Consider the following 461,373-nt stretch of genomic DNA (forward strand, 5'->3'; position numbering starts at 1 on the left):
ACATATGAGTGGACCTAATATTGAATTTAATAGTGATGAAACCTTTGAAGATGGACAAACTATTAAATTAGGTAACCTAGAGGTACTTTTAATCCATACGCCGGGACATACAAAGGGAAGTAGCTGTATATTAGTAGAAAATATGTTGTTCTCAGGTGATACATTATTTGCCAATTCCATAGGAAGAACAGATTTAGAAGGTGGATCCTTTGAAGATATTATAAAGTCCATAAAGGAAAAGCTTATAATATTAGATGAAAACATAAAGGTATTACCAGGACATGGACCTGCATCAACTATTGGAATAGAAAAAGCTACAAACCCATTTGTGAAGTAACAATGCATATCCTCCAAATTTTATGTTAAGAATATTACTATCATAAAATTTAGGAGGGTTAACTATGAATAAGAGAAAAACATCTAAATACAAAAGTGGGAATATCATGGACATAAATTTTCATGATTTTATGGATATGGTGGACTATGGTATGAATGATGAGGAAATAGCTCATGAATTAGGAGTTACCCAAGGAGATGTAATGAAGCTTAAAAATGAAATTCATAAGGAGCTTTAGTTAGGAGTTTATTGATGATACATGTGAAATTAGAAGGCCATGATTATGAATATGAAATTGGCGAATTAATTAAGGTATTTTATAATGTTAATGAATTTCAATTTACAGATAAAATCCCCAATGGCAAATTAGGAATTATAAATAAACTATATTATGAAAATGAAAAAAAAATTTCAAAATCTAGTCTTTACAATAAAGAAGAATTAATAATGGAAATAGAAGAAGAATTTAAAGTAGAAGATAGAGAACCTTTAAGAGAGAGAAAACTAGTTAAACAAAAGTTGAAATTGACTTTATTTGAATTATTAGCCCAATATACGAAAAGAAGACCTAAGTGGGGAATATTGACAGGAATACGTCCTACTAAAATAGTATATGAACTTATGAGTGATGGTTGTACTGAGGAAGAAATTAAAAATATACTAAAAATCCAATATAGATTAAGTGAAGAAAAAATTCAATTACTAATTAATATAGTTAACATTGAAAAAAATCTAATGAAAAATAAAAAGGATTATGTGAGTATATATATAGGCATACCATTTTGTCCTACAAAATGTTTATATTGTTCTTTTCCATCTAATAGTATATGTGAAAAGAATGATAAAAGAGAAGCCTATATAGAAAGCTTAGCCTATGAGATAAAAGAAGTATCTATGATGCTAAAGGAAGCTAATAAGAGAATAGATACCATATACATAGGCGGAGGTACACCAACTTCTCTTACTAATGATCAATTAGAAAAATTATTTGTGACTATTAAGGAAAATTTAGATTTAAGTGAAGTAAGAGAGTTTACAGTGGAAGCAGGAAGACCAGACACTATAACAATGGAAAAGTTAAAAACAATTAAAAATCATGGTATAGAAAGAATTAGTATAAACCCTCAAACTATGAATGATTCCACACTAAAACTAATTGGAAGAAATCATACTGTAGAGGATATAAAGAATACATATGAATTGGCAAGGCAAATTGGCTTTAAAACAATAAATATGGATTTAATAATAGGATTGCCTAATGAAGGTATAGATGAATTTGAGAATACAATGAAGGAAATAATTAAATTAGATCCTGAAAATATAACTGTCCACACTTTAGCCATTAAAAAGAGTTCAATTTTAAAAGCAAATAAAGAAAAATATAAACTTTGTCATGAAAATAGCGCTGAGAAAATGATAGAAATGGCTAATAAATATTGTAAAGAAATGACCATGTCTCCCTATTATATGTATAGACAAAAGTATATGGTGGGAAACTTAGAAAACATAGGATATGCTAAGGTCGGTCATGAATGTATTTACAATATTGAAATTATAGAAGAGAAACAAACCATAATTGCATTAGGGGCTGGAGCCATATCAAAGGTCTATTATCCTGATGAAAATAGACTTGAAAGGGTGCCTAATGTAACTAGTTTAGATCATTACATAGATAGAACAAAAGAAATGGTAGAAAGAAAGAAAAAAGAATTATTAGGAAATAATATGAAATAATATTGACATAATTTATTTTTATTATATATAATGAATTTAAAAGTTTAAATGCTTAGATAAAGATTAGTAGGTATAATACTATTTACAGCGAGTTGAGGAAGGTGAAAGCTCAATAATAAAAGGTTATACTAAAGACACTTTGGAGCACATTGTTTGAATAAAGTAGGATAATGCGTAATTCGGCGTTAACGAATTTAAGTGGAGGAATTCAATTAAGGGTGGCACCGCGGGATTAAACTTCTCGTCCCTTTATATATTTATATATGGGATAGGGGAGTTTTTTTATTTGAAAAAATTATTAAATAACTAGATTTTCCATAAAGTAGTAGAGAAAATACAGACTTTATATTAATCTAATGGACTATGTTTATAAAGGAGGATAAAAATGAAAGCGCCAAGAGGTACTAAAGATGTTCTACCTAAAGATGTGTATAAATGGCACTACCTTGAGGATACATTTAGAGAAACTTGTAAAAATTTTGGATACAATGAAATTAGAACTCCCATATTTGAGCATACAGAGCTATTTAAAAGGGGAGTAGGGGAAACTACAGATATAGTACAAAAGGAAATGTATTCCTTTGAAGATAATGGAGGAAGGGATATAACATTAAAACCAGAGGGAACAGCCCCTGTTGTGAGAGCTTTTATTGAACATAAATTATATGCAGATGCTCAACCAACAAAATTGTATTACGCAACTCCATGCTTCAGATATGAAAGACCACAGGCTGGGAGACTAAGAGCATTTCACCAATTTGGTATAGAAGTATTTGGAACTACTAATCCTCAAATTGATGCAGAGATAATTGGGGTTGCCATGGACTTTTTTAGTAGACTACATATTAAAAACCTAGAACTTAGAATAAACAGTGTTGGATGTAAAAAATGTAGAAGTGACTATAATGAAGTATTAAAGAAATATTTATCTACTAAAGTTGAAAAATTGTGCAATACTTGCAATGATAGATATGAAAGAAATCCAATGAGAATAATAGATTGCAAAAATGAAAAATGTAAGGAAGAAGTAAGTGATATACCACTTATGATAGACCATTTATGTGAAGAGTGTAGTAATGATTTTAATCAATTAAAGGAAAGTTTAAATCTGATGGATATAGGATTTATAGTAGATCCTAAAATTGTTAGAGGATTGGATTATTACACAAAAACTGCCTTTGAAATAATATCAAATGAAATTGGTTCCCAAAGTACCGTATGCGGAGGAGGGAGATATGATGGTCTTATTGAACAATTAGGCGGCCCATCCATGCCGGGCATTGGATTTGGAATGGGAATTGAGAGACTTTTATTAACCCTTGAAAATAATAATATTGAAATACCAAAGCCAGATAAGTTAGATGTGTTTATAGTGAGTCTAGGTGAGAAAAGTAATAGGGAATCTGTTAAAATACTAAAAAGTATAAGAGAAGAGAACCTTTCTGCAGACAAGGACTATTTAGAGAGAAGTATGAAGGCACAATTTAAATATGCAAATAAGAGAAATGCAAGATTTTGTATTGTAATTGGAGAAAACGAAATAGAAAAGGGTGTTGTAACCCTAAAAAATATGGAAACTGGTGATCAAACAGAGATTTCAATTGACAATATAGGACAAGAGATAAAAAATATATGTAAATAGGAGGTAAAGTTATGGCTGATGTAATAGGAAACATGAAGAGAAATAATATGTGTGGTAACCTTACTACAGACAATATAGGACAAGAGGTTACTTTAATGGGATGGGTTCAAAAGAGAAGGAATTTAGGTGGTCTTGTATTTGTAGATCTAAGGGATAGGACAGGTATATGTCAGGTAATATTTGACAAGGATGTGTCTGAAGAAGCCTTTAATAGGGCAGAAGAAATAAGAAGTGAATTTGTAATAGGTATTAGAGGTATTGTTAGAAAAAGACAATCTGTAAATCCTAATATGCCAACTGGAGAAATCGAAATTTTTGTGGAAGAATTAAAGATATTTTCACAAGCTCAAACTCCTCCAATTTATATAGAAGATGAGGATGAAGTTTCTGAAAATTTAAGGTTAAAATATAGATATTTAGATTTAAGAAAACCTAAAATGCAAAAGAATTTAATCTTTAGACATAAGATTACTAAAATAGTTAGGGATTTCTTTGATGAAAATGGATTTGTGGAAGTTGAAACTCCAATGTTAACTAAGCCAACTCCAGAGGGAGCTAGAGACTATTTAGTACCTAGTAGAGTTAATCCAGGGAAGTTCTATGCCCTACCTCAGTCCCCACAATTATTTAAACAATTATTAATGGTATCAGGAATGGACAGATATTTCCAAATAGTAAAGTGTTTTAGAGATGAGGATTTAAGAGCAGATAGACAACCGGAATTTACTCAAATAGATGTGGAAATGTCCTTTGTAGACATAGACAATGTATTATCTATTAATGAAGAATTAATTAATAAAATATTTAAAGAAACTTTAGATGTAAATATTAATTTACCTATTGAAAGAATGCCTTATAAGGAGGCAATGGAAAGATTTGGTTCTGATAAGCCAGATACGAGATTTGGATTCGAATTAAAATGTTTAAATGACATAGTAGAGAACTCTGAGTTTAAAGTATTTAGTGGCACCGTTAAGAAGGGTGGCGATGTTAGAGGTATTAATATAGATGGATATGGAGATAGCTTTAGCAGAAAAAATATTTCTAAACTAGAGGATTTTGCTAAAACTTATGGAGCAAAGGGTCTTGCGTGGATAAAGATTACAGAAGAAGGAGTAAACTCTCCAATTGCTAAATTCTTAAGTGAAGATGAATTAAATAAGATAGTTGAACGTTTTTCTGCTAAAGCAGGGGATCTAATATTAATTGTGGCAGACGAATCAGATGTGGTATATGATTCATTAGGTCACTTAAGGGTAGAGATAGCTAAGAGACTAGACATTTTAAATAAAGATGAATATAAATTGTTATGGGTAACGGAATTTCCTTTATTTGAGTATGATAAGGAAGAAGATAGATATGTGGCTAAACACCATCCTTTCACATGTCCAATGGATGAAGACATACATTTACTTGAAACAGAGCCTCATAAAGTTAGAGCTAAGGCTTACGATATTGTATTAAATGGAGTAGAAATTGGAGGAGGAAGTATAAGAATCCATAGTTCTGAACTTCAACAAAAAATGTTTAAGGCATTAGGATTTAGTGAAGAGCAAGCGTGGGAAAAATTTGGATTCTTACTGGAAGCATTTAAATATGGAACACCACCTCATGGAGGTATTGCATATGGATTAGATAGATTAGTAATGTTACTTACTGGTAATGACAGTATTCGTGAAGTAATAGCATTCCCTAAGACTCAAAATGCCTCTTCTCCAATGACAGAAGCTCCAACTTATGTTGAAGTTAAGCAATTAGAAGAATTACATATAGAATCTGCAGTAGAATAAATAATAGGGTGACCATTTTGGTTGCCCTTTTCTTTTATATAATTTATAATGAATTAAAGGTATATTTATGGTTAACAGACTGTAAAAATAGGGTATAATGTAATTGTACTAGAAATGAAGTAGAGGTGAAGATATGAATCAAGTAGGATTTGTTACTAAAATTTTACCAAATAATAGAGCAGAGGTTAGTATGAAAAAACATGCTGCATGCGGTGAATGTGGCGCATGTCAGCATGGTCATGAAAATATGAACTTAAATATTATAGCATTAAACAAGATAAAGTCTGTAGAAGGAAATAAGGTGGAAGTAGACTTAGAAACATCAAATGTATTAGGGGCAGCTTTTATAATGTATGTGATTCCTCTAGTGACCATGGTAATAAGTATTTTCATAAGTAGACATGTTTTTGGAAATATAATGAAAATTAATAACTTTGAAATATACTCCATTTTAACAGGGTTTACATGTTTATCCATAACTTTTTTAGCCATTAGATTAAATGAAAAAAAGTTTGAAGATAGTAAGAGGTATATTCCTACTATAACTAGAATTATAGAATAATGGGACAAGGATTCAAAATTACAACTAGATATATATTAAGGTAAAAGTTATACTTTGTTTAAACTATATAATAATATATAATTTTTAAAATATATTAAGGAGGGGTTACCTATGGACTTTAATAACTTAAAGGTTGTGGATGAAAAGGTATATGAATCAATTTGTAATGAAATTAGCAGGCAGCAAGAAAAGATTGAATTAATAGCTTCTGAAAACTTTGTAAGTGAAGCTGTTATGGAAGCAATGGGCAGTCAACTTACTAATAAGTACGCAGAAGGATATCCTGCTAAAAGATATTATGGTGGCTGTGAACATGTTGATGTGGTAGAAGACCTAGCTAGAGAAAGATTAAAAAAATTATTCAATGCAGATCATGTAAATGTACAACCTCATTCAGGTGCCAATGCTAATTTGGGTGTATATTTTGCTATATTAAAGCCAGGTGATGTGGTTTTAGGTATGAATTTATCCCATGGTGGACATTTAACCCATGGAAGTCCCGTTAATATTTCTGGAACATATTATAAATTTGTTGATTATGGTGTAAACAAGGAAACAGAAACTATAGACTATGAAGAAGTTAGAAGAATTGCAATAGAAAATAAGCCTAAGTTGATTGTTGCAGGTGCTAGTGCTTACCCTCGCGCTATAGACTTTAAAAAGTTTAGGGAAATAGCTGACGAAGTGGGAGCGTATCTAATGGTTGATATGGCCCATATTGCAGGGTTAGTTGCTGCTGGACTTCATGAAAATCCATGTGAGTATGCTCACTTTGTTACGACTACTACTCATAAGACCCTAAGAGGTCCTAGGGGAGGAGCTATTTTATGCAAAGGAGAATTTGCTAAAAAAATCGATAAAGCTATTTTCCCAGGTATTCAAGGAGGCCCTTTAATGCATGTTATTGCAGCTAAAGCTGTAAGCTTCAAAGAGGCTCTTGAAGATGAATTTATTACATATCAAAAACAAGTTATAAAAAATGCAAAGAGACTAGGAGAAGAACTTGTAAAGAGAGGGTTTAGATTAGTATCAGATGGCACTGACAACCATTTAATATTAATAGATGTTAGAAATAAGAATATTACAGGAAAAGAGGCAGAAAGACTACTAGATGAGGCTGGAGTTACAGTAAATAAAAATACAATACCTTACGATCCAGAGAGTCCTTTTGTAACTAGTGGAATACGTATAGGAACGCCAGCAGTAACTACTAGAGGTATGAAAGAAGATGACATGGAAACAATAGCAGAGATTATTAGTACTATAATAGATAAGAAAGATACTATGGATAAGGCTAAAGATATGATTAAAGGCTTATGTGAAAATTTTCCATTATATTAAATAAGTTTTAAGTTAAGGAAGGAAATTAGTAATTTAATTTCCTTCCTTTTTTACTTTGTAGACCTTTACATTGTTTGTTATAGAGTACAAAGATATGGAATCTTCATATCTTTTTTGAAGCTAAAAGCCTATTTTTCATAAAGATTCCTTACCATATAAGAAGTTCCTGAATATAATGAGGTAAAAGAAAAATGGAGCTGATAGGATGTTGTATTACAATGAAAAATATGTGATAGTGCTTTCTTCTGCCTATCATGGATATTATGTAGAAGATCTTCTTAGAAGAAATTCGATTCCTAATACTTTTAAAAGGGCACCAAGGGCCATAGGACCGTCATGCCATACGGCTATATATATACAAGAAAAGGATCTAGATAAAGCTATGGAGTTAATAAATAAGGTTAACGTATCTGTTAAGGGTGTCTATGAACTGATACAGATAGGAGGCATGTACGATTATAGAAAGATACAATAAAATTAAAGACAAATATAAAAGAGGGGAAAACTACGACTTAAAATTCCCTTCTTTCATGCTTAATAGAAAGGATATTATACTTTTTAAACTTAAAGTAACAAATGAATTAATTGTATAGATTCATTTGAATCAATTGAGGCATATAAAAAATAGGAGTAGTTTCCCACCTCCTATTTGAAAATGCGCTTAAAAATCCCAGCATTATTCATTTTATCAATTTCTTCCTTTAACTTTTTATTTTCATTATTAAGATTTTCAAGACGCTTACTCATGTTATCTAAACGCTCTTCATACATTTTAATTGAATTTTGTAAGGAGATATTTTCCTCATCCATAGACTTATAATCATTTAGAAGTTTCTTATGCTTATTATTTAATATGTTAACATATGTCTTATTTTCATTATCTAATTTTTTTACCTCATCTCTCATGAGTTTTAGTTTACCTTCCAAGGTATGAAGTAAATTTGTCTTTGAATAAAGTTCCTGCTCTTTTTTATACAATTTTAATTGAAGATGTTTATGATTATCCTGTTTAGGTAAATTGTTTGTAACAGGTTTAATTGTTGATTTTATAGTAGAAAACTCTTTTTTTTCTGTTCTCATCCCTGTAATATCTATTGGAAATGGATTGCTAAGATCGCTACATAGAATAAAATTTGATGTATAAGAACATGTACTTTCGTTTTGCCCATATACTTTTACTAAGTGGAAGTTAGGAATGTCTAAACTATAGGGGTTGTTAAAGTGGCTATTGCCTGCCTTTTTTGCATAGTAAACAATTTCATTAGAAAGAGTATAACAGATCATATTAGAACTATTAATAAATAAAAAGTGATCTGTAATGGGTGTATTTATTTCAGAGCTAATAGATGGTTTATGTATTATCTTATTTTCATATAAGGTTAAATACTTTATGCAATAATTATTTTTCTGTTTATCTGAATAGGCAATATGGTTAATATTATCTTCACTTACTATTACATCTATAGAAAAATTTTTAGTATATATGCAGGAAGAAATTTTCATGGGAATACTCCAATTTCCATCTAAGAGTTTCGTATACATTAAGTCGAAAATCATATTATTATTACTAAGGTAAATTAAAGCTAAATTTTCACTTTTATCCTTATATAAAAAATATGGATTTATTGAATTTTTATGATTAAGGCGAACTCTATTGAATACATTTTTTTTCCATAAAGGTCCTTCCATATAATAGGAGAGTATAGACCAAGATAAGGAAGAAGATGTACCTTTCCAGCAAAAAACAATATGAGGTGAGCCATGAGAACAAACAAGAGAAATATTTTTTATAGTTTCTCCCTCTTCTGAGATTTCGTAGAGCAAATGAGAATGCCACATATTCCCTTCACTTTTATAGTATATTAGTTTTTTGCATTTAGTATATAAAGCTATATGTATATTTTTATCTTTATCCATGTCCAAATTGTATTCGTCTACTTCATAAGGACTTATTTGGATGATAGAATCCTTTGTTTTATATTTTAAATAGTCATCTTCATCAACATATATATTGAAAAATTCATTGTTAGTAAATAAAATCCTAGGTACTTTTTTATTTTCTATCACATTATCACCCACCTTAATAAAATATATTATTGATGGTATTACAATATGTAGAGATTTTAATGAAAAATTTTAAAAGTTTTATCACCAAATAGGATTGGAATACATAATATACAATTAGAACAGGAGATTTATTTACTACTTACAGATAAGAATGTTTATCTTTAAATATAAAAGAGGGGGAGAATATATGTACAAAAAATCATCCTGCGGAATCAGTATGTATACTCCAGGTGTAATTCCGGAAGAATTAAGAGAATCATTTGGAAATGCATGTGAGTTAGTTTGTGTACAGATTCCTAAGGTATACGATTCTTGTCTTTTAAGATTATGTTTAGTAGGAGATCAAGATAAAGCCAACGAAGAAGAAGGTATTGAATTTGACAAAGACTTGAGAGTTAGAATTGATTGTTGCGTAGATGGTATAGTAAATGCAAGAGTTGTTGGCTTAGTACCAGGTTCCTTTAAGATAATCAGTAAAAGAGAAGTCCCAGGAGATTGTGACAGAAAGATTATTTGTTACACATATGAATTAAAAATATTGTACGATATTGTTTGTGAAGATGGTACAATATGCAAAGATGAAGTATTATGCTTAAGGAGAAGTGAGTGTGTTGGCCCATTATATTGCCCAGACTCAGAAACCATCATAAGAGAACAACAAGGTGATCGTCGTCATCATCATCATCACCGTGATGATCCTATAGATGAGGAGATTATCAAATTAGAAATAATAGCTAAAGTTTTAGATGTAAAAATCGAGCTGGAAGAATGTCCATGTGATCCATATGAGGATGAATGCTTTGCAGTATTTACAGTGGGAATTTACAATATAGTTAAATGTGAACTAGTAGTTCAACTAGTAATACCTGCATTTGGATTCTGTCCACCACCAAAGCCATGTGAAAAAATGGGAGAACCATGTGAAATCTTTAATTCTCAATTACCACCTGCTTTCTTCCCACCACAATTAGATGATTTTATAACTGGTCCTTGTGTATAAATAAATTGAGATGTTCTAATCTTGAACATCTCAATTTATTTTTTACGCTATAGGAAATTATAAATTTTTAAAACTGTGGGTAAGTAAAAAATAAGGGGGTGTGGGGGAAGAATTCCCCTGCCGCCTTTAAGGAGGGTGCTCAGCAACTTCAGTTGCGTCGAAGGGAACCATAGGGTTCCATAGCGAAGCATACGAAGTATGCCCTTTTTATATATTAAATTATTATTTAACAAAAATCTCTGTAATAATTATGCCAGTAAATCTAAAGATAAATATATCATAATAATGGATTAAAGGACATTTACTATTTGAACAAGTTTAGTAGCCTGGAAAAAATATTATTATTATTATTATTTTTAAGATTTTCATTTAAAATATTACATTGATTTGTTAGAAACTCAATTTTTTCTTCGGTAAACTCTTGCTTTTCAGTTAATGAGTTTAATAAGCTATTTATACTTTCTTGTTTTTTTTTCATATCCTCCATAAGTAATAAAAAATTTTTAATGTCATTTAAGCCTTCATATTCCATAATCTTAGTAGTTGATGTATCTAATGGAACTGATAGGGATACAGTATTTTCCCTTTTAGTATAATCTATAAGGTTTATGCCTAAAATATATAATCTTTTCTTTAAAACGGAGTAAGTGAAAGGTATTTTTAATAATTCATAATTAATATAGTTATTTCCTAATAAGGTAGAAGGAATAAGTTCATCATTCTCATATCCCATATCTTCAAATTCATCATTCCACAAATCTGCTAATATGTTTTTAGACTTAGAAATAAATTGTCCATTTTCATTCCATATTACCTTTATAAAGTTAGACATTTTCATTATTATGGGATTTGTGTTGTTAGTATTTTCCCTAGAAATTTTTTGTGCTTTAGTCCAAGAGCCCTTTGAGGAATTTAATTTTTCATTATAAGTATAATAAATTGATAGATTGTTGTTTTCTAGCTTGGACCAAACCATATGACCTTTGTTTAGATTATCGCAAAGTATAAAAGGGGTAGAATGAATATTAAAGGTATTAAGTATTCTAGTAGGGTGAGTCCAAAGGTCATAACCAGGGTTAAATTTGCAATAATATATGAAGTACTTCCTATTATATAGAGATTTAAATACTACATGAATATTATTATGATAATCCATATCAACATTAAATGGATTGTTGTATTTTTCAGTGACTATATCGCAAACTTTCTTAGTATACCATTTATGATTTTTATAGGAATGATGCTTTAGTGTCCAAAGTTCTGAGTTTAAAACATTGCATATGCCTAATAATATATGTATTTGTTCATTTATGATGAAGATTTTTAAATTCCTAAAATTATTAGACTTATAATCATAATTAGTTATAGGTTTAAACTCATAGTCTCCGTTTTCATAGGTTGTGTATTCTAAATCTCCTAAGGAGGATATGACTACTATATGAAAGCTTTCCTTTGAATCTATTCCAATAGCGTAATCTACTATATTTTTTGCCAATTTTTTATTCATATAGACTTGATTGTCTCTTATAATATCCAAATAAAGATCTTTATCTTTTTTATAAAAAAAGTATATAAAATTAGTTTTGGAAGAATAAATGTATTGATTTTTATAAATAGAGTTCACAAACTATACCTCCCTTCATAAATTGTCCCATTATAATATATTTTTTTTTATAAAAAAAAATTACAGATTCATTAAAAAAATTTGATATTCAAAAGAATAAGGTCATATATATTATTTAAGGGGGGATAGTATGGAAGCTAGTTTTTCTAGTAACGGTAAAATATTAGAGGATAAAATAGTAGAGCCAAACCCATATACATCAAATAATAAGAAGAAAGAATATAATGTAGAATCAATTGGAAATGTAAACTTCCTAGATGAAGTGGAATCTGTAGGTGTGCTATTGGATAAAGTTTATTCATTTTGTCAACTTAGGGATTGTTTTCCAAAATTTAAAATAGATATACATGACTTTAGTAGAAAAACAGAATTTGAGAATATTATATTTCAAGAAGGATATATTGAAAGGGGAACTTTAGAGATAAGTTCTGTAGGAAAGAAAAGACCGAATTTTTCTAGGATAAAATTTACTCTAAAAATACCATTTACATTAAATCTAAGAAACCTGACAACTAAAGAATTAATAAGTATGAATGGGATTTTACCAGAATTAAAGAAGGATATTATAATGTACATACCAGAGGCAAGGAGTGAATTTGATTTTAGGGTGGTTGCAGAAACTAGAACAGAAATATTATCTTTACCTGAGATCATAAATAATCAAATCGAAATTCCAATAGGTATATTTTCAATAATAAGGGTAGTAGGTAGAGTGCAATTACTTGTACCAGCATACAAAACAACACCGGAACCTCCAGAGGCAGAAACATATGAGCATATGGAAGAATCCATATGTGAAGCCTTTGACACAAGAAACTTTCCACAAGATTTTTTTCCCATAAAAGATGATATATAATATATGTGTTTTTAAGGAGGAATTGGGTTGCGAATATTATTTCAAATAAGAAAGGACTATGAGAAAAATTCAGCTGGTGATACAGTAATATTGAAAAATATGGTCGAAGGTCTGAGGAAATTAAATGTTTCTGTGGATGTATATAATGATCATAGGATTTCAGTGAAAAAATATGATGTGGTCCATATTTTTAATACTATAAGGATTTATGAAAGTTACAAATTTTTTAAAAATGCTCAAAATGGTGGCAAAAGGATCGTTATAAGTCCCATATATTGGAACTTAAAAGATTTTTATAAAAATAGTAATAATATGGAATTAGTTAAGATATGGGACAAAAATGAAAGTAAAAGAAAAGAAATGTTAGATGAATGTGACGTCATACTAGCTCATGCTCAAGGTGAATTAGATGAAATAGAAAAATTTTATGGAAAAAAAACAAATTATAAAATACTTCCCTATGGGGTGGATAGGAAGTTTATAAATGGGAAAAAAAATTATTTGTTAAGTAAATACAATATAGATAATTATATATTGTGTGTTGGCAGAATTCATAGACAGAAAAATCAAATTTCTCTGTTAGAAGCCTTAAAAAAAGAAACAATTCCAATAGTTATAGCAGGGAATATTAATGATGAAGAATATTTAAAAACATGTCTTAAAATAAGAAAGAAAAATGTATTTGTGCTCAATGGAAAAAATAAATACGATTTGCCTTCTTTATACAAGAGTGCTAAGGTTCATGCTCTTCCAAGCTTTTTTGAATATCCAGGATTAGCTAGCATGGAAGCAGGCCTAGGGGGCTGCAATGTGGTAACCACTCAAATAGGAACCACAAAAGAAATATTTAAGGATTATGCAAAATATTGTAATCCCAATGATGTAAATTCCATAAGAGAAAATATTATGGAAGCTTTTTGGGAAGAAAGAGATAGTAAATTAAGAGAATACATATATGAAAACAACAACTGGGAAAAAATTTGCCTGAAACTAAAAAACATATATGAATCTTTAATATAAAATAATAGAAAATGTTTAGGCACAAGGCCTAGACATTTTTTTCATTAATCATAATTCAATAGTAACAAAGGAAGTTAAACTTAAAAATTTAAAGTGAAGAATAATTTAGATAGGGTTAGCTCTCAAGGAGGGAAAGTATGAAAGTAGTAATTCTATGCGGTGGAAAAGGTGTAAGAATGAAAAAAATTACAGAGGATATACCAAAGCCAATGGCCCCTATAGGTGATAGGCCAATTCTTTGGCATATTATGAAGAATTATATGCATTATGGTTTTAATGATTTTATTTTGCTATTAGGATATAAAGGAGATAAAATTAAGGAATATTTTTTAGACTATAAGTGGAGGAATTCAGATTTTATTTTAGATACTAGATATGGAGAAAAAAAAGTAAATTATATAAATGGAGGTGAAAAATGGAGAATAACTTTTATAGATACAGGCCTTCATACTATGACAGGAGGGCGAGTTAAACAAATTAAAAAGTATATAAAGAATACTTTTTTTCTAACATATGGAGATGGCTTATCAGACATAAATATAAAAAAACTTTTAGATTACCACAAAGAAAGGGGCAAAATTGGAACGGTTACAGGTGTAAATAGAAACAGTCAATACGGCATATTGGATGTAGAAAAGGGGATGGTGAAAGAATTTAAAGAGAAACCCAATAATAAGGAGATAATAAATGGTGGATTCTTTGTTTTTGAACCGGAATTTTTTTCATACATAGAAGATGAAGAAAAATCCATATTAGAAAGAAAACCTTTAATGACTTTAGCTACTCAAAATGAATTAGCAGTTTATGAACACAAGGGATTTTGGATGGCCATGGATACGTACAAGGATGTATTAGAAGTGAATAAAATGTGGAATGAGAAAAGAGCAAAGTGGAAGGTGTGGTAAATTGTGGGTAAAGATTTCTGGAAAAATAAGAATGTTTTCATAACCGGAGCTACTGGTTTTTTAGGAAATCATTTATGGAAAAGACTGGTCAATGAAGGTGCTAATGTAACCATATTAGTTAGAGATAAATTAAAAGGTATAAATATATGTGAATATAAGGATGTAAATATTGTTTATGGAAAAATAGAAGATGTAAAACTAATAGAAAGAATATTAGGAGAATATGAAATAGATACTATATTTCACTTAGCTGCACAGGCTATTGTAGGAGTGGCTAATAGAAATCCTATATCAACCTTTGAAAGCAATATACTAGGAACGTGGAATATATTAGAAAGTGCCAGAAGGACTTCCCTAATAAAAAGAGTAGTAGTGGCATCTAGCGATAAGGCCTATGGACAACAAGAACGATTGCCCTATGATGAAAACATGTGCCTTAAGGGGAAACATCCTTATGATGTGTCAAAAACTTGTGCTGACCTAATAAGTCAGTCTTATTATTACACATATAATTTACCCGTTTGTATAACAAGATGTGGCAATTTATATGGAGAGGGAGATTTTAATTTTAATAGAATAATTCCTCAAACCATTAGGTCTATATACTATAATGAATCTCCAATTATTAGAAGTGATGGAACTTTTGTTCGAGACTACTTTTATGTTCAAGATGCAGTTGAAGCATATCTTTTGTTAGCTAAGAAGATGGATGATAAGTCTATATGGGGAGAAGCCTTTAATTTTAGCAATGAAATACAATTAAATGTATTCGAATTAGTGAGTAAAATATTAAAAATTATGAATAGTGACTTAAAACCCATCATACTGAACAAGGGAAAAAATGAAATAAAGCACCAATATTTATCTGCAAATAAGGCTAAAAAACTATTAAAATGGAGTCACATCTATAGTATGGACGAAGGATTAAGGCGAACTGTAAAATGGTATGCTGAGTATTTGAGCAAATTATAATAATTAAAAGAGTAGTTCATTAAGGGAGAAGATATAATAGAAATCTTTATTAGTATAAGTTGAAAAAACTTTAGGATGTCCTAAAGTTTTTTTGTTTAAAGAAGTTATTCATATTAGAATTAATTTTATAAAAAAATAATTTTTGTGAATGTTGACATATTTAGTAGGGTATAATATACTTAGATATGAATTCAGAGTAATTTACTTAGGATTTAGAGGGAGTGGTTAAATGAAATTATCGACTAAGGGAAGATATGGAGTAAAAGCTATGTTCGAGCTAGCTCTTGCCCATGGAAATGGTCCAACGTCTTTAAATATAATTGCCGAAAAGCAAAACCTTTCCATTCATTATTTAGAACAGTTATTTTCTAGTTTAAGAAAGGCTGAGCTAGTTAGAAGTATCCGTGGAGCACAAGGGGGATATATACTAGCTAGAAATCCAGAAGAAATAACTGTAGGAGAGATTATTCGTACTTTAGAAGGACCACTGGCACCATCTGATTGTGTTATAGAAAATGAAGATAAAGGTCATGATTGTAACAGAGCTGGTTGCTGCGTTACAAGAACAGTATGGAAAAAAATTTGGGATAGTATTAATGATGTAGTAGATAATATTACATTACAAGATATGATTGATGATCATGATAAAATGACTTCTGAGGAAGGATATATGTATTATATATAGCTAGGGGGCTGATGAAATGAACAAGAGAATTTACTTAGATTATGCTGCCACAACACCAGTTAAAGAAGAAGTTTTTCAGGCTATGAAGCCTTATTTTACAGAAGCTTTTGGGAATCCATCTAGTGTGTATTCTTATGGTAGAGAAGGAAAACAAGCCATTGATACAGCTAGAAAACAGGTAGCTAAAGCTATTGGATCTAAAACTGATGAAATATTTTTCACAGGGGGAGGTTCAGAAGCTGACAACTGGGCAATAAAAGGGATTGCATATGCTAATAAAAACAAGGGGAAACACATAATAACAAGTAATATTGAGCATCATGCAGTATTACATACTTGTGAGTATCTAGAAAAAGAAGGATTTAAAGTAACTTATCTAGAGGTGGATGAGTATGGACAAATAAGAATAGAAGATTTAAAGAAAGCTATAACAGATGAAACTATTCTTATAACTATTATGTTTGCAAATAATGAAGTTGGAACTATACAACATATTAAAGAAATTGGGGAAATTGCTAGGGAACACAAAATATATTTCCATACGGATGCAGTACAAGCTCTTGGAAATGTAAAAATAGATGTAAATGAATTAAATATAGATCTACTTAGTGTATCTGCTCATAAGGTATATGGTCCAAAGGGCGTGGGAGCCTTATATGTAAGAAAAGGTATAAAGTTATTCTCTTTCATACATGGTGGAGCTCAAGAGAGAAGAAGAAGAGCAGGTACTGAAAATGTTGCAGGTATTGTGGGCTTTGGAAAAGCTGCTGAAATGGCTACTGAAAATTTAGAAGAACATGTGTCTAAGATTAAGAAGTTAAGAGACAAGTTAATAGATGGGATAAATGAAAGAATAAAATATGTAAGACTTAATGGTCATCCTACAGATAGACTACCTGGAAATGTGAATTTCGTATTTGAGTTTATAGAGGGAGAATCTTTATTACTAAGTCTAGATTTAATTGGCGTGGCTGGTTCAAGTGGTTCTGCTTGTACATCTGGATCTTTAGACCCATCACATGTATTAATGGCACTTGGGTTACCTCATGAAATAGCACATGGTTCACTTAGATTAACTATAGGTGATTTTACTACTGAAGAAGATATTGACTATGTTTTAGAAAATTTACCTAAGATAGTAGACAGATTAAGAATGATGTCACCATTATATGAAGAAGTTTTAAAGGGAGGACAAAAGTAATGTATACAGAAAAGGTTATGGATCATTTTATGAATCCTAGAAATGTGGGAGAAATAGATAATGCCTCTGGAGTAGGACAAGTTGGAAATGCCAAATGTGGAGATATAATGAAAATTTATTTAGATGTTAAAGATGGTATTATTGAAGATGTTAAGTTTAAAACTTTTGGGTGTGGATCTGCCATAGCTAGTTCAAGTGTGGCTACAGAAATGATTAAGGGTAAAACTTTAGAGGAAGCTTTAAAACTTACAAACAGACAGGTTGTAAGTGCGTTAGACGGTCTTCCAGCACCTAAAATACACTGTTCTGTATTGGCAGAACAAGCTATAAAAAGTGCCATATTGGATTATGCTCAAAAAAATGGGTTACAATTTGATGAATTAAAAGATTTTAATCCAGATGAAGACCATCATGATCATGGTCATGACCATGAGTAAAAATTAATACTAAGTTATAGAAATTAAAGCTCAGGATTTTCTGAGCTTTTAATTTTTATTGTATATGTTAGAATAATATAGAAAAGAGAGATAAAACTAAAAGTAGTAGGTGATTAAGATGGAAAGTTTAGATAAGAAAAGAGTTGTAATAGGAATGAGCGGTGGTGTAGATAGTTCTGTAGCAGCATACCTATTAAAAAAACAAGGATACGATGTAATTGGAATAATGATGAATGTATGGCCAGAAAAAGGTGAAGATTTTCAAGAAAAGGAAGGTGGATGTTGTGGTTTATCAGCCGTTGATGACGCAAGAAGGGTTGCAAATAAATTAGATATTCCCTTTTATGTTGTGAATTTTAAAGAGGCCTTTGAGAAAAAAGTGATAGATTATTTTGTGGATGAATATATGAATGGAAGAACACCAAATCCATGTATTGCATGTAATAAATATTTGAAATTTGAGGAACTACTAAAAAAAGCCCATCAATTAGGAGCATACTATGTGGCCACAGGCCATTATGCTAAAATACAATATGATGAAACAATAGATAAATCCATAATTAGAAAATCTAATTCCATTAAAAAGGATCAAACTTATGCATTATATAATTTAACTCAAAATCAAGTTAGACATATATTAATGCCATTAGGAGAATTTTCTTCAAAGGAAGAAGTAAGAAAAATAGCAATGGATTTAGGACTAGATACGGCTGCAAAGCCTGATAGTCAAGAAATATGCTTTGTTGAAGATGACAATTATGGCAGGTTTATAGAAGAAGAACGTGGAGAAGAAATTAAAAAAGGAAAATTCGTAGATATAGATGGAAATATATTAGGAGAACACAAGGGAATTGTACATTATACTATAGGCCAAAGAAAGGGCCTTGGAATCGCATTGGGAAAACCAACTTACGTAGTTAGAATAGATCCAATTAAAAATGAAGTGGTACTAGGAGATAATAAAGATGTATTCAATATGGGTTTAATAGCAGAAAATGTAAATTTTATACATTTAGGTAAATTTGTAGATGGCTTAGAAGTTGAATGTCAAATAAGATATAATTCTAAGCCATCTAAAGCTAAATTATATCATTATAGTAATGGCCTTATAAAAGTTTTATTTGAAGAAGGCCAAAGAGCTATAACACCAGGTCAAGCAGTGGTATTTTATGATGGTGATTTATTATTAGGTGGAGGAACTATAACTAAAGCTATATAATTTATCAAATATTTTCTAGTGTACTTATTGAATTTTTTAAATTTTAAAGTGGAAAAATAATAATACTATATAAAAAATTTAAATTATAAAAAGGAGTATAACTATGAGAAATAAATTTATGTATGGAATTATTGCTGGTGGTATGATAGGAATGGCGACTAGTGCTTATATGAGTAATAGTATGAGTCCTCGCCAAAGAAGAAAGCTAATGAGAAGAGGACATAAATTAATGAGAAGAAGTCATAACGCAATTAACAAGGCAAATGACATGGTGGATGTGGTAAGAAATATTCTATAAGAATATGCGTTGACAAATAGTTCTAATTTTTATATAATCTACTAAAGTTAAATTAAAAATGAGAAAAATACTATGAAAAAGAAGAGTACACTTTATTTCAATTCACAGAGAGGAGATTCTAGGCTGAGAAATCTCTATTCGGATAAGGTAGAAGCAACTTTGGAGTATTAACTTTGAAAATAACAGTAAAGGTTAACGATTGGCATACGTTATAATGCTCTTACTAAGAGATTACAGTAACATGTAATAAGTAGGGTGGTACCGCGAGATACTCTCGTCCCTATCCCAGGGGATGAAAGTATCTTTTTTTTGAAAAAAAAGGAGAGTGTGAAAATGGAAAAAATGGGTTTAAATGAAATAAGAAAAAAATTCTTAGATTTCTTTGAAAGCAAAGATCATTATGCAAGGGAAAGTTATTCTTTAGTTCCTCAAGGGGATAAGAGTTTACTACTTATTAGTGCAGGAATGGCACCTTTAAAGAAATATTTCATGGGAGTAGAAACTCCTCCTAAAAATAGAATGGCTACATGCCAAAAATGTATAAGAACTGGAGATATTGAAAATGTAGGAAAGACTGCTCGTCATGCAACTTTCTTTGAAATGTTAGGAAATTTCTCTTTTGGAGATTATTTTAAGAGAGAATCCATAGCTTGGGGCTGGGAGTTTGTAACAAAACATTTAAACATGCCTGTAGAGAAATTATGGGTTAGTGTGTACTTAGATGATGATGAATCTTATGAAATATGGAATAAGGAAATTGGAGTACCTAAAGAGCAAATTGTAAGATTAGGAAAAGAAGATAACTTTTGGGAAATAGGAGTAGGCCCTTGTGGTCCATGTTCTGAAATTTATTATGATAGAGGAGAAAAGTATGGTTGTGACAATGTGGATTGTAAACCAGGTTGTGACTGTGATAGATATGTAGAATTTTGGAACCACGTATTTACTCAATACAACAAGGATGAACAAGGAAATTATAATCCACTACCTAATCCTAACATAGATACGGGAATGGGTTTAGAGAGAGTAGCATGTATAATGCAAGATGTGGATTCCATATTTGAAGTAGATACTATAAGGGCCATATTAGAAGCTGTATTAGATATAAGTAAAGCAGAATATGGCAAGGATGAAAAGACTGATACTTCAATTAGAATAATAACAGACCATATTAGATCCGTATCATTTATGGTATGTGATGGAATAATGCCAAGTAATGAAGGTCGTGGCTATGTATTAAGAAGATTACTAAGACGTGCGGCTAGACATGGGAAGTTATTAGGAATCAAAGGAGCCTTCCTAAACGGCTTAGTTGATAAGGTAATAGAAGTTTCAAAGGTGGCATATGGTCAATTAGAGGAAAGAAAAGATTATATTAAAAAAGTAATATCCATAGAGGAAGAAAGATTCCAAGAAACTATAGATCAAGGCAGTGAAATATTAAAAGAATACATAGAAGAACTTAGAAAAGAAGAGAATAAAGTATTATCAGGAGAGAAAGCATTTAAACTATATGATACTTATGGATTCCCTCTTGAACTAACTAAAGAAATATTAGAAGAAGAAGGTCTTGAAGTTAATGAAGAAAAATTTAAAGAAGAAATGGAACTTCAAAGGGAGAGAGCTAGATCTGCTAGAACAGACAATAGTTTAGAAGCTTGGAAAGAAGATGTATTCTCTCAAATAGATGATAGTACTAATACTGACTTTGTAGGGTATAACAATTATGTAGTAGAAGGACAGTTATTAAATATAGTAAAGGATAATGAGTTAGTAGATAAAGCTCAGGCTTCTGATAAAGTTACTCTAATATTAGATAAGACACCATTTTATCCAGAAGGTGGAGGTCAGCTAGGTGATAAGGGAACAATTGAGACTGATTCATGTAAAATAGAAATTTATGACTGTAAAAAAGGTAACAATGATTTAATTTTACATGTGGGAAAAATTATTGAAGGTTCAGTGAGTGAAAACGATAAAGTAATGGCTAAAATTAACATAGAGAACAGATTAAATTCTGCAAGAAATCATAGTGCTACTCACTTACTACACAAGGCTCTAAAAGAAGTGTTAGGTAGCCATGTGGAACAATCTGGTTCGTTAGTATCTGCAGATAGACTTAGATTCGACTTCTCCCATTTTACATCTTTAACTAAGGATGAAGTGGAAACTGTTGAAAGAATAGTTAATGAGAGAATACTAGATGGTCTAAAGGTAGAAACTGAAGAAATGTCCATAGAGGATGCAAGGAAAAAAGGTGCAACTGCCTTATTTGGAGAGAAATACGGAGAAAAAGTACGTGTAGTTTCAATGGATAAATACAGTATTGAATTATGTGGTGGGACCCACGTATCTAATGTAGGACAAATTGGATTATTTAAAATAGTAAGTGAAGGTGGAGTTGCAGCAGGAATCAGAAGAATAGAAGCAATAACTGGATTTAGCGCATATGAGTATACAAAGCATAAAGAGGCACAATTAAATGAGATTGCAAAAATTACTAAGTCCAGCCAAAAGGATGTAAGTAAAAAAGTAGAACAATTAGTAAATGAATTAAAATCCTATGAAAAGGAAATAAATGACTTAAAGAATAAATTAGCTTCTTCCTCTTTAGATGACATTATTAATAGTGTTGAGGAAATAGAAGGTATTAAAGTTATATCTAATAAAATTATGGGATTGGATATGAATTCATTAAGAACTATAGGAGATAAACTAAAGGATAAATTAGGATCTGGACTAGTTGTATTAGCAACTGAAAATGAAGGTAAAGTAAGTTTTGTTGCTATGGCTACAAAGGACGCGGTGGATAAGGGTATACATGCAGGTAATGTTATTAAGACTATTGCCAAAATTGCTGGTGGCGGCGGTGGAGGAAGACCTAATATGGCTCAAGCTGGAGCTAAAGATCCATCCAAAATAGATGAGGCCCTAAATAAAGTTAAAGAAGTAGTAAAAGAACAAATAAAATAAAAAAATTCTTTCTGGATCAAAAAAAATTTTAGTGGGCTTAAAGTAGTCCACTAAAATTTATATATGATATAATATGGGTAAATGGACATATCCGATTATAAAAGGAGTGGTATATGTGAGTGAAAATAACATGAACTATACAATGAAATTAGATGAGGTACAAAAGGAACAAATAAATGAGGCTGAGGAAATAATAAAAAGTGTGTACAAGGCTTTGAAGGAAAAAGGATACAATCCCATAAACCAATTAGTTGGATACATACTGTCTGGAGACCCAACTTATATTACTAGCCATAACAACGCTAGAAGTTTAATACGAAAATTAGAAAGAGATGAACTATTGGAAGAAATATTAAATACTTACCTAGAAAAGGAGTAGAAATAGTAGTTGAAAAATAAAATTTTAATAAGTTGCCTACTAGTATTTATGCTGGCCTTTTTTAATGGGGCTTATGGAGAGGCAAATAAGGATAAAAAGGTAGTCATGTTTGTAACTACCTATATGAACTTTCACGATTTAGAGACTATGGATAGTACTAATGGATTAATAAATACAGGATCAATTGGTCTTATGAATGCTAGAGCAGCTGGCAGCTACAGTATACATAAATCTTATTTAACCATTGGAACAGGAACTAGGGCAGATGCATCCTCTGGAAGTTTTTATTTTCAAAAATTAGATGAGGATTCAAAAGAGATCTATGAGCTTAGAACAGGTCGTTTGCTTAGTGAAGATGGGGGAATTATAAACTTAGACCAGGCAAGATTGGAAAAAATAAATGAAAATGGAGACTATGGTGCACAACCGGGAGCCTTAGGGGAAGCACTACATAAGGCTAACAAAAAGACTGCTATCATAGGGAACTTAGATATTAGTAATGAATTAAGAATTGCACCAAGTATAACTATGGATAAGGATGGATATACGGATTTTGGAACAATTGATAAAAGTATATTTAAACAGGATTTATCCTATCCCTTTGGTATAAGAGAAGATTATGGATTTATGAAATCTAAATTTAAAGACTTTTACCAAAAGGCTGACTTCATAGTTGTAGAAATTGGAGATTTGTATAGGTTAGAATCATATAAGTCAAATATGACTAATGAAGCTTATATGAATAAAAAAAGAATAGTGTTAGAAAATATTGATAATTTTATGAAAGAATGTATATCAGAGATGAACCTGGAAAAGGATGAAGTTATAATATTAAATCCATATCCATCTCAAGTGGATATGAGAAATGGTCAAAAACTTACTCCTATAATTTTAGCAGGAAATAACATTAAAAAGGGCATTGTATATTCTAACACTACTAGAAGAAAGGCCATAGTAGGAAATGTAGATGTGGCAGCCCATGTATTAAGTAGTTTCCAGTTAAAGGCTGAAGATATGAGTGGTAAGGACTTGATTTCTCTTTCCAAAGATAACAATATGGAATATGTTGAAAAACTATATAAGGATACAGTATTAGTATCAAAGAACAGGTATCCAGTATTGTCTACCTTTGCTGTTTTTGAAATAGTCATATCTTTGCTAGGTCTAATGTTAATTTTGTTTAAAGATAGAATTAGTAATAAGGGAATTAAATATTATACTAATATATTGCTTAGTACTATGGCAGTACCTGTAGTATTATTGCTTATACCTTTATTTGGTACATATAATATATATATTACCTATGTATTAGTCATAGGTGGAACCATATTACTTACTTTAATAGCTAAAAAGTTAGGAAAAGAACCATTAGATGGAATTTTAATATTGGCAAGTGCTACTACAATATTTCTCATGATGGATATATGTACAGGAGCTACCTTAATAAAGAAATCACTATTAGGATATGATCCTATAATAGGTGCCAGGTACTATGGTATAGGAAATGAATTTATGGGAGTTTTAATCGGATCTAGTTTAGTTTTTGCCACAGCCCTATTAGATAGATTCTCCATAAAAAGAATACATGTTGTGGCTTTCTTTACCCTATTGGTGATAATCATGGGATTTCCCAAATTAGGGGCCAATGTGGGTGGCACTATTACGGCCATATGTGCATTTATATTTGTTACACTTAGACTTTATGATGTGAAGATTAAATTAAAACATTTTCTCATTATAGGAGTTAGTGTGGTAGTAATAGTGGGTATATTAGCATATATAGACATAAAAGTATTAAATGGAGGCTCTCACTTGGGAAGAGCTGTTATGAAGATTATAAAAGAAGGTCCTGTTGAAGTCATAAGAATAATAAACAGAAAGATAAGTATGAACTTAAGATTAATTGGTATTACCATATGGAGCAAGGTTTTAATTAGTACTATATTAATTATAGGAGTGTTATTTTATAGGCCAACAGGAACCATATCTAGATTATCTAATAAATATCCAAATCTAACTAAGGGATTCTCAGGTATAGTTTGTGCTTGTATTGTTGCCTTTTTAGTAAATGATTCTGGGGTTGTGGCAGCTGCTACGGGAATAATATTCTTAGGAATGAGCATTTTGTATTTAATATTTTATATGGGACAAGATAGATTACAGGAGTAGAAAATGGAATATAGAAAATTAGGAAATACAGATTTAGTGGTATCTAGATTATGCTTTGGGGGTCTAACCGTAGGCCCTCTTCAAGCAAATCTGCCCATTGATGAAGGTGCTCGTATAATGGTGGAAGCCTTTAAACGAGGCGTGAATTTTATTGATACAGCAGAGTTATATGAAACGTATCCATACATAAGAGAGGCACTAAAACTTTACAATGAAAACCATATTATAATAGCAAGTAAATCCTATGCCTATGACAAGGATACAGCTAAAAATAGTATAGAAAAGGCTCGTAGGGAACTTAATAGGGATGTGCTAGATATTTTTCTATTACATGAACAGGAAAGTGAGCATACTCTAAGGGGACATTATGAAGCTTTAGAATATTATTTAAATTTAAAGGAAAAAGGAATTATAAAGGCTGTTGGCTTATCCACTCATACGGTTAGGGCTGTAGAGGTTGCAAGTAAAATGGATGAAATTGATGTTATTCATCCAATCATAAATAAGGCCGGTGTAGGAATTCAAGACGGAACAGTAGAAGATATGTTAGAAGCCATAAAAAAGGCATATACTAATGGTAAAGGGATCTATGGTATGAAACCAATTGGAGGAGGAAACCTTATAAAAGATGTACCTGCTTCCTTGGATTATGTTTTAAATATAGAAGAATTACATTCTATTGCCGTTGGAATGCAGACTGTGGAAGAAGTAATATATAATGTAAATAAATTTATAAACAAGGAAATTCCTAGGGAGATAATAAATAGAATTTCTACAAAGGAAAGAAAGTTACACATAGACTTTTGGTGTGAAGCTTGTGGTGAATGTGTAAAACACTGTAATCATAGGGCTTTGGAAATCATAGAAGGAAAGCTTATTGTAAAAAAAGAAAAATGTGTTTTATGCGGGTATTGTAGTAAATATTGTCCACAATTTTGCATAAAAATAGTCTAGAGGTGAGGTAAAATAATGAGAACAATGGGATTAGACGTAGGAGATAAGACTATAGGAATATCAGTGAGTGATCTTATGGGATGGACAGCTCAAGGTGTGGAGACCATTAGAAGAACTAATTTAAAAGCAGATTATAAAAGATTAGGAGAACTTATAAAAGAGAAAGAGGTCTCCAAATTAGTAGTGGGATTACCCAAAAACATGAATGGAACCTTAGGACCACAGGGAGAAAAGGTATTAGAATTTGTAGAAGGCATAAAAAGAAGATTTAAGGTTGAAATTGTAATGTGGGATGAAAGACTTACTACTGTATCGGCAGAAAAAATGCTTATAGGAGCAGATGTAAGTAGGAAAAAAAGAAAAAAAGTAATTGACATGGTGGCAGCTAACTATATATTACAAGGATATTTAGATGCGCAAAAATAGATAACAGGGGTGAATATAATGGAAAAGGGATACATAAATTTGATAGATGAAAATAATAAAGAAGTAAGATTTCAAATAATAGATATGATTGAAATGGATAATGATACGTATGCAATATTAATGCCTTTAGATGATAATGAAGAAGAAGGGGTAGTAGTATTTCAAGTCCTAGATGTTGAAAATCAAGTCCTTGAGTTAGTTACAGATGAGGAAATAGTTATGAAAGTAATCGATGAGTTTAATGAATAAGGTTACAAATTTCATGTGTGAGAAATGTGGATGTAGAATAGAAGATGAGAAAGCTACTAAATGTCCAAGGTGTCTAAGTATAATTAAATGCAGAATGAAATGTAGTGAATGTAAAGGGTGTAGTTTAAATATTTTTAAGAAAGATAAGTAGCTTTTTAGCTAAATCGTGAAAAAAAATACATATTTTAAAAATAAAGAGGTGTAAATGTGAATGAGATAATGGAGACAGTTAAAGATAGACTTAAGGAGAAGGGGTATAAACTGACTCCCCAGCGTAGAGCGACCTTAGATACTATCATAGAAAACAAGGGAAAACATTTGAGTACTGAAGAAATATATGATATAGTTAAAGAGAAGTGTCCAGAAATTGGATTGGCTACGGTATATAGAACGTTACAATTATTAGATGAGTTAGATATAATTTCAAAAATAAATTTAGATGATGGATGTAGTAGATATGAGCTGAATGATGATGATGACAATCATCAGCATCATCATTTGATTTGTACAAAATGTGGGGCTATAATAGAAGTGGGAGTAGATCTATTAGATGAATTAGAATCGGAAATTGAGAGAAATTACAATTTCACAATAAGTGATCATAAGGTTAAATTCTTTGGTCATTGTTCTAAGTGTAATAAATCCTGTAGCTAAAAAGTTACAGGATTTTATTTGAGTATGGGAAATTTGCCACAATGATTAGATTTTATTAATAAATAGTTAAGTATAATTTAATCATAGTGTTTACATATGTATAAAGTGAGCAATAATAATATATAATGAGAGAGTTTAAAATATTGCTAACATATTCCAAATCAAGTATAATTAAATAAGTGTTAAAATGTACGGCTTAATTTAGACTTTATAATAACTAAAATATAGATATACCAAAATATAAGGAGAGTGATAATTGTGGCAAGAAGAACAGCAAAAGTTAAAGTAATTCCTCTTGGCGGGTTGAATGAAATTGGTAAAAATATGATGGCCTTTGAATATAAGGATGATATTATAGTGGTAGATTGCGGGATGAGTTTTCCGGAAGATGACATGCTAGGAATAGACATCGTTATACCGGATATAACTTACCTAATTAAGAATAAAGATAAGGTTAGAGGGATCGTTCTAACTCACGGACATGAAGATCATATTGGGGCATTACCTTATGTTCTAAAGAGATTGAATGTACCAATCTATGGAACTAAATTAACATTAGGCCTAGTAGAGAATAAATTAAAAGAGCATAAATTAGTATCTAGTGTTCAAACTAATATAGTAAAGCCAGGAGATACTATTAAATTAGGAAATTATAAAGTAGAGTTTATGAAAACCAGCCATTCTATTGCAGATGCAGTATGTTTAGCTATTCACACACCAGTGGGAGTTATTGTTCATACGGGAGATTTTAAAATAGACTTTACTCCAATAGATGGTGAACCTATAGATTTTCATAGATTGGCAGAACTTGGGAAAAAAGGAGTACTTTTACTATTGGCAGATTCAACAAATGTGGAAAGACCTGGATATACCATGTCAGAAAGAACTGTAGGTGTAACTTTTGAGAATATATTTAGGAATGCCACTCAGAGAATAATAGTAGCTACCTTTGCTTCTAATGTTCATAGGGTACAACAGATTTTTGATGCAGCTCATAAATTCAATCGAAAGGTATCTGTATCAGGAAGAAGTATGGTGAATGTGGTAAACGTGGCTATGGAGTTGGGATATTTAAAAGTTGCAAATGATATATTAATTGATATAAATGATATTAATAAATACCCAGACCATGAAATTGTAGTTATAACTACAGGAAGTCAAGGAGAACCTATGTCAGCGCTATCACGAATGGCTTCATCTGAGCATAGGAAATTAGAGATACATCCAGGTGATTTAGTAATATTGTCAGCTACACCGATTCCAGGAAATGAAAAAACTGTAGCTAGAGTTGTAAATCAATTATTTGAAAAGGGTGCCAATGTAATATATGAAGCCTTAGCAGATGTGCATGTATCTGGTCACGCATGTCAAGAAGAATTAAAAATGATGCATGCTTTAACAAAACCTAAATTTTTTATACCAGTTCATGGGGAGTATAGACACTTAAGACAACATGGGAAACTGGCTGAAAGCCTTGGAATGCCAAAAGAAAATATCTTTACTATAGAAACTGGCCAAGTTGTGGAAATTTCAAAGGACCATGCTAGAGTTGCGGGCAGTGTACCTGCTGGAAAGATACTAGTAGATGGACTTGGTGTTGGAGATGTGGGAAATATAGTATTAAGAGATAGAAAGCATTTGTCAGAAGATGGGTTAATGGTAGTTGTAGTTACTATAACGAAAGAAAATGGACATGTAGTATCAGGACCTGATATTATTTCAAGAGGATTCGTATATGTTAGAGAATCAGAAGTGCTTATGGAAGAAGCTAGAAAAGTGGTTAAAAATGCATTACAAGTATGTGAGAGTAATGGAATAAGAGAATGGGCCGTATTAAAATCATCTATAAAGGATAGTTTAAGAGGTTTCTTATATGAAAAAACAAAGAGAAGTCCAATGATATTACCTATTATTATGGAAGTATAATAGACATATACAAGATTATAGGTGAAGGAATAAAAATAAAGGAATAGTATTTCACAATATTAAAAAAACTATTAAAGAGAACTCTTTAATAGTTTTTTTACTTAATTAAGATAAAATATTGTAAATAGATGTAGATAAATGTATAATAGATTAGATAGGATTTAAGCCTTTGGAGGAATTAAAATGAAAAACAAGAAAAAATTTTTCGCTGTAGGAATAGTAATATGCGTTCTATTTATCTTAATTACATACTACAAAATTCAAATAGGACCAGTAAATCCTAATGATAATAAGAAGATACTAGTTACTATTCCTAAAGGTGTATCAACATCTCAAATTGGGAACATACTAAAAGATAAAGAATTAATTAACAATACTACTACTTTTAGAATATTAAATAAGCTATCAAAGACTAACGGCAAATTAAAAGCGGGAAACTATATATTATCTAAAAGTATGAGTGCAAAAAAAATTGTTGACGAAATGGTGTTAGGAAATGTAGTAGAAAATACTATTAAATTTACAATACCAGAAGGATTTGAATTAAGGCAAATTGCAGATAGACTTGCAAGCATGAACTTAATTGATAAAGACAAATTTTATAAACTGGTTAATGAGGGGAATTTTGAATATGAATTTTTAAATGATATTCCTAAGGGAGAAAATCGTCTAGAAGGATTCTTATTTCCAGATACCTATGAAATACATGAAGGTGCTAGTGAAAATGAAATTATAATGAAAATGCTGGACAGGTTTAATGATGTTTTTTATGAAGCATATAAAAATAAAAGTATAGATAGGGATATGACAATTAAAGAAATAGTTACACTAGCTTCTGTTATTGAAAGAGAAGCTAAGTATGATAAAGAAAGACCCATAGTTGCAAGTGTATTTTATAATAGAATAGATAAAAATATGAAATTACAATCATGTGCTACAGTACAATATATTTTAAAAGATAGAAAACCTAAACTATCTATAAAAGATACTCAAATCGATTCTAAATATAACACATATCTTTATGCAGGGTTACCAGAAGGTCCAATAGCTTCACCTGGAAAGGCATCTATTAATGCTGCTCTAAATCCTGCCGACACACAATACTTATATTTTGTAGTGGGAAAAAATGGGCAACACTATTTCAACAAAAGCTATAAGGAACATTTAACGGATAAAAATAGAAGCTAACATGAAAACTAATACGTTAACGTATTAGTTTTTATAAAGTGCAAGGAGGATTAGTATATTTTGAGTAATATAGTTAATGAAGTAGTAGAAGAATATATAAGGAATAATATAAAAAGATATGATGGGATTTTAAAAGAAATGGAAAGCTATGCAGAAGAAAACCATGTGCCTATTGTACAACCAGAAGTGGCTAAGTTCTTAGAAGTCCTTGTAAAAATGCATAAGCCTAAAAGGATATTGGAAGTTGGAACAGCTATTGGATATTCTTCAATAATATTATGTAAGGATGATGATAACAGGCAAATAGTTACCATAGAAAGACGTCCAGATCGAGTGGTTGAGGCTACTAATTATATAGATAAGGCAGGCTTGAAAGACAGAATAAGAATCATAGAGGGTAGTGCAGAGGAAGTTTTAGAACATGTAGATGGACAATTTGATATGATTTTCTTAGATGCGGCTAAAGGCCAATATATGAATTTTTTAGAATTGAGTATAGATAAATTAAAATTTGGTGGAGTGCTAATTTCTGATAATGTATTATACAAGGGAATGATAGCTGCTGATGAATACGTAGTGAGAAGAAAAAAGACTATAGTAAAGAGAATGAGAACTTATATTGATTACATCAATAAAAAAGATGAATTGACCACATGCGTAATACCAATTGGTGATGGTGTTGCCATAAGTTATAAAGGCTAGGAGGAAAATTTATGAAAAAAGTAGAATTGTTAGCTCCAGCAGGTGATTTAGAAAGATTAAAAATGGCAATTGTATATGGAGCAGATGCAGTTTATATAGGAGGACAAATATTTGGATTAAGAGCTAGTGCAAAGAATTTTTCACTAGAAGACATGAAAACAGGAATTGAATTTGCCCATGAAAGAGGGAAAAAAGTATATGTTACTTTAAATATTATTCCCCATAATGATGATCTTAATGAACTGCCGCACTATTTAACTAAATTAGAAGAAATAGGTGCAGATGCAGTAATATTATCAGACCCAGGTACTTTAATGTACGTAAAGGAGTATATTCCTAATATGGAGGTTCACTTAAGTACTCAAGCTAATAATACTAATTATATGAGTGCTAACTTCTGGCATAAGCAAGGAATACAAAGGGTAGTTTTAGCTAGAGAATTATCATTAAAGGAAATAAAAGAAATTAGAGAAAAGACAGATGAGGACTTAGAGTTTGAAGCCTTTATTCATGGTGCCATGTGTATTTCTTATTCTGGAAGATGCCTACTTAGTAATTATATGTCAAATCGAGATGCTAATAAGGGCGATTGCGCTCAGTCCTGTAGATGGAATTATTATTTAGTAGAAGAGAAAAGACCAGGAGAATATTATAAGGTGGAAGAAGATGAAAAGGGAACATACTTTTTCAACTCTAAGGACCTATGCATGATAGAGCATATAGATAAAGTAATAGAGTCTGGTATATACAGTTTGAAAATTGAGGGCAGAATGAAAAGTGCCTATTATGTAGCTAATATAGTTTCCGTATATAGGGAAGCTATAGACACATATTATAGAGATAAAGAGAATTTTAAGTTTAATCCAAAATGGCTAGATGAAATTAAAAAGGCTAGTCATAGAGAATTCAGTTCAGGCTTTTACTTTGAGAAACCAGGTCATACGGAACAACATTATGGAAGTAGTTCCTATGTGCGTGATTATGATTTTATAGGTGTTGTCCTAGATTATGATTCTGAGACTAAGCTTGCCACAGTAGAACAGCGAAATAGGATTTTTAAAGGAGAAGAAATAGAGATAATGGGTCCTAAAGTAGGAAATTCTAATCAAACTATTGAAGTAATGTTAAATGACAAGAATGAGGAAATTGAAGTGGCACCTCATGCAAAACAAATTATAAAGATCAAGGTAGATAAACCAGTGGAAAAATATTATATACTTAGAAGACCTAGAAAGGATGATTAAATTGAGTAGACCCATATTAATAGGAATTACAGGAGGGACAGGATCAGGGAAAAGTACAGTTGCAAAGGCTATATTTGAAAGTCTTCCTCAAACAAATATATCAATAATAGAACAAGATTCATATTATAAGGATCAGACTCATCTATCTATGGAGGAAAGAATTAAAACTAATTATGATCATCCTTTAGCTTTTGATTCTGATCTATTAAACAAACATTTAATCGATTTACTTAATAACAAGGCTATAGAAAAGCCTATATATAATTTTTCAAAGCATACTAGAGAAACTAAAACTGTTACTGTACATCCTAAGGACATTATTATTTTAGAGGGAATTATGATTCTAGAAGATGAGAAATTGAGAAACCTTATGGATATTAAAATATTTGTAGATACAGATGCGGACGTGAGAATAGTTAGAAGAATAACAAGAGATATAAATGAAAGAGGTAGAAAATTAGAATCGGTGATTAGACAGTATTTGGATACTGTAAAACCAGCTCACCTTCAATTTATAGAGCCGACTAAAAGATATGCTGATATTATTATTCCAGAAGGTGGATACAATAAAGTAGCTATAGATATTATGGTATCAAAAGTAAAATCTATAATTTACGAGAAGCAAAATGGTGAAGAATATAAAATAAAATAGAGTATAGCCCCTCCTTTATATGGATAGAATTAAAATGTGTCATATGAAGGAGGGGTTTTTATATGGGTAGAAGAGAAAATAAAAAAAAGAAAGAATATAATAGGGTTAAAATAATTGCTACATTGTTTAGCTTCATAATGATGGTATTAATTATAAGATTATTTTATATACAAGTAATAATAGGCAAAACCTATGAATCCTCAGCTACCAATCAAAGGACTAAGGAAATTCCCATAGGAATTAAAAGAGGTACCATATATGATACTAATATGATTCCTCTAACTAACAGGGTGAGAAGCCAGCATATGATCATATATCCTGAAATTTTTTTACCTAGTAAAGATAATCTTACTAAAATTGAAGAAATTACTGGTGTGAACATAAAAAATAAATTAACCTTAAAAAGAATACTAGATTTAAAGGTAAAGGATTATAATACAGATATAATTAATAGTTTAGAAAGAGAAAAGGGATTATTCATTGTAGCCTACGAAGAAAGGTATGAAGCAAATCAAATAGGGGCACATTTAATAGGATATATAAATATGGCAGATAATAAGGGGCAATATGGATTAGAGAGGAAATATAATGATATTTTAACACAAGGTCAAGATAAAAAAATAGAAGTAGTAGTAGATGCACAAAAGCGAAGAATATTAGGTATTGAAAAATCAAAAAAGCTAAATAATAATGATGGAAAAGATATTATAACTACTATAGATAAAAAAATCCAAACTATTGTAGAAGAAAAACTAGACAATAAATATAAGAATGGTAGTGTAGTGGTTCTAGATACTAAGACAGGAAATGTATTAGCCCTGGCCAGTAGACCTAATTTTAATCCACTAGATATAGCTTCATATTTGGGAAAAAAGGATAAAGAATTTTATAATAGGGCTATACAGGTGTCCTATCCTCCTGGGTCTATCTTTAAGATTGTAGTGGCGGCAGCAGCACTAGAAACTGGTGTAGATATGGATAAAGCTTTTTTGTGTGATGGATATGAAGAAATAGATGACATTGTTATTAAGTGTCATAGCTATAAAACGGGAGGCCATGGGGAGATAAATATGGAAGAAGCTTTTAGTAAATCTTGTAATTCATATTTTATAAAATTAGGACAAGAAATAGGTGGAGAAAATATATTGAATATGGCAAGAAAATTAGGCTTTGGAAGAAAAACAGAAATAGGATTAGAAGAAGAAAGTGAAGGTCTCCTTCCAAATATTAATTATATTAAGGGGTCTGGTATAGGTAATATTTCAATAGGCCAAGGGCCCCTTGAAAGTACTTTAATCCAGATTGCAAAGATGACCAATATAGTAGCAAATGATGGAATTGATAGGGGCGTGTATGTATTAAAGGGAATTGTTGGTGAAAATAATAGTAAAATAATAGAAAAACCCCCTAGTAATGCTGTAATAGATAAATCTATAGCAGAAAAGTTGAAGAAAATGATGAAAAAGGTAGTAGTGGATGGTACTGCAAAAAATATATATGACAAAGATATAAGTTTCGGAGGGAAAACTGGTTCTGCACAATCTACCGCAAATGGACAGTATGTTGTACATGCGTGGTTTACAGGATTCTATCCCTACGATAATCCAAGATATGTTATAAGTATATGCATAGAAAATGGAGGGTCTGGAGGTCAAGTGGCTGCACCACTATTTAAAGATATATTAGATGAGATAGAAAAAACACATTAAAAGTAAAATATTCATTAAAGACATGCACAAAATCTTATTTTTCTACATATAATTTAAAAGTGATGGGTTTTAGGAGGTGTGCAAAGGTATGTTGAGTTTATTTACTACTTTATCTATTGTTATGATTAAACCACTATATATGCTTGTGTCATACGTATCAAGCAATAGTTCTTTTCCTACTCCGCTTACTCCGGAAGAAGAAAATAAATATTTGCAAAAGTATGAACAAGGAGACGAAGAGGCAAAAAATATTTTAGTGGAAAGGAACTTAAGATTGGTTGCACACATTGTGAAAAAATACCACAATACGGGACGCGAAATGGATGACTTGATTTCTATTGGGACTATTGGTTTAATAAAAGCCATAACTTCCTTTGATAGGAATAAGGGTACTAGGTTGGCTACTTATGCTGCCAGATGTATAGAAAATGCTATATTTGTTTAATGGAAACATAAAAATTGTCTTATAGATTATAAAAAGGATTGTTAATTTTATTAACAATCCTTTTTATATGAATTATTTTTTATATTAGATCCCATAAAAATCACTTCTACAATATTCCCATCCCAGATGATTTTTTCTATTAAACTATTAATTAAACTAATTTTTTCCACATTACTTAATAAGTCTATTAATTTATGGAAATTACCTATTGTATCAGCTAAATCATCAAGATTAAATTTATCTGATTGGGCAGTGAATTTATCGTACATAATTTTATATTTACCTTCTAATTTATTTAGATCTTCTTCTAAAGTTCTTATTTCTTTAAAAATGTATTTTCGAATAGATTCTTCTTCAGAGTAGGATATGGACTGGACTAATTGTTGTATTTGAAATTCCTTTTTTTTAATAATATTTTTAAGTAAAATTAAATCAGAATTTTTTTTTGTCCTAGTAAAAGTAAAATCACTTTTACATAAGGCTTCAATAAAAATTGGATTTTTTTGAAAGGAGACTTTTAAATTTTCTAATAAAGTTTTATCAAGTTCATTACCTTGAATATTTTTTATGGAACAATGGGATTTTTTACTTTTAATTTTATTTTCACATATATAATAAAAACTTTTTAATCCATTCTTGTTAGTTCTACCAATTTTGGGTCTCATACGGGCACCGCAATTTTTGCAATATAAGATTCCAGATAAAAGAGCTTGTGATGACTTTCTTCGTCTAAAGGATTTGAAGCTGTTTTGGGATAGTATATTTTGTACAGTAATCCATTTTTCACTAGGAATAACTCCCTTGTGGGAGCCTATGGTTATTATCCATTCTGATGGAGTCCGCAGCTTATTGGAAATATTTTTCTTTTGAATAGTCTTATTATAGGCCATAATACCGTGTTTACCGTTAAATAGATTTTTATGTCCATAAATGGAATAATTATTTGTAATAAAATAATTATAAATATTTAAATCAGCCACGGCGTAAACTGGATTAGTTAATATATTACGTAAAGTGATGGGAGAAAAATTAATGTTATTTTTACTTTTTATATTTTTTTCCATACAATAGTTTTCTAATTGAGTTAGAGATTTTAAGTCTAAAAATTTGTTGAAAATTAACCCTATAGTACGTATTTCATCTGGAATAGATTCTAGATTATAGATTTTCTTTATTTTTTTCTTTTCATCCTCTACTTTTATGCATGTAGATTTAAATCCAGTAGGACATATTCCACCTAACCAATGGCCATCTTTAGCCAATTGAAGCATATTATCTCTTATACGTTCACCTATAGTTTCCCTTTCTAACTGAGCAAAAACACTAGCTATATACATCATTGCACGTCCCATAGGGGTGGATGTGTCAAAATGTTCTTTAATGGATATAAATGAAATATTATAATTGTTTAATTCTTCAATAAGAAATGAAAAGTCAGCTACATTCCTGCTAATCCGATCTAGCCTATAACATATTAGCATATTGAATGATTTAAATTTGGCATCCAACAACATTTTTTTAAATTCAGGTCTATCCATAGAACCTCCTGAAAATCCTTCATCCTCATATACTATAAAATCCTCATTTGATAAATTGAAAGTTTTCATAGCATATTCTTTACAAAGCTGTATTTGATTTTCTATAGAATCACCTACACCTGTGAATTTAGACTTCCTTGAATATATGGCACACTTCATAACATCACCTTTAATATAAATATTAAGTAATATATAAAATTATTATGATTTTACATAATTATTACAAGCCATATTGAATAAATTTAATTAAAAGGGAAATATATCTTCGTAAGGAGGAGGAAGATTGATTGTGAAAATAAATATGCCAAAGGGGAAGGATGGAATAGATATATTAGAAAGACATATAATTACTACTCATGGCAGGATAGTTAGAAATTATATAGATGAATTGGAAATTACTGAAGATAACAAGGAAATCCTATGTAAAAAATTGAGAGATAATAAAAATACGGAAATGTAAAACAAAATTACCTTATAAGAATATATTAAGATAAAACATGAGATTCCATTAATCCTTTTAAAAAGGGAACAAACATTATGAAAAAAAGTATTTTTATTATTATAAAAATTGGTATAAAAAATATAAGTCATGCATACAATGGTACTAGCTATCTATTAATTAGGGAGGGAAAATTATTATGGACAAGTACATTGTAGAAATTACTAATGGAGTAATAGAAATGAGTTTAAATACAGGTATGGCTGCTTCGGATTTAATAATGCAAGCAAAGGAGTTAGTTGAAGATAGGAAGAATGAAGAAAATTAAATAAAAAAGTTTAGGGCATATTTTTCTTTACTTATTACTTTTTTAAAAGTAATATATTATATATATTATTTTTAAAAAAGGAGGAAAAATATGTTTTTTTATTTTAGAAATAAAAATAAAAAAATAAGTTATCTTAGAAAAAACATGTCATACACTGCAAAAGAATTGGCATTAAAGTTAAAGGTTGATGATTCTATAATATTTAAAATAGATAACTTAAAGTTAAAGGAAGTTGATAAAGGATTGAGGGAAAAATTAATTCCTGTTTTTAGAGGTGATATGTACGATAACATCCCCTGGTAATCTTCATTAAGTAGCATTAAGTTTAGTATTCCTAATGAAATATTAATGACAATAAGATCTGGTAAAAAAACTAAGAGTGAAGTATCACTACAAGATCCTATAGGAATTGATAAAGAAGGCAACGAATTATCATTAACTACTTATCAAAATTAAAGAGGTGATTTTTTATTAATAGAAGAACCATAAAAGATGTTCTCCACTTAGCTCTACCAGCTGTAGGAGAAATGATTTTATATATGTTAATATGGATATGTGATACTATGATGGTAGGTAAATATGGTGGTAAACTTACTGTAACGGCAGTTGGACTCAGTGCACAAATAATATATACCGTTATAGGAATTTTTGTGGCAAATGGCATAAGTGTTGGGGTAACATCTTTAGTAGCTAGAAGTGTAGGGGCTAAGAACTACAAAAAAGCTCAGGAATATGCATCTGTAAGTTTACATATAACTTTATTTTTAAGTATTATAATATCTACAGTATTTTTTACTTTTGCAAAAGAGATTCTATCAATAGCAGGAGCAGATAGGGAAGTTATAATTTTAGGGACAAGCTACATTAAAATATGTTCTGTACAAATATTCTTCAATATGATGAGAAATAGTTTGAATGGAGCTTTAAGAGGACAAGGAGATACTAAAACACCTCTATATTCGTCTATTATATTAAATATTATAAATATTGGATTAGATTGGATTTTAATTTTTGGAAGATATGGATTCCCAGAAATGGGAGTAAATGGTGCAGCCATGGCCACTTCCATAGCTAGTGTAAGTGCATATATATATACTTTGATACATATTAGAAATAAAGAATGTATAAAGCCTAAAATCAATTCAATCTTTAAGATGAATTTAAAAAGAGCTAAAGAGTTGATGAAATTATCAATTCCTGCTAGTCTACAAGAGGCAAGTTTTAGCATTGCTAGATTAATAAATACTTTTATGATAATGATTTTAGGAAATGTGGCATTTTCAGCTAATGAAATTACAGTGAGCATAGAATCACTATCTTTCATGCCTGGCTGGGGTTTTGCAGTGGCATCTACTACTTTAGTAGGTCAAAAAATAGGTGAGAATAGATATGACAAAGCAAAGGAATATGCTCATACATCTATAATATTAAGTGCTGGTGTAATGGGAATATGTTCCTGCATATTTATTCTATTTCCAAGCAATCTCATACAGATGTTTATTAAAAGTTCAGAAACGGAAGTTATAAGATTAGGAACCATATGTTTAATGATTGCTTCAATTGAACAAATTCCAATGGCCATATCAATGACAACTGAAGGTGTTTTAAAGGGAATAGGAGATACTAAGAATCCTTTTATAGTGGCTTTAGCCACTAATTGGTTAATAAGATTACCCTTAATGTATTATTTTATAGTCATAAAGAAGAGTTCAGTAACATATGTTTGGTGGATAACATCTATTCAGTGGATACTTCAGGGAAGTATAATATATGTCATATATAGGTATAAATTTAAAAAGATGCTAGAAAAATCCCAATAGATATGTCTAGCATCTTAACTTAGGATATATTTTCAAAGTGAGATTCTTCTTACTAGGTTTGTAGTAGGTGACTTTATACAAAAGACTCTTAATAAATCTATTTTGTTCTTCTATATTGTTGGATAGAAAATAATGGTCCATTAAGTCTCGATTAATGGACAAATTCCTTTTTAAATCCTCTTTTAATCCAAGAGACTCTTGCAGGTGTATTTTGTTTTTGTAAATCAGATTATTAATATGAAGTTCTTTATTTTTTAAGAAAGACACTCTTTCTTCATATAACTGTTTATCATATATTTTTCTTTCAAAATAATTGTAAACTTGAGTCTTTTGTAAATATAATTCCCTTAATTGACGTTCATTGTAATTGATTGAATTATTATAAAAGGAAATAGAAGAATTTAGGTCATCTAATAAATCCTTTTCCATATGAATGGTTATAGGGTAATTTGAAAAATATTTTCTCAAATTGCAAATTAAAGAGGTTTCTATTAGGGAAAATTTACTACTTTTATTGCCACATTTACTAGTACATATTAGTTGAGGTTCTCTGTTTTTATATGGCCTTAGAATCATTTTTTTATTACATATTTCACAAAATATTACCCCTGCTAGGGGGTTTTTTAATTGTCTTTTTCCTGGAACTGGAGAATTTCTTCTGCTACTTAGTATGGACTGAGCCTTTTCATATGTTTCTTTTGTGATTAAGGCCTCATGTTTTCCATCAACAACCATCCAATTACTTTTATTCTGAGAAACAATATGTTTATTTCCAAGGGAGTCTTTGTAAGTTCGTGTTTTTTTCCAAGTTATTTTCCCTGTATATATGGGATTTTTCAATATATTTAATATGGAATAGTTATTCCAAGGTTTATTAGTATGAGTTGTGTAACCTGAATCATTTAATCGGTGAGCTATTTTACTAGAACCTATAGACTCTGTAGTATACCAGTGAAATATTTTTTTTACAATTAAGGATTCACTATCTTTAGGTATTAAAAATCTTTCATTATGCTCTTCTTTTATTAAATATCCAAAGGGTGGATTTGGAGAAATATAATTCCCCTCTTCAATAGATCGAATTCGACCTCGTTGTAATCGCCTAGTGATTATTTTTAACTCTTTTCTTGCCATAAAGGCTTCAAATTCACTATATTCTTCATCAAATTCATTATTTAGATCATAAATTTTTCTTGGTGTTATTATCTTAGTATGGGATTTTTTAAATGTATCTAGTATTAGACCTTGTTCCCTCATATTGCCTCTTCCTAAGCGATCAATGTCCATACATAGTACTCCATAATAATTTTTGTTGTCCACTTCTTTTAGGAGAGATAACATTTCAGGTCTACTTATCAAACTATCTCCAGACACAATTTCCCTTTTTATGGATGTTACTATGTAATTCCTTTTATCAGCTAGATCTAGTAAGGTATCTTCGTGTTTTCTTAAGGCTTCAGTTGAAAGATCTTGTTCTAAATTTTCATCTCCTCTTGATTTTCTTAAATAGATACATACTTTTTTCAATATAATCACCTATGAAAGTTTAGTTATTAGAGTATATTTACTAGACAATGAATTTATTATTAACTATTAAAAATTTTATTATTAAAATGAGTGTCCACGCATATTAAGTATTAAGGGGATGATAAGAAGATGGGAGAAGAGATAAATATAATAATAGTAAAGCCCACATTAAATAGTGATTATATGGAAGAAAAAATTGAAGAAGAAATTAAAAAAAGTATTATATCAATTTTAAAAAAAGAAATCATTAGTAAAAAATAAATGATAAAATTTGTTAGCACATAGACAGGCTAAGTAATATTATATAGCAGGGGTGGGAAAATGCTAGAGAAAATAAATAAAAAGTTTGTCTATGGACTAATAGTTATATTGGCTGCTGTAACTGCATTTGGTACAAGCTTTTTTTATAAAAGTATTAGTGAAGAACAAATATTAGACACTACTACTAAAACTTTATATACAATTGGCAAAGATCAAGAAAATAGGATTTTAGAATTTTATGATAATGTTCTTTATAATTTAAATTTAATTGCACAAGGCTATTCCATATCAGGGATGAAATGTGACAATGTGAATAGAATTATAGAATATATTAATTTTAAAAATAGAGACATTTTTATTGATATATACGTTATAGATAACGATTTAAATTTAATATATGGTAACAATTATGCACAAGAAAACTTTGAGGATAACGAGTGTATAAAACGTGCTTTAGATGGAGAATTGACCTTTGGACAAATATTAAAAATAAAGAATACCATATATACGGATGTGGCAATTCCAGTATATAGGGACAAGAAAGCCATTGGTGCCATATATGCTAAGGTGGATTTAACATATTTGAATGATATAATGGCAAATTCTAAATTAATAGGAGAAGATGCAGAGAGTTTTATGTTGGATAATGAAGGCATATTTGTTACTGAGTCAAGATTTATTCCTAATGCTGTAGGAAAGCAGAGTGCAAATATTGGAAAAATAAAATCCTCAATAGATTATTCTAATAAGATACCTTATAAAAATTATAGGGATGAAGAAGTATATGGTATATATTTTACTATTCCTTATAATGAATTAACTTTAGTATTAGAGCATAGTAATTTAAACATGAATGAGAAACACAAGGAACAAATAGAAAAAATAGGTCAATTGGCAGCCTTAATAGAAGTGTTGGTTTTAGCAATTAGTAAGGTTGTTTATGAAAAACTATACAAAAATGAATGAAAATATAAGAAGTAGCTTTTAGACTAAAAGGGTTCTCAAAAAGAGAACCCTTTTAATTTAGTTCTTTTGATTTATAAGTACATTATCTTTAAAAGTAATGCTAAGAATACAAAAGAAAACATGGAAAGTTTGAAATTTTTATGTTTCATTTTTTTCCTCCTAAAAAATAATAGTTTAAATCTATTAATATGTAAATATTAACAATATTATTCTTGAAATTTAAATAAAAATTTCACAATGTATTATAATTTTTTATAACTTGTTAATGATTATGAAATATCATTAATAGATATTCTTGGCACAGAGACAGATGAAGTTTTAGACGAGGTGGAATTAAAGATACAAGTGAAAAAATTATATGAAAAAATGAAATGTGTTTTAAAGGCAAGAGAAAGGACTGTAATACAATTGAGGTATGGATTAGCTAATGGAGGTAGCAAAACTCAGAGGGAAATTGCAAAACTATTAGGAATTTCTAGATCATATGTGTCAAGAATCGAGAAAAGAGCCATAAAAAAGTTAGGGAAGGCCTTTAATAGCAGTTGTAAAAAACAAAGTAAAGAGAAATAAATATTTTTTGAAGATGTTACATAACATTGTAACATCTTTTTTAATGTTACTAAAAGATTTTTTACAGTACACAGGAATTTAGGTATATTATATATAACTTATTAAGAATAGTAATATTACGATTTTATTCCGAGTAGATATAAAGGAGGATTACATGAAAAAAATAATCAGCATAATAATAATTAACATCATAATCATAAGTAACCCTTTTACAGTATATTCCTTTGACGAAAGTGCCCTTATAAAAGAATTTAAAAAGAAATTTGAAAAAAATAAAGAAATAGATATCGTGGCTGTAGGAGATATAATGGTCCATGGTCCTCAATTAAGAGCTCAATATGACTTGAAAAATAAGTTATATTCTTTCGAAGATAATTTTAAATATATAAAGAAATATATTGAAAGAGCAGATATAGCTTTATGTAATTTAGAAACGACCTTATTAGGATATGAGCCTTATACTAGCTACCCTAAATTTAATTCTCCAGATAATCTTGTAGATGCCCTTAAAAATAGTGGTTTTGATATAATATCAACTGCTAATAATCATTCCTTTGACACGAAGGCCATAGGCATGTTTAGAACGGTAGATGTACTTTTAAATAAGGGGTTAGATGTAATTGGTACTAGGAATGATAATTATAACAAGGACTATATAATAAAAGAAGTTAAGGGAGTAAAAGTGGCTTTTACATCATTTACCTATGAGACTAAAAAATATGGAAAAAATAAAACTATAAATGGAATTGTATTACCTAAAAAATACGAGACATACATTAATACTTTTAGTTATTATAACCTTGAAAATGATTTGAAGAAAATGGAGAAAATAATTAAAAAAATGAAAAAAGAAAAGGTGGATTTAATAATTTTCTTTTTTCATTGGGGAAATGAGTATCATAATCAACCCAATGAGCATCAAAAGTTAATTGCTAAAAAACTATCCTCATATGGAGTAGATATTATTTTAGGAAGTCATCCTCATGTAATCCAACCCATAACTATAATTAAAAATGAATTTGGAAAAGAAACTGCAGTAGTATATTCAATGGGAAATTTTCTATCTAATCAAAGGTATGAGAATGTAAAAAATAGGTCTGCAGAAGATGGAATAGTAGTTGATTTTAAAATTATAAAAAGTTACAAAGGGGAAGTCTCTATAAAGAAAATATCATATATTCCCACCTGGGTATATAAAAGGTATATTAATGGAAAAAGGGATTATAAAATTTTACCATTAATCCATAATAATAATGAATTGAAAAAATTAGTAGGTGAAGAAGCTAATTTGAATAGAGCTTTAAACTCAAGAAAAAATACTACTAATTTAATAGAATATAATAAAGGGATAGGCCAGATTAAAGTGTATAATCCATTGGAGGATATAGATGATAAGCAGTAAAATAGGAAAACTCTTAATAAATGAAGGACTTATAGATGAAAAACAATTAAAAGAAGCTTTAGATAGTCAAAAGATTACTAATGAAAAACTAGGAAGCATATTAATAAAAAAGGACTATGTGGGAGAGAAAGAGTTCTATATTACTTTAAGTAAACAACTAAAAATTCCTTTTATAGAGTTGGATAGTTGCCATATAGAGAGTCATGTTATAGAAATACTTAATAAGAAATTTGTTACTAAAAATCTAGTAATGCCTTTTTATAAGGGAGATACGTTTTTAAAAGTATTAATGGAAGACCCCTTAGATATAAATTTATTAGATTTTATGAAAAATACTACAGGGTTAGATATTGATGTGTACATTGGAACTAAAAGTCATATATTATGCCAAATTGAAAAATATTACGATACATCATTCAAAGAAGAATTGATTCATGAGTTGGAAAAAAGAAATAAGGGAGAAGAAAGTTTTAGTACAATTCATATTAATGGAACTTCAATAGGTACCTTTTTTAATTTTTTAGTTAAAAAAGCTGTTCAGATGAAAAGTAGTGATATTCATATAGAGCCTAAAAAGCGTAATTTTATAATAAGGTTTAGGATAAATGGAGAATTAAAAAGAGTAGAAAATCTTCCGAAATCCGTTTATGATGCTTTAATTCAACATATAAAATATATGTGTCAGTTAGACTTAGCAGAAAAGAGAGTTCCGCAGGATGGAAGATATGAAATAAATACAGGCGGTAATAATATTGATATAAGAATATCCACTATCCCTACTGTATATGGAGAAAAGGTAGTCTTTAGATTATTAAATAGAGATGAATTTATTAAGACGAAGGAAGAGTTGGGATTAGACAAAAAAAGTCTATTAGTATATAAAAATATGATAAAAAGAAATTCAGGTATAATTTTAATCTCTGGTCCTACTGGAAGTGGTAAAACAACTACATTATATAGCATTATAAAGGAGTTAGATTTTAAAAATAAAAATATTACTACTATTGAAGATCCAGTAGAGTACAAAATAGAACATATAAATCAAATGGAAGTAAATGATAAAATAGGCATGACCTTTGAATCGGGTTTAAAGGCCCTATTAAGGCAAGATCCAGATGTAATAATGATTGGTGAAATTAGAAATAGGGATACGGCTAAAATTGCTTTTAAGGCGTCCATAACAGGACATTTAGTATTAAGTACTATACATACAAAGAATACCTTTTCAACAATTTTAAGATTAAAGGACATGGGAGTTGATTCTTACTTAATAGCCAATGGTTTAATAGGTGTGATAGCTCAAAGACTAGTGAAGGAAATATGCCCTAAATGTAGGATAACTTATAAGAATAAGAGTTTTTTAGTAGGTAGTATTAAAAAGCTGTACAAAGGAATGGGATGTGACTATTGTAATAATACTGGTTATAAGGGGAGAAGAGGAGTATATGAAATTATGCCAATTGATAACAATATGAAAAAATTAATAAACGGGAAATTTTCCTTAGATAAGATAAAGAATTATGCGGTGGAAAATGGTATGAGAACTTTAGAAAAGACAGGGCTAAATCTATTACAAAAGGGGATTATTACATTAGATGATTTTATGAGTTTATATTACTCTATAAAATAAGAGGTGTTAACTTGATTAAATATTTATACAAAGCCATAGACGAAGAGGGAAATGAAGTAAAAGGAGATTATTTGGCAGAAAAGGAAGATGATGTGATTTCACATATACATGATAAATCCCTATATCCAATAAAAATACGCAAAAGCTATGAAATGAACATGGATATAATAAAATCACTTTCCTATAAAGATACAATAGTATTTTGTAGGATGATGGGAACATTATTGATGGCAGATATTTCCTTCAGAGAAAGTATTAAAATATTATCCTTCCAAATTAAAAGCATAAAGTTAAGGGATGCTATAAAAACTATTTCTATAGGAATTGAAGAAGGTAAAAGCATTGGAGATAGTATGAAGAATTGTAAAGGAGCTTTTAATAATTTTTTTATAGGAATGGTAAAAATTGCTGAGGATACAGGTACACTCAATATTTTAATGTGTAAAATGGCAAATTTTTATGAGCGAAGAGAAAGCATTAAGAACAAAATTATAAATGCTATAATGTATCCAGTGATTTTGTCCTTTGCATCTATAGGCATATTATTTTTCATATTCAATTTTGTCATACCAAGTATGAGTGGCATATTTAAAACTATGGATATGAACTTGCCTTACTCTACTAAACTTATTTTTAAAATAAGTGAATACAAGGTAGAAATTTTAATTGGTATTATCATTAATGGAATTTTGTTGAGTATATTTTTTCTATGTTTATATAGCAACAAAAAATATTTTATAGATAAAGCAAAAGTTAAAATACCAATTATTAAAAATATTATAATATTAAACCTAGTGTGTAATTTTTGTAGTAGTATGAGTTTAATGCTAAATTGCGATGTTCCTATTAAGAAAGCTTTAAATAATTTTATAGGTACTATTGATAATATACATATTAAAAATGAATTTAAAAATGTGTTGTATGAAATCCAAAGTGGAAATAGTCTTTACAATTCATTGGAAAGTACAGGTCTATTTCCAGAGACTTTAATATTAATGGTTCGAATTGGAGAAGAATCATCTAAATTAAATTTTTTACTAGAAAAGGGTGAAGAAATTTACTATAGCGAGTTAGAAAATTTATTGAAAAAACTAACCATAATGATGGAACCTGTGTTTTTATCCATAATAGGAGTGGTAATAGGAACTATAGTTATATCTGTAGTAACACCTATATTTGGCATGATGGACACGGTCAATTTTATGTAGAGTATGTTTAAAATAAAGTCACTTATAGTGACTTTATTTTTTTATGTTAAAAGTTATAAAAAATGGAATAATTACAAATAATACTCCTAGAATTTGTAAAAAAAGAAAAAGGAGGAAGAAATAATGGAAAATAATAAAAAAAAGAATAAAGGATTTACCCTAATTGAAATCTTAGGAGTATTAGCTATATTAGCCATATTAGTGGCCATGGTGGTACCTAAAATAGGAGGTTTTACCAATCAAGCTAAAAAGAGTGTAGATACAGTGGCACAAAATACTATTCAAAAGGCATTGACCTTTTCTCTATTAAATGACGAGATAAAACTGGCTGATGATAGTACTGAAGGTGTAATAACTATAAAGAAAGGTGGAAGTGTAGAAGTTACAGATTTGACCATTAATGGTGAAGAAGATACAGATGGAGCAAAAGCAACAGTTCTTTTAACAGAATTATTAGGTAAAGATTTTTATCCAAAATCTGATGATTTCGATTCTTTTAAGATTACCATATCTGAAAATGACAATATTAAAGTAGAGCTAATAAAAAAAGATGATACGAAAAGTACTAATAAAGAAGATGAAAAAGACTCTAAGACAGGAGAGTCTACTGATAGTTAAACTATTTAAAGGAGAGTATGAAATTGTTTAGTAAATTATGTATACAGGTACATGAACAAGAGACAAAAATAATTTATGGAAACTATAAAAACAATATGTTTAACATTAAAAAATTTTATACTCTTAATAATTCCTATGATGAATTTAATAGAATTGAGACTATTAAGAGCCTACTAGCAGATGAAAAAATTAAATGTAAGAAAGTATATTTCATACTTAATAATCCTAACCTCATATGCAAAACTATACAAACTCCCATTAAGCAAAAAAGAAATATAGATTCTTTCATGAGATATGAGTGGGAAAAACATATACCTAAGAATAAAGAATATATTACTAGATACAGAATTCTAAAAAGTAGTCATGAAGGAATAAAGGTACTATGGGCAGCCTGCCCAAAGTATATGGTAGAGGAGTATATGGGGTTGTGTTTAGAGCTAAATCTAAGACCTCATGTGTTAGATGTGGCTACAAATTCCATATTGAAAGTCTTTGAAAAAATTAATTTAAAGGAAACCATAGCTTTTATAAGGTTAGAAGAAAATTATTTATACTTAAATATCATAAATGGCAAATATGACCTGATTAGTAAATCTATTAAAATACATGAGTCTAAATCCGTTATAGACATGGTAGGAAGGTTATTTAAGTATTTTGAACAGGAATACAAAAGTCCCGTAGAGAAAATTGCATTTATGGGGGATGTTTCTAATAAGCTAAAAGGATTGAATCTACCTACATTAAGGGAAATAAATCATATGAAAATTTCTAATGGGATTAGCATATTAGATAATGTGGAAATCTTAGGTTCAATTATGAAGTAAAGATTAATTGAAATTAAATATTAGAGTTGTCAGTCATTAGATAAACAGGTAGGTGGACTAATGAAGCAAATAAACTTTTTTAAAGAAGAAAAAAGAAAAAGTACAAAATATACTAATTATATAGTGTTTTTCCTCATATTAAGTATATTTATTTGTGAAGGTTATATTTTAAAGAAAAAATCAGACATAATAAAAACTTTTAACAAAATTGATTATACTAACGCCAGAGGAGTAAAGCGAAATAAAGAATGCATTAAAAAGATTGATGAGGAAATCCAAAATATATGTAGAGCAAAAGGAAAAATTATAGATGAAGATAATATTAATGATTTATTATTGTTAACTATAATTGATATTGTACCTAAAGAAATTTCTTTAGAGGAGTTATCTGTTTCAAAAAATGAAATTTTTTTATATGGAAGGTCATCTTTATTAGGCAGTTTGCAAAACTATAAAAACAGTCTTATAAGTTTAAATGTCTTTGAGAATATTAAAATGGAAACTAGAAAAGTAAAAAAGGGATATGAATTTAATCTATCCTTTAATATAGGAATGAAATAAGAATGATTAAATATATTAAGAAGAAAAAATATTGCCTCTTTATATTTATAATATTGAATTTAATAGTTTTTTCCTATGAAGAGGCAAGTAGGGCAATTACTATAAAAGAGAGAGCCATAAAAGTTGATTCTAATTTTAGTAAAATTAAAGAAAGTCTAAAAAATGCTAATGAATATTTAAGTGAATATGAATCTAAAAAAGCAAAACTAAATAATGAAAAGAAGGATTTTTTCATTAACTTAGAAGAAGATAAGGCTATTACTTTAATAGAAAAATTTTTCAATATGAACAATTTAAATTTAATTAACATAGGTCTAGTGAAAGAGGAAAATATATCTAGCACATTTAACTGTTGGCTTATAAACACGGAATTTTCTGGAACATTTGAAGAGATAATAAATCTGCTTAGTTCCTTAAGAAATTATGAAAAAAATATAATTATAAGTGAAGTGGATTTGAGAAAATTGGAAAAGGGTCTTATTAAGGGGAATATGAACTTGTGCGTATATAATATTGAAGAAAAAAATGCCCTTACCATTATACCTCAGGTCATGTATTTTCCTATTGAAATAAATAATAATCCTTTTAATAGAATTGAAAAAGAGGAGAAAACAATAGATAAAAGCCAGTCTTTACCATATTTTAAATATGGTCCAAATCTTTTAACTAAGGGAAGTACTGTAGAAAGCACATTAACTTTCAACGAAGATTTTGTGAAAATAGATTATAAGTTCTATGGTAATGGGGCTACTAAATTAATTTTGTTTTTTAATAAGGATATTCCAATTACAAAAGAGACTAAAATTTTAAGATGTGAAATAGTTGGAATAGAAGACGAAAATATTTTAGCAGAAATGATTATTAAGGACAACGAGAGAACTATTCATAAAATAATGCCAACAAGAAATGAAGGGGATTATCTATTTGACTTAAATGGAATTGAAACTACGTCAGTAATTCAACGATTAGAGTTTTCAATTAAAACAAAAAAAAATGGCAGTATATATATAAAGTCTATATATATGAGTGAGGAGATATAAAAGTGAAAAAAATCATTTTTATAATTATATCAATATTATTAATTTCTTTTAATATAACATATGCTCAATCCAGTGAAGGAGAGAAAGCAGGGAATAAAATTGGGGCTCAAGCAGGAAAATTCAAAGGGGAAGCCGATTATATTAATGGAAGGAAAAAGGATTGGGAAAAAGCAATTTTAAAAGATTATGAAATAATCAGCGAATGTAATTTACAAAGGGAAACACCAGAATATATATTAAATTTTGTAAAGGGTTATAAAGATGGATTTAAAAAAGAATATAACAAAAACTTTTCATTAAAAAATATAAATACCATTAAAATGAATGTAAACTATATTAAGTTAAAGCCTGATAAACTTACAGGAGAAAGTAAGGATAAAGTATTTAGTATAGACTTTACTAAGAATAGATTTTATAAGGACATATACCTATCTATAAAGAAAAAAACATATAATATACCTGAAAAATACGAAAAACTTACAAGCATATATGAAGTTAATATGGAAGGTTATAAGGAAAACATATATGAGCCTATACAAGTATCTTTTGACTTCCCTTATAAGGAAAATGTAGGAATATATGAGCTTAGGGATAAGGGATGGATATATTTATATACTAAATCTTTAGATAAACGAAGTTATACAGATATAGAGAAGATTAGGTACTCAGGAGGTACATATGCCCTATTGAGAGATAATTACTTTAAATGCCCAAAGGATATTAATACAAATTGGGCTGCAGAAGAAATATATACATTTACTAAAAGAGGATACATAAGTACTAGCTATGATTTAACCTATAAGCCGGAAGAAGAAATGGAATTAGGAGAATTTATAAGGTTATTAGACAAAATAGACAAAAATGACTTTTTAATGGAGAATAATATATCAATACCAACTGAATTTGGCCAATATGGTAATTCTATTGAAAGTATCATAAGAAAAAAGTATTTAAAAGAAGAAGACTTAAGGAAAATTGATCCTTATGAAAGTTTAAATTATAAAATGTTTGAAAAAATATTAAAAAGAATACCTGGAAATAGTAATTTCTCATGGAAAGAAATTGAAAATAAAATTCTCAATGAAAAATATAAAAAATCAGAGAGCACTAACGTAATGGATATACCTATGAAAAGGTCAGAAGTAATATATACCCTATACCACTTAGAGGAAAATAAGATAATATGAGAAATAAAGGTATATCATTAATTGAAATGGTATTAGTCATGGCCATTATAGGTATAATATTTACCCTTTCAATTAAGTTTAATAATAATAAAATAGATGATTTCTTATTGTGTTCCACAGGGAAAGTAATAAAGAGTTATATTGAAGTTGCAAAGGAAATGAGTCTTAAAGAACAATCCTCATATAAGTTGGTTTTTAGTGAAAAGAACAATACTATAAAGATAAAGGAAAGAAATTTTAATCCTAAAGTTATAGATCATATTAAAATAAATGATAGGATCAAATTTATACATAATGGAATAAAGATTTTAGAGTTTAATTCTAATGGAAACAGTGGGTATTTTAACATTGTCATAAAAAATAAAAATAATAAAAAAATAGAAATTAAAGTACTTCCTGTAACAAATGAAGTGAAGGTAGAGGATATAAAATGAAAAAATTTGAAAAGGGCATGACTTTAATAGAAGTCTTAATCTGTTTAGTCCTATTAACAACCATTAGCTCCATTGGAATAAAGTCTTGTGTGTTATTAAATAAGATGAAAAAGCTACATACCTATAATCATATGACTAAAAGTGTTAATATGATGGAAGAATTTAAAGGACGAAAAAAGCTAAAAGAAGAGATAGACGTTTCAAATTATAATAATATGACTTTAATAACAATCAAAGGTGAAGAAGTTCTCTATAGACTACAGGGAAATCATGACTTATTTAATGGAGAAATTCATGAAGAATATGAGGCATATAATGGGGATATGTAAATGAAAGGAAAAAAAGGGGTAACATTAATAGAATTAATCCTATCCATGGGGATTATGATTATAATATTATCTACAAGCATGATGATATTTACCCTATACTGTAAAAAATATGTTTATACCTGTGTGGAATTAGAACATAGATTGGATTTGAAAGAAGCTGCTGAATTAATTGAAAATAGTATTGGGCAATTAAATAAAGATAATATTCAGTTTAAAGGAAAAGACATGGTTTTAGAGGGAATTGACTTTCATGGAAAGGTATATAAAATAAGTTTAAATGGAAAGTACACGAGTAGTAAGAATGTAGTATTGTATTATTATGAAAACTTAGGACAATTAAGAAGAAACTTATCAGGAGAACAGAATGTATTAAGTAGAAACATAGAATATATTAAGGTAAATGAAATTATACCATCTAGGTTGATTAGAATAATAATAGGAGATAAATTTCAAAATGAAGAAACGAGAATGATCTACATAGGTGAAAGTAAATGAAAGGATTTATATATATAAACTTAATAATAATTTTAGTAGTAGTTATGATGGTAACAGGTGTAATAGTGACTATTAATCTACATAATAACATGAAAATACAATTGAGGTGTGACTATTTTAAAGCTAAGTACTTAGCTGAAAGTGGAGTAGAAGAAGTTACTGATAGGATTTACGAGGAAGTTAGTGCTCATATAGATTCATATTTAGTGAAGACAAAAGAACACAAACTAGCTTATATGAATAAGAAAGAAAAAGAGTATACTCCTTTAGATATACATAAGTACATAAACAAACCTTTTATTGAAGATATTCATAATTACAATTATAAAAGATTAAATATGTTTAACTATGTACACGATCATGAGTATGAGATTATAACCACATATGAACCAAAATACAATGGGATTATAATAGAAAGTAAGGGAATATATAATAGAAGTAAAAGCAAAATACAGGTCATTGTTGAATTAACAAAATTGGAAGTAGATTATTATGATGAAAATAACATACCCATTGTAAAAATTAAGTCTCCAGAGATTGTAGAATATAAATATATTTATTAAGAAATACTACCATACATAAAAGTACATTAAGAGAAAATAAAGTATAAAATTCTACTCAAAATAACTAATTTGTGATATCATAATAAAAGATATGCAAAATTTACATATTGCATAGTCTTCATGGAGGTGATTCCTATAGAACAGCGAATCAATAATCTTAAAAATCTATTCAATGAAAGTAATTTGGAAGCTGCTTTAATATATAAACCGGAAAACAGAAGATATTTTAGTGGATTTACTGGTACTAGTGGGTATGTACTTATTACTAAGGATAAAAATTATTTTTTAACAGATTTTAGATATGTAGAACAGGCTAAAAATCAATGTAGAGCCTATGATATATTAAAGTTTGATAATAATTCAAAGGGAAATAGTCTATACGATATTATTGAGAAGTTAAATGTTAGGAAAATTGGATTTGAATCTGAGTTTATCACACTTAAAGAATATGAAACATTGAAAAACAAAATATCTAATACGGATTTCATTCCAATTGACGATGAAATTAAAGATTTAAGAAAAATTAAGGATTCAATAGAGGTAGAATACATAAGAAAAGCAGCTAGTATAGCTGATGAAGCTTTTGCTCACATCTGTAGTTTTATTAAACCAGGAATTACGGAGAGAGATATAGCAATAGAACTTGAGTTTTTCATGAAGAAAAGGGGTGCTACTGAGTTATCTTTTGATTCAATTGTGGCATCTGGAAAGAGATCTGCACTTCCTCATGGAGTGTACACGGATAAGATTATTGAAAATGGAGACTTTATAACACTTGATTTTGGTTGTGTATATGAAGGATATTGTTCTGACATGACTAGAACTATAGTTGTGGGTAAGGCCAATGAAAAACAAAAGGAAATTTATAATATAGTTTTAGAGGCTCAAAAGAGGGCTTTAGAAAATATAAGGCCTAATGTAGAGTGTTCAAAAATAGATAAAATCGCTAGAGACTACATAAGTGAAAAGGGTTATGGCGAATATTTTGGTCATGGTCTAGGCCATGGAGTAGGAATGGAAGTTCATGAAAGTCCAAGATTATCTCCAGTTAGCAGTGACATATTGAAGCCTAATATGGTTGTTACAGATGAACCTGGAATTTATGTTCCGCAGTTCGGAGGAGTAAGAATAGAAGATTTAGTAGTAGTTACTAATGAGGGACATGAAGTTCTATCCAAGTCACCAAAAGAATTAATAGAATTATAAAATGTGGAGGGATAATAATGATTTACGCAGGAGATTTTAGAAAAGGTATTACATTTGAAATAAACGGGGTTCCACATGTGATATTGGACTTCCAACATGTAAAGCCTGGAAAGGGAGCAGCTTTCGTTAGAACTAAGTATAGAAATATAATGACAGGAGCTACTCGTGAAGAGGCCTTTAATCCAAACGATAAGTTTAAAAAAGCTCATATTGAAACTAAAGAAATGCAATATTTATATAGCGATGGAGATTTATATTATTTCATGGATAATGAAACATATGATCAAGTTCCAATTACAAAAGAGAATGTAGAGGAAGCAATTAAGTACATAAGGGAAAATGATATGGCAACAGTTAAGTTTTTCAATGGAAGTGCATTCCAAGTAGATCCTCCTAACTTTGTAGAGTTAGCTGTAATTGAAACAGAACCAGGAATTAAAGGGGCTACTGCTACTAACGTTACTAAGCCAGCTACAGTAGAAACAGGGGCAATTGTTCATGTTCCAGTTTTTATTAATGAAGGAGATAAAATTAAAATAGATACAAGATCCGGTGATTATTTATCTAGAGCTTAGGCAATACTATTATAGTAACTAAGCAAAAGGAGGTCGTATCTGTGAACTATCTATATGAAAAAGTTGCGTACTTAAGAGGTTTAGCAGAAGGCATCGAAGTAACTGAATGCTCAAAAGAAGGAAAATTGCTTGTAGGGATTCTAGATGTACTTGAAGAATTTGCTGATTCACTATCTGATTTAAATGAAGAAGTAGAAGAGTTAGATGAATACGTTGAGTGTATTGATGAAGACTTATCTGAAGTGGAAGAAGTTTTATTTGAAGAAGACGACGACGATGATGATCTACTAGAAGATGATGTTGATTTAGTTGAAGTGGAGTGCCCAAGCTGTGGAGACACAATTTATTTAGATGATGAAGTAATGTATAACAATGATGAAGAAACTGAATTATTGTGTCCAAGCTGTAACGAGCATATGTATGTTGAGCCAAATTAATAAAAAATAAAAAAAGATTCCTAATTAATTTAATTAGGAATCTTTTTTTATTTTTTGGCATAATTCCAAATGAATTTAAATATTAATGATATAAAGGAGGACATGTTATTATGAATTTTTCAAAATACAATAACTTCTTAAAAAAAGAGAAAAGTTTGCCCTATAATGTAATGGAAATATTTCCATTGAATATAAGAAATATATTATTAAAGATCTCAGAAGAAAGATTAAATGGGATAGAAGAAATTAGATTGCGCACAAATCGACCATTAATAATAAATAAATCTAATAAGGATTTTTTAATTAATAATTTAGGCCATATGGAAACTAACCTAAATGAGCCTTACTTAGTGTCTAAAGAGGATATATTAAAAACATATCAATTAGTGACAGATTATTCAATATATGCTTTTGAAGAAGATATAAAAAATGGATTCATAACTTTGAAAGATGGTCATAGGGTGGGCATTTGTGGACGTGTAGTTTTTAATAAGAGTGGAATTCAAACTATACAAGATATATCTGGATTAAATGTGAGAATAGCCCATGAAAAGGTGGGTGTATCTAACTTTCTTATGAAATATTTGATTAATAATTCCATAGAGATTTATAATACATTAATAATTTCTCCTCCTCAATGTGGCAAAACCACTTTATTAAGGGATATTATAAGAAATTTTAGTAATGGCATTAAAAAATTAAATTATGAAGGAACAAATGTGGGGGTTGTAGATGAACGTTCAGAAATTTGTGCTATGTATAAGGGAATTCCTCAGAACAATATAGGCATAAGAACAGATGTATTAGATGCTTGTCCAAAGTCTGAAGGTATATTTATGCTCTTAAGATCCATGTCTCCTAATGTTATTGCCACTGATGAAATTGGAAAGAAAGAAGATGTACACGCAATTAAGAGTATTTTAAATGCAGGTGTAAAGGTAATAACAACCATACATGGATATGATATAGACGATATTAAAAATAGAGAATATGTAGGAGAGTTAATAAATAAAAAAATATTTCAGCGTATTTTAGTTTTAACTAATAATCCTAAAGTAGGAACTGTAAAGGAAATAATTGATGGGAGAAATATGAGTAAGATATATGAATTTACTAATTAAAACAAAGGAGGAGTTAAATTGTTGATTAAGTTAGTTTTGTCAACCTTAATTATAGGAGCATGTACTTTCATAGGCTATATGTATTCGTACTCCTATACTCAACGATTTAAAGAGCTAAAAGCTCTATATAGTAGCATACAGCAATTAGAAACAGAAATAATGTTTACATCATCGAGATTAGTTGATGCATTACATAGGGCTGGAGAATATTCTAAAGATAGCATAGGAAGAGTGTTTATAGAGATCTCAAATTTGCTATCAACTAAAAGGGGATATACAGTAGAGGAGGCATTTAAAATAACTATAGATAAAGAAGCTAATAATCTATTTGTCTTAAAAGATGATATTGACATAGTATATAATCTATTTTTAAATTTAGGTTATATGGACAAGGAACACCAACAAAGTTTTTTTAAAAGCTCTTATGTAGAATTAGAGCAACAAAAAAGAGAAGCCTATGAATTGGCAAAACGATATGGAAATATGTACAGAAAAATAGGAGCTTTAATTGGAATTGCCATAGTAGTAATTTTTATATAAACCCAAAGTCTAAGGAGGATTGCTATGAATGTTAGTGTTGATTTGATTTTTAAAATTGCAGGAATAGGTATAGTAGTAACAGTATTAAACCAGGTACTTATACGCTCGGGCAGGGATGACCAAGCAATGATGACTACATTAGCAGGAATAATCGTTGTATTATTCATGATTATAAAAATGATAAGTGAATTGTTTGCTACTGTAAAGACCATGTTTCAACTTTACTGATAAGGGTGATTTGTATGGACATATTCAAAATTGTAGGAGTAGGTATAATAGCAACTATTCTATCTATGACTTTTAAAAAGCATAAGCCTGAAATATCTCTACAAATAAGCTTAGTAGCAGGTTTAATAATATTTCTCTTTATACTATCTAAATTAGGAACTGTTTTAGATCTTCTGAATATGATAGCTAAAAGGCTTGATATAGATATGATATACATATCCACAATATTTAAAATTATTGGTATAGCATATATAGCAGAATTTGGAGCGCAACTTTGTAAAGACGCAGGTGAAGGAGCTATTGCTTCAAAGATTGAATTAGCTGGGAAAGTATTAATAATGGTACTAGCAATACCAATTTTGGTAGGCCTTTTAAATACCATTATACAATTAATAGCATAGGGTGAATGAGATGAAAAAAACAATTTTAATATTATTAATATTTTTCGCATTAACATCAACGTCCTATTCTTTAGATAACAATAATAATACATATTCACAAGAAGACATATTAAATGAACAAATAAACAGTATAGATTTTCAATCTATAGATAAGATATTAGATGAAATAGATGTTAATGGGAAAAGAGAATTATCAAATATAAATGTAAAAAAAATGTTGATAGACATAATTAAAGGGGAGGGGAATTATTCTGTAAAGGCAGGTATTGAATATAGTTTTAAAGTACTTTTTAGGGAAATAATTTCAAATTCACATATATTGGCACAGATAATAATTTTATCAATAATATGTACTTTATTAAGTAACTTATCATCTGCCTTTGAAAGTGACTCAGTGGCCCAATTGGCATATATGGTATGTTATTTACTCATTATTACCCTAGCAATTAAAAATTTTTCAAATGCCATAAGCATAGGAAATAAAAGTATTGACAATATGTTAAGTTTTATGCAAGCCCTATTTCCCATATTGATTACTTTTATAGTAAGTACAGGATCAATAACCACAGCAACTTTATTCCAGCCAATAATATATAGTTCAATATCTATTGTAAGTACATTTATGCAAACTATAATCATGCCTCTTATTTTTTTTACGGCCATATTGAGTATGGTTAATAATCTTTCATCAAAGATTCATATAAATAAACTCTCATCCCTCTTAAGGGAAGGAACCTTAGTTGCTATGGGATTTATTTTGACACTATTTAGTGGTGTAATAGCAATTAAAGGAGTAACATCAGCAGCAAGTGATGGATTAACTTTAAGAACAGCTAGATTCGCTGTAGAAAGTTTTGTTCCAGTAGTTGGAGGATTCATATCAGATGCCTTTGATACCATAATTGGTTGTTCTGTTTTATTAAAAAATGCAGTGGGGATTATAGGGATAATAGTTCTTCTTATTATAGTATCAATGCCTTTGTTAAAAATATTATCCTTAATATTTTTATACAAAATATCGGCAGCCATAATAGAACCTATAACAGATAGTAAATTAGTTAATTGTTTAAATGAAATAAGCAAAGCAATGGTTTTAGTATTTGCAGTTGTAGCTTCTGTTGCAATTATGTTCTTTTTGGCAGTAACCATTATAATTGGAACAGGAAATCTGACTTTGATACTTAAGTAGGTGATTAAATGGAAGTTTTCTTTAAAGATTGGATAAAAAATATATTAGTTTTAGTAATATTCATTACAGCAGTAGATGTCATATTACCTAATGGATCTACTAAAAAATATGTAAATCTAGTAGTAGGTATTTTAGTTATTATTGTAATAATAAACCCTATTTTACTATTGGTAAAAGGGGATATAAATATTGAAGGCGAGATAATAAGAACATCGACCATTTTAGATACTAATATATTAGCATTAAAAAAAGATAATATTAAGTTTGACCAAGAAGAACAAATTATAAGAGTATATAAAAATAAGCTAGAAGGTCACATAAAAGATAGAATTTCTAAGGACTATGCTGTGACAGTGAATGAGGTAGACGCAGAAATAATAAAAGACACTAGTAGTGATAACTTTGGAACTATTAAAAATATTAAAGTAGGAATTTCATTTAAAGAAAATGATAAAAATGATTTGAATAGAATAGAAAAAATATATATAAATGTAAGTAATAATAAAGGAGAAAATGTAAAAGCAGAAAAAAACAAAAGTAAGGAAATAGACAAGATAAAAAAGGAAATAGCTCTATTTTATGATTTAGATGATACTAATATAACAATAATAAATGAAAATTAAAGGAAGGGGATAAATATGAAAATTTTTAACTTCTTCAAAAATCTATTAGATAAGAAGAATAGTAAAAAGTTAATGAACAGTTTAATTTTGATAATCATCATAAGCGTAATTGGATTGATAGGATTAGACATTATAGATATAAGCGATACATCTCAATCAAATATTAAATTAGTCAATGAAAAAAAGGTCTCTGATAAAGAATATGAGAACCCTGATACATATAATGATACTACAGAGAAGGAACTAGAGGGTATATTGTCACAAATAAAAGGAGTAGGAGAGGTTGATGTAATGATAACCTATGAAACTACCTCTGAAGTAATACCTGCTATGAATGTAACTAGTTCTATGGAAGAATCTCAAGAAAAGGATTCAGAAGGGGGAACTAGAACAACAAAACAAGAAAATATTTCCAAAAATGTTGTAACAAATAATCAGCAACAAGATCTAGTAGTAATAAAAGAAATAAAACCAGATATACGAGGTGTAGTAGTAGTAGCCCAAGGAGTGGAAAACATAGTTGTTAAAAATTCTATAATAGAGGCAGTCAGAACTGTTTTTCAAATTCCATCATATAAGGTAATGGTGTATGAAAAGAAATAAACTTTAATGATAAAAGGAGTGTTTTAATATGTTTATAATTAAAAAGAAAAATCTATTTATTTTTTCCTTAGTTATTTTATTATGTGTAATAAGCTATTTGAATTATTCTATCAATAAATTTTCGCTTTTAGAGACTTCTCAAGAACTTGAAGAATATGAGGAAAATAAATTAGCAGAAAATATAGAATTAAATGAAGATGAACAACTTATTGTAACTAAAGAACCTACACAAGAAGTGGTAAAAGAAGCGGATGAAAATCTAGTTGTGGTAGATAGTAATGAGAGCAAAATAAAAGATATTATATCAGAAACAAGCAAATCTATTGAAAGTGATATTTTGACAAAGGAAAAGGATAATTTCTTTATAGAATCTAGATTAAATATAAACATGGAAAGAGAAAAAATGTTAGAATTACTAAATGAAATAATTGATAATGACAAGACGGATGAGAGTAGTAGAAAACTGGCAAATAAGGAAAAAATGAGTATAATTAATACTATAAACAAAGAAAAAATAGTAGAAAATTTAGTAAGATCTAAAGGCTTTGAAGATGTGGTTGTATTTGTGACGGAACACTCAGTAAATGTAATAGTACAAACAGAAGAACTATCAAATTCTGATATGGCTAAAATATTAGATATTGTTACAAGGGAAACTAAGGCTCCTATGGACAATATAAAAATAAATTTTAGATAAGATTGTAAAAAAAACATGATTTTGGTATACTAAAGATTAGATAAAATTAATATGAATCAGGGGGTTATTTCTGTGAAGGATAATCTAGAAAATATGGACTATGGTCAGATTAAAATTTCTGATGACGTAGTAGGAATTATTGCTGGACTGGCAGCTACAGAAGTTGAAGGTGTAGCTGGTATGAGTGGTGGAATTGCTGGAGGAATTGCGGAGATACTGGGTAAAAAGAATCTATCAAAAGGTGTAAAAGTAGAAGTAGGAGAAAAGGAAACTGTAATAGATTTATACATAATAGTAGAGTATGGTGCTAAGATTCCAGAAGTATCATGGCAAATTCAAGAGAATGTAAAAAAGGCAATTGAAACTATGACAGGATTAAAAGTATTGGAAGTTAATATTCATGTTCAAGGTGTAAACATGAATCAAAACCAAGAAACGGAAAAGTAATTTTTTCAATTTTTTAAGATAAATTTACCCTCTGATTAATCAGAGGGTAAATTTGAGTTTTTATTCATATATAATTTGAAAATTGTGAAACAATAACTATAATACTACAATTATTAGGAGGATTTTATGCAAAGAAAAATGGCAAGAGAGATAGCAATGCAAATAATATTTCAAATGGAGATACAAAAGGACTTTTCTATAGAAAAATTGAATGAATTAATAGGTGTGAATATACCTGAGAAGGACAAGCAAGAAAAATATGTAAATAATATAGTTTCCAACTTAATAGAACATAAAGAAAATGTAGATGAAGTTATTAAATTAAATTTAAAGAGTTGGAAATTTGACAGAATAGCAAAGGTTGATTTAAGTATTTTAAGAACAGCCATAGTAGAGATTTTATATGATGAAAATATTCCTAATCTAGTAGCTGTGAATGAAGCAGTAGAAATGGGTAAAAAGTTTAGTACAGAAGAGTCAGGTAGTTTCATAAATGGTATTTTGGGTAATGTTTTAAAGAGTGATAGATAATATGAGTAACTATGTACTAGGTATTGATACTAGTAACTATACCACATCAGTTGCCGTTGTGGATCTTGATGGAAACATTATTCTAGATAAAAGGCAACTTTTAAAAGTACCTATGGGAAAAAGAGGGCTACGACAATCCGATGCCCTTTTTCAACATATAAATAATATTCCAATTTTACTTAATGAAATTGGAAAGTTGAAAATTTGTGGTAAAATTAAAGGTGTATGTGCTAGTAGTAAACCAAGGCCTACCCTAGAATCCTATATGCCAGTCTTCAAGGCATCCACTTCTTTTGGACAAACTATATCTAATGTACTAGGGTGCAAATATTTTGAATGTAGTCATCAAGAAAATCACATTAAGGCTGCTATTCATTCTATTGATGAACAATTTGACAAAAAATTTTTAGCTATACATATCTCAGGAGGAACAACAGAATTACTTTTAGTTAAAAGAAATTCTAAATTAGGTTATAATATAGATATAATAGGTGGAACTACGGACATAAGTATAGGGCAATTTCTAGACCGAGCAGGTGTGAAAATGGGATTTGATTTTCCAGCAGGTCCCAGATTAGATGAAATTGCTTTTGATTCAAAGATGAAGCTTAAAGAAGAAATAAAAATGTTTGCAAAAAATGGTGAAATTAGTCTTTCGGGTCCAGAGACTAGGATTTGTAAGTTAATTGAAGAAAAAATGGATAATGAGTATATAAGCCTTTTGATCTTTGAATACATAATTAAAGGTTTAAGCTCCATGATAAATTATGCCACTAAAAAATACAACATGGACAAAGTAATTTTAGTGGGAGGCGTTGCATCTAGTAATTTTATTAAAACCCATTTAAATAGTAGGATTAATGACTCAACAAGTATATATTTTGCTAAAGCTTCCCATTGTACTGACAATGCTATTGGAAGTGCACTTATAGGAGCTGAGGCTATTTTTGAGGAGGAATAAAAATGGCAAAGATATTAGATGGAAGAAAAATCTCAAAGGAAATCAGAGCAGACATAATTGAAAGAGTTGACCGAATGAAAGAAGAAAAGGGTATAGTACCTGGGTTAGCAGTGGTAATCGTAGGTGATGATGAGGCTTCCCATGTATATGTATCAATGAAAGCAAAAGCGTGTAAAAGTGTAGGATTCCATTCAGAAGAACATAAACTTCCAGAATCTACTACTCAAGAAGAATTATTAAACCTTATAGATCATTTAAATAACGATGATAAAATTAATGGTATACTGGTTCAATTACCCCTTCCAAAACATATGGATGAAAATCTTGTAAATTCACATATTTCACCTCAAAAGGATGTGGATGGTTTCCATGCAGTAAATATGGGAAATTTAACATTAGGAGAAGAATCATATGTACCTTGTACTCCAAAAGGAATAATAGAACTAATTAAAAGAACAGGAACTGATATGGCAGGAAAAAATGCGGTAGTAGTAGGTAGAAGTAATATAGTAGGTAAACCTGCAGCCATATTATTGTTAAAGGAAAGTTGTACAACCACTATTTGTCATTCTAAAACTAAAAATATGGAACTATTTTTAAAAGAAGCAGATATAGTTGTTGCGGCAGCAGGAGTTCCTAATTTAATAAAGGGACATATGATAAAAGAAGGAGCCATAGTGATTGATGCAGGAACTAGAAAATTAGACGGTAAGCTTGTGGGGGATGTGGAATTTGATAGTGCTAAAGAAGTTGCTTCATGGATTACTCCTGTTCCAGGCGGTGTAGGGCCTATGACTATTACTATGTTACTTGAAAATACTTTGGAAGCAACTGAAAAGCTATGGAACTCAAGGCCTTAAGTGTTACGGAATTAAATAAATATATAAAAAAAATATTAACCATTGACCCCATATTGAATAATGTTTCTTTAAAAGGGGAAATATCTAATTTCAAGTTACATTCAAGTGGCCATGCTTATTTCTCAATTAAGGATGATGAAAGTAAAATAAATTGTATTATGTTTAGGAATAATGTTAATCTTTTGAACTTCAAACCAGAAAATGGCCTAAAAGTAATTGTTAAAGGATATATATCTGTATATGAGAGGGATGGTCAATATCAATTATATGCTCAAAGTATATTACTAGAAGGTTTAGGAGAGCTACATGAGAAATTTAAAAAATTAAGGAACTATTTAGAAGGAGAAGGTTTATTTTCTCCTATATATAAAAAAAGCATTCCTAATTTTCCTAAGAAGATTGGAGTAATAACGTCTCCAACTGGTGCGGCAATTAGGGATATTATCTCTGTAATTAGTAGAAGAAACTCTTTAGTTAATGTGTATATTTTCCCAACCCTAGTTCAAGGCGTTAATTCAAGTACATCTATTTGTGAGAACATAGACAAGATAAATAGTATTTATGATGATATGGATGTAATAATATTAAGTAGAGGTGGAGGCTCCATTGAGGAGTTGTGGTCTTTTAATGAAGAAAAGGTTGCCAGAGCCATATTTGATTCCAAAATTCCTATTATTTCAGGAATTGGCCATGAAACAGACTATACTATAGCTGATTTTGTTTCTGATTTAAGGGCTCCAACTCCATCTTCTGCAGCTGAATTATGTGTAAAAGATTTAAGAGATATTAAAAATTTTATTAAAATAAGATATGAACAAAGTAAAATTTCTCTAGAAAAAAATATTGTAAACATGGAAAATAGATTATCAAAATTAAATCCTATGAATGGAAGAAAAATTGTGGAAAATAAATTAAATACATATGAAAATACTATTCATAGTTTTAAACAGGTTATGGATTTTTCCGTACAAAATTATTTGAATAAGGCAGAGTTTAAAGTTGAAAATCTAGGTTTAAAATTGGGAACCTTAAATCCATTTTCTACGATTAGCCGAGGTTATGCTGTCATATCTAATGATTATGGAACTATTAATAGCATAGAAGAAGTTTCAATAGAAGATGAGATCAAGGTGAATTTAAAAGATGGTCATTTAATATGTAAGGTTGAAAATAAATATAAGGAGTCTATTCTAAATGGAAGAATTTGGCCAATTAGCTCTAAATAATAAGGATACATTTGAAGAAGCTTTATATAAGCTAGAAAGAGTTACAAACCTTTTAGAAGAAGGGGAGTTATCTTTAAATGATCTTTTAAAAGTATACGAGATTAGTATCAGCTTATATAGATTTTGCAATAATGAAATAGATAATGCAAATCAAAAAATAAAAGTTTTAGCTGAGGATACATTTATAGATTTTGAAAACTAAGGTTAGACAAAGGGAAACGGAGGGCACAAGTGTGGACATCAAAGAGGTTTTAAAGGCTAAAATAGAAGTAGTGGAAAGAGCTTTAGATAAATATATGCCTAATGAAGGATCTTATGAAAAGGTAGTATATGAATCTATGAGATATAGTGTATTTGCTGGTGGTAAAAGATTAAGGCCCATATTAATGTTAGCCGCATGTGAATTTGTGGGAGGAAATTATGAAGATGCAATACCATATGCTTGTGCCATGGAAATGATACACTCTTACTCCCTAGTTCATGATGATTTACCGTCAATGGATAATGATGACTATAGAAGAGGTAAATTAACAAATCATAAAGTATATGGTGAAGCTATGGCCATATTAGCTGGCGATGGACTTTTAAACTATGCATATGAATTAATGCTAAAAGCTACTTTAGAAGACTTTAATAAAAATAAGTTATTGGCGTCACAAGAAATTGCATGGTCATCAGGAGCTTCAGGAATGATAGGAGGTCAGGTTGTAGATCTTCTTAGTGAAAATAAAAAGATAGATAAGGGTACACTAGACTTTATACACAGGAAAAAGACGGGAGCTCTAATAAGAGCATCTATACGTGCAGGAGCCATAATTGGAGGTGCTTCTGAAAGTGAACTAGAGGATTTGACTAAATATGCTGAAAATATAGGATTAGGATTCCAAATTACAGATGATATTTTAGATATTGTAGGGGATGAAAAAAAATTAGGAAAAAAAGTTGGAAGTGACATAGAAAATAATAAATCTACATATCCTTCACTATATGGAATGGAAGAGTCAATAGAAAAAGTGAATTTCTTATTTGATGAAAGTATAAACTTACTTAGGAAATATGAAGATAAAGCAGAATTTTTCATTGAATTAGCAAAATATCTTGTAAAAAGGGAATACTAATTGAGGAGGAAAAAATTTGCTCTTTATACATGAATTAATAAATAACGAAATAATATCAGTTACTTTTATTGCATGGTTTATTGCTCAAATATTAAAAGTGATTTTAACACTAATAACGGATAAGAAATTTGATGTATATAGATTTGTTGGTTCAGGTGGAATGCCTAGTTCACACTCTGCTTTAGTCATGGCTTTATCTACTGCTGTAGGGCTAAAAAAGGGTTGGGGTTCTGTTGAATATGCCATAAGTTTGGCTGTGGCCATGGTAGTCATGTATGACGCCTCAGGAGTAAGAAGATCCGTAGGAAAACAGGCTATGATATTAAATAAAATTATTGCTGATAAACATAATCACAAAAGTTTAAAAGAAATAAGAGAAAAGAGATTAAAAGAACTTATCGGACATACACCTATTGAGGTTTTTGCAGGAGCATTATTGGGTATACTTATAGCAAACGTTGTAATGTAGTAGGTAAATTTTAATGTAAATTATAAAAAATTAACAGGTGGTGCAGTATTCTAGTCAGATCATTCATTTCTGAAGGCGGGCCTAAAAATCCGTCAAAGGGCACATCGATGAAGTTCCTGGTATCTGCTGCTAACGCCCAGTCAGGGGTTGATGCTGGGAGTAAGGAGTAGGGGGCGATCCGCAATGGCATGTGGGCGATGACCCTCCCTCCGTGGAGACCTAATGGAAGATAATTCTATCTATTAGGATAAACCTACAATTGTGGTATGATGAGTGCTACGTGTAGAGTAGCCTGCCTTGAGTGGAATATGGTGGATAAATAGATAAAGATATTGTTTTACGGGCCAATAAAATAATACTATTGCTATTTGAAACCTATTCTGCAAAAGAGGCTAGGAAATGATTTGACTGTTGAGGAAAGCTCCTAGACTGTTTGGAAAAGGTATACTGAAGATTGTAGTGTGGACTAAGTGGTAATCTAGTCATGTTATTGGCAACAATGCATAAAAAGATTGGAAGGGAAACCACTGATCTGGCGACAGACCAGTATCTTTTTGGGAAATCCAACTAGACCTAAGCCGCAAAATTTATTCCGTATACCACCACCTATTTTAATACTTATAAAGGTGATAATATATGTCTAAAAATTCTAATAGTAAAACTGCTTTATTTAAAAGCATAAAAAAATCTTTGTACAAAAGCAGAAAATGGGTGCTCCTTATAACAATATGGACATTTTTTTTGTCCATATTAATTACTCTTATATCTGATTTACTTATAAATAAACTAAATATATATATGGCATTTATGGTGTTATTGTTTATAATATCAATAGGAATACTATTTGATTTAATAGGAGTAGCAGTTACATCTGCTAATGAAAAACCATTTCACTCTATGGCATCGAGAAAAGTAGCAGGGGCAAGACAAGCTGTTAAACTAATTCGAAATGCTAGTACTGTATCAAATTTTTGTAATGATGTTATAGGAGATATATGTGGTATAGTAAGTGGTATGGCCGGTGCTGTTATTATATTAAAAGTAGCGTTACTTATAAAATCCCACTCTATTTCAGAGAGTATATTGAATGTATTATTAAGTGGAGTTGTGGCATCGCTGACTGTTGGTGGAAAGGCTTTGGGAAAGGAAATTGGAATAAGTCATTCAAAGGAAATTGTGTTTGCAGTAGGAAAGTTGTTATACCAGATAAAGAAAAAAATTGGGTTGAATATAATTAAAGATTAATAATTGAAAGAGAGATGAATAGGGTGCAAAACTTTTTAGATAAAGTAAACACACCAAATGTATGTAAGGCGTCTAACTATAATGAATTGGAAGTTTTAGCAGGTGAGATAAGAAAATATTTAATAGATAAAGTTTCTATCACAGGGGGGCACTTAGCATCAAATTTGGGGGTTGTGGAATTAACATTAGCACTACATAATGTATTTGATACTTCTAAAGATAAAATAGTTTGGGATGTAGGTCATCAAACCTATGTTCATAAAATTTTAACGGGAAGAGCAAATGAGTTTGATACCTTAAGACAATATAAGGGGTTAAGTGGATTTCCAAAACGTTCTGAAAGTATACATGACCACTTTGATACAGGACATAGTAGTACATCAATTTCTGCAGCTTTGGGGATGGCAAAAGCTAGAGATATAAAAGAAGAAGATTATTCTGTTGTGGCAGTAATTGGGGATGGAGCATTAACAGGTGGAATGGCCTTTGAAGCCTTAAATCACGCAGGACATTCTAATACAGAATTAATAGTAATATTAAATGATAATGAAATGTCTATTTCTCCCAATGTGGGAGGTATGTCAAAATATCTAAATAGGCTAAGAACAGACCCAAAATATGTAAAAGTCAAAGATGAAATAGAGCAATTACTAAATAAAATTCCTGCAGTCGGAAAAACTATGGCTAAAACAGTGGGAAAAGCTAAGGATAGTTTAAAGCATCTTCTTGTACCTGGGGTTTTATTTGGAGAGTTAGGTTTTACATATTTAGGTCCAGTTGATGGACATGATATAAAGGAATTAAAAATCGTTTTAGAGAGGGCAAAAAAAATAAAGGGCCCTGTATTAGTTCATACCATAACTAAAAAGGGAAAAGGATATAGTTTTGCAGAAAAAAATCCTGATAAATACCATGGTATAAGTCCTTTTGATGTTAAAAGTGGAAAAACATTAAAAAAATCTACTAAGGGAGAAGAATCATACTCTTCAGTGTTTGGGAAAGCCCTTGTAAATATAGGTCAGAAAAATAAAAATGTAGTTGCTATAACAGCGGCCATGCCAACAGGAACTGGTCTTTTGGATTTTTCAATAAAATATCCAGAGAGATTTTTTGATGTGGGAATAGCAGAGCAACATGCAGTAACTTTTGCAGCAGGATTAGCAGCCTGTGGATTGACTCCTGTGTTTGCTGTATATTCAACATTCTTACAAAGGGCCTATGACCAAATAATACATGATGTATGCCTTCAAAATTTACCAGTGGTATTTTGTTTAGATAGGAGCGGTATAGTAGGAAATGATGGTGAAACTCATCATGGAGTATTTGACTTGTCTTTTTTAACAAGTGTTCCTAATTTAACAGTAATGGCTCCAAAGGATGGTAAAGAACTAGAAAACATGTTAGAATATGCTGTAAGCTTGAATAAACCAGTTGCTATTAGGTATCCAAGGGGTACCAGTCAGGATTTCACATCTATAAGTAATAATTATAATATATCCAGTGGTAAATCAGAGGTCTTAACAGATGGACAAGATGTATGTATAATTGCAATTGGTAAAATGGTGAAAGTAGCATACGATGCAGCTATAAAGCTATTAGATGATAATATTAATTGCAAAGTAATAAATGCAAGATTTGCCAAGCCATTAGATAAAGATACTTTAATAAAAGAGTGCAAAGGCATAAAGAACGTATTAATAATAGAAGATAATTTAATAAAGGGCGGATTTGGTAATAAGGTATTAGAGTTGTTTAATGAGGAAAATATTAAATGTGACTTAAAACTCTTAGGTTTTCCAGATGAATTTATTGAACATGGAGATACTGAAATTTTAATGAAAGCATATAAACTAGACTCTAATAGTATAGTTCAATATATAAAAGGAGTTTTATAATGAAACAAAAAAATAGATTAGATGTACTTTTAGTTGAAAAAGGTTTTTTTCCATCAAGGGAAAAGGCAAAGAGATCTATAATGGCTGGATTAGTTTTTGTAGGCAATGAGAAAATAGATAAGGCTGGAACTATAGTAGATAGTACAAAGGAAATTATAGTTAAAGGAAAGGCAATTCCTTATGTAAGTAGGGGTGGCCTAAAACTAGAAAAGGCCATGAAGCAGTTTCCTATAACTTTAAAGGATAAAGTGTGCATGGATGTGGGAGCATCAACAGGTGGATTTACAGATTGTATGCTTATGAATGGAGCAAAAAAGGTATATTCTGTAGATGTGGGATATGGACAACTTGATTGGAAATTGAGGCAAGATGATAGGGTAGTAGTAATGGAGAGAACTAATATAAGGTATATTGATAAGGAATTAGTAGAAAAATTAGATTTTGCGTCTATAGATGTATCATTTATATCTTTAAGATTAGTTTTGCCTGTTGTAAAATCTCTTTTAAAAGAAGATGGTGAAATAGTATGCCTAATAAAACCACAATTCGAGGCAGGTCGAGAAAAAGTAGGTAAAAAAGGTGTAGTTAGGGATATTAATGTTCATAGAGAAGTAATAGAAAGAATAATATCATTTAGTATCCAGGAAAATTTATCTGTAAAAGGATTAGCCTTTTCTCCCATAAAGGGACCTGAAGGGAATATTGAGTATTTAGCATATTTAAGAAATAGTCCAAATGAGAGCGTTGAAAATCTAGAAGAATTAATTGAAAGTATTGTTAATGAATCTCATAATATCTTAAATAAAAGATAGCCCCTGTGGTTATCTTTTATTTAAGATTAAGTTTTATTCCTAATTATTTAAAATAAAGACCTTAAAGGGAATAATGAAATAGTGTAGAAATGTAAATGTATATACTATAAGATGGAAGGACTGAGTAGATGAAATATTCTAGGCATGCAAAAATATTAGAACTAATAGAAATCTATGAAATTGAAACGCAAGAAGAATTATCTGAATTTTTAAAGGAAAATGGTTTTAATGTTACACAAGCTACCGTATCTAGAGATATTAAGGAATTAAGATTAATTAAAGTATTAGCTTTAAATGGTAAATATAAGTATGCCACTATGAAACTTCAAGAAAGTTCCGCCTCAAACAGATTGGTAAAGATTTTTAAAGATTCCATTTTGTCCATTGATAAATCAGGAAATATAGTTGTATTAAAAACTTTAACAGGAGCAGGCCAAGCAGCATGCGCTGCAATAGATGCCTTAAATATAAAAGATATAGTGGGTACAATAGCTGGTGATGATACTATATTTATATTAGCTAGAACTGAAGACTGTGTAGGAGAATTGGTAGAACAATTTAAGAAATTAATGTACTAAAGATAAAGCGGGGGTATGAGTATGCTTTTGCAACTAATGATTAAGGACTATGTGTTGATAGATAAATTAGAAATTAGATTTTGCCAAGGGTTAAATATTCTTAGTGGAGAAACTGGAGCTGGTAAATCTATTTTAATTGGAGCTATAGGTATGGCTTTAGGAGAACGGGCAGACAAGTCCATTGTGAGAAAAAATGCAGAAAAGGCTACTATTCAATTGATTTTCAGCATAAGTAACAATGAGTTAAAAGAAAAACTTTTAAGTAATGACATAGAGTTAATAGATGAAGATATAGTAATGATATCTAGGTCTGTATATGCAAATGGGAGAAGTACATGTCGTATTAACGATAAAATGGTGACAGTTTCATATTTAAAAGAACTGTCTAAATATTTAATAGATGTTTTTAGTCAGCATGCTCATCAATCTTTATTATACCCAGAAAATCATATTCACATGTTAGATGCATATGGTGAAAAGGAAATATCACCGTTAATGGATGAAGTAAAACATAAATATGAGGAATATAAAAATATACAAACACAACTGAGTAAGTTATATGGTGATGATAGAGAAAGAGAAAGAAAAAAAGATTTATTAGAGTTCCAAGTTAATGAAATCATGTCAGCTGATTTGAAAGTTGAGGAGGAAGAATCTTTAATAGAAGAATTACATATCCTATCTCAATTTGAAAAGATTTCCAATACAATGAGTTATTCATACGAAAGTCTATACAGTGGAAATAGTAGAGAAAAGTCCATAGTAGATGAGTTAAATAATATAGTGAGTCAAATAGATAGTATAAAAGACATAGACAGCAGGATAGGAAGCATATATGATACATTACAAGAAAGTCTATATAATTTAGAAGATATTACTCGAGAAATAAGAGATTATAATGATTCCATGGAATATAACCCTAATAGATTAGAAGAAATTCAAGATAGATTAGAGTTAATAGACAATTTAAAGAGAAAATATGGAGATACAATAGGTGATATATTAATCTATAAGGATAAGATAGAAGAAGAATTAGAATATATAAATAATAGTGAGATACTAAGGGAAGAATTGAAAGAAAGTCTTGTTTTTGTAGAAAAGGATTTAAGTGATATTTCTTTAAAATTAAGTCTAATTAGAAAAGAGTTAGCCAAGAAGCTTGAAAGAGAATTAGAAGATGAATTGAAAGTGTTAAATATGGAAAATGCAGCATTCAAGGTAGAATTTGCTGAAGTCTCATCCATGGCAAATGTCTTTTCAGCAAATGGAATAGATCGAGTAGAATTCTTAATTTCTACAAATCCAGGAGAAAGTTTAAAAGGTCTTTCAAAAATTGCATCTGGAGGGGAAATTTCTAGAATTATGTTAGGGTTCAAAACAATATTTGCAAATGTTGATAAAGTGCCTACCTTAGTATTTGATGAAATTGATACAGGAATAAGTGGAAGAACTGCTGATATTGTAAGTGAAAGGCTAGGAATAATATCTAAAAATCATCAGATTCTGTGTATTACACATTTACCACAAATTGCAAAAATGGCTGACTATCATTTTTATATAGAAAAAACTTATGACAAAGATACAACAACTACAAATATAAGAAGATTAACTTATGAAGAACAGTTAAATGAAATAGGTAGATTAATAGGAGGAAATTCCATAACTGATTTAACCTTAAAACATGCGGAAGAATTGTTAAATTTAGCCAAGTCATATAAAAAAAGTATAATATAGAATAAAAAAGTCCATGATTTTAACAAACATGGACTTTTTTTGTGCATATAATAATTTATTTTAGTATAAACAAGTTAAAATTGTCTAATCATTAAAATCTTCCAAATGAAGAGTTTTTTTTAGAGAATAATAAGGTGAAAAAAAGGCTAAATTAAACATATATCACAAATCTATTAAACACAATTTAAATGCTTCAAGGGAAAATAGGAGTGATATTATTTGACTAATTATAAAAACAAGCGCTTTTTTTTGCTGTTTTTTATTCTAATAGTCTTTTCCCTATTTGCCTGTTATGATTTAGTTAATGTTTTGACTTTTCCAAACAATGTAAGAGTATTTGAAAATGAAAAACAGCCAATTGATGTTAATTTTCCATTCAAGGTAAGCACCTTACAAGAGGAGAATGAATTTTTAAGAATACAAGAAAATAATTATACTACCACCTATGTAAACCCTATTAAAAAGGGAAAAACTAATTTAGAGTTAAATTTTTTAGGATTAATTCCTATAAAAAAAGTAACTGTAAATATAATGCCTAAACTTAAAGTAATTCCAGGAGGTCAATGTATAGGTGTAAAATTAAATACTAAAGGTGTTTTAGTTGTTGGAACTGAAGACATTAAGGGGATTGATGGGAAAAAATATAATCCTTCCCATGAAGCTGGAATCGCAATAGGTGATACAATTTTAGAAATAAATGGTGAAAAGGTAAAAGATTCTCAACATGTTATAAGTGTAATAAATGAGAATAAAGAAAAATCTTTAAAATTAAAAGTAAAAAGAAAAAATAGAACTTTTAAAACTAGTATTACTCCTGTACAAACCTATGAAGAAAAAGATTATAAAATAGGCTTATGGGTAAGAGACAAAACAGCAGGTGTAGGAACTTTAACCTTTTACGAACCGAACAGTAAAGTCTTTGGCGCATTGGGTCATGCTATAACTGATATTGATACAGGATTATTATTGACAGTAGAAAAAGGAGAAGTAATAAAATCAAAAGTTGCTTCTATAAAGCAAGGTAAGAGAGGAAAACCAGGAGAAATAAAGGGTATATTTTATGATACTAATAGACCAATTGGAAAGTTAGAGTATAATACTAAATTCGGGATATATGGACATTTATATAAGCCTATGGATAATTCCATATATTCAAAGCCCATAGAGGTGGCAGGACAGCATGAAATTAAAGTGGGTAAGGCTACTATACTAACTACTATTGAAAATAGCACAGTAGAAGAATATGACGTGTATATTGAAAAAGTAAGTAAACAAAGAAGTTGTAGCACTAAGGGCATGGTAATAAAAGTAACAGATAAAAGATTATTAAAGAGAACTGGTGGTATAGTTCAAGGGATGAGCGGTAGTCCTATCATCCAAAATGGAAAATTAGTAGGAGCTATTACCCATGTATTTGTAAATGATCCTACTAAAGGATATGGAATATTTATTGAATGGATGATAGATAAAGCTCAAATTCAACAATATGAAAGTAAATTAGCAAGAAGAGGATGTCCTTAGGACATCCTTTTCTGACTATTTATGGTAGTTTTCCTAAATATATAAATAATAAAATAAAAGTTTGTATTAAAAAAACAATAATATTTTTAAAATTAGAAGGAAATCCCTTTCATTTGTCGAATTTCTTTTTTAGGACTTAATTAGAGTCGATTAGTTTACATAGTCAAATGATAGGGGGATAATTCAGTGGATACAGTGAAAGTTTTAATCGCAGATGATAATAAAGATTTTTGTGATATTTTATGTGAATATTTAGGAAAGCAAGATGACTTAGAAATTATAGGTATTGCTAAAGATGGTTTAGAGGCTATTGACTTAGTTGCAAAAAACCCACCAGATGTTTTAGTATTAGACATTATAATGCCACATTTAGATGGTTTAGCTGTACTAGAAAAGTTAGCAGGTATGAATTTAAGTAAAACGCCTAAAATAATAGTGTTATCTGCAGTTGGACAGGACAAAATTACTCAAAGGGCAATTGCTTTAGGAGCAGATTATTATGTTGTAAAACCATTTGATTTTGAAATTTTCATTAGAAGAATTCGTCAGTTAATGGGAGCTGCTACTATACCTGTTGAAAGAAAATCTGATTATAGAGATTTATTAATAAATACTAATACAAGACCACATAAGGTTCAAAGTTTAGAAGCAGAAATAACTAATATTATACATGAAATTGGTGTTCCTGCTCATATTAAGGGATATCTATACTTAAGAGAAGCAATTTCAATGGTAGTTGAAAATATTGAAATGTTAAGCGCTGTTACTAAGGAATTATATCCATCTATAGCTAAGAAATTTAACACTACTCCAAGTAAAGTTGAAAGAGCTATAAGACATGCTATTGAAGTAGCATGGAGCAGAGGAAAAATAGATACTATAAACAATCTATTTGGATACACAGTACATAATGATAAGGGTAAGCCTACTAATAGTGAATTTATAGCTATGGTAGCAGATAAATTAAGAATAGAAAGAACTGCAGTTTAACCAGTAGCAGCAAGGGTTTGAAGTCGGTTCGCTTTTTATCCAAAGTGCTGTACTGCTAAAAAAAGTGTATAACTTTTAGAATTTACACCGATAGACTTTCTTCATTTATGCGTAAATGAAGGAGGTCTATTTTTATGCAAAAAATGGAATTAATGATTGATGAATTTATGATTTATTGTGAGTCAAAAAATTTATCTAGGAAAACTATGGCAAGTTATGAGCAAACTTTGAGATTATTTTCTAAATATTTAATAGAAGAAAAAAATATCATAGATGTAAAAAAAGTTACTGAAAAAATACTAAGAGAATATATTAATTATCTCAAAGAGAGAGGTAAATATACTGTAGTTTCAAACAAACATACTGTTTTACAAAATAAACCTAACAATCGAACAGACTATTCGAAAAAAGTTTCTATTACTACAGTTAATAATTATATTAGAAATATTAAAGTATTTTTTAATTTTTTAAAAGAGCAAACATATATCAAGAAAGATATAGTTAAAAATATAAAAGCATTAAGGAATGAAAGAAAGCCTAAAGAATATGTCTCTGATGAGCAATTTTCAAATATGCTAAGACATATTGATACAACAAAGTTCCATGAGTACAGAGATTATGTAATTATTAATCTACTATTAGATACAGGAATGAGAATAGGAGAGTGTCTAAATATAAAAAATAAAGATCTTGATATTAACCATAGAAGTATATATTTACCTGCAGAAAATACTAAATATAATAAAGGACGATATGTGTACTATAGTCAAATTATGCAGAGAGATCTCAGAAGGTGGTTACAATATAAAGATAGATATGTAAATTCAGAATATTTATTTTGCACAAAAAAAAGCACTCCACTCTTGGTCCGAACCTTTGAGAAAAAAATAAAAGATTACGGTAATAGAGTTGGAATAAACATTCATCCACATCAAATTAGAAATAATTTTGCGAAAAGATTCCTGATGGCAGGTGGAAATATATATACATTATCAAAAATTCTAGGTCATAGTAGTGTAAAGGTTACGGAAAAAGCATATTTAGACCTCACAGATGCAGATATTAGAAAAAACTATCAGCAATTTAGTCCTCTAGTAACCATGAGAGGGGGTAGAAAGTAATGTATGCATCTATAGATCATCAGATCTTAAATAGACTCCACGGTCTTGAAATTTCTACCTACATGACTATTAAAAAGTTTGCTAATTTCACTACCATGAAAGCCCAAGTAGGAATTAGAAGAATTTCCGAGGAGATGGGTGTATCCAAGAACACTGTACTCAAATATATTAATAGATTAATAGATAAGAAGGTGCTTATTAAGCACACTTCTTACAATCCTACTAAGAAGGAATATGATACTAATACATATATTTTTGTGGGGGTGGTTCAAAAAGAAAAAAAGAGTAGTGCAAAGAGTGAAACAAAAACAAAAAAGAATGAAATGATTGTTTTGGATATAAGAAAAGAATTGGAAGAGCTATATAACAAAGATATAGTAAATAAGGCTCTAGTAGCCTTGAGGAAGGCTTTAGACAACAATAATACTATAATAGACATCAAAGCATATTTAAGCAAAATTTGCTCAAATATTAAGCTACAAATAGACTTATGTAAAACTAGAGAGAAGAAAAAAGAATCACAAAAAAGTAAAAAGTCTGTTACGCCACATAACAGACCTTTTAATAAGTTTCATAACTTTAAACAACGTACAGATTCTATGTCCAGTGAAGAACTAGAAAAATTAGTACGTAAAAAACGATAATTTAATTAAAACTTAATAAAAATATTTTCAGACATGTGTTCATTTTCAAAATAAATTGAATAGATGTCTAAAAGTATTTATTAAATTAATTCTATAGTATCTATAATTCTTTGTAAACCCCTACCAAGCCAAATAGTAAAAACAAACTTACGATTAAAGTAAAAAAACTTATTCCCAGTATTATAATTACTAAATTAGACATATACACAACATTCATAATAATTAATCCTTTTCCTTTTTTGTTAGTATTAGCCAAACCAATGTAATATATTCCCACAGTATTTATTACTCAAAATTGCTATAATTAAGAAAAGATGGAATCATAGATTAAATATAAAGGGGAATACACATGGATCAAAAAAGAAAAAGAGAATATATAGTTAATAGAACTAAATATGAGGTTACATTTAACTATTAACCTACTGCAACAGAAGAAGATTTTTATAAAATATTAGAAACTATAGTTTTTGATAAACTTAGAAAAGACATGATAATAGATTAGTGTGTGTGATTTAATTCTCATGCCCTTATTTTTTTCTTTTTGGAGAAATTACATACTATGTATTATTTAAATATACAACACCTTTATAGCTTCAATCATAAGAGTAAATTTATTAATAACAAACATATTGGCATTTGTAATTATTGGAATTATAATATAAACTTAAGTGGATTCTAAATAAGAAAAATAAAGAGATAAAAAATCTTTTTTCAATTATATGAAATTAGATGATAAGGAGAGTATGAGGATGATAAATGCAGAAAGAGTCTTTAAATTTAAAAAAATCAAAAAATTAACCGCGGTTTTATGCATTGTATTAATATCAACATTTATAGTTGCAGGATGCGGCAATAATAAAATTGAAAGCACAAAAGCAGTTTTAAAATCAAATGAGGTTGCCAAAACTATTACTTCAGATAAAGAACAAGTAAAAAGGGAAGAAGTATTGATAACAGAAGATTTACTTGAAGGAAATAAATTAATTGAAGTTGATGGTGGAAATCAATCAGGATATAGAGAGCCTAACGTTGTTGTAGATATAGGATATGGTGATAGAGAATATTATGCTTACACGAATGAATATGGTCAATTAGTTAAAGTGATAGCGAGGAAAATTACTTTACAAGATGAATCTACTGAACCTGTTCTATCAACTGGAAGATATTACAGAGACGAAGCTAAAGTTCCTGGGGTTGAAAGTACAACTTTAGACGAAGGTCATGTAATAGCTGATTCTCTTGGAGGAGTATCAAATGCATACAACATAACTCCTCAAAATAGTACCCTTAATAGACATGGAGATCAAGCATATATGGAAAAAGCCATTAGAGATGCAGATGGTTGTACAGATTTTTTTGCTGTAATAACTTACCCAAATACAAATACTCAGATACCAAGTCATTATAGTTACACATACACAATTAATGGAAATGTTGTACAAGACGAATTTGACAATGTGAATCCAGATGAAGTCAATGCAAAATTAGAAACAAATATACCAACTGAGAGCCAAACAACTACGATGAGCAAAGAATTAATGATTACTGAGCTGGATAAAAAAGCTGAATATATTGTAATTACAAATTCAGGAGGTAAGTCAGTAGATCTTACAGGATGGAAGATTATATCAGTAAGAGGTAGTCAGTCGTTTACATTCCCGAAATTCACTTTAGATTCAAATTCATCTGTAAAGGTTGGCGACTCTGCAAAAAATTCAGATGTAGAATTCCATTGGCTTGATGGTGAAGGTAATTGGAACAATAGCAAAAGTGACCCAGCAGAACTTTATAATCCTAAAGGTAAACTTGTTGATAGATTCGATGATTAATAGATTAAGTGAAAAGAAAATCTGAACTTGTAATTCATAACACAATAATTAACACTGAACAAGGGGATAATTCTCTTGTTCTTTTTATGTTATAATATTTAATTATAAATATATTTAAGGGGTTATTATATGGACATAAAAAATATAATAGTACAAATTATAGAAGAATATGATAGCAAAGGACATATCACAAACAAAGATAATTTGACAACCGAAGAAAAAGAAATGATTTTGAGAGATATTCAAAAGCATATAGATAAATATAACCAAAGAGAAAATAATTAATTTGAGGTGAGGAATAGATTATGCAAAGAAACATATCTTTACCAAACTAATTAGTTGTAAAGTTCGTAATAACGACTATAGATATATTTCAGATAGGAGAAAATTAAAAATGGTTAATAATAAAGTAAGCTGTACATAGGTGAGTACAGCTTACTTTCTTTTTGGTAAATTAATATGAAAATTTTTCACTAAATCTACAAATGGTATTGGCTTAGATATACCAAACTCCTCAGAGATAATTTCCTCATATCTCTTACACAATGTTTTTCCGTCAATTAATTCAATTTGATATTCCTTTGGAAGCTTTTCTATGTATTCTAATGCATTTTTATTAAATGAACTTGTGGTAATTATTATTCCTTTGTGAACTCCATCACCAACCATAGCACCGACTAGTTTTTGCACAATTTCTCTACCAACATTAACAGCGCTGACGTTTTCTCCATTATAATTAAGTAATTCAGCTAATTCTTGGTACATAAACTTTTTGCATTCTACATATATTTTCTGACCGTTATTTTTACAAACTATATCTTTTCCACCATCTGATGTTATAGATGTTACAAAAACTTCTTCATATCCTATTTTCCTTAAAAATAGAGCAGTCCATTCCTCAAATTCTCTTGCTGTAAGATTATATAAGTTTCTTCTGGAGTGAATTCCATATAAAAACTTTTTAATTTCGATATTTGCCAACTCTATTGATCTGAAATACTTATAAACTACATTTGTAATGTTTATTATAACAACTCCAAAGATTATTGCCATTGCAACATTTATACTCATAATATCACCTCATATGTATTCTATCCATATGCATTATGAGTTTATACAAAGTTGTTTTATATTAATGAATTTATTTTTATACAAACAAAAGGACAGCTAAATTTTGTAAAACATCCCTATTTCCGGACTTCTATCTAGTCCGAACTTTGGGGTTCAGTAAATTTTTACCTGTTCTATATTGGAAGTTCACTAAATATATAATGCAACTCTTGCAACCATCTATCCTAAAGAATAATAAAGCAAAAGGAGAAAGAATTATTCATGTGAACATAAGAGCTTTAAATTTAATCTTTTATAGAAATGTAAAAATGCTTTTTCGTAAAACTGTGTAAAATATGAGAAAAAAATAGTTGACTATTACATGTAGTTATGGTAATATATTCCTATAAAATGGTGTAGGAGGAATTAAAGTGAAGCTGGCAGAGCATATAGAATCAACAATTGAGAAAAAAGGAATTAAAAAAACTTGGCTCACAGATGAAATGGGTGTTAATTATAAAACTTTTTATAATAGAATAAAAAATAATGCATTAACCGCGGAAGATTTGTTGAAATTAAGAAATATTATAGGAATTGACCTACATCAATTAGCGGATAGAATGAAGGGGGAATTCAAAGTGAGAAAATTAAAATTTACAGATAGTCAGAGAACAGAAATGACAAATGCAGCTATTAGAATGTTAGGCGGATTTGATAATTTTATTGTGTATGATGAAGAGAAGAGTAGGATTAGATTTTGGGATAAAGAATTTGAATGTTTACCAGGATGGAGCAAAAATGAAACAATACCGGCAACTCATTATGAAATAAAAATGGGAAAAGATAACATCAGAGTGGCATTAATAGCTTTTGATGTAGTAAAGGAAGATAAAGATATTGAAAAAATGATGAATACAATTGAAGAAAATACAGATATTTTTGTTAAATACAAGAGTGGGAGAGGAGAAAAAAGTACTACTCTCATTTCTGACAATTGGGATGCAGAAAAAGATCTCTTAGAAGCAGAGTCTATCGGAGAAGAAATAAAAAATAGAATTAAGAAATTCATAACAGATCATAATGATGATGCGGTAAAGGTTTTTTCAGATAATTAACATCAGAATGATATAGAGTAAATAAAACTAATATTTGATTTAGAAGGATTAGAGGAATTACAATATATGCGTCTAATACATAATATGTACGAAAGAAAAGAGTAAGAGGGGATATTATGGGCGTAGGGAATAAATTAAAAGAAATCCGACTAAAGGAATATATGCTAGATAATAAAAGTGAGTTTGCCAAGATACTAGATGTTAGTATTCAAACTTATACAAAATGGGAAAATGGAAATACAGTACCACCTATAGAGAGAGCATTAAAGATAAGTGAAAAATTAAATAGAACAATTAACGACATATGGTACTTAGAAAAATAAGTATCATTTTTTTATGCATACATTATCATGTCATGATAAAAAACTATATGGTACAGGCAATTTTTATCATATCACTTCATACAATAAACTATAAATTAGACTATCAGTTACCTTGTAAGCTACCCATAAGTACGCAACTTACACTAATATGTGTATATTACTACGTTAGACCATATTTTCGACGTAGTATAGGAGGAACGACGAACGAATGTGGAGGAGTAACGAGTGACAGCCGAGGACACAACAATAGACCGCCCAGTCAACAGGATAGTAGATAGTCATGTGTGAGGTGAGTTGTATGGGAAGAACCAAAAATATGTTTGATTTAATTCAAGGTACCACAAATGAAAAGGATAAATTTAAAAATTCACTTTTGACAACTGGACTTAGTTCTATTTCCCTAGCTTTTCTATTTAAAGCCCTAGGAACTTTACCTTTGGGAGTTAACACGATACCCTATCAAATTGCCCTTATGATTGGTGGAGCAACAAGCATAGGAACACATTATTACCACACAGATAAGAAATGGGATACTTTATTCAATAACTGTAACTTGAAAAAAGGTGAAATGCTACCACAGCTCAGAGAGAAAAAGAAAACTAAGTATGGTTATTGTCTTAGATTTTCATTACCATTAGGTCTAAGTGAAAATGACTTCCAAAAGAATAAGAAAGCCATAGAACAGTATTTGGATAGAAGGGTTAACATCAAATACAAACATAAAAATATTATTATAGAAGTGATAGAAAAGGAACTGGAAAGTTTTGATTATGAGGTCGTTAAATGTGACGGCAATATTGAGTTTCCAGTAGGCTACAAATACAACAATAAAATTGTCAAAGTGGATTTAAGTTATGGTAGCCCTCATATGTTAATCGCTGGAGAGACAGGATCAGGAAAGAGTACAACATTAAGAGGTATACTTACAAATTTAATGCTTACAAAGAATAGAAGTCAACTTAAATTACACCTCATAGACCTAAAAAATGGAGCAGAATTCAATATATTTAAAAATTGTAAATTAGTAGATAGTTTTAGTAGAAATAAGACACAATCATACAAGGTTCTAGAGAAAATGAGTGCCGAAGTATATCGGAGATATGATTTGTTTTTTCAGAATAATGTTGTTGATATTAAGGAATATAATCAAAAATTCAAGAAAAAAAGGCTGGATTATCAAGTAATTATCATTGATGAATTTGCAGACTTATCAGGTGAAAAAGATAGTATAGAAATATTAATTTCACTAGCACAAAAGGCAAGGGCGTGTGGCATTCATCTTATCGTAGCCACTCAAAGACCTTCGGCTACAATTATCACAGGAGATTTAAAAGCTAATATTCCAGTCGTGTTAGGGCTAAAAACTATGAACGAAGTAAATTCACGTATCATAATAGATCACTCAGGATTGGAAAGTCTCAAGGGTAAAGGTCATGGAATACTTAGATATAATGGTCAAGAAATCGAATTACAATCTATGTATTTAGGTGCACAGAAGGCTAGAAATTTGATTAAGCATACTTACAGGAAAGAGAATAAGGGGATAGATAAAAACTTTGTTAGAACGGTAAATAAAAGGGATATAGGTGAAGTAGAAAGTTTTGAATTCTTTAGCCAACTAGGAGGTAAGTAAAATGATTACTAATAGAGATATAGAAGTAATTAATTTTATAGAAAAATTTAAATGTGCCAAAACATCTACTATAGCTAAATTATTTTACCCATCACTATTAGTAGCTCAAAAACGACTAAAAAAACTCTATGAATACAAAGAACTGCAACGATATAGGCATAATATAGCTAACGAATATGTGTATTACATTAAAAGACCCAAACAGATGAAACACAGATTATTATTAACAGATTTCTATGCCGAATTATCCCAAATTGTAGAAATAAAAGCATTTGAAAATGAAGTTATACTAGGGAACATTAGACCAGATGGGCTTGTAGGATATGTAGTTAATAATAAGAAGTATATTGCCTGTGTAGAAGTTCAAATAAGCAATCAGAAGCTCAATATAGATAAATATAAGAAATTTTACAATACAGAAGAATATAAGAAATATTTTCCTACTATCCCTTTAATTGTAGCAGTTACTAATAAGAGAATAGAAGAAGTCAATGAGTTCAAAATAATACAAGTGAGAGAAGATCTGAAAGAAATAGAAAGAGTAGTATTATAAATATATGAGTGGTGATGTATTATGTTGAATGATTAGCAAAATAGGCTAATTTTAATGGAGCTTATTGGGAAAGACAATGTGGATAAATATTTTAAAACTGTACAAATTATTCACTCTTTCATATGTTGCATCATTCTTTCAAATGCAGGTCTTTCTAGTGTCTTTCCAGAGTAATAATAATCTTCATTTACAATATAATTCCACCCGCGTAATTTATATAAGGCTACTCCACGACTTATCTGATTTTCAGTAGATTCTCCCTTGTCAGTAGCCTTAGATTTTCTAGCGTACACTGCTGCTGTTTCCATCCTGTGTCTCCCTTCTTATAGTTTTAACTACAAACATGCGTTCGGTAATATTACACCATAATTTCACATATCTACAAACTAGAGACAAAATTCGACAGACAAAAGATTTCTGTTTGTCTAAAATAATAATATGTATAAATAGAAAGGGGTCTATAATAATGGCATTCAATCCAGGATTAAAACCAGGAGATATAATAGATAATAGTAAATTAACAGATATATTCAAATGTGCTCCTCAAGGTGGAATGAGAAGATCGCATACTACAAACACTCTTACTCTTATTTCAGATAATACCAAACCACTATACAATGCCGAGTGGCGTGATGGAATATTACACTATACAGGTATGGGGCAAAATGGAGACCAAGATATAAATGGAGCTCAAAATAAAACTTTAAATGAATCAAATAGTAATGGAGTAGATGTATATTTATTTGAGGTATTCAAGAAGAGAGAATATACATATGTGGGGCAAGTCGAATTAGCAGGAAATCCATATCGAGATGAACAAATAGATATCAACAATAATTTAAGAAAGGTTTGGGTGTTTCCATTAAAAAAAGTAGATGATGCACTAATTCGACAATGCAATATAAATTCTGATTCAATTGAAGCAGAAGACAGGTTGGAATTTGAAAGAGATGCTAAAGCGTTAGCCTTAATTATTGCTTCGAAAAAAATAAGCCCACCATTAGCAGTTGCAATTAACGGCAACTGGGGTTCTGGCAAAAGCTTCCTTATGGATAAGGTTAAAAAGTACGTTAATATTTATGGAGGAAGAAAAGGGTTTTGTTCAGATCTTTTACCCATTCATTTTAATGCATGGGAATATTCAGATACAGATATATATGCAAGTTTATCTAATAAAATAATAAATGAAATTAACAATGCGATAAATAAAGTTAATATGGGTTCAGAGGAGCTAGTTATTGAAGAAGCTGAATCTAAATTACTTGCAAAGCTATATTCCGTAAAACGTTATCTAGAAGATACGGAAATGGAAAAGAAAAAGTTAGAAATGGAAAAAGAGAGATTAGAACAAAGTAAAAAAGATATAAAGAATAAGATTATAAAAGAAACTATAAAAGATGGAATAGAAAAAACTAAAAGAAGTGCCGGAAATTATAATATTCGTGAATATCAAGATATTATAGAAAGATTTGATAATATAGGAAATGATATAAATGTAATGAAAGGGTACATAGAAGAAGGAAATACGTTGTTATTCAAATTAAAAGCTATTCTTTCGTCTGTGAAAAAATTATCATGGAAAAAAACTAGTATATACATTTTATGCACTATAACTTTGGGGGGGATTATATATATATATTACGATAAAGTGAAGTTTGCTTCTTTAATAACAGGGATCGGTACAGTATTATCAATTGTAGTTAACTTTGTAAGAAATAAAGATAAAATTGCTTGGTTCAAAGTAACAAAAAAGTTAATAAATGAACTCTATGATGTAAAAGAGAAATATGAAGGAAAAGAAAGAGAGATAGAACCAGAAATAAACAACAGAAATAAAAAAATTATAGAAGCTAGCGATGAAATCGAAGAGCTTAAGAAAGAAATTGAAGAAATTAAAAAAGGTAAGTATTTTAATCATTACTTGGAAAAAAGGTTAAATGAAGGGACATACGTAAAAGAATTGGGAATAATAAACATTATAAAGAAAGATTTCGAACTTATACGCACCTATATAGAAAATGAAAGTACAGGATTAGATAGAGTCGTTTTATATATAGATGATTTAGATAGATGTTCACCCTCTAAAGTAAAAGAAGTATTACAAGCAATACATCTGTTTTTGTCGGATAAACTATTTATTGTAGTTGCAGCGATTGATATCAGATGGATCTCGAAATGTCTTACTATGGAATACAAAAATTTAATTGCAGATGAAAACGGTGTAAATCAACAACAAATAGCAAGTGTGAGTAATTACTTAGATAAAATTTTTCAATTATCAATTAAAGTGCCAAGTCCTAATAAAAACCAAATTAAAAGTTATCTTAAAGAACTTATTAAACATGATATTGAAATAGAAAGTGATAGTAATCATATTGATGAAATAGAATATGAAAGTATAAATTATGGTATGGCTGAAGTCGCTAGCACCATAGATGTTAGAGCTTCAGATGATATAACCATAGAAAGTATCATTATAAATGAAAATGAAATAAAGTTTATAGAAGATGCAATTATCGATTTACTAGGACATAACCCAAGAACTATTAAAAAATTTATAAATACATACCGATTAGTGAAAGCATCTAATAATATTGAGCTATCAACAAATGAAGTGTTATTTTTACTTTCAATTAATATTACTAACCCATACAACGCTGAAAGTATAAATGATTTGATTAATTCTGCAAAAGATATACATGAGTTTTATGAAAGCATAGAAGAATTAATTGATGAAGAAGTTACAACAAAACTGAATGATGAAAAGAAAGAAATGATTATTAAAGTAAATGAAGCAATTGATGTAATTAAGGAAAAAGGTTATATAATGGATTTAAAATACCTTCAAGAACATTTGTATACAGCGCAACGATTTATTTTAAAATTGTAATATGTAATATTAACGAATTATGTATAGACTGTAAAAAAGCAGCAGTATTAAACTGCTGTTTTTGATTATTTTTTAAAGCACTATTCCTTCCATTTACCATTTCCTTTTTCATCCACTGTATTTGGAGTAGGTAATAATTCTATAAATCTTGCTAGTACAACAAATGTCGTAAATAAACCCATAAGTGATTGAAAGCAGAGTATGTGGATACCAATTAATATCTTGTAATTTAAAGGCGTTGATCCAAAATCTGAATATTTGTAATGATATACAGCTTGTTTACGACATCGGAATTCACCTTATTTTCTGTGATGTTGTAAAACGTGTTGGGCGTAGTTTTTAATCTCGTTCTTCTGAATAAAGATACAAATACCTATAAAAAATTTTGATACTCATTCTGGCTAAAACTTCAAGAATTATAATGGAAAGTACTACCATAAAAGATATTTCGTGAAATTGAATGTCTGAACTATGTACTATTTTTTTCAATGGTGTAATATATTCTAGAAATTTATCGCCATCCAAGATATATAGAATGCCTGAAAATAAAACTACCCATTGCGATAAAATTAAAAATCTAATCTTTGCTCCATAAAAACCTCTTCGTATAGTATCTAGTCTCATTCTCATATCTTCATCATAAGAATTTGTCTTATCACAATATGCTTCCATCCCCAGCAACAGTAAACATATTATAATTCCAAATATAAATACTACTGAAGCTAAGAATAAAAATGATGCAAATAGTAAGTCAGCTATACTTACGATCAAGTTAATAAAATCATGATTAACAATACTTAAAATTGTTTGAAATTTACTTGGAAATACAGTTTTGAAAAAAATCCCCACAATAGCCACTATACTAATAACTTCTATAGATTGCAATGCATCCTTTACATCTTTATACAAATTTTTCAATTCATCTGATGAACTGATCATAAGTGCTCCTCCTTTTCTTGAAATAATCGTTTTTAGTAATAATTTTTTTAAAGAAAACTGTGACTAACTTTATAAATTTACGAAATTAATGTCGCGAATCATTACTGTAAAATATAATATTATAGTTTATTAGAATTTCTTTAAACTCTAGTAGCTTTTTCGTCAAGATAGCTTCTTACATCTTTTGAAAATATTAATAAAGTTGCTGATACAGAGTGTACTATTAATAGTAACAACATAAGAGGATGTAATAACAAGGATGTGTTATAACTTAATAAAATACTAATAACTGAATAAATTAACAATCCAGCAAATAGATTTTTTACCCATCTTTTACCTGTATAGATATAATACATAAAGGTAGATGTAACTAAGAATCTTATAATACCATGTGGTAGTCTATGTAAACCAAATTTAAAAGTTACGAGTGCCGTCATTGTTGCATCTAATAATAATGATGCACAAATTATTGAAATTAATATTATTTTGCCTCGTTTAACATTAGGTTCCATTTTTTATGCCTCCATAATTTAGATTAAATTATTAATGTATTTATTGGAATAGATCTTGTTAGTTATTTTAATGCAACATATCATGTAAAAATCATTTACATAGAATGTAGGATATTCTACTCTAATATTATTATTCTTTAATTTTTACCACAGTTATGAATTCTGAACCATAACTAACTTGAATTGAATATAGCCCTAGTACTGCTGAATTTAACAATACGTTTGCTTCTTGACTTCCATCATTATTTTTCATGTTAGGTAAGATACATTTTAAATATTCTACATCTACTTTTTCTTCTAGTTTATCATCAGTAAATACTTTTATAGAATTTAAAGTGTTCTGAGCGATTGTAGAGATTCCTGAAGCAACAATATCTTCTCCATATTCAGCATAGCCTGTAGAACCAGTTATCTCATAACCATAGATGACATTTTCATTATTAACATATACTTTTACAATAACTCCTTCATATTTTTCACCATTATATTCAGGTAATTCTTTAAGAATAATTTCTGCATTTGAAAACTGTTTTGTATCTTGAACTTTTGAATCACTTTGAGCACATCCTACAATAATAGATGAAATGACAATAATAAAAATAATTGCAAATTTTAAACTTTTTTTCATAATTATAAATCTCCTTTCAAAATGCTATATAGTGTGCTTATGTTCGTTGATACTGCATTTAATCGTTTTGAATCATGTAGGTTATGGTATCACTATTTGAAATAAGTATTTATTAAGAATATTAACGATGTAAATATTAAATTGTAGTTTTATAACAATTATATATAAAAATGTAAGTCCTATAGATATAAGATACGATGATAATGTCCCCATAAGATAAAATTCAGCATGTTCTTTTTCACCATCATGATTATTAGAATTTGTACGAAAGCTCGCAATTGATTTAAATAATAAAAAACCATATATAACTGTATATTCACGAATAAGTATAAAAGCAGATATAAATAAACCTTCCAAAATACCTAAAACTCTACCATTATATGTCTGAATATTTTTTTTAAGTCTATATATATTATTAATTATCCTTTCTTTGTCTTTAAATATAATTTCAATGAAAAAATCTCTAGAATAGATATTTAGGCATAAGTAAATTGACGTGATGATACCAAATTGCCATATCTTTTCCAAATATAAATTTGACAAATAGTAGTACATATACACAAAAAATAATAAAATAATAAAATTGGATTGATAGATTTTAACAAGTATATTTGGTTCAAATTTCTCTTTCCCAGTACATGGATCTACTGCAATTGATATATTGGCTATTTTTGAAAACAATACAAAATACAAAATAATTACTACATATTTTACAATAAGAATATTACATTGATATTTCCAATCAAATTTAAATTTTTTGCAATATAATAATAAAGTTATTTCAACTAGTGCTAATAAAATAGTAAAAATAATATTAATTGTATATTTAGTATTGATAATATGTTCTGGATCCTTCTTAAAATCTCTAATAAAGCTACCATCTTTTTTCTTTCGTTTTTTCCTCATGTTCCACTCCCTGTTTCGTATTATTAGTTTTATGTCATATTCTTTAATTAAATACATTTAAAAATCAAGATAGTTAGTACTGTTAATTACTAATGGGCAAGATACTAATATCTTACAATAATGTGAAAAAATTTACAAATAATAAAACTCTTCATTAATGGAATAACCATAAAGGAATTATGTATACTGACAAATTTTTCCAAAAAGTTACTATAAAATCAAATATAATAATAAATAACAAAATGTAATAGGGGGATAAGCATATGAAGAAAAGAATAACAAGCGTACTATTAGCATTAGCTTTATCATTCACAGTATCATATGGCCACAGCGGAAGAACAGATTGCTCTGGAGGCCACCACGATAATAAAAATAAAAGCGGGCTAGGAAGCTATCATTATCACCATGGATACGGACCACACCTGCATGAAAACGGAGTATGCCCATATGAAGTAAAAAATACAGTAGAGGCATGCTCAAGCCCAGTTAATACTGTAACAATGGTTAAGAAAGCTCCAACTGTAAATTCAAATGAGGTGAAAGTAACTTTAGTAAATTATCCAGTACAAATTAATGGAGTTACTATAGATAATTCAAAGCAGAAGTATCCTATTATCTCATACAACAACATAACGTACTTGCCACTAACTTGGAACAATGGACAGGCATTAGGATTTAGACCTAAGTGGAGAGAAGAATCAAAGAGCCTTCATATATACTTAGAAGAAACAGAAGGGAAGCTAGAGCAAGAGCTATTAAAAGAGGAGACAAACTCAAGTGAGAAAAGCTATACATGTGAAAAGGTAGATTTTGATGTATATATTGATTATTATCTAGTATCTGGTGATAGTGAGTATCCAGTGTTAAATTATAAAGGGATTATATATTTACCTTTGACTAGTGATAATGTAACTAAGCTTGGAATAAGTTTTGTATGGTCTAATGAAGAAGGAATAAAGATAAGAGGAGGAGAATAAGTGGAATTATTTGGTGTATATTACTAGGTATGAAATAAAAATATTCAATACTTTTGAGGGATTATACAAGAAGAGAACAATTAGTAATAACTAAGCGATTGGAATAGAGGATATAAATAGTGTTATGTTAACCAAATGTATATTTTAGTCATAGAAAGAGTTCTATTGCAGGAATGACAAATATGTTGATTTTGCTAAGAGAACAAGTTTGGTTAAATATTTACTGTAAGAAAGAAGGGATAAGAAGTGTACTTAATAAAAAAAGATATAAATAGGATTGAGAGAATTAATGAAATTGCATTTTCTGAATTTGGATTTAGGGAAAGAGAGCATTTGCAGGAATGGATTGCTAATGAACCATCCTGTCTAGGGGAAGATTTACTAATAATTCAGAAGGAGTTTGATGGATTTTCAGATACTAGAGAAAGATTAGACTTATTAGCATTAGATAAAGAAGGAAATTTGGTCGTTATTGAGAATAAATTAGATGATACAGGTAAAGATGTAACTTGGCAATCCTTAAAATATGCTTCATATTGTTCACGTCTAACTAATAATGATATTAAAAAAATCTATCAACAATATCTAGATAAGCAAGGTATAGATGTTGATGCAGAAGAAAAAATAGCAGAGTTTTATAATGATGACTACGAAAATCTAATTTTAAATAAAGGTATATCTCAAAGGATTATTCTTATTGCAAGAAAATTTCGTAAAGAGGTTACGTCAACAGTCTTGTGGCTAATGAATTATAATTTAAATTTACAGTGTTTTAAAGTAACACCATATGAGTTAAACGGACAATTACTCTTAAATATAGAGCAGATTCTTCCAATGAAAGATGCTGAGGATTATATTATCAAGATGGCAGAAAAAACTCAGATAGATATAAGTAATGAGAAAAAGAGTAAGTCAATTGATATTATACAATATGAATTTTGGATGAAGTTATTGAAAGCAATGAATAATAAAAGTAATTTATTCAAAAATATAAGTCCTATAAAAGGTAATTGTTTAGGTGCGACTTCAGGTATATATAGTGGAGTGTACTTTCAGTTTAGAATAAAGAAAGAATCTGCAGAAGTTGAGATTTATATAGAAACAGAAAATAAGGAAAAAAACGAAAAAATATTTGACTCATTATTTGGGCATAAGGTTGAGATAGAAAAGCGTTTTGGGAAGAATTTAATTTGGCAAAGAAAAGATAGTGTAAGAGTAAGAAAAATAATATATTCCGAACCCAAGGATTCTCATAATAAAGAGGAATGGGAAACTATAATAGATTTTTTAGTTGATGCTATGATAAGACTTGAAGAAGTGTCAAAACCGTATTTAGAGAAAATACAAATTGACTAATCAAATGAAGTGAAGATTTTATTTATAGGGGAAGGCTTATGCCTACCCCTTAATATATTTATTGACTAACCTATTCATATAAATCATTGTACCCATAATTATAATATTGATGACTGAAATTATGTAGCCAATATAAACGTAATCTTTGTAACTTTAGTATTTATCTGGTGGTTACATGAATAAAACCTTCTGTATTTGATAGTTCTGTACAGTATAAGAACTGTCAAAGTTATTGTTGTAATTCCACAAATGAATCTGATTAGAATATTAGTTAGTTCTAACATTTTAACTCTCTTTTACATAAGTCATACTTAGAATAAATATATGCTAAGTATAACCCAATAATGAATTTGTCAGAATATCAAGTCCTACGACTTCTTATATACGGTTCCATATTAATCTGTGTATTAAAACTTAAATAAATATATTGAGATAGGAGTGTTTCCAAATGTTTTTTAGAAGGGGAATAGGACAAGTTAGAATCTTAATATAATATAGTGATATATACAAGAGGGAAAAGCTTAAAGTTTTTTCTAAATATGACTAAATAAAGGAGAGGTTAAAATGTCTTTTGCTTTTTTGGCAATAGCTTTGTATATGACTATATTTGTTCACGAATTAGGTCATTATTTTGCCTGTAAGTTGTTTAAGGTTCCTGTAATGGAATTTTCACTTGGATTGGGGCCACAACTATTAAGCACTAAATATAAAGATACTCGCTTAACTCTAAAATTACTACCTTTAGGAGGCTATGTAGAGCCTGATAATAAAATTGAACAAAGATTAAATCTTATAAAGCGATATATAATTTTACTATCGGGAGTATTTTTAAATTTTATATTTTTCATTATGGCTATAGGATTTATTCATAAGAGTGGTTTTTGGGAAGGATTAAAGAGCATTCCATCAATTACACTTATAGTTATTAATGTAACAAAGGAATTTCTTGTAAATATAACCATGTCAGATATATATAGTCCACAAGCAAATGCTCAGCAAACAATGGTTACTATGAGTCAAAATGTACATAATCTAGGGTTTTGGAGATTTGTAATAACGCTGAATATTATTATAATAGTGACAAATCTTCTTCCTATTCCTATTTTAGACGGAGGAAAAATTATTATGATTACATTAGAAAGAGTGTTGCTAAAATTAGGGATATCTGCTGAAATGGTAGCTAAAATTTTAAATCCAATATACTTTATTAGTTTTATATTAGTTATATCACCCATGTTTATTAATGAAATATGGAATTTAGGGAGTGAAATAGGTTTATCATTATCTCAGTCGCTAGCTGTATATGCAATTGTAATTAGTTTTTTTATGGTAATATCGAAGAAAATAAAATCTTTTTCAAGAAAGATATAGCACAATCTTATTAACTAGTAATATTGTGCTAAGGTTAGAAGCGGGTGTTTTTTAAGTAACTAGTATATAAAATAAAAACTTTACTTGAATGTAAAAAAGCAGGAGAAATCCTGCTTTTTTTATTTGGATATAAATGTAAAAAAGGGAAAAAATTCATAATGCGTAAAGTTATATTATAACTTGTTTTTAGTATATGAAATCCTAAATGGAGTTATATAATCAGAAATCAGAGTCGTATTATTTGTATAGGGTATACAAGCTTGTTACTAAACAAAGAGTTGGTAAGATATATGTTGAAAAGGGGGACTTGGAGAAAAACGCTAATTGTAGTCCAGAGACTTATTTTGTAAAGAGGTAGTAGAGATAGAAAGAATCTTACTTTCTTTTTAATAGATGTAATACTAAAGGAGGAATACTATGAAAGAAAATAATAAATTAAGAGGTTATATTGGTGTAACTTCTAGAGAATGGTTTACTTTTCTCAAAGAAAACAATATAACACAAGATGTTAATTTTTGGAGGAAAAATACAAAAAAATTTAATTGTCTTAAAGAGGGAGATTATTTTTTCTTTTTAGTAAAAAATGAACATGGTGTAAAAGGTTAAAGGGAAGTTTGGGCATATGGTATTTATAAAGGTTATAAGGTGTTAAGTTGTAGAGAGGCATGGGAAAAATATAAGAAGCATAACGGAGTAGCTTCATTAGAAAAATTTCAAGAAAGAATGACAGCATTAACAAGTAGTAATGATAGTTCAACTTTAATAGGATGTATAATTTTGAATGATTTAAGGTTTTGTAGGAGACCACTATTTGTAAGAGTGATAGGTATTAGCTTTAGTAATGCAATAGTTTCTGGGAAAACAATTAAAGATTTAGATGTATTTAATTTATCTATGGAAATCGAATATTCTTACTTACAACCTGTGCAAGTTAATAACTATAATGAACAGTTACAATATGAAGTAGAGAGGTCAAGAAACGACAACAGGGAAACAAGGCAAAATAGATTAAGAAATGCGAACACTAGATCTCAAAGAATTGAAGTTATTACAACAATTTTTAGAAGAAATGCTGATGTAGTAGAAGTATTAGAAAAAGTAGATGGTATTTGTGAAAGATGTTGTAAACTAGCACCTTTCATTAGAGCTAGTGATGGAACCACATATTTAGAGGGACATCATAAAGTCTCTTTATCAGAAGGTTGAGATGATACACTTAAAAATACTTAGCTGTTTGTCAAAATTGTCATAGAGAATTACATTTTGAGTTTAGTTGTATATTTATTGATAGAGCAATGATAAGTTAGAAAATAACATGTACGTCCAATTTATTATTTTGCAGATTAGCTATCTATGAAGGGGTAGATAAATAAATGAAATGGACTAATGAGGAAATTAATTTATTAAAAGAGAAATATGGAACTATGAAATTAAAGGATTTGATAGGAAAATTTTTTCCTTATAGGAGTATTGATTCTGTTTCAGGCAAAGCTGGTTCGCTTGGTTTAAGAAATCATGATGGAAAAAAACAGAAATTGTGGACTAGCCAAGAAGAAAAAATTCTTAAAGAAATATATGGAACAATGAAACTAGAAGAAATGGTCAAACTGTACTTTCAGCATAGAAGCATAGAATCTCTTTCGAATAAGGCAAGACAATTAGGGCTAAGGGATTCGAATAAAAATCATCAGAAAATTTGGACAAAAAATGAAGAACAAATTTTGAAAAGAGTATATGGCAAGATAAAAGTTGAAGAAATTTTAAAAAGATATTTTCCTGATAGAACTATACATTCTATATATTATAAAGCTACTAAACTTGGACTTAAAGGTAAAACTAACTACAATGTTGATTATTTTGAAGTTATTGATGGTGAAGAAAAAGCATACTGGTTAGGGTTTATATATGCAGATGGATGGATTACAGATACATCAAATGGATATGAATTAGGTATAGAACTAAATATAGATGATTACAAACATTTACTAAAATTTTATAAAGCTATTGATATGAAGAATAAAATACCTATGAAAAGGGAAAGAAATAACCCAAGTGGTTCTAAAAAGATTAAAATGTGTAGTATAAAAATTGGTAGTAAAAAGACTTATGATGATTTAATTAATAAAGGAATTAAGAAAAACAAATCTAAAACTATAGAGTTTCCTGATGAAAAGATTGTTCCTCAACATCTAATGAAACACTTTATTAGAGGACTTATAGATGGAGATGGTAATTATACTCATTGGTATGATTCTGATAATGATAGATATATAACAAGAGTAAAGCTTACAACAGGTAGTAAAAGTTTTGCATATAAGTTTTCTGAATATATAAATACTAGTGTATTTATAAACTCTAAAATTTGGAAAGATAGAGGGGCATACAATGTTGTTGTTGGAAATAAGAATGAAGCAGTTAATTTTATGAAGTGGATATATAAAGAACAAACCATATGTCTTGATAGAAAAAAAGTAGATGTTGATAAAATTTTAGAATTTTATAGAAAATAGTGCGTTCTAAACAATAAAGTACCTAATGAAATAATGATTTCATTAAATAACATATTAGATTGTAGTATTTTTGCAAATAATATATTTGTAGGTGATTTAAATGAACCAAAAAGTTGTTTTAGTCCATGGTTATAATAAAAATTCCAATGACATGAAGGTATTGAAAAGGAATTTGGAAAAAATTGGGTACAAAGGAGTCGTAGTTGACTTACCACTTACTTATAAAGAGATTGAATATTGTGCTTTTGTATTCGAAGGAATAATTTATGAAATTATTAAGAATTTAAAACCCAATGAAAAAATAAATATTGTTGGACATAGTACAGGAGGATTAATTATAAGACATTTATTATCAACTTCTAAGTATATCAGTAAAATTAACAAGTGTGTTCTAGTTGCTACCCCAAATAATGGTAGTGAATTAGCTGATATTGCTGGAAATATGTCTAAAATATTAATTAATATCTTTAAAACTTTAAAATCACTGCAATGTCAAGAGGTAAAGGCATTAAAACTAGAAAACAGCCACGAAATTGAAATAGGTGCAATAGCAGGTAATAGAAACAACTTGTTTCTAGGATATTTATTATCAGATGAAAATGATGGTAGGGTTACAGTTAAATCTGTGAAATTTGCTGGGTTAAAAGATTTTGTTGTTTTACCATATGGACATAAAGAAATACATTATATGTGGGAAACAGCAAGATTAATAGATACTTTTATTAAGACAGGGAAATTTATATAGGAGTGTATTTCAGTTAAATATATTAAATAAAAATTTTATGGGAATATAATTTTAATCTAAAATAACAGTTTAATAGTGAGAAATTATATATTAAAGATCTATTATCGAAGAATAAGTTTCTTGTATATTTAATGAAAAACTAAAAAAGTAAATATCCAGGGTTTCTGGGTACAAGATACATCAGATATATTTATATATATTGTATCTTGTACCCTTTTTCTCTGGCGAGAGCCGTTGCTGAATCCATAAGTCTTTTTTTCAAGTAATTCATTATGCAAATGTGTATATGCAAAGAAATATGGAATAAATATAGAAAGCAGTTAAATATTTTAATGGAGTATAAACCTAATAGAGTTGCTGAAATAAATTTATAAAACTTAAGATCTAAACAATAATATAGTGAATTAATGTTATTTTAAGAAATTATAGGAAAGACAAAAAATATAGATACTTAGGTTTCTAAGGGGCTTTAACTCATACTGTACATAATTATTGTTTCAAAAACGGTGGATTAAGAAATGTTGGATAGGCTTTTTGCGAAATGGTATAGGACATCAAAATATAGTTGTTGCAAAAGGGGGAGCGGATAGATGAAATTTTTAGAACCCTTAAAGGTTGAGGAACAGCAAGCCCTAGTAATAAAAGCTAAGATGGACCCTGAGGCGAGAGAAAAAGTTATATTACATAATTTAAAATTAGTTTATTCTGTAGCTAAGAGGTACGTAAATAAGAAAACTGATATAGAAGATTTATTTTAAACGGGTATATTGGGGGTTATGAGAGCTATAGACAAATACGATCCATTAAAAGGAGCGAAGTTCAGTTCGTATGCGGTTATATGGATAAAGCAAAGCATAGGACGTAATATATTTACATTTAGTGAGGATATTTCTTTGGATGCTCCTGTAAAAGGTGCTGAAGATTTACTTATTAGAGATATGATAGAGGATGATTCTATTCCTGTAACTGAAAAGATAGAGGATAGGGTTTTTTGCCAGCAACTAAGGGAATTAATAGATGAGAAGTTAACAACGGAAGAAAAAGACATTGTATATATGAAGTATGGATTTAAGGTGAGGCAGTATACAGCTAAAGATATAGGAGAAAAAATCGGAATGAAAGCTGGAAGTATACCCGCTAAAGTAGAAAGTATATTACGGTAGCTAACTAGAACACCGTTTATCCAGGAATTGAGAAATGAAATGATAGTTGATCAGAGGACTTGTTTTTATAAGAGTAAAGACTACTCACAACCATCAAGTAAGAACAGTACATATAAATCGGAGGTGGAAAGTCTTGTAATACATAGAGAGTCAATAAGGGAAAGTATAGAGGCTAAAGAATTTTATGAATATTACTCTTCTTAAAACCTGTGAAATAACCCATATTAAGCAATAAAAAATCAATAATTTGTACTATGAGATATTATTATAACTCATTCCCCTACTGAACTACTTCATCAGTGGGGGTTTTTACCATCTTTTCATTTGGTAATCAATTGAATATTTTCGTTTAGTTTATGATATAATAGCGTGAGTTTACAGTCTTATTATAGGCTGGCATTATCGAAGTTGCTATGAGATACAAATCAAATAAAAAAAGTGTTTTAAATCTTAAATATATCTATAAGTGCTGAAATAATTATTTTGTTCTATCCTCCTTGCGTCTTATGTCACGAATATTGGGGGCAATTTTTATTAGGATAGAAGACATCTAAGTACTTAAAAATAAGAATATTGAAGTGAACAGGTGAAGAAATGAATAGATTAACTAAGAATCAAATAAAGAAGTTAGAAAAATTAAGATTAGAGATAGTAGAACAAACAAATAAAAATATGCAGTTTGAAGCAGTGACATTAGAAAGCAAGGTTATTAAGTTTGTTGAAAGCGCCTCAGAAAAAATTCAATTAGAAGCAGTAAAGAGAACGGCTATGGCTATTCAATTCATTAAAAACCCTTCAGAAAAAATTCAATTAGAAGCAGTGAGGAGCATAGCTGAGGTTATTCAATTTATTAAAAATCCTTCTAAAAAAGTACAATTAGAGGCAGTAAGACGAAATTGGGAAGTTATTAGATATATTGAAGAACCCTCAGAAGAAATTCAATCTGTGGTAGTAAATAAAAATTGGAGAGCTATTCGATTTATTAAAAATCTCTCAGAAAAATTACAATTGAAGGTAGTGAAAGAAAGAGAATTGGCTATTAAATATATTGAAAATCCTACAAGAAAAGTCCAAATGGAAGCATTGAGGAAATTGGGGAATTCTAATATTGAACATATTATCCAATATATCAATGATCCATTGGAAGAATTACAAATGGAAGCGGTGAAGAAAAAAGGAACAAATATTAAATATATTGAAAATCCTACAAGAAAAGTCCAAATGGAAGCTCTAAGAAAATCAGGACCTTTAGTTCTAAAATATATTAAAAATCCATTGGAAGAAGTACAAATGAAAGCAGTAATACTAGACGGCCAGGCTATTAGGTTTATTAAAAACCCCTCTAAAAAAGTACGTGAAGAAGCAATCGCGAAATCACTAAGAAAATCAGGACATTTTCAAGAACAATCAGAACATGATTACTTTAAAACACCACAATTAATTAATGATAAAACTAACAAAATATACGATAAAACTTATGAAAATTATAATATAAACGAAATTACGGACAATATTGATACCATTAAATCCAAATCAAATAATGAAAATGGAGAACTAGCAGATATAATGGAGAAGTCAGCAAAAATAATTGATGATATTTTAATTAACGAATATGATAATTATAATAATTTTGATGATTTAAGCAATAATATTGGAAATGGAAATCCTGAAAAAATAGAACGTTCAGTAGTGGTGACTAAAAGAAATCAGACTATAGTAAAGAATTTGAAAAAAATATATAAGAATAAATGCCAAATATGCAATATTAGATTAGAAGTAGGCTGCAATGAATATATGTCTGAAGTTCATCATATTCAACCTCTTGGTGAACATGATGGACCAGATATTTCTGAAAATATGATAGTTTTATGCCCCAATTGTCATGCGATGTTTGATAGAGGTGCTATAACCATTGATATAGATAATAATATTGTAAAACATATTAATCCGAATAACCTCTTAAATAATACTAAAATTACGATAAAACATTTTATGGAGAAGAAATATATAGATTATCACACAGATAACATTTATACAGGAAAATTAGTACAACGTAAAGACAATAAGTTAAACAGTAAATCAAATAAAAATTCTACCAATGGAAAAAACAATAAGAAAAAAATAGTTAAAGTGAACAATGATAGTATTAATGTAGCTTCATATGGTTCATTAGTAGTATTAATGGATATACAAACAAAGGATAACTTTGAAATTAAAATAGAGGAATATTACAACAGGCAGTTTATGAATAATATTCAAAAAAATGTATTGAGCAAAAGATTGGACGAAATTTTTTATTTTAAAGGTTGTTCATATAAAGTTATTAAGATAGAAAATTAGGGTATAATAGCGGCTGTGTATTTGGTAGATTGTTTTTAAAAGTATTTTTTAAATCAATTTTGAAGGAATGGATTTTTTTATAAATTCATATTATCAAAAACGGTGGTTTATGGTGCACTTTCTATAGGTCTAATAAAACTATTCAAAATGCTACATTCTTAATAATTAAAATAGTATCAAAAAACGTATCATAATCTATTTGCAATATGGTACGTTTATGATACTTTTATTATAGAGATTATTAGGAGGGATAGTATTATGTTAGTAGGTTATGCTAGAGTAAGTACACTTGACCAAAGCCTAGATCGACAAATTGATCAACTTGTAGAATATGGTGTAGATAGTAGAAATATTTATCAAGAAAAAATAACAGGTACTAAGAAGGATAGACTTCAACTGAATAAAATGATTAGTGAATTAAAACAAGAGGATATAGTTGTTATAGCAGATATTACACGTATTAGCAGAAGTACAAAAGATCTACTTTCAATAATCGAAGAGATTAAGAATAAAGGGTCAAGTATCAAGTCTCTAAAAGACACATGGTTAGATACTACATCTGAAAATCCTTACAATAGTTTTCTATTAACTGTTATGGCAGGATTGAGTCAATTAGAAAGGGATTTAATAAGCCAAAGGACAAAAGAGGGATTAGAGAGTGCAAAGGCTAGAGGTCGTAAAGGTGGAAGACCTAGTAAAAGAAATGATAAATTTGAATTAGTAGAATTGATGTATAAGAATAATAGTAAGGTAGTAGATATTGTTAAAGCTACTGGACTAAGTAGAACAACAGTATATAGATGCATTAAGGATATTCAAGAACAATCTTAGATGGTTGTTCTTTTTTTATTTTGTATATTAATTATCTCTTTTTGCTAAATTCTAAGACTAAGGATGTTAAATTATTAAGAGTATTATCACTTCTTTAGAGGTATAGTTCATTAGTAATAATCCTATTTCCGAGGTAATAGTGAAATTATGATGAATTGCAGCATATTTCACTAATGTATTGATATTAACACATAATTTATTGTTGAGCTTTGGAATATAATGTACGGTTATTTGTTTTTAGAGGGGGGTAGATAAACATTGATATATAATCGGTCTCTATGTATATGTATATGGGTAGATCAACACATGGACTTTATGAAAATACCATCGAACGAACACATAGTAAGAAATATCGCTATAAAGTGTATTGTTTATCCTTTAAGCAAGAATGACTATGTAATATTAAATCTAAAAGGTGAGAGATTTAATCCTAGTTCATTTGCTCGTAGATATACGGAACTTAGAGGAAGAAAAGAAGTTAAGCCTATAAGATTCCATGATTTAAGACATACCAATGCCACTATTATGTATAAAGCAGGAGTGAAGACGAAGGTTATGCAGGAAAGACTTGGACACTCGAATATATCGACAACTTTAGATATTTATACTCATTTATTTAAAGAAGATCAAGAGGCAGTATCTAATATTTTAGATAATAAAGTGTTCGGATGAAAAAGTTGAAGGATTATTACACATTGAATTTTATCCAATATTTGTATAAAATGTTAATGTTATGAAATACATAATTGGTAGGTAATACATGGATTATCAAATAGTATTGCAAACAATATCAACTATTGGTATTGGAGGTATATTGGGGGCGATAATAATAAATGAACTTGATAAAAGAGAAGAATTAAATTCATTTAATGTCTACAATGTGAACTTGGAATATAGGCAATAAAAGTAGTGAAGATTATGTGTATAAGATATTGGACGAAATTTGCAATGAAGGAGTGTTTTAATTATTATGACTAATGAACAAATAACTCTTATTGGTATTGGTGTAACCTTTTTAATAGGGGTATTAAATTTCATTTACAGTATTGGTAATAATCAGAAAACGAGATTTATAAATACAGTTACAAATTCGAGAGTTAAGTGGATAGGAGAGTTAAGGAAAAATATCAGTGACTATATCTCTTTAATCCCACAAAATGAAACAGGGTTTATTAAATTATTTGAAAGAAAAGATGAATTTATTGAAAGTTTTAAAAAATCTCATATGATAATTGAATTAATGTTAAATAACAAAGATGAATTCGGTAATACTTTGCTTACGGACTTAACAGAAATTAATAATAAAGTGTTTGAGATTATAAAATGCATTGACCTTATGAACTTTAATAAATTAGAAGAATACAAAACCCTAGGTCTCTACGCTTGTCGTGATGCTCAAAGAAGATTAATAAAAGAGTTAAAATCTGAAACTCAAACTACATTGAAAACTGAAATTATTAGGATTATTGGAAGTGGAGATAATGATCAATACTTAAATATGGAAGCTTGTGAACTTATTATTAATGATGGAATAGGAAGAAAACAAGATGCTTGTCTAATTTGTATTAATAAGTTTAGTAAAGAAATTGAAACTGATGTGGCTAATTTAATAAGGAACTGTGAAAAATTATTAAAAAAAGAATGGGATAGAGTAAAAGTTGAATCTCAAATTGGTAAGTATGATACGGACAATGAAGAATGGAGTGTTTATATTGGATTTTCAAAACTCAATAAGGCATTCAAATTAATTTTTTCTATTATGTTAATAGTTATAATATTATTAATTGTTATAGCTTAATAAATACATCAGTATCTTTAAGCGTTTTAACCTCGTCTAACAACATAGTTGCCATATGACGTTAAATAAAGAGAGAACCAATAAGGTTCTTTTTTTTATTGGAAATAAATAACGAAAGAGCCAATAAGGTTTTAGTCCGTTAGAAGAATGGTTAGAAGGTTAGAAGAAAATTTCATAAAAATAAAATAAGCTAGGGCACTCAACCCTAGCTATTTCAATGGTGCCGAAAGAGGGACTCGAACCCTCACGGAGTTGCCTTTAACGGATTTTAAATTACTTTGGATAAATTTGTACTAATAGTTAAGGAGTCATAAAGATATATACACCCATTTGTTTAAAGAAGACCAAAAAGAAGTATCTAGCATTTTAGATAGTAAAGTGTTGGGTAAAAGTTCAATGGTTATTACGCATTGAATAATTTACAATATGTGTATATAATAGTAATGTTATACATGTACAACATATAGGTTTATGGGTTGAAGATAAGCTTATATCCCGAATAATTACATAAACCACTATATGTGGATGAAAAGTCATTAAGTTTTATGGAAGAATAGTTAGGCGAAATTTTTTTAGAGATTTTAGATACTTATGTTTTCATCATTAGAAGGATAAAACAAGAAATTAAAAAATGATAATGCTTTCTTTTTAGAAAAATTAGCTTAGAAATAATGGCTTGATAATATGCAATTGTAATATATGGAGATATAAAACGAAAAGTTGCTCTTGTATCATATTAAAAATATTAAGGAGGGAGAAAATATGACAGTTTCACAATATATTAAAATTCCAAAAGGTGTTAATGTTCCGAAAAATATTTTAGATTCTAAATTTATAAAACCACCACTTGAAGTAATTCAGTTGGTAGAATCAATCTCGCCTGAAAGCCACATTTTTTTTCATGAACATCCAATAGTACAAAAGTCATATCGTAATTACTTAGATATATTTGTTAATGCAAGGTTGACTTATTGGAGAAATTACACTAATGAACCACTTTGGGCTAAAAGCTATGGAGAGGTATTAATATTAAGGGTGCTACATGAATTAGGTCATATTGTATGTGGACATAAAGGCTCTTTAAAGATTGAAAATGGGAAGGTAATACAAATCGTATCTGATACAGAGGTTGAAAGGTGTGAGAAGGAAGCATGGGATTGGGCAATTAGATACAGGAGTGAGAATTTAGAAAATTATATAAATCTTGTTTACAAATGTCAGTTATTTGCTGAAACACATCCATATACGGAAGTAGTAGATTGGCAATAAACTAAACATTTTTTAACTTTAAATAATATAAATGAAGAGATTAAGTAAGAAGAGAACCAATAAGGTTCTTTTTTTATTGGAAATATATAAAGCGAGTGCAATAGGTTTTAGTCCGTTAGAAGAATGGTTAGAAGGTTAGAAGGTAATTTCACGAAAATGAAATAAGCTAGTGTACTCAACACTAGGTATTTCAATGGTGCCGAAAGAGGGACTCGAACCCTCACGGAGTTGCCCCCAACGGATTTTGAGTCCGTTTTTTATTTTAATAGGGATCTGGCTTAGTAATTTCAATATATTCAGCGATTTTTACAATTAGAAATAAATGAATTTATTACTTTCTACTGTATCTTACAACTACTATCATTACCTGTAAAGTACTTATACCATATATTTATACAAATAAAAATAATTCTAATCTATATTCCTACCTTTAAGATACCTTTTAAAAGCTATATAATGATCATAAAAGGGAATTTATGCCCAAAAGGTATCATAATACCATCGGGTAAAAAAATAGCTTATAATGGCTAGGTGTAAAAAAAACAAATAAAAAGTAAAATATCCAGGTTTAGAAAATCCTTAAAGCCATTTAAAACACACCATCACAGAGGTTGAAAATGAATATTGAAGTATCAATTAAAATCCATATATATTCAATTTTTAACGTAAAATCCACTCTCATGCTAAAAATTTGGGTGGGCTCTAAGTGGTAAAGAATAAGAAGTACAAAGTATGTGAAGTTTTAGAAAATATCCCTAATCCCTTAAAAAAACAGCCCTATCAGAGATTGGCAAAAAAGATGTTATATGATAGGGAGAACTATACATATTTTGCATGTTGGAGTGCATTTAATAAAGATCAAATGTAACGGTTTAGAAAATATCCTTAATCCCTTAAAAAATCAGCCCTATCAGAGATTGATCCAAAAAATGATATATGATACGGAGAACTATACATATTTTGCATATTGGAATGCATTTAATAAAGACCCAATGGGAAAAAGGGTTAGGAGGTATTATAGATAACCAACTACTAAATGTACGCTACAAACCAACTAAACGTCAAAATAAAGGTAATTCAATAGCCAAATAGGAGATTTAGAAAGATGTATTATATGGTAATGACCTTACTTAGAAGAAAGTAATCCAAAACTTTATAAAAAATTAAGCCAGTAGAGGATATTCCATTATTAATTAGTGGAAGTCCTTTTTTTTATGCCTAAAAACAAAAATACAATTAAAGAAAGGAGTGATTTATATGACATTAATTAAAAAAATATCTACACAGGTACGGTAAAAGAGAAATTTAAAGTAAAGATATGATAACTATCTAGTGAGCTAGGAAACTTAAAAGGAATTGGAAGATGATAGAGAAAATTGTTTCTAAATAGTCACTAATAGATTATGCAGCAGAAATTTATAATTACAGATTAAAAAGGGGGACTTTAAACATGAAAGTTAAATGTATGTTAGATGAAAAGAAATATAATAGTAAGCCAAAAGGAGATGAAATAGGAAAGATTGTTAAAAGGTTAGAGAAATCTGAATGTAATATAGGTATAAGCGATTTAGCAGGTTTAATGGTACAAGGATGTACTTTTAGACCTGCTTTTTTAAATGGAAGTAAAGATGAAAATTGGATTTCACAACAATTATTTGCACTAGATTTTGACAAAGGGACTACAATTGAGGAAGAAATAAGTAGATGTAGGCAATTAAATATAATGCCTATATTCGGATATACTACTTTTTCTCATAGTGAAAAGCGTCATAGATTTAGGTTAGTTTTTTGTAGTAATAAAATTTTTACTATTTATGAAGAAGCTGAAAAAGTACAAGTAGCATTAATGAATTTATTTAATAAGTGTGATCCAAAAAGTAAGAATATAAGTAAGTTATATTTTGGGGGCACAAATTTAATATTTGAAGGATATGATAATAAATTAGATATTGATGGATTACTTTTACATAATAAATTACTTAAAAAAAAGATTTACAAATGCAACAATGGTAGTCGTGAGAGAAAAGGGGTACAAGATATAAAAGATATAAATATATCTAATGTATCTTGTACCCCAAAAACCCATTTGCATAATATGAATATTATTAATGCAATAAAAACGCATAATACGGAGTATCTAAAAAAATATATAGGAAATAAACATCAGATAACGTTTGAAACTAAAGAACAATTTTTTGATTTTATAAGAAAAATAGATTTGGGCGAGTTATTGGAATTACGCTATCCTAATAGTTTTAATTGTTTATTTCATAATGATAAGTCTCCGTCGGCTAGTATATTTGTAAATGAAGATACAGGAGATTATATTTATAAATGTAATAGTAATAGTTGTGGAGTATCTTTGAACAATATTGGGGTTATAGAAAAACTAGGTAGATTTAAAAGTAAATATAAAACATATGAATTTATCAAGGAGATATTTAATCTTAAGATTGTGGAAACGGAGTGGCAGAAGAAACAATGGCAAGTATTAATGGAAAATGTAGAATCTATCCATAATGGGGAATTAGAAAGAAATTGTCCTCAAGCATATAAGATTATTAAAAGGATATCACGATATTTAGTAGAGATGCACAAGATAGCATTAGATAATATATATAATGAAAATTGGACTGATAATGAAGGCAATTTATTATTTTATTCTAGTACAGGGTATATTGCAGGTAAATTAAAAATAAGTGATAATAGTTTAAATAAAATCAGTCAAAAGATAGCGGTTCTTGCATATCTTAAGTTATTAAATAAGGTAGATGATGGACAAGTTAATGAGGATATACTTAAAAAATCTAAACACCTTAATGCAACGAAAAACAAGGATAAATATAAACATGTTAATTATTTTTCCATACCTCCCTATACAGATGACTTATATAAAGCCGTGGAGCAACAAGCAAAGAAATGGAAAGATAATAACTATACTATGAGAGGTGTATCAAGGGAAATGTTTTATCGTGGGGAAGGGGTAGATGTAGCGAATTGGTTATATCCCCAATTTAACAAAGTAACTGAAAAAAATGAAGATGGAGAAAGTGAAATAGTAGATAGAACTACATCAAAGGCATCTGATTATAAAACTGCAGACATTGTAAAGACCATATTTTATCTTATAGATAATAAGGGTTATGCACGAGAAAAGGAAATAGTAGAAATATTAAGGCGTAAGTATGGTAAGGAAAATATTAGTGTACAAATAAAAAAAAGTATAAAGCAAATATTTGAAGAATATTCTCTGAAAAAGCTAAGAACTAACAAAATAATAAAGGAACACTATGGGATAACCGATAAAGGTTATCCTTTAATTATTGTAAAAAATGAGTTCAATATTCAGAATATTTAGACTATAAATCAATTTTACTATGCCAATATCTTGAGCGTATAGATTTTGAAATTAATATCGATAGACTTTGTTTATTTATACAAAATGAAGAGGTCTATTCTTGTGCAAAAAAGAAATTACTAATTGATTAATTTATGATTTATTCTAAGTTAAAAAATTTATCTAGGAAAACTATGACGAATGTCGAAGTATTTATATCAAATTAAACCAGGTGTAAATAAGCAAGTTTACAGAGATAGAAAGAGATATGTAAATACATATATATGATTATAAAATTTTTGTAAGTATTATATCATGTATGTAAAGAATATAGACAGTTTGTTTGCAAAGTTGTCTATATTCTTTTTATGTCTCTTAGTAAAATTAAATGACTATAAAACAGAAAGCAAAAAACATGGAAAGTGCATCATTGTAATAAGTTATATTAAATACAAAGTAAACGGCAAAATAAATTATAATAAAATCAAACTGATTTAGAAGATTAATAAAACTATAAAATAGGAAAATTAATAGTTTATAATCATAACTTAACAGTATTGACTATGATTGTTATGTCTAGTATAATAAATACATATAATGTAATCAAAACTTATGGTCAAAAGGGGTTTGATAATATGATATATGGTTATGCTAGAGTAAGCACAACAGGACAGATGAAAGATGGAAATAGTTTAGAGCATCAAGAAAAACGATTGATAGATGCAGGAGCAAAAGAAATAATAAAAGAAGGTTATACAGGAACTACATCTAATAGACCACAATTTCAGGAACTGTTAAGTAAGTTAAAAGAAGGTGATACTTTAGTTGTAACAAAGCTGGATAGATTTGCAAGAAGTACAATACAAGGTGCTACAATTGTACAGAACTTAATTGACAAAGGAATTAAAGTTAACATACTTAATATGGGAGTACTAGATAATACACCAGGTAGTAAATTAATTAGAAATATATTTTTTGCTTTTGCAGAATACGAACGTGATATGATAGTTGAGAGAACACAAGAAGGGAAGGCTGTAGCAAGGACTAAGGATGGATTTAAAGAGGGTAGACCTAAAAAATATACAATAGAGCAATTAGATCATGCTATGGAATTACTAAATAAGCATTCGTATACACAAGTAGAAAAGATGACTAAAATTAGCAAGGCTACATTAGTAAGAGAGAAGAGAAAAAGAAAGAAATTAGAGTAGTTTATTCTACTCTTTTTTTGTGTCAATAAATAAATTTACAATACTTTATATTAAGGTGGTGTTTTGATGAAGATTAAACTAACTTCTAAAATTAAAGAAAGAAGAATGGAACCTCATCTTAATCAAAAGCAATTAGCTGGATCAACTGGATTCACTTCTAGCTATTTGAGTAATCTTGAAAGAAGTATAAATCTTCCTTCTATAGAGGTGTGCTTTATATTAGCTAAAACTGTCAATTGCTCAGTTGAAAATTATGGACATGTAGTCATACAATACAAATAAAATATAACTATGGATAGGGAATAGATAATGCATTTTAAATAATATATAGTACAATGTAGGAAAGTAGAAGGATCATATAAAATATGTATTATGCTGTACTTTTAATCGTGTGTACAGGGGGTAAATAAACATTTATAAATTACAAGTCTCTTTGTGAGGGTATATGAGTAGATCAGCACATGGATTTAGTAAAAATGGTATCGAACGAACGATAAGTAAGAAATATACTAAAATAAAGATTATCAAATTTATTTTGAAGAAACATGTTATGTCGCGAAGAAATCAAGTATGTTTAATTGTATTTTATTTTATGATATTTTCAAAATGGGTTATATAATTACCTCTTTTTCATTAAATTCCGAGTAGAATTATAATAGAATAAATTATGATAAGTACAAAATGTTTAATACATTTTTAAATTATAGATTTTATACTGTTATTTTTAAAAGAGTTATAATTCTTTCCATTTAAATTATTACATTGCTTGTCTATGAGAGTTTAAGTCCCTTCTCCTTCGTCAAGTGAAAAATGAAAATAGGATGAGTTGTACGAGGATATATAACAAGGTGATATTACATGGTATTATCACTTTCCTATTTTATTAGGTTCAACAAATGTACCCTGCTGAAGGGTGTGTAGAGCATTATTCAACTTTTCTACTACTTCTTGTCTTGTTGTACCATAGAAGAATTTTCTTTTTTGCTTTCCTTGTGAATCATACCCAATGGTAATAGCAGCACACCATTTACCATCTTTTTTTTTACTTATTGTTCCTTCGTTATTTCCTCTTTTCTTTGGAATTTCTACGGTTCTCCTTTCTAGGTTGATATTCTTTTCTTGTAAGTTCTTCTCCTGATAGAAATCCCCTTTACAGTATTTGAAGATAACATAGTCGAGAAATTTTTAAAGAAGGAATTTAGAAAATTACATGTAAAAAGATGGGACAATACTGCAATAGATAGAATTAAGTCATTTAGGACATTTAATATTTGGAAAAAGAGTGTTGCTAAAAAGGAGAGAATTTATGTTTAATATCTTTAATAAGAAAAAAACGAAAAGTACTATGATTAAATTAATCGTTCTAAGCGTCCTGCAATAATCATATAAATATTTTGTGGACTGTTTGCATTATGCAAAAGGTTTACACTCTTAGAACCTCAATGTTTGTTATAAAAATAATAAAATAAGTAATAAGAATCAAGATAGGGGGGGGAATCTTGAAAAATAGTTATTCCATATCAGTAGGGGAGTTATTTGCTAATAATGTAGATGAGGAAAAATTTTTAACTATACTTGCAGATGCTGAAAAACATTTGAAAGAAGTACTTAATGAAAACAATCTAATATGTCCATATTGCAATCTAATCATAGGTAATGATTTCAAAATTGGTGTAAGAATACCCATTATATCAAAAGAAAATCCTATTCTTACTTTTTTTGCAGTTCACTCATTTTGTATTGAGAATGAATTAAGGGGTTTATGTGAAATTAATGAAAATGGTGAATTAGAAACGACTGCACTTAACTTTTTGGGTATGGAAGATAGCGTAAAAGAATATCAAAAAGAATTGCTGAAATGTTTAGATATGCTTGAGAAAGAAGAAATAAATGGACAGTGGAAAGTTTTTTTAAGGTATGATAAGGCGGGCAAAGTATCAAGGGAAATAATGACTGAAGCTGCAAAAACAAGGTTTAAAGAGATACAAGATAAAGGAAGTTCAATTATATGTCCTACTTGCTCGAAAGAGGTAAAACAAATAAACAGATGTCAATTACTATTTATTACAAATGGTAAAGGCAAAGATGCAAATGTTGAACTTATTCACAAATCTTGTGAAAGTAAATTTATGAAAAATATGAAAAGGAGGGGGTTTAATGAGTTTATTCATCGAACTTAAACCTGAAGATAGAAGAAATTCTGAAAAATGCAAAGCGGCAATTGCCAATATTGAAAAAGTATTTAAGGAAAAACGATCACATAATGAAAAAATCACTTGTGCTATATGTAATAAACTACTTTCAAATCGTTTTCGTTCAGCCTGTCGTGTAATGGCAAATAGTAAAACTGTACTTGTACATCCTGTACATATTGGTTGCATAAAAGAAAATTCACCTATGAATGAGTTATTTGGGAATAAAAAAGAATATGTTGATATGTCTACTATTGACTTAATAACTATGATTAATATTATAGATACACTTCATAAATTGGATAAGGAAGATAAATTGCCTGAATTAAATAACGATATACTATCATCTAACTTGCATATGCCTAATCCAGAAATCAAAGGACAACCGTTTTATACAATGGTAGAAATTAAGAATGGTGTATTAACTGGAAATATTGAATCTTATAATCATAAAGGTAAATATTTACCTATGCTTTATGTATCAAAAAGGGTTGCAGAGCGTGCAAAGAAAATTAAAGATAATGCTTTCAAAAATAATTATTATGTAGCAGGCATTTCAGAAGAAGGCTTAAATGACCTTTTTTCAAGATATAGTGAGGAGTCTATTGTTGTATTAGGATTTGAAGGTGAAAAAGGTGTATCTATGCCTTTAACGTCAAAAGAAATATTAAATGGTTTAAAGCCTAACAAATGGCTTTCAAAAATAATTATGGAACAACAATAGTATAGTTTTTTCTGTGATGCTAGATTATAATTTTAGATTTGGCAGAAAGCGACTCACTCTACTAATATAATAAAAGGACTATGAAAAATGCAATGCACCCCTAATTCCGTACTAAATAGAAGTCTGGGAAAGGGGTGTTTTATTATGTAATAAATATCTGGTTTTGTTAACTATAGGAATGTAAATAAGTTTTAAAAATGTGAAATGGTACATTGTTGCTCTTTTAAGGAGTAAATGGTTTGCCCATAACTTTGTAATTAATAAAATACTGGAGTTAGTATAATTCTATAGACACTTTCTAGGTAAGTCTTTGTTTGACTTTGCGTGTCGCATATATTCATGTAAGTTCAAGTTAAATAATTAATACAGAGTACTAATGTGAAATATCAATAAATATAATTAAAAAAAGAGATAAAGGATATCAAAAAGATAGGAGGACAATAATGGAAAGCTACTACAGGCTAAAAGAAAGTTTAGGTGAATTTTTAAAGATTTTTTGTTATCTTGCTGTTTACAGTTGGATTATAATGATTGTTTGGAATATTATAGCAAGTTTTTTCTTAATTAAAATAATTACATTCAAGGTTAGTTTAGCGATAGTAGTATTTGTTAGGCTAGTAGTTTCTCTAATAACTAAGGGACTAAAAGTTTAATATTATTTTCAATTTTTTTATCTGCTACATATAGAATTAATATATTTGGACAAGAAAGGGAGAGGGATGGTTTGGGAGCTCATATATTACTAAGAACACAATCTTATGAGAGTCCATATAAACATGCGTTATTAGAGTTAGTAAGTATACCTGGAGAGATACTAATACTTTCAGCAGGATTTGCAAAAGACACTGTGTTTGAGTTGAATAAAGGGAAATCTAGACTTATTGAAGCTATTTGATTTTTTAGTAGGTTGCTTAGATCAAGCAAACAATGATAAAATTTTTCCATCTATTATTGATGTGTCTTCATATATGAATGAAGTACATATTTTAACAAGAATTGAAAATCAGATAAAAAACTATATTGAAGAGGAAATTTTAGTGGAAGTGGATTTAGAATATATAATAAAATTACCAAAATCATACTCAAAATACATTCAGTATGAACATACAAACAATAAAATTGAAAAAAAAGAAAATATAGATTTGGAAAAGATGAAGAATATTGATTGGAAATCTGTACGAGATTGTTTTAAATATACAGATGATCATACAGAAAAAGAAGTGAAAAAATTTTGATAAATGGATTAATTATCAAGTTGTATAGAATGTGGCGCTTGTGTTAATGTATGTTTATACAATGCTATGTCTTTATAAATCATAACTATTGATACATAAACTAGACCAGGATTACACCTGGTCTTTCTTATACCTAAAATCACTTTGCAAAATAATTTTATATACAACTCCAACCATAAAGTTATACGCAAAATTTATAAGCACGCTATGGAAACCGTTAGAGTAGGCGTCGTTACTCCTGCTTTTTTGAATACAATTAGCGATATTTGTAAATAATTATACCTGAGGTGATATAATATGAGAACCAAAATTATAATACTTAGTATTTCAATAATTGTATTAATATTACTTGCTACTATAACTAATCCAGATAAAGATGAGTATGTAACATGGATTAAAGAAGGGTCAATTGAAAAAGTGATAATATTTTAGAAACAGGATATGTAGCTCTATTTGGAGAAAAACTTCTTAATGAATCAACTAAAACTGATAATTACATATTGTTCACAGTATATAATATAAAGCTACATGACAATAAAGAAATAAAAGTTGTTGGTTTATTCAATAACTTTATATCAATAGGTAACTATGATACTGCAGAAAAAGAACATGGGAAATAATAATAGTAGTAAAAGGCATTAGGAGGGATTTTTTGAGATATTGTACTCTTTGTAAAAGATACATTGAACCCGTAAAAAACAGATGGAGCTGGGCATGGTTCATTATTTTATGTTTTACTGGTTTTGGTGGCATTGGATATGCATTATATCATATTATAATGAAAAAGAAAAAACGTTGTTCAATATGCTACACAAAACAATTAACAAAGTACAGTCCAGGTGATGCTGAAACTAAGAAGCTTGAAAAAGAAGAAAAGAGAGAAGAAAGAAAACAATTGATTAAAAATACAAAAAACAAATTCATAGACACTATTAATGGTGATGGTGAATAGCACTCAGGTATAGGGTGCGATTTTAATTTATATAAAAGCTAAACTTAATGGTTTATAATATAAATCAACTTATTAATTATTTGGTATAAATTGTTTTACATTTAAAAATATTACATATTGTTATAGAATTTAATTGTATTGAGATTGTCTTATAAAGCTAATATGTTCGATAAAGAAACGTTTTATATGTAATAGACTTTTGATGCTATTAATTAGATATATGCAAAACGTTTATTTGTTATTTGCCCTAGCGGAAATCAGATAAAAGGAGGTTGTTTATTAATGAAGAATATAGGAATCGAGAAAAAAATCAACAAGAAACTAATAATTGCTTTGATAGGTCTCATTGTAGTTGGGACAATTGTTGCTTATATGTACTGGGTTAGAACACCTCAGTATTCTCTAAATCAAATTAAGAAAGCTGTACAGCAGCATGATTTAATTACTTTTGAGAAGTATGTTGATATAGACAGTTTAGTTACACGTTTTATTGACCAAGCTATAGCAAAAGAAATGCACAACTCTACTGATGGTACTGCAAAATTAGCAGCTGGCTTGGTTGAAATGATTAAGCCAAAAATTGTGGAAAGCAGTAAAAATCAGATAAAGGCATATATTGAGAAAGGAGATTTTGAAGAAACAAAAGAAAACGATACAGGAATTTCTGTTAAACACTTTTATAAAGGCGTTGAGTTTAGAAGTATAGACAAGATTAAAAAAAGTGGAAATATTGATCTAGTAGCCTTAAAGATTTATAATAAACGGTTTGAAGAAGAGTTGATTTTGGAAGTTAAAATGCGTAAACTTGATAGCTATTGGCAAGTAGTTGAACTTAACAATATTGGAAGTTTGATGGATAAAATTGAAGAATTAGAAAATGAGAAGCTTGCTGAATTGAATAAGCCTATTATTGAAGAAATGAAAAATGCTGTTTCTTATGAGAACATAGAAATTCGAAAAATAGAAGGTGATGATTGGGGTTTTAGCAAAGAAGTGCATTTTCCTGTTACAATTAAATGTTTAACTGATAAAAACATTGCAGGGTTAGGTGCGACTATTATTGTTAAGAATAAGCAAGGTAAAGTTATATTAGAAATGCCAGTTAGGTCAACTAGGAGTACATATAAAGATAAAGTTAGTGTTGTTAAATGGGATAAAGAGATCAATCCATTTATAGAAGAAGATGAAATCTTATACAATACGTCTGCTTCTGAATTGGACGTTTCAATATATACTGATTATCTTGTATACGAAGATGGCACGGAAGTTAAATTATTAAAAGAACTTCCCTAGAATTGTTTCATTCAAAGTGGAATATAATGTAAAATTGATTTATTAAACATTTTCTTAGAATGTGGGTAATTACTCTAAGCCTACTAAATACAATCTATTTATTCTAGCATGGAGCTATACTCATGGGGCTGTCTCAAAATGATTTTTAGAAATCATCTTGAGATCTGCTCCATTTCTTCTTTCCATACAAATAAGACAATGTTATTACAATTCTAAACTTTTAAAACTTTAGAAAAAGTATTATAATGGGAAATAGTTATTAGTTTTAGGAAATAAAATGAAAGGAGAAAAAAAATAGAGTCAATAAGGTTTTAGTTCGTTAGAAGAATGATTAGAAGGCATATAAGTATACCAGTTAAAAGCGAGTTTAACTCGGATTAAAATAACTAAGTGACATTAAGTCACTCAGTCATATTAGTAGTGAGAAAATCTCACGACTAAATAATTACTTTCCTTCTTAGAGAATGACAGTCTAATTTTACATTCCTGTATTAGTGAACTAATAGAATTACAAATTGACAAGCTAATTTAATGAATATATAATTTAGATTAAATAAGTGTATAAATTATTATAAAATTAACGCATAAATTATTATAAATTTATCGGTGTGAATTATATCCATCTATAGCTAAGAAATTTAACACTACTCCAAGTAAAGTTGAAAGAGCTATAAGACATGCTATTGAAGTAGCATGGAGCAGAGGAAAAATAGATACTATAAACAATCTATTTGGATACACAGTACATAATGATAAGGGTAAGCCTACTAATAGTGAATTTATAGCTATGGTAGCAGATAAATTAAGAATAGAAAGAACTGCAGTTTAAATGGCTTAATTTCAATAGGTAGAGTGGGTTGTTAAATTTTAACATCTATTGAATGTAGGCCAATTTATACGGTTCTAAGCCAACTTATATGTCATTAATAAGCCAATAAACATCTCATATTTATAGGATGCAAAAAACTATAGATGTGAGGTGTTTTTTATTATGCAAATGACAGATTTTGAGTTTCAAATTGACAACTTTATGATGTATTGTACGAGCAAAAATTTATCACCGAAGACTATGAAGTCATATGAGCAGACATTAAAATTATTTGCTAAATATCTACAAGATAATTTTTCAATTGAAGATGTTGAAAGGGTAACAACAGGGCATATAAGACAATATGTAGGTTATTTACAAGACAGAGAAAATATACAGTACTAATCAATGAGAGTACAAGGAGTTGTAACTATCCAGCAAATAGAACTGACTGTGGGAAGAAGATAAGCAATTCCACAATAAACAACTATATTCGAAATATTAAAGTATTTTATAATTTCTTGTTTGATGAAAGAGAAGTTAGAAAAAATCCAGTTGAAAGAATTGCATACTTAAAAGCAGAAAGAAAAATGAAGGATACAATAAAACAGGAAGATTTTAAGTTGTTACCTAAAGCATTTGACACAACAAAATTTCACGGTTACAGGGATTATATTATTACGAAATTGTTGTTAGATACAGGGATGAGAGTAGGAGAATGTTTAGCACTATTAGTTGAAAATGTAGATATGAAGCAGAAAACTATATTACTCACCCATAGTGTTAAAGGAAATAAAGAAAGGTATGTATATTTTTCCTTTAAGATGGGAGATGAGCTGAGAAGATGGATACAGTATAAAGACAGAAATAAGGAAACAGATCTGCTGTTTCCTTCATCTAGAGGAAATATGATGAAGATACATCTATTTGAGAAGAATTTGAGAGAAACAGCCAGAAGAGTAGGACTAAAAGTACATCCACATCAGTTGAGAAATAATTTTGCTAAACATTACTAACTAAACGGTGGTGATATGTATATCCTAAGCAGGATTGTAGGACATAATAAAACTGTTCATGCATATGTAGTGAAAGGACATGAGTTAGAAGCATTATTTAACTTTGTTATAGTATTCTCTTGATAAATGCGATAATGTCTATAAAGCACGCTGTGGTACTCAGAAAGTGGATAGGGATGTAAGGTACTACTTGAGGAAATAGTGTGAACACAGCAAAGTCTATGACACTGAGAGGTTACTGGGGAACTCAAAACTAGCTATCAAGGTACCTGAATGCATGAGATGAACTCAAAGCTAACTAAACTTTATATATGAAAAATCAATAACAAAGAGATACTTACAGTCGATTTAGGATAGAAATATACTGTCTATGTCTATGAAAACCAGTCCTTGGATGAATCTGAAGTAAGTGTAAAGGTTTGGTTATCACTGAAGCTTTCAAGCCGTTTATACAATGCTATATAATTAGATAAAAATTTAGAAATCAGTAACGGATGAAATTAAGTATCTAAATGTACATATTCCATATTTCAACATAATATAAAACTAGAGAAGTTTTATATTTTAATAATGCTTGGAGAGGAGAGATATATATGTATACTAACTTTCCTTATAGAATAAGTGAAAAGAAGTTAACTTCTAATATAACATATATAGTAGATTTTAAACGCAGGGATGTAAATGGTGATAAAATAAAAGATAATATATACTTACTTGCTAAAACTCCATATGGCTTAGACTTTCCATATGCTAATGATATAACCTTGGTAATACAAAATGGTGTAAATAATATGTGCACTTGGATTCCTCTAAAAGAGAATGCAGGGTATATGCCTAAGCTATATTTACAAGATTATACAGGAAATGGAACTGATGATATTTTAGTTAGTATATTTACTGGAGGAAGCGGTGGAAACTATTACTACTATGTATATTCTTATTATAATAACAAACCTAAGAAGATATTTGATTTTGAGGAATTTAACAATAGGTACAAATATGATGTTATATACAAAGATAATTACAAAGTAGAAGTAATAAATTTAAGTACAAATATAGGATATATAATAGATATTAGCATAGAAGATCCTATATATTTGAAAAAAATATATGATGAAAAGGGTAAACTTAAAAATCCTGTTAGCGGAGATGTCCATGATTTAAGTGGTTTGGATCCTATATCGGTTGATGGAGACGAGATATATGAGTTAATAGCATTACAAAGGATTTCAGGCAAATATCTTAGTGATACACTAGGATATGTACGAACAGTATTAAAATGGAATGGAGTTCAGTTTGAACCAGTTGAGCAAACTATACAGAGGGAAATTACAATAAAAGGTAGTAAAGCTAACTAAAATCTCTTTACACATAGTTAATATAAAATTACACAATATTTATGGATAAAAAGAGGTGCTCCATCAGACATTGGATGCGTTGTAGTAGAAGGATCATTGGTAATGTACCGTATGGTAGTGTAAGTGATTTAATTTACTGTAATGAATATAATCTTACTGCTGAGCAAATTGTAGATAAGGCTTTAAGTTATAAACCAATTCAACTTTAAATTCATGAGTCGACAGACTAAATATAATCTGTCGACTTTTTCTTTTGGACGGGGTACCCAGTGCTGAATGATTCCAATACTCATACAAAGACATATATAACCCATGTAAGCTCAGTCGTTCATTTTACTTAAATTCCTTGTGGGTACAGACCGCCAGCTGTGTAACAGCCTATTCTAGCCAAAGTAGCCTAGTGGTATAATGGTGGTAACTGTAAAAAGTCACTGCTTTTTTATAGATACAGTTCTTCCTGCTTTATCGGGGCGGAGAACAGTTAGGAAGTACAGCAGAGAGAATCCCCTAATAGAGAGTGATAAACATGATATCATTGTATCTTTAGCAGAAAGTAAGAGTACAGTTGAGGGGATGGGTAAAGCTAGTTCCAAAGCGTTGAGGTTACATATAACTATTTAGATACTGTAACCGAAGAAGCTTTTGAAAAAATATTAGAAACTATAGTTTTTGACAAACCTAGGAAAGATGGATTAATAGATTAATATAGGGTGTGAGATTTGATTCTCATGCCCTTATTTTTCTTTTGGAGGTGCTAAAGAACTGCGTTGTTTTAAATATCATAGATTTTTGCTATAATATAACTAATTTGGCATTTTTCTTACATAATTTTATAATCGTTCAAGCTATGCAGTATAATACAAAGACTATTTGAATAAGAAGGAGGAGCAACAAATGAAAAAGGTATTTTTGTTAACTTTGGTATGTATATTTGTTCTAGGAGGTTTAGCTTATGCAGAAGGGAATGAACTTTCCGTATATGTAAATAACGAGAAGGTTAATTTTCCAAATGCTAAGTCATTCATTAATGATGATTTAAGAACATTAGTACCACTTAGATTTGTTCCTGAAAGTTTGGGGGCTACTGTAGGTTGGAATAGTGAAAGAAATGCTGTATTAATTACTACTGAGACTTCTAATGAAGAAGTTAAAAAAGAAACTATAGCAGATAAAGAACTAACAGGAAATCCAATATTAGATATGCTTATTGCTAATGCTGAAGGAGTAGAAAAGGCTCTTGTTGACAATGTTGCCACTTATGGAATTGCAAGTTACGCATCAGGAACTAAATCAAAAATAGTCATACGTACAGGAGATTGGGTCCTTTCAGATGATTACGATATTGAAATCTCAATCGAAGATTACCAGAAAAGTACTTCTTATGTTTATTGGGATATATTAAATGAAATTTTCCCAACAGAAGCAGAACAGGTTTGGAATGACACCGATACAAAAGCAACACCTCAAACTGATGTAAGAGGTGTTGCGGATGGAAAACAATATAAGGTAGTTAACTATACAAACACGATTAGTGTTTATGTTAAGGAAAGTAAATAAACAGAAAAAAGAGAGGGCTTGATTATTAGACACCTCTCTTTTTATTGTCTGATAACAACACTATACTTTAACACAGCCTATCCTTTTGAAGGAATTACATATTATGTGTTATTTAAATATACAATACCTTCATACCCCTATTCAAAATGATAGAATAACAAATGGAAAAAAAAGGATATTAAAAGGGGTTAGATGAAAATAAAATTATCAATTTTATTAAGTATTTTTATAATACTATGGCTATGTATACCATCATTTGCATTAGAAAGCACAACACAACCATTACCACAAGTAAAAGTATATTTTATAGATGTAGGGCAAGCTGATTCTATTTATATTCAAGCACCAAAAAACTATAACATATTAATAGATGCAGGGAATAACGATGATGGTCAATTAGTGGTAAACTATTTTAAAAATTAAAATGTAGATGATATAGAGCTTATGATAGCTACGCATCCACATGAAGATCATATAGGTGGATTAGATAATATATTAAATGCTTTTTCAGTGGAACAGATCATTGATAGTAGGGATATACATACTTCGAAAACATATACAGAGTATATAAATGCAGTAGCAATAGAAAAGAAAAATGGAGCTAAGTGTTTTTTAGATACGGATGCAACATTTGATTTAGCCAATGGAATTAATTTTAAAGTCATTGAATTAGGAGACGGTTACAAAAATACTAACAATAATAGTGTCGTGGCTATGTTAGATTACAATAATGCAGAAATACTATTTACAGGGGACTTAGAATCAGATGTAGAGATTCCTAATTTAGCAAAATTCACAGACATAGAATTATTTAAGGTAGGTCATCCTGGAAGTAGAACAGCTACTAGTCAAGAATTCTACACCAAGAGATTTTAAATAAATTAAAGAATAAAAATATTAAGTATATAGAACTGACTGCGAGGAAATATAATAGCTAGTACCGATGGAAATACTATTTCATTTGTAACTACTAAAAATGCAGTTAATAATGTGAATGGTAACACAAATACAACTACTAATAATGTAGAAAAACCTAGCAACACGAATGTAGTTAATAAAATAGAAAGTACATATGTAGGAAGTGATAAAAGTAACAAATATCATTATCCAGATTGCAGATGGGCTAAGAAAATTAAGCCTGAGAACCTACTTGAATTTAACGGTAAAAGTGATGCAGAAGGAAAAGGATATGTTCCGTGTGGAACTTGTAATCCTTAATAATATAAAAGAGTAGTAGGAAATTATATTCCACTACTCTTATTTTTTTGAAAAGTATAGTTAGTAATATTAAAACTATATTTAATGTTTAACTTTAGATTTTTGTATGTTTTATTTTAATAGACATAGAATTAATATTCTAAACAAGTGGTGAGTTGAGAACTTTAAATATCAGGTGCTGCTTATAAAAAATTCGTAGTTGCAATATAATATATATAATCATTAAAGTTGGAGGTATCATAGATGAATTATATAGTTGCAGATTGTGAATGGAACTATATGCACAGAATGAAAGGCTTTTGGCCAAATAAAAAAATGCCAAATGAAATTATTGAAATAGGAGCAACTAAAATTAATTCTGATACATTGCAAATAGTTGATACATTTAGGACATATGTGAAACCTAAGTTATACAGCAGATTAAATCCACAAGTAACTAAACTAAGCAATATTACAAAAGCAGATTTAGAGTATGGAGTTGGTTTTTTAAGAGCTTTAGAATTATTTAAAAAGTGGATGGGTTCAGATGTTACCTTTTGTGTATGGGGAACGAATGACATAATTGAAATTAAAAGAAATGTATCATTTCATGATCCGCAAGTTAAATTGGATTTTGTAGAAAAATATGTAGATGTTCAGAAATTGTTTCAACTTTGTATAATTCCCAGTGAAAAAAATTCTATAAGTCTTGTAGGTGCGTCTGAATTATTAGATATATTCGAAGAAGGTAATATTCATAATGCACTAATAGATGCTAAGATTACAGCAAGGATTTTAATCCAGCTAATTAAAAATAAAAATATTAAAGATATTAAACAATATGTTGAGGATGCTTCACAATTAACACGCATTAAAAAAGTAGATGTTAAGAGGCACTTTAATGAAATAAATAAACGGAAACTAAATATAACTTGTCCTATATGCGGAAAATTTGCAAGGAAGACTAGTGGAATTAAGATCAAGAAGAACGTATGTACAATTTTTGGAAAATGTGATAAATGTGGAATTCAAATAAAACATAAAACAAAAATTGTGTATGATAAAAATAGAAATTTTGTATATAAGACAACAAATAAAATATATGAAAAGAGTGAATAAGATGCAAGGAAATTGAATGTTTTAAAGGGCTATGGAGGAATTACACTTATTTTATCTAATACATACTATATATAAATGAATGAGAGGGGTTATTAAGGAGAGAAGAAGGACTAGAGAGTGCAAAAGCTAGAGGTTATAAAGGTGGCAGACCTAATAAAATAAATGATAAATTTTAATTAGTAGAGTTAATGTATAAGAATAGTAGTAAGGTAGCAGACATTGTTAAAGTTACTGGACTAAGCAAAACAACAGTATATAGGTGTATTAAGTATATTCAAGAACAATCTTAAATGGTTGTTCTTTTTTGTTGTGAATATATTAAGTATATCCTTTTACTGTAAAGAAAATTGAAGGGCAATATAGTATGCTACACAATTTTTAATTATATTTTTCAGGTTTTTAAACTCATAAAATTTTATTAATATCATATCTTTTAATATAGAGAGGTGATAAAATGAATGAGGAAACTTTAAAAGTTTTAACCAGGAATGAGGACACCTTAGAAGTTTTAACCAGGAATGAGGACACATTAGAAGTTTTAACGAGAATTGCCAGTAGTTTAGAAAATATTGAAAAGAAATTAGCTAAAGTTCCAGATAATACAAAAGAACCATTACGTGAAGAACAAGATTTATTAGATGAGTGGCTTAAGAAATTATATTAAGAGAACCTATTAATTTAGGCTCTTTTTTATCCCCAAAACAATCACAAAGGCGTTGATAGAATATCAGATTTGAAACTGTTGCACAAATATTTAACTAAATATTTATTATCTTATGGGTGGTATAAGAGTAGATGGTTTTATAATAAGAAATATGTAAAAAGAAAGTAGGGAAACCAATCCCTGCTTTCTTTTTGAATCTAACAACTACTACAGATGGTTGGTGGCTGGCTATTAGCACAGTCATTATCTACAAAATTGTTGCCTGTACCACTATCTACAATATCTAAGTCTGCATTGGTTTTCACAGTGTTTTCTCTGATATTGTTATTGTTACTATTGATTTGAATTCCATCATCTCCATTGTTTGTTATCTCGTTTCTAGTAATATTGTTTTGGTCTGATAAGAAAAAGACGAAAATACCATCCCCTTCATTGGTATTGATTTTATTATTATCAATAATATTGCTACTTGAGAACATCGCTATCCCACAACCTTTATTATTTCTTATTATGTTGTTAGTGATAGTACTACTTATAGAATTAATTAAAATTCCTCTATTTCCGTTATTTCTTATTGTATTTTTAGTTATAGTTCCGCCCAAACCAAAAAAAAGAATGGCATCATTTGCATTATTTCTTATTGTGTTGTTAGTAATAGTATTGTTAGTTCCTCTCATTAAAATGCCATTATTTGCATTATTTCTTATTTCGTTATTAGTGATAGTGTTGTTAGATCCTCGTATTAAAATGCCATTATTTCTATTATTTCTTATTGTGTTGTTAGTGATGGTCACGCCAAGTATTTCCTGTATGCCCAAAATACCAGTACTGTTGTTTCTTACTATGTTATTAGTGATATTATTTTTATTTCCAAAGGCACTGAGAATTCCAATATCTTGATTATCTGTTATTATGTTCATAGTGATAGTGTTTTCGTTTGAAAAGGAAAGGTTAATTCCCACAGAATACATCTTGATTTTAAAACCCCTGATTTCTACATTGTCAGCCTGAATGAAAAATCCTGTACCTGTCATAATTACACCATCAAGGACAACATTATTGCCAATGGCTACAATACTAATATCACTGGTATTAACAGTTACGCTTTCATTATAAACACCATTTTGAACCTGAATTACATCACTTGGTTGAGCAATGTTGACTGCATCTTGGATGGAATTAATTCCAGGAGAAGGTACTATAATTATTGGCATAAAGTCTCACCTCCTTTTTCGCTACACAATATGCAGACAAGTCTTTTGATGTGCTTGATAAACTGAATGAAATTCTTAGGGTGGTAGGAGTATGGTGATTAATCACCTCACAAGACCATTTCAGCGGCTTCAATAGATGCATATAAGCTTTATATAACTTAGTGTTGATAAAGAGTATACACACTACAGATCAACGCTAAGTAGATCTAGGAGTTCATATTTGAGTAGGTTGGTATAGATTAAAACCTCAGAAGTTTTGTATTATTGTAGTATAGAGCAAAGCGCATACATCTTGTGCAAAGTTAGTATATATGGGACCCTTAAAATTGATTCTACAGCCTCTGAGGGCCATATCTATTGAATAGTTGATAAAAGAAGATTGGATTTAGATGGCTGTGTAAAAAGAGTTGAGGAGAAAGTAATGTTTAAAGCCATTGATGTTCTAAGGAGAACGAGAAATTAAAATCTACTAATGTCAGATATATAGTAGAGTTTCTTTCGAGCAGTAATATATTTTATCTGCAAAATTGAATATATGTACGATATAGCTTGCTGTATAGTTAACATAATATAATTATAGTAAATAATAAATTTTATTATGTCTATATGAAAAAAGGATGTTGTTTTTATCGAGAGATTTAACCAACAAGTTAACGTATGATTTAAAAAAGGTGATTAGACATAAGGAAAGGTAATTTCAAACTGATTTATTATTAGATACGAAGAAGCGCTGTATTGTTATATAGTACCTCTTAGAGACACATAATATTTAAGAGGTGATTATATGGGTAGAAGAAGATATTTTAGGCATAGGATAGGATTTAGATTTAGTAAGAAGAATTTATGGCCGTTTGTTTTTGCTTCAAACTCTAAAGAATATGCTAGTAAACATGAGATTAAACTTGTCAATGGAGATAATCTTGTTAAATTAATAGATAAGGATTTAGAAACTATGTCACTTTGAATAAGGGTGAAGAAGAAAAAATTACTACTGAAGAAGTAGTTTTTTATATATAGGATTTGGTAAAATCTTTAGAACTTAGTAACTGAGTAGATTTAATAACAAGGAACTGATATAGTAATACGATTAAAAGGGCAAAAGATATATTGAAATGAATTATGAAAACAGCGTCTTGATTGTTTGCTTTAGGGGTAGAGTTCATACATTCATTAGCAATAATCCTATTTCCGAGGTAATAGTGAAATTGTGATGAATTGTAGCATATTTCACTATTGTATTGGTATTAATATATAATTTATTGTTGGGTTTTAGAATAATATGTTGCTTGTAAATAGTGTTGAAGTCATATAGTGTAATATTTTTTTGCTTAAGGAGAAAAATATAAGTAGACTAGATAGTTTTTTTAAATAATTTTTTAGGAGGAAAAGTACATGGACATTAAGGGTGAACTTGTAGCAGTATATAAAGATGAAACTAGAAGAAAGTTGAGGTTTAGAGGTTATGTTGAACATGAGGAAGATGGTATGAGTGATGTAGAAGTTCAAACACTTTATGATGAAGCAGGAAATTACGTAGACATGGATGAAATAAATGGTTTTGAAATATTAGGTTATGAATCAAAAGAAAAACTTACATAATAGTATTAAATTATAAACGTAATAAAAGCATATACGTAGTGGTAGGTGCTTTTATTACGTTTATAAGAAAAATATCAGAGTTTATAATTAGAAACTAATACTGTTTACTTTTAAAAACATTAACTAGATAGTATAACTATGTAGTTATTTTTTGTCTATGAGGGGTAGAATAATATAATTCAAAATAGATGCCTATAGATTTATATCAGAAAGAGGTCTAAAAATGAATTTAGAAGATACAATAAGAGCGTGTATGAAAAAATATCCTAGATTGTTCTTGGATAGATGGGAAGTTTTGAACTACCTATTCTGCACTCTTCATTGTGACCATAAGTGGAAAGATGGAGAATTGGTGGGAACGATAGATACAATATATAAACAAGATACCCCTTTGTTTGCTGAGCAAATTATTGAGTTAATTAAATTTCGAGAAAAATTGTGGGGACAAGCATTTTACATCTATCCTTTAGGGAAAAAATATAGTAATCTATTTAATTTTCCTAAAAATATAAAGACTGATTGGCTAAAAGGTATTATTGAAACTATTAAGTTTATTTTACTAAATATGAATGAAAATGACGATGTTTATATGGAAGTTTCAAAGGGAGAACTAGAAGAATATTATCTTGATACTTTAAACAACTATAACAAATTTCTAAATTAGTAGAAGATATAGGATTCAGTAAGTCAATATTAATTTAATGTCAAACAACAACCTAATAATTGTTAAGAATAAAGGTAAGTACATTGTATATTTTACGATTATAGAACATTATAATATTGTCCATGACATGCAGTCCAAGGGGATGAGTTAGAACTACTATTTAACTTTGTTGTAGTATTCACTTGGTAGATGCAATAATGTGTTAGAGAGTAAGAAGCGGTACTCAGAAAGTGAATTGGAATTATAGGGTATGAGATTTAATTCTCATGCCTTATTTTTTTTTAACAAAGAAATTATAAGGAGGACTATAATATTAAGAATTGCCAAGTTTTTATGTGGTAATTGTGGTAGTATAATTAAATTGAAAGTATTTCATATAGAGCAAATAGGAGAACAGGGATGTATTGTTTGTAAAACAAGTAATTTACTGCATGGATGGATTAAGAAGAATGCTATTAAATTGTTTAGAAGATTAAGAGAAGAAATATAGTAATGATATTCCAACTAACATAATTAAGGAGGAGCAGCATGGATATTAAAGAAATAGAACAGGAAGTTAAAAGTAAAAAATACAATTTTCTAAGAGAAAATGAGCATTTGGGTAAAAATATAATTCTATTAACATTAGGCGGAAGTTATTCCTATGGTACAAATGTAGAAAGTAGTGATTTAGATATCAGAGGGGTTGCATTAAATAAGCCACAGGAATTATTAGGTATGAGTAATTTTGAGCAATTTGAGAATAGAGAAACTGACACGACAGTTTATTCATTTAAGAAAATGGTAAATCTTTTACTTAATAGTAACCCTAATATAGTTGAAATGTTTGGCTGCAAAGAAGATCATTATTTAGTCCTAACAGATATAGGTAAGTTATTAAAAGACAATATTGATTTATTTATATCTCAAAAGGCAATCAATAGTTTTGGTGGCTATGCAAATCAACAATTAAGAAGATTGCAAAATGCATTAGCAAGAGACAATTATCCGCAATCAGAAAAAGAGCAGCATATATTGAATAGTATAAATAATCAAATGACCCACATTGAGAGGGTTTATGAGGATAAACATGGAATCAAATTATATATTGATAAATCCAGTAAAGAAGATTATGAAAATGAAATTTTTATGGATATAAGTACAAAGCACTATCCACTTAGAGATTTTAAGTGTATTTATTCAGAAATGAACAATGTGGTGAAAGAATATAGTAAATTAAATCATAGAAATAGGAAGAAAGATGACTTACATCTTAATAAACATGCTATGCATCTAATAAGATTGTATTTGATGGCAATTGAAATACTAGAAGGGCAAGGAATTAATACTTATAGAGAAAATGATAGAAAATTACTATTAGAAATAAGAAACGGAAAGTATATGAAAGAAGATGGAAGTTACAGATCAGAATTTTTTGAATGGGTTGATGAATTGGATAAAAAATTAAAATATGCCAAAAAAAATACTTCATTACCAAAAACCCCGAATATGAAGAAAGTAGAAGAATTCGTAATAGCGGTTAACAGAAAGGCGATAGTGAATGATAAATAAGGCTAAAGAAATAATGAAAACTTTAATAGATAATGGCTATGAGGCATACTTGGTAGGTGGCTGCGTTAGAGATTCAATTCTTGGTGTAACTCCCAAAGATTATGATATAGCTACAAATGCAGTTCCAAGCATTATAAAGAAATTATTTAAAAAAACAATACCTACAGGAGAGAAATATGGAACTATTACAGTTATGTTGGATGAAGAACTTTTTGAAGTGACAACTTATAGATTGGAATCTGAATATATAGACGAAAGAAGGCCTAATGTCGTAAAATTTGCCAAAACTTTGAGAGAGGATTTAGAGCGTAGAGATTTTACCATTAATTCTATGGCTATGGACATAGAAGAAAATATAATTGATCATTTTAATGGACAGCAAGATTTGATGCATGGAATTATATCTTGTGTAGGAAGCGCTTACGATAGACTAGCAGAAGACAAATTAAGAATATTGCGTGCCTTTAGATTTGCAAGTAGGTATGATTTTGAAATACATAGGGATATTTTTTATGCTATTGAAGAAGATAATGATATTTCAAATTTAAGTAAAGAAAGAATACGAGAAGAATTTAATAAAATAATATTGTCAAAAAAACCTAGTACTTGGATTAGTAGGTTATTTGAAACTGGCCTTCTTAAACAAATAATTCCAGAACTATGTGTTTGTTATAATTTCCATCAGCACAACCCACACCATAGTAAAAATGTATTTGATCATATTCTTACAGTTGTAGACAGTATACAACCAAAATTGGAATTAAGATTGGCAGCATTATTTCACGATATAGGAAAGCCACAAACCTTTTCCATTGATAATGGTATAGGACACTTTTTTGGCCATTCAAAAGAGTCTGCTAGAATATGCGAAGAAGTAATGACGGAATTAAAATATAGTAATAAAGAGATAGGGCATGTAAGAGAATTGGTATATTGGCATATGAACAAATGTGATACAAATAAGCCAAGATCGATTAAAAAATTTATAAGGGGCATAGGGGAAGATAGACTGGAAGACTTATATAAGCTAAAAATTGCTGATTTACAAGGTAGTAATGCTTTTTATGAAGATTTTAGAGAGATATTTAAAATTAAATTTGCTTGTGAGAAGGTCTTATTTGAGAAACAACCCTTAAGTATAAGAGATTTAAAGATAAATGGTAATGATTTAATAAATGCTGGAATAGAACAAGGAAAACAAATAGGTATTATTTTAAATAAGTTATTGGAATCCGTATTAGACGATCCTGAAATGAATAAAAGGGACATATTATTAGAAGAAGTGGGAAAAATGGTTCGGGAATGATTTTAAGAAATTAGAAATTATATGAAAGACAAAGAATAAAGATCCTTAGGTTTCTAAGGGTCTTTAACTTAATAACTAGATTAACATTTATATTTTGTGACACTTATTACAGTTCTCGCAGTTTTTACAATTTTCACATGAATAATAAAAGATATAATCACTACCTATCCAATTTAAAATACTTTCAATATCCGTGAGTTCATGTTTTTCACAAATCATAGTAATATTATTAGAAACCATAGGTAACCTCCTTTTTGTTCTTAATTATCCTTGAAAACAAACAAATCTTTTTATATATAATCTATTCTAGTGAAGGCTAATGTTCCTATTACAATAAATAATGCTGCATATGGATTAACTATCTCAATAGATAATTAACAAACAAAATAATAGGAATTGAGGGTTGGAAATATTACATTATAAGTGAGAAGAATAAATAATAAAATATTAATATAACCTAAATGTTGTGAAGTACATAACAGTGATTTAAAATCATAATTTATAGCTTTACAACATGGTTGACATAATATCATTATTGCAAACAATGTATTTTATTATATACATATGGAAAAGGTTGTTATTTTTATTGGCAGGTTATGTAAAATTAAATTACTAGAGGAAAGTATCGGAAGGTGTTTATTATGTTTAAAATATAATTACATAAATAATGGTTCTACAATAGACCTAGATCATACTTAGTCTTTTATAGAACCATTATTTATGTATAGAGAATTGGGGGCAATCCCAATTCCTTCATTTGTTTAGCATCCTCTATATCCACCATAACAATTACAGAATATAATTACTAATAATAAGAAGAAAAATAACAATTCATCTCCACATCCACCGTAGAAACCACATTGTTTATCAGCCATAAAATCGCACCTCCTTTACTGATTATGTAAATTTTATAATTTTGGTAGTTGTTTTTTTCTTAATATAAAGTATGCAAAATCGAGTTCATATGTTACTCTGCAAGCAAATCCGTTATACATTATTACTTTATAAGAGACATAGCTTAAACTAAAAAGACCACTAGTAAAATAAAATTTTACTAGTGGTCTTTTTAGTTTTCAGAAGAAGGGGTGGTTCTTGTAGCTTTCCATGATTAATTGTTCTCCAGAATTAGTAATTTTATATATTTTTTTATTATTCTTATCAGTTTCTTGAATCAAGTGGTTTTTGTATAATTCATCGATTATTTTTCTTATTTTAGCTTTTTTTCGATTTGAAAATATTAGATAAATTTCTTCTATATATAACTCACCTTTTATTATTAAATCCTCTAATATTTTTACAGCGAAGAATTTATCTATAGGCTTGAATTTAGCATATAAATGGAGAAAAATATCTTCTTGCTTAGGGCTCATAAGAAATACCTCACTTTATATAAACTTACTTATTCTTATGAGTAATAAAGTTTGTATTATACCATATTTAAATAATTAAATATTATTCCGAGTAGTTTATATATAAGAATAATATAAAATAACAAAACAGTATTTAATAATATAAAATAATCAAATTCATTACATATAACATTGAATTAAATATATAAACAATTATTAGAATAATACAACCTTTTGCTAAAACTTTAACAATCCCTTTCATCAAACTTATACATATACTTTCATTATTTTTCACATTTTGCGATCTGTGAAAATTCGACAGGTATCTGTCTTAAAATTCGATAAATGATTGATAATTAATTGTCAATCTTGAAAGTAGATAACTTCTGAAGAATTAGCCTTACAAAATTATAGAAGGTTATCTGAAGACAACGACTATTTAGGAGATGGATTTTCATATATTACTTACTAAATAAGACTATTTATATAATATGAGTAGTCTTATTTTAATAGTTCATTTTTGTAAAAAGTATATTACATTTATTGAACTTTTAGAGTATATACATAGATAATATAATTTAAGTAAGAAGGGATGATTATTATGATATTGGATAAACGATCAAGTTCCATATTAAATCATATATGTGAATCTAGTCATCTTGTCTCTTTAAAAGAGTTATCTAAAAAATATAATATATCAGAAAGATCTATACGCTATGATTTTAAAAAGATTAATCAGTGGCTACAAAATAAAAATATGGCCTGTCTCCAAATAGTGCATGGTAAGGGCATAGACTTAGACCCCAATTATAAGAAAAGTATTCAAAGTGAACTTACAAATATATCTCCTTACTATTATGTGAATTCCAGTAATGAACGAAAAAAAATAATAGCTTTAAGATTGTTAAATGCGCCTACTCCATTAACTATAAAGTATTTGGAGAGAGAATTACTAGTAAGTAAAAATACTATTTTAAAGGAACTAAAAGATTTAAAAGATTGGTTTGAGAAAAGAGAACTTAAACTAGTTAGTAAACCTCACGTAGGGTATTATCTTATGGGAGAAGAAAATAAAAAAAGACGTTTTGTAAAGGAACTTATGACAGAAATTTTAAACAAGGATATGGCCATAGATATAATAGGTGGAATTAATAATGAGTGTGTTATAGACAATGGAGTTTATAAAGAAATTAAAAATATATTTAAAGATATTGATATAAACTTCATTGAGGAATGTATAAAATGTGCAGAAGATTTTCTAGAAAGGGAATTTACTTATAATGCCCACATTAATTTAGTAACCCATTTAGCCATAGCTATTAAAAGATTACAGAACAATAAAAAAATAATTATGGATGAAGAAAATATAAGGAGAATAGAAAAATTCAATGAAATAGAAATAGGAAAAATCATCTGTGAAAAAATAGAAAAAAGATTTAATATATCAATCCCTCTAGCAGAAGTGGCCTACTTAACAATGCACCTTATTGGCTCAAATGTACATAAAGATTTTAAATTAAATAATAATGATACATTGGTGTCACAATTAGTCCTATATTTAATTAGTGAATTTGAACAAAGATATAAAATGACTATTGTAGATAAATTAAGCCTAGTAAATAATCTAACACTTCATTTAAGACCTGCCTTGTATCGCATGAAATTCAATGTTCTCATAGAGAATCCACTGCTTTCAGAAATTAAGGAAAAATATAAGGATATATATAATATTACCCATTCCATATTTAAAGATTTCGAAAACACATACGAAATACAAGTAAATGAGCATGAAATTGCTTATATAACTATCCATTTCGCAGCAGCCATACATGCTCAAAAGAACAATATAAAAACTAGAGTTAAGGTGTTAATCGTATGTGGAAGCGGTATAGGCACAGCAAAACTTCTTGAAACTCAACTAAAATTAAAGTTTCCAGCTTTAAAAATAATAGATACTATATCTGTCTTTGATTGTCCTAAGTATGATGAGAGACATGCTGATTTTATCATCTCTACACTACATATACCAGAAAATAAAATTCCCATCATAAGGGTAAGTTCCTTATTGAATAATCACGATTGTAGATTAATAGAAAATACATTAAATACCTCTAGCAAGAGATTAAATAACCAATTTGAGAATAGACTAGTTAAAATAATGAGCTCCATTTCAAACCATTGTACAATTCATAACTACGAACAATTACAAAATGAAATTGCTTATATTCTCATAAATAATAACAATTCCAATGTGTTAAAAGGGGGCAAACCAATGTTAAATGAACTTATTACTAGAGAAAATATAAGGTTAAATGTAAATGCTCTAGACTGGGAAGATGCAGTAAAAAAGGGATCTCAAATTTTACTAGATAAGGAGTACATTACTAATGACTATGTTAATGCTATTTTAACAAAGATAAAGGAGATAGGACCCTATATAGTAATAGTTCCTAATATAGCTCTTCCTCATGCACGACCTGAGGAAGGAGTTAAAAAATTATCTATGAGTTTAATAACACTAAAAAAGCCAATTAATTTTGGTAGTGTAGATAATGACCCTGTAAAATTGGTAATTACCTTAGCAGCTATAGATAATGAAACTCATATTAAGGCCTTGTCTCAGTTAATGGATCTACTCAGTAATAGTGAAGATATAGAAAATATTATAAACGCAACCAAAGTCATAGACGTTATAAATATAATTGAAAAATATTCTGTAGGGAAGGAGGTGTAGTCTAATGAAAATATTAGTAGTATGTGGTAGCGGACTAGGAAGTAGTCTAATGATGGAGATGAGCATAAAAAAAATAATAAAGGAACTGGGCATAGATGCTCAAGTAAGTCATACAGATTTGGGGTCTGCTAAAGGAGAGGGAGCAGATATATTTGTGGGGACTAGAGATATAACTAATCAACTTAATGACGTTAATGGTGAAGTAATATCTCTAAAAAGTATGATAGACAAAAAACATATGAAAGAACAATTGGAATCTACTTTAAAAAAAATGGGACTATTATGATCTATTTAAAAAAAGGGGGATAACATATGAATTTCTTCAAGTTTTTAATGTATGATGTTTTAAGTGTTCCAGCCGTATTAGTAGGACTTGTGGCCTTAATAGGATTATTAGCACAAAAAAAATCCTCTACAGATTGCCTCAAGGGTACTATCAAGACAATTATGGGATTTATCATATTAGGTGCAGGGGCTGGCGTAGTAGTAGGTTCTCTAGGTCACTTTGCTAATATGTTCCAGCATGGATTTGGAATTAATGGTATAGTTCCTAATAACGAAGCCATAGTCTCTATAGCTCAAAAGACTTTTGGTAAAGAAATGGCACTTATAATGTTCTTTGGTATGATTGTAAACATAATTATTGCTAGATTCACTAAATGGAAATATATATTCTTAACAGGCCATCATACCCTGTATATGGGAATTATGATAGCTGCCATATTAGCAGCAGGAGGAATGACAGGAGTTTCTTTAGTAGCAGTTGGTTCTATTATCCTAGGCCTAGTTATGGTAGTATTTCCTGCCATGGCCCAAAAGTTCATGGTTGAAATAACAGGTGTGGAAGATGTGGCCTTTGGACACTTTGGTACTGTTGGTTATGTATTAGCAGGGTATGTAGGAAAGTGGTTTGGTAATAAGGAAGAATCTACAGAAGAAATGACTCTACCTAATTCCTTATCATTCTTAAGAGATACTCCTGTTGCAATAGCCACAACTATGGCTTTAATATTTCTTATATCCTCTATTGTTGCAGGAAAATCTTATGTGGAAGAAATAAGCGGTGGTCAGCATTTTATCGTATTTGCCCTAATTCAAGCTATAACCTTTGCTGGTGGAGTATTCGTTATTCTACAAGGTGTTCGTATGATATTAGCAGAAATTATACCAGCATTTAAGGGTATTGCTGAAAAATTAGTCCCTGATGCAAAACCGGCCTTAGATTGTCCAGTTGTATTTCCTTATGCTCCTACTGCAGTTTTAATAGGGTTCTTATCTAGTTTTGCAGCTGGTATAGTAGGAATGTTTTTATGTATGGCATTTAATCTTCCAGTTATCATACCAGGAGTAGTTCCTCATTTCTTCTGTGGAGCTACAGCAGGAGTATTTGGTAATGCCACTGGTGGAAAGAGAGGTGCCATAATAGGGGCCTTTGCCCATGGTTTACTTATAACTATATTACCTATATTACTTATGCCAGTACTTGGAGATTTAGGATATGCTAATACTACTTTCAGTGATACAGACTTTGGAGTAGTAGGCATATTATTAGGAAATGTATTAAGACTATTCGTTCATTAAATATATTCTAGGGCATAGTAACTTTATAATCTATAAATAGTTTAAGAGAGGCATAAAGCCTCTCTTTTATAAGCCTTTAGGGGGAATTGTTATGGATATACAATATCTAGAAAATAAAAGTTTGCAACTTCGTAATGATTTGATTGATTATGGCTATGAGGTAGGTAAAAGCCATATGGGAGGAACCTTATCTAGTATTGATATGCTTAGTGTACTATATTATGGAATAATGAAACACAGTCCTGAAAATCCCAATTGGAAGTATAGGGATAGATTTATTTTAAGCAAAGGACATTGCGCATTAGGCTTATATGTCATACTTGCTGATTTAGGTTATTTTTCTAAAAAACATTTACTAGAGTACAAAAAAATTAATGGTATATTACAAGGTCATCCAGATAAATCTAAAACTCCTGGCATAGAAATGAGTGCAGGTTCATTAGGCCAAGGTATTTCCTATGGAGTGGGTAAAGCCTTAGGCCTTAAACTGAAGAATATAAATAGTAGGGTATTTGTAATGGTTGGAGATGGAGAACTTGAAGAAGGACAAAATTGGGAAGCCATACTTAGTGCTAATCACTATAAACTAGATAATTTAGTAGTATTAGTAGATCATAATAAATTACAGCTAGATAATACATTAATAGATGAGTTATCCTTTGAAAATTTAATTTCCAAATTTAAATCCTTTGGATGGGAAGTGTTACATATAGATGGCCATAATATAAAAGAAATATATAAGGCTTTAAAATTTTCTAATAAAAAGCCTTTAGCCATTATAGGAAATACCATAAAGGGAAAGGGAATAGATTTTATGGAAAATAATATAAGTTGGCATTGTAATAAAATGACTGAAGATGAATATAAGCTGGCAAAAGATCAATTGAAAGAAGGTGTAGTCCTATGAGAGCACCACGAGACGTATATGGAGAAGTTTTATTTGAATTAGGTGAAAAATATGAAAATATAATAGTTTTAAATAGTGACTTAGCTAAAGCCACTAAGACTACCTTATTCGAAAAGAAATTTCCTCAAAGACATTTTAATCTAGGCATATGTGAACAAAATATGATGAGTATAGGGGGAGGACTATCTAGTGAAGGATTTATACCTATAGCAAGCACCTTTGCAATATTTGCAACAGGAAGGGCCTATGATCAAATACGTCAATCTATTGCCTATCCTAAAAATAATGTTAAAATAATTGCAACCCATCCCGGCTTAGCAGTGGGTTTAGACGGAGCTACACACCAGGCCCTAGAGGATATTAACATAATGAGAGGACTTCCAAACATGACCGTACTAGCTCCCTCAGATGAAGTAGAAACAAAAAAATTAATTGAAAAAGCTATAGAATATGATGGTCCTACCTATATAAGGGTAGGTAGAGCTGAAATTCCTCAGCTGTTTAATTCTAATACTAAGTTTCAAATAGGTAAAGGAAACGTATTAAGAGAGGGATCAGATATTACCATATTAAGTCATGGAATTATGTTGTATCACTCTTTGGAGGTGGCTAAAAGGCTTTTACAGAAGAACATATCAGTAGAAGTCATAAGTATGGCTTCTATTAAGCCTATTGATAAAGAATTAATATTAAAATCCTCTAAAAAGACAAATTGTGTAGTTACTATAGAAGACCATAGCATATATGGAGGTCTTGGTAGTGCCGTCGCTGAAGTCCTAATACAGAAAAACCCAGTGCCTCAAGAGATTATAGGGGTAAGTGATATATTTGGTGAATCAGGAACACCAAATGAATTATTTGAAAAATATGGATTAGATATAAACTCTTTAGAAAAAAGAATTCTGGATTTTTATCATAGTAATAAATATTAAGTAATTTATATTAAAAACGATTGTTAAATCTAATATACTTATAAAATTTCCTTCAAAAACTGCATAATGTTAATATGTGGAAAACATCAGAGGAGGACTTTTTATGAAAAAATATATGCTTTTTATTGTTATATGTTTATTACTAACTTTTGCATTAATTAACTCAATGAATAACGCCCTAACTATGGACACTGTATCAAAAAATGAATCTGTTTTATATGAATACAATGAAGGTATCTCTTATAAGGCCTATACTAACAAGATGATTGATACATACATTATGGTATCAGCTTTATATTTAGATTTTAAGAGTAACACATTACTGCCAAATACAGATAAACACCCTTTATATGTAAAGGCCAAGAACCACTTCACACCTTATAAAAACCATCCTTTTATTAAGGATTTTTCAAAGTATGTAAACTACCATGGACAAGGGTATATTGAATTCAAATTAGATAGGAACAAAGCAATGGCTGCCACCTTAAAAAATGATATTAATAAAAGCATAAGTGTAGATTCTCATAAAATAAATTTTGACTCAATAGAAGCTAGCCCTACGGTGACCATAGTTAAGGGAAGTATTGATAGCATATTTGATTTAGCCAAGGAGCAAATATCAGGTGAGATGTTTAGAGTAGATGAACTAGATTTAAGTCTGATTGTGAATGGAACCTCCTATGAATGTACCGGAGCTGATATGAGTACTAATATGGATGGTATGAAATTTGAATATTCTTTCCCCCCTTTACCTGATACATTAAAATCATTAAACTTTGAACTGAAAAGTTTTAAGGCTAATGAAAAAGTAGAAAAAAATATAAACCTTAGAAAAGGCGTGACTGATACTATAGTTAATCTGATAAATAAAAAAATAGTAATTAATAGGGTATACGAAAAGGATCACGAAACCTTAGTTACTTTCACTTCTACAGATGATATTTTACTATCACCTGTTACGCTCATTGTTGATGGAAAAGATGTTAGTCTAAAGAATACAACTACTAATACAAGAGAAAAGCTATCAGATGGTACCATAAGTCATACAAGAACTATGCACTTTCCAGCTAAGGGAAATAACTTAAAACTATATATAAGTAAAATCTATTATACTAAAAATTATGACAAAAAAATAAATATTCCTTTACATTAAAAATAGGTAGACTTTCAAATAAGTTTACCTATTTAAATTTACTAAGAATTAGTGTATAGTTTAAAACATAAGTATTTCATAATATTAAAATGCAAACATATTGAATAAATCATTTATACCATATTGACTTATTGGAATTAGATAGGGGAGATTCTTTTGCAAGTAGCTTGGGCATATATCAATGAAAATCATTTACTATATAAGGGAGGTTGGACCCTTATAGGGTTAATTATAACCTTATTACTCATCCGAGTCATTAATCGTGTTTTATATTCTATTATGGAACATAACAATAAATACTATGTAGCAAAAAAAAGAGTATACTACTTCTTTAGTTCTGTTTTTGTTATATGCTCCATATTTCTTTGGTTAGATTCTATGGATAGTCTAACTACCTATTTCGGTCTTGTATCAGCTGGTATAGCTATAGCATTAAAGGATTTGTTTGCAAATATTGTAGCATGGATCTTTATTATACTTAGAAAGCCCTTTGAAGTTAGCGACAGAATCCTAATTAATGACCAACAAGGAGATGTTATAGATATACGCATGTTTCAGTTTACTTTAATGGAAATATCATCCTATGAGGATGGTGAACAAAGTACAGGACGTATTGTAAATATTCCTAATTACTATATATTTGTAAATTCGCTGATTAACTATAATAAAGGATTTAAATATATCTGGAATGAAATAAGGGTCCTCATTACTTTTGAAAGTGATTGGCAAAAGGCTAAAGAGATATTGACTGATATTAGTAATAATCATTCGCTACATTTATCTGATGAAGCATCTAAAATGATTCAACAGGCAAAAAAAAGATATATGATTCACTACAATAAATTAACACCAATTGTGTATATGGATGTAAAAGAAAGTGGCATTCAATTAACTATGCGTTATCTTTGTATGCCACGTCAAAGACGAACTACCGTAAATAACATATGGCAAGATATACTACAAAGATTTGATAAAGAAGAAAACATTAAATTAGCTTACCCAACAATAAGGGTTACTCAGAGTTAGAAACTTTTTCTCAATTATAGATTATACTAAAAAATTATTATACGTATAAGGGAAAAATCTCTTGAAATCTATTAAAACGGTTTCAAGGGCTTTTTTTATGTTATTTTATTGTTTTTACAAAATAATTTATTTCAATAAATAGAGATAAATAGAGGACATAGAATCATGTCCTTTATTTTGACATGCCTTTATTAGTTTCATACATATCTCTAAACTTACCTGGAGATAGACCTATTGTCTTTTTAAATAAGTTATTAAAATAATTTACGTTAGTGTATCCTACAAGACGTGAAATCTTTGATACAGATAAATCTGTAGATAATAAATGTTTTTGTGCCTCACCAATTCTTCTATCCATTAAGTATCTAATCGGTGAAAAACCCAATTCCTTTTTTACTATATGTGCTAAATAAGAGGGACTTATATAAAATTTATTTGCCAAATCCTTTAGCTTTATATCATACATATAATTTTCATCTATATATAGCTTTATTTTATATGCTAATGATTCTAAATCATGGGATTCTATGTTTTCGTGGGATAGGGCTAAACGAGTAATTAAAGTTATAAGTGCCCTTAATAGATTATGACATATTAAATCAAATCCTTCTGCCTGGGTTAGGGATTCTTCAAATATCTCTAGCATATATTTTTCAACTTTATAAGAATGAGGTCCAGCCTTAATAATAGGGCATACATTATTGGAAATTATACAATTATCATCTATTCCTTTTATAAAAATATCCTCTACTCCCAATACGATAGTTTTCAGAGGTGACTTGGGATCAGACGACTCTTGATGTAAAACCTCTTTATTAAAAATCACTATATCTCCTTTTTGTACTTCATAGTGAACATTATTAATTATAAAATTTCCCTTACCTTCCTTAATATATACAATTTCACTTAAATGTTTATGCATATGCATAGAGTAAAACCATTTAGGTTCATCACAAACTTTGCATACATAGGATAAATTGGGTCCGCTTTCATTCCTAAAGATACTATCTTTCACCTTGGATAAACATATTTTAATCATATAAATCACCTCCTAGTTAATTATAAGAAATTAGTAAAGTGTATTTAATTATGGTCAATATACTACATGGGTTGGCCATTTACAACGTTTTTGACATTATTATTTAGGAATAAACAAAATAATATGCTCCCGTAATCCAGCATTACATACAAGAAGGAATTTCTACATTGTTTTTGTCGAAATCGGAGTTCTTGTTGAAATTTCAATGAATTTGCTTAAAGGGAAAAAATTATAATAATTGAATATATAAAGATATGATATGTCACTTTACTAAAAAACAATATAATGCAATAGGATGACAAGATAGTGCAGTTCTATTGAGATAGTAAACTTTTTAATTAGTAGAAATGCCTATTGATAAAAATACAACAAACAAAATAGTGTACATCCCATAACAAGATTGTCCGTAGTTAATTATATTCATGAAATGGTATAATAATAATCAAATTAATTAAAATAGTACTTATCTATAAAAATACATCATGTTTTCATAAATATACTCATTGACACATTAAAAAACTACTTTTCATGAAACCTACTTATATATTATATATTTCATAATTAAATTCAACATGTACATAATCTAAAGAGAAAACCTAGTGTTTTTATTTCAAGAGATATATTTAACTTTCATTTGTTTAGCTCATTGATCTTTCATATTTCTAAGATATATATTTTGCAGGGGAAAACATTATATTTTAAGGATTTAGAAGAATCAATGTTCGTATATTCTAATAGTTCAAATTTTTAAAGGAGGAAGGGAAATGAAAAAAATATTATCCGTATTATTGATGATCACATTAATCGCTAGTCTTATGGTAGGTTGTCAATCTAAAGAAAAAAACAATGAAGAATCTAAAGAAACTGTCAGTGAACAGAATGCTGAAGAAAAGGTTTATACTTTTAAATTTGCTAATCAGAAGAATGAGCAACATCCTAGAACTGTTTCTATGATGTGGTTTAAAGATGAACTTGAGAAACGTACCAGTGGAAAAATAAAGGTGGAGATATATCATAGTGGTGTTTTAGGAAAAGAACAGGAGCTTTTTCAAATGACAGTTACAGGAGCCTTACAAGGATATAGAGGCGCTGGATACGAACAGTTAAGTGATAAATTTAGTTTATGGAATGTACCATTTTTATTTCAATCCTATGATGAAATTTCCTATTTCGAGCAAAGCGATTTTGCTAATCAGATAATGAAAGATGCTTCTAAAAATGGTATCTACATACCCGCTGTTGGATTCACTGGTTTTAGAAATATGATGAATATGAAGAAAAAAATTGAGCATCCATCCGATCTTAAAGGATTAAAAATGAGAGCACCAGGTCAAGCTCCTATTATTAACTTTTATAAGGAAGTGGGTGCCCACCCACAAGAAATGAATTTCTCAGATGTATATATGGCCCTAAAGACAGGGGTAGTAGATGGAGTATGTAGTAGTGCATCTGATTTAGAAACTAACAAAATATATGAAGTGGCAAAGCACTTTACATGGAATAACTATATGGCTGGTGCTGACCCTTTCATGGTAAATATGAAATGGTATGAATCTCTTCCAAATGATTTAAAGAGAATATTTGATGAAGTTTCTATAGAAACTATGGTTTACTCTGACAAATTACTTTCTGAACAGGAAAATGAATTTGCTAATAAGTTACAAGGTGTAGTAGATGATACAGTCCAAGTACTTGAAGATCCAGAATTGACAAAAGAATGGGTTGAAGCATCAAAGCCCCTTTGGAAAGGATTTGTAGAAGAAGGTTTATTTACACAAGAGGATATAGATAAAGTTGAAGAAATACTTGAAGAATATCGTAAGAATAATTAACTAAAGTAAGGCCATTTATATGGCCTTACTTGTATTCTATATAGAGAAAGGATGATGCTATTCTTATGGAATTACTAAAAAAGATAGATACTTTTATTACTCGTTCAATTGAAATAGTCATTACTATTTTTTTTATGATAATCTTATGTCTAGTTTTTATACTAGCCATGTTGCGATATGTATTTAGCTCCTCTATAATGGGTGCTAATGAGGTCATAACCATGTTATTCATATATTGTTCATCTTTAGGGGCAGCAATAATGGTAAGAAATAGGGAGCATATTAAAATATCATTTTTCATTGATAAATTTTCACCCATTGGCAAAAAAATAATCTTAACTATAAACTATTTATTAATTAGTGGATTAAACATTTGTCTTGTATACCTAAGCTTTGATTGGATTAAAAACACCTGGGATTTTAAATCTCAAATAACAAAAATTCCATTTTGGTTAGTGGAAATTTCAATCCCTATAGGATGTGGCTTAATAGTATTATATTCTCTTAATAACATTCTTTTAATATATACTAACTCTCAAGAGTTTAATATGGAGACCTCTGAAGTAGATTTAGAATTAAAAGATGCTCTTATTCAAGTTAAAGAAACACAAGTAGAAGATAAACAAATAGATGGGGAGGTAATATAATTGATACTTTTATTAGTAGGTTTAGTGCTGTGTCTAGTAATTGGTGTACCAATTGCATATTCACTAGGTGTATCAGGGTTAGCATATTTCTTAGTGTATAGGCCAGAACTTTTAACAGTTCTACCTCAAAGACTCTTTGCTGGATTAAATAGTTACTCAATGATAGCCTTACCATTGTTTATTCTTATGGGACAACTGATGAATGATAGCGGTATTACAGATAAGATAATCAATTTTAGTAATTTAATCTTTGGAAAAGTAAAGGGAGGTCTTGGTTGTATTAACGTTTTTGCCAGTATGATATTTGGTGGTATATCTGGTTCATCTGCATCTGATACGGCATCTATTGGTGCCATATTAATCCCTGAAATGGAAAAAAGAGGATATGACAAGGAGTTTGCAGCAGGTATTACAGTGGCCTCTTCTACTATGGGAATGATCATACCTCCAAGTGTTCCTATGGTTTTATACTGCGTAACTGCAGAACAATCTGTAGGTAAACTATTTTTAGGAGGCTTAATTCCAGGAGTCTTAATTGGTTTATCACAGCTTATTATAAACATAGTCATATCTTATAAGAGAAATTATCCTAAAGAAGATTTTGTATATTCGTGGGACTATGTTTGGAGTATAACCAGACAATCCCTCTTGGCGCTTATTATGCCAATTTTTATAGTAGGTACAGTAGTGTTAGGAATTGCAACAGCAAATGAATCTGCATCCTTTGGGGTTATGTATGCAATTTTTGTTGGATTATTTATTTTTCGTTGTATTAATCCAAGGAATTTCCCTAAACTATTTTTACATGCCATAAAAACTTCTTCATCAATTATGGCCATAATAGCTATTAGTCAATTATATATATGGATATTGTCTCTAGAGGGAGTTCCACAGGCATTAGCAGCCTTTGTTGTAAGTATGAATCTTGCTCCCGCACTTATGCTGATAGCTATTATGATAATAATCCTATTAGCAGGGACTTTTATAGATGTTAGTCCTGCCATATTACTATTGACTCCAGTATTTTTACCTGCTGCCATGTCTGTTGGTATTTCTCCAGTTCAATTTGGAGCTTTATTAATATCAGGTCTAGCAGTAGGGGCAGTAACCCCACCTGTTGGCACTTGTCTAAATGTAGCTGCAGCCATTTCAGATATGGAAATTGGTAGAATATTTAAGGGAGCAGTTCCTTTTTTAATAGGAAATGTGATAGTTCTTTTATTAGTTTGTTTATTCCCAGCAATAACTACATATTTACCTGAGTTACTAGTAAGATAGAAGATTTAAATTCTATATATGTTCTAAATAAAACCAAGAGTCCCGTGTTATAAATTTATAGCATGGGACTCTTATTTTTTAACTCGTACAAAATTAAATAATATAATGCAATAAAATAACAATATAGTGAAGGAGGAATTTAACCTAAGGATCAATACCTATTGAAATGAATAGATACATAAGTTTACAAAGAGTAATATAGTGCACTTCTTATAACAATATTGTTCATAGATAAAATACTTTCTATGGAGTAATGTATATATAGAACCCAATAAGTTATATATGTACTACTTTAATTTTTTCAATAATATAGTTGTTATGGGATGAGAATTAAAACCTAAGGAGGTTTCAACCATGAAAATTGGTGCCATTACAAATGGATGTAGTTATGATTTTGAGGAAGCTTGTAAAATTTTAAACTCAACAGATGTAAAATATGCAGAACTTCAATTTCTGTGGGATAAAGAAGTGGGAGATCACACCCCAGAGGAAATTGAAAAAATAAAAGAACTTCTTAATACTTATAATCTTAAAGTATCATGTATATCTAGGCACAACTTTGTAGGATTAAATGTTATGACTACAGAAGTGGACGATGAAAACTACAAAAGACATATGATGTATTTAAAAAAGACTATTGATATGGCTAAGGAATTAGGCACTAATCTTGTTAGGACCATGACCTTTGGAAAACAAATGGTTATCTGGGGAGACCATGGAGCTGACAAATGGAATGCAGGTGGAAATAAATCCTGGGATAAACTATTAAAGCTATTTGAAAAACCAGTTCAATTGGCTGAGGATGAAGGTATTGACTTAGTAATGGAAACGGGTACGGGGGCTATGATTACCTCAGGTTATTTAGCAAGAAAGTTAATAGATGACTTGGGAACTAAGCATTTAAAAGTTTTATGGGACCCTTGTAATTCATTATATTGTAATGACATATTATTCCCTGATGCATATTATGCAATTCGTGATCATATTGCTCACGTCCATATAAAGGATGCTCATGTTAATATTCCTAAAGCTACAATTGATTTTTGTCCAATAGGAGAGGGCAATATGGCTCCTTATTTAGAAAATATAGCCAATGCTCTTAAAAAGGATAATTATAATGGAGTAATTTCTTTAGAGAATGTTTATAGACCAGATAATGGAGATTATTTAGATGGTTATTACATAGACATTAAAAATATGAAAAGATTATTTGGTTAATATAACTTTATCAATTTTACTTTATTAAAAAATGTAGGAGGGAATAATTATGAAAAATATTGGTTTTGTAGGCCTTGGTGATATGGGAATGGGTATGGCCAAAAACTTTTTAAAAGCTGGATATACTGTAAAAGGTTTTGATTTACGTGAAGATAGATTAAATAATTTTGCAACGGCTGGAGGGATATCTACATCTAATTGTGCCGAGGTAGGTAAAGATTCAGATGTGGTATTTGTAATGGTATTAAACGGGGATCAGGCTAGAAATGTAGTTTCAGGAGAAAATGGGTTAATGGAGACCATGAGTCCAGGTTCTACTTTAATCTTAACTGCAACTATAGGACTTAAGCCTATAAAAGACATTGAAAATATCCTTAAGGAAAAGGGGATAAACATGATTGACTCAGGAGTAAGTGGGGGACGTGGAGGCGCTAATGCTGGAACTTTAACTATGATGGCATCTGGAAGTAGTGAAGTTTTCAAGAATTGCCAAGATATTCTTAATGTGGTGGGAAAGGATATTTATCATGTTGGTGAAGAAATTGGTATGGGGCAGGTTGTAAAATCTTGTCTTCAAGCTCTGGTAGGAGCAACATTTCAGGCAACCTTTGAAACTCTAGTCCTTGGTTCAAAGGCAGGAGTTAAACCTGAGACTTTAGTGGAAGTAATAGGTTCAAGTGTAGTAGGAACTCCTTTATTTAATAATGCAGCTAATCTCATAATGGAACGTAAATTTAAGGATACGGGTAGTCACATAGGAACCATGTATAAAGACCTAGGTATAACTATGAACCTTGCGAAGGAATGTGGAGTTCCTATGTTTGCAACTGGAGTAGCAATGGAAATGTTCCAAGCTGGTATATCTGCATTCCCAGAGGAAGATAATTGGTGTATAGTGAAATTATTAGAAAACATGGCTGGAACTATTGTAAAAAAAGTGAATAGATAAGATCTTATCTTTAATAGAAAAGATGGCTTTATATAGGCCATCTTTTTTTATTAATGAATTGTATATTTAAAAGTATATATCAGAAAACTCTATTTGTATTCTTTGTTGATTATCTTTAACTACTGCCACTTCATCCATATAACTGTTTATATGCCTAGTATCACATACGGGAAGATTTATTATAAATTCACTTCCATGACCCAATTCACTTTTCACACTAATTTTACCACCCAATAATTGAACAAATGATTTGACTAAAGATAAACCAATTCCACTTCCTTCATTATTCCTAGATAAAGATTTATCCGCTTGAGCAAACCTATCAAATATTATATCTTGTTTTTCCTTTAAGATACCTATACCCGTATCTTTAACAGAAATAGTAACTGTATCTCCATTGTCTATGAAATTTACCTTTATTAACCCGCCTTTATCAGTAAACTTAATAGCATTAGAAAGTAAGTTTAATATTATTCTCTCCATCTTATCTAAATCACACATCATGATTTTTTCTTCCACATTTGTATCATATATTACGTCGATTCCCTTTATACTAGCATAATCGACTACAGATAAGGTTATATCTTCCACTAGTTGAGTTACGTTACATTTTTTCAAAGATACTGGTATATAGCCTGAATCTAATTTAGTTATATCAATTAAATTATTTACTAGTCTTATGAGCCTATAACAATTTTGTTTCGTCATAGAAGAATACTTTATTACTTGTGTCTTACTTTTTTTGTCAAATTTATTAGTGAAAATCAAGTCACTCATTTGTATGGCTCCTAACATGACATTTAAAGGTGTTCTTAACTCATGTGATATATTTGCAATAAACTCAGTTTTCAATTTATCATATTCAAGGATTTCTTCTAATAATTCATCCTTTTCTTCAATGTTTTCTTCTAATATGCTATTAAGTTCTTTAATTTTATTGTACATAATGGCATTTTCCATAGATATGGCAGCTTGAGAACCTAATATTTTTAATAGCTTTAAATGTTTCGTTGTAAAAGCATTAGTAGAAAGATTATTCTCTAAATACCCAATACCAATTAAATATCCTCTAGCTATTATGGGCATACATAAAATTGATTTACTTTTGCACTTAATCACATAAGGATCCTTAGTGAAAATCCCATCATTAAATGCATCGTTTAAAAGCACATCCTCCTTAGTTCTCATAACATAATTTATAATGCTATGGGGTAAATTTCCATATTGTTCAATAGGGGTATCTTCTATCAATCTTACTTTTCCATTGTTAACTTCACCTGTTACTAAATATTTATTGTTCTTATTCATCACAAATATGGATCTTTGTGCCCCTGAATACTTTGTACTAATATATAAAAGCTTTTTTAATAATCTATCCATTTCAATTTCCTTAGATATTGCTTGTGATGCAGAAATAACTGTATTCATATCTATTTCGTTTTCTATATTTAATACATTATAATCTCTAGTAGAAGGGGAGAAGAGGAATAGTTCTTCATATTTTCCCTCCATATGCTTTACCTTTTTATTAGCTCCCCACGTATGATATAGGTAATGGGATTCTTTCATATATATGGAGGCAACCTTCTTTTGTTTTCTATTTAAATAGAATCTTGCCACTAATTCATTGGCTAAAGCCTCATCTTGTATAAACTCATTTTTACCAGCAAATTCTATAGCCTTTTCGTAAAAGTCCATAGCCTTATCATTTTGATTTAAAAGTTTATATTTTTCTGCTTCTACTATATAGTATTTATGTGCAAAATTTTCTTCACAGTTTTCCATCCATGTTCTCATTTGTATTTGATTTAACTCTATTTCTTTAATATATTCTTTCTTTTTCCCATCTGAGACTTTGTCACAAAGTTTCAATAGAGTTAATGATCTATAAAAATTGTATTCCGCTATGAGGAAGGTACCTGAAATAAAAGGCAAGAGGTCTTTTGCCTTCATGAGGTTTTCCAGTGACTTTTTAGGTCTATCTAAAATATATTCCACTTGACCCTTCATGATATAATAATTTCCTAATCCTAGGTAGGTTTTATTTTTCTCACAATTATGTATATATTTTTCTTCATCATATATATAATCTTGAATTTCTAAAGAATCACTTTTAATTAAATTATTCACTATTAATTTAAATCCTTCAATAACAGATGTGGATAATGAATTCTTTGTATTAAGGGAAAATGATAGGAATTTATCAATATGACTCTTTAAAATTTCTAATTTCATCCCTTGTGGAAAAAAGTTTGATAATATAGACATAAACATATATCCAACAAATTGCAATTCTCCTGACTTTATCCCAAAATCATAACCTTCCTTATAGAGATCATATGATTTTCTTATATGGTCTACCCATGGGGTTAGATAGCAGGAGATATTGTAAAAGGATTTACATTGTTGTGATATATCTTCATATTTTTTACTTACCTCTAATCCTAACAAACCAAATGCATATCCTAGTTTATATTCCTCATATTTACCTAATAAAATACCAAAGTTAGTATAGCTATGAGCAGATTCCGCTGCATTTCCATATTTTATAGATAAAAACACCCTCTTAGCTGCAATGAATCCCCATAGATCCTGATTTTTAACGTAGGTAACAGGAGCTAACTGTGTTAATATTTTAAGTATTGCCTTTTTCTCTAGACTACTCATGTCTTTTATATGTATTAATGAACTAACAGAACTGCTTCCCACTAATTCTTTGATTTTATGTATTTCCTTTTGAGTTAATCTGTTAAAGTCACCTGTGGGTAGGCTCATTCCTAATATGTTTAATATTTCAATAGCCATTTCAATGGCCTTATCATACTCACCAGACATGGTATGCATTAGGATCATAAGTCTATATAATTTAGATTTATCTATTTTATCACAGACTTTACTTAGAGCCTTTTTTAATATTATTTCACTATCATTAAAGTTTCCATTTAAGTATTCTAATTCTACATATTCTTTATATACATTAAATGTTAAATCGTATTCTAGATGCCAAGAGTTTTCAATTAATAGATTCATACTTGTTTTTATAAAGTCTAACGAGGCCTTATAGGCCAAAGACTTTTTTCCTTTACGAGCAGCTATGAGATTTAATTTACTTATTTTCATCTTTTCTTCTTTATCATAAATCAGCTCTATACTTTCATTAAACTGATCTACAATATTAAATATCTTATTTTCCACCTGAGAACAATCCATATTTTTTATGAGACCTCTAGCAATTTTTAAATGATATTCTTTTTTTTCATCCATGGGAATTAAAGAGTATGCAGACTGTTGTATTTTATCATGCAAGAATTTAAAAGAGATATTCCTGCTGACATATTCCTTAGTATTATTTAATAAAATCTTATAATCCTTATCTAGTGGAATTATAAAACCTTCCTTAATAGCCTCCCATATGCTATTAATCATATTTTCATACGTATCTTCATATATGATGGATAGGGTATTTATGTTAAATTTACTGCCTATGCAGGCTCCTAACTTTAAGATTTCTTGACTTCCCTTAGATATACCTTTCAACCTTTTGGTCATTAAATTAACTACGTTGTCAGACGAACCCATGTATTTTACTACGTCTATATCCCAATACCATTTTAGTTTTTTTGAATCGAACCTCAATATTTTTTCATTATACATACTGTTTAATAATTGAACTATAAAAAAAGGATTTCCTTGAGTTTTTTTCTCCACAACATTTGCCAATTCTATACTAGAGCTTTCCTCACAATGTATAGCATCGCATATTAGCTCGTTTATATGTTCTTTGTTTAAGGGTTCTAAAGAGATTCTTTTTCCCTTAATGCCCTTTAATTTATATATATCATTTAAAGTTTCCGTAAAAGGTTGGTTTTCATCTATTTCTTTGTCCCTATAAGCACCTATAAATAATATGTATTTAGTCTCTAAATCCGACAGTAAATCTCTCAAAAAGTTTAATGTACTATAATCAGCCCATTGTAAATCATCAATAAATATAACTAGTGGATGAGATGCAGTAGCAAAAACTCTTATGAACTGCTTAAGGGTTTCATTAAATCTCTTTTTAGATTCCTGAGGAGATATACTTATTATGGAAGGTTGCTTTCCTATAACCAATTCTAACTCTGGAATTACATCTATAATTATTTGCCCATTTATACCTACTGCCTTTAGAATTTTTTCTTTCCATATATGCAATATTTCTTTTTTTTCTGTTAAAATCTGTTTAATTAAACCGGAGAAGGCCTGAACAATACCACTATATGGAACATTTCCTTTATAGAGTTCAAATTTACCCCATAGGAAGTAACCCTTTTCTTTTACAAGGGGTTTATGAATTTCATTTATTAAAAAGGTCTTCCCAATACCAGGAGGACCTTTGAATAAAACGATTCTAGATTCTCCCTTTAAAACTTCATCAAATTCCTTCCCTAATAATTTTAACTCTTTATCTCTACCATAAAGTTTTTCACAGATTTGAAATTTACTACTACTAAAATTACTATCTAAGTTAAATTCTTCAATTTCACCATTTGATTTAAGTTTTTCTAAGCATATTTCTAAGTCTAATTTCAAACTCCAAGCACTTTGATATCTTTCTTCAGCCCGTTTTGCTATGAGTTTTATGACTATATTTGATAATATTAAAGGTATATGTTTCTTTAATGCATTAGGAGAAACAGGTTCTTGTGCAATGTGACCATATATTATATCCATCTTGTCCCTAGATTTAAAGGGAACAATATCTGTTAGCATCTCGTAAAAAGTCATCCCCAGTGAATATAAGTCTGATCTGAAATCTATAGATCTATTCATTCGTCCCGTTTGCTCTGGTGAAATATATAAAATATTTCCATCTAGCATATCTGGTGCCACTGCAGTCTGAGTTTCTTTTTTTACTTCAGAAGCCATTTGAAAATCAATTATTTTTACTTCCTTAGTATTAGAGTTTATAATTATATTTTGCGGATTTAGATTTTTATAAATATAATCCATATCATGAATTTCACCTATTATATTGGTTATTTTTATCATTATTTCTAATATTTCTTTTATGGAAAAATAATTGGTCTTTATTAGTCTATCTAAGGATATACCATGAAAATCTTCGTATATAATAGCTCGAGTATGTTCTAGAATTTCCATGTCATATACTTTAATTATCCCATTAGAGTTGAATTTTTTAGTAGTCTCATATTCATATTGAAACAAGTCTAAATCCTTAGTAGAAGGATAATCCTTTTTTAATATTTTACCTACGATAGGTAGCTTATCTTTTAATCGTGTACCCCTATAAACGATTGTATTATTACTCTCATAAATCTTTTCTGCAAAATTATATCCTTTTAATGGAATCATTTAATTTCCCCCTCAAATATAACCACATTCCAAATTGGATTTTTCATTCAATGTCAATGCATAATACATCATATTTTTACCTTTTTTTTCATATTAATACTAATTCTATTAGAATCAGCATTTTCCTCTATTATTCTAATTTCAATTAATGGAGTATAATGTATTATGAAAGTTTAATTATAAAAAATAATTCTCTTGAAAAGGAATTGAATATCATGAGATAATTATTAAGAATAATATTAATTATAAAAGGAGTTGTAATTTATGTTACTAAAAAATAAATCTTACTTATTAGAGGTGGGAGTTAAACGACTTAATAAATAAGTGTGTTTAACTAATATTAGTATAACCCTTATTTATTAAGTCGTTTCTCACAATAAGACTTATAAATATGGGAGGATTTAAAACGTGAGTTATAAAAATGGAAAAGATATTTTACCGAAAAGTTTATTAATAGAAATTCAAAAATATGTAGAGGGCGAATTGATATATATTCCTAAGAATCATGGAACCAGAGTACCCTGGGGGCAAGTTAATGGTACTAGAGAATTTATGGAAAAAAGAAACATGGATATTTACCATAAATATAAAGAAGGTCATTCCATTGACACTATTATGGAAATCTATAATCTATCAGAATCTAGTATTAGAAAAATAATATTAAAGTCAAATAAGGGTATGAGGTAAATAATTATGAATACAAATACTTTAGAAAAATTAGGATATAATCAATTAAAAGAAACTCTAAAAAATTTCTGTATAAGTGGTTTAGGTAAAAATCTAATAGATAATCTAAAACCTCTTACTAATATAGTGGGAGTAAAAAAAAGATTAAATGAAACAAGTGAAGCTAAAAATTTATTAAATAATGTTAATCATATACCCTTTGATGGGATACATGATATAACATCCTTAATGAATAAGATACAGAAGGGCAGTATTTTAGAACCTAACGAACTGATAAATGTATCTGATTTTTTAAGAGGTAGTAGAAGAATAAAAAAGTTCATGATGGAGCAAGCTTTTTATGCTCCCACATTAAGTGAATATGCGTTAGCTCTTAGTTCACTGGATTTTATAGAAGATGAAATTAATGGTTCTATAAAAAATAACAAAGTAGATTCTAGTGCATCTAAGGATTTATTTAAAATAAGGAAAAAAATCTTTACTACTGAAGAGAATATACAACAAAGATTAAATAAGGTACTTTTATCTGATAAATATAAAAAATATATACAAGATTTTCATGTGGTAAAACGAAATGATAGGTACACTATTCCTATAAAATCATCTTATAAAAATAAGATAGATGGAGCAGTGATAGATGTTTCTTCAAAGGGAACTACAGTTTTTATAGAACCAACTAGTATATGTAAATATAATGAAGAACTTACAAGTTTAAAATATGAAGAAAAGGCTGAAGAATATCAAATACTTGCTTATTTAACAGGTATGCTCTATGAGGAAATACAATCCCTTAATATTAACATAGAATTAATTAGTCAATACGATATGATTTTTGCTAAAGGGAAATATAGTAATTATATAGATGGAGTAGAGCCTAAGATTAATTTTCATGGATATATTAATATAATAAAAGGAAGACATCCACTTTTAAAGGAAGAGTGTATACCTCTTGATTTTCATATTGGAAATGATTATAGAACTTTAGTAATTACAGGCCCAAATGCAGGAGGTAAGACTGTAGCTTTAAAAACTATAGGACTTTTAACTTTAGCTGCTCAATCAGGGTTACACATAAGTGCATCTAAAGGAAGTAGTCTATCTATATTTGATAATATATTTGTAGATATAGGAGATAATCAAAGTATAGAAAATGCCCTTAGCACCTTTTCATCCCATATGAAAAATATCTCACAAATTGTGTATGAAGCTAATAATAGCTCTTTAGTACTGTTTGATGAAATTGGAACAGGAACAGAACCTAATGAAGGAGCTGGCCTTGCCATTGCCATATTAGAGGAACTATATCATATGGGATGCATAACTATTGCTACTACTCATTATTCTAATATTAAGGATTATGCCTATGGTCATCCAGAATTTGAGAATGCATATATGAGATTTAATCCAGAAACCTTAGAACCTTTGTATGAAATGGTTATTGGTAAAGGTGGAGATAGTAATGCCCTTTGGATTTCAAGGAAAATGGGATTAAAGGAAAAAATATTAAACAGAGCAAAGACATATATAAATACTAAGGAATATAACTATGGTATTGTAGATGCAAGAAAAATACGAAAAGAGCAAAAAGAATCTATATGTAAGACAGATGAAACCATAAATCATTTTAGAGTAGGGGATAAGGTTCGATTATTAGATACTAATGAAAAAGCTATAGTCTATAAAGAGAAAGATAAAAACAATAATATAGAGGTAATGGCAAATAATGAGTTTAAAAGTGTAAACATTAAGAGGGTAAATATCCTAATAAAAAAAGAAGATCTATATCCAGAAGGATATGATATAAATTCATTGTTTACTTCCTATGAATCTAGGAAGCTTGAAAAGGATATTAAAAGAGGTTCAAAAAAAGCATTAAAGAAAATACAAAAGGATATAAAAAATAGAGACCTATAATTATAGGTCTCTATTCTTTATATTAGACTTATTATTGTTTCATATTTAAAATTAAGACTTGTAAACTTAAAATTCCTATCTTCATATATTAATATTATATTAAATGATGATAGGAGGTGTCTTTATGTATGATAAAAAAATTCCTTTAATATTTCTTCCTGGATTATTTGGTTCAATTAGTGATGTAATAGTTCCAGGTACAGGGAATTGGAGTTTTGGGGTTTCTAAATATGTGTATGATCCCTTTATACTAGTTTTAGAAAGCTTAGGATATGAGCTAAACAAAAATTTGTTTATTGCTTTTTATGATTAGAGAAAAGAATGTGATTATATAGCTAAAACATATTTGTATAAAAAAATAAAAGAAGCTAAAAAAATAACAGGCTGTCACAAGGTGAATCTAATAGGTCATAGCATGGGGGAATTAGTTTCTCGATCCTATGTTCAAAGTGATTATTACGCCAATGATGTTGAACAATTAATTCAACTTGGTACACCCAATTCCGGTACAGCTCCCAATTTTAGTTTTTGGTCAGGAGGAGAATTACCCGATCAAGATAATTTAGGCTTTAACTTTGTTCGAATGTATATGGATGCATATATGCTCATACTCAAAATAAAATATAAAGGACAACAAATAGATGCTATCCATACTCATTTCAAAGGACTTAATAATATTATTCCCGCTCTAACCTATGGTGATTATTTGTTTTATGAAGATAACAATATGATGGAATTCAAATCTATTCAAGGGATGCAAACACAGAATAGCTTTTTAAATAATCTAAATAAGAATATGAATATAATAAAGTAGAGAAAAATAGAGGTAACTATTATAGCTGGAATTGGCGAAGAAACTATAAATTATCTTCAAATAGTTCCTAGTTCAGATAGTAATAAGTGGATCGATGGGAAAGTAGTAGATTTTACCACTTGTCTTGAAGGAGATGGAAATGCACTTGTAAATAGTGTCTTCTATTTAGATGGAGAAAAATATATAATAGAGGGTACTCATATTGAAATTCTTTATAAATGTAGGCCTATTCTAAAAGAAAAACTTCTATAAAGAATAACCATAATAAATAATATTTTTTTATAGAATTCGTAGAACATATGTTCTCGGCGTTGAAAAAGGGCACTCATTCTTATTTTAATGGAAAAGTAAAGCTTGAAATTTAGCCATTTGTGATTAAATATAGTTTAAGTGCTAATCCCATACACAAAGAACATACGTTCTGTTGATATAAAACTAGACAAGGCATATATAATTTCTTTATTAAATAGTTATTTTTATTAATTTTAAAGGAGAGGTTTCACCTGATATTATCTCTATATCTTTCTTAGATACATTTAATATTTTAGATAAATATGCTATTATCTCCTTGTTAGCTTTGCCCTTTTCAGGAGCTGATCTTATATTAAGCTTCAAGGTTCCATCCTCTAGGACCTTTTTAAATTCTATCTTAGACATTTTAGGAGATACTTTAATTTTAAGAGTAACCATATTGTTCTGCTTTAAATCTTCTATATATTTATTAATAATATTTTCCATCATATGTACGTTCCTTTCTTTCATGTAAAATCATTAATATTTTATAATATAACTATAAAAAAATAAAAAATAAATAACCTTCTTAATATATTCTATATTGTTATAATTGATTAGCACAAGTACAATATAATCCTATTCACATAAATTTTTTATGGTAAACTATTAAAAATTTGTTTAAAAAAATGCATTTTTACCTTACAATATAAATATAGACAGATTGGAGGTATTAAATATATATTATGGAAAATATATACATAATAAATGATTTTTTACATAGACTTAAAAATCCTAAAAGCAAAAAGGATTATAAGAGGGATATAATATGTTTTTTAGATTTTGTAGAAAAGGATGACTTTAAGAATATAACCCTTGAGGATTGTAAGGATTACATAGGCCATATAAATACTTTAGTAAATGAAGATAAACTAGCTTTAACTACTGGTGAAAAATTTTATAGCCAATTATATAGTTTTTTTAATTACTTAGTTGAGAGAGAATACATAGAATATAACCACTTCAAAAATATTAAAAAGATCAAAGCCACTAGAAAAATATCAAAGGATAGGATTATTAGTTGGGAAGATTTAGATAAACTAATTACAGTATTACGAGGATATAACCCAAGAGACTATGCTATATCTCTTTTAATTTTCACATCAGGATTAACTTTAAAAGAATCGGTAGAGTTAAAATGGAACCAATTTGTTTTGGATTCTAGTAATAATGTAGGGATTAAATTTAGTACCTCTAAAGGTGATAGATTTGTGAAAGTAAAGGATGATGTTTGGCAACTTTTATTAGATTATAAATCTAATCTAGATTATGCCACTTCTAAAGATTCCTATGTATTCTTGAATAAAAAAGGTAGTAAAATATCAGATCGATGGATTAGGATTATTTTAGAAAAGGCATGTAAAGATGCTGGATTACCAAGGACCTATTCACCAAGGGATTTAAGACACGCCCTAGCTGCTCATGCTTTAAAACGAGGTGCTTCATCTGAACAGGTAAAGGATCAACTAGGGTGGAGTAACGCATCTTTAGCAGAAAGATATTTATATACTATCCAAGAGCTAGATAACAACGCTATAGATTTTATAAATTTCAAATTAAAGTAAGTAAAAAAACAAGCCTTTATTTCTAATTATAAGGCTTGTTTTTTTATGCCTTAATACAATAGGTCTTTATGACATGTTTTTTCATTATGTGCCATAATAAGACTAATTAGCACCTTTAGGTTTCATAATGTGGTTATGGTAAACTTTATTTGATTTTTATCATGGAAAAATTGAATCTAGAGGATTGCTTTTAAGGTATCTCTAAGAAAATTGAACCTAATCTCTAAAATGAGTTTTAAGAGGATTTTAATTATAATAGGACCCATAAGTCGACGGCATACCAAAAACTTCTTAGAAAGGTTATATGAAAAATCTATAGAAACACCTCTTATGAATGTAACACTTTATGTAAAGTGTTACATTGATGTTTTTCTTATATACATTGAAATTTCAACATTTCGACATGTGTCGAAATAACTAAAGTAACATAATCCATTGCATTGTGACATTGAATGTAATATAATTTTAGTGTGGGGTCATGTGAAAAAAGGGGGAATTTAGGGGTGAAATTTGTACAGCCTATAAGGGATAAACATAAGATTGAAGAGATGAAAAATGAGCTCTTAAAAAGTGGTTATAAAAATTATTTATTATTTGTGGCTGGAATAAATACAGGACTTAGAATTAGTGATTTGTTAAGATTAAGAGTCTACCATGTACGTGATAGAAATCACATTATTATAATAGAGAAGAAGACGGGTAAGGAAAAAAGGTTTTTAATTAATAGTCAACTTCGAAAGGATTTCGAAAAATACATAAGAAACATGAGTGATGATACTTATCTATTCAAAAGTAGAAAAGGAGAAAATAATCCTATTTCAAGAATTCAAGCTTATAGAATTTTAAATAACGCTGCAAGCATAATAGGACTTTCGGAGATAGGTACTCATACTTTGAGGAAAACTTTTGGATACTGGCATTATCAAATATATAAAGACATAGCCATACTTCAAGACATTTTTAATCACTCATCTCCAAGTATAACTTTAAGGTATATAGGTATAACTCAAGATCTGAAAGATAAGACTATAGAGGATTTTTATCTTTAGTTTACATAATGTATTTATAAGTAACTTTTGTGTTTTTTAGATAAAAGTCATCAAAAAACGAGGCTATATTTTGACATATACGCCTCGTTTTTTGATTTTTCGACCAATGGGTTTGGCAAGGCACTTTTATTCTTAAATTCAATCTTAGGCCTTATAAAAAAAGTGGAGTTTTCATATTGTAATTATGGTAAACTTAAAGTGTTTAAATCGAAGATATAAATGCCTATTCATACACCCAAGAACATTTGTTCGTAGGTGTGCATTTAAATAATAAAAAAACAAAACTGTTGTTTTAAAAGATAAGAATCTAGAAGATTTCTAGTTTGGTTTACATAATGTATTTATTTAGTTTTTCTAGATAAAAGACAATAAAAACGAGGTTATAATTTAAGGTTTAAGCCTCATTTTTATTATCAGACCAATAGATTTATTGCGGTGCCTATAGTTTTAAAACTTATTTTTAGAATCAATAAAAGAACATAGTTTTCATATTGTATCATGGTAATCTAATATTCTTATAATTAAATTAAAAATGCCTTTTTAGACTCTCCAGAACATACGTTTGCAATTCAGTTGATATTGGTTAAAACATAAGAAGTGTAAAAATATATAAAATGAAATAATATATGGGCTTATAAAAAAGTATAGTCCTATACGTTAATAAACTTCTTAGCGATTATCTATGCTAGATTTTCATTGGCAAATATAGTATAGATTTGATGCAGAGTTGCATACCAAAAGCAGTTATTAAATCCACACGGGTTTACCATAAGTATTTTATGTATAGTAAAGTGGATGTTTAAAAGACATGAAATGGTATTAAAGTAGATATATATAATATGGGAAAATTTGATTGAGAGATTAAATATAAATTTTAAATTAAAAGATTAATAATAATTAATAAGTAAAAATTAGAATTGAATTTGGACAAAATCATTTGATAAAATAATAAAAAATTATATACTGATACAAAAACACATTTTTATTATTAAGTAATAATTATATAAAATCATAGGGAATTTAATTAAATTGACATTAATGTATGTGCTAAGTAATAAAAGCTGATAAAAAATTAAATATGTTGAAATTATAACATCTAACTACTATCTATGATAATAGTTTTTGTTGCATTGGCATTAAAGTATGTACTTTTTAGAAATATCAAATAAAATTATCATCTGTTAAATTAACATAGTAGTTTTCTCAATTATATCACTATTGAAAGGGATTTTTATTTATAAAATCAATATTTGCGACTTGTTAATATATGGTATAGTAGACCTGGACTAAACTACTGGTTAGCCTAATTTAAATTTAAAGCCAAAAGATATCTAAAACACATGAAAATAATAATATTTCGGTCATCACTATTTCTCTAATTTTGATAAATCAAAAACTTTTACCGTGCCGTATTTGTCACATGTGTAAAGTTGATTATTTACTACTATTATAGACTCCATCCATAATTCACTATGAATACCTGTATTCCATATTATAGGCCTATCTGTGTTTTCAAGGTCTAGCAATACTATATCCTTAATAAGCTTATCATTAAGCTTAGTACCTTTAAATTCATAATTATTACATAAACTTAAAACCATATATCTTCCATACTCTTGTCTTTCTGAAATCCTTTTTTCAAAATCAATCACCCAAATAGGATGTAATTGCCTTTCATAAAAATTAAACTTAGAATTATCAAGAGTATAAAAATAACCTTTTGAAGTTGCGATATTCCTTAGATGCCAACTACCAAATTCTTCATCTGGTGGATTTTTAAAAACATTATCAACTAAAAAATTTTTCTCGTCTTTAGACTTCCTAATAAATGGGTATTTATTCAGCACTTCCCCAGTCTTAGGATTGAATTCATAGTAGGTCGAACCTTTTAGATACAAATATTTGTTTTTATATTTATATAGATCTACAGAGCCAGCTTTGAACCCTCTATCATTTTTCCATACAACTTTTCCAGTAGTATAATCCATTCCAAAAGTTGCGTTATTCCCCGTCACATATATTGAACCATCATACATTAGTATATTGTTATAAATCAAAAAACGACTAGCATCCCCTCTGTCTTTAAACTTTCGATTAAATACTACTCTCTTAGTTCTTTTAGTTTTTGTATTTATAATAAATATATCATCACTATCCCACCCGTAAGCTAGTGCTATAACACCTTTCTCAATTGCTATATAACTAAAACCATCATCATCTATATCAACGTCTATTTTAAATTCATCAATAATTCTTAGTTCAGATAAACTTACGGTATAAATAGTCTTGGTAGACGATAAAATATACAATTTATCCCCTTCTGTAATATATCTTTCAGGCTCGCCATCTATTTTAAAAGTCCATAACACATCTAAATCAACAATATTCTGTTTAGGAAGTTCAAACTTCTGCTCTTGCGCTTTTTTTATATTTCTATCCTTACTGTTATTTGTATTGACATAAGCGACAGTCGAGATAACTAATATACACACTACAATAAATAGAAAATTTTTCAATGCTGATTTCAACACATAACCTCCTTATAATAAAATTATAATAAAATTTAATATATATATTTCATTACAATATATTCATACATAATTATACATATATGACCATATTATAACCTATTTCCACTTAATATTAAACATGTGCTGTGAGAGTTTTCAACATATAATGTACCTATTCCAAAATCAGCTGACACATCAACAATCACAAGTTCCTACTCCATCACAAGTAAAAAGAGAGATGGATGAAAATAATAAAGATGCACTAATAGCAAGTTTAAAAAGAAGAATAAAAAAATTAGAAGAAGAAAATAAAGGACTTAGAGAACAACTAAAAATCAATTATGCAGATATATTTATGTCTTAAGCTCTGTTTTAAGAAAATGTTGATATTAGCATAAGACTTTACATATAAGAAATAATAACTCTATATATATATAAATGTATGTTTGGAGGGATTATGCTTGCGAGGACTAATACAACATTTCCAAATAATGCAAATAACATAATGTGAATTAAAAATATCTAACGCTTGTTTTAGAGTAGCACATATAAATATAGCTTTCACATTTAGGAGGTACATATGAAAAAAATAATTATTTTTACTATGGTATTTATTGTATTATTATCAGGGTGTATATCTACACACATGATTATAACGTATTATGATGATGATATTGACTCTGATATTAAAACAGCCACTAAAAAAACGATAGATAAACTTTTGGATGGGATTGCCGAAGAAGATATAGAATTAATTAAGGAAATTAGTTTGTATTCAAATAATGAGCAATTTAAAGAAAGTAATTTAGATTATTTTTTTGAAATAAAAGATTTGTTTAAATTAAATAAAATGAAATTATTACAACAAACTCATACTATCTCAAACAACAACTCCGTTACAGTATTTTTGCCTGATATAAATGGATATAGCTGTACTTTACCTACAGATCAAATGGATTCTTTCACATCGTTTTATACTATTCAAAATAATGAATATCAGTTCCTTCTAATGATTAATTTGTTAAATAATAGCAAGGAAGAATGGAAGTTGTCTAAAATTTCTATTGGTGACTATGAGATTAATGGAAGGGGTATAGAAGATTGGATTCAAGAATCTAAGAAGTATTATGATAAAGGCTATCTGATGTCTACGTATTTTTGTCAAAATATAGCTATGCGGTTAGTAAGACCAAATAAGTATATGAATCATGCTAAAGCAGATGCTATAGAATCAACATTTCAAGATTTGCAAGAAAAAATTTATGAAAGTTATACTTTCCCGATGAAAATAAAATTAACAGCTACGGACGTTGAAATCTATTATATTGATATACATCCTTATAAAGATGGCTATGTTTATCAAGTAAAATATGTAACAGAGCAGGATGTTAAACAGCCTGATAAAAAGGTTTTAAACGATGAAGCTTATTTATTACAAGCTCAATTAGAAAAGAAGATTGAGGGGTTTGGACAGGGACTAACAAATATAGTAGTTTACTCTGCTTTTGATGAACCACCAATCGATGCTACTAAGCAGTATACGACGTTCACTACAGTAGTTGAAGTAAAGAAATAGAATTATTAATCAATTAAGTAGAGTATTAGATGGTGAAGTAATAAAAACTTTATATAAAAACAACATCATTTAACATGCCATCGTGGTAGCAACCTTAAAAGTAAATAGATACTAAAAAAGACTATTACTCGCTAGTACTTTTTTAGAGTTAACAGGAAAAGTTGAATATTTGAAATATATAGAATAAAAATAAGTATGCATGGTGGTGAGTAAAATTTGCTTAATTTTTCTATATAGACAACCTAATTCAGATACACACGATAGTAGAAATTTACTGCATTCTTCATAAATTGACCGCAAATAAAAGCGATTTTAATTTGACGTCGAGCTTAGGTTATAGTACTTTCTTAGGAGGACATGGAATGAAGATGAATAAGAAAAAAAAAATTGTAATATTTTTAGCATTAAGTATAATTCTCTTTGGGTTGTACAGCATGTTTAATACAAATTTAAGAGTAGCCGATGAGTCTGTCACAGATCAAGAAATTTACATAAGTAAGGATGCTCAGTGTTTGCCAAGTTCAGGCAATATTGCAAATGGAGCAAATGTAATAGAACATGAGGGTTATAAGTATTATATAGATTTTGCAATAGGTAATAGATTAGTTAGAGAGAGTGGAAATCAGATAGATCAGTTAACAAGTGGGAATATAAACAATTTTGTATTATATGATAACAAAATATTTTACTTGAAAATGGATGGGAAACTTTTTAAAATAAAATTGTTAAATATTGATAATATGAAGGATCGTGAATTAGTTAATACACCACAACCATATGTATACGTTCATAGAGGGATTTTATACTATTTTAATGACAATAACATTCTTATTAGTTATGATTTTGAGAGTAAACAGATTAATAAAGTAGCGAGTAATATGTATAACGTTAACAATGGATATCCATTATTTAAAGATAATTATATATACTTTCTAAACCCCCTTAATGATAATAAGATATATAGAGTAAATATAAATGAGGGTAAATACGAAAAGATTGATGAAGTAGCAGGATTTAAGATTAATGGTGATGATAAGAAGTTATATGTATATAAGGATAGATATGCCTACTCTTTGAACTATGATGGTAGCGATAAAGAGCTATTAATGGATGAAGTTGCTTATAATTTAATAGTCGGTAAAAACTATATATTTTGGAATTTGCAGGGGGACAGAGTAGTAAAGCAAGATAAAGAGAAATTAACACGTAAGATCTTAGATTTAAAAATTGCAGGCCAGAGGATAGGTGTAGCAGAGGACAAGTTTTTATATGGCAATATAATAGATATACCCTATATGAAAGAAGTGGATATGAGCAAAAAAACAGTTAAGAATATAGATTGGGATAAATCAAGGATATTAGCAGCAAAGGATAGAGTATTTTATTATAACGAGGATGATTCCTTAAATAGTTTTGATTTGGATACTATGCAAAGTAAGAATTATAATAAGAATGGGATAAGGAAAATCTTAGGCTTCAATGATAATGTGATTTATCATGATAATGATGAAAACTATAAACAATTATATATGACGGATTTGAACTCTGGAACTACTAAAATAATAGCAAATGATGACCCGTTTATTCGAAGAGTAACAAACGATGGTATATACTATGAAAAAAATTTAGGTGAAGGTAAAAAAGTTATTAAGAAGTTATCACTTGATGGTAGTAAAAATATAGAAGTAGCAAATGGATATTATCAATTTATTGTAGATGATTGGTTGTATTACGAGAAAGCTGAAGGATTATACAGGATTAAAGAGGGAAAATCAGAACAGAGAATTATAGACCATAAAGTTAACAAAAAAGCAAAATATAAAGAGGGAATTATCTACTCTGAAGATAGTTCTCTATATAAGGTGAACTATGATGGCTCTAACAGCGAGAAAATACTAGATATAAAAGAACCCATGATTTTTGAAGTCTTTGGTAGTAGTATATATTATCTAAAGAAAAAAAATCGAGAGGATGATTGACCATACAATATAGGAGTTTTTCAGTTGGTTAAGTATGATATAAATACAAAACAAGAAAAAGTTGTATTTGATTATGTTGTATTTGATTATGATGTATCATATATTCGTAGTTTTAAAAAGAAAGGAAACTTTTTATTCATGAATACAACTATTAATACAACTGACCCGTCAACTTTGAGGACAATGACAGCCATAGATTCTAGAGACGATAGTATTTATATAATAAGTGATAATATTAAACCAACGACATCGATATATTTCTTTGACGACAATGAAAGGGAGTATTTGTATATAGACGAAAATGAATTGAAGATAATGGATAACTAATAAATATGATTAATAAAGTTTACTTATTACGCTTGGAATGTAAGTGTAATAAGTAAATTTTTTTGAAATTTAATATAAAGATACATTTGATTAATACATACATTTACCATTAAATCTGAATCCTTTTACATGAATGTTCAAGGAACTGATGTTTATAGATATATAGAAGAAATGATCACAAGTATGCATAATGTATACGTTTTGGATATAATAGGAAATAATGAGTTTAATTAAAGAACTGAAGGTACATAGATTAATGTCAAAAGCACATAGTTTAGTGTCAAAAACTATATCAAAAGGTACATACTTTAATGTCAAAAATGTAATTAAAGATCAATAAAAATTACTAAATAATCACAAGTAATAACTTTAGTATCAAAATAGCACATATATTAATGTCAATTGAATATTTAGGAGAAAGGTAGGTATTTTCAATATTTATAATCTCCGTCCAACTATACTTTAAATGTATATTTAGGGAATAGTTGGATAGAAAGAATATATGAGTACTATCTAAAACCTCTTCTTTTGACTTAATTACTGAATTTTTACTATACCTAAGTTTATTAGTTTTATATATAATTAATCATACTTTAAATTTATTATTGATTTTATTATAGCTTTTATAATGATTTATTAATGATTCTATTTATAATTAAAATTTAAATTTTATTATATATTTTTTCATCCTGCTAATTTGAGTTATTTAACTTCAAATATGAATTTTGTAATTTTCATAATAATTTTGGATATTTTTTACTATTTATGCTTTTATACATTTTACTAATAATGTAATTTTTCAAACCACTCCCCTTCCCTATCTACTATTTGAGAAACAAAGATTAAAAACTGTAAATGAACATAAGTCCACTTACAGTTTTTATCTGAACAACCATTTGATATCTATTCAAAATACCAATTTCACATATATTCTTAATAAAAATAAATACAAAAACACATAGTCTGCTCCAGACATTAAGCGATTCATTAAAATATTTACGTAATGCCCTTAGCAAACTCATATTTATATTTTATTTTGTAGCTTTATAAAAAGTAACACCTTTATCATTATATAATCCATCATTCTCTAATATGTTTTGGTAATTTTCAACTTTTTTGAAGTTTAGTTTTTCAAAAATATTTTTAAGATCATCTCCATCAAAATAGTGATTCCAAAAACGATATATTTTATAATTATTTTCTTCATCAATAATTATATTTTGATCTAATATTGCTTTATTTTCTAGAAAATGACTTGATTGGGATAAACATAAATATGGTTCATCTTGCCAAAATCCACCTTCAGAAAACTCCCAATTTCTTTCGAACTTCAAATTATCAATAGTATATTTATTAAGAGCATCAAAGATAAAAATGCCACCTGGTTTTAATGCATCATAAACTTTTTTTAAAAATACTTCTCTTTCTTCTATAGACAAAACTCCAAAGTCACAGTAAATCATAATGATTAGATCAAATTTATCTTTAAAATCTAAGTCTAAATAATCTTTACAAATATAGTTCACATCTAAATTATTTTGTTTTGCTCTATTCTTAGCATATTCTATTGAGTTTTGAGAGAAATCTACACCCGTAACCGTATATCCTTTCTTTGCAAATTTTTCTGTATATAGACCTGGACCACATCCTAAATCTAAGATCTCACCATCGGTTTTACCAAATTCTTTTAGTATCCACCTTACTGTTTTATCAATACTTTCTTCCTTCCTACTTGCAATATTAATATCTGTATTTATATGAATTTCAAGTAATTGTTCTGAAATATACTTATCCGTCCACATAATTGCTGTGCCTTTATCATAAGGTTTCACATCATTTACTAAACTTATAATTTTTTGAATATCCACACTATTCTCCTTTCATCATCTAGAAAATTTATCGATTTTCCCTAATATAGTCATCTAACCTAAGTTGTACATTAAACATACTTTGAAATATGCATTGAGCCATTTGTAATATTAGTCCAGAAATGGTTTACTATACAATGAAAGAACCTTAACTCAGTATTCATCATATTATGATAGCAATACAAAATTGATGGAGGGAAATACTTTATGCATCCTTTGATGTTTCAATCATATGATGAAATTTCCAAATATATATTAGGCTTATTGAACAGTTCTAGCCAACAAATCCTATTGATAGATGGCATTATATATAACTTACTGGTAAATACAATATTTAATGACCATATAGAGTTCCAAGAATTCATGAATGAATGGAATGACGCTAGCTACTATCATTTCCAATGTGAAGGTTACATGAAAACCTTAGTTGTTACAAAATGTTATTCTCACATGAGTATTTATTATTTTATCAATAACCTTATTATTCCTGCTGAAAAGCACTTTGCGGAATCATTAAAACATTTCTCTAAGATAAAAGTAATTCCTGAATTAACACATACTGAACAATTCAAACTCCTACCTAAAAAAGTTGATGATCTTAAAAAAATTGCTATTCAAATTAAAGAAGGCATAAAATTATATTCTTTATAAAAATATACTGACAATTTGAAGTAACATAAAAAGATATAAATAGACTATGGCCATCCATAGTCTATTTATATTGAGTTTGAGAGTTTAAAATCTCTATTTAATTCCTATGACTTTTTTATCAAATTTCAACATTTCCCTACCAAATATTTGTAATTTGCCAATACTTGTAATATAATATATTTTGTTCGTTTATTATATTTGTGAAATTAGACATTTTAAGGAGTTGCTTCATGGAAAAGAAACATACAACCATATTATGTATAGTATTATTAGTCATATGTATAGTTTTTGTCCTAGGGTCGAATTTTGATCATTCTTTCTCCCCTTCTGCAAATTACCATTCATTAAAAATAGATTATACGAATGAAGAAATTCATGGAATTTTGAAAGATCATTATAGAACTAAAAATCTATATGTAAACTATATTGGCTCTAACAAATATCGATATCTATATTCATTAGAACCATTAACTATGAATAATATTGACAAGGAAACTTTAGATCTTCTCAATTTTACTACCATCGGTGTTAATTTAAAAACGGGAAATATATTTAATAATAGTACTGGAGAATGTATTGGTAGTATAGGGAAAATTAGCAAAGAATTTAACATACTAACTCCAGAAGAATCAATCTTGCTTCTAGACCGTAAATTAATTGCTAAGAAAAATACTATGGCATCTTTAATATCATTTAGATCATTCAATAAGGGAAATATTATTATCAAAGAACAAGTAACGACAAAAAATAACTTATCTGACACTGCTGTTTCATTTATTATCAACCCAGTGACTAGACAGGTATATGATCTAAAATCGGGAGATTTTGTTTTCTTCTTAGATGAGCCACGGTCTATGACATATACTTCTAAAAAGAATCTTTAAAAAGTTACCCCATTAAGCACATTTACTTAGTGGGGTTTTATAATATATTTCATACTTCTTCCAAGGGAACATAATATAATTATGGTAAACCATTATGTAGTTATAAAAAAGGCATGCCATCACTGGCACGCTCCTATTCTAATTCAATCCCTACATATTTTCTATCTTCATAAACTTTTCTTTTTATTCTAATACTCTTTCCTACAAGGATGGAATAATCCTTCTTCATACGCTGAAACACCTTTCTAGTAGTATCATAAAAGACTTGTGATTTTCTTTGTAAGTCTAACAACCAAGCTCCTTCATAATAATCGTACTCTGGTATCTCTACAGGGTTATTATGTATTAGTACATAGTTTTTAATCTTCCTATGCATTTCCTTATTATGGATTTGTAATTGACCATTTAATGTTACATCAGATAAATGTAGACACCATGCCTTATTGTCACTACATTGGTCCATTATAAGTTTTATATCTTCCTCTAATTCATTAAGTTCAAATTCCAATTCTCCTGACATTTCGTCTGCCATTTTCCTAAACCTTTTATAAGACATTATGCCATCTGTATCTTCCCCTACCATATTTAATAAATAGTAGCTTAAGCTTCTAAGTTTATCATTAAAATTATGGAATGTTAAAGTAGGTACTTTAGCATCTTTATCTTCCTCTATATTATAGTCCTTTATCTTTTTATCTAACTCTCTTAAATAGGCCTTATAGCGGTCTAATTCTATTTGAGTAGTTATTATAAGATATCTAAGGTATAAAATAAAATCTTCCTTCGTCTCAAAATCAAAAACGTCATAGTTAAATATTTCTTGAATTTCTTCATTTATCTCATCCATATTATTACTTCACCCTTTTCTTAAAATGTCCTGCTATATACCAATCTACACTTAATAGGTCATCCTCTGTTATGTGCCTTAATCGTCTTTCAAGCTTTTCTAATATAGCATTTCTATTATAACCCAATTCCTCTACAATTTCACCTATTTTGATATAACGGTCTATGGTCTCCTCCATTTTTTCCCTAGGGATTTTTTCGTCCACATGGGCTTCTACAAAGTATTCTGCATCATAAGAAAGTATCTTCTCTCCTAATCTACGTACCCCGTCTACAGTCCAACTCCACTCCCCATTATAAATATCCACAAATAAGCTATCACCTATAAAAAGGGTTTTTTCTTTAGTTGAATATATAAAAGTTGAATCAGGAGAATGGTTTCCTCCCACATGTTCTAAAATACATATATGGTTTCCAATATCTATGCTTATAGATTTTTCAAAGATCACTTCTGGGACCTTTAACTCTATATTTCTATCTTCTTTAAATTCTGCTTTTATTTTCTCACTACAAAACTCTATCTCTTCTCCCATGGCCACTCTCTCATCAAGAGCCTCATCTGACCAATCAAGTCCCATCATGTCTTTTATCTTATTTGCCGTATACTTATGACAAAATGTTAGTGCATCCATCTCTTTAATTCCAAATACATGATCCCAATGCCAATGGGTTATGGCTAGAAGTCTCTTTTTATATATTCCTAAATTGTCTAACTGGCATAAAAATGTTTTTGCATGATCTGTTGAGTTTCCTCCATCCACTATTAAAACCTTATCATCCCCTACTATGGCTGCCAATATTGGTCTATCTGTTTCTTCCACAGGAGGCATATAATATATATTGTTGCTAAATTTTTTAAGCATAATCTTCCCTCCAACAAAATATAAGGACATATTTAAATATGCCCTTATGTTATCATAATTTATATGGTTTTAAAAGGATTGATTACTAAAATATGCCCGTGATCATAATGATTCCTACAGCTATTGGAACAATATATTTAACTATAAATCTCCAACTATTACTTACTTTAATATTAGTAGATCCAATATTGGTATCTTCCATGAATTTTTCAAATTTCCATACATATGCTGTGTATATGGATATTAGTAAAGCACATAAGGTAAGTAGTATGTTTCCAGATACGAAATCTACAAGTCCAAATAAATCTCTACCTAATATTTTAATATGACTCCATGGACCTTGAGATAGGATAGGTCCCATTCCAACTAGGAACATGGCTCCTATTGAATACCATACAGCTTTTTTTCTACTAACTTTAAATATTCCCTCTACAGTACTAGCTACTGGTTCTAAGAATCCAAGGGCCGATGTTATTCCAGCTAAAGTTATTAGGAAGAAGAACATTCCTCCAAAGAAATTGCCAAATGGTATTTTAGAAAAGAGTTTTGGCATGGTAATAAAAAGTAGACCAGGGCCTGCATCAGGTGACATCCCGAAGGCAAAAAGTGCTGGAAATATAACTAATCCTGAGATGAAAGCAACTGCCGTGTCAAATATTACTACCAAAATTGAATCCTTAGGAACGTCTGTAGTCTTTGGACTCAAATAACTTCCATATACAAAAGCAGAAGCCATACCTATTCCAACAGAGAAAAAGGCCTGACCTAGTGCAGCTAAAGCAACACTACCGTTAATTTTACTAAAGTCCGGTGTTAGGTACCATCTAAGACCATCTATTGAATTTTCTAAAGTCAATGATCTTATGGCCAAAACTATTAACATTATAAATAGGGCTGGCATCATGTATTTACAAGCCTTTTCTATGCCCTTCTCAATTCCCTTAGTAGCTATTATTCCTGTTATTCCTAATGCTAATACAGTATATGCAATAAGTTGAGTAGGATTTGACATGAAGTTCTTATAAACAAGACCAATCTCCTCAACAGAAGCTCCATCGAATTGACTAAATGAAATTTTAAAGAAATAACTTATGACAGAGCCAATGACCATTGGATAATAAGTCATTATTAAAAATACAGCTATAGTTCCTGTCCATCCTATAGATACCCAAAAGCTACCTTTTCCTTCTATCTTTCTCATACCCATTATGGGATTTTCTTGTGCTTTTCTACCTAAACTAATTTCAGAAATAAACAAAGGGATGCATATAACTATACAAATGGCGAAATATAAGAATAAAAAGGCTCCTCCTCCATTCATACCAACCATATAAGGAAATCTCCATATGTTCCCCAGACCTATGGCAAATCCAGCCGTAGCCATTATGAATCCAAAACGACTTGCCCAATTTTCCCTTTTTTTACTTTTCACATTACTCATTTAATCCCTCCCACTAAATTCTTAGAATTTAATTAAGGCGGTTATATCTTCTTATTCTATATAGATTCAACAACCGCCCCTTTCATTTACTCCAATATGGTTTGTTCCTCTATCTCCGTACCTATTAACTGAAGAGCCTTTTCTATTAATCCTCTTCTTAAGTCACGTTCTTTTATTAAATCTAGTTTAGGGTTACCTAGTGGATAAGGTATGGATACAGTAGGGACTATTCTATTAGCTCCCACCGATTCCGATATAGGTACTATGGTGGATAAATGTACTACAGGAATACCGTACTTTTCTATTCCCTTTACCATGGTTGCACCGCAACGAGTACAAGTGCCTCATGTAGATGTAAGTAATACGCCATCAACTTTAGCATCAAACAATTCCTTTCCTATATCTTTTCCAAACTCTTTTCCATTAGAAACGGATGTACCCGTTCCAGTTGTGGTGAAAAAGTATTCGTATACCTTTCCTATAACACCTTCTGTCTCTAAATCTCTTAATACATCTAGAGGCAATACCCTATTAGGATCTTCATTAGCATATATGGGATCATACCCACCATGGATAGTCTCATAAAAATCAGAAGTCAAACTATCCACATCATTTATTAAATATTTACCGTATTTAGATGCACTAGCTGATTCTATTCTATCAGGATTGTTTTTAGGTACTATTCCTCCACTAGTTACTATAGCTATAGTTGCTTTCCTTAAGTCCTTAATAGGTTTAGCTGGATCTACCTTATCAAACACTGGCATAGGTAATTCTGTAGTAAAATCTTCATTGTTAAATCTAGCCAATAACATGTCTACAGCCCTTTGAGATCCTCTTTTTTCAGAGAATACAGTTTTTCTAATGCCCTTTGGAATATAGCCATCTATCTGAGGACTATCTAACTCTATATCCCATAATAACTTTTTAGAAATGGATACCATCTTCTTTAGGGCTCTCCTCATACCACTAGCCGAATCACCAGTAGATATTATATAAGAATTTTCATTACATATTTCAACCCCTGGATTCTCTTCATACATACCAGTGACTACAGGTATATTTAACTCTTTATTAACAATTTGAGCTACACCTGCACAAGCCATACCGTATCTTCCTGCATTAAACGACGGGCCTGCTATTACTATATCTGGTTCATATTCTTTAATACTCTTGGAAATGATTTTTATTGCTTCATCCTTATTTTCATTGAAATAATTATCTCCACATATTAAAGTTCCTACCACTTCTATGGAGTCATCACATAAGTTTTCAAAGGCCAAACCAGGACCTATAGGACCTTTTTTCATAATAGGTTCTATATGAGCCATATCCTCACCACCTATTTGACCAAAGAACTGATTTAAATAATAAATTACTTTATATTTTTTATTCATCCTATTCCCTCCCTTCTTAATAGCCTTTGACAGTCACATTATGATATCCAATTTCAGATGTAGCACCTATTATTGCATTTAATTCACAACTAATTTGTCCCTTCTCATCAAGACTTCCTTCGTAGCCTCCTGCCAAATTCTCTATTGCCTTAGGATTACCTATTACCTTGTCAGCTGCTGGTAAAACTACCAAATGACTTACATTTCCAGTAGATACAACTGCTTTAGCTTCTTTAGCCGTATCTGCTAGTGATTGGGATGATCCATCCCTTCCTGCACACTCATCTGTTATTAGTACGGTCTTTATTCCATCCTTTTCTAGCCTTCTACAGATCATTAATAAATCTGCATCAGGATTTCCATAACCTTCTTCACTTACTATAACTCCATCTGCACCAAGTGATTTCACTATCTTAGTTGCATAATTGCATGACCTTATTTTTCCTTCTAAAGTAGTTAGCTCTGGTGTCATTACAACTCCTAGGAAATTTAATTCCTTTCCGTGTTTATTATATAGATCTAATATTACAGAGTTATTTAAATGCTGATAAGTAGTTATCTTGTCGCATGCTGCCACACAATTACCACTTATTACTGCTCCATCTAATATTTCATTTGGATGTATAAAAGTAGGCAACATAACCTTTGAATCTACACCATATATGTAGGTATCATGTAGTAACCCCTGTGATATGAGCATTTGTACATAGACTACCTTAGGCAAATCCTTATATTTTAATGTACTATCTCCTACGGATTCAAGATTGTATACTAAAAGTTCATCTTCTTTAATATGCCTACCAGCTTCTCCCACATAAGAGGCTGCTTTTAATCCTGCTTTTCTTACAGCTTCTTCATGTTCATGGGCATGTAAATCCTTAACTGGTGTTATGTCTACCACTAGATTATAGGTACTAGAAAATGGTGTATAGGCTCCACCTTCTCCCCACATATCTATAATGCCTTCCTGGAAACCTACAATATCACCTATAGTTACAACAGCAGCACCTTTTAATACCTTAGTTTTTCCAGTACCAGCTTCAAACATCTTGCTTGTTACACCTGGAAATCCATTTCCTTCTCCCTCGGTTTTTACCCTAGGTTCTATTACGTCCTTCACAGGTATAATTCTCGTTTTATCTCCTGGCTTAGCTATATCTACTTTCACATCCATTATTCTAGGATCTTCTTTTAAAATATTTCTCAATTCATTTTCATTAATGTGCAATATGCCATCCTCTACCAATGTTCTTTCTCCAAATACCATATCCTTAATATGAATATTTCCAATTTCTAATTTCAAGAAATTCACCTCCAAATGTGCTTTTAACCTCTTCCATACCACTTTTTAAAAGGGTATAGTCTATCATAGCAAAGTCCTTATAATGTTCTTTTCTTTTTCTGTGACCATTTTTTATGTATAAGTTGTCATATTTAAGAATGCTATCCTCGATAACTTCTAGTTGGAATAAATCTTTATTTTCCTTTATCTTTCTTAATATTATAGATTTTACGGGAGATAAAACCATTTTTATACTGGCATTTAAGGGATGGGTTACTAGTTCATAATCTTGGTGTAATAAATCTCTTGTTTTTATTAATACATCCTTTGGATTTCCATCTACCCATATGGTATTTTCAAATTCATTTTTTACCATAGGATTATTGCTAATAATTTTATACTCCATGGCCTGCCTCCTTTCTATAGGATTGTTTTATGCTATTATAATTAGCAAATTACATACCAACTTTTATACTTACTCCATAATTCTATTAATCGTTCTCTCAGTGCAAGTAAAGTACACGTTTTTTACAAAACAAAAAGACGAATACTACAATCCGTCTTTTTCATAATAGGAAATTTTTTTCCCAACATACTATGTAATTTTTTTCCTATATCATTTTAAGTTATATTCGGTAACTTTATTAAATAATTGCCTACGACTTATTTTAAGCTCTCTTGCTGCTTTAGAAATGTTATTTTCACATATGTCTAGTACCTTTTTTATATATTCTGCCTCTATTTCATTTCTCATCTCTTTAAGGGGCTTTATTATATTTATTTTCTGTAGACTATGCCTATTTTCATTTTTATCCTTGGGTAAATATTTTTCTAACACGTATCCCCCTTCTGAGAGGACTACAAGCATCTCTATTATGTTCTTTAATTCTCGTATGTTTCCAGGATAATGGTAATCTCTTAAAAAATTCATAACTCCATCTTCCACATGATCTATTTCCTTATTATATTTTAGTTTTGACTTGTTTAGGAAAAAATCTATAAGATTTATAATATCTTCTCTTCTTTCTCTTAAAGGAGGAATCTCTATAGTTATTGTGCTTATTCTATAAAAAAAATCTTCTCTAAAGCTTCCTCTAAATATTTCATCACTGATATTTTTATTAGTAGCAGATATTAATCCAAAGTTCACATCTATAGAATTATTGCTTCCTATTCTTTCAATTCTCCTATTTTCTAGAACTCTCAAAAGTTTCACCTGAGTATTTAAGGATATATCGCCTACCTCGTCTAAAAATAGAGTCCCTCCTTTGACAGATTCCAATTTACCTATTCTTCTTTCAATGGCCCCTGTAAAAGCTCCCTTTTCATGGCCAAATAGCTCTGATTCTAATAGGGACTCAGCAAATGCAGAACAGTTTATGGGCATGAATTTCTCCTTTTCTCTGGAGCTACATACATGTATATAGTTAGCTATTACCTCTTTCCCTACACCAGATTCTCCTAGTATTAGTATATTGGCATTACTGTCTGCAGCCTTTTTAGCTATATGAATACATTCTTTAAATTTTTCACTTTTTGAATCCAATATAAATCCTTCGTTTAAGTGTTTATCTTTCTTCTTTGATAATAGCATTTCCTTGATTTTTTTTATATCCTTTAAAAGGATTCCAGGTGCATGGCTTTTTACAAAATAGTTATAAGCCCCTTTTTTTATTGCTTCAACTGCATTTTCTATGGTCCCATATCCTGTTATGATTATAACCTGTATATTTTCGTTTATTTTCTTAACTCTTTTTAAAAGCTCAACTCCATCCATTTTATCCATTAAAAGGTCTGTGAGAATTAAATCATAGTTCTTTTTCTTAATCATCCTTAAAGCTTCTTCACCATTAGCTGCCGTATCCGTATCATATCCCCTTTTATCTAATATTATTTTAAGCACTTGCCTATATTCTATTTCATCATCTACAACAAGTATATTCATATTATCCATTAACCGCCCCTCCCTTATTTAAAGTAATATAAAAGGTCGTACCTATTCCCACATGACTTTCAACACTAATTGTTCCTCCAATTTTCTTTAATTCACTATAAACTATATATAACCCTAACCCAGTGCCTTTCCCCGGTTCTTTCGTAGTAAAAAAGGGATTAAATATATCCTTTAAAAACTCTTTCTTTATGCCTTGTCCCGTATCCTTAAATGTAATAGTCACTTTATTGTCTTCCTCTTCACATCCTATGAAAATTTTTCCACCAGTTTCCATTGCATCGATGGAATTTTGTATTAAATTTAAAAATATATACTTTAAGGATTCTTGATTCATATGAATGGTCAAATTACAATTACATACAATATTGCATTTAACATTATTTTTTTCAAGATTCTTTCTTTCTAAATTTAAAAGGTTTGAAGTAAATCTACATATATTTACAGGTTCCGTTGTATTACTAGTCATGCGTGAAAAATTCAATAAATTATCAATTATTTTGCTAGCCCGCTCCACTGAACTATCTATGATTTCTAGAGCCATATTCTTTTCTATCTCCTCGTTCTTTAGTAGAAAAGAGTAATTTCTTATTATTCCCAAGGGATTTCTTATCTCATGGGCTACTCCCGCAGCTAATTGCCCTATGGCTGCCATTTTATTTTCTTGTAACATATTTTTCTCAATGAGCTTAACCCTCGTTATATCCTTTATCATAATAAGCACATCTGTTACATTGTTAGATTTATTCTTCAGAGGAAAGGTATCTATTTCATATATACTTCCATCATTCCTTATTTCTTTATTATGGTGCTTCTCCCCCTGGAAAGTTTCCTTTATCATCTCTATAACATTACTTTCATTAAGATTATCTATCACACTTTTGTAGGGTTTACCTATAATTTCCCTTTTATTTAATTTTAAAAGATTACATAATGCTTTATTTACATTAGATACCACAAGTTCCTTGTCCACAACTAGCAACAACTGTGACATACCATCAAAGGTAATTTGAAGGTCCTTTTTGCTCTTATAAAGTTCCTCTGTCCTTTTATATACTTCCTCCTTTAAACTCTTATTCCATAAATATGATATGTATATAATAAATAATATGGATACTACAAATACACACATTATCAATCCAAATTTATCTCCTAGCTGGTTTTTATCAAAGGGTAGTGACATTCCAAACCATTTTTGTTGAATCCTAGCCATTATTTTTTTCTTTTTAAGACTAAATATGCCTTTATTTAATATTGACAATAATATCTTATTATCTTTGCTAACAGCAAAGGAACATTCCTTCTCATACATGGGATTGTCTAATACTTTATATGAAGATTTTAAATTATAATTTTCTAGAAAATAGACTAGAACAGGTTCATCTCCTACAACAGCATCTACTTCCTTTTTTTCTAATAATCCTATTCCTTCTTTTATATCTCCTGTAAAAACAAAGTCTATGTTCCTTATTCGACTTTGTAAAAATTGTATTGCATAATCGCCCTTAGGTATTGCAACTTTTCTTCCTTCTAAATCTGTATAGTTATTTATCTTAGAATCAATTGACATTAGTATAGATCCTCTTAAATCATATATGCCATTTGAAAAAAGAAATTTCTCTTCCCTTTTCTTAGATGGAATCATATCAAAAAAATGAGTTTCCTTTTTTTCTAAACTTGTTAAGGCATCATTCCACGTATTCTCTGGCTTTAATCTAATATCTATTCCCAGTTCTATAGATAAGGCCCTTATATAATCAACTATAAGGCCTTTATACTGATTATTTTCATCATTTAAAAAACGTAGTGGTGGAGAATTATAATCTGCTCCATAAATTATTTCTTTGTGTTCATTTAACCACTGAGTCTCAAGGACTGTTAGTTCTTTAGATTTTCTAAAATAATCCCATAAGTTAATTTCATATTCAATTTGAAAATACATATTTAAAAATAACACTATTGCAAAAATCCCCATTAATAAAACGCCTATTATTCTTTTTCTCATATATAACTCCTTAAAATATATTCTTTATCTATATTTTAAAGAAAGATTGTAAATAAATTTGTCAAAATTCCAGTTATAAACGTAAAAAATTCCTTTCATTGGAAAGGAATTTTAATGTACTTAACCATTTATAATATATCCACCATTTACATGGATCATTTGTCCCGTCATATAGGATGCATCTACTGAAGCCAAATATACATATGCAGGTGCTACTTCTACCGGTTGTCCTACCCGCCCGAATTCTGTATTTTTTCCAAACTCCATTATCTTCTGTGGACTAAAGGTAGCTGCTATTAGAGGGGTCCATATAGGTCCTGGTGCAACGCCATTTACTCTAATCCTCTTATCTGCCAAGGATATGGCCAAAGACCTTGTTAAAGATACTACAGCTCCTTTAGATGATGCATAGTCCATAACTTGCTCATTTCCCTTATAGGCAGTTACAGAGGCTGTATTAATTATACTACTACCTTCTTTTAAATGGGGTAGGGACGCTTTTATTAAATAAAATATAGAAAATACATTTATATCAAAGGTCCTCTTTAATTGTTGAGCAGTTATATCTAATATGCTCCTTTGAGCATAATGTTCTCCTGCATTATTTACTAATATATCTAATTGTCCAAATTCATCAATTACCTTCTTAACTATTTCATTACAAACACTTTCATCACCTATATCACCTGGAAGTAATATACACTTTCTATTTTCCTTCTCTACTAAGTACTTAGTTAGCTGAGCATCATCCTCTTCATCTAAATATGATATAGCCACATGGGCTCCTTCCTTTGCAAAGGCTATGGCCACTGCTTTGCCTATACCACTATCTCCTCCTGTTATTAAAGCTACCTTATCAAGTAATTTCTCACCACTATATTTATAAGATGGATGGGAATATATAGGAAGAGGATTCATTTTATACTCAACCCCAGGTTTCTTACTTTGCATTTGAGGCGGTAAATTTTCTGGAAGATTTAAGTTAAATTCAGATTTTGTATCCACTTATTCTCGTCACTCCTATACAATAAATTTTTATTTTCAATTTATAGTATCCATAATTTAACTTAATTTATTCTTAAATGTGTAAGAACTTATAATTTACCTACATTAATACTTCTACTTTATCATTAATTATAAGTTCATCTTCTTTTACAATACAATTGTAGGCCAATATGTTTACTCCTTTATCCTTTGCAATCTTTAGAGCTTCTGAAAATTTAGGATCCATTTCCACATTAGGAGTGAATTTCTTTATATCCTCTATTTGTATTAAAAATAAAATATAATTTTCATATCCTTCATCTAAAAGATCTATTAATTCATAAACATGTTTTCGTCCTCTCTCGGTTGGAGCGTCAGGAAACATACTCATTCCATCCTTTTCTAAAGTAACACTTTTAATTTCCACATATCCCTTTGAATTACCCTTTTCATAGTACAAATCAAATCTAGAATTTCCCTTCTTTGCTTCTCTTTTTACATAATCTAAGTCTTGTAATTCCTCCACTTTATTTTCATCCAAAGCTTCATATATTACCTTATTTGTAATTTGAGAATCTATATTTATCAATGTCTTATTTTCCTTATAGGCAGCTACTAGGGAATATTTTGTCTTTCTATTAGGATTTTCTGCTTTTTCTAGAATTGCCCTTACTCCATTTTCTAAAATTTCCCTACATCTTCCTGTGTTTTTCACATGAACAGTTTCTATTTCCCCATCTATTGCCACATGGGAAATAAATCTATTGGGCCTATCTACAAATTCTCCTATCTTAATGCTTTTATATTTCATTGAAAACCTCCATATTTCTTGTCTATTTGTTCTTATTTTTACCCATTTATGTAATAATCTAAAACATAATTATGTTATAGGGAGAAAAATGATGAAATGCCACTATTTCCAAGGCAATAGGAAATTAATACTTCATTTGACATATATGACTAGTACATATTATACTTTAAAAAAGCTTATATTTTATGGAGGAAGATCACATATATGGATTTTAAAATACATAATAAATCAGATAAACCTTATAATATTGTTCATACAGAAAATTCTGTAATAGAAAAATGTATTGAATTAGAAAAAGAATTGCCTCATTTTATGGATGATTTTTTCATATATTTAAAAAATGGTATAGCTCTATCTAGTAGATATGCCTACTTACAAGATGTATTATTCTTTTGTAAGTATTTAGTGAAAGAAACTAATCATACTAATGCTGAGGATACCATATCTATTTCCAGGGAAGATTTTAATAAATTGAAGGCAAAAGATATAAATAGGTTCTTAGGAGATTATTGTACTAGATATATTATTAGAAGTGAAACCTCTACTGTAGTCATGGAAAATCATAATAGGGCATTGGCTAGAAAAAAATCTTCCATTGCCGTATTATTTAAATTCTTATATAGAGATGAAATAATGGATAATAACATCACCGATGGATTTAATCCCATAAGACTACCTAAACCTCAGCCTGATGCTATAAAACGATTAGAAATAGATGAAGTAGCAAGAATGTTAGATGCAGTTGAAACGGGAATAGGACTAACGGACAAGGAAATGATTTACTGGGAAAAGACTAAATTGAGGGATAAAGCCATATTAATTCTATTTGTAACCTATGGATTAAGGTTAAAGGAGTTACAACAATTAAACCTATCTTCCTTTAACTTTAGTAGGGGTGATTTTAAAATATACAGAAAAAGAGGAAAAGAAGTTAATATGCCTCTTAATAAATCTGTAGAGAAAGTAATTATGGAATACATTGAAAAGGAACGTGCTGAAGATTCTCAAATACTAGAACAACATAAAGATGCCCTATTTCTATCTTTGCAAAAAACTAGGATGACTCAACGGGCCATAAGACAATTAGTAAAAAAATATACGGCTATAGCCTTAGGAACTACCAAGGACAATGGTTATAGTCCCCATAAGTTAAGGGCGACAGCTGCCACGTCATTAATACAAAATGGATTTTCCATATATGATGTTCAAAATTTATTAGATCATGACAATGTAACCACCACTCAACTCTATGCAGCTCATAAAAAAGATTCTAAGAGACAAATTGTGAAGCAATTTGAATGGTTAGAAGAATAATATAAAATAAAAAGAATGTGGACTATAATCCACATTCTTTTTATTTTGCTGGAACTTTTATACTTTGCCCAGGATATATATCCCATGAGTTTAAATTATTAATTTCACCTATGATGTGTACTGTTTTACGTATGTCATCTTCCTTAGAAGTAAATTTTTTTGCTATAGTCCATATAGTATCGCCCTTTTCTATATAAATTTCTATGTAATTTCCTTTCTCTTTTAGAGGAGTATTATTAACTCCATATACAGTTGAGCATAAAAATATTCCCGCTATTAATATGATTAATATTATAGTATTTTCCTTTTTATATTTTAGTATGAATTCTAACACTAAACTCCCTCCAAACATGTGTTCTCTTTATGTTTTTTATTTTACCAGAACATTCGTTCGTAGTAAAGAGTTTTTTAGAACAAATGTTTGATTATTTTTCAAAATATGTGCTATAATAGTTACAAGAACTTATATTTGGAGAATTGAGGGGTAATCGTATGAAAGATGAATTAACTAATCAACAAAGAAAAATACTTGATTTTTTAAAATATACAGTAAGTGAAAAGGGCTATCCACCTTCAGTAAGAGAAATTTGTGTGGCAGTAGGTTTAAAATCAACTTCCACTGTACATAATCACTTATCTAAATTGGAGAAGAAAGGTTATATTCGTAAGGACCCTACTAAACCAAGGGCTATAGAAATATTAGATACGGAAGATGATATGCTACTAAATACTACTGCCATAATAAATGTACCTATAGTAGGTAAGGTTACTGCAGGGGCTCCCATATTAGCCGTGCAAAATGTTGAAGATTCCTTTCCAGTTCCTAAAAACTTCGTGGATGACAATAAGTATTTTATGTTAACTATTAAAGGAACTAGTATGATTGAAGCAGGAATTCTAGATGGGGATTATGTTCTTATTAAGCAACAGCAAACTGCATCTAACGGAGATATTGTGGTGGCTATGCTAGAAGATGAAGCTACTGTAAAAAGGTTTTTTAAGGAAAGTGATTATATCAGATTACAACCAGAAAACCACACTATGGAACCTATAATATGTAATGATGTTAAAATATTAGGACTTGTTAAGGGTGTCTTTAGAAAAATGTAATAACATATACACAAAAAACCCATTTGATTTTTAAATGGGTTTTTGTGCTTCCTTTTTTATTAGTCTTAATAATACATAAATACCTACCATTAAAATTAATGTGGACACGATTCCAGCCTCTGGTCCAAAACTTCCTCCTGTTATCCAGTTAGAGCCCACAGATTCTAACTTAAACAAAGTTCCCGTATCTACTTGATTACCACTAACTTCAAATCCATAAATATTTCCCTGTGCCCAGTTCCACGAGGCATGAATGCCACATGCACCCCATAATTCCTTATATTTTATAACATAAAGTCCAAATAATAGACCTACTAATACAATATTCATTAAGGCTATCATATTTACATTTGGATTGAAAAAATGAGCTAAGGAAAAAAGCATAGAAGATACTATAAGTCCTAACCCAGCACTGTATCTAGCTCCTATTATATTCATAAGCCATCCCCTTGTTAAAATCTCTTCTGTGGCACTTTGAACTACCCATGCAGGTAAGACCAACAAAACACTTCCTATAGCTGCTACTCCCACTTTTCCATGAAAATTTTTATCTAGTATGGCATTTCCTGTTACAAGCAAAATGAAGGTTACAATGGAAAATAATATTAATCCTATAAAGAATCCTCTCATATAATTCTTAAAGGCATTTCTTTTATAAAATCCCAAGGTAGATATTTTTCTTTTTTCTATGAATTTCACCCAAAAAAATACGCATACACTAATTAAAGAAAACATTATAATTAATTGTGTTACGAATGCACTTACATTAGTAAAATTTATTTTGCTTAAAGATATTAATATTGATACTCCTACGCCTAGAAATTGGCCTACTATGAAGAATCCTATTCCTAATAGTATGGCAACAATTAAATTAGGTAAATATTTAGCCTTTCTTGCCTCATTAAATAAACCGGTCTTATTATTTAGTAACATATATAATTCACCTCCACCTTAATTATAGTATTAGTTTGAAATTATTTCCAACATTATATACTCCATATTAAATGTAGAGGGCACAATAAAGTATTATTCTTCATTGTGCCCTCTACATTTAAATTTTCTCTTTAAATTTAGGATCTATATAATCTTTTATTTCATTAATTTCTATTTTAATTTCTACAAACTCCTTGGCTGTATCACTTAAAGGCATGTAAAATAAAATTATATAATTATCTCTTAAATATAGATTCATTCCCTCTGCTTCCACATTGTCAATGTTTTGAGCTTTAGCTTTCTCATTGATTATATCCTTTACTTTTTTTTGAGATTCTTCATCCTTTTTAAAAACATTGTAAGAAGTTATCTCTTCATTTGCTTCCAGATCAAAAGTTACGCTAGTCTTAATCTTTATTTCCCCTATATTAATCATCTTTCCTTTTCCATCATATAATACACTTATGACCTTATTATTTTTTTTAGTAACCTCATAGTCAATATTTACATGCGAATATACTTCCTTATTAGAATAAGGCTCTATAGCATTTTTAAAGTCTTCGTTTACTTTATCAAATTTCATTTCTGTAGAGGTACTTTTAAGTTCAGGGTAATACAACTTAATATTTTTTTCTAAACTAAGTTCCTTCTTCTCTATCTCATAGTTTAAAGCCATATCTTCTTCTTCTTTATCAATAGGACCTTCCTTTAGACCGCATGCGGTTAAGCTCAATACCATTATTAGTAGTATACTTATGGAAATTTTCATGAAATCCATAGCATAACTTCCCTTTATCTCTTTTTTTCTCATTCTTCAACCTCCTTAAGGTTTAAAGTTTTTAAGCCTACTTACTACATACTAGTATTTCACTTGAAAACATATTTTATAATAATGTATAAAGGATAAAATAGATTAAAATCTATCTTATCCTTTATTTAATAATTCCCAATTTATTGAAGGGATATATTCTAAAAAATACTTTTCCCTTTATTTTATCTTTTTTTATAGGACCTAATTTTCTACTATCTAAACTAATTTCCCTATTATCTCCCATTACAAAAATCTTATCTGCAGGAACTCTTATCTTTAAATCCTTACCTACATAATTATCTTTAATGTAGTTTTCATTAATTTCTTCTCCATTAACATAAGTTTTTCCATTTCTTATCTCTACTAAATCTCCACTTACCCCTATAACTCGTTTTATCAAGTTCTTAACCTTACCTGTAGATGTCATAATAAAGGTTTTAAAAATTACCACATCTCCCCTTTCAGGTTCCATTAATGTATAGGGAATTTCATTTATAAGTAAGTAGTCATTATTATAAAAACTTGGATCCATGGAATTTCCTTTTACTAAAGTTGGCCTGATAAATACAGATATAATTAGAGCTAATACAGTAGCTAGTATGAAAGTTTTTATCCAATCCATAGTGCATTTGTCCAAAATTTCTCCTTCTTTCACATAATCTATTTATATAATTTGGCTATTACCTTTGATATTAGCAATAAATTACATCCTAGTCAATTTTTTATAAAATAAAAAAAGACCAGTTTTCAAACTGCTCTTAATATGCATATTTTTAATATTAATTTTTATGATATTTATTTATTAATTCACCGTATTGTTCCATCAAGTCATCTGATTTTTCCTCTAAGGTTTCCAGTCTTTTAGATAGACTATTTATAGCACTATCTAATTCATTAAAGCCATCGGATATTTGAGAAAATATTTTATTTATTTGTTCTATTTGTTTTAATTCTTCTTCATATTTATTATACATAAATTTATCCCCACTTTCTTACTTTTATTCCTATTATTAACTATATTCAAAATTTTTATACTATATGTATAAAATGTAGGGCCATTTGATGATATAATATTCCTAATATGAAATTTATAACATGGGAGGAAGTATTATGAGTAAAACATATGAAGAATTAGCTACTGAAATTACAAAAGCATGGTTAGAAGCCATAGGCTCTTGTGCTGGTGGAGATACATCTAGTCCAGCCCTTAAGGCTTTAGACCTTTTAAATAACACTGAAAAAATAAATGAATTTTACAAGGAGATACATAAGACTATAAGTACTACAAAATAACTTCTTTATAAGTAAAGTGGGTGATTTAATTAAATCACCCATTTTATCTATTCATACATTTTATCTATATTGTTTTGAATTTCATCATCTTCTAAGAAGTCATCAAAGTCTATTTCTTTGTCAAATACACCCTTTGGTGTAATTTCTATTACCCTATTAGATATAGTTTCAATAAACTTATGGTCATGAGATGTAAATAACATAGTTCCTTTGAAAGCAACAAGTCCATTATTAACAGCTTGAATAGATTCTAGGTCTAAGTGATTTGTAGGCTGATCTAAAAGTAGCATATTAGCTCCTGATAACATAAGCTTTGAGAACATACATCTTACCTTTTCTCCTCCAGATAATACGTTACACATCTTAAGAGGTTCTTCTCCTGAGAACAACATCTTTCCTAAGAATCCTCTTATAAAAGTTTCTGATTTTTCTTCTGAATATTGTCTTAACCAGTCTATTAGGTTTAAGTTTAATCCCTCAAAATAAGAGCTATTATCTTTAGGTAAATGATCCTTTGTTATAGTTACTCCCCACTTGAAAGTTCCTTCATCTGGCTCTATTTCACCCATTAATATTTTAAATAAAGTGGTCTTGGCAATTTCATTTCTTCCAAGTATTATTATCTTATCACCCTTACTTACAGTAAAGCTTACATTGTTTAATACTTTAACTCCATCTATAGTTTTACTAATTCCATCTACCATAAGAATATCCTTACCAGCTTCCCTCTCTGGTGTAAATCCAACAAAAGGATACCTTCTTGAGGATGGTTGAATATCATCTACTGTAATCTTATCTAAAAGTTTCTTTCTAGAAGTGGCTTGCTTAGCCTTTGAAGCATTAGAACTAAATCTTGCAATAAATGCTTGTAATTCTTTAATCTTTTCTTCTTTCTTTTTGTTTTGTTCTTTCATTAATCTTAAAGCTAATTGACTTGATTCATACCAGAAATCATAGTTTCCAACAAATAACTTAGCTTTACCAAAGTCAATATCCAACATATGAGTACATACTTTGTTTAAGAAGTGTCTATCATGGGATACTACTATAACTGTCTTTTCATAAGTTATTAAGAATTCTTCTAACCAGTTAATAGCTCTAAAGTCTAAGTGGTTAGTAGGTTCATCTAGTAAAAGGATATCTGGCTCACCAAATAATGCCTGAGCCAATAAAACCTTAACCTTTTCATTTCCCTTTAACTCGTTCATTCTTTTAGAATGTAAGTCTTTTCCAATACCTAATCCCATTAATAATTTTTCAGCATTTACTTCTGCTTCCCATCCATCTAATTCTGCAAATTCACCTTCTAATTCAGATGCTTTTATTCCATCTTCTTCTGTAAAATCTTCTTTCATATATAGGGCATTTTTTTCTTCCATTATTTCATGTAATCTCTTATGGCCCATTATAACTGTATTTAACACTTCAAATTCATCAAACTCAAAGTGATTTTGCTTTAAAACAGCAAGTCTTTCACCTGGAGTAATAGATACATTTCCCTCATTAGGTTCTATCTCTCCTGATAATATCTTTAAAAAAGTAGATTTTCCCGCTCCGTTTGCCCCTATAACTCCATAACAATTGCCTGGAGTAAATTTCACATTTACATCATCAAATAATTTTTTATCTCCAAATCTTAATCCTATACCAGTTACTGTAATCAAATTTACTTATGCCATACAAACTTTCTTGTATAGCTTCCTCCTCTCGGTTTATGAATTTCATATACGCTAAAAAATTGCACAGTTAAATGTGCAATTTTAATATCTACCTTTTAAATTATACACTCTTTTCAATTAGTATCAAATACTTTTTTTAATAGTATTTAAATTTTAATCATTATAATTAATCATAACCTTTAAATTTCTTTTGTTTTTGATAGTCTACTCTTAATAATATGATATATTTTCTCTTCATTTAAAAATTCCCCATCCTCGTAAGAACTCTTAAATGCGCCTATGAACTTTAACCTCATATTATCCTTTTTTAATCCTGTACCAAGTATTAAAAAGTTATCTCCTTTTAATACTTTCAAGTTAAAATCTCTACATTTGAAATCAATATTTTTACCCTCAGACATTTTCCACTGCCTCCTATGAACAGTTCCTACAGATTATTTATATAATATTATTTCTGATTTCATAATTATTATTCAACAGCTCTTTCAACTTCTACATCCTTATTTAATGAATCTACATATATATAGTAACTAGTATCATTTAAATCCCCAGTAAATCTCCATTTGAAAAACAATTCTTCTGTTCTATCCCTATGTCCAGTTAATATTTGATCTTTTATTTCCATATTAAAGTCTATTAAGTTTTTAGCTCCTTCGTAATTTCTAAATACTTCATCATATTTATTGTCTTTTAAAGCCATACCTATCCAATAATCTTCAAAATCCATTTTTATTATCTTTCCTTTGTTACCAAGGTCTAACTCCACTTCTATGGTGGCTGCTAAATTTATATAGTTATCTGTTTTTCTACTTAAATTTAATTCTAGAATTCTTCCCCTTATATTAGACTTTGTTACCTGTAAGTTTTTGAATCCTCTCTCTTCCAAAAAACTTACTATATATTTTTTTGCTTTCTCTATAGATATATTTATGTCATAATTTCTATACTTTTTTATATCTTCTTCTATATGATCCCAATTGTCATCTTCTACTCTTTGAACTTTTCCACTTCTCTTATACAATTCTATTTTATATCCACTATCACATCTAAACCTTATATCTCCTATGAATATATCTTCATGTCCATATCTTGATTCTCCACCACCACTAGTATGTATATTATTTGTAGTATCTAAGCCTTCCATAAATTTCTTTGCTTTAATTATAAGTTCTTCTTCAGAGAGAAATACCTTTCCATATACGTGTTCTACAGGCGGCATCCTTCTTTTTTCTCTTTTTATATCTGTTGAGTAGTCATAATCTTCTCTAGGATAATTGCGAATATAGGTATTCATCTCATTTATAGCATTACTTACATCTTCACTATATATTAAATCTTCCAATAAAGTATTACGTATGAAGGGTTCGTATTTGTAGTTTATATCATTTAATTTCTTATATATTTTATTCATATTCCCTATGGCATTTCTATTTTCATCAGTCATAGGTATATATCCATCCCTATAATTTTCTAGAAACCTTTCAGTAAACCAAGTATATTCCCTTAAATCTACTTCCCTCTTTATATTATTTAGACCGTAAACATTAAAGCTCCTTAATCTATTACTTTCTTTGCATGTGTCTATGGCATAACCAATGTCTTTTTCCATTCTTTCATTAATATTAGTATTTATTAAAATCTCAGCTGTGATTTCTTCCATTGTTCTATATAATCTATTTTTAAGGTAATATTCATTTTGTATATCTCTAGCTCTATGATTTAAAAGATTTTTGTATATTTTCATGTGCTGTATAATCAAATAGGATACGCCTATTACACCTATTAATATAACCCCTATCATTATCTTTCTATTTTTAAACATTCCTCTTCCTCCACATAGATATTTCATTATGTATGAAATAAATACTATATCCTAATAGTCCTATGACTAATATATAGCCTAAGACATTTATTATATCTATATTAATAACTGCCATAATTATATATGATACGCCCAATCCTGTTATAGAAGCTTTGTCCCTTAATCCTCCCTTTCTTATATACTCTATACTAGCTATTCCTATTAATATAACTCCCATGACTAGCAACCTAACTTGGTATAATCTAACTCCACTTATGTGGAAATATTTCTCTATTATATGGCCTATTAAAAACCAAATGCCCATATATACTATCCAATCTAAAATACTTTTAATTATCCTCTTCATTGTCTCTTCTCCAATCGTCAATTTATATAATCTATTTTAAATAAAATATTTCCTTTATGTTGTCATTTTTTGTCATAATAATATTTTTTTCTAAACTCCTTTAAATAAGTACCTTCATTATATATACTTGTAATATGGACAAATATTTTACAAAAGAGGTGTATTAATGTTAAATTTTTTCATGAAGTATAAAAAGATGATTAAAATATTATTTTATTTTAGTGTGTTCTTATATTTTCTAATTGATAGTTCATATATAACGGCTATAACTGTAGTATTATCAGTTATAATGATCCCTCTATCAATAGTAGAAATTAAACAAATCAGAAATAGAGTTTAGAAAATAAATCCCACCCAAATAAGGAGACCAGATTAATGGACATAATTTCTTTTATCATTTTATTTGTTAAACTAGCCATGTTTTTTCACTTTGCCTTGTCATTAGTAAAGGGAATAATAAAGAAAGTTAAGAAGGAAAATTCTAAGCAACAATTTGAAGAGGCTTTCATGTCTTTAGGCCTTTTAATTTTAATTTATAGTTTAGAAAAGTTTATTAAATAAATGAAATATAAAAGGACAGCTTTTAAACTGTCCTTTTATATTATTGTTGTGTTCCACTATCCTTACCAGTAAGTCCTGGTAGTCCTAGGAACATATTAGCATTTTTCGCATCTGTCACTAAAGTGTCTGGGTATTCTCCATTCCATCTTTTAGCTCTTTCAAGTTTTGCCTCTGCTTCCATAAGCATTACTTCCATACGCTTTAACTTAAGCTCTTGATCTATTACAGATGCCTTTATCTTAACAGCCTTAGCGTCAGCTGTTGCCTGTTCTACTTTCATTTCATTTAACGCCCTTTGTGCTTCAAGTTTAGCTTGCGCTTCTGATTGTGATTGTTCCACATTACGTTTGTTTATAGCCTGTTGAGTTTGATAGTCCTTCTCTGCTTTAAATTTTTCATCTATGGCCTTTTGTATTTCAGCATTTTCAGGAGTTAAACCACCCTTCATACCTAGTACACTTATTGTGATACCTCTTTCCTTAAAATATGAAATTACACCCTTTACAGATTTTTTAGCTGGCCTCGCTGGTTCAAATGGCTTAATTAAATTTCCATTAGCATCATATTCAGCCTTACTCTCAGGTATAGCGGCCATTTCTTGTCTACCATTTCTTATGTAGCTTATTATTTGGTCCTTATTAGATATAACCCCTTCATATGGCATAGTTCCTGCGATCTCAGCATATAGTGCTTCTACCATAGGTCTAATCTCCGTATCCATTATAGCTTCTAGAGGTCTTTCTCCATAATTATATCTATATTGAACCGCATCATTTTCTTTTATCATGGCAGTACAGTTCATTCCACTATAGAAAGTTATACTATCTTTAGCTTCTACTTTTATAGCTTCATCTGCATCCTGGTTAGTTCCACCTGGTCCATTTACCCATTCCCTAGTTACTGGAGTCCTATCTATAACTAATAATCTAGCCTTACCTCTCCATTCTCCTTGTCCTGGTAGTCTTCCCGTTTGTAACCAATAATGAGGTATCTTAATATCTTTTTCTGTTACTAATTGATTACGCATATCATCTTCGCTTAGGAATTTCTTTTGATTTTCCATATCTCCAACTACTGGAACTAAGAAAGCCGTTTCATTCGACTTTATAGTTACTATCTCTGGTTTATCATAAGGTCTCTTAAATACATTAAAAGCCATAAATATTACTACTACAGCCACTACTATTAGCATAACTTTTTTGTTTCCTAATTTCTTAAAATCAGGTTTTTTGATTTGTGGCTTTGGTATTTTAATACCTTCTTTCATTACATCTCCCCCTTAAGTGAATATTCAACCCATCCTTCTAAGTGTACCTCTAATCTCCTTTGACCATATAAGGCCTAATAACAGGATTATTATTATCCATTCATAAGTATGAACTAATTGGAAAAATTGAAGTCCCTCAAAAGCAATATCTGGATTATCAGCTTGTTGCATTGCAAATGCTTCTTGAATATTAGGATATATAATAGCCGTAAATATATATTCACTAATAAACAAAATTCCTGTTAATATTGCTTTTATTACTTTGGACAATAGATGTTCCTCCCCTCATTGTGTTAATATTTAGAATTCAAAATATATTATGGTAAATATCTTAGCACAAAAAGTGTATTTTGTCACTTTTTATTATGAGTTATTTTAAAATATTTTACCACTCGTATATTTTACCATTTTTTTCCTCGTCCCTTCTACCCTTATATTATTTTATTCTTATAAAAGTATATTTTTACCATCTATAGGAGATACTTATATTAATAAGCGCTTTCCTCTACTTCGTATATTTCTAATTAGGTGGTGAAGAAGCTATGCTAAATATAACAATTAATCTAACCATAGATCTTGCAGCCATAGTAACATACACCTCTATTACTGCTAGCATTCTTACTATATATTCTCATTATCATAACTAAGCTATATTTCTCACTATGTTGTAGATTTAATTCTTATATACAAATGACACCCTCATTAGTCTTATACATAAGATTAGTTACAAAAGAAAAGTAGAGTGAAGAGTAAAACAAGGCACGCTTTTTAAGCGTGCCTTATCTATTTATAATTGGATTAAATATAAGAAAGTAGCATGTTTCCATGTTACTTTCTTATATTATATTTAATAAATCCATTAAACTATTTAGTTCATAGGTGAGTTTCATATCTGTAGTATTTTCTATTCTCAACTCCAACCCCTTAAAGACTTCCCGATTCTGGATTCCTAAAATTAGAGGAATCCAGCGATAGTGCATAGTCTATTTCTTCTATCATAGATTTTTTATCTCTTAATAACAAACCTTCTATATTCCAATAATTAGATATATGATCACTAACTAAGCATGTATTTATTTCATTTATATTATTAATAAGTACCTTAGTTTCTTCTAGAGCCTCATGAGGATTTAACAACTGAAAATCGCCTCTTTTATATTCTTCATATAATTCGGTTCCCATCCTAGGCATTAGTGTTCTGAGTCTCACAAAGTCAGGTTTTATTTCATTAATGACCTTAGCACTATTAATAGCATGGTTTGAGAATAACTCTCTTCCTCCTAAACCTACAATATAGTATAGGCTTAGTTCTATGCCAGCATTCTTTATTAACTTTCCAGCTTTGATCATTTCATTTCCTGTGTAACCCTTATGTATTTTACCTAAAACTTCATCATCTCCAGATTCCATACCACAATGTATTCTAGTTAATCCATGATTTCTTAGTTCTTTTAATTCCTCTAAAGATTTTAAATTAATATATTGTGCAGATCCATACATGGTGGCCCTTTTTAAATTTGGAAATAATGACTTGGCATAACTTAATATATCTAATAGATCTTTAGTCTTCATTAAAATAGTATTTCCATCACTAAAGAATATTTTTTCTAATTCTTCTCCGTATATATCTTTAGCATACTCTAAATCCTTCTTTATATGGTTTATACTTCTTATCTTAAACTTTCTATCTTTGTACATATTACAAAAACTACATTTATTATGGGGACATCCTATAGTTGCTTGAATTATTAGACTATCAAACTCACTTGGAGGTCTATATATTACTCCCTCGTATCTAATGACTATCACCCCTTTATTATCTATTAGTTAGAACTTTTCTTTTCATGGTTTAATAACCAATCTTTCCTATGTACACCACCTGCATAACCAGTAAGTTTTCCATTAGATCCTATTACCCTATGACAAGGTACTACTATACTAATCTTGTTCTTTCCATTAGTAGTTCCTACAGCTCTTACTGCCTTTTCATTTCCTATTCTAACAGCTATATCCTTGTAAGACACAACTTGTCCATAGGGAATATTTAATAGTTCATTCCACACCTTCTTTTGAAAATCAGTTCCCACAAAGTCTATTTTTAAATGAAATTCTTTCCTATTACCTTCAAAGTACTCTTTTATTTGTACTAATGCTTCTTTTAATATTTCCGGTTTTTCTGTCTCTTCTTTTTTTTCTTCCACAAACATAATAGACAACACACTATCATCTGAAGTAATTATTTCTACAGTCCCTAATTCTGATTCATAATAACTATAATATTCTTTAATCATACAAAGACCTCCATAAATAAAAAGTAGCATAGGACTCCCAATCTTTCCAATTTTCCGCCATTAATTCTATTTCTTCAAGTTCTGGCTTTTTTTCAAGTCCTAAAATATTTTTTAATGCATTCTGAATACCCACATCTTTTATGGGAAAGGCACAATTTATAGAAAAACTTTTCATTATGGCATAATCAGCAGTCCAACTACCAATGCCTCTAATACTTATTAGCTTTTTGAATAATTCATTATAGGATAAATTGTTTTTTAATATTTCTTTTTCAAATTCCTTATTTAAAAATAATTTTGCAACATCTATAACATATTCAGCTTTTCTAATAGTAAATTGTAATTCTTTTAAATGTTCAACCTTAAGATTAGCTATAACTTTAACTTTAGGAAAAAGCCAATATTCCTCATTTTCATAAGTTACACTTTCTCCGTATTTCTCCACAATCCTCTTTTTCAATGTATAAGCAAATTTCAAATTTATCTGTTGCCCAATTATGGCCCAACATAGACATTCAAATAAATTGTTAATCTTAATAATCCTTAAACCATAATACTTGTCCATTAATTTACTTAAAATAAAATTTTCTCCCACTGACTCATAGAAGCTAGTTAGATTAGTGGACAGATCAAACATATTCCAAACATGTAAACCTATTTTTTCTTTAATAATCTTATTTGGTATATGGTTTAAAAACTTCACTTTCATTATCCCATCATTATGGCTAATCTCTACTAAAGTTTTATTGTCTTCTATTTTTATTAACTTATATACTTTTTTATCTCTTACTTTATGCGTGCATTCTAAATCTGATCTATTTAAATATACTAAGCATTCTTTAAAGTTAAATTCCTTTGGTGTATATATTTCTATAAAAGAATCAAATGCCTTACAATTATCTTTAAATTTATCTTTCATACTTATATTATCACCTTCCATCTCCATAATAATATATTATCACAAACATACGTTCCTAATCCAGTTTTTCTAATAAAAAAGAACCCTAATAGCTTTAAGGTTCTAATCTATATTATTCTTTTCTTGAAAATGTCTTATTAGAAAATTATAAAATTTAACAGCTTCATTTTCTGTTTTAAAAGCTCTTTTAGGTATGGGATATGCTTGTATTTCACTTAAAAATATGAAAATATACTCCTCTGTCATTTCTATATTTTTTACACTATTCCATATATGAAACCTACTACAGTAGTAGGTTTTCTCTGTGATTCCTTCTTCACTTACTTCTATGGTGTGTTTTCCCAATATCCCCCCTTCATCTTCTGCAAATTTGAATGCCCTTTTTCTAGTACCGTGAACCATTATGTAATAAATAATTCCAAATGAGATAACTGCACAAACTAATGAATATATCTTGGAATTTGTAATAGCTCCTAAAGAAATATATATTGTAATAGGTACTAATATAATTGCCAATATAATGGTCATCTTAGTTCTGAAATTATTATACTTAACATACTTATTAAAATTCCAGTAATCTTCTTTAGTAGTATCATAAGTTATCTTCATATATTATTACAACCTTTCCCTACTATTAATCTAAATCAATATAAATATCTAAACATACTCTTTTATGTTCACAATAATCTTTTATTTTTATTACAAACTCTTTTAAGTCTAACATACCATAAAGAGAATAGGATTCTTCAAAACTCTCATATTCATCCCCTACCAATCCCTTATAGTATATGGTAATAACAGGTCTTTTATAAACTAATCTCCTTATATCTATAATTTCATCAATCTCTATTCTTTTTATGTTTTCCCAATATATAGTAGACAGTACTGATGTACTTTTGCTTTTTAATCCTATATATTTATCTGTTATAACTATCTCTTTCACATGATAGTTAATAACATTAGATACTATTCCTAACAACATTATTATTAATGGTAATTTATCGTCATAATCAATTTTAAATAAAATTATAATAAAACTACAAACCCCTATACCTATAAGAACCTTTCTATAATCAAATTTCTTATTTATTTCATATACTCTCTCCTCCACTCTTATCCCACCTTACCATTTATCTTTTAAGTTTCTCTTGTGCATATTATCTTATAGAATTTTTAATCAGTATAAAATATAAACATATTAAATATAATATTCTAAATTCCTAACTCAACTCCTTTCATTTTGTAAATATTTGTATATTCACTTTTAAATAAAAAAGATTAATTCAAAAATTTAATTTCTAAATTAATCTTTTTTATAACCTATCTAGTATAATTAGACTTATTACTTATCATTAACCATAGGACCTCATATTTATCGGTTTATAATTTATTATATTTACACTATATTCTATAATCTAGATGAATGTATAAAAACCGTATAGGTGCCATAATGCAAATCCTAAAAGAAAGGTTTATAAACATAATCTATAAGTTCGTAATCAATTTCATCACCTTGTTCCGTCACTAATTGGAATAAAATCGGTTCTTTTGAATTGATGGGATTAATTTGCTTAGTTGGAATATCATAGACCTGCAAACCATACCTTTGAGGTTTTGCAATTATGATAACTTGGTTACCGTATGTAATGATTTTCAAAACTTTTGATTTCATAACTACTGTACGAATAAAAGTCAAAGGATTATCCAATACAGGAAATTTATGACTTTCTTCTGTTATTCCTAACTCGTGAACAAAATCATAATTTACTGATGCGGTGGTATATGTTGTAAACAATCTGTGCATTGCATAATGAATCCTAATTGGAACATAACTCCAACGGCCATATTTACTATACCAATACTCTTTATATGCTTGTCGCTCCCATTTAGGGTTATTATATGCTAATCGTAAATTTAACTCATGACCTTTTTCAATTACTTCTGTAATGGAATAAACTTTCCTGGGTAATGGATATTCAAAGAATGGTGGATCATCCATATTTTGTGGAATTGCTGGTTCCAAACTTTTTAACCTTTCTTTCAGTGATTTACAGGAATCTTCAGATCCATATACTTGAGAGTTTGCATCACCATTATAATTAGTAATAGCAATAGAACCCATTAATAATATAATAAATACTATTATAGATTTTTTTAATGCCATAACATCACTTCCTATTAGTTATAAAATTATTTTTTCCATTATTGCTAACATAAATTAAAATATATGAAAGGTATATTGATGATTCTTTGAGAATTAAAGGTAATGCTAATATATAAAATAATAAAAAAGAAACAAAAAAATTACAGGTTATGTTTTCATGAACCTAAAGAATAGCTCAAAAACCCATAACCTGCAACTGATAATCGGTTACCTTAAAGAGACTTTAGTCGTCTTTGATCAGATCTATGCAAGTAATTCATCAAGCTTATTTTTATCAAAGCCAACAACCATCTCTTCATCAACAAGGATAGCAGGAACTCCCATGATCTTTCTTTTCAGAAGTTCTTTTCTAGCATCAGGATCAGTCTGAACATTTCGCTCTTCAAACTCAATATTTTTTGCTGAAAGATACTCTTTCGCAGTATGACAATGTGGTCATGTATTGCTAGTAAAAACTACAACTTTTTTCATATCTTACACCTCCTGATATTATTATTACCCATGTCTTTTAAAAAAAACATGGCTTTCACTTTATCTTAGAACTAAAGATGTAAGTTAAAATGCATATCATTATTCACAAGCCATACCTTATGCCAAGTATTTCTTAAGTTATATTAACTATTAAAAATGATTATACAGAGTATATAAAAAATAAAATAAATGTTTATTTAAAACTTAGACATAATATTTTTGATTTTGTTAAAAAATATAGTAAAGAAAATAAAAGAAAATTAGCTGATCAACATGTATGCTTGCTAGGCAAAATTCAAAAAATGATGAGGCATGAAAAAAATTATTTGGTTTGTGATATTAATATGTCGAAAATATATTCTAATGCATTAATGCATATATTGTATCCAATTAAACTAAAAGTAATTTTATAATAAAATAATTGAAAATATGATTTTTATTTTAAAATATACAAATATGAGGTGAGTACTTTTTATGAATTCTAAAATACACAATCAAAAGCAACAAGATAACCATGAAAATGAAAAAGATACAAATAGTTTAGCTTTTAAGTATGATTTGAGTAATAGAAGTAACCAATTAAACCCTACTAACCCAGAATTTAAGGGTAGAAATACATTTGATGGTTCTAAAATATATCTTGATAATAAAAAACATAAAGATATTTAGAATAATGAGAAACATATAAAAAGTAAGTTTTATATTGGTTCAAATGAAAAAAATAATGCACTAATGATAAATTTTCACAAACCCAATAGTTACAATATTTTCCTACCTAGAAATCTCTCAAGAAATCAATTGAACAATAGGATATAGATAGGATTATAAAAGAAATGGGGTAGCAAATGCTACCCTTTATTATTGTTTATAAAAGTTGTTAATCGATAACTATGGGAACCCAAACTTCTGATCTATAATCCTCTGCTTGTGGATCTCCTTCATAGTATACTTCTATCTCTGGTCCACAGGCATGTTCGTAGCCAGTAGCAGGAAACCATTCTGTGAATATTTTCTTAGTTACATTTTGAATTGATTCTGGAAGAGGTCCTATACTTTCAAATATGGCCCATGTTAATTTAGGAACTTCTATTGTAGTAGGTCCTTCTAATCCTTCAACTTCATTTCCTTCTACAGCTATTAAATAATCAAAGTCTTTAGTCTCTTGGCAGAAGTTTGTGCATACACCTAATACTCCTAAAGAACCTGCATTTTCTTCTAATATTTTATATTTACCAGATTTGAATACTTCATCCCAAAATAGTGGTATCTTTCTAAAGTTCTCTCCATTTTCACCATTAAATCTTCTAGATACTCCTACAATTTTAAAGGGTTCCTTTTCTTGAATACTATAATTCATTCTATCTTCTCCTTTTACTGTAATTTGAAAGGATAGAGGTGGAATTGCTTTTAATTTTATATTTTCTTTTCTTACCTTAGATGGACTTACTCCATGGAGCTTTTTAAATGCCTTCGAAAATGACTCTGGCGTTTCATATCCTAACTTCATGGCAATGGTAATTATTTTTTCATTATCACAGATTAAATACTTAGTAGCCAAAGATAATTTTCTAAGTCTTATATATTCTCCTAGTGACATACCCGTTAACATGGAAAACATTCTCATAAAGTGAAACTTAGAGCACATGGCTACTTTAGCAATTTCATCTGATGTAACATCATTTTCAATATTATCTTCTATATAATATAAGGCTTCATTCATATTCTTAATCCAATTCATCCGTATCCCTCCATATATCTATCATATATTATCTTCTTCATAAAAACCTGTTTTTCCTTGCTTGTTAATGACAAGTTTTGCATAAATAAAAAGGTACCCTATATCACAATAGAATACCTTTTATAATTTATTTTATTTACTTCATGTCTTCTCCGTAGAAAGCAGACTTGTATATCATTGCCACATCTTCTGGGCTACTGCTTCTTGGGTTTGTTAGAGTACAAGGATCTTCGAATGCATTCTTAGACATACGATCTAATACTTCTAAGAACTTATCTTCGTTAATCTCTACTTCTGTTACTTCTTTAAATGTTAATGGAATATTAAGCTTCATATTTAACTCTTTAATAGCTTGTGGTAGATCTTCAATTCCTAATAACTTTTCTAACTTCTCAACTTTATCAGTTGCTGTTCTATTGTATTGAACAATATATGGCATTAATATGGCATTAGTCAAACCATGAGTAATTCCAAATTCTCCACCTATCTTATGAGCAAGACTATGTACTAATCCTAAAGATGCATTAGTAAATGCCATACCTGCTAAGGTAGAAGCATTATGCATATCTTTTCTTGCTTCCATATCAGCACCATTTTCATAAGCAGCTGGTAATTTATCAAATACTAATTTAATAGCTTCTAAAGCTATTGGATCTGTATAACTAGTAGCAGATATAGATACCCAAGCCTCAATTGCATGAGCTAAAACATCCATTCCTGTATTTGCCGTAATATGAGGTGGCATCTTAGCAGGAAGTTGTGGATCTAGTATGGCTATATCAGGCGTAATTTCATAGGATACGATTGGGTATTTAATGTGGTTTGCCACATCTGTAATTACTGAGAATGCTGTTATTTCTGATGCTGTTCCACTTGTAGATGGAATAGCCACAAATTTAGCTTTATTTCTTAGCTTCGGTAAACTACCCGGCTCTATGATATCTTCAAATTTTAATTCTGGGTGCTCGTAAAATGCCCACATGATTTTGGCTGCATCAAGAGCTGAACCTCCACCTATAGCAACTACCCACTCAGGTTCAAATTCTAACATTGCTTTAGCACCAGCTACAACAGTTTCTACTGATGGATTAGGCTCTACTCCATCAAAAATAGTAACTTCCATACCAGCCTTTTCTAAATATGCTTTAGCTTGATCTAAGAATCCAAATCTCTTCATTGAGCTTCCACCAGTTACTAGGATTGCTCTTTTTCCTTCTAAAGTTGATAAATATTCTAATGTACCATCACCAAATACTATATCCTTTGGTACACGAAACCATTTTAAATCCATGTGAGTTCCCCCCTTGTGTTTGTTAATTTTTTATCCAATTATACTATAGCAAAATTTAGTTAATATGTAAACAGCTTTTTTGCATATTTTTCTTTTTTGGTTATAGCCTATGATATTACCTATTTTCTTTTGCACAAGTAATAGACACTATGAATTCCAATTAGTACAAACTACCATTTACTGTATATTCAGTCTTGTTTATGTGTTATTTTTTATACAAATCTATACATACTGAAAACTAAAAATAAACATTATGTTTTTATTTGTGAAAAATTTTATTTGATATTTTATTAAATTTATTTTTTTAATCTTGATATATTTATTTTATATTAATAACTACTCGGTATTAATTCAGCAAAAATAGAAAGTCAAAAGATTTAACCACTCTTTTGACTTTCTATATACCTTATTACTTTTTATTATTACAATATACTTCAATGGCATCTTTAACAAACTTTGATAACCCTTCTCTATTCTTGTCTATATTCATAGTAAATCTCTCATCTGTCACATACAATTGGCCTAGTCCTTCAAATATTTCTATAGTACATTCATAAAAGTTATCTGTTATATACTGCCTATATGCTCCTATAAGTTCTTGTACTTCTTCATCTTCTGGCCCCTTATTCATTAGAGTTCCTAGTTTATGAAAGAATTCATTTCCCTTTGAGCATATTTCCTCCCACTTATTCTTTGTATATGATTTAGTTTTTTTATTACATTCCTCCACTATACTACTATCATACTTTTCTCTAACCTCTTTAGCATATTCATCCTTATGCTTATTAATTTCATTCATATCAAATACATTAAACATGTCTTGTTTTTTCATAGTTTCTACTCCCTTCATAGTGTTCAAAGTTGTATCTATGGAGGCAATAATATTATCTAGTCTCTTTCTTTTTAAGATTAAAAGATTCTTCTGCTCTTTTAATGCTCTCTCTCTCCCATATTTAGGATCATCTAATATTTCCTTTATTTCACTTAGCTTAAAACCCAACTCCTTTAAGAACAATATTTGCTGTAAACGTTCTAAATCTTTATCTTCATATAACCTATATCTAGATTCATTAACAGAAGATGGTTTTAACAGTCCAATATGATCATAATGATGCAATGTTCTAGGACTAATACCAGCTAATTTTGACAATTCTCTAACTTTGTACGCCATATTATCACCTCCATCTTCATAATAATCTATCACGTAACGTTAAAGTCAATAAAAATATTATTCTTTTATAACATGTAATTATCCATTATTATTAGTTTTATATTGACTAGGAGTATATCCTATATATTTCTTAAATATCTTACAAAAATAACTTCCATCCGTAAATCCATATTTAGCCCCTATACTAGAAATACTATCCTGACCTCTAATAATATCTTCCCTTGCATAGGTTATTTTTGTCCTTTGAATTGCCTCCGTAATAGTAATACTCGTATCTTTCTTAAATCTATGAGCCAGATAAGATGGGACCATATGTAGATGGGTGGCTATATCCTTTAATTTAACATTCTCATATATATGGGTATGTACGTACTTATACACTCTTTTAGATAACCCTGTCTTTAATTCTCCAGAATAAGATCTAGCTAAATTGGAATATTCTTTAGCCATGTGATAATAATAATAATAATATAAAGGACCTAAGTCATTTATATTCTCAATTTTGTTTATATTAACAATAGATATATCCTGTAAAACCTTAGGACATATGCCCACTTCATACAATGCTCTTCTCATTAAGGAGTTTTGTATTATCAAAAAATTTTTAGCTCCTCTCTTTAGATCACCAGGAACTAACCTGTGTTTTAAATTTAAAAGTTCTAAAAAGAATCTATGAGCAATATGCTCTGTATATTTTATTACATCCTCAGTGCGTCCTTTTTTTATTAAATCTAATACCATATCCTCTACATGATATAAATCTTCTAACTTTTCTTCATTAAATAGATACTTTTGAAAATTCTTCTACTAAATTTGAGATAGTTGCTACAAATTGTATTTCAGGCAAAGCTTCTTACATGGATGGATCTAAATATAATACTCTGCTAGACAATTTAAAGGCTTCCAGTAGCTTACCCTTCATATCAAAGCCCTATATAATTTCTAATGTACCTCATTTAGATGGGGGACTTACAGATCCAATCTCTTTCAAAAGGGCCTTGGAATTAGGTTATGAAAAAATAGTAGTAATTTTAACTCAACCTTCATCTTATGTTAAAGAGCTATTAAAACTTCCAGGATTTTTACAATCTAAGTATAAAAAATACCCCAAAATATTAAAGGCATTAAAAAATAGACATGATCTCTATAATAAACAAAGAGATGATTTATTCCAGTTATATGAGGAAGGAAAAGCATTCATCATAATGCCACCTACAAAGATTCCAGCTAAAAGGATTGATAAAAATTTGAAGAGATTACACCGTGCTTATGATTCTGGCTATGAATATATATGTGCTCACGGAGATGCTCTGAAAAGATTTTTAAAATTATAATTTACTAAAAGAGAAGCGATTTCTCGCTTCTCTTCATTATTTGTACCTAAATAAAGTCTTCCCCTGGCCTAAGTGCATCTTTATCAATCTCTTTAGTTTCAGTTTCTTTTACCTCATAGAATTCAACTTTAAATTCTACTTCACCAGTAATTATAACATGATGGTATCGTTCAGGAGAAATGACTATTGGATGATCCACATCGGCAGTAATAACATCCTCTGGCGTATCCTCCCAAACGTAATCTAAACTTCCTTTAAGTACAACTATATTGCCATATTTACCTTTAGGTGCCATATGTTTATTAAGTATTCCAGGTGCAACAGTGTTTTCATTCATAATAGGTGTTTCTCCTATTTTTGCTGCACCCTCTGGTAAGCTTACATTTTGATAGTTCATTTTAGTATCCTTTCTACTGATTAAGTTCTTTAATCAGATTTTCTAAACTTCACTACGTACTATTACATATATAAATTTTCTTTCAAATTAATCATTTTCTGTAGTAACAGTCCTTATATTTATTATAAGCAATATTTTATATTTATATATATTATTAATATTTAAATACTCCTACAAAAAAAGCATCTAACCTCTTCGCCAGATGCTTTCATAATGCTAAATATTTATTATTTCCTTAACTCTACCCACAATACCACTCTCAAGCCTAACTTTAATACCATGTGGATGTGTATATGAGTTAGTAAGTATATCCTTTACTACCCCTTCTGTTAATTTTCCAGATTGTTGATCTTGCTTTTGTACAACCTTTACTTTCATTCCCTGTCTTACATTCTCACGTCTAGTTCCTGGCATAGTAAGCCTCCTTAGTTTCTATCTATTCTTTATTAGCACTTGTCTTATTTGTTTCTACTCGATTATAACAGATATATTCAAATGCCTAAAGGTCTAATCAAATCTAAAATCTATCTCAGTTTTAACATATTAAAACAATCTAAAGCCATATTTTTCTAGCACCCATTTGGGCATACTAAATCTAGCTGTCTTTAGTGGGTCTACCACTTGACATATTTCGGTATTACCAACTGCACTAAATAACATGGCCATATCTCCAGAGCTTAAGTCCATTCTAGATGATAATAGTTTCTCCATATCTGATACAGCATCATATACAGATTCATCTAAAGTTTCCTTTGAAGCTATAGTAGCTATACAATCATCATTTTCAATTAATGGATTATTTAAAGTAAATCCCTTAATGACTTCAAGGTTCACTGTAACCTTTCCAGAAACTTCAACACCACTTACACCTATCTCACCATCACCCATTACAGCATGTAAATCACCAAGGGCAAATAATGCGCCTTCTACAAATACTGGTAAATACAGTGTTGTATTTTCCCTAATCATTTTGTTATCCATGTTTCCTCCATGAATCCCTGGAGTACCACAATTAATTCCATCACCTTCTGTTGCCACACCTATTACACCTATCATTTTATTTAAAGGAATTCTCAATTTATCATCAAAAATGGCATAATTATCTTCAATTTTAACAAGCTTTGATTGAAGCCCCTCTATCCTATCTCCTAATACTCCTAAATCTTTTCCTGTTGACATTACTCCTTGATCACCAATTTCAATATTTTTAATGTTTACCTTTAATATATCTCCAGGCATTGCATCCTCTATGTAAACAGGTCCTGTAGCTGGATTTACCCTATCCCAATCCATGGCTTCTAGTTTATCTTCTGCTCTTTTAATCTGATTTGCAAAACAATCTAGAGTCTCAATTTCTACTGTAGTTCCACTATGTATTTTTAGTACGGGTTTATTAGTTTCGGAGAATTGAAAAATATGTTGTTCACAAGATAATTTCATTTTAATTGCTCCTCCCTTTTTCCAATTAAATTTCTTTTTTATAACTTATGATATCTCATTATGTAAATATATTAATATCTATTTTATTTGCTACACATCATCTAATATTATCGGTTTCTACTAAAGTAAATAACTATAATTTAATATTACTTATTACATATATTTTACCATTTATTTTTTAGGATAGGTGAAAATACCACGAATTCATGGAATATGGCTGCTATATACTATCAATTTCAATTTTTTCTCTATGGAACTTTTTTTGTTCTTCCCGTGTCTAACATAACGTGATAAAACAAAATATATAAATTTGCCAAGGAGGAATTAAGAATGAAGAAGATTTCAAGCTTAATTATTATAGTTTTAACACTTTTTCTATTTGCAGGATGTAGCCAACAGGGAACTCAAGTTAATGTATCCGTAAAGGATATTGTTGAAAATATTAAGATTCAAATGATTGAAGATATGAAAGTAGCTGGTGCTCCAGAAGACATGTTTAAAGATGGAAAATTGCCTGGATACATGGAAACTGATTTAGGGTTAGAAGGTCAAGACGTGATATCTAAATTATTTAATAAGGAAGACCTTGAAGAAGGTATTGTATTACAGCATATGATGAATGTTAAATCAGACTTAATAATAGTTTTAAAGGCAAAAGATGAGTCTAAAGTAACTAATCTAAAAGCCTCATTAGAGAAAGTAAAAGAGCAACAAGAGCACATTTGGTCAACTTACCTACCAGATCAGTATGAAAAAGTTAAAAACAATATTATAAAGGCCGAAGGTAATTATTTAGTATATATTACTTTTGATAACCCTGAAAATATTGAGACTGTATTTGACAGTGCTTTTAAATAAGAAAGTTTAAAAAATCTGTTAGGAGGAATAATAATGAAGAAAATACTAGGAGGAGTAATGATGAAAAAAATATTAAGTTTATTGGTTGTGTTTATAACTCTTTTTTCATTTGTTGGTTGCAGTGAAAAAGTGCCAAATATTGCCATGAAAGATATAATGACTAATATTGAAAATGAGAGTCAAATTGTTTCTGGACTTACGGAGTTAGATTTAAAAAAGGCTGATTTAAATGATTATGAAAAACAAATAATTGAATCTTTAGATCTTAATACGGATGATATTGAAGAAGGTATTATGAAATTCCCTATGATAAATCTTCAAGCGGATAGTGTTATCTTATTAAAAGCAAAAGATAGTTCTAAACTTCCAGAATTAAAGGTATCTCTAGAAAAATATGTTGAAAATCAGATAAAAGCATTTGAAAATTATTTGCCACAAAATCTTGATGTAGTTAAAAATCACATTCTTAAGGAAAAAGGAAATTATATAATACTTATTGTTTCCCATGAAGCAGACAAAATAGAACTAGCATTTGACAATTCTTTTAATACTTCAAAATAATAAAAGGCACATATAGTGCCTTTTATTATTAAATAAGTATTATAGTCCTAGATATTATTAAAAGAGAGGTGCCTCATGGTATTTAGCAGCTTGGTTTTTTTATTCATTTTCCTACCAGTAACATTATTGATTTATTTTTTATCACCTAAAAAAATGAAAAATATAGTTTTATTAATGGCAAGTTTAATTTTCTATAGTTGGGGTGAACCTATTTATATATTTTTAATGATTTTTTCATCAGTGGTTGATTATATACATGGTTTATTACTAGAAAAGTTCCGACATAGTGATAAAAAAGCAAAACTTGTTGTTCTATCATCAGTAATTATAAATTTAAGTTTATTATCATTTTTTAAATATGGAAACTTTTTTATTGAGAACATAAATCATTTACTTCATACAAAGTTCTTATTACCTAATTTGCCTCTACCCATTGGAATTTCATTCTATACCTTTCAAACAATGTCATACACTATAGATGTATATCGTAAAGAAGCACCTGTACAAAAGAGTCCAATAGGATTAGCAACATATGTAACATTATTCCCACAATTAATTGCTGGCCCTATTGTACGTTATCAAACAGTAGCAGAACAAATCAATAATAGAAAAGAAAATATAGATAAATTTGCAGAAGGTATAAGAAGATTCATCATTGGTTTAGGAAAAAAGGTCCTGCTTGCCAATAATATAGGAGTCCTTTGGAGCCAAATACAAAATACCCATATTAATGACTTAACTGTATTCACTGCATGGCTAGGTATAATTGCTTTTTCATTCCAAATTTATTTTGACTTTAGTGGATATTCAGATATGGCTATTGGACTTGGAAAGATGTTCGGGTTTGAGTTTTTAGAGAACTTCAACTACCCATATATATCCCAAAGTATTACAGAGTTCTGGCGTAGATGGCATATGTCCCTTGGTACTTGGTTCAAAGATTATGTTTATATCCCACTGGGAGGAAACAAAGTAAGTAAAATAAGGATGTATGGCAATTTATTTATAGTATGGTTTCTAACGGGGCTTTGGCATGGGGCTAGCTGGAACTTTGTTATTTGGGGATTATACTTTGGAATAATAGTAGCTATTGAAAAGGCAGGTTTATTAAGAATATTAGAAAATTTATGGAAACCACTTAGACATACCTATGTTATCTTCTTACTACTTTTAGGGTGGGTATTATTTGTCTTTGATAATTTTTCTATGGGATTGAATTATTTAAAAGTAATGTTTGGATTAAATAATGCTAATTTGTTTAATAATCAATTCTTATACTATTTATACAATTATGGAATTTTATTCATTGCATTAATTATTGGCTCTACACCTATTGTGAAAAATAAGCACATGGCATTGATAGAAATTTTAGATAAAAAGCTTAAAATATTTTATGAAAATATAGTAGTAACATCTATTTGTCTTGGCATACTATTTCTTTCTACCGCATATTTAGTAGATGCAACATACAATCCATTTCTATATTTTAGGTTTTAAGGGGGTTTTTGAATATGTATAAGAGTTCTAATAAAATAATTGTTATAATCTTTATATTGTTTCTCCTTAGTGTAAATATTTTTAATGTACTTACCCCTGATAAAGATTTCTCTGAATCAGAAAACCGGGTACTAGCTAAAGTTCCAAAATTTAGTATGAAAAATCTAATGTCAGGGAGATTTTCAAGTAAATTTGAAAATTATATTACAGACCAGTTTCCTTTCAGAGATTTTTGGGTTGCAGTTAAATCTGATATGGAACGATTAGCACTAAAAACTGAAAATAATGGTATATACTTCGGTAAGGATGGATATTTATTAGAAGATTATAAAAAAAACAATGAGCAATTGATGGAAAATATAGAAAGTATAAATGGATTTGCTAATAGATTGCCCAATGTTTTAACCCATTTTTTATTAGTTCCAAATTCAGTAAAAATATACGAAGATAAATTGCCTCTATTTGCAAGCCCCTATGATCAATTAGAATCTATTAATATGGTAAAAGAAAATTTATACGAAAATGTAGATTTTTTACATGTGTATGATATCTTAAATAATAAAAAGGATGAATACATTTATTTTAAAACGGACCATCACTGGACAATGCGAGGAGCATATTATACATATGAGCTATGGGCTAAACAATTAGGCATTGAGCCTTACCCTATTAATGACTTTAACTCAGAAATAGTTAGCAATTCCTTTTATGGAACATTTTATTCCAAGTCAAATAATAGGCGTGTTCCTCCTGACTCTATTGAAATTTTTAAGCCTAAGTTTCATGTGGAATATAATGTTAGTTATTTAGATAATAATAAATCATCCGATTCGCTATATGAATATAGTCATTTAAATAAAAAGGATAAGTATTCCATATTCCTAGATGGTAATCATGCATTAATTACAATTAAAACTAATATTAATAATGATAAAAAGCTGGTAGTTTTTAAAGACTCCTATTCCCATTGTTTTATTCCATTTTTAGCAAACCACTATGACGAAATTCATGTGATAGATTTAAGATATTACAAGTTAAATATCTATGATTATATACAAGAACATGCAATCAAAGAAGCATTATTCTTATATAATATGACCACTTTTTCAGATGACAAAAACATTCAATTATTAAATATTTAGAAAAACCTCTCAAAGCGTATTGAGAGGTTTTTATGATCACTGTATATAAAAAATATAATATTAATTCCTAAAATCCAACTAAATAAGCAGTATTTTTAATAAAATTATTTATGTAATGTATTTTCATCATATATAAATATGTCTTTATCAAAACTTTGATTAAATTTAATTGTATAATCACAGCCATATGTTGACTCTAGCTTATTGTTTGTAAAACTTTGAAACTCCTCTTTTATAATAATTCCTGTTTCTACATCATACCAGTATCTTGATATATATTTAGTAGGACTATTATATACATCCATTCTTTCAAAAGTTCCTTCTGAATAAAGAACCTTTCTTCCTTCATAATCAATATATTTCATATCACCTAGTATTGAATTGTTAGTTGTAATAAAGTATCCATTCATATAAGGATAAGATCCTCTAATTTCTTTCCTATAATTTTTAATTATCCCCCTTGTAGTAGAATATAAAGTATCTTCACCTTTAGAGTATATGGTTAAATAAACTAATTTATCATTTTCATACTCTTCTTCACGATAATTGCCATTGTAAAAGAAAAATCTTACATATCTCTTTAATTTTTTTTCTGTAGAATTGTATATATTAGATTCTACAGAATATCCTTTAGAACAGCTATTTTTTGCTTGTTGATTAAGCTCCATCATTATAGGGATATTCTTTTTTATTTTTTCCAAGGCTGCTTTTATCTCATGATCTTTTATTTCATCAGGTAATTTTTCAATATATTCTTCCCAAAATCCTATTAAGTCATTATATTCCCTTTTAATATCCTCATCAACGTATATATTGGAGTTATTTGAAGCTATTGAATTTTTTTGTAAATTAGTAACTGTTTTAATGCTAACACTCTCTTCTGCTTTATTGTTAGATTCTTTAGAGCATCCAGGAATAGATAGTACAAGTGTAATAAGTAAAATACTAATAATACCTTTTTTATTGTAATTCATCTGTTTTTCTCCTATTTTAATTCTTTTAATTACGATACCAATAAACTTCATAATATTCATTGCATTCCCTAATTAAAGTATATTTTTTAAATATATAAGAATTTTATAGAAGTTGTAAAAAAGTTGTAAAATTTAATAAATATATTAACTTTATTAAGTATAATTATCCAAATACAATTTTTATGGTAGTTCCTTTATTAATCTCACTTATTACTTCTAATTCTAGTCCATGTATTTTTCCTATTTCTGCACAAATAGAAAGTCCTAGTCCAACACCATTATTCTCTCTTGACCTTGATTTATCAACCATATAAAAAGGTTCAAAAATTTTGTATAAATCTTCCTTAGGTATGCCAATTCCTTCATCTTTTATTTCCAAAGTATTTTTTAATCCTTCCTTTTTATATAAGCTTATATAAATTTTTGAACCATATTTGGATGCTTTTATAGCATTGTCGATTAAATTTATGATTAAATTTTTTATTAAGTCTCTTTCAACAAGAACTTCATATTCTTCACCTATTATGACTAACTCAACATTTTTTTCCTGTAATTTAGGCTTTAATGCATCTTTTATTTCAAGTAATATATTCTTTATATTTTCATTTTTCATTTTAAATTTTTCTTTTTTTAATAAAATTAAGTTCATCATTTTCCATGATAAAGATTCTAATCTTTTTCCTTCGCTAAAAATGTAATTTAATCCTTTTAAATAAATTTCTTCATTGTATTCTGTAGAACGAAGGTAATCCGCATATCCGATGATAGAGGTTAATGGAGTTTTCAATTCATGGGTTAAGTTGTCTATAAATCGCTGCTTCTCTTCAGTCTTTTTTTCTAGCTCATTAATTTTTTCTTCAATAGCTTCTGACATTTCATTAAAATTTTCAGACAACACTCCTATTTCATCCTTCGTATGGATATTTACTCTTTCCGAATAATTTCCCTTTGCAATTCTTTTTGTTATGCCTATCATCTTACTAATGGGTTTTGTTATATTCTTACTTAAAATGTATAGTCCAATTATCAATACGATAAAGATGAATGCATTTAATTTCATAAAAAAATGAAATTGACTTTCTTTATCTTCATATATATAAGTGATATCTCTTACATATGAAAATTTAAAAGCTTTTTCATCTGCATATAAAACATTTGTTATGAATAAAAATGTCTTGTCAGATATATCCCTAATAATATATCTTCTTTTATCTTCAAGAGGATCTATTAATTCTTCTCTCTTACCTTCAATTTCAAAGTCTATATTGCTAAAGATAATATTATTACCTTCATCTAATATTTCTACATGCATATTTTCATCATTGAAATTTTTCAAATATTCAACAGTGGCTGAATATAGGATTTTATCATAATCATAATAATTTAAAGCTTGCTTTTGGGCTAAAGCTAAATTTACACTCATACCAGAATAAATGCTCCAATGTTCACTTAGTCCACGATCTACTTCTCTTTCTAACTGTATCTTGTGACTATTCTCTATTAAAAAGAATCCTGTGAAATTAAATATTATTAGAAACAAAATCAAAAAGTATAAAAATATTTTTTGCCAAAATTTCATTGAAGCCCTCCATTCCTATGGTATTTTAATATTAAAAGAAAAGCATAAGGTTTATTCCCTATACTTTTCTTTCTCTTCTATTATTCAATTATTTTAGTATTCTGTGGATCTAGTGTTCCCCCTGAAAAATCACATACTTTCTTATTCACCAAATCTATTGTAATATATATATAATCTGTCATTCCTTTTCCATAGGAGAATACAAGCTGCGTTAGTTTATTATTTGATCCCCATTTATATTCTCCTATAAGTTTTATATCCTCCATATTGCCAATAAGTTTATTTTGTTTAATAAAATTAACACTCAATTCTTTTATTTCTTTTATAGTAACTTTTTGCGCTTTTCTATTTCTATCTCCATTAAGGGCACCTATATGAGTTATCTTCTCCGTTTTAACGTCTACAGATCCACCATATAATGTGCTAGTATCTTTTAATTCCCAATTTTCACTTAATGGTTCATCTCTCCAATATACAATCCATTCTGCCACTTTACCATTTTCCTCATATACAGGTCGAATATCATTTGATAAGTTTTTACCATCCACTTTTTCATTGAAGTATTTTTCAAGGGCTTCTTTCATGATTTCTACTGCTTTTTCCCTTGATATTCCATCATTAATTTCTTCTTTACTTAAAACTTGTTGTACTATTTGTTTATTTGTCTCTGTCATCAATACATCCTTAGACATTTGACTATTAATAGTAGCTGCATAAACTTTTGCTCCTACTAATACACCCAGAGTCAATACCCCTATCAAAACTAAAGATGGTATTTTTTTTGTTCTCATATTTTTCCCTCCATTTTGCAATTTAGTTTACAAATAGAGCATATAGTAACAATTTATAATAAGTATCACATACTTGTAAAATAGTTGTAAATTCTAATCCTTCAATCGATATCCAACTTTATATACAGTAGTTATGTTTTCCTCTAATTTAAACTTCTTTCTCAGTCTTTGAACATGCATATCCACAGTTCTCGTCTCTCCTAAATAATCATATCCCCAGACCTTCTCTAAAATTTTCTCCCTTGATAAAGCCATGCCTTTATTTTCTATTAGCAATATTAAGAGCTCATATTCTTTTAAGGTTACATCTATAATTTCACCATTTTTCTTTACAACTCTTTCATTCAAATTGATTTCTAAATCCTTAAACCTTAAAATACCACTTTTCTTTCCGTATCGTCTCAATACCACTTCTACTCTAGCTAAAAGTTCTATGGATTCAAAGGGCTTTACCATATAGTCATCAGCCCCACTTTTAAGACCCTTAACTTTATCTAAAATGGAATCTTTGGCCGTTAAGAAAATAACTGGTATACCCTTGTTTTTTATTTTTTCCATAACACTGAATCCGTCCAACTTTGGAAGCATTACATCTAAAATAATTAAATCAAAGTTTTCCTTCTCAATGATTTCTAAGGCCTCATTCCCATCATAAACTTGTTTTGTCTCATAATTAATCATTCTCAGATTTAAATTAATTAGATCTGAAATAGGTAATTCATCTTCAACAATTAATATTTTACTCAACTCATTCACCTCTTACTATAGTGCTACTATTTTCGAGTCTACCATATTATGCTAATATCATAAAGAATATTTTATTGTTTTGGTGTAAATAATATAGTTGTTTATATTATTAAGGAGGTATTTATTATGAATAACCAACGTGCTAAAGAGATTGCTTCTTCTTCAATTATGGCTAATGTAACCTACAATGGATCTCAGGTTTACATTGAGGGAGTAAATGAAACTAATAATACTGCTAATATCCACTTTCTCAACCAGCCAGAAAATAGACAAGAAGTATCTTTAAATAGTTTAAAAGAACACTAAAATAAGATTTCATGGAATGAAAAGAAAAACCACTTTCAAGATTTATACTTGAAAGTGGTTTTTGTCTATATCATTATTTCGCATATATTATTTGTAAATTCTACTGGGTCGTTAATTGGTAATCCTTCAATCAGTAGGGCTTGATTATATAATAAATTTGTGTATAGATTAATCTTGTCCTTATCCTTTTGGAAAGCTTCTTTCAACGATTTAAACACAGCATGATTCATGTTTATTTCTAAAACTTTATCTGCTTTTATATTTTGGTTATTAGGCATGGAATTTAATATTTTTTCCATCTCTATGGAAAATTCACCATCGTTTGATAAACATACTGGGTGCTTCTTTAATCTTTTTGATGCTCTAACATCCTTTACCTTGTCTGATAGAATATTCTTCATATGCTCAAACAATTCTTTGTTCTCTTCTTCATTCAAGTTTGATTCGCTTTCATTTTCTTCCATTTCTATACCTAAGTCACTGCTTGATACAGATCTAAATTCCTTATCTTTATATACCATTATCATTCTTATAGCAAACTCATCCACATCATCAGTAAAGTATAAAATTTCATAGCCCTTATCTGATACTAGTTCTGTTTGTGGCAGTTTCTCAATTCTTTCATTTGATTCTCCTGATGCATAATAAATATATTTTTGTTCTTCTGGCATTCTAGAAACATATTCATCTAAAGTGACCATTTTTTTCTCTTTTGATGAATAAAACATTACTAAGTCTTGTAAAGCATCCTTATTACTTCCAAAGTCACTATAGATTCCATACTTTAATTGTCTTCCAAAGGATTCATAGAACGCTTCATACTGATCTCTTTCATTTTTTAATAAATTACTAAGCTCATTTTTAATTTTATTTTTAATGTTTTTAGCAATTAATTTTAACTGTCTATCATGCTGCAACATTTCTCTAGATATGTTAAGGGACAAGTCTTCTGAGTCCACTATTCCTTTTACAAAACCAAAATAGTCTGGCAACAATTCTGAACACTTATTCATGATTAAAACGCCATTAGCATATAACTCTAATCCCTTTTCATATTCCTTTGTATAAAAATCATATGGCATTTTTTCTGGTATAAATAAAATTGAATTATAGCTTACAGCACCATCAACTTTAATATGAATATGTCTTATTGGCTTGTCAAAACCATAGTGCTTTTCCTCATAGAATTTATCATAATCTTCCTTCATCAATTCATTTTTATTTTTTTTCCATATAGGCACCATACTGTTTACAGTTTTTTCTTCTATGTATTCTTCGTATTCTTCTTCACTACCCTCTTTAAGTTTTCTTTCAGTTACATCCATTTTAATTGGATATCTAATGAAATCAGAATATTTCTTTATAATAGATTGTAATCTGTATTCCTCAAGATAGTCATCAAATTTTTCATCTTCTGTATTTTCTTTTATTTTAAGTATAATGTCTGTACCAATAGTTTCTTTTTGGCATGGTTCAATAGTATACCCCTCTATACCATTAGATTCCCACTTGTAGGCTTCATCACTACCAAAAGCTTTACTCATAACAGTAACTTCATCTGCTACCATAAATGCAGAATAAAAACCCACACCAAACTGACCAATAATATCATGACCATCTTTTAATTCATTTTCCTTTTTGAATGCCAAAGATCCACTCTTAGCTATAACACCAAGGTTATCATCGAGCTCCTCCTTTGTCATACCAATCCCCGTATCAGAGATTTTTAATAATCTGTTTTCCTTATCAATGTTTATTTTAATAAAGTAGTCATCTTTATCAAAAGTCAATGAATCATCTGTTAATGTCTTATAATAAATTTTATCAATGGCATCGCTAGCATTGGAAATGAGCTCTCTTAAAAAAATCTCCCTGTGAGTATATATTGAGTTAACCATAAGATCAAGAAGTCTTTTAGACTCTGCCTTAAACTGCTTTCTTCCCAAGTAAATCTCTCCCTTCATAATAAAAAGATAATCAATTATCCTTTTCAGATAAACATTTTTAATTAAAGAACGCACAAGGGTGATTCTAGCTTTTGTGCGTCAACCATTTAAATTTTATTTTGTTAGCACTCTCTTTAATCGAGTGCTAATTTACTTTTAAAATACATCTTTTTTTATAATTTGTCAATACTTTTTAGAGTTTTCTTATTTTTAAAGTTATAAGTAAAACACATTTTAATTACTTATGATTACTTTTTAAGTCCATTACAGGATTTATAAGAGGTTCGAATCCATCAATCCAACATTCTACCACATCGCCCTCATTAATATGGACTGCTCTAGGAGTTCCTGTAGAAATTATATCCCCTGGCAACATGGTCATTACTTTAGAATGGAAAGAAACCAAATAAGCTGGAGGGAAAGTCATATTTGAAACATAATTTTGTCCATGAATTTTCTTATTAATTACTGTTGCTACCTTTAACTTCATAACATCTTCAATTTCATCAGGAGTTACTAGCACAGGTCCGAAACTAAAGAAAGTATCAAAACTCTTTGCCCTTGTTAAATATCTAGGATTAACTCTTAAAATATCCTCTGCTGTCATATCTATAATAGTTGTAAATCCTGCCACAACATCTAGCCAGTTTTTCTCATGAACACCTTTACACTTTTTGCCAATGATAATACCTAACTCCCCTTCTGATGTGGTTTTATTTGATTGTAGTGGTATCTTTATGTAATCCTTATGTCCTATAATAGTTGTATCTGGTTTCATAAAACTTGCAGGTGCAGTATTAGGAGCTTTTTCCTCTAAATCAGCAGCATGGTCAACATAATTTAATCCAATTCCCCAAATCTTTCTAGGTTCACGATATAGTGGACAAAAAATGACCTTATCTTTTGAAATAATATGCTCATTAAGATTTTCAATTTCTTCTTTTCCACCCAACCTATACCAATCATTCATTTCCTCTAACTGTCCTGATTGAATAAGTTCAAACATACCTATGTTCCAATTTTTATTTAACTTTTCATTAATAGTCCTTAAATAAATTATCCCTTTGTTTGTAACGACAGAAGCTTCTTCACAATTCCCTACCTTTACTGTAGCCAATCTCATTTCCCTTACCCCCTTATTTAAAACAAAAACATATTTATTATTAAATTGGCCACAAAGCTTTTTATTTCCTTCTATAATACATAACTTTTAAAATTGTATTTATTCTTCTTAGTTTATGTTTGAGTTAATTAACCTCTACAAAACATAACTTACCTTAGTATTTTTTTGCAAAATTAAATTTATAATTATGTTTTTAAAAGCATTGTGTTAATAGCATAATATTCTACTTACATAAAAACTCTTTGAAATAGAAATACTGTATATATATCATAATTGGAGGTGATTAAGTTGAGAGAAAGAAGAGCAGAACATAGTGATTTTAGCATAGGAGGCATGTTAGTAAGAGTAATAGTATCAATGATAGTTTTAGCAGTAGCTGCTTTCTTTACACCATATTTCACTATAAGAGGTTTTGTTCCTTTAGTTTTGGCAGCTGTATCCATTGGTGTAATAGATTATGCAATAGAAAGATTTACTGGATTTGATGCAACTCCCTTTGGTAGAGGCATAACAGGATTTGTTGTATCTGCAGTTATTATCTATATAACTGGTTATCTTGTTCAAGGTGTAGGAGTAAATGTTATAGGTGCAATATTAGCAGCCCTATCAATAGGAATTATTAATATGTTCATTCCAGGAAGAAGTGTAATGTAACTATAGTTTTCTATAGTTACATTATCTATCTTTATTTATTAATAGTTTTTTGATTTAAAAAAGAAAATACTATCTTTTGATAAAGATATATAATTAAAAATCAATATCCAAACTTTAGCTAAATTTATATGTATTTTCATTTCAAATTAAAGTTTTGGATCACAACTTAAATCCATTGAAAAAATCCCCCAACTAATTGGGGGATTTTATATTATTTACCTATACAAAGTAGAAATTATTTTTTATTGTTGTTGATTATATTGAGGTTCCTCACTTTTAACAAAATCAACTCTGTTTTGAAGCTGTTGTGCAGCACTTTCCATTGTTGAAGATAATTGATTAAACATTGTTTTAGCTTCTTCATTATCTGTATCCAAAGAGAATGTTTTTAATTGTGCAGCAAGACCTTTTGCACCTGCTAAAGTTTGTTCTAGTTTATTTACTGTAGTCATATAAACTTTTCCTCCATTTCAAATAGTAGTTTACAAGTATAGTATGCGTAAACTGAACAAAATAATAACTTATGGCCTGAAATTCCATAAATTTGTATGATAACTAATTAATTCTAATTAGTTGATAATATGAAATTAGGTACTTTATAAGGAACATTTAAAATAATTGTGTAAGTATTTTTCATAATTTACGCAATTAATTTACCTACTTCTTCTACTAGTTATATAGACTTATTTACAAAAATGTAAAAATAAAGAAGTATGTAGAAGTTTCATCAAATATGGAATAAATATGCAAACTAATCTTTGTAAATAATTGTAATAATAAATTTATAAGTAATTCTATAAAAAGAGGTGATAATAATGACTGTTAGTTCCAAAATAAAACAGACACTGGCTAATTTAAAAGGGACTCAAAGTACCTTAAGGCTTTATTCAATACAAACTTTAGATGAAAATACAAAATCTACTTTTGAAGAAGCGTTAATAGGGACAAATGAAATAATAAAGGATTTAGAAGATCGGCTAAAAACGTTAGAATTTGAAGAACCACAATATAAAGGTTATTAAGTGAGGGAATGATATGAAAAACTGGGTTCAAATACTTTTAAGATCCATAGGGTTATTTTTTATAACTTTTGCTTCTATCAGAATAATGGGCAAAAGACAAATAGCTAAAATGACAGCTTTTCAATTTGTTCACTATACTGTTATTGCTATTTTAGCTGCTTTAATTTCTGTAAATATGATTGAAAATTTAGCATTTGGATTAATAGCCCTGTTTATTTGGATTTTACTGCCTATTGCATTAGATTATTTATCATTAAAGAGCAAATGGATCCATGACCTAGTTAATGGAAAGGAAACAATTTTAGTAAAGCAAGGAAAGGTTATGGAAGAAAACTTAAGTCAAGTAAGGCTCACAGGAGAAGAACTTTTAAGGGAACTACGTTCTAATAATGCTTTTAATTTAGCAGATGTTGAATTTGCTGTAATGGAATCAACAGGAGAAATAAATATACTATTAAAATCAGAGAAACAACCTGTTACCTCTTATGATTTAGGAAAAAAAGTATCACCTCAAAGTGAACCACAAACAGTAATTTTAGATGGAAATATACTTGATGAACCCCTAAGTAATAGGGGACTTAATCAAGGTTGGCTAACAACACAATTAAAGGCTTTAGGGATTTCTTTAGACAATGTGTTTATAGCCCAAGTAGATTCTTCTGGTGATTTATACATAGATCTATTTGATGATTCTTTACAAATTTCTCAGCCTAAAGTAAAAGAACTGCTCTATGCCAATCTTGAAAAAAGTCAAGCTGATCTTCTTTCATTTTCTCTAGAAACAGATAATAAGAAAGCAAAAGCCATGTATTCAAATAATGCAGATAAACTTGAAAAAATTATAAAAAAACTAGAACCTTATTTATTACATTAGAAGGTGATGAATGAATGTCAAGTAAAAAAAATAAAAAATTAACACCAACACAACAAGAGTACCAAGCCTTTGCACAAGCTAGAGAGCCAAAGAGAAAAATTTTACGTAATAGTTTGAGAGCATTTGTGGCTGGTGGGATAATCTGTACAATAGGTCAAGGATTACAGTGGATGTTTATCAAGTATTTTGATTTTACAGAAACAACAGCGGGAAATCCTGCTACTGCAGTTTTGATTATAATTTCTGTTTTGCTTACAGGATTAGGTGTGTATGATAAAATCGCTCAATGGGCTGGAGCTGGAACAGTTATTCCAGTCACAGGTTTTGCCAATACAGTAGCCTCTGCCGCTATTGAACATCGAAGTGAAGGATTTGTATTAGGTGTAGGCGGAAATATGTTTAAACTAGCTGGTTCAGTAATCGCTTACGGTGTTTTTTCTGCTTTTGTTGTTGCTCTTATAAAAATTACAATTACATGGTTAGGTGGGATGTAAATGCTTAAAGGACATCAAACATGGGTTTTCGAATCTAAACCTGTTATATTATCATCTGCTGCTGTTGGAGGACCTTTTGAGGCTCAAGGAAACCTGGCTGAAGATTTTGATATCCTTCATGAAGATTTATGGTTAGGACAAGATAGCTTTGAAAAGGCAGAAAAAAAGATGTTAGAAGAAGCCTGTGAAAAAGCAATTGAAAAAGCAGGAAAGAAAAAAGAAGATATTCAATTTTTTATTAGTGGAGATTTGATGAATCAGATAATTTCCAGTAGTTTCACAGCTCGAACCATTGGTGCACCTTATTTGGGTATATTTGGCGCTTGTTCAAGTTCAATGGAAGGTTTGTCTCTAGCTTCTTTACTTGTAGATAGCAAATCTGCAGAATATGTTGTAGCTGGAGCATGTAGTCACAATGCAGCATCTGAAAAGCAGTTCAGATACCCAACAGAATATGGTTCTCAAAAACCTCCTACAGCCCAGTGGACTGTAACTGGAGCAGGAGCCGTATTGTTAGGTAGGAATGGTAAAGGTCCACGAGTTACCTCGGCTACTATTGGAAGAGTAATAGATATGGGAATTTCAGATCCTTTTAATATGGGAGCAGCTATGGCTCCAGCAGCTGTTGATACAATAGAGGCTCATTTTAGAGATTTGAATATTGATCCATCTTATTACGATGTGATTGCTACAGGAGATCTGGGGCAAGTTGGACATAGAATTGCTGGTGATTTATTGATAAAACATGGACTTAAAATTCCACCTGAAATATTTACAGATTGTGGAATATTAATATACAAAAAAGAACAGCCTGTTATGTCAGGAGGCAGTGGCTGTGGATGTTCTGCCTCAGTTACATATGGACACTTTTTAAATCGTATGCGAAAAGGTGAATTAAAAAGAATACTAATTGTAGCAACGGGTGCGTTAATGTCACCCATGTCATATCAGCAAAAGGAAAGCATACCGTGTATTGCTCACGCAGTATCTATAGAAATATAGAAAAGAGGTGTTAGGTTTTGGAAAAATTTATTTGGTCCTTTATTGTTGGTGGAGCAATATGTGTAATAGCACAACTAATGATGGATATATTCAGGCTTACTCCGGCTCATACAACAAGTACCTTAGTCGTAGTAGGAGCCATACTAGGAGGACTTGGTTTATATGAGCCATTAATAAAATTCGCAGGCGCAGGCGCATCTGTACCAATAAGTAGTTTTGGCAACGCTCTAGTAAAAGGTGCATTAGCAGAAGCGGAGAGAAATGGAGTCATTGGGGTACTCACAGGAATTTTTGAAGTAACCAGTGCAGGTGTTTCTGCTGCGATAATCTTTGGATTTATGGGAGCATTAGTATTTAAACCTAAAGGTTAATAAATTAATATTTTTTAAAATTTTAATATAATATTTTGTAACGAACATAGTAGCATTGATTCCTATATCATTATTCTTTGGAATTTTTAAAGATGATATAGGAATTTTCTATATGTATGTCTTTTCTTTTATTTATGTTGAATCTAGTCTTACCTTAAAATATATTTATCAGAGTTATAATAAATATGATCAATAAATAAAAAAACGTCCGTTCCAGCATTTTGTTAAGTTTAAACAATTGCTGATCGGACCGATAATATTCATAAATTACTTTTTATTTATCAACTGTTTTTCAGCCATTTCTACCAATTTTCTTGTCATTTGCCCACCAACATAGCCTCCAAAAAATACATTGCTACCAGATGATAAGGTGCCTTTATTATTAGAAGGGTCATTGGTTATTCCTAATTCATTTGCAATTTCATATTTCATTTGACTTAATGCCTTTATTGCATTTTGGTCTATTGGACCTTTAACCATATTGATTTCACCTCTTTTTCTTATATTTTTTGCACCTTTTGATTTTCCATACAGTATAAATTTTAACAAGTATATACTAAAATTTTCATATAGAATAAATGACTAAGGTATTCTAACCTTAGCCATTTATTTTTATTATCTATTATTTATTTTTTTAATGAGAAACTTGAATCTCAGATTTATTAGGAGCTGTTATTTCTATTTCTTTTCCAATATTTTTAAAATCAACATTTATTAACATATTTACATCTATTTTTTCTGTCTCATCTTCAATAACTCCATTAAAAGCAAAAACCTCTTTTACTATTTCGTGCTTGTCATTAATATAAATTTCTATTATATATTTAATATTATTATCATAAACTTCTTCTAAAATTGGCTTTAGATATCCATAATTTCCTTCTATCATTAGAGATTTAATCTGATCATTATCTAATTTTATAACGTATTTAGTTGTAGTTAAACCATCTATTTCTACTTCACCTTCATTTGTAATAGAATAGTCTTTATAATCTATATAAAGATTTCTATCTATAACAATCCCTTGAGCTTCACTATCCTCTGGTATAACTCCATTCGCTTCCTGTTCTATCCATGTCCCCTCATCAAAATCCTTAACATAAAGTATTTTATTTAACAATATTACTCCATACGTCTTTTCAATAGACTCTTGATTTGGGTCTGAACCATCTATAGCTAGATTAATGGTGCTTTCAAAGTTTTCTTCATTAATTTTATAATATTCATTATAACGTACATTTGAGTAATCACCAGTTCCTCTACCTCGAACATTCAAGTTCATATTAGAACTCATTTCACCTTTATAAGGGAAATATACATATTTTCTTAAGGTAAAATAAAGACTAGGATGTGTTGGAGCATTGTCATCTCTCAAATAAACTATATTCTTTGGCTTGTCCATATAATATTCCATTCCAAAGAATTCACTTATTTGTTTAAAAGGAACTAGAATCGTCCCATTAACTTTTTTAGGTGTGGCTTCTAATACTATTAGCTTATCCTTATACTCTGCTTCATTTTCATATGGATCCCCTTGTATATTCTTATAAGCATTATTATAATCAGATTTAAACATAATATTTTTATACTCATTATTAGGAGGACTTTGAGGTCTTTCCATGAACACTGATCCAATTTTATCAAAATATGAAGAATGGAAACTTGCAAATAAATACTTATCAAAAAAGCTTATGGGAACTAAAATAACGCCATCTTCAATAACAGGTTCAATATCAAATTTTATCTTATCTCCATTAAAATAGACTTGTAGCTCTTTCTTTGAATCTTTATTTCTAAATTGTTCTAGTATTTTTTCCTTATTCTTTATGAATTTATCCATTACTACTGCTACTTGTTCCCTTTTAGCATATCCTTTAGGAGCAAAAGTATTAGCTCCCACTCCACTCATAAGTCCAGTAGCTAGAGTAATTTCTACTTTATCTTTGGCCCAATCTGATACTTGTTCCTTATCATTAAGATTGTTTACATGCTCTAATTCTTGCTTTTCTGTTAAACCTAAAGCATTAATAAACATTGTAGCCATTTGTTCACGAGTACATTCTTTATCTCTTCCAAATTCATCAGCTGATAACCCTCTTATAATACCCTCTCTATATGCTGCCTCAACGTACTTAAAGGCCCAGTGATCTTTAGGTACATCCTTGAAAGTCGCATTGTCTGGTAAATTATTTGTATCAATCTCTAAGACTTTAACAATCATTGTTATGATTTCTGAACGAGTAACAGGTTTATAAGGCTTAAAATTTCCATTTTGATCACCATTAATAATATCCATTTCTGATAAAGTGATTATTGACTCCTTTGCATAGTTAGAGCTTAAATTTAGATCTTTAATAATTATTTCTTCAGCAAATCCAATATTAATAAATGCAGAACATATTAATATTGTTATCATAATGATTTGGACAGTTTTTATTTTAAACGTCTTCATTTCGCACCTCCTAGATCATATTTAGTTAAATAACACCACTTCCAACAATTAAATCCATAAAACATATGGTTTAAATGCAGCATCAATCTCTTTTATATGATGCTTAGTCCTTACTCCCCTTGCATAATCTAACTATACCTATTTTTTAGATTTTATTTTAATTTCATTCCATATATTTACACCCTAAGTTAATAGATATTAACAAGACATAAGAAACTATTTTATCATAATTATGTAACTAATCTAGTGTTAGTTTTTTCCACAATATATTCTCCACTTATTTCTTAATGGAAAATAAAAAAGTCTTCTCTTTTACAGTAAAGACTTTTTTGTGTATTATTACATATCTTATTTATCTTTTCATACTAGTTCTACACATGACTGCAATTCCTAAAAGTAATTCTTAATTTCATAGCTCATGAGATTTTTCTCCCCTGGTCCAATCACTTAAATTCTTTCAAATGCAAATATTTACATATTAAAATAGGTCCCTAAATAAATATATTTTAACGAATATTATAGAAAGGAGGCTTGTTATTAATGCTATATAGAGTTGAACCTGTAAACCCGTCACCTTATGTTAAAAATGATTACTATAACGGTCTGGATTGGAGTAATTCAAAAAATAACCCTGCTAAATATACTGACACACAAAAAAGTTTTTCAGACGTTTTTAAAGAAGCTATTTCCCAAAATACTTCCAATGAGAATAATGATTAGCCATCGTAACGACAGTATTTTTATGCTGTCATTCTTTTTTTGTTTTCATTATAATTAATTTTCTTACCCAAACACATTTAGTACTGTTGGTAAATAATCCTTTGCTTAACAAAAAGTAATATAAAAAAAATTTTCAAATATAATTAGTACTGAAGGGAGTTTTTTATATGCTTCAATTACTTAATGAACTTGATAAAAACATAGTTATATATATACATAACAATATTCAAATCCATTCATTAAATTCTCCTATGGCATTCATCACTAAAATAAGTGATTATGGTTTTATTTGGATGATTTTAATTTGCATTTTGATGGCTTCTAAAAAATATAGAAAAATTGGTTATATTGTAGCCTTCTCTTTTTTACTTTCCAGAATTGAAGTTCATGCAATAAAAGAACTTGTAAAACGTCCAAGACCTTTTATTGAAATTACATATTTAAATATATATATTTCCAAACCAACTTCATCCTCTTTTCCTTCAGGTCATGCAATTTCATCCTTTGCTACAATAGGTGTTTTAGTCAATATGATAAGTAATAAATGTTACAAACTTATACTCATATTTACAGCTTTTTTAATTTCTATTTCTAGATTATATTTAATGGTACATTATCCATCAGATCTAATAGTTGGAATTTTATTAGGTCTTCTTTCCTCAAGAATTACTCTTAGAGTATTCAAAATATAAAAACTTTTTTAGTCTGATAAACTAATTCTTTAGTTATTTGCAATGTTTTCTATATATGTTATGTCACTAATTTCTGTATGTTCTACATTTCATAGATAGTTTCTAGTAGCCTTTTTATAATTTCTTAGCTTTACCATTTTCTTTTCTTAACATTTTGTCTAGCTTTATACCATTCATACTGCAGCTTATTCTGCCTTTTCTTTACTTTGTTTTGCTACATCTCCTGGTATTTTTCCTTTTGTTAATCATCACTGTAATCAGTGCTACTATTACATTTCTTTCTTAGTTCTTCTAAATATCCATCATAATGTTTGTTTTGAATATGAAAAAAGAGTCCTATCGGACTCTTATATTGAATTTGTTAATATTATGGAAATTGCTTTTCCATCTTCTACATCTTCAAATATTTTGTCTTCTATAAGAAAATATTTGTCTTCTGAACCTATTTTATCTGACATCATTAATCCTATTAATTCGGTCTGTGTCAATTCTATATCTTTCATATCTAACTCAAAATCAGCAGGATATATTAACCTTACTTTTATTTTATTCATGACTATACCTCCTTTTCACTTTAATATTCTTCATAAAACGGTAAAAAAATATTCTCCATAGGACAATAAAACCTGTATTAATCACTCGCAAATTTCGACACCTAATAGTTAAGAAAAGACTTACATTTTTTACAAATACAATTAACTACTAAACATTTAGTTGTCGAACTCTGCCGCTTACCATGTTTCTAGTTCATAAATATATTTAAATTTCTTCTATCAATATCTCACCTCTATTATTTAAATGTGTATCAGAATTTCGGTTGTAACCTTTAGTTACATCTGAATCTTTGAACTTTCTTTTATACTTGTCTCTTATGTTTGGTAATACTTTTCTTTTATTCACTAAATCTAAAACTTTCCCTACGTCAGAAGCATGGAACCACACCTCTTTATCATTCCATATCATTCTAACATCATACTCCTTTAAATTGCTAACATGTTAACAACTCCCTTTTAAACATTTGCATTAAAAAAGACACCTTTTACAGCGTCTTAAATAAATTATTTATTTTGTTGAAATGAAAAAAGTGAGCTTTCACTCTCTTTCTTCTGGCGCACTACTTGTAGCTCCTGCAGTATTTATTTGATTCATTTCCTCAGTTACTAGTGCAGATTTAAGGTTTAATTCATGAGACTTTAATTCATAAATATCTTCTACTGCTCCTGCATCTACAGAGTTTCTTATTGCTTTTATTTCTCGCTCTTTATTTATATCATTTCTTTTCATGTAAACACCCCTATTTTAGTATTTGATATATCCATAAATGATATGTAGTATTGTTTTGGATAAGATAATTATTATATTTTAAAAATATTGAAAGGTTATCTAAATTATCATTTGCAATCCCATTAGGATTACTTCTTAAATATTCACTATACAAGGGAAAAATAGTATTTAGTGTGAAAATAGTATTTACATTTTAATATAATTTATGTAATCTTTGTTTTCACTAATCCTTTATATATAAAATAGAGTGCAGCTAAGGGGGACTTAAACTACACTTTTGAGGTAACAAATTGTTCTATATTTTATTCTACTCAGTATATAACAAAAGACTGCCGATTTCTCAACTGCCTTTGTGAGGGAACAGGATAGTTATGTAGAATCTTTTTATATCAAATATTCTTATGGCAAACTTTCTTATAGCCTTCTCCTTTAAATTATAGATGTTTCTCCTACTGTACTCCATTTTTTCCGCTATTTCATCCTTATCTAACTTGTCTATATACCAATATTTAAGTAGCCCCCCTAATTGCTCTCCGTCCTCATACATTTCTTCTAAAGTAGCATTTATTTCAGCCAACTTCTCCTCTGTCTCCTTTTTCATTTCCATGTAACACTTTAATCTATATGCTATATCCATTATGTCCTCTGCCACCTACCCTGCGGCATATCCTCTATAACAATGACCTTGGCATCACTAGGAGCTCCACTCCATTTCAATTTAGTAAATTCACATTAATTCCCCCTTATGTCTTCAAACTTATATTTAACGTCTTACATAGTATTTCTGAATTTTTTCTTTTTTTTAACATTTTCTGGATATTTGTTGATGTTATGAATATACTAGTAGTTTATCTATTTTTTGCATAATCCTATAAGTTAGAGCATATAAATGTAAACAAGTCAAATCTTGAAAAAGGGGTGTTATATTATGGATTTAATCTTTAACATTGGACTCTTAACTACATTTGCTCTTTGTGCTTGGGTGATATTTTCTAGATTATAAATATTTATACACTTATCCTATATTTTGTTAATAATTTTTACTTTTCTTAAAGATATGCATTAATTGTTATACCTCGTCTTACTTTCAACTTTAGTAATTACCTATAAATTTTTATTTTAAACCATCACTTATGGTTTGATAATTTGTTTTTACGGTTTAAGTTTGGTAAATATCTTATAACACCTATTGTAATTAAAGTTTTTAAAATATTGGGAGCGTAAAAACGCTCCTTTTTCCATTATGTCTCATTTTAACCACTTTACCTGCAAATCTTCATTTATTGTAAATCCACACTTATTTGCAATATTTTCTACATAAGATAATCACTTCTTAGCGAATAGTTTTTACATATCCCTTTTATTATCTTTGTACTTATTAGAACAATTTCAGTATAATTATAATTGCTATAAGCCTATAAGCTCTGATAGCACAATCTATTTTATAAAAAAATTTATATCTAATAAAACAGGAGGTGGACATGAAGTGGACATAATGAAGTTTCTTAATTTTCCTTTGATATTTGGTCTAATAGTATCAATTCTTACAATTGTAAAACCTTCATTTTTTTGGAATAGTAGAAAAGCTACACGACATAGAGATCTTTTAGGAGATACCATCACATCAATTCTTTACTTATCAATTGGTATATGGGGATTTTATGAAGGTATATCGAAACTTATTTAATTTTTTATTTTGATACTGGAGGATTCTCCAGTATTTTTTCCCTTTAAAATTCCTCAATAATTCCCCCTTTATAAACAATATCATCAGGTCTTTAGGTATATAATTAAAACTTCGTTTTCTTTTGTTCTCTTGCCATCTGTCCCAATGATCTATAACTATATTTCTTGGGATTAAAAATCTCTTATCTAATTTTTTCATGTAGCATAATATAAAGCTTGTCTCACCCATGGCTATGGCTGTTCTCATGTACTCTATTTGATAGAGCTCTATGTTCTTAAGCGACAACCCCTTATCATCTAAAGTCTCCTTGCAATCAAAAGATATTGAGATACCGCCCTTTACAGTTCCCCTAAAATCTAGGGTATTCTCCCTTCAGGATAAGCTGATATTATCTGTTTACCTTGCCTTACTATATTCCAAGGAATACTGATCTTTTGAATTAATACTATTCCACTGTTTGTGCAAGTGGTATTTGATAAGATCACCTCATGCTCCAACATTTTCCCTTTGTTGGCCATCCTGTGATTTTTAATATATCTGCCTTTTCCATTGCCTATTTCAGTCTTACTCCACCACTAGGATCTTCTCCAAGCACTAACCCGTATTAATGACTTCTCTATTTGTATTATCCCATTACATTATTGTGCTATAATATTATATTGTGTAGTAATAATTTGTAATATTAATATGAAGAGTTTATTAAATTAGATGAGATTATTTTTTATATGAACGAATTAGATTGTACTGAAATATATAGACTCTAATCGAGTGTAAACACATTATATAGAATATTTTTAAAGGAGGTTTATGATTATGAAAAGAAGCTTAAAAGTTGCAATTGTTTTTTTTATTATTATTTCATCAGTTATTGTGGGATGCGCTCAAAGTGATTCAAAATCTCAAGATGCAAAACAGTTTTCAAATGCAGAAATTGTTCTCTCCGAATTACCTGCATATAATGGTGAGCAATATGAAGGAGTTATTGTAAAAGTATATGTTAATAATGAAAATGTCATTTATGGTTATGAGATAGAAGGTTCTACGGGCTATTATAAATATGGAGAAGACATTGTTGCTGCAGGAATATCCACAATAGGTCAAAATACTTTAAATTCTATAAAGATATTTACTGAAGATAAAGTAGAAGAAAAAATAGATGTTGAATATTTAAAATGTATCTTACCTAACATGAAGAATAATGATGGAAGTCAAGAAGCAAACGTATTATTAAATTCAGCAGTCCTAGGATTATATTCAATTCAAGTTAGTTATGGTTCAGAATTTATAAATGTAGTAAAAGTTAAAGAATAATAATATTAGAATAGAATTTCATACTTTCTAGGCAAAGTGGTTTTGTGTGATGTAGTATTTTAAAATAGCTAACAGGATCTATTTTAATAAATACATTAATACTTTAATCAAAATTATGTAGGCATAAAAAATTGACCATAATGTTAAACGAAATAAATTAATTTATAAGTATATGCAAAGGAGAATTAGTACTCTATGAAAACATTAGATTTACTAAGATCGGTGGAAGAATTTATAAAAAATAACAGACTTGCTTTATTATACTTTTCNATTAAATTCAGCAGTCCTAGGATTATATTCAATTCAAGTTAGTTATGGTTCAGAATTTATAAATGTAGTAAAAGTTAAAGAATAATAATATTAGAATAGAATTTCATACTTTCTTATTCAAGGTTTTATTAAAATTATATTTCGGTTCCATATACTTAATAATATTTCAAATCAATATGCTATAGTACCGATGAATCTTATCTTCTAATTGCCTCACACTAATAAATCTCGACTCCCTAATCATTTCCTTTCCNCTCATGATATGTGTAGTGTTTGTCATGATTTATTACCTAAGGTTGAGGATATGCTCCTTCCCTATCCTGAGATCAAGAGCGCTAGAATAGAAATGATTAAATTACCTGAAGCATCAGGTAAATCTTCGATTTTTACTGCACCTACTATTCTTCTTTTTGTTGATGGAAAGGAAATGATTAGGGAGTCGAGATTTATTAGTGTGAGGCAATTAGAAGATAAGATTCATCGGTACTATAGCATATTGATTTGAAATATTATTAAGTATATGGAACCGAAATATAATTTTAATAAAACCTTGAATAAGAAGTAAAAAAACAGCAGTTGAATGCGGTAATGCATAAAGTTTTGTGTAAAAGATCAATAATTCTAAGTAATTATAAATTAAATAAATCACTATTTATGCAAAACTTTATTCATTACCTCAAAATTAGATCTAGAAAAGCTACAAAGATACTCTACTAGAAACTGAAGCTATCCCATTCTCTTGGAAATAGGATGATCTTCATTCAGCTGAAGTAAATCCCATAGATTTCCGTATAAGTCTTTGAAAACAGCTACCATGCCGTATGACTCCTTCTTAGGATCTCTCACAAATTCTATTCCCTTAGAAACCATATCATTGTAGTCTCTCCAGAAATCATCAGTATTAAGAAATAGAAATACTCTACCACCAGTCTGATTACCAATGAAAGATTCTTGTTCAGATTTTGAGGCTCTAGCTAGTAAAATGGTTGTACCCACTGATCCAGGAGGAGATACTACCACCCAACGTTTATCTTGCTCAGGTTGATATGTATCTTCTATCAATGTGAAATTGAGCTTCTTCGTGTAAAACTCTATAGCTTCATCATAGTCTCTAACGACTAGAGCTATATGTACAATTGATTGTTTCATTTTATTATACTCTCCTTTAAATTGTATTTATCCATAACTTTGTATAAAATATATGGTCAGAATGTTTCTTTCCTTAATAAGTTTAATATTTATCATATAAAACATTAGCAAGCATTAGTTTAAGGTATGATTTACATTTCTAATTATAGCATAAATATTTCTAAAATTTGTAATATGGTAGGACTAGATAATTACATAATGTAACAAGATCTAATTTAACTATTAGCCCTAAATAAAAATATACCTTGAGACTATATCCCAAGGTATTTATTATTTATTCGGTTCATAGTTTTGATTTTCTAAAATAAATTTAACTATCTCTAATAAAACACATTCACTACATTATTAAAATTTATTTTATTTGTCCGTGTATCTCACATTCACTTTTCTCAACAATTTTGTTATCTCCATCAACAAATACAACCTTTGGTTTCATAATTTTAGCTTCTTCTTCATCAATCCAACAATAGGCTATAATTATTACATTATCTCCTGCTTGTACCAATCTAGCAGCTGCGCCATTTAGACAGATAACTCCACTATCTGGAGCTCCTTCAATTACATAAGTTTCTAATCTTGCACCATTATTATTGTTTACAATTTGTACACGTTCTCCTGGTAATATACCTGCTGCATCCATTAATGTCTTATCTATTGTAATACTTCCTACATAATTTAAGTTAGCCTCAGTTACTGTTGCTCTGTGTATTTTTCCCTTGTACATATTTAACATCATTATCTTATACCTCCAACCTTATATTATCAATTAATCTAGGCTTGCCCATTTTAACAGCAACTGCGATTAATACATCACCTTCAACTATATGAATATTTTCTAAAGTCTTTCCATTAACAACTTCTACATAATCTATCTCAGCATCTTTTACTGTTTTTATATTCTCCGTGATAAAGGATTTAATCTTTGAAGCTAATCTTTCTCCATCTATTATCATTTTCTCTGCAGCAAATAGAGATTTTGAAAGAATAATTGCCTCTTTCCTTTCATTCTCCTTTAGTAAAGCATTTCTAGAACTAAGTGCCAATCCATCTGCTTCTCTTACAATTGGGCATGGTACAATCTCTATATCCATATTCATATCCCTTACCATTTTCTCTATAACTGCAACCTGTTGTGCATCCTTCTGACCAAAATATGCACGATGAGGCGTTACCATATTAAATAACTTTGATACAATAGTTGTAACCCCTTTAAAGTGTCCTTCCCTTGACTTACCACATAATTGTTTTGTAATTAAGCCTTCCACTTCCAAATAAGTGCTGTATCCATTTGGATACATTTCCTCTACTGATGGTATAAATAATATATCTGCATCTTCAGCCTCAACTAATTTACTGTCCCTATTTAAGTCTCTAGGATAACTATCTAAGTCATCCTTCTTATTAAACTGAGTTGGATTAACAAAAATACTTACAACTACAATATCGTTTTCTTTTTTTGCACTCCTTATTAAAGACAAATGACCCTCATGTAAAAATCCCATGGTTGGAACAAGTCCTATTGAATTTCCTTTGGCTTTTTCTTTTTTTATTTCTGCCCTAAGATCATTTATATGGCTTATTGTTTTCATTTGTTTTTCCCCACTTTCCCCTTGAAAAGTTCTTAATATAATTTTTCAAGTACTTCTTCCTTAATGGTAAATCCATGCTCTTTACCAGGGAATTTTCCTGATTTCATTTCATCTATATAACCATTTGTTGCTTCTTTAATGATACTGCTTAAGTTAGCATACTTCTTAACAAATTTAGGAGTAAAATCACTGAACATGCCTAACATATCCTGTGTTACTAAAACTTGACCATCACAGTGTTTTCCAGCACCTATACCTATAGTAGGTATATCCAATTTTTCAGTTATTATCTTTGATAGTTTCTCTGGGATAGCCTCAAGTACAATGGCGAAAACTCCAGCTTCCTGTAATAGTAAAGCATCTTCAATAATCTCCTTTGCCTGTTCCTCACCCTTTCCTTGTACCTTAAAGCCACCAAACATATTAACAGATTGAGGTGTCAATCCCACATGGCCAATAACCGGAATTTGAGCTTTAACAATGGCTTTCACCTTATCTATTACATTCTTACCGCCTTCAAGCTTAACTGCATGTGCATTACCCTCTTGAATCAATCGACCTGCATTTCTAACACTGTCTTCAATACTCACATGATAAGATAAAAAGGGCATGTCTCCTATAATCATTGCTCTTTTTGCTCCCCTAGAAACTGCCTTGCAATGATGTATCATATCATCTATAGTTACCTGCAATGTATTTTCATATCCAAGGACAACCATCCCAAGGGAATCCCCAACTAGTAGACTATCCACACCAGATTCATCAAGAATCTTCGCCATAGAATAGTCATAGGCAGTTAACATTGATATCTTCTCATCATTATTTTTTGCTTTTAAGAATGAACTTACTGTAAATTTGTTTATAGACATTGTTACACCTCTTTTAAAATTTTTTTCAAATCTTTTATCTTTTGATTATCTTTTAGTTTTCCCTTTTGAGCCAAATCTACTGTTTTTAAACCCATTAATTTATATATTTCTAAACTATCTTTATTTATTTTCTTGAAAGATGAAATATGACTTTTTATTGTTTCAATATCTCCTCTTGCTATGGGACCTGTTAGTGCTTTTTCAGTACCCAGATTGTGAATATTATTAATTGTACCTTCAATAAGGGGAAATAGTGCTCCATAGCCTTCCATTTTGTCTATTCCAATAGATTCAAAAATAGATAAACCATAATCCATAAGTGTGACTAAATAATTAGATACCACACAGGCCGTTGCATGATATAGGCTCTTTTGCTCTGAATTTAATTTAAAGTACTTATTTCCTGTTCCCTTTAAAATACTTTCAATAATTTCAATTTTTTCTTCATCACCTTCTATACTAAATACTGTTTCATTCAAATCCTCAACTGCTTTTTCCACCTGGGCAAAGGACTGAAGAGGGTGTAGAGAATAAACAAAACATGCCTTTAGTTTTGCCTTTTCAAGAATTCGTGAAGAATGAGCACCACTCATATGAACTATTATTTGTCCCTTAGATAACAAGTTTTTTTCTACCAGGCCATTGCATACCTGTTGAATTTTATCATCAGTGGTAGTTATAAAGATAATATCTATATTTTTTATGAGCTCGTTTAGTTCTGTTGATACTTTACTATTTGTTAAACTAGCTGCTTTTTCTGCTGATTCTAGTGTTTTGCTATAATACCCAAATATATTGAAACCTTTTGATTTTAAGTACATACCAAAGGCCGTACCTACTTTCCCAGCACCAATAAAACCAATTTTCACATAATCACATCCAATCAAAAATACCCTTTCCACGTCTGAACAATCCCACAGACACAGAAAGGGTATACTAATTTACTATAAATTAATAATCTAATAAGTATTGATAGTTTTTCCATATGAACAAATATTAAACATGGAAAATAAGTATTATTAAATTACAAAGTTAATAATAGCCTAAAGAGGTCTACTTTAACAATATTTCATATTTAATAATATTTTCTAATCAACTAACATCATAAGTTAATGAAAATTTTTTACTACACTAAAAAGCGTTTTCAGAACACAATTATAGTGTAACTTTATTATCAATACCTTTTCAGTCCCGGTCTAAAAGATCCGCGCAGAGTGTATTTCATAATATTTAGTTATTATTTTATAAATCTAAGGTATAGTTCTTTCGATACTATCCACCATAATTCTACCACGATATAATTGTAAGTTCAATTATTAACTTTTATTTTTATTAATTATATTTTAACTACATCTAAAACTTTTCTAGAATGAATAATAGCCCCTACACAAATTTCCTTTTCATTTATAGATATTCTATGGAATTTCATATTTCTTACTCCTTATAATAAAACCTTATTATTTATTTAATTTCTTTTATAATTCCTAAGATATGCTAATATTCCTAACGTATTTTTATTCCATATATTCTTTGACCCCTTGTTCCTATCACAGCAATGTTTTCAAAGATAGCAGGTGACCCTTCCACATTAGAGCCTAATGATATGGTATCTAGAATTTTGCCTGTAAGTCCTTCTATAAGATTCATGTTCCCTATGGAATCACAAAGAAGAATATATGCCTCTCCTCCTTCAGTGTATATATCAGCCGGGGAGCTCCATGAGTAATTTTTCATATTTATACGCCATATTTCCTCACCAGTATTTTTATCTAAAGCAACTAATAACCCCTTATTGAATCCTCCATAACGAGCAATATTGTATATGACCATATTCTTTATTGAATTTTTCCCAATAATAGGTGTTGCCAAAACTCCTCCGTTATTTGGTCTTTCTCCTAATTTAGAATCACACTTATAGGACTTTTCCCATATTAGTTCTCCTGAGAGAGCATCAATCTTTCTAATATAGCTATAACCTTTAGATCCCTGTTTATCAACTTCACAGGCAGTATACAGCATTACTTTTCCCGGTTCTTCCTCATCTATTGCAATGGTACTATCCGTATCATCTGTAACATTTCTTATCCATACAGGCTTCAAAGTATTAATATCTACACACTGAATCCATCCACCATTATCAGCGAAATAAGCTAAATTTTTATAGACTGCCACTGAATTTTCTATACCTTGATATCTATTTCCTGATATCTTGTATCTATATTTTTTTATCTGTGGATTAATACTTACACTATTGTTTTCATATTCTGTATTTAACTTTGCCTTATAAAATATTCCGTTCTCTCCACCAATAAGCATAGTATCACTTTCTCCATCTACAATTGCTGTTGAATCAAAGGCTGACCAACCCCTGTATGCAAATGCGTCCCTACCATTAATAAACAAGAGTTTTTTATTATTTATTAAGTCAAATATTCTATATCCCATCTCCACCCTTTTCCCGTGGACTTTATTAATTCCTTGGCCTACATATAAAAGTGGTATCCCCCTTGGGTCCACTGTTACACTGCCTTTTATAGGGCCAGGTATTTTGAGCCTATTTCGTGTATGACTGCCATCTTCAAGATCTAAAAAATATACATTACCATCAAGGGTAGCATAAATAACTTCCTTCAGATTGTCCTTCTTTTTCTTATTATCAAAAATATTCATTTTCTCTTTAAGCTCGTTAGGCCACTCTACTATGGCCGGTTGACCATTCCACCCTACACCTGTCCACCTATCAATACCTCCAATAGGTACATTCCATAGAATTTCAAGTTTCTTATCTTTTACTTCCGCATTTCCGTAGCTGGCACTGTTACGAAAATTATTTCCACGAAAACAGGTAACTCCCTTTACCTTTGAATAATCTTTCCAGTCATCCATTATAATTTTGTCCCTTTTCTCTTTACTTATCTGTTCTTCTCCATTTACTTGATAACTTATATTCTCTAATATTGATTTATCTATTTTTTCTAGTGAAATTTCTGCTTCCACATCTTCTTTTATTATTGTATCTGAAGAAGATATATTCTCAATACTGGTGATTGATAAATCATCACTTATTCTATCTTCATCCTTGTCCAATTCCTTCACAAGCTGTGATTGTTCCTTAGTATAAACTGCTTCCTGACATGTTTTTTCATTATCATCCCTTAGGCCAAAACTAAATATTATAAAAAGTGCACATGTACATAACATTATTCCGCTTATTTTATCCCTCATATGTATTTCCCCCATATAGTTTGTCCTACTAATATATATGAGAAGAAATACCAAAAAATGTATATATAATATGTATACTTTATAGATATGATTTTTTCAATTTAATATAAATTGACTATGAGATAGCATATATTAAAAGTTATTGAAATTAGGAAATGTCACAGCAAACTGAAGTTAATTAACATGAGGCATGAACCTATCTAAGAACATTCATATTCTTATATGGGATAGTAACTTTAATGGAAATAACTCTGTATACATTACATTAAATTGTTAAATAATATAATTAGAAAACTTCAACTATAAATTTATACAAATGCACAAATCATTAATAGCTGAGATTTTGAACATGTATAAATTAATTTATGTAATGTTTATCTATAATAAATAACAGGAGGTTAAATGTTATGGGAACACAAAAGGATTGGAATAATTTGAAAACAACCCTTGGAAAAGCAGTAGATATAGGAGAAACTGTAGGCATGTCAGATAAGACAATAACTAATATTGCTGAAAGGGTAGGCACTTTTTTATCAAATAATGTAAACCCTTCAACTGAGGAAGAAAGAATTTTAAAAGAATTATGGGATGTTTCTAATGACAGTGAAAGACAGGTTTTAGCTGGTTTAGTGGTTAAAATGGTAGATAAATAATTAAGAATTCACAATGTCCATAATAAAAGAACTTGATAGCAAAACTATCAAGTTCTCCTATCATAGTAGCTCTACTCATCTCACATTTGCTCAGCGCATTTCTGGAGAAACTAGTTTCCCATCACAGTAATAAAAAAACCACTAATTCTTCTAAAATAAAGAATCAGTGGCCTTTTCACTTTAAGGTCTTTTCTTTCGACTATCAAAAGTATATCTTCTACAACTCCTAGCTCTTACTGACCTACCTCTTGCTGAAGCTCCATATGGACACGGTCCTCCAGGATAGCAAGGATCTTTAGGAGGACAACAAGGTTGTCTCCAAATAATAACTAAAATTAAGAACCATAGAAGTAAACTAACGCCAAACCCAAACCATTGACTTTCAATTTCCTGTGGTGGCGCTGATGGGTTACTCAATAGTATTTTTTTAACTCTTTCGATTCGCTTTAAATGATCATCTGTAATAAGATCATTTGTTTTAGCTATCAAATCTAAGTTGTTTATATATTTTTCTATAGTTTTTTGATCCACGTTAGTTTTAACCTTAGCGATTTGATTCCAAATATATCTATCGGGTTTTGTTCCATACTCATCCATAAATTGATTAAACTCTTCTGTCTTATCAGATGGAAATAGCATAGGCTCAAGCGTATAATGAGCGGCCATTAAAGACACCTCCTCTTTCTATAGCTTATTCGCAATACATAATTAATGGGACTATATTGTAAAAAATTATAAAAAAATCCTTATGAAGTATTTCTCTCATAAGGATTCTGAAAAATGAATCTAAAAATAAAATGATTGATTGTATAAGCAATAGCAATATTATTAACATTTCTAAACAAGTTCACTCAGTTAATAAATAATACTGCATAATTTTATATTTGAGCAGCTTCTCTTCTAGTTCTTCAGATAGATACTCTGTATAGCCTGATGATGTTTTAAAGTGATTACTGCGAGTCATCACTGGCAAATCATTGCATAATTTATTTGAATACTCAAATATAGGTGATGCATTTTCAAATCCCATAAGTTCTAAGAGTATACCACCTAAATAATTTGCATTTATTACCATACCGTCAAAAATATGCATATCATCCATATTTTCTTGTAAATTCACAATCTCTTTATAGGCTTTATTTTGCCAAATTAAGAATGGAACCTTATTCATATTATGCCTTTCCTCAATGGTACCATTGATGTCCATAGGGTATCCTAACTTTTTATATAGATCTAACCCTCTGCCAAAAGAAGGTAGATGATCTCCAAAATACATAAGTACTACGGGTTCATTACTAAGGTTTAAATTATCAGTAAGACGCTTTAATTCAAAGTCAGCGTCTTTTAAACCTTCAAAATAATTTGATACCATATTTATCTCATCTTTATTAAGCAGTTTGTCTGTGTTAAAATTTTGAGTTATTCCATAATACTTCTTCTTGTATGCATAATGATTTTGTATGGTAACACAATGAATAAATATGGGGTTCTTTGAATTTCTTTGATGCTCCCTATATGTATCAATTACTTTGTCTATTGTGGCTTTTTCACTAATATAATAACCTTTCACTGCATTTTGATCAAAATAAGCCTTATGAATAAATTCATCAAAGCCTAGGTGTTTGTATACATTCTGTCTGTTATAAAACCATAAGTCCCCTGGATGGATTGCCATTGTTTTATATCCTTTTTTCTTGAAATCATTAACAAGAGAATCCATTGGTTTTCTTATATACCAGAAAGAAGAAGCATTTTCATTGATATATTTTGTACATAGACCTGTCAAAACATCAAATTCAGTATTTGCAGTGCCTCCACCAAAATTAGGCGTAATAATATAGCCACTTAAACCATCTTTTTTTAATTTTTCAAAATTCTCTAGTGGATAAGTATACCCTTCAAATCTAAGATTCTTATTGTTACATATATCTGAAAAAGCTTCGCCCATAATTAGGATTACATTAACTGCCCTTCTATTAGCTTTGTTTTCAATATTCTTGTAATCATTCAATAATTCTTCAGCCTTTTTCAAACTATATCCATTAGGTTTTTCTATCTTATTTGAGTTAATAAAATACCAAAAGCAATAGACAAACCCCTTTGAATTATAGTGATTCACTTGAGAGCAATCCGTTCCCTTAATATACAGACTATAATATAATTGTGTATCACTATAGACTATTTGATTAAGTATAAAAACGCATAATAAAGTAATAATCACACCACTAACACGAATATATAATTTTAATTTATATGTCCTAATCAATAGTGCTATTAAAATAGATAATATTATACCTATAATCACCATCCTGTATTCAAGGCCCATATTATATTGAAAGGCTTTAATAGACATAATTGCTTCTTTATACAGGCCTAAATCTGCTGGTAAAAAAGGTTCTTGTCTTATAAGAATTTTATACTGATTAATTATTGACGAAAGTATAATAATCCATGATGTACTCAAGATAGAAATACTAATACTTCCCAATAAAAAAAATATAAATAATTCACCCAAAAGAATAGGAAAAAAGTTATAAAGAACTATTATAGGATTTTTCTCTATACACTCTAAGATTTCTGTAATAGAATTAGGTTGTAGTATAAATGCCACACATGTAAGAATCAATGAAACTAAAAACAAGATTATCAAGGATAGATATATATTAAGTTTAAATTGTCTTATACCTCTTAGCATTTTATGCCTCCCCTCAGTCAGTTATTTTTTCTCAAGTAAATTAACTGAGTTGGTCAACTCTATAATTATGCCGTAATTTTATCCAAATCTACTCACTTATCATATCTATTCATTGAATGTACTTTATATTCGTATTAGTACTTTACAACAGGGATATGGTTCTATTTAGACTTACCCAATCATTCTTTGATTTACCCATCCCTTGTCCCTAGAATTAGCACTACATTTCATGGTCTCCTATTCAATTTCCAGTTTCTAATTTCCCTAGCCCAACATTCTGAATATCTTTTTGTAAATTATATAATCCAATATGAAAATAACAGCATAATATAAAAGCTGAACTAAACATTTTAGATAACCCTTTGAAAAATATACATAATAGAAAAAGGGCTATTAATTATGCCCTTTTTCATATAACAGTTATTTTAAATTTTCACTTCACATCAGTTAGCTCATCTAATAGCTTCTAAATTAAGTACCACAAAAGGTTCGGTAAGGGCGGTCTGATGGCGCAGGCAGTGTGGAGTACTCAGCCTGTTCAGCTGAATGTGAATAGGGACACGTAAGAACATTAAGAAGGCGCTCCATCACACTGTAGTCTCCTTGTTTTACCGCGGCTTCTAGTGCTTCTTCTACCCGATGGTTGCGAGGGATTACTGCAGGATTGCTGTTTCGCATCAACTGGTGGGAGGAGGCTTTTGTTTCCTGCTGCCTGCCTAATCTTGCTTGCCACAGCTCATGCCACTGAACAAATTCCTCCGTGCCAAAGAGAGGCGTATCCTCCGGTTTATCAAAAGTTAATGCACGGAAGGTATTGGTATAGTCCGCACCATACTTCTGCATCATACTGAGAAGGCCTTCAATGAGTGATTCATCCTCTGGCTCTTCATTAAATATACCCAGTTTTCCTCTCATTCCCATAAGCCAATTAGAATGATACAATTTGTTAAAATCTGAAATAGCATCCTGGGCCAATTTCACAGCCTGCTCCTGGTTCTCATGGATTAGTGGCAGTAGAGTTTCAGCAAATCTTGCCAGATTCCAGGCGCCAATCTGTGGCTGATTGCCATAGGCATAGCGACCATGCATGTCAATGGAACTAAATACTGTTGCCGGGTCATAGGTATCCATGAAGGCACAAGGACCATAGTCAATGGTTTCTCCACTAATTGTCACGTTATCTGTGTTCATCACCCCATGAATGAAACCAACTAGTTGCCATTTTGAAATAAGCATGGCCTGGCGCTTTATTACTGCCTTAAGTAGGGAAAGATATTTGTTCTCATCAGAGGCAACCTCTGGAAAATGTCTTTCCAGTGTGTAATCAGCTAGAGCCCGAATCTCCTCAACAGTACCCCAGTTTGATGCGTATTGAAAGGTGCCAACGCGTATATGACTGGCGGCCACACGGGTGAGAATTGCACCAGTTTCCTCGGTTTGACGGATTATTGACTCACCAGTTGTCACCACTGCTAGGCTACGAGTGGTAGGAATGCCCAGTGCATACATTGCTTCGCTAATGATATATTCTCGCAGCATGGGTCCAAGTGACGCTCTACCATCGCCTCGGCGGGAGTATGGTGTTCTACCTGAACCCTTGAGCTGGATATCAACTCTCTCACCTGAGGGGGTAATCTGTTCTCCAATTAACAAAGCTCGGCCGTCCCCCAACATGGTAAAATGTCCGAATTGATGCCCTGCATAAGCTTGAGCAAGAGGCAAAGCACCTTTGGGAATCTGATTGCCAGCAAGCACCTCTGTGCCATCATTCTTTTGAAGTGACTGGATGTTCAACCCTAGGGATGTTGCCAAGGGATGATTGATAATGACCAATTTCGGTGAGGTTACAGGGTTTAGGTTGACATTTATAAAAAATGATTTCGGTAGACGAGCATAGCTGTTGTCAAAATTCCATCCTGTTTCTATTATTACGTTTTTCTCTGTCATCGTATCTCCTTTCCTTCTTCTATCTTTTTCTATTCTAGCCTTTTCTTTTACATAAAACAAAGACCATAAATACCCTATGGTTTTTTAGTTTTCTACTTTCTATATGAACACAACATAACTCATTTTTATTATCTGCTTCTGCCACTTTATTATACCCTTCAACACAAAGAGGGCTCCATTTAAATGTTTTTTAGGTATGTACTGGAATCAAAGATAAGCAAAATTTAATTTATAAATAAGCTTAATGGTAAGTGCATATGGATTTTAATTTTCCATATGCCTTTTTTATTTGAGCTTTAATACATTTCCTACAAATTCTTTAATATATTGATCAGGTACAGCCATATTCAAATTTTGCCCATCTAATCCTGCTGTTGTAATTCCTACTAACTTTCCATGCATATTAATCAATGCACCTCCTGAACTTCCTGGAGAAATAGGAGCTGTTATTTGAACCATTTTTATATAATCAAATTCTCTAAATCCTGATACAATCCCATCTGAAATGGTGTTAAACAAACCTAAAGGGCTACCTATAGCTATAATTTTTTGCCCTCTTACCAAACCTAAATCCTTGTCACTCAATCTAATAGGTTTTGTTCTCTTATCAACTTAATTTCATTAAAATGTGAATTCTTCTCCTCTTTTTTCTCCTCTGTGTGATAAAAATCTGCATCAAAATTAGGGCATGCCATCATGGTCATACCCTTTCTCCTTTTATCTTCTTCCTTACTACATTTTAACTACAATAATCATTCCTATCTCCGAACGCCTCTACTACTTCTACTGGATATACATTAGATCTTTTAATATATTCTCTTAAACATGACTTCTTTCTCTTTCAAGCTTCAATATAAAAATACCCTTCTAACTCTTTATTGTGATGGCATTTTGTGTAATATAATATTTTCTGTTTCTTAGGTACAATCAACTGTCCCGTCCTATCTATTCCTTGTTTTTTTGTTAGATTGAAGAGGTTGTTATGTTATTATATATTACTATATACCGCCTATAATACTGTATAAAGCCTTTTCACATATGGAATTCTGCATATCCTTTTATCATAGTAATAAGTACTCATTCTTTTATAAGTAGACTACTCTTGGACAATTCTAGTAGCAGTAACAACTATCTTTTCTATCTTATCTATATTGGCATCACCTATGTCTTCATAAAATTTACTATCTAATGTTGTAATAGTAGTAAACTCATCCTTCGATACATTAATATCTGCTTCAACACCATGAAGTTCAATATTATCAAAGTAACCTCCTATACTTTCAATTGGTAATAGCTTAATATATATTCTATGATTATCAGTAATATCATATTGATACACATTTGTTGCTAATATATTATTTTCTGCTTCAGCATCGAATACTTTCATTGTCATACGATTATCATTACCAAATTTCTCCACACGAATATTGTAAGCAACTGGTTCACTGAACTCTGAAAATTCTGCATTTATACCTTCTTTTGTTCTAGTTTTACATGTCTTTTCTTTATTATTATATATATTTTCAACTTCCATATAATCTCCGTTCATAAATTCAATTTCTAAATGTATTCTTTTGCCTAGCCATTTTTTTCCCATTAATGCTTTTTTTATATCAATATTAGTATTTTCTTTATTACTAGCGTTATTATTACCAATAATATTCTCGGATTTACATCCACACAATATAACCATTAAAACAACCACTACATATACCATTGTAATCTTCTTTTTCTTCAAGATTAATCCCACCCTTTAAGTTTAGTTATGCTATAAATTTACAGCATATGTTTTTTCATTATACCATATTAGTTATTTTTTTCCATTTTCTATATTACAACAATATCTATAATCCCTCCACTACTAATAGCACTTTATAATCATGATTTAAGTTTAGCCGATACATTCGGTTAACTCCATACTAATCGCCTTTTATTACACTCCCAAAATGCAGTAGCTATTTTGATAGTATTGTGAAATCTTATTTATCTTCTCAACTATAATAACTTTTCTCTTTCCACATATTTGTATATTTCTGCATAAAAGTGTGCTCCTCATAAATAAAAACTCCCTCAAACTATAGTCTGAGGGAACATAAGACACTCTTTATTATTTATTTAAAATCTCTATAACTCATTCATTTCAACCTATTTCTTCTCTATCTTCACTACCGTCTCCACATGGGTTTTGATAGAATGATGATAGTTTTTGGCAGAAACACTTTTTTGCGTAAAGGTAGACCCCCTAAAACCATGAAGTCGATTGCAGCGCTGTACTTATTAAACATTTTAACATTTCTAAAAGTGTCTAAATCATATAAAAAAACACTATATTTACTTTTTTCAACAATTCAACACTTCTATTGAATTACTCATTATCCTTAATTTTACCAAATTTAACAAATGATCTATTTTCTAATTTTACAATCTGTTTAATAAGAGGAAGACAAAGGAATGATAAAGTTCCTAAGGTTAAAATTGAGACAAATATAAAACAGTACTTCAATATAACCACCATCGCGTGTGGATTTGCCTGTTCCGAACCTTCGGCACCAAACAAAGATGACTCATCGTTTTATGGGTAATTTTTGTTTTTTGTCAAAGGTGTACTGATCGAACCCGCCAAAAAAGCACGTAATAGGGAACCATCCTGAGTTTTGATAACCTTTTAAAACATGAATGAAATACGCATTAAAATATGCAAAAAGACTAAAATGCCTAGCTCCATTAAAAATAGAGCTAGGCATTTGAATAACACTTTTTTATTTAGCTTGCTTTCTTACTACTTAAAGCAGGGCTTGCTACTCTTAAATCCTGATCCATGAAGTAATTAACACCAGCAACCAAAATACCGCCACCGATGAAGTTACCTACTGTAACAACACCAAAGCTTGTTAGAATTCCTGATACTGTTACTTCAGCGCCATTTACGAACGCCATCATTAGGTAGAACATGTTTGCAACAATGTGCTCTGTACCACTTAGTACGAATAATGCAATTGGGAACCAAATTGCAAAGATCTTACCAATAACTGTCTTTGCACTGTAAGCCATCATAACACCACTACATACGATAATGTTACATAGTACTGCACTGATAAACATACGTCCAATTGGCATTGTAGTTTTAGCTACTGCACTCTTGAATACAATTTCAAGCATTTTGTGACTAAAGATTCCTGCACCAGTACTTAGTAGAGCCATAATAATTGCTCCAACCAAGTTTGCAATAACAACAGTTACAAGCATCTTCATAAAGCGGTCTAGTTGAACCTCTTTCTTGTAAACACTTAAAATTGCCATACAGTCACTTGTGAATAGTTCAACACCTAATAACAGAATTGCGATGATCCCTGTTGGGAAAATAAGTGCGCCTAAGAACTTCCCTAAACCTGGATCAGCTGTATATGCTGCTAGCTTGAAGTACCCGATAGCACCCATAGCAATGAACATACCTGCTAAAATACCTTGTAGAATAAGTGCTCTAGATTTCTTTTCTACCTTACTTTTTCCAGCTGCTACGATGTAGTCAACAATTTCAATAAATGATTTCATGCTTTCCCCCAATTATATATTTTTATAATAATTTCCTTTCAAATAATATCATATTTCCAAGCGTATTACAAGATTTTAATAAAACTAGCGCTTTTTTTTGAATTGTTGCGTAATTAGAATATTTTCACCATCTTTTGCACCCTATGGCTTATTCGTGTGGATTTGCATGTTCCGAACCACTGACTTGAACCCACACAATGTATAATGGTTATTCAATTTCAAATCGCTTATAAATATAAACATAGACTGAGGTACATGTCCTCCAACTTCTACAAAAAAAATTACTCCCACAATCAATTAAATTGTGAGAGCAATTTATACAACTTTAGTAATTAACTATGTTCATATTACTTATTTTCTTTCATTTAACTAACCTAGTAGAAACCAAGAATATTCCTGAACTTTATACTAACATCATCAGAAGACAACACTATCCTATAATTTATGTTTTCCCGAACGTCTGAAAAATCCTCAACCTCGCTAAACTTTCTACAAGTATTGCATTAGTAACGTTTATATTTCATGTTAATATCATTCTACTCTTAAAACCTTATATTCACATACATCAACCATCACACCTATTTAATCAACTTTAGCAGTGGTCAGCACTCCACATGTATGGTGTGTTACAGTTACATAAAAATATAATATTATTTACTTAGAGAATATTACATTAATTCAAAAGACAAAAGGGTTTACTAATGAGAATAACCGTACCTAATGATTCTTTCTGTAGATTTCTATAAAATTATAATATTTATTAATAAATATCCCTGTAAATTTTAAGTTTTACAGGGATTATTGTTTTCTATATGATTGTTTACTTATTATTACTTCCAAATATCTTAGTTTCATCTATTGCTTCTACTGTATATCCATCAATTGTCCCTTTACCAAATGTTTTATTTTCAATAGCCTTTTTTACATAGTCATTTTTCATTATATTTTCAACAGTTATTTCCAGTTCTCCACTAATTTCTAATCGTGGCATTTTATGAAAATTTCTAATATTTAAAATGGCTTAAAAGAAAACACATTAAGGTTGATTTTTAGGCATATCACAGTAGGTCTTCTATTTTTCTTATTCTGGCTCCAGGGGGTAGAGCACCCATGACAACTTTTTCCCAAGGGGCTCCTATTACGGACTCCATGATAGCTATTGCCCCTCGGTCATCCTTTGTCCTAATTAACCTACCACATCCTTGCTTTAGTATGAGCCCCATTTCAGGATAGTCTACTGTCATCATTGGGTCAAATCCTTCTTCCTTTGCCTCTTTACGTTGTACTTCAATTAAAGGGTCTAGAGACGGAAAAGGAAGCTGCCAAACTATAAGAAGGGATAATGCCTCGCCAGGCACATCAATTCCCTCCCAAAAACTAGCACCAATCAGTACAGATGATACTTCCTCTCGAAATTTCCGAACAAGGTATCCCCGCTCTCCTCTATCCTCCCATAAAACCTCAAAGGGTAGCTGATAGTCCTTCAACCCAATTCTAATTTTTCGAACTTCATCTAGGGAGTTGGTAAGTACTAGAGCTCGTCCCCCATTTAGCTTTAATAAAGATACTAATTTTTTAATACCAAGGGAAAACTTAACATCTTTATAATTATTTGGCAAGCACTCAGGCAAATAGACAACAACTTGTTTTTCAATATCAAAGGCACTTCCAACCGTAGAGCAGGATGGTTTTTTTAACCCAAGAGTACGTGTAAAGTAACTAAAATCACCTTCATTGCTTAAGGTTGCAGAGGTAAACACCACAGGTAATCTCTTCTGAAACAAATGTATATCTAGCATTTTACTTAAATTCCGTGGAACTACCCAAAAGCTACCATCCAGTTGATCTACCCAAGTGATAACATCCATACTTTTATTTCTACCGAATCTGTCTAATGCCATCATTGCCCTTTCTATTTGAGTTTCGTATGTTTGTAGCAAACTTGCAGGTAGAGATTCTAGGTATAGTTCTTGTTCGATTTGTATCTCAAGGAGCAGACGATCTAAAGCCTTATGAAAAGTATCCGCTGCTTTAAGTAGTGTATCATCTACGCGAAGTGCTAATCGATCTGAACGCTTATCTGCAATCACACAATGATTAAGTTTTATAAAAAAATAAGAACAAGCTTCTTCCAAAGCAAGCCTAATTGAAATTAAGGATTCCCTAGCTCCCTGGATTTCTTCTAGGGAGCTGGTAATGTTATCTATATCCTCCTTAATAATTTGTCGCCCTGCCCGCATGGCTGCTGGAAGTATAACTTTATGCCCTTCATCAAAAATGACTGCCGAATAACTGGGAAGTATAGGCAATTTACCATCAGCAATTTGTTCATCTCGTGTCCATAGGTCATCAAAAAAGATTTCATGATCAGCAATAATTAAGTCCCTGGTAGGTCGATAATGTTCCCTGGCTTTAACAAGTTTACAAAACCCACGGCTAGAACACAGATCACAGGACATAGACTCATCCCACCCAATCTGCTTCCACACACGATCCGGTACAAGTGGCATTTCTGAACGTTCACCACGATTAGTTTTCCCTAACCATTGATTAATCTCATCAGACATTGTATTTGATTTCTCGGTAAATAGACTACTAGATTCATTTACTCGCGCATCGCAGATATACTGACGTGGGTCCTTGGCCATTCGTGCATCTATCTCTAGTCCAAGTATATGAGAAAGGGTCTGAATATCTCCATTAGGCCCTGCCAACTGTTCTTGGAGTGCTGTCGAGGCACATGCAATCACTACAGGTTTCCCGCTGAAGCGAGCATAGGCGATTGCTGTGAGTACGTAGGCGAATGTCTTTCCTGTACCGAGTCCGGCTTCAGCTAAGTGAACTTTTTTATTGCAAACTGCATCTGCAAGTTGAAAGGCAGTAAATATTTGTTCCTCACGGACTTCATATCCGTGTTCTGGGAGGATATCGTAAAAAACCTGGCCAATCCATTCGGCCAATTTAACTGGAAATTCTTCTTTTTTATGGTATTCAAAGAGTTCTTTTAGTCTTGCAAACATGCTTTATTCCCTCCTGCTTTACTTTGCGGATTTTATCTAAAACCGTAGCGTATCATTCCATTCCCTTAATTTTACACTATCATTACTAACATCTTTAATAATAACGGAATGTTCAAATTTATTTAATTCTTGTTCGACTCTATCAGCCATTATGAGTACATCTGTTTTATTTGTTTTAGATAGCCCTCTTATTTGTTCATTTAATGATGCATCATTTATTAGAATAACCATCCCATTGCCTTTATATTTTTAAATTCCTTTGTTTGGGGTAAAATTATATTTATTCCTTATCTATATTTTGAGCTTATTTAATATCGCTACTCTTGCGACACTAGCCCCTATTCTACTTCCCTTTATCTGCTCCCTCAGCTCCTCATCATCAATAAGCTTTCCAGCGTTCTCCATGGCCAATATGACAGAACCAGAATTATATCTTTTAGGAAGTGTGGTCATTATTACACTTCATTTTCAAGTATATTTCTAAAGTATAAACCATAATTTCCTAGACATTGAAAAAAGTCCCTAGTTTATTAGTCTATGAGAACATAAACCACACTAAAGAAAAAGGGGCAAAATGACCTAAAGGCTTTTCATAAGCCTATTTCCTGTCTATCAACTCCATACACTCAACATGTGTAGTATGTGGAAACATATCTACCAGCTGGGCTTTTAAAGTTTTATATCTATTTTCATCTAAATATTTCAAATCCCTAGCTAGGCAGATGGATTGCATGATACGTATACTATCATAAGAGGATTCATATTAAATAATGTATCTAGGAGCATTTCATCACAGCCATTTCTAGGGCTCACTACGGTCATATCTCATATCATTACATCTTCATAGATTTTATGAACTACTTCCTCTGCGTTATCCATATTATTAACCTTTACATTAATTTTTTCATCTTCTATTATCTCTCTACCTTATACCTGCTTAGCCTTTTGATTTTGGAATAATGAAGTCTCAACATAAAAAATATTCAGGAGCTTTCTTTCCTGAATATATGTTTGTAAGTACGTGATATTAAATTTTATTCTAACTATGTATATCCTAGAACTTCTATAGGATCAGCTTTAATCATTACAAATATCTCACCTTCTATATTCAGATGGTGACATACCTGTTTTTTTCTTAAAAAGCTTGGAAAAGTGTCCTGGATATTCAAAGCCTAGCGTATATGCAACCTGGGCAACTGACTCTTCTGTACTTAAAAGTAGAGATTTTGCTTTTTCAATTAACTGAAAATGTATATGCTCTTGGGTATTTTTTCCTGTCTCTTTCTTCAATACATCACTTAAGTAATTGGTTGAGTATCCCATTTTTCCAGCTAGATATTTAACTGTAGGAAGTCCATTATCCACTAAGTCTTTTGACTGAAAATAATCTGTAAGAAATGTTTCAAAACGACTGATCACATCTTTATTGGCACTGTTTCTAGTAATAAACTGTCTACCATAAAAGCGTCTAGCATAGTTTAAAAGGACCTCAAGATTAGATACAATCAACTCATCACTATATATGTCTGAATTTTCATTAATTTCCTCCTTAATTGTATTGACTATATTATTTATTGTTTCTTCTTCTTGTTCAGACAAATGTAATGCTTCACTAGAGTCATAGGAGAAAAAGGTGTACTCTTTTATCTTAGAATTTAATTGGCTTTTTCTAATTAAATCAGGATGAAAACACAGCATCCAACCTTTTGCATCACTTGGTGTATGTTCCACAGTCCCAACTTGTCCAGGAGCTGTAAACATCATACTACCTTCGCTAAAATCATAGTATTGCCTGCCATATTTAAACTTACAATTATGACCATCCTTCAAAGAAATTGTATAAAAACCAACAACCATTTGTCTATTTTCATATTTTGATGAGAATTGTATATTGTTTATATCTATTAGTGTTATCAATGGGTGTATTGGTTTATCATAACCTAACAACTCATGAAGCCTTGTTATTGTATCTATATTAATTATCTGTTCCATTTTCAACACCTTCCTTTGCCTAAGAATGTAGCTACCATCATTATACAATAAAATAAAAGTGTATTAAAGGTTAGTAAAAAACCTCAAACATTAGGTTTAATCTAACATTTGAGGTATGATTCTATTATGATTTTTTTCGATATGACACAGGAGACATGCCCGTCTTTTGTTTGAAGAATTTTGAGAAATGGGAAGGATATTCAAATCCAAGCATAAATCCTATCTGAGATATTGGTTCATTAGTTCCCAATAAAAGATTTTTTGCCATTTCAACTAATTGAAATTGTATATGCTCTTGAGTATTCTTTCCAGTTTCCTTCTTTAGCAAGTCACTTAGATAATTTGTTGAATAGCCCATTTCTTTTGCAATATATTTAACTGTGGGAATACCCTTTTCTACTAGATTTTCCTCTTCAAAGCATCTTCTCAGCAACATATGAAATCGTGTTATCAGATCTTTATTTACATTATTTCTAGTTATAAATTGTCTTCCATAAAACCGCTTAGAATAATTTAGTAGCATTTCAATATTTGAGACAATTAAATCTTGACTATATATGTCAATATTTTGACTATATTCTTTTTTGATGGATTGAACAATATTTGTGATAACTTCTTTTTCATTCTCTGATAAGTGAAGGGCTTCACTGGTATCATAAGAAAAAAAAGTATACTCATCTATTTTGTTACCCAGTGAACTTCCTCTAATCAAGTCTGGATGAAAGCATAGCATCCACCCCTCCATCTCACTTGAACTCTCCTCTACAACAGCCACTTGCCCTGGACTTAAAAACATGAGACTACCTTCACTAAAGTCATAATAGCCACGACCATATTTCATTCCACAGCCTTTACCTTTCTTTAAGGCAATTGTGTAATATCCTGTCACATATTTAGTATTAATATATTCTATTCTAGGTTTCATATTATTAAAATCAATCAGTGTAATCAATGGATGTTTGGGCTTTTCATACCCTAATAGTTCATGAAAAACTGAAATTGAATGTATTTCTACTATTCTATCCATATAACCACCCTTCTAATCAGCAGCTTTATCTTAGTAAATTATAACTTCAGAATATCTAATTGCTTTTTCTCTTCATCATTCGTTTCCCAACCCAGTTAAGAACCTTACCCGTTACATCGTCAAATTCTGATGACACTTTTTTCAGTTCCTTTCTGATTTCAATATGCTGTGGACAATGCTTCTCACACTTCCCACAATTTACACATTGTGATGCCCTAGCTAGTTCTCCACCTGTAAGGCCCCCCATACCTATTTCATACATCAATCTTGCATTTATAGTTCCAAACATGTATTTATCGTTATATTTGCTGAAGCACTCAGGAATGTTTACACCTGCTGGACAAGGCATACAATAAGCACATCCTGTACATGGAATCTTAGTTAATTCCTTATATTTATCCCTTACTTTCTCAATCAATTCCACTTCCTCTTTTGATAGACTATTTGTTTCAGTTGTATTGGCACCATTAATGTTCTCTCTTATATGTTCGTCATTGTTCATTCCTGATAAAACACATGTAACTTCTTCATGGTTCCATATCCATTTGAGAGCCCACTCAGCTGGGTTTCTTTTAACCTTTGCCGTGTCCCATAATCCCTTGACTTCCTTTGGAACCTTATTAGAGAGACTACCACCTCGAAGGGGTTCCATAATGAATACTGCAATATCCCTTTCAGCAGCATATTTTAATCCTTCAGTTCCAGCCTGATTGTTTTCATCAAGTATATTATATTGAATCTGACACATATCCCAGTCATAATCGTCCACAATATTTTTAAAAGCCTGAATATCGCAGTGAGCTGAAAATCCTACATGTTTAACATGTCCTTTCTTTTTTGCATCACTAAGAAATTCAAGTACGCCCAAAGATTTCATTCTATTCCAAGTTTCTTGGTCCATAATACCATGAACTAGATAATAATCAATTGAATCCAGCTGTAATTTACTCAGTTGCTCTTTAAGTATGCTATCCATATCTTCTCTCTTTTTAACTAACCAGGGTGGAAGTTTTGTAGCTATCTTAACTTTTTCTCTCAAGCTTCTATCTTTAAAGACCTTCCCTAAAAACCTTTCACTTTCACCATTATGATATGGATATGCCGTATCAAAATAATTGACACCTTCTTTAATAGCATATCGAATCTGTTCTTCTGCTTTCTTTTCATCTATCCGTCCTAATCTGGTTGCTAAACGCATACATCCAAAACCTATTGTTGAAATCTCATCCCCTGTTTTAGGTACAACTCTATATTTCATCCGAAAAACCTCCTCTAGTTCCATATATAATTTTATAATCAGTTTATAATGTTCTTCATATTACAGGAATCACAGTTCTTCTATATTGTCACATTCTTATATTTCCTTATGTTAAATTCATTATATTAAAATTCCTTCATTTAATGAATGTATCTATTACTGATAAACTTATACATTTTACTGTTTAGTGTATATTTCTTCACTCATATGTCGAACTTACTTTTTATTTAATTGACTAGCTAACATTATCAATTCTTCTAAATCTGTATTTGATTTTTGCATGGATTCACTTTGAGCTTTAATAGAATCAGCGATTTGCTCAGTGGCCTTTGTTGCTTTCTTTGAAGCAATTTATGAGTCATCTATTAATAATACAACTTCTTCTTTATACATAGAATCATCTTTATTAATCATACATTTATGAACTATGGAAGAAAATGCATATTTTTCAGATATAATTATACATTTCACAGATAAATGAAATTTCACTTGAAAAATCAGTATTATGTTAGACTTTTTCAATAAATTTCTTTATTTACTCTGCATCCTCACAACGGTCTCCACATGCTTGGTGTATTACCATTAGCATATATAGAACACCTTTAAATATTATCATGTCAATGAATCGTATCTCCTATTGTCACACTTTTCTAGTCTATGGCCTTCATAGATAGTGTATTTGTAAACGATTTATGGTACAATAGATAATATCTTTTCTAAAGGAGTGAACTTAATGGACATTACTACTGTGTATACTGTTGGTGCAGTACTAATTTTAGGAATTGGTGTAACTATCGCATTTTATCATTATAGAAAACGAAATCTAGAGAAATTATTCAATCATGTTTATGAAACAGCAAAACAGATACCCAAGCAAAAGAAAAATAGTTTTCTATTACTGATGTTTAAAGAATCTCTATCGGCATCAAAACATAAATCGAATACAACTTCTATTGCTGGTAAACTTAACAACCCTAAATATTTAGAAGTCCAATTAGTGCAAATGTCACGAATTCTAAAAGATACCTCAAAAGTACAGGATAAAACAATAAAAAAATCACTGCATTTGCTTAAGGATTATCAGGCATGGGAAAAAGACAAGATGGATAAAGATAAAAAAATAGTCTAAGCCAACGCATAATAATAGCTTATAGAAGCACTTAAAAATACTTCTATCTATTTTACTCTAAGGGTCACTTAATACCTAAGGAATACACTGAAAATAGAATAACCCTTATTTGACTAATCTAATTAAGTCAAGTAAGGGTTATTTGTTATTATTCAATTTTCAAAACAAAACTGAATATCTAAACTCAAATCAAGTCACTTTCTATCTATCCTCATGACTGTCTCCGCAGGTGTGGACTGTTGTATGTAGTAAATCTAAAAATAGTGCAGCAGGATACAGACATAAGCATATTGCATTAAAGGAAATCATCTACTCAATAAGTATCGCATATTTATTTTAGATATGAAATTAGCTTTATATATATATGAAGATATAGATGCATAAATTGTGTTCAATATTATAAACATATAAGCTAATCATTTAGATGTACTATTTTTTAATCAGAAAGATACCTATAAAGTAAACTAATATATTTTAAATACTGAATACTAAAATATATTAGTTTACTTTATAGATGGTATAATTATAATTAAGAGCCTATCAGAAATTATAGACTATGTAATAAAAAAACTAAAGGCATATATAGGGGGCTATGAAAAATAAGAGTGTCAAGAGAGCGTGGTTGTCTACATACGTATATTATGTTTTCAACAACTCCATCCCCTCTACAAATTAACGGTTAATTTTCTCAACTCTAAACCCTATTTCTTTATTGCTCTTCTTATAGCATTTCTTTATTAACTCCTCCTTTGATATTTCCATACCCATATAGGTATCAATTGTTAGTTGGTCCCTGTTTGCAAAATATTTTTCTAAAAGCCTTTCTTCCAAATCTTCTTGAGATGCCAGTGTATAGTCATCTAATATATGTTTTAAATTAAATCCATATTTTATCAATGCTCTTCCTAGTAATGTACACCTATGACAATTGATAGGATCTTGCATTGCGCCCACTAAGGCAATTCTATATCCTTTTTCACAGCCATCTTTTAGCCGCTTTATACCATTTAAGAAGTTTTTGTCATATGCTACCTTTTCAAAATCAGCAAAGCCTTCTTCTGTATATAAGCTTTTATCTTCCCTTTGAACTGCAAATTCCTTTCCCATGTAAATATATATATACCCCTTACCAATTAATGTTCTTGAAAAGGATTCTTTATTAAATTGAATATTATATTTTGAATATGGTGTTCCTCTAATGTCTACAATACAATCTATATCATAGAAGTTCAACATATTTAGAAATCTATCCATAGAATAATTTGAATGTCCTATTGTAAATATATCCATACTTCACTTTCACCTTCTTCTAAACACATCCATATAAGTGATATTAACAATATTATTCCAGATACTAAATCTAATATTCTAAATACGCTTCACTTTAATTTTATATTTTGGGGATGAGTCTATTTCTTTTCTATCAACGCAATTATCTAGATATGTGTTTTGTTAGCATGATGATACTGGTACACGGAATTATAGAAGTTTACGTAGGAGTGAGTTAGACCCCCCTTGGGTTATGCTTTTACGAAATTCTACTAAATCACCTGCTAAAGCCACTTCACCCCTGTTATCTTCCCTTCCAATTTTCCACACCAGGCCTGTTAGCTCTGAATATATCCTTCAAGTATTGTTCATAAGCCTTGTTCTTTTATTATTTTTATATACTTATCTCTACAATCTTTTTCTAGCCTTTAAATTTCTACAAAGTAGTAAGCAATATTACATCTTATTCAGCTCAGACAAATTAACTCATCATTAAGCAAAGTTTTTTGTCTCAGCATTTCCCAACTAAGTTTTCAATACAAAGCGCCCTAACGTTCACTTAGAGTGCAAAATATTTGAAAATAACTTTATATGGAAATTTTTACACAACAAATCCTGCAATTAGAGCTATTAGTACAATCAATGGTGCTGGGATTTTTTTTGTCAATAGTAGTATCACCGTTAGAAGTGTAACAACAATATTATCAATCACAAATCCACTCTTTTGCATGAGAATTACCGCAGATACAGCAATTAAACCACCAGCAACTGCATTGATCCCCTTTAAAGAAATTTTTATCCCTTTAATCTTCTTTAAGTTTTCCCATATTGGATAGATAAAATAAATTAAAAGAAGTCCTGGTAAAAAGATTCCTATTCCACCTGCTATGGAACCTAAGACTTGGGTTAATGTAGTACCACCACGAGCTGCCATTCCCCCTGCATAAGCACTAAAACTAAACATAGGTCCCGGTAGTCCTTGTACAAGTCCATAGCCTGTCAAAAATTCTTGATTTGTCATAAACTGCTTCACTTCTACTAGCTCACCATGCATTACGGGTACCACCACCTGTCCACCACCAAAAACCAAGTAACCATAGCGATAAAAACTTTCAAACAAATGAACAATTTGATTATCCCATATAAATGCAAGAACCATACTCCCTATAGTAAAAATTCCAAAGGCAATAAAATATGGCCAAGGAGGATTTAATTTTACACGATTCCATAGGTTCTTCTCTTTTGAGGTAATGATACTTACCATTCCCCCTATCATTAGAACCAATGGAAAAATCCATGGTTCCCTAATAAAGTAAGTAACTATGCCTCCTAGGAGTGATAACAATATAGTAGTATTATCCGTTACTACTTTGCGTCCAATGCGATATGCAGCTACAATAATAAAGCCAACTGCCATTGGACCTATATAACGGAGCCCAGCCTGAGATATATTCATACTATCTAAAAATTGGTACAGAAACGAAAGCACAGTCATCACCGTAAGTACTGGCAAAGCCCATACCAACATGGTCAGAAATGCTAACAATGGTCCTCCAGTTTTATAACCAACGGAAACCATCGTTTGTGTACTAGTTGGTCCTGGTAGAATACTACACAAAGCAATAAGCTCAACGAGTTCTTCTTCATTTAGATAGTCTTTCTTTATTACCATTTGATCTGTAAAAACACCATAATGAGCTGCAGGCCCTCCATAAGCTCCCAAAGAGCAAATGAGTACATCTTTTAAAAAGGTTCTCCATCGTACCCTATTTTCATTTTCCAAGTTTTTTTCTCCTTTCATAATAAAATCATCCTTTCAATTCCTAAATTCCTACATTTTACAATATTCTAATTTTCATATAGAACATTCTTGAGAAAAATTAACTTCCATGGTGTTTTGATATCGCATCCCGATATCGTTATCCGATAATTAAATTATATATTAGAGGTTAGTAGAAATGCAAGACAAAATTTCAAGGAAATTTTTCCTGGGTTTTGTTCAAATTCATATATGTCATCACGCTAAGCAAGAAACTTTCTACCAGGCTTCCATGATTGAAGAACTTAAGGAACATCGATATAATGCCCCATGGACTGAAAATCCCTCAAACTAACATCTGAGGGATCATGTAATTCAATGAAATATTTAGTTCCTAAAATATGTAGGACACTCCATCTCCCCACTCATTGCATCTTTAAAAAGTGTATCACAAATGGCCATACATCCACCACATATATCTGTGTGTACACATGTATGACACAAGCTGTCTATATGATATGTTCTATTTTTTAAAGACTTTATAAACTTACCGTCTGTATAGTATTCATAAATTGAATTAGCCTTTTCGTTCCCTTAGTATGACTATACGGTTTAAAAGAACCATCAGCATGAATAGCTATAAAGCTTTTGCCCGCCATACAACCTGAACGTTCTTTGTTAACACGCCCATTATTAAGATAAATTAGTAGGTTCGAATAGGCTGAGTCTACTTTAACTTTAATTCCCTTAACTTGTTTTATCCATTCAGCCAATTTGTAAAACTCGTCACCGGAGAGGGCATAATCTTCATAATCCTCTGTAGGAGATGGTTTGTATCGTAAAAGATTGATGTTTTTTACACCCATTTTTTTTGCATACTCAACCGTTTTAAAAAAAGTATCTAGGCTATCTTTGCGTATGACCATATTAACACCAAAAGATAAATCTGTACTACTTAAAATCTGGATTGCATTGACAGCATGCTGAAAACCATCTCGAGATTTTTCATTAACTAATTGTACAATTGAATTAAGAGAAATCTGCATATGGTTTAACCCGGCTTTAATAAGTTTACCTAGTAGTTCTTGTGATAACCCATAGCCACTGGTAGTCATTGTAGCGGACATTTCTGTCTTTGAAACATACTCAACAAAATCTACAATTTGAGAATGAACTAATGGCTCCCCACCTCCAATGGCGATCTGAAAAATTTTAAGTTTCTGTGCCTCATCAATATACGATTGAAATACATTTAGTGGCATCTCAATGGTACTAGTATGCCCTTTATAACACTGTAGACAATCTAGTGGGCATGCAGTTGTTATATCAATGTGTAGAGCATCAAGACGTAATTGATCTGGCTCTTCCTCTAATGTTTTTATAATCTCATTTAGACAAGAGGTTCTTGTAAGTATTCCAAGGGAGTATAATCGATCTATAAAGGGGGTTTTAATACCATTTTTTACATATTCTATTAATAATTCTTTTTCCTTATGGGAAAAAAAACCAGTCATGCCTGTGCTTTTTTCGAACAAGTATAATTTTTCATTATAGCCTTTAACTTGCATAGTATCTGTCCCCCTAATCAATCTACCAGAGTATTTGTTCCACATATGATCTAATTTTTTGTGGTACAAGTAATTTTAACTGAATATCATTATTTTTTCTCATAAAATATATTTTCCCATAATTAATAGACTCTGAAATAGGTTTATATATTTTTAATTCTACGGAAATACAACTATTAAATACTTCATCCGTAACAAATCCTAATGGTGCAATTTGCTTAGCGAATTCAATATGCCCTCTTAAGGTTTTGTCATGATATTTTTCACATAAACCCATCAAACATTCTAATTCAGTATCAACCTGACCCAATACCTTAGGTTCTTTCTCTTTGTAGGAGATTGACTCATAACGAAATTGTTTATACTTTTCTATCTCATTACAATGATAGGTATTTATAAATGGATTTTTACGACTGGTTTCAACGCCCTCAAGATTTAATATACGATCAATTGTCATATATAAATCCTTTGAAGGACAATCAATTTCTTCATATAAAAAATTTTCTGGGTGAATCTCATACCAGGATACATTACCTAAATTAGCTTCCGCATCAATCTCTAATTCTGGAAAAGCCAAGGACATCTTCTTTAATGCGTAATATTTTAAAACATTAGGCCCTCCTAAACAGCAATAAACATCCACAAACCTAATGGGATTATCTTGTTGTCGATTACAATAATCATCCCTACATATTTCATTGAAATTTGTATACTTTTTTTTAGCAACATCTGGTTCTAGAAAAAGTTGCATATAACCTTGAGTATAAGGATTAGGCCAAAAAACGGGTTGTATCAAATCTTTTTCTTTTATATCAGAATTATTGACTATACTTGTAATGAGCTCTCGTTTTACTTCTGGATATAGATTATATGGGTTAACATATTCATAAGAAATCTCAAAGGATTTAATGGAAGAACTAAGTATATCTTCCCACATTAAATCTAATTCATGTTTATAATAAGACTTGTTACAGAGTTTTCCTTTTCTTTTTGTATTTACTTTTGTTATTTTAATAGGTACATCTTTTCTTATTATTTTCAATTGTAAATAATAATTGACAACCTCTTTTAACTTCTCCATTTCAGGTGTTAAAATATTATAACTTGTATCCGACCCATCTATTTCATAGCCATCATAATACGAAAACATAACTAGCCTCCCCATACATATTATTAACATTTTTTTCTCTATTGTTATTTTTTTATATCTACATTTTATATTTCCAGTTTAAACAAATCCATAAGCTGATTATTATCCATTTCAGTAATCCAATTCTCTTGCTTATCTGATACGATTTCTTTTGATAATTTAGTTTTATCTTCAATCATTAAATCAATTTTTTCCTCAATAGTACCTTTCACAATAAATTTATGTACTATAACATTTTTCATTTGCCCTATTCTAAATGCTCTGTCAGTTGCTTGATTCTCCACAGATGGATTCCACCACCTATCAAAGTGAATAACATGATTAGCTGATGTAAGATTTAAACCTACACCTCCTGCCTTAATAGAAAGTATCATAAATGGTACATATTCTTCTCCTTGAAACTTAGCTACAATATCTTTTCTTTTCTTTGCTGCTGTTGACCCATGGAATACAAGTCCTTTATGCTTGAAAACAGTTTCAAGAAAACTACTAAGTTGTTCTGTAATTTCTTTAAACTGTGTAAATACAATAACTCTTTCTCTCTTTTCATAGATATTCTCACAAATTTCACGAAGTCTTTCAAATTTTCCACTATCTTTTTCAGCATAGTTGTTTTGACCAAGATATTGATCTGGATGGTTGCATATTTGCTTGAATTTCATTATAGATGAAAGGACAATTCCCTTACGTTCAATACCATTATCAGTAGATTCAATCTTCAATTTAAGATCTTCTACTAATTTAGTATAAAGAACTATTTGCTTTTTTGTAAGAGTTGGATAAGTTTTCATTTCAATTTTTTCAGGTAAATCCGAAATAATAGTTTTGTCTGTTTTTAACCTTCTTAAAATAAATGGACTTACAACCTGTTTCAACTTACTATAATTATCTTGATTTTGTTTGAGTTTCTTTGTAAAGTCAGTAAATTCCCTAGAACTTCCAAGAAGACCTTTATTCAAAAAATCAAACAATGACCATAAATCAGAAAGCCTATTCTCTATAGGCGTACCTGTCATCGCAATCCTATAATTTGCTTTTAATTGTTTTACAACTCTCGTTTGCTTAGTTCTTGGATTCTTAATTGCTTGAGCCTCATCTAAAATAACTGAGTCCCATGTTCTATTTTTAATCCATTCATATTTTGAAAGCATACCATATGTGGTTATAAAAAGCTCGTAATCTTGCTCATATATACTTCCATCATGATATGGATTTTTATTTTCAGTAGGATGTAATATATAATACTTAAGTGTTGGAGCAAACTTTTCAATTTCACTCATCCAATTCCCTATAAGGGATGTAGGAATTATAAGCAATGTTTTTTCCTTTTTAATATTTTTATAATAATTTAACAGTGCAATTACTTGAACTGTTTTTCCAAGTCCCATATCATCTGCAAGACAGGCTCCTAATCCAAGATTTTTCATAAAGTAAAGCCAACTTAAACCTCGTTCTTGATAAGAACGTAATTTAGCATGAAAATCATTACCACATGCAATAGACTCAATACTATCTATATTAGTCAATCTAGTAATCATTGAATTGATCCATTCGCCATTTGACACTTCAAGTTCACATACCTCTTCAGGTATTTTAAGTATCTTTCCAGCATTTAATTTGAAACGCATTGCTTCAATCATACTCATATTATTTCCACTCACAAGACTCTGAGCTTGCTCATATGCTTTAAGGGTTTTTTCTAATTTTTTTCGATCTACTTCTACCCATTTTCCTTTAATAAAAGCTAATCCCTCTGCTTCAGAGATGAGTTTTTTCAATTCAGCAGCATCTATTTTTGATTCCCCAAGGGATAATTCGACTTTAAAATCCACAAGTGCATCTAAAGTAACTCTTGATGGTATTTCATTTCCAATAGTTACAGCCATTTTTAATGCATTTGATTTATTTTTCCACCAATTTGGTATACGACAAGAAATTCCTGATTCCTCGTACAAGGGTATTTCCTTAAGAAAAGTATACGCCTCTTTTGAATTTAAACCTACTTGATGAAATATCTGACCTGATTTAACAAGTTTTGAAATAAAAGCACTTTTTTCGCAAGCTTTATTTACGGTTGCGAGCAATTCTACTAGTTTTTTTTCATTTTTTTCATATTCTATAAGTGCATTTTTTAAAGGAAGATGTTTTGTTGCCCCATTTTTTGATGCTTCTGCCAAATATGTACCCATAAAAGCAAAGGGATAATCGTCTCCTTTCTTCTCTACTAAATGAAAGAAAATACGCCCATGAAGATGTACATCATAGTTAAATGTCTTTAAAAATTCTTCAACACTCCCATTATAATTTTGCTTCATTTTAGAGAATACCTTATTAAGATCTTTCCATACCTTTCTAATCCATTCACTATTTAAATATTCATCACCAATTAAATAGGGAGATTTATTTAATAAATCCTTAATCTCTTCCTCTTTTATAGTAACTATAATTTTCTGACCAGATAATTCAATATCTTGTTTCTTTGATAGTTTCTTTACAAATGTTACTGCAATACTTCTCAGATAACTAAGAGACTCAGAAATTGATGTTATTTTTTCTGATAATCCAAGAGAAAACAATGCTTCACTTCTATCTTTTCTAAAGTGTTTATATAATTTTTCTTGAATCATAATTTGTTCTTCATTAATCTGTCCTTTTATTTCCTGCCAATCGATTTCATAAAAACCCTCTGGTTTTAAAATAACAATTAATTGTTTATTTTTCATTTCTACTGATTTAACTCTATCATGTGTTGTCATTGATTTCATCCTTCCAACAATTTTCAAATAACATCTTTCTTGAGAATTATTTGTACATCTTCTATATTAACAAATCCCGACCAAACTAAATTTTCATTATAAGCGTTTTCATATCACCATATAATTCTTCTAGATATATGCCACAGCTATGATTTTCTCTATACTCTCTTATAACTTACATTATAGTCTAAATACCACTTGTTTTTAACTATATTTATAAAATATTAGCCTCTACCATTCCTATAAAAACTATACTTCTACTAATTTAATTGACAAATCTATATGTGGAATGTACCCAGAAATTCATTTCCTAATGTCTTCATATAAAAAGAATAATAACTTCTACTACTTGTGTGATATTAAAATTTTATTATACACTTTATTTTTCGAATCTTTTCCAAAATAATCTAAAGCTTCTTTTTCAAATCTGGCTCTATCAGTGGCTGTGAATTTACTATTAAGTATTATGCAGGGAGATTTATCTACTATTTGATTATAGACTTCTTCTTGTTGAGACTGAGTATTACATATTATTATTTGTTTTTCTTTTCGCTCATTTATTCATTAAAATCTAGTTTTTCCACATATCTAAGCTTACTATATCTATTAGAAACAGCCTCATAAACCATTATCATTTTTGCAAGTGTAATTTATAACTTTATTAAGCAATGACAACTTAATATGAAAAGATATTAATATGTAAGAGTTTTTCGGTAAATGAATAAAAACTCGCAAAATCTTTTTTGATTCTGCAAGTTAAGTTAACGGCTTTATCTAATAGTTAACAACTTTATTTAACAACTTCATCACAAAGAGTTATTAAAATCTTTATTAAGAAGTTGCTCACTTTCATATTTTATCACTTCATAAATATGCTGTAATAAAAAAACTCTTATGAAGGATTGCCTTCATAAGAATCTTGAAAATTGCAAGTCTAGTTTGCAACTTTATTAAACAGTTTACAACTTTATTAAACAACTACAACTCTATAATTCTATGCAACCTTGTTCCTTCATAGTGCTCAAGGCCTTAATAGCTCCGAATTTACTGTGTTCGTATGTAAGTCCACCTTGGAAGTATACTATATAGGGTTCCTTAATAGGTGCATCGGCACTTAATTCTATAGAGGATCCTTGAACAAAGGCTCCTGCTGCCATGATGACTGGTGACTCGTATCCTGGCATTTCCCATGGTTCTGGCTTTACAAATGAATCTACTGGTGCTGCCCCTTGTACACCTTCACAAAAGGCCACTACAGCTTTTTCACTGCCAAGTTTTATGGCCTGTATTATATCACTTCTATTTTCATCCCATGTGGGTGATACTTCATATCCTAGTTTGTCATATAGCTTCGAACAAAATATGGCTCCCTTTATGGCTTCACTTACTACATGGGGTGCCATAAATAATCCTTGGAACATGCTTCTTGTCATACCAAAGGTAAGACCACATTCCTTTCCTATTCCAGGGGATGTCATTCTATAGGAGATAGTTTCTATTAAATCTTCTCTACCTACTATGTATCCTCCTGTTAAAGCCAATCCACCACCAGGGTTTTTAATTAATGATCCTGCCATCACATCTACACCCACATCTGTAGGCTCTTTTGTATCTAAAAATTCTCCGTAGCAATTATCTACCATACAAACCACATCTGGTTTAATTTCCTTTGCAGCTTTTACAACTTCTTCTATATCACTTATAGTAAGGGCTTTTCTCCAATCGTATCCTGTAGATCTTTGGATATATACCATTTTAGTTTTTTCACTTATTAATGACTTTAATTTTTCTATATCTACGTTTCCGTCCTTTTTAAAGTCCACTTGTTCATATGTAATTCCAAATTCCTTTAACGATCCACCGTACTCTCCCCTGATTCCTATTACTTCCTCTAGAGTATCATAAGGCTTTCCTGTAGCAGATATTATTTCATCTCCTGGTCTTAGTATGCCTGTTAAACATAGGGTAAGGGCATGTGTACCATTAACAATAGTAGGTCTAACTATGGCATCTTCACAATTAAATAATTTTGCAAAAACCTTTTCTATAGTTTCCCTTCCCATATCATTGTATCCATATCCCGTATTCCACTGGAAATGTGTATCGCTTACTCTACACTCTTGGAATACTTTTAATACTTTATATTGATTAAATTCCCTTATTTTATCAATCTCTTTTAATCTATCTTTAATCTCATTTTCCACTTCATTACTAAGATCAAGTACCTTCTCTGATATGTTCATGTGTTCCATTAAATAGTCTTTAGTACTTTGTAACATTTAATCACCATCCAAAATAGTTTTTCCTATGTATTTTATCACAAGAAATCATATGTCGCAAACAGGTTTTCACATTGTTAAAGCCAATTCTTTTCTTTGCTGAAATATTAAATATATTTATTTTAGGATAAGTCCTTATCATATTTTTCATCAAATTATTATCATGTATCTTATCTGTTTTATTTAATAAAACTAAATATTTATCTTTAGTCATACCATAGTCTAATATATATTTATCTATACCATCAAAAGAAAAATCTGTAGCATCAATAATATGAATTATTATTTCAGCCTCTATTAAAGCATATAATGTCTTTGTCCTTTCCCTTCTTCTTCTCTCCGATTTATCTATTCCTGAATCAATACTCACACTATCTATTAAATATATTTCTTCATTTTTAATATTTATCTTATAGTTGGTTAGATTCTTTTGTGTAAGTGTTTCATTTTTTTTATTTTTAGGATGCAGGAATTTAGAAAAATTTTTACAGAAAATAGTTTTGCCACTATTATCCTTTCCTATAACTATACACCTAACCATTAATCTCCCCCTTATTAATATCCTCTTTTCTTATATATATAAGATCTTCTACACCATACTTATTAGTCTTTTTTAGTCTCACTGCTTGATTTCGTATAGATGCTTCTATTATATTTCTTACCATTCTAGCATTGCCTATATACCTATCTCTTTTATAGTTTTTCTCAATTACATCCTTCATTTTCTTCTTAGCTCCAAGGGATAGTTTATATTCTCTATCTTTAAGCATTAGTTCTCCTATACTTATCAATTCATCTAAATTATAGTCCTCAAATTCTATTTGTATAGGAAATCTAGACTTAAGGCCCGGATTACTTCTTAAAAATGCATCCATCTCCTCTTTGTATCCTGCTAATATAAGTATAAAATCTTCCCTATTATCTTCCATACCTTTAACTAGCGCATCTATAGCTTCCTTTCCAAAGTCCTTTTTTCCACCCCTACATAGGGAATAGGCCTCATCAATGAACAGTATACCCCCTTGGGCCTTTTTAACATGGTTCCTCATTTTTATAGCCGTATGACCTATATATTCTCCAACTAAGTCAGCCCTTTCTGCCTCTACCAAATGACCCTGGGATAAAACGTTCATCTCATAAAATACTTCTCCTAGAATCCTAGCCACAGTAGTCTTTCCCGTACCAGGATTTCCTTTAAATATCATGTGCATAACTACCGGCTCACTTTTTAAAAGTTTTTCCTTCCTTATTTTTTGTACTAGGGTTACAGCTATTATTTCTTCTACCACCTTTTTAACTCTTTTAAGACCTATTAATTTATTTAACTTTTCTAATGCCTTTTTTTCCACCGATTCTCTCTTTTCTTTTTTCTCTTCCTCTATAAGTTTAATGAAAAAATCCTCCGTTGAAATTTGTCCCTGTCTATATTTATTTATAATGATTTCTTTTCTTATCAAATACATCACCTCAGGAATAAAGTAGAACTTATTAAAATTTTATTTATGAAAATAAAAAAATATTCTCTTCTTATTAACATATGAGTCACTAATAAAAAAAAGAGATAGATTGTAAAATCTATCTCCTAGCCATTTTTATTTTTTTATTTTGTTTTTATGTTCTTTTATTTGTTCTCTTCTCTTCTATCTTGCATAAAAGCTACTTTTCTAGCTGGTATTATAGTAGATACAGCATGCTTATAAATCATATTTTGCTTTCCGTCTCCCTCTAATACTATTGTGTAGCTATCAAAACCCTTTACTAAACCCTTTAATTGAAATCCGTTCATTAAGAATATAGTAATAGGTACATGTTCTTTTCTTACGTGATTTAAAAATATATCTTGTAAATTTATAGCGTTTTTCATTAGTTTTAACCTCCCAGAATTTTATATGGCTAATAACTTATATTCTATATTAAATCTAACTTTCCTTCTATATATTTAATAATATCTTCCATTAAATCTTCTTTACCATCATATTTGTTTATATCAAACCACTGCATTTCATCGTATCGTTTAAACCAAGTAATTTGCCTTTTAGCATATCTTCTAGTGTCTCTTTTTAGTATATCTACAGCCTTTTCTAATGTATATTCGCCCTTTAAGTACTTTATTATCTCCTTATATCCTAACCCTTTCATAGATATATTATCCACATCAAGGTCAAGTTTCATAAGTTTTTTAACTTCCTCTAAAAGTCCCATTTCCATTAGTATGTCTACCCTTTGATTTATTCTATCATAAAGTTCTTCTCTATCTCTTATAAGACCTATGAGACAATAATCATACTCCTCATTTGGAACTAGGTTAGATTTAAACTCTTTTATTTTGTCTCCACTTTCATAATATACTTCAAGTGCTCTGATTACTCTTTTTAAGTTATTTGCATGTATTCTCTTTGCTGCTTCCTCATCTACTTCTTTTAATTTATTGTGTACATATTCATTACCAAATTCCTGTGCCTCTGCTTCTAGTTTTTCTCTTAGCTCTTTGTTTTGACTAGTAGATGAAAAGTCTATATTGTATATGATTGAATTAACATAAAGACCTGTTCCTCCCACAATCATAGGAATCTTTCCTCTAGATATTATTTCATCTATATATTTCTTAGCAGCCTTTTGAAAATCAGATACAGAGTAATCTACCCTAGGATCTACCTCATCCATTAAAAAATGAGGAATTCCCTGTCTTTCTTCCATGGTAGGCTTTGCACTACCAATATCCATGCCCTTGTATATCTGCATAGAGTCTGCTGATATTATTTCACAATTTAATTCTTTTGCTATTTCTATAGAAGTTTCAGTTTTTCCAACAGCTGTTGGTCCTACTATAATTATTAAAGGCTTTTTCATAAGTAAGCTCCTTTATTTTCTCTTAAATTTTCTCTCTATTTCATATTTTGTCATGGATATGATTACGGGACGTCCGTGGGGACACGTATATGGATTGTCTGCCTTAGATAATTCATCCATCAATCTATCTATTTCCATATCCATTAATTTATCATTTGCTTTTATGGCATTTTTACACGCCATGGAAATTACCTTTTCTATCTTTGCATCATAGGAACTAGATATATACTTAAAGGATTCTGCCACCTCTTTGAAAAAACTCTCCGCTTCTGGTTTTCCAAAGATAACAGGTACAGATGTTATTCTAAATGTATTTTGACCAAAGTCTTCTATTTCATATCCTAAGTTTTCAAATACATGGATGAATTCTTTTATGGTTTCATACTCATATATGCTAAACTCTATTAAAATAGGAACTAATAACTTTTGAGTTAATGGTTTTTGACTTTTATATTTTTTTAAGAACCATTCATACAATATTCTCTCATGGGCCGCATGCTGGTCTACTAAATACATTTTATCCTTTGCCTGTCCTATTAAATAAGAGTTAAATAATTGACCTATTATTCTTATATCTAATATAAACTCATCTTCATCCTTCTCTATGAAAGTCTCCTGTATCTCATCCTTGTGAGTATCCACAAAAATTGTAGGTAAAATGTCTTTTTCTATATTTTCTTCTGTCTCTTCTTTTATATTCTCTTCTATATTTTTTTCTATTACTTTTTTTACTTCTGGTTCCTTTTCTATAACTTGAACTTCATCTACTACATTATCCTCTTTTTCAATTTGGGGTTCGTATTTTACTTTTTCTTCTTTAACTATCATTTCAGGTTTTATTATGTCTTTTTCCGTAACCTTCACTTTATCTATTTTATTTTCCCATGGGATTGGTGTTGTATTCACATGTTCAATATTTTTTATGGGACTCACTATATGCGCTTTAGGTTCTTCCTTTTCAACTACTGTATTAATTATATTTTTAGGCTTTTCTATTTCACTTTTAATTATAGGTGTATTAATTATATTTATTTTGGCCTCTTTTCTTATCTTTTCCTCTTCCCTTATATTAGGAATTAGACTTTTACTAAAAAGACCTTTTTTAAGGACATAACTAATACCCTTTTTAACATTCTCATCGTCCTTAAACCTTATTTCAGTTTTAGCTGGATGGATGTTTATATCTATTAAGTTAGGATTCATCTCCACATAAACGAAACATATGGCGTGTCTGTTTATGGTTATAAGAGTTTTATATGCATCAGATACAGCATCTGATACGGTCTTAGATTTTATATATCTTTGGTTTACAAAAAATGTTTGTAATTTTTTATTTCCCCTAGTAACACTAGGCTTACATAAAAAACCTTTTACAGTAATATTATCTATTTTCTCTTCCACATTTATTAGATTTTTAGCTATATCTTTTCCGTATATACTAGCTATATTATTAACTATGTCTCCATTACCATTAGTCACAAATACTACCTTATTATTATTAATAAGCCTAAAGGATATATTAGGATAAGCTAGTGCCAATTTACTAACTATATCTATAATATAAGAAGTCTCTGATCCATTTGATTTCATAAATTCAAAACGAGCAGGTACATTATAAAATAGATTTTTTACCAATATGGTAGTTCCCCCAGGTGCTCCCACTTCATCGTTAGATATGAGTTTTCCGCCGTGAACTACTACCTTTCTTCCCACATTATGATCCTTGCTTTTAGTTATTAATTCTAATTGGGATACAGCAGCTATACTGGCTAGGGCTTCTCCCCTAAAACCAAGGGACAATATACTGCTTAAATCTTCTACTTTTCTTATCTTACTAGTTGCATGTCTTTCAAAGGCAACTTCCACATCATCAGGATGTATGCCTGTACCATTATCACTTATTCTTATATAGGATTTTCCTGCATTCTTAATCTCCACAGTGATTTTATCACTCTTTGCATCTATGGAGTTTTCCACCAATTCCTTTATAACAGAAGCAGGCCTGTCCACCACTTCACCTGCCGCTATTTTATTTGCTATTATCTCATCTAATCTATTAATTCTTTTTTCCATATTCTCACCCTTATTTGGATTTAATAATTCTATTTATATATAACCCACTTTTAGCTCTACAAACTACTTAGATATTAATTTTTTCAGTTTATAAAGTTCGTTCATTGCGTCCATAGGTGTCATCTCTAATATGTTAATCTTTCTTAATTCTTCAACTATCTTAGAATCTTCACTCGGTACAAAGAAATCTAATTGTTGTTCACACACGGCAATTTCCTTTTCCACCTCTTGAATTTTCTCTTCTTTATATTCAACCTTATCCTCTTTTACTTCATCATAATCTATAGTAGGTTTTACATGGTCACTTTCAAGTTTTTCAAGTATTCCTTTAGCCCTATCTATAACATCATTTTTTACTCCAGCTAATTTAGCTACTTCTATTCCATAACTTTGATCTGCACTACCCTTTATTATTTTGTGTAAGAATACTACATTTCCATCGTTTTCTTTCACATCTATACAGTAGTTTTTAACTCCATCTAATGTATCTTCTAGGTCAGTTAATTCATGGTAGTGAGTGGCGAATAAGGTCTTGGCACCTATGTTTTTAATATTACTAATGTGTTCTACTACCGCCCAAGCAATACTAAGTCCATCATAAGTACTAGTTCCTCTTCCTATTTCATCTAAAATAATCAAGCTATCCTTAGTGGCATTATTAAGGATATTGGCAAGTTCGCTCATTTCAACCATGAAGGTACTTTGACCCTGGGCTAAGTCATCAGATGCTCCTACCCTAGTAAATATCCTATCCACTATACCTATATTTGCTCTATCTGCTGGTACGAAACAACCGATCTGACTCATTAATGTAATTAAGGCAACTTGTCTCATATAAGTGGACTTACCTGCCATGTTTGGTCCTGTTATGATGGAAAATCTATTTTCATCCTTATTTAGTAATGTATCATTTCCCACAAATATTTCATCTGTCATCATTCTTTCTACTACAGGATGACGACCATTTTCAATATGAATTTTGCCTTCAAAGTTTATCTCAGGCTTTACATAGTTATATTCATTACTTATATGTGCAAATGAAAGGAGCGCATCTAATTGAGCTATCTCACTGGCAGTCTTTTGAATTTGTAAACTATGTTCCTTTATCTTTTCTCTTAAACTTAAGAATATATCATATTCAAGTTCTACAATTTTATCCTGAGCACCTAATACTTTAGCTTCCACTTCCTTTAATTCAGGAGTTATATACCTTTCAGCATTGGCTAAGGTTTGTTTTCTTATATAATCTTCTGGAACTAGGCTAAGGTTTGATTTAGTCACCTCTATATAATATCCAAATACTTTGTTAAAGCCTATTTTCAAGGATTTAATGCCAGTCTTTTCCTTTTCCATATTTTCTAAATTGGATATCCACTCTTTCCCACCACGACTAATGTATCTTAGTTCGTCTAATTCTTCGTTATATCCATCCTTAATTATGCCACCTTCCTTTATAGTAACAGGTGGATTTTCCACAATGGCATTTTCTATGATTTCTGTCACTTCTTGAGAAGTATCTATTCTTTCTCTTATTTCCTTTATTTTGGAAGACTCCATATTACTTATAGTATTTTTTATATTAGGAAGCTGTTCTAGGGATGTCTTTAAAGCCGTCATATCCCTTCCATTGGCATTTCCATAAGAAATCCTTACGGCTAAACGCTCTAAATCATATACGCTTTTTAAATAATCCTTTAACTCTTCCATTACTAAAAAGTTGTTTTTAAGTTCTTCTACTCCATCTAATCTTCCTTGTATCTCATCAGCATTTTTAAGGGGTTCTTCTACCCATTTCTTTATTTGTCTAGCTCCCATGGCCGTATTAGTTTTGTCTAATACCCAAAGTAGGGAACCCTTTTTACTTTTTTCCCTCATGGTCTCTGCCAGCTCTAGGTTACGTCTTGTGAACTTATCTAGTACCATGTAGTTATCTAAATAATAAAATCTTATATTTTGAATAAATGATATGCTACTCTTTTGAGTAGTTTCTATATATTCAAGTAGTGATCCTACTGCACATATACTATAGTTTTTGTCACTAAGACCAATTCCATCTAGACTTAGTATATTTAATTGTTTTAGTATTTTATTTTGACCATACTCTAAATCATAGGCCCAACCATCGAATAAACTTATATAAGGACTAATTATCTTCCCAATCTCAAGTTCTATATTAATTCCATTATGAGTATTTTTATTTATAATAATTTCTCTAGGTTTAGTCTTAACTATTTCATCTATTAATGCACCTAATGGATTGTCATCTATTATTTGAGTACTATTTAATCTTCCCGTACTTATATCTGAATAAGCTATACCAATTCCACCCTCATCCACATATATGGACATGATATAGTTGTTTTCATTATCCTTAAGTAGCTCTGCATCCATAACTGTTCCTGGAGTTACTACCTTTACCACATCTCTTTTTACTAACCCTTTAGCCTTAGACGCATCTTCTACCTGTTCTGCGATGGCTACTTTGTATCCCTTTTCTATAAGTTTTGCTATATAGTTTTGTGCAGAATGAAAAGGTACTCCACACATGGCTGCCTTTTCTTCTAATCCACAGCTCTTTCCCGTTAGTGTAATTTCAAGTTCTCTTGATGCAGTTTTAGCATCTTCAAAGAACATTTCATAAAAGTCTCCTAATCTGAAAAATAAAATACAATCTTTATATTTATTCTTTATATCCAGATATTGCCTCATCATTGGAGTTAATTTTCCCATTCACCTATTCCTCCTACAGTAAATTAAAACCCAACTACTTCCTCCTAAGAATGTTATAAAAACCAGGGATATCCCTGGTTTTTAATTGTCCTATAAAGCTTCACCTTCTAAACTGAAAGTTTTTGCCTTAGTAATTTTTACGTCAACCACTTGACCGATTAATTCTTTATCTCCACTAAAGTTAACTAGTTTACTTGTTTCTGTTCTTCCCATTAACTTTGTTTTATCTGTCTTACTTAATCCTTCTACTAAAACTTTTAAAGTTTTTCCCTCTAGCTTTTTATTATTGTCATTGATTATAGGATTTAATACATTTAGCAATCTATTAAATCTCTCATGCTTTACATCTTCTGGTACTTGATCTTCATATTTAGCAGCAGGGGTACCTTCTCTAATAGAATATAAGAAAGTAAATGAAGAATCATATCCAACTTCCTCTACTAAACTCAACGTATCATTAAAGTCTTCTTCCGTTTCTCCTGGGAATCCGACTATTATATCTGTACTTATGGCCACACCAGGTATTTCTCTTTTCAGATCATGTACTATTTTTAAATAATCTTCCCTAGTATAGTGTCTATTCATTTTCTTTAATACTCTACTGCTTCCTGATTGAACTGGTAGATGCATATGATTACATACCTTATCACAATCTCTCATGGCCTCAATTAAATCATAGGATAGATCCTTTGGATGGGAAGTCATAAATCTAATTCTCTCTATTCCCTCTACTTCATTTAACATTCTAAGTAGCTGTGCAAAATCTACCTTTTCTTCTAATGTCTTTCCATAGGAATTTACATTTTGACCTAAAAGTGTGATTTCTTTAGTTCCTTCTTGACCAAGTTCTCTTACTTCATTTACTATATCCTCAGGCTTTCTACTTCTTTCTCTTCCTCTAGTGTAAGGAACTATACAATAGGTACAGAAATTGTTACAACCATACATTATGTTTACAAATCCCTTTAAAGAGAACCTTCTTGCAGCCTTTAATCCTTCTACTACTTCTCCTTCACTTTCCCATACATCTACAACCATAGTTTGCTTTTGTCTGCATGCAACTAATAATTGTGGAAACTTATGAAGATTGTGAGTACCAAATATAATGTCCACATGTCTATATTTTTTCTTTATCTCATTTACCACATGTGGTTGTTGCATCATACAACCACAGACAGCAATAATCATATCCTTCTTCTTTGCCTTTTTAGGCTTTAATTGTCCTAGGTTACCGTATACCTTTAGTTCTGCATTTTCTCTTACACAACAAGTATTATATATAATTAAATCTGCATCATCTATATTATCAGCCTGTTCATACGACATGTTATCAAGCATTGCCATTAATTTTTCCGAGTCATGCTCATTCATTTGACAACCATATGTAACAATTAGCGCCTTTTTTTTCTTATGAGTTTTTTCATAGTCCTCTTCGTTTTCCGCTTTCATTATTTCAATGTATTCATTTTGAAGTGCAATGTCTTCTAATGATACTTTTGCTTCTTTTCTTTCGCTCAAAGTTATTTCCTCCTAAATTATATGTTATATCTATTTTTTACAAGGGATTCCTTTAGTGAACATCCTACTTGTTTTCTTTTGCCCTTTAAATTGTCGCTCCCTTATAACAATTAATACTTTTCTAATCTAATTCGATATATATACTATCATATTATAACAGTTTGATGTGACTATATTCAACACTATACTAGGTTTTCGTAGACATAATTACTTCTTTGGATTTAATTTGGGTGAAAATTTAGTTATAAATCTAGTATAACCTTTTTCGTATCTTTATAAATTAGGACTATGAAATCTTTTTAGAACCAATTTGCTAATTCACAGTGTAATTCCTTTAGTTCCACTGTATTCAAGGAGATAACTAACCTTTCTTTTAATTCTCACAAATTGTATTTAGGAAATTGTTAAGATCTCCAAGTACTTTTATTTCTTTATCTTCTAAATCAATCTTGTATACGAAAAAATCATATAGCCATTACTTTGTGTACTTTCATTAATAATTTTTTCACCTAACTGAGCTACTAATCCAGATTCTAAAATATTATCTGTTTGCCGTTGCATATCTTCTTTTACCAATGTTACAATATAGAAGATGTTTCCTAGATTCTTCATAAATCAATTTCAATTTGAGAATTAATTTAATTTGACGTGGAATTTAGGTTGTACATAATTCATAGAATTTTTATAGGAGGAATAAGAATGAATAAAATTACAGTTTTCGGTAGCAAACTTTGACCAGATTGTGACCCAGTGAAAGAGTTTCTTTCAGAAAATAATATTGAATTTTTATATATCGATATTACAGATAGTATGTTAAATCTAAAAAGATTTTTGAAATATCGAGACATCAGACCTGAGTTTGATGAAATCAAAAAATCAGGTGGCATCGGCCTTCCTTGTGTAATGGTCAATAAGGGCGAACATTTTATTTTTGACCAAGCTGAAATAGAAAAGTTTATCAATATTTAGTTGAAAAAATGGAGACTAACTTAGTGTATTCTATACATATGATTTATGTATATTAAAAGGGGAACATTTAACTTTGTCGTACAAGTCTCCTTCACGTGGAAGTATTGTTACCTATCTAAAAGATGATGAGGTTCATGTAGACATTTTTTCTAATTAGAAAAATGTAATAGATGTAGTGAAAAGTGCAATGAGAAAAATAAGCTAGGGATTTAATTATCTCTAGCTTTTACTTTTTCTGTCCTGCCTATAGTTATAAAGTTGTTAAGAGCTCCAAGCACTTTTATTTTTTCATATCCTAAATCAGTCGTGTATACCGAAAAAACCATATAGTTATCACTTTGTGTGCTTTCATTGATTATTTTTTCACCTAGCAAAGCTACTAATCCAGATTCTAAAATATTATCTGCTTGTTGTGTAAATATTGCCCCTAGTTAATGCCGTCTAAATTCGTGTATATGATGACTAATAAAATCGGTTACTATAGGGGTGTTCTCTACTTCATCAAATAGGATTTTGCACATTCGGTTATGTGATCCTTCTCCCTTAACTGCAAAGATAGCCATATTCTAGCCATTCAGCAAGTGGCAGTTGCGTCTCTGACACTTGGATTTACCAAATTCTTTTTTTCAGGAATTTTTATTAAAGGTCTTCATGAATATATTTATTACTACAATAACAGAAGAATTAAAAGTAAACTAAAAATAGCTCCTGTAGAATACAGGAACCAACTTTCAGTTGCATAATATTAAATTTTAGTCCGAACTTTGGGGTTCAGTACATCAAACCTGTCCAGTTTCTGTTTCATACGGCCAATTTATAATACCACCTAGATCAAATACATCTGTATAACCCATCTCTATTAACTTTTCTGATGCAATTCGACTTCTTCTTCCACTTCTACAATAAACGAATATGGTAGTATTTTTATCTGGTATTTTTTCTTCAACCTGATTCTCTAATTCATCCACAGATATCAATAAACTATTTGGTATATGTTTTTCTGCATATTCATCCTTGGTCCTTACGTCTAATAGTATAATTCCTTCTTCTTTATCAAGCCTTTCTTTGGCATCAGAAGGTGTTATTTTTTTATATTCTATATCCTCCGATATACTTCCTTTATTTTCATTTTTTACATCATTAGTATTTTGACATGCTATTAAACCAAAAGTCATAATTACTATTATAAGCAACACACCAAGGCGTTTATTTTTAGATATCATTTAACCACCCCTAACTTCTAATATTATTTCTTATATTTTATCATTACTCGCCTCATTTACAAAATTTTATTTTGTTTAAATAGTGCATACATTAACGCTTCTCGGAAATACTCATAACGATTCTAAATAAAGGAGAGTCGTTATGGAGCTTATTACATCCAAGGATAAAAGAAAGGATTTCTACAAATACATTGCTGTGTATTATTTTTATATTAACGCTTGGAGATTATTTTCTTACATTGCTCCTACCCTATCAATATTTATATATCACCATCAATTGCAATTACCTCATCCATGTTCATATGTGTATATATCTGCGTAGTTGAAATATTTGAATGGCCCACTACACGTTGTATTGTTTCTAATTTTGCTCTTTTCTTAAGGATATATATAGCCCTAGAATGGCGGAAAAATCTTACAATATTTCTCCCCCTTTATCTGTAATAACAATATTATTAGCTATTTTATTTTTCTTTTCAATTGTAATATATCCAGCCTTTTGCAATTTTTTCAACCTATTACTAACACTTATTTGTGATTTTAAGTTGAGTAAATTAGCTAATTTTACTAATGATGGATTAGTTTTATATTGATTGATCAAAGTATCAATTGCTTTAAGTGTTTCTAATTCATTATATGGGATTTCTTTGTTATACAGTAAACTCCCCATGGTCTTGTTATCTAATGTCACATCTTTAATACCAAATGTTTGAAATATATTCAAAATTTCATTGTCATCAAATTTATCACCATTTTTTTTATTAGAAAATAGTATATAGTATTTTAAATATTCTTCCTGCAACATTTTTTCTTTTTTATCAAATTTGGGTAAATGCAAGCAAATTTCTTCAAAAAATAAAAAAACACAGTAATGTATTTTCTACAGTAACTTAAATATATGAGCAAAAAGTAAAGCAGGGAATAATTCCCAACTTTATATGTTATTCATATTTCTTAAGTTCTTCTTCCAGTTTAGTCTTTTTTTCTTCTAATTTTCTTAATGTCTCCTCATCTATGTCTAACAAACCTTTCAGATTATCTCTACCATCAGCAATATGATTTTTTAAATTTTCAATACCTATTTTAACATTACTTATTTCATTTTCTACTTGACTTATTTGAGCTTTAATTTCTGCCTTCTTAGTATCTTCTGGTGATACATTTATATCTAAATATGCTACATCAGGTAACATCTGATTTTCCATTTTCTCAGGTTTTTTCGATTCTAATTCAATAGTCGGTAAGGATATACTATTTTGCTTCTCTTCGTATGTTATTATTACGGCTTGATCTTCTTCGCTCCAATATACTTCTGCATATACAGCTTCACATATAAACTTTACAGGAACATATATTGTTGAATCAATTATCTTAGGAGTTACTCCTAAATCAAATTGCCCTCCATCTATATAAGCTTTGTCACTTTCAATAAACATTCTTATTATTTTCTTATTCTTTGTGGCTGTAATTTCTTGTAGATCTTCATTCCAATATGCATCATCCATCTTTAGTAATGTAAATATTTCTGCTGCAGGAGCTAATGTCATTTCATTTTCAACAACAAAGCCTCCTTCAAGGAAAAATGCTTCTCCATTCACTATAATTGCTATCCCATCATTAATATCTGTTGCTTCATTTGCAAAACCTGTTAATTGAAAAGATGCCAACATTAACATTGTTACTACCAGAAAAATAATCTTTCTTCTCATAATTGTATTCTCCTTATCAATTTTTTAAATTATAAATTTTAACTGCATATATCTATATGCTTATAATATTTTACTTTATGATATAAAAAGTAATACTAAAGTTTATTTTATAACTTATTGTAATATATATTTCCAATACTAATCACATACTCTCTGTTAGAGGAGTGATTGTTATGAAATATACTTTTATTAGGATAGCTTTCTTATTGTCATTGGCATTTTCTATGGTTATTGCCTTAATTCTAACTCGTGCTTTAATGCCTCTAATCTAAAAAAATGTAAAAGACCAGGATCTCCTGGTCTAATGTTTTTTCTCATTCACAACATAGATGCTAAACAAATAACTTTCATACCTTAAATAATATCCATTTACAAGTAGCTATCTCATATTTAAGCTCATATGTCCTCTTCAATCCACTTATTTCACTCTGGCATCTAAAAACATACATATGGTTTCCAGCTAGTTTTTCTTTCTCTACCGTAACTATTTTCTCAACATTTATTGTGCACCATTCATCATCTTCTCTTTTTAATCTAAATCTAATCGGATGTGGAGTTCCATCACTTTCAAACCACACTATCATTTCTATTGCCCTTGCTACTACCCTCACAATAATCTCCCCTTACAATATACTTGACATCATAGGATAATCCTCAGCACCAACACCTCCAATTAGTGGCTTTACTCCCGAATGTAAAAAGCTTGCACGTATGATAGATTTGCTACCAAAGTTTGATCTGATGCTATCTATTGTATTATCTAGTGCTTTTCGTTTTTCAATATCCTTTTCATCAAATAAGGACAGTTGAGAGAATTGGTTACTGCTAAGGGTAGAAACACGCACTCCCAAATGCCTTATAGATTCCCCTTTCCATGCTTCATCAAAAAGACTCTTAACCACTGTATAAATATGTTTAGTTGTATCTGTTGGGGAGAATAATTTTTTCTGATGTGTGTAGCGTGTAAAATTTGTATTTTTTATCTCTACAGCAATTACTCTGCAACATGATTTTGCATCCCTTAACCTCATAGATACAGTTTCTGTTAAGCCTAATAAAATCATATATGCTGTCCTTTTATCCTCTACATCAAAAGCCACCGTTGTTGAATTACCTATCCCCTTCATATTCTCATAATTACTTATTCTTACTTTAGAATCTTCAATTCCATTAGCATATTTCCATATCATTTCTCCATGGCTTTTTAAAATATACTTGATATGTTCCAGGCTGTAGTTTGCTAGTTGTCCTATAGTACATATTCCTAGCTTATGCAGTTTAGGAGCTGTAGCTCTACCCACCATAAATAAATCTTCTACTGGCAAGGGCCACATTTTTGAAGGAATCTCTTCATGATAAAGTGTATGCACTCTATTAGGCTTAGTGAAATCAGATGCCATTTTTGCTAATAGTTTATTAGTGGAAATTCCAATGTTAACTGTAAATCCTAATTCATTTTCTATCCTATCTTTTATCATGTAAGCTGCAGTTTCTGGTTCTCCAAAATGCCTCTCCATTCCTGTATAATCTAAAAAGCATTCATCTACTGAATACCTTTGAATGTTAGGTGAATACTCTTTTAAGATTTCAACCATTGCGTTACTACATTTCATATACAGGCCATATGACGGTGCAATTATTGTCAGACTTGGACATTTTTGTAACGCTGAATGCAGTGTTTCGCCTGTTTTAATTTTATATTTCTTAGCTGGTATAGATTTTGCCAGTATAATACCATGCCTAGTCTTTGGATCTCCCCCTACTACAGAAGGGATCCTTCGTAAGTCAATTCCATATCCATGTTGTAGTCTATGTACTGCCTCCCAAGAAAGGTATGCAGAATTTACATCTATATGAAATATGGTTCTATTATCTTTCATTGTCATCACCTTCATAATTTTGTATTATCTACCATAATTATACCCGAACATACGTTCTTTGTAAACGTTTTTCGAACATACGTTTGTACTTTATAATATATGGTATGCTTAATTCTAAGTGATTATAACAAATACTTTAAGAAAGAAATGTAAAAAGACCAGGAGTTCCTGGTCTAAAGTTTTAATGTATGCTATTTCACTATACTTCATCAAGTAACCTAATACGATCAACATCAAGGGACTTAATTTGCCCTTTTTGTGTGAGAATTAATATACCTGATAAACGAACAGGTTTATTTAGAATAGCTTGAATGATATCTACTTTGCATCCTATGACACATTTGCTAGTACTAGGATTACAAGTAACAAAGAATAATCTTTTATCGGACAGAAAAAGTGCTAGGGAATATAATTCCCTAGCACTTTTTAATACCTTATAAAAACTTATAATTTCAACATTTATTACTAAAAATAGTTAATCTTTATTATAAAAATTCTTATGTTGAAATATTTAAACCATATAGTTTTGATCAATCTTTATTTCAAAACTACACAAGAGTATGGAAATATAACATTTAGATACATTATTCTAAACTTTAAGAAAGAATTTTAAGGCTTAATATTACTAAAACAAATGCTATCATATATTTTGACATCTTAAAGGGAACCTCATATACAGGGATGCGTATGTGACCATAGTAGAGTGCTGTTCCAACTAGTACACCAAAAAAAATGTCACTTACCCTCAACATTATTAAATGCGTAACATCATTTACTTCAGCACCTTTGTTTACCGCTATAATATATGCAAATATCCAACCTACTAAATAAAATTTCCATCTCTCTTTAATTATTTTTTTTAGTTTCATGAACAATATCACCTCACTTAATGTATAGTTAGTTATACTGGATTCTCTATTTCAAGACGGTAAATCTTTGACGGATACATTAATACACTAAAAAAAAAAAACCTTCTTTTTAAAAAGTGAGGGGTTTTCACCGTTAAAACTAGGTGGTTGAATTGATTAAGAAGATTTGAAATATCCGATTGCTGTGTTATAAAATTGGATAGCTTCGTTTTCTGACTTAAAAACTCTTTTAGGTATAACAATGCCTTTTCTTTTATTTAAAAAAACAAATATATATTCATCTATCATATCTATTCTACTTATTGCTGTCCATTTATAAAAGTTATTACTAGAATGTGTTACTTTTGAAATCCCCTCTAATTTTATTTCTATAGTTTGTTCATCTAATATCCCCTTTTCTGTTTTGGCAAATTTAAAAGCTCGTCTTTTAGCCATAGGATAACGTGTAATATAGTTTGCAATTGACAAACCAAGTATCCACGCAATTGTAAGTAGTATTGAATCATTTATATCAACTAATTTGGTGAAATGAAAAAACACTCCTGCACTAATAAGAATAAGTATATTTGAAAACATCTTGTTTCGTTTGCCTTCAGTAGTTTGATGGGAAATGAATTTATTAAAATTCCAAAAATCTTCTTTAGTTATACTATATGTGATTTTCATATGACCTAACTCCTTTCTTGGCCTAATACCAGCATAGCTGTAATGAAGTGTAAAGTAGATATAATAATATAGCAATTTCAACACTTATAGTTTGTTTAAGAAAACAAGTATTTGTTTAAAATAATTAAACATATTCAATACTTGAAACTCGCTATTTTACTACATTTATAATTTTACTTTACACCCTATGACACGTTTGCTGGTACTACCCCTACCTATGCTGTTTTAACCTGGTACAAACAATATACGTGCTAGATTTTAATTAAGTGGCTCTGGATTGAAAAATCAGCTTAGTTTACAATCTAATATTCTGCGTATTCCTACCTTTATTCCTTTAATTATTATTAAAAAGACCCCACCGAATATTTGAATAAAGATTAAGCCTACACTATTAATTATCAATATGTCATATGGACTGAAAAGTAGCTGAGTACAACCAAAAGCCCATTTGGGGATCATATGCGCCGTACATACATAAGATATAAGAAAAGTTACTATATTTCCCCAAATTACAAGTCTCTTACTACCTGTTTTTATACATAAAAACATAAGTATTAAAAAAGCAATAATCATCCATTTTAAACCTGTAGAATCCATTCCATTGCTAGTCTCGAGGTCATATTTATAAGCTAGAGATCCATATGGAATACAGTATAATAATAAAATTAACATTCTTGTTATCCAATGCTTTATAATTAACACATCCTTTCATAAACGATGTATCATTGTTAATAATACCATTTATAAGTATTAGTCAAAATGGGTAAAATTTAACAGCTAGTGTTAAAAGTTTTATCGTGATATTCCTAAAGTGCCTTATAGTTATATCTCCTTATCATATGGAACTACTATCTTCTAAGGATTGTAATTTCATAACAATATATTTAGATTTAACGTTATTTTTACCGTTATCTCTTAATTCAAAAACTCTTTTTCCTAATTCTAAGGACTCTATTTTACTTGGTTTAGCCATACTATAGTTTTCATGACATTAGCTATAGCATAACTATTTCAGAACTTAAGTATTTATCCAAAAACTAAAAAAAGCATGAGTCTAAGCCCCTGCATTAATCACTTAGTATTGCTATAAATTGATCATACAAATAATTGATTGACCATTAAAGATTTTGTAGGAGTATAATCTAAACGTTCTAGATTTAAAGTATTGAAATAATCTAAGTATAAAATAAAAAAATACAGGGGCCTAAGCGCCTGTATTAATCACACGGTTAGTACATAAAAGCCTATAGCATTACGCTTCTAGTTAAGATACAAAAAGCTGGTTCTATACCAGCTTTTTTTTCACTAAATCTTAGTTTAATTCCTTAATAGACCCAATCCCAGCGAAGCTGTTTTTTATTGTGCTTTAAATATTTATTTTTCTATATTTCTTACCCATCTCTTCTTTAAAGATATCCCTTAACTTATCACATGTTTCACTTTCCATATCTTTTTTCCTTATTATTAAAACCAATTGTATATTATAAAAACAAAGAAAATACTCTTTCATTTCAATGACCTTATAATACTGTTCATATTTTATTTTAGAATACCCTTCTATAACAGAAATACTTTTAATCAAATAATCTTTATAAAAATCTAATTTTCTTGTAGCATTCCAAAACTTATCTGTCTTTATTAAACGATTAATTTGGTACTCTAATTTCAAGGACACAGCAATAACAATTAGTATAAATACTACTATCACATTGAAAATAAAGTATTTAATAGAATCAGTTTCAAGTATATAATTTATAACTACACTTGCTAAAATAGGTGCAATAATCAAATATAATTTAAATTTTGTTAAAATAAAAGCGTACGAATACATACACTTACGATAATCTCTTTTTTCTATAGTAGTTTCTACACTAAACAAACTATCCATAACTACACTCCCCTTTTTAAAAGATTAAAATATGTCTATCTCCCACACCTCACCTGCATTAAAGATTGTTTTATCACTTTTGATTTTAGTTTTTCATCAAATCACGTAAATCTAACATTTAATCAATAATTGAAAGGTCTTCTTTAAAAATTATCTACCACCATTGCCTAACAAGATTAACGACTTTATAAAGGGCAGTGCAAAGGCTATTAAAACAGTTATTATTGCCCAAATAGGTGTAACAATTTTGAATATCTTTTTAAATTTAAATGATTTTGTAAATGCGTATACTATTGAAGCTATCACTACAGAAATTATTGCACTACTAATAATTATTCCTGCAACACGTCCCATAAAATAAGCTAAGTTATATTCCATTATTATCTCTCCCATGTTTTTTTACTCTATGATATAATGATTTTTTATAATGCTCAGTTAACCACAATCTACTCATATTTTTAGACTTCTGCATTGTATCATTGTTGTAAATAAAATCATATACATTAAATTTTTCCAATTAATTTACATTTACTAAATATAGTGTTAGTACTATTAATAAAGCCCCTGGTTATTCAGGAGCTTCTGATCTATGATACTTATTATTTACTTTGCGTCTCATGACACGAATGCTGATTTTGGGCATTTTAGATTACCTTTTTCTTGGTTATAATATATCTAAAAACTCAGAGGGGTGATTAAATTGTTAAGCAAAGATAATTTTCACGATCATTATGCAGAGCAATTTCCAGTCGAGCAGATTGTAGAGTTCGTGGGAGATAAGGAGTTTCGTTATCTTGCTAAGGGTAGCGAGTGCGAGAATTGCGGAGCGAATTTAGATTTAGTCTATAGGCGTGATGATGTAAGTTACGATGAAGCTGAAGGGTTCAATCTTAAAGAAATAGGCGAACCAATAGGTTTTGCAATTGTCAAATGTTCTTCGTGTAAAAAATGGATTTCTTCAATTGATTGAAACCAACTTGAAAAGAGCAATTTGTTTTTATTGCATTGTGTAAGGCGGTAGCTAGGGGTTACCCCTTTGCGCATGCCCTTTAGACATTCAAGAGGTCCCTTGGCGCCTTTTGTAGCTTGTCCACAAAGGATACAAAGAAAGCCTACAAGGCCTTGAAACTTAATTTATACCTTATATCCTATTATTTTTTCAATCCCTAGTGGAACTGGAACAACAGTAATAATCTCTTTCATTTCTGTAATAGCAATGTTATTTCTATTACTATTCCAACTGTGCTTATTTAGCAACTTCTTTCTTTGTGCAGGATAGAATATACTTTATGTTACATTTGATCTATTTACAAATAAAAAAACAGGGGATTTCTCCCCTGTAAATTACTCCTGAATTTTATCTTTTGTAGCCTTATTTGTAAAATAGAAAGTTACTACCATTGCTGCCAACTGTCTTATAGCTTATGTAAATGTTTCAAGAATTGCAACATCTACTTTGAAAAATATAGTAACTAAAATTTGAACAAATATAGCTAACATTACTATAGTTACTATTCCTCTAAGGTCCTTATTATTATTTATCTTCTTCACATAGTTGAAACCATTTATTTTTTACATTATTTAAGAATTCATTTTTTCTATGCTATGTATACCCACTGAATTCTTCTAAAGGTAATGCAAAGTCTGTAGCTATTCCTAGCATATGTTTACTCTTTGGAACACCACCTATTTTTGAATTATAAGCAGGAATCCTATAACCACTGTTAATTTTTATAACTCTTCCATACCACTGACGTAACTTTTGCAATCGCTGTATATGTGCTATAACATCAGCATTAATTATTACCTCTCCGTTAGCTCTACATTTAAATTGTTTAATATTAAAATTCTTTGTAATTTGTCCATAAAACAATTTTACATTAAGCATTTTCATACCTCCATTTCTATTTTTAGACAAAAAAAATAGCGACCAATGCCGCTATCAAATATAAACTGCTTCAAAAAGATATGACACTTTTTTCTCAATTAGTTAATCTTTATTTACCCCATTTATTCTCAAACATAGTGCAAATATTCTCAATATTTTCTTGCTGTTTCTTTATTCCGCCAGCACGCTTACTTAAATTTAACTTTATTACCTTACCATCATAAAGATAAATATGAAGCTTTTTACCTAATCCTAAAAACAAATTAGATATCTGTACATCCCTAAACTCCCTATAAGGAATTACAGTCGTCTCCTTAGGATTAGACATCAAATCCAACTTAACCATAACAAGACTCTGGCTTGTAAAACCAAGAATAAAAAATTTAGTTTTGAAAGAAGAAAATACCCCCAGTAGTAATGAGTCCTTAAATGTTGGCTGCATATTCCCATGACAATAATACACTGGCAATTCATCTTCACTATAATGTGGCGCCAATATTTGCTCTATCTTTTCATCTGTAATCTTCATTCGTAAAACCTCTCTTTTATCTTATATCTATTTCAATAAGAATACTAATTTAAAAATATTATGCTCACCTATTACTTATTCATTCGAAAATAACCCCTTATAGGTGCTCATGCGTTAAACATTATTTATCCCTCTGTTAAAATTAATTTTTTATGCATATATTGTAAATTTAGTTTGTTTAGGAAGTTGTAAAGGCAGGAAGTTTTTCCTGCCTTTAATATTACATATTTTTGTCTAAAAAAGTTTTTATTCTTTTTAGATATTCTTCTGAATACATCTTCAAACTATCTGTATGCCCAGCTTTTTCTGCAATCCAAAATACAGCATTAGAATTATTCTTGAGTGACTTAAAAATTACTTCTGAATTAGTATAAGGTATAACCTTATCATTTTTACCATGAATAAGAAAAATGGGTTGTGAATGCATATTCTTTACTGTACGCATTGGAGAAACTTCATCTATGTTTAAATCATATATTTTCGCTATCATAATTATAACTTTATTCTTATAAGGAAAGTGACGAAGTATAGACCAATAAGATAACCCCCCTACGTTATTTGATACAATATTTAAATTATGTGGCAGAGTATTTATATCGTCCATGATAAAAAGTTTCAAATCTCTAAAGGCACTATCGGCAATTAAAGCATCTACTCTTTCATCTTCTCCTACAGCTTCTATTGAAGTAACTGCTCCCATAGAAAAACCAACAAGCCCAATTTTTTCTCCAACTTCTCCTCTTTCCTTTAAATAGTCTACAGCACCTAATACATCATACTTTTCATAATAACCAAAAGAAATCAAGTCCCCATCTGAATTACCATGACCTCTTAGATCAAAAGCAAATACATTATATCCCCGTGGTGTCAGATATTTAACTAACCTTTTTGTTCGTCCAGCCGCTAGTCTATTTTCATCATAACCATGTACTACAATCAATGTCCTATTACTAGGTACTTTTGCATAGAAAAAAGTGCCTTTTAAAGTTAGATTATCTTTTTTACTTTTGAACACAACTTCTTCCCACGAGAATTTTTCTGGATTTAAAGATATTTCTATTCGTTTTTCACTTGTTCTATGTATTAATGCATTACTTACTTTATAATATACAAAAGTCATGCTGATGGCTGATATTAAAAGTATTATTAATAAAATCATAAAAATAGTTTGTATAGTTCTATACTGTTTTTTAATACTGGCTTTCATTTTATTATTTCCCCTATTATATATTTTTTAATTCTGCTGCTAATTCCATCAATAGTATTCCCGTATGTAGCTAATTATTTTATGGAATTTTAATCCAATTGGAAAACTAGTGTGTGTTTACCCTAGCTTAAATAATCCATTAATCATTCATTATTTAAGAACTAAAAAAAGCAGGAACCTAAGCCCCTGCATTGTCATTATATTTTCCATCACTAGGTATTGTATTTTGTATTGTTTATTTCTACATTTGAATAGTTGTTTATCAGTAAAATGGTAAATAATTGTAGTAGGGTTTTATTACTCCGCAAGCAAGTCTTCTTCCTGCATTCCCTGAAGGTTGTGTTCTATAATCATCGGGATTTTCATGTATTATAATGGATTTTCCTATTACATCTCTCACCTTAAATTTATTAGTAAAAAACTCCATTGTTGTTCTTCCATCATTTGAAAATAGAACAGGAAAATCTCCTGCATGATTCCCATGAGGTTGATTAGTTGGATTCCAGTGACCACCAGCATCTTTAAATGGAGCATCACTTTCTCCTATGTTGCAATTTCCAAACTCATGGATATGAAACCCAAAGGGACCTATAGGATCAAGATCTCCTCTTGCAGGTTGATACGGTGGCAATCCCTGTATATTCGCATATACCAGAGCACCCCCAGGTACATCTCTTATAAAGATTACACCTCTAATTTGTGGTCTGATCGGCCCTCCTCTTACATTGGCTATAGCTATATATGGGTATTTGCTTTCCATACGCTCATCTCCATATTTATCTAATTACTTACTCTATAATATGATACGGAGTAATATATTGTTATCACTCCTATATTAAACATTATTTATCCCTCTGTTAAAATTAATTTTATATACATATATTCTACATAGTTTCCTTTTTTATAAAAATATTTTAACCTTGTCCGTTCCAATTAAAGACTTGTCTACATATTGTGTAGTGATGAGAGGAGATGAGGTTTTATGGCAATAATTAATGTGCCTAATGATTTTTCAACTATCCAAGAAGCAGTGGATATTGTATCAGAAGGTGATGTAATCCTGGTAAGTCCAAAAGAAAATATGGAGCCTTATAATGAAGAAGTGCATATTACCACTAATAATATCCGTATTATAGCAAATGGTAAAAATGTTCTTCTTGATGGGACAATAGGTTCCCTTGATATTGCCTTTTCAATAACTAGTGTTACTGATGTCTCTGGAGTGGAGATTAAAGGATTTAAGATTCAGAATTATAATGATGGGATCTTAATAAGTGGTGGTAATTATAACCGTATCATTGGTAACAAAATCATGGTTACACACCGAGGAATTATTTGTGCTTTGTCAGTTGGTAACCTGATATGGAAAAATGAAGTAAAAGGTAATGGTAATGGTGATGGTATATATGTAGGGTTACAATCAGATAGCAACTGGATAATAGAAAACGTAGTGCATGGATATAACGTTGGTTTACGTATAGAAGAGTCAAGAGGTAACGCACTTGCATGTAATCTATCCTTTAATAATGGAATTGGTTTTGCACTCTTCCCGTCACCTAATACACTCCTTTTAGGTAATGAGGTATTTAAAACCAGTGGTCAACGTATCATCTCTAGCCCTAATAGCGTGTTAATAAACAATAAAATCAATTGTAACGATGGAGAGTTGGTAGTCTCTATCGAATCTAAAAACTGCATTCTTTCTGAAAACGAAATCAAAAGGAATAGTGACAACGGAATTGCTAGTGGTGGTGACTTTACCATTATTGAAGAAAATAATATTCAAGAGAACAAAGAAGATGGAATTATTGTTTTAAACAAAAACACCATCATTAGGAATTGTATAGAATGTAATAAGGCAAATGGTATAAATATTGAAGGAGACGAAAACAACGTTGTCCAGAATAAGGTGTGCAACAATAAAGTATTAGATATTGATGACAATGGCACTGACAATGAATTTGCTGATAATAAATGCAGTACAAGCGACCCTCAAGACATCTGTAAAAATTGCCATTATAAATATTATCATTATGGATATTGTCCTTACAAAGATTACTATTGTGAATATTGTCCTTATAAATATACTAAATATTGTCCTTGTAGGTATGAACATGATTATGATTAAATATTTAATTATAAGAATAGCAAGGGATTTATTCCCCTGCTATTTTTTTATACTCCAGATATATCTGTCTTTTTTCAATCTATCCCTTATTGTATCAAATATAAAAAATTTAGTATTTTCTGTAGAATTTTGTTTTTATCCAAATTTATTTATGGTAATATATATTTATATTTTTTCTAACAAGTTAGCATATAGACATACATAAAGAGGAGACGTATAGGATGAATTTTTCAAAGAGAATATTAAATATGAACGAAAGTCCCATAAGGAAATTAACGCCTTATGCAGAAGCGGCTAAATCACAAAATAAAAAAGTATATCATTTAAACATAGGCCAACCAGATATAGAAACACCTCATTTATTTATGAACAAAATTAAAAGTTTAGAAGATAAAATAATCAAATATACTAGTTCCACAGGAAATGATGAACTTATAGACAATTTTATAGAATTTTATAAGGATTATGGTCTAGATTATAAAAGGGATGAAATATTAATCACCAATGGCGCTAGTGAAGGTCTTTTATTTACCCTTATGGCCCTAGGTGATGTGGGAGATGAGATCATAATCCCAGAGCCCTTTTATACTAACTATAAGGGAATTTGTTCTTCAATAGGTATAAATGTGGTTCCTATAACTACTAAAATAGAAGATGCTTTTCATTTACCTTCTAAAGAAGATTTTATAAATAAAATTACAGATAAAACTAAAGCCATATTACTATCTAATCCATCTAATCCAACAGGAGTTGTTTATACTAAGGAAGAAATAGAAACTATTGCTACTATAGCAAAAGAACATAATTTATATGTTATCTCCGATGAAGTATATAGGGACTTTATATATGATGATAAAGAATTTAATAGTTTTGGTGAGATAAACCCTATAGCAGATAGAGTGATTTTAATAGATAGTTTGTCTAAGAGATTTAGTGCTTGTGGTGCTAGAATAGGTTCCATAGTCACTAAAAACAAATTGTTAATAAAAGAAATTTTAAAGTTGTGCCAGCTTAGATTATGCTGTCCAATGCTAGAGCAAATTGGTGCTGCAGAACTTTTAAAAACCCCAAAGGATTATTTTATTTCATCCTTAGATACATACAAAAAAAGAAGAGATGTATTGTATAATGAATTGAAGAAAATTCCTAATATAACTATAACCAAACCAGAAGGAGCATTTTACATAGTTATAAAACTGCCAGTTAAGGATGCAGAAGATTTTTGCATCTGGTTATTAAGAGATTTTTCTTTTAATAATGAAACTGTCATGCTATCTCCTGCTAAAAACTTTTATTGTTCAGACCTTGGTCACAACGAAGTTAGAATTGCTTATGTTATAGATGAAAATGAATTGATAAAAGCTTCACAAATTTTAAAAATAGGATTAGAAAAATATACATTAGAAAAGGGTTGCTAAATTAGCAACCCTGAATTTTTATTAAATATTATTTACCCAATAACTTCTTCTAATGGAGTGTACTCTAAATTGTGAGCTTTAGCTACTGATTCATAAGTAACTTTACCTTCAATTACGTTAACTCCCTTAGCTAGAGCCTTGTTTTGCTTAATAGCCTCTAAGTATCCCTTATTAGCTATTTGTAATCCATATGGTAATGTAGCACTAGTTAATGCTAATGTAGAAGTTCTAGCTACTGCTCCTGGCATATTAGCAACGGAATAATGAATTACACCATGCTTTTCATATACTGGATTGTCATGAGTAGTTATTCTATCGATTGTAGCAATAGAACCACCTTGATCTATAGCAACGTCTACGATAACAGAACCTGGTTCCATAGCTTTAACCATATCTTCTGTTACTAAGTGAGGTGCCTTTGCTCCTGGGATTAATACAGCACCTATTACTAGGTCTGACTCTTTAACTGCCTTAGCTATGTTATAGCTGTTTGATACTACAGTTTTAATTCTTCCTTGGAACATATCGTCTAAGTATATTAATCTTTGTGCATTAATATCTAATATAGTTACATCTGCACCTAATCCAATAGCCATCTTAGCTGCATGAGTACCAACGATACCTCCACCAATTACAGTAACTTTAGCTGGTTCTACTCCAGGTACTCCACCTAGTAACACACCTTTTCCACCTTCGTGCTTTTCTAAGAATTGAGCTCCTATTTGAGTAGCCATTCTTCCTGCTACCATACTCATTGGAGTTAAAAGTGGTAATGAACCATCTTCTAATTGAACAGTTTCATAAGCAATAGATACAACATTTTTTTCAATTAAAGCTTCTGTTAACTCTGGCTCTGGAGCTAAGTGTAAATATGTATACAAGATTTGTCCTTCTTTAAAGTATGCATATTCCTCTTTTAGTGGCTCCTTAACCTTAATAATCATGTCAGCCATGTCGAAAACTTCCTTAGCAGTAGGTATTATTTCAGCACCAGCTTCCACATAAATCTCATTAGAAAAACCGCTACCTAAGCCCGCATTGTTTTCAATAATAACTTTGTGTCCTGCTCTTACAAAAGCATCCACACCTGCCGGAGTTATAGCAACTCTGTTCTCATTGTTCTTAATTTCCTTAGGAATTCCAACTATCATTTGTATCCCTCCATACGAATTATTCTAGAGTCATTAGGCTCTAGGAAGATTATAACATATCTATTATTAAGTTTGTAGCTTTTTTATGAATTTTAAGAATGTTATATTTTTGTCAGAATGTTGTGTTTTTGTCAGAATATTCTATTTGCTAAACATTCTATCCCAAAAGCCCTTTTTCTCCTCTAATCTCTTTACTCTTTCCTTTAGTTCAGCCAATTCATAGCTCTTTTCTTTTACTTTCATCTTTAACCGTGCATTTTCTGATATTAAAACATCCTTTTCCTTATTTGGTTCCCCATTTAAAAGTGCTTGTCCACTATCTTTTCTTTCTTCTAGTAAATTTTCCATATGAGTTATAATATCAGTTTTCACTTCATCCATTTTATATTTTAAATCATTAGTGATGAAATTTTGTATTTCATATACATCACTAGTGTTCATGATAGCCGTACAATCATTAGGTACTATATCTACTTCCGCTGTGGCAGCCACAGGAGCTTCACCATCATTTATTATGACTTCAGGGGATTTTAATATTAATTTAATCTGTTTATTAGTAAGCCCTTTCCCCTGTAAATCCTTTATGTATAAAAAGGTTTCCACTTCCTTGTCTGTGTAATATCTTCTATTTGAATTAGTTCTTGGTATTTCTAAATCAAAATCCGTTTCATAATACCTAAGAACATGAGTAGGATACTCTGTAATTTTGCTTACTTCCGATATGGTATATTGTTTCTTTTTCTCCATAAAATTACACCCCCTTATTTTCTATTCTTTATAGACATTCTAATTCCTTCATACTTTTATAAAATAAAAATAGCAAATTCGAACACTATTAGACTATCTTTTCATAAGAGAGTGTAATAATTATATAATATTATATTTTTTTGTAGAAAAAAGTCTTTAAAGATTCAAAATTGTATCTTGTCGGCATTATTATTTGTTCTGTACTACCTACAAATAATATTCCTCCACCCTTTAAAGATTCATTGAATTTTTTATAAATCATATCTTTAGACTCTTCTGTGAAATATATCATTACATTCCTGCATACTATTAAATCACAATTCTTAGGATATGGATCGTTTAAAAGATTATGCTCTTTGAATTCTATACATTTTTTTATTTCACTTTTAATTTGGTATTTATCTCCTACCTTATTAAAATATTTATTAACAAAGTTAGTAGGTACACCTGCTACACTTTTCTCACTATATATGCCTTCCTTTGCCTTTCTAAGGACCTCTTTATCTATATCAGTAGCTATTATACTTATAGATGATAATGGAATTAAATTGCTAAGACACATGGCCAGTGAATATGGTTCATCACCCGTTGAGCATGCTGCACTCCATATTTTTAATTTTTTATTTTTGGATAATAAGTATGGAAATACTTCTGATTCTAGTACCTTCCATTGATTTATATTCCTGTAAAATTCTGATACATTTATGGTGAGATAGTTTATGAACTGCTCATACAAGTCTTTGTCTTTGCATAAGGCTTCATAGTAATCTTTATATCCTTTAAAGTTATTTCTTTTAATTAAAGAGTCTATTCTTCTTTTCATTTGTCTTTCTTTATAGTAATTTAAATTTATTTTGCTTTTTCTATGTATTACATCTTTAAACTCTTCGTAATTCATAGGCACCCCCTTATTTTATTAAAAAAGAATAAGGATTAATCCTTATTCCTTTTTGTTATTATTATTCAGCAGAAGTTCCTTCTGCTTCTTTAATACTTAAGCTCATTCTCTTCTTTTCTTTGTCTAATTCTAATATTTTAGCTTTAACAGTTTCGCCTACTTTTAATGCCTCATCTGCCTTAGATATATGTCTTTCACAGATTTGTGATATATGAACTAATCCATCAAGACCTGGCTCTACTTCTACAAAAGCTCCAAAGTCCACTAGTCTAACAACTTTACCTTCTACTACTTCACCTATTTCATATTTTTCATCTGCCACTTCCCATGGTTGTGGTAAAAGTTGCTTAATACCTAATGATACTTTACCCTTTTCCCTGTCAAAGTCTAGTATCTTAACTTCTACTTTATCTTCTTCTTTTAACACATCCTTAGGATCATTTACTCTTCCCCAAGATATATCTGAAATGTGAACTAATCCATCAATTCCACCAATATCTACAAAGGCTCCAAAATTGGCAAGTCTCTTAACAGTACCTTGTACAACCTTATCCTTTTCAATGTTCTCCCAAACTTTATTTTCTCTTTCTTCTCTTTCAGTTTCTAATATGGTTCTATGAGAGAATACTACTTTCTTTTTGTCTAACTTAAATTCAATAACTTTTACAGGTAATTCTTGTCCTACATATTTATCTAAATCTTTCACAAATCTTAAAGATAATTGAGAAGCTGGAATAAATCCTCTTAACTCCTTATATAATGCTATAACTCCACCTTTTACAACTTGTGAAACCTTAACTTCTATAGTGTCTTTACTTTCAAATATCTTCTCTATTTCTTCCCAATACTTTTCTGCATCTACTCTCTTCTTAGATAATAATACATTACCTTCTCCATCATCAGATTTCAATACACAAACTTCTAATTCTTCACCCTCTTTTACAATTGTTCTTGGGTCTACAGAAGAATCACTTGCAAGCTCACTTCTTGGTATTACTCCATCAGACTTATATCCAATGTTTACAATTACTTCTCCTTCAGTTACTTGCACAACAGTTCCTTTAACTATGCTTCCTCTTCTTGGCATAACTAAACTCTTTTCAATTTCCTCCATCATGCTCATCATGTCATTTTTCTCTTGTTGAATATCACTCATTTTTTCAATAGCCTCCTTAATAATCCAATCTGGAGTAGAAGCTCCAGCTGTAATTCCTATTCTATTTAAATCTTTTAATTCTTTCATAGGCAATTCGTCTGCCGTTTCAATGTGATATGACTTATCACAATACTCTTTACTTATTTTATATAACTTTTGAGTATTAGAACTATGATAACCTCCGATGACAATCATAGCGTCCACATTTTTAGCTAGTTCTGCACAGTGCATCTGTCTTTCTTTAGTGGCAGCACATATAGTATTAAACATTTCTAACTCATTAGCCTTATTTTTCAGTTCATTGGTTATATCATTCCAAAGTTCATGGGTAATTGTAGTTTGAGCTACAACACAAATTTTTTCACAATTTGGTACAGAATCTAAATCCTTACTAGATTCTACCACATATACATTATCTTCACACCATCCTCTTATACCTATTACCTCTGGATGCTTAGGGTTACCTATAATTACTAGGGTATAACCTTTCTTACCATATTCCTTTGCTATGTTTTGGACTTTTCTAACAAAGGGACATGTGCAATCTATAACCTCTATATCTAATCCTTTAGCGTCTTCATATACCCTAAGAGGAATTCCATGGGACCTGATAATTAAAGTGGAATTTTTCACTTCTTCTAAATCTTCTTTAGCTTTTATTCCTTCATTTTCAAGTTTGCTTATAACTTGGTTATTATGTATAAGAGGTCCATATGTATATATGGAATCATATTTTTTTGCAGCCTCTATTGTTTCATTCATGGCTTTTTTAACACCAAAACAAAAGCCTGCATTTTTAGCAACTTCTATTTTCAATATTATTATACCTCCTATGAATACTTTTATTTAAATTCTACACTTTTTTACAAATTCCTTCTAAATATTATCTTTTATTCTATAAAAGATAATATTTCTTTTATTACTTCATTTATGTTCTTCCTTGTACTATCTATTTCAATGGCATCATCTGCCTTTTTTAAAGGAGCAATCTCCCTCTCACTATCTATTTTATCTCTTTTTCCTATATCTCTTTTTATATCTTCTAAATTTACGTCAAATCCCTTTTTAATGAACTCTTCATATCTTCTATGAGCCCTTTCTTCTATGGATGCTGTCAAGAAAAATTTGTACTCAGCCTTTGGAAGAACGAAAGTACCTATATCTCTTCCATCCATTATAACACTTTTTCCTTCTGCTATTTTTCTTTGAAGTTCTACCATTTTTTCTCTTACTTTCCCTATGGCCGATACGGCTGATACATTTTTAGTTACTATGGGAGTTCTTATTTCTTCATTTACACATTGTCCGTTTAAATATACGTTAGAACTATCTAAGTCAATATCTATTTTACTCAAAGTTTCTTTTACTTGTTTTTCATCTTCTATAGAAATTTCATTGCATAAAAAGTTTAGTGTTACTGCCCTATACATGGCTCCCGTATCTATGTAAACTAAATTCTTAAGCTTGGCAATTTCCTTTGCTACTGTACTCTTCCCCGCTCCTGCCGGTCCATCTAATGCTATTGTTATCTTTCTCATCCTAAAAATTCCTTTCCTCTATTTAATTTTATACGTTCATTCCTGCCAAATAACCTGTGGAATATGCTATTTGTAAGTTATATCCTCCCGTTAAAGCCTCCACATCTATAACTTCACCTGCAAAATAAAGACCTGAAGTCTTTTTAGATTCCATAGTAGATGGATCTATTTCTTTCACATTAATTCCTCCAGAAGTTATTATGGCTTCCTTTATAGGTCTAGTTTTTGTAACGGTCATAGGTAATTTTGTTATATTATCTAATAAATTTTTTCTTTCTTCCTTAGTTATCTGATTTACTGTTTTCTCTTCTTCTATATTGGATAATTTAATTATTACAGGTATTAATTTTGCAGGTAATAAGTCCTTTAATGCATTTTTAAATTGTTTATTAGAATATTTTTCAAAATCCCTTTGAATTCTCTTATCTAATTTATCTCTATCAAGGGCTGGCTTTAAATTAATAGTAACTGCCATATTTCCCTTTTCTAGATATTCATTTATATAATTGCTAGCGCTTAAAACTAATGGGCCTGATATACCAAAATGTGTAAATAGCATTTCTCCAAAATTAGAATATACTACTTTATTTTTATGATGGAATTTTATTTCCACATTTCTAAGAGAAAGTCCTTGAAGCTCCTTAATCCATCCTTCTTTCGTTTCAAGGGGTATAAGAGCAGCCTTTAATTTTACTACATTGTGTCCAACCTTCTTAGCAAAATTATAACCATCGCCTGTAGCTCCTGTAGTAGGATAGGATAATCCGCCTGTGGCTATAATTATTTTTTCACAATTAATTTTTTTATTATCACTTAATATTACTCCTGTTACTTTATTGTCCTTAACAATAATGTCTTTTACTTTAGTGTCCAGTCTCACATCCACTTTGTATTTTGACATATTTTTTTCTAATGCCTTTATTACATCACTAGACTTATCAGAAACGGGAAATACTCTAAAACCCCTTTCTACTTTTGTCTTTACACCATGTTCATGCATCAAGTTTATTATGTCATCATTTGTGTAACTATAAAAAGCACTGTATAAAAAGTTCTTGTTTGTAGTAACATTATTTATTAATTCTTCTACATCTTGGGCATTAGTAATGTTACATCTGCCTTTTCCTGTAATATATATTTTCTTTCCCAATTTTTCATTTTGCTCTAATAATACGGTCTCATTTCCTTTACTTGCAGAAGTGGCAGCTGCAATCATTCCCGCTGCGCCTCCTCCTATAACAATTACTTTACTCAATTTTATCTTCATCCTTTACTCTATATTTTCTAAGTGAGCAGTATCATTTAATGTTTTAATAACTGGACCATAATCCCTATACTCTATTATATTTATAGATGTATTATTTTGAGTTATTTTATAAAAGTCTGATAATGGCATTTCCATAATGCCTAAAATTATGCTTTTAATTGATATGCCATGAGATACTATTAATATAGTTTTCCCTTTATTTTCTTTAATAATATAATTAATTATTTCTAATGTCCTATTTTGGACATCTACTAACTTCTCAGCTTCAGGAATTAGGGCTTTATGTGGATTATTTCTCCATATAATAAAATCATCTTCGTATTTTTCTTTTATTTCACTAGTTGTTAAACCTTCCCATTTTCCAAAGCTCATCTCTCTTAGTCTATTGTCTTTTATAACCTCTTGATCTAGTTCTTTTGCCACCATTTCTGCCGTATGAAAGGCTCTATCTAAATCACTACTGTATATTTTATCAATCTTATAATGCTTTAGCCTTTTTGCTAATAATTTAGCTTGATTTAGTCCATTCTTCGTCAAACCTATATTTTTACTACCTTGAGCTCTATGTTCTAAGTTCCATGTAGTTTCACCATGTCTTACGATAATTAGTTTCGTCATGCCATTCCTCCTAACACTAAGAACAATTATACATTAAATTATATAATCATAAAATATCCTTTTGATTATTTTATCCTTTCAAATAATAATAATTTAATATGGGGTATAAAATTAGTGGCAAAATTATTATTACTTGAAAAAATTTAAAAAAAGCCACAGTTTTCACTGTAGCTTCTTTTATCTATAGACTAGATCCATCTTTATTATCGTATACATTTTGCTTTTTCCATATATTTTCAAGCTTGTTAAAGGTAGTTGAGATTTTATCTCTTTCTTTCATACCTAGTGCAACTATTAGTGCATTGATTAAGCTAAGTGGCGCTACTAAAGAATCTACAAAAGATGCCATGTTACTTCTTGCTGTCAAAGTATAATCTGCTATTTCCGTTATAGGAGACACTTTACTGTCTGTAAGACCTACAATAGTAGCTCCTTGTTCTTTAGTGTAATTTAAGGCATTCAATGTAATCTTAGAATATCTAGGAAAACTAATTCCAATTACTAAGTCTCCCTCTTTAACTCTTAATATTTGCTCAAATACGTCACTTACACCTAATCTTACTACTCGTACATTATCTAGTACCAGATTTAAGTAAAAACCTAAATACTCTGCTAAAGTGCTCGAACTCCTAAGACCTACTATATAAACTCTGTCTGCTTCTAAAATTTTATCAATTACGCTTTGGAATAATTTGTCATCTAATTCGTCAATCATATGACGTATATTATCCATATCAGCCTTTAGAACTTTCTTTAATACTGTACCACCATCTTTGTAGTCTTTTGACATTTCAAGTCTCTGTACAGTAGTTAATTTTGTCTTAACAAGTTCTTGGAGTTCTTTTTGCAGTTGGGGGTACCCATCATATCCTAATGCATTAGCAAATCTTACTACTGTAGATTCACTTACTCCTACCTTGTTTCCTAGTTTTGAAGCCGTCATAAAAGCTGCCTTATCATATTCGTTTATAATGTATTGCGCAATAAGTTTTTGCCCCTTACTTAATCGTGAAAATTTCTTTTGTATAATCCTAGTTAAATCTACCTTTTCTTCTTTCATGTTTTATATACCTTTCTTCTTAAAGATTTTCTACTAGCTTATATCCTTCGTATAAAGCTTTTTTGTTTAGCTCTTCAGTTCCCTTTGGAACTCTGCTTAACACTGCTTTTTCTAAAGATTCTTTTTCTACTAATCCTAATTCTCCGTTTATAACACCTAATGCAACGATGTTAGCCACTACAGACTTTCCAACTTCATTAGCTGCTGTATCAAGTATTGGTAATTGTATAACCTTACCACACTTTATATTATCTCCTAATTTTACCTTTGTGTCTACTATTAAAGTAGTATTCTCATTTACTTCTTTACCATATTTGTCACACGCTATTTGAGTTAAGCATAAAAGCATATCAACAGTTTGAACTTTAGGGAAATCGATTTCGTCATTACTAATGATTACTTCTGCTTTACTAGCTCCCCCACGAGCCTCTGGACCATATGATTGAGATTGAATAGCATTTTTGCCTTCTAATATTCCAGCTTCTGCTAGTATTATTCCACCAAGGATTAGACCTTGACCACCTGAACCTGTTAATCTTAATTCTTTTTTATTAGACATATTATCTCTCCTTTGATAATCTATCAATGATTTTTTGATATTCTTCAGTGTATTCTGGTGAAGTAGTGCTTACGAATTCACCTATTAAGAACTTACCTTCTAATTGTTCTTCAGTTAACTTTTCTGCTCTCTTTACATCAACAGCGTGATCTTTTTGCCACTTAAGCATGTTAACAGAGTCACCTTTTTTGTTCTTTCTTCCGTAGTAAGTTGGGCAAGAACTGATTCCTTCAATTAATGAGAATCCTTTGTTTTCAATACCCTTTTGGATGTACTTAATAAGTGGGTTAACATGGTATGCAGTTGAACGTGCAACGTAAGTTGCTCCTGCTGCCGCACCTAAGTTACAGATATCAAAAGGTCTATCAATATTTCCATATGGTGCTGTAGTTCCTAAGTCTCCTGTTGGAGTTGCTGGAGAATATTGACCACCTGTCATTCCATAAATATTGTTGTTAAATACGATAGTTGTAATATCTATGTTTCTTCTTGCTGCATGAATTAAGTGGTTACCACCGATTGCAGATGCATCTCCATCTCCTGTAATTACGATTACAGTAAGCTCTGGTCTTGCAAGTTTAACTCCCGTAGCAAAAGCTAATGCTCTACCGTGAGTAGTGTGTAATGTATTAAAGTCCATGTATCCTGGTGCTCTTGAAGAACATCCGATTCCTGATACTACACAAACCTTATCTTTATCTAAACCTAAATTTTGGATCGCTTGTGCTATACCACGCATTAAGATTCCGTGGCCACAACCTGGACACCAAATATGAGGTAATTTATTCATTCTAAAAGTATCTTGTATTAATTGACTAGACATTATAATACCTCCTTAATTTTTGCTAATATTTCGTCTGGAGTTAAAATTTCACCATTGATTTTTCCTATATGGCTAACCTTAGTAGCACCCTTTACAACTCTTTCTACTTCTAAAGCTATTTGACCATAGTTAAGTTCTGATACAATAATGTTATCAACTTTATTAGCTAATTCAATAACTTGCTTTTCTGGGAATGGCCAGATAGTAATTGGTCTAAACATACCAACCTTTAAACCTTCTTCTCTAGCTTTTCTTACAGCAGCCTTTACAGCTCTTGCATTTCCACCATAACCTAATACTACAAGTTCTGCATCTTCTAACATGAATTCTTCGTACTCTACGATATCATCAACGTTTTTCTCAACCTTGTCCATTAATCTTGTAATTAATGTCTGAGCAACCTCAGTGCTGTTTGTAGGGAATCCAGTTTCATCATGAACAAGTCCTGTAACATGATATCTATATCCGTCACCGAACCCTGCCATAGCTGGAACTAATTCGTCACCTTCTACACCATATGCTAAGTAGTCTTCTGGTGCACAAGTAGGCTTCTTTCTATCTATAATTTCAATGTCATCCGCACTAGGGATTTCAATTTTTTCTCTCATATGTCCAACAATTTCATCTAATAATAGTATTACAGGAGTTCTGTATTTTTCTGCTAAGTTAAAGCATCTAACTGTTAAGTCAAATGTTTCTTTAACTGAAGATGGTGATAAAGCTATAACTGGGTGATCTCCATGAGTTCCCCACTTAGCTTGCATAACATCTCCTTGAGATGGTGAAGTAGGAAGTCCAGTACTTGGACCATGTCTTTGAACGTTTACTATAACGCATGGTGCTTCTGCCATAGCAGCATATCCAATATTTTCTTGCTTTAATGAAAATCCTGGTCCACTTGTAGCAGTCATAGCCTTAGCTCCAGTTAATGCTGCACCTATAGTAGCTGCCATACCTGCTATTTCATCTTCCATTTGTATAAACTTTCCACCAACTCTAGGAAGCTTTTCTGCTGATCCTTCTGCAACTTCTGTAGAAGGTGTTATTGGATAACCGCCATAAAAAGTCATTCCAGCAGCTATAGCTCCCTCTACGCAGGCTTCGTTTCCTTGCATTAATTTTACTACATTATTTTTCATCTTCGTTACCTCCTAAATATATAGCATAATCAGGACATCTTAGCTCACATAGTCCACACTTGATACATCCTTCAAGGTCTAAGATTTCGATTTTTTCGTCTACTAAACCTAAAACTTTCTTAGGACAAAATTCAACGCAGATTCCACAACCCTTACACCATTCTTTTTTTATAATTAATTTTTTATCCTGTGACACTACTTTCAACTCCATTCTATTTATTAATAAATTGTTTTTCCAAATTTATATTACCAAAAAAAAGAAAGAATTGCAATTTAAATTTCACATTTCTTTAAATTGCAATTATTCTGTCTAATTGTATACAATTATTCATTTATACTTAAATGCTTCTTCCATTTTATATACTAATATTCCATTTTTCAACTTCTTTTATTAAGGAATTTTTTGTTAAATCAAAATGTAATGGTGTTATGGATACCATGTTGTTGTCTATGGCATGTACATCAGTGTCTGTACCATTTTCTATATCCACTAGTTCTCCTTCCAACCAGAAATACCTCTCTCCTCTAGGATCAACTCTCTCCATATAAGAACTTTTATATCTTCGTACACCTAAATTTGTAATTTCTACTCCTTTTATCTCATCCTCACTACAATTAGGTATATTAACATTAAGTAGTGTGTCCTCTGGTATATTCTTATCATTTAAATTCTCTACTAACTTTCTAGCAAATTTAGCTGCATATGTATAATCTAAATTTTTAAATCCTGCTAAGGACATGGCAATACCCTTACTTCCTAATAATACACCTTCCATAGCTGCAGAAACAGTTCCTGAATATAACACGTCCGTACCTAAGTTTGGTCCATTATTAATACCTGATACTACTATGTCAGGTCTTTTATCCATTATGGATTCTATAGCTAATTTCACACAATCTGCTGGTGTTCCACTTATGGACCAAGCTTCAAAATCCGTATCAAAAAAAGTAACTTTTCTAGCTCTTAAAGGCTCATGCATGGTTATTCCATGACCTGTAGCACTTCTTTGTCTATCAGGAGCCGCTATAAAAATGTCACCCACTTTACTTAATTCACAAGCTAGCTTGTATATTCCCTCAGCACCAATTCCATCATCGTTAGTAATTAATATTTTCATGAAATCACCCCTTTTATATTTATTTCTTTTCAATGGCAACTAAAATAGGTGGATTATTTTTTTGGTTAAAAAATTCCATTTTAATTACATGATATTTTTTGCTATCTAAATTCTGCACATAGTCTAATACCATATTCTTCTCTTCTAAGCCCTTTTCATGGCCATAATATATGGATATGACCATAAGCCCACCTTTTTTCAGAAGATTCAAGGTCTTTTCAAAAGCTATAACTGTATTTTTACCTAAAGTAGTTATACTCTTATCTCCCTTAGGTAAAAATCCTAAATTATACATGGCCCCATCTATTTCCTCTTTTATGTATTTATCTAAATTTTCATGTCCATCTTTAATCAATTCTACATTAGAAAGCATATTTCTTTCATCTAGCTTTTTCCTTGTATTTTCAACGGCTAGATCTTGAATATCGAAACTATATATCTTTCCAGCATTGCCTATCTTTTCTCTCAAAAAAACAGTATCATTTCCATTTCCCATAGTTCCATCTAAGGCCACACTTCCCTGGTGTAGACAATTTTCTATCATGGACCAGGCAATATTAGTTATTTTAGTTAAGCTTCTATTTTCCATTGCATCCACCTTTACAACAGCTATTATTTACCCATTTATTTAAATCTAAAGAGTAATAATCCTTAAATTCTTTTAAAATTAAATCCTCGTTGTCCTTTTCAAATCCATAATGTTTTAAATTATTTTCTTTATTTATAGCAAAAAAGATTCCCCTATTAAACATAAAGTTTAAAGATGCCTTTACAAGTCCATCTTTCATACTAAACTCTTTATTCATGATTCTTATTTCTTTTATTTCTCCTACTAGTGGATTTATTTGAAGAAATTCTAGAACTCCTAGAATTTCATTTTTTTCTTTTAAGACTACAAATTCATTTTTATCATCTACTTCTTTATCTAAAAATGTTTTTATAATATTAGGGTCCTTTTCTAAATACATCTCTAACATATTTATCTTCCCTCTCTTAAATAATTAACTTCTTTACTAGTTAAAAGTCTCCATTTTCCCTTTTCTAAATTGTCTAAGTTGATTCTTCCAATACTAACCCTTTGAAGTTTTACAACAGAATGGCCTATACTATCAAACATCTTTCTAACCTGTCTATTTTTACCTTCATGGATACTAATTTCTATTACACTAGTTCCCTGATTTTCTTTTAATCTTCTCACTATGGCTGGACTAGTTTTATAGCCTTCTATTTGAACACCATTTCTTAGTTTTTCTAATTTTTCTTCACTAATATGTCCCCTTACTTTAGCCATGTATGTCTTTTTAATTTCATGTTTAGGGTGAGTAAGCTTGTATGCCAAGTCTCCATCATTAGTCATTATTAAAAGACCAGATGTATTATAATCAAGTCTACCCACAGGATATACTCTCTCCTTTACATCCTTTACTAAATCTATAACAGTTTTTCTATCCTTTTCATCTGATAAGGTGGACACATATCCTTCAGGTTTATAAAGTAATATATATTTTTTAATAGATTCAGGCTTTATCCTTCTTCCATTTACCTTAACCACATCTTTATCTGGATCTATTACTTTTCCCATATAATCTATTACTTCACCATTAACAACAACCTTACCTTCTTTTATCATTTCTTCTGATTTTCTTCTAGATGCAACCCCACAATGGGCCATATACTTTTGTAATTTCATATAAACACTCCTTATATATTTAACCTATTTCCATAGTATTGTAGCCATTCACTTCTTTTTTTGTAATCAGGAATTATTTTTCCTAGTAACCTCCAAAAAGATTTTAAATGATTCATATGAGCTAAATGGCACATTTCGTGAACTACTACATAATCTATTATCTCTATTGGAGCCATAATAAGCCTCCAATTAAAATCTAATTTTCCATTTGTGTTACAACTTCCCCACTTATTTTTAGATTCTATTATTTCAATGTTTTTTATCTTTTTGTTAAAATGATTATCATATTCTTTAATTCTTTTTAATATAACTTTTTTACATTGTTTTTTATAGAATCTCTTTACGAGCTTTTTAATAGTATCCTTGTCATATGCTTTTAGGGTAATTGTAAATTCCTCATTATTAAAGTCTATCATATTTTTTTCTATATTATTGTCCATAATTATATTCATTATATAGTATTTCCCTAAATATAATAGCTTATCTCCATCTTCATACTTATTTTCCACAATATCCTTAGTTTTTTTCTCCATTGATTTTAATTTTTCTAATATTAGGGTAGCCTTAGACTTGACTGAATCTATTATCTGTTCTTCTTTAGTTCCCTTTGGAGCTAGTACAGTTATTCTTCGCCCCTGGTCAATCTGTATTTTAATCTTTTTTCTTTTTTTATATTCTATATTAAATTTTATAATTTGGTCATTATGATGTATCTCCATCTTTTCCTTCCTTTTTCTAATGATAGTCTTCAAAATTATATATTACCACAAAGAATTTTCAAATGTTATAGTTATTTTAAAAAAAGTAAGGGTCTGACCTTAATAGATCATAACCTTACTTTAAATTATTAAATACCTATTTATTTATTAAACCAAATTTTTTTAATTTATATTGAAGTGTTCGCCTTGATATGCCCAGGTCTTTAGCAGTTTTTTCCCGATGTCCACCATATTTTTCTAAAGCTTTCTTTATTACCTTAATCTCTTGTATTTCTAAAGGACTAAGTCCATTGTTATTATTAAAATACTCATGATTCTTTGCCTTCTGAATAATCCTTATTGGTAAATCATCTTCATAAAGTGTTGTGCTATTAGCTAAAGCAATGGCACTTTCAAGTGTATTTTCCAATTCCCTTACATTTCCCGGCCAGTCATAGTTTTTAAGTATTTGCCATACTTCTGAGGATATTTCTAATACATTCTTATTAAATTTTGTATTTATCTTTTTTAAAAAATACAAAGTTAGTGCCTCTATATCTTCTCGCCTGAAACGTAAAGGCGGACATTCAATGGTGATAACGTTTAATCTATAAAAAAGGTCTTCTCTAAATTCCTTATGTCTAACAGCCTCTTCTAAATTTTCATTTGTAGCAGCAATAATTCTTGCCTCAACAGGTATTGTTTTAGAGCCACCTATCTTCTCCATTCTTTTTTCCTGTAAAACAGTTAAAAGCTTTGCTTGAAGATTAGGAGATAGGGAGTTAATTTCATCAAGAAAAATCGTTCCTTTTCCAGCTAATTCAAATTTACCCTTCTTATTTTCAACAGCTCCTGTAAAAGATCCTTTTTCATGTCCAAAAAGTTCACTTTCAATTAAATTTGCAGGTAGTACTGCACAGTTTAAATGAATAAATGGTAAATTATTGCGATCACTTGAATAATGGATTGCTTTAGCAATAACCCCCTTACCTGTTCCACTTTCTCCTGTTAAAAGTACTGTAGTTTCTAAATCTTTTATCTTTTCTATTTTTGATTTTATCAATTTCATTTCTTTGCTTTGTCCAATTAGATTTACTTGTTTATCATCAGAAATATCCATTTTGTTAGAAGTTTTTTCCTTGATTTTTAAAGCTTCTTGAATTTTATATATTAATTCAGTACTATCAAAAGGTTTTGTTAAATAATCATAGGCACCTATTTTTATTGCCTCTACTGCATTTTCAATAGTACCAAATGCTGTCATCATAATAACAATAGTTTCTTTACGAATACTTTTTATCTCTTTTAAAGTTTCTATACCATCCTTTTTAGGCATTCTAATATCTAATATAGCTACATCATACTTATTTTTTCTTATTTTTTCACAAGCTTCATCACCATCATAAGCTAAGTCTACTTCATACCCCTCATTTAATAGTTCTGCACGTATGACTTTTAATATATTCACTTCATCATCTGCTACCAGTATTCTTTTCTTATTCATATGGCTCCTCCCTTCTAACGGGCAAATAGATTTCAAATGTAGTTCCTTCATCTAATTTAGACTTTATCTTAATGTCACCATGGAGCCTTTCTATAGCCCTTTTAGCAATACATAATCCGAAACCAATGCCTTTTTTCTTAGTAGAATAAAAGGGTGTAAAGATTTTTTCTATTTCTTCAGGACAAATACCCACACCATTATCTGAAATGGAAACTCCTATTTTCTCTTCTTTCTTTATATAATCACTATTAATTTTAATAATCCCTTCACTTTCTATGGCTTCAATTCCATTCATTAAAATATTAATAAATGCTTGCTGCAATTGTACATTGTTCCCCTTAATAAGAGGCAAATCTTGTGATAAATTTTTTTCAATATAAATATGTTTTGATTTCCTGTGCAAACCTATGACCTTAAAACATTTTTCTAAAACTTCGTTAATGCTTAACAAAATACTCCTATTTTCTTTCGTCATCATAGCATATGAAAGCATTTGTTCTACCACATCATTAATTCTATCTACTTCACCAATAATTGGTTCTATAAATTCCATATGTTTGGGTTGTTCCAGTAAAGATCTTTTTAAAATATTAGCACATCCTTTAATACTCATTAAAGGATTTCTAATATCATGGGCAACACCTGTTGCCAATTCTCCTAAAACAGCAAATTGTTTAGCCTGCTCTAATTCTCTTTCATATATTTTTAACCTGGTAATATCCCTCGAAATTACTACAACACCTACAACATGATTTTTGCTATCATTTAAAGGAGAAATTGCTAGATTGACAATTTTCTCTTCACCTGTATCATTTGAAAATATAACTTCTTTAACATAATATGTTTTGTTATGTTTTACTACATATTCTATACTCTTGTCCATATTGTGACTTTCTTCTTGTGTCAAAAGCTCATAATACTTTCTTCCAATAATATCCTCTGGTATCCACCCATAAACATCTAGTGACGCCCTATTTGCTGTGGTTATTACCCCATCAAGACCCATACTGATAATAGATGCTTCTGTACTATTAAAAATATTTTGTAGATAATTTCTTTCTTGAATAATTTCATTATTTAATAGTACATTCTCATATGTAACTTCTGTAATGAATTCTAGTATGGATAAATCTTTTGAAGTATATTTTTCTCTTATACTACAACATATATAAAATACTTCATAATCATCTTGCACCCGTATAGGAGATACCATTATGTTAGTATTACTTTCATTTTGTAATATTTCATATATTTTTCCTTCTTCTAACAATATCATATCTTTACTTATTTCTGTTAAGCACTTAATAATTCTAGATACCCCTATATTATTATAATCTCTTCCTCCATCAATAATTATTTTATTTGTATTAGTTATTGTAACAATTCCCATCCAATCAACAGATAAGAATTTCTTCATTCCTAAACCGTCAAGTTTGTTTAATGAATTTTCTACATTACAACTTACATCAGAGTAATACATATCTACACCTCCTACCTATATGAATACCCAAATAATAACACGCAATATTTTTTACTTAAATCGTACTCATTAAATATCATTCTAACATCAATTTATTTTATATTCTATATTTCCCATATTTCTTAAAACTATAAACGGTGTACCCTTCAATTTTGGTATTATACCATATATGAAGTTTACACCGCTTATTCTATATGCTATTTTTCATACTAGGTCCATCATTATCAAAATTTCATTGATCCTTTATTCCTATCTATTTATTCCTTTTTAACTTATATGATTCATATCTTTTTTTACCTTCTTCAAACATCATCTTTTCTTCCTCTGTACTTAACACAAGTTTTGGAACAGTCTTCGGTTTACCTTCATTATCTAAAGCTACCATAGTAAAATATGCTGATAAAGCCTTTTGAGGTGGTATACTCTTTTCTAAATCTTCTACTTCAACTGTTACACTCACCTCCATAGAAGATTTTCCTACAAAAGCAATTTCAGCAGTACAGGTTACCAAGGCTCCAATAAAAATTGGCAAATGAAATTGTAGTTCATCCACTCTAGCAGTTACAATATTAGATCTAGCATATTTTTTTGCTGCTACATATGCAACAGAATCCATAAATTTCATAATTTCTCCACCATGAATATTTCCTGCTATATTTGCTTGATTTGGCAGCATAACTTGACTCATAACTACTCTCGTGTCTTTAATGCTATTGCTCATTTTAATCCCTCCTAGTAATACTATTGCAGACATTTTCTATGTGTTATAAGCAGGTAAATCTATATCTATAAAGTGATTCTAAATTATAGATTACATGCTTCTGTATATCCAGCTTCAACAGCTTGTACAATTCTTCCAAGCTCATTTGCATCTCCAATAATTTTTACATTTTTAAAGTTATTTTTTAATTCCTCTATCATTTGATTGTTTGATCTAGTCCCTAATGAAAGAATTACATGATCTATTTCTTTTTCAATCAATTCATTAGTTTTTAAGTTTTCAAGAACAATTTTTTCATGGGTAATCTCCTGTAGTTTATGACTAGGAAGCATTTCTGCTTTATGCTTCATCAGTTTCATTAATACATCCATACGATTTGGTGCATAAATACCCTTCCCAATTTTATCTACCATTTCAACGATTGTAATTTCATTTCCTCGTTCTGCTAAAAACTCGCCTGTCTCAAGTCCTGTCATACCTGATCCGATTACAACAACCTTTTTTCCTTCGAATTTTACTTGACCTTTTAATATTTCTGGTACCATATGCACATTTTCACCCTTTACACCATCAATTGGCGGAACAATAGGGCTAGATCCTGCTGCTACAAATACTGCATATGGATTTAATGCTCTTATTTCTTCCACAGAAGCTTCTGTATTTAATCTTATTTCTACGCCTAATTTTTTAAGCTCTGCTAACTCATAATCTATAAACCATGTGATCTTTTCTTTTTTAGGAGGTTTATTAGCAAGCTGTAATTGTCCACCTACTTCATTTTCTTTTTCAAATATTACAGGCTTAAATCCTCTCATGGCTAATACTCTAGCTGCCTCCATCCCACTAGGTCCTGCTCCAATAACTGCAACGACTCTTCCTTCACCATCTTTTTTAAGGTCCTTAATTTTTAATTCTCTACCAGCTTTCGCATTTAAAGAACATGCTATAGGTTTGTGATATGCAACACTTTCTATACAAGTTAAGCAGGATATACATTTTCTAATATGATCATCTCTACCTTCTTTTCCCTTATCTACCCATGCAGCATCTGCTACTAACCCTCTACCTAAAGCTACAAAATCTGTAACTCCATCTTCTAATAATTGTTCTACAAATGTTGGCTCTCTTAAAACACCTGCTGCAATAACAGGAATATTTACAGCTTCTTTGATTGTTTTCGCTAAATGTTTTCTCCAACCTTGTTCATAAGAAGTAGGCTCAATTACTGTATGGGAAGTAATATAAACACCTGAAGATACATTCATCACATCAATTCCTAGTGTTTCTAAATATTTAGCAATCTTAACGCCTTCTTCTAATTGGATTCCCTGTTCTTTAATACCAAACTGTTTTAAGAATTCATCTACTGAAACTCTTACACTGATTGGATAATCTTCTCCACAGGCCTCTCTAATGCCCTTGATGATTTCAGCAAGAAATCTCATTCTATTCACAAAGTTTCCACCATATTCATCTGTTCTTTTGTTTGAATAAGGACTTAAGAATTCATTAAGTAGATATCCATGGGCAGCATGTAATTCCACTCCATCTACATTAGCAGACTTTAGTCTTACAGCTCCTTGTACAAAATCTTTAACTAAACTTTTTACTTCCTCTGTTGTTAATGCTCTTGTTTCTTCTCTACAAACTACACAAGGGATTGCACTAGGACCAACAACTGTGTTTCCTTCGTTTATGTTAGAAAAAGTTTGTCTCCCTGGGTGAGCTAATTGTATAAACACTTTTGCACCATGTTTATGCATAGCTTCTGAAAATTTCTTTAATGGTTCTATATGCTCATCTTTTGTTATGGCAAGCTGAAAAGGTTCCATTGTTCCATGTTCTTCATTTATTTTTGTTGCTCCTACGATGATCAGCCCTACACCATTTTTTGCTCTTTCTTCATAAAAAGCAATAACTTCCTCTGTTAATGCCCCATCTCTTTTTGCCATTCCGGGACTCATTGGCGACATAACCACTCTATTTTTTAATGTTAAATTCCCTATTTTACCTTCTGAAAATAAATTTTTGTATTTCATTATTATCCTCCTACTTAAGTTGTCTGTTGTTAATTTTTAATTACATATGGATTACCTAGTTCATTAACTTCTACATTATTACCTTCCAAAATTCATGCCAATTCTAATATGCTGAAAAAACTAACATCCAAGGAGTTAATAAGTACAAAGATTGCACATGTTGTGCAATGTTGGTCCTATTTACATTTACAGATAGAAAAATACCAGCTAATTATGTTATCCTCTATTAACCCCAATATATATACTGGTAGGAGGATAACATATGCTGGAATTTTATATAGCATACTATTTTAATGTGTTGCCTCTCCATCATGGACACCATTCTTGTTCATCATTCTTACAATTCCGTATATTCCACTAATACATAATGCACCACCTAAGAAATGAATTCCTAGCCACTGAAAAGTATGTGCAGGCACTTCTTTAAGATGTAATAATGCTAAAAGAGCATACGTAAATGTAACAGGGTTGAATAAAAATCTAGCGATTGGTCCTAAACCAATAATTACGAAAAGTACGATGCCTATAAGCATATAAAATGCTATTTCTCCTCCAACAATTGGAGCCAAAACACTAAGAATTATTGGCATAGTATATCCTATAGAGAGACCCATTGCTCCTGCACCAAAAATTGTCTTTAAACTACTAGTATCGAAATGAACATTAAAGAAAAAAATAACTGCTAAAAATGCTGGCCACTTATCATGTATGTGTAGCTTCGTTAAAATCACGGTACATATTACAAGCCATACTACCATTAATGTAGTTGTTATAAGGTGTTCCTTGGTTATTCCTTTTGGCATAGTAATCATCTCCTTAAAAGTATATATTTTATGAATTAAATCTTTTTCTTAACTTAAATATTAGATTAGAGTTTTCTACACTTAAGATTTTCTAAAATCAAGTGTAGAATTGAATTCAGAGCATCATAATAGATGGGCCAGGTTCATGACTAAAATTTACTTAACAAGCTCAAATACACCTGCAGCTCCCATGCCGCCGCCAATACACATACTTACAATCCCGTACTTGACATCTCTACGTCTCATTTCTGAAAGAAGTTTCGCTGTTAAGAATGAACCTGTGCATCCTAATGGATGTCCTAATGCAATAGCTCCTCCATTTGGATTTACTTTTTCAGGATCAAGACCTAGTTCATTGATGCAAGCAATAGCTTGTGATGCAAATGCTTCATTTAACTCATACTGATCTATATCTTCCATATTAATTCCTGCAATTTTTAATGCCTTTGGAATGGCTTTTATTGGTCCAATTCCCATCACTTCAGGATCTACCCCTGCAACAGCAAATGATCTAAATATGGCTAAAGGCTTAACCCCAAATGCTTCTGCCTTTTCTCTTGACATGAGTATCACTGCTGCTGCACCATCACTCATTTGAGATGCATTTCCTGGTGTTACAGTACCATTTACTTTAAATACTGTTCTTAGCTTAGCCAATCCTTCCATGCTTGCATTTGGTCTAACACCCTCATCTTTATTGAAGATGAATGTTTCATTATTTTGATTCACTGCTTCTACTGGAATGATTTCGTCATCAAATTTTCCTTCCGCTTGTGCTTTTGCTGCTCTTTTGTGACTTTCTACTGCAAATTCATCTTGCATCTGACGTGTTACATTGTATTTCTCTGCAACTTTTTCTGCTGTTAATCCCATAGACATGTATGCTTCTGGTCTGTTTTCCATAAGATATGGATTTGGGGCAATGATGTTTCCTGACATAGGAACTGTACTCATAAATTCTACCCCACCAGCTAACACAACATCTGCTTGTCCAGCCATAATACTATTCGCTGCCATAGCAATAGTTTGTAGTCCTGATGAACAAAATCTATTTACAGTCTGACCTGGTACGCATTCTGGTAATCCAGCTCTTAGGGCCACAATTTTCCCTAAGTTATATCCTTGCTCTGCTTCAGGAAATGCACATCCTAGTACAAAATCATCAATTTCCTCAGGATTTAATTGTGGAACTTTATTTAAAACGCCATTAATAACTTGAGCTGCAACATCAGCTGGTCTTGTATATTTAAGTTTTCCTTTTGGCGCCTTTCCAATAGGCGAACGGCCAAAAGCTACGATTACTGCCTCTTTCATATTGTTAACACCTCCATTAATTTCTTAGAGCCTTACCTGTTTTTAGCATGTGTTCAATTCTTTGTAATGTCTTTTCTTCTTTACAAAGACTAACAAAAGCTTCCTTTTCTAATTGAAGAATTTGTTCCTCTGTTACTAAGGCGCCATTGGCAACATCTCCACCTGTTAGTACATAAGCAACTTTATTTGCAATATGTGCATGATATTCAGTGATAAATCCTCCTCTTGACAGGAAGTCTAGATTAAACTGGATAGCAGCTCTTCCTGTAGTACCTAATACACAAACTGGCTTCTTTTCTAATGGTCTAAACCCCCTTTCAGCAAGATAAAGAACTGTACGTTTTCCTTCATCAATAAGATAATCTTTACTCATTACTACTTGATCTGCCTCTCTTATAAATCTCTTTTTCATTCCATCATGGGCACTACTTGATACTTTTGCCATAACAATATTTTCCCAAGCTTTACGCAAATTTGTTATAACTTCACCTGTAGGTGCTTTGTCTAAGCCTTCCATTGTGCGCATTAATAATTCTTTCGTACCACCACCTGCTGGAATAAGCCCTACACCAATTTCTACTAATCCCATATAAGTTTCAGCATGTGCTGCTACTTTATGGGCATGCATAGCAATTTCAAATCCTCCACCTAGGGTCATGCCATATGGTGCAGCAACTACTGGCTTTTTACAATACTTCAGTGCCATATTTGCCTTTTGTAAGCCCTCTACCATCTTTCCAATAGCTTCAAAGTTTTTATCAGCAGCTAATTTCCCTACAACTGCAAGGTTTGCACCTACTGAGAAGTTTTTGCTTTGATTTCCTATGACTAATCCCTTGTAGTTCTTTTCCACCTCTTCTACAGCCATCAGCATCATTTCAATCACATCATCTGTTATTGAGTTTCCCTTTGTTTTAAAGTTAAGGCAAAGAACGCCATCACCAAGGTCTACTAAAGCTGCACCTTCATTTTCTTTTACAACTTTATTTTTAGCAGATGAAAGGGTGATATAAGGTGTTTCAATACTAGCTTCATCATAAAACTTTGTATTTCCAGCTGCTAATCTTTCTTCAATCCACTGAGGAATCGTTTCTCCTTCTTCTTTCATTTTTTTCACAGACTTTTCAAATCCGATTGCATCCCAGATTGCAAAAGGTCCTAATTCCCAGTTGTAGCCCCACATCATACCATTATCGATTTCTTTATAATCATCAGCGATTGTTGGTACGTTATTTGCACTATATAATAATGTGCTCTTGATTATTTCCCAAGCAAATTTGCTTTCTTCTGCTTCTCCATAAACTAATGTTTCTAGAGGATTTGCTGTTTTCTTTACTTCTTCAACAGCTTCAACTTTTACTTTTGGTAATTCAATATACTCTTCGTTTTTGTAATCCCACATAAGGGTTTGTTTCCCTTTTTCTGTCTTAACTTTCTTATAGAAACCTTGTTTTGTTTTATCTCCTAATTGTCCGTTGTTGATTAATGTTTGTACAAAGGCAGGTGATGTTAATGCTTCTTTTTCTCCTGCATCATCAATAGCATTGATAGTGTTATTTGCTACATGGGCATATATATCAATCCCTACCATATCTAGGGTACGGAATGTTGCACTCTTAGGTCTTCCTACAATAGCACCTGTAAGTTGATCTGCTTTTGTCAAATCGTATCCATATTTTTCTGTAAGTTTTACAGCTGTTACCAATGCATGAGATCCAATACGATTTGCTACAAATCCTGGAGTATCCTTTGCCATAACAACCCCTTTACCTAATCTCTTCGTTCCAAATTCCTTCATGAAATCTACTACTTCTTTAGAAGTATTATTTCCTGGAATTAATTCAAATAACTTCATGTAACGAGGTGGGTTGAAGAAATGTGTTCCCATAAAATGTTGTTTGAATGCTACTGGTAAATCTTTTACGATTTCATTGATAGATACACCAGAAGTATTCGAACTTACAATGGCACCGGCTTTTGTGTATTCACTGATTTGTTTCATGAAATTCTTTTTAATTTCTAGGTTTTCAACAATTACTTCAATGATCCAGTCACAATCCCTTAGCATATGCATATTGTCAGTAAAGTTACCTACCTGGATCATATTTCCCATATCCTTGTGATAAATTGCTTTGTTTCTAGGATTAGTAACTCTATCTTTACCTGCTTGTGCAATACGATTTCTAACCTGTGGATTTTCTAAAGATAATCCCTTTGCCTTTTCTTTTTCTGTCAATTCCCTTGGCACCACATCTAAAAGACATACTGGAATACCAGCACTTGCTATATGAGCTGCAATACCTGCACCCATTACACCAGAACCAAGCACTGCTACTTTATTAATGTTATAGTTCATTAAACGTCCCCCTCTTTCTTTGAAAATATAAGATAAAGACCTAAATATTTTCAGATCTTTATCCAAACAATATACCTTACTCTGTAATTAAACCTGCTTCTATGGCTTGTTTTCTTAATTCATCTCTAAAATCTGGATGAGCTATAGCAATTAATGCATTTACACGTTCTTTAATAGGTTTGTTGTATACATCTGCTACACCATATTCAGTTACTATATACATAGCATCACTTCTAGGTGTTGTAATGGCTGCTCCTTGAAGAAGAACAGGATTTATTTTAGATACTAACTTACCATCTTTATCTTTTGTCACTGATGCTAAACACATGAAACTCTTTCCACCTTTAGACAGTCCAGCACCTCTTACGTAATCTAATTGTCCTCCAGTAGAACTGATTTGTCTAAATCCTACAGACTCAGAACAGATTTGTCCTGTTAAATCCACCATTAAACATGCATTAATAGATATAAAATTATCATTTTTTCCAATTTCATAAGGATCATTTACTGTATGCATAGGAGCTAATTCTACTTTACCTTCACCTACAAATTCATATAATTCTTTGCTACCTAAACCTAATCCAGCATAGATTTTTCCATTGATTACACCTTTTTTAGCTAAATGTACCATTGAATCCGTAAACATTTCTGTATGAACAGATAAGTCTTTCTTAGACTCTAGTCCATACCCTACTGCATTGGCTAATCCACCAAGACCAATTTGAATCGTTGCACCATCAGGTATTAATGGTAAAAGATGTTCTGCAATTTTTTTATCTGTTTCTGATACTTCTGGTTGTGGTAATTCAGGTAACTCATGGTCAAATTCACATATATAAGCTACTTCACTTACATGGATTCTATGTTCTATTCCCTTAACTTTTGGTTGATGCTTATTCACTTGAAGGATGATTTTATCTGCTGTATCAGCAGCTGAGCCGTTAAAAGCAACCCCCATAGGTCCATAATACATATATCCTTCTTCATCTGGCATAGACACATCCGCTAATAGGACATTAGGGTTGAACTCAGCCATTACTTTGTCCATTTTTGAAAAATGTGCTGAATTTATATTTACATTTCCAACTTTATAAAAAGCTTTACTATATCCACCATAGAAAATAGTATGATAATTTATTCTTCCTATATATTTTGGAGATTGTAAGAATTTAAACGGATGTAATGCCATAGCTGACATGAAATCTACATTTTCTAATTCGTCAACACGATCAGCAATGGCCTCTAATAATTGAATAGGTGCTGATGAACAAGGTCCAACCCAAGCTTTATCTCCCGATTCAATTTTTGCTGCCGCTTCTTCAATTGAAACAACCTTATTTTCGTATATTTTTTTCCAATCCATAGTAAAATCCCCCTCTAATTATTTACCTTGAAATTTAGGTTTTCTTCTTTCTACAAAGGCTTTAACACCTTCTTTAAAATCTTCAGTATTTGTGCATTGAACCTGATATTCTGTTTCATTATCTAGGGCATTTTCAAATCCTTCGAATGCTGCTCTATTTATAAGAACTTTCATTTTTCCTAATGCTATACTTGGTAAAGCATTAAGCTTTTTAGCAAATTTCAAAGTAGTTTCTTCTAAGTTTTCTTGAGGTACTACTTGATTAACCAATCCTAATGATAGTGCTTCATCTGCACTTACAGGTCTTCCTGTCATGATTAATTCAGTAGCTCTAGCAGCTCCTAACATACGTGTGAGTAAGAAAGTCCCACCCATATCAGGAATTAGGCCAATGTTTATAAAGGCTTGTATAAATTTTGAATTTGCTGCAGCAATACGAAAATCACAAAGTAAGGCAAAATTAAATCCAGCCCCAGCTACTGGTCCATGGACAGAAGCTATTACAGGCTTTCTTATGTTACGGATTTTTAATGCAGTCATACCAACTTTACGTACAAGGGGAGCCAGCCTCTGCTCACTACCTTCTAAGTTTTCTAACATCTTTCCAATATCTCCACCTGCAGAAAATCCTTTTCCTTCACCAGAAATAACTACCACTTTTATAGTTCCATCATCTGCACACATATCTAGTGCAACCATTAAATCATCTAACATTGGTTCATCTAGTGCATTTAAGTTTTTTGGACTATTCAATATAATTGATGCAATCCCATTTTCTTGGGAATATTTGATCTTTTTGAATTCCATAAGTTCTCCTCCTTCTTCTCTAGTTATACAATTATTATCATTTGAAAATAATAAAGCTTTATTTTTCTCATGAATGAAATATAAGGATTCTGTAATTGTATTGATTTCCAACTTACGCATTATATTAAAGCAAAAGTTATGCCAATTTTATTTACCCTTAATAACTAGCTTTCATGCAAATTCCATATGCAGAAATTTCACATGTTGTGCAATTTTCGTACGAAATAATCACATATTATTTATTGTGAACTCCTCAGTATTGTTTCTTATGGATGGTTTTATTTAATTATTTTGTTTACTAAAATCACTTTGTATACTTATTAATCCTATCGGAAGTATTAATATGAAAATGAATGATTTTATGTACTTAACACATACTAATACTGTAGTTCTTGGTACACATCTACAAATCTAAGGAGGATTATTATGACGCAAAAATCAAGAAAGGGCATTGTGGGGAAGAAAATTCCTACTACTAACCATAGACAAGATGTTGGCGCTGGTATAAGTTTTACGGCTGAACATGTTTTTACTTCTAAGGAAATTGAGAACCTTGCTGATAAGGAATTAAGAGAAGAAGGTTTAAAATAAAGTCTATGTTTTTTATTATTCATAAAAATATACAAAATTGGACTTACATATGGTAAGTCCTTTTTTTACAATATATAGCTAACTGATGTAATTCAATAGAAATTTTCATAAGTATGGCTACCACCGTATGGTGATAGCCTAAATTAAATTTATAGTATTTTTTCATCGTATATATTTAATAATCCTAATTTTTCTATTTTATTTTTTAACATATCTTCATTTAAAATATATAGACCTAGCATTTTCATCCTTTCAAAGTATATGGACCCAGCAAAGGTATATCTCTTTCTAAGACCATTAACAGAATTTCTCATGTGATTTTCATGGGATATTATATCTCCTATTGCAATGTTTGTGGGTAGCTTTAATAGGGGTAGACCACAAATTAGTCGTACACTATTGTGTCCTGCTAATGCTCCTGTAGTTATGGCCTCTGTATGGCCCACAAATAAACCTGATTTTTCTCCTCCACATAGCAAATTATCCACATTTAAAACTCTCATAAAATTGTCCCTCTGAGCTATAGATAAATACCTAATAGAATTTCCTATACCTCCTGAGTATGGATCTTCATATCTGGCATTCTCAAGACCCTTTATCTTTCTAAGTTTATCTAATGGATAATAGGGTGACATTAATTTTGCATGGCCTGTATCTAATAATATTACATTTTGTGCATATTCCTTTAGGGCATATTGTTGACATACTTTAATATCTAATTTATTCATGTTTATATCATCTTCATTAACTGGTAGTACAACTACTCCCTTTTCATCTAATTCTTTCCTTACTTCATCACTTAAGGATTCCTTATTCAATTTACAGGATCCACTAAAAGCTCCACATGTACCATCATTTCGTTCTCCCATTTGATCTTCATTCCCAGTCTTTGCACTAATACTTACCCTTGGACCAAAGGTGGGACATCTTAATATACACATGGCACATCCATTACCATACTTGCTACAGTTTCCCATGCCTCCTGCACTTCCTGTAGTTTCTACAAATACATCTCCATATATAATTTCATCATTTTGAAGTATTATTCCTATAATTTTATTTTCCTTCATTTCTATATTAATAGCTCTACTTTTTAACTTTATTTCTATATCCATTTCTTTTAAAAGCTTTCTAACCTCTGGTTCTACCCTTGATACATCATATAGATTTGCATGTTTATGTCCTGGGAAATCCAGTTTTTTATGTGTTGATACCCTATCCGTTATTTCAAACAATTCCCAATTACCAAGTAATATATTTTCTTCTGCCGCCGTATGTCTACCGTTATTTCTCATAATACCGCCCACATTACCAAGTCCCAATAACATATCCGTTCTTTCTATTATAGTTACTTGAGCTCCTGCCTTTTTAGCACTTATGGCTGCAGATACACCTGCCCATCCACCGCCAATTATTACGACCTTACTCATTTGGTATCCCCCTTTCTATTATTTCCTGAGGTTTTACCTGTGTCTTGCACAATTTCACTAAATTCCCATGTACATCTTTACTAGTACAAGATCCACAAATTCCTTCTCCACAACATATTTTAGAATTATTTAATATGACAAAGGCCATTTTATTTTCTTTCGCTATAGGATACATTCTTCTACTAAAATTATCAGACCCGGAAGAATATAATATATCATATCCTTCTTTTGCCATACCTTTTAATATATCTATGTGGTTTTCATCTTTCAAATTCATTTTTTTTATAGTACAGTCTAAATTCTCTATATATTCTTCCATAAATTCTTCTTTTCTTCTTCCATAGTCAACTATGAAAGTAACCTTGTTATCATTCTTTATCAAATACTTAATAGTGTTTATAGCAGGTGCTATACCAGCTCCTCTACTTACTACTAATATTTTCTTTCCTTTAGCCTTTTTTAATTTCTTAAGACCTATTAATCCATTAAAATAAGGGCCTCTAACTACTATATTATCCTCTATATTACTTAAAGTCTTAGTTTTAGAGCCTAGTATTTCTATTAATGTGTATACACATGACTCTTTCTCATTTGTATCCATGATAGACATGGGAGCACTAAAGTATTCTGGACTATTATTATCTTTCAACATTAAATAAGATCCTGGATGCTTGAGATCTTTAACTATTTTTTTATCTAGTTTAATTTTTAACAAAAAAATATCTTCCATAATATTTTTCTTGTCTAATACTTTAGCTTGAAAATTCTGCCGTTGCTCTTTTCTTTTATTTTGATTCCAAATATAATTTTGGTATATACATTGGCCAGTCCAAATGCATTCACAGATTTTCTTGTTTTGAAGATGGGAGCATAGTATACATTCACCTACTTCTGCTAGATAACATGGACAGTACTCACCACCTGCATCTACGCAATCATAATTTTTTATAACCACCATTTTCCCTCCTATCCAATAAAAAAATACCCTTATAAATATAGGGTATTTTCTTTCACTCTGTTTTGTTACAAATTCATACTCATTATTTTTTCTTTAAAGTAATTTGTAATTTTATTTTGTATTTTTTCCACTTCTATGTCTTCTCTACTTATTATATCTGTAGTACCTAATAATTTATCATTTAAGTACACATTAGCTTGCCCTAAACATTGCCTTCTTTTAATTGGAGCTTGTATATTTTCATCAATTTCTATTATAGTTTTAATTAGTTTTTCTTCTCCTTCTTTTAAAGGCACCACAATATTATCCTTATATACTAAATTTGTATATTTTTTTTCTCCATTAGAAATAGTAACCTTTTTAGCTATTTTATCTTTTGCAAAGACTTCGGTTCCATTAAAATTGTCAAATCCAAAATCCAACATTCTAAAACAGTCGTTAAACCAGTTTGGATCATTTAGTACTACTGCAATCAATTGCATATTATCCCTAGTAGCAGAAGTTACTAAACATCTTCCAGCTGCTTTTGTATATCCTGTTTTGACTCCATCTCCACCCTTATATCGACTTAGTGTTTTATTTTTATTATAAAAATATTTATGACCTTCTCTTTCTGCCACCCATAACTTAGTTTTAGTTACTTCTCTAAAAGCATGATTTTTTAAAGCTTCTCGTGTTATTAGAGCTAAATCATAAGCGGTAGTATAATGTTTGTCATGATGGAGACCGTTTGGATTCATAAAGTTAGTATTCTTAGCACCTAGCCTTTTTGCTTCACTATTCATCATATCTACAAATTGATCCACAGATTTTCCAACATGGTGAGCTATGGCTACAGCTGAATCATTTCCTGACCTTAACATTAAACCATATACTAAATCTCTTAATAATATCTTTTCACCATGTTGAAGATAAATTGATGACCCCTCTACCCCAACTGCCTCTGTAGGAACTTTAACATAACTATTCAAGTCTCCATTTTTTATAGCTAAAAGTGCAGTCATTATCTTAGTAGTACTAGCCATAGGCATCTTAGTGTTTATGTTTCTTGCATATAATACTCGTCCTGTAGATCGATCCATTAATATGGCACTACTAGCAGATAGGGGTACTTCTAATCCAAAGGAATTAGTGCCCATTAGCACTAAAAAACACACTGTTAACAGTGCATATTTCTTTAACCTTAAAAATTTTGATATTAAATTTCTATGTCTCATATTTATCACTCCAAAAGGTAATCTTAATATTATTATCTACCCTTGGATATAAAAATATGAGTTTATAAAAGTATTCATCCTGTCCAATTTTTTCTATAGTAGTTGATTATTTATAAATATATTTATAACAACTTCATAATCTTAGGATGGTTATATAGATTTATTTTCATATATAATTTCACAACCAAACTCCTTGGCAATCTTTTCAGCTTCCTTTAAATCTTCTTCACTCCAAACATACCATCCACCTTTTACATTATTGTCTACTAAAATCTCTACTTTATCCTTTTTAAATATCATAACCTTTTTATTTCTAGAGTTCATTTGCTTTATTTGATTTGTTATAGCCTCTTCCACATCCACATCCATAACTTTAAGAGCAATAAATAAACAGGATAATGCATCTTCCAATTCCCTTTTAGCTTTGTTAATATCTCCTTTAATTAAAGCTTTCATAGATTCTGCCACTTCTTCATTTAAGTGACTTATGGCCTTTTTAGGGTCATCAGTAGTATACTTCCTATTTTTCCATATCAAATCAATAGCTTCTTTAATTTCCACTTATATTCCCCCTCATGTACTCTTAGATATAATATATCATATTTAAGGTTTTCATTGAGAAAAAAATATTCTGTAGGGAAATTTCCCTTACAGAATAATGTCATTTTCTTCTTCTTTTTTATCATCTTTTTTTACCATGTCTTGAATTTTGTCTAAAAGTTTAGGCATGAAATTCATAACATTATCCAATATACTAGCATTTTGATCTACTGGCATTAATTTCATCTCATCATTAGAAACTATCATAAAGGCCACAGGTTGTACAGAGACTCCAGCTCCTGAACCACCACCAAATGGAAGTTTATCTTTTTGATCTTTACCTTGTGAATTATCCTCTTCTTCATTATCTTGACTATCTTCTTCCTTATCTTTCTTTTGTTTTTCATATTCTGCTCCTCCTGATACAAATCCAAAGGATACCTTTGATATGGGAATTACAACAGTACCGCTTGGAGTTTCAACAGGATCACCTACTATGGTATTTACATCTATCATTTCCTTTAAACTTTCCATGGTAGTTTGCATTAAAGCTTCAATAGGGTATTGTGCCATTTTTTCACTTCCTTTTTAATTTTATTCTTGCCATAATAATGTAAATAATCCTCACTCTTATATTACATTGTAATAAATTGTCTATACTTATCTTTGTATAGGAGGGAGTAGTTAAAAATATTAAGTTTTTATAGTCTAAATTCCTTTTTATTAATATTTTTATGTTTTCCTTAATTGCAATAATTATTCCTGAAAAAATGGCTGTATATGCCGCATCACCTGTTCCCACTTCCGTTTTCCATATAAAATTGTCTAAACCTGTTTTTTGTACAACATATTTCACCATATAATAAATATTTTCTATTTCCACTTCACTTTTGGTCTTACTCTCTTCTTTCCACCTGTTCTCTATCTCTTCTCTTATGTCTAAACTCTTCTCTATAGTTTTAAATGGTACCTTAATAGTTACATTAAAATCATATCTATTATTTCTAAAGGTTATCATGATTTTTATTGGTATAAACAAAATTATTATTAAACATGTAAATATGATTCCTCCCAATATAAAAAATCTCAAATAACCACCCCCATACAAAGTTATTATTTGAGTATATTTTTTCCATTTTCTTAATAATTACTCTCAATATACAAAAAAAGCACGAAAATAATCTCGTGCTTCTAAGTTCCTAATTCTTCACTTTCTAAAGTTGGTAATGCTTCCAAATTATTTATACCAAAAGATCTTAAAAATTCATCAGTAGTTATATATAGTATGGGCTTACCTGGCTTATCAAGCCTTCCATTTTCACATATTAAATTTCTATCTAACAGGGTGCTTATAGCCTTATCACTCTTTACACCCCTTATTGCCTCTATCTCTGGTCTAGTTATAGGCTGTTTATATGCTATTATTGATACGACCTCTAAAGCAGCCTGAGTGAGTCCTTTATTTTGTGGTGGAGTACATAATTTTTGTATGTATTCATAGTTTTCTTTATTCGTTGATAATTGAAATTTGTTATTTACCTCTATGATTTGTATACCCCTATTTTCCTTTTCATAGGTATTTTTCATATCTATTATGACTTTTCTCACATATGCAGGTGATAGCTCTAAAGTTTTACTTATTAATTTAATATCTAATGGTTCACCCCATACAAATAAAAATGATTCAATTATGGATTTTACTTTTTCCTCCTTCACAACTTACACCTCTTTACTTACTTTTCTCAAATGTATTTTCTCAAATGCTTTATCTTGTTCAACACGTATTACCTTTAATTTTATTAACTCTAATATGGCTAAGAAAGTCACTACTAATTCAGTTCTCGTATAGAAATCGGAAAATAATTCTTCAAACTCCATTTTGACACTTGTTTCTAATTTTTCCCTTATGTATTTAAGTTTATCTTCAATGGTTATTTCTTCTCTTTTTAAAATTTGAATATCTATGTTTATATTTTCTTCTTTTTTCTTTCTTTTTAATATATTTTCAAAGGCCTCTTTCAAAACATACAATTCCAAATCAAGGGGTTCATAAACATCTCTTATTATATATTCATCTATTTGTTCTTGTTCCTTATAAAATGTTTTCTTATATAGATTTTGCCTATCTTTTAAGTTTAAGGCGGCTTCTTTAAACTTTTTATATTCTATAAGTTTTAAAATTAATTCTTGCCTAGGGTCTTCTTCTAAGTCTAGTTCTAATTGAGTTTCTTTCTTATTTGGCAATAGCATTTTTGACTTAATTTCCATTAAAGTTGAAGCCATAACCAAAAATTCGCTAGTTATTTCTAAGTCAAATTTTTTCATTTGATCAATGTATTCAATATATTGCTGAGTTATATTAAAAATAGGTATATCGTATATATCAACTTTAGCCTTTTCTATTAAGTGAAACAATAGGTCAAGGGGTCCTTCAAAAGATTCTAGTTTGAGATTTAGTGCCATAGTCTCACCTCTTAAATTATTTATTAATGAAATTATATACGATACCCATTATACCATATTTTCTACTATCCTGTCCCCATTTCACCCTCATAAAACCCCTATAAGTCAAAGATACTTTTTGACTTATAGGGGTTTTGTAATTAATATTAAATATTTTAATTGTAAAGCCTTTTTATAAAAGACTTTTTTATAATACATTATCACTTAGTCGAGTAAATATATCTAATACATTGGCTTTTTTAACATCTTTTTCTGCTACTAAATCTATCTTTGTTATTTCTTTTCCATTTAAAGATAAGGATATATATCCTACCTTACTACCAGCTTTTAAGGGAGCCTTTATACTTTTTTGTATTACAATTTCCTTATGGACTTCCTTTTCTTGACCTTTTTTTACTATAGTTCCCACATTATCCTTTGCAATAACATTTATATTTTCTACCTTACCTTTATCAACCTTTATTTCTCCCATTACTTGATTTTTCTTAGCCACATTCACCATACTATAGTTCGAGAATCCATAATTTAACATTTTGCTAGCTTCAGCAAATCTAATTTTTGACGTAGGACTACCTAATATTACGGCGATTAAATTGAATCCATTTTTTTTAGCTGAGGCTGATAAACAGTATTTTGCATCAGATGTATAACCTGTTTTTATACCATTGGCCCCTTTATAGAATCTGATTAATTTGTTAGTGTTAGTAAGTTGTAATACAGTCTGTTTCTTGTTAGGTAATCCCACTGTAAGGGTATCCATCCATATGGTTAACCATTTATGTATCTTAGGATGCTTTAACAATTCTTTGGACATTAAAGCAATATCATAGGCTGTTGTATAATGTCCTTCTTCTGGCAATCCATTAGTATTCATAAACTGAGTATTATTCATTCCCAATTCTCTAGCTTTATCATTCATTCTTTTGACAAATACTTCTTCTGACCCAGATATGAACTCAGCCATAGCCACACATCCATCATTTGCAGATGCTACTGCAATGCCTTTCATTAGTTCTTCTACTGTTCTGATCTCTCCTGGTTCCATATATAGCTGACTTCCCCCCATACTAGAGGCGTGTTCACTTATAGTCACCTTATCTGTTAAAGCTATATTTCCTGAATCAATTTCTTCCATAGCAATTAGCATAGTCATTATCTTTGTTACACTAGCTGGAGGCAATTTATCATTAGGATTCTTTTCATAAATGACCTTTCCACTCACCGGATCCATTAAAATAGCAGACCTGGCCTCTACATCAAAGGGATTTGCCCATACTAAACTCATTTGTCCAGTAAATATTAACATAAATAACATTATATAAATGACTATTTTTATTGAATATTTTTTCAAATTTCTCCCTCCTTAAGCATGATTTTAATTTTAGCTTTTCCACCCATTAATATACTTATTCAATAGGTTGTTGAATAATTAAAGTTTTTCTCAAAAGTAACAAGTTATTTTTATTAAAAGAAAAAAATAAGAGATATGAAAAAGATTTTCATCTCTTTCATATCTCTCCATATTACATTTCTTTCACTATAGGATTATATCTTTAAAACTCTCTCCATTTTTAGGCATTTTCGTATCTAATATATCTGCTATAGTCGCTCCTATATCGGCAAAAGATTTTCTAATACCTAGATTAACTCCAGATTTAACATTCTTTCCATATACTAGTATAGGAATATATTCTCTAGTGTGATCTGTTCCCTTATAAGTAGGATCATTTCCATGATCTGCTGTTATTATTAATAGATCATCTTCTTTTAGGCTTTCTAATATTTCTGGCATTCTTTTATCAAATTCTTCCAAAGCTTCCTTGTAACCTTCTACATTTCTTCTATGTCCAAATTTAGCATCAAAATCTACAAGGTTAGTAAAGATAATACCTTTACTATCTCCCTTTAGATATTCTATAGTCTTATCTACCCCATCCATATTGCTCTTAGTATGAGCAGCTTCTGTCACACCTTGTCCATCAAATATGTCCTCTATTTTTCCAACTGCAATTACATCCAATCCTTTTTCCTTTGCAAAATCAAGGACAGTTTTATCAAAGGGCTTTAATGAGTAATCCTTTCTATTGGCAGTTCTCGTAAAATTGCCTACTTCCCCAAGGAATGGTCTAGCTATGACTCTTGCAACTTGATCTTCGCCTCTTAGCATTTCCCTAGCAATTGAACAAATTTTGTAAAGTTCCTCAAGTGAAATTACATCTTCATGGGCTGCCACTTGGAACACACTATCAGCTGAAGTGTATACTATAGGATCTCCTGTTTTAACATGCTCTTCTCCTAGTTCCTTAATTATTTCCGTTCCTGAAGCAACCTTGTTTCCTAATACTTTTCTGCCTATTTTTTCTTCAAATTTTTCTATTATATGTTTTGGGAATCCATCTGGGTATGTTTGAAATGGTTCTTCTATCTTTAAACCAACGATTTCCCAATGTCCAGTGGTAGTATCTTTACCCTTTGAAATTTCATCAGCCTTACCATAGGCTCCCTTTGGATTAGAAACTTTATCTATATTTTCAATTCCATCTATATTACCTAGCCCTAACTCTACTAAATTTGGTAAATTAATTCCGCCGCACTCCTTAGCTATATTTTCAAGAGTATTAACACCCTCATCTCCATAGGATTTTGAATCTGGTAATGCTCCTACTCCTACGCTGTCTAATATTATTATAGTTGTTCTATTAATCACCTTATTGCCTCCTTTGTTTTCTATTACGAATATTATACCCATTAATTTATAAACTAATTGAGTAATGTAAAAATTTTAATTTTCTATGATCCATATTAATAAAGTGAAATTCATTTATATATTTTTTTTAAAATTTATGCCCTAGGGTGGGCCTTTGTATAAACTTCATTAATCTTTTTACTATTTATTAAAGCATATATATTAGTGGTAGATATATCGGAATGACCTAACATTTTTTGTATAGATTTTAGATCTGCCCCATTTTGTAGAAGATGTATTGCAAAGGAATGTCTGAGAACTTGAGGAGTAATGCTTTTTTCGATTTGAGCATTGTGGGCATACTTTTTAATTATCTTCCAAAATCCCTGCCTTGACATGGGATTTCCTTGAACATTTACAAATAAAGCATCTCCATCTTCTTTCACCATATAGTCCCTACAATTTTCCAAGTAATTTTTTAGTGCTTCCAGAGCCATAGAACCCATTGGAATTATTCTTTCTTTATTACCTCTATTGCACTTTAGGTAACTCATACTTAAATTCACATCTTCTAAGTTTAATTCTACCAACTCAGAAACTCTAATTCCCGTTGCATATAGTAGTTCTAACATTGCTTTATCTCTAATTCCCTTTTGGGTATTGGTTTTAGGTTGATCTAATAAAAGCTCTATTTCTTCAATAGTTAGAATTATGGGAAGTTTCTTTTCACCTTTTGGAGCTTCTAAATTCAAAGTGGGATCTTTAGATACATGCCTTTTAGAAAACAAATATTGAAAAAAAGATCTTATAGAAGCTAAATTTCTAGAAATAGTAGAAGTTGCTCTTCCAACTTTCTTTAAATGAATCATATAAGTTATTATATTTGTCTTTGTCACATCATCTATATTCTCTATTTTCATAGTGTTTAAAAAAACCATAAATTGGTATATATCTCTTTTATATGAATCTAAAGTGTTTTTGGATAATTCTCTTTCATTAGTTATGTAATCTATAAAATTCTCAACATACTCATTCATAAACTTGTCCCCTTTTATCTTATATGTATTTTCCTATATATTTATTTTATTAAATATTTATCTATTTCACAAAATTTTTTTATAAATAAGCTTTATTTTTATTCTAGGGACTATATATATAAGTAATACTCCAATGGAATCTAATATAAATTAAAGTTGGTGCAATTAAAATTATAAAAATTTTAATTCATAATGTAAAGTGCATTTTTAAATTTATATTAAAAAATCTATATTATGTAATTTGTCAAAAGTCCCATTAGTACAGGAGACACATATGCTTCAATAATGCATCCAAATAAAGTTACAAAAAATATAAAACACACTAAGCTACTATAAGCTATTATTTTCTTAATTGGCGAGTATTTATTATGGTTATATTTGAGAAATTTATTCTGAACAAAAGTTTTTCCAAATGAAATGCCTAAAACAGCCACAATTATAATAGATGGAATTATTATTAAATTTTGCGGTAAAAGTGATACTGCTGAAAAAACAATTCCCTTAAGGCCTAATTCACTTATTATAAAACTTATGGTAAAACCAACTACCAATCCTCTTATTAAGACTAATATTAATATAAAAGGAATCCCTATAATAGTTATGCCTAAAAACCACATTAATATTATAGTCTGAAAATTGTTCATTATGGATTGCTTTAAAACCATGCTGCTTTCTATCTTGTTATTGTCTAATACATAGAAAAAGTTTTTCATGTAATTCATTAACTCTTGCCTTTGCACATCTCCCAAGGCTTTTACTGTAAATGCACCACCTGATACACCAACTATAAAAAATAATATGACTAAAAAATAGGTTCCTGTATTTGTTTCTATGTGAGAATATATTAAATTTTTAAAGTTTCTAACCATACATAATGCCCCCTTTCTATATTACCTTATAGAATATTATGCAAAAGGGGACATCTTTATGACTTGTCTAATTTTTTTCATATTTTTAATTTTTCTTGCATATTATAAAAGTATAAAGGGAAGGAGCTGTTACATGTGCATAAAATAATATGTAATAATAAAATTTTTTTAGTAGGAAAAGTTAAAGAACTCCTAGAAGCTTTAGAAATCGTATCACAAGATTTTTCTACAGTAAAAGATCTTATTGATTCTGAATTAAATCAATAGCCATTTGAGATGATAATGCTGCTGTTATAAAATATTCTCTATCTTCCATATAATTTCTCCCCATACTTCTCATATTAAATGGACAAGCATTAAGAACTTCATCTATATAATTCACATTATAATATTTTATTTCATGTTTTTTATCTATATTATTTTCTATAAGTTGATTTAATAAAACACTGTCATTATCATTGTTAAATTTGGGAATTGGTATATATGCTTTAGTTTTGCAAATTTCCTTTAAAACCGTAATAGAATGGTGACTAATTCCAATATGTCTCTGTCTTTTATCTGCAAAGCTAATTCTTGGTATGGCAATAGGTATTCCTCCTAGTGTATTTACTGCATCAATTATTTGACCTTGTTCTACACCTGTAAACCCATACCTAGTTCCCGTACCAGTTATTCCTGGCCCCATTGTAACTATTATTAAATCTGCTTTTTCTATTTCCTTTGCTGCAATTAACCCATTATATATATTTACACATTCTAAATCCCCACCAAAGGAATTTCCAACAGTGATTGTCTTTTCAATTATTTTTTTATTCTTCAAATTATTTACAGCTTTACTTAAACTAATAGGTAATGCTGCTCCATCAGTCATTATATATACTATTTTCAATTCCTTATCTAAGTGTCTTGCCATAAAGCTAACTGGCACTAACATACTATGTAGTGTTCCTATTATTACAGGTATGTTATTTAGAGATTTAAATTCATTGAATAGACCATGATATTTACTATCCTGTTCTTCTGCTGCAAAGACTTTTAATTGATAAGGAGTATATCTAAGTTTCATAATATGACCTCCAGAACTTAGACCCTTCTCAGCATCTTCTAAATTGCATATTACAAAGTGATTTCCACCCGTACCTAAACTTAGCTCTACAGCTGTAGTATTTAATAATACCCTATCTCCAACAGATACTTTTCCAGTTAGTTTTTTATATAATATGGCCTTATAATCCTCATTATTTACTTTTACTAATAGTTCACTTATTTCTTCTCTCTCATTAATGATTTTTTCTACTGTACCTATTTTTATACTCATCATTTTTATTGCACCGCCCTATCTTCCAAGGTCATCTATATACTTTAATATACTTACTTTTTCTATTGTTTTAGTGATGGAGTATTTTTCTGCGTATAAATGGATTAAAATCAAAAAGACTAGTGCAATGATTCTAATTTCCATAGGTGTATTGTACACCCATAGTATCCCTAAACTTACTCCCATTAAATTTGACCCCACATCTCCTAACATGGATTTCGCCTTTAAATCATATTTAATATATGCTAATATGCCACCATATAAAGTATATATGTAATTTTTAATCATATAATTTATGGGATATACAAAAACTATTAAACTACATACTAAAAACCCTTTTATAGCTCTCCCTGGTCTTAAATCCAATAAATTTATGAAGTTTGTAAAAAGTGCTATTACTAAAGTATTAACTATTACATCAATATACTCTTTACTAATTAGCAAACTCATGGCGAAGGCCACTGCCCCACCTATTACAGCCTTTAGACCACCTGTAGATAATTTTCCTTTTAATATATACAATAAGTGGCCTTTAAGACCTGTTATATTCCTATTTCCTAATAAATCATCACATAATCCTAAAAATGCCATAGTAATGGTGCCTATTAAAAAAATGCTTAATGGAATAATTTCTATTTCCTTTTCTAATAAAATAATTAAAATAGAATTTACAATAATAAGAGGGACGAAAAATATTCCACTACTTACAGGAATTTTTTCTTTTTTATAATTTTCCCTCGTTGCTTCTCCCGTCTCTAACAAGAAAAGTATCTTACTTATACTGAATCTCGTTATAATGTATGCTCCTATAAAATATACTATATAGTTTAGCATTTTCTATCGCCTCGCCTTTTTCCTAGAACATATAATATGTGTAAAAATTGCTTTCCCCTATGGATGAAACCTCTCAAATCCCTTCCTGTTTCCCTATGACTCATATTTACAGGAATCTCCTTTATCCTATATCCTTTATTTAATATATCTATAGTCATTCCAACTTCTACACCATACCCAAATTCCATTTTACCTAAATCCTTTAGAACTTCCCTTTTAAAGGCCCTTTGGCCGGATAGTGCTGAATAAATTTCTTGACCTGTATAAAATTTCACGCCTTCTTTAGCTAATTTTTTAACAAGGCCCACTCCACCCTTTTTCTTAGGAGAAGGAAATTTTCCAATTGTGCAATCTGCCTCATTTTCCACTAAAGGCTTTATCAATTTGTCTAATTCTATAGATGTATGACCTATATCCCCATCTAAAAAACATATTATTTTACTATTATCCATAACTTTTTCCAAACCATAATTCATGGCATAGCCTTTTCCGGAATTTTTTTCTAATCTATATAGTAGTATTGGTTCATTTTTTAAAAGAGAGGCAGTATTATCTGTCGAACCATCATCGATAACTACTATTTGGTCAATATATATGCTGTTTTTTAAACTATCTATAGTTGATTTAATTCGTTTTTCTTCATTATAAGCTGGAATTAATACTGTAATATGTTCTTTCACTTGTATCATCTCCTATTCCTTAAACCACTGAGGAGCTACTTTATCAGCTGTTTTCTTTTGTCCGTAGTTTCCACTTTCCCCCGTTAGAAGCATTACTAAAGATATTTTTCCCATAGTTGTATCTATATTATCTACTGTGGACAATCCTAGCTTCTTATATTCTTTAATTTTAGATATATCGCTATTACTTTTTTCAACAGCTACTATTTCCATATTATTATCCTTACAAAAACTAATTATAGGCTTCTCTATACTTTCAAATACAGCTAAGCTCTCATTATCTTCACCTGCTAAAATTATATAATCAAAATCCATATTAGTCTGACCATTTAATTGAATTATTTCATCTTCTATAGATTTTTTTATAATATCCTCATTCTTTTCTGTAAGTATACTATTTAACAATTGATTAATATTTAGTTTTTCTGTATTTTCTCCTTCTACCTCTTCACTTTGGTCATTTTCAAGGGTAAAGAATTTATCCTTTATTATTAACTTAGAAATATTTTCAACTCCACTTTGTTGTAGTGTATCATCTATTTCTGAATAGGATATATGTTCACTAGTTTCAATTATCATAACTTTATAATCTTTCAATCTACCCTTTACTAAATTAGGGAAAATAGTATTTAAGAATTTCACGTTGTTTTCATTCTCATTGTTTAATTGTGCAATACTTTCTTGTAATTCGTCTTGTTTAATCTTAAATTCATCAAACCTATCTTCTACCTGTTTTAATATATCCGCCTGTTGCTTTACTATTAAATCCTGACCATCTAGCATTATTCCTATGAATATACCAATTCCAATTGCTAGAAATATTGCAACTATAGTTATAACATAATATTTCACATTTATTACCATTTTTATCCTCCTTTATATTGGAAAAGCAAATTTAAGCTTCATTAGTAGTAATTTTAATAACTGTCTTCCTGGAGGTGAAAATGCACCCACTATAAATATAGGAATTATGGCACCTATAATTACGCCTACTAAATGCTTTAATCTTATACTTTCTCTATATAATTTACTTACACCTTTAGCATCTATTAATTTTGATCCTACCTTTAATCTAACTAAAAAAGTACTTGCCATACCCTTTCTTCCCTTTTCTAAAAAATCTACCATATTGGAATGAGTACCTACGGCTACTATTAATTCTGTGTCATAGTGAAAGGCTAATAACATAGCTAAATCTTCACTAGTTCCTGGCGCTGGAAAAGTAATTGCATTTAAACCAAGTTCATTTATTCTTTTTAGACCCGGTGCCCTTCCATTAGGATATGCATGAACTACTAATTCTTCACAAAGTCTTAAACATTCATCAGAAATACTGTCCATATCTCCAACTATCATATGGGGTGTATATCCGAACTCCATTAGAGCATCCCCACCACCGTCTACTCCTATTAATACTGGGTTAAACTCATCTATATAAGTTCTGATTGCCTTTAGATCTTCTTTATAATTTTGACCTCTTACAACTACCAGAGTATGTCTATTTTTAAACTTAGTTTTAACCTTGGGAATCTCTAGATTCTCAAGAAATAAGTCTTTTTCCTTTTGAGCATACTCTAAAGTGTTTTCAACAAATTTATTGAGCTCTTTTTCAAAATTCTTACTAGTCTCTTTTAATTTTTTTGCAATTACATCTTCTGTTAATAATTCCCCTTGTCCTATATATGTATCTCCAATATATATATTTCCATCTCTTATTTCTATAATGTCATTTTCTGATATTCTATCAAAGGCATCTTGTCCTATATTATCTAATATGGGAATTCCTGCTTTATTTATAACCTCGGGTCCTAAATTTTCATATCTTCCACTGATACTCTTGGCTCCATTTATTATTAAAACAGGTTTACAATTAACTAGTGAATTTGCAGCAACTTCATCTATATCCTCATGATTTATTACAGCGATTTCTCCCGGTTCTAATCTATTCACTAAATTCTTTGTCTTCCTGTCAACTCGTCCAGTTGATTTTATTAACATATATTTCCTCCAATAGTTTTTTTATTAGTATTTCTCTATTTTAATTATTCATACAATACGAATATTAATTATATCATAAAAAGAATCTATAGTAACATTTAATGTGAATGTTTCATTATTCGAAATTATTTATAATTTGAAAGAAGTTTATTAAATATTTTGAAGTTATGTTCTTATTGATTTCCTACTCGGAATATAATTTGTAATTAATTATACAAAAGAAAAAACCTACATATGTAGGTTTTTATTTTTCCTTTTTTTCTGATGATTTCTCTTTTGATGCTACTTCTTTTTTTGCAACAGGTACATCTTTTAAAGGTAAATTATGTTTTTCTCTTATTTTATTTTCCACATCCACTGCAAAATCTGGATTTTCTTCTAAGAACTTTTTCACATTTTCCCTTCCTTGACCTAGCTTTTTATCATTATAGCTATACCAAGATCCAGATTTCTTAATTATGTCACATTTTACAGCACAGTCTAATATATTTCCTTCTGCAGAAATACCTTTTCCATACATTATGTCAAATTCTGCAATTCTAAAGGGAGGTGCCACTTTATTTTTAACAACCTTTACTTTAGTTCTGTTTCCTAAAATACTATCTCCTTGCTTTATTGCTTCAACTCTTCTTACATCTAATCTTAAAGAAGAATAGAACTTAAGTGCTCTACCTCCACTAGTAGTTTCAGGATTACCAAACATTACTCCTACCTTTTCTCTTAACTGATTAATAAATATAGTTGAAGTCTTAGATTTATTAATTATACCAGCCAATTTTCTTAAAGCTTGAGACATTAATCTAGCTTGTAATCCCACATGAGAATCTCCCATTTCACCTTGAATCTCAGCTTTTGGTACTAGTGCAGCTACTGAATCTATTACAATTATATCTACAGCACCACTTCTTACTAAAGCTTCACATATTTCTAATGCTTGCTCTCCCGTATCTGGTTGTGAAACTACAAGTTCATCTATATTAACCCCTAAGTTTCCTGCATATACAGGGTCTAGTGCATGCTCCGCATCTATGAAGGCTGCAACTCCACCCTTTTTTTGTGCCTCTGCAATTGCATGTAAAGCTACTGTAGTTTTTCCAGATGATTCTGGTCCATATATTTCAATAATTCTTCCCTTTGGCATTCCACCAATACCTATTGCTATATCTAAATCTAATGATCCCGTTGAAATTGATTCAACGTTCATTCTCATACTTTCTTCTCCTAATTTCATAATAGAACCTTTACCAAATTGCTTTTCAATTTGGCCCATGGCCATTTCTAATGCTCTCTTTTTTTGCTCCATAATTAGTCAGAATAAATTCTGACTTTCACCACCTTTCTTTCACCGAACAGATGTTCTGATTAAATTATAATTTATTATTACCCTAAAGTCAATAAAAATATTACAATATTTTATCCTGCTTACAATACTTCTTTAATCATGTTTAGTCCACTCAGCATAGTATAGATTCTTATTTTATTCCTATCTCCAGTAAAGTAAAAACGTCTTGTTACCATGATTTTTCCATATAAAAGTGATATGTACACTAATCCAACAGGTTTTTCATCAGTTCCTCCATCAGGCCCTGCTATACCAGTTACTGACAAACATATATCACTTTTTGTTTTTCTTTTCAAACCAATTACCATACTTTCAGCCGTTTGACGGCTAACAGCTCCAAATTCTTTTAGTATATGTTTCTTAACACCTAATTCTTCTTCCTTAGCCCTATTTGAGTAGGTTACTAAACTTCTATCAAAATAATTTGATACGCCTGGTATATCTGTAAATTTTGATCCTATCATTCCACCAGTACATGATTCTGCTAAAGATAGGGTTAGAGACTTTTCCTTAAGTTTCTTTACTACCACATCTATCAATTCTTCATTGTCCGTACTATATATGTATTTACCCACTTTTTCATATATATTTTTTATCATATTATCTACTAAATATTTAGCTTCCTCTTCATCCTTACTGCTTGATGTAATCCTTATACTTACTTCTCCTTCTTTAGCATAAGTGGCTATGGTAGGATTTTTTTGCTTTCTAATTAGATCCATTATATTTTCCTCTAATGAAGACTCACCTATTCCAAATAATCTAATAGTTTTTGAGTGGATATAATTTTTCTCTTTGTCCATTATATATTTTATTACCTGATCATTAAACATATTTTTCATTTCTCTAGGTGGCCCTGGTAGACATATAATTATCTTTTCTTTTTCCTCTAAAATAAATCCTGGAGCAGTACCATAATTATTTTCAAGAATTATGGAATCCTTAGGCATGTAAGCTTGTCTTATATTGTTCGGAGACATGGCCTTTTTTCTTCTTTTAAAATAACCTTTTATTCTTTCATATGAGTATTCATCTTTTATCATTTCCCTGTTAAATATCTTACTAATAATGTCCTTAGTCAAATCATCTTGGGTAGGACCTAACCCTCCTGTGGTTATGATCATATCTACATTTTTGAAAGTTTCTTTTATTAATGCCTCAAGTCTCTTAGGATTGTCACCAACCGTATGATGATAATATACCCCTATTCCTAAATTGTTCAGTTCCTCTGATAGATATTTGCTATTAGTGTTTAATATTTGTCCCATTAGCAGTTCTGTCCCAATACTTAAAATTGCACATTTCATAATATCCCTCCTAATCCAACATACTTTAGTATATTATATTAAGTAACTAAAAAAGGCATACTTCGTATGCTTGGCTAGGAAACCCTATGGTTTCCTTCGACGATTGCTCCCGTAATCTGATCACTTTCCTTTGAAGCGGGCAGGGGATGTTCCCCCACGTTCCCTTATTTTTTGCTTATCCACAGTTTTGGAAATTTATAATTTCCTAGTAAGCAAAAAAAGCAGCATAGCTGCTTTTTATCCTTGTTTAAGTATATGTCTATTTAAGTATATATAGTCAACTCCTGATATAATAGTTAAAATAACTGCCACCCATAGAGCAATGGTACTAAATGGAAATCCTATTAAACTAAAAGGATAATTGTCAAGTAATATGGCTATTATAGCAACTATTTGAGATACGGTCTTTAACTTCCCATAAATACTTGCAGCTATGACAATTCCTTCTGATGCAGCAACTGCCCTTAAAATGCTTATGGCATACTCTCTTGAAATAATTATAACAACAATCCAAGCTGGAAGTTGATTCATTTGTACTAAACAAACTAAAGCCGCAGTAACTAATAACTTATCTGCAAGTGGATCCATGAATTTGCCAAACTTAGTAACTTGATTTCTACTTCTAGCAATATATCCATCTAAAGTATCTGTTATGGCCGCTGCTGTAAATACAAATGCTGCTATATATACACCATAAGGAATTTCATTCAATAGAAATATCATAAATACTGGCACTAAAAATATTCTTACAATCGTCAGCTTGTTAGCAAGATTCATCAAGCATCTCCCCTATTAAATCATATTCAAAAGCGTCTGTTATCTCTGTTTTTACCATTTGGCCTTCCTTTAAGTCCACCTCAGAGTTAACATATACTATTCCATCTACCTCAGGAATATCATACATGCTTCTTCCAGCATATACATTTTCTGCTTCTTTTTCTTCTATAAGTATATCATAAATTTTGCCTATTTTATCATTATTTTTCTCAAATGATATATTTTTTTGTATGTCCATTATCTCCTCTTGTCTAGATATCTTTACATGTTCTTCTACTTGATTTGGAAGCTTTGCCGCCGGTGTTCCCTCTTCTTGAGAATAAGCAAATACTCCTAGTCTATCAAATCTCATTCTTTTAACAAAATCCTTTAACTCTAAAAAGTCTTCTTCTGTTTCTCCAGGAAATCCTACTATTAAAGTAGTTCTTATACTAATATCTTCTACCTTTTCTCTCAATTTGTTTATTACAGTTTCTATATGTTCTTTACTAGTTTTTCTATTCATTAATTTTAGTACCTTATCGCTACAATGCTGTATTGGCATATCTATATATCTACATACTTTCTCATTTCTAGCTATGGATTCTATAAGCTTATCATCTATTTTATCTGGATAACAATACAATATTCTAATCCATTTAATACCCTCAATTTCATTTAATTCATCTAGTAAGTCTCCTATTTTAATTTCTCCATATAAATCTATTCCATAGTTTGAAGTGTCTTGTGCTATTATGATTAATTCTTTAACACCTTGTGATGCTAATGATTTTGCTTCTTGTATAATATCCTTCATATCTCTGCTTCTGTATTCTCCTCTTAACTTTGGAATAATACAATAAGTACATAAATTGTTACAACCTTCAGCGATTTTTAAATATGCACTATAAGAAGGTGATGTTAATATTCTTGGCATATTTTCATCAAATACCACATTTATATCCCCATACTTACTAGTTCTTTCTCCCTTTAATGTATTATTCACAATCTCAACAATTTGTGGAAAGTTTCCAGTTCCCACAATTCCGTCTACTTCTGGTAATTCTTTTAATAACTCATCGTTGTATCTTTCTCCCAAGCACCCTGCTACTATTAGTAATTTACAATTTCCATCTTCTTTATATTTAGCTAAAGAAAGTATAGTATCTATAGACTCTTGTTTTGCATCATTTATAAAACCACAAGTGTTTACTATTATAATGTCTGCCATATGTTCTTCCATTTCCAATTCAAACCCATGCTCCCTCAAAAGTCCCATCATAACTTCTGAATCAACTTGATTTTTAGCACATCCTAATGTTTCAATGTATACCCTTAATTTCATTGTTAATTTCTCCCTTCACTAGTTACATCTTCTACAAATTTTATTATTTCATCTACTGCTTTGTCCATGGATAAGTAATTTATCTCACAGTCATATTCTCTAAACTTATCAATGGAATACTTATAAAGTGGATCATAATAATTTTTAATTAAATATTCTATAACATAGTCATATTCTTTTTCATCTAATTTTTCAATCAACATATTAACTTTATTATTTCCCAGTCTTTTTCTTAAATGTTCTATTGCATTTTTCAGCTTTTGTTCATTATCTTCTATTCCATTAATATAATCTTTTTTTATATTGGCAATTCTATTTTCCATATTAGTTCCTACTAATATATGTTTATCACTTATTATTTTTTCAAATATGTTATTAAGTATTATTACATTTCCTATCCTTTTACTTTCACTTTCCACATATACATTCTTATCATTCAATACCCTTAAAGTGTGAAAAATTCCAGCATCAAAGTTTTTTTGAGTAGGTAATTTTTCATTATACATTATATTTCCAAAAACTGACCCACTATTATTAGCCAATTTTTCTAAATCTAATACACTTTTACCTCGTTCATGTAATTCTTCTAATATGTGAGTTTTTCCCACGCCTGTTAATCCATGTATCATTATGAAATTATAGTCGTAAATTTTTTTTTCTAAAAAGTTCACAACATAATTTCTATAATTTTTGTATCCACCTGTTAATTGAAGTACATTTTTAATCCCCATCATTTGCACAAAGGAACATACACTTTTACTTCTCATTCCACCCCTATAGCAAAAGAAAATTATCTTCTCATATTTTTTAGAGTAATCTTTTATATTCTCATATATGGAAACTAACTTTTTAGATGCATACTCAACTCCCATTGACATAGCTTTTTCTGTACACTCTTTTTTATATATGGTTCCTACTATGGCCCTCTCCTCATTATCTAATATTGGAATATTAATGGCATTTGGAATAGTACCATCTTCATATTCAATGGGAGATCTTACATCTATAAGTAGAATGTCTTTCATTTCAAGTACATCTTTAATATTAATTGTTTTTACCATTTAAATCCCTTCTTCTGCTTGTATAGTTTCTAGTTCTTCTTTTGTCATTAAAACTTTCCTTGGCTTACTACCCTCGTGTGGTCCTACTATATTTCTTTCTTCTAATTCATCTATAAGCCTAGCTGCTCTATTATACCCAATTCTAAACCTTCTTTGAAGCATAGATATGGATGCCTGTCCTGAATTTACAACTAAGTCAATGGCTTCCTTTAAAACTGGATCTACTTCCTTGTTTAATTCCATGCTAGCTTGCTCAAAATTATCTATAATATCTTCTTCGTAATTATTTTCCTCTGATTGATTTTTTACAAAACCAACCACTTTTTCAACCTCAGAGTCAGATATAAATGCCCCTTGAACTCGTATTGGCTTGGCTGATCCAACAGGATAAAATAGCATATCTCCCTTTCCTAATAATTTTTCAGCTCCGCCCATATCTAATATGGTTCTAGAGTCTGCTTGAGAAGATACAGAAAAAGCTATTCTAGATGGTATATTAGCCTTAATTACCCCTGTAATTACATCTACAGATGGCCTTTGAGTAGCCACAATTAAATGGATACCCGCAGCCCTAGCCATTTGAGCTAACCTACATATGCTATCTTCCACCTGTGAAGGAGATACCATCATTAAATCTGCCAATTCATCTATTATTATTACAATTTGTGGGAAAGTTTCACCTTCTAGCTCTTTCATTTTTTTGTTATATCCGCCTATATCACGTACATTATTTTCTGCAAAGGACTTATATCTTCTAGTCATTTCTGACACAGCCCAATTTAATGCACTTGATGCCTTATTAGGATCTGTAACTACTGGTATTAGTAAATGTGGAATTCCATTATAGGTACTAAGTTCTACTACCTTTGGATCTATTAAAAGAACCTTTACCTCATTAGGTTTTGCCTTATATAAAATACTATTTATTATTGCATTTACGCATACACTCTTACCTGATCCGGTAGCTCCAGCAATTAACATATGTGGCATTTTTGACAAATCCGTTACAATAGTATTTCCCGCTATGTCCTTTCCTAACACAAAACTAACTTTTGATGGGCTACTTAAAAATTGTTCACTCTCTATAACTTCTCTTATAGTAACCATTGACACCTCATCATTTGGAACTTCTATACCTACAGCTGCCTTTCCTGGTATAGGAGCTTCAATTCGAATGTTAGAAGCAGCTAAATTGAGGGCAATATCATCTGAAAGATTCACTATTTTACTTACTTTCACCCCTGGACTTGGTTGAATCTCATATCTAGTTATACTTGGACCTTTGCTAACTTGAACAACTTTTGCTTCAACACCAAAATTATCTAGGGTTTGTTCTAATATGCTGGCTTTTCCTAAAATTTCCTTTTTATCATTTTGGTTATTTTTCGTAAGCTTTTTTTCTAATAGATCTATAGGTGGAATAATATATTCTTTTTCTTCATTTTTATCTGTATCTATTTTTATTTCTATTTCTTCATTTTTCACAGGTGCTTTAGTTTCTTTGCCCATATTAGTTTCTTTAATCTTATTAGTTTCTTTACTTATATTAGTTTCTATTGGTTTTTCTTCTTCAAATTCTTTAGTAAAATCCAGGATTTTTATCTTTTCATTCATGGATTTTTCTTCAATAATGCCTTCAACTTTAGGTTCTCTTATTTTACTTTCTCTTACTTTCTTTTCTCTTTTCTTCTTTGGTTTATCTGTCACCATGACAAAAGAAACTATTACATTTTTAAGTACTATGGCCCCTTCCTCTAAAATTTCTTTTAGAAATTCAAATATTTCTATTAAAGAAAGATTTAATAAGGATATTAAAGAAAGTATTATTACGGATATTACTAGAAAATAACTACCATTAACTCCTAGTAATTTTATACTATTATATCCTATAAAATTGCCAATTAATCCTCCACCAATACCATTAGTTCCTTGTATGTACATATTCTTTATATTACTTATGTCAAAAAATTTTTCTGGAATATGTTCTCTACTGTATAAAGTAAACAAGATTAAATAACATATGTACATAATTACTACAGAATATTTAACTTTATGATTTAAAAATTCTTTCTTCTTAAATAAGGATAGTATTCCAAATGATATTATCACTACAGGTAACACATAGGATGTTGTAGAAAATAAACCCATTAAATTTACTTTTATTAAATTGCCAATTTGTCCCACAGAGTTATAAGTTAAGCTTATATATATAAAGATTCCTATAAAAACTATTAATATAGACTTAAATTCTGTATTTTCTTTTTTTGCTGTTCTCCTTTTCTTTGCCATAAGTTCTCTCCTTAATATGTAGTGAAAAAAGTCTTTTTTTTAATATAAAAATTATAATTGAATATAATTTTCCATGAATTACAAAAAAGTCTTCCAGGAAAAACATTTCTGTAGACTTTCATAAAATCTATACACAATCTTAAAAAGTTTATAATTCCCTATAGATTATAAAAAAGCACAGAATTAACTGTGCCAGAAACTATATAATAAAACACCTATTCCTACAGTCCATGTATAATATGAAAAGTAATATAATTTCTTCTCCTTTACGAACCTAATCATAGATTTTATAGCTATAAATCCAAATATAGCTGCAGATACAATTCCAACTAAGGTTACATTTCCAGAAACATTCATATTTCCTGTTTCCAACACATCCTTCACTTCCAGTAAAGTAGCACCTATTACAGCTGGCAATGATATTAAAAACGAAAATTTCACAGTAAGTTCTTTATTTAATCCCATTAGTAAACTTCCAACGATAGTAGATCCAGATCTAGATACACCTGGTGTAATGGCAAAAGCCTGAAAAAAACCTACAACAAGGGCATCTTTACTATTCATTTTTTGAATATCTTTTTTACCATTGTTATATTTTTCAGCTATCCACAAAAGGGTACCTGTTATAACCAAGGATATCCCTATAGCCTTAGTCATACTAAATAAACTTTCAAAGAAATCCTTCAGAGAAAGTCCTATTATAGCTGTAGGTATGGATGCCAAAATTATGAAAAATCCCAATCGCCTGTAAGGATTATGTAGTTTTAAGCCCTTTCCAGTTAGTATATCTTTAATAGTTCTAAAAAATTCTACTACCAACATAGTTACATCCTTATAATATACACCTATTATAGAAATTAGGGTTCCAAAGTGTAACATGGTAGTAATAAATAAAACTTGGTTTTCTGGAATTTTTAGTATCATTTGTGTAAGAGCCAAGTGACCTGAACTGCTTACAGGTAAAAACTCAGTTAACCCTTGAACCATCCCCAATATTATGGCTTTTAAAATAGTCAACAAAGCCACCCCCTTAAAAAACTATAAATTTTAACAAATTTATTTTTGACAAAATTTAAAGTGTTAATATTCGTCTATTAACACTTTAACATTCATATTATAACATAAGAAAAAATATTATTCTACTCTGGAAAATTGAGACTTATGAATAGTTATTCTTCTTTTTCTGCTTCTTTTCCTGCTTCTTTTTCTGTTTCTTTTTCATTTATCATACCCTGTAATTTCCCCATGGCATGACTTAATCCTCCCACACTGTTTATAAGACCCACATCTACTGCTTCTTTTCCTATTAAAATAGTTCCAACGTCATTGGCAATTTCGTCAGTTTCGCTCATTAATCCATTTAACTTTTCCTTTGATATAGTAGATGTTCTAAGAATAAAATTTATTATTCTATCTTGCATCTTTTTAAAATACTGAAAAGTCTGAGGTGCACCTATGACTAATCCATTGGTTCTTATGGGATGAACAGTCATAGTAGCTGTTTGAGCTATATATGAATAATCACTTGCTGTAGCAAGGGGAACTCCTATACTATGACCTCCTCCTAGTACTAGTGAAACAGTAGGTTTTGATATACTAGATATCATCTCTGCTATGGCAAGTCCTGCTTCCACATCTCCTCCTACCGTATTTAAAATGGTGAGCATACCTTTTATGTTAGGATTTTCCTCTACTGCAATCAATTGAGGTATTATATGTTCATACTTTGTAGCTTTAGTTTGAGGTGAAGATACTGCATGACCTTCTATATGTCCTATTATGGTTAGACAATGAATATTACTTTGAAGACTTGGAATGTTACTTACGCCCATTTCTTTTATATTTTCAAGTTTTTCGTTGGTTTTGTTTGAATCTTTTTTTTCCATCGACATTATCCCCTTCTGCAATCAATTTAATTAATCTTAAATTATTTTTTCCAATATAAAAGTCTTTTATTAAAAATAAAAGACTTTTATAAAATAAATATAATAAAATAATTGACCACTATTTTATTTGTCTAAATTAAATTCTGCATGAAGAGCGTTTACTGCCTTTTCTATATGTTCTTCCTTTATAAGACAAGATATTGTTGTATAAGAATCGGAACTTTGTAAAATGTTAATTCCAGAATGAGAAAGTGCCCTCACTATCTTTCCCATAACTCCAGGAATACCTCTTATTTTATGGCCAATAGCAGTTACCTTACTACAATTCTTAATAATACTATACTTAAATTTATTTTCTTCCAATATATTTTTAACCTTATTCAAATCCTTATTATCTACAGTAAACACTTTCTTATCCGTAAAAAAGTTAATCAAATCAATACTCACTTGAAACTTTGTTAAGTTATTCATAAGTATATCGTTATCTTCCATGTTATCATCGAAAAATACGCTTATTTGAGAAATATTACTTTTATGTGCTATTGCCCTGATCATGTTTTCCTCCTCTAAGGATTTTCTAGCTTTTCTTAAATAATGATTTTTTTGTATTATTATAGTGCCTTTACTATCACTTAATGTGTTTTTTACTTTCATGGGAATATTAGATCTTTTGGCTACAGCCACAGCTCTTGGGTGAACCACCTTAGCTCCCTCATCAGCCATTTGGTATATTTCTTCATAATCAATTTCTTCTATTACTTTTGCCTTTTTTACAACTCTAGGATCTGCCGTCATTACACCATCCACATCTGTGTATATTTCAACACACTCTGCATGTAAAGCTTCTCCTAAAATAGCTGCTGTAGTATCACTTCCTCCTCTTCCTAGAGTTGTAATCTCTCCAGCTTCAGTAACTCCTTGAAACCCTGCTACTACAGGTATTATCCCTTTGTTAAGTAAATCCATTAAATATTTATTATCAACTTTTAAAACATCTGCATCTCCAAAATGATTATCAGTTATTATTCCTGCTTGAAATCCTGTTACAGCTTGAGATTTGTATCCCATTGACTTTATGGTATTAGAAAGTATTACAGATGATATAATTTCACCAACAGACATTATTATATCTAGATCTCTAGCATTATCACCATCATATACGGAAGTAGCCATATTGACTAAAGTGTCTGTAGCATAGTTATCGCCTCGTCTCCCAATAGCTGATACTACTACAATTGGACTTTTTCCTGCCTCTTTAGTTGCTACTACCTTTGATGCTACTTTTTTTCTTAATTCTTCTGTAGCTACAGATGTTCCACCAAATTTTTGTACGATTATGTCCATACTTTTCCCCCTAACTCTCTATACATATATTAGCATGAAAACAACATATAGTCTAATATACATTAATGTAGCAGTTGACAAAATTTCAAAAGATTTTTGCCTTTGCCAACACACTTCATTCTAATATAACACTCTAATATAATAATATGTATGTATATTGGCTTTTGGGAATCTTATATGTAATAAGGTCTTATATAAAAAAAAAGATTGGTAATAAATTATACCAATCTTTTAAAACTCCTCTAATTCCACAATAATCATATCATTTCCTATCTTCTTTACACAATCCCACGGAACCTCTAAAAAATTCCTGTCATAAAAAAGTGAAAACTGACTCTTATAGTCTGGAACTAGTATACCCTTTATTCTTCCTGTTTTCTCGTTAATAAGAAGATCACATTCTCCTAGCATGCCCAGTCTAGCTCCATCTGTTAAGTTTACTATTTCTTTACCCCCAAGTTCACTTAACCTCATCCCCATTCCTCCTGTTTGCCTATTTTTTCTTAAAAAACTTTGTTATATATAAATAAACTACTTCATAACTCAATAAACTCTACATACCTATGAAATGAAATAGATCCACATAAGTATATTTTAGAAGTACTTTATTTCTCTATAATAACACCCTCATTTAATTATATTAAGCATATACCTTTTATATTCCTGTATGTCCAAATCCACCTTCTCCACGTGAAGTATCATCTAAAGTTTCAACTTCCTCCCAGTTTATCTTTTCATATCTACATATTACTAATTGAGCTATTCTATCACCATTTTTGATTACAAAATCCTCTTCTCCCCAATTGATCAAAGGAACTTTTATTTCTCCCCTATAATCACTATCTATAGTTCCAATTCCGTTAATTACACCTATACCATATTTAATGGCAAGTCCACTTCTAGCTCTAACTTGGGCCTCTGTTCCTTGTGGTAATTGTATGTGGATTCCTGTGCCTATTAAGCTCCTTTTTCCTGGTTTTATTATTATATCTTCTTTTATGTGTGCTCTCAAATCCATTCCAGCAGATCCATTAGTTTCATACTTAGGCATTTGTGCTCCTTCTTTAGTCACTATTTTAACTCTTGTCATTATTCATTCCTCCCATGTGTACAAATTTTTAGGCTACTAACAATATCCAAATTTTTTATTTGAACTTTATCAGTAGCCCAACCTATTCTCTTTTAATATAAATATTGTTTAATATTAATCTCATTATCTATATTTCCAACTAAAGACACGGACATATTATCTTTTGAAAATATTTTATCGATTACTTTTTTAATGTGATCCATCTCTATATTATCAATTTTATCTAAAACTTCCTTTTGAGTATAAACTCTATTTAATAAAAGCTCACTTTTCCCAATTCCCATCATTCTACTACTTGTACCTTCTAATCCCAATATATAGTTTCCCTTTAACTGTTCCTTAGCTTTTAATAATTCTTCTTTTCTTAATCCCTTATTTTTTATTAGATTGATTTCTTCTTTTATACTTGAACATACTCGTTCTAGTTGCTTTGGATTTATTCCTGCATATATGGTAAATATTCCAGAATTTCTATAAGATGTTGGATAAGAAAAAACTGAATATGCTAACCCCTTATCTTCTCTTATATTTTGAAATAATCTAGAGCTCATACTGCCACCAAATATGGTATTCATAACTAATAAGGGATATACATTTTCACTTCCCATAGAGAAACTCTCAAGACCTATACATAAGTGCAATTGTTCTATGTCCTTGTACTTAACTCCAATTTCCTTATTAAAATTAGCTTTGTTTTTACTCTTTATTAAATGGATATTTTCTTTTTTCCCTGTACCAACTATTTTTTCCTCTAACATATCTATTAAATATTTTTCATCAAAGTTTCCTGCTACAGAAATAACCATATTCTCTGGAACATAAAATTTTTCCATATATTCTATTAGTTTATCTCTTGTTAAATTTGATATAATATCTCTTGTTCCTAATATGGGATAACCTAAAGAATCTTCCTGATATATGGTTTTAAATAGTAAATCATGGGCATTCTCCTCTGGAGAATCTTCATACATACTAATTTCTTCTAATACAACATTTTTTTCCTTTTCAATGTCCTTTTCATCTAATGACGAATTAAATACCATATCGGAAAGAACGTCCACTGCTATATTAATGTGGGAATCTAATACTTTAGCATAATAACATGTGCACTCTTTTCCTGTAAAGGCATTTATTTGACCTCCTATGTCATCAATAGCAGCTGCTATATCCTTCGCACTCCTATTTTTAGTTCCTTTAAAAAGCATATGTTCTATAAAGTGGGTAATACCATTATTTTCTGCTGTCTCATCTACAGATCCCACATTAACCCATATACCTAAGGAAATGGACTTTACATGAGGAATTTTTTCCATAATAATTCTCGTACCGTTACTTAATTTAAACTTTCTGTACATAGTGTCCTCCTAGAGTGTTTTATAGCATAACTACTTGTTATTATAGTTTACTCCCCTTTAATTATCAAGTAAAACAGGATTTTTTTCCTATATGTTTATAAGTTCAGAAACTGTACATATGTGAATTCCCTCTTCCTCGATCTTTTTTATTATATAAGGAAGTGCCTCCAAAGTTGCTTCCTTTGGATGCATTAACAAAATTGCCCCTTTATGGTCTTTATCTAATACTCTTTTTATTATTATATCTTTTGTAGATCCTTTTTTCCAGTCAATTGTATCAACACTCCAAAGAATAACCTTATATCCTAGTCCCTCAGCAATGTCTAAAGTTTCTTTATTATAATCACCTGCTGGAGGAGCAAATAGAGTTGTTTTATGACCTAAAACTTTATATATGGCGTCCTCTGTCCTTCTTATCTCCTTTATATTCTCTTTCCTATTTGTCTTACTAGGTAACTTATGTGCGTATCCATGATTCCCTATTTCATGTCCATCTTCCTTTATTTTTGCCAATAATTCACTATTTTTCTCCGCCCATCTTCCTGTTATGAAAAATGTGATTTTAATATTATTTTCTTTAAATATTTCCAACATTTTAGGAATATGCTCTCCACCCCAATCCACATTACATGTGAAGGCCATCTTCTTTGAATTTGCTTCAACCTTTCTTATGGGTTCTGTTCTATATTCATTCCAAACCCCTTTACTCCTATAGGCTAACATAGAAGTTGTTGTTAGTATTAATATTATGACCAAAATAAATATATAAATTTTTTTTCTAGATACAACATAAAATCTCATACTATCCCCCCCTTTAAACTATATTCAACTTAAAATTTATTATTCTAATTACCCCTTTACAACAACAAAATTTATCCTAAAATAAAAAAAGGCATACTCCGTATGCTTCCATATGGAACTCTATGGTTCCCTTAGACGCAACTACAGTTGTTGATCACCCTCCTCCAAAGAAGTAGGGGATGTTCCCCCACACCCCCTTATTTTTTTACTTATCTATAGTTTTGAGAATGTTATAATTTCCTAGTAAGTAAAAAAAAACATAAACCTTATGGTTTATGTCTTCCCTATTTCTCATTTGCTTTTTCTTTTTCCTTTTCTTGTTCTATTAAAACTGCTTTTCTAGATAAGTTTACTCTTCCTTGCTTATCGATTTCAGTAACTTTAACTAGGATTTCATCCCCTACTTTAAGGACGTCTTCAACTTGAGGAATTTTTTCCTTAGCAATTTGAGAAATATGTACTAATCCTTCTTTTCCTGGTAACACTTCTACGAAAGCTCCAAATTTAAGAATTCTCATTACTTTACCTAAATAAATTTGTCCAACTTCCACATCTTTAACAATGGCTTCTATCATTTTAATAGCTTTGTCTGCTTGTTCTAAGCTTTGAGCCATTATAAATACCTTTCCATCGTCATTAATATCAATTTTAACGTCAGTCTCATCTATAATTTTATTTATAGTCTTTCCTCCAGGTCCAATTAATTCTCTAATCTTCTCTGTGTTAATAGTCATGCTTGTAATTCTTGGTGCATATGGTGACATTTCTTCTCTTGGAGTAGAAATAACCTCATTCATTTTATCTAATATATGTAATCTTCCAACTCTAGCTTGTTCTAATGCTCTAGTTAAAATCGCTTTGTCTATTCCATGGATCTTAATATCCATTTGAATTGCAGTGATACCATCCTTAGTACCAGCCACTTTAAAGTCCATATCTCCTAGGAAATCTTCCATTCCTTGTATATCACTTAAAATAGCAACTTTTTCCTCTTCCTTAATAAGACCCATAGCAATACCTGCAACTGGCTCAGCAATTGGCACTCCAGCATCTAATAGAGCTAATGTACTTCCACATACAGATGCTTGAGAAGAACTTCCGTTAGAACTTAGTACTTCAGATACTAATCTAATAGTATAAGGGAATTTTTCTTCACTAGGAATAACAGGAACTAAAGCTCTTTCTGCTAAGGCCCCATGTCCAATTTCCCTTCTACCTGGTCCTCTTAAAAATCTTGCTTCACCTACACTATATGGTGGGAAGTTATAATGGTGCATGTATCTCTTGCTTTCCCTTTCTCCTAGACCATCTATAACTTGAGCATCTCCTATAGCTCCTAATGTAGCTACAGTTAAAGCTTGAGTTTGACCTCTAGTAAATAAGCCTGTTCCATGGGCACGAGGAAGTAATGATACATCACAAGATATAGGTCTAATTTCACTTTCACTTCTATTATCAGGTCTTATACCTTCCTTAGTAATCATGGATCTAACTTGCTCTTTAATGATTTGACTTAATACAGAGTCTACATCCTTTAAATTCTCTGGATACTCTTCTTCAAAGTGTATTAGAGTTTCTTCCTTTACTTTGTCCATTTTTTCGCTACGTTCTAATTTTTCTACAGTTTTAATTGCAGATGCCATTTTCTCCGTAGCAAATAATCTAACCTTTCCATCTATCTCAGGATCTACTTTTTGCAGTTCTACTTCTCGTTTTTCTTTACCAATCTCTGCAACTATACCTTCGATGAATGTAATTATCTTCTTTATCTCTTCATGGGCAAACATGATAGCATTTAGCATAACCTCTTCTGATACCATTTCAGCTCCTGCTTCAACCATCATAATAGCATCCTTTGTTCCTGATACTACTAAGTGCATCTTGCTTTCTTCTCTTTGAGCTGAAGTTGGGTTTGTTACAAACTCTCCATCTACTAAGCCAATGCATACGGAAGCTGTTGGCCCATCAAATGGAATATCTGAAATTGATAGTGCTACAGAAGAACCTATCATAGAAACAATATCTGGTGTACAGTCTTGGTCTACAGACATTACAGTAGCTATAACTTGTACATCATTTCTAAATCCCTTTGGGAACAATGGTCTTATAGGTCTATCTATAAGTCTAGCTGTTAAAACAGCTTTTTCAGTTGGTCTACCTTCCCTTTTAATAAATCCACCTGGAATTTTTCCAACAGAATAAAATCTTTCCTCATAATCTACACTAAGAGGGAAGAAGTCTATTCCAGCTTTTGGTTCATCTGATGCCACAGCAGTAACTAATACTACTGTATCACCATATCTTAATACGGCTGAACCATTAGCAAGTTGAGCAACTTTACCAGTTTCAACTTCTAAGGTTCTATTACCAATGGTTGTAGTAAATGTCCTCTCCATTACTAACCTCCTATATTTTATAGTATATAATCTAATTCTACATAGTTTATATTATTTCCTACATATTAGATAAAATTCCTATACATTAAAATAAAAAAGTCTTACGAATAAAATATTCTTGTCGACTTTTATAAAATCCGTATAGTTAAATTAGATTATCACTATTTAAAATAAAAAATCAATTTTAATAAATTGATTTTCCTTACCTAAAATAATAGAGCGGGAAATCCCGCTCAATAGAATTATTTTCTTAATCCTAACTTTTTAATAACAGCTCTATATCTTTCGATATCTTTGCTCTTTAAGTAGTTTAAAAGATTTCTTCTCTTACCTACCATCTTTAATAGTCCACGACGAGAATGGTGATCTTTCTTGTGTACTTTTAAATGCTCATTTAACTCGTTGATTCTTGTAGTTAAAATAGCTACTTGTACTTCTGGAGATCCAGTATCAGTATCATGTACTTTATGAGCTGAAATTACTTCAGTTTTTCTTTCTTTGTTCATTGTCATGTTTTTCACCTCCTTGGTTATACAATCGCCTAAAGCCAGGTATAAGGTCGGTGATTCCATTTACCGAGCTTAAGGTTCCTTACAGAAATAAATTTTATCATATTATTACCAAATTGTAAACTGTCTTTTTTCAAAAAAATTTTTAGCGAGAGCTATGTCCTTCTTTAATTGAATAGTCAGCTCTGTGACACTCGGAAATTTCTTTTCTTCCCTAATCCTATCTATAAAATGTACTTCTATGTTTTTACCATATATATCTTCACGGAAATCCATTATATGAGTTTCTATGTTAATTTCTTCTTGACTAAAGGTAGGGTTGTATCCCACATTAGTAATACTATCATATAATCTGCCATCTATATTCACCTTTGTTAAATATACACCTGGAGATGGAGTTAACATATTCTTTTCTAACTTAATGTTAGCAGTTGGCACGCCCATCTTGCGTCCTACCTTTTTGCCTTCTATCACTTGTCCATTTATTGAATATTTTTTTCCTAAAAACAAATTGGCTCTTTGAATATTTCCATCCCTTATTAAAGATCTAATATTGGTACTGCTCACAGTTTGTCTTTGAATTTCAATAGAATCTATTTCATTTAATTCATAATCATAATCCTTTGATAAGGTCCTAAGTAAGTGTATATCTCCTTGGGCCTTATATCCAAACTTGTAATTGAAACCTACAATACAACTTTTCATCTTCAAAGTGTTTTTTAAAATATCTCTTACAAAGCTCTCTGCCTTTAATTTCATCTGAAATTCATCAAAGGTCACTAATATTACATAATCTATTCCTAATTCACCCAATGTACTTATTTTTTTATTCAAATTCATTATTCTCTTTGGTGCACCATTCTCACTTGTAAAAGCCCTAGGATGATTTGAAAAGGTATATACTACACTTTTTAAGTTTTTAAGTCTACATGTCTCTACTAAATTCACTAGTAGGGTTTGATGTCCTATATGTACGCCATCAAAGTTGCCTAAAGCAACACCCGTATCATCATTAATGTTTACATCACTTAACCTTCTTATTACCTTCATCTTGTTGCCCCTTTAATGAAATACTCTATCTGTATCAATATATACATTATTGTCCTTATCTTTTTTTACTCTTCCTATGGCTATAAACTTATCTTTACTATACATTCTTACTAGGTCATCTTCTTTCAATTCATCATTTTCTTTTATATTTTTCATATATATGGTATTACCATTTAAAAGAAATCTCTCAGCCCAGTCATGTACTAGTACCTTAGGAAAAGATTGTATTGGGTAATCTAGGGGATAGAACTCTTTTTCTAATTCTTCTATAGATAATCTCTCTATATCTTCTATCGTAACTGTATCTTCTAAATGGAAACCACCTGTTTGAGTTCTTAAAAGAAAGGTCATATGTGCCCCACACCCAAGTTTGTTTCCCACATCTTCACATATGGTTCTAACATAGGTTCCCTTAGAACACTCCACATCAAATAATATATTGTTACCTAAAATTCTAATAACTTCAATATTATATATGTATATTTTCCTACTTTTTCTTTCTACAGTTTTACCTTCCCTAGCTAATTCATATAATTTCCTGCCATCTTTTTTTAAAGCCGAATACATAGGAGGCGTTTGAAGAATTTCACCTTTAAATTCTTCAAAAACTCCAAGTATTTGTTCTTCATCCACATTCACAGGTCTTTCATGAACTATAGTTCCCCATCTATCTTGTGTATCTGTATTAGATCCTAAAACCATTTCACATCTGTATTTTTTTCTATCATTAAGTAGATATTGACTTACCTTCGTAGCCTGCCCTACACATATAGGTAAAACCCCACATGCCATTGGATCTAGTGTTCCTGTATGGCCTACTTTTTTTATTTTTAATGTTCTTCTTATTAATCCGACCACATCATGTGAGGTCATATTAGGAGGCTTTAGTATATTTATAATTCCATTCACTATATCACCTACAAATATTCTTCTATATTGTCTATTATGATTTCATTAACCTTTTTAATACTATCATTAATTAAACAACCAGCTGCTTTCTTATGGCCCCCACCACCGAATATCTCTGCAATTTTACTTACATCCACATCGTATTTAGACCTGAGCCCTACCTTAACCTTTTTTTCTTCTAGTTCTTTTAATAATATACTTACTTCTACGCCCCATATATCTCTTCCAATTTCAATCAATCCATCTGTATCAGATAGGGCCATTTTATTATTTGCTAGCATCTTTTGTGTCACATGCATAATGGATACTTTCCCATCATAGTAAAATTTTATAGTATTTATAACATCTTTTAATAGTTTCACCTTATTTATTGGCTTATTTTGGTATAATTCCACATTTATGGAATTGACACTTATTCCAGTTTCAATTAATTCTGCTACAATTCTATGGGTCTTAGATGTGGTGTTATCATATTTAAAACTGCCCGTGTCTGTTGACAAAGCAGTATAAATACAAGTAGCTATTTTTTTATCCATATCTACATTTAAAGCTTTAATAAGGTCATATATTATCTCACCAGTGGCCGCAGCCTTTGGATTAACCAAATTATATTTACCATAAAAGTTATTAGTAATATGATGATCAATGTTAATTGTGCATCCATTAAGATATCGTCTTCTATTTCCTAGTCTTTCCGTATCACTACAATCTATAGCAATACATAAATCATATTGAAATTCGTTTACATGTTCATCTATCGCTTCAAATTCAATAAATTTTATATTGTCAGGTAAAGGTTCATCTACTATAATTTTAACATCCTTGCCTAACCTTTTAAGGGCTAAACACAGGGCCATAGACGAACCTATAGTATCACCATCAGGCATAATATGAGGAAGAATTATAATTTTATTAGATTCTTTTATCACATCTATAATCTTAAGTAAACTATTACTCATTATCAGCACCATCATCATTGACTTTTTTTATCAATCCAGATATATACATTCCATTTTCAATTGAATTGTCATTCTCAAAAATTGGCTCTGGTGTATATCTTAACTTCAGTTGTTTCCCAATTTCCCTTCTGACAAATCCACTAGAATTATTTAATGCTTTTAGTGTTGACTCTCTTTCCTTCTCATTTCCAAATACACTAACATATATATTAGCATATCTTAAATCACGTGTTACTTTTACCTCTACAATACTAGTTAGTGAAGAAATCCTAGGGTCTTTAAGTTCATTCATTATCATTTGGCTAACTATCTTTTTTATTTCTCCAGCTATCCTATTAGCTCTCATATACCCCATTTTTTATCACCCTTCTTTACTAGTCTCTTTTAATTTCTTCTATAATATACGCTTCTATAATATCGCCTTCTCTAAGGTCATTATAGTTTGCAATACCTATACCACATTCATATCCAGTTTGAACTTCCTTAGCATCATCTTTAAATCTCTTAAGGGATGATACATCTCCTTCAAAGATTACGATTCCATCTCTTACTAATCTCATCTTCGCATTTCTTGCCATCTTACCTTCTTTTACATATGCCCCTGCTATAGTTCCAATGTTAGGTACTTTAAATGTTGCCCTTACTTCTGATTTTCCTATAACAACTTCTTTAAACTCTGGGTCTAACATACCTTTCATTGCCTTTTGCACATCTTCTATAGCTTCATAGATAACTCTGTAAATTCTTACATCTACACTTTCTCTTTCAGCCATGCTAGATACTGCCGAAGACGGTCTTACATTGAATCCTATTATAATAGCATTAGAAGCTGAAGCTAGCAAAATGTCTGATTCAGTAACAGTACCTACGCCACCATGAATCATGTTTATTTTAACTTCATCATTAGATAATTTAGCTAATGATTGTTTTACAGCCTGAACAGAACCTTGAACATCTGCTTTTACAATTATGTTCAGTTCTTTAACTTCACCTTCTTGAATATGCATAAATAAATCTTCTAATGATACTTTTGTAGTAGAGTTTAAGTTAGCTTCTCTAAATTTAGCCTTTCTCTTTTCTCCAATTTGTCTTGCAAGCTTATCGCTTTTAACAGCATTAAAAGTATCTCCTGCATTTGGAACATCTGATAGTCCTAATATTTCAACTGCAGTTGATGGATTGGCCTTTTTAATGTTCTTACCCTTGTCATTTATCATGGCTCTAACTCTACCAAAAGAAGCACCTGCTACAATAGGATCTCCAACCTTTAAGTTACCCTTTTGAACTAAAACAGTAGCTACAGGACCTCTGCTCTTGTCAAGTTTGGCTTCAATTACAACTCCAGCACCTAATCTATTAGGATTAGCTTTTAATTCTTGCATCTCTGCTGCCAATACTATCATTTCTAAAAGATTGTCAATTCCTTCACCTTTAAGGGCAGATACTGGAACAGAAATAGTGTCTCCACCCCAATCCTCAACTAAAACTCCATGTTCAGATAATTCTTGCTTTACCCTGTCCGGATTAGATCCTGGTTTATCCATTTTATTTATAGCAACAATTATTGGTACCCCTGCAGCCTTAGCATGGTTTATAGCCTCTTTAGTCTGTGGCATAACTCCATCATCTGCCGCTACAACTAGTATAGCTATATCTGTAAGACTAGCTCCTCTAGCTCTCATAGACGTAAAGGCCTCATGTCCTGGTGTATCTAAGAATACAATTTTCTTACCATCCACATATACCTCTGATGCACCTATATGCTGAGTAATTCCACCTGCTTCTCTGGCAGTTACATTAGTCTCTCTAATAGCATCTAAAAGAGATGTTTTTCCATGGTCAACATGACCCATAACAGTTATAACCGGTGGTCTATCTTTTAAATCTTTTGGATCATCTTCAAAATCCTCAATTCCATATTCTGCTTCTTCTTCCTCTGCACCTTCTAATTTAACATCTATATTAAATTCTAAAGCAAGAGCTTCAGCCGTTTCAAAATCTATTTCTTGGTTTATGGTTGCAAATACACCCATAGACACTAACTTAGTCATAACATCAGTAACTGTTTTACCGATTTTATCACAAAAATCCTTTACAGAAATACTCTCTGGTAATCCGATTGCATTTTCATCTTCTGTAGAATCCATACTTTCACTTTTTCCTTCATTAGATTTGTAAAGTTCTTTAATAATTTCTATTATATCGTCTTCTAAAGTACTCATATGGTTTGTTACTTCCACATCATACTCTTCTAATTTACTTATAAGTTCTTTGCTTGATATGTCTAATTCTTTAGCTAATTGATATACCCTAGTTTTTGACATATGCATTCACCCCCAAATTTATTTAGGCTATTAATTGGTTTCTATGAGAGAACATATTTTTTCTGAAAAACCCTTATCACTAACTGCATAAACCGCCCTATTATACTTTCCAATGGCATGGGAAAGTTCTTCTTTTTCTCCATATACTAAAAATTTAATATTTCTATATGCACATGCATCTTTAAATTTCTTTTTAGTATTTTCTGAAGAGTCATTTGTCACAATGACTAAGTTTATTTTTCCTTTTTTTATGTACATTAGACAAGTGTCTTCTCCAGTCATGAGATTTCCTGACCTTTGTGCTAAACCCAGCATAGAATAAATTTTATTTTTCATCTCTTCTTATCTCTCCACATAGTTGTTCATATATTTTTTCTGAAATTTCTTGACTAAATGCCCTATTTAAACCTCTTTTTTTCTTAAGTTTATTAAAACATTCAATATCATCACATATATATGCGCCTCTTCCAGCTAATTTACCTGTTTTGTCTATACTTATTTGACCATCCTTTGATTTTACAACTCTAATTAATTCTTTCTTAGGCTTACTTTCCATACAACCAAGACATTGTCTAAGAGGAATCTTTTTCGCTCTTACCATAGTATACCTCCTTGATTATATTTCTAAAGATTCATTATATTGTGATTCACTTTTAATATCTATCTTCCAGTTTGTAAGTTTTGCGGCTAATCGAGCATTTTGCCCTTCTTTTCCTATTGCTAAAGATAATTGATAATCAGGAACTACAACTAGAGCTGTTTTTTCTTCTTCATTAGCTATTACCTTCAATACCTTTGATGGACTTAATGAACTTGCTATAAGCTCTTCAGGATTTTCACTCCATTTTATAATATCAATCTTCTCACCTTTTAACTCGTTCACAATAGTTTGCACTCTTACACCCTTGTGCCCTACACATGCTCCCACTGGATCTACATTTTCATCGTGAGAATATACAGCAATTTTACTTCTAGAACCTGCTTCTCTAGAAATACTCTTAATTTCTACAACACCATCGTGAATTTCAGGTACTTCTAGTTCAAATAACCTTTTAACTAATCCTGGATGTGTTCTAGATACTAAGATTTGTGGTCCCTTTGTAGTCTTTTTAACTTCTACAATATATGTTTTTATTCTTTCATTATGATTGTAAGCTTCTCCCGGTATTTGCTCTGTAGGGGACAAAATAGACTCTGCCTTACCTAGGTTAATATATACATTTCCTTTACTCATTCTTTGTATAATACCAGTTACAATTTCACTTTCCTTGTTTACAAATTCATCGTATATAATACCTCTTTCAGCTTCTCTAATTCTTTGTACTACTACTTGTTTAGCCGTTTGAGCCGCTATTCTACCAAAGTTCTTTGGCGTAACTTCTCTTTCAATCATATCTCCAACTTCATAATTTCTATCAATTTCCTTTGCTTCCTCTAGACTGATTTGCAGTAAATCATCTTCTACAATTTCCTCTACACTCTTAGCTGAATAAACCCTAACCTCGCCTGTTTCCCTATTTATGTACACCTTAACATTCTGTGACGTTCCATAGTTTCTTTTATAAGCAGAGATTAATGCAGCTTCTATAGCATCTATTAATATTTCCTTAGATATGCCCTTTTCTTTCTCAATTTGCTCTAATGCGTCAATAAAGTCTGCATTCATTTGCCACACCTCCTTAATTTAGAAAATAACTGCTAATTTAACTTTAGATACTTTGCTTCTTTCTATCTTAATTATATTGTTATTTTCATCCTTTATATTAATCTCATTATTTTCTAGTCCTAACAATTCACCTTGAAGAACTTTTTTCCCTTCATAAGGAGCATATAAAAACACTTCAATTTGTTCACCCTTGTATTTTTCAAAATCCTTATCTTTTTTAAGTGGTCTATCTATTCCTGGTGAAGATACTTCTAAATAATAATTATGCTCTATAGGATCTACTTCGTCTAACTTTTTGCTTATTTTCTCACTTACCAGCTGACAATCGTCTAATCCTATTCCTCCATCTTTATCTATGTATAATCTTAAAAACCAATGTGGGCCTTCTTTTACAAATTCTACATCAACTAACTCAAATTTATTTTCTTCTATGATAGGAATAGCCAATTCTTCTACGATTTCTACAGTACGCTTCTTTGACATAATATCCCTCCTTTGTTTTATTGCTATATACATATTTTTATAAAAGTTTTAATATATTATTCTCTATGCTTTCTTAATAAATGCAAAGAGTGGGTTTTTCCCACTCTTTTTAACAGAAAATTATATGATTATCGTTTTAATGATATCACATATGAAATAGTGACGCAAGCCTAAAATACAGTTTAATATGGATTAAAGAATTATCAGATTATTTTTCATTAATATATAACTTTTAAAATAAACTTAACTGATTTGTTTCTGGTAATCCCTTTAAACATCCATGAATCCTTAATGTTTCTATTACAGTCTTAGTAACCTTAGCTCTCGTCCTTAGGTCTTCCATGGAAATAAATTCTCCATCATCTTTACATTCATATATACTCTTTGCTGCATTTTCCCCAACCCCTTGAAGTGCAATTAATGGTGGTAGTAATTTTTCATCTTCTATTTGAAATTTACTATAATGGGATTTGTATATATCCACCCTTTTAAAGTCAAAGCCCCTTGAATACATTTCATCTACTACCTCTAACACTGTGAGTAAGTCTTTTTCCTTTTGGGTAAGGTTATTGGGCATGTTCTCCAATTCTTTTATTTTTTCTCTTATAGTTTCCTTTCCTTTACTAACTAATTCTGCATCAAAATCAGATGCTTTTATAGTAAAGTAAGTGGCATAAAAAGCCAATGGATGGTGAACTTTAAAATATGCCAATCTAAAGGACATCATAACATATGCAACAGCATGAGCTTTAGGGAACATATATTTTATCTTTTTACATGATTCTATATACCAATTAGGAACTTTGTTATCAATCATCATTTCTTCATCATCTTCTGATAACCCCTTACCCTTTCTAACATTTTCCATTATTTTGAAGGCAGATTTAGGGGGAAGTCCCTTTAATATGAGATAATTCATAATATCATCTCTAGTAGATATAACATCCTTTAATTGTGCTATATTTTGCCTTACTAAATCTTGTGCATTATTCAACCACACATCCGTACCATGGGATAATCCACTTATTCGAACTAGTTCTGCAAAGGTAGTAGGTTGTGTATCCACAAGCATTTGTCTTACAAATTTAGTCCCGAATTCTGGTACTCCAAGACTTCCTACTTCGCACTTAAACTCTTCATCTTGTATCTTAAGAGCCTTCGGAGAAGTAAATATACTTATAGTTTCCTTATCTCCTAAATCTACATGGGTTGGGTCTATGCCTGTTATATCATGAAGCATCCTAATAATAGTGGGAACATCGTGACCTAATATATCTAGTTTAAGTATTCTACCACTTATGGAGTGATAATCAAAATGCATTGTTATTACTCCAGATGAACTGTCATTGGCAGGATATTGGATAGGAGAAAAATCAAATACATCCTTATAGTGAGGAACAACCATAACTCCACCTGGATGTTGTCCTGTTGTTCTTTTCACTCCAGTACATCCCTTTGACAATCTATCAATTTCTCTAAAGTTTACGATTTTTTCCCTTTCATCGTGATATTTTTTTACGAAACCATATGCTGTCTTTTCTGCAATTGTACCAATGGTTCCTGCCCTATATACATGTCCTTCTCCAAATAGTTCTTCCGTATATTTATGGGCTGTAGGTTGATATTCTCCTGCAAAGTTTAAATCTATATCAGGTTCCTTATCTCCTTCAAATCCTAAGAATACTTCAAAGGGGATCTCATGACCATCTTTTATATATACACTTTCACATTTAGGACAATTCTTATCTGGAAGGTCTGCTCCACTACCAATAGAACCATCTGTTATGAACTCTGAGTGTTTACACTTTGGACACACATAATGGGGTGGCAATGGATTAACTTCTGTTATGTCACTCATAGTAGCTACAAATGAAGAACCAACAGATCCCCTTGACCCTACTAAATATCCATCCTCTAAAGATTTGGTAACAAGCTTTTGTGAGATTATATACATTACTGCATATCCATTACTAATAATAGAGTTTAGCTCCCTATCAAGTCTCTTTATTACAATATCAGGAATAGGATCGCCATAAATTCTTTTAGCCTTTTCATAACACATATTCCTTAAATCCTCATCAGATCCTTCTATAATGGGAGGAAAAGTACCATCTGGTATTGGAAGTATTGATTCTACCATATCTGCTATTTTATTAGTATTGGTTATGACAACTTCCTTTGCCATATCTTTCCCTAGATAACTAAACTCATCTAGCATCTCTTCAGTAGTTTTGAAATATAGGGGTGTTTGCTTATCAGCATCGGAAAATCCTTGACCTGCCATTAAAATTCGTCTATATACTTCATCCTTAGGATCTAAAAAGTGTACATCTCCTGTTCCTACAACAGGCTTATTCAACTTTTCTCCTAGGTTCACAATTTTTATATTAATATCTTTTAATTCTTCTTCGTCTGCCACAAGGCCCTTTTCTATTAAAAATGTATTATTGCAAATAGGCTGTATTTCAAGATAATCGTAATACTTAGCAATTTCCTCTATTTCCTTTTCACTTTTGTTACTTAATATGGCCTTATATAGTTCTCCTGCCTCACATGCCGTTCCTATTATGAGTCCCTCTCTCATACTTGATAGCATTGATTTTGTTATTCTTGGCCTTTTATAAAAGTTTTTCATATGGGCCTCTGATATTATCTTATATAAATTTTTAAGGCCTTTGTAATTTTTAACTAATATTACAATATGATAAGTGTCTAGTTTTTTCACATCTACTAAATCTGAATATAATTTATTTATCTCATCTAATCTATTTATATCCTTTTCCTTTAGCATGTCTAAAAATTTTATAAAGATTTCCCCTGTTGCCTTGGCATCGTCAACAGCCCTGTGGTGATTAACTAATTTTATACCCAATTCCTTAGCCACTACATTTAATCTGTATCTCTTTAGCTTTGGCAATAATATTTTAGAAAGTTTTAATGTGTCTAGTATAGGGTTATTGAATTCTTTATTTATTCTTTCACAATTCTCTATTATAAAGGAAGTATCAAAACTTGCGTTATGGGCAACTACTGGATAATCCTCAATAAACTCCATGAATTTAGGGAGTATTTCTTCTATAGTTGGCTTGTTCCTAACCATTTCGTTTGTTATTCCAGTGAGTTCAACGATTTTTGATGGAATAGGCTTTTGTGGGTTTATTAATTCATTAAAAGAATCTATCACTTCACCATCTTTAATCTTTACAGCTCCAATTTCTGTGATCTTATCATTCTTACTTGAAAGACCCGTAGTCTCTATATCAAAGACTATAAAAGTTTGATCTAAGTCTAAATTATTAGGATTTACAACTATGGGTTCTCCATCATCTGCTAAATATCCCTCTACCCCATATAATACCTTTATGTTATTCTTCTTAGCGGCAGACATGGCCTCTGGAAAGGCTTGCACTACACCATGATCTGTTATGGCAATGGCTTTATGCCCCCACTTTGCAGCTCTACTTACTAAAGCTGAAGCAGAAACTACACCATCCATAGAACTCATTTGGGTATGGGCATGTAATTCTACCCTTTTTTCCTTTTCAAAATCTTCACGTATATCTATAGGTATACTTCTCATCACATCTCTAGCCATTACAATTACTTCTTTAGAGAAGGTATCATATCTTGCTTCTCCTCTAACTTTATAAAACTGACCTTTTTTAAATAAAGCTTCAGTTCCCTCTTTATCTTCTTTTTTTACAAATAATTTTACTCCTATGGTGCCCTTATAGTCAGTTATACTCATATTAAATAAAAATTTACCACTTTTAAGTTCTCTAATTTCCACATCTATTAGCTCACCTTTAACAACTACCATTCCTGACTCATCTGTTATTTCATATGTGGGAACTTCTCCGTCAGTAATCTTTTTACCAATAGAATCAATACTATTGTTTTCTTCATCTTTTTTTGTATCGGACTTAAAACTGGATCTTTCTTCTCTCACTACCATATCCTTTACCATAGATTGAGTTTGGGCATCTTTTTCTTTCAAATATTCTTTTATATCATTATTTTTCATCAAAAATTGTATTTTTAGATCTTCATCAAAGGCATTTTTTATATTTTGCTTAATAAAATAATCTATACTTTTATTTTTTAAATAATCTATACCCATATTATTTTCTAATATTATGTTTAAATATTCATCTTTAAATTCTATTTTAGGTTCATTTAACCATGCTACTATAGATGGGTGTTCATCCTTTAATGCATGTACTATATTCGGCCAATAGGATTTTATATTATCCTTTATGCTTAAATTATTATATTTCATTTTAAGACTTAGCTGAGATATGAAGTTTAGTTCTTTTAGTATATTCCCTTTTAATATATCTAATGATTCATTCTTTATTATCTCATCTGCATTTATTATTATATTTAATTTCTTATTTTTCTTATCATATACAATCTTATCTACTACAACATTATCTTTTTCTACTTTATCTATATTGAACTTCTTAGATAATTCCTTTAATCTAAGCAATTATTTTCTCCTTTCTCCTACATCTTACTTATCTCTTCCAGCAATACCTCTTCCACTTTGTCCTCATCTATCTTTCCTACTATTTCACCTTTTTTAAATAACAAGGCACTATTACTGCCACCAGCTATACCTATATCTGCTTCTCTAGCTTCTCCTGGTCCATTTACAGCACAACCCATTATGGCTACCGAGATGGGCTTTTGAATATTTTCTAGTTTTTTTTCAATTCTACCAGCTAAATCTATTAAATTTATTTGGCATCTTCCACAAGTAGGACAAGATATTATATTAATTCCAAAATTTCTTATTCCTGCCGACCTTAATATTTCTTTTCCTACCTTCACTTCCTCTACGGGATCTCCAGTTAATGATACTCTTATAGTATCTCCTATTCCATCTAATAACAGAGCTCCTATACCTATGGCTGACTTGATAGTTCCCTTGTATATGGTTCCAGCTTCAGTTACTCCCACATGCAATGGATAATCAACTTTCCTAGACATTAACCTATAAGCATCTAGTGTCAATTTAACATCTGATGCCTTTAACGATATTATAATATCATTAAAGTTTAACTTTTCTAAAATGCCCACATGGTCTAGAGCACTTTCCACAAGAGCTTCTGCAGTGACCTTTCCATATTTATCTAATATTTTTTTATCTAAAGAACCACCGTTTACCCCGATTCTTATGGGTATATTTTTCTCTTTAGCTTTTTTTACTACCATCTCTACTCTCTCAACACTTCCTATGTTACCAGGATTAAGCCTTAGTTTATCAATCCCATTGTCTATACACTCTAATGCCAACCTATAGTCAAAATGTATATCTGCAACTAATGGTATATTAACTTGTTTTTTTATTTCCTTAACGGCCTTTGCAGCCTCCATATCAGGTATGGCAATTCTAACAATTTCACAACCTGCTTCTATTAATTTGTTTATTTGATCTACTGTAGCTGATACATCCCTTGTATCCGTATTAGTCATTGATTGAATTAAAATAGGAGAGTCACCTCCAATGGTAACTTCTCCAACCTTAATTTTTTTTGTACTTTTTCTATCTATTTTCATATTATTCAACTCTCTTCAAAATATAGTTATCCCCAATATAATTTCTTATTCATTACAATACAAATCTTAATAAGTCTTTATATACCATAAAAAGCATCAATCCCATTAACAGTATAAACCCTGTGAAATGAATCATACCTTCTTTCTCTGGATCTATGGGCTTACCACTAATTCCCTCAAATAATAAAAATATTATTCTACCTCCATCTAAGGCTGGTATAGGTAGTAAATTAACCATTCCTAAGTTTATACTTATTAACGCTGCTAAAGATAATACATTATATATGTTAGTTTTAGCAGCCTCACCTACTATGTGAATTATACCTACAGGTCCTACCACATCACTAGATGATGCCTTACCTGCAAATAGTCTACCAAAGAACTTAAACATTTCGTCTATTATAAAAATTATTCTGTCAAAGCTATACTTAATAGATTTAACAATTGATTTTTCAAACCTAGGTGTTATACCTATTATCCTTCTATTGTCTTCTTTATTTATTACGGGAGTTATATATACATGCTCTTTTTTATCATTTCGTTCATATGATATTTTTATGTTATCCTTATTTGACTCCTTTATGTTCTTAACAATTTCATCCCAGGTACCTACCTTTTTATCATCTATAGCTAGTATTTTATCTCCAGTTTGAAGACCCGATTTATAAGCTGGTAAATCCTTTGTGGTTTCTCCAATTGTAGTAGTTGGAAATCCTACTGAATAAAATATTATACTGAATAATATAACAGCCAGTACAAAGTTCATTAGGGGCCCTGCTAATATGACACTAAGTCTTGCCAATAGGGGTTTATTGTTAAAACTTCTTACGTCAGAAGACTGTTCATCTTCTCCTTCCATTTTAACATATCCTCCTATGGGAAAAATCCTCACTGAGTACCTGGTCTCTGCTCCCTTATAGCTAAGAATTTTAGGACCCATACCAATTGCAAATTCATGAACCTTTATACCCACAAGTTTAGCCACACTAAAATGTCCAAATTCATGAAAAAGTACTAACATGCCAAAAACCAAACCGGCAACTATGAATGTTTTCATAATTACACTCCTTTAAATTTATTTTTGACAAACTCTCTAGACCATTTGTCAATTTGGATAATATCTTTTACACTAAAATTATATTTAGGATCATGCACTTCTAGCACTTCTTTTATAGTATCGGAGATATCATAAAATTTAATTTTGTCTTGTATATATAATTCTACTAATTCTTCATTTGCACCATTTAATACGGCCGGATAACTTCCTCCTTTTTTCAGAGCTTCATATGCCAGCTCTAAGCAAGGAAAAGTTTGTGTATCTGCCTTTTCAAAAGTAAGTTGCCCTATTTTATAAAAATCTGTTTTTTCATAGTTATTTTCCATTCTCTCAGGATAAGTTAGTGCATATTGTATTGGCACTCTCATGTCAGGATAGCCCATTTGAGATATTATGGAGGAATCCTTATATTCTACCATAGAATGAATTATACTTTGTGGATGTACTACCACTTCTATTTGTTCTGGCTCCACATCAAATAGCCACTTTGCCTCTATAACTTCCAAGCCCTTATTCATTAAAGTAGCTGAATCAATACTGATTTTTTTACCCATATTCCACTTAGGATGTTTTAAGGCTTCATTTACTTTTTTATCTTTTACCTCCTGCCTTTTTAATCCTCTAAAGGGACCTCCTGAGGCAGTTAAAATAACCCTATTAATATCTTTGTTCTCATAACCAGAAAGAGATTGGAATATGGCACTATGTTCACTATCTACAGGCAATATTTTAACTTTATTTTTCTTTGCCGCATCCATTACTATCTTACCAGCTGTTACTAGGGTTTCTTTGTTAGCTAGTGCTATATCTTTTTTAGCCTCAATGGCCTTCATAGTAGGTACTAGACCTACCATGCCCACTACTGATGTTAAAACTACGTGGGCTGACTCTATTGTAGCCACTTCATTTAAACCTTCTATGCCACTGAAAATTTCCACATCCATATGAGAAATTTTTCTTTTTAATTCTATAGCTTTTTCTTCATCCATAACAGCTACTATTTCTGGATTAAATTCTCTTATTTGCTTTTCTAATAACTCTATATTCTTTCCTGCCGTTAATCCAACAACTTTAAATTTTTCTTTGTTGCTTCTAACTACATCTAATGCTTGCGTTCCAATTGAGCCTGTCGAACCTAAAATGCTAATATTTTTCATTAGATCATCCTTTCAATTATCTTATGGATTTATTAATGAATATATAACTTAATCTCCTAATACTTTTTAATAGCACTTAGGAAGATTAGTTGATTTTTCTTTTATAATACAAACTTATTTTATTAATATTACAGCATAAATGTAACATAATAATAAACTAGTGGTGCTGTAAATAGTATGCTATCAAATCTATCTAATATGCCTCCATGTCCAGGCATTATTTTTCCATAGTCTTTAATTCCACAATATCTTTTGAACATAGATGCTACCAAGTCACCTATTTGTCCTAATATACTTCCTATTAATCCTATTATAGCAAAATGAATCACATATTTAGGTATAAAATAATAAGAATATATAACACTTACTAATACACTTCCAAAAATACCTCCTATAGCACCTTCTATTGTTTTTTTAGGGCTAATGTCAGGACATAGTTTATTCTTTCCAAATAAATAACCTGTAAAATATGCACAAGTATCAGTAGCCCATGCTACTATGAAAATGAGCCAAATGAATTTATCATAGTTCACATTCTTAGTCATTAAAGCTATATGATTTATTAGAAAAGATACATAAAACAATCCTGTTATAGTAACTAACGTGTCCATAATAGTAAACTTGCTGTCTAATACCATTTTTATCAAAACAAGAAGTCCCATAGAAAAAAACCATAGGGGTAAGAAATTAACAGGTTCATAACTAAACATATTTATTATGAATAACAATAAACAACTAATCACACCCACACTCTTTGATGGTTTAATTTTAATGTTATTAAATGCATTAAAAAACTCTATAATTCCTAGAGTTGACACAATTAGTACACCTATTGTCAATGTGTTGTCTCCTTTAAACACCACATATAGAAGTATTGGAATTGCCACTAACGCTGATATTATCCTAGTTAACACAATTTACACCACCCTTATTTAAGACCTCCGAATCTCCTATGTCTCATTTGATAATCTTTAATAGCCGTATATAGATGCTTTTTATTAAAATCGGGCCAATATATATTAGAAAACCAAAATTCTGCATATGCAAGTTGCCATAAAAGAAAATTGCTGGTTCTCAATTCGCCGCTTGGTCTTATTAACAAATCCGGGTCAGGTGAGTCGCCTGTATCTAAATATGTAGAAAATTTTTCTTCATCTATATTTTCTATACATATATTCCCTTCTATATTTTCTTTACATATATTTCTCACAGCCCTTATAATCTCATCTCGTCCACCATAATTTAGAGCAATATTAACTGTAAGCCCCTTATTATTTTTTGTTAAGTCTACTGCTTTCCCAATTTGTGATATGGCTTCTTCAGGCAGTTGGCCTATATTACCAATGGTTCTAATTCTCACATTGTTTTTATGCAATTCCTTTACTTCTTTTTGCAAATAATAAACTAATAGTTTCATTAAAGCTGAAACTTCTTCCTTTGGTCTTTTCCAATTTTCTGTTGAAAAAGCATACAAAGTTAAAAAACCGATTTTCAATTCTGATGAAGCCTTTATAACTTCTCTTAGTGCTTCAATTCCTGCTTTATGGCCTGCAGTTCTAGGTAAGCCTCTTTTTTTAGCCCATCTGCCGTTTCCATCCATGATAATGGCAATATGCCTCGGAAGATTTTCCATATCCAATTGGATAGTTTCTTCTTCCTTAGAAGCAAATATTTTTTTTATCGTCTTCATAAATCACATCTCCTGATTTAATAATTTTTAACCCCCAATATAGGGGGTTAAAAATAACTAACTATTAATTCAATTATATTATTTTCATTTTTTATATTAATAACTCTACTTTCTCCTATTCTATCTTTAACTTTCGGAGAAAAAGTTTCATTAATACAATATTTTAATTTCTTACCTTCAAGAATTTTAACAGCTTCTTCTAATTGAAATCCTAAAAGCATTTGGAGATTATCCAATTATTATACCTCCATCATTTCCTTTTCTTTCTTCTTTAATAATTCATCAATAACATCTATATATTTATTAGTTAGCTTTTGCACTTCCTCTTCTGCACCCTTTAAATCGTCTTCTGTTATTTCTCCATTTTTCTGTAATTTCTTTAATTTATCATTTGCATCTCTACGTTCATTTCTAATTGCTACCTTAGAACCCTCAGCAGTCTTTTTAACTAACTTTATAAGATCTTTTCTTCTTTCTTCTGTTAATTGAGGAATTGCCAATCTAATTATCTTTCCATCATTTGAAGGGTTTAGTCCTAACTCAGATTGAGTTATGGATTTTTCAATGCTTGATATAGCAGTTTGGTCATATGGTTGAATAACTAACATTCTAGGTTCTGGAGCAGATACATTAGCAATTTGCTTAAGAGGTGTACTTGAACCATAATAGTCAACCATTATTTTGTCTAATAAAGCTGGATTAGCTCTTCCTGCACGCATTGCATTTAAGTCTTCTTTGTATACTCTTATTGTCTTTTGCATTTTTTCTTCTAATTCCTTATGAATTCCTAATATCATGTTCATTCCTCCTTTATTTTACACAAGTTCCTATTTGTTCACCTAAAATTGCCTTCTTAATGTTTTCTGGTTCATTTAACCCAAACACTAATATAGGAATTTTATTATCCATACACAAGGACGTAGCAGTAGAATCCATAACTCCCAATCCCTTATTTAATACATCTATGTAACTTAGCTCATCGAATTTTTTCGCATCTTTATTTATATTTGGATCTGAATCATAAACTCCATCTACCTTTTTAGCAAGAAGTATTACTTCTGCTTCAATTTCAGCTGCTCTTAAAGCTGCTGTAGTATCCGTTGAAAAATATGGATTTCCCGTACCAGATGCAAAGATGACAACCCTTGCCTTTTCTAAATGTCTAACGGCTTTTCTTCTTATATATGGTTCTGCAATTTGTCTCATTTCTATAGCCGTTTGCACTCTTGTAAGAACATCTATACCCTCTAGGGCATCTTGAAGAGCCAAAGCATTTATAACAGTAGCAAGCATTCCCATATAATCTGCTGTGGTTCTATCCATACCTTCACCAGTTCTACCTCTCCAGAAATTGCCTCCTCCTACTACTATAGCAACTTCTACGCCTAATTCCTGTAGTTCCTTTACTTGCTTTGCTATAGCACTAACAGTATTACCATCTATGCCAAAGCCGTTTTCTCCAGCTAAAGCTTCTCCACTTAATTTTAAGATTATTCTTTTATATTTGGGACTCACTACTATGACCTCCGTTTATAATATTCTAGAAAAACTCACAAAACCCTTTAATATGACCAATATTCAATCTATACATATATTTGAACAAAAAAAATTTGTTATTTTATTATATAGAATGAAAATTATATTTATCCATAATTTTCATAAGTTTATAATTTTCTATGTTTGTAAAAAGGAGAACACTATTTGTGTTCTCCATCTTAAGTTTTTAATTACTTATTTATTTGTTTTGCAACCTCTTCAGCAAAGTTTTCTTCTTTTTTCTCTAAACCTTCTCCAACTTCAAATCTTGCAAATCTTCTAATAGATAAGTTTTCACCTATTTTTGCAATTTTAGCAGTTAATAACTCTCCAACAGTTACGTCAGAGTCTTTAATAAACGGTTGTTCTAATAAGCATATTTCTTTGTAATGCTTTTCAATTCTTCCTTCAACCATCTTATCTACGATCTTTTCAGGTTTACCTTCATTTAAAGCTTGGTTTCTTAATATTTCTTTTTCTTTTTCAAGTTCTCCTTGAGGTACTTCTTCTCTTGATATGTATTGTGGATTTGATGCTGCAATTTGCATAGCTACATCTTTAACAAATTGCTTGAATTCGTCATTTTTAGCAACGAAGTCAGTTTCACTGTTTACTTCTACTAATACTCCGATTCTTCCTCCATGGATGTAAGATTCTACAATACCTTCAGAAGCTAATCTTCCAGCTTTCTTAGCTGCTTTAGCTAATCCCTTTTCTCTTAGAAGTTCTACTGCTCTCTCCATGTCACCGTCTGCTTCTATTAAAGTCTTTTTGCAATCCATCATTCCAGCACCAGTGCTAACTCTTAATTCTTTTATCATAGCTGCCGTAATAGCCATTTTAAACTCCTCCTTGTCATATAGAAAAAGGTAAGAGAAGTAAGGAATAAATCCTTTCTTTACCCTTACCCATTTATTATATTATTCTTCGATTTGTTCCCCTTGCTTTCCTTCTATAATAGCATCTGCAACTTTAGCAGCTATTAATTTAACAGCTCTTATTGCATCGTCATTAGCAGGAATTACATAATCTACTTCATCAGGGTCGCAGTTGGTATCTACAATACCTACTACTGGAATTCCTAATCTTTGAGCTTCCTTAACAGCAATTCTCTCTTTTCTTGGATCTACTACGAAAATCACTCCTGGAAGTTCATTCATATCTTTAATTCCACCTAAGAATTTCTCTAACTTTTCTTGCTCATGCTTTAACTTAATTACTTCTTTCTTAGGAAGAACGTCAAATTTACCTTCTTCTTCCATCTTAGTTAACTCATGTAAACGATCAATTCTCTTTCTGATTGTTTTAAAGTTAGTTAACATTCCACCTAACCATCTTTGGTTTACATAGAACATTCCAGATCTCTTAGCTTCTTGTTCAATAGCCTCTTGTGCTTGTTTCTTAGTTCCTACAAATAATACCTTCTCATTATTTGTTGCAACCTCTTTAACGAAATTGTATGCTTCTTCAACCTTCTTTACAGTTTTTTGTAAGTCTATGATATAGATACCATTTCTTTCTGTAAAGATGTATGGAGCCATCTTAGGATTCCATCTTCTTGTTTGGTGTCCAAAATGTACACCTGCTTCTAATAATTGTTTCATTGAAATTACTGACATTAGTTGCACCTCCCTGGTTTTTTTCCCTCCACTTTGGTCATCTTTTCAAGCACCCTTCATAGGGACCAACTTTAAAATCTCAAAGTGTGTGTCATAATTACCTTATGTAGTATAACACGTACATAGGCCTTTTGCAATAACTTTTTTAAATTTATTTCAATACATAGGTATTATTTCCATATTTATAATTCTTATTCTTATTTTTTAACTATAATTTTCTCAATTATTTCATCAATAGACGCATTTATTTTCATTTCATATACTCCCCACCTTAACTTTTCTTCTAAGTTTTTATCATTTATCTTTCTCAAGAAAAGTTTAGTAGATTGTATTACATTGTGGCTTTTTAGTATTTCCCCTATCTCTTCACTAGTGGAACCTTTAGGAATAACAACTTTTATTAATTCTTTTTCATTTTTTTTTTTCATAACAGGTTCTTCTTTCTTAACTTCCTTGTTATATATATCTTTTTTTACAAAGTGATCTTTAGGATCTACCATTCCCATTTGTTTTGCCTTTGTTTTAATATACTCATCATTTATTTCTTCTTGAAAGAATTCTTTACTAATAATATTAAACGTAGAACAAATTATAAATCCTATTCCAATTCCCATAAGCAATGTTGTCTTTAATTTCCTTTTCAAAGAATCACCTCTTTTTTAAATTGCATATAAGTTGTACCTCACCGATTCCCTTATTCAATTGTTTTGCTATTTGGGATATGGAGTAACCATTTTTATATAATCTAACTATTTCTTCATTCATTCTATCTTTGTTTATTACCTCTTGATTTATATTTTTTTCTTGTACCTTTAATTCATTTCCTTTTTCCTTTTTATTTTTACTATTTAGATTGTCTACCTTCATATCTATGAGTTCTATACATTCCTCAATATACTCTAGTTTCCCATCTACCTTTTTTATAATCTCTTTATCCTTTTCCTTATGAATTTCATATTCCATATTTCCTAAAGAAAAGTCCTCTGACACTTCTTCCTCTCTTCCATCTTTAAGGAAAGAAAGGGTTGCTACTATTACAAATAAGACACCTATTACTAATATAATATAATTTAACATTTCATCCCTACTTTATATCTTTATATCTTTATATCTAGATTAGATCCTATATCATCTTTTTTCTTTTTTTCTTTTTCCCTTTTCTTTTTCTTTCTTCCCTTTTCCTTGTCATTATTTTTTATGTGAGCATCATCTTTTCTTTCTGATTTATTTATTTTTTTTGTCTTTATCTCTGTTTTTTTTTGTTCTTCTTGTGCCATATAACTTGCATCTAATGTAAATTTATTAACTTCAGTTTGTCTATTTTTTGCTACTTCTTGACTTTTAAAATAATTATTTTGAAAATCTAGCGGCCTAATATACATAATTTCACCATCCCTATAGGTGTATTATTTTTATGCCATCCTCATTTTTTATAAATTTAACTTTACTCAATTCATCCCTTACATAGTAAATAGCATTATTTACTGATATCTTAACTCCTGGATAAACCCCCTCATCTATCTTAACTGACCCTATTTCCTTTGACTTGGCAATTTGCTCTTCTATGGAATCCAATTCTTCATTTAACTCTATTTCTTTAATCTTTAAAAAATTCTCTGTTTTAATAGACTTTTCATATATGGATTGCTTATCCTTAGTAAACAATGGAGTATCAATAATTTTATTTAATAGTTTTATTGCCTTTATTACATTTTCACGATTTCTACTTACTACCTTTAACTCTTCTTGTACTTTTTTATATGTTTCTTTACTTTCAGGATTAATCCCTGTCTCTATTCTAGTAATAGTGGCCATGCTAGAGCCTATGATCATAGCCTCGATTTCTTTAGCAGCAGTGGTTTCACCTCCTACGATTAATCCTTTTTTTCCTTTTGCATATACAGCCCCTTGCACTTGTACACTAGAATGCATTATTATATCTACAAAAAGATCTCCTCTCACAACTACATTACTATTTTGTATGTATTTACAATTCAAGTTACCTTCACAAATTATATATCCATTATTTTGACTTTGTATTCCCTTGTGAATAATTATATGCCCACCAGCTTTTACTCGAGCTCCTTCTACCACACCAAAAATTTCAATGTTCCCAGTGGCCTCCACCTCAAAACCAGTTCTCACATGTCCATTTATAACAATATTTCCATCAAAGTGAATATTTCCAGTATTATTGTCCACATCCCCTTGAATTTCATATACATTAGATACACTTATTTTTCCTTCATCATATAACACTTGTCCAGCAATATCTGCATATACACTAAGACCATCCTCACTCAAACTAGTGTTCTTACCAGCCCTTAATAGAATATCTTTTCCTTTCCTAGCTCGTACAGTCCTTCCGAATACATCTATTCCGTCGGAACCATTTGCAGGCAAGTCCTTTTGACCCAATAATTCACCTTGTTCCACCATTGTAATTAGATTTAATTCTTTGAAATCAACAGTTCCATCTTCATTCATTTTAGGCTTAACTTTTTTATCTAAAGAAAAGGAAAGGTTTATTTTAGCATCTTTCCCATCGACAGAAGTAATACCTCTAGCAATTTCTTCTTTAATTATATGATTTTCACTATTTAAAAGTTCTTTAATTTTCGGATGATCTATTCCATACTTTATTCCTCTTTCTTTTAAAGCACTTAAAATGTGTGCTTCCGTTTTTAACGCCTCATCAAGTATGGTAATATTTACTACCATGTTATCCTGTGAAACATCTAAAAATAGTTTATTCACTTCAATCCCACCTTCGCACTTTAAAACTATATTATATTTGAAAGTTTAGTTCCTAATTTATTTATTGCCTTACTATGAATTTGGGATATTCTTGATTCAGATACATTAAGAATATGGGCAATTTCTTTATAAGTCAACTCCTCATAATAATATAATTTTATAACCATTTGTTCTTTCTCTGACAAATTCTCTAGACTTCTAATTAACTCCGCTTTTATTTCTTCTTTCTCTATGGTCTTGTCTGGGTTATACTCATGATAATTGGATACTATGGAAAAACTGCTATTGTTAGATATTTTTTCTTCAAGTGACACTACCGATAAGGTATGAATTTCATTAAATACATTATCTAATTCCCTTTTACTTATGCCTACATATTCTGCAATTTCCGTATCTGTAGCATATCTTCCTAGCTTATTTTCCAATTCAAAATAAGCTCGTTCAATATTTTTATGTTTTTGCCTTATTGACCTAGGAACCCAATCTAAATTTCTCAATTGATCTATTATGGCTCCTCTAATTCTAATTTGAGCATAGGTCTCAAATTTCACATTTTTATTATGATCAAATTTTTCAATAGCATCCATGAGTCCAAAAATCCCGTAACTTATTAGATCCTCATATTCCACATTATTTCCATAGCTACTAAATAATCTACCAGCCACATTTTTTACTATGGAAACATATTTTAAAATCAATTTCTCTTTTATATGCTTATCTTTTGTCTTTGCATATAGCTGCCATAACTTTTTATCATCCATAAAAAATCCCCCCTAGATTATTTCTTTTCCCCATATTTCTCTACTATATCTAAGGGACTAAACGATTCTTTTTCTTTCACTTCTAACATATTATTGACAAAATACTTAGTAGCAATAAATAAAATTATATAAAGTATTAATCCTCTACTTAAAAATACGGAAAACTCCATTTTTTTAACAATACCTATGATTGCTCCAATTATCATAAACATACTTAAAAGAAAATAATGAAGATATTTCAGTATAAACATTTAGACAACTCCTACTATATTTCTTTTGTACCTTTTCCAATAGTTTTTATGAACAAAATTCCCGTATCTGAATTTATTTCTATAGTCCTTCCAAAATTCCCGCCTGTATCGTCACCTATTAGTCGTATTCCTTTTTCTTTTAAAATTTCTTTGGTAGCAATTGCATTTCTTTGTCCTATTTTCATCAAGTCATTTTTAGTTGAAAAGGAAAACATTTGAGCTCCACCTGCAATTTTACTTACGAGACGAGTTTTTCGTGCTCCAGCCTTAATCATTTTATCTATTAAAATATCCATAGCCGTATCTGCAAACTTTGCTGGATTACTATTATTCTTAATACTTTTACTAGAAGGAAGCATTATATGAGCCAACCCCGCCACTTTACTTATTGGATCATATAGAGTAATTCCTATACAGGAACCTAATCCTAGAGTAGTTAAGCAATCCCCTGATTTTGCCACATTTAAATCTGCCATCCCCACTTTAATTACTTTCCCCATTATTCTAGCACTCCTAAACTCTTTAATAGTATTTCAAAGGATTCTACATCTGGGATTAAGAAAAAATATCCTTTTATATTATTGTTCCCCTCATTTAACTCTGTTTCTATTAATAAAACCTTGTCTCCAACTTGCCCATATTGAATTATTGGTACACTTAGTATTGCTCCTGCCATATCGACAGTCAAAGAAGGAATGGAAATTTTCATATCTAATTGAGTTAAAGTAGTTAATGAACGTACATATGCACCTGATAAAATATTCCCAACTTCCTGTAAGGCAGATATGTCCCATTCGCTTAATTCTTCTACATGGTCCTCCTTATTCATAAGCATATTGGCTAATTTTTTTGAAGAATCCATATTTAATAAAAACATTATGTTTCCATTTATATCTCCATCCACATCAAAATTAATACCACATATTTTTTTTTCAGCTCCCCCTAATAACTCAGTAACTTCATTAAACTCTAATATGTCTACTTTAGGAACCTTCATATCTATTCTTTTATTTAACATAGTGGCTAAGGCTGTAGTTGCATTTCCTGCTCCTATATTTCCTATCTCCTTTAAAACATCCATTTGTTCATTATTTATTTCATCTAAAGTTATTTTCATAATTATCTTTCTCTCCTTAAATAAAATACTTAACTTTGTAAAATCCCTTCTATGTCCAATAATATTATGATTCTGTCTTTGTCTTTCCCAATGCCCTTAATGTTTTTTTCTGATATATTCTCACTTACCTTTGGTGCATCTTCTAATTGTATTTCATCTAAACTTATTACTTCTGAAGAAGAATCTACAAGTAATCCTACAATAATTTCATCACATTTGGTTATAATTATCCTACTTTCACTAGTTACTTGAACATTTTCTAGATTTAATCTGGTTCTTAGATTTATTACTGGAATTATTTCTCCTCTTAAGTTTATTACTCCCTCCACATAAGCTGGCGAATGGGGAACTCTAGTAATATCTATGACCTTCTCTATAGTTTGTACATTATGAATATCAATTCCATAATATTCTTTTCCCAATTTAAATAATACATATTGATTTTCTAGTAATTGCACATTTTCACTCATGTATATCTACTCCTTTAACTTATAGTAATGAATTAGTATCAACAATCAGCGCTACTTGACCATTACCTAAAATAGTAGCTCCAGCTATAATATTAATTCCTGCTAAAAACTTCCCTAATGACTTTATAACAATTTCTTGTTGGCCAATAAGACCATCTACAATAAATCCAGCCACTTGTTCTCCCTTTTTAACCACAACTACAATTAAATCTTCCTTATTTTCTTCATTTGTACTTACATCTAATATTTTTTCCATTCTTAAAAGTGGGAGAGTAGTATCTCTATATAAAACAACTTCTTGTTCTTGAATTTTCCTTATATTCTCTGATTTAATAGTTACTATTTCCTTAATAGAGTTTAATGCTATAGCATATTTTTCTTCCCCTACATTAACCAATAAAGCTTGTATTATGGCTAAAGTTAAAGGTAGCCTAATGATAAATTTCGAACCTCTAAGTCTTGTACTTTGAACTTCCACTGCTCCACCTAAAGATTCTATCTTTGTTTTTACTACATCTAATCCTACGCCACGTCCTGAAATATCTGATATTTTGTCAGCAGTAGAAAACCCTGATTTAAATAATAATTGCAATGCATCTCTATCATCTATAGTGCTCATTTGCTCTTCTGTAATTAATCCATTATCTTTGGCTTTATTCTTAACCTTATCTATGTTAATTCCGCCACCATCATCTTCCACTTCAATCACTACACTATTACCATCTGGATAAGCTATTAACTTAACCGTACCAATCTCTGATTTTCCATTTTTAATTCTTTCCTCTGGATTTTCTATTCCATGGTCTATTGAATTTCTTATTAAATGGATTAATGGATCTCCTATTTCATCTATTACAGTTCTATCTACTTCCGTTTCTTCTCCAGACATAATTAAAGAAATCTCTTTACCTAGTTCTTTAGATAAATCTCTTACCATTCTAGGAAATCTGTTAAATACCCTTTCTATAGGAACCATTCTAACCTTCATAACAGCATCATGTAAGTTAGTAGTAATTCTTTCTAAATATTCAATGGACTCATTCATATCTTGTTTTTTAGTAGTCTCTTCCATATCAGTAAGTCTTGATCGAGTTATTATTAATTCACTTACTAAATTCATCAAATTATCTAATCTATCTATATCTACTCTAACGGTCTTTCCTAATTTTGGTTTAGAGTTTCTTGCTTTTTCTTCTTTATTAGCTGTTTTCTTAGGTTCTATTTTTTTCTTCTCCGCTTTTACTGTCTCTTTTACAGGTTCAGTTACAGTTTCCTTTGCTTTTTCCATAATTGTTTCTATATGTACATTTTCGATTTCAGATATACTTTTTATTCTTTCTAATATTTCATTTCCATCACTTCTTGATATGATTACTAATTCAAAGGTATATTCAAAATTTTCATCCTCTATATCTTCTACAGTAGGATTAGCTTTTACAATTTCTCCATCTTTTTCAAGGGTATTAAATATGATAAATGCTCGTGCAGATTTTAGCATGCAATTTTGATTTAATTCTATTTTTAACTTAAAAGAATTAAACCCATCTTTCACAGATTTTAATATGGCATTTTTAGTAAATTCATCAATTTCAATCTCTATACGTCCGTTCTCATTAAGTTGAACCTCTTCTGTAGTTTCTATAGTATTTTCTACAGTAGCTGCCACTTCTTCCTTTACTTCCTCTACAACTTGAGAATTTTCTGGATTAATGGCTTCATGAAGCTTTACTAATAAGTGTGAATAATCCTTATCTCCTTCACTTCCAGTTTCCACTATGTTGTTAATATATTCTTCTAGTACATCTAAACATTGAAATAATACATCTATTATATTATCAGTTATTCTTACTTCACCACTTCTTACAGATTGTAATATATCTTCCATTTCATGGGTGAAATGAGCAATTTTACCAAAACCCATAGTTGCAGACATTCCCTTTAAAGTATGGGCTACTCGAAAAATTTCATGTACTAACTCAATTTCATCTTTATCATTTTCTAGTTTTAGTAGTGCTTCATTCATATTTTGTAAATTTTCTTTAGATTCTTCTATAAAAATTTCTAAATATTGGTTTATATCCATGACTATACCCCCACTATTTTATTTATCTCATCAGCAATATCCTGCAAAGATACAATTTTATCAACACACCCTAGGTTTACAGCCGACTTAGGCATTCCATAAACCACACAGCTTTCTTCATCTTGAGCAATAGTTGTGGCTCCCTTTGACTTTAAATTCACCATGCCTTTAGCTCCATCAGAACCCATACCTGTCATTATGACTCCTAGTATATCTGTAGAAACTTCATTAGCTGCAGAGTCAAATAATACATCTACAGAAGGTCTGTGACCTGAAACTGGCTTATCTGTTGAAAGTTGTATTTTATACCCACCACTAACCTTTTTTATTTTCATGTGCCTATCTCCAGGTGCAATATAAGCATGTCCTGGCATTAAAATATCATTATCCTCAGCTTCTTTCACATTAATTTGTGATAAGTCATTTAACCGTTTTGCCAAGGATTTAGTGAAACCGGCAGGCATATGTTGTACTATTAATAAACTTCCTTGGATATTCTTTTCTATGTATGGTATTACATATTGAAGTGCCCTAGGACCACCTGTAGATGTGCCTACTAACACAACTTTATTTAATTTAGTATTAAATGTTTTATGAATACTTTTAGTTGAATCTACTTTTGTTTTATATGTCCTTCTAATTGATGTTCTTTTTCCTATTCTCACTTGTGATGCAACCTTAATTTTCTCCGTAACTTCCATTTGTACATCATCATTATTCATTTTAAATATATTAGTAGGTTTAGTTATAAAATCTACGGCACCTACTTCCAGTGCTTTTAGAGTTGCGTCAGCTCCCTCTTTAGTCAAACTGCTAAGCATTACCACAGGTAATGGCTTATTTTTCATTATCCATTCTAAACACTGAATTCCATCCATTATGGGCATCTCTACATCCATAGTGACCACATCTACATTAAGTTTGTCTAACTTTCCAATGGCATCTTTACCATTTTTTGCCGTTTCAACTACTTCTAAATCCTCATGTGAGTTTATAATATCTGATAATATTCTTCTCATAAATGCAGAATCATCTACTATTAAAACTCTCTTTTTTTTCATTTATATCAATCCTTTTTTTCTCATTTTTCTTTGGGTATCAAATATAAATTTTACTATTTTTTCTCTATTGTTAACACTTATATCCTTATACTTTAACCCGACTTCGTACTGGGAGTATAATTCTTCATATAAAGTACATCTCAAAACTTCCGCAATAACTTTAATTGGTTCCTTTTCACTTTTAATAATTAATTCAATAATAGTTCCCTTATATATAGGTTCTTTACATAATACTCTTATGCCACCACCGCTTATATCTTTAGACAATCCTTCTATTACCTTAATAATTTCTCCCCTATCATTGTTTATATGCATTTCCACATTTAGTACCATATCTAGTCTATAATAGTCCCGTCTTTGGACCTTCTCAATATCACTTATTTTTATTACTTTTAAATATGGTATGTTTCCTTTATTACCTCTATCTATTACTTGTACTTTAAATCCATAGGAGGCTGTTCCCTTTTTTGTATATATTAATTTTATCTCATCTTTTACACTAATTGGCCTTATTGTTCCTTTGCTTATTGGAATTCCTACTAATAAACAATTTTCTGATATAATATCTATCACTTGACTAATAAGCTTCTCTTTTTTATTTATATTTAGAGTTTCTAATAACTCTATTTCTAATTTAGTACCAACTTCGGGCATTTGATTATTTGTCATCACTCTACCTACCTTCACTTAGTATTATTAAGTATATAAGCCTTTATATAATCTATCTAAGTGCTTATCTATTGATAAAATCTTTTTTATATCCTGATACAAGCTTATTTATAAATTTCTTAAACCCACCTGCTTTGTAACTATCCTTTTCCTTTTTCTCTACTATACTACTTGCAATTACTTTAATGCCTTTACTCACTGTAGAATCAGGATAGCTTAAAGTAAAAGGTTTCTGCATCTTTACTGACTTTGAAACCATATTGTCATCATACAAAAAACCTATTTTTTTCAGTTTAGTGTTCAAAAACCTTTGACTAGTAATATTTAATTTGTTAAATACCTCTTCTGCCTCATTTTCTGATTCTACCCTATTAATTAAAAGGCGTATATCATTTAAATTATCTGTAGCTATATTTTTAATTAATGCGTAAGCATCAGTAATTGAGGTAGGTTCCGGTGTAGTGACTACAATAGTTTGCTCAGCTGCTCTAACAAAGGATAATACAGTACTGTTAATTCCTGCGCCCGTATCTATTAGAATATAATCGGAAATTTGGCCTACTTCATCCAAATCTCTTACTAGTGGACTCAGCTCCCTTTCAGTTAAATCTATAAGTTCTTTCAACCCAGATCCCCCTGAAATGAGATTTATTCCCTTAGGACCTTTAGCCATTACTTCCTTAAGAGTCTTTCTTCCGTTTATAACATCTGCCAAAGTGTATTTCGGTATAACTCCCAAAATCACATCTACATTAGCCAGACCTATGTCTGCATCAATTATAGTGACCCTATATCCCAAGTTTATAAGTTCTAATCCTAAATTTATAGTAAAATTAGATTTTCCAACACCACCTTTTCCACTAGCTACCGCAATTATTCTAGGCTCGTGTCTAGCTTCATTATAAGGTTGGAAATTCCCATCTACTACTACATCCCTTTTCTTTATAATATCTCTTAACTTTTTAGCTTGATCATTCATTAAATCCACCTACAATATTTTCTGCTATCTTCTTTGGATTAGCAATTTCTATATCATCTGGAACACTTTGTCCATTAGTCATATAAGATAAATTCTTTTTAGAGTATAATTTTGCATTTAAAATATTAGCATAATTCCTACCTTCATCTATCTTTGTAATTATTATTTTATAATCTTCTACAAATTTATAAGCTTCCATTATATCAATCATATTCATATAGGAACTTGTATTACTAAGAACTAGATAGATTTCCGGTTCTTCCAATAATTCTATAATTTTTTTCACTTCCTCTAGCTGTTCTGAATTATTGTGATTTCTACCAGCAGTATCTATTAAAATTACATCCTTATCTTCATAGTTGTCTATAGCATTATTGATTTCTTGCGGTTCATACACTACAGAAACTGGCACATTTAATATTTCTGCATACACTTTTAATTGTTCAACAGCAGCAATTCTATAAGTATCTGCTGTAATAAATCCCACTTTCTTTTTTTCGTTAATTATATATTTTGCTGCTAATTTAGCTAATGTGGTGGTTTTTCCAACCCCCGTTGGGCCCATAAAGACTATTATCTTTTGTTTTTTTATCTCCAGATCTTCCTTAACTTGTCCCAAAATTTCCTTTATTACATTTTCAATTCCCTTGTTAATAAATTCTTCATTTCCCCTCGTAAAGGTTAATCTCTTATTAACAATATTCATTATAGTATCTACTGATACCTTAGATAGTCCTGAATTGATTAAATTATTATAATACTCCATATACATATTATTACTTATATCTTCTTCATTCCCTTGCATTTTTCCTTCTTTAACAAAATTTGACAAGATATTTTCTATATTTTCTATTTTATCCTTTAATTCTCCTAAGTTTTCATTAGGCCTATCTTTAAAATTATCTAATATGAATTTATTATCTTTAATGTTAGTAGGTTCATTTTTCCCTTCATCGACGGCAGCCACTACTTCATGTAGTGGCTTTTTAAAGATACCTAAAATACCAGACTTTTTAATTTTTCTAGAGTGCAATATTATTGCATCACTTCCCAATTCTGTCTTAACTTTCATCATTGCTTCATATGAAGTTTTACCAATATATCTTTTTACTTTCATTTTATACACTCACCATCCCAATTGACCTTACTTCTACCTTAGGGTCCATTTCATTGTAAGAAAGAACAACTATCTCACTACTTAGCTGCTCCGTTAGTTTTTTAAAGTAGAACCTCACAATAGGCGAAGTTAATATTATAGGCTGCTCACCTATAGAAGTAGCCTTTTCTATTTCTCTAGCTAATCTATTTAGTATATTTTGTGCAAAGGACGGCTCTAAATTCAAATAAGAACCATGTTCAGATTGTTGTATAGATTTTACTATTGACTGTTCTAATTCTGGATTTAAAGTTATTACTTTAGCCATATTATTTTCTATAAATTGTTTTGTTATGGCCCTATATAACCCTTGCCTTACATACTCAGTAAGCATATCCGTATCGTTTGTAATAGGAGCATAATCCGCTAAAGTTTCTAGTATACTAACCATATCTCTTATTGATATGCCTTCTCTTAATAAGTTTGAAAGAACCTTCTGAATGCCTCCTAAAGATATTGCCTTAGGTATAACTTCTTCTACTAAAGCTCCATGATTTTCTTTTATATTATCAATAAGCATTTTAACTTCTTGTCTTCCTATAAGTTCATGGGCATGTTTTTTCACAATCTCTGTTAAATGAGTTGATATTACAGAAGATGAATCTACCACAGTATATCCAAATATTTCTGCTTTTTCTCTCTCATTTTCTTCTATCCACTTAGCAGGTAGGCCAAATGCGGGCTCTATCGTATCTATTCCCTCAACATCACCTTCTGCCATACCTGAATTCATAGCTAAATAATGATCAAACATAATCTTGCCCTTAGTAATTTCTATCCCCTTTATTTTAATTAGGTACTCATTAGGTTCTAATTGTATATTATCCCTTAATCTTATCATAGGAACTACAATTCCTAATTCTAAAGCACATTGTCTTCTTATCATAACCAATCTATCAAATAAATCTCCTCCTTGCTTTGGATCAGCAAGGGGTATTATTCCATATCCAAATTCTAATTCTATTGGGTCCACTTGAAGGAGAGGAATTACATTTTCTGGTTTCCTTATTTCACTAGCTTCATCCTTTTCCTCTTGTATCTCCATTTCTTCCGTTTCCTCTGTTATAGTTTCTTTTAATATAAAACCAAGGTATACAAATACTGCTGCCAATATAAATAAAGGCAATTTGGGTAGACCTGTAAAACCTAAGAACATTAAAACTCCTGCAACGATAAACATTATTTTAGGTTGATTAAATAATTGTTTAATTACATCACTACCTAAATCTGAATCTGAAGCTGCTCTAGTTACTACAATACCCGTCGCAGTAGATATTAATAAGGCTGGTATTTGACTTACTAATCCGTCTCCTACAGTTAATAGGGTATACTTTTGCAGCGCCTCGAGAAAACTAAGTCCACCACCTATCATACCCAAAACAAATCCAGCTCCTATATTAATAACCGTGATTATTATCCCTGCTATGGCATCTCCCTTAACAAATTTACTAGCTCCATCCATAGCTCCATAAAAATCAGCTTCCTTTTGAATTTTTTCTCTTCGTTCTTTTGCTCCCGCTTCTGTTATTATGCCTGAATTTAAATCTGCATCAATGGCCATTTGCTTACCTGGCATTGCATCAAGGGTAAATCTTGCTGAAACTTCAGAAACCCTTTCTGCACCCTTGGTAATTACCATAAACTGTATAATTACAATGATCAAGAATATGATAAAACCAACAACAGCATTTCCACCTATAACAAATTCTCCAAAGGCCTCAATTACATCTCCTGCATTTCCTTTAGATAATATCATTCTAGTAGTTGAAATATTTAAAGATAATCTAAGTAATGTAGTTAACAATAACATGGATGGAAATATTGCAAACTGCAAAGGTTCCTTATTATATATGGAAATTAGCAATATTAATAGAGCCAGTGCTATATTCATACTCAATAAAAAGTCTAGCAGCCCTAAGGGAACTGGTATTATAATTATTACTACTACTGCTATTACTGCAAGGGATACTACTATATCACCAAACCTCATTTTTTTGCCTCCTAGTTCACATTCTTAATCTTATATACATAAGCCAAGACTTCAGCAACTGCCTGGTATAAATTAGGAGGAATATATTCTCCTATATCCACACTAGCATAAAGAGCCCTTGCCAAAGGCTTATTCTCAACTGTGATAACTTCATTTTCTTTAGCAATTCTTTTTATATTTTGAGCTATAAGATCCTTTCCCTTAGCTATGACCATGGGGGCTTCTTGCTTCTCATTATCATATAAAAGAGCTATTGCATAGTGAGTTGGATTTGTAATTATTACATCTGCCTTTGGAACTTCTTGCATCATCCTACTCATAGCCATTTTTCTCTGTCTTTCTTTAATCTTTCCCTTTATTTTAGGGTCTCCCTCCATTTGCTTATATTCTTCTTTAATCTCCTGTTTACTCATTTTTAAATCCTTCTCAAATTGCCACTTTTGATAGAAATAATCAAAGAAACCTAATACTAATAGTATGACACTTCCTCTGATTCCAATTGCCACAGCTCTATCAAACATGTACCCTCCAATTTGACTTACATCCATATCTATTGCATTTAAAAAATTCACTGCCTCTTTAATTATATATTTAAATAAAACATATCCAACTAGACTAATCTTTAATATGGACTTAAAAAATTCTACCACATTTCTAATTGAAAATAATCTCTTAAAACCGCTTATAGGATTTATTTTATTTAAGTCAAATTTAAGACTTTTAGTTGTAAATAAAAAACCAATTTGCATATAGTTACAAGCTAAACCAGTAACAAGGGCAATTCCAGCAATTGGCATAAAAATTTGTAAAATTTTAACGATAACATTAATAGACAATGCAGTAGCTGTCTTTATTGTAAAGTCATCCACATATTGTATTTCAAATAACATATTTTTAGTAAAAGTAGCTATATTTGTATATATATATGAACCCAAAAATTTTAAAGCCACAAATACAACGAGTAGTACGAAAGCTGTATTTATTTCTTTACTCTTTAATACTTGTCCTTTATCTCTAGCTTCTTTTCTTCTCTTCGGGGTAGCTTTCTCTGTTTTTTCACCTGAAAATAGTTGCAAATTTATTTCTAACTTCATTCTTATATCATCCTCTTGTAAGACTATTGAACAACTCATATATTGATTCAATCATTCTATCAGATATATTAGTATATATTCCTAAATATATAGGTAGTAGTATGATTAGTACTGATAGACCCACTATTATTTTAAGGGGCATTCCTACTACAAAAACATTCATTTGAGGCATAGTCCTAGCAAGTATTCCTAATAAAACATTTGCTAGGAATATGGAAACTATAACAGGTGCAGCAATTTTAAAGGCAATAATAAAACTTGTGGAAAATATTTTAGTAACCAAATCTAGTATAAACGTGCCATTAATCGTGCTACCTATAGGTATATATTTAAAACTATCTACTATGGCATATATTACCTTGTGATGAGCATTAGAAGATAAAAATACCAATACAGAAATTAAATAGAAAAAATTAGCTGTTAAGGGCACTTGTGTATCATCTTGCGGGCTTATCACGTTAGCCATAGAAAAACCCATTTGCAAATCTATTATAAACCCTGACATATACACAATTGTATAGTACAGATAAGCTATCATTCCTATACTCATACCTATAATACTTTCTTTTAAGATATTAAGTCCAAATGATAGAAACGTACTATTATCAATCAAATTTGGAATTTCCATGAATGGAAATATTATTATTGCTATTAAAAAACTGAGTATTATTTTAATATTGTTTAGTATGATTTTATCCCTAAAAAATGGAATGCTCACTATTATTCCAATAATTCGTGATAAAACTAATAAAAATACATCCTTATTGTTTAAAAATTTTAATACTATATCCATATTTCATCCTTATTTATTGTATATACTTGTCTATATTTAAAAAAAGACCTTCTGTATAATCCACTATAGTATTTAATATCCATGGTCCAAATACTATAATTGCAATTAATACTGATAGTATTTTAGGAACAAATGTCAAAGTTTGTTCCTGAATTTGTGTAGTCGCTTGAAATATACTTATGGCTAGTCCCATAAATAAAGATAACATAAGCATAGGAGCAGCTAATAAAATTACTTTTGTCATTGATTGTTGTAACAATTCTACAATTAAACCTTGACTCATTTTCCCACCTCTAATTAAAACTTAGCATTAATGATTTTATTATTAAATTCCAACCATCTACCAATACAAATAATAGTATCTTAAATGGTAATGATATCATCACTGGTGGTAACATCATCATTCCCATAGACATTAAAGTACTGGCTACTACCATATCAATCATTATAAATGGAATAAATATTATAAACCCGATTTGAAACCCTGTCTTAAGCTCACTTATTATAAAAGCTGGTATAAGAGCCTTATTGGGAATATCCTCTAAAGTGGCAGGCTCATCTGAATTAGATATATTAATAAATAATGCCAAGTCCTTTTCTCTAGTTTGCCTAAACATAAACTCCCTTAAAGGCTCCATACCATACTCAATGGCTTCCTCTTGAGATATTTGTTCATTTGTATATGGCACTATAGCTTTCTCATTTATTTCAGTAGCTATAGGAGCCATTACAAAGAACGTTAAAAATAAGGCTAAACCAACCATTATTTGATTTGGTGGTGTAGTTTGAGTTCCAACTGCCTTTCTAATAAAGGACAAAACTATTATTATTCTAGTAAAACATGTCATCATTATTAATATGGATGGAGCAAGAGCAAGTATAGTAAATAGAAATAAAATTTCAATGCTACTAGATACTTCTCTTGGCGTATTAGCTTTTCCTAAACTTAATCCTATCTTAGGAATTGATAAAGTAGTTTCAGCATAAGACCCATTTGTTGACATAATTAATATAATTAGTACAAGAAAAACAATCTTGATTTTAGGAAAACTCTTCATATTTTTCGTCCTTATCTTTTTTTGTATTTTATAGCTTCATTTATCTTTCCTTTAAATATTTCTTTAAAATCAAAACTTTCCTTATCTTCTTTAAATTTTTCTATCGTTTCTTTTGAAATTTTTTCTATAAAATTTATTTCATTTTTTCCTATGGCTAATATGTAATATTCATCTAATATTTCAACTATATTTATAGATTTATTTACACCTAAGTTAAACTTATATATAACTTTAAATGGTGCTTTACCTATAAATTTATTACTCTTACTAACTAATAAATTAGTAACAAAGTAAGTTAATCCTAATACTAACAAGAAGCTTATGAAAGCACTCAAATAATATTTAAAGTTAATTTCAACTTCCCCTCTCTATTTATCCTAAAACTTTTTTAACAGCTTCTATAATTCTATCTGCCTGGAATGGCTTTACAATAAAATCTCCTGCACCAGCTTGTATAGCTTCAATTACCATAGCCTGTTGTCCCATGGCAGAACACATAACAATTTTAGCTGCCGGATTTATCTTCTTTATTTCTTTTACTGCTTGAATTCCATCTACTTCTGGCATAGTAATATCCATTATGACTAAATCAGGTCCTAATTCTTTATATTTTTCAATAGCTTTAGCTCCATTTTCAGCCTCACCTAAAACATTATATCCATATTTTGTTAAAACATCTTTTACCATCATTCTCATAAATGCTGCATCATCTACTACTAAAATTCCTTTTGACATATAAATTCCTCCCTATCAAAGTTAATAATTAATATTATTTTTTGTTTTGTTTTACTATGTCTGTAACTCTTATACCATAGTTTTCATCAATTACTACAACTTCTCCCTTTGCCATAAACTGCCCATTAACTAGTATATCTAAGGGCTCTCCAACTAATTTATCTAGTTCTATTACCGTTCCTGGAGAAAAGGATAATATTTCACTAATCTTTTTTGTAGTTCTTCCAAGTTCAACAGTAACTTCAAGTGGCACATCTCTTATTAATCCAATATTTCCTCTTTCAGCATACTTTGGTGTATCATCAAAAGAATCAAATTGTACTGGCTGAACATTAACAGGTTGTGGTATATTCACTTGAGCAGTACTAGCTAATGCTGGTTCATGGTTTTCTATAGGCGCATTATATAAAATACCAGGAGAAGCTTGAGTATTATTTATTTCCCTTTGAGTATTATTTGTACCCCTATCTATATTATCATATTTTGTAATATGATTGCTATTATCTGTCGACTCTTCTACAAAATTTATTTCAGTTTTTACATCTTCACTTATTTCTACACTTCCCATAGATGCTTCATATAAGGATTTCACCATGTTTTTTGCAAACTCTATAGGGATAATTTGCATTATTTCACTATCTATTAAATCTCCCACTTCCATCCTAAAGGCTACTTTTACAATTTGATCGTCATAGTCTATAAAATCGAAGGACTCTAGGCTTTTAGCAAAGTTTGCTGATATGGCCTTTGGGGGATTAATATCAATTTTATTATTAAACATTTCTGATAGGGATGTGGACGAAGATCCTACCATTTGATTCATGGCTTCTCCGATGGCACTTAGATGAAGCTCTGTCAATTCACCAGCAGTATTTGTTCCATCTCCTCCCATCATCAAATCTGTTATTATCTTTACATCTTCTTCCTTTAAAACTAAAAGGTTTGTCCCTTCTATCCCTTCTTTATAACTTACTTCTACTGCAACGAAAGGAATAGGATATTGATTTGCTAGTTCATTCATACTAAGCATAGTTACTTTAGGGGTAGTTATATTTACCCTCTGCCCTAGTAAAGTAAATAGAGTAGTAGCAGAAGTTCCCATACTTATATTCCCAAGTTCTCCAAGTGCATCCTTTTCATCCTCAGTAAGAGTTGCACCATCAAGGCTATTGGTACTACCAAAGTTATTCGTCCCAAAGTCACTAGGAGCTGAAGCTGGTGCTGGTGCTTGAGAAGTTCCGTTAAGTAGAGCATCTATTTCTTCCTGTGAAAGCATGTCTGCCATATTATTCATCTCCTTTCGTAAGGACATTTTCAATTCTTATAGCCATTTTATTGCCCTTAGTTCCTATTTTTCCTGTATATTTTAAATTTTTACCTACATACACTTTTGCATCTTGTTTAATAGTTGCATCTATTGGTATAACATCTCCTATTTGTAATTCTAAAAAGTCTCTTACAGTTATAGAAGAGGTGCCTAATATGGCTTTAACTATTATGTTACTTTTTTCAATTCTTTTCTCGATAATTTCTTCATCTTCTTTTGTGCTTTCTTTTGTTTTAGTATTAAACCAAAACTTTGTATTAAGCTTGGGAAGTATGGGCTCTACTAATATATGTGGTATGCATATATTAATCATCCCTTCAATTTCTCCTATTTTAATATTCAGTGTTACTAACGCTATAGTTTCATTTGGGGAAACTATTTGAGCAAATTGAGAATTAGTTTCTATCTTTTCGATTTTAGGTCTTAGCTCAATTACATTTTCCCAAGGATCTTTTAACAATTTTGCCATTTCTCTTACTATCTTTTTCAGTAATGATAGTTCTATCTCAGTAAATCCTCTTTTTTCCTCAAATAAATCACCATTCCCTCCTAATAGCCTGTCTACAAAAGAAAAAGCTATATCTGGTCCTATATCCATTATTATTTGACCCTCTAGGGGAGAAAAGTCAACAATTCCTAGTATAGTTGGATTTGATATAGAGTTTGTAAACTCATAATTAGATAATTGTTCTACACTTATTACTTCCACACTTACAAGACTTCTTAAATATCCTGATAAAAAATTCTTCAAAAGCCTTGCATAGTTTTCATGGATAATGTGCAAAGTTCTTATCTGATCTTTAGGGAATTTATCAGGTCTTCTAAAATCATAGTCTTTAATTTTTACTTCGTTTATTTCTTCTTTTATTTCTTGGGCATCTACTTCCCCTGTACTTAATGCTTGCAAAAGTTGGTCTATCTCACTTTGTGATAGTACATCTGACAATTAAATTCCCCCCTCTACTATTGAACTATGAATTCTACGAAAAAGATATCCAGTATTTCATTTGAGGGCACAATTTTTTTAACTTCTTTTAAAATTTCTTTTCTCAAAGCTTGCTGTCCACCAACTACTAGTAAATCTTCCTCTCTTTTATTTCCTAATGTCTCTAAAATTGCATTTTTAATTTTAGAATTTTTTTCATTAAATTTTTCGATTAATTTTTCATCGGAAATTTCAATATCCATATTAATCTTTAAGATTCTTCTACTGTCTTGTACGTTAGCGTAGATTTCCCCTAGTGAATGAGTATATGTTTTTACTTCTTTAGGCTCCTCCTTCTTGTCCTTTGATGTTGTATAAAATATAGTTCCACCAAGTACAATTGCAGTTATTATAAACCCTATTACGCTGTACATTATAACTTTTTTAGTAGTCATTTAATCCACCCTTTATCTAATATTATGATTGTGAAAAATCAGAACGCAAAATTAATATATCTACCCTTCTATTCTTAGCTTTATTTTCCATAGTATCATTTGGCGCTACAGGATGATATTGACTATATCCTGAGGCTGATAGTCTTTTAGGCTCCACATATGTATCTTCTATTAAAAATCTAACCACATTAGAAGCTCGTGCAATGGATAATTCCCAATTGGTAGGATATTTTTTGGACCTAATAATAGGATCCGAATCCGTATGACCTTCTACAGTAATGTATTTAGATTTGAATTCTTCCTGTTTAATTATATCTCCTAAAAACCTTAAGGTTTCTTTAGAATTCTCTTTAAGTTCTGCCTCTCCAGAACCAAAGAGTACATTTTCATTAAGTCTTATTAAAAGTCCTCTTGATTCTAACTCTACAAAAATTTCATTTTCCATCTCATTTTCTATTAAGTAGTTATTTATTTTTTCTTCCATTACTCTAAAATTTTCAATTTCTCTCAATTGTTTTGTTAGTTTATCCTCGTTTAATCCCTTATTTATATACTCACTACCATCAATAGTTTTCCCTGCATGTAATACTCCTGCTGATCCTTGAAAGGACTTCATAACAGCAGTAAACTTCCTTTGGTCTATTGTGGAAAATGCAAATAATAGTACGAAAAAACACAATAATAAGGTCATCAAGTCACTAAAGGTAGTCATCCATTCTGGTGATCCACCTTTTGCTTCTTCAGATTTTTTCCTCTTTGCCATCTAACCTTCAGCTCCCTCTGAACTATCCTCTAGTCCTTTTCTCATACTTGGAGGAAGGAAGGATTCTAGTTTCACTTCAATTATTCTTGGGTTCTCACCAGCTTGTATTGACAATAAGCCCTCAACCATAACTTCCTTTATTAGCATTTCTTCCTTACTTCTTAATTTTAATTTTGTAGCTATAGGTATAAATACTAAATTTGCCAAAACGGCTCCATAAAATGTGGTAATAAGTGCTACTGACATTTTAGGCCCTACGGATGTTGGATCTTCCAAACTCTGTAACATATTAATTAATCCAATTAGGGTTCCTATCATACCAAATGCAGGGGCAAAAGCTCCTAAAGCATCAAATATACTTCTACCTTCCCCATGTCTTTCATCTATAAATGCCAATTCCGTTTCTAATATGTTTCTAACTAACTCTGGATCAGTTCCATCTACTATAAGCATTATACCTTTTTTTAAAAAATCATCATCAATTTTTGATGCAGCTTCCTCAAGGGCAAGCAAACCTTCCCTTCTAGCCACATTGGCTATTTCCACAATTTGATTTATACTTTCTTGATAATTAATAGAACCACCTTTAAATGCCTTTTGTGCTACGTTAAAAGCAGCCTTTACTTTATTCATTGGATAGGCTACAAACAATCCTGCAATAGTTCCTCCAATAACAATAAGTATAGAAGGCAGGTTGTAAAATGTTAAGATGCTTCCTTCAAGTAGGATACTTCCTCCTATTAGTGCCAATCCCAAAACTACTCCAATAATACTTCCTAAATCCAATCTCTACACCTCATCTCTATAATTATTGTTCTACAGTGAAATTGTTATAAATTTTTCTTTTATATTTTAATATTTTTTCTATTATTTCACTATCTTCTTCTAAAACTACTATTTTCTTTCCTGATATTAAAGTGATTGTAGTATCTGGATTATTTTCTACAGATTCTATTAATTCACAGTTGAGAATAAAATCTTTCCCATTTAATTTTTTTAGCCTAATCATCTTATCATCCTTTATTTGTTGCAGGCTTTTTAAAGCCTGCAACTAATTATTACCTTTTGATATTTACTAACTCTTGAAGCATTTCATCTGTTGTGGATATTATCTTAGAATTTGCTTGAAAGCCCCTTTGAGTAGTAATCATATTTGTAAACTCCCTAGCTAAGTCCACATTAGACATTTCTAATGCTCCAGGATTTAATTGAGCAAATCCATTGGCTCCTGGCAAGCCTACAACAGCTTCTCCTGAGTTTCTAGTCTTTATAAACATATTAGATTCAGTCTTTTGAAGACCAGCAGGGTTACTGAAATTTGTCAGTGCAACTCGCCCTAGTACTCTCCTTTGTCCATTCGAAAAACTTCCCACAATCTCACCACTTGGAGATATGGAATATCCATCAATTTTCCCTTGAGGGTAACCCTTTATTTTAGTTGCGGACGCATTGGATGCATCGGCAAATTGAGTAAGTTTAGCTAGATCCATACTAAATGATAATGCACTTGCCCCTGCCGTTAAATCAGTTCCAATAGTAAAGTCCATCTTAGTATCAACTGAACTTACTTGTCCATCTTTATCAAAAGTTAATGTAAAGGTGTCTGCTTTAAACCCGTCTCCTCCTGTTGGAGCTTTTCCATCCGTATATGGTCCATTTGTTTCTCCATCCACTAGCATAGCACCATCGTCATCTAAATAGAAGGCATCTACTTGCCATGTACTTGTTGGATCGCTACCAGCTGTAGAACTCATCTTTGTAAACATTAACTTAACCTGATGTACATTACCAAAATCATCAAAGACTTGTACCGTAGTCTCTCTGCCTAGTGCTTCTGATAATTTTTCATTTTTTTGAGTGTATACGGGATGTCCCACTGATTTACTCAATTCCTCATCCCAATTGTATATGGCATCATCACCATTAGCTGCTATTACCTTAGCAGTATTATCTATATCACTTAATTCCTTTGTGTTAGAATCTAAATTTCCTGTAAATGTTACTATATCTTCTCCTGGAATAGGTGGATTAGATGGTTTTGTAGCTTGTGGCGGATAAACTGCCGAGAAATCTATCTTAAGCCCTTCTATACTACTTTTTAAATTTCCAGTTTCATCGGCCATATAGCCAAGAACTTTAAATCCATCTTGAGTAACTAGGTTACCGTCCCCATCAACTAAGAAATTTCCTGCCCTTGTATAATATCTATTTAATGCATTTGCATCATCTGATACCATGAAAAATCCTTCTCCATTTATCATTATATCAGTAGCCCTATCAGTTCTTTCTAGAGATCCTCTAGTATGTACCACATCTATAGCTCCCACATCTACACCTAATCCAATTTGAACCGGGTTAGTACCTCCAGTTCCACCTTCAGCTCCACTGGCCCCTTTTACAGTTTGATTGAAAGTTTCTTTAAAAGTTACCCTTGACCCTTTAAATGCCACCGTGTTTACATTGGCAATATTATTCCCTATTATATCCATCTTCATCTGATGTGCACTAAGTCCAGACACAGCAGAGTACATTGAACGCATCATAGTCTTTTGACCTCCTTATATTTGCTGTAATTTGTCTTATCAATCATTCAAAGACTAAGCCCCCTTAAAAGGTCCAGCTATATGATTACAGCCCCATCTATATTAGTAAATATATTATCCGTCAAATCATTTTCTGAAGCCACAGTGATTATAGTTTTGCTTGCCACATTGGCAATCACTGCCTTTTTATTCATTAGTATTAATGAATCCTTAATGCCCTTTTGTTTTGCTTTATGTAGTGCATTTTCAATTTTATTAATTTCCTCTTTGTTAAAATCAATTTTTCTACTCTCAATTCTCTCTTTAGCGTGCTTAGAAAATTTAACCTTATTATTATTTTCTATTTCCTTTAGGATGTTGCTAAAATTCTTGTTTTGGTAGTTAGAATTTCTTATTACTGAATTACTGATAGTTATAGGTTTATTATTAATCCTCATAATAAATCCACCTACTCATTATTACTTTCTACTGGAGTTGTTCCTTCGGTGTTACCTTCATTATCTCCTTCTTCACTGCCTTCATCGCCATTGTTATCTTTTATTATATCTAGCATTTCCTTGTTTATATTATAATTTAACTTTTGTATTTCAAGGCTTAATCCATTATAGGACTCCATTCTCTCTGTAAAATCTTTCATAGTATCATTTAGATTCTGTGTTTGTTCCAAAGAGCTAAATTGAGCCATTTGAGATATAAATTCTTTATCTTCCATTGGATTTAATGGATCTTGATATTTTAATTGAGTGACTAATAGGTTTAAAAAGGCATCTTTTCCTAAGGCGTCATTGCTACTGGTACTTTTTTCAGAATTACTAGTAGAGTTTTGAGTTACATTATTCGTATTATTGAACTCATTCCATGATATACCCTTAATTTCATTTACAGCCATATTGTGCCTCCTATCCTAGATTATTTATAGTTCCTGAGTGGATAACATCTACATTTGCTTCATTAAATGTGTCTTCTATGTTTTCATCCATATGAATCTTAGATTTTCCTCTGTTATTCTTAAAGTTCATAAATTGTTGAGCTGATTCGTTAGAATCATCTTTACTTATATCCACACTAAATTCACCTATGGAAAATCCTTTTTCTTCTAGGGAATCTTTCAGATTTTGAAAATTAGATTCTAAGGTTTCTTTTACAACTTGATTTTCAGCTACTATCTTTGCTACTACCATTTCTCTTTCTACCTCTATTTTCATGGTGATTTTCCCCAAATGTTCAGGCCTTAAGTTTATAGTCATTTCAGAACCATTTTCCTTAAGGTTTACACTAGCCTTTTCTACTATCTGTTCAATTACTTTAATGGAATCTATTTGTGTAGTTATATTACTTTGTACTTTAGGTAACTGATCAATAACAGGTATATCCTTTATGTTCATATTTTCATTTCTTAGATTATATATATCCATCTTTCCATTTTTCGAAAAACTTTCTTCTACCTTTTCACCTTGGAACTGGATATTCTTTTCTCTTTTTCCTTCTCTGCCTTCGCTTTCTGATTTCTCATTGTTTTTAAGAGAGATTTTATCCTTATTTAGTTCAACAATCTTATTAATCTCATTATCAGATGACAATTGCAATTCTTCGCCTTCATCATTTTGAGCATATTCTCTTATGTTCTTTAATAAATCTCCTGTAATTTTTTTCATTTCATCAGCATTTAACTCTAGTAAAGAACCTCCATTTAACTCATTTTCTAATATACTCTTTATTTTTTCATACAACTCAGAATTGTTCATAAAACTGTCATTTTGGCTTAGTAGATTCTTTATTTCTTCCAAGTTTGCCATAATATTTTCTTGAACAATAACCTGATCCTTATCAATTGATTCACTAGTATTAAGTTCTATTGAACGTATAGCTTCATATAGTCCTATAATCTCATCCATATTCTGACTTAAGCTTTCTTTCCCATCCACCTGTTCTTCTTCTATCTCATTAATTGACTTGTCCTTATTAATTTCATTTTGAGATTTTTTAGTACTAGAAACAGAACTTTTATCATCATTACTTTTTTTATTTACTTTATCATTTTTTTCATTAACTTCATTATTTTCAGGTTCAGCTTTTTTATGGGCTTCATCTAATTTTTTTCTAAAATCATTATCTTTATTAAACTTTACGCCCATAGGGTCCTTACTATTGCCCATTAAAATATTATTAGTTTCCAAAAATGAGTTTTGATTGAAATTTACATTCATCTATTCTCACCTCCTTTCTAGTTTGGTAATGCTAATCCCTTTGATATATCTGATGCTAAACTAGTATCTAGATTAGCTAAGACATTTCCTATTGTTTGTTGCTTTAATCTCCCTAATAAGGATATGGCTATATCTTTATCTGATATATTAATTACTTGTCCATTTTCTAATTGAAATGTTTTTTCTCCATTTCTATTTGTGTAAAGTTTTTCGATTATATTAGCAATATCCGCTTCTGCCATTTTTGAATAAACTCTTTCAAGTTCCCCTATTTTCTCATTATAGTCTGTATATATTTTTATAGCTTCCATTAAACTAGGAGTTAATGTATCTTCATTATTTTCCAATATTTCATCATTTTTCATTTGATTTAATAGTTCATAAATAAACTCTTTATCTTCTATTAAAGCTATAACTTCACCACTTTTTTTCACATCCATATTTCTATATATAGTAGATAGTTCATTAATTTTGTATTTTTTTGTATTCCCTATAATTTCTACTAAATTTTCTCCGTTTTCCGCATTATATATTTTAGCATACTTTAATAATTCTTCTTTTTTATTTTTCATTTTTGCTAGTTCGTTAAGGAACTTTATTTTTTTTTCTGGATCATAATATTGTAAAAACTTATCCACTTGTGTTTTTTCGAGATTTTCCAAAATCCCCAAAGCATCTTTTTCTTTCATGTACTCAATAGTCTTTGCCATGTCCTCATAAGTCACTTCTTTATTTTCTATTTGACTTTTAATTTCATTTACCAAATTTGCCGTAGATAAATTTTCATAGTACTTTGCCCTATCTCTTAAACTGTTTTCCTTTGTATTGTCTATTTCATCAATAGTGGCTAATAATATATCCTTTTTCATATTTTTGTTCCTCATATTTTCTAATACATGATTGGCCTTTTCCTTGTCTATACTTATCATCTTTTTAATTAAATCCGAGTACAATTCTTCATCTTCTTGCTGTATAATTGTCAGTTTATCTGAAACAGTATTCACATCTAATGTATTAAAATAATTAGCTACCATATCCTTTTGTGCTTCTCTCTCCTCTTTAGTAGGAATACTTTCAAAGTATTGGCCCACCATACCTGGAGCTTCTTTTAGGTACTTATTAGCATTATATTGAAAGGTCTTATTGGTACTATATATTGCTCCAAATATTAAAAGGGGCATTATTGTAAATACACTAACCACAATACCTATTATTTTAAATGTAGATAATCCACTTTTTTCTTTTACTTTCTTATCTCCAGACATCTTCTCCCCCTAGTTGCTTTTAAAATTCTTATATGTAACCAATTCATCTACTAAAAGTACTTCTTGCCTTTTCTCCCATTCTACAAACTTTTCTCTTTCTTTTTCCTTAAACTTCTCCATTATTTTTCTTTCTTTCACTGCTTTTACTAATTCTTCTCTTTTTTCATTAACTATACCTTTACACACTTGTATGTCTTTTTCCTTTTTTTCTATATTAGTACTTAAATTGTTCATATACGAATTATATTGTTGTAAAAAAATCACATTGGTTCCTTCTTTTACACTATTACTTATAGTTCCAATGCAATTATTTTTCTCATCTACCAAAGAATTTAGCTTATTCTTTTGAATATCCAATTCCTTCTGAGCCCCCGCCAATTTGCCCTTGGCAGCTTCTTCCATTCTTTCCTTAATTTGTATAATATTTTCATATTTAAACTTAAATCCATTCAATTTTCACACACTCCTAATCAAATATGTTATTTAGTTCTATCATGGATTCTTCAAAGTTTATCTCTTCCTCTATTCCCTGTCTTAAAAATTCATTTATTTTATCAATCATTTTAATTGAATAATCAATTTTAGGATCACTTCCTGGTACATATGCCCCAATGTTAATCAAATCTTCTGCTTCCTTAAATGTGGCCAATGTATTTCTCAATTTATTGGCATTATTTTTATGATCTAAACTTGCTATATTAGGCATAACCCTACTTACGCTAGCTAATATATCAATGGCAGGATAATGGTTTTGATTGGCAAGCTTTCTTGATAAAACAATATGCCCATCTAAAATACCCCTTACCGTATCTGTTATAGGTTCATTTAAATCGTCTCCGTCCACTAACACTGTATATAGGGCTGTAATTGACCCTTTACTTGAATTTCCTGATCTCTCTAACAACTTTGGCAGTGCAGCAAATACAGAAGGCGTGTATCCCCTTGTAACAGGTGGTTCTCCTACAGCTAATCCTACCTCCCTTTGAGCCAGGGAAAATCTAGTTAGGGAATCCATTAAAAGCATTACATTTTTCCCTTGATCTCTAAAATATTCAGCTATGGCTGTAGCTATTAATGCTCCCTTCATCCTTACAAGAGCTGGTTTATCTGATGTTGCAACTACAAGTACGGAACGCTTTAAACCTTCTTCTTTCAAATCATTTTCAATAAATTCCCTTACTTCCCTACCACGTTCTCCTATAAGGGCTATAACATTTATATCAGCCTTAGTGTTCCTTGCAATCATTCCCATTAATGTACTTTTACCCACACCACTACCAGCAAATATACCAATTCTTTGTCCCACTCCACAAGTTAGTAAGCCGTCAATGGATTTTACTCCTAGAGATAGGGGTTCTCTTATTTTTTTTCTTGTTAAAGGGTTGGGGGGTTGATTATTAACTGGATATATATGTTTAGTGTCAAATGTTCCTAAATCATCTATGGGATTTCCCAATCCATCTAGTATCCTACCAAGGAGTTCTTCTCCAACCTTTACACTTAAAGACCTTCCCGTTGCAACTACTCTACTTCCTGGTCCTATTCCATCCATTTCTCCTAAGGGCATAAGTAATACCTTGGAATCATTAAATCCTACTACTTCAGCTTTTATACATCCTGTACTTTTCAGTGGATAAATTTCACATATCTCCCCTAGGTTTACAGCTGGGCCATTTGACTCTACCATTAACCCAACTACCCTAGATACTTTCCCTGTATATTTTATTAAATCTATATTTTCCAAAGCACTCTCATACTTTAAAAAGTTTATCATCTAGGCATTTTCCTCACTCTCTAGCATGTCATGAAACATTTTTTTAATCTCATTAAACTGAGTTTGTACACTTGAATCTATACTACCCGAACTAGTTTCTAGGATACAACTACCCTTTTCTAAAGATGAATCCTTTTTGATTCTTATATTTTCCACATTAGGAATTAAACATATTATTTTATTTTCCAGAGCTTTTGTATTCTCATAATCATCTTCACTTACCCTTATGACTATTTCCTCTGTATAGGCACACTTATCTAAGGCAGATTTCACAAGGCCTAATATATAATCATCATTTTCATCCATCTCTTTATCTAATACCTTCCCTGCTATATCCACAATGAGATTTATAGCTTCTTTTTCAGTTTTTTCATATAGTACCGCTTTTTCTTCTAATAATATCTTTTTTATTTCCAATGCTTCATCTATATGGTGAGAAGCTTCTTTCTTCCCACCTTCATATCCATCATTGAATCCAGCATTTTTACCTTCTAAATATCCTTCATCATAACTTTTTTTCTTTAATTCTTCAGCTTCTTCCTTAGCCTTTTCAATTAAAGATTGAGCTTTCTTTTCAGCTTCCTTGTACTTATCATCTATCATTAAATCTAACTGAGCTATTTTCTTTTCATATTCTTCTTTGTACAAGCTATCATAATCAAAGATTTCTCTTTCTTCTGTTAAAGCTATTTCTTCTACTATATTTTTTTCATAATTTATTAATTCCTTAGTATTTCCTATGTTAACTACTGAAGACTTATAGACCCTAGACAATGATCTCATCGCCTCCTCCTCTTGCAATTATAAGCTCACCAGCTTCCTCTAATTTTCTAATTATATTAACAATCTTTTGTTGTGATTCTTCCACATCGCGCAACCTAACAGGTCCCATAAATTGCATATCCTCTTTTATCATCTCAGCCATACGCTTAGACATATTCTTAAATATAATCTCTTGTACCTCTTCGGTAGCTCCCTTAAGCGCAATAGCCAAATCATTATTATCCACATCTCGCATGAATCTTTGGATAGATGACCCATCCAGTGTAACCACATCTTCGAATACAAACATTCTTTTCTTTATATCTTCTGCTAATTCCACGTCTTCTACTTCTAATTTTTCCATAATAAACTTTTCTGTTCCCCTATCAACAGCATTAAGTAAATCAACAATAGCTTGTATACCACCTGCTGAAGTGTAATCTTGAGTCACCATAGAAGCTAACTTATCCTCTAACACAGATTCGACTTCCTTAATTATTTCCGGTGTAGTTCTATCCATAGTAGCAATCCTCTTAGCTACCTCAGCTTGTTTATTTTGCGGTAAAGACGATAGTATTTGTCCAGCTTGGTGTGCTTCTAAATAAGAAAGTATTAATGCTATAGTCTGAGGATGTTCGTTTTGTATGAAATTTAATAATTGATTAGCATCTGCTTTTCTGGCAAAGTCAAAGGGCCTTACCTGTAAAGATGCCGTTAATTTATGGACTATATCAAAGGCCTTTTGTGAACCCAAGGCCTTTTCTAATACTTCTTTAGCGTAATTTATTCCACCCTCTGAAATATATTCTTGTGCTAAACATATCTCATAAAATTCTCCTAAAACATCTTCCTTTTCCTCAGATGTTATTTTTCTCATATTAGCTATTTCTAAAGTTAGTTCCTCTATTTCATCCTCACTTAAATGCTGAAATATCTTCGCTGACTTATCTGGCCCTAAAGATATCAATAGTACTGCAGCTTTTTCCTTACCTGTCAAATCGCCTTTTCGAGCCATTTTCATTCCTCCTACTCTTCATTTAACCAATTTTTCAATAATTGAGATACGGCCTGAGGATTTTTCTCTACAAACTTATTTATCTGCTTCTTGTATTCAGACTTTTCGCTTATTTCGATTTCATCAAATTCCTCGTCTATTAGTAGATCTGTAGACATTTTTCTTTCTGTTTCTTGCTTTTTCTTCCTATTTTGTATACTGTATGCTATAAATCCTAGTAGACCAATTATAAATACTCCAATTACTCCTAAAGCCCAAACCGGTATATCCTTTAATACAGTTATTCCAGTTCTCTCATTTTTAATTTCTTCAAATCTATCAGCAATAGTATTATCAAAACTTTTCGCCATTACTTTTACAACTTTAGTATCTAGCCCAGCAGAAGCAGATACTATACCTATTATTTCATTTTTATTTTCTTCCGTTAACTCTTTCCCGGGTAATATATTGCTGTTTATTAATACGGCAACAGTTATATCCTTTACTTGCCCTTGGGCTTTAACTAATTTTTTTCTAGTTTCATTTAATTCATAGTTAATAGTTTTATTATTCTTATTATACTCAGATCCACTAGAGGTTCTCTCTAAATATTCCGGTATCTCCCCTTCATTAGAATCTATCCCTGGCACCCCTCCACTAATTGGGTTATTGACAGATTTTTCATTTGACTCATTCATACTTCTCACTAACCCATTTGTTTCATCCTTAATAGGAGGTTCATATGCCAATACACTTGTTTCTTCACTATCGAAGTCTAATTTGGCATTTACCATAACGGCCACATTTCCGTTTCCATAGATAGTAGCTAAAAATCCAGTTATATCTTCTCGTAGTTCATTCTGAACCTTTTCTTGCAAAGCCAATTGATTTGATGCATCAAATTCTTCTCCATTGTCACTCTTTGTAAGTACTTCCCCTTTGTTATTAACAATTGATACATCCTTTGGGTCTAAACTCTTAACAGAATTTGTTACAAGCATCACTATTCCATCCACTTGTTTTTTGTTTAACTTATACCCTTCTTCTAACTCCACAAATACAGATGCCTTAGATTTTTTATTCTGAGTTATAAAGTTGCTATCATCTGCAATTGTTAAATCAACCCACGCCCAGGTTATTCCCTCTATGGCTTCTATAGTTTGTGCAATAGAATTCGTTTGTGCAATTTCATATCTATTTTTTCTTTCTTCATTAGTCATAGTCAAACTAGAATTTGTAAGCATACTTTCATAAGAAAACCGCTCCCCAGGAATTCCTTCCATGGCAAGTTGAGCTTTTGCCGTGTTCTTATATTCCTTAGGTACAAGTATACTATTCCCTGTCTCATCATCTTTCCATGGTATGCCAACCTCATCTAATTTTTTAGTTATCTCCCCTGCTTTTTTAGGATTTAATTCATCGTATAAAGTTACATATTGGGGCCTAGTTAGATAATACATGAGCAGAGTAATACTTAAAACTATTATAAGTCCGCTAGCACCAATTTTTATTTTTTGTTTTTTATCCATATTAGTATAAAATTCATCCAACTGTTTTTTCGTCTGTTCTAGGATGTTGCCCATTGGTTCACCTCATTCCACTACTTCTTCCTATACTTGTAATCTCATTATTTCCTTATAGGCATCTAGAACCTTATTCTTAACCTCTATCATGAACCCTAGAGCTACTTCCGACTTTTGTGCCGCTATCATGACCTCGTGAATATTATCTAATTCTCCAACAGCAGCTTTTTTTTCTAGTTCTTGAGATTGTGCCTCATATTCGTTCACTTTATTTAAATAATCCTTAAAATAATTGCCAAAATCTGCACTTATTTTGTTAGATTTTTTATTTTCCAAATCATTACTGGTATTAATCATTAAGTTGTTAACTTTCACAGCCAAGCCCTCCAGTTTATTTTCCAATTTCCAATGCTTTCATAAGCATTCCCTTTGTAGAATTTATTGAGGTAATATTTGCCTCAAATGACCTTGTAGCCGATACCATATTAATCATTTCTGTCACTATGTCAACATTGGGCATCTTCACATATCCATCCTTATCTGCATCTGGATGTCCTGGCTCATATATCATTCTAAAGGGTGATTTATCTTCAACAATAGCAGATACTTCCACTCCCCCACCACTTGGGTTTTGTCTGTTTGATTCTCCTTTTAAAACTTCTTCAAAACTTGGACTCTTTTTTTGAAACACAGCCATTTGCCTTCTATAAGGCGAACCATTGCTCGTCCTAGTCGTATTGGCATTAGCAATATTTTTAGATATAATATCCATTCTAAGCCTTTGGGCTGTCAAACCTGACGCACTTGTGTTTATTGAACTAAATAATCCCACTAATTACTACCTCCCGTCTCTTACTACCATTTTCATTTTTTTAAAGTCACTTGAGATTCTCTGTGCAATCATATTATACTTAATAGTATTTTTAGCCAGATTTGCCATTTCTACATCAATATTCACATTATTTCCATCTTTTCTATATGTACTGTTCATATCTTTTTTTGTCTGATGATTAATCCCAATTACTCCAAATTTATTGTTTATTGGAATATGTTTTTCATTTGTAGTTGTTCCTGCAATACTTCCATCTTTAAAAAGTTCATTTTTTAAAATTGATTCAAATTCCACTGTTTCTCTTTTGTAATTTGGTGTATCTGCATTGGCAATATTATTAGATATGGTTTTATTTCTTGCCCAGCTGGCATTTAAAGTTTTTTCTAATATATTAATCCCTCTAAGAGATTTTTCTAACATTGATATTTTCTCCCCTCAACATTTTTTTACATTTTTCTCGATTATTATTTATTATTCTACGTTATAACCTTTTTTCCTTCTTCCTTTATTAACATTATAATACATTTTTTACTATTTAGCCGTCTTTTTTGTCACAAATGATAGGATAGTACTATTTATTACCATCAAATGTAAATTATTTCAATTTTGTAGTCTTTATTATGAAAAAACACGGATAAACAACGTGTGAATTTTCTTTATTTTCAGTCTGCCACCTTTGATTTTACTCACTCAAAACCTTTTACTTATAAACTAAAAAAACAATCTGATTTAACAAAACCAGATTGTTTTTATCAAAATTACTTCTTAAGTTTTTCTAATTCATCAATTAACTTTTCATTTAAAATCTTAATGTGAGTTCCTTTCATTCCTAGTGATCTAGATTCTATAACTCCTGCACTTTCAAATTTTCTTAAGGCATTAACGATTACTGATCTTGTAATACCTACTCTATCTGCTATTTTACTAGCTACTAAAAGACCTTCCGTTCCATCTAATTCATCGAATATGTGCTCTACAGCTTCAAGTTCTGAATACGATAAAGTTCCTATAGCCATTTGTACAACAGCTTTTTTTCTAGCTTCTTCTTCAATTTCTTCACTTTTAGCTCTTAAGATCTCCATACCTACTACTGTAGCACTGTATTCAGCTAATACTAAATCTTCATCCACAAAGTCCTTATCAACTCTAGATAGAATTAATGTTCCTAACCTTTGTCCACTTCCATTAATAGGCACTATAGTGACTAACTTATTTGAAGTTTCAGTATCATACTTGAATATTTCTAACATTTTTTCTCCTGTTACATTATATTTTGTGTCCAAAATCTTTAGTAATTGTTCGTTGTATTCTGTAGGAAATTTTTGCGTTCCCGTATCAGAATCAAAAACTATTGGATTCTCACTTGGATCTACTAAATGTACCCCTAAAATTTTCCCTCTCTTACTAGATACATATACATTAGAATCTAATACATCACTTAAAGTTTTACATAATTCTGAAAAAGAAACAGGTACATTTCCTGATTGTTGTAATATTTTATTTAACTTTCTTGTTTTTTCTAATAATGAAATTGCCATTTGTATCCTCCTCGTACTCGTGTTTTATCTTATAGTATATAATCCTTTACGTCATTCCTATACGTTTGATTTTCTAGCTTATGTTGAATATACTTTTTGTCATTTGCAATACTTTTTTTATTCTTGTAATTTCAAAAGATACATTTTCCAACAAATTCTATAGAATCCTATGTAGTATCCTTGTGCCAATTTCCTCAGTACCTTCATTTACAACAAAGGCCAAATGTACTATTTCCCCTATAGCATCATCTGTAAAATTAACTTCTATTCCCTCTGTTTAAAACATTAATATTATTTTACCTCTTTAACTAGTATTTTTTCTTTTTTAGTCTTAGGATATTCTAATATCCTATTCATTTTGCGAACAATGGCTATACTACCATATTTTCTATATTAATTCAAGGAAAATATTCTTTTTACTTTTTTTAATTTATTGCTCATTATTCTTTTTCTAATATGATTTTATGGCCACATTCTTTATTTAAGCATTCTTTAACCCTATCTTTTTTTCTTATTTTTTCGGCCATTAACGTTCCACACTTTTCACACTTCTCATCTATCGGTCTACTCCAAGACACGAAATTGCAGTTTGGAAAAGTACTACACCCATAAAAGAGTTTTCCCTTTTTCGACCTTCTTTCTATTATGTCTCCACCATCACACTTAGGACATTTTACACCTATTTTCTTTACAAAGGGCCTCGTATGTTCACATTCTGGATAACCAGAGCAAGCTAGAAAACGGCCATATCTTCCATATTTTATTACCATATTTTTACCGCATTCTTCACAAATTTCATCAGTTTCTTCTTCAATCAACTCTATTTTTTTTATTTCTTCTTCTGCATGCTCTAGAGTTTTGGAAAATGGATTATAAAAATCATCAATTACTTTTTTCCAATCCATCTCAGTTTCTTCTACCTTATCTAGCTGTTCTTCTAATTGTGCGGTAAAATACTCGTCTAATATATCATTAAAGTATTCCTTTAATAAATCTGTAACTATTATACCCAATTCTGTAGGTTTTAAAGCCTTACTCTCACGTTCCACATATCCTCTAGATAATATTGTAGATATGGTTGGAGCATAAGTACTCGGTCTTCCTATTCCCTTTTCTTCTAACTCTTTTACTAGAGAAGCTTCTGTAAACCTTGCTGGCGGCTGTGTAAAGTGTTGCAATGGATCTATTTTTTTTGCCTTTAATTTATCTTGTATTTCCACCTTAGGCATTTCCTCTTCTTTTACAGTAGTATAAGAATATACCTTTAAAAATCCATCAAATACATTTTTTGATCCTGAAGCTTTAAATAAATATCCATTATTAATTATTTCTATAGAATAACTGTCAAATATGGCTTCCTTCATTTGACTTGCTACAAATCTTTCCCAGATTAACTTATACAGCTTATTTTGATCTTTAGTCAGGTACTTTTCAACACTTTTAGGTGTTCTAGATGCGGAAGTAGGCCTTATGGCTTCGTGGGCATCTTGAATTTCCTTTTTAGTCTTTTTCTTTTCTTTGTATTCTCCCAAATAATCTTCTGAATAATTTTCTAAAATAAAATCTTTTGCATCATTTTTAGCTTCCTCAGATATTCTAGTGGAATCTGTTCTCACATAAGTAATCAAACCAACAGTAGCTCCTCTTTCAAGGTCAATACCTTCATATAACTGTTGAGCCACACTCATGGTCTTTTTAGTACTAAAACCTAATCTGTTAGATGCTTCCTGTTGAAGACTACTTGTAGTAAAAGGATTTCCTGGTTTTCTCTTTTTTTGTTTAGTCTTTATGTCACTTACATGAAAGTCATCATTTAATTTTTCTAAAATATTATCTACTTCTTCTTTATTATTTAATTCCTTCTTTCCCTCAGCGTCTCCATAAAACTTTGCAGTAAACTTTTTACTTCTCCCTTTAGAAAGCCCCACTTCTATAGTCCAATATTCTTGTGGTTGAAAGTCATCTATTTCCTTTTCCCTATCACATATCATCTTTGTTACTACAGACTGCACTCTTCCAGCACTAAGACCCTTTCTAACCTTTCTCCATAATAAGGGAGATATACTATATCCAACTAATCTATCTAGTACCCTTCTTGCCTGTTGGGCATCTACTAAACTCTTGTTTATAATTCTAGGTTTTTTTACTGCTTTTTTTATAGCATCTTTAGTAATTTCATTAAATTCAATTCTACATTTTTCTTTTTCATCTATAGATAATATATTACATAAATGCCATGATATGGCTTCACCTTCTCTGTCAGGGTCAGTTGCTAGTAAAACTTTCTTGGCCTTTTTATACTCTTTCTTTAACTCTTTAATCACAGGCCCTTTTCCTCTTATAGTTATATAATGAGGCTCATAATTCTCCTCTATATCTATTCCCATTTTACTTTTAGGGAGATCTCTTACATGTCCTACCGACGCCAAAACTTTATAGTTTTTTCCCAAAAACTTTCCTATAGTTTTTGCTTTTGCAGGAGATTCCACTATAACTAAAGATTTTCCCATGTATTCACCTCCATTTGTAAAAGCAATAGTAATTATATCAGAAAACTTTTTCCATTTCAAAATTTACTAATATTACTTTATAAAAAATTTATTTCCTGGTAAGGTTTCTAATACTCCTTTTAGTTCAAGAAAAGTTAATATAGTACTTATATTTTGAATATTCCACTTCTTATCTTTTTCAATTTTCTCAATACTAACTGGCTGATTATCTTTTATATATTCATAAATTTCTTTTTCACTATCACTTAAACTTACTTCGTTTTTTTTCTTATTATATATATTTTCTAATTGCAGTTCCTCTAATATATCGTCTACGCAAGTAACTAATTTAGCTCCACTTTGTATGAGCTTATTAGTTCCCCCACTAAGTAGTGCAGTCACATGGCCTGGCAATGCAAAAACTTCTCTTCCCTGTTCTAAGGCATGATCTACAGTTATAAGAGTTCCACTCTTTAAAGCAGCCTCTATGACAATTACACCCTTTGCAATACCACTGATTATTCTATTTCTCATAGGAAAATTTTCAGGTCTAGGTTTAGTTCCTATAGGAAATTCAGATATAATTGCACCATTTTCTATTATTTTTTCCATTAGTGATTTATTTTCATGGGGATAGCATACATCTACACCAGTTCCTAGAACAGCATAGGTTCTTCCGCCATTTTCGACGCAAGCCCTATGAGCTACTGTATCTATACCTCTAGCCATTCCACTGCCAATGGTAATTCCCCTATCTGAAAGTTCTTTAGAAATCTTATAAGCCATAGTTCTCCCATATGTAGATGCTCTTCTTGACCCAATTATGCTAATTATATCACACTTTTCCTTCTCAATACTTCCTCTTACATACAAAACAGTAGGTGGATTATATATATTCCGTAAAAGTTCTGGGTATTCATTATCCCTTATGCCTATTACTTTAATCTCATATCGGTCTATAATTTCACGTATTTTTCCTATTTTGTTTTCCTTTTTACTTACTATTATATTTTCTACTACCTTTTCTTTCAAATTAAATTTTTCTTTATATCTATTAATATTTTCATTATAAACATCTTTAGCACAAGTTTCTTTTAATATTTTTCTCATGGTAGCATTTCCGATTCCTTCTATACTATGTAGCCATGCCACATAATGTTCTTCTTTATACATAATATTAACTACTCCCTATTTTTACTATTATAAAAATAAGTTTTATCCAAAAAGTATTTAATAATACATATATAATAGATTTTAAATAAATTAAATTTATGAAAAAACTCCCTTATCCATAGAATAATGAACTTAACTAATTTTTAAGTAATTCTTCAAAGGAATTTTTAAACATATCTACTCAAACTAAGAGTACAGTTAGGCAGATTATACAAAGGGGAGAGTAACACAACCCCTAAAGAAGAAATATACTAAAATATTTAAGATTTTAACATATAAAACAAATGATATTTTAGACTAGTTCCTTCATTAATATAGATTTTTTCATCACATATAAAATCATTTAAAAAAATATATAGTTCCATATATGATCTAATTCTAATGAACTATCTTAAATTATATACCTTTCATGAATATAACACCCTCATTATCTACTTTACCATTTTAAATTTTTTTATATGTTCTTCAACTTCTCTATAGAAAATATGCCATATAGGTGTCAATTCTAATATAATTAATATTTCTTCTTCATTCTTCAGAAAATTTCGAGTTCCTACAATATCTGACAGCAGAAATAGAAGCTTCAAACAGGGTTTTAAGAAGAGAAAATAGCATCCCCCTGGCTCTAGTACCTTACTTTGTCTTACAGGGTATTTAAAGGCCTTAGATTTGAAAGTTATTTTTTTCCAACTTCCATTTTATTCTTTCTCTACATTCTCCTTTATATCTTCATCAAATCTCATGAAAATAGCACTAACATATGTTAGTGCTATCAACCAAAGTCTCTATGTAACATAATATTATATTTTTAAAATGTTGAAAGGTTATCTAAATTATCATTTGTAAACCCATTAGGATTACTTCTTAAATATTCTTTCCCATTTTTACTACGTCCTACATTCACATTTTCAATTGAGTTGTCCTTAGCCATCATAATCGCATCATTAATTGAGTATACATTTCCATCTTCCATCATAACATCTGTGATTTCTCCATGTGGGTTTTTCTTTACTTTAACAATTTTTGCTTTATCTTGCATATAATCACTCCTTTTTAATTATTATCTAAAATATTACATATTATATGCGTTCATAAACAATAATCTTTGTAATTATAGATGCAAAGCTTTGTATAAAACAATAACCCTTTGACCTCTTAAATTCATTTCACTTAACAAGCATAATCAGCATCAAAAGATATTATATAAACCATTATCATAATACCATTTTATTAGGAATATATTCTTAATGACATTTATTTTATAAAGGATGGGATAAAATGAAAGAAATAACACCAGTTATATTTGCTATTTTAGCAGGTATTTTTACCACTTTAGAAGCAAGTATTAATGCTAAATTAGGAAGAATTGTTTCTCCTAAAATTGCGACTCTGCATAGTTTAATTACAGGTGTTATTATTATCCTAATCGGAAATCTATTAAAGGGTAGCTTACATCAATACGCAAAAATTATTCATGTGAAGCCACAATTACTCATCGGTGGTGTTTTTGGTACTTTTATTATTTACTTTGTGACAAGAACAATTCCTAGACTGGGCGTAGCAAACACTCTTACTATCATAGTTGCTTCCCAAATCATAAGTGGATTATTAATCGATGCCTTTGTTACCAAGCAGCAGGAATTAGACTGGTTTAAGTTAATTGGAATCATCCTTTTGCTTTGTGGTACCTATTTTATTATGAAAAAATAGATAATTATCCATCTAATTTAATCAATAGTCAAATAAACCAATATGTATTAGATTTTATACCCTTCTAAATAAAATTATATTAAATACAAATTTAATGTCTTATCCGCGGCACAAACTGGCTCATCAAACCCTTATGCTATCTTTTTTCAAGTTAATGTTCAAGTTATAGATTAACTTCATTCTTTTAATACAAATCCTATTCATTGTTTCTGATGGTACATCTATTTCTGCTTCTTCACCATTCACGTATGTAGTATTACTACCTATTTCAAAAACCATCTCCACATTATCTTTTACAATAGGAATTTCTCATCAGGATTCCAACTTATTCTGCACTAAAAGCTTTGTTGAACGCTCTTACATTAATTCTTCTTCTATTATTTGTTTTTTTGTCATAGATAAGCTCCTAAATAAATACACTATAACAAGTCCAATTTAAAAGGAGGGCCCATACATATGACATACAAAATAGATCCTATCTTGCAAATACACTCATCTGGTAGTAGCACTTCTAGTCAAACTAATTCTCAAAATTCTAACAGCAATACAAATTCTGGTCATAAAAGCTTTGCCGAAATAATGAAGAAAAAATTAGATGAAATAAGCAAGATGAAATAAATCAGATTAGTATCAAATACTTATCATTTGACAGTATTCCAATGCTGTCTTTTTTTTAAGTTAATTTTCAAGTTATAGATTGACTTCATTCTTTTTATACAAATTCTATTTATTGAGAAAAATCAATTTAATGTTTCATTTAAGGTTTAACTTGAACTTAAGCTTTAACTTTTTATATACTAGCATAAATCAACCCATAATCTGAAGACACCAATAGAGCATCATTCCTAATTAAAATGCATAGCTTTCCAATGCCTGTTGGTATAGTTTATTATGAATAATACAGAACAAATGAATAGTTCCTTGTTTAACTTTTTTCATGTGAATTTGGAAGCATTTAATGTCTATCTTATATATTTCCTGAATAGATAAGTCATTTCTACAAAGCATATTTATGAGGTGAATATTAATGAAGATCTCATTTAAGAGAAATCTAGGAAATACAGATAGGACAATACGGATAATCTTAGGCACAATCCTTATTGTTGAAGGTATAATTGGATACTGAATTGGTTACGATGCATTAGGTTGGTCAACCTATAAGCGTAAAAATTAGGGCAGCATATAACTGCCCTATTAAATAAAAAAATTTTGATAAATAATATAGGTTATACATATCATAGATGTTAAAAATATAGCATCATCTAGTTTACTTCCTGTTTTTATCCTCAATATATTAAACTTCTGTTTCATAAGTGGATATAACAATGGACATCCAGTAGGGTTTAATAAATCCATTCCTATATGACATGCTATACCTAGAAACATGCCTTTGGAAAAATATAGAGTTTCTGAAATTTGATTTCCAAATATTCTCAATAGAAATACTGGGAACAAGAACATAAATATTGAATGAGTTAATGTTCTATGTTTTAAAAAGAGCCATAATGGAATGAACTTTCCCATAGGAGCATGTTTATGATCAGCATCTGGTAATAATGTTCCTATGTATAATCCGATCAAGTATATTAACACCATTGTATCGATTGATATCTTTAGTTTTTCAATGAGTAGTAATCCTATAGCAATACCTACAGCTGCGTGAGTTCTACCATTGAAAATAAACACCTCCAATAATTCATACTAATACAATATATTTCTTTTACTTGTCTTAGTTTCTTAATAAATAATTGCATAAAAAAATACAAGTGATCCTGTATTAAGCATCTTTTGTTTTTCTATATTCAACTAAAGAAAGTTATAACGAAAAGTATTTTCCTATTTTAAATAATTTTTGTAATAAATCTTCCTTAATTCACATATTATTTAGAGTATGCTTTTTCCATAATGAAAAATATGCATTTAAAATTATTAAAATTATTAGGAGGACTTTTAAAATGTACAATTTTTTTCCAAAACCAGTTAGACAATTATTTTATTCATCTGAGGATATGGTTGAAGACATGATTATCCTTATGTATGATAACCTTGCAAGTAAGGATCATAACTTCGTTTATAATTATGAATATTAATATGTAGTAGTTATAAATAAAAGACAGGAGTTAATTCCTGTCTTTACTTATGTATTAAATAGTATATGTCCTCATTGGAATATTTAATCAAATAAGTCAAATACTAATTAAAAATGACCTCGGAGGAACAAATAGTGAACAAAGAAGTTATTTCTGATAAACAAGGTATAGCCATGATTATTCTATTCTTATCAGGATCTACATCCATATTTGTAACAGGACTAGATGCTAAAAAAGATTTGTGGATAGCTATTATTTTAGCCATATTTATGGTGTTACCTATGATTATATTATTTGCTAGACTTCATTATATTTTTCCAGGAAAAGATTTATTTGATATTTTTGAAATTTGTTTTGGAAAGCTCATTGGAAAGATTATGATGATCATATTTACTTGGTATACTTTTTATTGGGCCGCTGACGTTTTAAATAATTATGGTTTCTTTATTAGAACAGTTAGTTTAACTAAAACTCCTAAAATTATATACATTATCATTTTAGGTATTTTATGTGCTTGGGGAACAAAGGCAGGGATTGAGGTTTTGGGTAAGTGGGCAGAACTTTTTTTGATAATCTTTATTATAAGTATATGTGCTATAGTATCAATGTTGATTCCGAATATGAACTTTCATAACATTGAACCTATATTATATGACGGAGTTAGGCCTGTTTTTAAAGGTGCTTATAGTGTATTTACACAACCATTTGTCCAAACAGTAGCGTTTACAATGACTTTTACTAATTTAAAAAGAAAAAAGTCTTCCTATAAAGTTTATATTGTAGGGTTATTCCTAGGAGCAATATTAACATTTATGATTTCTGTAACAAATATTTTAGTCATAGGAATAAATGAGGCAACAAACGCATATTATCCTTCTTATGTTACTGCTACAAGAATAAATATACGTGATTTTATACAAAGATTGGAAGTGATTATAGCCATTATATTTACCTTAGGAGGTTTTATAAAAATAAGTATATTGTTATTATGTACCTGCAAAGGAATGACGAAAATATTTGGCTGCAAAGATTATGGATTTATTATTATACCTATTACTTTATTGATTGTAAATCTAGCTTATTTTCAATATGATAGTGTACAGCATTATTTTCAATTTAATACAGAAATATGGGCAGATTATTTTTTGCCTTTTCAAGTAATTTTGCCTGTAATTATATGGATTGCTGCTGAAATAAAGAAAAAACTAGGTAAAGTATAATTACGTTAAATATAGTTTTTGTGTAGTTCTCAAAGAGGAATTCTCTTTGCCTTTTCTAAAAAACATTTTTTACTTCTTATGATTAATCAATTTTTTCCAATTCATCTAGAATATCTATCGCCCTTTCAAAATAAGATTTAATATATGTGAAGAGTGAATTCGTAAATTAACTGCTATTTAAACATGAAAAAATTATATATGAAGAAAAATTAATTTTATGAGAGATTCAGAATTCACTTAATAAAATATAGGGGGGATAGTTATATGAATATTATCAACACATGGAATGATTGGTTGAACGGGATTGTTTGGGGACCATATATGATTATCTTGTTAATAGGTACTGGAATTTATATGTCTTTTAGATTAGGCTTTCTTCAAATCTATAATTTCAAATATATTATAAAACATACTATTGGAAGGATGTTTGATAAAACATTAGAAGGAGAAGGAGATATTAGCCCGGGGCAAGCTGGTCTAACAGCAATTGCTGCGGTTGTTGGAACAGGTAATATTGCGGGAGTTGCTACAGCCATTTCTATTGGGGGTCCAGGAGCAGTTTTCTGGATGTGGTTATCCGCATTCTTTGGAATGGCTACAAAATTTTCTGAAATCACACTGGGTGTGCATTATCGTGAAAAGAGAGAAGATGGGAGCTATGCTGGTGGAGCCATGTATTATTTAGCAAAAGGGCTAAAGCAAAAATGGATGGCATATTTCTTTAGTATTATGGTTATTATTACTTATTTCATTATTGGAGCTATTGTTGATACCAATACTATTGCACTTTCAGTACAAGAACAATGGGGAATTTATCCTTTGTATACTGGAATATTTTTAGCGATTATTACAGGATTTGTTGTATTAGGGGGTATAAAAAGAATTGGTGAAGTTTGTGAGTTTTTAACTCCTTTTATGGGTGGAATTTATATTTTTGCAGGATTATCAATATTAATTTTAAATGTAGAGCAAGTACCAGGTGCAATTGCAACAATTTTTACAAGTGCATTTAGACCAGCTGCTGCTACAGGAGGATTTGCAGGAGCAACAGTTGCCAGAATGATGACAATTGGAACAGCAAGAGGATTGTTTTCCAATGAAGCTGGTATGGGTAGTTCTCCCATGATTCATGGTAGTGCTAAAACTGATCATTCTGCCAGACAAGGTATGTGGGGTATTGCAGAAGTTTTTGTTGATAGTTTAGTAATTTGTACCATAACTGCATTAGCAATAATAATCTCTGGTGAATGGACCACAGGTGTTTCTGGAGCTGCATTAACTATAAGAGCTTTTAGTAATGTTCTACCAGGGAATATAGGAGGTTATGTTGTTGTATTCTCAGCAATGTTATTTGGGTATTCTTGTTTAATATCAGCAAACTATTATTGCGAAAGCGCTGGACAATATATATTTGGAATTAAAAGTATTTTACCAATAAGAATTTTATGGATTGTATTTATACTAATAGGATCTGTAGGAGGATTAGAGTTTGTTTGGGCATTAGCAGATACCGCTAATGGATTAATGGCCATACCTAACCTAATCGCCATTTTAGCACTTAGTGGTGTAGTAGTTGCTCAGAAAAAAGATTTTTTCAGTAATTGTAATGATAATAAAGACATTAGTTGATACAATAAAATATTAATCATAAAAATGATGCTGGGAGACATAAAGTCTCTCAGCATTTTTAATTAATTAGGTAAAGTTACAATGTGTATAAGAAAGAGATCTTATGCTTCCTTTACTACTTATCTTCTTTATTTGTTGGATTTATTATTATTATTTTATCCTCTATATTTCCCACAACAGGTTGGCTTTTTCGTTTTGTATTAAAAACCTCTCCATATTCACCTTCTGGGTATTCCATTAAAGTCTCTCTTCTATTTTTATCTTTTCTCATATTCTCACCTCACTATTATTATTTCATTGAGGAGGATATGATATGCAGTATTGTTTTTAAAGTTAACAATGTACTTACATATTTTACAAATAAATATCACTTTATAATAATTATTTTTTATGATATAATTAATTTTTCGTGTTGCATATGAAAGGATGATTTATTATTTACAAAAAATATTATCCATTGCGCTTTCTAATTGCTGGAATAGCTGCAATGTTATATCATTTAATGTCAATTGTGTCTTCTTAAAGGCACTTTTGATTACATATCTTATTTGAACTTTGTTTATTTTTAACCCCATGTTAAATTCTATTTAATACTAAAGGGTAATTCTTTAACTTGGAATCCCGATGCTCCTTTATGACCACCACCATCGTATTTTTTCGCGATTTCTGAAACATCAACTGTCTCAGAATACATAATTACTTTAAATATCTTTCCATCAAATACAAATGTTATTAGCATATCATATTTCTCTTCTGAAAGACTTTTAAAATATTCGCTATTACAATAGCCTAAATTTACAGCGAAACAATTATGTCCTTCAAATTCTGTTTCAAACCCTAAATTCATATAGTTTTTACCCCAACAATCTCTATATCTAATAATTATTTTGCCCTCTTCAATTAGCTTGTTCTCGTAACCGTCTTCGTGAATAAAGTTTAACCATTCCTCTGAACGAGGATTAAAGTCTAATGAATTAAAAGCGGCTTGGAAAAATCTCGTATCATCACCATAATCAAATTTCCATACATCCCAATCTGCAATTAACTTTGTGAACCTTGGAGCATCATTTGTCATAGACAATTCAAAAGGTTTTATTTCTCCTTCTCCCTTAGCTGTCATATGATTTATATAACAATATGCCAACATACATCCTGCCACACCATCATATCTAACTCCTCTAATTTGATATTCAAAGTCTTCGTACTTTTCAATAGCTGTTTTGTGATGATCTATCCATGTAACATTTTTAGTTATTTTTAGTAGTTCTCTCATTTCATCAGGAGATATTGAAAAATCAACAATATATATTTGTTCATTCGGTCGTATAGTTTTCATAGGGAAAGGTATTCTATAATCAATTTCTATAAACTGTGGTATGTCATCATATAAATCTGTATCGTTAATTCTAGCATTGAAAGCTACCCAAAACCCTGAACATTTTCCATCTTCATCATTATGATAAAAACACTTCATTTCTCATTTTCCTCCCATTCTTAATATGCTAAATAATCCTTTAGCTTTCCCCTATTCCCATATATTTTTATGGGTTTGATATTTGAACATTCTATTTATTTTATTCATTAGTTTATATATCCTAAAAGCTTCGTTTACTGCTGGTTTACATTCAACCTTATTATGTAAATTTATTAGTTCGTCAGCCTTGCCTCCTAATTTGTTATAGAAATTTCTTAGATTGATTACATTACCTCTATTTTTATGCCCCAGGCAAATATATTGCTCTCTGTCCATATTTTTCTAACCACTCCATTCATTTTCTTTCCCTTCACGTGCATACTTTTTAATTTATTAATCATTTGCGTGAAAGGTGGTATCTTTAATTAAATTTTTTTGCTATATGTTTATATGAAAATAGCTGTTTCTGTTGAATCTGTATATATAATAATTTCTCCATTATATGAACAATATAGTCATTCTATTTTTTTTATAGTTTTCTCTTTATCTTCCTTTTCACTGTTTTTATAAGGATCAAGAAAACTTCCCAGAGAGTATGTACTTATCTTTTATAATCCTAGAAAACTTTATGCAATAAAAAAACTCTCTTATCATTAAAACAAGGGAGTTAATAAAAGTTCAAAAAATCCATCCGCAGATAATTAGGATAAAATATGTAAGGCCCTAGGATATGAAGAGAATTCCTGTTTGAAATAGTTTCTTTCTATTATATATAAGTATTTAAATGAATTTAATAACCCTTTTTTATAAAATATTTTACCCTTGTCCGTTCCAATCAAAAGCTTGTCCGCATACTGTGTAGCAAAAAGAGGAAGTGAGATTTTATGGCAATAATCAATGTTCCTGATGATTTTTCAACTATCCAAGAAGCAGTAAATAGTGCATCAGAAGGGGATGTAATCCTGGTAAAATCAAAAGAAAATAACCAGCCTTATAATGAAGAGGTGACTATTACCACTGATAATATCCGTATTGTAGCCAACGGTAAGGATGTAGTACTTCAAGGGACAGTTGGTTCACTAAACCCAGCCTTTAGACTATCTAATGTCACTGGAGTGGAGATTAAAGGATTTAAGATTCAGAATTATCATAGGGGAATCTTAATAGATGATGGTAGTTTTAACCGTATCATTCGTAACGAAACCATGGATACATCTGATGGAATTACTTGTGTTTTCTCAAGTGGTAACTTGATATGGAAAAATGAAGTAAAAGGTAATGGTACTGGTTTTGGTATATGTGCAATAGAACAAGCAAATAGCAACTGGATAACAGAGAACGTAGTGCATGGATATGTCGTTGGTCTGTTTATAGCAACGAGCGCAGGTAACGCACTTGTAGGTAATCTATCTTTTAACAATGAAGCTGGTTTTGCACTCTTCGATGGCGCATCTAATACACTTCTTTTATGTAACGAAGTCTTTAAAAATGAAAATAATTTTGGAGTCAATGTGGACGAGGGCCCTAATAGCGTATTTATCAACAATAAAATAAAGTATAATGATGAAAGTGGATTATTGTTAAGATCATCTCAAAACTGCTTTGTTTCCAAAAACGAACTCAAAAAAAATAATGGAAACGGAATTATTACTCGTGGTGTTTCTAACTTCAATATCATTCAAGAGAATAAAATCGAAAAGAACAAAGAAAATGGAATTAATCTTGCCACTAGCGCAGACAAAAACACCATCATTAGAAATTGTATAGAATGCAACAATGAAGATGGAATAAATATTGAAGGAGACGAAAACAACATTGTTCAGAATAAGGTGTGCAACAACAAAGTATTAGATATTGATGATAATGGTACTGACAATGAATTTGCTGATAATAAATGTAGGAAAAGCGACCCACAAGACATCTGCAAAAATTGCCATTATAAATATTATCATTATGGGCATTGTCCTTATAAAGATTACTATTGTGAATATTGTCCTTATAAAGATTCTGAATATTGTCCTTGTAAATATGAACATGATGATTAAATATTAAATTATAAAAATAGCAAGGAATTTATTTCCCTGCTATTTCCTTATACTTCAAATAAATGTAAAAAGACCAGTGTTCCTGATCTAATGTTTATTTTATTAAGAATTTAACTAGCTTTTTTCCCATTTATTATTCTTGTGGTATATATTTCCAATAACAATCATATACTCTCTGTTAGATGAGTACTTGTTATGAAATATACTTTATATTAGGATAATTTTTTTTATTAACATTGGTATTTTCTATAGTTGTTGCCTTCTTTCTAACTCGTACTTTAATACCTCTGACTTAAAAATAATAATATTAGAATTTCTTTCAAATAAAAAAGTTCATATAATCATGAATTTTTATTACTGTGTATTCAATTCTAACGTCAATGTACATTTAAGATTTCATAGTGAAAATGCTTATTAATTTATTTATAAAGCTTTTCACTATTCTTTTACCTTTACTAAGTCGTTTACATCGTTTCTGAGGTTTTTGCTTTTTTTGTGCTCGTCTATTATTAATTTCAATTACAATACCATTTGTTTCGTTATCCCTACTTCTATTAATATCTATTCTAACTATATTCTTCACATTTGTGCTATTATCAGTTTTATTATATGGAATTCTTTTTTCCTTAATAGACTCTTCTTTATTTAGCTCATTGCTTGCATTCGATTCCTCAAGTTTATTTCCTTTAAACTTTATTGATTTGTTATTCATTTTGAATTCTTCAAGAGTCTTTCCTTCAAATAAACTCTCAACAGATTGTCTTTTCATCTTATCAATGCTTAAATCACTCATAAGATTTAAATAGAACCGATTATATTTATATGCATAATTCAACCTTCCATAGGCTATTACAAAATCGTCTTTTTTAATATCAAGTCTATTCTCGTTGGATGGATATTTTAATGCTGCAGTAAATTTTATTCCATCAGTGTTATAAGAGTTTATGTATAGTTTTCCACCACTCAGCTTCATATTTTCCACTTTAAATAATACAAATCTGTATTCTCCTGAAATTTTGCCATTTAACTGATCTACTGTTTTTAAAATATCATCGATTCCAAACTCTTTATCCCCACATTTATATTTAATGGTTAATTTCTTCAGTTTGTCTAATGAATTTTTTTCAATAAGCCTTTTCATCTGTACAGCAGTATTAACTACATCTCGAAAAACTTCTTTATATTCCTTGTATCTATTGTAACTTTTAGTATTATCTATATTATCTTCTTGTTCCATATCATTTGTTAAATCTGCATTAACTTGTTTTTTTCTAAAAAAATCCAATTTATTTATATCTACAGTGATTAACATTGAACCATCTGGCCTGCTTATTTCTTCAACTATTTTTCTTCCTATCCATTCTGCATATAAATAAATTGGTTCTTTCTTACCACAATCATGCCCTTCTTCGTCTGTCATAGCACGAAAAAATCGATTCTGTACACAGGCTAATTCTAAATCTTTTGTACAAAATGGACAGTATATTTTTTTATGTATAGATTCATTGTAATCAGTGGCTTTTATATATCCATCTTTATATTTTCCAATTGTCAACATCTCCAATGCGTTTCCCCCTTTTCAAATCTCTGCAAATTAATTATCTTAAATACTACTCAAAATTCATATTCAAATGCTTGTTTATGTACTTAAAAACTAATTTCCTTATCTATCACCTTTTTTCCAATTTCAAATATAGCAGCAAATTCAATATTGCTTATAACACTAATGATGCTATCATCTCATTCCTATAGTCATTAATACCATCTGTATAAACATATTCATAAACTTTGCTCAAATCAAATATATATTTAAGTTTTATCTTGTTTATAGGATGGTGTCAGGGGTCAGTACTCTATCACCTTTCTCCTAATGGAAAGCTATCAGTAACTATATTATTTCTGTAAATTCCTTAAAATTCCTTTAGCTATTATTGTCGGTATTCATCTAGTTTTGTTACATATGGGCTTTTCATAAACTATGGAAATTCATCTAAGGAAAGTACTCCATAGTGGGATAGGGTCACTTCTCTGAATCTCAAATTCCTTCCTCCACCATTAATCCTACATTATTTTAAGTATTAAGATATTTATAATGAAGGATTACTTCAATAAAATAATAGAACTGGTATTTTACCATAAGAAAATATAAAAATCCTCGTTTACGGTAATATCTAAATATGGTATAGTTATAGACGTATATCTACACAATAGAAATACTAAGCTTTAAAGAAAACAAAATTATAAATTTAATAATAGTAGTAAAAGTACATAAACTAAAAATAAAGAATTAGCCATTAGCTTATATGAAAATATTGTATGGCAAAGCTATGAATATATAGAAAATAATACCAGGATGCAGATGGTTATTTAGTAAGAAAGGGCGACGGAAACCATGAGTAAAATTAAATTCAAAATAATTTTATATCTCATAATAAGTATGTTGGTACAATACCTATATGGCAAAACATTAGGAGTATCTGGTGGAGGTATAGGTGTTTTAGTATTTGGTTTATTTGACATGCTAGATAAAGACTTTTCAATAATAAGGTTAAATAAAGAAGAGTAGGAATATAAACTGTACCCTATGGAATATAGTTTATATTTCCTACTCTTCTTCTTTGTATCAAAAATCAACTTTTAATAGAACTCTAACTTGGTAACTGTTTTTTAACATTTAATACCATCTGTGAAATATCATCATAAGCTTTTAGTGTTCCATGAGCTACTATAGGACGTCCAATAGATACTAACCCTAGAGATCTAGAAAGAAATCCTCCAATTTTCATCCAGAGATTAACTGTATGTTTGGTATTAAAAGCATAAAATCCATCTAATGATCCATTTGTTATTTTATACATATCTTCTACTGCTTTAATTACTAACTTAGGTTTAAATTCACAAGCTACCGTATATACTTTACATCCTAGTTCATCTTCTCCTATATAAATTAAATTTCCATGTTGACGCTTCTCTACTTTATCGAATGTAGGAAGTGACAATAACTCTTCCTTATCCGGAATTCTATCTATTGGCAGTTTGTTTACATGGATATGAGCAGCAGTTGCAGAGGAATGTGTGCCACCAAAATCATTATATATAACCATCATATATAAAACCTCTCTTTCATCTTATCTAATAATATTATCTTTTAATACGCTGTTGTATATTCTTAATAACTATTAATTATGCAAAATATCTTTTTCTCAGCTTTGTAAAATTTGTGTTTTAACTAAAATTAACATTTATCTAATATGCTGTTTACATACCCTTGATAACATATAATCAGAAAACATCAGTGCTCTTTCAAAACTTCTTTTCGTAAGACTTCTACTATTTTGTAGAAGTCTATTTTCTTTACTGTGAAATTCAATAAATACAACTTTAATAAATATGTGTCTGTTTTTATCAGGCTCAACAATGTCATCTTATATATCAACAGATTTAATAGATATTATACATGAACTTTTAGTAGGTCCAATAATATTGAATAGCCTCAGTCACATGGCTTACTAATACATTTTCTGATTCCTCTAACTCAGCTATAGTTCTGCTTAACTTAACCAACTTAGTCCTACCATGCTTTACTCCTATGAGGTGGTAGGTTGTTATTCTACAAACCTAAAAATATGTATTAAAAAAGACACCTTTTACAGTGTCTTGAATTGTATTCATTTGTTTTAGAAATGCAAAAATAGCCCTGTTGGGCTCTTATATTGAATTTGTTAACATTATTGAAATTGCTTTTCCATCTTCTTTATGTATTTTCCTTATAGCTATCCTAAAAGCCTAAAAATGGGTATTAAAAAAGACACCTTTTACAGTATCCTAGATGATGTATTTATTTTTTATATAAAAACAAGAGCCAGTTGGCTCAATCCTCAATACCTTTTTAATCATCTTCATCATATAAAACAGTAATTGTTATACTCCAGCACTCATCAGTTATGCACTCTGATTGCTTAATATCAATCACTTTTTTCCCCTTAATAAATTTGTTAATCCTATCTTCTAAACCTGTTATCGTAGTTACAGAAAATATCTTAACTTTCATATATTTACCCCTTTTAATTTTTTAGTTTCTCCTATAGGATATATATTCATTTTGATTACTAATATTCTATTTTTATCTAATAAATTTACCGTCATTCAATATGTCTTTTATTTTTATTTTACATCTTTATTTCTACTCGGTATTTTGCAAAAGACAGCCGATTTCTCGACTGCCTTTACGAGGGAACTGAATTTTTTGTTTTTTACATTTTCTGGATATTTGCTAGTGTCATGAATATACTAGTAGTTTATCTATTTTTTGCATAATCATATAAGTTAGAGCATATAAATGTAAACAAATCAAATTTTGAAAAAAAATTTTTTATTTACATATATCCAATTTCTAAAAAGCGCCTATGATACGTTTGAAGGAGATGGTATTATGTCTAATTATTACGACTCTAATAAATCACTAGCAGCTGAAATTACGATTTCTTGGTTAAATGCTATAGGTTCTATGGATGATGCAAGTACACAAATAAAAATTCTAGAAAACAAAGATATGATTACTGATTTTTATCGTTCAATTTTAGAAGTTATAAATAACCCTAAATAAACTTTTATTCATAGGCGCTAAATTAACCTTTACTTAGTAAAAATTAATAATTAAATCTTGTTCCATAGGATCACGCCCCTTGGGTACTTCAAACTAATTATCTTATCTATCTGCTTTTGACTTAAAGTAATACTTTCTATAGAATCTCTTCCATAGTTCCTATACATAAAAAATATATTTTTCACTATCCTTCTTTCTATTCCAAAATACAAAGCTATCTCTCCATAACTTAATGGTATTCTACGTCCAATCTTTCTTAGGATCTTCCTAAAGGGCCTTACATATCATGTTCCAATAATTCTTATCTAATTTTCTATATTGTATAGCTTCAGCCACATGGCTTGCTAATATACTTTCTGATTCTTCTAAATCAGCTATAGTTCTGCCTAACTTAACCAACTTAGTATATGCCCTTACACTAAAGCCTAATTTATCAAAGGCATTTTTAAGTAAATACTTTGCATCATCTTCCATTACTCAATCTGTCTTATTCTACCGTTGATTCTTTTGTAACGTCTATTCTTCATAAGGTTCTCTATTGAATCTCCTAATTCTATTTCATCTTTCCGAACTGGTGCCCTAGCTCTTACCTCATACAATTTTTTCTTAGCATCTTTACTTAACATATCTTTCATTTTCAATTCATCGCTTTCTTTCTACTCGGTATACAACAAAAGACAACCGATTTCTCGACTGCCTTTGTGAGGGAACAGGATAGTTATGTAGAATCTTTTTTCAATGGTTATCAGGGGGACAACCATGAATTCTTTACACTATCAGAATAACATGCCTTTTCCCAAACTTGTGTGCACCTTTTGTGAACCCTTTACACAACCATTAGCCCCTTTATCCCAAATATTCTTATGGCAAACTTCTTTATAGCCTTCTCTTTTAAATTGTAAATACTCCTCCTGCTGTACCCCATTTTTTCCGCTATTTCATCCTTGTCCAACTTATCTACATGCCAATATTTAAGTAACTCCCCTAATTGTTCTCCATCCTCATTCATTTCATCCAAAGTAGCATTTATTTCATCCAACTTTTCTTCCGTTTCCTTCTTCATCTCCATATAGCACTTTAATCTATATGCTATATCCATTATGTCCTCTGGTACCTTATTCCCCTGTGGCATATCATCTATAACAATTGCCTTGGCATCGCTAGGAGCTCCACTCCATTTCAATTTAGTTATTTCTCTATTTATGTGATTCAAGATATATTTTAAATCTCCATAATGTTTCAAATACAACTCTGCTTCTCTTATGTAGTTCATATTAATTCCCCCTTATATTTAAAATCAAGCTCTAGTGTTGTTCTTCTACCATCCCTTCTTGCTTTGCTTATTTGTATTCCTCAAGCCAATATTTAATATGCTCTTTCAGAAATCCTAAAAATTCCTCTCTACTCATTTTTTCGAGTTTTTCCTTTGTCATATTCCATCCAAAATTTATATTTTGTATATCTGCTGATTTTTTCACACCGACAGTATGTCTGCATATTATGTTATTATATCCACTTAATCATAAGTAATATTTTATTAATATAAATAAGTATTTTCCGTGCTTATATTGATTTGTAAAACCAATTATTGAGCAACCTGCATTGAACTAGGTTAATCTAAGAAGAAAGGAGTCAATAACTCTAATGTCTAGATACTATTATCAACAACAACAAGAAGAGTATTATTATGTTGCACCAGCTACAATCAGAAGCTATATTGGTAGACTTATTACAACAACAATTAGAGAGCGAGGCCCTGTTAGCGGTCGTATTGTAGGTTATAATAATGCAACTGGGATGGTCGATATCGAGATTATTCAACCATATCCTGATTTTGTAAGTGTCCATTATTCTGATTTAATAGGAATTTCTCCTTATGTCCCAAGACCTACTCCACCACCATATCCACCACCTACTCAAAGACCTGGGCAACCTCCACCATACCCACCACCATATCCGCCACCATATCCGCCACCATATCCACCGCCTACTCAAAGACCTGGGCAACCTACACAACCGCCTTGGTGGTATTGGTGGATTAGGCCAAGACGTTAACAAAAACTTGTTATAAAATATTATTAGCCCTCATTTAATTAAGTGAGGGCTTTATTGCAACATCCAATCTAATTAATCCTATCTGCTTTCACTAAATAAACTTTCTTGTGGTTACTAGCCTCGTTCACCTACTTTTTACTTTTTTATATTCCTCAGTCCAGTATTTAATTTGTTCTTTCAGAAATTCTATGAAATCTTCCATGGTCATTTCTTCAAGTTGTTTTTTATCCATATTCCCTCCACGAATCTTATAATTAATCCTAGATTAAATATATCTATTTATTAACAATTATGAATTTTACTGAATACTATGAACTATCTATATTTAATTCTAGGAGGAAAATATATTGAATACTGCAACTTCAATTCCGCCAAACCTTTTAGCTAAAGCTAAAAGACTTAATCCATTTGCCTCATTTCCAAATAAACCAGGAGAAGGTGCTATATTATCAAGCTACTTTATTGGTGATACGTCTACAGGTGACGTATTTTACTTCGCTACTGCGAAATCTCACGATGGTAGATTATATTTGATACATCATATTGTTGATAGACCACTTATTGATGCAGTACCCAATATTTTATTACAGTCTCCCTACTTATTTATGACATGGAATGAAAAAGGTAAAATTATCGAATGGGCTGCCGGTCAACAAAAATAATCCTGCATAGAAAAGGTCGTCTTTACGACCTTTTAGTCTTGTTTGAGCTATAATAGATTCGTTAACTAATCCATTAATTCACATTTTATTTTGCTCTTTATTACCAGTCTTGATATAATTTTTGTACCATTAGTTTGAAAGGTTGTGTATTTTATGGATTCCATAGATATTGTATTATTAATCAGTTGTCCAACATTGGCAGTTTTAACACTTTATGCTTTAAATGAAAAATATGCTTACAAATCAATACTTATTAAGCTTTTTGAATCAACTTTTAAATATAAGATTTTTCTTATATATATTTAATACATATACCACAGGACCTCGGTTAGATTAACCTTTGATCCATAGATTTTTTGTCATTTATTACCACATTTGATATAATCTTTTTAAATGTATTCTGAAAGGTTGTGTAATCTATGGAATTTATTTATCCTTGCTTGACTGTTTTAGCACTTTATTTTTTTAATAAAAAATATAATTACAAATCAATACTTATTAAATCATTCGGTTTAACTTCTTATAAAATATCACTTTTAATACCTTATCTCATTTATTTTGTTATTTTTATTCTTAAGTCAGATAAAAACCTATTCGATGATCCAATAGTATCAAGTATTTATTTTTCATTTCTTTACTTAATTCAAATACCTAAAGACTTGCGTTGACTTTCAACTTAATAATTTTACTTTTAACTCCTCATCTATTGTAAGTCCATACTTATTTGCAATATTCTCTATATAAGCCATATCACTAATTTCAGCTTCTTCTCCCATCTCACAAATGATTTCTAGAAGCTCTTTTATATCTTGTTCCATAACTTTTCACCTCTCAAATCTTTTAATATTCTCACCACAATTAAAAACCGATTATCCAAATTCCTTTACAAATTATGCAATCATTATAATATTATCTATGTGTCGTTATCTATTAATAAAAGGAGGTGATTTATAATGCTGGAAAAATTCTTCAGTTGGCATGGCCGAATCAATAGAGCTAAGTATTGGGGATATCATTTTTTAGTTGGCATTGTGTCTTCAACACTTTCCCATGGTATTGCTTATCTTATGGATAATTCCATAGGAACAGTTCTTTACTATATCATTGCAATAGGTTCATTTTATCCAATGATGTGTATAATCGTAAAACGACTTCATGACGTTGATAAATCTGGTTACCTTGCATTCCTCTGCCTTATTCCAATAGTTAATTTATATCCAGCAATTTTATGTGCATTTATAAAAGGAACTGATGGTCCAAATCGTTTTGGCCCAGATCCACTAGAGCTTAATGAAATTGACGAAGATTATGTTAAAGAAACTATTTAATAGTTTCTTTAATTTTTTATCTAATCCTTATCTCTTCGTTGGATACTTTAAATTAATTATCTTATCTATCTGTTTCTGGCTTAAAGTAACACTCTCTATAGAATCTCTTCCATAGTTTCTATACATAAAAAATATATTTTTTACTATCCTTCTTTCTATTCTAAAATACAAAGCTATCTCTCCATAACTTAATGGTATTATACGTCTAATCTTTCTTAGGATCTTCCTAAGTGGCCTTTGATATCTTCTTCTCACTGTTGACACCACCTTTGTAAAATTTATATCTCATTTCTTAATAAAGTTTCACAATCCTTTCATACTTTCTTAACATATTGTTGATATCATGTAGTTATAAAAGATAAACACATTTTCCTTCCAACTTCACATAGGACTTCTGCTATCTTGCAGAGGTCCAATTCGATTTATAGGAATTTTCATATTGCATTTACTATTTGTACGAATAACTATCATGTGTTAAAATTTACCTATTCCCATGATCGGAGTTGATTACTTTGTATATAAGTTTGCTTTTTTTAAAGAAATTGTGTGTAACTGGACTTACTTTGTTTTTAATTAGATTTATTGATAATAAATTCAATGTGTCCTCTAAATTATTTGCAAAATTGGAATCAATGTTTGTAGTTAAAGCTGTTGAACTTATAATTGTAATTTCTTCACTATCCTTTGTATCTGCACATACTAATATTGATAATACAATTATTGAATCTATGGTAATGGGGGCTAGTATTAGTATTTATCTCAAACAAGTAACCCACACTAAATAATTCTTTAATTAACATTCTATTTTCCTAATTCACATCTATGATGCAATGGTAATATATTACATTTAGAAGCTGATTACTTTGCACCTTTATAAAAGCCCAAACCATTCAGTGTTTTCCATATATTGTCTAATTTCATATTTTCTATTTAAATTTTTAAATACCAAATCCAAAATTTTTCATAGAATATGTACAATATTTAAATCATAATTTATTGCACATATAGTCATAACGTTAACCGTTTATACTGCATTTGCACTATTCGCTTCTTATCTTGGTGCTAATTATAGCACTGTTTTTTTCATCGCTACAGGTTGTAAAATTGGGTTAACTAGAGATAACTAAAACTACGTAAACAATTATCTATTGTAATTACATGCAATTTTCCGGCTGTAACTCTAAATATGCATGAGTTACTTCATAGCACTGCTTTACATCCTCTGAAAATAAATTATCTAGTTCAATAAACTGTCTTTTCATATCCCTACCCACTTATACTACTTTAAATAAACTTAGTTGTTTGACTACAGTTTAGAGTTTGTCTCACCCATGGCTATGGCCGTTCTCATTGAATTAATACTATTTCTATAAGGATCAAGAAAATTTTACTGGAGAGTATGGACTTATGTTTTATAATCCTAAGAAACTCCATAAAAGTAAAAAACTCCCTTATCTTTAAAATAAAGGAGTTAATTCATGTTCCAATAATTCTTATCTAATTTTCTATATTGTATAGCTTCAGCCACATGGCTTGCTAATATATTTTCTGATTCTTCTAAATCAGCTATAGTTCTGCCTAACTTAACCAACTTTGTATATGCCCTTGCACTAAAGCCTAATTTATCAAAGGCATTTTTAAGTAAATACTTTGCATCATCTTCCATATTACAATATTTATCCATAAGCTTTGTATTTAATTGAGAATTATATAGTATATTATCATTCTTATATCTCTGCAGTTGTATTTTTCTAGCCTTTTCTATATTTATTCTCATGTCACTAGAACTCTTATTCTTTGAATAATCATTTAGTTCATCGTATTCTACGGGATATATTTGTATATGCATATCTACCCTGTCTAGTATGGGCCCTGATACTTTAGATAAGTACTTTCTAACTTCATTAGGTGTGCAGCTACACTTTCCGTTTTCTGAGCCAAAGTGACCACATTTACATGGTTGCGATACCAATGCGCTTGGTAAATCCGACCAAATAACTTTATATATTAATATTAATGACATAAAAGAAAAAGAAATTCAAGGCTTACCAGAAACTACCTTAGGTCAACGTGTTTATAAGAAAAGAATGCAGTTAGGCCTATCGATTAAAGAGTTAGCTGAATTAAGTGATTTGTTTCCTTCTACAATTTCCCGTATTGAAAAAGAAAAGGGTGATGTTAGTAGAACAGATCTTACTTCAATACTAAAACTTAGCAAAGGATTAAATACTACTATGGAGTATTTATATCAAACTAGTGATTGGACAGAGAATACAATACCAGAAATCATGGAAAAATATCAGACTCTAAATGGAGTACGCGTATGTGATCTTGTAAAATTAACAGGAATTCATAAAGACACTATCCTTGGATATAGAAATGGCAGTGTAAAAGATCCAGGAAAGAAATATTGGGACAAAATATGTGAAGCTATAGGATATGATAATAAAAAGGTAAAAGAGAAGATTAGAGGCCTTCCAGAAGATACTCTAGGACAAAGAGTTTATAAAAAAAGAATGGAATTAGGATTAACTATTACAGAAGTAGCCGAGTTAAGTGGATTACGTGATAGTACAATCTCAGGAATTGAAAAAGAAAAAGGTGATATTAATAAAAAATCTATCTCCTCCTTATTTAGGATTAGTAAGGCTTTAAATACTACAATGGAATATCTTTATCAGACTCAAGATTGGCCTGAGAATACTGCAGCTGATATTATAAAAAAGTATCAGGTTTTGAGTGGAATCCGTACATGTGAGCTTGTAAAGTTAACAGGAATACCCTTAAGCACTTTATCTGGTTATAAAAGTTCTAAAAAAAGTCCATCAAAAGATAACTGGAATAAAATATGTACAGCCTTAGGATATGAAAAAAATTCCAATTTGAAATAGTTTCTTTTATTATATATAGGTACTCATAATAAAAACAAAGGTGTTTATTATAAAGACACCTTTGTTTTTTTAATCTTCCATGTACTAACATAAACTAATTAAATTCTAACCATGTATCTGTTATTGGATTATATTCTTCTATAGTTCTTAAACCACCTTCACCATATCGATATCCTCCAGCCACATAAATTATACCATTTAATTCTGCTGCTCCCGCATCTTCTCTAGCTATACACATATTCGTTTTTCTAGTCCAAGAATCTGTTTCAATATCATATTCTAATACTAAATCCTGAGTCTCATCTACTAAATGATATTTTCCTCCAAATATATAAATCTTATTATTAAATTTTGAAACTGAAAAATCTTGAATTCCTTCTTGCATTGAGGACTTTAAACTCCATTCACCTGTTTCTATGTCATATACCTTCAGTCTTGAATCAAAATGGCCTCCAATTATGTATATTTTTCCATTTACAGCAATGGCTTGACCAGAACTTTCTATTTTTGTAGGAATTTCAGTGACAAGTCTCCATGTATCAGTTATAGGATTATACTCTTCAATGACCGCAGCTGACCTACTATCACCTAAATCATTATATCCTCCGCAAGCATAAATTTTGCCATTTGATTTAACTGCTACGACACTCGCTCTTGGTGTTATCATAGGGCTTTTAGTTCTCCATTTATCTGTTATAGGATCATACTCTTCTACTATGTTTGAATATTCAACATCTTCCTGCATACCTCCAATAGCATAAATCTTACCTTGTAATTCCACTATGCCTAAAGCCTCTCTCTTTGTGGTCATACTAGTTTTGTATACACTTTCTTTAGTAACGGGATCATATTCTTCCACTCTACCAACTGGATATGATCCTTCCGTCCCACCGATAATATATATCTTTTCATTAAAAGCCACTACTCCTATTTCACTCCTGGAATCAATCATCATTCTTTCATTAATTCCAACCTCTTCTCCCGTAAATTTCAATATTAAAATGAATATAATAGCAAGAAAAAGACGAGTAGAAAAGGAGACACCTTCACTTCTAACCTTAGATTTATTAGCCATTTTAAATTACCTCCTTAGTTTTTAAGAAGCTTACTTTCTCATAGTAAGATATATTTATGTACATGTCAATATTATCCAAAGAGCTTAAATAATGAGCAACCTGACCATTTAGAGAAATGTATTTTAATCTTCATTGTAGTATATAATTCCAATAATGGTCATATACTTTCTGTTAGAGGAGTGATTGTTATGAAATATACTTTCATTAGAATGGATTTTTTATTGTCACTAGCATTTTCTATAGTTATTGCATTTATTCTAACTCGAGCTTTAATGCCTCTGATTTAGAGGATATAATTTTTTACGAACAAAAATAAAGCCCTAGGTAAAACCCAGGGCTGCATAAGTCTACTTTTCTATCTCCGCTTCGTGTTTTTAATTATGTTTAAAAATATTTTAAGTTTAAAATTTATCTTAATAGTTTTCTTACAAAGGATACGGTAAAGTATGACATAAGAAATATACCTAAAAAACCTTCTATTACAGAAGTCATTGCAGTTATTTCATTTTGTGGGCTAATATCACCATATCCTATTGTTAAAAAAGTGATTCCACTATAATATATTGCTTTAACTATCTCATTGGTTATTTTCGAATTATCAAAGTTTATGCACATTGTAGGAATATATAAATATGACGTTGCAAAACCAATAATTGTTAATAACATAGTACATAATACATTATATGGTTTTGTTCCATATGCTCCAACCCAATCAAAAAGCATTACTTCAACCCAATACAACGGATTTAACTTTCTTGTAAATGTGGTATATCTCGATCTTCTTTCACACCTTTTAAACTCAACATACGCTTCATCTTCGTCATCGTATTGACCTAAATTATTAAAATTCTCTTTTAGTATTAAAAATTGATCTGCCTTTTCTTTATATGTAGAATTCTGTTTATTTATTAGATTTTTAAAATTAGATTGCTTCAAATCAATTTCTATCCGTCCGTAATTTATTAAATTTTTAAACTTAAACCATTTTAAAGGTTTATTGTTCTCAAATCTAAAATTCATAGTTTGTTTATTTGTAATATCTTTGAGATTCAAAGATTTGCACGATTTAAATCGAAAATCAACATCATTTTCAAATTTACAATCAGAAAATTCTATGTTTGCAGTAGATAAATCTGAATTATTAAACCTAATATTCCCTTCTCCAAATCTCACATCATGAAAAAATATATTATTTTTTCCAAAGCTTGCATTTTGGAAGTCAATCTCACCTTTTTCTAATTTGGCCTTATTAAAATATATATTTCCATCTCCAAAATTCACATTATTAAAATTCACATTCCCTTCTCCAAAATTTACTTTCTTGAAATCTACATTTCCTTCTCCAAAGTTTACATTACTAAAATCTGCATCTCCTTTTCCAAATTTTGACACACAAAAATCTACATTTCCTTTTCCAAAGTTTACATTGTCAAAATATACATTTCCTTCTCCAAAGTTTACGTTCCTAAAATTCACGGTTTCTTCTCCAAACTTTGCCAGTCCAAAATATACATTTCCTTTTCCAAAGTTTGAACTCATAAAATCTACATATTCTTTTCCAAATTTCGCCATCCTAAAACTTACATTTCCATCTCCAAAGTTTGCCTTATCAAACCTTACTTGCCCTTCTCCAAAGTTTGCCTTATCGAAACACACATTTCCTTCTCCAAAGTTTACTTCCTTGAAATCCACACTCCCTTTTCCAAAGTTTACATTATTAAAACACACATTTCCTTCTCCAAAGTTTGCCTTATCAAAATTTACTTTACCTTTAGCAAAAATTGAATCTCTAAACACAACTCTCTTTTGTTCAAATTTCACTATACTAAAATCTATGTATTCATCAGAGACAAAAAAGGTTTCTTTTGCCATAAATTCTTTTATATAAACCTCATCTACTCTATCCGCTCCTATATATTTACGATATTTTGACAAACTAAAATCTTCAACATAACAATTTGATAAGTCAACTTTTTCTTCGCTATAAATCTTTCTGTAAATCTCATAAGTATTTATGTATTTATATTCCTTGATTTCAGTAACCTCGCTATTTTTTCTAAACTCAATTTTCACTATTTCATTATTTTTTTCTAAAATTCTATAAGATAAATTCTTTGTTAATCTATATTCCTCAATTGAAAGTTCCATCTTATTCACCTCAATATCCATTTTACCAAATATTGTTAAATGAGTGCAAATTCCTGCGAGTAATTTAAAAACGCAGTAATCAAATTTTCGACCTAAATCAAATAATTTTTTTCTAAAATTCTTTGTCAAACTTTATGTGTTTTATCTATCTACATAAGTGAAAAGATTAATTAATTTTTTTCAAAACCTAGGTTTACATCAAATATTATTTAGAGAGAAAAGGAGAGAATACAAATATGAATACTAAAAGAATTACTACAAGATTTAACTTATCGGATGTGGAGAAAGAGTATGAAAGACTACATACATCTATCGATGATTTAGGAGAGCAAATAATTGCAACTGAGACAGCTGAATTAGTAGCTAACATTGCATCATATGGTGCAGAAGCAATAATCGGAAGTGCAGTTTTAGCAGAATTAGTGGCACCAACACTTATTCTATATACTGCTAGGGGTATTTTAAATGATTATTTCAATGACTTGGAAGCTGAAAAGTATGCTGAGATGCTTAAGGCATTAGCTGTAGCTGGACCATCTGGATATGTTGATGCAAAGTTAAAGATCAATTATGAAACAATTTATGTTCCTTATGAAGGACCTAAAACAAAACTTGATACTGTAAAAGTAGAAAGTTGGAAATGCTATAGTGATGGTTCTGTTATTGCCTAGAATATATTAAAAATGAAGGTCTTCTACACTTTATAAGTAGAAGATCTTCATTTTTTTATTTCTGCTACTTGTACTAGAACCTTAGTACCTGTAGTATATGACACTTTATAGCACTGCCCTTTTACTAATTGAATTTTAGATAAATTTCCAGTTAGAGCTACAGTGTCTTCTGTTTCATTTAATCTCTGGAATATAATTATTGTTTGGGAAGGAGTTTTATTAGCGATCCCTACCCTTATTCCATCTGACATACTATATTTAAATTTCAATATTTCTTCTTGTAATCCATGTATTTTATCTAGTCTAGACACTTTATATTCTTCATATGTAATATAGCAGAAATATAATATATATGCTAGAAAAAATATGACAGGAATTAATATATCACTATTACCACGGATAATTTTCATTATAAAAAAAATAAATATTGAAATAGAAATCAACACACTACTCAGTAATAAAAAGAACTTACGGCTGACTGGAACCACCTCCTTTTTTACATTTCCAATACATCTTAATCGATGTCAGATATTTCTAATTATAGCATAGAGATTTCTAAAATTTACAATATCTTATAACTTAAGTGTTTATTCAGAATAAAAACGACTATGGTCCTAATACTCTCCATTATATAATTTTAAAAAAACTCAAGCAAAACCTAGTTCTACGTAAATACACTTTAATAATTCTCCTATACTAGACACACGTTTTTTGAGTAAAAAAATAAAGGAGCCTTAGCTCCTCTCACTTAATCTACTAATCCTCGAATCTATTAACAAGTTCACCTTTAGTGTTATATAACTCTGCAGGATCGCTTTTGCTATTGTTCCAAGTACCTTTGCCATCAAGCCAATGGAATTCTACATCTGAGTTCTTAGCGGAGTCACCAACCTTTACAGATGCATTTGAATCTAAAGTGAATTTTGGAAATATAAAAGACTGATTACCTCTTACTGATATAATTTTCCACCCCGTAAGATCCACTGACTTACTGCCTGAATTTGTAATTACAATATATTCAGCTTTTTTATCTAGCTCAGTAATCATTAGTTCTTTACTCATCGTAGTTGTTTGGTTCTCAGCTGGTGCATTTGTTTCTAATTTTGCATTGATTTCATCTGGATTCACATTATCAAATTCGTCATGTGCAACATTTCCATTAATTGTATATGTATAACTATAATGACTTGGTATCTGAGTATTTGTATTTGGGTAAGTTATAACAGCAACAAAATCTGTACAACCACCTGCATTTCTAATGGCTTTTTCCATATATGCTTGATCTCCATGTCTATTAAGGGTGCTATTTTGAGGAGTTATGTTGTATGCATTTGATACTCCCCCAAGAGAATCAGCTATTACATGACCTTCGTCTAAACTTTTACTTTCAACACCAGGGACTTTAGCTTCATCTCTATAATATCTTCCAGTTGATAAAACGGGCTCAGTGGATTCATCTTGCAAAGTAATTTTCTTAGCTGTTACTTTAACCAACTGACTATGCTCATTTGTATAGGCATAATATTCTCTATCACCATATCCTATATCTACAACAACGTTAGGCTCTCTATGGCCTGATTGGTTTCCACCATCAACTTCAATTAATTTATTTCCTTCAAGTGAATCTTCTGTTATCAAAGCTTCTTCATTTTTTATTTGCGCTTTATCTGAAACAATAGTTTCAGCAACCTCATTTGATTTTAAAGCTGCTTTTGTATCTTTAATTGAGTTATTTCCACATCCTGACAATGTAGAAATTAACATCAGAACAATACATAAAGCTGTGGTTAGTTTTCTATTTATATTCATTCTAAGCTCCTCCTATTTTAATATTTCTCTCAAAACTTTCCTTTAATGGAAGTAAGGCAGATGGGTTGAAATCACGGTATGTATCTATACATCTTTAAAAATAATATAAATATTGTTATTGTTACAAATACTGCTCTGAGTCTAAAGAGGGGAGGACGTTCCCATGTAAAGATTTTATCAAATAGTTGTGGCTTTATTATAAGAGCAATTAATTCAATAATAGTAATTATCCCACCTAAAAAAAATAAGAGTTTAAACCCCAAAATGGTGACTAAAGAAGTTGTTTCTTCCAAACTAATACTAACTAAGCCTATACCACTGAAAATACATATAAGCACTGGCATATAAAATAGTAACATCCTGTTTTGTTCTTTTAAATTTTCTTTTCTTGTTTTCATAATGCATACCTCCTTATAAGTTAGCGACGAACCGATATATTATAAATTCAACAATAAGAGATTACACTAATCATTAGTTTACTGAGCATCTTTATCCATACTATACCACAATCAGGACACAAAAAAAGAAGCCTTTCAGCTTTGCTTTTTATTACCGTAATATTTAAATATAAGAGACAATGAAAAAGTAAATATGGACCAAAAAAGAAAACCTATGATTTTATTGTTTTGTAAGAATATAAAAAAATCACCTAATTTTGTCATTAATCCTTCACTCCTTCCTTAACCATTAGTTCAGCATATAATTTATATTTCTAATTATAGCATAGAGATTTCTAAAATTTACAATACCTTATAACTTAAGTGTTTATTTAAAATAAAAAAGACCAGGGTCCTAAGCTCTACATTAAAAATTTTTCAAAAATAAAGCCCTAGATAAAACCTAGGGCTATAATTATATCTACAAATCTATCTAATTTGTTTTTTGGACAGTATCTATATGCATCTTATTATATAATGTTATGGCATAAACACGCCATGAGAAGACATGAAGTTTACTGCATAAAACCAAGTCCAAAACCTATAAGTGCTCCAATAGTCCCACCAATCAACCAATCTACCATCTTTGATTGTATTGTGTTTGACTTATCATAAGATTCCTGCATATTTGATAGCCAGTTGTTAAATGAGCAATGTTTTGTGCCATTTCAGCAATTATCTGACTTTCTGATTTTTGATTCTGTTTAAAGGCCGTAATTATTGATTTTGAATCCATAGTTTCTATCATAGCTTGTTTTCTCTTATAAAGTACATTTCTACAAGCTATAGGTTGGGGTGACTTACTAACATCAATAATAGCCACCTCAGCATTTCGATATTGAATCCAATTTATTTCTGCGTTTGGATTTGGCGATAAAAAAGATAATGCTTTTCTAAACTCTTTTTCAATCCAATTTCTGTCAACCCCTACTACACCAACTCTCTCATCAACTCCTATTATTATTTGTCCACCATAAGAATTTGCGAATGCGGAAATATGCTTTGCAATCACATTAGCTACTACTCTACCTCTTTTAAATTCTACATATTGGTTTTCACCATTTGCAATTACCAAATCAATATCATTTTCAGTTACTACTTTTACCATAATGCCCTCCTAAAATTTCAGGTAGTCTAGTTTGTGACAATAATAAGTGGTCGTTCTGTCACAACTAAACATAATTATTTTACATATACTTTAAAATAATTAGATAAATTTTGTCTAATTCCTCTGACTATATTTGTCGACATTTATCTAGTTTTGTTAGATGAGATTTGCTTTATTTTGGAATATGTTTCAAATAGTATAATGTTCCTTTATACTACATTTCCTAAATATAATTTTGATTGTAATAGCTCTTTACAAAAATAAAAAATAGTGGAAATAAATCCCCTGTAATTATTATTCTTGAATTTTATCTTTTGTAGCCTTATTTGTAAAATAAAAAGTTACCACCATTGTTGCTAATTGTATTATAGCTTGTGTAAACGTCTCTGGAATTGTAACATCTACTTTGAAAAATATAGCAACTAGTATAGGAACAAATATAGCTAGTAAGAATATAGCTAACATTACTATAGTTACTATTCCTCTAAGGTCTTTATTATTATTTAACATTCTATTTTCCTCCTATATTTTGTATATACCAAAAGAAAAAGCCTACTAATGACGTTCCACCTAACATTACTAGAGCTTTAATCCAATTGGTGAGACTATCTAATTTTTCTATAAGATTTCTTATCTTTTCTCCCATTTCTGCATCTTTTATCTCTAGGTCATGGATCCTTTTCTCATGTTCCTTGAGAGCCTCATTTACATCTTCATGTCTGCTACATTGATTTATCATGTGTCACCTACTTTCTCATGTCCCAATAATCATAAGCTCTTTGTACTCCATTTACTAGCTCATATCTTACATCTACATGGGTGAACGTATCATAAACACCAATTCCTCTGAATCCAACTTCTATAGCTTTCTTAGCCACTTCCTCTGGCTTCATTCCTGATATTTTGATATCCGCTGCACACCCTAACATATGATTTGACTTAGGACTAGCTTTAAGACCTTTTTTAATAAGTGCATCATTGTACTCTTTACTTCTATATCCAGAAGTAATTGTTATGGATTTGTTTCCACAAGCCGTCCTTAACTCTTCTAACTTTTTTACTAGGTGTCTATCTACTACCACACTCTTTTTAGAATCATGGCAAGCAAACTCACCTATCTTGAAGTTATCACTTAAATTAAAATTTTTTGTTACTTGATACATAAAATCTCCCCCTTTTTAAATATAGATAGCTTTTTTCCCAAAAAGTTGACACCTATTCAGGTGCCTTTAAATATCCAATTCCGCTTATAAATATGTTTGCTTCACATGGTGCATTCGAAATAAATTTTATAGTATGCCAACCAGCATAGTTTGATAGATATGGTTTAATATCCACAGTTTTGTTATCAAACATGTCCCAACTAACATTAGGCACATCTGTTCCATCTATTCTTACTGTTAAGCATACATCAGTAGATGGTGTAATTCTTGTAGCTTCAATCCAAGGATCATGAATGGTATGGGTATGACCATACCCTGGATTGAACGTTACACCTGTGACATAAGAAGGCGAACTCCTTGTTTGAAGATTAAGAGATGCACTCTTTAGAAAACTAAATCCACCATAATTACTACTGGTAGATAATGAAGCACTAGTTAAGTGTCCACTTGAATAGTCCTTATATGTGGAAAGACTAGCACCTGTTAAAACTGTCCCCGAACTACCTGAAGTTGTATTTAGACTCCCTCCACTAACATATGTAAACCCCATAATACTCTTGTTTACGCTAACACTACCTCCTGCTGTGGCACTTCCAGTTTGATTCATAATAAAATCAGCACTATATCCTAAAGCCTTTTCCACACTAAGACTAAGTTCTAATTTTATAATATCTGATTTAGGAAAAGGAATATAAAATTTTGTTTCTAAATTTCCATTGTTGTAATTACCATCATTATCCTTAGTCCATACCAGATTCAATCTATCACTGCTCCAAATTGGTGTTAAAATACCCCTTTCATCAAGTATAGTAGTTTGCCCATCTGGTGCGATTACCTTGAGTCCATAATGACTTCCAGAATGATTACCTAGCTGTACTCTTTTTGCATTATGATTATCAAATACCTCTATTCCACCTGAGCTAGTTATCTTAACAGAATTGTACAGTTTATTTTCCTTTAAGCTATTGCTAGCTTCATTTAAAGCTTCATTTGCTACATTCGTAGCCGCACTAGCTTGTTGTTGCGCATATTGTTTAACCTCTTCAATTTCGTCATAAGTTGCTATATTTCCTTCATCAAATCCCATAAATAGTTCTCTACTATTATTTCTGTAAAAAGAAAGCCCAGAGTTATCTATTTTGATATAATCTCCTGGACTAATTTTATCATCATTATTAATTTTGTGTACTCTCAAAGAATTAGCATCCCATAGAAATGCGTTAGGAATATCTTTATTCCCTACTATAGTAAATTTAGATGTGCTTAGCTCTCCTGCTAAAAGTTCATCTGTATTTATTCCACTACTATTAATAGCTGTTCTATATTCAAAGTCTAATGTGTCATTATCCCTTTGAGCTAGTCCTATAATAGGCTTTTTGTTTCCAGTAGTTTTATCTGTAGAAGTTGTCATAATTATTATGGCCTTAGCTGTATCTATATTATCTGTATCTAAAATCATTAATCCTTGATTGCTTCCTACTACATAACCTTGGCCAAATTTAATCATATCTCCAGAGTTCTTAATTCTATCATTTAACCACTTAGCAGATATGGTGCCTTCATTGTCTAGCATGTCATATATTTTATCCCAGCTATCTGATTTAGTGTCTACTTTATTCTTTGTATCATTTAACTTTGCTAGAAAATCTACTACATTGTCATTGAAATAGCCTATCTTTACATTTGACTCATTAAATTCATAAGGGTAGAATTCATAAGCAGTTATTCTAGCTTGAATCCTATTATGGATTTTATCGTGTAGTATGTCTTTATCTTGAGTGATTACAGTCCAGCCTAGACCAAACTTCTCCAAATCTCCTTTTATTTTAGACAGCTCTATAATAGATATATCATAATTTTCTATCTCTTGCTCTACCTTATGAAGTTCTTTTAATCCCTGGAGTAATATTTCTAACTGATCATCACTGTCTACTTTATATTCATTACATTTAGGTTTAGGATAATTAGCTATATACTTACTATCTATAAATATGTCTTTTAATTTTCCTTCCTCTACAGTTCCTATAAACTCCAGTACTTTATCAGTAGAATTATTATAAAAGTAACCTTTAATCCCATCTGTTTCACAGTAGTATGGTATTTTAGTTATTTCTAATCCTTCTATAGTAAGGCCATCTTTTCCAAATAAAAATAACCTAGTGGTAGTAGCTTCACTAGATCCTATTCTCCTTAAAGATTTTATATTTTTCCCATATTTAAATAGCTGTATTTTTTCTGCATTAATAGCTACCTTAAAAGTCACCTTTCTTCTTTCTCTATACATTTCTAAATCCCAAAGTTCTATCATTTTATTAATTAGTTTTATTGGACTTCCTCTTTCTGTGACTAAATACTTTGGTTCGTATGTCCCTTCTACTTTTAATTCAAACTCAGTAGAATATCCACTAATTATATTGCATATTTCTTGTGGAGTAGCTTCTAGAAGTTCATAGGTAATTGGAATATAGTCGTCTAGCATTTCATAAAATACATGCTCTGCTTCTACTTCATACACAATACCATTGTTTTCACTTCTAGGTATAACTTCTTTAGTTATTTTAAATATTTCCCCAGCTACTTCAATATAATTTTCCATCTTTAAGTATTCTACTTTGCTGTCCAATGGATTTTTTAAAGTAAGTTTATACGCTCCATTTAATTCTTCTTTTATTTTTACATCAAACGCATTATGAAGTATGGCCTCAGGAGATTGCCACTGTGTGTCAAACTTATCATATACAATAGGCTTATTCACATTATCACCACCTTTCTATACATAAAAATAACACCTATTCTACAGGTGCCTCACTACTTTCATTATCTTCTTGAGGGTATAACTCGATTAACCGATCCATATCAGCTTGATCTAATGCTCCAAACATTACAAACATCTGTAATTCTGTATATACATTTGGTTTTGGCTTTAAATTTCCTTTTATAATTTCCTCATAGCTTTGTATTAACATTGCTTTATCATTTAATATAAACATCTTATTCCCCCTACTTGTTTTCTAAGGCTGTTATTCTAGCATTTTGCATAGCTAATGCTAGTTGAGTTTCTGTATAAGCTAATGCTACAAAATCTTCTAAGCTACTAATTTTTCTCTCATTCTTTTGTGTCATGGCCACAGCATTTAATAATGTAGATTTGCTATTCATGTCTACTATATAACTTATTTCAGCTCCAGCATCTTCTTCTGGTCGAATAGGAGCATATACCTCTACTACATCATTATCTTGCAGCTCCATAATAGTAGCTGATAGCCCATCATCTGAGATAGTAGGAGTAAATGGTATTTCAACTATTTTCCCATCTAACAATTTTTCTATTTTATCAATTTTACTAATAGGATTCTCAAATACTAATCCACCTTTTGAACCGTCATATGTATGCTCATCTTTGTGGTATGGAATTCTCTCTACAGTAGTTCCTTTTCCAAAATTCATAGGTAATGAACCACTAACCTTACATGGTAACATTTTGACCTCTGCCAACTGATAAGTTACAGCAAGTAAACCTTCAATTTCAGCTCTAGCAGTTGTAACTGTCCCTTTCTCAATAACAAATGCGATTCTTTGTTGTACTCCCGATGAACTATAAGTAAAAAATTCACCTACATCCGTAACTGGTATATCGATACTGTAGACTGTTTCGCTTTTACTGGGAACATTCACCTGTCTTGTTGCAATGTTTGAAGGACCTAAGTCTATACAATCATTAGGTAATATATATGTTATATAGTCTACTGCAGGTAAACTTGTATCCATACTAAGATAGTCAGAACTTTGGATTACATAATCATCACTATACTTTTTAGTTAGAGTCTTAGTTTCAAGATTAACTTCGCCTTTAACGTTTCCCACACTTCTAGGTGGCTTTGGTGCTTTAATAAAACATCTACTCTTTTTATATTCATAAGTTCCATCTTTTATATCCTCGTAATTGTTAGTTACTAATAACTTTTTAATTTTATATGGGTCAGGTGCATACGTTGAGTGTCTTCTAAATAAAATCCTTATATATCTTATGTCTTTTGGTAATTTATAGTATTTTTCTCCCCCAGCTTCTACATCATTTGTGAAACTTCGAGACCTTCCAGTTGGTAATTCACTGTCTGTAACAGGTATAAAGTTCTCATCGTAATGTCTCACAGAATCGTAAAATAAGGAACTATTTTTAGTTAAACATTCAAAAACATACTTCGTCCCAATAAAGTGGTCATCACTAATTACTTTCACAGGTATAAATGGAGTGTAAGCCTCGCTATTTTCATCTGGTAGCACTATATATTCTCCATCAAAAAATGCCCCATTTAATAGAGTCCATTCACTATTGAAATAAGGACACCTGTTAATTCCTACAGATTCAATAGCAATTTCATTAGCAGTAGATTTAACTCCTGTAGAAATATAATGTCCCACAGTATCACTTTTTCTTACTTTTGCTTTTCTATACCAAACCCTTCCTGTATCTCCACTAGCAGTTGTTCTAGCTGATGTTTTCAAAAGCACATATTTTGCATTTGGATTGGTTATTTGAATGTTTTCGAACTTAATTATATTAAATGCAGTATTAGTGACATCTGCACTTCTTAATGTTTCTAAATAATTTTTTGAAGAGTCATATATTTGCACAGAAAATCTTCCAACAATGTTACCATTAGTTACTTGCACTCTACTTTGAATAGATACACTTACAACATCATTTAAATCAACGCTAATAAAATCAGAAACAACATTAGCTTCACCAACACCCGTTGAATTTGTTATTTCAATAACTTGTGCCCCAAAAGTCGTAGAAAAACTTCTTGTTGCTGTTATAACAGCATCTGTACCCCCATCTTTAAAATCATCAACAACACCATCTCCATCTGTGTCTTTATCCATGTTAGATGATTTAACTAAGTTTTCATCAGTAATTCCACCAATCACGACCTCTTTAACTGGCCCATATGTCGAAGTTAACTCTAATTCAATAGGTTCTCTCTTTTTATTAAGTCCTTTTCCTAGAGTAAAGATAGATTCAGTATTAGTTATAACTTCTGATTTCTTTTCGTCTTGGGTATCTTCTTCTAACTTCTTAGTCCTACCTAGTTGATCATCCAATCTCTCTTTTAAATTCTCATGTACAGTTCCTTCACTATCCACCAAGGCTTGACTTACACGTGGATCTACTTCTGTACCTCCAGCTACAATAGCTTTAACTTGATCTTGTACATTATCTACTGCATCCTTCACATTGTTAGTACCTGTGACTTTGCCCTCATAAGTTATATTTTCAGATGGATGAGCTGCAGTAGATTCTAAGTGCTCTTTATGCTTATTTTCTATATCATCTTCATTAGCATTGACCTTATTTTCCAAGTATTCTTTATTCCCACTAGCTGTATTCTTTACCTCATTAAAATCACGCTCTATCATCTCATTGTTAGAATTTAATTTTTCCTTTAAACTTAAAAGTGTATCTCCTACAAAATCATTATATTTACTCATTTCTATCACCTTCTTTCCTAAAGGAATGTATGTCTATAATCAAATTTAAGCCTTGAAATATTCAAACTTTCTCCAGTGATTTTAACCTCATTTAACCCTGGTTCAAAATATAAAAAATCGCCTTGCCAGTTGGCTAAAGCGTTCGTAATATCACTATTAAATTCTTTTGTCACAGTCATTTCCTTGCAGTCTATATAAATTTTCTCATTTTCATTAATCGGACCATAGGAAGTAGTTATGTTGTTTGCTTTAATATTTATTACATCGCATGTCCCTTCTATTTCTATAATAGGCACTGCTATATATGTACCAGCATTGTTTACCATAATAGTTTTATGCGTAGTAATATTATTAAATTCTACATCATTATACTGGTCCAAATATATGTGATTTTCTATGGTCATTTCACTATCTAAAGTTAATGGACCAGCCTTATCTATGGAGTATCTAAACCCATCAAAGCAAATAAAGCCTAGAGTAAATACTCCCATGCTCATTATTTCATCTAGATCTAATTGATTGTTAAGATCAGCATAATATATAATATCTGGCTTATCATCAAACCGAAGGACCACTTCTTTAGATAACTTTTTCATTAAATCCATTATCTTTCTTTTAGTCTCAGCTCTATGATCTTTTGCTATAGTACATTCAATAATAATATTTCTAGGTCCATATATCTTTTCTTGCTTAATAGATCTATTGGCTCCTGGTATAGTTATAGATTTTATTTCTATGCTAGGAGTTTCAGGAGCTTTTTTCTTTTTCATGTATATGGAGAAATCAAAGTAGGAATGAAGCCATGTCAATTCACTTTCATATTTCATTTGAAAACCATTCATCTACTTCACTCCTTTTCTCCTTAACATTTCCTTTACTTCATTAGTAAGTTCCCCTACTACTTCCTGCTTTCTCTGCGGAGTATCTACTACCCAGGTTCCTCCTACATTCATATTTAATACTAATGGTTGTGTTCCTTTTATCGAATGTGCCATTCCACTAATGCTACTACTATCTAAGCTCAATACATTATTTAATGTATCCTTTATACTTTTAGTGTCTAATCCTTTTAATAATGTTTTAGAAAATGGCTGCAAGAACTTATCAAGTTTACTAAGTGGTCCTTTTTTAGCGGGAGAATGAAGTTCTGAATAATCACTTACTATACTCATCATCTGCCCCATGGTACGCTCTAAGTCTCTTTTCTTGCTTTCGATACCTTGGATGAACTCCTGCATTAATGTTTTACCACTTTTATAATAAGTATTTTGTTTCCCCTGCAGCATATTAATTACTTGATCTTGTGATTTAGTCATTATATTTTTATAGTTCTTACCAAACTGCTCTGCAGCTGCTTCCATTTGCTTATGATGTTCTCTTATAACATATTCTTGCTGATCTAACTTCTCTTTTTCCTTCTTATAATATTCCTCTAAATTACTAAGCCTTTTTTCTAGGCTTTTCTTCTGATTATCAAACACTTCATTAGATAGCTTAACTAACTTATTCCTTAGCAGTTCCTTTTCCTTAATCAAGCTTTCATAATGGATCTCCGTTTCCTTTATTTCTTTTTTATATTTAGCCTTTAGGTCCTTAAGCTCCTTATCATATTGCCTTTTGACTTCTTTTCTCTCATCCTCTAGCTTATCTAATTTGCTTTTCTTTTCGTCTTCTAAAGATTCTTTTTCTTTATTGGCCTTTTCTTCAATAGAGTCTATTTTATCTTGTAGCTTGCCTATTTCTATTTCCTTTTCTTTATCTGCAATTTCTTTCTGAATATCTAATATTTCTTTCTGCAGTTCCTTAGCTTTTTCTTGAGCTTCTTTAGTGGATGCCTTTGAATACTTGTTATATTGCTTTTGTAATTCTTTTAATTCTTTCTTCTTACTACTAAAAAATAGGTCATTATTCTCCTGGGTTTGTTCTCCCCTTAAAGCTTTTATTTGGTCATTTAATATCTTGATTTCTTTAGCTGCAGACTCTTCTATGTATTCTATTTTCTCATCATAATAGTCTCTTACCTTATCCATTCTTCTATCAAGGCTATCTAATTCTTCTCTTTCTTCCTCCCTTAATGCATCTATGGCCTCGTTCTTTTCATCATTGAGCAAATCTAACTTTTCTCTCTTTTTATCTTTTAATAAATCTATCTCTTTATTAAAACTATCTTTGTATCCTTTAACTATTTTACGTCTGTTTTCTTCATTCTTATCAAGTTCTTTGTCTAAGGCATCTTTTACATTGTCATAAGCTTCTTCCAATATATCCTTTTCTCTATCAATTTTATCCTGTTCTATATCTAACCATTGATCAGCACACTTTTTAACATAGGATACTCTCTTACTTAATGTGGCTTTAGTTCCCCTAGTTACACTACTGTACTTTCTTTTTTCTACTACTGCTTCACCTTTCATGGCATTCTCATGAGCCTTTCTTCTGGCATCATAATAGGCAACATAATCATTTACATAGTCTCTGTTGTTGTAAGTAAATCTTCTGGCACTCATTATTCTTTGCTCAGTCTCATACTACTGATCAGTTTTATCTTTTAGTTTATCTAAAGCCTCACCCACCTTAGGAATCCAGCCTAATAATCTTTGTAAATCTCCAATGATATCTCTAATTACTGTGGCTATAATTATTTTTATTCCACCCCAAGCTTGCTGTATATAGTACTTGGCTTTATCGTTAGTTTTATACAAAGTTATTAGTGCTGTTATCAATCCTGCTATTAAGCTAACTATTAATAATATGGGATTCGCCTGCATAACTGCATTCATTAACGCCTGCTGCATGGTCGCCGCTTGTTGCGCTGCAACAAATTGCATCATTAATCTATTGATAGTACTAAATATTGCATACCCTTTTATAATAGTAAGTGTAGTAGCTAAGAAGGTAGTAAAGAATGTAAATTCAACTTTATGCTCCTTAATAAACTTCCCTAGATTTATAATGCCTTTACCAAAGGCTATTAGAGAATCTATAACTAATGCCAATACCATCCCTACTTTTTCTGCCCATAGGCTTAGTGTTCCATCCTCTGATAACTCATTTATTGTTTCTAGTAATTCCTCTAAACTAGCTTTTACTTTATCAAATGCCTGTTCCCCAGCCTCTCTTCCAAAAGCCTTAAAGTTATCTATAATAGTAGATATTAATCCTTTTGCACTCTTAGACTGAGCTTCCATGGTTCCACCGAATTTTTCTTTTATTATCTTTTGTACTGCAGTAAGAGCTTTATCTACACTGCCAACATAAGCTCCACCACGGTCAAATTCTAATCCTTCAGCTTCTAATTCTCGCCTTGATATACCAAAGTCCCTTAGTCTTTGAAATGCTTCACCGAAGTCTCCAGAATTTAACCTACCTATAGCTCTAGCTACCTCTGATATGTCTTTCCCAAATGCACTAGCTAAGTCTCCAGAGTCCTCTAAGTATTTCTTCGTGCTTAGTCCATATGCTTCAAGCAACTTTCCTGCCTCAACTACTCCTTCTAGTTGAAATGGTGTCTTAGCTGCGAACTCTGCTAACTCTTCCATCTTATTTTGGGCAGCTTCTGTACTCCCTAGGAGTTTTTCAAAGGTAATTCTATATTGTTCAAACTGTGCATTTCCTCCAATAAAAAAATCCGTCAACTTTTTAGTTACGAATCCTGCAAACATTATTTTTATTGCCCTTGATACACCGCTTATACTTCTTTCTAATCCTGTATTAGATCTTTGTGCCTGTCTTACTCCCGCTTGATAGCCTGAACTGTCTAACCTTAATCTTGCTAATAATTGTCCTACTCTCAATATCTCACCTACTTACCCTACAGAGAATCCAGCCTCTGTTAAAACACTTATTTCCTCTTCATCCTTATCATCATTGTCTTCACCACTCATCTCTAATACATCCTTACCTGTAAGAGCTTCTACTATTCCAGCTCTCATTATCTTTATATCTGCTTTTAATTTCTCTACTTCTCTTTTCTTAGCTTCTATGTATAGACACTGTAATTCTGACTTTGTATATTCACAAATAAGAGTGTTAAGAGTTATTCCATACTCAGCCATGACAAAAGTTAGTACAGAATCAATCTCTATATCCTCATTAGATTCAGAATTCCCATTTTCTCCTTCATCAGCAAAAAACCATTTACCTCTATAGCCTGCTCTAATAAATTTAATATTTCTCTTGGTGTTGCCTCTTCTACTACTTCTTTTTTAATACTTGGCACAAATATTTTAACACTCTCATATGGAACATCTAATACCATATCAATGATCTTACTCATTCCATTTGAGACAGCCTTCTCATCACTAGCCTCAATGTCTTTTAGTTTATCTAGTTCTTTAAAAAACTTATTTACTATCTTAACTAAATCACTCTTTGCACTTCTAAAATTTTTAATGCTTAATTCTTTAATCTCTATTTCTTCTCCACCTATAGGTACTATTGGATATTCTTTTAATAAAATACTCATTGTTATTAATCCTCCTAAAATAAATTAGAGGGCTTAATTGCCCTCATTATTATGCAAATGCATCTTCACTGTCTACTACACTTCCTAGTGAACCAGATCCATCATTATATACTTTTAATTCTAATGGTATAACAGTCTTATCTCCCTTTTGTAATCCCATGGAAACTTCACCTATTTGTCCTACTTTTTTAATAGTCCATCTTCTGTGTTTTCCACTAGGACCTTTTCCAGTAAATCTTACAGCAAATTTCTGTATATCTAATTTAGATTTAATATCAAGTGTTTTAGTTTTCTTTGTACCATCTTCCGTTATAACTTCACTAGGATCATAGTTTAAAGCTAGTGCAATATTATCTAATATTGACTCTACTAACTGTGTAGTTATTTTTATCCTTCTTTTAATTACAATTTCATCTATTGGATCTAACTCCTGATCTACTTCAACCTCATAAGTTTCTACTGATTGAGAGAATTGAACCCCTCCTTCTGTATATCCAACACTTTTCCATGTCGCTTCATCATCTCTTGAAATTTCTATAAGACTAGGGGCCCCAACTAATACATTCACTTTATCGCCCATGTTATTACCTCCTTATTACTCTAAAATTCATACTGTACTCATACCTATCTTTATCATCAAATCCTATAGGAATAATATCGCTAGTAGGTATAAGTGAGTACACATAAAAATTACCTAGATTCAAATTATCTAGGTTTCTTAGTTCTTCATATATTTTATTTGCTTTTTCTTCACTCTCTAGAGAGTTCTTATTCCTTACTATAATCTGTAGTCCAATTTCTCTAATATGCTCTATATTCCCTCCAGCACTAGGTAAGACAACTACTACATCATTAGGTTTATCTGGCTTTTTAAAGCCTTTTATATCTTTATTAAACTTTCCATAACCTTTAGTTTCTAATAGTTTCCCTATCTCTGCATAAATACTGATACTATCACCTACTCATTTTTCTTCTTACTACCTCTGCAATATTCTCTATAAAATCATTTTCATTAGCTTTTATAGAGTTCTCTAAATACTTTCTTCCGGGAGTAAACCCTTTATAACTAGGTTTGCCTATTGTAATGTCTCCAGGTTCATATGTATCTTCATGCATTCTAGCTGCATACTTAATAGCTACTCCTCCCACTTTTATGTCTGCTACTAAAACATTTCCATCGTCCTCGATCTCTGTCTTATTAATAGCGTCTTCTAGGTTCCCTTCATCTTTTGGAGCTAATGCCTTGGCTCCAGTTTCTACTTCTTGTACTTGGTCCTTGAACTCTTCCATTAGATCTTCTTTTAACTCACCAAAATGATTACTTAAAAATCTTCTTAGTTGTCTATCATCTAACTCAATTCCAGAACTAAACAAATCATTCATTAACAATACACCTTCTTAAAAACTATATTCCCCTCAATATCCTTTTTACTAGATTTAGCTATTACATCTAATTCATTTCCTTCATAAGTAACTATATCCTCTACTCCAATATCACAATCACCAGGAACTTTTATCTCTAGGCTTACAATTACCTCTTCTCCAATCTTATCTTTAACCATGGTGAATTTTTCTTTAATTCTTGCTGGTGTTGTCATTTCTTCTGAATAAGATTCATTTCCTCCAAAGTCTGTATCTGATTTCTTTTTATACTTTATCTTTTCATTAAACTCAACCATTAAAGATCCATTACTTTCTTACCTTTTAATAGTTGTTTTACATAAGGTGATATGAGAATATTAGCATTGCTTTTATAACTCTCAGATGCATCATCTACACTTATAGATTTAACACCTTGAAGTTGCAGTTTAAATCTTTTACTATTTTCATTCTCTAGTAGATATAAAGCTTCTTCATATACAGCTTTGTCATAATTCTTATGCTGCTTTATTCCTTCTCCATACTCTCCTTTGATAATATCCTGTGATAAGTCTAGAGCAGACTGCTTTTTAGGTTCTTCGCATTCAATCCAAATACTATTAAATAGCCTATTATTTAAATACTCATTTGCCTTTTCTAGCATAACTCCATCTATTCCTCACTCTCGTTTTCTTCATCATTATCCCCTTCCGTATCGTCAGCTTTATTATTCTTTTTTGACTCTAATATCTCCGCTATAACACCTGCCTCTTCAAAATCTTTTAAATCACTTTTATTCACCGTAACTTTGTCTCCTATTTCATATCTTTCACCTTTATATTTTATATTTGCTTGCACAATAACCTTTGGCATTGATAATTCCTCCTTAAAATATTAAAGGACCTTTTAAAAAGGCCCTCTTATCTATGCTACATTGGCAATAAATACACTATCTATTGATTCAAAACTTGGTAACATTACTGCTGATACTTTTGTAAATACATTCACTGGATCTACTTTCTTTTGAGTGGTTATAGCAACACCTGTATTTACTATTTGTACCTCTGCAGCATTTTGGCCACTCATTAGATCTGATTCTTCTGGAGTAGTACCATAATAGAAAGTACCTAAATTACCATCAGGAATCAATGTAAATGTATTATCCGGGAAGAATTGAGTACTAACTCCAGCCTCAGTTTTATATTTTTTATTGTATCTAGCTATTTTCAAACCTAATTTATTTTCTAGGTAGTCTTCTAATAACTTATCTGTCATGATTATGTTTTGGCCACCTATAGGATTCATATCTAGCCTTATCTTTTTATTAGCCTTTATGTAATTCCATGTTTTCTTAGTGCAGATAGCTCTAGAAGGTTTTTCTCCTGTGTCCTCCTCAATCTTATCTTGCCATGCTTCAATATCACTTACTGGATCTGAGTTTTCTGCGTCACTCCACGCATCAGTCCCTAATAGAGTTTCCTTATGTTCTATAGGAAACTTATAATCATACTCATAATTCACTTTGTTAGCTCTAATAGCTATTGTTCCATTAGCTAACAACTGCATAATCATTCTTTCACCTTGTACCTCAGCACCATCTATCAAACCTGTTACATCATCAAATATTTTCTTTGTGATCATATCTATATAGGCTTGATTTCCACTAGCTAAAATTTTATTAAGTTCTTGTCTATCTTTCTCCTTGATGAGAGTTCCTTCTTTGAAGAATGGCATTTCTGTTTCTAGTTCATCAAAGCCAATTCTATCTCTTAAAGTAGTTTCAACGTCAAAGGCAGAAGGCTTAAGTGCTACTGGAAGTCCTTTAGATCCCTTAATCCATTTTAAATCTAGCCCTAACTGCTTATCAGCTGGGAATAATGTCATTCCCAAGTAAGGAATCTTATTAGAAGTATCCTCACTGTAGTATACTGCTATTTCTTTAGGTGTTACTATTTGATAAATGCTAAGTCCTTCACCAGCAAATAACTGTAAGTTAATATTAAATAACATTTTTTTCATACTTTCTAGTCTTTTCATATATGTTCACCCTTTCTATTTCATAAATAAAACCCTGCCTAGTAATGCTGTTTTAGCATCCTCGCAAGGTTGTTCTGGAATCTTATTTAAATCAATATTGCCTTTTATAAGCATGGATCCAGATGCAGGTCCATAAGTAACATTTACGTCATATAACAAAACACCCTCAGCATCACTACCTGTGCTACTTTGGGTGTTTTTCTTAACTACTGGCTCATTTTCATTTAACAATGTGGGTTTTGTGCTTCCACCTATTATGGTTCCAGCCTTAACGATTTTGTTTCCATTGGAATCTGCTGTTATTCCAGTATCATCTACCATAACTGGGATACCTTCAAAATTCTTTGTCTTTAATATCTCTTTTACTCCCCCATAGGACTTCTTAATAAATTTCATCTATTTTCCCTCCTTAAAAATAATGATTTTGGCCTTTAGTTTGATTTTCATTAACAGTTTTTCTTTTAGCTGCTAATCTTTCTCCTATGCTCTTACTAGTATTGTTATTTGTTCCTGGATTGTTACCTCCTCCATTTCCTACATTAGAATTAATTTGACCTATTAAGAAAGGATAATCCTCTATTACTTTTTTAATTACATCTTCAATCCCTTCTACTGCTCCATCTTCTTTTACTTCTATTTCTGATAAGTCAGCTAGTTTTAGAGCTGCATCTATTTGCTTTACATCTAGCCCTTCTCCTATGGCCTTTACTTTAAACTCTGCCGTAATTAATGTAGTTTTTGCTTTCTCAGCTACAGCATCTTTTTCTTTGGTTATATTGTTCAATTGTTCCTGAAGTTTTTCAAGATCAGTTTTATTCTTTTCATCATCTGCTTTCTTAGCTTCAATAATTGATTTTAATGCTTCTGTATTTTCTATCCCTAATTCTTTTAGCAATTCATCTGTAGCAAATTTCTTGACTTTACCTTTTTCTTTTTTTAACATTTTGTCTAACTCTTCTTGAGTATAGGTTTTATTATCTCCTACTGGTTCATTTCCTCCGTTATTACCTGGTTCTTTGCCGTCTCCTCCACTTGGTTCATTTCCTTCATCAGCAAAGAGTTGGAGATTAATATCAAATAATCTTTTTTTCATTCTTATTTCCTCCATCTTATAAATATTCACCTAATTATGTGCATAAAAAAGAGCCTCTTATCAGGCTCCTTTTTTAACTTTATTGTTCTCATCCTCTATTTTTGTTATATGAATATCTCTTATATCGAATTTTATATATGGTTCTGTATTCTCATTTATTAGTAACCAGCTCTTAATGAGATTTTTTATCTTATGCCTGGTTTCGCAGAGATCTGTCCAGATACTATGATCTGTATGTGTAATTTCCATTTCTTTGTTGCTATTACCCTGTGGTTTTTTTCTAAATACAAATTCATGTCTAATTGGCTGTAGTCGTACATCCTCTTTATACAAAAATTCAATTGTTGCATCTACATTTTCATCAATATAGTCCTCTGATTCCATTTCTATTATTGCATATTTTTTGCCTACATAATAGGTGTCATATGTATATACAATAACATATATGCTATTTTCAGAATTTTTCTTTTTCACGCAATAAAATTTAGGCCTAATCTTAATAGATAATATATATGACCATAGTAAAGAAATAGCAATAAATCCTATGATAGAGACTTCAAATTTTCTCGACATTATTTCTTTATACAGTTTATCATCATAAAACAAAGTAATTCCTTTCATAGTTATCAATATTATACCTACACTTATAATGCTCACAGGTACAATGAAGGTATATCTATGTATAAACATTCTAATTGGCCCTATATCGCCACTATACAAATAGCTTCTGTAGTAGGCACTTGAATAACGTAATCCTATAAATGAAATAATAATTATTTCACTCCCAATTATCATAGTCATTATAGATAATGATTTATATTGGCCTATCTCTAAAAACATAATTAACAATATTAATGCAATAAACATGTAACTAGAATATATAAACATACTATTTTTCCCTATATTCTTTTCATCATAGTCAGAATCAAATTCTTCCTTGCAAATAGCATGTATTGTTTTATTTACTACTATGGCAATAATTGCAATCACAGATAAAGTATAAAAAACAATTTGAATTTTATTATTCATGTTAGCAACAGGATCTATCTCTGATTGTACATAGTCTATTTGAAAAAAATTTAACACCTGCATCCCTCCATCCCACGTATAGTTTACATATTATTACATAATTTGTAAACTATATATTGGAGGATTCATTTATTTATGGATTTTTATCTTCCGGCTTCTTTATATTTCTTTTTCAAATTAGACCAATTCTTAGATTTCTTTACCTGAATAAATCCACTTAAAGACTTTGGAGCATTTTTCCCTAACCTAGCCTTATATCTTTCATACTGTAGCTTATTTTGTCTCTTCTTTACTTTCTTTTGCTGCATACCCTGGTACTTTTCCTTTTGTGCATCAGTTCTATAATCAGTACTACTGTTAGATTTCTTTCTTAGTTCTTCTACATCTCCATCATAGTACTTCTCTTGGAATATAGACACTGTATGCCTGCAGTTAGGATGAGTATGCTTTATTATGTGGTTATCCCATTTAGGGTAATTAGCATTGTTTCCACTAATAGAGAATACTCTGCCTTCTACCTTGGCGCACTTCTCACATGTAACTCCATGCTCTGATACCTTAAGTAAATCATAACCTTCTTGAATAGCTCTGTTTTCTATTCCTCTTGTATTAGCTTCTCTCAAAGTACTTCTCATGTTCATTTCTGCATAGGAATCTAATCTCCAGTTTCTACCTAACTTATCTTTAAAAACTATAAAACCTTCTTGAGTTAATCTTTCTACCACATTCTTAGATATGTCTTTTCTAGTAGATCCCTTTAACATACCTTTTAAAGCTTGTTTCTTTGTTATCTCTGCAAACTTATCCTTTGCCATTCTTCCTACTTGAATATTTAAGTTTGCTATAGCCATAGACAAATTTTGTTGGAGAGCTGTAGTTAAAGCATCTATAGATTCCATATGGAGGCCTGTAAAAGTTTTGTCTGTGATCTTTGCCTTAAATTCTCCAGTATCTATAAAACTTAGGTCCATTCCTTCTAAGTCAAATCCTTTTAAATATTCTGCCTCAACTGCAGCTGCGGAAAAATCATCATAGAACTTCCCTAGCTCTACTGTTATAATCTGCATTTGTCTGTATATCCGCTTAGCCTTGTTCATGTTACCTCCACTGGCTAAAGCATTCATTTTCTCATAGAGTTCAACCAATGCCTCTTGAGTAGTTTCCGTTAATATCTTTAAAGCTTCATCCATTATTCATCCGCTCCACCACGTTGACTATTTAAAGCTACCTGTGCATTTTTAAATTCATCCTGCTGCTCTGATTGTATTTCCTTATATTCTTCTTCAGCCTTATCCTTAGTCACTTTATCAGTTCTCATAATAGATGATTTAACCGATGTATTTCCACTTTGAAGCCTTAATTGCTCTATCTCAGCCTGTTCCTTATCATCCTTAGAGAATCCTTTTTCCCATTTAATTTCTATATCTTTTAACTTTATATCTTTTCCTTCAATGGCTAAAGCATTTCTAACTATTCTTTTAAGGGCTCCTCTCCAATAGGTCATGAATCTATCTGTATTACAATCGGCCCTAAAAGATTTAAGTTGTATAGCTCTACCTGATATACTTCCATCTGAATCAATTCCATATAGACTAGGACTAAGGGGAGTTACTATATAAAGTATTTTAAATAATACCTCAGTTATATATCTTATATTACCTTCTACTTCTGCAGGCCATGTATGATAATTTACTTCTGGATCATCTTCATCTCTTTGAATATATTTGCCTATAACTTTATTAGGATTTCCTCTATCATCAGTGCCTAAGTCTGGTCCACTCATAGTAGGATCCGAATACTTATCAAATAGCCTGGAGAGTTGACTAATTCTATTATTTATTTCATCATATAACGGCAGTAACCCATCGTGTATAGAACGTCCAAAGTAATCACCATTACAACGCCACAAAGGAATATGTACTAATAAGCTATGCTCTATATTTACTATTTCTTTGTCCTTAGATAATCCTAAGAACTCACTTACACTAACTTCTTTACCTAATTTACTTCCATTATCCTTAAATACTTGATATGAAATGTTTAGCTTATTATCTACCATTTGATAACTCTCTACATATCTGTATTTCTTACCATCTCTTTTAAATATCCAGGATACAAACTCTCTACTAAGATTTCTCTTGTCTCCTTCCTGATGTTCTACAAAATAAAAATCAGGCTGGATTGAATCTAATCTTAGCCTGTTATCTTGTTTATATATTTTAAAAATAATGCTCCCTTTATTTGCTTGATCTATTGAAGTTTCTAATATTTGAGTATGTATTTCATTATCTTCTAGGAAGTTGTCTATATCCTCTTGTATCTTATCATTCTTCACATCTAAAATAGGAGGCCTACGACTAAGTAAGTCAGATACTAGTAAGGAAACTTCCTTAGGTATATTAGCTTGAATGTATATATGCTCCAATGAATTTACCCAAGTTTTCTTACGCTCTCCTGATATATGAGGAAGATCATGTATTTTTTTAGTTAGTACCTTGTAGATTTCATTATTGAATATATCTAGTTGCTCCTCATATTTCTCTAGCCTATCCTTATCTTTATCGTATAAAGGAAACTTATCTCCTTCTTTTAATACTCTTAATTCTCTTGTATTAATTAGCATTTCTATCACCTACATTCCCGATGGCTTATTTGTCACTCTTACTTTAATTCCATTAAATAAGATTGTATTAACAAAATACCTTACTGCATCCATTGAATGGTCCATAGTTTTTACTGGCTTATCTTCTCCTCTTTCAGCTGCTTTATCATCCCATACATAGGAAAAGAACTCCCTAAAAGTGTTAGTGCATTTATCATTAAATAAAATCATCACTTCACTTAAAGCAGTTCCTACATTTCTGATTCCCTCAAGTACATCATTCTTAGCTTTTTTAATCGTGAATTTTCCCTTTTGTTTTATCAGAGTTATAAAACTTGCTGCAGATGGATCTATTATTATGGATTTTATTTTTCTATCTCCTACAAAGTCTATTAAGTCCTTGTAATACTGAGTGTCTGTCTTTTGCTTAGCCTGTTCTTTACCAGAATAATAATATTCATCTACTAAATACCATTTGCCTTTATATAATCCCCACAATAAAAAAACTGTGGCATTATGGGTTCCATAGTCACAGCTTACATAATACTTACTATATTCTCTTTTCTTTGTCTTTACCTTATGCTTATCTTCATCAAACATATCATATATAATTCCCTCTGCCATTACCCATAAGCCTAATATATAGCGCTTATAAAATACTCCTGAGTACATATTTCGATACCTTTGTTTGATTCTTTCACTTAATGAAAGATTATCATCCATAGTAAAGTGTAAATATATGATATTCTTTTCTTTGGCCTTATCTAACCAATTAACTTTAAACCAATGATACGGTCCTGAAGGGTTACAGTTGAACCAATATTTAGAACCATCTACAGAACAACGTCCAGTAGCCTGACTTACAAAACTCTCTGGCATAAGAGCTACTTCATCAAAGAATACTCCGGCTAAAGTTATACCTTGGATTAAATCCTGGGAACCCTCATCTTTTCCACCAAAGATATAAAAATAATTGCTCTTTCCATTACGTGTTATTACTACTAAGTTATCAGCTCTATGATCTTTTAACTTATATCCTCTAGCCCTTAGCATTAATTTGAGCCAGAACAAAACGTTTCTTCTAAAAGATCCTATTGTTTTACCACACATTCCAAAGTTCTGCTGGTCAAAAGTTTCCATGGCCCATAAAACAAATGACAATGACATTCCTATAGTCTTACCACTTCTTATAGCTCCATCAGCTATAATACCATCTTTATCTTTTACTGGAGAATTAGGTAACCACCAAGTTAGTATTTTCTTTTGCTTCTTCGAGAATGGTCTGAATTTAAATGCAGCCTTCTTAATCTTCTGTAACATCATCCCATACCTCGCTTACTTCGCCTTTTAATGCATCTATAAAACCATCATCTTCATATTCTCCTTCTTCATCATTTACTTTAGCTTTTTCTAACTCTAATTTCTCTCTCTTAAGATCTATCTCTATTTCAGTTTTATATTTATTAAACTCAAACTTTTCTCTATCCATTTGAAGCTTTTCTGTATCCCCTATAAGAGATGCTTTAGTTTCTATTAATTTTCTTAATTGCTCCATACATATTAAAATACCATTTTCTCTATCTTCTTCATTGATTTCTTTCTCATGCTTGTTACCATACATGTCATAAAAGAATGTTACTTCTCTATTAAGTAACCTTGCTATTTTAAGTCTTAATAGCCTTATTTCTTCATCTATATTTACTGAAGCTGTTGTTTGGTCAAATATTTCTTTTTCTTCTGGTCTTAGCATGTTAGCATATAAAGATTGATAGGCACCATGCTTTATGGCATTAATATTTCCTTCTGGAGCTCCACCATCATTACCTAGTGCATTTTTATTTCCTATTTGTCCACCTTTTTTACGTTTCTTTTCATTAGTAACGTTACCTTTTGTTTTTGGTAACGCTCCCTTTAATTCTTGATCCCATTTATCCTGGCTTTTCCACTTTCGAATTTGAGAATCTTTTAGTCCTAACTCTTCTGCAATATCTTTTAATTTCTTTTCTCCATTAGATTCTAAATACATAATCTTTGCTTTATCTCTATTAGGACTCCTAGCTCTAGCCATTCATCACCACCTCTGTCATTCGTGTTGTTTTTTGGTATGAAAAAAAGAGCCCTGTTAGACTCTTACATTAACCTTTAGTCATTTCCACCAGAGTTTTTGCTACTATATCTTTGATTTCTTGCCACCCTAATTCAGCACCTTTACCTAATACATATTTTATTTTTTCCATACCGGATAAAGTTTTATCAATCCCTATTTTTTGTTCTATATAATCTATTCCATCTCTAGTTATCATCAGTCCATATATACCATAATCACATATTTCATCGTCTGCATAATATGGTTGGAAATTTTTAATATATCCCTCGTTTTCTAACTTCCTTAATGCTATTATGAATTTCTCTTCATCTAGATTAATAATCTCAGGATTAATATTATTTTCCATATCTGGGATATCCTTTTGGTACTCCAAGTAAATTGATACCAATACCTTTTGCTTAATATCAAGTTTCATGTTTTCATCCTTTCATTTTTCAATAGTGACATTCTATAATATTGTTCTCTCTTATTACTTCCTTAAAATGCCTGTCATCTTTGCAAAATGTTTTAATAGTATCTATATGTTCTCTCTTTTGCTCTATAAGATTATCTATGTCTACTTGCTTTAACATTTTACTTTTAATTTTAATATCTATATCCTTTATAGATTCAACTGCAAAATTTATCATCCTTTCATCCGCATTACGTGAATCTTTATAAGACTCTCCATGCAAATTCCTTCTAAGTGCTTCATCTATTTCATATATTACTTTTCTATTGCAATGCCCAATTTGCTTTCCTAACTTTCTCTTATCAATTGTTGTAATCAATCTGCATAAAGCTACAAACTTTTTTCGTGAGCCATCGTACATATCCATTTCTACATGTACTTTTTCATCATAAATCGAATAATTCTTAGCTTCATCCTTACTTACAATCGGTATTCCCGATACTATAGGGCCATGTTTATTCCCCATATTATTGCTTACAATAATAACCTTAGTGATCTCTTGTAAGCAATTACGATGACTCATATCAACAGTACAAATACTACCCCTGTTCACAAATGTTTTTATATCCATTGTTATTCCCCCTAACTTCTATAAAGTTCTACACGTAAATACTAATTCCTCTTAATCTTTAACCTGTCTCATTCGTCCTTTAATTCGCTTATAACGTCTATGCTTCATCAAGTTCTCTACAGCATCCCCTAATTCTATCTCTTTCTTCCGAACTGGTGCCCTAGCCCTTACTTCGTACAATTTTTTCTTAACATCATTATCCGACATATCTTTTATTTTCAATTCATCATCTTCTTTCTACTCGGTACATAACAAAAGACAGCCGATTTCTCGACTGCCTTTGTGAGGGAACAGGATAGTTATGTAGAATCATTTTTCTATGGTTATCAGGGGGACAACCATGAATTCTTTACACTATCAGAATAACATGCTTTTTCCCAAATATGTGTCTAAAAAAATCCAAACTATACTGCTGTTAATCCTCTAATTCCAAATATTCTTATGGCAAATTTCTTGATTGCCTTATCTTTCTGATAGTACACATTACTTCTGCTATAACTTAATTCTTCCGCTATTTCTTCCTTAGAAGCTCTATCTATATACCACATTCTAAGTACATCTCCTAATTGCTCTCCATCCTCATTCATTTCATCCAAAGTAGCATCTACCTCTTCCAGCTTCTCCTCTGTTTCCTTCTTCATCTCTATATAGCACTTTAATTTATACGCTATATCCATTATATCCTCTGGAACCTTATTCCCCTGTGGCATATCATCTATAACAATAGCCTTTGCATCACTAGGAGCTCCACTCCATTTCAATTTAGTAATTTCTCTGTTTATATGATTCAAGCTATATTTTAAATCTCCATAATGCTTTAAATATAACTCTGCTTCTCTTATGTAATTCATTTTAACTCCCCCTTTTGTGTCTTATATAACTTTTAAATCAAACATTCCCCCACTCGTCGTTCAATGTTCTAGTTAAACTTATAGTTAAATACTTAACGTATTTATAATTCCATGGTATAATACTGTTATATTTTTCCAGAAAGTAGGTGATTAACATGCGTGACAACAATGTAATTGATGAAAGTATAATAGAAGAAGATCCAGGTAAAAAAAAGGAACCTCTAGCTATAGGCGGATGGTTAGTTTTACCCTCAATCGGTGTAATAACAAATCCATTTCGAACAGTCTATGGAACTTACTCTATGTTCATGAATATATTTCAATCAGGTCAATGGGATCAAATAGCTTCTAGTAATAGCGCCTTCTATGATCAATCTTTGAAAAACATTTTAGTTTTTGAACTTGTTTCAAACGTTCTCATGATTATACTCTCAATCTTCCTTCTTTATTTATTTATAAGAAAATCTAAACATTTTCCTAAATCATGGATTGCTTTTGTTTCAATCAATGCATTAATACTAACAGTTGATTTAGTTTTGTGTAGAAAATTTGTAACAAATGCACCTGGTGCTGGTGATTTATTCATGACGTTAGCACGAAGTTTATTTGCATTAGTAGTGTGGGGTACTTACCTAATGAAGTCAAAACGTGTAAAGAATACTTTCATCAAATAATTTAGTCAAAAGATCACATTACTTTGTGATCTTTTAATTTATTTATAATCTCAGTTAAGACATTCCACCTGCAAATCTTCCCCTATTGTAAATCCATACTTATTAGCAATATTCTCTATATAAACCATATCACTTATCTCAGCTTCTTCTCCCATCTCACAAATGATTTCTAGTAGCTCTTTTATATCTTGTTTCATTGGATCATCCCCTTTGGATACTTCAAACTAATTATCTTATCTATCTGCTTGTCACTTAAAGTAATACTCTCTACAGAATCTCTTCCATAGTTCCTATACATAAAAAATATATTCTTTACTATCCTTCTTTCTATTCCAAAATATAAAGCTATTTCGCTATAACTTAATGGTATTCTACGTCTTATCTTTCTTAGGATCTTCCTAAGCGGCCTTGCATATCTTCTTCTCATCATTGACACCACCTTCTTAAAATTTATATCTCATTTCTTAACAAAGTTTAATAATCCTTTCATACTTTCTTAACATATTGTTGATATCATATAGTTATAAAAGGCACACACATTTTCCTTCCAACTTCACATAGGGCTTCTGCTATCTTGCAGAGGTCCAATTCGATTTATAGGAATTTTCATATTGTATTTACTATTTGTATGAATAACTATCATGTGTTAAAATTTACCTATTCTCATGATTGGAGTTGATTATTTTGCATATGAAATTACCTTTTTGGCAATACATACTTATTTGCTTACTCGTTTACTTATCAATTGGTTTTATTGATAAAAAACTTAAAATCTATCATAGGCTATACACAAAACTTAAATCTAAAATATTGGCTAAATTAGCTATTTATTTCGTTGGTATTTTTGCAATTATATTTACGCATTATCTTGGTGTTAATCCAAGAATCAATGTTGCATTGGCTGCAGGCCTCGGAGCAGGTATTGCGTCTATTAGATAAATTGCCTTTTGATAATGCCACTCACTTAATCTTCCTCAACCACTAGAATCTTCTCAAAGCACCAGCCCTTATTAATGAGCTTCTCCACATGATCTGCCACTTTTTTTCTAGCTATAGATTTAAAACCTTGTGCTATGACTCCATATATAATTCCTATGGATACCTGGATAATATCCATAGCTTCAAGGATTATAGAAGCTGCAGCTTCTTCTAGCAATTCATCGCTCTCATGATTCTGGCAAAATCTAAAATAAGCCATGGCACTAAGTAGTTCCTCAAACTCTTCTCCTAGCTTTTTTCTAAGTATATTTAAATCATTGTTGTTCTTTAAGCCTAATAACTTATTGCTCTTTAGTACTGGAAATATAAATCTCACAGTAATCCCTCCTTTACTTTCTTAGGCCTATCTCCTTAAGCCTTTTATTTATAGTCGTTGTTGAAACCTTATACTTCCTAGCTAGTTTACTAATACTCATTCCAGACAAATATAATTTCCCTAATTCATCTAGGTCCTTATTAGTCCATTTCCTATGCTTATTTCCCATGCCACTCACACTTATCACCTCTGCATTCTTGATAATTTCATAAAGAACTCCCATATGAAAATCCACCCTTCTACACAAAACCAAAGCATGAATATAGCTGCTATTAGATCTATTGCACTATTCGTTCCTAACTGCATCTAGTAACCCACCTTTTCAAACTCTGCTATCATAGCCTGTCCATATTTGCCTAACACTTCTTTGGCTTGATCTATTAACTCTATAGTCTCTCCTCCTGCTAAAGCCATTTCTTCCACAGCCATAGCAATCTCATTAACTTTTTTATCTAACATGGATTTCTCCCCCTATTCCTCACTTTTTTCTCTAGTTCCTCAGCCGAATATTTATCTGTACGCTGCTTAAAGTTATGAAATCTATTGTTCTTTCCACCTACAGGTTTCTTAGGTTCAGTCTTGTTGCCCTTTTTCTCCTCGGCTATCCTTTGACCTATAATCTTATCCCAATTCTTTCTAAGGCCAGTAGGTGATTGGACCACTGCATTCCAAAAGTCATTTTCCTCAAAAGCATATTTGATTATTTCATATACCTCTTCTCTGCTCCTATTGTCCCTCTCAAATATGATCCTCATATCATTGGCCCACTTTTGTAGATCTTTTACCGTATCATTCGGAACTCTACACTTAGGATTAAACTCTAGTATTCTTTCTCTTAGATACACAGCAGCTTTATAGTACATAGAGTTTTCATCATATTTAATTTTCACATTGCCTTTATTGTTTTTATTTCCCTTAGAATCTTTTTCTGTAGAATTTTGATCTAAAGAACTTTTTCCTGGGGAATGGGTTGAAGATTCATCCGGTTCTTCAACATAATTATTTATATATTCTTTTTCTTTTTCTTTTTCTTTTTCTTCCCCATAGTCTACCGATAGACTATCGATAGGGTATCCATAGTCTATACAAAGCTGTTTGAAAATTTGTATAAACTCTGTGTTTTTAACGCCTTTAAGCTCCTTATCAACACACGCCATTACCTTAACGCTCTTAATGGAGTTATGCTTTATCCAATTAAGAAGGACTATCTCTTTAGTTGCTTTCGAATACAATATCTTTCCATACCCCTCAAAGCGCTCTAGTAATTTCTCTACTGTTTCTCTGTTATATCCCGTCTCCATCTCTATCACCCTTA

At 30.3% G+C, this 461,373-nt stretch carries 501 protein-coding genes, 1 tRNA gene, 3 pseudogenes and 2 other annotated features (2 of these 507 running past the window's edge); of the genes and pseudogenes, 203 read left to right on the forward strand and 302 right to left on the reverse strand.

Annotation, left to right across the window (positions count from 1 at the left end):
* From CCE28_RS00275 to CCE28_RS00305, 8 genes are all read left to right on the forward strand, one after another.
* Window positions 1–337, forward strand: the 3' portion of a protein-coding gene (locus tag CCE28_RS00275; RefSeq protein WP_095129798.1) for an MBL fold metallo-hydrolase. Its footprint begins 284 nt before the window's first position; 337 of the gene's 621 nt are visible here — the last part of the coding sequence; the start codon falls outside the window, past its left edge; the stop codon is at window positions 335–337.
* A 64-nt stretch (window positions 338–401) separates the two neighbouring features.
* A complete protein-coding gene (locus tag CCE28_RS21925) occupies window positions 402–575 on the forward strand; it encodes a hypothetical protein (protein WP_176461568.1) in 174 nt (57 codons plus the stop codon).
* Window positions 576–589: 14 nt separating this feature from the next.
* Window positions 590–2,071, forward strand: a complete 1,482-nt coding sequence (gene hemZ, locus CCE28_RS00280) for a coproporphyrinogen dehydrogenase HemZ (RefSeq protein ID WP_095129800.1) — start codon at window positions 590–592, stop codon at window positions 2,069–2,071.
* A 44-nt stretch (window positions 2,072–2,115) separates the two neighbouring features.
* Window positions 2,116–2,323 (forward strand) — a binding site (T-box leader).
* 133 nt (window positions 2,324–2,456) lie between these two features.
* Complete coding sequence (hisS, locus tag CCE28_RS00285) at window positions 2,457–3,713, forward strand: histidine--tRNA ligase (protein WP_330396790.1); 1,257 nt, start codon at window positions 2,457–2,459, stop codon at window positions 3,711–3,713.
* A gap of 11 nt (window positions 3,714–3,724) precedes the next feature.
* The gene (gene aspS / locus CCE28_RS00290) at window positions 3,725–5,503 is read left to right on the forward strand and encodes an aspartate--tRNA ligase (RefSeq protein WP_095129804.1); all 1,779 of its coding nucleotides are present in this window, start codon (window positions 3,725–3,727) and stop codon (window positions 5,501–5,503) included.
* 133 nt (window positions 5,504–5,636) lie between these two features.
* Window positions 5,637–6,065 (forward strand): SoxR reducing system RseC family protein, encoded by a 429-nt coding sequence (locus CCE28_RS00295; RefSeq protein WP_095129806.1) that lies wholly within the window; start codon window positions 5,637–5,639, stop codon window positions 6,063–6,065.
* 111 nt (window positions 6,066–6,176) lie between these two features.
* Window positions 6,177–7,406 carry a serine hydroxymethyltransferase gene (locus CCE28_RS00300; RefSeq protein WP_095129808.1) on the forward strand — a complete coding sequence of 410 codons (1,230 nt, stop codon included), beginning with the start codon at window positions 6,177–6,179 and terminating at the stop codon, window positions 7,404–7,406.
* A 205-nt stretch (window positions 7,407–7,611) separates the two neighbouring features.
* Window positions 7,612–7,881 carry a DUF3343 domain-containing protein gene (locus tag CCE28_RS00305; RefSeq protein WP_095129810.1) on the forward strand — a complete coding sequence of 90 codons (270 nt, stop codon included), beginning with the start codon at window positions 7,612–7,614 and terminating at the stop codon, window positions 7,879–7,881.
* Window positions 7,882–8,051: 170 nt separating this feature from the next.
* Here CCE28_RS00305 and CCE28_RS00310 read toward each other — a convergent pair whose 3' ends face one another.
* Entirely contained in the window at window positions 8,052–9,473 is a 1,422-nt protein-coding gene (locus tag CCE28_RS00310; RefSeq protein ID WP_095129812.1) for a hypothetical protein, read from the reverse strand.
* 187 nt (window positions 9,474–9,660) lie between these two features.
* On the opposite strand from CCE28_RS00310, the gene CCE28_RS00315 reads away from it, so the two are divergent.
* The gene (locus CCE28_RS00315; protein WP_095129814.1) at window positions 9,661–10,473 is read left to right on the forward strand and encodes a hypothetical protein; all 813 of its coding nucleotides are present in this window, start codon (window positions 9,661–9,663) and stop codon (window positions 10,471–10,473) included.
* A 304-nt stretch (window positions 10,474–10,777) separates the two neighbouring features.
* On the opposite strand, the gene CCE28_RS00320 is transcribed toward CCE28_RS00315, so the two are convergent.
* Window positions 10,778–11,980, reverse strand: a complete 1,203-nt coding sequence (locus CCE28_RS00320) for a hypothetical protein (RefSeq protein ID WP_141228292.1) — start codon at window positions 11,978–11,980, stop codon at window positions 10,778–10,780.
* A gap of 247 nt (window positions 11,981–12,227) precedes the next feature.
* Between CCE28_RS00320 and CCE28_RS00325 the strand changes: the two genes are divergently transcribed.
* The 24 genes from CCE28_RS00325 (at window position 12,228) to CCE28_RS00435 (ending at window position 35,360) form a co-directional block, all read left to right on the forward strand.
* Window positions 12,228–12,953: a hypothetical protein gene (locus tag CCE28_RS00325; protein ID WP_095129819.1), complete on the forward strand. Its 726-nt coding sequence runs from the start codon at window positions 12,228–12,230 to the stop codon at window positions 12,951–12,953.
* A gap of 27 nt (window positions 12,954–12,980) precedes the next feature.
* Window positions 12,981–13,973, forward strand: coding sequence for a glycosyltransferase (locus CCE28_RS00330; RefSeq protein WP_095129821.1), 993 nt, complete (start codon window positions 12,981–12,983; stop codon window positions 13,971–13,973).
* A gap of 137 nt (window positions 13,974–14,110) precedes the next feature.
* On the forward strand, window positions 14,111–14,878 hold the full coding sequence (locus CCE28_RS00335) for a glucose-1-phosphate cytidylyltransferase (protein WP_095129823.1): 768 nt from the start codon (window positions 14,111–14,113) through the stop codon (window positions 14,876–14,878).
* A gap of 3 nt (window positions 14,879–14,881) precedes the next feature.
* Window positions 14,882–15,850 (forward strand): GDP-mannose 4,6-dehydratase, encoded by a 969-nt coding sequence (locus CCE28_RS00340; RefSeq protein ID WP_330396791.1) that lies wholly within the window; start codon window positions 14,882–14,884, stop codon window positions 15,848–15,850.
* 229 nt (window positions 15,851–16,079) lie between these two features.
* On the forward strand, window positions 16,080–16,535 hold the full coding sequence (locus CCE28_RS00345; RefSeq protein ID WP_095129827.1) for an RrF2 family transcriptional regulator: 456 nt from the start codon (window positions 16,080–16,082) through the stop codon (window positions 16,533–16,535).
* Window positions 16,536–16,551: 16 nt separating this feature from the next.
* The gene (gene nifS / locus CCE28_RS00350) at window positions 16,552–17,736 is read left to right on the forward strand and encodes a cysteine desulfurase NifS (protein ID WP_095129829.1); all 1,185 of its coding nucleotides are present in this window, start codon (window positions 16,552–16,554) and stop codon (window positions 17,734–17,736) included.
* Window positions 17,736–18,173, forward strand: coding sequence for a Fe-S cluster assembly scaffold protein NifU (gene nifU, locus CCE28_RS00355; protein WP_095129831.1), 438 nt, complete (start codon window positions 17,736–17,738; stop codon window positions 18,171–18,173). The genes nifS and nifU overlap by 1 nt, the downstream gene beginning before the upstream one ends.
* A 118-nt stretch (window positions 18,174–18,291) precedes the next feature.
* On the forward strand, window positions 18,292–19,392 hold the full coding sequence (mnmA, locus tag CCE28_RS00360; protein ID WP_095129833.1) for a tRNA 2-thiouridine(34) synthase MnmA: 1,101 nt from the start codon (window positions 18,292–18,294) through the stop codon (window positions 19,390–19,392).
* Between the two features lie 103 nt (window positions 19,393–19,495).
* Window positions 19,496–19,690, forward strand: a complete 195-nt coding sequence (locus tag CCE28_RS00365; protein WP_095129835.1) for a hypothetical protein — start codon at window positions 19,496–19,498, stop codon at window positions 19,688–19,690.
* A gap of 63 nt (window positions 19,691–19,753) precedes the next feature.
* Window positions 19,754–19,975 (forward strand) — a binding site (T-box leader).
* Window positions 19,976–20,023: 48 nt separating this feature from the next.
* A complete protein-coding gene (gene alaS, locus CCE28_RS00370) occupies window positions 20,024–22,663 on the forward strand; it encodes an alanine--tRNA ligase (RefSeq protein ID WP_095129837.1) in 2,640 nt (879 codons plus the stop codon).
* Window positions 22,664–22,793: 130 nt separating this feature from the next.
* Window positions 22,794–23,042 carry an IreB family regulatory phosphoprotein gene (locus CCE28_RS00375; RefSeq protein ID WP_095130796.1) on the forward strand — a complete coding sequence of 83 codons (249 nt, stop codon included), beginning with the start codon at window positions 22,794–22,796 and terminating at the stop codon, window positions 23,040–23,042.
* 9 nt (window positions 23,043–23,051) lie between these two features.
* Window positions 23,052–25,211, forward strand: coding sequence for a hypothetical protein (locus CCE28_RS00380; RefSeq protein WP_095129839.1), 2,160 nt, complete (start codon window positions 23,052–23,054; stop codon window positions 25,209–25,211).
* A 3-nt stretch (window positions 25,212–25,214) separates the two neighbouring features.
* The gene (locus CCE28_RS00385) at window positions 25,215–26,165 is read left to right on the forward strand and encodes an aldo/keto reductase (protein ID WP_095129841.1); all 951 of its coding nucleotides are present in this window, start codon (window positions 25,215–25,217) and stop codon (window positions 26,163–26,165) included.
* A gap of 15 nt (window positions 26,166–26,180) precedes the next feature.
* Window positions 26,181–26,591, forward strand: a complete 411-nt coding sequence (gene ruvX, locus CCE28_RS00390) for a Holliday junction resolvase RuvX (protein WP_095129843.1) — start codon at window positions 26,181–26,183, stop codon at window positions 26,589–26,591.
* An 18-nt stretch (window positions 26,592–26,609) separates the two neighbouring features.
* Complete coding sequence (locus CCE28_RS00395; RefSeq protein ID WP_095129845.1) at window positions 26,610–26,840, forward strand: DUF1292 domain-containing protein; 231 nt, start codon at window positions 26,610–26,612, stop codon at window positions 26,838–26,840.
* Window positions 26,824–26,991, forward strand: a complete 168-nt coding sequence (locus CCE28_RS21930; RefSeq protein WP_207652844.1) for a hypothetical protein — start codon at window positions 26,824–26,826, stop codon at window positions 26,989–26,991. Before CCE28_RS00395 ends, CCE28_RS21930 begins: the two co-directional genes overlap by 17 nt.
* 56 nt (window positions 26,992–27,047) lie before the next feature.
* Window positions 27,048–27,494, forward strand: coding sequence for a Fur family transcriptional regulator (locus CCE28_RS00400; RefSeq protein ID WP_176461571.1), 447 nt, complete (start codon window positions 27,048–27,050; stop codon window positions 27,492–27,494).
* A 255-nt stretch (window positions 27,495–27,749) separates the two neighbouring features.
* Entirely contained in the window at window positions 27,750–29,420 is a 1,671-nt protein-coding gene (locus tag CCE28_RS00405) for a ribonuclease J (protein WP_408606984.1), read from the forward strand.
* Between the two features lie 183 nt (window positions 29,421–29,603).
* Window positions 29,604–30,608 carry an endolytic transglycosylase MltG gene (gene mltG, locus CCE28_RS00410; RefSeq protein WP_095129849.1) on the forward strand — a complete coding sequence of 335 codons (1,005 nt, stop codon included), beginning with the start codon at window positions 29,604–29,606 and terminating at the stop codon, window positions 30,606–30,608.
* A 60-nt stretch (window positions 30,609–30,668) separates the two neighbouring features.
* Window positions 30,669–31,310: an O-methyltransferase gene (locus CCE28_RS00415; protein ID WP_095129851.1), complete on the forward strand. Its 642-nt coding sequence runs from the start codon at window positions 30,669–30,671 to the stop codon at window positions 31,308–31,310.
* Between the two features lie 11 nt (window positions 31,311–31,321).
* On the forward strand, window positions 31,322–32,554 hold the full coding sequence (locus tag CCE28_RS00420; RefSeq protein WP_095129853.1) for a peptidase U32 family protein: 1,233 nt from the start codon (window positions 31,322–31,324) through the stop codon (window positions 32,552–32,554).
* A 1-nt stretch (window position 32,555) separates the two neighbouring features.
* On the forward strand, window positions 32,556–33,206 hold the full coding sequence (gene udk, locus CCE28_RS00425) for a uridine kinase (protein WP_095129855.1): 651 nt from the start codon (window positions 32,556–32,558) through the stop codon (window positions 33,204–33,206).
* Window positions 33,207–33,268: 62 nt separating this feature from the next.
* Window positions 33,269–34,915: a peptidoglycan D,D-transpeptidase FtsI family protein gene (locus CCE28_RS00430; RefSeq protein WP_095129857.1), complete on the forward strand. Its 1,647-nt coding sequence runs from the start codon at window positions 33,269–33,271 to the stop codon at window positions 34,913–34,915.
* An 88-nt stretch (window positions 34,916–35,003) separates the two neighbouring features.
* Complete coding sequence (locus CCE28_RS00435; RefSeq protein WP_095129859.1) at window positions 35,004–35,360, forward strand: sigma-70 family RNA polymerase sigma factor; 357 nt, start codon at window positions 35,004–35,006, stop codon at window positions 35,358–35,360.
* Between the two features lie 50 nt (window positions 35,361–35,410).
* Here CCE28_RS00435 and CCE28_RS00440 read toward each other — a convergent pair whose 3' ends face one another.
* Window positions 35,411–37,057, reverse strand: coding sequence for a recombinase family protein (locus tag CCE28_RS00440; RefSeq protein ID WP_095129861.1), 1,647 nt, complete (start codon window positions 37,055–37,057; stop codon window positions 35,411–35,413).
* A 124-nt stretch (window positions 37,058–37,181) separates the two neighbouring features.
* Between CCE28_RS00440 and CCE28_RS21935 the strand changes: the two genes are divergently transcribed.
* From CCE28_RS21935 to CCE28_RS00455, 4 genes are all read left to right on the forward strand, one after another.
* Window positions 37,182–37,358 (forward strand): hypothetical protein, encoded by a 177-nt coding sequence (locus CCE28_RS21935; RefSeq protein WP_176461572.1) that lies wholly within the window; start codon window positions 37,182–37,184, stop codon window positions 37,356–37,358.
* Between the two features lie 178 nt (window positions 37,359–37,536).
* Window positions 37,537–37,665 carry a hypothetical protein gene (locus tag CCE28_RS22630; RefSeq protein ID WP_278277490.1) on the forward strand — a complete coding sequence of 43 codons (129 nt, stop codon included), beginning with the start codon at window positions 37,537–37,539 and terminating at the stop codon, window positions 37,663–37,665.
* 90 nt (window positions 37,666–37,755) lie between these two features.
* Window positions 37,756–37,968: a transcriptional regulator gene (locus tag CCE28_RS00445; RefSeq protein WP_095129863.1), complete on the forward strand. Its 213-nt coding sequence runs from the start codon at window positions 37,756–37,758 to the stop codon at window positions 37,966–37,968.
* A gap of 182 nt (window positions 37,969–38,150) precedes the next feature.
* Window positions 38,151–39,485, forward strand: a complete 1,335-nt coding sequence (locus CCE28_RS00455) for an MATE family efflux transporter (protein WP_330396802.1) — start codon at window positions 38,151–38,153, stop codon at window positions 39,483–39,485.
* Window positions 39,486–39,491: 6 nt separating this feature from the next.
* On the opposite strand, the gene CCE28_RS00460 is transcribed toward CCE28_RS00455, so the two are convergent.
* Window positions 39,492–41,012, reverse strand: coding sequence for a recombinase family protein (locus CCE28_RS00460; protein WP_176461573.1), 1,521 nt, complete (start codon window positions 41,010–41,012; stop codon window positions 39,492–39,494).
* A gap of 129 nt (window positions 41,013–41,141) precedes the next feature.
* Between CCE28_RS00460 and CCE28_RS22635 the strand changes: the two genes are divergently transcribed.
* From CCE28_RS22635 to CCE28_RS21940, 45 genes are all read left to right on the forward strand, one after another.
* Window positions 41,142–41,273 (forward strand): hypothetical protein, encoded by a 132-nt coding sequence (locus CCE28_RS22635; protein ID WP_278277491.1) that lies wholly within the window; start codon window positions 41,142–41,144, stop codon window positions 41,271–41,273.
* Between the two features lie 60 nt (window positions 41,274–41,333).
* Window positions 41,334–42,239, forward strand: a complete 906-nt coding sequence (locus tag CCE28_RS00465; protein ID WP_095129869.1) for a cache domain-containing protein — start codon at window positions 41,334–41,336, stop codon at window positions 42,237–42,239.
* Window positions 42,240–42,530: 291 nt separating this feature from the next.
* Window positions 42,531–42,809: a sigma-70 family RNA polymerase sigma factor gene (locus CCE28_RS00470; protein WP_278277509.1), complete on the forward strand. Its 279-nt coding sequence runs from the start codon at window positions 42,531–42,533 to the stop codon at window positions 42,807–42,809.
* Between the two features lie 154 nt (window positions 42,810–42,963).
* Window positions 42,964–44,211: a CapA family protein gene (locus CCE28_RS00475; protein WP_095129873.1), complete on the forward strand. Its 1,248-nt coding sequence runs from the start codon at window positions 42,964–42,966 to the stop codon at window positions 44,209–44,211.
* A complete protein-coding gene (locus CCE28_RS00480; RefSeq protein WP_095129875.1) occupies window positions 44,198–45,841 on the forward strand; it encodes a GspE/PulE family protein in 1,644 nt (547 codons plus the stop codon). Before CCE28_RS00475 ends, CCE28_RS00480 begins: the two co-directional genes overlap by 14 nt.
* An 11-nt stretch (window positions 45,842–45,852) precedes the next feature.
* The gene (locus CCE28_RS00485) at window positions 45,853–47,049 is read left to right on the forward strand and encodes a type II secretion system F family protein (protein ID WP_095129877.1); all 1,197 of its coding nucleotides are present in this window, start codon (window positions 45,853–45,855) and stop codon (window positions 47,047–47,049) included.
* A gap of 123 nt (window positions 47,050–47,172) precedes the next feature.
* Window positions 47,173–47,667: a type II secretion system protein gene (locus CCE28_RS00490; RefSeq protein ID WP_095129879.1), complete on the forward strand. Its 495-nt coding sequence runs from the start codon at window positions 47,173–47,175 to the stop codon at window positions 47,665–47,667.
* A 23-nt stretch (window positions 47,668–47,690) separates the two neighbouring features.
* Window positions 47,691–48,491 (forward strand): type IV pilus biogenesis protein PilM, encoded by an 801-nt coding sequence (pilM, locus tag CCE28_RS00495; protein ID WP_095129881.1) that lies wholly within the window; start codon window positions 47,691–47,693, stop codon window positions 48,489–48,491.
* A gap of 60 nt (window positions 48,492–48,551) precedes the next feature.
* Window positions 48,552–49,052, forward strand: coding sequence for a hypothetical protein (locus CCE28_RS00500; RefSeq protein ID WP_095129883.1), 501 nt, complete (start codon window positions 48,552–48,554; stop codon window positions 49,050–49,052).
* 53 nt (window positions 49,053–49,105) lie between these two features.
* Window positions 49,106–50,092: a hypothetical protein gene (locus CCE28_RS00505; RefSeq protein WP_141228294.1), complete on the forward strand. Its 987-nt coding sequence runs from the start codon at window positions 49,106–49,108 to the stop codon at window positions 50,090–50,092.
* A 2-nt stretch (window positions 50,093–50,094) separates the two neighbouring features.
* Window positions 50,095–51,279 (forward strand): hypothetical protein, encoded by a 1,185-nt coding sequence (locus tag CCE28_RS00510; protein ID WP_095129887.1) that lies wholly within the window; start codon window positions 50,095–50,097, stop codon window positions 51,277–51,279.
* A complete protein-coding gene (locus CCE28_RS00515; protein WP_095129890.1) occupies window positions 51,276–51,713 on the forward strand; it encodes a type II secretion system protein in 438 nt (145 codons plus the stop codon). The genes CCE28_RS00510 and CCE28_RS00515 overlap by 4 nt, the downstream gene beginning before the upstream one ends.
* Window positions 51,710–52,042 carry a type IV pilus modification PilV family protein gene (locus CCE28_RS00520; protein WP_095129892.1) on the forward strand — a complete coding sequence of 111 codons (333 nt, stop codon included), beginning with the start codon at window positions 51,710–51,712 and terminating at the stop codon, window positions 52,040–52,042. Before CCE28_RS00515 ends, CCE28_RS00520 begins: the two co-directional genes overlap by 4 nt.
* Entirely contained in the window at window positions 52,043–52,537 is a 495-nt protein-coding gene (locus tag CCE28_RS00525) for a type II secretion system protein (RefSeq protein ID WP_095129894.1), read from the forward strand.
* Complete coding sequence (locus CCE28_RS00530; protein ID WP_095129896.1) at window positions 52,534–53,100, forward strand: hypothetical protein; 567 nt, start codon at window positions 52,534–52,536, stop codon at window positions 53,098–53,100. Before CCE28_RS00525 ends, CCE28_RS00530 begins: the two co-directional genes overlap by 4 nt.
* Window positions 53,101–53,220: 120 nt before the next feature.
* Window positions 53,221–54,306 carry a M24 family metallopeptidase gene (locus CCE28_RS00535; RefSeq protein WP_095129898.1) on the forward strand — a complete coding sequence of 362 codons (1,086 nt, stop codon included), beginning with the start codon at window positions 53,221–53,223 and terminating at the stop codon, window positions 54,304–54,306.
* Between the two features lie 17 nt (window positions 54,307–54,323).
* A complete protein-coding gene (gene efp / locus CCE28_RS00540) occupies window positions 54,324–54,881 on the forward strand; it encodes an elongation factor P (protein ID WP_095129900.1) in 558 nt (185 codons plus the stop codon).
* Between the two features lie 41 nt (window positions 54,882–54,922).
* The gene (locus CCE28_RS00545; protein ID WP_095129902.1) at window positions 54,923–55,318 is read left to right on the forward strand and encodes a CD1247 N-terminal domain-containing protein; all 396 of its coding nucleotides are present in this window, start codon (window positions 54,923–54,925) and stop codon (window positions 55,316–55,318) included.
* Between the two features lie 110 nt (window positions 55,319–55,428).
* On the forward strand, window positions 55,429–56,439 hold the full coding sequence (gene spoIIIAA, locus CCE28_RS00550) for a stage III sporulation protein AA (RefSeq protein WP_095129904.1): 1,011 nt from the start codon (window positions 55,429–55,431) through the stop codon (window positions 56,437–56,439).
* Window positions 56,440–56,457: 18 nt separating this feature from the next.
* Window positions 56,458–56,979: a hypothetical protein gene (locus CCE28_RS00555; protein WP_095129906.1), complete on the forward strand. Its 522-nt coding sequence runs from the start codon at window positions 56,458–56,460 to the stop codon at window positions 56,977–56,979.
* 24 nt (window positions 56,980–57,003) lie between these two features.
* Window positions 57,004–57,207 (forward strand): stage III sporulation protein AC, encoded by a 204-nt coding sequence (spoIIIAC, locus tag CCE28_RS00560; RefSeq protein WP_095129908.1) that lies wholly within the window; start codon window positions 57,004–57,006, stop codon window positions 57,205–57,207.
* Window positions 57,208–57,221: 14 nt separating this feature from the next.
* Window positions 57,222–57,608: a stage III sporulation protein AD gene (spoIIIAD, locus tag CCE28_RS00565; protein ID WP_095129910.1), complete on the forward strand. Its 387-nt coding sequence runs from the start codon at window positions 57,222–57,224 to the stop codon at window positions 57,606–57,608.
* A gap of 10 nt (window positions 57,609–57,618) precedes the next feature.
* Window positions 57,619–58,797 carry a stage III sporulation protein AE gene (gene spoIIIAE / locus CCE28_RS00570; RefSeq protein ID WP_095129912.1) on the forward strand — a complete coding sequence of 393 codons (1,179 nt, stop codon included), beginning with the start codon at window positions 57,619–57,621 and terminating at the stop codon, window positions 58,795–58,797.
* A gap of 8 nt (window positions 58,798–58,805) precedes the next feature.
* The gene (gene spoIIIAF / locus CCE28_RS00575; RefSeq protein ID WP_095129914.1) at window positions 58,806–59,420 is read left to right on the forward strand and encodes a stage III sporulation protein AF; all 615 of its coding nucleotides are present in this window, start codon (window positions 58,806–58,808) and stop codon (window positions 59,418–59,420) included.
* Window positions 59,421–59,435: 15 nt separating this feature from the next.
* Window positions 59,436–60,023, forward strand: a complete 588-nt coding sequence (locus tag CCE28_RS00580) for a sporulation stage III protein AG (RefSeq protein ID WP_095129916.1) — start codon at window positions 59,436–59,438, stop codon at window positions 60,021–60,023.
* 28 nt (window positions 60,024–60,051) lie between these two features.
* The gene (locus CCE28_RS00585; protein ID WP_095129918.1) at window positions 60,052–60,720 is read left to right on the forward strand and encodes a SpoIIIAH-like family protein; all 669 of its coding nucleotides are present in this window, start codon (window positions 60,052–60,054) and stop codon (window positions 60,718–60,720) included.
* Between the two features lie 72 nt (window positions 60,721–60,792).
* Window positions 60,793–61,167 (forward strand): Asp23/Gls24 family envelope stress response protein, encoded by a 375-nt coding sequence (locus CCE28_RS00590; protein ID WP_095129920.1) that lies wholly within the window; start codon window positions 60,793–60,795, stop codon window positions 61,165–61,167.
* Between the two features lie 126 nt (window positions 61,168–61,293).
* A complete protein-coding gene (nusB, locus tag CCE28_RS00595; protein ID WP_095129922.1) occupies window positions 61,294–61,698 on the forward strand; it encodes a transcription antitermination factor NusB in 405 nt (134 codons plus the stop codon).
* A 1-nt stretch (window position 61,699) separates the two neighbouring features.
* Window positions 61,700–62,659 carry a Kae1-like domain-containing protein gene (locus CCE28_RS00600; protein ID WP_095129924.1) on the forward strand — a complete coding sequence of 320 codons (960 nt, stop codon included), beginning with the start codon at window positions 61,700–61,702 and terminating at the stop codon, window positions 62,657–62,659.
* Window positions 62,660–62,661: 2 nt separating this feature from the next.
* Entirely contained in the window at window positions 62,662–63,519 is an 858-nt protein-coding gene (folD, locus tag CCE28_RS00605; protein WP_095129926.1) for a bifunctional methylenetetrahydrofolate dehydrogenase/methenyltetrahydrofolate cyclohydrolase FolD, read from the forward strand.
* Window positions 63,501–64,745, forward strand: coding sequence for an exodeoxyribonuclease VII large subunit (gene xseA / locus CCE28_RS00610; RefSeq protein ID WP_095129928.1), 1,245 nt, complete (start codon window positions 63,501–63,503; stop codon window positions 64,743–64,745). Before folD ends, xseA begins: the two co-directional genes overlap by 19 nt.
* The gene (gene xseB, locus CCE28_RS00615; RefSeq protein WP_095129930.1) at window positions 64,714–64,947 is read left to right on the forward strand and encodes an exodeoxyribonuclease VII small subunit; all 234 of its coding nucleotides are present in this window, start codon (window positions 64,714–64,716) and stop codon (window positions 64,945–64,947) included. The genes xseA and xseB overlap by 32 nt, the downstream gene beginning before the upstream one ends.
* 31 nt (window positions 64,948–64,978) lie before the next feature.
* The gene (locus tag CCE28_RS00620; protein WP_095129932.1) at window positions 64,979–65,863 is read left to right on the forward strand and encodes a polyprenyl synthetase family protein; all 885 of its coding nucleotides are present in this window, start codon (window positions 64,979–64,981) and stop codon (window positions 65,861–65,863) included.
* A gap of 16 nt (window positions 65,864–65,879) precedes the next feature.
* Window positions 65,880–66,332, forward strand: a complete 453-nt coding sequence (locus CCE28_RS00625) for a divergent PAP2 family protein (protein ID WP_095129934.1) — start codon at window positions 65,880–65,882, stop codon at window positions 66,330–66,332.
* A 636-nt stretch (window positions 66,333–66,968) separates the two neighbouring features.
* On the forward strand, window positions 66,969–67,577 hold the full coding sequence (locus CCE28_RS00630) for a hypothetical protein (RefSeq protein WP_242972851.1): 609 nt from the start codon (window positions 66,969–66,971) through the stop codon (window positions 67,575–67,577).
* Window positions 67,578–67,591: 14 nt separating this feature from the next.
* Window positions 67,592–69,472 (forward strand): 1-deoxy-D-xylulose-5-phosphate synthase, encoded by a 1,881-nt coding sequence (gene dxs / locus CCE28_RS00635; RefSeq protein WP_095129936.1) that lies wholly within the window; start codon window positions 67,592–67,594, stop codon window positions 69,470–69,472.
* Window positions 69,472–70,284 carry a TlyA family RNA methyltransferase gene (locus CCE28_RS00640; protein WP_176461575.1) on the forward strand — a complete coding sequence of 271 codons (813 nt, stop codon included), beginning with the start codon at window positions 69,472–69,474 and terminating at the stop codon, window positions 70,282–70,284. The genes dxs and CCE28_RS00640 overlap by 1 nt, the downstream gene beginning before the upstream one ends.
* 128 nt (window positions 70,285–70,412) lie before the next feature.
* Window positions 70,413–70,862, forward strand: a complete 450-nt coding sequence (locus CCE28_RS00645; RefSeq protein ID WP_095129940.1) for an arginine repressor — start codon at window positions 70,413–70,415, stop codon at window positions 70,860–70,862.
* 21 nt (window positions 70,863–70,883) lie between these two features.
* Window positions 70,884–72,596, forward strand: coding sequence for a DNA repair protein RecN (recN, locus tag CCE28_RS00650; protein ID WP_176461576.1), 1,713 nt, complete (start codon window positions 70,884–70,886; stop codon window positions 72,594–72,596).
* 219 nt (window positions 72,597–72,815) lie between these two features.
* Window positions 72,816–74,117, forward strand: coding sequence for a SpoIVB peptidase (gene spoIVB, locus CCE28_RS00655; protein ID WP_095129945.1), 1,302 nt, complete (start codon window positions 72,816–72,818; stop codon window positions 74,115–74,117).
* A gap of 186 nt (window positions 74,118–74,303) precedes the next feature.
* A complete protein-coding gene (gene spo0A, locus CCE28_RS00660; protein ID WP_095129947.1) occupies window positions 74,304–75,107 on the forward strand; it encodes a sporulation transcription factor Spo0A in 804 nt (267 codons plus the stop codon).
* 134 nt (window positions 75,108–75,241) lie between these two features.
* Window positions 75,242–76,228, forward strand: coding sequence for a tyrosine-type recombinase/integrase (locus CCE28_RS00665; RefSeq protein ID WP_095129949.1), 987 nt, complete (start codon window positions 75,242–75,244; stop codon window positions 76,226–76,228).
* Window positions 76,228–76,872, forward strand: coding sequence for a helix-turn-helix domain-containing protein (locus tag CCE28_RS00670; RefSeq protein WP_095129951.1), 645 nt, complete (start codon window positions 76,228–76,230; stop codon window positions 76,870–76,872). The genes CCE28_RS00665 and CCE28_RS00670 overlap by 1 nt, the downstream gene beginning before the upstream one ends.
* A gap of 719 nt (window positions 76,873–77,591) precedes the next feature.
* Window positions 77,592–78,701, forward strand: coding sequence for a lamin tail domain-containing protein (locus tag CCE28_RS00675; protein ID WP_207652824.1), 1,110 nt, complete (start codon window positions 77,592–77,594; stop codon window positions 78,699–78,701).
* Window positions 78,702–78,830: 129 nt separating this feature from the next.
* Entirely contained in the window at window positions 78,831–78,986 is a 156-nt protein-coding gene (locus CCE28_RS21940) for a hypothetical protein (protein WP_176461577.1), read from the forward strand.
* Between the two features lie 150 nt (window positions 78,987–79,136).
* Here CCE28_RS21940 and CCE28_RS00680 read toward each other — a convergent pair whose 3' ends face one another.
* The gene (locus CCE28_RS00680; RefSeq protein ID WP_095129955.1) at window positions 79,137–79,772 is read right to left on the reverse strand and encodes a restriction endonuclease; all 636 of its coding nucleotides are present in this window, start codon (window positions 79,770–79,772) and stop codon (window positions 79,137–79,139) included.
* A 410-nt stretch (window positions 79,773–80,182) separates the two neighbouring features.
* Between CCE28_RS00680 and CCE28_RS00685 the strand changes: the two genes are divergently transcribed.
* The 4 genes from CCE28_RS00685 (at window position 80,183) to CCE28_RS00700 (ending at window position 83,375) form a co-directional block, all read left to right on the forward strand.
* Window positions 80,183–80,866, forward strand: a complete 684-nt coding sequence (locus CCE28_RS00685; RefSeq protein ID WP_095129957.1) for a hypothetical protein — start codon at window positions 80,183–80,185, stop codon at window positions 80,864–80,866.
* 116 nt (window positions 80,867–80,982) lie between these two features.
* Window positions 80,983–81,189 carry a helix-turn-helix transcriptional regulator gene (locus CCE28_RS00690; protein ID WP_095129959.1) on the forward strand — a complete coding sequence of 69 codons (207 nt, stop codon included), beginning with the start codon at window positions 80,983–80,985 and terminating at the stop codon, window positions 81,187–81,189.
* A gap of 298 nt (window positions 81,190–81,487) precedes the next feature.
* The gene (locus CCE28_RS00695; protein ID WP_176461578.1) at window positions 81,488–82,822 is read left to right on the forward strand and encodes an FtsK/SpoIIIE domain-containing protein; all 1,335 of its coding nucleotides are present in this window, start codon (window positions 81,488–81,490) and stop codon (window positions 82,820–82,822) included.
* 1 nt (window position 82,823) lies between these two features.
* Window positions 82,824–83,375 carry a hypothetical protein gene (locus CCE28_RS00700; protein WP_095129963.1) on the forward strand — a complete coding sequence of 184 codons (552 nt, stop codon included), beginning with the start codon at window positions 82,824–82,826 and terminating at the stop codon, window positions 83,373–83,375.
* A 110-nt stretch (window positions 83,376–83,485) separates the two neighbouring features.
* Here CCE28_RS00700 and CCE28_RS00705 read toward each other — a convergent pair whose 3' ends face one another.
* On the reverse strand, window positions 83,486–83,683 hold the full coding sequence (locus CCE28_RS00705) for a recombinase family protein (RefSeq protein ID WP_095129965.1): 198 nt from the start codon (window positions 83,681–83,683) through the stop codon (window positions 83,486–83,488).
* A gap of 158 nt (window positions 83,684–83,841) precedes the next feature.
* On the opposite strand from CCE28_RS00705, the gene CCE28_RS00710 reads away from it, so the two are divergent.
* Complete coding sequence (locus tag CCE28_RS00710; RefSeq protein WP_095129967.1) at window positions 83,842–86,265, forward strand: P-loop NTPase fold protein; 2,424 nt, start codon at window positions 83,842–83,844, stop codon at window positions 86,263–86,265.
* A gap of 339 nt (window positions 86,266–86,604) precedes the next feature.
* On the opposite strand, the gene CCE28_RS00715 is transcribed toward CCE28_RS00710, so the two are convergent.
* The 4 genes from CCE28_RS00715 to CCE28_RS00730 form a co-directional block, all read right to left on the reverse strand.
* Complete coding sequence (locus CCE28_RS00715; RefSeq protein WP_095129969.1) at window positions 86,605–87,204, reverse strand: hypothetical protein; 600 nt, start codon at window positions 87,202–87,204, stop codon at window positions 86,605–86,607.
* A gap of 140 nt (window positions 87,205–87,344) precedes the next feature.
* Window positions 87,345–87,716, reverse strand: a complete 372-nt coding sequence (locus CCE28_RS00720; RefSeq protein WP_095129971.1) for a hypothetical protein — start codon at window positions 87,714–87,716, stop codon at window positions 87,345–87,347.
* A 130-nt stretch (window positions 87,717–87,846) separates the two neighbouring features.
* Window positions 87,847–88,344, reverse strand: a complete 498-nt coding sequence (locus CCE28_RS00725; protein WP_095129973.1) for a ribosomal-processing cysteine protease Prp — start codon at window positions 88,342–88,344, stop codon at window positions 87,847–87,849.
* An 81-nt stretch (window positions 88,345–88,425) separates the two neighbouring features.
* On the reverse strand, window positions 88,426–89,250 hold the full coding sequence (locus tag CCE28_RS00730; protein WP_095129975.1) for a hypothetical protein: 825 nt from the start codon (window positions 89,248–89,250) through the stop codon (window positions 88,426–88,428).
* 263 nt (window positions 89,251–89,513) lie between these two features.
* Here CCE28_RS00730 and CCE28_RS22480 point away from each other — a divergent pair, with 263 nt between their 5' ends.
* The 15 genes from CCE28_RS22480 (at window position 89,514) to CCE28_RS00795 (ending at window position 103,610) form a co-directional block, all read left to right on the forward strand.
* Window positions 89,514–90,227: a hypothetical protein gene (locus tag CCE28_RS22480; protein ID WP_242972855.1), complete on the forward strand. Its 714-nt coding sequence runs from the start codon at window positions 89,514–89,516 to the stop codon at window positions 90,225–90,227.
* Between the two features lie 246 nt (window positions 90,228–90,473).
* Window positions 90,474–91,583: a DUF4268 domain-containing protein gene (locus CCE28_RS00740; protein WP_095129977.1), complete on the forward strand. Its 1,110-nt coding sequence runs from the start codon at window positions 90,474–90,476 to the stop codon at window positions 91,581–91,583.
* Between the two features lie 564 nt (window positions 91,584–92,147).
* Window positions 92,148–92,954, forward strand: coding sequence for a site-2 protease family protein (locus CCE28_RS00745; RefSeq protein WP_095129979.1), 807 nt, complete (start codon window positions 92,148–92,150; stop codon window positions 92,952–92,954).
* A 417-nt stretch (window positions 92,955–93,371) separates the two neighbouring features.
* Window positions 93,372–93,560: a hypothetical protein gene (locus CCE28_RS00750; protein ID WP_095129981.1), complete on the forward strand. Its 189-nt coding sequence runs from the start codon at window positions 93,372–93,374 to the stop codon at window positions 93,558–93,560.
* 39 nt (window positions 93,561–93,599) lie between these two features.
* On the forward strand, window positions 93,600–94,160 hold the full coding sequence (locus tag CCE28_RS00755) for a hypothetical protein (RefSeq protein WP_095129983.1): 561 nt from the start codon (window positions 93,600–93,602) through the stop codon (window positions 94,158–94,160).
* A gap of 167 nt (window positions 94,161–94,327) precedes the next feature.
* The gene (locus CCE28_RS00760) at window positions 94,328–95,464 is read left to right on the forward strand and encodes an LAGLIDADG family homing endonuclease (RefSeq protein ID WP_095129985.1); all 1,137 of its coding nucleotides are present in this window, start codon (window positions 94,328–94,330) and stop codon (window positions 95,462–95,464) included.
* Window positions 95,465–95,564: 100 nt separating this feature from the next.
* Entirely contained in the window at window positions 95,565–96,209 is a 645-nt protein-coding gene (locus CCE28_RS00765) for an alpha/beta fold hydrolase (protein WP_095129987.1), read from the forward strand.
* Between the two features lie 590 nt (window positions 96,210–96,799).
* Window positions 96,800–96,967, forward strand: a complete 168-nt coding sequence (locus CCE28_RS21945) for a hypothetical protein (protein ID WP_176461579.1) — start codon at window positions 96,800–96,802, stop codon at window positions 96,965–96,967.
* Window positions 96,968–96,976: 9 nt separating this feature from the next.
* The gene (locus CCE28_RS00770; protein WP_278277493.1) at window positions 96,977–97,372 is read left to right on the forward strand and encodes a sigma factor; all 396 of its coding nucleotides are present in this window, start codon (window positions 96,977–96,979) and stop codon (window positions 97,370–97,372) included.
* A gap of 594 nt (window positions 97,373–97,966) precedes the next feature.
* Complete coding sequence (locus tag CCE28_RS00775; RefSeq protein ID WP_095129991.1) at window positions 97,967–99,712, forward strand: HNH endonuclease; 1,746 nt, start codon at window positions 97,967–97,969, stop codon at window positions 99,710–99,712.
* Between the two features lie 258 nt (window positions 99,713–99,970).
* Complete coding sequence (locus CCE28_RS00780; RefSeq protein ID WP_095129993.1) at window positions 99,971–100,543, forward strand: recombinase family protein; 573 nt, start codon at window positions 99,971–99,973, stop codon at window positions 100,541–100,543.
* 258 nt (window positions 100,544–100,801) lie between these two features.
* On the forward strand, window positions 100,802–101,215 hold the full coding sequence (locus CCE28_RS00785) for a tyrosine-type recombinase/integrase (protein WP_242972857.1): 414 nt from the start codon (window positions 100,802–100,804) through the stop codon (window positions 101,213–101,215).
* 88 nt (window positions 101,216–101,303) lie between these two features.
* Window positions 101,304–101,447 (forward strand): hypothetical protein, encoded by a 144-nt coding sequence (locus CCE28_RS21950; RefSeq protein ID WP_176461580.1) that lies wholly within the window; start codon window positions 101,304–101,306, stop codon window positions 101,445–101,447.
* A 66-nt stretch (window positions 101,448–101,513) separates the two neighbouring features.
* On the forward strand, window positions 101,514–102,341 hold the full coding sequence (locus CCE28_RS00790; RefSeq protein ID WP_095129995.1) for a hypothetical protein: 828 nt from the start codon (window positions 101,514–101,516) through the stop codon (window positions 102,339–102,341).
* A gap of 762 nt (window positions 102,342–103,103) precedes the next feature.
* Window positions 103,104–103,610, forward strand: coding sequence for a hypothetical protein (locus tag CCE28_RS00795; RefSeq protein WP_095129997.1), 507 nt, complete (start codon window positions 103,104–103,106; stop codon window positions 103,608–103,610).
* Between the two features lie 194 nt (window positions 103,611–103,804).
* On the opposite strand, the gene CCE28_RS21955 is transcribed toward CCE28_RS00795, so the two are convergent.
* A tRNA-Leu gene (locus tag CCE28_RS21955) sits at window positions 103,805–103,911 on the reverse strand.
* A gap of 405 nt (window positions 103,912–104,316) precedes the next feature.
* Here CCE28_RS21955 and CCE28_RS21960 point away from each other — a divergent pair.
* The 25 genes and pseudogenes from CCE28_RS21960 (at window position 104,317) to CCE28_RS00890 (ending at window position 122,273) form a co-directional block, all read left to right on the forward strand.
* The gene (locus tag CCE28_RS21960; RefSeq protein ID WP_176461581.1) at window positions 104,317–104,478 is read left to right on the forward strand and encodes a hypothetical protein; all 162 of its coding nucleotides are present in this window, start codon (window positions 104,317–104,319) and stop codon (window positions 104,476–104,478) included.
* A 582-nt stretch (window positions 104,479–105,060) separates the two neighbouring features.
* Window positions 105,061–106,968, forward strand: a complete 1,908-nt coding sequence (locus tag CCE28_RS00800) for a hypothetical protein (RefSeq protein WP_095129999.1) — start codon at window positions 105,061–105,063, stop codon at window positions 106,966–106,968.
* A gap of 614 nt (window positions 106,969–107,582) precedes the next feature.
* Complete coding sequence (locus tag CCE28_RS00805; protein ID WP_095130001.1) at window positions 107,583–108,158, forward strand: recombinase family protein; 576 nt, start codon at window positions 107,583–107,585, stop codon at window positions 108,156–108,158.
* A gap of 66 nt (window positions 108,159–108,224) precedes the next feature.
* Window positions 108,225–108,440, forward strand: coding sequence for a helix-turn-helix transcriptional regulator (locus CCE28_RS00810; RefSeq protein WP_095130004.1), 216 nt, complete (start codon window positions 108,225–108,227; stop codon window positions 108,438–108,440).
* A gap of 1,217 nt (window positions 108,441–109,657) precedes the next feature.
* Window positions 109,658–110,338 carry a hypothetical protein gene (locus CCE28_RS00815; RefSeq protein ID WP_095130006.1) on the forward strand — a complete coding sequence of 227 codons (681 nt, stop codon included), beginning with the start codon at window positions 109,658–109,660 and terminating at the stop codon, window positions 110,336–110,338.
* Window positions 110,316–111,074: a hypothetical protein gene (locus CCE28_RS00820; RefSeq protein ID WP_095130008.1), complete on the forward strand. Its 759-nt coding sequence runs from the start codon at window positions 110,316–110,318 to the stop codon at window positions 111,072–111,074. Before CCE28_RS00815 ends, CCE28_RS00820 begins: the two co-directional genes overlap by 23 nt.
* Before the next feature lie 443 nt (window positions 111,075–111,517).
* Window positions 111,518–111,727 carry a hypothetical protein gene (locus tag CCE28_RS00825; protein ID WP_095130010.1) on the forward strand — a complete coding sequence of 70 codons (210 nt, stop codon included), beginning with the start codon at window positions 111,518–111,520 and terminating at the stop codon, window positions 111,725–111,727.
* A 71-nt stretch (window positions 111,728–111,798) separates the two neighbouring features.
* A complete protein-coding gene (locus tag CCE28_RS21965) occupies window positions 111,799–111,969 on the forward strand; it encodes a hypothetical protein (RefSeq protein ID WP_176461582.1) in 171 nt (56 codons plus the stop codon).
* Window positions 111,956–112,309 (forward strand): hypothetical protein, encoded by a 354-nt coding sequence (locus CCE28_RS00830; RefSeq protein ID WP_095130012.1) that lies wholly within the window; start codon window positions 111,956–111,958, stop codon window positions 112,307–112,309. Before CCE28_RS21965 ends, CCE28_RS00830 begins: the two co-directional genes overlap by 14 nt.
* Before the next feature lie 15 nt (window positions 112,310–112,324).
* Window positions 112,325–112,387, forward strand: a pseudogene (locus tag CCE28_RS22945) (4Fe-4S binding protein); the annotation flags it as partial.
* Between the two features lie 219 nt (window positions 112,388–112,606).
* Window positions 112,607–112,741: a hypothetical protein gene (locus CCE28_RS22640; RefSeq protein ID WP_278277495.1), complete on the forward strand. Its 135-nt coding sequence runs from the start codon at window positions 112,607–112,609 to the stop codon at window positions 112,739–112,741.
* A complete protein-coding gene (locus CCE28_RS22950; protein WP_141228306.1) occupies window positions 112,735–112,929 on the forward strand; it encodes a DUF4359 domain-containing protein in 195 nt (64 codons plus the stop codon). The genes CCE28_RS22640 and CCE28_RS22950 overlap by 7 nt, the downstream gene beginning before the upstream one ends.
* Window positions 112,930–112,961: 32 nt before the next feature.
* Window positions 112,962–113,261, forward strand: a complete 300-nt coding sequence (locus CCE28_RS00835) for a hypothetical protein (RefSeq protein ID WP_095130014.1) — start codon at window positions 112,962–112,964, stop codon at window positions 113,259–113,261.
* 282 nt (window positions 113,262–113,543) lie between these two features.
* The gene (locus CCE28_RS00840; protein ID WP_095130016.1) at window positions 113,544–114,554 is read left to right on the forward strand and encodes a DUF2939 domain-containing protein; all 1,011 of its coding nucleotides are present in this window, start codon (window positions 113,544–113,546) and stop codon (window positions 114,552–114,554) included.
* 610 nt (window positions 114,555–115,164) lie between these two features.
* Window positions 115,165–115,383 (forward strand): annotated as a pseudogene (locus CCE28_RS22890) (sporulation initiation factor Spo0A C-terminal domain-containing protein); the annotation flags it as partial.
* A gap of 162 nt (window positions 115,384–115,545) precedes the next feature.
* A complete protein-coding gene (locus CCE28_RS22430; protein WP_207652825.1) occupies window positions 115,546–115,767 on the forward strand; it encodes a site-specific integrase in 222 nt (73 codons plus the stop codon).
* Window positions 115,768–115,883: 116 nt separating this feature from the next.
* Window positions 115,884–116,378 (forward strand): tyrosine-type recombinase/integrase, encoded by a 495-nt coding sequence (locus tag CCE28_RS22435; protein WP_207652826.1) that lies wholly within the window; start codon window positions 115,884–115,886, stop codon window positions 116,376–116,378.
* A gap of 593 nt (window positions 116,379–116,971) precedes the next feature.
* Window positions 116,972–117,736: a spore coat protein gene (locus CCE28_RS00855; protein ID WP_095130018.1), complete on the forward strand. Its 765-nt coding sequence runs from the start codon at window positions 116,972–116,974 to the stop codon at window positions 117,734–117,736.
* Between the two features lie 74 nt (window positions 117,737–117,810).
* Complete coding sequence (locus CCE28_RS22645; RefSeq protein ID WP_278277496.1) at window positions 117,811–117,945, forward strand: hypothetical protein; 135 nt, start codon at window positions 117,811–117,813, stop codon at window positions 117,943–117,945.
* Window positions 117,946–118,630: 685 nt separating this feature from the next.
* Complete coding sequence (locus CCE28_RS00865) at window positions 118,631–119,293, forward strand: stalk domain-containing protein (protein WP_095130022.1); 663 nt, start codon at window positions 118,631–118,633, stop codon at window positions 119,291–119,293.
* Between the two features lie 192 nt (window positions 119,294–119,485).
* On the forward strand, window positions 119,486–119,716 hold the full coding sequence (locus tag CCE28_RS00870; protein WP_095130024.1) for an MBL fold metallo-hydrolase: 231 nt from the start codon (window positions 119,486–119,488) through the stop codon (window positions 119,714–119,716).
* 12 nt (window positions 119,717–119,728) lie between these two features.
* Window positions 119,729–120,169, forward strand: coding sequence for a ComEC/Rec2 family competence protein (locus CCE28_RS00875; protein WP_278277510.1), 441 nt, complete (start codon window positions 119,729–119,731; stop codon window positions 120,167–120,169).
* A gap of 114 nt (window positions 120,170–120,283) precedes the next feature.
* Entirely contained in the window at window positions 120,284–120,511 is a 228-nt protein-coding gene (locus CCE28_RS00880) for an Ada metal-binding domain-containing protein (protein ID WP_095130028.1), read from the forward strand.
* Between the two features lie 243 nt (window positions 120,512–120,754).
* Window positions 120,755–121,609 (forward strand): 3'-5' exonuclease, encoded by an 855-nt coding sequence (locus CCE28_RS00885; RefSeq protein ID WP_095130030.1) that lies wholly within the window; start codon window positions 120,755–120,757, stop codon window positions 121,607–121,609.
* A 454-nt stretch (window positions 121,610–122,063) separates the two neighbouring features.
* Window positions 122,064–122,273, forward strand: a complete 210-nt coding sequence (locus CCE28_RS00890) for a hypothetical protein (RefSeq protein ID WP_095130032.1) — start codon at window positions 122,064–122,066, stop codon at window positions 122,271–122,273.
* Window positions 122,274–122,470: 197 nt separating this feature from the next.
* Here CCE28_RS00890 and CCE28_RS00895 read toward each other — a convergent pair whose 3' ends face one another.
* Entirely contained in the window at window positions 122,471–123,487 is a 1,017-nt protein-coding gene (locus CCE28_RS00895; protein ID WP_095130034.1) for a right-handed parallel beta-helix repeat-containing protein, read from the reverse strand.
* 784 nt (window positions 123,488–124,271) lie between these two features.
* Between CCE28_RS00895 and CCE28_RS00900 the strand changes: the two genes are divergently transcribed.
* The 6 genes from CCE28_RS00900 (at window position 124,272) to CCE28_RS00925 (ending at window position 128,607) form a co-directional block, all read left to right on the forward strand.
* On the forward strand, window positions 124,272–124,451 hold the full coding sequence (locus CCE28_RS00900; protein WP_095130036.1) for a hypothetical protein: 180 nt from the start codon (window positions 124,272–124,274) through the stop codon (window positions 124,449–124,451).
* Window positions 124,452–124,879: 428 nt separating this feature from the next.
* The gene (locus tag CCE28_RS00905; RefSeq protein ID WP_095130038.1) at window positions 124,880–125,086 is read left to right on the forward strand and encodes a hypothetical protein; all 207 of its coding nucleotides are present in this window, start codon (window positions 124,880–124,882) and stop codon (window positions 125,084–125,086) included.
* Window positions 125,087–125,309: 223 nt separating this feature from the next.
* Window positions 125,310–125,750, forward strand: a complete 441-nt coding sequence (locus CCE28_RS00910) for a hypothetical protein (protein ID WP_095130040.1) — start codon at window positions 125,310–125,312, stop codon at window positions 125,748–125,750.
* A 250-nt stretch (window positions 125,751–126,000) separates the two neighbouring features.
* Window positions 126,001–126,240, forward strand: a complete 240-nt coding sequence (locus CCE28_RS00915) for a hypothetical protein (protein ID WP_095130042.1) — start codon at window positions 126,001–126,003, stop codon at window positions 126,238–126,240.
* Window positions 126,241–126,278: 38 nt separating this feature from the next.
* Entirely contained in the window at window positions 126,279–127,301 is a 1,023-nt protein-coding gene (locus CCE28_RS00920; protein ID WP_095130044.1) for a nucleotidyltransferase domain-containing protein, read from the forward strand.
* Window positions 127,291–128,607 (forward strand): CCA tRNA nucleotidyltransferase, encoded by a 1,317-nt coding sequence (locus tag CCE28_RS00925; RefSeq protein WP_095130046.1) that lies wholly within the window; start codon window positions 127,291–127,293, stop codon window positions 128,605–128,607. Before CCE28_RS00920 ends, CCE28_RS00925 begins: the two co-directional genes overlap by 11 nt.
* Window positions 128,608–129,680: 1,073 nt before the next feature.
* Here the strand turns inward: CCE28_RS00925 and CCE28_RS00930 are convergent.
* Complete coding sequence (locus tag CCE28_RS00930) at window positions 129,681–129,977, reverse strand: hypothetical protein (RefSeq protein WP_095130048.1); 297 nt, start codon at window positions 129,975–129,977, stop codon at window positions 129,681–129,683.
* A 580-nt stretch (window positions 129,978–130,557) separates the two neighbouring features.
* On the opposite strand from CCE28_RS00930, the gene CCE28_RS00935 reads away from it, so the two are divergent.
* The 7 genes from CCE28_RS00935 to CCE28_RS00965 all read left to right on the forward strand — a co-directional run bounded on the left by CCE28_RS00935 (window position 130,558) and on the right by CCE28_RS00965 (window position 138,289).
* A complete protein-coding gene (locus tag CCE28_RS00935; RefSeq protein WP_176461583.1) occupies window positions 130,558–132,690 on the forward strand; it encodes a BglG family transcription antiterminator in 2,133 nt (710 codons plus the stop codon).
* Window positions 132,691–132,694: 4 nt separating this feature from the next.
* The gene (locus tag CCE28_RS00940; protein ID WP_095130052.1) at window positions 132,695–132,976 is read left to right on the forward strand and encodes a PTS sugar transporter subunit IIB; all 282 of its coding nucleotides are present in this window, start codon (window positions 132,695–132,697) and stop codon (window positions 132,974–132,976) included.
* Window positions 132,977–133,002: 26 nt separating this feature from the next.
* On the forward strand, window positions 133,003–134,271 hold the full coding sequence (locus CCE28_RS00945; protein ID WP_095130054.1) for a PTS ascorbate transporter subunit IIC: 1,269 nt from the start codon (window positions 133,003–133,005) through the stop codon (window positions 134,269–134,271).
* 91 nt (window positions 134,272–134,362) lie between these two features.
* On the forward strand, window positions 134,363–135,178 hold the full coding sequence (locus tag CCE28_RS00950) for a transketolase (RefSeq protein WP_095130056.1): 816 nt from the start codon (window positions 134,363–134,365) through the stop codon (window positions 135,176–135,178).
* Entirely contained in the window at window positions 135,175–136,110 is a 936-nt protein-coding gene (locus CCE28_RS00955; protein WP_095130058.1) for a transketolase family protein, read from the forward strand. Before CCE28_RS00950 ends, CCE28_RS00955 begins: the two co-directional genes overlap by 4 nt.
* Window positions 136,111–136,213: 103 nt before the next feature.
* The gene (locus CCE28_RS00960; RefSeq protein WP_095130060.1) at window positions 136,214–137,263 is read left to right on the forward strand and encodes a hypothetical protein; all 1,050 of its coding nucleotides are present in this window, start codon (window positions 136,214–136,216) and stop codon (window positions 137,261–137,263) included.
* A 156-nt stretch (window positions 137,264–137,419) separates the two neighbouring features.
* The gene (locus tag CCE28_RS00965; protein ID WP_095130062.1) at window positions 137,420–138,289 is read left to right on the forward strand and encodes a mechanosensitive ion channel family protein; all 870 of its coding nucleotides are present in this window, start codon (window positions 137,420–137,422) and stop codon (window positions 138,287–138,289) included.
* A gap of 172 nt (window positions 138,290–138,461) precedes the next feature.
* Here CCE28_RS00965 and CCE28_RS00970 read toward each other — a convergent pair whose 3' ends face one another.
* Complete coding sequence (locus CCE28_RS00970; RefSeq protein WP_095130064.1) at window positions 138,462–139,328, reverse strand: AraC family transcriptional regulator; 867 nt, start codon at window positions 139,326–139,328, stop codon at window positions 138,462–138,464.
* Window positions 139,329–140,092: 764 nt separating this feature from the next.
* Between CCE28_RS00970 and CCE28_RS00975 the strand changes: the two genes are divergently transcribed.
* From CCE28_RS00975 to CCE28_RS00995, 5 genes are all read left to right on the forward strand, one after another.
* Window positions 140,093–141,160 carry a TRAP transporter substrate-binding protein gene (locus tag CCE28_RS00975; RefSeq protein WP_095130066.1) on the forward strand — a complete coding sequence of 356 codons (1,068 nt, stop codon included), beginning with the start codon at window positions 140,093–140,095 and terminating at the stop codon, window positions 141,158–141,160.
* Window positions 141,161–141,225: 65 nt separating this feature from the next.
* The gene (locus CCE28_RS00980; RefSeq protein WP_095130068.1) at window positions 141,226–141,807 is read left to right on the forward strand and encodes a TRAP transporter small permease; all 582 of its coding nucleotides are present in this window, start codon (window positions 141,226–141,228) and stop codon (window positions 141,805–141,807) included.
* Complete coding sequence (locus CCE28_RS00985) at window positions 141,808–143,085, forward strand: TRAP transporter large permease (RefSeq protein WP_095130069.1); 1,278 nt, start codon at window positions 141,808–141,810, stop codon at window positions 143,083–143,085.
* 354 nt (window positions 143,086–143,439) lie between these two features.
* Window positions 143,440–144,303, forward strand: a complete 864-nt coding sequence (locus CCE28_RS00990) for a sugar phosphate isomerase/epimerase family protein (RefSeq protein WP_095130071.1) — start codon at window positions 143,440–143,442, stop codon at window positions 144,301–144,303.
* A gap of 49 nt (window positions 144,304–144,352) precedes the next feature.
* Window positions 144,353–145,252 (forward strand): NAD(P)-dependent oxidoreductase, encoded by a 900-nt coding sequence (locus tag CCE28_RS00995; RefSeq protein ID WP_095130073.1) that lies wholly within the window; start codon window positions 144,353–144,355, stop codon window positions 145,250–145,252.
* 66 nt (window positions 145,253–145,318) lie between these two features.
* Here CCE28_RS00995 and CCE28_RS01000 read toward each other — a convergent pair whose 3' ends face one another.
* Window positions 145,319–150,607 carry an ATP-binding sensor histidine kinase gene (locus CCE28_RS01000; RefSeq protein WP_095130075.1) on the reverse strand — a complete coding sequence of 1,763 codons (5,289 nt, stop codon included), beginning with the start codon at window positions 150,605–150,607 and terminating at the stop codon, window positions 145,319–145,321.
* Between the two features lie 408 nt (window positions 150,608–151,015).
* Between CCE28_RS01000 and CCE28_RS01005 the strand changes: the two genes are divergently transcribed.
* The 4 genes from CCE28_RS01005 to CCE28_RS22445 all read left to right on the forward strand — a co-directional run bounded on the left by CCE28_RS01005 (window position 151,016) and on the right by CCE28_RS22445 (window position 154,022).
* Window positions 151,016–151,294 (forward strand): CD3324 family protein, encoded by a 279-nt coding sequence (locus CCE28_RS01005; RefSeq protein ID WP_095130077.1) that lies wholly within the window; start codon window positions 151,016–151,018, stop codon window positions 151,292–151,294.
* Window positions 151,295–151,300: 6 nt separating this feature from the next.
* Entirely contained in the window at window positions 151,301–153,208 is a 1,908-nt protein-coding gene (locus CCE28_RS01010; RefSeq protein WP_095130079.1) for an endonuclease MutS2, read from the forward strand.
* Window positions 153,209–153,332: 124 nt separating this feature from the next.
* Complete coding sequence (locus CCE28_RS22440; RefSeq protein WP_207652827.1) at window positions 153,333–153,521, forward strand: hypothetical protein; 189 nt, start codon at window positions 153,333–153,335, stop codon at window positions 153,519–153,521.
* A gap of 33 nt (window positions 153,522–153,554) precedes the next feature.
* A complete protein-coding gene (locus CCE28_RS22445; RefSeq protein WP_207652828.1) occupies window positions 153,555–154,022 on the forward strand; it encodes an esterase/lipase family protein in 468 nt (155 codons plus the stop codon).
* A gap of 462 nt (window positions 154,023–154,484) precedes the next feature.
* Here CCE28_RS22445 and CCE28_RS01020 read toward each other — a convergent pair whose 3' ends face one another.
* Window positions 154,485–154,784 carry a DUF167 domain-containing protein gene (locus CCE28_RS01020; RefSeq protein WP_207652829.1) on the reverse strand — a complete coding sequence of 100 codons (300 nt, stop codon included), beginning with the start codon at window positions 154,782–154,784 and terminating at the stop codon, window positions 154,485–154,487.
* 215 nt (window positions 154,785–154,999) lie between these two features.
* On the opposite strand from CCE28_RS01020, the gene CCE28_RS01025 reads away from it, so the two are divergent.
* Window positions 155,000–155,878, forward strand: a complete 879-nt coding sequence (locus CCE28_RS01025; protein WP_095130081.1) for a tyrosine-type recombinase/integrase — start codon at window positions 155,000–155,002, stop codon at window positions 155,876–155,878.
* A 503-nt stretch (window positions 155,879–156,381) separates the two neighbouring features.
* A complete protein-coding gene (locus CCE28_RS01030) occupies window positions 156,382–156,927 on the forward strand; it encodes a site-specific integrase (RefSeq protein WP_095130083.1) in 546 nt (181 codons plus the stop codon).
* Window positions 156,928–158,294: 1,367 nt separating this feature from the next.
* Here the strand turns inward: CCE28_RS01030 and CCE28_RS01035 are convergent.
* Window positions 158,295–159,455, reverse strand: a complete 1,161-nt coding sequence (locus CCE28_RS01035) for a PQQ-binding-like beta-propeller repeat protein (protein ID WP_095130085.1) — start codon at window positions 159,453–159,455, stop codon at window positions 158,295–158,297.
* 148 nt (window positions 159,456–159,603) lie between these two features.
* Here CCE28_RS01035 and CCE28_RS01040 point away from each other — a divergent pair, with 148 nt between their 5' ends.
* The 4 genes from CCE28_RS01040 (at window position 159,604) to CCE28_RS01055 (ending at window position 163,319) form a co-directional block, all read left to right on the forward strand.
* Window positions 159,604–159,801: a hypothetical protein gene (locus CCE28_RS01040; protein WP_207652845.1), complete on the forward strand. Its 198-nt coding sequence runs from the start codon at window positions 159,604–159,606 to the stop codon at window positions 159,799–159,801.
* Between the two features lie 216 nt (window positions 159,802–160,017).
* Window positions 160,018–161,013, forward strand: a complete 996-nt coding sequence (locus CCE28_RS01045; RefSeq protein ID WP_095130087.1) for a hypothetical protein — start codon at window positions 160,018–160,020, stop codon at window positions 161,011–161,013.
* Window positions 161,014–161,375: 362 nt separating this feature from the next.
* The gene (locus CCE28_RS01050; RefSeq protein ID WP_095130089.1) at window positions 161,376–162,992 is read left to right on the forward strand and encodes a DUF5050 domain-containing protein; all 1,617 of its coding nucleotides are present in this window, start codon (window positions 161,376–161,378) and stop codon (window positions 162,990–162,992) included.
* Between the two features lie 24 nt (window positions 162,993–163,016).
* A complete protein-coding gene (locus CCE28_RS01055; protein WP_095130091.1) occupies window positions 163,017–163,319 on the forward strand; it encodes a hypothetical protein in 303 nt (100 codons plus the stop codon).
* Between the two features lie 1,031 nt (window positions 163,320–164,350).
* Here the strand turns inward: CCE28_RS01055 and CCE28_RS01060 are convergent.
* The gene (locus CCE28_RS01060; protein WP_095130093.1) at window positions 164,351–165,187 is read right to left on the reverse strand and encodes a class I SAM-dependent methyltransferase; all 837 of its coding nucleotides are present in this window, start codon (window positions 165,185–165,187) and stop codon (window positions 164,351–164,353) included.
* Between the two features lie 219 nt (window positions 165,188–165,406).
* Between CCE28_RS01060 and CCE28_RS01065 the strand changes: the two genes are divergently transcribed.
* Both CCE28_RS01065 and CCE28_RS01070 read left to right on the forward strand, forming a co-directional pair.
* On the forward strand, window positions 165,407–165,838 hold the full coding sequence (locus CCE28_RS01065; protein WP_207652830.1) for a hypothetical protein: 432 nt from the start codon (window positions 165,407–165,409) through the stop codon (window positions 165,836–165,838).
* A gap of 230 nt (window positions 165,839–166,068) precedes the next feature.
* The gene (locus CCE28_RS01070; protein ID WP_095130097.1) at window positions 166,069–166,722 is read left to right on the forward strand and encodes a hypothetical protein; all 654 of its coding nucleotides are present in this window, start codon (window positions 166,069–166,071) and stop codon (window positions 166,720–166,722) included.
* Between the two features lie 133 nt (window positions 166,723–166,855).
* Here CCE28_RS01070 and CCE28_RS01075 read toward each other — a convergent pair whose 3' ends face one another.
* The 10 genes from CCE28_RS01075 to sfsA all read right to left on the reverse strand — a co-directional run bounded on the left by CCE28_RS01075 (window position 166,856) and on the right by sfsA (window position 178,302).
* Complete coding sequence (locus CCE28_RS01075; RefSeq protein ID WP_095130099.1) at window positions 166,856–167,569, reverse strand: hypothetical protein; 714 nt, start codon at window positions 167,567–167,569, stop codon at window positions 166,856–166,858.
* Window positions 167,570–167,573: 4 nt separating this feature from the next.
* Window positions 167,574–168,431, reverse strand: a complete 858-nt coding sequence (locus CCE28_RS01080) for an MBL fold metallo-hydrolase (RefSeq protein ID WP_176461584.1) — start codon at window positions 168,429–168,431, stop codon at window positions 167,574–167,576.
* 85 nt (window positions 168,432–168,516) lie between these two features.
* The gene (locus CCE28_RS01085; RefSeq protein WP_095130103.1) at window positions 168,517–169,872 is read right to left on the reverse strand and encodes a sodium-dependent transporter; all 1,356 of its coding nucleotides are present in this window, start codon (window positions 169,870–169,872) and stop codon (window positions 168,517–168,519) included.
* Between the two features lie 86 nt (window positions 169,873–169,958).
* The gene (locus tag CCE28_RS01090; protein WP_095130105.1) at window positions 169,959–171,269 is read right to left on the reverse strand and encodes a glycine/betaine/sarcosine/D-proline family reductase selenoprotein B; all 1,311 of its coding nucleotides are present in this window, start codon (window positions 171,267–171,269) and stop codon (window positions 169,959–169,961) included.
* Window positions 171,270–171,285: 16 nt separating this feature from the next.
* Window positions 171,286–172,572 (reverse strand): glycine/sarcosine/betaine reductase component B subunit, encoded by a 1,287-nt coding sequence (locus CCE28_RS01095; RefSeq protein ID WP_095130108.1) that lies wholly within the window; start codon window positions 172,570–172,572, stop codon window positions 171,286–171,288.
* A complete protein-coding gene (locus CCE28_RS01100) occupies window positions 172,541–172,957 on the reverse strand; it encodes a GrdX family protein (protein WP_095130109.1) in 417 nt (138 codons plus the stop codon). The genes CCE28_RS01095 and CCE28_RS01100 overlap by 32 nt, the downstream gene beginning before the upstream one ends.
* Before the next feature lie 210 nt (window positions 172,958–173,167).
* On the reverse strand, window positions 173,168–174,505 hold the full coding sequence (locus CCE28_RS01105) for a sigma-54-dependent transcriptional regulator (RefSeq protein WP_242972859.1): 1,338 nt from the start codon (window positions 174,503–174,505) through the stop codon (window positions 173,168–173,170).
* A complete protein-coding gene (locus CCE28_RS01110; RefSeq protein ID WP_095130111.1) occupies window positions 174,498–176,507 on the reverse strand; it encodes an ATP-binding protein in 2,010 nt (669 codons plus the stop codon). The genes CCE28_RS01105 and CCE28_RS01110 overlap by 8 nt, the downstream gene beginning before the upstream one ends.
* A gap of 120 nt (window positions 176,508–176,627) precedes the next feature.
* Window positions 176,628–177,512 carry an SDR family oxidoreductase gene (locus CCE28_RS01115; protein WP_207652831.1) on the reverse strand — a complete coding sequence of 295 codons (885 nt, stop codon included), beginning with the start codon at window positions 177,510–177,512 and terminating at the stop codon, window positions 176,628–176,630.
* A gap of 100 nt (window positions 177,513–177,612) precedes the next feature.
* The gene (gene sfsA / locus CCE28_RS01120; protein WP_095130113.1) at window positions 177,613–178,302 is read right to left on the reverse strand and encodes a DNA/RNA nuclease SfsA; all 690 of its coding nucleotides are present in this window, start codon (window positions 178,300–178,302) and stop codon (window positions 177,613–177,615) included.
* A 204-nt stretch (window positions 178,303–178,506) separates the two neighbouring features.
* Between sfsA and CCE28_RS01125 the strand changes: the two genes are divergently transcribed.
* Entirely contained in the window at window positions 178,507–179,616 is a 1,110-nt protein-coding gene (locus CCE28_RS01125) for a tyrosine-type recombinase/integrase (RefSeq protein WP_095130115.1), read from the forward strand.
* A 40-nt stretch (window positions 179,617–179,656) separates the two neighbouring features.
* Here CCE28_RS01125 and yneA read toward each other — a convergent pair whose 3' ends face one another.
* Window positions 179,657–179,950, reverse strand: coding sequence for a cell division suppressor protein YneA (yneA, locus tag CCE28_RS01130; protein WP_176461585.1), 294 nt, complete (start codon window positions 179,948–179,950; stop codon window positions 179,657–179,659).
* Between the two features lie 158 nt (window positions 179,951–180,108).
* On the opposite strand from yneA, the gene lexA reads away from it, so the two are divergent.
* Window positions 180,109–180,726 (forward strand): transcriptional repressor LexA, encoded by a 618-nt coding sequence (gene lexA / locus CCE28_RS01135; RefSeq protein WP_095130119.1) that lies wholly within the window; start codon window positions 180,109–180,111, stop codon window positions 180,724–180,726.
* A 30-nt stretch (window positions 180,727–180,756) separates the two neighbouring features.
* Here the strand turns inward: lexA and CCE28_RS01140 are convergent, their stop codons facing one another.
* From CCE28_RS01140 to CCE28_RS01155, 4 genes are all read right to left on the reverse strand, one after another.
* Complete coding sequence (locus CCE28_RS01140; RefSeq protein ID WP_095130121.1) at window positions 180,757–181,659, reverse strand: CPBP family intramembrane glutamic endopeptidase; 903 nt, start codon at window positions 181,657–181,659, stop codon at window positions 180,757–180,759.
* Window positions 181,660–181,777: 118 nt separating this feature from the next.
* The gene (locus tag CCE28_RS01145; protein ID WP_095130123.1) at window positions 181,778–182,470 is read right to left on the reverse strand and encodes a hypothetical protein; all 693 of its coding nucleotides are present in this window, start codon (window positions 182,468–182,470) and stop codon (window positions 181,778–181,780) included.
* A 121-nt stretch (window positions 182,471–182,591) separates the two neighbouring features.
* Entirely contained in the window at window positions 182,592–183,092 is a 501-nt protein-coding gene (gene lepB / locus CCE28_RS01150; RefSeq protein WP_095130125.1) for a signal peptidase I, read from the reverse strand.
* A 157-nt stretch (window positions 183,093–183,249) separates the two neighbouring features.
* A complete protein-coding gene (locus tag CCE28_RS01155) occupies window positions 183,250–183,444 on the reverse strand; it encodes a hypothetical protein (RefSeq protein WP_095130127.1) in 195 nt (64 codons plus the stop codon).
* 136 nt (window positions 183,445–183,580) lie between these two features.
* Here CCE28_RS01155 and CCE28_RS01160 point away from each other — a divergent pair, with 136 nt between their 5' ends.
* Window positions 183,581–183,763 (forward strand): hypothetical protein, encoded by a 183-nt coding sequence (locus CCE28_RS01160; RefSeq protein WP_095130129.1) that lies wholly within the window; start codon window positions 183,581–183,583, stop codon window positions 183,761–183,763.
* Between the two features lie 47 nt (window positions 183,764–183,810).
* On the opposite strand, the gene CCE28_RS01165 is transcribed toward CCE28_RS01160, so the two are convergent.
* The 4 genes from CCE28_RS01165 to CCE28_RS01180 form a co-directional block, all read right to left on the reverse strand.
* Complete coding sequence (locus tag CCE28_RS01165) at window positions 183,811–185,427, reverse strand: ABC-F family ATP-binding cassette domain-containing protein (RefSeq protein WP_095130131.1); 1,617 nt, start codon at window positions 185,425–185,427, stop codon at window positions 183,811–183,813.
* Between the two features lie 194 nt (window positions 185,428–185,621).
* Window positions 185,622–185,843 (reverse strand): hypothetical protein, encoded by a 222-nt coding sequence (locus CCE28_RS01170; RefSeq protein ID WP_095130134.1) that lies wholly within the window; start codon window positions 185,841–185,843, stop codon window positions 185,622–185,624.
* A gap of 68 nt (window positions 185,844–185,911) precedes the next feature.
* The gene (locus CCE28_RS01175; protein ID WP_095130136.1) at window positions 185,912–187,264 is read right to left on the reverse strand and encodes a hypothetical protein; all 1,353 of its coding nucleotides are present in this window, start codon (window positions 187,262–187,264) and stop codon (window positions 185,912–185,914) included.
* The gene (locus tag CCE28_RS01180; protein WP_095130138.1) at window positions 187,257–187,610 is read right to left on the reverse strand and encodes a hypothetical protein; all 354 of its coding nucleotides are present in this window, start codon (window positions 187,608–187,610) and stop codon (window positions 187,257–187,259) included. Before CCE28_RS01180 ends, CCE28_RS01175 begins: the two co-directional genes overlap by 8 nt.
* A gap of 166 nt (window positions 187,611–187,776) precedes the next feature.
* Here CCE28_RS01180 and CCE28_RS21970 point away from each other — a divergent pair, with 166 nt between their 5' ends.
* Together CCE28_RS21970 and CCE28_RS01185 are read left to right on the forward strand one after the other, a co-directional pair.
* On the forward strand, window positions 187,777–187,950 hold the full coding sequence (locus CCE28_RS21970) for a hypothetical protein (protein ID WP_176461586.1): 174 nt from the start codon (window positions 187,777–187,779) through the stop codon (window positions 187,948–187,950).
* A gap of 35 nt (window positions 187,951–187,985) precedes the next feature.
* Window positions 187,986–188,171 carry a hypothetical protein gene (locus tag CCE28_RS01185; RefSeq protein ID WP_095130140.1) on the forward strand — a complete coding sequence of 62 codons (186 nt, stop codon included), beginning with the start codon at window positions 187,986–187,988 and terminating at the stop codon, window positions 188,169–188,171.
* 40 nt (window positions 188,172–188,211) lie between these two features.
* On the opposite strand, the gene CCE28_RS01190 is transcribed toward CCE28_RS01185, so the two are convergent.
* The 9 genes from CCE28_RS01190 to CCE28_RS01230 all read right to left on the reverse strand — a co-directional run bounded on the left by CCE28_RS01190 (window position 188,212) and on the right by CCE28_RS01230 (window position 195,283).
* Window positions 188,212–189,438 (reverse strand): HlyD family secretion protein, encoded by a 1,227-nt coding sequence (locus tag CCE28_RS01190; RefSeq protein ID WP_095130142.1) that lies wholly within the window; start codon window positions 189,436–189,438, stop codon window positions 188,212–188,214.
* Window positions 189,439–189,462: 24 nt separating this feature from the next.
* Window positions 189,463–189,708, reverse strand: coding sequence for a hypothetical protein (locus CCE28_RS01195; RefSeq protein WP_095130145.1), 246 nt, complete (start codon window positions 189,706–189,708; stop codon window positions 189,463–189,465).
* A gap of 654 nt (window positions 189,709–190,362) precedes the next feature.
* Window positions 190,363–191,247 (reverse strand): radical SAM protein, encoded by an 885-nt coding sequence (locus CCE28_RS01200; RefSeq protein ID WP_330396793.1) that lies wholly within the window; start codon window positions 191,245–191,247, stop codon window positions 190,363–190,365.
* Window positions 191,248–191,261: 14 nt separating this feature from the next.
* Entirely contained in the window at window positions 191,262–191,729 is a 468-nt protein-coding gene (locus CCE28_RS01205) for a methylated-DNA--[protein]-cysteine S-methyltransferase (protein ID WP_095130148.1), read from the reverse strand.
* Window positions 191,722–192,648, reverse strand: coding sequence for a DNA-3-methyladenine glycosylase family protein (locus CCE28_RS01210; RefSeq protein WP_095130149.1), 927 nt, complete (start codon window positions 192,646–192,648; stop codon window positions 191,722–191,724). The genes CCE28_RS01205 and CCE28_RS01210 overlap by 8 nt, the downstream gene beginning before the upstream one ends.
* Before the next feature lie 102 nt (window positions 192,649–192,750).
* On the reverse strand, window positions 192,751–193,257 hold the full coding sequence (locus tag CCE28_RS01215; protein ID WP_095130151.1) for a YcxB family protein: 507 nt from the start codon (window positions 193,255–193,257) through the stop codon (window positions 192,751–192,753).
* A 25-nt stretch (window positions 193,258–193,282) separates the two neighbouring features.
* The gene (locus CCE28_RS01220; protein ID WP_095130153.1) at window positions 193,283–193,759 is read right to left on the reverse strand and encodes a hypothetical protein; all 477 of its coding nucleotides are present in this window, start codon (window positions 193,757–193,759) and stop codon (window positions 193,283–193,285) included.
* 348 nt (window positions 193,760–194,107) lie between these two features.
* Window positions 194,108–194,812, reverse strand: a complete 705-nt coding sequence (locus tag CCE28_RS01225) for a hypothetical protein (protein ID WP_095130155.1) — start codon at window positions 194,810–194,812, stop codon at window positions 194,108–194,110.
* A gap of 243 nt (window positions 194,813–195,055) precedes the next feature.
* The gene (locus CCE28_RS01230; protein ID WP_095130157.1) at window positions 195,056–195,283 is read right to left on the reverse strand and encodes a glutaredoxin family protein; all 228 of its coding nucleotides are present in this window, start codon (window positions 195,281–195,283) and stop codon (window positions 195,056–195,058) included.
* A 474-nt stretch (window positions 195,284–195,757) separates the two neighbouring features.
* On the opposite strand from CCE28_RS01230, the gene CCE28_RS01235 reads away from it, so the two are divergent.
* Entirely contained in the window at window positions 195,758–195,952 is a 195-nt protein-coding gene (locus CCE28_RS01235) for a hypothetical protein (protein WP_095130159.1), read from the forward strand.
* A 208-nt stretch (window positions 195,953–196,160) separates the two neighbouring features.
* Here the strand turns inward: CCE28_RS01235 and CCE28_RS01240 are convergent, their stop codons facing one another.
* The 4 genes from CCE28_RS01240 to CCE28_RS01255 all read right to left on the reverse strand — a co-directional run bounded on the left by CCE28_RS01240 (window position 196,161) and on the right by CCE28_RS01255 (window position 200,059).
* The gene (locus tag CCE28_RS01240) at window positions 196,161–197,021 is read right to left on the reverse strand and encodes an AraC family transcriptional regulator (RefSeq protein ID WP_095130161.1); all 861 of its coding nucleotides are present in this window, start codon (window positions 197,019–197,021) and stop codon (window positions 196,161–196,163) included.
* A gap of 136 nt (window positions 197,022–197,157) precedes the next feature.
* A complete protein-coding gene (locus CCE28_RS01245) occupies window positions 197,158–198,312 on the reverse strand; it encodes an iron-containing alcohol dehydrogenase (RefSeq protein WP_095130163.1) in 1,155 nt (384 codons plus the stop codon).
* Window positions 198,313–198,721: 409 nt separating this feature from the next.
* Window positions 198,722–199,483, reverse strand: a complete 762-nt coding sequence (locus CCE28_RS01250) for a MerR family transcriptional regulator (protein ID WP_095130165.1) — start codon at window positions 199,481–199,483, stop codon at window positions 198,722–198,724.
* 78 nt (window positions 199,484–199,561) lie between these two features.
* Complete coding sequence (locus CCE28_RS01255; RefSeq protein WP_176461587.1) at window positions 199,562–200,059, reverse strand: helix-turn-helix transcriptional regulator; 498 nt, start codon at window positions 200,057–200,059, stop codon at window positions 199,562–199,564.
* Window positions 200,060–200,340: 281 nt separating this feature from the next.
* Here CCE28_RS01255 and CCE28_RS01260 point away from each other — a divergent pair, with 281 nt between their 5' ends.
* Window positions 200,341–200,817, forward strand: coding sequence for a DUF6363 domain-containing protein (locus tag CCE28_RS01260; protein WP_095130168.1), 477 nt, complete (start codon window positions 200,341–200,343; stop codon window positions 200,815–200,817).
* Window positions 200,818–200,863: 46 nt separating this feature from the next.
* Here CCE28_RS01260 and CCE28_RS01265 read toward each other — a convergent pair whose 3' ends face one another.
* From CCE28_RS01265 to CCE28_RS01275, 3 genes are all read right to left on the reverse strand, one after another.
* Complete coding sequence (locus tag CCE28_RS01265) at window positions 200,864–201,214, reverse strand: DUF1971 domain-containing protein (protein ID WP_095130170.1); 351 nt, start codon at window positions 201,212–201,214, stop codon at window positions 200,864–200,866.
* A gap of 216 nt (window positions 201,215–201,430) precedes the next feature.
* Window positions 201,431–201,628, reverse strand: a complete 198-nt coding sequence (locus CCE28_RS01270; protein WP_095130171.1) for a YwbE family protein — start codon at window positions 201,626–201,628, stop codon at window positions 201,431–201,433.
* Between the two features lie 129 nt (window positions 201,629–201,757).
* Entirely contained in the window at window positions 201,758–202,654 is an 897-nt protein-coding gene (locus CCE28_RS01275; RefSeq protein ID WP_207652832.1) for an acetamidase/formamidase family protein, read from the reverse strand.
* Window positions 202,655–202,984: 330 nt separating this feature from the next.
* On the opposite strand from CCE28_RS01275, the gene CCE28_RS01280 reads away from it, so the two are divergent.
* The 4 genes from CCE28_RS01280 to CCE28_RS01295 all read left to right on the forward strand — a co-directional run bounded on the left by CCE28_RS01280 (window position 202,985) and on the right by CCE28_RS01295 (window position 206,712).
* Entirely contained in the window at window positions 202,985–203,512 is a 528-nt protein-coding gene (locus CCE28_RS01280) for a DUF4358 domain-containing protein (RefSeq protein ID WP_095130174.1), read from the forward strand.
* 33 nt (window positions 203,513–203,545) lie between these two features.
* Window positions 203,546–204,073, forward strand: a complete 528-nt coding sequence (locus CCE28_RS01285) for a DUF4358 domain-containing protein (RefSeq protein WP_095130176.1) — start codon at window positions 203,546–203,548, stop codon at window positions 204,071–204,073.
* A gap of 174 nt (window positions 204,074–204,247) precedes the next feature.
* The gene (locus CCE28_RS01290) at window positions 204,248–205,570 is read left to right on the forward strand and encodes an MBOAT family O-acyltransferase (protein ID WP_330396794.1); all 1,323 of its coding nucleotides are present in this window, start codon (window positions 204,248–204,250) and stop codon (window positions 205,568–205,570) included.
* 14 nt (window positions 205,571–205,584) lie between these two features.
* The gene (locus tag CCE28_RS01295) at window positions 205,585–206,712 is read left to right on the forward strand and encodes a DHHW family protein (protein WP_095130180.1); all 1,128 of its coding nucleotides are present in this window, start codon (window positions 205,585–205,587) and stop codon (window positions 206,710–206,712) included.
* A gap of 104 nt (window positions 206,713–206,816) precedes the next feature.
* Here CCE28_RS01295 and CCE28_RS01300 read toward each other — a convergent pair whose 3' ends face one another.
* The 4 genes from CCE28_RS01300 to CCE28_RS01315 form a co-directional block, all read right to left on the reverse strand.
* A complete protein-coding gene (locus tag CCE28_RS01300; protein WP_207652833.1) occupies window positions 206,817–207,737 on the reverse strand; it encodes a hypothetical protein in 921 nt (306 codons plus the stop codon).
* Window positions 207,738–207,849: 112 nt separating this feature from the next.
* Window positions 207,850–209,265, reverse strand: a complete 1,416-nt coding sequence (locus CCE28_RS01305) for a sensor histidine kinase (RefSeq protein WP_095130184.1) — start codon at window positions 209,263–209,265, stop codon at window positions 207,850–207,852.
* 80 nt (window positions 209,266–209,345) lie between these two features.
* Window positions 209,346–210,056: a hypothetical protein gene (locus tag CCE28_RS01310; RefSeq protein WP_095130186.1), complete on the reverse strand. Its 711-nt coding sequence runs from the start codon at window positions 210,054–210,056 to the stop codon at window positions 209,346–209,348.
* Window positions 210,057–210,149: 93 nt separating this feature from the next.
* Window positions 210,150–210,803, reverse strand: coding sequence for a response regulator transcription factor (locus CCE28_RS01315; protein ID WP_095130188.1), 654 nt, complete (start codon window positions 210,801–210,803; stop codon window positions 210,150–210,152).
* Window positions 210,804–210,929: 126 nt separating this feature from the next.
* Here CCE28_RS01315 and CCE28_RS01320 point away from each other — a divergent pair, with 126 nt between their 5' ends.
* Window positions 210,930–211,109, forward strand: coding sequence for an H-type small acid-soluble spore protein (locus CCE28_RS01320; protein ID WP_095130190.1), 180 nt, complete (start codon window positions 210,930–210,932; stop codon window positions 211,107–211,109).
* A 65-nt stretch (window positions 211,110–211,174) separates the two neighbouring features.
* Here the strand turns inward: CCE28_RS01320 and htpG are convergent, their stop codons facing one another.
* Both htpG and CCE28_RS01330 read right to left on the reverse strand, forming a co-directional pair.
* Window positions 211,175–213,055, reverse strand: coding sequence for a molecular chaperone HtpG (gene htpG / locus CCE28_RS01325; protein ID WP_095130192.1), 1,881 nt, complete (start codon window positions 213,053–213,055; stop codon window positions 211,175–211,177).
* A 238-nt stretch (window positions 213,056–213,293) separates the two neighbouring features.
* A complete protein-coding gene (locus CCE28_RS01330) occupies window positions 213,294–214,178 on the reverse strand; it encodes a fumarylacetoacetate hydrolase family protein (protein ID WP_095130194.1) in 885 nt (294 codons plus the stop codon).
* A gap of 288 nt (window positions 214,179–214,466) precedes the next feature.
* Between CCE28_RS01330 and CCE28_RS01335 the strand changes: the two genes are divergently transcribed.
* Complete coding sequence (locus CCE28_RS01335; RefSeq protein ID WP_330396795.1) at window positions 214,467–214,832, forward strand: phage holin family protein; 366 nt, start codon at window positions 214,467–214,469, stop codon at window positions 214,830–214,832.
* 242 nt (window positions 214,833–215,074) lie between these two features.
* Here CCE28_RS01335 and CCE28_RS01340 read toward each other — a convergent pair whose 3' ends face one another.
* The gene (locus CCE28_RS01340; protein WP_095130196.1) at window positions 215,075–215,284 is read right to left on the reverse strand and encodes a DUF1657 domain-containing protein; all 210 of its coding nucleotides are present in this window, start codon (window positions 215,282–215,284) and stop codon (window positions 215,075–215,077) included.
* A gap of 363 nt (window positions 215,285–215,647) precedes the next feature.
* Here CCE28_RS01340 and CCE28_RS01345 point away from each other — a divergent pair, with 363 nt between their 5' ends.
* From CCE28_RS01345 to spoVAE, 5 genes are read left to right on the forward strand one after another with little or no spacing between them, the layout of a single operon-like run.
* Complete coding sequence (locus CCE28_RS01345) at window positions 215,648–215,854, forward strand: DUF1657 domain-containing protein (protein WP_095130198.1); 207 nt, start codon at window positions 215,648–215,650, stop codon at window positions 215,852–215,854.
* 13 nt (window positions 215,855–215,867) lie between these two features.
* Window positions 215,868–216,728: a DUF421 domain-containing protein gene (locus tag CCE28_RS01350; RefSeq protein WP_095130200.1), complete on the forward strand. Its 861-nt coding sequence runs from the start codon at window positions 215,868–215,870 to the stop codon at window positions 216,726–216,728.
* 14 nt (window positions 216,729–216,742) lie between these two features.
* Window positions 216,743–217,222, forward strand: a complete 480-nt coding sequence (gene spoVAC, locus CCE28_RS01355) for a stage V sporulation protein AC (protein ID WP_095130202.1) — start codon at window positions 216,743–216,745, stop codon at window positions 217,220–217,222.
* Complete coding sequence (spoVAD, locus tag CCE28_RS01360; protein WP_095130204.1) at window positions 217,223–218,224, forward strand: stage V sporulation protein AD; 1,002 nt, start codon at window positions 217,223–217,225, stop codon at window positions 218,222–218,224.
* 17 nt (window positions 218,225–218,241) lie between these two features.
* Window positions 218,242–218,595 (forward strand): stage V sporulation protein AE, encoded by a 354-nt coding sequence (gene spoVAE / locus CCE28_RS01365; RefSeq protein WP_095130206.1) that lies wholly within the window; start codon window positions 218,242–218,244, stop codon window positions 218,593–218,595.
* Between the two features lie 267 nt (window positions 218,596–218,862).
* Here spoVAE and CCE28_RS01370 read toward each other — a convergent pair whose 3' ends face one another.
* Both CCE28_RS01370 and CCE28_RS01375 read right to left on the reverse strand, forming a co-directional pair.
* Window positions 218,863–219,075, reverse strand: coding sequence for an alpha/beta-type small acid-soluble spore protein (locus tag CCE28_RS01370; protein WP_095130208.1), 213 nt, complete (start codon window positions 219,073–219,075; stop codon window positions 218,863–218,865).
* A gap of 154 nt (window positions 219,076–219,229) precedes the next feature.
* Complete coding sequence (locus tag CCE28_RS01375) at window positions 219,230–221,047, reverse strand: S-layer homology domain-containing protein (RefSeq protein WP_095130210.1); 1,818 nt, start codon at window positions 221,045–221,047, stop codon at window positions 219,230–219,232.
* 540 nt (window positions 221,048–221,587) lie between these two features.
* Between CCE28_RS01375 and CCE28_RS01380 the strand changes: the two genes are divergently transcribed.
* The gene (locus CCE28_RS01380) at window positions 221,588–221,767 is read left to right on the forward strand and encodes a hypothetical protein (RefSeq protein ID WP_095130212.1); all 180 of its coding nucleotides are present in this window, start codon (window positions 221,588–221,590) and stop codon (window positions 221,765–221,767) included.
* A gap of 167 nt (window positions 221,768–221,934) precedes the next feature.
* Window positions 221,935–222,459, forward strand: a complete 525-nt coding sequence (locus CCE28_RS01385; protein ID WP_095130214.1) for a phosphatase PAP2 family protein — start codon at window positions 221,935–221,937, stop codon at window positions 222,457–222,459.
* A 347-nt stretch (window positions 222,460–222,806) separates the two neighbouring features.
* Here the strand turns inward: CCE28_RS01385 and CCE28_RS01390 are convergent, their stop codons facing one another.
* The 5 genes and pseudogenes from CCE28_RS01390 to CCE28_RS01415 all read right to left on the reverse strand — a co-directional run.
* Window positions 222,807–223,013 carry a hypothetical protein gene (locus CCE28_RS01390; RefSeq protein WP_095130216.1) on the reverse strand — a complete coding sequence of 69 codons (207 nt, stop codon included), beginning with the start codon at window positions 223,011–223,013 and terminating at the stop codon, window positions 222,807–222,809.
* A gap of 205 nt (window positions 223,014–223,218) precedes the next feature.
* On the reverse strand, window positions 223,219–223,422 hold the full coding sequence (locus tag CCE28_RS01395) for a BRO family protein (protein WP_095130218.1): 204 nt from the start codon (window positions 223,420–223,422) through the stop codon (window positions 223,219–223,221).
* Window positions 223,423–223,551: 129 nt separating this feature from the next.
* The gene (locus tag CCE28_RS01400; protein WP_095130220.1) at window positions 223,552–223,743 is read right to left on the reverse strand and encodes a hypothetical protein; all 192 of its coding nucleotides are present in this window, start codon (window positions 223,741–223,743) and stop codon (window positions 223,552–223,554) included.
* Between the two features lie 340 nt (window positions 223,744–224,083).
* Window positions 224,084–224,380 (reverse strand): DUF1492 domain-containing protein, encoded by a 297-nt coding sequence (locus tag CCE28_RS01405; protein WP_095130222.1) that lies wholly within the window; start codon window positions 224,378–224,380, stop codon window positions 224,084–224,086.
* A gap of 1,002 nt (window positions 224,381–225,382) precedes the next feature.
* Window positions 225,383–225,787, reverse strand: a pseudogene (locus CCE28_RS01415) (Holliday junction resolvase RecU); the annotation flags it as partial.
* 456 nt (window positions 225,788–226,243) lie between these two features.
* Here CCE28_RS01415 and CCE28_RS01420 point away from each other — a divergent pair.
* Complete coding sequence (locus CCE28_RS01420; RefSeq protein ID WP_176461588.1) at window positions 226,244–226,741, forward strand: ribosomal-processing cysteine protease Prp; 498 nt, start codon at window positions 226,244–226,246, stop codon at window positions 226,739–226,741.
* 532 nt (window positions 226,742–227,273) lie between these two features.
* Window positions 227,274–227,516, forward strand: coding sequence for a thioredoxin family protein (locus CCE28_RS01425; protein WP_207652834.1), 243 nt, complete (start codon window positions 227,274–227,276; stop codon window positions 227,514–227,516).
* A 221-nt stretch (window positions 227,517–227,737) separates the two neighbouring features.
* On the opposite strand, the gene CCE28_RS01430 is transcribed toward CCE28_RS01425, so the two are convergent.
* The 6 genes from CCE28_RS01430 to CCE28_RS01455 all read right to left on the reverse strand — a co-directional run bounded on the left by CCE28_RS01430 (window position 227,738) and on the right by CCE28_RS01455 (window position 233,843).
* On the reverse strand, window positions 227,738–228,160 hold the full coding sequence (locus CCE28_RS01430) for a VOC family protein (RefSeq protein ID WP_095130228.1): 423 nt from the start codon (window positions 228,158–228,160) through the stop codon (window positions 227,738–227,740).
* Window positions 228,161–228,512: 352 nt separating this feature from the next.
* Window positions 228,513–228,896: an aspartate 1-decarboxylase gene (gene panD / locus CCE28_RS01435; protein ID WP_095130230.1), complete on the reverse strand. Its 384-nt coding sequence runs from the start codon at window positions 228,894–228,896 to the stop codon at window positions 228,513–228,515.
* A gap of 4 nt (window positions 228,897–228,900) precedes the next feature.
* On the reverse strand, window positions 228,901–229,749 hold the full coding sequence (gene panC, locus CCE28_RS01440) for a pantoate--beta-alanine ligase (protein ID WP_095130232.1): 849 nt from the start codon (window positions 229,747–229,749) through the stop codon (window positions 228,901–228,903).
* A gap of 32 nt (window positions 229,750–229,781) precedes the next feature.
* On the reverse strand, window positions 229,782–230,618 hold the full coding sequence (gene panB / locus CCE28_RS01445) for a 3-methyl-2-oxobutanoate hydroxymethyltransferase (protein WP_095130234.1): 837 nt from the start codon (window positions 230,616–230,618) through the stop codon (window positions 229,782–229,784).
* Window positions 230,619–230,620: 2 nt separating this feature from the next.
* On the reverse strand, window positions 230,621–231,520 hold the full coding sequence (locus CCE28_RS01450; protein WP_095130236.1) for a Rossmann-like and DUF2520 domain-containing protein: 900 nt from the start codon (window positions 231,518–231,520) through the stop codon (window positions 230,621–230,623).
* Between the two features lie 601 nt (window positions 231,521–232,121).
* Window positions 232,122–233,843: a PQQ-binding-like beta-propeller repeat protein gene (locus CCE28_RS01455; protein ID WP_242972862.1), complete on the reverse strand. Its 1,722-nt coding sequence runs from the start codon at window positions 233,841–233,843 to the stop codon at window positions 232,122–232,124.
* 407 nt (window positions 233,844–234,250) lie between these two features.
* Here CCE28_RS01455 and CCE28_RS01460 point away from each other — a divergent pair, with 407 nt between their 5' ends.
* Window positions 234,251–234,496, forward strand: coding sequence for a DUF3243 domain-containing protein (locus tag CCE28_RS01460; RefSeq protein ID WP_095130238.1), 246 nt, complete (start codon window positions 234,251–234,253; stop codon window positions 234,494–234,496).
* A gap of 180 nt (window positions 234,497–234,676) precedes the next feature.
* On the opposite strand, the gene CCE28_RS01465 is transcribed toward CCE28_RS01460, so the two are convergent.
* From CCE28_RS01465 to CCE28_RS21980, 14 genes are all read right to left on the reverse strand, one after another.
* Window positions 234,677–235,162 (reverse strand): hypothetical protein, encoded by a 486-nt coding sequence (locus CCE28_RS01465; RefSeq protein ID WP_095130240.1) that lies wholly within the window; start codon window positions 235,160–235,162, stop codon window positions 234,677–234,679.
* A 181-nt stretch (window positions 235,163–235,343) separates the two neighbouring features.
* Complete coding sequence (locus tag CCE28_RS01470) at window positions 235,344–237,191, reverse strand: LTA synthase family protein (protein WP_095130242.1); 1,848 nt, start codon at window positions 237,189–237,191, stop codon at window positions 235,344–235,346.
* A 471-nt stretch (window positions 237,192–237,662) separates the two neighbouring features.
* Window positions 237,663–239,138, reverse strand: coding sequence for a protein adenylyltransferase SelO (locus CCE28_RS01475; protein ID WP_095130244.1), 1,476 nt, complete (start codon window positions 239,136–239,138; stop codon window positions 237,663–237,665).
* Between the two features lie 285 nt (window positions 239,139–239,423).
* On the reverse strand, window positions 239,424–239,723 hold the full coding sequence (locus CCE28_RS01480) for a S1C family serine protease (RefSeq protein ID WP_242972864.1): 300 nt from the start codon (window positions 239,721–239,723) through the stop codon (window positions 239,424–239,426).
* Window positions 239,720–239,842, reverse strand: a complete 123-nt coding sequence (locus CCE28_RS22650; RefSeq protein ID WP_278277499.1) for a hypothetical protein — start codon at window positions 239,840–239,842, stop codon at window positions 239,720–239,722. The genes CCE28_RS01480 and CCE28_RS22650 overlap by 4 nt, the downstream gene beginning before the upstream one ends.
* A 392-nt stretch (window positions 239,843–240,234) precedes the next feature.
* On the reverse strand, window positions 240,235–240,876 hold the full coding sequence (locus CCE28_RS01485; protein WP_095130248.1) for a hypothetical protein: 642 nt from the start codon (window positions 240,874–240,876) through the stop codon (window positions 240,235–240,237).
* 1,025 nt (window positions 240,877–241,901) lie between these two features.
* Window positions 241,902–242,690: a formate/nitrite transporter family protein gene (locus tag CCE28_RS01490; protein ID WP_095130250.1), complete on the reverse strand. Its 789-nt coding sequence runs from the start codon at window positions 242,688–242,690 to the stop codon at window positions 241,902–241,904.
* Between the two features lie 820 nt (window positions 242,691–243,510).
* Window positions 243,511–243,681, reverse strand: coding sequence for a hypothetical protein (locus tag CCE28_RS21975; protein WP_176461589.1), 171 nt, complete (start codon window positions 243,679–243,681; stop codon window positions 243,511–243,513).
* A gap of 67 nt (window positions 243,682–243,748) precedes the next feature.
* Window positions 243,749–245,710 carry an ATP-dependent DNA helicase gene (locus tag CCE28_RS01495; protein WP_095130252.1) on the reverse strand — a complete coding sequence of 654 codons (1,962 nt, stop codon included), beginning with the start codon at window positions 245,708–245,710 and terminating at the stop codon, window positions 243,749–243,751.
* Window positions 245,711–245,746: 36 nt separating this feature from the next.
* Window positions 245,747–245,941 carry a hypothetical protein gene (locus CCE28_RS01500; RefSeq protein WP_095130254.1) on the reverse strand — a complete coding sequence of 65 codons (195 nt, stop codon included), beginning with the start codon at window positions 245,939–245,941 and terminating at the stop codon, window positions 245,747–245,749.
* 864 nt (window positions 245,942–246,805) lie between these two features.
* The gene (locus CCE28_RS01505; protein ID WP_176461590.1) at window positions 246,806–247,702 is read right to left on the reverse strand and encodes a helix-turn-helix domain-containing protein; all 897 of its coding nucleotides are present in this window, start codon (window positions 247,700–247,702) and stop codon (window positions 246,806–246,808) included.
* Between the two features lie 124 nt (window positions 247,703–247,826).
* Window positions 247,827–248,729 carry a helix-turn-helix domain-containing protein gene (locus tag CCE28_RS01510; RefSeq protein WP_176461591.1) on the reverse strand — a complete coding sequence of 301 codons (903 nt, stop codon included), beginning with the start codon at window positions 248,727–248,729 and terminating at the stop codon, window positions 247,827–247,829.
* A gap of 55 nt (window positions 248,730–248,784) precedes the next feature.
* Window positions 248,785–249,987: an aldo/keto reductase gene (locus CCE28_RS01515; protein ID WP_095130256.1), complete on the reverse strand. Its 1,203-nt coding sequence runs from the start codon at window positions 249,985–249,987 to the stop codon at window positions 248,785–248,787.
* Between the two features lie 351 nt (window positions 249,988–250,338).
* Window positions 250,339–250,476, reverse strand: a complete 138-nt coding sequence (locus tag CCE28_RS21980; protein WP_176461592.1) for a hypothetical protein — start codon at window positions 250,474–250,476, stop codon at window positions 250,339–250,341.
* Between the two features lie 244 nt (window positions 250,477–250,720).
* On the opposite strand from CCE28_RS21980, the gene CCE28_RS01520 reads away from it, so the two are divergent.
* Window positions 250,721–251,116: a hypothetical protein gene (locus tag CCE28_RS01520; RefSeq protein WP_095130258.1), complete on the forward strand. Its 396-nt coding sequence runs from the start codon at window positions 250,721–250,723 to the stop codon at window positions 251,114–251,116.
* A gap of 672 nt (window positions 251,117–251,788) precedes the next feature.
* On the opposite strand, the gene CCE28_RS01525 is transcribed toward CCE28_RS01520, so the two are convergent.
* From CCE28_RS01525 to CCE28_RS21985, 15 genes are all read right to left on the reverse strand, one after another.
* Window positions 251,789–252,406: a DUF488 domain-containing protein gene (locus CCE28_RS01525; protein ID WP_095130260.1), complete on the reverse strand. Its 618-nt coding sequence runs from the start codon at window positions 252,404–252,406 to the stop codon at window positions 251,789–251,791.
* 580 nt (window positions 252,407–252,986) lie between these two features.
* Window positions 252,987–254,186 carry a chromate efflux transporter gene (chrA, locus tag CCE28_RS01530; RefSeq protein WP_095130262.1) on the reverse strand — a complete coding sequence of 400 codons (1,200 nt, stop codon included), beginning with the start codon at window positions 254,184–254,186 and terminating at the stop codon, window positions 252,987–252,989.
* A gap of 497 nt (window positions 254,187–254,683) precedes the next feature.
* Window positions 254,684–255,757 (reverse strand): radical SAM protein, encoded by a 1,074-nt coding sequence (locus tag CCE28_RS01540; protein ID WP_141228297.1) that lies wholly within the window; start codon window positions 255,755–255,757, stop codon window positions 254,684–254,686.
* A complete protein-coding gene (locus CCE28_RS01545; protein ID WP_095130266.1) occupies window positions 255,735–256,862 on the reverse strand; it encodes a hypothetical protein in 1,128 nt (375 codons plus the stop codon). The genes CCE28_RS01540 and CCE28_RS01545 overlap by 23 nt, the downstream gene beginning before the upstream one ends.
* Before the next feature lie 65 nt (window positions 256,863–256,927).
* On the reverse strand, window positions 256,928–259,618 hold the full coding sequence (locus CCE28_RS01550; RefSeq protein WP_095130268.1) for a DEAD/DEAH box helicase: 2,691 nt from the start codon (window positions 259,616–259,618) through the stop codon (window positions 256,928–256,930).
* A 345-nt stretch (window positions 259,619–259,963) separates the two neighbouring features.
* Entirely contained in the window at window positions 259,964–260,179 is a 216-nt protein-coding gene (locus tag CCE28_RS22955) for a hypothetical protein (protein ID WP_408606985.1), read from the reverse strand.
* 425 nt (window positions 260,180–260,604) lie between these two features.
* Window positions 260,605–261,897 carry a methionine gamma-lyase family protein gene (locus CCE28_RS01555; RefSeq protein ID WP_095130269.1) on the reverse strand — a complete coding sequence of 431 codons (1,293 nt, stop codon included), beginning with the start codon at window positions 261,895–261,897 and terminating at the stop codon, window positions 260,605–260,607.
* 4 nt (window positions 261,898–261,901) lie between these two features.
* Window positions 261,902–262,438 carry a GTPase gene (locus CCE28_RS01560; RefSeq protein ID WP_095130271.1) on the reverse strand — a complete coding sequence of 179 codons (537 nt, stop codon included), beginning with the start codon at window positions 262,436–262,438 and terminating at the stop codon, window positions 261,902–261,904.
* Window positions 262,431–263,354, reverse strand: coding sequence for an AAA family ATPase (locus CCE28_RS01565; RefSeq protein WP_242972866.1), 924 nt, complete (start codon window positions 263,352–263,354; stop codon window positions 262,431–262,433). The genes CCE28_RS01560 and CCE28_RS01565 overlap by 8 nt, the downstream gene beginning before the upstream one ends.
* A gap of 164 nt (window positions 263,355–263,518) precedes the next feature.
* Window positions 263,519–263,761: an RNA chaperone Hfq gene (gene hfq, locus CCE28_RS01570; protein ID WP_095130275.1), complete on the reverse strand. Its 243-nt coding sequence runs from the start codon at window positions 263,759–263,761 to the stop codon at window positions 263,519–263,521.
* A 44-nt stretch (window positions 263,762–263,805) separates the two neighbouring features.
* A complete protein-coding gene (miaA, locus tag CCE28_RS01575; protein ID WP_095130277.1) occupies window positions 263,806–264,747 on the reverse strand; it encodes a tRNA (adenosine(37)-N6)-dimethylallyltransferase MiaA in 942 nt (313 codons plus the stop codon).
* A 12-nt stretch (window positions 264,748–264,759) separates the two neighbouring features.
* The gene (gene mutL / locus CCE28_RS01580) at window positions 264,760–266,820 is read right to left on the reverse strand and encodes a DNA mismatch repair endonuclease MutL (protein WP_095130279.1); all 2,061 of its coding nucleotides are present in this window, start codon (window positions 266,818–266,820) and stop codon (window positions 264,760–264,762) included.
* 63 nt (window positions 266,821–266,883) lie between these two features.
* Window positions 266,884–269,550, reverse strand: coding sequence for a DNA mismatch repair protein MutS (gene mutS, locus CCE28_RS01585; protein WP_095130281.1), 2,667 nt, complete (start codon window positions 269,548–269,550; stop codon window positions 266,884–266,886).
* 90 nt (window positions 269,551–269,640) lie between these two features.
* Window positions 269,641–271,068 carry a tRNA (N6-isopentenyl adenosine(37)-C2)-methylthiotransferase MiaB gene (miaB, locus tag CCE28_RS01590; RefSeq protein WP_095130283.1) on the reverse strand — a complete coding sequence of 476 codons (1,428 nt, stop codon included), beginning with the start codon at window positions 271,066–271,068 and terminating at the stop codon, window positions 269,641–269,643.
* Window positions 271,069–271,506: 438 nt separating this feature from the next.
* On the reverse strand, window positions 271,507–271,680 hold the full coding sequence (locus CCE28_RS21985) for a hypothetical protein (protein WP_176461593.1): 174 nt from the start codon (window positions 271,678–271,680) through the stop codon (window positions 271,507–271,509).
* Between the two features lie 138 nt (window positions 271,681–271,818).
* Here CCE28_RS21985 and CCE28_RS01595 point away from each other — a divergent pair, with 138 nt between their 5' ends.
* On the forward strand, window positions 271,819–272,037 hold the full coding sequence (locus CCE28_RS01595; protein ID WP_207652835.1) for a hypothetical protein: 219 nt from the start codon (window positions 271,819–271,821) through the stop codon (window positions 272,035–272,037).
* Between the two features lie 209 nt (window positions 272,038–272,246).
* Here the strand turns inward: CCE28_RS01595 and CCE28_RS01600 are convergent, their stop codons facing one another.
* On the reverse strand, window positions 272,247–272,411 hold the full coding sequence (locus CCE28_RS01600) for a DUF4359 domain-containing protein (RefSeq protein WP_095130287.1): 165 nt from the start codon (window positions 272,409–272,411) through the stop codon (window positions 272,247–272,249).
* 207 nt (window positions 272,412–272,618) lie between these two features.
* On the opposite strand from CCE28_RS01600, the gene CCE28_RS22960 reads away from it, so the two are divergent.
* Window positions 272,619–272,780, forward strand: a complete 162-nt coding sequence (locus CCE28_RS22960) for an IS3 family transposase (RefSeq protein WP_176461594.1) — start codon at window positions 272,619–272,621, stop codon at window positions 272,778–272,780.
* A gap of 36 nt (window positions 272,781–272,816) precedes the next feature.
* Here the strand turns inward: CCE28_RS22960 and CCE28_RS01610 are convergent, their stop codons facing one another.
* From CCE28_RS01610 to CCE28_RS01660, 12 genes are all read right to left on the reverse strand, one after another.
* Window positions 272,817–273,260 (reverse strand): rhodanese-like domain-containing protein, encoded by a 444-nt coding sequence (locus CCE28_RS01610; protein WP_242972868.1) that lies wholly within the window; start codon window positions 273,258–273,260, stop codon window positions 272,817–272,819.
* Between the two features lie 260 nt (window positions 273,261–273,520).
* Window positions 273,521–273,682, reverse strand: a complete 162-nt coding sequence (locus CCE28_RS22965) for a tyrosine-type recombinase/integrase (protein ID WP_095130291.1) — start codon at window positions 273,680–273,682, stop codon at window positions 273,521–273,523.
* Complete coding sequence (locus tag CCE28_RS01620; RefSeq protein ID WP_095130293.1) at window positions 273,676–274,098, reverse strand: LexA family protein; 423 nt, start codon at window positions 274,096–274,098, stop codon at window positions 273,676–273,678. The genes CCE28_RS22965 and CCE28_RS01620 overlap by 7 nt, the downstream gene beginning before the upstream one ends.
* A 103-nt stretch (window positions 274,099–274,201) precedes the next feature.
* Window positions 274,202–274,969: a copper amine oxidase N-terminal domain-containing protein gene (locus CCE28_RS01625; RefSeq protein WP_095130295.1), complete on the reverse strand. Its 768-nt coding sequence runs from the start codon at window positions 274,967–274,969 to the stop codon at window positions 274,202–274,204.
* A 347-nt stretch (window positions 274,970–275,316) separates the two neighbouring features.
* Entirely contained in the window at window positions 275,317–275,580 is a 264-nt protein-coding gene (locus tag CCE28_RS01630; RefSeq protein WP_095130297.1) for a hypothetical protein, read from the reverse strand.
* A gap of 12 nt (window positions 275,581–275,592) precedes the next feature.
* Window positions 275,593–276,849, reverse strand: coding sequence for a DNA polymerase Y family protein (locus CCE28_RS01635; RefSeq protein ID WP_095130299.1), 1,257 nt, complete (start codon window positions 276,847–276,849; stop codon window positions 275,593–275,595).
* Between the two features lie 596 nt (window positions 276,850–277,445).
* A complete protein-coding gene (locus CCE28_RS01640) occupies window positions 277,446–277,718 on the reverse strand; it encodes a hypothetical protein (RefSeq protein WP_095130300.1) in 273 nt (90 codons plus the stop codon).
* Window positions 277,719–277,874: 156 nt separating this feature from the next.
* The gene (locus CCE28_RS01645; protein WP_095130301.1) at window positions 277,875–278,384 is read right to left on the reverse strand and encodes a YcxB family protein; all 510 of its coding nucleotides are present in this window, start codon (window positions 278,382–278,384) and stop codon (window positions 277,875–277,877) included.
* 285 nt (window positions 278,385–278,669) lie between these two features.
* The gene (locus CCE28_RS01650) at window positions 278,670–279,056 is read right to left on the reverse strand and encodes a hypothetical protein (RefSeq protein WP_095130302.1); all 387 of its coding nucleotides are present in this window, start codon (window positions 279,054–279,056) and stop codon (window positions 278,670–278,672) included.
* A 163-nt stretch (window positions 279,057–279,219) separates the two neighbouring features.
* Window positions 279,220–279,357: a hypothetical protein gene (locus CCE28_RS21990; protein ID WP_176461595.1), complete on the reverse strand. Its 138-nt coding sequence runs from the start codon at window positions 279,355–279,357 to the stop codon at window positions 279,220–279,222.
* 393 nt (window positions 279,358–279,750) lie between these two features.
* Window positions 279,751–280,272, reverse strand: a complete 522-nt coding sequence (locus CCE28_RS01655; protein WP_095130303.1) for a YcxB family protein — start codon at window positions 280,270–280,272, stop codon at window positions 279,751–279,753.
* A gap of 150 nt (window positions 280,273–280,422) precedes the next feature.
* Window positions 280,423–280,650 carry a hypothetical protein gene (locus CCE28_RS01660; protein WP_095130304.1) on the reverse strand — a complete coding sequence of 76 codons (228 nt, stop codon included), beginning with the start codon at window positions 280,648–280,650 and terminating at the stop codon, window positions 280,423–280,425.
* 322 nt (window positions 280,651–280,972) lie between these two features.
* Here CCE28_RS01660 and CCE28_RS01665 point away from each other — a divergent pair, with 322 nt between their 5' ends.
* On the forward strand, window positions 280,973–281,242 hold the full coding sequence (locus tag CCE28_RS01665; RefSeq protein ID WP_095130305.1) for a hypothetical protein: 270 nt from the start codon (window positions 280,973–280,975) through the stop codon (window positions 281,240–281,242).
* A 164-nt stretch (window positions 281,243–281,406) separates the two neighbouring features.
* Here CCE28_RS01665 and CCE28_RS22655 read toward each other — a convergent pair whose 3' ends face one another.
* The 6 genes from CCE28_RS22655 to CCE28_RS01685 all read right to left on the reverse strand — a co-directional run bounded on the left by CCE28_RS22655 (window position 281,407) and on the right by CCE28_RS01685 (window position 284,656).
* A complete protein-coding gene (locus tag CCE28_RS22655) occupies window positions 281,407–281,529 on the reverse strand; it encodes a hypothetical protein (RefSeq protein ID WP_278277500.1) in 123 nt (40 codons plus the stop codon).
* Between the two features lie 165 nt (window positions 281,530–281,694).
* Window positions 281,695–281,823, reverse strand: coding sequence for a hypothetical protein (locus CCE28_RS22660; RefSeq protein ID WP_278277501.1), 129 nt, complete (start codon window positions 281,821–281,823; stop codon window positions 281,695–281,697).
* 52 nt (window positions 281,824–281,875) lie between these two features.
* Window positions 281,876–282,160 (reverse strand): D-Ala-D-Ala carboxypeptidase family metallohydrolase, encoded by a 285-nt coding sequence (locus tag CCE28_RS01670; RefSeq protein WP_176461596.1) that lies wholly within the window; start codon window positions 282,158–282,160, stop codon window positions 281,876–281,878.
* A gap of 109 nt (window positions 282,161–282,269) precedes the next feature.
* A complete protein-coding gene (locus CCE28_RS01675) occupies window positions 282,270–282,689 on the reverse strand; it encodes a PH domain-containing protein (protein ID WP_095130307.1) in 420 nt (139 codons plus the stop codon).
* 220 nt (window positions 282,690–282,909) lie between these two features.
* Window positions 282,910–283,896 (reverse strand): alpha/beta hydrolase, encoded by a 987-nt coding sequence (locus CCE28_RS01680; protein WP_095130308.1) that lies wholly within the window; start codon window positions 283,894–283,896, stop codon window positions 282,910–282,912.
* A gap of 262 nt (window positions 283,897–284,158) precedes the next feature.
* Window positions 284,159–284,656, reverse strand: coding sequence for a superoxide dismutase family protein (locus CCE28_RS01685; RefSeq protein WP_095130309.1), 498 nt, complete (start codon window positions 284,654–284,656; stop codon window positions 284,159–284,161).
* A gap of 222 nt (window positions 284,657–284,878) precedes the next feature.
* Between CCE28_RS01685 and CCE28_RS01690 the strand changes: the two genes are divergently transcribed.
* Window positions 284,879–286,024 (forward strand): NosD domain-containing protein, encoded by a 1,146-nt coding sequence (locus CCE28_RS01690; protein ID WP_095130310.1) that lies wholly within the window; start codon window positions 284,879–284,881, stop codon window positions 286,022–286,024.
* A 221-nt stretch (window positions 286,025–286,245) separates the two neighbouring features.
* Entirely contained in the window at window positions 286,246–287,442 is a 1,197-nt protein-coding gene (locus CCE28_RS01695; protein ID WP_095130311.1) for a pyridoxal phosphate-dependent aminotransferase, read from the forward strand.
* 32 nt (window positions 287,443–287,474) lie between these two features.
* Here the strand turns inward: CCE28_RS01695 and ald are convergent, their stop codons facing one another.
* From ald to CCE28_RS01825, 26 genes are all read right to left on the reverse strand, one after another.
* Window positions 287,475–288,593, reverse strand: a complete 1,119-nt coding sequence (ald, locus tag CCE28_RS01700; RefSeq protein ID WP_095130313.1) for an alanine dehydrogenase — start codon at window positions 288,591–288,593, stop codon at window positions 287,475–287,477.
* A gap of 141 nt (window positions 288,594–288,734) precedes the next feature.
* Window positions 288,735–289,340, reverse strand: a complete 606-nt coding sequence (locus CCE28_RS01705; protein ID WP_095130315.1) for a MerR family transcriptional regulator — start codon at window positions 289,338–289,340, stop codon at window positions 288,735–288,737.
* Between the two features lie 130 nt (window positions 289,341–289,470).
* The gene (locus CCE28_RS01710) at window positions 289,471–290,238 is read right to left on the reverse strand and encodes a CheR family methyltransferase (RefSeq protein WP_176461597.1); all 768 of its coding nucleotides are present in this window, start codon (window positions 290,236–290,238) and stop codon (window positions 289,471–289,473) included.
* A 61-nt stretch (window positions 290,239–290,299) separates the two neighbouring features.
* Window positions 290,300–292,210 carry a bifunctional 4-hydroxy-3-methylbut-2-enyl diphosphate reductase/30S ribosomal protein S1 gene (locus tag CCE28_RS01715; protein WP_176461598.1) on the reverse strand — a complete coding sequence of 637 codons (1,911 nt, stop codon included), beginning with the start codon at window positions 292,208–292,210 and terminating at the stop codon, window positions 290,300–290,302.
* Between the two features lie 74 nt (window positions 292,211–292,284).
* Window positions 292,285–292,932: a (d)CMP kinase gene (gene cmk / locus CCE28_RS01720; RefSeq protein WP_095130321.1), complete on the reverse strand. Its 648-nt coding sequence runs from the start codon at window positions 292,930–292,932 to the stop codon at window positions 292,285–292,287.
* Between the two features lie 28 nt (window positions 292,933–292,960).
* Window positions 292,961–294,187, reverse strand: a complete 1,227-nt coding sequence (locus CCE28_RS01725; protein WP_095130323.1) for a BaiN/RdsA family NAD(P)/FAD-dependent oxidoreductase — start codon at window positions 294,185–294,187, stop codon at window positions 292,961–292,963.
* A gap of 15 nt (window positions 294,188–294,202) precedes the next feature.
* Window positions 294,203–294,817, reverse strand: a complete 615-nt coding sequence (locus tag CCE28_RS01730; RefSeq protein WP_095130324.1) for a histidine phosphatase family protein — start codon at window positions 294,815–294,817, stop codon at window positions 294,203–294,205.
* Between the two features lie 181 nt (window positions 294,818–294,998).
* Entirely contained in the window at window positions 294,999–295,877 is an 879-nt protein-coding gene (locus CCE28_RS01735; RefSeq protein WP_095130326.1) for a MurR/RpiR family transcriptional regulator, read from the reverse strand.
* 19 nt (window positions 295,878–295,896) lie between these two features.
* Complete coding sequence (locus CCE28_RS01740) at window positions 295,897–296,436, reverse strand: 2-oxoacid:acceptor oxidoreductase family protein (RefSeq protein ID WP_095130328.1); 540 nt, start codon at window positions 296,434–296,436, stop codon at window positions 295,897–295,899.
* Window position 296,437: 1 nt separating this feature from the next.
* Window positions 296,438–297,259 (reverse strand): 2-oxoacid:ferredoxin oxidoreductase subunit beta, encoded by an 822-nt coding sequence (locus CCE28_RS01745; RefSeq protein WP_095130330.1) that lies wholly within the window; start codon window positions 297,257–297,259, stop codon window positions 296,438–296,440.
* Complete coding sequence (locus CCE28_RS01750; protein WP_095130332.1) at window positions 297,259–298,398, reverse strand: 2-oxoacid:acceptor oxidoreductase subunit alpha; 1,140 nt, start codon at window positions 298,396–298,398, stop codon at window positions 297,259–297,261. Before CCE28_RS01750 ends, CCE28_RS01745 begins: the two co-directional genes overlap by 1 nt.
* The gene (locus tag CCE28_RS01755; protein ID WP_095130334.1) at window positions 298,388–298,594 is read right to left on the reverse strand and encodes a 4Fe-4S binding protein; all 207 of its coding nucleotides are present in this window, start codon (window positions 298,592–298,594) and stop codon (window positions 298,388–298,390) included. The genes CCE28_RS01750 and CCE28_RS01755 overlap by 11 nt, the downstream gene beginning before the upstream one ends.
* Window positions 298,595–298,754: 160 nt before the next feature.
* Window positions 298,755–299,516: a 5'/3'-nucleotidase SurE gene (gene surE, locus CCE28_RS01760; RefSeq protein WP_095130336.1), complete on the reverse strand. Its 762-nt coding sequence runs from the start codon at window positions 299,514–299,516 to the stop codon at window positions 298,755–298,757.
* 19 nt (window positions 299,517–299,535) lie between these two features.
* Window positions 299,536–300,105: a tRNA (mnm(5)s(2)U34)-methyltransferase gene (locus CCE28_RS01765; protein ID WP_095130338.1), complete on the reverse strand. Its 570-nt coding sequence runs from the start codon at window positions 300,103–300,105 to the stop codon at window positions 299,536–299,538.
* Window positions 300,095–300,493 (reverse strand): hypothetical protein, encoded by a 399-nt coding sequence (locus CCE28_RS01770; protein ID WP_095130340.1) that lies wholly within the window; start codon window positions 300,491–300,493, stop codon window positions 300,095–300,097. The genes CCE28_RS01765 and CCE28_RS01770 overlap by 11 nt, the downstream gene beginning before the upstream one ends.
* A gap of 2 nt (window positions 300,494–300,495) precedes the next feature.
* On the reverse strand, window positions 300,496–301,206 hold the full coding sequence (locus CCE28_RS01775) for a pseudouridine synthase (RefSeq protein WP_095130342.1): 711 nt from the start codon (window positions 301,204–301,206) through the stop codon (window positions 300,496–300,498).
* An 11-nt stretch (window positions 301,207–301,217) separates the two neighbouring features.
* Window positions 301,218–301,925, reverse strand: coding sequence for a M48 family metallopeptidase (locus CCE28_RS01780; RefSeq protein WP_095130344.1), 708 nt, complete (start codon window positions 301,923–301,925; stop codon window positions 301,218–301,220).
* 136 nt (window positions 301,926–302,061) lie between these two features.
* Entirely contained in the window at window positions 302,062–303,408 is a 1,347-nt protein-coding gene (locus tag CCE28_RS01785) for a sigma-54-dependent transcriptional regulator (RefSeq protein ID WP_176461599.1), read from the reverse strand.
* Window positions 303,401–304,888 (reverse strand): two-component system sensor histidine kinase NtrB, encoded by a 1,488-nt coding sequence (locus CCE28_RS01790; RefSeq protein WP_095130348.1) that lies wholly within the window; start codon window positions 304,886–304,888, stop codon window positions 303,401–303,403. The genes CCE28_RS01785 and CCE28_RS01790 overlap by 8 nt, the downstream gene beginning before the upstream one ends.
* Window positions 304,889–305,141: 253 nt before the next feature.
* Window positions 305,142–305,609, reverse strand: coding sequence for an acyl-CoA thioesterase (locus tag CCE28_RS01795; protein WP_095130350.1), 468 nt, complete (start codon window positions 305,607–305,609; stop codon window positions 305,142–305,144).
* 83 nt (window positions 305,610–305,692) lie between these two features.
* On the reverse strand, window positions 305,693–307,648 hold the full coding sequence (locus CCE28_RS01800) for an NAD(P)/FAD-dependent oxidoreductase (protein WP_095130352.1): 1,956 nt from the start codon (window positions 307,646–307,648) through the stop codon (window positions 305,693–305,695).
* Window positions 307,649–307,938: 290 nt separating this feature from the next.
* Window positions 307,939–308,460 carry a hypothetical protein gene (locus CCE28_RS01805; RefSeq protein ID WP_207652837.1) on the reverse strand — a complete coding sequence of 174 codons (522 nt, stop codon included), beginning with the start codon at window positions 308,458–308,460 and terminating at the stop codon, window positions 307,939–307,941.
* A 147-nt stretch (window positions 308,461–308,607) separates the two neighbouring features.
* A complete protein-coding gene (locus tag CCE28_RS01810) occupies window positions 308,608–309,765 on the reverse strand; it encodes an acetyl-CoA C-acyltransferase (RefSeq protein WP_095130356.1) in 1,158 nt (385 codons plus the stop codon).
* A 16-nt stretch (window positions 309,766–309,781) separates the two neighbouring features.
* The gene (locus CCE28_RS01815; protein WP_095130358.1) at window positions 309,782–312,121 is read right to left on the reverse strand and encodes a 3-hydroxyacyl-CoA dehydrogenase/enoyl-CoA hydratase family protein; all 2,340 of its coding nucleotides are present in this window, start codon (window positions 312,119–312,121) and stop codon (window positions 309,782–309,784) included.
* Window positions 312,122–312,197: 76 nt separating this feature from the next.
* A complete protein-coding gene (locus CCE28_RS01820) occupies window positions 312,198–313,484 on the reverse strand; it encodes an acetyl-CoA hydrolase/transferase family protein (RefSeq protein WP_095130360.1) in 1,287 nt (428 codons plus the stop codon).
* 18 nt (window positions 313,485–313,502) lie between these two features.
* On the reverse strand, window positions 313,503–314,291 hold the full coding sequence (locus CCE28_RS01825) for an enoyl-CoA hydratase/isomerase family protein (protein WP_095130819.1): 789 nt from the start codon (window positions 314,289–314,291) through the stop codon (window positions 313,503–313,505).
* 426 nt (window positions 314,292–314,717) lie between these two features.
* Here CCE28_RS01825 and CCE28_RS21995 point away from each other — a divergent pair, with 426 nt between their 5' ends.
* Window positions 314,718–314,882, forward strand: coding sequence for a hypothetical protein (locus tag CCE28_RS21995; RefSeq protein WP_176461600.1), 165 nt, complete (start codon window positions 314,718–314,720; stop codon window positions 314,880–314,882).
* A 149-nt stretch (window positions 314,883–315,031) separates the two neighbouring features.
* Here CCE28_RS21995 and CCE28_RS01830 read toward each other — a convergent pair whose 3' ends face one another.
* From CCE28_RS01830 to CCE28_RS02300, 97 genes are all read right to left on the reverse strand, one after another.
* Entirely contained in the window at window positions 315,032–316,312 is a 1,281-nt protein-coding gene (locus CCE28_RS01830; RefSeq protein WP_095130362.1) for an FAD-dependent oxidoreductase, read from the reverse strand.
* Window positions 316,305–317,267, reverse strand: a complete 963-nt coding sequence (locus CCE28_RS01835) for a sulfide/dihydroorotate dehydrogenase-like FAD/NAD-binding protein (RefSeq protein WP_176461601.1) — start codon at window positions 317,265–317,267, stop codon at window positions 316,305–316,307. The genes CCE28_RS01830 and CCE28_RS01835 overlap by 8 nt, the downstream gene beginning before the upstream one ends.
* Window positions 317,268–317,335: 68 nt before the next feature.
* On the reverse strand, window positions 317,336–318,487 hold the full coding sequence (locus tag CCE28_RS01840) for a D-alanyl-D-alanine carboxypeptidase family protein (RefSeq protein WP_095130366.1): 1,152 nt from the start codon (window positions 318,485–318,487) through the stop codon (window positions 317,336–317,338).
* Between the two features lie 150 nt (window positions 318,488–318,637).
* Window positions 318,638–319,048 carry a MazG nucleotide pyrophosphohydrolase domain-containing protein gene (locus CCE28_RS01845; RefSeq protein ID WP_095130368.1) on the reverse strand — a complete coding sequence of 137 codons (411 nt, stop codon included), beginning with the start codon at window positions 319,046–319,048 and terminating at the stop codon, window positions 318,638–318,640.
* An 87-nt stretch (window positions 319,049–319,135) separates the two neighbouring features.
* On the reverse strand, window positions 319,136–319,600 hold the full coding sequence (gene ytfJ / locus CCE28_RS01850; protein WP_095130370.1) for a GerW family sporulation protein: 465 nt from the start codon (window positions 319,598–319,600) through the stop codon (window positions 319,136–319,138).
* 4 nt (window positions 319,601–319,604) lie between these two features.
* Window positions 319,605–320,117 (reverse strand): DUF2953 domain-containing protein, encoded by a 513-nt coding sequence (locus tag CCE28_RS01855; RefSeq protein ID WP_095130372.1) that lies wholly within the window; start codon window positions 320,115–320,117, stop codon window positions 319,605–319,607.
* 101 nt (window positions 320,118–320,218) lie between these two features.
* Complete coding sequence (gene scpB, locus CCE28_RS01860) at window positions 320,219–320,743, reverse strand: SMC-Scp complex subunit ScpB (RefSeq protein ID WP_095130374.1); 525 nt, start codon at window positions 320,741–320,743, stop codon at window positions 320,219–320,221.
* Between the two features lie 3 nt (window positions 320,744–320,746).
* Window positions 320,747–321,490: a segregation and condensation protein A gene (locus CCE28_RS01865; protein ID WP_095130376.1), complete on the reverse strand. Its 744-nt coding sequence runs from the start codon at window positions 321,488–321,490 to the stop codon at window positions 320,747–320,749.
* Between the two features lie 187 nt (window positions 321,491–321,677).
* Window positions 321,678–322,841 (reverse strand): D-alanyl-D-alanine carboxypeptidase family protein, encoded by a 1,164-nt coding sequence (locus tag CCE28_RS01870; RefSeq protein ID WP_242972870.1) that lies wholly within the window; start codon window positions 322,839–322,841, stop codon window positions 321,678–321,680.
* Window positions 322,842–323,027: 186 nt separating this feature from the next.
* A complete protein-coding gene (locus tag CCE28_RS01875; RefSeq protein ID WP_095130822.1) occupies window positions 323,028–324,194 on the reverse strand; it encodes a phosphopentomutase in 1,167 nt (388 codons plus the stop codon).
* Window positions 324,195–324,331: 137 nt separating this feature from the next.
* Window positions 324,332–325,213 carry a site-specific tyrosine recombinase XerD gene (gene xerD / locus CCE28_RS01880; RefSeq protein WP_095130378.1) on the reverse strand — a complete coding sequence of 294 codons (882 nt, stop codon included), beginning with the start codon at window positions 325,211–325,213 and terminating at the stop codon, window positions 324,332–324,334.
* A 227-nt stretch (window positions 325,214–325,440) separates the two neighbouring features.
* Window positions 325,441–326,082 (reverse strand): stage II sporulation protein M, encoded by a 642-nt coding sequence (spoIIM, locus tag CCE28_RS01885; RefSeq protein ID WP_095130380.1) that lies wholly within the window; start codon window positions 326,080–326,082, stop codon window positions 325,441–325,443.
* Window positions 326,083–326,323: 241 nt separating this feature from the next.
* Entirely contained in the window at window positions 326,324–327,400 is a 1,077-nt protein-coding gene (locus CCE28_RS01890; RefSeq protein ID WP_330396797.1) for a DUF3866 family protein, read from the reverse strand.
* Window positions 327,401–327,418: 18 nt separating this feature from the next.
* A complete protein-coding gene (locus tag CCE28_RS01895) occupies window positions 327,419–328,234 on the reverse strand; it encodes an MraY family glycosyltransferase (protein WP_095130384.1) in 816 nt (271 codons plus the stop codon).
* A complete protein-coding gene (locus CCE28_RS01900) occupies window positions 328,228–328,914 on the reverse strand; it encodes a glycosyltransferase family 2 protein (RefSeq protein WP_095130386.1) in 687 nt (228 codons plus the stop codon). Before CCE28_RS01900 ends, CCE28_RS01895 begins: the two co-directional genes overlap by 7 nt.
* Before the next feature lie 12 nt (window positions 328,915–328,926).
* Entirely contained in the window at window positions 328,927–329,778 is an 852-nt protein-coding gene (locus CCE28_RS01905) for a copper transporter (protein WP_095130388.1), read from the reverse strand.
* 12 nt (window positions 329,779–329,790) lie between these two features.
* Window positions 329,791–330,912: a putative cytokinetic ring protein SteA gene (steA, locus tag CCE28_RS01910; protein ID WP_095130390.1), complete on the reverse strand. Its 1,122-nt coding sequence runs from the start codon at window positions 330,910–330,912 to the stop codon at window positions 329,791–329,793.
* Between the two features lie 244 nt (window positions 330,913–331,156).
* Window positions 331,157–332,215, reverse strand: coding sequence for a recombinase RecA (recA, locus tag CCE28_RS01915; RefSeq protein WP_095130392.1), 1,059 nt, complete (start codon window positions 332,213–332,215; stop codon window positions 331,157–331,159).
* A gap of 119 nt (window positions 332,216–332,334) precedes the next feature.
* Window positions 332,335–333,561 carry a competence/damage-inducible protein A gene (locus tag CCE28_RS01920; protein WP_095130394.1) on the reverse strand — a complete coding sequence of 409 codons (1,227 nt, stop codon included), beginning with the start codon at window positions 333,559–333,561 and terminating at the stop codon, window positions 332,335–332,337.
* A 237-nt stretch (window positions 333,562–333,798) separates the two neighbouring features.
* A complete protein-coding gene (gene pgsA / locus CCE28_RS01925; RefSeq protein WP_095130396.1) occupies window positions 333,799–334,338 on the reverse strand; it encodes a CDP-diacylglycerol--glycerol-3-phosphate 3-phosphatidyltransferase in 540 nt (179 codons plus the stop codon).
* Entirely contained in the window at window positions 334,325–335,662 is a 1,338-nt protein-coding gene (rimO, locus tag CCE28_RS01930; protein ID WP_095130397.1) for a 30S ribosomal protein S12 methylthiotransferase RimO, read from the reverse strand. The genes pgsA and rimO overlap by 14 nt, the downstream gene beginning before the upstream one ends.
* A 2-nt stretch (window positions 335,663–335,664) precedes the next feature.
* Window positions 335,665–336,723, reverse strand: a complete 1,059-nt coding sequence (gene mnmH, locus CCE28_RS01935; RefSeq protein ID WP_095130399.1) for a tRNA 2-selenouridine(34) synthase MnmH — start codon at window positions 336,721–336,723, stop codon at window positions 335,665–335,667.
* Window positions 336,724–339,012 carry a DNA translocase FtsK gene (locus tag CCE28_RS01940; protein ID WP_095130401.1) on the reverse strand — a complete coding sequence of 763 codons (2,289 nt, stop codon included), beginning with the start codon at window positions 339,010–339,012 and terminating at the stop codon, window positions 336,724–336,726.
* Between the two features lie 183 nt (window positions 339,013–339,195).
* On the reverse strand, window positions 339,196–340,029 hold the full coding sequence (locus CCE28_RS01945; RefSeq protein ID WP_095130403.1) for an undecaprenyl-diphosphate phosphatase: 834 nt from the start codon (window positions 340,027–340,029) through the stop codon (window positions 339,196–339,198).
* A gap of 152 nt (window positions 340,030–340,181) precedes the next feature.
* Window positions 340,182–340,898 (reverse strand): ClpP family protease, encoded by a 717-nt coding sequence (locus tag CCE28_RS01950; protein WP_330396798.1) that lies wholly within the window; start codon window positions 340,896–340,898, stop codon window positions 340,182–340,184.
* Window positions 340,899–341,021: 123 nt separating this feature from the next.
* Window positions 341,022–342,242, reverse strand: a complete 1,221-nt coding sequence (gene dapG, locus CCE28_RS01955) for an aspartate kinase (RefSeq protein WP_095130408.1) — start codon at window positions 342,240–342,242, stop codon at window positions 341,022–341,024.
* A 231-nt stretch (window positions 342,243–342,473) separates the two neighbouring features.
* Window positions 342,474–342,716 carry a YlmC/YmxH family sporulation protein gene (locus CCE28_RS01960; RefSeq protein WP_095130410.1) on the reverse strand — a complete coding sequence of 81 codons (243 nt, stop codon included), beginning with the start codon at window positions 342,714–342,716 and terminating at the stop codon, window positions 342,474–342,476.
* 181 nt (window positions 342,717–342,897) lie between these two features.
* Window positions 342,898–343,332: a dUTP diphosphatase gene (gene dut, locus CCE28_RS01965; protein ID WP_095130412.1), complete on the reverse strand. Its 435-nt coding sequence runs from the start codon at window positions 343,330–343,332 to the stop codon at window positions 342,898–342,900.
* 92 nt (window positions 343,333–343,424) lie between these two features.
* Window positions 343,425–344,687 (reverse strand): M16 family metallopeptidase, encoded by a 1,263-nt coding sequence (locus tag CCE28_RS01970; RefSeq protein ID WP_095130414.1) that lies wholly within the window; start codon window positions 344,685–344,687, stop codon window positions 343,425–343,427.
* 87 nt (window positions 344,688–344,774) lie between these two features.
* Complete coding sequence (locus tag CCE28_RS01975; protein ID WP_095130416.1) at window positions 344,775–345,488, reverse strand: polysaccharide deacetylase family protein; 714 nt, start codon at window positions 345,486–345,488, stop codon at window positions 344,775–344,777.
* Between the two features lie 284 nt (window positions 345,489–345,772).
* A complete protein-coding gene (pnp, locus tag CCE28_RS01980) occupies window positions 345,773–347,884 on the reverse strand; it encodes a polyribonucleotide nucleotidyltransferase (protein ID WP_095130418.1) in 2,112 nt (703 codons plus the stop codon).
* A 242-nt stretch (window positions 347,885–348,126) separates the two neighbouring features.
* A complete protein-coding gene (gene rpsO / locus CCE28_RS01985; RefSeq protein ID WP_408606986.1) occupies window positions 348,127–348,390 on the reverse strand; it encodes a 30S ribosomal protein S15 in 264 nt (87 codons plus the stop codon).
* Window positions 348,391–348,501: 111 nt separating this feature from the next.
* Window positions 348,502–349,443 carry a bifunctional riboflavin kinase/FAD synthetase gene (locus CCE28_RS01990; protein WP_095130422.1) on the reverse strand — a complete coding sequence of 314 codons (942 nt, stop codon included), beginning with the start codon at window positions 349,441–349,443 and terminating at the stop codon, window positions 348,502–348,504.
* Between the two features lie 12 nt (window positions 349,444–349,455).
* Window positions 349,456–350,352: a tRNA pseudouridine(55) synthase TruB gene (truB, locus tag CCE28_RS01995; RefSeq protein ID WP_095130424.1), complete on the reverse strand. Its 897-nt coding sequence runs from the start codon at window positions 350,350–350,352 to the stop codon at window positions 349,456–349,458.
* Window positions 350,353–350,360: 8 nt separating this feature from the next.
* A complete protein-coding gene (locus tag CCE28_RS02000) occupies window positions 350,361–351,311 on the reverse strand; it encodes a DHH family phosphoesterase (RefSeq protein ID WP_176461602.1) in 951 nt (316 codons plus the stop codon).
* Entirely contained in the window at window positions 351,304–351,666 is a 363-nt protein-coding gene (gene rbfA / locus CCE28_RS02005) for a 30S ribosome-binding factor RbfA (RefSeq protein WP_095130428.1), read from the reverse strand. The genes CCE28_RS02000 and rbfA overlap by 8 nt, the downstream gene beginning before the upstream one ends.
* 19 nt (window positions 351,667–351,685) lie before the next feature.
* Window positions 351,686–353,635 carry a translation initiation factor IF-2 gene (gene infB / locus CCE28_RS02010; protein ID WP_095130430.1) on the reverse strand — a complete coding sequence of 650 codons (1,950 nt, stop codon included), beginning with the start codon at window positions 353,633–353,635 and terminating at the stop codon, window positions 351,686–351,688.
* 30 nt (window positions 353,636–353,665) lie between these two features.
* On the reverse strand, window positions 353,666–353,971 hold the full coding sequence (locus tag CCE28_RS02015) for a L7Ae/L30e/S12e/Gadd45 family ribosomal protein (protein ID WP_095130432.1): 306 nt from the start codon (window positions 353,969–353,971) through the stop codon (window positions 353,666–353,668).
* The gene (gene rnpM, locus CCE28_RS02020; protein WP_095130434.1) at window positions 353,961–354,236 is read right to left on the reverse strand and encodes an RNase P modulator RnpM; all 276 of its coding nucleotides are present in this window, start codon (window positions 354,234–354,236) and stop codon (window positions 353,961–353,963) included. The genes CCE28_RS02015 and rnpM overlap by 11 nt, the downstream gene beginning before the upstream one ends.
* Window positions 354,237–354,251: 15 nt before the next feature.
* Window positions 354,252–355,301, reverse strand: coding sequence for a transcription termination factor NusA (gene nusA, locus CCE28_RS02025; protein WP_095130436.1), 1,050 nt, complete (start codon window positions 355,299–355,301; stop codon window positions 354,252–354,254).
* 18 nt (window positions 355,302–355,319) lie between these two features.
* Window positions 355,320–355,784, reverse strand: a complete 465-nt coding sequence (gene rimP / locus CCE28_RS02030) for a ribosome maturation factor RimP (protein ID WP_095130438.1) — start codon at window positions 355,782–355,784, stop codon at window positions 355,320–355,322.
* Window positions 355,785–356,016: 232 nt separating this feature from the next.
* Entirely contained in the window at window positions 356,017–360,273 is a 4,257-nt protein-coding gene (locus tag CCE28_RS02035; protein ID WP_095130440.1) for a PolC-type DNA polymerase III, read from the reverse strand.
* A gap of 17 nt (window positions 360,274–360,290) precedes the next feature.
* Window positions 360,291–361,346 (reverse strand): flavodoxin-dependent (E)-4-hydroxy-3-methylbut-2-enyl-diphosphate synthase, encoded by a 1,056-nt coding sequence (gene ispG, locus CCE28_RS02040; protein WP_095130442.1) that lies wholly within the window; start codon window positions 361,344–361,346, stop codon window positions 360,291–360,293.
* Window positions 361,347–361,398: 52 nt separating this feature from the next.
* A complete protein-coding gene (gene rseP, locus CCE28_RS02045) occupies window positions 361,399–362,403 on the reverse strand; it encodes an RIP metalloprotease RseP (RefSeq protein WP_095130444.1) in 1,005 nt (334 codons plus the stop codon).
* A 2-nt stretch (window positions 362,404–362,405) separates the two neighbouring features.
* Window positions 362,406–363,560, reverse strand: a complete 1,155-nt coding sequence (locus CCE28_RS02050; RefSeq protein WP_095130446.1) for a 1-deoxy-D-xylulose-5-phosphate reductoisomerase — start codon at window positions 363,558–363,560, stop codon at window positions 362,406–362,408.
* A gap of 128 nt (window positions 363,561–363,688) precedes the next feature.
* Window positions 363,689–364,474, reverse strand: coding sequence for a phosphatidate cytidylyltransferase (locus CCE28_RS02055; RefSeq protein ID WP_095130448.1), 786 nt, complete (start codon window positions 364,472–364,474; stop codon window positions 363,689–363,691).
* Between the two features lie 14 nt (window positions 364,475–364,488).
* Window positions 364,489–365,250, reverse strand: coding sequence for an isoprenyl transferase (locus CCE28_RS02060; protein ID WP_095130450.1), 762 nt, complete (start codon window positions 365,248–365,250; stop codon window positions 364,489–364,491).
* A 47-nt stretch (window positions 365,251–365,297) separates the two neighbouring features.
* Complete coding sequence (locus CCE28_RS02065) at window positions 365,298–365,486, reverse strand: hypothetical protein (protein WP_095130452.1); 189 nt, start codon at window positions 365,484–365,486, stop codon at window positions 365,298–365,300.
* 3 nt (window positions 365,487–365,489) lie between these two features.
* Window positions 365,490–366,047, reverse strand: a complete 558-nt coding sequence (frr, locus tag CCE28_RS02070) for a ribosome recycling factor (RefSeq protein ID WP_095130454.1) — start codon at window positions 366,045–366,047, stop codon at window positions 365,490–365,492.
* 13 nt (window positions 366,048–366,060) lie between these two features.
* Window positions 366,061–366,771: a UMP kinase gene (pyrH, locus tag CCE28_RS02075; RefSeq protein ID WP_095130456.1), complete on the reverse strand. Its 711-nt coding sequence runs from the start codon at window positions 366,769–366,771 to the stop codon at window positions 366,061–366,063.
* Between the two features lie 206 nt (window positions 366,772–366,977).
* Window positions 366,978–367,625: a translation elongation factor Ts gene (gene tsf, locus CCE28_RS02080; RefSeq protein ID WP_095130458.1), complete on the reverse strand. Its 648-nt coding sequence runs from the start codon at window positions 367,623–367,625 to the stop codon at window positions 366,978–366,980.
* A gap of 81 nt (window positions 367,626–367,706) precedes the next feature.
* A complete protein-coding gene (gene rpsB, locus CCE28_RS02085; RefSeq protein WP_095130460.1) occupies window positions 367,707–368,405 on the reverse strand; it encodes a 30S ribosomal protein S2 in 699 nt (232 codons plus the stop codon).
* A 197-nt stretch (window positions 368,406–368,602) separates the two neighbouring features.
* Window positions 368,603–369,049, reverse strand: a complete 447-nt coding sequence (locus tag CCE28_RS02090; RefSeq protein WP_095130462.1) for an endolytic transglycosylase MltG — start codon at window positions 369,047–369,049, stop codon at window positions 368,603–368,605.
* Between the two features lie 4 nt (window positions 369,050–369,053).
* Window positions 369,054–369,482: a DUF6115 domain-containing protein gene (locus CCE28_RS02095; RefSeq protein WP_095130464.1), complete on the reverse strand. Its 429-nt coding sequence runs from the start codon at window positions 369,480–369,482 to the stop codon at window positions 369,054–369,056.
* Between the two features lie 20 nt (window positions 369,483–369,502).
* On the reverse strand, window positions 369,503–369,787 hold the full coding sequence (locus tag CCE28_RS02100; protein WP_095130466.1) for a hypothetical protein: 285 nt from the start codon (window positions 369,785–369,787) through the stop codon (window positions 369,503–369,505).
* 13 nt (window positions 369,788–369,800) lie between these two features.
* Complete coding sequence (locus tag CCE28_RS02105) at window positions 369,801–371,162, reverse strand: DUF342 domain-containing protein (RefSeq protein ID WP_095130468.1); 1,362 nt, start codon at window positions 371,160–371,162, stop codon at window positions 369,801–369,803.
* A 26-nt stretch (window positions 371,163–371,188) separates the two neighbouring features.
* A complete protein-coding gene (locus tag CCE28_RS02110; protein ID WP_095130469.1) occupies window positions 371,189–371,923 on the reverse strand; it encodes a FliA/WhiG family RNA polymerase sigma factor in 735 nt (244 codons plus the stop codon).
* A 17-nt stretch (window positions 371,924–371,940) separates the two neighbouring features.
* A complete protein-coding gene (locus CCE28_RS02115; RefSeq protein WP_095130471.1) occupies window positions 371,941–372,174 on the reverse strand; it encodes a hypothetical protein in 234 nt (77 codons plus the stop codon).
* Between the two features lie 14 nt (window positions 372,175–372,188).
* Window positions 372,189–372,674 (reverse strand): chemotaxis protein CheD, encoded by a 486-nt coding sequence (locus tag CCE28_RS02120; RefSeq protein WP_095130473.1) that lies wholly within the window; start codon window positions 372,672–372,674, stop codon window positions 372,189–372,191.
* Complete coding sequence (locus tag CCE28_RS02125; RefSeq protein WP_095130475.1) at window positions 372,674–373,291, reverse strand: chemotaxis protein CheC; 618 nt, start codon at window positions 373,289–373,291, stop codon at window positions 372,674–372,676. The genes CCE28_RS02120 and CCE28_RS02125 overlap by 1 nt, the downstream gene beginning before the upstream one ends.
* A 29-nt stretch (window positions 373,292–373,320) precedes the next feature.
* The gene (locus CCE28_RS02130; protein ID WP_095130476.1) at window positions 373,321–373,761 is read right to left on the reverse strand and encodes a chemotaxis protein CheW; all 441 of its coding nucleotides are present in this window, start codon (window positions 373,759–373,761) and stop codon (window positions 373,321–373,323) included.
* A gap of 19 nt (window positions 373,762–373,780) precedes the next feature.
* The gene (locus CCE28_RS02135) at window positions 373,781–375,844 is read right to left on the reverse strand and encodes a chemotaxis protein CheA (protein ID WP_095130479.1); all 2,064 of its coding nucleotides are present in this window, start codon (window positions 375,842–375,844) and stop codon (window positions 373,781–373,783) included.
* A 2-nt stretch (window positions 375,845–375,846) separates the two neighbouring features.
* Window positions 375,847–376,905, reverse strand: a complete 1,059-nt coding sequence (locus CCE28_RS21810) for a protein-glutamate methylesterase/protein-glutamine glutaminase (protein ID WP_176461603.1) — start codon at window positions 376,903–376,905, stop codon at window positions 375,847–375,849.
* Window positions 376,906–377,574 (reverse strand): flagellar brake protein, encoded by a 669-nt coding sequence (locus CCE28_RS22000; RefSeq protein ID WP_176461604.1) that lies wholly within the window; start codon window positions 377,572–377,574, stop codon window positions 376,906–376,908.
* 64 nt (window positions 377,575–377,638) lie between these two features.
* On the reverse strand, window positions 377,639–378,553 hold the full coding sequence (locus CCE28_RS02145) for a MinD/ParA family protein (protein WP_095130481.1): 915 nt from the start codon (window positions 378,551–378,553) through the stop codon (window positions 377,639–377,641).
* Entirely contained in the window at window positions 378,546–379,670 is a 1,125-nt protein-coding gene (flhF, locus tag CCE28_RS02150; RefSeq protein ID WP_095130483.1) for a flagellar biosynthesis protein FlhF, read from the reverse strand. The genes CCE28_RS02145 and flhF overlap by 8 nt, the downstream gene beginning before the upstream one ends.
* A gap of 1 nt (window position 379,671) precedes the next feature.
* Window positions 379,672–381,699 carry a flagellar biosynthesis protein FlhA gene (flhA, locus tag CCE28_RS02155; RefSeq protein WP_095130485.1) on the reverse strand — a complete coding sequence of 676 codons (2,028 nt, stop codon included), beginning with the start codon at window positions 381,697–381,699 and terminating at the stop codon, window positions 379,672–379,674.
* Between the two features lie 11 nt (window positions 381,700–381,710).
* Entirely contained in the window at window positions 381,711–382,793 is a 1,083-nt protein-coding gene (gene flhB / locus CCE28_RS02160) for a flagellar biosynthesis protein FlhB (protein ID WP_095130487.1), read from the reverse strand.
* A 7-nt stretch (window positions 382,794–382,800) separates the two neighbouring features.
* Window positions 382,801–383,586 carry a flagellar biosynthetic protein FliR gene (gene fliR / locus CCE28_RS02165; protein WP_095130489.1) on the reverse strand — a complete coding sequence of 262 codons (786 nt, stop codon included), beginning with the start codon at window positions 383,584–383,586 and terminating at the stop codon, window positions 382,801–382,803.
* A 13-nt stretch (window positions 383,587–383,599) separates the two neighbouring features.
* On the reverse strand, window positions 383,600–383,869 hold the full coding sequence (gene fliQ, locus CCE28_RS02170; RefSeq protein WP_095130491.1) for a flagellar biosynthesis protein FliQ: 270 nt from the start codon (window positions 383,867–383,869) through the stop codon (window positions 383,600–383,602).
* 10 nt (window positions 383,870–383,879) lie between these two features.
* A complete protein-coding gene (gene fliP / locus CCE28_RS02175; protein WP_095130493.1) occupies window positions 383,880–384,644 on the reverse strand; it encodes a flagellar type III secretion system pore protein FliP in 765 nt (254 codons plus the stop codon).
* 11 nt (window positions 384,645–384,655) lie between these two features.
* Window positions 384,656–384,979, reverse strand: coding sequence for a flagellar biosynthetic protein FliO (locus CCE28_RS02180; protein WP_176461605.1), 324 nt, complete (start codon window positions 384,977–384,979; stop codon window positions 384,656–384,658).
* Window positions 384,980–385,016: 37 nt separating this feature from the next.
* Complete coding sequence (locus CCE28_RS02185) at window positions 385,017–385,379, reverse strand: response regulator (protein WP_095130497.1); 363 nt, start codon at window positions 385,377–385,379, stop codon at window positions 385,017–385,019.
* Between the two features lie 34 nt (window positions 385,380–385,413).
* The gene (fliY, locus tag CCE28_RS02190) at window positions 385,414–386,664 is read right to left on the reverse strand and encodes a flagellar motor switch phosphatase FliY (RefSeq protein WP_095130499.1); all 1,251 of its coding nucleotides are present in this window, start codon (window positions 386,662–386,664) and stop codon (window positions 385,414–385,416) included.
* A gap of 1 nt (window position 386,665) precedes the next feature.
* Window positions 386,666–387,652, reverse strand: coding sequence for a flagellar motor switch protein FliM (fliM, locus tag CCE28_RS02195; protein ID WP_095130501.1), 987 nt, complete (start codon window positions 387,650–387,652; stop codon window positions 386,666–386,668).
* A 17-nt stretch (window positions 387,653–387,669) separates the two neighbouring features.
* Window positions 387,670–388,086, reverse strand: coding sequence for a flagellar basal body-associated FliL family protein (locus CCE28_RS02200; RefSeq protein WP_095130503.1), 417 nt, complete (start codon window positions 388,084–388,086; stop codon window positions 387,670–387,672).
* 22 nt (window positions 388,087–388,108) lie between these two features.
* On the reverse strand, window positions 388,109–388,849 hold the full coding sequence (locus tag CCE28_RS02205) for a flagellar motor protein MotB (protein ID WP_095130505.1): 741 nt from the start codon (window positions 388,847–388,849) through the stop codon (window positions 388,109–388,111).
* Complete coding sequence (locus CCE28_RS02210) at window positions 388,850–389,635, reverse strand: flagellar motor protein (RefSeq protein ID WP_095130507.1); 786 nt, start codon at window positions 389,633–389,635, stop codon at window positions 388,850–388,852. It lies immediately after the preceding gene.
* Between the two features lie 22 nt (window positions 389,636–389,657).
* The gene (locus CCE28_RS02215; RefSeq protein WP_095130509.1) at window positions 389,658–389,858 is read right to left on the reverse strand and encodes a flagellar FlbD family protein; all 201 of its coding nucleotides are present in this window, start codon (window positions 389,856–389,858) and stop codon (window positions 389,658–389,660) included.
* Between the two features lie 49 nt (window positions 389,859–389,907).
* Window positions 389,908–391,392 (reverse strand): flagellar hook protein FlgE, encoded by a 1,485-nt coding sequence (locus tag CCE28_RS02220; RefSeq protein ID WP_095130511.1) that lies wholly within the window; start codon window positions 391,390–391,392, stop codon window positions 389,908–389,910.
* A 77-nt stretch (window positions 391,393–391,469) separates the two neighbouring features.
* Entirely contained in the window at window positions 391,470–391,829 is a 360-nt protein-coding gene (locus tag CCE28_RS02225; RefSeq protein ID WP_095130513.1) for a TIGR02530 family flagellar biosynthesis protein, read from the reverse strand.
* An 11-nt stretch (window positions 391,830–391,840) separates the two neighbouring features.
* Complete coding sequence (locus CCE28_RS22840) at window positions 391,841–392,281, reverse strand: flagellar hook assembly protein FlgD (protein ID WP_095130515.1); 441 nt, start codon at window positions 392,279–392,281, stop codon at window positions 391,841–391,843.
* Window positions 392,282–392,291: 10 nt separating this feature from the next.
* Window positions 392,292–393,599 carry a flagellar hook-length control protein FliK gene (locus tag CCE28_RS02235; RefSeq protein ID WP_095130517.1) on the reverse strand — a complete coding sequence of 436 codons (1,308 nt, stop codon included), beginning with the start codon at window positions 393,597–393,599 and terminating at the stop codon, window positions 392,292–392,294.
* A gap of 17 nt (window positions 393,600–393,616) precedes the next feature.
* On the reverse strand, window positions 393,617–394,864 hold the full coding sequence (locus CCE28_RS02240; RefSeq protein ID WP_095130519.1) for a hypothetical protein: 1,248 nt from the start codon (window positions 394,862–394,864) through the stop codon (window positions 393,617–393,619).
* Between the two features lie 9 nt (window positions 394,865–394,873).
* Window positions 394,874–395,317 (reverse strand): flagellar export protein FliJ, encoded by a 444-nt coding sequence (gene fliJ, locus CCE28_RS02245; RefSeq protein ID WP_095130522.1) that lies wholly within the window; start codon window positions 395,315–395,317, stop codon window positions 394,874–394,876.
* Window positions 395,318–395,330: 13 nt separating this feature from the next.
* Complete coding sequence (fliI, locus tag CCE28_RS02250; RefSeq protein ID WP_095130524.1) at window positions 395,331–396,638, reverse strand: flagellar protein export ATPase FliI; 1,308 nt, start codon at window positions 396,636–396,638, stop codon at window positions 395,331–395,333.
* Window positions 396,639–397,421: a FliH/SctL family protein gene (locus CCE28_RS02255; protein WP_095130526.1), complete on the reverse strand. Its 783-nt coding sequence runs from the start codon at window positions 397,419–397,421 to the stop codon at window positions 396,639–396,641. It lies immediately after the preceding gene.
* On the reverse strand, window positions 397,405–398,421 hold the full coding sequence (gene fliG, locus CCE28_RS02260) for a flagellar motor switch protein FliG (protein WP_456297858.1): 1,017 nt from the start codon (window positions 398,419–398,421) through the stop codon (window positions 397,405–397,407). The genes CCE28_RS02255 and fliG overlap by 17 nt, the downstream gene beginning before the upstream one ends.
* A gap of 5 nt (window positions 398,422–398,426) precedes the next feature.
* Window positions 398,427–399,977 (reverse strand): flagellar basal-body MS-ring/collar protein FliF, encoded by a 1,551-nt coding sequence (fliF, locus tag CCE28_RS02265; RefSeq protein WP_095130529.1) that lies wholly within the window; start codon window positions 399,975–399,977, stop codon window positions 398,427–398,429.
* Window positions 399,978–400,004: 27 nt separating this feature from the next.
* The gene (gene fliE, locus CCE28_RS02270; protein WP_095130531.1) at window positions 400,005–400,292 is read right to left on the reverse strand and encodes a flagellar hook-basal body complex protein FliE; all 288 of its coding nucleotides are present in this window, start codon (window positions 400,290–400,292) and stop codon (window positions 400,005–400,007) included.
* Between the two features lie 16 nt (window positions 400,293–400,308).
* A complete protein-coding gene (flgC, locus tag CCE28_RS02275; RefSeq protein WP_095130533.1) occupies window positions 400,309–400,749 on the reverse strand; it encodes a flagellar basal body rod protein FlgC in 441 nt (146 codons plus the stop codon).
* Between the two features lie 6 nt (window positions 400,750–400,755).
* A complete protein-coding gene (gene flgB, locus CCE28_RS02280; RefSeq protein WP_095130535.1) occupies window positions 400,756–401,169 on the reverse strand; it encodes a flagellar basal body rod protein FlgB in 414 nt (137 codons plus the stop codon).
* Between the two features lie 338 nt (window positions 401,170–401,507).
* Window positions 401,508–402,287, reverse strand: coding sequence for a GTP-sensing pleiotropic transcriptional regulator CodY (gene codY / locus CCE28_RS02285; protein ID WP_095130537.1), 780 nt, complete (start codon window positions 402,285–402,287; stop codon window positions 401,508–401,510).
* A 440-nt stretch (window positions 402,288–402,727) separates the two neighbouring features.
* Window positions 402,728–404,797 carry a type I DNA topoisomerase gene (topA, locus tag CCE28_RS02290; RefSeq protein WP_095130539.1) on the reverse strand — a complete coding sequence of 690 codons (2,070 nt, stop codon included), beginning with the start codon at window positions 404,795–404,797 and terminating at the stop codon, window positions 402,728–402,730.
* Between the two features lie 72 nt (window positions 404,798–404,869).
* Window positions 404,870–405,949: a DNA-processing protein DprA gene (dprA, locus tag CCE28_RS02295; protein ID WP_095130541.1), complete on the reverse strand. Its 1,080-nt coding sequence runs from the start codon at window positions 405,947–405,949 to the stop codon at window positions 404,870–404,872.
* A gap of 431 nt (window positions 405,950–406,380) precedes the next feature.
* Window positions 406,381–406,536 carry a hypothetical protein gene (locus CCE28_RS22005; protein WP_176461606.1) on the reverse strand — a complete coding sequence of 52 codons (156 nt, stop codon included), beginning with the start codon at window positions 406,534–406,536 and terminating at the stop codon, window positions 406,381–406,383.
* Between the two features lie 221 nt (window positions 406,537–406,757).
* Window positions 406,758–406,988: a DUF3892 domain-containing protein gene (locus CCE28_RS02300; RefSeq protein ID WP_095130543.1), complete on the reverse strand. Its 231-nt coding sequence runs from the start codon at window positions 406,986–406,988 to the stop codon at window positions 406,758–406,760.
* Between the two features lie 239 nt (window positions 406,989–407,227).
* On the opposite strand from CCE28_RS02300, the gene CCE28_RS02305 reads away from it, so the two are divergent.
* A complete protein-coding gene (locus CCE28_RS02305) occupies window positions 407,228–407,659 on the forward strand; it encodes a DMT family transporter (RefSeq protein ID WP_095130545.1) in 432 nt (143 codons plus the stop codon).
* 123 nt (window positions 407,660–407,782) lie between these two features.
* Here the strand turns inward: CCE28_RS02305 and CCE28_RS22010 are convergent, their stop codons facing one another.
* On the reverse strand, window positions 407,783–407,938 hold the full coding sequence (locus CCE28_RS22010; RefSeq protein WP_176461607.1) for a hypothetical protein: 156 nt from the start codon (window positions 407,936–407,938) through the stop codon (window positions 407,783–407,785).
* 177 nt (window positions 407,939–408,115) lie between these two features.
* Between CCE28_RS22010 and CCE28_RS22015 the strand changes: the two genes are divergently transcribed.
* A complete protein-coding gene (locus CCE28_RS22015) occupies window positions 408,116–408,277 on the forward strand; it encodes a hypothetical protein (RefSeq protein ID WP_176461608.1) in 162 nt (53 codons plus the stop codon).
* Between the two features lie 576 nt (window positions 408,278–408,853).
* On the opposite strand, the gene CCE28_RS02310 is transcribed toward CCE28_RS22015, so the two are convergent.
* Window positions 408,854–409,345 (reverse strand): metal-dependent hydrolase, encoded by a 492-nt coding sequence (locus CCE28_RS02310; RefSeq protein WP_176461609.1) that lies wholly within the window; start codon window positions 409,343–409,345, stop codon window positions 408,854–408,856.
* Window positions 409,346–409,614: 269 nt separating this feature from the next.
* Here CCE28_RS02310 and CCE28_RS22665 point away from each other — a divergent pair, with 269 nt between their 5' ends.
* The 3 genes from CCE28_RS22665 (at window position 409,615) to CCE28_RS02320 (ending at window position 412,598) form a co-directional block, all read left to right on the forward strand.
* Window positions 409,615–409,749, forward strand: a complete 135-nt coding sequence (locus tag CCE28_RS22665; protein WP_278277503.1) for a hypothetical protein — start codon at window positions 409,615–409,617, stop codon at window positions 409,747–409,749.
* Between the two features lie 134 nt (window positions 409,750–409,883).
* Window positions 409,884–410,969 (forward strand): GerAB/ArcD/ProY family transporter, encoded by a 1,086-nt coding sequence (locus tag CCE28_RS02315; RefSeq protein ID WP_176461610.1) that lies wholly within the window; start codon window positions 409,884–409,886, stop codon window positions 410,967–410,969.
* Window positions 410,970–411,233: 264 nt separating this feature from the next.
* On the forward strand, window positions 411,234–412,598 hold the full coding sequence (locus CCE28_RS02320) for an alanine/glycine:cation symporter family protein (protein ID WP_095130552.1): 1,365 nt from the start codon (window positions 411,234–411,236) through the stop codon (window positions 412,596–412,598).
* A 115-nt stretch (window positions 412,599–412,713) separates the two neighbouring features.
* On the opposite strand, the gene CCE28_RS22020 is transcribed toward CCE28_RS02320, so the two are convergent.
* From CCE28_RS22020 to CCE28_RS02330, 3 genes are all read right to left on the reverse strand, one after another.
* Window positions 412,714–412,869 (reverse strand): hypothetical protein, encoded by a 156-nt coding sequence (locus tag CCE28_RS22020; RefSeq protein ID WP_176461611.1) that lies wholly within the window; start codon window positions 412,867–412,869, stop codon window positions 412,714–412,716.
* A gap of 312 nt (window positions 412,870–413,181) precedes the next feature.
* Entirely contained in the window at window positions 413,182–414,072 is an 891-nt protein-coding gene (locus CCE28_RS02325) for a phosphohydrolase (protein WP_095130554.1), read from the reverse strand.
* A gap of 51 nt (window positions 414,073–414,123) precedes the next feature.
* Window positions 414,124–414,348 (reverse strand): hypothetical protein, encoded by a 225-nt coding sequence (locus CCE28_RS02330; RefSeq protein ID WP_095130556.1) that lies wholly within the window; start codon window positions 414,346–414,348, stop codon window positions 414,124–414,126.
* Between the two features lie 548 nt (window positions 414,349–414,896).
* Here CCE28_RS02330 and CCE28_RS02335 point away from each other — a divergent pair.
* A complete protein-coding gene (locus CCE28_RS02335; protein WP_095130557.1) occupies window positions 414,897–416,057 on the forward strand; it encodes a right-handed parallel beta-helix repeat-containing protein in 1,161 nt (386 codons plus the stop codon).
* Between the two features lie 388 nt (window positions 416,058–416,445).
* Here the strand turns inward: CCE28_RS02335 and CCE28_RS02340 are convergent, their stop codons facing one another.
* Window positions 416,446–417,621, reverse strand: coding sequence for a hypothetical protein (locus CCE28_RS02340; protein WP_095130563.1), 1,176 nt, complete (start codon window positions 417,619–417,621; stop codon window positions 416,446–416,448).
* Window positions 417,622–418,449: 828 nt separating this feature from the next.
* Between CCE28_RS02340 and CCE28_RS22025 the strand changes: the two genes are divergently transcribed.
* A complete protein-coding gene (locus CCE28_RS22025; protein ID WP_176461612.1) occupies window positions 418,450–418,623 on the forward strand; it encodes a hypothetical protein in 174 nt (57 codons plus the stop codon).
* An 82-nt stretch (window positions 418,624–418,705) separates the two neighbouring features.
* Here the strand turns inward: CCE28_RS22025 and CCE28_RS02345 are convergent, their stop codons facing one another.
* The 3 genes from CCE28_RS02345 to CCE28_RS22030 form a co-directional block, all read right to left on the reverse strand.
* Window positions 418,706–419,164 carry a DUF3189 family protein gene (locus CCE28_RS02345; protein WP_095130565.1) on the reverse strand — a complete coding sequence of 153 codons (459 nt, stop codon included), beginning with the start codon at window positions 419,162–419,164 and terminating at the stop codon, window positions 418,706–418,708.
* Window positions 419,165–419,522: 358 nt separating this feature from the next.
* Window positions 419,523–419,621, reverse strand: coding sequence for a magnesium chelatase subunit ChlI family protein (locus CCE28_RS02350; protein ID WP_176461613.1), 99 nt, complete (start codon window positions 419,619–419,621; stop codon window positions 419,523–419,525).
* A gap of 325 nt (window positions 419,622–419,946) precedes the next feature.
* Window positions 419,947–420,108, reverse strand: a complete 162-nt coding sequence (locus CCE28_RS22030; RefSeq protein WP_176461614.1) for a hypothetical protein — start codon at window positions 420,106–420,108, stop codon at window positions 419,947–419,949.
* Window positions 420,109–420,414: 306 nt separating this feature from the next.
* Between CCE28_RS22030 and CCE28_RS21830 the strand changes: the two genes are divergently transcribed.
* On the forward strand, window positions 420,415–420,663 hold the full coding sequence (locus tag CCE28_RS21830; protein ID WP_141228299.1) for a hypothetical protein: 249 nt from the start codon (window positions 420,415–420,417) through the stop codon (window positions 420,661–420,663).
* Window positions 420,664–420,713: 50 nt separating this feature from the next.
* Here CCE28_RS21830 and CCE28_RS22035 read toward each other — a convergent pair whose 3' ends face one another.
* From CCE28_RS22035 to CCE28_RS22045, 5 genes are all read right to left on the reverse strand, one after another.
* Window positions 420,714–420,875, reverse strand: a complete 162-nt coding sequence (locus CCE28_RS22035) for a hypothetical protein (RefSeq protein ID WP_176461616.1) — start codon at window positions 420,873–420,875, stop codon at window positions 420,714–420,716.
* 55 nt (window positions 420,876–420,930) lie between these two features.
* Window positions 420,931–421,137, reverse strand: a complete 207-nt coding sequence (locus CCE28_RS02355) for a magnesium chelatase subunit ChlI family protein (protein ID WP_095130569.1) — start codon at window positions 421,135–421,137, stop codon at window positions 420,931–420,933.
* Complete coding sequence (locus CCE28_RS22040) at window positions 421,137–421,298, reverse strand: hypothetical protein (RefSeq protein WP_176461617.1); 162 nt, start codon at window positions 421,296–421,298, stop codon at window positions 421,137–421,139. The genes CCE28_RS02355 and CCE28_RS22040 overlap by 1 nt, the downstream gene beginning before the upstream one ends.
* A 191-nt stretch (window positions 421,299–421,489) precedes the next feature.
* On the reverse strand, window positions 421,490–421,936 hold the full coding sequence (locus tag CCE28_RS02360) for a ribonuclease H family protein (RefSeq protein WP_095130571.1): 447 nt from the start codon (window positions 421,934–421,936) through the stop codon (window positions 421,490–421,492).
* Between the two features lie 67 nt (window positions 421,937–422,003).
* Window positions 422,004–422,141 (reverse strand): hypothetical protein, encoded by a 138-nt coding sequence (locus CCE28_RS22045; protein WP_176461618.1) that lies wholly within the window; start codon window positions 422,139–422,141, stop codon window positions 422,004–422,006.
* Window positions 422,142–422,460: 319 nt separating this feature from the next.
* Between CCE28_RS22045 and CCE28_RS21835 the strand changes: the two genes are divergently transcribed.
* Together CCE28_RS21835 and CCE28_RS02370 are read left to right on the forward strand one after the other, a co-directional pair.
* Complete coding sequence (locus CCE28_RS21835) at window positions 422,461–422,718, forward strand: hypothetical protein (RefSeq protein ID WP_141228300.1); 258 nt, start codon at window positions 422,461–422,463, stop codon at window positions 422,716–422,718.
* A 347-nt stretch (window positions 422,719–423,065) separates the two neighbouring features.
* Window positions 423,066–423,380, forward strand: coding sequence for a hypothetical protein (locus CCE28_RS02370; protein WP_095130575.1), 315 nt, complete (start codon window positions 423,066–423,068; stop codon window positions 423,378–423,380).
* A gap of 671 nt (window positions 423,381–424,051) precedes the next feature.
* On the opposite strand, the gene CCE28_RS22050 is transcribed toward CCE28_RS02370, so the two are convergent.
* Complete coding sequence (locus CCE28_RS22050; protein WP_176461619.1) at window positions 424,052–424,198, reverse strand: hypothetical protein; 147 nt, start codon at window positions 424,196–424,198, stop codon at window positions 424,052–424,054.
* Window positions 424,199–424,333: 135 nt separating this feature from the next.
* Here CCE28_RS22050 and CCE28_RS02375 point away from each other — a divergent pair, with 135 nt between their 5' ends.
* Window positions 424,334–424,708, forward strand: coding sequence for a DUF805 domain-containing protein (locus tag CCE28_RS02375; RefSeq protein ID WP_095130577.1), 375 nt, complete (start codon window positions 424,334–424,336; stop codon window positions 424,706–424,708).
* Window positions 424,709–424,735: 27 nt separating this feature from the next.
* Here the strand turns inward: CCE28_RS02375 and CCE28_RS02380 are convergent, their stop codons facing one another.
* Window positions 424,736–424,963 (reverse strand): hypothetical protein, encoded by a 228-nt coding sequence (locus CCE28_RS02380; RefSeq protein WP_095130579.1) that lies wholly within the window; start codon window positions 424,961–424,963, stop codon window positions 424,736–424,738.
* 377 nt (window positions 424,964–425,340) lie between these two features.
* Here CCE28_RS02380 and CCE28_RS22055 point away from each other — a divergent pair, with 377 nt between their 5' ends.
* The gene (locus CCE28_RS22055; protein WP_176461620.1) at window positions 425,341–425,493 is read left to right on the forward strand and encodes a hypothetical protein; all 153 of its coding nucleotides are present in this window, start codon (window positions 425,341–425,343) and stop codon (window positions 425,491–425,493) included.
* A gap of 686 nt (window positions 425,494–426,179) precedes the next feature.
* Here CCE28_RS22055 and CCE28_RS02390 read toward each other — a convergent pair.
* The gene (locus CCE28_RS02390) at window positions 426,180–426,731 is read right to left on the reverse strand and encodes a magnesium chelatase subunit ChlI family protein (RefSeq protein WP_095130582.1); all 552 of its coding nucleotides are present in this window, start codon (window positions 426,729–426,731) and stop codon (window positions 426,180–426,182) included.
* 64 nt (window positions 426,732–426,795) lie between these two features.
* Between CCE28_RS02390 and CCE28_RS02395 the strand changes: the two genes are divergently transcribed.
* Window positions 426,796–427,599, forward strand: a complete 804-nt coding sequence (locus CCE28_RS02395) for a helix-turn-helix domain-containing protein (RefSeq protein ID WP_095130584.1) — start codon at window positions 426,796–426,798, stop codon at window positions 427,597–427,599.
* Window positions 427,600–427,693: 94 nt separating this feature from the next.
* On the opposite strand, the gene CCE28_RS02400 is transcribed toward CCE28_RS02395, so the two are convergent.
* Entirely contained in the window at window positions 427,694–428,674 is a 981-nt protein-coding gene (locus CCE28_RS02400; protein WP_095130586.1) for a Kelch repeat-containing protein, read from the reverse strand.
* A 409-nt stretch (window positions 428,675–429,083) separates the two neighbouring features.
* A complete protein-coding gene (locus CCE28_RS02405; RefSeq protein WP_176461621.1) occupies window positions 429,084–430,823 on the reverse strand; it encodes a potassium channel family protein in 1,740 nt (579 codons plus the stop codon).
* 236 nt (window positions 430,824–431,059) lie between these two features.
* On the opposite strand from CCE28_RS02405, the gene CCE28_RS02410 reads away from it, so the two are divergent.
* A complete protein-coding gene (locus tag CCE28_RS02410) occupies window positions 431,060–431,494 on the forward strand; it encodes a hypothetical protein (RefSeq protein WP_095130589.1) in 435 nt (144 codons plus the stop codon).
* Window positions 431,495–431,541: 47 nt separating this feature from the next.
* Here CCE28_RS02410 and CCE28_RS02415 read toward each other — a convergent pair whose 3' ends face one another.
* The 33 genes from CCE28_RS02415 to CCE28_RS02565 form a co-directional block, all read right to left on the reverse strand.
* Window positions 431,542–431,904 carry a hypothetical protein gene (locus CCE28_RS02415; protein ID WP_176461622.1) on the reverse strand — a complete coding sequence of 121 codons (363 nt, stop codon included), beginning with the start codon at window positions 431,902–431,904 and terminating at the stop codon, window positions 431,542–431,544.
* Window positions 431,905–432,250: 346 nt separating this feature from the next.
* Entirely contained in the window at window positions 432,251–433,303 is a 1,053-nt protein-coding gene (locus CCE28_RS02420) for a lamin tail domain-containing protein (RefSeq protein WP_095130593.1), read from the reverse strand.
* A 71-nt stretch (window positions 433,304–433,374) separates the two neighbouring features.
* Window positions 433,375–433,701 (reverse strand): hypothetical protein, encoded by a 327-nt coding sequence (locus tag CCE28_RS02425; RefSeq protein ID WP_095130596.1) that lies wholly within the window; start codon window positions 433,699–433,701, stop codon window positions 433,375–433,377.
* A gap of 616 nt (window positions 433,702–434,317) precedes the next feature.
* Window positions 434,318–434,848 (reverse strand): AlbA family DNA-binding domain-containing protein, encoded by a 531-nt coding sequence (locus tag CCE28_RS02430; protein ID WP_095130598.1) that lies wholly within the window; start codon window positions 434,846–434,848, stop codon window positions 434,318–434,320.
* A 294-nt stretch (window positions 434,849–435,142) separates the two neighbouring features.
* Entirely contained in the window at window positions 435,143–435,358 is a 216-nt protein-coding gene (locus tag CCE28_RS02435) for a hypothetical protein (protein ID WP_095130600.1), read from the reverse strand.
* Window position 435,359: 1 nt separating this feature from the next.
* Entirely contained in the window at window positions 435,360–435,587 is a 228-nt protein-coding gene (locus CCE28_RS02440; protein WP_095130603.1) for a hemolysin XhlA family protein, read from the reverse strand.
* Window positions 435,588–435,594: 7 nt separating this feature from the next.
* Entirely contained in the window at window positions 435,595–436,011 is a 417-nt protein-coding gene (locus tag CCE28_RS02445) for a YcbK family protein (protein WP_095130605.1), read from the reverse strand.
* Between the two features lie 52 nt (window positions 436,012–436,063).
* On the reverse strand, window positions 436,064–438,766 hold the full coding sequence (locus CCE28_RS02450; RefSeq protein ID WP_095130607.1) for a prophage endopeptidase tail family protein: 2,703 nt from the start codon (window positions 438,764–438,766) through the stop codon (window positions 436,064–436,066).
* Between the two features lie 34 nt (window positions 438,767–438,800).
* Window positions 438,801–439,001, reverse strand: coding sequence for a hypothetical protein (locus CCE28_RS02455; RefSeq protein ID WP_095130609.1), 201 nt, complete (start codon window positions 438,999–439,001; stop codon window positions 438,801–438,803).
* Window positions 439,002–439,011: 10 nt separating this feature from the next.
* Window positions 439,012–441,504 (reverse strand): hypothetical protein, encoded by a 2,493-nt coding sequence (locus CCE28_RS02460; RefSeq protein ID WP_095130611.1) that lies wholly within the window; start codon window positions 441,502–441,504, stop codon window positions 439,012–439,014.
* Window positions 441,505–441,521: 17 nt separating this feature from the next.
* Complete coding sequence (locus tag CCE28_RS02465) at window positions 441,522–442,346, reverse strand: distal tail protein Dit (protein WP_095130613.1); 825 nt, start codon at window positions 442,344–442,346, stop codon at window positions 441,522–441,524.
* Window positions 442,347–444,011: a coiled-coil domain-containing protein gene (locus tag CCE28_RS02470; RefSeq protein ID WP_095130616.1), complete on the reverse strand. Its 1,665-nt coding sequence runs from the start codon at window positions 444,009–444,011 to the stop codon at window positions 442,347–442,349. It abuts the gene before it with no gap.
* Window positions 444,012–444,032: 21 nt separating this feature from the next.
* On the reverse strand, window positions 444,033–445,298 hold the full coding sequence (locus CCE28_RS02475; RefSeq protein WP_095130618.1) for a hypothetical protein: 1,266 nt from the start codon (window positions 445,296–445,298) through the stop codon (window positions 444,033–444,035).
* 12 nt (window positions 445,299–445,310) lie between these two features.
* Complete coding sequence (locus CCE28_RS02480) at window positions 445,311–445,559, reverse strand: hypothetical protein (RefSeq protein WP_095130620.1); 249 nt, start codon at window positions 445,557–445,559, stop codon at window positions 445,311–445,313.
* A 26-nt stretch (window positions 445,560–445,585) separates the two neighbouring features.
* On the reverse strand, window positions 445,586–445,969 hold the full coding sequence (locus tag CCE28_RS02485) for a hypothetical protein (protein ID WP_095130622.1): 384 nt from the start codon (window positions 445,967–445,969) through the stop codon (window positions 445,586–445,588).
* A 49-nt stretch (window positions 445,970–446,018) separates the two neighbouring features.
* Window positions 446,019–446,549, reverse strand: a complete 531-nt coding sequence (locus tag CCE28_RS02490; RefSeq protein ID WP_095130624.1) for a hypothetical protein — start codon at window positions 446,547–446,549, stop codon at window positions 446,019–446,021.
* 4 nt (window positions 446,550–446,553) lie between these two features.
* Window positions 446,554–446,919, reverse strand: coding sequence for a minor capsid protein (locus tag CCE28_RS22970; protein ID WP_408606987.1), 366 nt, complete (start codon window positions 446,917–446,919; stop codon window positions 446,554–446,556).
* A 4-nt stretch (window positions 446,920–446,923) separates the two neighbouring features.
* Window positions 446,924–447,352: a hypothetical protein gene (locus CCE28_RS02495; RefSeq protein WP_095130626.1), complete on the reverse strand. Its 429-nt coding sequence runs from the start codon at window positions 447,350–447,352 to the stop codon at window positions 446,924–446,926.
* The gene (locus tag CCE28_RS02500) at window positions 447,352–447,648 is read right to left on the reverse strand and encodes a hypothetical protein (RefSeq protein ID WP_095130628.1); all 297 of its coding nucleotides are present in this window, start codon (window positions 447,646–447,648) and stop codon (window positions 447,352–447,354) included. Before CCE28_RS02500 ends, CCE28_RS02495 begins: the two co-directional genes overlap by 1 nt.
* On the reverse strand, window positions 447,648–447,992 hold the full coding sequence (locus tag CCE28_RS02505; RefSeq protein ID WP_095130630.1) for a hypothetical protein: 345 nt from the start codon (window positions 447,990–447,992) through the stop codon (window positions 447,648–447,650). The genes CCE28_RS02500 and CCE28_RS02505 overlap by 1 nt, the downstream gene beginning before the upstream one ends.
* Window positions 447,993–448,000: 8 nt before the next feature.
* On the reverse strand, window positions 448,001–448,201 hold the full coding sequence (locus CCE28_RS02510; RefSeq protein WP_095130632.1) for a DUF7210 family protein: 201 nt from the start codon (window positions 448,199–448,201) through the stop codon (window positions 448,001–448,003).
* A 51-nt stretch (window positions 448,202–448,252) separates the two neighbouring features.
* The gene (locus CCE28_RS02515) at window positions 448,253–449,365 is read right to left on the reverse strand and encodes a major capsid protein (RefSeq protein WP_242972872.1); all 1,113 of its coding nucleotides are present in this window, start codon (window positions 449,363–449,365) and stop codon (window positions 448,253–448,255) included.
* Between the two features lie 15 nt (window positions 449,366–449,380).
* Window positions 449,381–449,761, reverse strand: coding sequence for a hypothetical protein (locus CCE28_RS02520; protein WP_095130634.1), 381 nt, complete (start codon window positions 449,759–449,761; stop codon window positions 449,381–449,383).
* Between the two features lie 13 nt (window positions 449,762–449,774).
* Window positions 449,775–450,458, reverse strand: a complete 684-nt coding sequence (locus tag CCE28_RS02525) for a phage scaffolding protein (protein WP_095130636.1) — start codon at window positions 450,456–450,458, stop codon at window positions 449,775–449,777.
* 60 nt (window positions 450,459–450,518) lie between these two features.
* Complete coding sequence (locus tag CCE28_RS02530; RefSeq protein ID WP_095130638.1) at window positions 450,519–451,544, reverse strand: hypothetical protein; 1,026 nt, start codon at window positions 451,542–451,544, stop codon at window positions 450,519–450,521.
* 86 nt (window positions 451,545–451,630) lie between these two features.
* The gene (locus CCE28_RS02535; RefSeq protein ID WP_095130640.1) at window positions 451,631–452,677 is read right to left on the reverse strand and encodes a phage minor capsid protein; all 1,047 of its coding nucleotides are present in this window, start codon (window positions 452,675–452,677) and stop codon (window positions 451,631–451,633) included.
* The gene (locus CCE28_RS02540; RefSeq protein ID WP_095130642.1) at window positions 452,677–454,110 is read right to left on the reverse strand and encodes a phage portal protein; all 1,434 of its coding nucleotides are present in this window, start codon (window positions 454,108–454,110) and stop codon (window positions 452,677–452,679) included. The genes CCE28_RS02535 and CCE28_RS02540 overlap by 1 nt, the downstream gene beginning before the upstream one ends.
* Before the next feature lie 9 nt (window positions 454,111–454,119).
* The gene (locus tag CCE28_RS02545; protein ID WP_330396799.1) at window positions 454,120–455,412 is read right to left on the reverse strand and encodes a PBSX family phage terminase large subunit; all 1,293 of its coding nucleotides are present in this window, start codon (window positions 455,410–455,412) and stop codon (window positions 454,120–454,122) included.
* Window positions 455,393–456,157, reverse strand: coding sequence for a phage terminase small subunit (terS, locus tag CCE28_RS02550; protein ID WP_095130644.1), 765 nt, complete (start codon window positions 456,155–456,157; stop codon window positions 455,393–455,395). Before terS ends, CCE28_RS02545 begins: the two co-directional genes overlap by 20 nt.
* 67 nt (window positions 456,158–456,224) lie before the next feature.
* Window positions 456,225–456,611 (reverse strand): YjcQ family protein, encoded by a 387-nt coding sequence (locus tag CCE28_RS02555; protein WP_095130646.1) that lies wholly within the window; start codon window positions 456,609–456,611, stop codon window positions 456,225–456,227.
* A gap of 19 nt (window positions 456,612–456,630) precedes the next feature.
* On the reverse strand, window positions 456,631–457,218 hold the full coding sequence (locus tag CCE28_RS02560; protein WP_095130648.1) for a type II toxin-antitoxin system PemK/MazF family toxin: 588 nt from the start codon (window positions 457,216–457,218) through the stop codon (window positions 456,631–456,633).
* 51 nt (window positions 457,219–457,269) lie between these two features.
* A complete protein-coding gene (locus CCE28_RS22060; protein WP_176461623.1) occupies window positions 457,270–457,425 on the reverse strand; it encodes a hypothetical protein in 156 nt (51 codons plus the stop codon).
* A gap of 197 nt (window positions 457,426–457,622) precedes the next feature.
* On the reverse strand, window positions 457,623–458,069 hold the full coding sequence (locus tag CCE28_RS02565) for a DUF1492 domain-containing protein (RefSeq protein WP_095130650.1): 447 nt from the start codon (window positions 458,067–458,069) through the stop codon (window positions 457,623–457,625).
* A gap of 155 nt (window positions 458,070–458,224) precedes the next feature.
* Here CCE28_RS02565 and CCE28_RS02570 point away from each other — a divergent pair, with 155 nt between their 5' ends.
* A complete protein-coding gene (locus CCE28_RS02570) occupies window positions 458,225–458,743 on the forward strand; it encodes a DUF2569 domain-containing protein (RefSeq protein WP_095130652.1) in 519 nt (172 codons plus the stop codon).
* A gap of 50 nt (window positions 458,744–458,793) precedes the next feature.
* Here the strand turns inward: CCE28_RS02570 and CCE28_RS22065 are convergent, their stop codons facing one another.
* Entirely contained in the window at window positions 458,794–458,940 is a 147-nt protein-coding gene (locus CCE28_RS22065) for a hypothetical protein (protein WP_176461624.1), read from the reverse strand.
* Window positions 458,937–459,170, reverse strand: coding sequence for a hypothetical protein (locus tag CCE28_RS02575; protein ID WP_095130654.1), 234 nt, complete (start codon window positions 459,168–459,170; stop codon window positions 458,937–458,939). The genes CCE28_RS22065 and CCE28_RS02575 overlap by 4 nt, the downstream gene beginning before the upstream one ends.
* A gap of 263 nt (window positions 459,171–459,433) precedes the next feature.
* Between CCE28_RS02575 and CCE28_RS02580 the strand changes: the two genes are divergently transcribed.
* Window positions 459,434–459,682 (forward strand): hypothetical protein, encoded by a 249-nt coding sequence (locus CCE28_RS02580; RefSeq protein ID WP_141228301.1) that lies wholly within the window; start codon window positions 459,434–459,436, stop codon window positions 459,680–459,682.
* A gap of 25 nt (window positions 459,683–459,707) precedes the next feature.
* Here the strand turns inward: CCE28_RS02580 and CCE28_RS02585 are convergent, their stop codons facing one another.
* The 4 genes from CCE28_RS02585 to CCE28_RS22075 all read right to left on the reverse strand — a co-directional run.
* Entirely contained in the window at window positions 459,708–460,058 is a 351-nt protein-coding gene (locus tag CCE28_RS02585) for a hypothetical protein (protein ID WP_095130658.1), read from the reverse strand.
* Between the two features lie 13 nt (window positions 460,059–460,071).
* Entirely contained in the window at window positions 460,072–460,281 is a 210-nt protein-coding gene (locus CCE28_RS02590) for a helix-turn-helix domain-containing protein (protein WP_095130660.1), read from the reverse strand.
* Window positions 460,282–460,364: 83 nt separating this feature from the next.
* Entirely contained in the window at window positions 460,365–460,517 is a 153-nt protein-coding gene (locus CCE28_RS22070) for a hypothetical protein (RefSeq protein ID WP_176461625.1), read from the reverse strand.
* Window positions 460,511–461,373, reverse strand: the 3' portion of a protein-coding gene (locus CCE28_RS22075; RefSeq protein WP_176461626.1) for a hypothetical protein. The gene runs 139 nt beyond the window's last position; only the last 863 of its 1,002 coding nucleotides appear in the window; the start codon falls outside the window, past its right edge; its stop codon occupies window positions 460,511–460,513. Before CCE28_RS22075 ends, CCE28_RS22070 begins: the two co-directional genes overlap by 7 nt.

It is taken from the genome of Anaeromicrobium sediminis (assembly GCF_002270055.1).
GTDB lineage: Bacteria > Bacillota > Clostridia > Peptostreptococcales > Thermotaleaceae > Anaeromicrobium > Anaeromicrobium sediminis.

What these genes read in the sequence shown, in the direction of transcription:
- CCE28_RS21925 (WP_176461568.1), top strand. Translation starts at nt 402, where the DNA reads ATGAATAAGAGAAAAACATCTAAATACAAAAGTGGGAATATCATGGAC.
- hemZ (WP_095129800.1), top strand. Translation starts at nt 590, where the DNA reads ATGATACATGTGAAATTAGAAGGCCATGATTATGAATATGAAATTGGC.
- hisS (WP_330396790.1), top strand. Translation starts at nt 2,457, where the DNA reads ATGAAAGCGCCAAGAGGTACTAAAGATGTTCTACCTAAAGATGTGTAT.
- aspS (WP_095129804.1), top strand. Translation starts at nt 3,725, where the DNA reads ATGGCTGATGTAATAGGAAACATGAAGAGAAATAATATGTGTGGTAAC.
- CCE28_RS00295 (WP_095129806.1), top strand. Translation starts at nt 5,637, where the DNA reads ATGAATCAAGTAGGATTTGTTACTAAAATTTTACCAAATAATAGAGCA.
- CCE28_RS00300 (WP_095129808.1), top strand. Translation starts at nt 6,177, where the DNA reads ATGGACTTTAATAACTTAAAGGTTGTGGATGAAAAGGTATATGAATCA.
- CCE28_RS00305 (WP_095129810.1), top strand. Translation starts at nt 7,612, where the DNA reads ATGTTGTATTACAATGAAAAATATGTGATAGTGCTTTCTTCTGCCTAT.
- CCE28_RS00315 (WP_095129814.1), top strand. Translation starts at nt 9,661, where the DNA reads ATGTACAAAAAATCATCCTGCGGAATCAGTATGTATACTCCAGGTGTA.
- CCE28_RS00320 (WP_141228292.1), bottom strand. Translation starts at nt 11,980, where the DNA reads ATGAATAAAAAATTGGCAAAAAATATAGTAGATTACGCTATTGGAATA.
- CCE28_RS00325 (WP_095129819.1), top strand. Translation starts at nt 12,228, where the DNA reads ATGGAAGCTAGTTTTTCTAGTAACGGTAAAATATTAGAGGATAAAATA.
- CCE28_RS00335 (WP_095129823.1), top strand. Translation starts at nt 14,111, where the DNA reads ATGAAAGTAGTAATTCTATGCGGTGGAAAAGGTGTAAGAATGAAAAAA.
- CCE28_RS00345 (WP_095129827.1), top strand. Translation starts at nt 16,080, where the DNA reads ATGAAATTATCGACTAAGGGAAGATATGGAGTAAAAGCTATGTTCGAG.
- nifS (WP_095129829.1), top strand. Translation starts at nt 16,552, where the DNA reads ATGAACAAGAGAATTTACTTAGATTATGCTGCCACAACACCAGTTAAA.
- nifU (WP_095129831.1), top strand. Translation starts at nt 17,736, where the DNA reads ATGTATACAGAAAAGGTTATGGATCATTTTATGAATCCTAGAAATGTG.
- mnmA (WP_095129833.1), top strand. Translation starts at nt 18,292, where the DNA reads ATGGAAAGTTTAGATAAGAAAAGAGTTGTAATAGGAATGAGCGGTGGT.
- CCE28_RS00365 (WP_095129835.1), top strand. Translation starts at nt 19,496, where the DNA reads ATGAGAAATAAATTTATGTATGGAATTATTGCTGGTGGTATGATAGGA.
- alaS (WP_095129837.1), top strand. Translation starts at nt 20,024, where the DNA reads ATGGAAAAAATGGGTTTAAATGAAATAAGAAAAAAATTCTTAGATTTC.
- CCE28_RS00375 (WP_095130796.1), top strand. Translation starts at nt 22,794, where the DNA reads ATGAACTATACAATGAAATTAGATGAGGTACAAAAGGAACAAATAAAT.
- CCE28_RS00385 (WP_095129841.1), top strand. Translation starts at nt 25,215, where the DNA reads ATGGAATATAGAAAATTAGGAAATACAGATTTAGTGGTATCTAGATTA.
- ruvX (WP_095129843.1), top strand. Translation starts at nt 26,181, where the DNA reads ATGAGAACAATGGGATTAGACGTAGGAGATAAGACTATAGGAATATCA.
- CCE28_RS00395 (WP_095129845.1), top strand. Translation starts at nt 26,610, where the DNA reads ATGGAAAAGGGATACATAAATTTGATAGATGAAAATAATAAAGAAGTA.
- CCE28_RS21930 (WP_207652844.1), top strand. Translation starts at nt 26,824, where the DNA reads ATGAGTTTAATGAATAAGGTTACAAATTTCATGTGTGAGAAATGTGGA.
- mltG (WP_095129849.1), top strand. Translation starts at nt 29,604, where the DNA reads ATGAAAAACAAGAAAAAATTTTTCGCTGTAGGAATAGTAATATGCGTT.
- CCE28_RS00420 (WP_095129853.1), top strand. Translation starts at nt 31,322, where the DNA reads ATGAAAAAAGTAGAATTGTTAGCTCCAGCAGGTGATTTAGAAAGATTA.
- CCE28_RS00430 (WP_095129857.1), top strand. Translation starts at nt 33,269, where the DNA reads ATGGGTAGAAGAGAAAATAAAAAAAAGAAAGAATATAATAGGGTTAAA.
- CCE28_RS00435 (WP_095129859.1), top strand. Translation starts at nt 35,004, where the DNA reads ATGTTGAGTTTATTTACTACTTTATCTATTGTTATGATTAAACCACTA.
- CCE28_RS00440 (WP_095129861.1), bottom strand. Translation starts at nt 37,057, where the DNA reads ATGAAGTGTGCCATATATTCAAGGAAGTCTAAATTCACAGGTGTAGGT.
- CCE28_RS22630 (WP_278277490.1), top strand. Translation starts at nt 37,537, where the DNA reads ATGGACAAGTACATTGTAGAAATTACTAATGGAGTAATAGAAATGAGT.
- CCE28_RS00445 (WP_095129863.1), top strand. Translation starts at nt 37,756, where the DNA reads ATGTTTTTTTATTTTAGAAATAAAAATAAAAAAATAAGTTATCTTAGA.
- CCE28_RS22635 (WP_278277491.1), top strand. Translation starts at nt 41,142, where the DNA reads ATGGGAGAAGAGATAAATATAATAATAGTAAAGCCCACATTAAATAGT.
- CCE28_RS00465 (WP_095129869.1), top strand. Translation starts at nt 41,334, where the DNA reads ATGCTAGAGAAAATAAATAAAAAGTTTGTCTATGGACTAATAGTTATA.
- CCE28_RS00475 (WP_095129873.1), top strand. Translation starts at nt 42,964, where the DNA reads ATGAAAAAAATAATCAGCATAATAATAATTAACATCATAATCATAAGT.
- CCE28_RS00480 (WP_095129875.1), top strand. Translation starts at nt 44,198, where the DNA reads ATGATAAGCAGTAAAATAGGAAAACTCTTAATAAATGAAGGACTTATA.
- CCE28_RS00490 (WP_095129879.1), top strand. Translation starts at nt 47,173, where the DNA reads ATGGAAAATAATAAAAAAAAGAATAAAGGATTTACCCTAATTGAAATC.
- CCE28_RS00500 (WP_095129883.1), top strand. Translation starts at nt 48,552, where the DNA reads ATGAAGCAAATAAACTTTTTTAAAGAAGAAAAAAGAAAAAGTACAAAA.
- CCE28_RS00515 (WP_095129890.1), top strand. Translation starts at nt 51,276, where the DNA reads ATGAGAAATAAAGGTATATCATTAATTGAAATGGTATTAGTCATGGCC.
- CCE28_RS00520 (WP_095129892.1), top strand. Translation starts at nt 51,710, where the DNA reads ATGAAAAAATTTGAAAAGGGCATGACTTTAATAGAAGTCTTAATCTGT.
- CCE28_RS00525 (WP_095129894.1), top strand. Translation starts at nt 52,043, where the DNA reads ATGAAAGGAAAAAAAGGGGTAACATTAATAGAATTAATCCTATCCATG.
- CCE28_RS00530 (WP_095129896.1), top strand. Translation starts at nt 52,534, where the DNA reads ATGAAAGGATTTATATATATAAACTTAATAATAATTTTAGTAGTAGTT.
- CCE28_RS00535 (WP_095129898.1), top strand. Translation starts at nt 53,221, where the DNA reads ATGGAGGTGATTCCTATAGAACAGCGAATCAATAATCTTAAAAATCTA.
- efp (WP_095129900.1), top strand. Translation starts at nt 54,324, where the DNA reads ATGATTTACGCAGGAGATTTTAGAAAAGGTATTACATTTGAAATAAAC.
- spoIIIAA (WP_095129904.1), top strand. Translation starts at nt 55,429, where the DNA reads ATGAATTTTTCAAAATACAATAACTTCTTAAAAAAAGAGAAAAGTTTG.
- spoIIIAC (WP_095129908.1), top strand. Translation starts at nt 57,004, where the DNA reads ATGAATGTTAGTGTTGATTTGATTTTTAAAATTGCAGGAATAGGTATA.
- spoIIIAD (WP_095129910.1), top strand. Translation starts at nt 57,222, where the DNA reads ATGGACATATTCAAAATTGTAGGAGTAGGTATAATAGCAACTATTCTA.
- spoIIIAE (WP_095129912.1), top strand. Translation starts at nt 57,619, where the DNA reads ATGAAAAAAACAATTTTAATATTATTAATATTTTTCGCATTAACATCA.
- spoIIIAF (WP_095129914.1), top strand. Translation starts at nt 58,806, where the DNA reads ATGGAAGTTTTCTTTAAAGATTGGATAAAAAATATATTAGTTTTAGTA.
- CCE28_RS00580 (WP_095129916.1), top strand. Translation starts at nt 59,436, where the DNA reads ATGAAAATTTTTAACTTCTTCAAAAATCTATTAGATAAGAAGAATAGT.
- CCE28_RS00585 (WP_095129918.1), top strand. Translation starts at nt 60,052, where the DNA reads ATGTTTATAATTAAAAAGAAAAATCTATTTATTTTTTCCTTAGTTATT.
- nusB (WP_095129922.1), top strand. Translation starts at nt 61,294, where the DNA reads ATGCAAAGAAAAATGGCAAGAGAGATAGCAATGCAAATAATATTTCAA.
- CCE28_RS00600 (WP_095129924.1), top strand. Translation starts at nt 61,700, where the DNA reads ATGAGTAACTATGTACTAGGTATTGATACTAGTAACTATACCACATCA.
- folD (WP_095129926.1), top strand. Translation starts at nt 62,662, where the DNA reads ATGGCAAAGATATTAGATGGAAGAAAAATCTCAAAGGAAATCAGAGCA.
- xseA (WP_095129928.1), top strand. Translation starts at nt 63,501, where the DNA reads ATGGAACTCAAGGCCTTAAGTGTTACGGAATTAAATAAATATATAAAA.
- xseB (WP_095129930.1), top strand. Translation starts at nt 64,714, where the DNA reads ATGGAAGAATTTGGCCAATTAGCTCTAAATAATAAGGATACATTTGAA.
- CCE28_RS00630 (WP_242972851.1), top strand. Translation starts at nt 66,969, where the DNA reads ATGTCTAAAAATTCTAATAGTAAAACTGCTTTATTTAAAAGCATAAAA.
- dxs (WP_095129936.1), top strand. Translation starts at nt 67,592, where the DNA reads ATGAATAGGGTGCAAAACTTTTTAGATAAAGTAAACACACCAAATGTA.
- CCE28_RS00640 (WP_176461575.1), top strand. Translation starts at nt 69,472, where the DNA reads ATGAAACAAAAAAATAGATTAGATGTACTTTTAGTTGAAAAAGGTTTT.
- CCE28_RS00645 (WP_095129940.1), top strand. Translation starts at nt 70,413, where the DNA reads ATGAAATATTCTAGGCATGCAAAAATATTAGAACTAATAGAAATCTAT.
- recN (WP_176461576.1), top strand. Translation starts at nt 70,884, where the DNA reads ATGCTTTTGCAACTAATGATTAAGGACTATGTGTTGATAGATAAATTA.
- CCE28_RS00665 (WP_095129949.1), top strand. Translation starts at nt 75,242, where the DNA reads ATGCAAAAAATGGAATTAATGATTGATGAATTTATGATTTATTGTGAG.
- CCE28_RS00670 (WP_095129951.1), top strand. Translation starts at nt 76,228, where the DNA reads ATGTATGCATCTATAGATCATCAGATCTTAAATAGACTCCACGGTCTT.
- CCE28_RS00675 (WP_207652824.1), top strand. Translation starts at nt 77,592, where the DNA reads ATGAAATTAGATGATAAGGAGAGTATGAGGATGATAAATGCAGAAAGA.
- CCE28_RS21940 (WP_176461577.1), top strand. Translation starts at nt 78,831, where the DNA reads ATGGACATAAAAAATATAATAGTACAAATTATAGAAGAATATGATAGC.
- CCE28_RS00680 (WP_095129955.1), bottom strand. Translation starts at nt 79,772, where the DNA reads ATGAGTATAAATGTTGCAATGGCAATAATCTTTGGAGTTGTTATAATA.
- CCE28_RS00690 (WP_095129959.1), top strand. Translation starts at nt 80,983, where the DNA reads ATGGGCGTAGGGAATAAATTAAAAGAAATCCGACTAAAGGAATATATG.
- CCE28_RS00695 (WP_176461578.1), top strand. Translation starts at nt 81,488, where the DNA reads ATGGGAAGAACCAAAAATATGTTTGATTTAATTCAAGGTACCACAAAT.
- CCE28_RS00700 (WP_095129963.1), top strand. Translation starts at nt 82,824, where the DNA reads ATGATTACTAATAGAGATATAGAAGTAATTAATTTTATAGAAAAATTT.
- CCE28_RS00705 (WP_095129965.1), bottom strand. Translation starts at nt 83,683, where the DNA reads ATGGAAACAGCAGCAGTGTACGCTAGAAAATCTAAGGCTACTGACAAG.
- CCE28_RS00710 (WP_095129967.1), top strand. Translation starts at nt 83,842, where the DNA reads ATGGCATTCAATCCAGGATTAAAACCAGGAGATATAATAGATAATAGT.
- CCE28_RS00715 (WP_095129969.1), bottom strand. Translation starts at nt 87,204, where the DNA reads ATGATCAGTTCATCAGATGAATTGAAAAATTTGTATAAAGATGTAAAG.
- CCE28_RS00720 (WP_095129971.1), bottom strand. Translation starts at nt 87,716, where the DNA reads ATGGAACCTAATGTTAAACGAGGCAAAATAATATTAATTTCAATAATT.
- CCE28_RS00725 (WP_095129973.1), bottom strand. Translation starts at nt 88,344, where the DNA reads ATGAAAAAAAGTTTAAAATTTGCAATTATTTTTATTATTGTCATTTCA.
- CCE28_RS00730 (WP_095129975.1), bottom strand. Translation starts at nt 89,250, where the DNA reads ATGAGGAAAAAACGAAAGAAAAAAGATGGTAGCTTTATTAGAGATTTT.
- CCE28_RS22480 (WP_242972855.1), top strand. Translation starts at nt 89,514, where the DNA reads ATGAAGAAAAGAATAACAAGCGTACTATTAGCATTAGCTTTATCATTC.
- CCE28_RS00745 (WP_095129979.1), top strand. Translation starts at nt 92,148, where the DNA reads ATGTCTTTTGCTTTTTTGGCAATAGCTTTGTATATGACTATATTTGTT.
- CCE28_RS00750 (WP_095129981.1), top strand. Translation starts at nt 93,372, where the DNA reads ATGAAAGAAAATAATAAATTAAGAGGTTATATTGGTGTAACTTCTAGA.
- CCE28_RS00760 (WP_095129985.1), top strand. Translation starts at nt 94,328, where the DNA reads ATGAAATGGACTAATGAGGAAATTAATTTATTAAAAGAGAAATATGGA.
- CCE28_RS00765 (WP_095129987.1), top strand. Translation starts at nt 95,565, where the DNA reads ATGAACCAAAAAGTTGTTTTAGTCCATGGTTATAATAAAAATTCCAAT.
- CCE28_RS21945 (WP_176461579.1), top strand. Translation starts at nt 96,800, where the DNA reads ATGAAATTTTTAGAACCCTTAAAGGTTGAGGAACAGCAAGCCCTAGTA.
- CCE28_RS00775 (WP_095129991.1), top strand. Translation starts at nt 97,967, where the DNA reads ATGAATAGATTAACTAAGAATCAAATAAAGAAGTTAGAAAAATTAAGA.
- CCE28_RS00780 (WP_095129993.1), top strand. Translation starts at nt 99,971, where the DNA reads ATGTTAGTAGGTTATGCTAGAGTAAGTACACTTGACCAAAGCCTAGAT.
- CCE28_RS21950 (WP_176461580.1), top strand. Translation starts at nt 101,304, where the DNA reads ATGGATTATCAAATAGTATTGCAAACAATATCAACTATTGGTATTGGA.
- CCE28_RS00790 (WP_095129995.1), top strand. Translation starts at nt 101,514, where the DNA reads ATGACTAATGAACAAATAACTCTTATTGGTATTGGTGTAACCTTTTTA.
- CCE28_RS00795 (WP_095129997.1), top strand. Translation starts at nt 103,104, where the DNA reads ATGACAGTTTCACAATATATTAAAATTCCAAAAGGTGTTAATGTTCCG.
- CCE28_RS00800 (WP_095129999.1), top strand. Translation starts at nt 105,061, where the DNA reads ATGAAAGTTAAATGTATGTTAGATGAAAAGAAATATAATAGTAAGCCA.
- CCE28_RS00805 (WP_095130001.1), top strand. Translation starts at nt 107,583, where the DNA reads ATGATATATGGTTATGCTAGAGTAAGCACAACAGGACAGATGAAAGAT.
- CCE28_RS00810 (WP_095130004.1), top strand. Translation starts at nt 108,225, where the DNA reads ATGAAGATTAAACTAACTTCTAAAATTAAAGAAAGAAGAATGGAACCT.
- CCE28_RS00820 (WP_095130008.1), top strand. Translation starts at nt 110,316, where the DNA reads ATGAGTTTATTCATCGAACTTAAACCTGAAGATAGAAGAAATTCTGAA.
- CCE28_RS00825 (WP_095130010.1), top strand. Translation starts at nt 111,518, where the DNA reads ATGGAAAGCTACTACAGGCTAAAAGAAAGTTTAGGTGAATTTTTAAAG.
- CCE28_RS22640 (WP_278277495.1), top strand. Translation starts at nt 112,607, where the DNA reads ATGAGAACCAAAATTATAATACTTAGTATTTCAATAATTGTATTAATA.
- CCE28_RS00840 (WP_095130016.1), top strand. Translation starts at nt 113,544, where the DNA reads ATGAAGAATATAGGAATCGAGAAAAAAATCAACAAGAAACTAATAATT.
- CCE28_RS22430 (WP_207652825.1), top strand. Translation starts at nt 115,546, where the DNA reads ATGCAAATGACAGATTTTGAGTTTCAAATTGACAACTTTATGATGTAT.
- CCE28_RS00855 (WP_095130018.1), top strand. Translation starts at nt 116,972, where the DNA reads ATGTATACTAACTTTCCTTATAGAATAAGTGAAAAGAAGTTAACTTCT.
- CCE28_RS22645 (WP_278277496.1), top strand. Translation starts at nt 117,811, where the DNA reads ATGCGTTGTAGTAGAAGGATCATTGGTAATGTACCGTATGGTAGTGTA.
- CCE28_RS00865 (WP_095130022.1), top strand. Translation starts at nt 118,631, where the DNA reads ATGAAAAAGGTATTTTTGTTAACTTTGGTATGTATATTTGTTCTAGGA.
- CCE28_RS00870 (WP_095130024.1), top strand. Translation starts at nt 119,486, where the DNA reads ATGAAAATAAAATTATCAATTTTATTAAGTATTTTTATAATACTATGG.
- CCE28_RS00885 (WP_095130030.1), top strand. Translation starts at nt 120,755, where the DNA reads ATGAATTATATAGTTGCAGATTGTGAATGGAACTATATGCACAGAATG.
- CCE28_RS00890 (WP_095130032.1), top strand. Translation starts at nt 122,064, where the DNA reads ATGAATGAGGAAACTTTAAAAGTTTTAACCAGGAATGAGGACACCTTA.
- CCE28_RS00895 (WP_095130034.1), bottom strand. Translation starts at nt 123,487, where the DNA reads ATGCCAATAATTATAGTACCTTCTCCTGGAATTAATTCCATCCAAGAT.
- CCE28_RS00900 (WP_095130036.1), top strand. Translation starts at nt 124,272, where the DNA reads ATGGGTAGAAGAAGATATTTTAGGCATAGGATAGGATTTAGATTTAGT.
- CCE28_RS00905 (WP_095130038.1), top strand. Translation starts at nt 124,880, where the DNA reads ATGGACATTAAGGGTGAACTTGTAGCAGTATATAAAGATGAAACTAGA.
- CCE28_RS00910 (WP_095130040.1), top strand. Translation starts at nt 125,310, where the DNA reads ATGAATTTAGAAGATACAATAAGAGCGTGTATGAAAAAATATCCTAGA.
- CCE28_RS00915 (WP_095130042.1), top strand. Translation starts at nt 126,001, where the DNA reads ATGAGATTTAATTCTCATGCCTTATTTTTTTTTAACAAAGAAATTATA.
- CCE28_RS00920 (WP_095130044.1), top strand. Translation starts at nt 126,279, where the DNA reads ATGGATATTAAAGAAATAGAACAGGAAGTTAAAAGTAAAAAATACAAT.
- CCE28_RS00925 (WP_095130046.1), top strand. Translation starts at nt 127,291, where the DNA reads ATGATAAATAAGGCTAAAGAAATAATGAAAACTTTAATAGATAATGGC.
- CCE28_RS00930 (WP_095130048.1), bottom strand. Translation starts at nt 129,977, where the DNA reads ATGAGCCCTAAGCAAGAAGATATTTTTCTCCATTTATATGCTAAATTC.
- CCE28_RS00935 (WP_176461583.1), top strand. Translation starts at nt 130,558, where the DNA reads ATGATATTGGATAAACGATCAAGTTCCATATTAAATCATATATGTGAA.
- CCE28_RS00940 (WP_095130052.1), top strand. Translation starts at nt 132,695, where the DNA reads ATGAAAATATTAGTAGTATGTGGTAGCGGACTAGGAAGTAGTCTAATG.
- CCE28_RS00945 (WP_095130054.1), top strand. Translation starts at nt 133,003, where the DNA reads ATGAATTTCTTCAAGTTTTTAATGTATGATGTTTTAAGTGTTCCAGCC.
- CCE28_RS00950 (WP_095130056.1), top strand. Translation starts at nt 134,363, where the DNA reads ATGGATATACAATATCTAGAAAATAAAAGTTTGCAACTTCGTAATGAT.
- CCE28_RS00955 (WP_095130058.1), top strand. Translation starts at nt 135,175, where the DNA reads ATGAGAGCACCACGAGACGTATATGGAGAAGTTTTATTTGAATTAGGT.
- CCE28_RS00960 (WP_095130060.1), top strand. Translation starts at nt 136,214, where the DNA reads ATGAAAAAATATATGCTTTTTATTGTTATATGTTTATTACTAACTTTT.
- CCE28_RS00970 (WP_095130064.1), bottom strand. Translation starts at nt 139,328, where the DNA reads ATGATTAAAATATGTTTATCCAAGGTGAAAGATAGTATCTTTAGGAAT.
- CCE28_RS00975 (WP_095130066.1), top strand. Translation starts at nt 140,093, where the DNA reads ATGAAAAAAATATTATCCGTATTATTGATGATCACATTAATCGCTAGT.
- CCE28_RS00980 (WP_095130068.1), top strand. Translation starts at nt 141,226, where the DNA reads ATGGAATTACTAAAAAAGATAGATACTTTTATTACTCGTTCAATTGAA.
- CCE28_RS00990 (WP_095130071.1), top strand. Translation starts at nt 143,440, where the DNA reads ATGAAAATTGGTGCCATTACAAATGGATGTAGTTATGATTTTGAGGAA.
- CCE28_RS00995 (WP_095130073.1), top strand. Translation starts at nt 144,353, where the DNA reads ATGAAAAATATTGGTTTTGTAGGCCTTGGTGATATGGGAATGGGTATG.
- CCE28_RS01000 (WP_095130075.1), bottom strand. Translation starts at nt 150,607, where the DNA reads ATGATTCCATTAAAAGGATATAATTTTGCAGAAAAGATTTATGAGAGT.
- CCE28_RS01010 (WP_095130079.1), top strand. Translation starts at nt 151,301, where the DNA reads ATGAATACAAATACTTTAGAAAAATTAGGATATAATCAATTAAAAGAA.
- CCE28_RS22440 (WP_207652827.1), top strand. Translation starts at nt 153,333, where the DNA reads ATGTATGATAAAAAAATTCCTTTAATATTTCTTCCTGGATTATTTGGT.
- CCE28_RS01020 (WP_207652829.1), bottom strand. Translation starts at nt 154,784, where the DNA reads ATGAAAGAAAGGAACGTACATATGATGGAAAATATTATTAATAAATAT.
- CCE28_RS01025 (WP_095130081.1), top strand. Translation starts at nt 155,000, where the DNA reads ATGGAAAATATATACATAATAAATGATTTTTTACATAGACTTAAAAAT.
- CCE28_RS01040 (WP_207652845.1), top strand. Translation starts at nt 159,604, where the DNA reads ATGTACCTATTCCAAAATCAGCTGACACATCAACAATCACAAGTTCCT.
- CCE28_RS01045 (WP_095130087.1), top strand. Translation starts at nt 160,018, where the DNA reads ATGAAAAAAATAATTATTTTTACTATGGTATTTATTGTATTATTATCA.
- CCE28_RS01050 (WP_095130089.1), top strand. Translation starts at nt 161,376, where the DNA reads ATGAAGATGAATAAGAAAAAAAAAATTGTAATATTTTTAGCATTAAGT.
- CCE28_RS01065 (WP_207652830.1), top strand. Translation starts at nt 165,407, where the DNA reads ATGTTTCAATCATATGATGAAATTTCCAAATATATATTAGGCTTATTG.
- CCE28_RS01070 (WP_095130097.1), top strand. Translation starts at nt 166,069, where the DNA reads ATGGAAAAGAAACATACAACCATATTATGTATAGTATTATTAGTCATA.
- CCE28_RS01075 (WP_095130099.1), bottom strand. Translation starts at nt 167,569, where the DNA reads ATGGATGAGATAAATGAAGAAATTCAAGAAATATTTAACTATGACGTT.
- CCE28_RS01080 (WP_176461584.1), bottom strand. Translation starts at nt 168,431, where the DNA reads ATGCTTAAAAAATTTAGCAACAATATATATTATATGCCTCCTGTGGAA.
- CCE28_RS01085 (WP_095130103.1), bottom strand. Translation starts at nt 169,872, where the DNA reads ATGAGTAATGTGAAAAGTAAAAAAAGGGAAAATTGGGCAAGTCGTTTT.
- CCE28_RS01100 (WP_095130109.1), bottom strand. Translation starts at nt 172,957, where the DNA reads ATGGAGTATAAAATTATTAGCAATAATCCTATGGTAAAAAATGAATTT.
- CCE28_RS01105 (WP_242972859.1), bottom strand. Translation starts at nt 174,505, where the DNA reads ATGGATAATATGAATATACTTGTTGTAGATGATGAAATAGAATATAGG.
- CCE28_RS01110 (WP_095130111.1), bottom strand. Translation starts at nt 176,507, where the DNA reads ATGAGAAAAAGAATAATAGGCGTTTTATTAATGGGGATTTTTGCAATA.
- sfsA (WP_095130113.1), bottom strand. Translation starts at nt 178,302, where the DNA reads ATGAAATATAAAAGCATTAAGATAGGAGAATTTGTAGATAGGCCCAAT.
- CCE28_RS01125 (WP_095130115.1), top strand. Translation starts at nt 178,507, where the DNA reads ATGGATTTTAAAATACATAATAAATCAGATAAACCTTATAATATTGTT.
- lexA (WP_095130119.1), top strand. Translation starts at nt 180,109, where the DNA reads ATGAAAGATGAATTAACTAATCAACAAAGAAAAATACTTGATTTTTTA.
- CCE28_RS01140 (WP_095130121.1), bottom strand. Translation starts at nt 181,659, where the DNA reads ATGTTACTAAATAATAAGACCGGTTTATTTAATGAGGCAAGAAAGGCT.
- CCE28_RS01145 (WP_095130123.1), bottom strand. Translation starts at nt 182,470, where the DNA reads ATGAGAAAAAAAGAGATAAAGGGAAGTTATGCTATGGATTTCATGAAA.
- lepB (WP_095130125.1), bottom strand. Translation starts at nt 183,092, where the DNA reads ATGGATTGGATAAAAACTTTCATACTAGCTACTGTATTAGCTCTAATT.
- CCE28_RS01155 (WP_095130127.1), bottom strand. Translation starts at nt 183,444, where the DNA reads ATGTATAATAAATATGAAGAAGAATTAAAACAAATAGAACAAATAAAT.
- CCE28_RS01160 (WP_095130129.1), top strand. Translation starts at nt 183,581, where the DNA reads ATGAGTAAAACATATGAAGAATTAGCTACTGAAATTACAAAAGCATGG.
- CCE28_RS01170 (WP_095130134.1), bottom strand. Translation starts at nt 185,843, where the DNA reads ATGTCTGAGGGTAAAAATATTGATTTCAAATGTAGAGATTTTAACTTG.
- CCE28_RS01175 (WP_095130136.1), bottom strand. Translation starts at nt 187,264, where the DNA reads ATGTTTAAAAATAGAAAGATAATGATAGGGGTTATATTAATAGGTGTA.
- CCE28_RS01180 (WP_095130138.1), bottom strand. Translation starts at nt 187,610, where the DNA reads ATGAAGAGGATAATTAAAAGTATTTTAGATTGGATAGTATATATGGGC.
- CCE28_RS21970 (WP_176461586.1), top strand. Translation starts at nt 187,777, where the DNA reads ATGTTAAATTTTTTCATGAAGTATAAAAAGATGATTAAAATATTATTT.
- CCE28_RS01185 (WP_095130140.1), top strand. Translation starts at nt 187,986, where the DNA reads ATGGACATAATTTCTTTTATCATTTTATTTGTTAAACTAGCCATGTTT.
- CCE28_RS01190 (WP_095130142.1), bottom strand. Translation starts at nt 189,438, where the DNA reads ATGAAAGAAGGTATTAAAATACCAAAGCCACAAATCAAAAAACCTGAT.
- CCE28_RS01205 (WP_095130148.1), bottom strand. Translation starts at nt 191,729, where the DNA reads ATGATTAAAGAATATTATAGTTATTATGAATCAGAATTAGGGACTGTA.
- CCE28_RS01210 (WP_095130149.1), bottom strand. Translation starts at nt 192,648, where the DNA reads ATGAAAGATAAATTTAAAGATAATTGTAAGGCATTTGATTCTTTTATA.
- CCE28_RS01215 (WP_095130151.1), bottom strand. Translation starts at nt 193,257, where the DNA reads ATGAAGATAACTTATGATACTACTAAAGAAGATTACTGGAATTTTAAT.
- CCE28_RS01225 (WP_095130155.1), bottom strand. Translation starts at nt 194,812, where the DNA reads ATGGCATTAAAAAAATCTATAATAGTATTTATTATATTATTAATGGGT.
- CCE28_RS01235 (WP_095130159.1), top strand. Translation starts at nt 195,758, where the DNA reads ATGAATTCTAAAATACACAATCAAAAGCAACAAGATAACCATGAAAAT.
- CCE28_RS01240 (WP_095130161.1), bottom strand. Translation starts at nt 197,021, where the DNA reads ATGAATTGGATTAAGAATATGAATGAAGCCTTATATTATATAGAAGAT.
- CCE28_RS01245 (WP_095130163.1), bottom strand. Translation starts at nt 198,312, where the DNA reads ATGGATTTAAAATGGTTTCGTGTACCAAAGGATATAGTATTTGGTGAT.
- CCE28_RS01250 (WP_095130165.1), bottom strand. Translation starts at nt 199,483, where the DNA reads ATGGCGTACAAAGTTAGAGAATTGTCAAAATTAGCTGGTATTAGTCCT.
- CCE28_RS01255 (WP_176461587.1), bottom strand. Translation starts at nt 200,059, where the DNA reads ATGAGAAGAGCATTGTATGAAGTGGGCATATGTCCTAAGGTTTTACAG.
- CCE28_RS01260 (WP_095130168.1), top strand. Translation starts at nt 200,341, where the DNA reads ATGGATGGATCTAAATATAATACTCTGCTAGACAATTTAAAGGCTTCC.
- CCE28_RS01265 (WP_095130170.1), bottom strand. Translation starts at nt 201,214, where the DNA reads ATGAACTATCAAAATGTAAGCTTACCAGAGGGTGCAGCAAAAATAGGA.
- CCE28_RS01270 (WP_095130171.1), bottom strand. Translation starts at nt 201,628, where the DNA reads ATGCCAGGAACTAGACGTGAGAATGTAAGACAGGGAATGAAAGTAAAG.
- CCE28_RS01275 (WP_207652832.1), bottom strand. Translation starts at nt 202,654, where the DNA reads ATGAAATTATCTTGTGAACAACATATTTTTCAATTCTCCGAAACTAAT.
- CCE28_RS01280 (WP_095130174.1), top strand. Translation starts at nt 202,985, where the DNA reads ATGAAGAAGATTTCAAGCTTAATTATTATAGTTTTAACACTTTTTCTA.
- CCE28_RS01285 (WP_095130176.1), top strand. Translation starts at nt 203,546, where the DNA reads ATGAAGAAAATACTAGGAGGAGTAATGATGAAAAAAATATTAAGTTTA.
- CCE28_RS01290 (WP_330396794.1), top strand. Translation starts at nt 204,248, where the DNA reads ATGGCAAGTTTAATTTTCTATAGTTGGGGTGAACCTATTTATATATTT.
- CCE28_RS01295 (WP_095130180.1), top strand. Translation starts at nt 205,585, where the DNA reads ATGTATAAGAGTTCTAATAAAATAATTGTTATAATCTTTATATTGTTT.
- CCE28_RS01300 (WP_207652833.1), bottom strand. Translation starts at nt 207,737, where the DNA reads ATGAAGTTTATTGGTATCGTAATTAAAAGAATTAAAATAGGAGAAAAA.
- CCE28_RS01305 (WP_095130184.1), bottom strand. Translation starts at nt 209,265, where the DNA reads ATGAAATTTTGGCAAAAAATATTTTTATACTTTTTGATTTTGTTTCTA.
- CCE28_RS01310 (WP_095130186.1), bottom strand. Translation starts at nt 210,056, where the DNA reads ATGAGAACAAAAAAAATACCATCTTTAGTTTTGATAGGGGTATTGACT.
- CCE28_RS01320 (WP_095130190.1), top strand. Translation starts at nt 210,930, where the DNA reads ATGAATAACCAACGTGCTAAAGAGATTGCTTCTTCTTCAATTATGGCT.
- CCE28_RS01330 (WP_095130194.1), bottom strand. Translation starts at nt 214,178, where the DNA reads ATGAGATTGGCTACAGTAAAGGTAGGGAATTGTGAAGAAGCTTCTGTC.
- CCE28_RS01340 (WP_095130196.1), bottom strand. Translation starts at nt 215,284, where the DNA reads ATGACTACAGTAAATAAACTAGAACAAACTTTAGCAGGTGCAAAAGGT.
- CCE28_RS01345 (WP_095130198.1), top strand. Translation starts at nt 215,648, where the DNA reads ATGACTGTTAGTTCCAAAATAAAACAGACACTGGCTAATTTAAAAGGG.
- CCE28_RS01350 (WP_095130200.1), top strand. Translation starts at nt 215,868, where the DNA reads ATGAAAAACTGGGTTCAAATACTTTTAAGATCCATAGGGTTATTTTTT.
- spoVAC (WP_095130202.1), top strand. Translation starts at nt 216,743, where the DNA reads ATGTCAAGTAAAAAAAATAAAAAATTAACACCAACACAACAAGAGTAC.
- spoVAD (WP_095130204.1), top strand. Translation starts at nt 217,223, where the DNA reads ATGCTTAAAGGACATCAAACATGGGTTTTCGAATCTAAACCTGTTATA.
- CCE28_RS01370 (WP_095130208.1), bottom strand. Translation starts at nt 219,075, where the DNA reads ATGGTTAAAGGTCCAATAGACCAAAATGCAATAAAGGCATTAAGTCAA.
- CCE28_RS01375 (WP_095130210.1), bottom strand. Translation starts at nt 221,047, where the DNA reads ATGAAGACGTTTAAAATAAAAACTGTCCAAATCATTATGATAACAATA.
- CCE28_RS01380 (WP_095130212.1), top strand. Translation starts at nt 221,588, where the DNA reads ATGCTATATAGAGTTGAACCTGTAAACCCGTCACCTTATGTTAAAAAT.
- CCE28_RS01385 (WP_095130214.1), top strand. Translation starts at nt 221,935, where the DNA reads ATGCTTCAATTACTTAATGAACTTGATAAAAACATAGTTATATATATA.
- CCE28_RS01390 (WP_095130216.1), bottom strand. Translation starts at nt 223,013, where the DNA reads ATGAATAAAATAAAAGTAAGGTTAATATATCCTGCTGATTTTGAGTTA.
- CCE28_RS01395 (WP_095130218.1), bottom strand. Translation starts at nt 223,422, where the DNA reads ATGATATGGAATGATAAAGAGGTGTGGTTCCATGCTTCTGACGTAGGG.
- CCE28_RS01400 (WP_095130220.1), bottom strand. Translation starts at nt 223,743, where the DNA reads ATGAAAAGAAATGATATAAATAAAGAGCGAGAAATAAAAGCAATAAGA.
- CCE28_RS01405 (WP_095130222.1), bottom strand. Translation starts at nt 224,380, where the DNA reads ATGGATATAGCATATAGATTAAAGTGTTACATGGAAATGAAAAAGGAG.
- CCE28_RS01420 (WP_176461588.1), top strand. Translation starts at nt 226,244, where the DNA reads ATGAAAAGAAGCTTAAAAGTTGCAATTGTTTTTTTTATTATTATTTCA.
- CCE28_RS01425 (WP_207652834.1), top strand. Translation starts at nt 227,274, where the DNA reads ATGTGTAGTGTTTGTCATGATTTATTACCTAAGGTTGAGGATATGCTC.
- CCE28_RS01430 (WP_095130228.1), bottom strand. Translation starts at nt 228,160, where the DNA reads ATGAAACAATCAATTGTACATATAGCTCTAGTCGTTAGAGACTATGAT.
- panD (WP_095130230.1), bottom strand. Translation starts at nt 228,896, where the DNA reads ATGATGTTAAATATGTACAAGGGAAAAATACACAGAGCAACAGTAACT.
- panC (WP_095130232.1), bottom strand. Translation starts at nt 229,749, where the DNA reads ATGAAAACAATAAGCCATATAAATGATCTTAGGGCAGAAATAAAAAAA.
- panB (WP_095130234.1), bottom strand. Translation starts at nt 230,618, where the DNA reads ATGTCTATAAACAAATTTACAGTAAGTTCATTCTTAAAAGCAAAAAAT.
- CCE28_RS01455 (WP_242972862.1), bottom strand. Translation starts at nt 233,843, where the DNA reads ATGAGGGATAAAATAAGCGGAATAATGTTATGTACATGTGCACTTTTT.
- CCE28_RS01460 (WP_095130238.1), top strand. Translation starts at nt 234,251, where the DNA reads ATGGGAACACAAAAGGATTGGAATAATTTGAAAACAACCCTTGGAAAA.
- CCE28_RS01465 (WP_095130240.1), bottom strand. Translation starts at nt 235,162, where the DNA reads ATGGCCGCTCATTATACGCTTGAGCCTATGCTATTTCCATCTGATAAG.
- CCE28_RS01470 (WP_095130242.1), bottom strand. Translation starts at nt 237,191, where the DNA reads ATGCTAAGAGGTATAAGACAATTTAAACTTAATATATATCTATCCTTG.
- CCE28_RS01475 (WP_095130244.1), bottom strand. Translation starts at nt 239,138, where the DNA reads ATGACAGAGAAAAACGTAATAATAGAAACAGGATGGAATTTTGACAAC.
- CCE28_RS22650 (WP_278277499.1), bottom strand. Translation starts at nt 239,842, where the DNA reads ATGACCATGATGGCATGCCCTAATTTTGATGCAGATTTTTATCACACA.
- CCE28_RS01490 (WP_095130250.1), bottom strand. Translation starts at nt 242,690, where the DNA reads ATGAAATCATTTATTGAAATTGTTGACTACATCGTAGCAGCTGGAAAA.
- CCE28_RS21975 (WP_176461589.1), bottom strand. Translation starts at nt 243,681, where the DNA reads ATGCCACGATTAGAAATTAGTGGAGAACTGGAAATAACTGTTGAAAAT.
- CCE28_RS01495 (WP_095130252.1), bottom strand. Translation starts at nt 245,710, where the DNA reads ATGTTTGCAAGACTAAAAGAACTCTTTGAATACCATAAAAAAGAAGAA.
- CCE28_RS01500 (WP_095130254.1), bottom strand. Translation starts at nt 245,941, where the DNA reads ATGGTTATTCTAATAAATGATGCATCATTAAATGAACAAATAAGAGGG.
- CCE28_RS01505 (WP_176461590.1), bottom strand. Translation starts at nt 247,702, where the DNA reads ATGGAACAGATAATTAATATAGATACAATAACAAGGCTTCATGAGTTG.
- CCE28_RS01510 (WP_176461591.1), bottom strand. Translation starts at nt 248,729, where the DNA reads ATGGATAGAATAGTAGAAATACATTCAATTTCAGTTTTTCATGAACTA.
- CCE28_RS01515 (WP_095130256.1), bottom strand. Translation starts at nt 249,987, where the DNA reads ATGAAATATAGAGTTGTACCTAAAACAGGGGATGAGATTTCAACAATA.
- CCE28_RS01520 (WP_095130258.1), top strand. Translation starts at nt 250,721, where the DNA reads ATGGACATTACTACTGTGTATACTGTTGGTGCAGTACTAATTTTAGGA.
- CCE28_RS01525 (WP_095130260.1), bottom strand. Translation starts at nt 252,406, where the DNA reads ATGGATATATTTACAATAGGACATTCAAATTATTCTATGGATAGATTT.
- chrA (WP_095130262.1), bottom strand. Translation starts at nt 254,186, where the DNA reads ATGAAAGGAGAAAAAAACTTGGAAAATGAAAATAGGGTACGATGGAGA.
- CCE28_RS01540 (WP_141228297.1), bottom strand. Translation starts at nt 255,757, where the DNA reads ATGTGGAACAAATACTCTGGTAGATTGATTAGGGGGACAGATACTATG.
- CCE28_RS01545 (WP_095130266.1), bottom strand. Translation starts at nt 256,862, where the DNA reads ATGTTTTCGTATTATGATGGCTATGAAATAGATGGGTCGGATACAAGT.
- CCE28_RS01550 (WP_095130268.1), bottom strand. Translation starts at nt 259,618, where the DNA reads ATGACAACACATGATAGAGTTAAATCAGTAGAAATGAAAAATAAACAA.
- CCE28_RS01555 (WP_095130269.1), bottom strand. Translation starts at nt 261,897, where the DNA reads ATGTTACAAAGTACTAAAGACTATTTAATGGAACACATGAACATATCA.
- CCE28_RS01560 (WP_095130271.1), bottom strand. Translation starts at nt 262,438, where the DNA reads ATGGTTAGGTGTATAGTTATAGGAAAGGATAATAGTGGCAAAACTATT.
- hfq (WP_095130275.1), bottom strand. Translation starts at nt 263,761, where the DNA reads ATGAAAAACGCTATAAATTTACAAGATATATTTTTAAATCACGTAAGA.
- miaA (WP_095130277.1), bottom strand. Translation starts at nt 264,747, where the DNA reads ATGAAAAAGCCTTTAATAATTATAGTAGGACCAACAGCTGTTGGAAAA.
- mutL (WP_095130279.1), bottom strand. Translation starts at nt 266,820, where the DNA reads ATGGAAAAAAGAATTAATAGATTAGATGAGATAATAGCAAATAAAATA.
- mutS (WP_095130281.1), bottom strand. Translation starts at nt 269,550, where the DNA reads ATGGGAAAATTAACTCCAATGATGAGGCAATATCTGGATATAAAGAAT.
- CCE28_RS21985 (WP_176461593.1), bottom strand. Translation starts at nt 271,680, where the DNA reads ATGAAGAATCTAGGAAACATCTTCTATATTGTAACATTGGTAAAAGAA.
- CCE28_RS01610 (WP_242972868.1), bottom strand. Translation starts at nt 273,260, where the DNA reads ATGATATCTAAAAATAAACGCCTTGGTGTGTTGCTTATAATAGTAATT.
- CCE28_RS01625 (WP_095130295.1), bottom strand. Translation starts at nt 274,969, where the DNA reads ATGAGAAGAAAGATTATTTTTCTGGTAGTAACAATGTTAATGTTGGCA.
- CCE28_RS01635 (WP_095130299.1), bottom strand. Translation starts at nt 276,849, where the DNA reads ATGAAAGATAATAGAACCATATTTCATATAGATGTAAATTCTGCATAC.
- CCE28_RS01640 (WP_095130300.1), bottom strand. Translation starts at nt 277,718, where the DNA reads ATGAAACTAAAAAAAATAATTAAAGAGAGATGGAAATTTTATTTAGTA.
- CCE28_RS01645 (WP_095130301.1), bottom strand. Translation starts at nt 278,384, where the DNA reads ATGAAAATCACATATAGTATAACTAAAGAAGATTTTTGGAATTTTAAT.
- CCE28_RS01650 (WP_095130302.1), bottom strand. Translation starts at nt 279,056, where the DNA reads ATGTTAATTTTATTATTATACTGTATTCCATATGGATCTCTAGCTTAT.
- CCE28_RS21990 (WP_176461595.1), bottom strand. Translation starts at nt 279,357, where the DNA reads ATGGCTAAACCAAGTAAAATAGAGTCCTTAGAATTAGGAAAAAGAGTT.
- CCE28_RS01655 (WP_095130303.1), bottom strand. Translation starts at nt 280,272, where the DNA reads ATGGATAGTTTGTTTAGTGTAGAAACTACTATAGAAAAAAGAGATTAT.
- CCE28_RS01660 (WP_095130304.1), bottom strand. Translation starts at nt 280,650, where the DNA reads ATGGAATATAACTTAGCTTATTTTATGGGACGTGTTGCAGGAATAATT.
- CCE28_RS01670 (WP_176461596.1), bottom strand. Translation starts at nt 282,160, where the DNA reads ATGCTTAATGTAAAATTGTTTTATGGACAAATTACAAAGAATTTTAAT.
- CCE28_RS01675 (WP_095130307.1), bottom strand. Translation starts at nt 282,689, where the DNA reads ATGAAGATTACAGATGAAAAGATAGAGCAAATATTGGCGCCACATTAT.
- CCE28_RS01680 (WP_095130308.1), bottom strand. Translation starts at nt 283,896, where the DNA reads ATGAAAGCCAGTATTAAAAAACAGTATAGAACTATACAAACTATTTTT.
- CCE28_RS01685 (WP_095130309.1), bottom strand. Translation starts at nt 284,656, where the DNA reads ATGGAAAGCAAATACCCATATATAGCTATAGCCAATGTAAGAGGAGGG.
- CCE28_RS01690 (WP_095130310.1), top strand. Translation starts at nt 284,879, where the DNA reads ATGGCAATAATTAATGTGCCTAATGATTTTTCAACTATCCAAGAAGCA.
- CCE28_RS01695 (WP_095130311.1), top strand. Translation starts at nt 286,246, where the DNA reads ATGAATTTTTCAAAGAGAATATTAAATATGAACGAAAGTCCCATAAGG.
- ald (WP_095130313.1), bottom strand. Translation starts at nt 288,593, where the DNA reads ATGATAGTTGGAATTCCTAAGGAAATTAAGAACAATGAGAACAGAGTT.
- CCE28_RS01705 (WP_095130315.1), bottom strand. Translation starts at nt 289,340, where the DNA reads ATGGAGAAAAAGAAACAATATACCATATCGGAAGTAAGCAAAATTACA.
- CCE28_RS01710 (WP_176461597.1), bottom strand. Translation starts at nt 290,238, where the DNA reads ATGAATTACGAAGAGTTTAAAGATGTAATACATAGAAAAAGCAAAATA.
- cmk (WP_095130321.1), bottom strand. Translation starts at nt 292,932, where the DNA reads ATGAGAAAGATAACAATAGCATTAGATGGACCGGCAGGAGCGGGGAAG.
- CCE28_RS01730 (WP_095130324.1), bottom strand. Translation starts at nt 294,817, where the DNA reads ATGACGAAACTAATTATCGTAAGACATGGTGAAACTACATGGAACTTA.
- CCE28_RS01735 (WP_095130326.1), bottom strand. Translation starts at nt 295,877, where the DNA reads ATGAAAGAAGAAAAGGTAGATTTAACTAGGATTATACAAAAGAAATTT.
- CCE28_RS01740 (WP_095130328.1), bottom strand. Translation starts at nt 296,436, where the DNA reads ATGTCTAATAAAAAAGAATTAAGATTAACAGGTTCAGGTGGTCAAGGT.
- CCE28_RS01745 (WP_095130330.1), bottom strand. Translation starts at nt 297,259, where the DNA reads ATGTCTAGTCAATTAATACAAGATACTTTTAGAATGAATAAATTACCT.
- CCE28_RS01750 (WP_095130332.1), bottom strand. Translation starts at nt 298,398, where the DNA reads ATGAAAAATAATGTAGTAAAATTAATGCAAGGAAACGAAGCCTGCGTA.
- surE (WP_095130336.1), bottom strand. Translation starts at nt 299,516, where the DNA reads ATGAAAATATTAATTACTAACGATGATGGAATTGGTGCTGAGGGAATA.
- CCE28_RS01765 (WP_095130338.1), bottom strand. Translation starts at nt 300,105, where the DNA reads ATGGAAAATAGAAGCTTAACTAAAATAACTAATATTGCCTGGTCCATG.
- CCE28_RS01770 (WP_095130340.1), bottom strand. Translation starts at nt 300,493, where the DNA reads ATGTTAGAGATGTATTTAGAAAAGGACCCTAATATTATAAAAACATTT.
- CCE28_RS01775 (WP_095130342.1), bottom strand. Translation starts at nt 301,206, where the DNA reads ATGAAATTACAAAAGTATATGGCCCATTGTGGGGTTGCATCTAGAAGA.
- CCE28_RS01780 (WP_095130344.1), bottom strand. Translation starts at nt 301,925, where the DNA reads ATGGAGATACATCATAATGACCAAATTATAAAATTTAATATAGAATAT.
- CCE28_RS01785 (WP_176461599.1), bottom strand. Translation starts at nt 303,408, where the DNA reads ATGAATAAGAAAAGAATACTGGTAGCAGATGATGAAGTGAATATATTA.
- CCE28_RS01790 (WP_095130348.1), bottom strand. Translation starts at nt 304,888, where the DNA reads ATGTATTACTCTGATGTAAGTTGTAATGTAGAAAATTCATTAAACAAA.
- CCE28_RS01795 (WP_095130350.1), bottom strand. Translation starts at nt 305,609, where the DNA reads ATGAGCAATAGCATTAAAGACACGAGAGTAGTTATGAGTCAAGTTATG.
- CCE28_RS01800 (WP_095130352.1), bottom strand. Translation starts at nt 307,648, where the DNA reads ATGAAATACAAAAATTTATTTTCAGAAGGTAAAATAGGGAATTTAACA.
- CCE28_RS01805 (WP_207652837.1), bottom strand. Translation starts at nt 308,460, where the DNA reads ATGATTACTATGCCAAAAGGAATAACCAAGGAACACCTTATAACAACT.
- CCE28_RS01810 (WP_095130356.1), bottom strand. Translation starts at nt 309,765, where the DNA reads ATGAAAGAGGCAGTAATCGTAGCTTTTGGCCGTTCGCCTATTGGAAAG.
- CCE28_RS01815 (WP_095130358.1), bottom strand. Translation starts at nt 312,121, where the DNA reads ATGAACTATAACATTAATAAAGTAGCAGTGCTTGGTTCTGGTGTAATG.
- CCE28_RS01820 (WP_095130360.1), bottom strand. Translation starts at nt 313,484, where the DNA reads ATGGATTGGAAAAAAATATACGAAAATAAGGTTGTTTCAATTGAAGAA.
- CCE28_RS01825 (WP_095130819.1), bottom strand. Translation starts at nt 314,291, where the DNA reads ATGGAATTCAAAAAGATCAAATATTCCCAAGAAAATGGGATTGCATCA.
- CCE28_RS21995 (WP_176461600.1), top strand. Translation starts at nt 314,718, where the DNA reads ATGACGCAAAAATCAAGAAAGGGCATTGTGGGGAAGAAAATTCCTACT.
- CCE28_RS01830 (WP_095130362.1), bottom strand. Translation starts at nt 316,312, where the DNA reads ATGAGTAAGGTCGTAATAATTGGCGGTGGATGGGCAGGTGTATCTGCA.
- CCE28_RS01840 (WP_095130366.1), bottom strand. Translation starts at nt 318,487, where the DNA reads ATGAGACATAGAAATTTAATATCAAAATTTTTAAGGTTAAAGAAATAT.
- ytfJ (WP_095130370.1), bottom strand. Translation starts at nt 319,600, where the DNA reads ATGGCACAATACCCTATTGAAGCTTTAATGCAAACTACCATGGAAAGT.
- CCE28_RS01865 (WP_095130376.1), bottom strand. Translation starts at nt 321,490, where the DNA reads ATGGCACTAAATCTCAAACTAGAATCTTTTGAAGGACCCCTTGACCTA.
- xerD (WP_095130378.1), bottom strand. Translation starts at nt 325,213, where the DNA reads ATGAATGAGTATGTTGAGAATTTTATAGATTACATAACTAATGAAAGA.
- spoIIM (WP_095130380.1), bottom strand. Translation starts at nt 326,082, where the DNA reads ATGGTTAGAAACTTTAAAAATTTAATATATTCTCACATAGAAACAAAT.
- CCE28_RS01890 (WP_330396797.1), bottom strand. Translation starts at nt 327,400, where the DNA reads ATGAGTATAAAAATAGGTACAGTAGAAAAAATCATTAATGAGAGAGAA.
- CCE28_RS01895 (WP_095130384.1), bottom strand. Translation starts at nt 328,234, where the DNA reads ATGCTAAACTATATAGTATATTTTATAGGAGCATACATTATAACGAGA.
- CCE28_RS01905 (WP_095130388.1), bottom strand. Translation starts at nt 329,778, where the DNA reads ATGGTAATAAATGTGAAATATTATGTTATAACTATAGTTGCAATATTT.
- steA (WP_095130390.1), bottom strand. Translation starts at nt 330,912, where the DNA reads ATGTTAATAAAATCAACTGGACGAGTTGACAGGAAGACAAAGAATTTA.
- recA (WP_095130392.1), bottom strand. Translation starts at nt 332,215, where the DNA reads ATGGAGCAAAAAAAGAGAGCATTAGAAATGGCCATGGGCCAAATTGAA.
- CCE28_RS01920 (WP_095130394.1), bottom strand. Translation starts at nt 333,561, where the DNA reads ATGAAATGTGCAATTTTAAGTATTGGGACAGAACTGCTAATGGGACAA.
- pgsA (WP_095130396.1), bottom strand. Translation starts at nt 334,338, where the DNA reads ATGAATCTTGCTAACAAGCTGACGATTGTAAGAATATTTTTAGTGCCA.
- rimO (WP_095130397.1), bottom strand. Translation starts at nt 335,662, where the DNA reads ATGAAATTAAGGGTATACATTGAAACATTAGGATGTGCTAAAAATCAA.
- mnmH (WP_095130399.1), bottom strand. Translation starts at nt 336,723, where the DNA reads ATGGTAAAAACAATTAATATTAAAGATGTACTTGAAATGAAAGACATT.
- CCE28_RS01940 (WP_095130401.1), bottom strand. Translation starts at nt 339,012, where the DNA reads ATGGCAAAGAAAAGGAGAACAGCAAAAAAAGAAAATACAGAATTTAAG.
- CCE28_RS01950 (WP_330396798.1), bottom strand. Translation starts at nt 340,898, where the DNA reads ATGGAAAAAAAAGATTCAAACAAAACCAACGAAAAACTTGAAAATATA.
- dapG (WP_095130408.1), bottom strand. Translation starts at nt 342,242, where the DNA reads ATGGACATAATCGTACAAAAATTTGGTGGAACATCTGTAGCTACAGAA.
- CCE28_RS01960 (WP_095130410.1), bottom strand. Translation starts at nt 342,716, where the DNA reads ATGAGGTTAAGTGAACTTGGGGGTAAAGAAATAGTAAACTTAACAGAT.
- dut (WP_095130412.1), bottom strand. Translation starts at nt 343,332, where the DNA reads ATGACAAGAGTTAAAATAGTGACTAAAGAAGGAGCACAAATGCCTAAG.
- CCE28_RS01970 (WP_095130414.1), bottom strand. Translation starts at nt 344,687, where the DNA reads ATGTACAGAAAGTTTAAATTAAGTAACGGTACGAGAATTATTATGGAA.
- CCE28_RS01975 (WP_095130416.1), bottom strand. Translation starts at nt 345,488, where the DNA reads ATGAGATTTTATGTTGTATCTAGAAAAAAAATTTATATATTTATTTTG.
- pnp (WP_095130418.1), bottom strand. Translation starts at nt 347,884, where the DNA reads ATGGAGAGGACATTTACTACAACCATTGGTAATAGAACCTTAGAAGTT.
- rpsO (WP_408606986.1), bottom strand. Translation starts at nt 348,390, where the DNA reads ATGAACAAAGAAAGAAAAACTGAAGTAATTTCAGCTCATAAAGTACAT.
- CCE28_RS01990 (WP_095130422.1), bottom strand. Translation starts at nt 349,443, where the DNA reads ATGAAGGTAATAAGAAGGTTAAGTGATGTAAACATTAATGATGATACG.
- CCE28_RS02000 (WP_176461602.1), bottom strand. Translation starts at nt 351,311, where the DNA reads ATGAGTAATAGTTTACTTAAGATTATAGATGTGATAAAAGAATCTAAT.
- rbfA (WP_095130428.1), bottom strand. Translation starts at nt 351,666, where the DNA reads ATGGGGTATATGAGAGCTAATAGGATAGCTGGAGAAATAAAAAAGATA.
- infB (WP_095130430.1), bottom strand. Translation starts at nt 353,635, where the DNA reads ATGTCAAAAACTAGGGTATATCAATTAGCTAAAGAATTAGACATATCA.
- CCE28_RS02015 (WP_095130432.1), bottom strand. Translation starts at nt 353,971, where the DNA reads ATGAAAAATAAAATTTATTCTATGCTGGGTTTAGCACAAAGGTCAGGA.
- rnpM (WP_095130434.1), bottom strand. Translation starts at nt 354,236, where the DNA reads ATGGTAAGAGCGAAAAAGATTCCTCTTAGACAATGTCTTGGTTGTATG.
- nusA (WP_095130436.1), bottom strand. Translation starts at nt 355,301, where the DNA reads ATGAATGCAGACTTTATTGACGCATTAGAGCAAATTGAGAAAGAAAAG.
- rimP (WP_095130438.1), bottom strand. Translation starts at nt 355,784, where the DNA reads ATGTCAAAGAAGCGTACTGTAGAAATCGTAGAAGAATTGGCTATTCCT.
- ispG (WP_095130442.1), bottom strand. Translation starts at nt 361,346, where the DNA reads ATGAAAATAGATAGAAAAAGTACAAAAAAAATTAAGGTTGGAGAAGTT.
- rseP (WP_095130444.1), bottom strand. Translation starts at nt 362,403, where the DNA reads ATGAAAACATTCATAGTTGCCGGTTTGGTTTTTGGCATGTTAGTACTT.
- CCE28_RS02050 (WP_095130446.1), bottom strand. Translation starts at nt 363,560, where the DNA reads ATGAAAAATATTAGCATTTTAGGTTCGACAGGCTCAATTGGAACGCAA.
- CCE28_RS02060 (WP_095130450.1), bottom strand. Translation starts at nt 365,250, where the DNA reads ATGAAGACGATAAAAAAAATATTTGCTTCTAAGGAAGAAGAAACTATC.
- frr (WP_095130454.1), bottom strand. Translation starts at nt 366,047, where the DNA reads ATGATATTAGGAATTCATAAGGAATTAGAAGAAAAAATGCAAAAGACA.
- tsf (WP_095130458.1), bottom strand. Translation starts at nt 367,625, where the DNA reads ATGGCTATTACGGCAGCTATGATAAAAGAATTAAGAGTTAGCACTGGT.
- rpsB (WP_095130460.1), bottom strand. Translation starts at nt 368,405, where the DNA reads ATGTCAGTAATTTCAATGAAACAATTATTAGAAGCAGGTGTACATTTT.
- CCE28_RS02095 (WP_095130464.1), bottom strand. Translation starts at nt 369,482, where the DNA reads ATGTTAAATTATATTATATTAGTAATAGGTGTCTTATTTGTAATAGTA.
- CCE28_RS02100 (WP_095130466.1), bottom strand. Translation starts at nt 369,787, where the DNA reads ATGTATATTAGGCCGCTAGATTTTCAAAATAATTATTTTAAAAGTCAA.
- CCE28_RS02110 (WP_095130469.1), bottom strand. Translation starts at nt 371,923, where the DNA reads ATGGATGATAAAAAGTTATGGCAGCTATATGCAAAGACAAAAGATAAG.
- CCE28_RS02115 (WP_095130471.1), bottom strand. Translation starts at nt 372,174, where the DNA reads ATGTTTATACTGAAATATCTTCATTATTTTCTTTTAAGTATGTTTATG.
- CCE28_RS02120 (WP_095130473.1), bottom strand. Translation starts at nt 372,674, where the DNA reads ATGGGGAAAGTAATTAAAGTGGGGATGGCAGATTTAAATGTGGCAAAA.
- CCE28_RS02125 (WP_095130475.1), bottom strand. Translation starts at nt 373,291, where the DNA reads ATGAAAATAACTTTAGATGAAATAAATAATGAACAAATGGATGTTTTA.
- CCE28_RS02130 (WP_095130476.1), bottom strand. Translation starts at nt 373,761, where the DNA reads ATGAGTGAAAATGTGCAATTACTAGAAAATCAATATGTATTATTTAAA.
- CCE28_RS02135 (WP_095130479.1), bottom strand. Translation starts at nt 375,844, where the DNA reads ATGGATATAAACCAATATTTAGAAATTTTTATAGAAGAATCTAAAGAA.
- CCE28_RS21810 (WP_176461603.1), bottom strand. Translation starts at nt 376,905, where the DNA reads ATGAAAAAAAAGAGAGTTTTAATAGTAGATGATTCTGCATTTATGAGA.
- CCE28_RS22000 (WP_176461604.1), bottom strand. Translation starts at nt 377,574, where the DNA reads ATGACAAATAATCAAATGCCCGAAGTTGGTACTAAATTAGAAATAGAG.
- CCE28_RS02145 (WP_095130481.1), bottom strand. Translation starts at nt 378,553, where the DNA reads ATGAATGATCAAGCTAAAAAGTTAAGAGATATTATAAAGAAAAGGGAT.
- flhF (WP_095130483.1), bottom strand. Translation starts at nt 379,670, where the DNA reads ATGAAAGTAAAAAGATATATTGGTAAAACTTCATATGAAGCAATGATG.
- flhA (WP_095130485.1), bottom strand. Translation starts at nt 381,699, where the DNA reads ATGAGGTTTGGTGATATAGTAGTATCCCTTGCAGTAATAGCAGTAGTA.
- flhB (WP_095130487.1), bottom strand. Translation starts at nt 382,793, where the DNA reads ATGAAGTTAGAAATAAATTTGCAACTATTTTCAGGTGAAAAAACAGAG.
- fliR (WP_095130489.1), bottom strand. Translation starts at nt 383,586, where the DNA reads ATGGATATAGTATTAAAATTTTTAAACAATAAGGATGTATTTTTATTA.
- fliQ (WP_095130491.1), bottom strand. Translation starts at nt 383,869, where the DNA reads ATGAGTCAAGGTTTAATTGTAGAATTGTTACAACAATCAATGACAAAA.
- fliP (WP_095130493.1), bottom strand. Translation starts at nt 384,644, where the DNA reads ATGAAGAGTTTTCCTAAAATCAAGATTGTTTTTCTTGTACTAATTATA.
- CCE28_RS02185 (WP_095130497.1), bottom strand. Translation starts at nt 385,379, where the DNA reads ATGTCAAAAGGAATTTTAGTAGTAGATGATGCAGCATTTATGAGAATG.
- fliY (WP_095130499.1), bottom strand. Translation starts at nt 386,664, where the DNA reads ATGGCAGACATGCTTTCACAGGAAGAAATAGATGCTCTACTTAACGGA.
- CCE28_RS02200 (WP_095130503.1), bottom strand. Translation starts at nt 388,086, where the DNA reads ATGACTACTAAAAAAGTTATAATGTACAGCGTAATAGGGTTTATAATA.
- CCE28_RS02205 (WP_095130505.1), bottom strand. Translation starts at nt 388,849, where the DNA reads ATGGCAAAGAGGAAAAAATCTGAAGAAGCAAAAGGTGGATCACCAGAA.
- CCE28_RS02215 (WP_095130509.1), bottom strand. Translation starts at nt 389,858, where the DNA reads ATGATTAGGCTAAAAAAATTAAATGGGAAAGATTTTATTCTCAACTGT.
- CCE28_RS02220 (WP_095130511.1), bottom strand. Translation starts at nt 391,392, where the DNA reads ATGATGCGTTCAATGTACTCTGCTGTGTCTGGACTTAGTGCACATCAG.
- CCE28_RS02225 (WP_095130513.1), bottom strand. Translation starts at nt 391,829, where the DNA reads ATGAGGATTAATAATAAACCTATAACTATCAGTAATTCAGTAATAAGA.
- CCE28_RS22840 (WP_095130515.1), bottom strand. Translation starts at nt 392,281, where the DNA reads ATGGCTGTAAATGAAATTAAGGGTATATCATGGAATGAGTTCAATAAT.
- CCE28_RS02235 (WP_095130517.1), bottom strand. Translation starts at nt 393,599, where the DNA reads ATGAATGTAAATTTCAATCAAAACTCATTTTTGGAAACTAATAATATT.
- CCE28_RS02240 (WP_095130519.1), bottom strand. Translation starts at nt 394,864, where the DNA reads ATGTCTGGAGATAAGAAAGTAAAAGAAAAAAGTGGATTATCTACATTT.
- fliI (WP_095130524.1), bottom strand. Translation starts at nt 396,638, where the DNA reads ATGATAAACTTTTTAAAGTATGAGAGTGCTTTGGAAAATATAGATTTA.
- CCE28_RS02255 (WP_095130526.1), bottom strand. Translation starts at nt 397,421, where the DNA reads ATGAGATCATTGTCTAGGGTCTATAAGTCTTCAGTAGTTAACATAGGA.
- fliG (WP_456297858.1), bottom strand. Translation starts at nt 398,421, where the DNA reads ATGAAAATGGCTCGAAAAGGCGATTTGACAGGTAAGGAAAAAGCTGCA.
- fliF (WP_095130529.1), bottom strand. Translation starts at nt 399,977, where the DNA reads ATGGGCAACATCCTAGAACAGACGAAAAAACAGTTGGATGAATTTTAT.
- flgB (WP_095130535.1), bottom strand. Translation starts at nt 401,169, where the DNA reads ATGTTAGAAAAATCTCTTAGAGGGATTAATATATTAGAAAAAACTTTA.
- codY (WP_095130537.1), bottom strand. Translation starts at nt 402,287, where the DNA reads ATGGCAATTTCATTATTAGAAAAAACAAGAAAGTTAAATAAAATATTA.
- topA (WP_095130539.1), bottom strand. Translation starts at nt 404,797, where the DNA reads ATGGGAAAATCTTTAGTTATAGTGGAATCTCCTGCAAAAGCAAAAACT.
- dprA (WP_095130541.1), bottom strand. Translation starts at nt 405,949, where the DNA reads ATGTATAAAGAAGAACATTATGTGGCATGGCTACATAGTATAGAAGGA.
- CCE28_RS02300 (WP_095130543.1), bottom strand. Translation starts at nt 406,988, where the DNA reads ATGCAAGATAAAGCAAAAATTGTTAAAGTAAAGAAAAACCCACATGGA.
- CCE28_RS02305 (WP_095130545.1), top strand. Translation starts at nt 407,228, where the DNA reads ATGAAAGAAATAACACCAGTTATATTTGCTATTTTAGCAGGTATTTTT.
- CCE28_RS22010 (WP_176461607.1), bottom strand. Translation starts at nt 407,938, where the DNA reads ATGGTTTTTGAAATAGGTAGTAATACTACATACGTGAATGGTGAAGAA.
- CCE28_RS22015 (WP_176461608.1), top strand. Translation starts at nt 408,116, where the DNA reads ATGACATACAAAATAGATCCTATCTTGCAAATACACTCATCTGGTAGT.
- CCE28_RS22665 (WP_278277503.1), top strand. Translation starts at nt 409,615, where the DNA reads ATGTACAATTTTTTTCCAAAACCAGTTAGACAATTATTTTATTCATCT.
- CCE28_RS02320 (WP_095130552.1), top strand. Translation starts at nt 411,234, where the DNA reads ATGAATATTATCAACACATGGAATGATTGGTTGAACGGGATTGTTTGG.
- CCE28_RS22020 (WP_176461611.1), bottom strand. Translation starts at nt 412,869, where the DNA reads ATGAGAAAAGATAAAAATAGAAGAGAGACTTTAATGGAATACCCAGAA.
- CCE28_RS02325 (WP_095130554.1), bottom strand. Translation starts at nt 414,072, where the DNA reads ATGAAGTGTTTTTATCATAATGATGAAGATGGAAAATGTTCAGGGTTT.
- CCE28_RS02330 (WP_095130556.1), bottom strand. Translation starts at nt 414,348, where the DNA reads ATGGACAGAGAGCAATATATTTGCCTGGGGCATAAAAATAGAGGTAAT.
- CCE28_RS02335 (WP_095130557.1), top strand. Translation starts at nt 414,897, where the DNA reads ATGGCAATAATCAATGTTCCTGATGATTTTTCAACTATCCAAGAAGCA.
- CCE28_RS22025 (WP_176461612.1), top strand. Translation starts at nt 418,450, where the DNA reads ATGAGTAAAATTAAATTCAAAATAATTTTATATCTCATAATAAGTATG.
- CCE28_RS02345 (WP_095130565.1), bottom strand. Translation starts at nt 419,164, where the DNA reads ATGATGGTTATATATAATGATTTTGGTGGCACACATTCCTCTGCAACT.
- CCE28_RS22030 (WP_176461614.1), bottom strand. Translation starts at nt 420,108, where the DNA reads ATGAAAGTTAAGATATTTTCTGTAACTACGATAACAGGTTTAGAAGAT.
- CCE28_RS02355 (WP_095130569.1), bottom strand. Translation starts at nt 421,137, where the DNA reads ATGGAAGATGATGCAAAGTATTTACTTAAAAATGCCTTTGATAAATTA.
- CCE28_RS22040 (WP_176461617.1), bottom strand. Translation starts at nt 421,298, where the DNA reads ATGAAAGATATGTTAAGTAAAGATGCTAAGAAAAAATTGTATGAGGTA.
- CCE28_RS02360 (WP_095130571.1), bottom strand. Translation starts at nt 421,936, where the DNA reads ATGAACTACATAAGAGAAGCAGAGTTGTATTTGAAACATTATGGAGAT.
- CCE28_RS21835 (WP_141228300.1), top strand. Translation starts at nt 422,461, where the DNA reads ATGGTCGATATCGAGATTATTCAACCATATCCTGATTTTGTAAGTGTC.
- CCE28_RS22050 (WP_176461619.1), bottom strand. Translation starts at nt 424,198, where the DNA reads ATGGAACAAGATATAAAAGAGCTTCTAGAAATCATTTGTGAGATGGGA.
- CCE28_RS02375 (WP_095130577.1), top strand. Translation starts at nt 424,334, where the DNA reads ATGCTGGAAAAATTCTTCAGTTGGCATGGCCGAATCAATAGAGCTAAG.
- CCE28_RS22055 (WP_176461620.1), top strand. Translation starts at nt 425,341, where the DNA reads ATGTTTGTAGTTAAAGCTGTTGAACTTATAATTGTAATTTCTTCACTA.
- CCE28_RS02390 (WP_095130582.1), bottom strand. Translation starts at nt 426,731, where the DNA reads ATGTCATTAATATTAATATATAAAGTTATTTGGTCGGATTTACCAAGC.
- CCE28_RS02395 (WP_095130584.1), top strand. Translation starts at nt 426,796, where the DNA reads ATGCAGTTAGGCCTATCGATTAAAGAGTTAGCTGAATTAAGTGATTTG.
- CCE28_RS02400 (WP_095130586.1), bottom strand. Translation starts at nt 428,674, where the DNA reads ATGGCTAATAAATCTAAGGTTAGAAGTGAAGGTGTCTCCTTTTCTACT.
- CCE28_RS02405 (WP_176461621.1), bottom strand. Translation starts at nt 430,823, where the DNA reads ATGGAACTTTCAATTGAGGAATATAGATTAACAAAGAATTTATCTTAT.
- CCE28_RS02410 (WP_095130589.1), top strand. Translation starts at nt 431,060, where the DNA reads ATGAATACTAAAAGAATTACTACAAGATTTAACTTATCGGATGTGGAG.
- CCE28_RS02415 (WP_176461622.1), bottom strand. Translation starts at nt 431,904, where the DNA reads ATGAAAATTATCCGTGGTAATAGTGATATATTAATTCCTGTCATATTT.
- CCE28_RS02420 (WP_095130593.1), bottom strand. Translation starts at nt 433,303, where the DNA reads ATGAATATAAATAGAAAACTAACCACAGCTTTATGTATTGTTCTGATG.
- CCE28_RS02425 (WP_095130596.1), bottom strand. Translation starts at nt 433,701, where the DNA reads ATGAAAACAAGAAAAGAAAATTTAAAAGAACAAAACAGGATGTTACTA.
- CCE28_RS02430 (WP_095130598.1), bottom strand. Translation starts at nt 434,848, where the DNA reads ATGGTAAAAGTAGTAACTGAAAATGATATTGATTTGGTAATTGCAAAT.
- CCE28_RS02435 (WP_095130600.1), bottom strand. Translation starts at nt 435,358, where the DNA reads ATGTTAAATAATAATAAAGACCTTAGAGGAATAGTAACTATAGTAATG.
- CCE28_RS02440 (WP_095130603.1), bottom strand. Translation starts at nt 435,587, where the DNA reads ATGATAAATCAATGTAGCAGACATGAAGATGTAAATGAGGCTCTCAAG.
- CCE28_RS02445 (WP_095130605.1), bottom strand. Translation starts at nt 436,011, where the DNA reads ATGTATCAAGTAACAAAAAATTTTAATTTAAGTGATAACTTCAAGATA.
- CCE28_RS02455 (WP_095130609.1), bottom strand. Translation starts at nt 439,001, where the DNA reads ATGTTTATATTAAATGATAAAGCAATGTTAATACAAAGCTATGAGGAA.
- CCE28_RS02460 (WP_095130611.1), bottom strand. Translation starts at nt 441,504, where the DNA reads ATGAGTAAATATAATGATTTTGTAGGAGATACACTTTTAAGTTTAAAG.
- CCE28_RS02465 (WP_095130613.1), bottom strand. Translation starts at nt 442,346, where the DNA reads ATGAATGGTTTTCAAATGAAATATGAAAGTGAATTGACATGGCTTCAT.
- CCE28_RS02470 (WP_095130616.1), bottom strand. Translation starts at nt 444,011, where the DNA reads ATGAGTGCCAGAAGATTTACTTACAACAACAGAGACTATGTAAATGAT.
- CCE28_RS02480 (WP_095130620.1), bottom strand. Translation starts at nt 445,559, where the DNA reads ATGGCTGAGTATGGAATAACTCTTAACACTCTTATTTGTGAATATACA.
- CCE28_RS02485 (WP_095130622.1), bottom strand. Translation starts at nt 445,969, where the DNA reads ATGAGTATTTTATTAAAAGAATATCCAATAGTACCTATAGGTGGAGAA.
- CCE28_RS02490 (WP_095130624.1), bottom strand. Translation starts at nt 446,549, where the DNA reads ATGGGCGATAAAGTGAATGTATTAGTTGGGGCCCCTAGTCTTATAGAA.
- CCE28_RS02495 (WP_095130626.1), bottom strand. Translation starts at nt 447,352, where the DNA reads ATGAATGATTTGTTTAGTTCTGGAATTGAGTTAGATGATAGACAACTA.
- CCE28_RS02500 (WP_095130628.1), bottom strand. Translation starts at nt 447,648, where the DNA reads ATGGTTGAGTTTAATGAAAAGATAAAGTATAAAAAGAAATCAGATACA.
- CCE28_RS02505 (WP_095130630.1), bottom strand. Translation starts at nt 447,992, where the DNA reads ATGCTAGAAAAGGCAAATGAGTATTTAAATAATAGGCTATTTAATAGT.
- CCE28_RS02510 (WP_095130632.1), bottom strand. Translation starts at nt 448,201, where the DNA reads ATGCCAAAGGTTATTGTGCAAGCAAATATAAAATATAAAGGTGAAAGA.
- CCE28_RS02515 (WP_242972872.1), bottom strand. Translation starts at nt 449,365, where the DNA reads ATGAAAAGACTAGAAAGTATGAAAAAAATGTTATTTAATATTAACTTA.
- CCE28_RS02520 (WP_095130634.1), bottom strand. Translation starts at nt 449,761, where the DNA reads ATGAAATTTATTAAGAAGTCCTATGGGGGAGTAAAAGAGATATTAAAG.
- CCE28_RS02525 (WP_095130636.1), bottom strand. Translation starts at nt 450,458, where the DNA reads ATGAAAAAAAGATTATTTGATATTAATCTCCAACTCTTTGCTGATGAA.
- CCE28_RS02535 (WP_095130640.1), bottom strand. Translation starts at nt 452,677, where the DNA reads ATGGATGAAGCTTTAAAGATATTAACGGAAACTACTCAAGAGGCATTG.
- CCE28_RS02540 (WP_095130642.1), bottom strand. Translation starts at nt 454,110, where the DNA reads ATGCTAATTAATACAAGAGAATTAAGAGTATTAAAAGAAGGAGATAAG.
- CCE28_RS02545 (WP_330396799.1), bottom strand. Translation starts at nt 455,412, where the DNA reads ATGATGTTACAGAAGATTAAGAAGGCTGCATTTAAATTCAGACCATTC.
- terS (WP_095130644.1), bottom strand. Translation starts at nt 456,157, where the DNA reads ATGGCTAGAGCTAGGAGTCCTAATAGAGATAAAGCAAAGATTATGTAT.
- CCE28_RS02555 (WP_095130646.1), bottom strand. Translation starts at nt 456,611, where the DNA reads ATGAAACTTGATATTAAGCAAAAGGTATTGGTATCAATTTACTTGGAG.
- CCE28_RS02560 (WP_095130648.1), bottom strand. Translation starts at nt 457,218, where the DNA reads ATGGATATAAAAACATTTGTGAACAGGGGTAGTATTTGTACTGTTGAT.
- CCE28_RS22060 (WP_176461623.1), bottom strand. Translation starts at nt 457,425, where the DNA reads ATGTCGGATAATGATGTTAAGAAAAAATTGTACGAAGTAAGGGCTAGG.
- CCE28_RS02565 (WP_095130650.1), bottom strand. Translation starts at nt 458,069, where the DNA reads ATGAATTACATAAGAGAAGCAGAGTTATATTTAAAGCATTATGGAGAT.
- CCE28_RS02570 (WP_095130652.1), top strand. Translation starts at nt 458,225, where the DNA reads ATGCGTGACAACAATGTAATTGATGAAAGTATAATAGAAGAAGATCCA.
- CCE28_RS22065 (WP_176461624.1), bottom strand. Translation starts at nt 458,940, where the DNA reads ATGAAACAAGATATAAAAGAGCTACTAGAAATCATTTGTGAGATGGGA.
- CCE28_RS02575 (WP_095130654.1), bottom strand. Translation starts at nt 459,170, where the DNA reads ATGAGAAGAAGATATGCAAGGCCGCTTAGGAAGATCCTAAGAAAGATA.
- CCE28_RS02580 (WP_141228301.1), top strand. Translation starts at nt 459,434, where the DNA reads ATGAAATTACCTTTTTGGCAATACATACTTATTTGCTTACTCGTTTAC.
- CCE28_RS02590 (WP_095130660.1), bottom strand. Translation starts at nt 460,281, where the DNA reads ATGGGAGTTCTTTATGAAATTATCAAGAATGCAGAGGTGATAAGTGTG.
- CCE28_RS22070 (WP_176461625.1), bottom strand. Translation starts at nt 460,517, where the DNA reads ATGTTAGATAAAAAAGTTAATGAGATTGCTATGGCTGTGGAAGAAATG.